This window comes from Sphaerotilus mobilis (assembly GCF_004216565.1).
Classification (GTDB): domain Bacteria; phylum Pseudomonadota; class Gammaproteobacteria; order Burkholderiales; family Burkholderiaceae_C; genus Sphaerotilus; species Sphaerotilus mobilis.
This window is the reverse complement of the sequence record NZ_SGWV01000010.1, coordinates 1-460,268: the sequence shown is the minus strand read 5'-3', so window position 1 is coordinate 460,268 and position 460,268 is coordinate 1. Positions and strand designations below refer to the sequence as shown.

Sequence of the window (460,268 nt, the reverse complement as noted above, 5' to 3'; positions counted from 1 at the left end):
GCCCCTCTTCGGCGCTGATGTACTGGGGCAATCGCGCCAAGTCGCGCGCCACCTTCCAGGGCGAGTGGACCCAGTCGGGCGACAAGTACGTGCGCCATGCCGACGGCACCTACACCTACGCCGGCCGCAGCGACGACATGCTCAAAGTCAGCGGCATCTATGTCTCGCCCTTCGAGGTCGAGTCCACGCTGGTCCAGCATCCGGCGGTGCTCGAAGCCGCCGTGATCGGCGTGAACGACGCCGACGGCCTGACCAAGACCAAGGCCTATGTCGTGCTGAAGGCCGGCGCGCAGGCCGACGAGGCGGCGCTCAAGGCCTTCGTCAAGGACCGCCTCGCGCCCTACAAGTACCCGCGCAGCATCGAGTTCGTCACCGATCTGCCCAAGACCGCCACCGGCAAGATCCAGCGCTTCAAGCTGCGTGAGTTGTCAGCCCCTCGGCCCACGGGTACATGAGCCGATCCCCTGAGGGGATGCGGGCCGGCTTGGGGCGGCCCGGCGCTTGGCCCGAAGTCACCCATCGAAGCATGACCGAATACCCATGAGCATCCAGTTCGTCGAGATCCCGTGGCGCGAGCGCACCGTGCGCATCGAGCACGAGTTCCTCTCGCCTGCCCAGCGCGTCGAAGCCGGCGCGCCGCTGATCGTCTTCCTGCATGAAGGCCTGGGCTCGCGCTCGATGTGGCGCGACTTCCCGCAGCGCCTGTGTGATGCCGTGGGTGCCCCGGGGCTGGTCTATTCACGGCCGGGCTATGGCCGCTCCACCCCCCGCGCGGCCGATGAACACTGGGGCCTGGACTTCATGCACCGCCAGGCCGACGAGGTGCTGCCGGCCTTGCTGGATGCGCTGGACGTGCCGCGCCCGGTCTGGCTGTTCGGCCACAGCGACGGCGGCTCGATCGCGCTGCTGCACGCCGCCCACCAGCCGCAGCGGGTGGCCGGTGCGGTCGTGCTGGCGCCGCACATCCGGGTGGAAGCGTTTGGCCTGGCGAGCATCCGCGCGGCCCGCGTCGCCTACGAAACCACCGAGCTGCGCAGCCGGCTCTCGCGCCACCACGATGACGTCGACTCGGCCTTCTGGGGCTGGAACGACATCTGGCTGCACCCCGATTTCCCGACCTGGAACATCGAGGCCGAACTGCCCGCCATCGCCTGCCCGCTGCTGGCGGTGCAGGGGCTGGACGATCCCTACGGCACCCTCGAACAGATCCGCGGCATCGCGCGGGCGCGACCGTCGACGACCCGCGCGCCGACCGAGTTGCTGGAGCTGCCGGCCTGCGGCCACGACCCGCAGCGCGACCAGCCCGACGCCCTGATCGCGGCGGTGCAGGCCTTCATGGCCCGCCACCGCTGAACACCCAGAACCCATCGACCCACGAAGGAGACACCCGATGAACACAAGCAAGACCCAACAAGCGCTGACCCAACAAGCGCTCACCCAGCAAGCCTTGAGCCGTCGCGCGCTGGCCCTGGCCGCCGCCGCCCTTTGCACCGGCCTGGCGGCGTTGCCGGCGCAGGCCCAGACCGCCAAGCTCAAGGTCGGCCTGATGCTGCCCTACACCGGCACCTTCGCCGCGCTGGGCACCGCCATCGAGAACGGCTTCCGGCTGCACGTGGCCGAACAGGGCGGCAAGCTCGGTGGCCGCGAGGTCGAGTTCTTCAAGGTCGACGATGAATCCGATCCGGCCAAGGCCACCGACAACGTCAACAAGCTGATCAAGCGCGACAACGTCGACGTGCTGATTGGCACCGTGCACTCGGGCGTGGCCATGGCCATGGCCAAGGCGGCCAAGGACAGCGGCACGCTGCTGATCGTGCCCAACGCCGGTGCCGACGCGGTGACCGGCCCGATGTGCGCGCAGAACATCTTCCGCAGCAGCTTCAGCAACTGGCAGCCGGGCTATGCGATGGGCGACGTGGTGGCCAAGAAGGGCCACAAGAAGGTCGTCACCATCACCTGGAAATACGCGGCCGGCGACGAGTCGGTGCGCGGCTTCAAGGAAGGCTTCGAGAAGGCCGGCGGCACGGTGGTCAAGGAGCTGAACCTGCCCTTCCCCAACGTCGAGTTCCAGGCCCTGCTGACCGAGATCGCGGCGCTCAAGCCCGATGCGGTCTACACCTTCTTTGCCGGTGGCGGCGCGGTCAAGTTCGTCAAGGACTATGCGGCGGCCGGCCTGAAGAAGAACATCCCGCTCTACGGCGCCGGCTTCCTGACCGACGGCACGCTGGAGGCCCAGGGCGCCGATGCCGACGGCCTGTTCACCACCCTGCACTACGCCGACGGCCTGGGCACCCCGCGCGACCAGGCCTTCCGCAAGGCCTATGCGATCGGCTACAAGCTGCAGCCCGACGTCTATGCGGTGCAGGGCTACGACGCCGCGCAGATGCTGGCCACCGGCCTGAAGGCGGTGGGCGGTGACGCCTCGAAGAAGGCCGAGTTCGCCGCCGCGCTGCGCGCCGCGAAGATCGACAGCCCGCGCGGCCCCTTCACCCTCAGCGCCGCGCACAACCCGGTGCAGGACATCTACCTGCGTCAGGTCAAGGGCAAGGAAAACGTCTCTGCCGGCATCGCCTCGAAGGCCCTGTCCGACCCCGCTCGCGGTTGCCGGATGTGACCCACCCCCGACGCGCTTTGCGCGCCCCCTCAAGGGGGCAATGCCAGTGGCCCGGCACAGCCGGTTCCACGGCGTTTGCTGGGTGGGTCTTGCGACCTGCCGCGGGCCTAGCATCTGGCGACTTCGAAAGCTGACATGGACCTCGCCACCTTCCTGATCCAGTGCCTGAACGCGTTGCAGTACGGGCTGCTGCTGTTCCTGGTCGCCTCGGGCCTGACGCTGATCTTCGGGATCATGGGCGTCATCAACCTGGCGCACGGCAGCTTCTACATGATCGGCGCCTACATGGCCTACGCGCTGGCGCCGATCGTCGAACGCACCTTTGGCGGCGGCTTCTTTGCCACGCTGGTCTGCGGCCTGGTGCTGTCGGTGCTGCTGGGCTATTTGCTCGAATGGGTGTTCTTCAGCTACCTCTACGAGCGTGAGCACCTGCAGCAGGTGCTGATGACCTACGGCCTGATCCTGGTGTTCGAGGAGCTGCGCAGCCTGACCGTCGGCGACGACGTGCACGGCGTGCAGCCGCCCGAGCTGCTGGCCGGCACGCTGCCGCTGGGCGAGCTGATGACCTACCCGGTCTACCGGCTCTTCATCTCGGCGGTCTGCCTGCTGCTGGCGCTGGGCATGTACCTCGTGTTCACGCGCACCCGCCTGGGCATGATGATCCGCGCGGGCAGCAGCAACCGCGAGATGGTGCAGTCGCTGGGCATCGACATCCAGTTCCTCTACCGCGTCGTGTTTGCCGCTGGCGTGGCGATTGCCGTGCTGGCCGGCATGGTGGCCGCGCCGGTGTCCTCGGTCTACCCGGGCATGGGCAACTCGGTGCTGATCATCTGCTTCGTCGTCGTCGTGATCGGCGGCATCGGCTCGATCCGCGGCGCGCTGCTGGCGTCCTTGCTGATCGGCGTGGTCGACACCTTCGGCAAGGTGGTGTTCCCGCAGGCGGCCGGCGTGCTGGTCTATGTGCTGATGGCGCTGATCCTGCTGTGGAAACCCAGCGGTCTTTTCAAGGCAGGCTGAATGGGCTCCTCCCCTACGCGCGTTGCGCGCCCCCTCAAGGGGGCCATGCCAGTGGCCCGGCAAAGCCGGTTCCACGGCATGTGCTGGCTGACATCCGTCTCTTGCCTGAAGGTGCAGTGACATGAACGTTGAACAAGCAAGGCGGTCAACGGCGCGCCCGCCGATCGGTTTCGAGCTGGTTGCCTACGCGCTGCTGGCGGCCTATCCGCTGGTGGCCGGTGGTTATGGCATCGACCTGGTCACCAAGATCATGGTGTATGCGGTGCTGGCGCTGAGCCTGGAACTGCTGGTCGGCTCGACCGGGCTGGTCTGTTTCGGCCAGGCGGCCTTCTTCGGCATCGGTGCCTATGCCGCCGTGCTGGGCGCGCCCGAAGGCGACACGCCCGCACTGCTGGCGCTGTTGCCGCTGAGCCTGATCGCGGCGGGCCTGTATGCGCTGGCGGTCGGTGCGCTGTCGCTGCGCACCCAGGGCGTCTACTTCATCATGGTCACGCTGGCGTTTGCCCAGATGGCCTACTACATCGTGCATGACACCCCGCTGGGCGGCGGCACCGATGGCATCTACCTCTACATCAAGCCGGTGCTCGACGTCGGTGGCTCGGTCTGGCTGGACCTGGACAAGCCCAAGGTGTTCTACGGCTTCACGCTGGCCAGCCTGATCGCCGTGCATGTCTTCCTCGCCGTGCTGCTGCGCTCGCGCTTCGGCCGGGCGCTGGCGGGCATCAAGGTCAATGAGCAGCGCATGCGCGCGACCGGCTTCGCGACCTATCCGTACAAGCTCGCCGCCTTCGGCGTGTCCGGCGCGATCGCCGGTCTGGCCGGCTTCCTCTTCGGCGTCAAGGACGGCTACGTCAACCCCGAGCTGCTGAGCTGGCACATGTCCGGCGCGGTGCTGATCATGATCATCCTCGGCGGCCTGGGCCGCTTGCGCGGCGCGCTGATCGGGGCCTTCGCGTTTGCGCTGCTGCAGGAGTTTTTCAAGTCCGAGGCCATCTTCGGTGCCTACGCCAAGCACTGGCACCTGGGACTGGGGCTGACCATCATCGCCAGCGTCGCGCTGCTGCCGCGTGGCCTGGTGGGCGTGCCCGCGCAGATCCGCGAACGCCTGGACGGGCGTCTGAGCGGCGCCCGCCGGGTTGAAGGAGGGACGGCGCGATGAGCACGGTCAAGGACAAGAAGGACGCGGCCATGGCCGGCGATGACGTGCTGCTGCGCGGCCTGAAGCTGACCCGCCGCTGGGGTGGCCTGGTGGCGGTCGACGGCGTCTCGCTGGACCTGCGACGCGGCCAGGTGCATGCGGTGATCGGCACCAACGGCGCGGGCAAGTCCACGCTGATCAACCTGCTCTCCGGCGAGATCCCGCCGTCCGAGGGTGGGGTCGAGCTGCTGGGTCAGGACGTCACGCGCTGGAGCCAGCCGCGCCGCGCCCGCGCCGGCCTGGGCCGCAGCTACCAGCGCAACACCATCTACCCGACCTTCAGCGTGTTCGAGAACTGCCGGCTTGCCGCCCAGTCGCGCACCCCGAAGCCATGGGCCTGGTGGCAGGACGCACAGGCCTGCCGGCCCAGCCGCGAGGCCGCGCTGGCCGCCGCCGAGCAGGCCGGGCTGGGCGATCAGCTCGATCGCACCGCCGGTCTGCTGTCGCATGGCCAGAAGCGCCAGCTGGAGATCGCGATGTGCCTGTCGACGTCGCCGCAGGTGCTGCTGCTCGACGAGCCGCTGGCCGGCATGGGCGCCGAGGAGACCGAACGCATGCTGGCCCTGCTGGCGGCGCTGCGGACCCGGCACGCCATCCTGCTGGTCGAACACGACATGGATGCGGTCTTCCGCATCGCCGACCGCATCACCGTGATGGTCAACGGTGCGGTCATCGCCAGCGACACGCCCGACGCGGTGCGCGCCGATGCCGGCGTGCAGGCGGCTTACCTCGGGGGCCATTGAGATGACGACGAGCGAACTGATCCTCGATGCCCGCGACCTGCACGCCTGGTACGGCTCCAGCCATGTGCTGCATGGCGTCAGCCTGCAGATCGCGCGTGGCGAGACGGTGGGCCTGCTGGGCCGCAACGGCATGGGCAAGAGCACGCTGATCCGGACCCTGCTGGGCCACGTCACGCAGCGTGACGGCCACATCGGCCTGTTCGGCCAGGACATGTCGAAGGCGCGCCCGCACGCCGCTGCGCGGCTGGGTGTGGCCTATGTGCCCGAAGGCCGTGGCGTCTTCCCCAACCTCAGCGTGCGCGAGAACCTCTTGATGGCCGCCCGTCGCGGCCGTGACGGGCGCAACGACTGGACCTTCGAGCGTGTCATGGCGACCTTCCCGCGCCTGCAGGAACGCATCGCCAACATGGGCAACCAGCTCTCGGGCGGCGAGCAGCAGATGCTGTCGATCGGCCGCGCGCTGATGACCCATCCCGAGCTGATCATCCTCGACGAGGCCACCGAAGGCCTCGCCCCTCTGATCGTGGCCGAGATCTGGCGCGTCATCGCCGAGATCCGCGCCAGCGGCATCGCCACGCTGATCGTCGACCGCGACTGGCGCAAGGTCCTGGCCCGCAGCGACCAGGCGCTGGTCCTGCAAAAGGGCCAGGTCGTCCTGTCCGGCCGCAGCGCCGCCGTGGCCGAGGACGCCGCGCTGGGGCGTTACTTGGGCGTGTAACGTTTCTGCCCCTCGCCCGGCGAGTACGCCGGTCGATCCCCCGAGGGGATGTCAGCCGGCTTGGGGCGGCCCCTCGCCCGGCGAGTACGCCGAGGGGATATCAGCCGACCGAACCCTGCCGCTCGCTTGTGCTGATCGGCGACGTTCAACGGCCTTACGCCTGGCGCCTGGCGCCTGATGCCGCTGGCTCGCGGCCGCGCCCGCAGACCGGCGCCGGGCCGCCCCAAGGCGGGCTGCGCAGCCCCCTTGGGGGGCGGTCTCGCGCTTGCGCGAGACCGGGGGCTCACATTCACCGCTCGCGGAAGGCGTTCTCGCGCACGCCGACCAGCGGCTTGAGCAGGTAGTCGGCCACCGTCTTCGAGCCGGTGACGATGTCGCTCTGGGCTTGCATGCCTGAGAGCATCGGCAGTTCGCGGCCCAGGGCGGCGACGGCGCTGCGGTCGGTTTCCATGTGGACGATGTAGTGGCTCTCGCCGCGTTCGTTGGTGACCGCGTCGGCCCCCACGCGCGTGACCTTGGCGGGCAGGGCGCCGTAGATGGCGTAGTCGTAGGCGGTCAGCTTGACGCGGGCGTCCTGACCCTGGCGGATGAAGCCGATGTCCTTGGGCAGGACCATGGCCTCGACCACCAGCTTGTCCTCCACCGGCACCAGCTCGACCACCGGTTCGCCAGCCCGTGCGACGGCGCCGACGTTGGTGACGAAGACGCGGTTGACGATGCTGCGCACCGGGGCCTTCAGCGCCGTGCGTTCGATGCGGTCCTTCAGGGCCGGCAGGCTGGGGCCGAGGGCGCGCAGTTCGGCCTGGACGCGGTTCAGTTCGTCGCGCGCCTGGGCGCGGAACTGGCGCGAGAGGTTGTCGCGCCGGGCCGAGGTCTCGAGGATGCTCTGCTCGATGCGCGCGAGCGTCGCGATGGCGCCTTCGCGGCGGCCCTCGGCTTCGGCGATCTGGCGGTCCAGCCGGACCAGCTCGATGCGCGGCTCCAGCCCGCGCTGGACCAGGCCGTCGACCAGCGCACGTTCCTCGCGGGTGGTCTTCAGGCTGCGCTGGGCCGTCTCCAGGCTGTTGCGGACCTCCTCGCGCTCGGCGGTCTTCTGCGCCACCTGGGCGTCGAGCATGCGCATCTGCGTGTCCTGCTCGATGCGGCGGGTTTCGAAGGCGGCCAGCTCTGCCGCGACCAGCTGCGGCTGGCGCTGGCGCAGGCCGGCATCGAACAGCGGCGTCGCGCCCGTGGCCTCGGCCAGCAGGCGGGCGCTGCGGGCTTGCTGGTTGTCGGACTGGGCGCTGCGGGTCTGCAGGTCCGCGTCGACCTGGATGGGGCTGAGCGAGACCAGCACCGCGCCCGCTTCGACCGTCTGGCCGGGCTGGACGTGGATCTCCTGCACCACGCCGCCTTCGAGGCTCTGCACGCTCTGCACCCGCGCCGAGGGCACGACCTTGCCCAGCGTCTGCGCGACGGTGTCGATCTCGGCCACGGACGCCCAGGCGCCCAGGGCGATGAAGGCACCGGTGATGGTGAACAGCAAGATGCTGGCCGCGCGCGAGACCTCGCCCAGGCGGGCCGCGGCCGACAGCGTCTCGCGGCCGCTGGCGACCGGGCGCCCTCGGCGGGTCGTGCGGGTCGTGCGTGGCACCTCGTCGAACGCACCGTGCAGCGTGGGCTGGACGGTGACCGGTCCGTCGGCGTCGGACGGTTGGCTGTTCTTCTTCATGCGGCCTCCTGCGGGGCAACTTCACGGGGGGGCGTGGGGGGAGCGGCGCGCACCGGGGCGACGCGGCCACCGGCAGCGGCGGCGGCGCCTTGGCGCATCACGATGTCCTTCGGGCCTTGGGCAACGACCCGGCCGTTGTCCATCACGATGACGTGATCGACCAGTTCGAGCATCGACGGCTTGTGCGTGACCAGCACCAGCGTGCGGCCGACCAGCGCGGTCTTCAGGCGCGCCAGCAACAGCGCCTCGGCGCTCGGGTCCATCGCGCTGGTGGGCTCGTCCAGCACGACGATGGGCGAACGGCTGACCAGCGCACGCGCCAGCGCCACGGCCTGGCGCTGGCCGCCGGACAGGCCCGCGCCGTTCTCGCCCAGCTTGAGCTGGTAGCCCTGCGGATGCGCCGAGATGAAGTCGTGCGCGCCGGCCAGCGTGGCGGCCTCGCGGATTTCCTCGTCGCTGGGCCGGTCAGCGCCCAGCGCGATGTTCTGGCGCAGCGTGCCCGACATCAGCCAGCAGTCCTGCAGCACCGCCGCGACGTGGCGTCGCAGGTCGGCCGGGTCGATCTGGCGCACGTCGACGCCGCCCACCCGCAGCTGGCCCTTGTCGGGGCGATACAGCCCCAGCAGCATCTTCAGCAGCGTCGACTTGCCCGAGCCGATGCGGCCGATGATGGCCACGCGCTGACCGGCCTCGATGCGCACGTTGACGCCTTCGAGCACCGGCTGCTCCGCGCCGGGGTAGCTGAAGGCGACGTCCTGCAGGTCGATCTGGCCGTCCAGCCGGTCGTGCGGCATGGTGTTGACGCCGGGCGTGTGCTCGCGCGGCAGCGCCATCACCTTGGCCAGCGCGCGGTAGGCCGCCAGCGACTGGTTCAGGCGCACCAGCAGCTGCGTCAGCTGGGCCAGCGGCTGGACCGCCCGGCCGCACAGGATGGACGCCGCGACGATCGCGCCGGAGCCGACCTGGCCGTTGAGCGCCAGGTGCACGCCGACCGAGACGACCGCGATCTGCGCGCCCATCACCACCAGGTTGGCCCAGTTGCCGGCCAGTTGGCCCAACAAGCGGCTGTGCAGCGAGATGCGGGCCTGGTGCGTGACGGCGTCCTGCCAGCGGCGGCGCATGACCGCACCGGCGCCGACCGCCTTGATGGTCTCCAGACCGGCCAGCGTCTCGATCAGCACGGCCTGCTTGGTCTGGCTGTCTTCCTGCGCGATCTGGGTGTCGCGCTTCATCGAGGGCTGCATCAGCACGCCGACGATCAAGACCAGCGGAATGGCGATCACCGGCACCCAGGCCATGGGACCGCCGATCAGGTAAAGCACGCCGATGAACAGCAGTGCAAACGGCAGATCGATCAGCGTGGTCAGCGTGGCCGAGGTGGCGAACTCTCGGATGGTCTCGTATTCCTTGAGCAGGCTGGCCAGACCGCCGGCAGAGCCGCGCTGGGCGCGCAGGTCGAGGTCGAGCACCTGGTCGAACACCGCGTCAGCGATCTCGACATCGGCCCGGCTGCCGGCCACATCCAGGAAGTAGCCGCGCACCGAACGGATCGCGAAGTCGCTCAGCAGCACGATGCCGATGCCCGCCAGCAGGGCCCACAGCGTCTCGGTGGCGCCGTTCGGGATCACGCGGTCGTAGACGATCATCGTGAAGACCGAGGTCGACAGCGCAAACACGCTGGTGACGATCGAGGCCAGCACGGCGCGCAGATAGAGCGGCCGGGCCAGCCGGTTCGGACCCCAGAACCAGTGGCCGTGGCGGCCTTGCGCGGTCTTGGCTTCCGATGCCGGCAGGCGACGCGGCGGGCGCACCTGCACCCAGCGACCCTCGTAGCGGGCCGCCACCTCGGCGGGCGTGAGGGCCACGACCCGACCGGTGGCGGGCAGGTAGACGTCCCAGCGCTGGGCATCTTCCGGGCCGTCGGGATCGCCCAGCGGCCCGATCAGCACGACCGGCTCACCGTCCGTGCCGATCAGCAGCACCGGTTCATGCGGGGCCGGGCGCGGCGGCTCGGCGTCGTATTGCAGCGAGGTCCAGAAGCCCAGGCTCTCGATCGCGTCGATGAAGTCGGCCAAGGTCCAGGAGCCGTCCGGGCGCGCGACGCGGGCGCGCAGGGCCGCGATCGACAGCGGCCGCTCATGGTGGTCGAGCAGGAAGGACAGGCAGGCCTCGAACGGATCGGGCGGCGCCATCAGGGGCGGGGCCTCGGCGGCCGCGTGGCCGGTCAGCGCGCCGGCAGCGGCCGGGCGCTGCGGGCTCAGGGCGAGGTGCTCGTCACCGGCGGGGGGCAGGTCTCGGTTCATGGCGGTCTCGTCGGTGTGATCGGGGGGCGGGCGGTGCGAACGGTGTTCGCGGATCAGGGCGCAAGGCCGATCCAGGGCATCAGCGAACCGGTGAAGTAGGCGATGCGCCAGCGGGTCAAGGCCCGGTTGTGCTCGGCCTCGACCCATGCGGTGCCGGCGGCATGCAGTGTGTCCTGAGCGCTCATCACATCGAGCAGGCTGCCGCGCCGGAACGCGAACTGTTCACGCACCCCGCGCAGTGCGTCGACCGCCAGCTTCACGCCTTCGCGGCGGGCATCCAGCAAGGGCTCGCCAATCTGGTCGTCGGCGAGGGCCTGACGCAGCGAACGTTCGAGCTGCAGCCGGGTGCCGCGCAGCTGCTCGGAGGCCTCGTCCAGCCGGGCGCGGGCCTGGGCGATGCGGGCGTCGTCGGCGCCGCCCACGTAGAAGCTGTGGCGCAGCGTCAGGCCGGCCTGCCAGTCGGTGCCGGCGCGCCGGCCGCCGATCAGGTCACGCCGGCTGATGCCCGCATCAAGGTCGACGCGCGGACCGTCGCGCCGCCGTGCGACCTCCAGCTCGTGTTCGGCCGTGCGCACCGCCGCCTGGGCCGCCTGCACGGCGGCAAACAGGTCCATCTGCGTGGCGGGGGAGGCCCGCACCGACGTCAGATCGGGCAGTGGCGGGGCACGCAGGTCCAGCTCGGCCGGCACGTCCGCGCCGAGCAGCTCCAGGCAGGTCGCCTCGGCCGACTGCAGCCGGGCCTCGGCTTGAACGAGTGCGCCCCGCGCTTCAACCGCGCGCGAGCGGGCCCGCCAGACGTCGCTGAGCGTGCCGCCGCCGAGTTCATGGCGGCGGGTCAGGTCGACCACGATCTCGTCGCGGGCCTGCACATGCAGGCGGGCCTGTTCGACCAGGCGGCGTGCGCGCACCCGTTCGAGCGAGGCCTGGATCGCACGCAACGCGAAGTCGGCCCGGCGTGCGGCGCCTCGGGCCTCGACGCCATCGGCGAAGGCGGTCGATGCCTCGATCTGGGCCTGGGTGGTGCCGCCGTCCCAGACCTGCTGGCGCAGGTTCAGGCCGACGCTGCCGGTGTCCCAGTCGCGCGAGCTGGTGCCCTGCAGCTCATTGGCATCGTTGTCGCGGTGGCCGGTCTCGGCCTCCAGCGACAACTGGGGTCGACGGGCGGCGGCGGTCTCGCGCGTGGCCGCGCGGGCGCCCTGCGTGCTGGCCAGGCTCGCACGGGCTTCCGGGTGATCCTGCAGGCTGCGGGCCAGCTGCTGGCGCAGCATCAGCCAGGCGGGGCTGTCGGCCACGCTGGCTGCGCCGGCGCTCGGCGAGCCGACCGCCTGCAGCAGCTCCAGCGCCTGCCGTTCGCCCCAGGCGGCCGGGCTGGCATCGGACTGCGCCCGGACCGGTGTCAGGACCACCAGCGCGGCGGCCAGGACCACGGCGGGCAGCCGGCGTGTGTTGCTTGCAAGGTGAGGTGACATCGCGTTTATCAAGAAAAACGCCTCGCACGCAGGCGAGGCGAAAACATGGACCCTCACGGGGTTAAAGCAAACGAGCCCATGCCTGAGTCAAGAGATGACGGTCGCTCCAGCCCCGTGTCAGAGCATGAAGTTGCCTTGCACCAGGTTCATCGTGCCGGTCAGCTGGATCTCGAACTCGGCATTGCCAAAGTCGCCGTCCGTGTTGAGCTGAACGATGGTGTTGCCACCGGCATTGACGAAGCGGACCTGGCCGACGCCGTTGAAGGCCTGCGTGCCGCGGAAGACGAAGGCCTGGTTGCCGCCGACGCCAGCGTTGGCATCGATGTCGGTCAGCACGATCTGGTCGGCACCGGTCAGGAAGTCGGTGATGACGTCACGCGTGGCCTGCACACCCAGTTGGCCCAGCGTACCGAAGATGAACCGGTCGGCCGCGTCGCCGCCCGTCATCACATCGGTGCCGGCACCGCCGGTCAGCTGGTCGGCGGCGGCGCCACCGTTGAGCGTGTCGTTGCCGATGCCGCCGTTGAGCACGTCCGAACCCGCATCGCCCAGCAGCAGGTCGTTGCCGCCGTTGCCATTGAGCGTGTCGTTGCCACCGGCGCCGTTGAGCGTGTCGCCGCCCGCAGCGCCGTTGATGACGTTGGCCACCGCGTTGCCGGTACCGATGAAGGCGCCGACGCCGACGAAGGTCAGGTTCTCGACATCCACACCCATCGAGAAGGAGGCCAGCAGCGACTGCACCAGGTCCGTGCCGGCGCCGCCGACGACGGTGTCGCCCGCATCGGCCACCACCAGGGTGTCGTTGCCCGCGCCGCCGTTCATCGAGTCGTTGCCCGCACCACCGGTGATCGTGTCGTTGCCGGCGCCGCCCAGCAGGGTGTCGTCACCGGCATTGCCCACCAGCGTGTCGTTGCCGGCGCCGCCGTTGGCGTTGTCCGCACCCGCATTGCCGGCGAAGGAATCGGCTGCGGCCGTGCCGTTGAACAGGTCACCGACCACGTCGGTCGCGGCGGAGAACTGGGTCTCCAGCGTGCCCTGACCGTCGATGAACGAGGTCTGCACCCGCAGCTGGGCGTTGACCACGCCCGCGCCCGGCGTGAAGTTGGCGTTGGTCGCGCCGCCCACGTTGGTCCAGTTGGCACCGCCGTCGGTCGACGACTGCCACTGGAAGGCAAACGCGCCCAGGCCGTTGGCATCGGTGATGCCGGCGGTCGATGCGGTCAGTGCGGCACCTTCGGTCGGCGAGGTGTCGGTGATCGTGGCGACGCCGATGGCGGCGGTGTTGGCCGCCAGTGTCACGTCCTCGAAGGTCTGCACGGCGCCGGTGACGGCGTCGCGGGTCAGCACGAAGCGCAGCGTTTCGATGTTGCGCACACGGTCCGTACCCTCGGTGCCGATGTTGTCGGTGATGGTGCGGAAGCCGTCAGCCTGCAGCGCGCCGATGGTGAAGTTGGCACGCGGGCCGTCGAACACGGCGATGTCGGTGCCGCCGCTGCCTTGCTGGATCACGCGGTCGATGCTGAGCCAGCCCGGGTTCACCGCACCGCTGATCATGCGTGCGGTCAGCGGAGCCATCGAGTTGAAGTACTCGATCGTGCCGTTGGGGTTGGTCAGCTTGATGCGGGCGTCGAGCCAGGCGTCGCCGTCGATGACGTCATCGCCGGCACGGCCTTCGATCAGGTCGCTGCCACCGCCGCCGAGCAGGATCTCGCCGGTGTAGCCGGTGGTGCCGACCAGGTCCGACAGACCGCCGATGCGGGCAATGCCGGCGGCGTCCAGGCTGTGGCCGACGCGATCAGCGGCCAGCAGGTCGGTGCCGGTCAGCGTGTCGTTGCCGTTGTAGCCGGAGACACCTTCGACCAGGTCGAAGCGGTCCTTCAGGTTGTCCAGGTCCGGCGGCAGCAAGGCGCTGTTGGCCAGGTCGGCGATGACGATCTCGGTCGAGCGGGCGTAGGTCACCCAGTCGAAGCCCAGCATGCCTTCGGCGCGGTTGATGCCCGGCGTGCCGAACATGATGTCGTCGCCCGACTCGGCGTCGTAGTCGTCGTTGCCGTCACCGATCAGGACGTCGTGGCCGATGACCGTGCTGGCCTGGAACGGGTCACCGTTGTCGCCCTGCAGCAGGTCGGCGGCGTCGCCACCCTCGATCCAGTCGTTGCCGGCGTTGCCGAACACGGTGTTGATGCCGGTGCCGGCCGAGACGAAGTCGTCGCCCTGACCCGCGAAGGTCTCGGCATCGCCCACGCCGCCGAGGATGAAGTCCTTGCCGTCGCCGCCGAACAGCAGGTCAAAGCCCGAGCTGTTGCTGATGACGTCGTTGCCCTCGGCGCCCTTGAGCTGGTCGTCGCCGAAGCTGTCGGTCAGGATGTCGTCGCCTGCGCCGCCCAGCACGAAGTCGTTGCCCGCGCCGCCTTCGAGGCGGTCGTTGCCCTCGTCGCCGTACAGGGTGTCGTCACCGGCACCGGCACGCATGCGGTTGTCACCGGCGGTGCCGCCCATGACGATGTGCGCTTCACCGGCGTAGCGGATCGTGCCGTCGGCCATGCGGGTCAGCAGCAGGTTCTCGTTGTAGGCGGTGGTGCCGTCGTTCAGGATCGCGCCCGAGGTGCCGAGGTTGGCCGCCTCGAAGGTGAACTCCGGCGTGGAGAACACGTCGCCCGGCAGGTGGCGGGCGCTGGAGTTGCGCATCACCAGCTCGGCCATCGAACCCTGTTCGAGCTGCAGCAGCACGTTCAGGCCGAGGGTGCGCGACAGGTAGTACAGGCGGTCGTTGTTCTGCAGCGCGACCAGCTGGGTGGCGAAGACGTAGTCGAAGGTCGAGCCGAGCATGCCGCCGAAGGGCTGGGTGTTCTCGGCCAGGCCGCCCATCCAGAAGTCGACGTCGTTGAGGCCGCCGCGGCCACCGACCACCGCGCCCGTGTCGGCCGCGTACTGGCCGGCACCGGTCATGAAGGCGATCGCGTCGGCGTTGTTGGGGTCCGCCGCGCCGTTGATCAGGGCCTGCGCTGCCGCACGCTTGTCGACCATCGTGCTCGCCGAGGTGATGGTGCTGTGCGTGCCGTAGGCAGCGATGAAGTTGACCAGCGACTCGGGGTGCTTGATGCCCAGGCCGAAGTCTTCCCAGCTGGCATAGGGCTGCAGGATGGACAGGCCGGTGTCGGCGAAGAACAGCTCGCGGGCGGCGTTCAGGCCGGGGATGCCGGTGTCACGGCCACGGGCGATGTTCAGCGCGGCCAGGTCCAGCGGCAGGCCGACCAGGTTGTTGCGCAGCGACTCGGTGATGAACTCGTCGATGTCGTTGCCCGACTGGCGGGTCAGACCGCGCACGATGGCGCCGACGGCTTCCGTGTTCGTGGCGCCGCTCGCTTCGAAGGCGACCGGGTTCAGGAAGGCGTCGATCAGGCGCATCTCTTCGTTGTGGCCGTTGGCATCGATGCGGTCGATGGTGTCGGTCAGCATCGAGTGGCCGAAGCGGTACACCACGTTGGCGAACTCGCTCATGATGGCCGGGTCGACCGTGCTGTTGTAGCCGGCGAACAGGTCCAGCGACGGCGTGACCTTGCGGGCGAAGCCTTCGAACACGAAGTGCTGGTACTGCATCTCGGTGGCGAAGCGGGCCGCCTGGAAGATGCGCGCGCCGTCCCAGGTCAGCGCGTCGGCGTTCAGCGGCGTGGCGGGGGTCACGTCGATGGTGGTGCTCAGCCACTGGTTCAGGAAGCCCAGGCTGGCGGCGATCTGCTGCGCGTCACCGCTGGCCAGCGCGTCGTTGAAGCCCGCCACCGCCACGTCCTTGACCTGGTCGGCGATGCGGTTGTGCTCCGAGTGGAAGATGCTGTGCACGGCCGTCAGGCCGATGTTCTCGTTGCCGCGGCCGTCACCGGTGATGTAGTGCAGGTCGAGCAGTTCGTTGTCGTAGGTGCCGCGCGGTTGCGTGCCGGGCACGATGCTGACGTCGGCGTCAACGTCGGCCGTCTTGGCAATCGCTGCCGTGGCGGGGTTGTTGTCGTGGTCGAAGGTGCCCGGCGCGGCGTTGTGCGCGATGTCGTCCAGGAAGGCATGGTCGATGCGGGCAGCGCCAACGGTGCTGATCGGTGCGAGCGGGTTGCCTTCGACGATGCTGCCATTGGCCATCACCAGTTGCGCGTAGCCGTTGGCGCCCGGGATGAAGTTGCCGTATTCGTCGGTGACCAGCAGCGGGATGTTGCCCAGGTCGGCGTCGGTCAGCTGGATGCCCAGCATGTTGGCGGCCTGCGCCTTGACCTCGGCCCAGTTGCCGATCGAGCCTTCACGTGCGCCGTCCAGCAGCTTGCCGGTCGAGACCGGGTCACCGGCCGCATTGAGCGCGTACTGGCGCAGGAAGACCTGGTGCGACGGGTGCGAGGTGTAGGTCTGGTTCTGGTCGATCCACGGCGTGGTCGAGTTGGTGTAGTGACGCTCGCCCGTGAGCGTGTCGAGCGTGTAGGAGGCGCGCGTCAGCATCATGAACGGTGCCGCTGCCGCTTCGGGGTGCGTCGCGAAGATCGGGTCATCCGGCTGCAGCATCATCACGACGCTGCCGCGGCCACCCTTGCCGATCAGGTCAAGGCCGTGGTCGAAGAACTGGCCAAAGATCGTGAACCAGGAGTTGAACGGGGCCGACAGGCCTTCGTCCGGCGCGACGTTCTCGATGAACAGCGTGCCGTCGCCGCCGGGGATGGCGCCCGGGCCGGCCACCGCAACGGCGGCGGCGTTGCCAACGGTCTGGTCGGCGATCAGGTTGCTGATCAGGCGCGGCTGAGCGTCGAACACGAAGCCGTTCGTCTGTGCATAGCTCGTGGCGATCGGAGAGGCCGGGCCAAAGAACGGCGATGCCACATCCGCCGTCCGCCACAGCTGCGGCAGCGCGTTGGGCATCGGGCGGTCGGCGGCGCCGAACTCTTCCTGGCCCGGGACGATGTTGTTGTGCGAACCGTCCACGGCGCGCAGGCCGTAGGGCAGCAGGGGGCTGCCGATCATGGTCAGCAGGTCCTCGCCGGCCGTGTGGCGTTCGGCGAGCTGGATCTGGGTCAGGATGAAGCTCAGGTCGTGAAGGACGAGTTGCATGGTGATCTTCCGGTGGCGTTTCAGGGATGCGCAAAGGCGCAGGCAAGCCGATCCCCGCCAGTGCGCGGGCACCGGATCGGGGGTTGATCAGTCAAGGGGAGCGAGGGGAGCTGAGACAGAAGACCGAGCGGTCACTCAACTCCAGACCGGACGCCGACATCGGCGCCATGACCTGCAGCAGCGCGCGTCGATGCCCGGCCGGGTCGGCTGGGATCGCGCAGGGCTGGCAGTGGTCATGGCTCCTCCGTCGTTGATCCTGTGAAGAGAACGTAATCTCACGTTCTGTTCAGGTGAATGCATTCTGAATCAATGGCTTGATCTGGCGCAAGGTGTGCACACCGCTGTTTCAGGGTGGTTGCCACGCAGATCGTTGATTCGACGGGTCTTTTTCAGATTGCCGTGATAGGGGTCACGGATTTTGTGTTGTCGGAACCCTTAAGCTGAACCGAAGCTGATGAAACTGACGCCTCGGCATCAGTTCGTCTTAAGTAGGGTTTCTTAATCAGCGCGTGTCGAAGCGCTGTCCACCCCGCTTCCGGGGGGGGGCGGGTCAGCCTGGCAGGGCGCCAGACGCCGCCAGCCAGCCGGTGAGGGCGCTGACGGTGAAAAACGAGGCGACCGTGGCCGCCAGCAGGGCGGCGGCGCAGAACACCTCGTGGCCGTGTTTCTGGGCCAGCACCGGGTAGACGCTCATCATCGGCATGGCGGCCATCAGCAGGGCGCTGGCCTGCAGCAGCGGGTCGATCGGCGGCAGCCACCAGGACAGCAGCCACAGCAGGGCCGCGACGGTGGCCGGCAGCAGGACCAGCTTGCCGACCACCACCAGGACCACGTCGGCGGCCATGCCACGCACCTTCAGCCCGACCAGCGTGCCGCCAATCAGGAACAGCGCCAGCGGGCTGGCGGCGGCCGAGGCCATCTGCACCGCACGCGCCACCGGCTCGGGCAGGCGCAGGCCCAGCAGCGCAAAGGCCAGGCCGGCCAGGATCGACAGGATCAGCGGGTTGACCAGCAGGCCGCGCAGGGTCTGGCGCAGCGTGTTGTGCCAGCGCTGCGTGACCTCGGCGGCCTCGCCGTCGCGTTCGGCCAGCGCCAGCGCGAGCGGGATCACCACCAGGTTCTCGACCAGCATGTTGAGCGCCAGCGCCACGCCCGCGATCGGGCCGACCAGCGCCTGCACGATCGGCAGGCCGATGAAGCCGCTGTTGGATGCCGACATGCCCAGCCCCGTCAGCGCCGACAGCGACCAGGGCTTGCGCTGCACCCGCCGGGCCCAGGCCAGGCCGCCAAGCTGCATCAGCAGCGAGGCGCCGCCATAGGCCAGCAGGTAGGCCGGGTGCAGGACGTCGGCGATCGCCCGCGTCGAGAGCGCATGGAAGACCAGCGCCGGCAGGCAGAAGCTCACCACCAGCTTGCCCAGGATGCGCAGGTCCGGCTTGGCGAACATGCCCTGCCGCACGGCCAGCCAGCCGACCGCGATCAGCAGGTAGACGGGGATGGTGACGCTGAGGATCTGGCGCAAGCGGGGGTCCGGGCTCAGCCGTGGAGCTGCTGTTCCAGCTCGTGCAGCACGCGGTAGCAGTCCATCACGCCGGCGATGCTGCTGTTGGGCTCGCGGCCTTCGCGGATGGCGGCGAAGAACTCGCGGTCCTGCAGTTCGATGCCGTTCATCGACACTGCCACGCCGGACACGTCGATCTTCTCGTCCTTGCCGGTGTAGAGGTCGTCGTAGCGGGCCAGGTAGGTGGCGCTGTCACCGATGTAGCGGAAGAAGGTGCCCAGCGGGCCGTCGTTGTTGAAGGACAGGCTGAGCGTGCAGATCGCGCCGTTGGCGGCCTTGAGCTGGATGCTCATGTCCATCGCGATGCCCAGCGTCGGGTGGATCGGGCCCTGAATGGCGTTGGCCTTCACGATCGGGCTGCCGCACTGGTAGGCGAACAGGTCGACCGTGTGTGCGGCGTGGTGCCACAGCAGGTGATCGGTCCAGCTGCGTGCCTGACCCAGCGCGTTCATGTTGGTGCGGCGGAAGAAGTAGGTCTGCACATCCATCTGCTGGATGTTGAACTCGCCGGCCTTGATCTTGCCGTGCACGTACTGGTGGCTGGGGTTGAAGCGCCGGGTGTGGCCGACCATCGCGACCAGGCCGGTCTGCTGCTGAAGCGCCAGGACGTCCTGACCTTCCCGGTAGACGTCGCACAGCGGGATCTCGACCTGCACATGCTTGCCGGCCCTCAGGCAGGCCAGCGTCTGGCTGGCATGCATCTGGGTGGGGGTGCAGAGGATGACGGCATCCACCTCGGGCAGCGCCAGGCTGTCGGCCAGCTCGGTGGTGACGTGGCCGATGCCGTACTGGGCGGCGACCTCGCGGGTCTTGTCCAGGTCACGGCTGATCAGCGAGACCACCTCGACGCCGTCGATGTTGCGGATGCCGTCCAGGTGCTTGATGCCGAAGGCGCCCGCGCCGGCCAGCGCGACCTTGATCGTCTTGTTGCTCATGTCCTGTCTTCCTTAGACGTTGTTCTCGAGGATGACGTGCCCCACCGCCGTGTTCGATGCGGGCACGTGATAGAAGCGGTGACGCAAGGTGGGCTTCGGACCCCCGGCCACATCGGCCATGGCGCCGCGCGCGATCAGCCACATCACCAGCTCGATGCCCTCGCTGCCGGCCTCGCGCACGTAGTCGATGTGCGGCGTGGCGGCGGCGGCTTCGGGGTCGTCGATCAGGCGGTCCAGCCAGGCGTTGTCCCACGCGCGGTTGATCAGGCCGGCGCGTGCGCCCTGCAGCTGGTGGCTCATGCCGCCGGTGCCCCAGATCTGCACGTTCAGCGGCTGGTCGTAGGTCTCGACCGCCTTGCGGATCGCCTGGCCCAGGTTGTAGCAACGCCGGCCGTTGGGCACCGGGTACTGCACCACGTTGACCGCAAACGGGATGACCGGGCAGGGCCATGCCTCGGGCTGGCCGCACATCAGGCTCAGCGGCACGGTCAGGCCGTGGTCGACGTCCATCTTGTTGACGATGGTCAGGTCGAAGTCGTCCTGGATCACGCTCTGCGCAATGTGGGCGGCCAGGTCCGGGTGGCCGATGACCTTGGGCACCGGGCGCGGGCCCCAGCCTTCATCGGCCGGCTGGAACTCGGCCGCGCAGCCGATCGCGAAGGTCGGGATCATCTCCAGGCTGAAGGCCGTCGCATGGTCGTTGTAGACCAGGAAGATCACGTCGGGCGGGTTGTCCTTCATCCACTGCTTGCTCGGCTCGTAGCCTTTGAACAGCGGCTGCCAATAGGGCTCCGCGGTCTTGCCGAGGTCGAGCGCGGCGCCGATGGCCGGCACGTGGGAGGTGTAGACGGATGCGGTGATGCGGGCCATGTCAGCCCTCCTTCCTGGGATGGGCCTTGCCCTGCGGTTGCCGGTGGGGTTGTGCGTCGCCGTCCTCGCCCAGGTAGCGGTTGCCGTCGACCGAACGGCCGCCGGCCAGCATCATGGCCATGTACTCGTCCTGCGTCATGCCGGTCATGCTGGCGGCCATGAACTGGAAGCTCCGGCCGTCGGTGGCACCGATCTTGGCCAGAAAGTAGATGTTGCCGCCGGCCGCGATGCAGCGGTTCAGGTCCCGCGTGAGCACGCCCTGCTTCTGCTCTTCGGTCATCGGCCACTGGTCCAGGTAGGCCCGCTCATCGGCCTTGAAGGCCTCGCGGTTCCCGGCCTTCATCAGCGACATGCAGAACTGGTTGAGCCAATAGCCCTTGCGCGACTGCTCGGCGTCGAAGATGGTCGTGCCGGGCACGTCCTTGTAGGGTTTGTCGAGTGCCATGGGTGGGTGTCTCCGGGGGCAGGACTTCAGGGGGCCGTGCAGCGGAAGCTGTCGGCCGACTCGGTGTTGCCGCCGACATGGCGGGCCACCTGAGGATGGGGGCAGAGCAGGCGGCTGCGCTGCGGCGACCAGGCGGCCGGCAGGTCCTTGTTGGCCGGGTTGACGGTGGCGACGAGCGCCGCCGGGGCGGTGCCGCGCTCGACCCAGTCGACCAGCGCGCCGAGGGCGTCGAACTGGTCGGTGGCCGGGCCGCCGCTGCAATGCGCCATGCCGGGCACGCCGTAGAAACGCACCGCGTCGCCGCCGCCGTTGGCGCGCAGCCGGTCGACCCAGCGGCGGGTGTCGTTGACCGAGAACACCGCGTCGCTGTGGCCGTGGTAGATCAGCAGCTTGCCGCCATGGGCCCGGAAGGTCGTGAGCTTGGGGTCGTCGACGTCGGGCGGCGTCATGAAGGCCATGGCCGATTCGTTGAAGGCGCCGTCGGTGGCGTAGATCTTCGGCGCGTCGCGGTCGACATCGAAGCGCGTCAGATAGGCCAGCAGCTCGGCCGGCGTGCCCGGCGTCGCGGTCGGTGGCGTGGTGAAGACATGGCTCAGCGAGCCCGCGCCCATGGTCGCGATCAGCGGCAGGCGATCCCAGGGCGGGATCTGGCTTTCCAGCTTCCAGAAGCGCCAGTTGCCCGCGCCCATGCCGGCGTCCCAGGACCAGTCGCTGTAGAGCGACTCGCCACGGCTGTTGCGCGGGCCGGCCAGCGAGCGCTGCAGCGCGCCGACCTGGGCCGCGCCGAGGCAGGACGCGGTCTTGGCGCCGGGGCAGGTCAGCTCCGCCACACGGACCTTGGGCTGGCAGGCCGCCAGGTCGCCGACGATGCCGTCGGCCAGACCATCCAGCGCGTCGCAGCGTGCCAGCACATGGTCGGCCACCAGCTGCAGATCGGCCGGGCTGAAGGCCTGCCGGATGTCGGCATGGGCCTGCTGCCAGCTCTGCACGTCCCAGGCGTGCTGGACGGCCGCACGCGGCAGATTAAAGCCCGGCGCGCCCGCGAGGATGCCGTCGTAGCGCTCGCCGTGGCGGCTGGCCGCCACCATGCCGTGGCGACCGCCGTTGGAGCAACCGACCATGTAGTTGCGCTGCGGCGGCTGGCCGTAGCGGCCGGCCATCAGCGCCTGCGCGATGCCGAACACCGTGTCGTTGGCGCGGTAGCCGTAGTCGAGCCGGGCCTGCGGGTCCAGGCCGAAGACGTTGCCCTTGGCCAGACCGGCGGAGGCGTTGGCCGGCGCGTCCTCGTCATGGCCGGCATCGGAGCTGATGACGGCGAAGCCGCGCTGCAGCGCGTTGCGCGACAGGATGCCCAGGCCACCCAAGGCGGCCTGCACCTTGCCGTCGTTGCCGCCGTTGACCTGATGCACGAAGCGTCGGTTCCAGTCGACCGGCAGGCGCATCTCGAAGCCGATCGCGTAGGGCTTGCCGTCCAGGCCGATGCGCTCATGGGCCCGACCCTGCACCAGGCAATGCGCCGCGTGGCCCTGCGCGTCGGCCTCGACCTCGCGGGCCACCGTCAGGCGCACCGCCCGCATCGATCCCAGCGACGCCAGCGCGCCGGGCAGGGCCGCACAAGCGATCGGTGCGACCGGTGCGACCGGGGCGGCCGGTGGCCGGTTGCCGCAGCTCGACAGCAGGACGGCGCCGGTGATCAGGCCGATGCGTGTGGGGGTCATGGAACGGTCTCCTGGGCGGGCAGGGGGCCGTGGCCCCCGGGGGTCGTGACGGCTCAGGCCTCTTCGGGCCAGTACAGGCGCATCGGGTTGTCGACCAGCAGCTGGCGTTGCCGCTCGGCGGTCGTCGCGATGTTCGGGATGACGTCGACCAGCAGGCCGTCATCGGGCATGTGGTCCTTCAGGTTGGGATGCGGCCAGTCGGTGCCCCACAGCACACGGTCCGGGAATTCCTCGACGACGCGGCGGGCGAACGGGATCACGTCGAGATAGGCGTGGCGCTCGCCGTCCAGGGCCTTCGGACCGGTGACCGACAGGCGCTCGGGGCAGCTGACCTTGCTCCAGACGTTGGGGTGCTGGCGCATGAACTGGAGGAACAGCTCGAACTCCGGGCCGTCGACCGGCTTGGACACGTCCGGGCGGCCCATGTGGTCGACCACCACGGTGGTCGGCAAGGCGGTGAAGAAGTCCCACAGCTCGGGCAGGTCGACCGCCTCGAAGTAGATGACCACATGCCAGCCCCACTTCGCGATCCGGGTAGCGATCTCCATCAGCTCGTCCTTGGGCGTGAAGTCGACCAGGCGCTTGACGAAGTTGAAGCGCACGCCGCGCACGCCCGCGTCGTGCATGGCCTGCAGCTCGGCGTCGCTGACGCTGCGCTTGACGGTGGCCACGCCACGCGCCTTGCCGCCGCTGTGCACCAGCGCGTCGACCATGGCGCGGTTGTCGGCGCCGTGGCAGGTGGCCTGCACGATCACGTTGCGGGCGAAGCCGAGCTGGTCACGCAGGGCGTAGAGCTGCTGCTTGCTGGCGTCGCAGGGCGTGTACTTGCGCTCGGGCGCATAGGGGAATTCGGCGCCGGGGCCGAAGACGTGGCAGTGGGCATCGACCGCGCCGGCCGGCAGCGTGAAGGCGGGTTGGCTCGGGCCGGTGTACCAGTCCAGCCAGCCGGCGGTCTTGGTGAAATCGCCCGTGACGGGTTTGCTCATGGTGGTCAGTCCTTGGTGGTGGGGGCGTCGCCCACATGGCGGAGGATGCGGTCCGCCTCGGTGCGCCAGTCGGTGCTGCGGGCAAAGCCGGGCTGGCCCTTCTGGCCGAACAGGCCGGCGTCGGCCAGGTCGGCGACCCAGGCCTGGCGATCGGCGGTGCCGCTGGCCGACCAGGGGGTCAGGCCGGCTTCGCGCACGGTCTCGGCGACTTCGTGGACCTCTTCGCTGCGGCGCCGGCCGTGCTCGATGACACGCTGGAAGAAGTAGCTCGCCTGCTTCTCCCAGTCGATGCCGGGGAAGGTCTCGTGCAGCGACGCGATCACCGCGTCTTCGACGCCGTGGAAACGCGCCGCCGTGAAGCTCTCGATGACCATGGCCTCCAGGCCCTTGATCATCACGCTGCGGCACATCTTGGTGGCCGAGGCGACGCCCAGCGTCGTGCTCGACACCTGGGGCGCGAAGCCGAGCGCGGCCAGCGCGGGCTGCAGCGCCTCGGCCGAGGCGCCGCCCAGCAGCAGTGGCACGCGGATGCGGTAGGGCGGGATGCTGGTCATCACCGCGCCTTCGACATAACGGCCGCCGGCCGCGTCGATCAGCGCAGCGGCGCGTTGCTTGGCGCCCGGCGAGGCCGAGTTGAGGTCCAGGAAGAAGGCGCCGGCACGCACGCCCGGCGCACAGGCCTGCGCCACCGGCACCGCCTGGCTGGCGGTCACGGCGCTCAGGATCAGGTCGGCCTGCGCAGCCAGCCCGGCATGGCTGTCGACCAGGCTCACGCCGTGAGCCTGTGCATGGTCGACCAGCGGGCCGCGCGTGGCGGCATCGGCGAGCTTGAGGTCAAACGCGAGAACCGCCACGCCGTGTGCGCGCAGGTCCTCGGCGAGGATGCGGCCGACCTCGCCATAGCCGACGATGCCGACCTGCCAGGTGGTCGCGAGGGCGGGATCCGCTTGCATCGAGCCGCCCCGCTCAGTCGATGTACTTCAGGCCGGCGGCGGCCAGCGGCTCGCGCATCTTGTACATGTCCAGGCCCAGCACGCCGCTGGCCAGCTTGGCGCGCTTCTCGCCTTCGAAGCTCTCGCGCTTGATGGCCGCCTCCAGTGTCTGTGCGGCCCGTGCGGCCGGCACGCAGACGACGCCGTCGTCGTCGGCCACGATCACGTCACCGGGCGTCACCAACATGCCGGCGCAAACCACCGGGATGTTGACCGAGCCCAGCGTCGCCTTGATCGTGCCCTTGCTGCTGATGGCGCGGCTCCAGACCGGGAAGCCCATCTCCTGCAGGACCTTCACGTCGCGCACGCCGGCATCGATGATCAGCGCGCGCGCGCCGCGGGCCTGGAAGCTGGTCGCCAGCAGGTCGCCGAAGTAGCCGTCGCTGCACTCGGCCGTCACCGCCGCGACGACCACGTCGCCCGGCTGGATCTGCTCGGCGGCCACATGCATCATCCAGTTGTCACCGGGCTGCAGCAGCACCGTGACCGCCGTGCCCGAGACCTGGCAGCCGGGGTAGATCGGCCGCATATAGGGCTTCAACAGGCCGACACGGCCCATCGCCTCGTGCACCGTGGCCGAGCCCAGCGCGGCCAGCCCATCGGCGGCAGCGCGGTCGGCGCGGGTGATGTTGCGGTAGACGACTCCGAGTTCGTACATGTTCATCTCTCCAATTCAGTGTGTCGCGTGAGGGGGGCCGGCCGAGCGCCGGGCCGCCCCAAGCCGGCCGGCAGCCTCCTCGGGGGGCGGGTGGCGTACCCGCCGACCCGGGGGCCATCATTCACAGGCCCTTGGCCTTGAGGTGTGCATCAAGGCGCGTGAACACGCGGCGGGCATTGCCCTCGAACACCATGTGGCGTTCTTCGTCGCTCAGGTTGGCGGTCGCCGCGACGTAGCGCTGGGTGTCGTCGTAGTGGTGGCCGGTGGTCGGATCGATGCCCCGCACCGCGCCGATCATTTCGCTGGCGAACAGGATGTTCTTCACCGGGATCACCTTCGTCAGCAGGTCGATGCCGGGCTGGTGATACACGCAGGTGTCGAAGAAGATGTTGTTGAGCAGGTGCTCATCGAGCAGCGGCTTCTTCAGTTCCTGGGCCAGGCCGCGGAAACGACCCCAGTGGTAGGGCACCGCGCCGCCGCCGTGCGGGATCAGGAACTTCAGCGTCGGGAAGTCCTTGAACAGGTCGCCCGTCAGGCACTGCATGAAGGCCGTCGTGTCGGCGTTGAGGTAGTGCGCGCCGGTGGTGTGGAAACACGCGTTGCAGCTGGTGCTCACGTGGATCATGGCCGGGATGTCGTGCTCGACCATCTTCTCGTAGATGGGGTACCAGTGGCGGTCGGTCAGCGGCGGGCTGGTCCAGTGGCCGCCGGACGGGTCCGGGTTCAGGTTGATGCCGACGAAGCCGTAGTCCTTGACGCAGCGCTCCAGCTCCGGGAGGCAGCTGGCTGGGTCGACGCCGGGCGACTGCGGCAGCATGGCCGCGCCGATGAAGTGGTCGGGGAACAACTCGCTGACCCGGAAGCACAGCTCATTGCAGATCGCCGCCCAGGTCGACGAGGTCTGGAAGTCGCCGATGTGGTGGGCCATGAAGCTGGCACGCGGGCTGAAGATCGTCAGGTCGCTGCCACGCTGCTTCATCAGCTTGAGCTGGTTGGTCTCGATCGACTCGCGCAGCTCGTCGTCGCTGATCTTCAGCGCCTTCGGGTCAGGCGTCTGGCTCGGGTCCTTCAGCGCCGCGATCTGCAGGTCGCGCCAGGCGCCAAGGGCAGCCGGCGCGGTCGTGTAGTGGCCATGGACGTCGATGATCATCGTTGCTCTCCGGGTGGGGCTTCAGGCGGAACATGTCTCTGGTGCATCCCCGTCAGCCCTCGGCCCCGGTTCAGCGTGGCGCGATTGTGAGAACCCGAAGCCATGCCGGCAACGGGGGGTGGGGGACTAGCAGGTATAGCGGGATGGCATGGGTGGGGTGGCTTTGGTGCGTGCGTTGACCCGCCCTCACCCCGGCAGCGACCCCACCGCCGCGTTCTGCGGCAGCCGTGTCACCAGTTCCTTGAGCACCTGACAGCTCTGGCGCACCAGCGCGCTGGGGCGCTTGTGGGCGGGGACGGCGAGGCAGAGCACGCTGCTGAGGGTGGGTTCGACCAGCGGGCGGACGATCAGGCGGTCTGCCTGGCCGCTGGCCTGGATGGCGCTGGCGGTCAGGACGGCGTGGCCGTGGCCGGCTGCGACCAGATCGATGATGGCGGCGATGCTGGAGACCTCCCAGGCGATGTTCAGGCTCAGGCCGGCCAGGGTGGCCTGGCTGTCAAGCAGCCGGCGGATGACGTGCTGGCGTTCGGGCAGCACCAGCGCGACGTCGGCCAGCGCGCGCAGTGGCAGCGGCTTGCGGGCGGCGTCGGGCGTGGCCGGGCTGACCAGGCAGAGCGATTCCTGCAGCAGCGGGGTGATCTGCAGCGAGGGCTGGGCCTCGGGGTTGTAGAGCAGGCCGAGGTCGACGCGGCCGGTGGCGATCCATTCGCTGACGTGTGTGGACATGCCCTCGACGATGGCCAGGCGGGCCTGCGGCAGGCGGCGCTGGAAGGTGTCGATCAGCGGGAGCGTGAGCTGGCGGCCGATGGTGGGCGGCAGGCCGATGTTGACGCGGCCGACCGGGGCGTCGCGGCTCGCGCCCATGTCTTCCTGGGCCAGCGCGACCTGCTGCAGGATGGTCACGCAGTGGTCAAACCAGCGCCGGCCCGCCTCGGTCAGCTCGACGCCGCGGCCGTTGCGCGTCAGCAAGGTCGTGCGCAGTTCGGTCTCGAGGGCGCGGATCTGCCGGCTCAGCGCCGGCTGGGCGATTTCCAGCACCACGGCGGCCTTGCTGAAGCTGCCCAGTTCGGCGACCTGGACGAAGGATTCGAGCTGCTTGAGGTTCATCGGGCGGTGTCGGCGGGACGAGCTTGCAGTGTCGCGCAGGGTGGCGTGCGGCCTGAGGTGGGTCATCGAACGATCGTTCGTGCATGACATCATCCGACCTTCCAGGACATTCGAGGGTCGGGGCGTGCGTCGATACAAGGGCTGGCTGATCGCCAGCGTGCTGCTGGCGGTGGCGATCGGGGGCGGGGTCTGGTGGTGGCGCTACCAGCCGCTGGCGGTGACGACCGCCCAGGTCGGACGGGGTCCGGCGGTCGAGGCGGTCTATGCCACCGGTCTGGTCGAGCCGACCGTGTTGATGCCGGTGGCACCGCGCACCGGCGGGCGGCTGGTGCAGTGGCTGGTCGAGGAGGGCGCGAGCGTCAAGCGCGGCCAGGTGCTGGCGCGCTTGCAGGCCACCGAGCTGGACCAGACGGTGCAGGAACTCGGTGCCCGCGAGCGGCTGGCCCGCCTGCAGCTGGACCGCACCCAGGCGCTGGTCAACGAGCAGTTCCTGTCCCGCGCCGAGCTGGACCGGGTCCAGACCGAGGTCAACGTGGCCGAGGCCGCGACCCGCCGGGCCCAGGCCCAGCGCGATGACATGGTGCTGCGTGCGCCCGCCGACGGCACGGTGCTGCGCCGCGACGGCGAGCCCGGCCAGGTGGTTGCCGCCGGGCAGACGCTCTACACGCTGGCCTGCTGCGCGCCGCTGCGGGTCAGCGCCGAGGTCGACGAGGAGGACATCGTGCGGGTGCGCCGAGGCCAGCGCGTGCTGCTGCGCAGCGAGGCCTTGCCCGGCCAGGTCTTCGAAGCCGAGGTGGCCGACATCACGCCCAAGGGCGACCCGGTGGCGCGCAGCTGGCGGGTGCGCATCCGCCCGCGCGAGGCGGCCGTGCTGGAAGCCGCCGGTGCGCGCGCCGGCATGACGATGGACGCCAACATCGTCATCACCCGCCGCGAAGACGTGCTGCTGATGCCCAGCAGGGCGTTGACGGTGGCGGGGCTGGTCGACAAGTCCGCGCCGACGCCAGTTCCGACCGCATCCCCCGCGCCGTCGCCGGTCGGTGCGGCCGCCTCGGGCGCTTCGGTGCCCGTGGCGGCTGCGGCCCGTCGCTTGCCGGTCTGGGTGGTCGACGACGCCGGCACGCTGCGCCGACGGGTCGTCACGCTCGGCGTGGCCGGCGGTGAACGCACCGAGGTGGTGGCCGGGCTGGCCGAGGGCGACACGCTGGTCGTCGCGGCGGTCGAGCAGGGGGCGGGGCTGCGCGAGGGCCGCGCGGTGCGTGTCCTTCCGGCCGCACGCTGACGCGGGCCGCAGCCGTCCATGGCGATCGCCCTCGACATCGCGCTGGCGCACCTGACCAGCCGCCGCCGCCAGACCGTGGTCTCGTTGACCGGCGTGGTGCTGGGCGTGGCCTTCTTTCTGGCGGTGTCTTCGCTGATGCGCGGCTCGGAGGCGGACTTCCTCAGCCGCCTGGTCGACAACAGCCCGCACATCACCGTCTACGACGAGTTCCGCAACGCGCCGGTGCAGCCGGCCGAGCTGGCCTTTCCGGATGCGGCCGTGGCCATCGCGCATGTCAAGCCGCAGCGCGAGACCCGCGGCATCCGCGGCTGGCGCGAACGGCTGGCGCAGGTCGAGTCGCTGCCGGGGGTGCGGGTCGCGCCGGTGCTGTCGGGCTCGGCCGTGCTGACCTTTGCCGGTCGCCAGCAGGGCGTGGCGCTCAGCGGCGTGGTGCCGGCGCGCATGAAGGACGTCAGCACCATCGAGTCGAAGATGCGTGTGGGCTCGCTCGATTCCTTGTCGGCCGATCCGAACGGCGTGATCGTTGGCCAGGGCCTGATCGACAAGTTCGGCCTGCGCCTGGGCAGCGCCATCAGCGTGGCCGGTGCCGATGGCCAGGCCCGCACACTGCGCGTGGTCGGCTTCTTCCGCACCGGCAACGCCGGCTATGACGAGGGCCAGGCCTTCGTGCTGCTCAAGCGGGCGCAAAGCCTGCTGGGCCGCGAGAACCGGGTCAACCGCTTCGTGATCCAGCTCGACGACGCCTACCGGGCGCGTGACGTGGCGATCGCGGTGGAGGCCGCCACGGGCTACAAGAGCGTGTCGTGGATCGAGGCGACCGAAGACTTCCTGAGCCTGCTGCTGGTACGCAACATCATCATGTACAGCGTGGTCGCGGCCATTCTGGTGGTGGCGTCCTTCGGCATCTACAACACCATTTCGACCATCGTGATGGAGAAGACCCGCGACATCGCGATCATGAAATCGATGGGCTTCCACGCCCGCGACATCCGCCGCATCTTCCTGCTCGAAGGCGTCATCGTCGGCCTGCTGGGCAGCGGCGCGGGCGTGCTGCTGGGCATCGGCCTGATGCAACTGCTGGGTGTCATCGAGATCAAGCCGCCGGGTGTGCAAGAGACGGTGCGCCTGCCGCTGTGGTGGGGCGCCGACCAGTTCGTGCTGGCGGCGGCCTTTGCGCTGGTGTCCTGCGTGGCGGCGTCCTACCTGCCGGCACGGCGGGCCGGGCGGGTGCATCCGGTCGACATCCTGCGGGGGGCGGCATGAAGGAGGAGCCGAGCTTCGCGCCGGCCGATCCGGTCGGGCTGGCTGGTGTCCCGGTCGATCCGGTGGGTGATCCGGTCGGTGACCCGGCCACCGCCGCCATCGCCGTGCAAGGCCTGCGCAAGCGCCTCGAAGGCGAGGTGCCGGTCACGCTGATCGACGGCGTGGACCTGCGCATCGAGCGTGGCGAGTTCGTCTGCATCATGGGGCCGTCGGGCTCGGGCAAGTCCTCGCTGCTCTACCTGCTGGGGCTGCTGGACGTGCCCACCGAGGGCCGCATCTGGCTGGCCGGCCAGCGCACCGACACGCTCGACGAGGACGCCATCACCGACCTGCGGCTGGCGCGGCTGGGCTTTGTCTTCCAGTTCCACTTCCTGCTGGCCGAGTTCAGTGCGCTCGACAACGTGCTGCTGCCGATCCGCAAGCTCGGCCGGCTGCGCGACGAGGCGGCGGTCGAACGTGGCTTGGCGCTGCTGGACCGCTTCGAGCTGAAGGCCCATGCGCACAAGCACCCGAGCCAGCTCTCCGGCGGTCAGCGCCAGCGCGTGGCGATCGCGCGGGCGCTGGCCAACGACCCGCCGGTGATCCTGGCCGACGAGCCGACTGGCAACCTCGATTCCGCCTCCAGCGCCAATGTGCGTGACCTGTTGCGCGAGCTGACACGCGAGATGGGCAAGACGGTCGTGGCGGTGACCCACGAAAGCCGCTTCGCCTCGGTCGCTGACCGCCGCATCGGCATCGTCGACGGCAGGATCGACCTGGACTGGCGCCCGGCCTGAGGGGGCGCGGTCGGCTTAGGCCGGCGCGCGGGGCTCTTAGTCTGCCAGCGGCATCGGGAAGGTCGATGGCGGGGCATCCGGCTCATGCGCTGCAAGTTCGGCCGGAACAGCAGCAGAAACAGCAGCTGCAACAGCGACTGGCAGAGCAGCCGGTTGCGTGGGCGCCGACAAGGGCTCCAGTGGCAGACCGTGGCCGAGCGCGCGGCTGCGCACCGCATCGGCCTGACGCTCGGTCACCGGCACACCCAGCATGTGCGCGCCCACCACATGCAGCGCGCGCGGCAGCACGCGGGCGCTGAAGCGGGTGGTGGCGGTCTGCGGCTCGCCGTCGATGGTGATTGCCATCGGCTCGGCCGCGTCGACCAGCAGCTTGCGGGTGTTGTGCAAGCTGATCTGCGGCGGGTGGATGTGGCGGCCGCGGCGCATGCGCCAGAACACGGCCGGCCCGGCCTCGCCCAGCACGAGCGTGTCCAGCCGGTGGTCGTCCAGCCGGGCATGGGGCGCTTGCTGCAAGCCGCCCAGGGCGCCAGAGGCGTTGCACACCGACACCGACCAGGCCGGGCCGTCGTGTTCGAGCTGGCCGTTGACCCAGATCTTCAGCGCCTGCGACGCGCCGGTCGCGCGGGCCGCCAGGCCGCTGGCGATCTGGCGTGCCGGCAGCGGCCACCAGCGGGGCAGACCGGCGGCGAGCAGGTCCTGCCGGGCGGCCAGGCCGACGCTCAGGCGGCCGACGAAATGGCGGGTGTCGGCCTCGGTCTCGTACTGCCCCAGGTCGACCGCTGCGGTGGGCGCGTACAGCGCATAGGGCAGCGCCTCGCGCCAGAGCAGGCCGGCGATGCCCAGTGCGCGGGCGACGTCGTTGTGACGCCCGGCTGCCACCAGGCCAACCCGGTGGCCGCAGCGCATCAGCGCGGGCAGCATGCGCTGCAGCGTGCCGTCGCCGCCGACCAGCACGACGCGGGTGCGCACGGCCAGGATCGCCAGCGTGGCCAGCGCCGCATCGGGGCTGTCGGGCACCAGCAGCGCGACGCCGGGCGCGTGGCGCGCGAGCCAGGACTCGATCGGCCGGCGCAGCGCCAGGGCCCGCCCGCCATCGGCATGGCGGTTGAGCATCACGACGCCGGCAGGCTGGCTCGACGGGGGCAGCGACATCGGCGCGGGCTCGGTCCGGATCCTCGGGCGGATCAGTAGGTGTACACGCCGCGACCGGTCTTGCGGCCCAGCCAGCCGGCCGCGACCATCTCCTTGAGGAGCGGGGCGGGGCGGTACTTGCTGTCGTTGTATTCGGCCATGTAGACGTTCATCACGGCCAGGCAGACATCCAGCCCGATCATGTCGGCCAGGGCCAGCGGGCCGATCGGCTGGTTGGTGCCGAGCTTCATGCCCGCGTCGATGTCCTCGGCTGTGGCGATGCCCTCGGCCAGCACGAAGAAGGCCTCGTTGATCATCGGCACCAGGATGCGGTTGACGACGAAGCCCGGCGCGTTCTTCACGGTGATCGGCGTCTTGCCCAGCCGCTCGGTCAGTGTCTTGACGGCGGCGTGCGTGGCATCGCTGGTCTGCAGGCCGCGGATGATCTCGACCAGCGCCATCAGCGGCACCGGGTTGAAGAAGTGCATGCCGATGAAGCGGTCGGCGCGCTGAGTGGCCGCTGCCAGCTTGGTGATCGAGATCGAGCTGGTGTTGGTGGCGACGATGACCTCGGGCGCCAGCAGGCCGTCGAGCTGCTGCAGGATCTTCACCTTCAGCGCCTCGCTCTCGGTGGCGGCCTCGATGACGATCTGAGCGCCGGTCAGTGCGGCGTGATCGGTGGCGGTGGTGATCAGCGCCAGCGCGGCATCCTTCTGCGCCGCCGTCAGCTTGTCCTTCTTGATCAGGCGGTCCAGGCTGGTGGCGACGTTGGCGACACCACGGGCAAGTGCGGCCTCGGCGACGTCGATCATGACCACGTTCAGGCCGGCGACGGCGCAGGCCTGCGCGATGCCGTTGCCCATCGTGCCGGCGCCGATGATGCCGACGGTCTGGATGTCCATGGGGATGCTCCGCAAGGGTGGGGATGACAAGGCGGATGCGAGGTGGCAGGGCCCCTGCATCCGGAGGTTGCGGCGCATTCTGCCGTCGCGGCATGGTGGGGCGACACGTCATGTCGGGCCGCAAGCGCGCCACTCCATAAAATCCGCCCCTCCGATCCCGCAGCCCGGCCGCGAGTGTGGCGACCCCACCACTGGGACGCGCCCTCGGCCACCGTGCTGCCAGCCCCGAAGAGCCATGAGCGACGCCCTGACCAAATCCTTTGAACCCGCCCCGATCGAAGCCAAGTGGGGCCCGGCCTGGGAGGCCAGCGGCGCCTACGCCCCGACGCTCGACGCGTCGCGCCCGAGCTTCTCGATCCAGCTGCCGCCGCCCAATGTGACCGGCACGCTGCACATGGGCCACGCGTTCAACCAGACCATCATGGACGCGCTGACCCGCTACCACCGCATGCGTGGCCACAACACGCTGTGGGTGCCGGGCACCGACCACGCCGGCATCGCCACGCAGATCGTGGTGGAGCGCCAGCTGCAGGGCCAGGGCATCAGCCGCCACGACCTGGGCCGCAAGAACTTCGTCGCCCGGGTCTGGGAATGGAAGGAGCAGAGCGGCTCGACCATCACCCGCCAGATGCGCCGCATGGGCGACAGCGTGAGCTGGGCGCATGAGTACTTCACGATGGACGAGAAGCTCTCGAAGGTGGTCACCGAGACCTTTGTGCGGCTGCACGAGGAAGGCCTGATCTACCGCGGCAAGCGGCTGGTCAGCTGGGACCCGATCCTGAAGTCGGCCGTCTCGGACCTGGAGGTCGAAAGCGAGGAAGAAGACGGCTCGCTGTGGCACATCCGCTATCCCGTCGACGGCAGCGAAGAGACGCTGGTGGTGGCCACCACGCGGCCCGAGACGATGCTCGGCGACACGGCGGTCATGGTGCATCCGGAGGACGAGCGCTACGCCCACCTGATCGGCCGTTCGGTGCGCCTGCCCATCACCGGCCGGCGGGTGCCGGTGATCGCCGATGACTATGTCGACCGCGCCTTCGGCACTGGCGTGGTCAAGGTCACGCCCGCGCACGACACCAACGACTACCAGGTCGGCCTGCGCCATGGTCTGGCGATGATCACGATCTTCACTCTCGATGCGAAGGTGGTCGACACGATCGACGAGATCCCGGCGGCCTACCGTGGCCTGGACCGCTTCGTCGCCCGCAAGCAGATCGTCGCCCAGCTCGACGCCGAGGGCCTGCTGGTGGAGGTCCGAAAGCACAAGCTGATGGTGCCGCGCTGCGCCCGCACCGGCCAGATCATCGAGCCGATGCTGACGGACCAGTGGTTCGTCGCCATGACCAAGCCAGGTGCCAACGGCAAGTCGATTGCCCAGGAAGCGATCGAGGCGGTCGATTCCGGCAACGTGCGCTTCGTGCCCGAGAACTGGGTCAACACCTACAACCAGTGGATGAAGAACATCCAGGACTGGTGCATCAGCCGCCAGCTCTGGTGGGGTCACCAGATCCCTGCGTGGTACGGCAGTGGCGGTGAGCTGTTCGTCGCCCGCAGCGAGGCCGAGGCGCGCGCCAAGGCCGATGCGGCCGGCTACGTCGGCGACCTGACCCGCGACGAGGACGTGCTCGACACCTGGTACTCGTCCGCGCTGGTGCCCTTCAGCACGCTGGGCTGGCCCGAGAAGACGATCGAGCAGGACCTCTTCCTGCCCAGCAGCGTGCTGGTGACCGGCTACGACATCATCTTCTTCTGGGTCGCCCGGATGATCATGATGACCCAGCACTTCACCGGCCGCGTGCCCTTCCGCGACGTCTACATCCACGGCCTGGTGCTCGATGCGCAGGGCAAGAAGATGAGCAAGTCCGAGGGCAATGTGCTCGACCCGGTCGACCTGATCGACGGCATCGCCCTGCCCGAGCTGCTGGACAAACGCACCCAGGGTCTGCGCAAGCCCGAGACCGCGCCCAAGGTCCGCAAGGCGACCGAGAAGGAGTTCCCCGACGGCATCCCGGCCTACGGCGCCGACGCGCTGCGCTTCACCTTCGCGGCCATGGCCAGCCTGGGCCGCAGCGTCAACTTCGACAGCAAGCGCTGCGAGGGCTACCGCAACTTCTGCAACAAGCTCTGGAACGCCACCCGCTTCGTGCTGATGAACACCGAGGGCCAGGACTGCGGCCTGATGCCGCACACCAAGGCCGAGTGCGCGGTCGGTGGGCCGGCCCACGGCTACATGCGCTTCAGCGCGGCCGACCGCTGGATCAGCAGCGAGATCCAGCGCGTCGAGGCGGCGGTCGAACAGGGCTATGCCGACTACCGCCTGGACAACGTCGCCAACGCGATCTACCAGTTCGTCTGGGACGAGTACTGCGACTGGTACCTCGAGATCGCCAAGGTCCAGCTCGCCGAGGCCAAGGCCGCTGGCGACGAGGCCAGCGCGCGCGCCACCCGGCGCACGCTGATCCGGGTGCTGGAGACCATCCTGCGCCTGCTGCACCCGATCACGCCCTTCATCACCGCCGAGCTGTGGGAGGTCGTGGCGCCGGTGGCGGGCCGCAAGGCGCCGGGCTCGGTCGACGGCATCGTCACCGCCGCGTATCCGAAGGCCGAGCTCGATCGCGTCGACGCGGCCGCCGACGCCTGGGTGGCTCAGCTCAAGAGCCTGGTCGGCGCCTGCCGCGCGCTGCGCAGCGAGATGGGCCTGTCACCGGCCGAGCGGGTGCCGCTGATGACGCTGGGCGACGCCGCCTTCATCGACGTGGCCACGCCGCTGCTCAAGGCGCTGGCCAAGGTCAGCGAGGTCCAGCGCTTCGACGACGAGGCGGCCTATGCCGTCGCCACGCAGATGGCGCCGGTGCTGGTGCAAGGCGAGGTGCGGCTGGCGCTGAAGGTCGAGATCGACGTCGCCGCCGAGCGTGAGCGCCTGGGCAAGGAGATCGCCCGCCTGACGGGCGAGATCGCCAAGGCCGAGGCCAAGCTTGGCAACGAGAGCTTCGTGGCCCGTGCCCCGGCCGCCGTGGTGGCTCAGGAGCGTGCGCGCATGGCCGACTTCAGCGCCACGGTCGTCAAGCTGACAGACCAGCTCGCTCGGATGGCCTGAGGCGGCCGCTGCCGTTCGCGGCGGCCGGGTCCGCCTTGCCGGCTCTGCCGGCCGGTGCCAACTCAGGCGCCTGGGCCGCGCTGCCCTGCAGGTGCGAGGGCATGGTGCGCGGCTCGGGCGAGGGCATGTGGCCGTTGACGCCGGCCGCCCGCTGGGCCGATTCGGCGGCGGCGGCCTGGCGGCGCGTGCCGGGACGGGGTGCCTGGGGCGCCGTGCGCAGCACCTCGTCGACCTGCTTGGCAACACCCCAGGCGCTGCGCACCCGGGCCTCGCGGGTGTAGGCCGCCAGGCGTGGCGTGGCCAGCAGGCCGCGCACGCCGTGCAGCGGCTGGCCGGGCTCCAGCGCGGTCGGGCTGATGTTGTCCATCCAGGCGGCGGTCAGCTGACCGGCGGTCAGGGCCTGGGCCAGCAGGTCCTCGTCGAACAGCTCCAGCGGCGAGACGCTCACCAGCACCTGACCCTGCTTGGCGTGGTTCAGCGAGCGCTCGCCCAGCAGGCCGCGGTAGCGGCTGAAATAGCTCATCTGCACGCAGACCGCGTCACAGCTCTCGAACAGCTCGCGCAGGCCCAGCGGCTGGATGCCCCAGCGCGGCCAGGCGCCATCGCTGGCGTGCAGCGCGGGGTCATAGCCGACCACCCGGGTGCCCAGCGCCTGGACCAGCTTGGCGACCGTGCGGGCGGTCGCGTTCATGCCGATCAGGCCGACCGTGCTGGTGCCCAGCTCGCGGCCGGCGACCCGGCCCATCTCTTCAGGGCTGGGTCGCAGCAGCGCCAGCAGCGCGCCGAGCAGGAACTCGGCCTCGGCCGGCGCGGCCGCCTCGATGCAGCGCACCACCTCGACACCGGCGCGGGTGCAGGCGCTCAGGTCGATGTTCTCGTGGCCACCGACGATGCGGCCGATCACACGCAGCTGCGGCGACTGCGCCAGCACGCGCTGGTCGATCGCCAGGTGCGGCGGCAGCATCACGCCGCGAGCCTGCGACAAGGCGTCCAGAAAGACCCGCCGGTCCTGCCCCAGGCGCGGCGCGTAGAACAGGTCATGGCGCGCATCGAGCCATTGCAGCACCTCGGTTTCGAGGGGTTCGGCGATCAGCAGATCCATGCAGTTGCGACGACGGTTTGGGCAGTTTTTGGGCTCTTTCGATGGTAGGGACGGGGACCTGCTGCAGGCCCCCCGCGAACAGGGGCCAGGGGGTCATGTCTGCGTGCCAGAATGATTTCGATTGACCAGTTTCAGCACATCCGAACACGGTGTCGGCGCTGTGCCTGACCTCCTCTGCACCCCCATGAAACCCTTCAGGCAGGACATGAAAGTCAACAAGGCGATCTTTCCCGTGGCCGGTCTCGGCACCCGGTTCCTCCCGGCCACCAAGGCTCAGCCCAAGGAGATGCTGCCGGTGGTCGACAAGCCCCTGATCCAGTACGCTGTCGAGGAAGCCTATGCCGCTGGCGTGCGCGAGATGATCTTCGTGACCGGCCGCCACAAGCGCCCGATCGAGGACCACTTCGACATGACCTTCGAGCTGGAGGTCGCGCTGGAGCAGGCCAACAAGCTGGAACTGCTGGAGGTCGTACGCAGCGTCAAGCCCAAGGACATGGAGTGCATCTACGTGCGCCAGGCTCAGGCGCTGGGCCTGGGTCATGCCGTGCTGTGCGGCCAGCGTCTGGTCGGCAACGAGCCCTTCGCGGTGCTGCTGGCCGACGACCTGATGATCGGCGCACCGCCCGTGCTGGCGCAGATGGTCGAGCAGTTCAACGAGTGGCGCGCCTCGATCCTGGCGGTGCAGGAAGTGCCGGTCGAACACACCAAGCGCTACGGCATCGTCGCTGGCACGCTGGTCAATGACCGCCTGATGGACGTCACCAAGATCGTCGAGAAGCCGTCCCCCGAGACCGCACCGTCGCGCTGGGGCGTGGCCGGCCGCTACATCCTGACGCCCGGCGTGTTCCATGAGATCGCCACGCAGCCGCGCGGTGTGGGTGGCGAGATCCAGCTGACCGACGGCATCGCCGCGCTGTTGCGCCGCGAGAAGGTGTTCGCCTACCGCTACGAGGGCAAGCGCTACGACTGCGGCAGCAAGGAAGGCTTCCTGCAGGCCAACGTCGAACTCGCGCTGGACCACCCGGAGGTCGGCGAGAGCTTCCGCGCCTTCTTGCGCGACCTGAAGGTCTGAGCGGCGCCGGCTGCGACAGCCGGTCCGCAAAAAACACGACGCACAAGAGAAAAAGCCCACGCATCGCTGCGTGGGCTTTTGTCGTTCTGGCGGGGCAGGCGGTTCAGCGGTGCCGCAGCACGTGCAGGAACTCGTTGCCGGGCAGGTTCTCCTGTTCGACCAGCAGGTGGCCGGTCTGGCGCGCGAAGGCCTGGAAGTCGCGCACCGAGCCAGGGTCGGTGGACAGCACCTTGAGCGTTTCCCCCGAGGCCATGTCGGCCAGCGCCTTCTTGGTCTTGAGGATGGGCAGCGGACAGCTCAGTCCGCGTGTGTCGAGTTCCTTGTGGGCGTCCATCAGCAGCTCCTTATGCATGGATTCTAGCCAAGCGACTGGGGCTGCACCGCCGGCATCGCCGGGGTCGGAGGCCGGGTTTACACGCGTGACGGCTGCTGATTGCTGACTAACATGTCAGTGTGATGTTGACGAGTCTCCCCACCGCTTGCAGGCGTCCTTCCGACGAGGGGCCGACATGAGTTCCCTCAGAGAGCGCGCCTACGAAAACTTCCAGCAGCAGATCGTGCAGGCCCAGATCCGGCCGGGCCAGTTCGTCTCGCAGCGTGAGCTGATGCAGCTGCTGGACATGCCGCTGGGCGCCGTGCGCGAGCTGATCCCGCGGCTGGAGGCCGAAGGCCTGCTGCGCACCGTGCCGCAACGCGGGCTGCAGATCGTGCAGGCCGACATCACGCTGGTGAACAACGCCTTCGGCCTGCGCCGCCTGATCGAGCTGGACGCGGCGCGGCGTTATGCCGAGACCGTCACCGACGACGAACTGGACGCGGTCGAGGCGGCCCACCGCGCCATCGTCGAGCGGGCCCGCAGCGGGCCGGTCGACGATGCCCTGCTCAACGACGCCACCGCCGTCGACTGGGGCCTGCACGACCGCATGGTCGACGCCCTCGGCAACGCTCTGATCTCGCAGACCTATCGCATCAACAGCCTGCGCGTGCGGCTGATCCGGCTGGAGGGATCGCTGCTGTCGGCCGACGCGCTGCTGCCGGCGATGGAGGAGCACCTCTGGTTCATCCACGCCCTGCGCCGCCGCGACGCCGCCGCCGTGCTGGCGCGCCTGGGCCACCACATCGACAGCGCCCACCGGCGCGTGCTGGGCCTGGCCCGGCCGCCGCTGCCCATCGACACCACCCCCACGAACCCCGGACCCTGACCATGACCCAGACCTTGCCCACCGTCGATCGCCTGCCCGGCATCTGGCCGGCCATGCTGACGCCGCTGCGCGCCGATGGCGCCATCGACCATGAACGCTTCGTGCGCCACGGGCTGGCCCTGCTGGCCTCGGGCTGCGGTGGCTTGACGCCCTTCGGCACCACCGGCGAGGGCCCGTCCTTCAGCGTGGCCGAACGCATCGCGGCGGTCGACGCGCTGGTGGCCGGCGGCATCCCGGCCGAGCGCCTGCTGGTGTCGACCAGCGCCTGCGCGCTGACCGACCTGATCGCGCTGACCGAACACGCCACCCGCATCGGCGCCTGGGGCACGATGCTGATGCCGCCCTTCTTCTTCAAGGGCATGTCCGATGCCGGCGTGGTGTCGGTCTACGAACAGGTGATCGCCGCCGCACGGGCCGTGCACGCGGGGCTGGATGCGCCGCAGCCGCTGCGCCTGATGCTCTATCACATCCCTCAGGTCGCTGGCATCGGCCTGACCCATGGCGTGATCCGCGAGCTGCTGGCGCGGCACGCCGATATCGTCGTCGGGGTCAAGGACAGCCAGTGCCAGCTGGCTCATTCGCTGAGCCTGCTGGAGGCCTTCGCGCCACAGCTGATGGTGCATGTGGGCAATGAGCCCGACCTGCCCGAGCTGGGCCGACGTGGCAGCACCGGCGCCGTCAGCGGGCTGGCCAACTTCATCCCGCGCACGGTGCACCGGCTGGTCAGCCAGCCCGATGCGCCGGGCACGCCGGGCGACCTCGCACATGTGCAGGCCCTGCTGGGCGCGCTGGGTGGCTATGCGCTGGTGCCGGCCTTCAAGGGCATCCTGGCGCTGCGCGACAACGATCTCGGCTGGCTGCCGGTGCGCGCGCCCTTGCAAGCCTTGACGCCCGACGACCTGCCCGGCCTGCAGGCCACATTGGCGGCGGCGGGCCATCCGCAGCGACCCGATTGACGGCCCGGCGCTGGCCGACGACAAAGCGCACCTGAAAGCCAACCGGCTCGACGCCGATCCAACAAGGAGACTCACCATGAAGACCCCCGCCACCACGCTGCGCCGCCGCAGCCTTTCGACCCTCGCCATGGCCGCCGTGCTCGGCGTGGGCGCGCTGCTCAGTCCGCTGGCGCAGGCGCAGAACAAGGTCACGCTGCGCATCTCGACGCCCGCCGTGCCCGACGACTGGCACGGCAAGATGTGGACGGTCTTCAAGGACACGCTCGACAAGAGCGCGCCGGGCGAGTTTGACGTCCAGATCAACCTCAATGCGACGCTGTTCAAGCAAGGCACCGAGCCGGCCGCCATGGCGCGCGGCAACCTGGAGCTGTCGTCGATCTCGGCCTTCGACATCGCCAAGCTGGTGCCGGAGTTCAGCATCTTCACCGCCGGCTACGTGATCCGCGACCCGCAGCACCAGGCCAAGGTGTTCGCCGGCCCGATCGGCCAGGAGATGTTCAAGCTCGCGACCGAGAAGATGGAGGTCACGCTGCTGACCCCCATCTACCTCGGCACCCGCCAGGTCAACTTGCGCGACGTGCGCGACGTGAAGACGCCGGCCGACCTCAAGGGCGTCAAGCTGCGCATGCCCGGCAGCAAGGAGTGGCTGTTCCTGGGCGAGGCGCTCGGCGCGACCGCCACGCCGCTGGCCTTCGGCGAGGTCTACCTGGGCCTGAAGACCGGCACCATCGACGGCCAGGACAACCCGCTGCCGACCGTGCGCGCGGCCAAGTTCTACGAGGTCACCAAGCAGCTGGTGCTGACCAACCACCTGGTCGACGGCATCTTCATCGCCATCTCCGACAAGTCCTGGAAGGCGATGACGCCGGCCCAGCAGCAGAAGGTGCAGGCCGCAGCCAACGCGGCAGCGGCCTTCAACAACGACAACCGCATCAAGGAAGAGGCCGCCATCGTCGACTTCTTCAAGCAGCAGGGCCTGACGGTGACGACGCCCAACGTCGATGCCTTCCGCCGCCAGGTGCAGGGCGCCTACGCGACCAGCGAGATCGCCAAGAGCTGGCCCAAGGGCATGCTCGAACGCATCAACGCGACCCAGTAAACGGCACGGCATCCGATGCGCAGCCTGTCCAGGCGCCTGGGCGACGGTGTGGCCGTCGCCCTGTTCACGGCGCTGTTCCTCGTCTTCATCGTCCAGATCGTCGCCCGCTTCGGCTTCCACCGGCCCTTGCCGTGGACCGACGAGCTGGCGGTGGTGCTCTATGTCTGGGTGATCCTGTGGTCGGCCGCGCTGGTCGTGCCCGAGCGCGAACACGTCATGTTCGACCTGGTCTGGAACGCGGTCGGACGCCGCACCCGCCGCATCCTGCGCATCGCCGGCCACGCCATGCTCGGTGGCCTGTGCGCCTGGGCCCTGCCGGCCAGCTGGGACTATGTCCACTTCATGCGGCGCGAGGGCACGCCGGTGCTGGACGTGTCCTTCATGCTGGTGTTTGCACCCTTTGTGCTGCTGATGGCCGCGCTGGTGGTGCGCAGCGGCGTGGCCATCGTGCGGGCGTGGCGGGGCCTGGACCTCGACGACGCCGCCATCCCGTCCGCCTGAGAACGACATGAACCTTGCCCTCCTCGCCCTCGGCGGCGTGCTGGTCGCCGGCATGCTGATGCGCCTGCCGATCGGCTTCGCGATGATTGCCTCGGGCGTCGCCTACCTCACCGTCAAGCAGCAGGACCTCGGGCTGGTGGCCGAGCAGATCGGCAACGGCCTCTACAACAGCTATGTGCTGCTGGCCGTGCCGATGTTCGTGCTGGCGGCCAACCTGATGAATGCCGGCACCGTCAGCGAACGGCTGTTCGACTTCTGCCGCATCCTGGTCGGGCGCATGCGCGGCGGGCTGGCGCAGGTCGACATCCTCGTCAGCGTGATCTTTTCGGGCATGAGCGGCAGCGCCATTGCAGATGCCGCAGGGCCAGGTCTGGTGACGATCAAGCAGATGCTGCGCAAGCCCGAATACAGCCGCGGCTTTGCCGGTGCGGTGGTGGTGGCCAGCGCGACGCTCGGGCCCATCATCCCGCCGTCGATCCCGATGGTGATCTACGGCCTGGTCTCGGGCGCCTCCGTCGGCGCGCTGTTCCTGGGTGGTGTCCTGCCGGGGCTGCTGATGGCGCTGTCGATGATGGTGGTGGTGCACATCATCGCGGTGCGCCGCAACATGCCGCGAGAGGCACCGGTGCCCTGGTCCGAATGGCCGACGGTGATCTTCCGCGGGGCCTTGCCGCTGTCGATGCCGGTGGTGCTGCTGGGCGGCATCTACTCCGGCGCCTTCACGCCCACCGAGGCAGCCGCAGTGGCCGCGCTGCATGCGCTGATCCTGTCGACGCTCGTCTACCGGGCCCTGAGCCTGCGCCGCCTGGCCGGCGTGGTGCTGGAGTCGGCCCGTTCGAGCGCGGTCATCACGCTGATCCTGGCCGGCTCCTTCATGCTGAACTACGCCTTCACCGCCGAGGGCGTGCCGCAGGCCATGGCGCAGTGGGTCGACGCGATGGACCTGGGCCGCGTGCCCTTCCTGCTGCTGGTCAACCTGATGTTCCTGGTGCTGGGCTGCTTCCTGGACGTCTCGGTGCTGCTGCTGGTCTTCGTGCCGATGCTGCTGCCGGCCGTCAACGCGCTGGGCATCGACCTGGTCCACTTCGGCGTTCTGGTGGTGCTCAACATGATGATCGGCATGGTCCACCCGCCCTTCGGCATGCTGCTGTTCGTGACCAAGGCGCTGACCGGCATCCCGATCGGCGAAATGATGAAGGAGGGCTGGCCCTTCATCGTCATGCTGCTGATGCTGCTGCTGGCGCTGACGCTGTTCCCGCAGCTGGTGCTGTGGCTGCCGCAAACGATGGGCTACGGAGTCAAGTGATGGACGACCGATCAAGCGAGCAGGCCGACGTCGTCTGCCTGGCCAGCTGGAACGCCGACCTGGTCTCGCGCGTGCCGCGCCCGCTCTCGCGTGGCGAGACGCTGATGGCCAGCGCCTTCGAGGTCAGCCCGGGCGGCAAGGGCAGCAATGCCTCGGTCGCGGCGGCCCGCCAGGGCGCGCGGGTGGCCGTGCTGGCGCGCATCGGCGGCGACGACTTCGGCCGCATGGCGCTGGACCTGTGGCAGCGCGAAGGCATCGCCACGCAGCATGTCGAGGTGGTCGAGGGCGAGCGCAGCGGCGTGGCGCAGATCTGGGTCTACGACGGTGGCGACAACAGCATCGCGGTCTTTGCCGGCGCCGGTGCCGGGCTGGGTCCGCGCCATGTCGACGCGGCCGCCGCGACGATCGCCGCCGCGCGGGTCGTGATGGCGCCGTGCGAGGTGCCGATCGAGGCGACCGAAGCGGCCTTCGCGCTGGCGCGTCGCCACGGCGTCTTCACGCTGCTGAACCCGGCCCCGGCGCGGCCCTTGCCCGATGAGCTGATCGCCTTGTGCGACCTGCTGACGCCCAACGAGGGCGAGCTGCTGGCGCTGGCCGGGCTGGGCGAGGACGCGCCGCTCGAGCGTGCCGCGCAGCAGTTGCTGGCGCGTGGTGCGGGCGCCGTCATGGTCACCTGCGGCGCCGACGGCGTGCGGCTGTTCCGGCCGGGTCAGGCCCCGCAACACGAGCCGGGCTGGGTGGTCGATGTGGTCGACACCATCGGCGCGGGCGACACCTGCACCGGCGCGCTGGCCGCCGCACTGGCTCGCGGGCTGAGCCTGCCCGAGGCGATGCGGCAGGCCAATGCGGCATCGGCGCTGGCCGTCACCGGCCGCGGTGCGATCGCCGCGATGCCCGATCGCCACGGGGTTGCCGCCTTGCTGGCCCAGCGCTGACCACGGCCCTGCGACGGCCCGGTCGCCTGCCTAGAATCGCCCGCTTTCCCTGACCACCTTCTGACCGGGAGAGCCCCATGATCGAGTCCATCCCCCAGGCTGACGTGACCGGCGACGACACCCGCCGCGATTTCCTGCGCACGGCCATCGGCACCGGCTTTGCCGCGGCCGTGTTGCCGGTGGTGGCGCAGACCGAGATCCGCACCGACAGCGCCGGGCTGGCGGTTGGCGAGGTCATGATCGACGTGGCCGGCTACCAGGTGCCCGCCTACCGCGCGGCACCGGCGGGCAAGACCGGCCTGCCGGTGATCCTGGTGATCAGCGAGATCTTCGGCGTGCATGAGCACATCGCCGACGTGGCCCGTCGTTTCGCCAAGCAGGGCTATCTGGCGATCGCGCCCGAGCTGTTCGTGCGCCAGGGCGACCCGTCGTCCTACGGCGAGATCGACAAGCTGATGGCCGAGGTGATCCGCCTGACGCCCGACGCCCAGGTCATGGCCGACCTCGATGCCTGCGTGGCCTGGGCGGCGAAGAACGGCGGTGACACGGCCCGGCTGGGCATCACCGGTTTCTGCTGGGGTGGTCGCATCACCTGGCTCTATGCCGCGCACCAGCCGGCGGTGAAGGCTGGCGTGGCGTGGTACGGCCGGCTGACGGGACCGGTCACGCCGCAGAACCCGCGCCACCCGGTCGACCTGGCTGGCGAGCTGAAGGCACCCGTGCTGGGCCTCTACGGAGGACAGGACGGCGGCATCCCGTTGACCACGGTCGATCAGATGAAGGCCGCGCTGGCCGCCGCTCCGGAAAAGGCCCGGGCCTCGACCTTTGTCGTCTACCCGCAGGCGCCGCATGCCTTCCACGCCGACTACCGGCCGAGCTACCGGCAGGCCGATGCGCAGGACGGCTGGCGCCGCTGCCTCGACTGGCTGAGCCGACACGGCGCGGCCTGAGCCCGCCCCGATGGTCCTCGTCTCCATCCTGATCGCGACCTTCGCCAGCGGCGTGCTGTCGGTGCTGCTGGCCGGCTGGCTGGCGCTGCCTCTGCTGGCGCGCATGCTGCCCCACATGGTCAGCCTGTCGACCGGGGTGATGCTGGCGGCGGCCCTGCTGGACCTGATGCCCGAGGCCTTCGAGGCCCATGCCGGCGGTGGCCATGCCGAGCCGCAGGCCCTGTTCGCGACGCTGCTGGGCGGCCTGCTGTTCTTCTTCCTGCTGGAGAAGGTCGAGCTCTACCGCCACAACCATCACCACGAGGGCGACGACCCGCATCACCACCACCACCACGGTTTCGACGCTGAACAGGCCGGCAAGGGTGGCTGGAGCGTGCTGGTGGGCGACGCGACGCACAACTTCTGCGACGGCGTGCTGATCGGTGCGGCCTTCCTGGCCGATCCGGCGCTGGGCTGGCTGACCGCGCTGGCGGTGGGTGTGCACGAGATTCCGCATGAGCTGAGCGCCTTCATCGTGCTGCTGCACGCGGGCTTCACCAAGCGCCGTGCGCTGCTCTTCAACTGCATCACCGGGCTGGCCTCGGTGCTGGGCGGCGTGCTGAGTTATCTGGCGCTGGCGCCGTTCGAGGCGGCCTTGCCCTACATGCTGATGGTGGCGGCCAGCACGCTGATCTACATCGCGGTGGCCGACCTGATCCCGCAGCTGCAGAAGCGGCTGGACTGGCGCGACACGTTGCTGCAGCTGGGCTGGATGGGCGGCGGCATCGCGCTGATCGCGGCCATCAGCAGCACGGCGCACGGCCATTGACGCGGCCCGGCCCGGCCCGGTCCGGTCTGACCCGACATGACAAAGGCCGCTCGAGAGCGGCCTTTGTCATGTCGAAGGGCGTGGCTTTGAGGCGGCTCAGGGGTCTTCGCCCGCCATCTGCCGCAGAGCGGGCAGGTCGTGCACGACGACGTTGTAGCCGTTGACGCTGAAGACACCGCGCGCTTCGAAGTTGCGCATCAGGCGTGACAGCGTCTCGGGCGTCATCGCCAGCTGCTGGGCGATGTCGCGCTTGCGCTCCTGCAGGCGCATCTCGCAGCGCTCGCCGTGGCCGGGGCAGCGCTGGACCAGCCAGCGGGCGAAGCGGGCCGGCGCGTCGTTGTGCAGCAGGTTGCGCGAGGCGTCGGTCAGCGAGCGCACCTCGCGGGCCAGGTTGGCGCAGAAGCGCAGGCCCAGCAGCGGCATGTTGGTCAGGTGCAGGCGCAGGATCTCGATGGGCAGTTCGGCGACGACGACGTCCGACAGCGCCAGCGCTTCCATCGCGTGGGGCTCGGCCAGCCAGGCCGAATGGCCGTCCAGCCAGGACGGGCCGGCGACGCTGCGCTCGGTGCGCAAGCTGCCATCGGCCGCGCGTGAGCCCAGCACCGCGTCACCCGACAGCAGCAGCACGAGGGTGCGGGCGGGCTGGCCATCGCGGAAGACGGATTCGCCAGCGGCGACCGGTCGCCGGATCGCGATCTGCTGCAGCACCGCGACCTCGCCGCTGCCCAGCGGCGGTGTGCCGAAGGCGATCAGCCAGGGCGTCGGGTCGGCCGGCGCGGGTGGCGCCGCCGCCAGCCGGCGCCGGGGCTTGGGCAAGTGCACGGCGCGCGGTGCCCGGGAGATGGGTGTGGGAGTGTCCAAGGGCTGCACAACCAAGGGCTAGCTTGAGGTTCGACAAGGCGGTTCGGCGAACCGCATGTTGTCGAATGTGCGCCTCGCGGTATGCGTGGCACTTGAGCCAGGTCAACCCCCAGCCAGTAAATCCCTTCGGTTTCGGGGGTTGTGCATTCGAACGACGACGCGGTTTTTCAATCCAGGCCGAGTTCCTGGATCTTGCGCGTGATGGTGTTGCGGCCGATGCCGAGCTTGTGTGCGGCCTCGATGCGGCGACCCTTGGTGATGGCCAACGCGGTGGTGATCAAGCGGCCCTCGAACAGCCGGGTCAGGTGGTCCCAGACGTCCGGCTGGCCACTCTCCAGCAGCGAACGGGCTTCCTGCTCCAGGTCGGCCAGCCAACCGCTGCCGAGCATGACCGGCGCGGCCGCACGGGACACATCGGCCGCGTGGCCGGCGGCGGGTGGGCTGGGCGCGTGGCCGATCGGCGCCGACGACAGGCCCGCCAGACCGTGACCGTGTGAGGGCAGGGCGCCCAGCACCTCGGGCGGTAGGTCCTTCGGATCCACCGTCTGGGCCGGCGCCATCACCGTCAGCCAGTGGCACAGGTTCTCGAGCTGGCGGACGTTGCCGGGGAACTCGAAGCCCACGACCAGGGCCATCGCCGCCTCGGACAGCTTCTTGGTCTCGACGCCCAGTTCCTTGGCGCTGCGCTGCAGGAAGTGGCGGGTCAGCGAAGGGATGTCCTCGCGCCGCTCGCGCAGCGCCGGCAAGCGCAGCCGGATCACGTTGAGGCGGTGGAACAGGTCCTCGCGGAAGGCGCCGTCGCGCACCCGTTCTTCGAGGTTCTGGTGCGTCGCCGCGATCACGCGGACGTTGGACTTCAGCGGCGCGTGCCCGCCGACGCGGTAGAACTGGCCGTCCGACAGCACCCGCAGCAGCCGGGTCTGCAGGTCGAAGGGCATGTCGCCGATCTCGTCGAGGAAGAGCGTGCCGCCCTCGGCCTGCTCGAAGCGCCCGCGCCGGGTCGCCTGGGCGCCGGTGAAGGCGCCACGCTCGTGGCCGAACAGCTCGCTCTCCAGCAGGTCCTTGGGGATCGCCGCCGTGTTGATCGCCACGAACGGGCCCCCTTGCCGCGGGCTGTGCTTGTGCAGCGCCCGGGCGACGAGTTCCTTGCCGGCGCCGGACTCGCCGGTGATCAGCACCGTGACATTGCTCTGGCTCAGGCGGCCGATGGCGCGGAAGACATCCTGCATCGCCGGTGCCTGGCCGAGCATCTCGGGCACCTCGGTGGCGTGTTCGTCGACGCTTTCCTCGCGCTGGCTTTCTTCGACCGCGCGCCGGATCAGCTCGACCGCCTTGGGCAGGTCGAACGGCTTGGGCAGGTATTCGAAGGCGCCGCCCTGGAAGGCCGAGACGGCGCTGTCCAGGTCGGAGTAGGCCGTCATGATGATGACGGGCAGGCCGGGCAGGCGCTCCTTGACCTTGGCGAGCAGGTCGAAGCCCGAGCCGCCGGGCATGCGGATGTCGCTGACCAGCACCTGCGGCTCGTCCTCGTCCAGAGCGGCGAGCACGTCGCGCGGGTTGGTGAAGCTGCGCACCGGCAGCTCCTCGCGCGCCAGGGCCTTCTCCAGAACGAAGCGGATGGATTGGTCGTCGTCAACGATCCAGATGGGTTTCATGCGTGGGCCTGTCCTGGCTGTGCCACTCCGGGCGACGGGCCAGGCAGGCCCGTCACGGCAGAGGGATCTGAATCTTGAACACCGTGCGCCCCGGTTCGCTCTCGCACTCGATCAGGCCCTGGTGCTGCTGCACGACGTCCTGCGCCAGCGTCAGCCCGAGGCCCGAACCCCCGTCCCGGCCGGTCACGAGCGGGAAGAAGATGCGATCGCGGATCTCGGGGGGCACGCCGGGTCCGTTGTCCTCGATATGCAAGTCCAGTGCCAGTCGATAGCGGGTCCGTCCGATCGTGACCTGACGCGAGGCCCGGGTCCGCAGCACGATGCGCGCGTCGCCGTCGGCGATGTCGTGGATCAGCGCCTGGGCGGCGTTCTGGGTGATGTTCAGGACCGCCTGGATCAGCTGTTCGCGGTCGCCGCGGAACTCGGGCAGCGAGATGTCGTAGTCGCGCACGATCACCAGGCCCTTCGAATGTTCGGCCAGCACCAGCGAGCGGACCCGTTCGAGCACCTCGTGGATGTTGACGTCGGCGACCACGCGCGGGCGCCGGTGCGGCGCCAGCAGCCGATCGACCAGGGCCTGCAGGCGATCGGCCTCGTGGATGATGACGCCCGTGTATTCGGTCAGCGACTTGTTGTCGAGCTCCATCTCCAGCAGCTGCGCCGCCCCGCGGATGCCGCCCAGCGGGTTCTTGATCTCGTGGGCCAGGTTGCGGATCAGCTCCTTGGTCACGCGGGCCTGATCGAGCGTGCGGCTCTCGCGGTCCTGGCGGGCCTGCTGCTCGATCTCGACCAGCTCCAGCAGCACCTGCTCGCCGTGGCCGATCTGGGTCAGGATGGCGTGCACCGGCAGCGGCTCGCCGCCGGTGGCGGTGCGGCGCATCAGGGCTTCCAGACGGCCGGTGGCGTATTCGTTGTCGACCACCGAGCGGAAGGTCGTCTGCAGCAGCGCCGGGTCGATGAACCAGTCAAAGATGCGCGACTTCTGCAGCGTGCGCCGTGGCAGTCCCAGCGTGGACTCGAAGGCCGCGTTGACGAACACGCAGCGGCCGTCCGCACGCAGCACGGCGACCATGGTGGCGAGGTGGTCGAAGGCGTCGTAGCCCGGTCCGCGCAGCAGGCTCATGGGGTCGATGCTCCGAGCTTGGCGAGTTCACGCCGGATGGCCGCCACGTCCGCTTCCTTGCGGGCCAGAGCCGCGCGCAGCTCGTTCTGGCGTTCGGGCGAGGCGGTGGCGGCGTTCGTCAGGTCCTTCTGCAGCTGGGCCAGGCGGTCTTCTTCCCGGCGCAGCTCGCCGTCGAGGATGCGGCGCGCATCGGTGTCGCGGGCGCGCTGTTCGGCCGGGTCGATGCGGGCGCCCTCGTTGCCAGACGACCGTGCCGGCGTCGCACCGGATGCGGCCGGACTGCCGGACGCCGCCGCCTTGGGTGCTTCTGGTCGGCGGGTCTGCACGACGGTGACGGCCGCGCCTTCGAGCGTCTTGCAGCCGCGCTCGGCCGCTTCGCGCACGGTGATCTGGTCGGTGTAGAGGTTGCCCGGGCAGCGGTAGACGGAGCGGTCCTGGGCGTGTGACGGCAGGCTTGCCAGCGCCGTCAAGACCAGCGCCGACAACGGCGCTGACCACAGCGTCGGCGAGGACAACAAGGCCGTGCAGACGGGCATCGATCGGGTCGTGGAAGGCATCGCGGTTCAGTATCGCCCAAGCATCCCGGCAAAAAAAAGACGGCCCCGAAGGGCCGTCCGTGTGGCGGTCATGCGGACCGCGACGGCCCGAAGGCCGCCGCAGGGCATCACAGCGTGTAGTACATGTCGAACTCGATCGGATGCGTGGTCATGCGCATGCGCTGGACTTCCTGCATCTTCAGGTCGATGTAGGCGTCGATGTACGAGTCGGTGAACACGCCACCCTTGGTCAGGAAGCCGCGGCCCTTGTCCAGGTACTCGAGGGCCATTTCCAGGCTCGAGCACACGGTCGGGATCTTCGCGTCTTCTTCCGGCGGCAGGTGGTACAGATCCTTCGTGGCGGCTTCGCCCGGGTGGATCTTGTTTTCGACGCCGTCCAGGCCGGCCATCAGCAGCGCGGCGAAACCCAGGTACGGGTTCATCAGGGGGTCCGGGAAACGCGCTTCGACGCGGCGGCCCTTCGGGTTCGCGACGTACGGAATGCGGATCGAGGCCGAGCGGTTCTTGGCCGAATAGGCCAGCTTCACCGGGGCTTCGTAGCCCGGGACCAGGCGCTTGTAGCTGTTGGTGCCGGGGTTGGTGATCGCGTTCAGCGCACGGGCGTGCTTGATGATGCCGCCGATGTAGTACAGCGCGAAGTCGCTCAGGCCGGCGTAGCCGTCACCGGCGAACAGGTTCTTGCCGTCCTTCCAGACCGACTGGTGCACGTGCATGCCGCTGCCGTTGTCGCCGACGATGGGCTTGGGCATGAACGTGGCGGTCTTGCCGTAGGCAGCGGCCACGTTGTGGATGATGTACTTCTGCAGCTGGACCCAGTCGGCGCGCTGGATCAGCGTGCTGAACTTGGTGCCGATCTCCATCTGGCCGGCGTTCGCCACTTCGTGGTGATGCACTTCGACCGGGATGCCGACCGATTCCAGGATCAGGCACATCTCCGAGCGCATGTCCTGGCCGCTGTCGACCGGGGGCACCGGGAAGTAGCCGCCCTTGACGGTCGGGCGGAAGCCCTTGTTGCCGTGCTCGTAGTCCTTGCCGGTGTTCCAGGCGGCTTCTTCGGCTTCGATCGAGCAGAAGGAGCCCGACATGTCGGCGCCCCAGCGCACGCTGTCGAACACGAAGAACTCGGGCTCCGGACCGAAGTAGGCGGTGTCGCCCAGGCCGGTCGACTTCATGTAGGCCTCGGCGCGCTTGGCCAGCGAGCGCGGGTCACGCTCGTAGGGCTTGCCGTCGGCCGGGTCGATGACGTCGCAGGTCAGGATCAGCGTCGACTCTTCGAAGAAGGGGTCGATGTTGGCGGTGTTCGGGTCGGGCATGAGCTGCATGTCCGAGGCTTCGATGCCCTTCCACCCGGCGATCGAGGAGCCGTCAAAGGCATGACCGGAGGTGAACTTGTCTTCATCGAATGCAGAAACAGGCACGGAAACGTGTTGTTCCTTGCCGCGGGTGTCGGTGAAACGGAAGTCGACGAACTTGACTTCGTTTTCCTTCACCATCGACATCACGTCGGCGACGGTCTTGGCCATCAGGAGGCTCCTAGCGAGAGGGAAGTGACGGGGGAATGTGCGGTCGTACCGGGCGCAGGCGCCGAGACGGCGGGAAATTTAGCAGAAAGCGTGCCCGCGCCCGAGTCCGGTGCAAGCCCGGCTTGCGCAGGCCCGACCCCTCGGGTTGGCAGGGGGAGCCGGCGTGGCATGCGTCACACGGATGCACCTCGATGGTGCAATCCGATGCACAAACATGGTGAATCAGGGGCGCACCATTTCTGGGCCCAGTTCGGCGCCGAAGTGCCGCAGGCCGTCCAGCAGGGCGGCGTAGGCGTCGGTCAGGTTCTGGCCGTCGCGGCCCTTGACGCCCAGCTCGATGTGGCGGCCGTGGATCGGGTGGTCGACGCTGGGCAGGCTGAAGACCTTGACGGGCGGGAAGCGCGCCTCCAGCTCGATCATCAGCGGCGTCAGGCTGGCCTCCATCGACCCGTAGACGACCACCGAGCGCTCGACCTGGGCGGCCCCGCCGTGCAGGTGGGCGTAGCGGCCGTCCAGCAGCGCCTCGATCATCGGGTGGGCCATCACCGGGAAGCCGGGCACAAAGTGCACGTCGCCGATCGAGAAGCCGGGGATCTGGTTGTACGGGTTGGCGATGATCTCGGCGCCTTCCGGGAAGACGCCCATGTTCAGCCGGTGGACGGTGTCCGGATGCTCGGGATCGTCCGGCCAGCCCTTCTCGGCGGCCATCAGGCGCACGCGGGCCATGATCAGCTCGCGCGCCTCGGGGTGCAGCGCCAGCGGCCGGCCGAGCGCCGCCGCCGCGCACTGGCGGGTATGGTCGTCGGGCGTGGCACCGATGCCGCCGCAGCTGAAGACCACGTCGCCGCTGGCGAAGGCGGTGCGCAGGATCGCGGTGATGCGCGCCGGCTCGTCGCCGACGTAGTGCGACCAGGCGAGCGCCAGGCCGCGGGCGGACAGCAGCTCGATGACCTTGGCCAGGTGCTTGTCCTGGCGCTTGCCCGAGAGGATCTCGTCGCCAACGATGATGAGGCCGAAGTTCATGGGGTGGACGTGGGTGAGGACGTGGGCGGGGCGGCCGGCGGCAGCGCGAGCGGTGGATCGGTCGCGAGCACGGGCAGCGGCGTCGGGTCGTTCGCCGGGGTCGGTGCCGGCGCCGGCGGCGGAACGATTTCGGGGAAGCTGCGTGCGCGCATCGCGGCCAGCGCGGCCAGCGCGTAGTGCGCGAACCAGGCCGAGGCGAAGGCGAACACCAGCGTGTAGAGCCAGACAAAGCCTGGCAGGAGCAGCGGCATCATCGGCAAGGCCATGGCGCCGGTGACCCAGATCAGCGAGGGCGCCGCGCCCAGGTAGCCGGTGATCAGGCCGATCGCCAGCAGCGGCATGCGGTGCTCGTGCATCAGCAGGACACGTTCCTCGCGGCTGGCGTGGTCGGCCAGGGCGTCGTAGCTCATCAGCCGCATCGCCAGCCAGCCCCAGATCAGCGGCGGCAGCACCAGCGCCAGCGGCGGGATCAGCCACAGCGGCATCGAGGCGATCAGCATCAGCAGCGCCAGCAGCGTGTTGAACAGCGTGCCGACCAGCGAGCCCAGCCAATGGCCGCCGCGCTTGCGGGCCAGTTCGGGGAAGCGGCGCCGCGCCACCAGGTCGACGATGGCGCTGCTCATGAAGATAGACACCAGCAGCAAGGACGCGATCAGCAGCACCGGGATCGACAGCGCCACCACCACCAGCGGGCCGATGACGCTGCGGAAGCGTCCGCCGCTGATCTCGTTGAACCAGCCCGTCAGGGGGGCCAGCCAGGCGATGCCGTCCAGCCACATCCGGACCGCGTCGATCGCCGGCTCCCAGAAGAACCAGGCCAGCCCGAAGGCAGCCGCGCCAGCGACCACCACCGGCACCAGCGACAGCAGGATCACGCGCGGGTGCAGGCAGTAGGCAGCGGCGCGCCAGAAGGCATTCATCACGGACAACATGGGCCGCGAGGATAGCGGCGCCCCTGCGGTCAACCCGGGGCTTCGGGCAAACCCTGGGCTGCGCATCTTGCGGTGTCGGATCAAGTCTCGAATAATTTACCGACCGGACGGTCAATGAATGAACGTCCCCGAACGAGCGAGGTCAGGCATGTACACGCAGGCGATGGACACCATGGGCAAGGACGGCGCCACCGAGGCGCCCAAGACGCTGCGCAGCGCCGAGGAAGTGGCGCTGCAGGCCCGCTTCGACGAGCGCATCGACGCCGGTGCCTTCATTGAGGCCAAGGACTGGATGCCCGACAACTACCGCAAGACGCTGACCCGCCAGATCAGCCAGCACGCCCACAGCGAGATCGTGGGCATGCTGCCGGAGGGCAACTGGATCAGCCGCGCGCCGACCCTCAAGCGCAAGGCGATCTTGCTGGCCAAGGTGCAGGACGAGGGCGGCCACGGTCTCTACCTCTACGCGGCGGCCGAGACCCTGGGCCAGAGCCGTGACCAGCTGCTCGATGCCCTGCACACCGGCAAGGCCAAGTACAGCTCGATCTTCAACTACCCGACGCTGACCTGGGCCGACGTGGGCGTCATCGGCTGGCTGGTCGACGGCGCGGCGATCATGAACCAGGTGCCGATCTGCCGCTGTTCCTACGCCCCCTATGCGCGGGCGATGGTGCGCATCTGCCGCGAGGAAAGCTTCCACCAGCGCCAGGGCTATGACGCGTTGCTGACGATGATGAAGGACGGCACCGACGCGCAGCGCGCGATGGTCCAGGACGCGGTCAACCGCTGGTGGTGGCCGTCGATCATGATGTTCGGCCCGCCCGACGACCAGAGCCCCAACAGCGCGCAGAGCATGCGCTGGGGCATCAAGCGGGTCTCCAACGACGACCTGCGCCAGAAGTTCATCGACGCCACCGTGCCGCAGGCTGAGGTGCTCGGCGTGACGCTGCCCGACCCGGACCTCCAGTGGAACGAGGCGCGCGGCCACCACGACCACGGCCCGATCGACTGGGCCGAGTTCTGGCGCGTGGTCGGTGGTGACGGCCCCTGCAACCGCGAACGCCTCGCCACCCGCGTGCGGGCCTGGGACGACGGCGCCTGGGTGCGCGAGGCCGCGTTGGCCCATGCCCGCAAGCAGGCCGAACGCGACGCCGCCGCGCAGGGCCGCGCGGCCTGAGCGCTGCGGCGCGATCGGACAGCCATCGCCCGCCTTCCCACGTGATCCCCGCGATCCCCCGAGATCCCCCCGATCCCCGTTCACATCGACCTTCCAGAGGCTCCCGCATGAGCAACGACACCGCATCCAAGGACCCCCACACGACCGCCACGGCCACCGAATGGCCACTCTGGGAAGTCTTTGTGCGCAGCAAAGCGGGCCTGGATCACAAGCACTGCGGCAGCCTGCATGCGGCCGACCCGGCCATGGCGATCCAGCTGGCGCGCGACGTCTACACCCGGCGCCAGGAAGGCACCAGCGTCTGGGTCGTGCGCAGCAGCGACATCGTCGCCAGCGACCCGTCCGACAAGGACATGTATTTCGACCCGATGGAAGACAAGGTCTACCGCCACCCGACCTTCTACCAACTGCCGAAGTCCGTGGATCACATGTGAGGGTTTCGACCCCCACGCTCACTCCGTTCGCTGCCCCCCGAGGGGGCGCGCCATGCCCTTCGGGCGGCCGTGCGGGCATCGCGTCCGCGGAAAGAACCATGCAAGCCTCCATCGCCCGACCCGCCGATCCGTCCGCGCAGTACCTGCTGCGCCTGGGTGACACCTGCCTGATCCTGGCCCAGCGCCTGGGCGAGTGGTGCGGCCATGCGCCCATCCTCGAAGAAGACATCGCGCTGACCAACATGTCGCTGGACCTGGTGGGCCAGGCCCGTGGCCTGCTGACGCGCGCCGGCCAGCTCGGCGCCGCAGCCGGTGCCGCCCCGCTCGACGAGGACCAGCTCGCCTTCTTGCGCGAGGAACGCGACTACCTCAACCCGACGCTGGTCGAACTGCCCAACGGCCCCCATGGCGCGATGGCCGGTGGCGGGCGCGACTTCGCCTACACCGTGCTGCGCAATGCCATGGTGGCGACCTGGCTGCGGCTGTTGTGGGAGCGGCTGCAAGGCTCGTCCGACAGCGAACTCGCCGCCATCGCCGCCAAGGCTGTCAAGGAAGCCCGCTACCACCAGCAGCATGCGGCCGACTGGGTCGTGCGCCTGGGCGACGGCACGGCCGAATCGGCCCAGCGCATCGCCCGTGCGCTGGATGCGCAGTGGCGCTATGCCGCCGAGCTGTTCGAGGACGACGCGCTCGACCAGCATGCCCGCGCCACCGGCCTGGGCCCGGCCGCGTCCGAGCTGCGCCAGCCCTGGCTGGACGAGATGAACGCCCTGCTCGCCGCCGCGCAGCTGGCCGCGCCCGCCGAGTCCGCCTTCCGCAGCACCGGCAAGCGGGGCCTGCACAGCGAGCACATGGGCCCCTTGCTGGCCGAGATGCAGACGCTGCAGCGCAGCTACCCGGGCGGCGCGTGGTGAACGCGGACACCGCCACGTCCAGCCGCATCGCGCGCGCCTGGCAGGTCCTGCAGGGCGTGCCCGACCCGGAGGTGCCGGCCGTCTCGGTGATCGACCTGGGCATCGTGCGCGAGGTCCATGCCGCGCCCGAGGCCGATGGTGGCGGGCTCGATGTCGTGCTCACCCCCACCTATTCCGGCTGCCCGGCCACCGAGGTGATCGAGGCCAGCGTGCGCGAAGCCCTGTTGCTGGCCGGCCTGGGCCCGGTGCGCACGAGCTTGCGACGCGACCCGGCCTGGACCACCGACTGGATCAGTGCCGAAGGCCGCGACAAGCTGCGCGCCTACGGCATCGCGCCGCCCGGTCCGGCCGAGGCGGGCGCGCTGGCGCCTGGCACCGCCGTGCTGCGTTTTGTCCCGCGTGCGCCGCAGGCCCTGGCCTGTCCGCGCTGCAACAGCCGCGACACCGAACGGCTGTCGGCCTTTGGCTCGACCGCCTGCAAGGCGCTCTGGCGCTGCCGGGCCTGCCGCGAACCGTTCGAGCATTTCAAGCCGATCTGATCGGCCTGATCGAGCCCGTCCCACCGAACCTTTGCCCCACAGGGACCGACCATGAGCGTTCTCTTCCATCCGCTGCAGGTGCGCGCCATCGAGCCCGACACCGCCGAGGCCGTCATCGTCACCTTCGCCGTGCCGACCGAACTGCGCGAGACCTTCGGCTTCACGCAAGGCCAGTACCTGACGCTGCGCCACACGGTCGATGGCCAGGACCTGCGGCGCTCGTATTCGATCTGCGCCGGCGTCGACGACGGTGAGCTGCGCGTGGGCGTGCGCAAGGTCCGTGGCGGCGTGTTCTCCAACTGGATCAACAGCACCCTGAAGGTCGGCGACACGCTGCAGGTCATGGCCCCGCAGGGCCGCTTCTTCGTGCCCATCGAGCCGGGCGCGCGGCGCCATCACCTCGGCATCGCCGGTGGCAGTGGCATCACGCCCATCCTGTCGATCCTGAAGACGGTGCTGGCGCGCGAACCCTTCAGCCGCTGCACGCTGATCTACGGCAACCGCTCGCTGCAGTCGACCATGTTCAAGGAGGCGCTCGAAGACCTCAAGAACCGCTATCTGACCCGGCTGGTGCTGCACCATGTCTTCTCCGACGAGCAGACGGATACGCCGCTCAACCAGGGCCTGATGAACCGCGACAAGCTCGCCGAGTTCCTTGGTGCGCTGGTGCCGGCCGCCAGCATCGACCATGCCTATGTCTGCGGCCCCTTCCAGATGAACGACGAGGCCGAGGCGGCGCTGCTGGCCGCTGGCGTCGACGAGTCGCGCATCCACATCGAGCGCTTCGGCATCGCCCAGCCTGCCGGCGCGTCCGGCGGCGCGGCGCAGGTGGGCGCGGTGCTGCACGAGCCGCAGCCGGGCGATGCGGAGCAGTCGCGTGTCACGCTGATCCGCGATGGCCTGAGCCGCGAGATCCTGTTCCGGCGCGATCAGCCCAGCATCCTCGACGCCGCCAGCGCGTCCGGCATGGAGTTGCCGTTCTCCTGCACGTCCGGTGTCTGCGGCACCTGCCGCGCCAAGGTGCTCGAAGGCGAGGTCCGCATGGAACGCAACTTCGCGCTCGACAAGGCCGAGGTCGCCGCCGGCCATGTCCTGTGCTGCCAGGCCCACCCGCTGACCGAGCGCGTGGTGCTGAGCTTCGACGCCCGCTGACCCGACCGGCAGACGATGGCCCGCCCGCGCGCCCCCGGCCACGACGAGCAGCGTGCGGCCATCCTCGGCCATGCGGCCGCTTTGTTCGCGGCCCAGGGCTACCCGAGCACGACGATGACGCAGGTGGCCGCAGCGGCCGGCCTGTCCAAGGCGGCGCTCTACCACTACGTCGCCGACAAGCAGCAGCTGCTGCGCGAGATCGCGCATGAGCAGGTCGACCGCCTGCATGCCAGCGTCGACGAGGTCATCGCCGGCTTCGATGTCGAGCGGAGTGGCTCAGGTCATGAGCCACCCGAACGTGCCCTGGTGCGCGCCCTGGTCGAACACCTGGTGATCGCCTACGACGGCCGCAGCGACGCCCTGCGTGTGCTGACCGACGAGGTGCGCTATCTCGATGCCGACGAGCACGCCCGCCTGCAGCAGCGCCAGCGCGAGCTGGTGACGCGCGTCGCCGCCGCCCTTGCGCGCTGGCAACCGGCGCTGGATGCGGCCGGCCTCGTCAAGCCGCTGACGATGCTGCTGTTTGGCATGGTGAACTGGCTGAGCACGTGGCTGCGGCCCGGCGGCGAGCTGAGCCATGCCGCCCTCGCGCCGCTGGTGGCCGAGCTGTTCGTCCAGGGCGTGCCTCGTGTGCGACCCCCCATCGGCCTGAGCGCCGCACCGGCCGCGGTCCCCACCGACGCCGCAACGATTTCCTCCGGAGACCTTCCCCCGTGAACACGACCACGCACGCGCCCATCACCCCGTTGCAAAGCCACATCGCCGGACGCTGGTTCGGCGCCCAGCCCGGTGCCCTGCTGCACAGCGCCATCAACGGCCAGCCGGTTGCGCGCACCCATGCCGACGCGATCGACTTCGGCGAGGCGGTCGACTTCGCCCGCCGCGTTGGCGGCCCCGGTCTGCTGGCGCTGGACTTCCAGCAGCGCGCCCAGCGGCTCAAGGCGCTGGCCAAGCACCTGCTCGAACACAAGGAGGCGCTCTACGCGATCTCGGCCCACACCGGCGCCACGCGGGTGGACAGCGCCATCGACATCGAGGGCGGCACCGGCACCTTGTTCGCCTACGCCAGCATGGGCGGCAACGAGCTGCCTTCGGGCAACCTGATCCACGAAGGCCCGGTCGCCCAGCTCGGCAAGACCAACCGCTTCGCCGGCAGCCACATCCTGGTGCCGCGACAGGGCCTGGCGGTCCACATCAACGCCTTCAACTTCCCCATCTGGGGCCTGCTGGAGAAGTTCGCGCCGTGTTTCCTTGCCGGCATGCCCTGCATCGGCAAGCCCGCCACCGCGACCAGCTACCTGACTGAAGCGCTGGTGCGCGTGATCGACGCCAGCGGCATCCTGCCGGCCGGCGCGCTGCAGCTGGTGATCGGCGGCACGGGCGATCTGCTCGACCGGCTCGACGGCCGTGACGTGGTCACCTTCACCGGCTCGGCCGACACGGCCGCCAAGCTGCGCACCCACCCGAACCTGGTGCGCCAGTCGATCGCCTTCAACGCCGAGGCCGACTCGCTGAACTGCGCCATCCTCGCCCCGGACGTGACGCCCGACGACGAGGAGTTCGAGCTCTTCGTCAAGGAAGTCGCCCGCGAGATGACCGTCAAGGCGGGCCAGAAATGCACCGCCATTCGCCGCGCCATCGTGCCGCGCCAGCATGTCGACGCGGTGGCGCAGGCGCTGCGCGCGCGCCTGGCCAAGACGGTGGTCGGCGATCCGGCGCTGGCCGCCGTGCGCATGGGCGCGCTGGCCTCGCACGCTCAACAGGCCGACGTGGCCGAGCGGGTTGCCCTGCTGCAGCAAGGCGCCGAGACCGTCTGCAGCGCGGCAGACGGCTTCGCGCCGCAGGGCGAGGGCGTCGCAGCCGGCGCCTTCTTCGCGCCCACGCTGCTGCTCAGTCGCCAGCCGCTGCAACACGATGCGGTGCACGACATCGAGGCCTTCGGCCCGGTCAGCACGCTGATGGCGTATGACGACCTCGACGAGGCCCTGGCGCTGGCCGCACGCGGTCGTGGCAGCCTCGTGGGCACGCTGGTCACGCGCGATCCGGTGGTGGCCGCACACGTCATCCCGGTGGCCGCTGCGCACCACGGTCGCATGCTGATCCTTGACCGCGAGGCCGCAGCCGAATCGACCGGCCACGGCTCGCCGCTGCCCATGCTCAAGCACGGCGGTCCGGGCCGCGCCGGGGGTGGCGAGGAACTCGGCGGCATCCGCGCCGTCAAGCACTACCTGCAGCGCGCGGCCATCCAGGGCTCGCCGACCATGCTGGCGGCCGTCACCGGCGAACACGTGCGGGGCGCGAAGGTGATCGAGACGGACGTGCATCCTTTCCGCCGCCACTTCGAGGACCTGCGCATCGGCGAGAGCCTGCTGACGCACCGGCGCACCGTGACCGAGGCCGACATCGTCAACTTCGGTGGCGTCTCGGGCGACTACTTCTACATGCACTTCGATGCGATCGCCGCGCAGGACACGCAGTTCGGCCAGCGCATCGCCCACGGCTACTTCGTGCTGTCGGCCGCTGCCGGCCTGTTCGTCAGCCCGGCGCCGGGCCCCGTGCTGGCCAACTACGGGCTGGACACGCTGCGCTTCGTCAAGCCGGTGCCGATCGGCGACACCATCCAGGCGCGCCTGACCGCCAAGCGCAAGATCGACCGCAACCGCAGCGATGCCAAGGGCGTCGGCCAGGGCGTGGTGGCCTGGGACGTCGAGGTGAGCAACCAGCATGGCGAGCTGGTCGCCAGCTACGACATCCTCACGCTGGTCGCCAAACGGGCCTGAGGCTGCGGAGCCTTGCCGGCCGAGAAAGCCGCGAAGGCCGAGAGGGCCGAGAGGGCCGAGAGGGCCGCAAAGGCTGAGAACGCCGATCCACACGCGCAGAAACGACAAGAGGCCCGAAAGGGCCTCTTGTCCTTGAACGGCCGGTGCCGCTCAGGCTCGGATCATGCCGATCCGTGCGCCATCGCGGTCACTTCTTCTTGGCGGCCTTCTTGGCCGGTGCCTTCGCTGCGGGCTTGGCGCCTGCGGCCTTGGCGGCCTTGCGGGCGGCGGCCTTCGGGTCCACGGCGGCCTTGAAGGCGGTGCCCGGGGTGAACTTGGGCAGCTTCACCGCAGCGATCTTGATCTTGTCGCCGGTGCCGGGGTTGACGCCGTTGCGGGCGGCGCGGGCGTGCTGCTTGAACGTGCCGAAACCAGGCAGCGTCACCGAGCCGCCCTTCTTCACGGTCGTCACCACGGTGTCGAGCACGGTGGCGACGATGCGGCCGGCAGCGGCCTTGGTCAGGCCATGTTCGGCGGCCAGTTTCTCGATCAGTTCGGCTTTGTTCATGGGGCTCCTCTGTGGGCTTGGGTTGGCCGCCGAGCGCTGGCGGACGGGGCGAATTGTCGCCCAGCGAGATCAGACACCGGCATGGGCCGACGTGGGCTGCGCTGGATCAGGCCACGGGCGTGATCGGATGTCAGTGTGGCCATGCCCGATTGACAGCTGCTGACGCTTGTTTCAGCCCGCGCGCGCGTCTCCGCCGCGACTGCGCTTGAATCGCGCCCTTTGCTGAGTCCTGCAGATCGGAGTTCCCTCATGGCCCAGACCCTGGATCCTCACGTCGTCGATGTCACCCCCAGCGTCCGCAGCCACGGCGCCATGGCGGCCGTGCCGGGCGCCAGCTTCGCCGCCGCGCCAGCGCGCTCGTTGCCGACCGGCTGGATCGTCGGTGGTGTGCTCGCGCTGCTGGCCGTCGGCGTTGGCGCCTTTGTCGCGGGCCGACAGGCGCCAGCGGCTTCCGCCGCAGCGGTCGAAGCCGCCTCGGCCGAACCCGCGGCCCCGGTCACCGCCGCCAAGGCGCCCGCCGCCCGCAGCGACCGCGTCGCCTCGGCCGCCCCGGTCTGTGCCGATTGCGGCGTGGTCGAGTCGGTCACCGCCGTCAAGCGCAAGGGCGAGGGCAGTGGCGTCGGGGCGGTCGCTGGCACCGTGGTCGGCGGGGCCGTGGGCAACCAGTTCGGCAAGGGCGACGGCCGCACCGCGATGACGGTGCTCGGCGCCATCGGTGGCGCGGTGGCCGGGCATGAGGTCGAGAAGCAGGTCAAGGCGACCACCGTCTACGTCGTCAAGGTCCGCACCGACGGCGGCGCCCTGCGCACCGTCGAACAAGCCAGCGCCCCGGCGGTCGGCGCCCGGGTCAAGGTCGAGGGCAAGTCGCTCAAGCCGTTGCCGGCCTGAGGGTTGAAATTGATACGTGATTCTCAGTAATACTGAGATGACCGTATCATCTGGGCATGTCCAGCGGCCATGCCCACACCCATCGCGCCCACAGTGCTCACAGTGGCGACAGTGCCCACAGCGGCAACAGTGCCCACAGTGGCAGCAGCGCCGAGCACGTCGACCCCGTCGACGTCCCCGACCTGCCGGCTGGCACCCGCAGCACGCGCCAGCGCGGCGCCGTCCAGGCCAGCCTGCTGGCCGCCGGTCGGCCGCTGACCGCGCCGGAACTGCTCGCCGCCGGTCAGACCACGGTGCCGGGCCTGGGCATCGCCACGGTCTACCGACACCTCAAGGCCTTGCAGGCCGATGCCCGCGTGCGCACGCTGGAACTGCCGGGCCAGCCGGTGCGCTACGAATGGGTCGTGCAGGCGCACCTGCACCACTTCCACTGCCACCGCTGCGACCGGGTGTTTCCGCTCGACGGCTGTCCCGGCCACATCGAGCAGATCGCGCCCGCCGGCTTCGTGGTCGAACGGCATGAGCTGACGCTGCACGGGCTGTGCGGCGAATGCGCTGTTCTTGCCGAAGCGGGGGCGGCATGAGCCGGTTCTGGTCGGGCGTGATCGTGGGTGATCCGGTCGATGCGTCCGTGACCCGGCGTTTGCTCGCGGCCCTGGCGGTGCTTGCGCTGCTGTGGGCCGGTGTGGCCTGGGCGATCTGAGCAAGCCGATGTCAGCGCGCCGCTTGCCCGCCACCGTGACGCTGCATGACCTGGCGCTGGCCCCAGGCGGCCGCAGCGTGCTCGCGGGCCTGTCCGGTCGTTTCATGCCGGGCAGTGCGACGGCCGTGCTGGGCCCCAACGGCGTCGGCAAGAGCACCCTGCTGGCGGCGCTGGCCGGGCGTCTGGCGCCGGCCGCCGGACGCATCGAACGGGCGGCCGGTCGCCTGGCCGAACTCACCCAGGCCGATGCGGTGGATCGACGCTTTCCGATCACGCTGCAAGGCTATGTCGCCACCGGGCTCTGGCCGCTGCTGGGCGCCTGGCGCGGCATCGGGGTGCGCGAGCGCCAAGCCATCGCGCAGACGCTGGACCGGCTGGACCTCGGGGCGCTGGCCGGCACGCCGCTGATCGACCTGTCGGCTGGCCAGTGGCAGCGCGCCCGGCTTGCCCGGCTGTGGCTGCAGGACGCCGAACTGCTGTTGCTGGACGAACCCGACACCGCCCTGGACCGGGCCTCGTCCGAACGGCTCGACGCGCTGCTGCGCGAGGCCCTGGCCGTTGGCCGCACCGTCGTGGCGGTGCTGCACGGCCGGCATGAACCGCCCGCGCTCTACGACGAGGTGCTGGCGCTGCAGCCCGATCCGGACGGCGGTCCGGCCCGCTGCCGGTCCTGGGGCCCGGTGCACGCACCCACGCCTACAACCGCACCCACACCCGCCCCCATGCCTTCGCCTGCGACCCCGGCCGCCGCCTGGGCCCGCGCCGCTTGAACGGCCTCGGCGACATGGACGCGATGAACACGCTGACCGATCCTGCCGGCTTGCACGCGCTGCTGGTCCAGCCGTTTGCCGACTACGGCTTCATGCGCCGTGCCCTGCTGGCGACGCTGGCGCTGGTGCTGACCGCCGCGCCGCTGGGCTGCCTGCTGGTGTTGCGCCGCATGAGCCTGGTCGGCGAGGCCATTGCCCATGCCCTGCTGCCCGGTGCGGCCGTGGGCCATGCGCTGGCGGGTCTGACGCTGTGGGCGATGGCCGCAGGGGGCCTGGTGGCCGCTGCGCTGGTGGCCACCGTCGCCGGGCTGGCCAGCCGTCACACGACCCAGCACGAGGACGCCGGTTTCTCGGCCTTCTACCTGATCGCGCTGGCGGCCGGCGTGCTGCTGATGGCGCGCGGCGGAGGCGGTCCCGATCTGCTGCACCTGCTCTTCGGCAGCGTGCTCGCGGTCGACGCGACCGCGCTGATTGCGCTGGCGGCGCTGTCCAGCCTGATGCTGTTGGCCTTGGCCGTCGGCTGGCGCGTGCTGGTCTATGACAGCCTCGATGCCGCCTTTCTGCGCGGCGGACCGGGCGCAGGCGCGGCCCGCTGGGGCCATGCCCTGCTGTTGGCGCTGCTGGTGCTGCACCTGGTCGGCGCGCTGCAGGCGCTCGGGGCCCTGATGGCGATCGGCCAGCTGATGCTGCCGGCCCTGGCGGCGCGCTTCTGGAGCCGCAGCCTGCCCGGCATGGTGCTGGGCGCCTGGGCGATCGGCGCGCTGGCCGGCGTCGGCGGGCTGCTGCTGTCCTTCCATGCCGAACTGCCGTCCGGCCCGGCCATCGTGTGTCTGGCGGGTCTGGCCTATGTCGGCTCCTTGCTGTTCGGTCGGGTCGATGGCGTCTGGCGCTGGCGGATGGCAGCCCAGTCGGCGACCGTGGCGGTGCGTCCATGACGGCGGGCAGGACCGCAGGCCCCTCGCGCCGCGCCTACCTGGGCGGATTGGCGGCGCAGGTGGCGCTGGCGTCGCTGGTGGCGTCCGGGGTCACGCCGATCTCGCGGGCCGCAACGCCCGCGCCACTGCCGAACCGGCCGCTGCGCCTGGTCGCCAGCTTCTCGATCCTGGCCGACCTGCTGCGCCAGCTCGCACCGCCCGATGCCGAAGTCCATGCGCTGGTGGGGCCCGAAGCCGACACCCATGCCCATGCGCCGACGCCGGCCGATGCGCGCTGGCTGGCGCAGGCCGATCTGCTGGTCGCCAACGGGCTGGGCTTCGAAGCCTGGCTGCCGCGCCTGCGCGAAGCCGCTGCCGCCGCCTTGCCGATGGTCAGCGCGGCCGACGCGATCGAACCGCTGCGGCGCGGGGCCTTGCCGGACCCGCACCTGTGGCACGACCCAGCGCGGGTCAGGCAGGTGGCTCAGTTGTTGAGCCTGACGCTGCAGCGCCGCATCCCGGCACAGGCCGGTCTGCTGCGCGAGCGGCTGGCCGACTTCCTGATGCGGCTGGACCGCGTCGACGCCGACGCCCGCGCGCGCCTGACGCGCCTGCCCGACGACCAGCGCCGCTTCTACACGCCGCACGGCGGCTATGCCTATCTGGCGGCGGCCTATGGGCTGGACATGGTCACGCCGATGGCCTCGACCGGCGCCGATCTGGAGCCCTCCGCAGCGGCCGTCGCCCGGCTGGTCACGCTGCTGCGCAAGACCGGCGTGCGGGCCGTCTTTGTCGATGCCTTGCGCGACGAGCGCCTGATGCGCCAGATCGCCCAGGACAGCGGCGCGGTCGTCGCCCGCTCCCGCCTGCATGGCGACGCGCTGACCCGACCCGGCGGCGAGGCCGACAGCTGGCTGGCGCTGATGGCGCACAACACCCGGGCCCTCGCCGACGCGCTCCGCGGCCCGTCACGGACCTGATTGCCCGACCCGCCTCCTGCCTTGATCTCATGGAGAACGACCATGCCCCGTCACCTCGACCGCCACGTCCGTCATGCCCTTGCCCTTGCCCTTGCCCTTGCCCTTGCCGTTGCCCATGCCTTGCTGATCGGCCATGGCCAGGCGATGGCGCAGGCCCATGCGCATGCGCATGCCCATGAACACGGCGCCGTCAGCCTGTCCATCGGGGTCGAAGCCGACACGCTGACGCTGCTGATCGAGGCGCCGCTGGACAGCCTCGTTGGCTACGAACACGCGCCGCGCACCGCCGCCCAGAAGGCGGCGGCGCAAGCCCTTCTGGCGCGCTTGCGGGCGCCCGCCACCTTGTTCACCCCCGATGCCGCCGCCGGCTGCACGCCCGCCGAGTTCGAGGTCGATCCCGGCGTGCTGGAGCCGGCGGCCGCATCGACCGCCCCGTCCGACGGTCATGCGGAACTGGAGGCGAGCTATCGCTGGACCTGCGCCCGGCCGGACGCGGTGCGCAGCATCGACCTGGCGGGCCTGATGAAGGCGGCGCCCCGCATCGCTCGTGTCGGCGCCCAGATCGCCACGGCGCAAGGCAAGTTCAAGGCCAGCCTGAAGCGCCCGGCCACCGTGTTGCGCTGGGGCCGCTGAATGTCGTCTGCCCTGGTGCGGCTGACCGAGGTCCGGCACGGCTGGCCCGGCCAGCCGCGCGACGTGCTCGACATCGCCACGCTCGAACTGCCGGCCGGCCAGACCGCCTTCGTGCGCGGTCCGAGCGGCTGCGGCAAGAGCACGCTGCTGGCGCTGCTGGCGGGCGTGCAACGGGCTCGCGCCGGCCGTGTCGACCTGCTGGGGCAGGACTGGGCCGGCCTGTCCGCGTCGGCCTGTGACCGCCGCCGGGCCGACCACATCGGCATCGTGTTCCAGCAGTTCAACCTCTTGCCCTACCTGTCGGTGCTCGACAACGTGCTGTTGCCTTGCCGGCTGTCGGCGCTGCGGGCGCAGCGGGCCGGCGCGGACGCGGCGCGGCGTGAACGCGCGGCCCTCGATCTGCTCGACCGTGTCGGTCTGCGTGGCGATCTGGTCACGCGCCGGGCCGATCGGCTCAGCGTCGGCCAACAGCAGCGGGTGGCCGCGGCCCGTGCGCTGATCGGCGCGCCCGAGCTGGTGCTGGCTGACGAGCCCACCTCGGCGCTGGACGAGGCCCGCCGCGACGCCTTCATGGACCTGCTGCTGGGCGCTTGTGCCGAGGCCGGCAGCACGCTGGTCTTCGTCAGCCACGACGCCCGGCTGGCGCCGCGCTTTGACCATGTGATCGATCTGCCCACGCTCAACCGGGCACCCCAGCAGGAGGTGGCGTGATGAACACCGCCCTGTTCACGCTGGCCTTGCGCAGCGCCTGGAACCGGCGCGGCGTGCTGTCGCTGGTGGTGGCGTCGATCGCGCTGTCGACGCTGCTGCTGGTGGGCATCGAACGCATCCGCCATGAGGTGCGCGACAACTTCTCGCAGGCGGTCTCGGGCACCGACCTGATCGTGGGCGCCCGCACCGGGCCGGTCCAGTTGCTGCTCTACGCGGTTTTCCGCATCGGCAGCGCGACGAACAACATCAGCTGGCAGGCCGTGCAGATGCTCGACCAGCACCGCGCCGTGGCCTGGACCTTGCCGATCGCGCTGGGCGACAGCCACCGCGGTTTTGCAGTGGTCGGCACCCGCGCGGCCTACTTCGAGCGCTTTCGATATGGCGAGAAGCAGGCGCTGGAACTGGCACAGGGGCGGGCCTTCGTCGACGGCATCGGCGGTGTGTTCGACGTCGTGATCGGTGCCGAGGTGGCCCGCCGGCTGGGCTACACGCTGGGCCAGCGTGTCGTGCTCAGCCACGGCGACGGTGCGATCGCGGCCAATGACCATGCCGACAAGCCCTTCACGGTGGTCGGCATCCTGGCGGCCACCGGCACGCCGGTCGACCGTTCGCTGCATGTCTCGCTCGAAGCCATCGAGGCGCTGCACATCGACTGGCAGGCCGGCGTGCCGATCGCGTCGCAGGCGGTGCCGGCCGACCAGCTGGCGCAGCATGACCTGACGCCGCGCAGCGTCACCGCTGTGCTGGTGGGCCTGAAGACGCGTGCAGCGGTGTTCTCGGTCCAGCGCCAGATCGCCAACCACCGCGCCGAGCCGATCATGGCCGTGTTGCCCGGTGTGGCGCTCGACGAGCTGTGGGAGGTCATCGGCATCGGCGAACGGGGCCTGCTGGCGGTCGGCGCGCTGGTCTCGGTGGTCAGCCTGGCCGGGCTGGTCGCGGTGATCCTGGCCGGGCTGGCGCAGCGGCGCCGCGAACTGGCCATCCTGCGGGCGGTCGGCTGCGGTCCCCGTGCGCTGCTGGGCCTGCTGGCGATCGAAGGGGCGCTGGTCACGCTGGCCGGCGTCGCGCTGGGCCTGCTGACCGGTGCGCTGCTGCTGGCGCTGGGTGCGGACCTTGTCCAGCAGCACACCGGGCTGCGTCCCGGCCTGGGCTGGCCACGTGCCGACGAATGGCGCTGGGTGGCCGCCGTGTTGCTCGGTGGCTGGTGTGCCAGCCTGCTGCCGGGCTGGCGGGCCTACCGGCTGTCGCTGGCCGACGGGCTGTCGCCCCGGTCCTGACATGCTGAAGATCACGACATTCCGGAGTTGCCCATGAAGTCACCTGTCATGCCCACGCCCATGCACATGCCCTCGCCCAGCCTTTCGTCCACGCGACGTCACCTGCTGCAGGCCGCACTCGCCGCCGGCCTGGCCACGCTGTCGCCGTGGGGCCTGTCTGCGGAGCTGAAGGAAACGCCCTGGGACGCGCTGATGCCCAAGAGCTGGGACCCGATGAAGGGCTTCAAGGGCCGCAACCTGCAGAACCTGGTCGATGGCGACCCGAAGACGCAGGCCCTGATGGACGAGCTGCGCGCCGCCTGGGACCAGGCGCCGACGGTGCCCGAGATGGATGGCCGGGCGATCCGCATCGCCGGCTATGTCGTGCCGCTGGAGGAAAGCAAGGGCGAGCTGCGCGAGTTCTTGCTGGTGCCCTATTTCGGCGCCTGCATCCACACCCCGCCGCCGCCGGCCAACCAGATCATCCACGTCACGCCACTCAAGCCGGTCAAGGGCATCAAGGGCATGGTGCCGGTCTGGGCCAGCGGCACGCTCAAGGTCCGGCGCGACGAGTCGGCGATGGGCGTCAGCGGCTATCACCTCGATGCCGTCAAGGTCGACCCGTACGAGGAACGTGCCGGGCGCTGAGCCGGTCGTTCATGCCGGGCGCGGCAGCTCGGCCAGGATCGTGTCCAGCGCGGCCAGCAAGCGCGCCACGTCCTCGTCGCCGGTGGCCGGGCAGCACAACAGCATGTTGTGGAAGGGCGTGATCAGCACGTCCTGATTGACCAAGGCGAGGTGGATCAAGGCCTCCAGCGCCGGGTCCATCGCGGCGGCGGCTGCGGCGCCGTCGCGCGGCGGGGTCGGGCAGAACTGGAACTCGCAGCGCGCGCCCAGCTGCGTCACGCACCAGGGCAGGCCGTGGCGGGCGATCAGCCCACGCAGGCCCTCGGCGAGGGCGGTGGCGCGAGCCAGCATCGGCGCGTAGACGGCCTCGGTCAGCAGCGTCTCCAGCGTGGCGCGCATCGCGGCCATGGCCAGCAGGTTGCCGCTCAGGGTCGTGCCGATGCCGGAGTGGCCGGGCGGGGCGGCGAGCTTGGCCCGCATTGCCCGCTCGGCCCACTCGCTGCTGAAACCGTAGGCGGCGCAGGGCATGCCCGCGCCGATCGCCTTGCCGACCACCAGCGCGTCCGGGTCCAGCCCGATCGCCCGGGCCATGCCGCCAGGGCCGACGCTGAGCGTGTGGGTCTCATCGGCCACCAGGGCGGTGCCGGCGCGGCGGATCCGTTCGCGGGCGGCCGGCCAGTAGCCGGGGGCGGGCAGCACCATGCCGACGTTGGTCAGCGCCGGCTCGGCCAGCACGCAGGCGACGTCGCCGCCGGCCAGCGCGGCGTCCAGTGCGGGCAGGTCGTTGAAGGGCACGACGACGGTGTGCAGCCGCAGGTCGTGGACCTGGCCGAGCAGGCTGGGCCGCTGCACCGGACGGCCGTCCACCAGGTCGACGAAGACGTCGTCGACGGTGCCGTGGTAGCAGCCGTCGAAGACCAGCACCTTGGGCCGGCCGCTGGCCGCGCGCAGCCAGCGGATGACGTAGCGGTTGGCGTCGCTGGCGCTCATCGCGAACTGCCATTGCGGCAGGCCGAAACGTGCGGCCAGGTGCTCGCCGACGACGGCGGCGTCCTCGCCGGCCAGCATCGCCGTGCTGCCGCGCCCGGCCTGTCGGGCCAGCGCCGACACGACGGCGGGCGGCGCGTGGCCGAACATGGCGCCGGTGTCACCGAGGCAGAAGTCGGCGCGTTCGTGACCGTCCAGGTCGACCACGCGGGCGCCTTCGGCCCGGTCGATCTGCAAGGGGAAGGGCGTGCCCCAGTCCTGCATCCAGTGCAGCGGCACGCCGAACATCAGGTGGGCAGCGGCCCGGCGGGCCTGCGCCATCGAGCGGGGCTGGCGGTCGATGTAGCGCTGGCGCTCGCGGGCCATCAGCGCTTGCAAGGGGGGCGCGCGGCGGCGCGGCGAGACGTCGTTCACGGTTGTGGCTCCGGCGGTGATGACCTTTTCATTTCGGGGGTGTTTCGGGCATGTCCTGCGCTTAGCACTCTCATGGGTCGACTGCTAACATCGAGGCCTTCAAGGAGCCCAGACCCGTCTATGTCCACCATGAACCTGTCTGCTGCCACTGCCCCCAGCGCCCTGATCGTCCGCGATCCGTGGTCGCTGTTGCCCTCGCTGGGCAATCTGGACGCCTACATCAGCGCTGTCAACCGGCTGCCGCTGCTGACGCCCGAGGAAGAGACGCGTTTTGCCCGCCAGCTGCGCGACGAGCAGAACGTCGAGGCCGCCGGCCGTCTGGTGCTGTCGCACCTGCGTCTGGTCGTCTCGGTGGCGCGGCAGTACGTCGGCTACGGTCTGCCGCAGGGCGACCTGATCCAGGAAGGCAACGTCGGCCTGATGAAGGCGGTCAAGCGCTTCGACCCTGAACAGGGCGTGCGCCTGGTCAGCTATGCGATGCACTGGATCAAGGCCGAGATCCACGAATACATCCTGAAGAACTGGCGCGTCGTGAAGCTCGCGACCACCAAGGCGCAGCGCAAGCTGTTCTTCAACCTGCGCTCGATGAAGCGCCAGCTCAAGGGTGCCGCCGCCGAGGCACAGGACGGATCGACCCACCGCACCAGCCTGACCGATGCCGAGATCGACACCGTCGCGCGTGAACTCAACGTCAAGCGCGAGGAGGTCATCGAGATGGAGGCCCGCTTCGCCGGCGGCGACGTCGCGCTCGAACCCGGTGCCAACGAGGACGACGAGAGCTACGCCCCGATCGCCTATCTCGCTGACGAGCGCCAGGAGCCGACCCGTGCGCTCGAAGCCCGCCACCGCGACGAGCTGGCCGGCCCCGGCCTGCTGCGCGCGCTGGACGTGCTCGACGCCCGCAGCCGCCGCATCGTCGAGCAGCGCTGGCTGCAGGTCAACGACGACGGCTCCGGCGGCATGACGCTGCACGAGCTGGCGGCCGAATACGGCGTCAGCGCCGAGCGCATCCGCCAGATCGAGGTCGCGGCGATGAAGAAGATGCGCAAGGCCCTCGTCGAACACGCCTGACCTGACCTGAGCGGTCCGCCCGCCTCACCCGTCACGACAACGCCGGCCCCGAGCCGGCGTTTTTCATGGTCGCTCGGGCGGCGACAAACGCCTTCCAGAACGCCGCGTCCTGCGAGCTGGCGAAATTGATGCGCATGGCCGTGCTCGGCCGGTGGCTGGCGTGGAACAGGCTGCCAGGCGCGATCAACCAGCCGGCGTCCAGCAAGGGCAAGGCAAGGCGCTCGGTGTCGACGCCGGTGTCCAGCCAGCCGAACAGGCCCTGTGGCGGCGCGAGGAAGCGGCAACCGGCCGCCTCGGCCAGCCGGACGCTGCGGGCGCGGGCGCTGGCCAGCAAGGCGCCGACCTTCTCGGCGTGGCGGCGCAGCAGGCCTTGTTCGAGGCAGACCGCGACGGCCTGTTCCAGCAGCGCCGGGCTGGTCAGCGTGCTCAGCAGCTTGGTGTCGATCAGCCGGTCGACCAGGCCGGCTGGCGCGGCCAGGTAGCCCACCCGCCAACTCGGCGCCAGGATCTTCGAGAAGCCGCTGACGTAGACCGTGCGCTGCAGCCCGTCCAGGGCGGCCAGCCGGGGTGCGTGTGGCGGCGCGAGGTAGGCGTAGGTGTCGTCCTCGGCGATCAGGAAGTCATGGGCCTGCGCCAGCTGCAGCAGCCGGTGCGCCGTGTTCAGACCCAGCGTGTGGCCGGTCGGGTTGTGCAGCACCGACACGGTCACGTACAGGCGCGGCCGGTGTTGCGTGGCCAGGGCGGCCAGCACGTCCAGATCCGGCCCGTCGGCGCCGCGTGGCACCGGCAGCAGGCGCAGGCCTTGGCGTGACAGCCGGGCCGATTCGACGGCCCAGCCCGGGTCATCGACCAGCACCGCATCGCCAGGCGCGAGCAGGGTGCGCGAGATCAGTTCCAGCGCATGGGTCGCGCCGACCGCCGTGACGATGCGCTCCGGCGCGGCCGGGATGCCCAGGTCCTGCAGGCGGTTCGACAGGGCCATGCGCAGCCGCGGGTCGCCGGCCGGCTCGCCGTATAGCAGGGCGCTGGCGGACGCACCGGCTTGCCGGTCGTCGGCCAGCACGCGCCGCAGCGCGCCGTGCAGCAGCGGCAGGTCCAGCCAGGCGGCGGGCAGGGTGCCCAGGCCCGGACCGGGCCGACCGCCGCCGGCCTGGAACATGCCGCGGATCAGCGCCGTCGCGTCGATCGGGGCGACCTTGGGTGCAGCGACGTCTGCGCCTGACGCTGCCCGGCTGCGCGCCGCCGCTGGCTCGGCCTGCGGACCGCGCACGAAGAAGCCGCGCTGCTTGCGCGCCTCGACCAGGCCCTGGGCCAGCAGCTGGTCATAGGCGGCGACCACCGTGTGCGGGCTGACGCCGTGGCGGCGCGCCGCGTCCCGCACGGACGGCAGCCGCGCACCCGGCGCCAGCAGGCGCTGGCGGATGCGCTCGGCCACCTGGCCGGCAAGCTGCTCGCTCAGGGTCTGGCCGCTGTGGCGGGTCAGGGGGGCGGCGGACAATGGCAGATCGGTTTTCATCCGGCGGCTCCGGGTTGGCGTGTATCGCCGCGATGGGTCATACAGATTGCATCTGTGATCCGGGCAACTGTACTGCTTCTGTATCGTCATCGGCGCCTAGACTGGGCCGCATGTTCCCTGCCTCTCACGCCACCCCAGCGAGTCTCGATGCCGCTTGCCGACTACCTCGCGCTGCTCGCGATGATCACCGCCATGGCCTTCACGCCGGGCCCGAACACCACGCTGTCGACGGCGCTGGCGGCCAACCTTGGCTTGCGGCGGGCGATGCGCTTCGTGCTCGCGGTGCCGGTGGGCTGGCTGCTGCTGCTGCTCGGCGCGAGCCTGGGCGTGGCCGGCGCGGTGCGGGCCTGGCCACCGCTGGGCTGGGCGATCCAGGTGATCGGTCTGGGCTACATGACCTGGCTGGCTTGGCGCCTTTGGCAGGCCCGGCAGATGTCCGAGGCCGATGCCGCGCAGCTGGACGTGGGCTTCCGCGCCGGAGTGGCGCTGCAGTTCGTCAACATCAAGGCCTGGATGGCGGCACTCACCGTCAGCGCCGGCTGGGTGCTGCCCGGCCCGCTCGGCGAACGGTTGCTGGTGGTCGTGCCGACGATGATGTTCTATGCCTTTGCCAGCAACTTCAGCTATGCGCTGATCGGCGCGCTGCTGCGCCGCTGGCTGGCACAGGGTCGGCGCCTGCTGGTCTTCAACCGCACGATGGCGACGCTGCTGGCGCTGACCGCGCTGTGGCTGGCGCTGGGCGGTGCGGTCAGGACATGACGCCATGAACGCCGCGTCCACCCCCTCACACCGCGACGAGACCCGTGGCCTGTGGCTCGGCCTGCTGGGCGTGCTGATCTTTGCGTTGACCTTCCCGATGACGCGGCTGGCGGTTGGTCCGCAGGACGCGCCGCAGCTGCCGCCCTTCTTCGTGACCGCTGCGCGCGCCGCTGGCGCCGGGCTGCTGAGCGCGGCCTGGTTGATGTGGCAGGGCGCCAGTCGGCCGCGCCGCGAGGAATGGCGGCCGCTGGCGGTCAGTGCGCTCGGCACGGTGCTCGGCTTCCCGCTGTTCATCGCGCTGGCGCTGCGCGAGGTGCCGGCGATGCATGCCGCCGTCGTGACCGGTGTGTTGCCGCTGGCGACCGCCGCGCTGGCCGCGTTCTGGCTGCGCCAGCGGCCGTCGATCGCCTTCTGGCTCTGCGCGGTAGGCGGTTGCCTGCTGGTGCTGGCCTTTGCCTGGCAAGCCGGTGGCGGCGGCCTGGTGCTGGCCGACCTGTGGCTGCTGTTGGCGGTGGTCAGCGCGGCCTTGGGCTATGTGTCGGGCGCGCAGCTGTCCGCGCGTCGACCGGCCGAACAGGTCATCAGCTGGGTGCTGGCCTGCAGCCTGCCGCTGACCCTGCCGGCGGCCCTGCTGGCCTGGCCGGACGCGCCGGCTCAGGCCTCGTCCTGGGGCGCACTGGCCTACCTGACGATGTTCTCGATGTGGCTGGGCTTCTTTGCCTGGTACCGCGCCCTGGTCCTGGGCGGCATGGTGCGCGTCAGCCAGGTGCAACTGGTCCAGCCCTTCCTCGCCTTGCTGATGGCCGTGCCGGTGCTGGGTGAGCCGCTCGATGCGGTCACGCTGAGCTATGCGCTGGCCGTGCTGGCGCTGGTGCTGATCGGCAAGCGCGCGCCGGTGCGTGCCGTGCCGGCGCGCTGACAATCTGGCCTCTTTGCCGATCTCACTTTCGATCTTTGTTCCGATCTCTGTTCCGACCCCGTTTCCGCCCCGTCTTCTCCCTGACCGAACGAGCCTTGCCATGACCTCGACGACGACCTTTCCGACCTCCCCCTGGCACCTGGCGCAGCGCGCCGCGCGGCTCAACCCGTCGGTCATCCGCGAGATCCTCAAGGTGACCGAGCAGCCCGGCATCCTGTCGCTGGCCGGCGGCCTGCCGTCGCCCGATGCCTTCCCGATCGAGGCCATGCGCGAGGCCAGCGATCGTGTGCTGCGTGACCACCCGCGCGAGGCCTTGCAGTACGCCGCCAGCGAGGGCTACGGCCCCTTGCGCGAATGGGTCGCCGAGCACCTGAAGACGCAGGGCCTGCAGGTCAGCGCCAGCCAGGTGCTGATCACCACCGGCTCGCAGCAGGGCCTGGATCTGGTCGCCAAGGTGCTGGTCGATCCGGGTGCGCCGGTCGCCGTCGAGACGCCGACCTACCTGGGCGCGCTGCAGGCCTTCTCGCCCTTCGAGCCACGTTTCATCTCGGTCGACAGCGACGAGGAAGGCGCGCGGCCCGAATCGCTGCGCGCGCTGTCGACGCACGCCCCGGCCGGCCGCTTCTTCTACGTCCTGCCCAACTACCAGAACCCCACCGGCCGCGTGATGGGCGAGGCCCGCCGCGTCGCGCTGGTCGAGGCGGCCGAGCGATCGGGCGTGCCGCTGGTCGAGGACAACCCCTATGGCGACCTCTGGTACGACGCGCCGCCGCCGCCCGCGCTGAGCGGTCGCTGGGCCGAAGGCTCGATCTACCTGGGTTCGTTCTCCAAGGTGCTGGCGCCGGGTCTGCGGCTGGGCTATGTCGTCGCGCCGCCGGACATTTACCCCAAGCTGCTGCAGGCCAAGCAGGCCGCCGACCTGCACTCGCCGAGCTTCAACCAGCGCATCGTCCACCACGTCATCGCCGACGGCTTCCTGGACCGCCACTTGCCGAGCGTGCGCGCGCGCTACAAGGCCCAGCGCGACGCGATGCAACAGGCCCTGCTGCGCCACCTGCCGACCGGCGCGCGCTGGCTCCAGCCGCAAGGCGGCATGTTCTTCTGGCTGACGCTGCCCGAAGGCTGTGACGCGCTGGCGCTGTTGCCGCAGGCGGTCGAGGCGGGTGTGGCCTATGTGCCCGGCGCGGCCTTCTATGCCGACCATGCCGACACGCGCACGCTGCGCCTGTCCTTCGTCACGCTCAGCCCGGACCAGATCGACACCGCCGTCGCGCTGCTGGGCGGCGTGCTGCGCCGTCACCTCGAACGCTGATCCGGGGTCGCCACCATGCCAAACGCCTTGCGCCGCTACGCCCAGGTCGACGTCTTCAGCGCCCGGCCGATGCTGGGCAATCCGCTGGCCGTGGTGGTCGACGGCGAGGGCCTGGACGAGGCCACGATGCAGGCCTTCGCCCGCTGGACCCAGCTCAGCGAGACCACCTTCTTGCTGCCGCCGACCGATCCGGCCGCCGACTACCGGGTGCGCATCTTCACGCCGGGTCGTGAGCTGCCCTTTGCCGGCCATCCGACGCTGGGCAGTTGCCAGGTCTGGCTGGACCATGGCGGCGTGCCGCAACGCGAGGGCGAGATCGTCCAGCAGTGCGGCGTTGGCCGGGTGCGCATCCGGCGCCAGCGCCGCGCCGACGGCGGCACCCGGCTGGCCTTTGCCGCACCACCGCTGCGCCGCAGCGGCCCGGTCGATGCCGAGCTGCACGCGCGCGTGCTGGCCGCGCTGCAGTTGCCGGCCGAGGCGGTCCAGGCGGTCCAGTGGGTCGACAACGGTCCGCCCTGGATCGCTGCCCTGCTGCATGACGCGGCGGCGGTGAACGCTTTGCGGCCCGATCCGCTGCACATGCGCGGGCTGGAGCTGGGCGTGGTGGGCGCCTACCCGCCGGGCGGTGAGCTGGACGTCGAGGTGCGGGCCTTCGTGCCCGAGCTGGGCGTGCCCGAGGACCCGGTCACCGGCAGCCTCAATGCCGGCATCGCGCAATGGCTGATCGGCGAGGGCCGGGTGGCGCGCCGCTACGTCGCCGGGCAAGGTCGTGCGCTGGGCCGCGATGGCCGTGTCCACGTCGAAGCCGAAGCCGGGCCGGATGGCGACACGGTGTGGATCGGCGGCGACGTCTGCGGGCTGATCACCGGTGCGGTCCGTCTATCCTGAGCACCATGCACGTCGAAGCTGATCACCTCGTCCTGGCTTGCCGCGATCTGGACAGCGGCTCAAGCTGGTTGGCCCAACGACTGGGCGCCGAGCCCGTCGAGGGGGGGCAGCACGCGTTCATGGGCACACACAACCGGTTGCTGCAGATCAGTTCGCCCAGCCATGCGCGCACTTACCTCGAACTGATCGCGATCGACCCGGATGCGCCCGCGCCAGCACGTCCACGCTGGTTCGGTCTGGACGATCCGGCGCTGCAGGCACGGCTCGTCGACGGGCCTGAACTGGTCGCCTGGGCCGGTCGTTCCCCGCAGATCGACATGCACCGCTGGGGCCTGATCACCATCGGCCTGCAGCCCGGCACGACGCTTTCTGCCGAACGCAAGGTGCCTGGCATGGTCACGCCGCTGCGCTGGCAGATCGTGCTGCGCGACGACGGCGCGACGCTGCTGGGTGGCGCGGTCCCCGTGCTGATCCAGTGGATGGCCGGTCACCCCTGTGATCGCCTGCCGGCCAGCCCGGTCACGCTCCAGCGCCTGGCCGTGCGCGGCTTGCCGCCACGCGCCCGCGACGTCATGCGCCTGCGTGGCGTCCAGGGCGACGACGCGGCCGACGCGCCGGCCTTGTCGGCCACCTTCGTCACGCCGCTCGGCGAGGTCGTGCTGCGCAGCGCGGCCTGACGCTCGGCCATGAAAAAGGCCCGTCGATGACGGGCCTTGTGTCTTCGATCCCAGCGGGCCGCAGCCCGCCCTGATCACTCCTTGCGGAAATCGTCGTGGCAGCCCTTGCAGGTCTTGCCGGTCTCGCCGAAGGCGGCCTTGAACTGGTCGGCATTGCCGGACTTGGCGGCGACGTTCAGCGCGGCCATCGCGTCCTGCATCTTCTTGGCGGCGGCGGCGAACTTGTCGGCTTCAGACCAGACTTCCGGCTTGGCCTTGGTGTCACCCTTGTCGGTGCCGGCGCCGAAACCGGCGAAGGGCAGGGCGGACATCGTCGCGGCGATGGCGATGTTGTCGGCGACAACCTTTGCATCGAAGGGCACGCGGCCCTGGGCCATCGGGCCGAGGCGGCCGAAGTGCGAGGCCATCACGGTGAACGCGGCCTTGCGGTACTTGATCGCGTCTTCCGGCTTCTGGAATTGCGCGGCAGCCGGCAGGGCCAGCATCAGACCCAGGGAGGCGCTCAGGGCGAGGGTGAGACGTTTCATCGACAGTGACTCCAGTGCGTGCATGCGGTGTGGGTGAAGTGCGCGTTCTGAGACACGTCAAGACCTGTCCAGAAGCTGACTCAGTGTACGCTTCGGTTCCTTGTGATTTAAGGCGCACTTCATGTTCGTGATCGACGCGCAACAGCGTCCGGCACGGGCCTCATGCCCGGCGCGCCGCCTTCGCGCCATGGACTGGAAACGTGGGATCGGATCGCTACGATGTCGGCTGTGACGACTGCTGCAAACCCTCATGCCTCCGCGCGCCGCGTGCGCGTCTGGGACCTGCCGACGAGGCTGTTCCACTGGACCTTGCTGGCCTGCGTGGTCGGCTCGATCGTGACCGCCAAGGTCGGTGGCAATGCCACCGTCTGGCACTTCCGGCTCGGCATGGCCACGCTGGCGCTGATCAGTTTCCGGCTGGTCTGGGGGCTGGTCGGCGGGCGCTGGTCGCGGTTCGCGTCCTTCATCTACGGGCCCGCTGCGGTGTTGCGCTACCTGCGCGGCCAGCCGCGTCCGGGCGAGCACTTCGAGGTGGGCCACAACCCGCTGGGCAGCCTGTCGGTGTTCGGCCTGCTGGGCATCCTCGCGGTGCAGGTCGCCACCGGCCTGGTGGCCGATGACGAGATCGCCAGTGCCGGCCCGCTGATCAGCTTCGTCAGCGGCGCCGTGTCCAGCACCGCCACGGCCTGGCACAAGACCGGCGGGCAATGGCTGATCTTTGGCCTGGTCGGCCTGCACGTCGCGGCGATCGTGTTCTATCGGCTGCGCAAGCGCGTTGACCTGGTCGGCCCGATGCTGCACGGCGACAAGCTGCTCGACGCCGACGTGCCCGACACCGGCGACACGGCCGGGCGGCGCCTGCTGGCGCTGTTGATCGGCGCAGCCTGCGCGGCGCTGGCCATCTGGGTGAACTCTTTCGGAGCCTGAGTTGGACGGTGAGACACCGGAGCTGGCGCTGGTCCGGGCCGATACACCGGCATCGATCGACGACGTCCGCATCGTCTTCCGCGAGTACGCCGACAGCCTCGGCATCGACCTGTGCTTCCAGGGCTTTGAGGATGAGCTGGCCGGGCTCCCGGGCGATTACGCCGAGCCGCGCGGTCTGCTGCTGCTGGCCATGGTCGACGGCGAGGTGGCCGGCTGCGGCGCCTTCCGGCCGCTGCCCGACGCCGATGAGCCCAATGCCTGCGAGATGAAGCGGCTGTTTGTGCGCCGACCCTTCCGCCGTTTCGGCTTCGGTCGCCTGATTGCCGAGCGCCTGCTCGAGCACGCCCGCGAGGCCGGCTACTCGTCGATGTATCTCGACACGCTCGACGACATGGAGGCCGCCCGCGAGCTCTACGCCTCGCTCGGTTTCGTGGAGGTGCCGCCCTACTACTTCAACCCGATCGCGGGCGCCCACTACCTGCGGGCTGACCTGACGGGCGGCGTCACCCGCTACTGACCGGGCCGCAGCGGCATCCGGGGCTACCCGGATCGTGGCGGTTACCGGCGGGTACAGCCTTAGCATCGCGCCGCCCGACCCTTGGGAATCCTGCGCACCCCGGAGCTTCTGTCCATGCATCCCGACCACGACATCCGTCCGATCTCCGAACCGGCCTTGCTGGGCGAATCGCCGTTGTGGCACCCGATTGAGCAGGTCCTCTACTACTGCGACATCCCTGGTCGTCGACTGCACCGGCTCGATCCGGCCACCGGCGCGACCCGGCGCTGGGACTTTCCCGTCGAACCGGCCTGCTGCGCCCCGCTGCTGGGCGGTGGGCTGCTGCTGGGCATGCGCGACGGCATCTGGCGCTTTGACCCCGAGACCTCGGGCCGGGCCCGGCTGGCCGCAGCTCCCTACGATGTCGCCACCGAGCGCTTCAACGACGGCAAGTGCGATCCACAAGGGCGCCTGTGGGTGGGCACCATCCATGAGCCACGCCAGCCGCAGGCGGCGCTGTACCGCTGGCAGCGCGGTGCCCTGGACCGCATGGCCGGCGACATCACCGTCAGCAACGGCCTGGCCTGGAGCCCGGACGGCCGCACGATGTACTGGTCCGACACCAAGGCCCACCGCATCCGCGCCTTCGACTTCGATCCGACGGATGGCAGCCTGAGCCGCGAACGTGTCTTCATGGACTTCCCGGTCAAGCAGGCCGGCCAGGACCTGTCGACCTATGGCGGGCGGCCGGACGGCGCGGTGGTCGACAGCGAGGGCTGTTACTGGGCGGCGATGTTCGAGGGCCAGCGCCTGTTGCGCATCTCGCCAGAAGGGCGTGTGCTTCGCGAGGTCCGACTGCCGGTGCGCTGTCCGACCATGCCCTGCTTCGGCGGTGCCGACCTGCGCACGCTCTACATCACGACCGCGCGCGAGAACCGTCCCGAGGCCGAACTCGCCGAGCAACCCTGGGCCGGCTGCGTGCTGCAGATGCGGGTCGACGTGCCGGGGCTGCCGGCCCATTTCGGCCAAGCCTGAGCGCAGCGAGAAAGGCCTTCTGACGGGTCAGGCAAGCCATGTCCCGGCGCCGTCTGGGGCTATCCCAAGCGCCGTGACGAGTTGTTGTTTTCTGCGCACGCCTCAGGTGCACTCGCCCCGGCTTGGTGTTTTGAGACTCAGGAAGTGGCTGGAAGTGTGGGGGTTTCCACGTACAATTCGCCGGCTTTGCTGGACCCGACCGGAGCAAGGCCCATGTCCACGGTTTCACGAGAACCAGAGCGCGAACCCGACCCGGCGTGGCGCGACAGTCCGGTCGACCCCTCCGATGCTGAAGAGCCCGTCAGGGCGTGGACGCGGGACGAAGTCCTGGCGCTCCGCTCCCGGCACCCGCTGCTGTCTCCCTGGCGGGTGGTTGCGGCTCAGGCGGCGGCTGGTGTTCTGGTGGTCATCCTCGGGTGGTTGCTGGTGAATCGTCAGGAAGTTGTGTGGTCCGCGCTGTATGGTTCGGCCGCCGTGGTTCTGCCCAACGCCTTGATGGCTCGCGGGATGAGCCGGCTTCGGGTCGAGAAGGCGGGTGCTGCGGCACTTGGCTTCATGGTCTGGGAGTTTGCAAAGGTTGCATTGACCGTCGCCTTCCTGGCGGCGGCGGTGAAGGTTGTGCCCGATCTGAGCTGGCCGGCGTTGCTGGTGGCTGTGGTCGTGTGCCTCAAGATGAATTGGCTGGCTCTGCTGTTGCAGGGCTGGAAGATCAAACGGTCTCCGGACCAGCGTTCGAGTACCCACGATGGCTGCTGAAGGACAAGTTGCGGAACACGGCCCCAAGGCGGGCGAGTACATCGTTCATCACCTGCAGCATCTGCAGAAGGACTTTGACTTCCAGAGCGTCAAGCAGACCTCGATCGTCGATTTCAGCGTCTTCAACCTGGATTCGGTGTTCTATTCGGTTCTGCTGGGCGTGATTGGCTGCTTCCTGATGTGGCGTGCCGCACGCGCCGCGACGTCGGGTGTTCCGGGTCGCTTCCAGGCTGCGGTCGAGATCCTGGCCGAGATGGTCGAGAACCAGGCTAAGGGCGTGATACACAACGCCAAGAGCCGCAAGCTCGTCTCGCCGTTGGCGTTGACCGTGTTCGTCTGGATCTTCCTGATGAACTTCATGGACATGCTGCCGGTCGACCTGCTGCCGCAGATCTGGCACTCGGCCGGTCCTGCGCTGGGCTTCAAGGACTACATGCGCGTCGTGCCAACGGCCGACCTGTCCACCACGCTCGGCCTGTCCACCAGCGTGTTGCTGATCTGCGTGTTCTACAACATCAAGATCAAGGGCTTGGGCGGCTGGGCTCACGAGCTGGTGGCTGCACCGTTCGGCGACAAGGTCGTGCTCTATCCGATCAACTTCCTGATGCAGATGATCGAGTTCGTCGCCAAGACCGTCTCTCACGGCATGCGACTGTTCGGCAACATGTTTGCCGGCGAACTCGTGTTCATGCTGATCGCCCTGATGGGCGGTGCCTTCACCCTCAGCGCCACGGGCATCGGCCTGGCGATCGGTCACCTGATTGCAGGTACGGTCTGGACGCTGTTCCACATCCTCGTGATCACGCTTCAGGCCTTCATCTTCATGATGCTGACGCTGATCTACGTGGGTCAGGCGCACGACGCGCACTGAGTCCGAGGCGTCGTCCGGCCCTCACTGCTCTCTCCCTTTTCCTCACCCTTCCTTTCCAATCCAACAGGAGAACTTCATGGAAAACGTCCTCGGCTTCGTCGCTCTGGCTTGCGGTCTGATCGTCGGTCTCGGTGCCATCGGCGCCTCTATCGGCATCGCCCTGATGGGTGGCAAGTTCCTCGAGTCGTCGGCTCGCCAGCCTGAACTGATCAACGAACTGCAGACCAAGATGTTCATCCTGGCCGGCCTGATCGACGCGGCCTTCCTGATCGGCGTCGCCATCGCCCTGCTGTTCGCCTTCGCGAACCCGTTCGTCATCGCGGCCTGATTCCTCACGACCCTTTCACGAGCGAAAGGATCGAGCCGTGAACATCAACGCAACCCTGATCCTGCAGGCGATCGTCTTTGCGATCCTTGTCTGGTTCTCGATGCGCTTCATCTGGCCGCCGCTGACCAAGGCGCTGGACGAACGCGCGCAGAAGATTGCCGACGGCCTCGCCGCCGCCGACAAGGCCAAGTCCGAGCTGGCGACGGCCAACAAGCGCGTCGAAGAGCAGCTGGTCCAGTCGCGCACCGAGACGGCCAAGCTGCTGGCTGACGCCGAGAAGCGTGCCCAGGCCATCGTCGACGAGGCCAAGCGCCGAGCCGAGGAGGAGGGCGCGAAGATCGTCGCCGCCGCCAAGGCTGAAGCCGAGCAACAGTCCATCCAGGCTCGTGAAGCTCTGCGTGAACAGGTCGCCGGCCTGGCCGTCAAGGGCGCCGAGCAGATCCTCAAGCGCGAAGTCAACGCGGGCGTGCATGCAGAACTGCTTGCGCGTCTGAAGACGGAGCTCTGAGCATGGCCGAGCTCGCAACCATCGCGCGTCCCTATGCGGAAGCGCTGTACCAGGTCGCGCGCCAAGGCAACCTCGCAGACTGGGGCCGGCAATTGCAGGTCCTGGCCGAGGTGGCCGCTCATGAAGTCGTGCGCCAACTCGCCGGCAACCCCAAGGTGACCTCCGAACAGGTCTACGAGGTGGTGGCCAGCGCGGCGCAGACCGAGCTGCTTCCTGGCGTGCAGAACTTCCTGCGCACCGTGATCGACAACGGGCGCCTGACTGTCCTGCCGCAAGCGGTTGAACAGTTCCATGCGCTGGTCAACGCGGCCACGGGCGTTTCTGACGCGGTCATTCACAGTGCCTACCCGATCGATGCCCAGCAACTGGCTGAGGTCGTGTCGGCACTCGAGCAGCGTTTTGGACGCAAGCTCTCAGCCACCGTCGTCGAGGCCCCCGAGTTGATCGGTGGTGTCCGCGTGGTGGTTGGCGATGAGGTGCTCGACACCTCTGTGAAGGCCCGTCTCGAACGCATGAAGGTGGCGCTCGGTGCCTGAGGCACCCTGCGCATCCCCACATCCCCGAGTCAAGCGACGCCACTCAGCGATGAGACCGATTGACCAGACTGGGAGCAAGCTATGCAACTGAACCCCGCAGAAATTTCCGAACTGATCAAGAGCCGCATCGAGGGCCTTGGCACGAACGCTGACATCCGCAACCAGGGCACGGTCGTGTCGGTGACGGATGGCATCGTGCGTGTCCACGGTCTGAGCGACGTCATGGCCGGTGAAATGCTCGAGTTCCCGGGCAATGTCTTCGGCCTCGCGCTCAACCTCGAGCGTGACTCCGTCGGCGCCGTGATCCTGGGCGAGTACGAGGGCATCTCCGAGGGCGACACGGTCAAGTGCACCGGCCGCATCCTCGAAGTCCCCGTCGGCCCCGAGCTGATCGGCCGCGTCGTGAACGCGCTGGGTCAGCCCATCGACGGCAAGGGCCCGATCAACGCCAAGATGACCGACGTCATCGAGAAGGTCGCTCCGGGCGTGATCGCCCGGAAGTCGGTCGACCAGCCGGTGCAGACCGGTCTGAAGTCGATCGACGCGATGGTGCCCGTCGGCCGTGGCCAGCGCGAGCTGATCATCGGCGACCGCCAGACCGGCAAGACCGCCGTGGCGATCGACGCGATCATCAACCAGAAGGGTCAGAACATGACCTGCATCTACGTTGCGATCGGCCAGAAGGCTTCGTCGATCAAGAACGTGGTGCGCTCGCTGGAACAGAACGGCGCGATGGACTACACCATCGTTGTCGCTGCGTCGGCCTCCGAATCGGCCGCCATGCAGTACATCTCGGCCTACACCGGCTGCACGATGGGCGAGTTCTTCCGCGACCGTGGTCAAGACGCGCTGATCGTCTATGACGACCTGTCCAAGCAGGCTGTCGCCTACCGTCAGGTCTCGCTGCTGCTGCGCCGCCCACCGGGCCGCGAAGCCTTCCCCGGCGACGTGTTCTATCTCCACAGCCGTCTGCTCGAACGTGCGGCCCGCGTGAACGCCGACTACGTCGAAGCGTTCACCAAGGGCGAGGTCAAGGGCCAGACCGGCTCGCTGACCGCGCTGCCGATCATCGAGACGCAAGCCGGTGACGTGTCCGCCTTCGTTCCGACCAACGTGATCTCGATCACCGACGGTCAGATCTTCCTGGAAACCAGCCTGTTCAACGCCGGTGTCCGCCCCGCCATCAACGCCGGTATCTCGGTGTCGCGCGTCGGTGGTGCCGCCCAGACCAAGCTGATCAAGAGCCTGTCCGGCGGTATCCGTACCGACCTGGCGCAGTACCGTGAACTGGCCGCCTTTGCGCAGTTCGCCTCTGACCTGGACGAAGCGACCCGCAAGCAGCTGGACCGCGGTGCCCGCGTGACCGAACTGCTCAAGCAGGCCCAGTACCTGCCGCTGTCGATCAGCCTGATGGGTGCTTCGCTGTACGCGGCGAACAAGGGTTTCCTGGACAACGTGGACGTCAAGAAGGTTCTGGCCTTCGAGAGCGGTCTGCACCAGTACCTGAAGACCAGCCACGCCCCGCTGCTGAAGAAGCTCGAGGACGCCAAGGCCATGGACAAGGACGCGGAAGCCGAGCTGCAAGGCGCGATCGCTGCGTTCAAGAAGTCCTTCGCCTGATCCCCCCACGGTTGACCCACTAGGAGCACCGTCATGGCGGCAGGAAAGGAAATCCGCGGCAAGATCAAATCGGTGGAGAACACCAAGAAGATCACCAAGGCCATGGAAATGGTCGCCGCGTCCAAGATGCGCAAGGCGCAGGAACGCATGCGGGCTGCCCGCCCGTATGCGGACAAGATCCGCAACATCACGGCCAACCTGTCGCGTGCGACGCCCGAGTACCGTCACCCCTTCGTGGTGAAGAACAGCGGTACCGGGGTGGTGGGCATGATCGTCGTCACGACCGACAAGGGTCTGTGCGGCGGCATGAACACCAACGTGCTGCGAGCGGTCACGACCAAGTTGCGCGAGCTCGACGGCGCGGGCGTGAAGATCCAGGCCGTTGCCATCGGCAACAAGGGCCTGGGCTTCCTCAACCGCATCGGCGCGAAGGTGGTTTCGCAAGCCACTCAACTGGGCGACACGCCTCATCTGGACAAGCTCATCGGGCCTGTCAAGGTGCTGCTGGACCAGTACGCCGAAGGCAAGCTGGACGCGGTCTACTTCTGCTACACGCGTTTCATCAACACGATGAAGCAGGAGCCGCAGGTCGAGCAACTGCTGCCGTTGTCGGACGAGCGCCTGGCGCAGTCCGCTGACGAGCAGAAGTCGCATGGCTGGGACTACATCTATGAGCCGGATGCGCCGTCGGTCATCGACAACCTGATGGTGCGATACGCCGAAGCCCTGGTCTACCAGGGTGTGGCCGAGAACATGGCGTCCGAGCAGTCCGCGCGCATGGTCGCGATGAAGGCGGCGACCGACAACGCCGGCAACCTGATCGCCGAACTCAAGCTGGTCTACAACAAGACCCGCCAGGCCGGCATCACGAAGGAACTGTCGGAAATCGTCGGTGGCGCTGCCGCCGTGGGCTGATCCGCGCCTCAGGCCGGACGACGCAACGAATCAAGATTGAAGGAACGAAAAATGGCAAACACGACTCAGGCGGTCGGCAAGATCGTTCAGTGCATCGGTGCCGTGGTGGACGTGGAGTTCCCGCGCAGCAACATGCCGAAGATCTACGACGCGCTCAAGCTCGAAGGCACGGCGCTGACGCTCGAAGTCCAGCAGCAGCTGGGTGACGGCGTGGTGCGCACCATTGCGCTGGGCTCGTCGGACGGTCTGCGCCGCGGACTCGAGGTGACCAACACGGGCGCCCCGATCACGGTGCCGGTTGGCCCCGCGACGCTGGGCCGCATCATGGACGTGCTGGGCAACCCGATCGACGAGCGCGGTCCGGTCAGCATGGAGCTGTCGGCCTCGATCCACCGCAAGGCCCCGGCCTATGACGAGCTGAGCCCGTCGCAGGAGCTGCTGGAAACCGGCATCAAGGTGATCGACCTGATCTGCCCGTTCGCCAAGGGCGGCAAGGTTGGCCTGTTCGGCGGCGCCGGCGTGGGCAAGACCGTGAACATGATGGAGCTCATCAACAACATCGCCAAGGCGCACTCGGGTCTGTCCGTGTTCGCTGGCGTCGGTGAGCGCACCCGCGAAGGCAACGACTTCTATCACGAGATGGCCGACTCCGGCGTCGTCAACCTCGAGAACCTCGGCGAGTCCAAGGTGTCGATGGTCTACGGCCAGATGAACGAGCCCCCGGGCAACCGTCTGCGCGTCGCGCTGACCGGCCTGACCATCGCCGAGTCGTTCCGCGACGAAGGCCGTGACGTGCTGTTCTTCGTCGACAACATCTACCGCTACACGCTGGCCGGTACCGAAGTGTCGGCACTGCTGGGTCGCATGCCGTCCGCCGTGGGCTACCAGCCGACGCTGGCCGAGGAAATGGGCCGCCTGCAGGAACGCATCACGTCGACCAAGGTGGGCTCGATCACCTCGATCCAGGCCGTGTACGTCCCTGCGGACGACCTGACCGACCCGTCGCCTGCCACGACTTTCGCCCACTTGGACGCCACCGTCGTGCTGTCGCGTGACATCGCCGCGCTGGGCATCTACCCGGCCGTGGACCCGCTGGACTCGACCTCGCGCCAGGTCGACCCGAACGTGGTGGGCGAAGAGCACTACGCCACCACCCGTGCCGTGCAGGCCATCCTGCAGCGTTACAAGGAACTGCGCGACATCATCGCCATCCTGGGCATGGACGAACTGGCACCGGAAGACAAGCTGGCCGTCTCGCGCGCTCGCAAGATCCAGCGCTTCCTGTCGCAGCCCTTCCACGTCGCCGAGGTGTTCACGGGCTCGCCGGGCAAGTACGTCCCGCTGAGCGAGACCATCCGCGGCTTCAAGATGATCGTCGCTGGCGAGTGCGATCACCTGCCGGAGCAGGCCTTTTACATGGTCGGCACCATCGACGAGGCCTTCGAGAAAGCCAAGAAGATCCAGTAAGCGGCACGCGCGGCGTCCATCCCGGGCGCCGTCTGCTGGCTTCCTGAACCTTCTTCCATCGCGAAAGAAAGAGAACCATGGCAACGATTCACGTCGACGTCGTCTCCGCCGAAGCGCAGATCTTCTCGGGCGAGGCGAAGTTTGTCGCGCTGCCGGGCGAGAACGGCGAGCTGGGCATCCTGCCCAAGCACACGCCGCTGATCACGCGGATCAAGCCGGGTGCGGTGCGCATCGAGCGGGCTGACACGGGCGAAGAAGAGTTCGTCTTCGTCGCTGGCGGCATCCTCGAGGTCCAGCCGGACCGTGTCACCGTGCTGGCCGACACCGCCATCCGCGGTCACGACCTGGACGAGGCCAAGGCCGAAGAGGCCAAGCGGGTTGCCGAAGAGGCCATCAAGAACGCCAAGAGCGATCTCGATCTGGCCCGCGCACAGAGCGAGTTCGCGGCCATGGCCGCCCAGATCGCCGCCGTGCGCCGCTTCCGCAAGAAGTGATCGGCACGATGCCGGTCTGACCGCGCGTCAACCCCCTGCAACGCCCGCTGCCCAGCGGGCGTTGTCGTTTCTGCGGCCGCCTCGACAGCGGGACGCTTCCTACAATCGCACGATGAACGCCCCACTGCTCAACGACACCTTCCTGCGCGCCCTGCGTCGCCAGCCGACCGACCACACCCCTGTCTGGCTGATGCGCCAGGCTGGACGCTACCTGCCGGAGTACTGCGCCACACGCGCCAAGGCTGGCAGCTTCATGGGTCTGGCGACGAATGTGGCGTATGCCACCGAGGTCACGCTGCAGCCGCTGGACCGCTATGCGCTGGACGCGGCGATCCTGTTCTCGGACATCCTGACCGTGCCCGACGCGATGGGCCTGGGCCTGAGCTTCGCCCAGGGTGAGGGCCCGAAGTTCGCCAAGGTCGTGCGCGACGAGGCTGCCGTGGCCGAACTGGCCGTGCCCGACATGGACAAGCTGCGCTACGTCTTCGATGCGGTGACGTCGATCCGCAAGGCCTTGAATGGCCGTGTCCCGCTGATCGGCTTCTCGGGCAGCCCGTGGACGCTGGCCTGCTACATGGTCGAAGGCGGCGGCAGCGACGACTACCGCCTGGTCAAGTCCCTGATGTACCGCCGACCGGACCTGATGCACCGCATCCTGGCGGTCAATGCCGATGCGGTCGCGGCCTACCTAAACGCCCAGATCGAGGCCGGCGCCCAGGCCGTGATGGTGTTTGACAGCTGGGGCGGCGTGCTCGCCGACGGTGCCTTCCAAGCCTTCAGTCTGGCCTACACCCGCCGGGTGCTGGACCAGCTCAAGCGCGAGCACGACGGCCAGCAGATCCCGCGCATCGTCTTCACCAAGGGCGGCGGCTTGTGGATCGACGAGATTGCCGATCTCGACACCGATGCCATCGGCCTGGACTGGACGGTCAACCTTGGGCGTGCCCGTGAACGGGTCGGGCACAAGGTCGCGCTGCAAGGCAACCTGGATCCGAACGTGCTGTTTGCCGGCCCGGAACAGATCGCCGAGGAAGCCTGCAAGGTGCTGGACAGCTACGGCAACCACCCCGGCCATGTCTTCAATCTCGGCCACGGCATCAGCCAGTTCACCCCGCCCGAGGCGGTCAGCGCCCTGGTCGACGCGGTGCACAGCCACTCCCGCCGCATGCGCCAGTCACCGGCGGCGTGACATCGGTCACAGCGCAGCGAAATCCCCTTTTTATGGGGTTTCGCTTCATGAATCTGTGGCGCTTCCACCCCACTTGTCCCCAGGTCGGATGAGGAACCGGGGAGATGTCAAGCTTGTTGCAATGGCACATGCCAACGCACAAGGCCGGTGCTAAGTCCTTGATCTGGAAAAGCTTTGAGCCTGCCTCCAAATGCCGCAAACCAAGGACAAGGCTTGATCTGCAAGGGCTTGCGGGGCGTTTTCGCAGCTTACCCACAAAGTTATCCACAGGACCCGTGGACAGATAGGGAAAAGCCTTTTTGATCAGGCACTTGCGTCTTCCATCTCGAAGCCGCACGAACTCCTCCGGCTAACTGAATGGCTTTTGACGATCCAACACCCCCCCAAATCGGGCATGGCGTGGCGGTGCTGGTGGAGCTACCCAAACATGCGGGTCTGAACGGCGTGCTGAGCTACCGCACGACCCAGCCCCTGGCGGCCGGACAGCTTCTGCGTGTGCCGCTGGGTCGTCGGGTGGTTTGTGGCATCGCCTGGGGTGACGACGCCAGCGGCGGCGCGCCGCAGCAAGGTCTGGGCGCAGCGCCCACGGCCAGCGACATGGCCGCGCCGGTGCTGCGCGACGTCGCCGAGGCGCTCGACGCGCTCCCGCCGCTGGATGCGGCCTGGCGCGACCTGGTCACCTTCGCAGCGGCCTATTACCAGCGGTCAACGGGCGAACTGGCCCTGTCGGTGTTGCCGGCCGACCTGCGTGAGCTGGACGGCCCGGCCCTGCAGCGCCGCCTGCGCCGCCTCGACAAGCGGCTGGGGCGCACACCGCCGTCCGCACCGAAGAAGCGCCGGGGCAAGGCCGTGCCCGAGGACGAGGTGACGCCTGATCCAGTGCCGCCACCGGACATCGAGCCACCCGCCTTGCCCGACCTGAGCGACGAGCAGCAGGCCGTGCTGGACGCCCTCGCGGCCTGTGGTGCCGAGCCGGTGCTGCTGCACGGCGTGACCGGCAGCGGCAAGACCGAGGTCTACCTGCGCCGCGTCGCCGCCGCGCTGGAGGCCGGCCGCCAGGCGCTGCTGCTGGTGCCCGAAATCAACCTGACGCCGCAGCTCGAAGCCCGCATCCGCGCCCGCTTCCCCGGCCGGGTGACGGTGGCCATGCACAGTGGCCTGGGGCCGGCCGAGCGTCTGCAGAACTGGCTGGCCGCGCACCTGGGCTGGGCCGACATCGTGCTGGGCACGCGCATGGCGGTGTTCGCCTCGATGCCCCGGCTGGGGCTGATCGTGGTCGACGAGGAACACGACCCGTCCTACAAGCAGCAGGAAGGCGCGCGCTACTCGGCCCGCGACCTGGCCGTCTGGCGGGCCCGCCACCAGGGCGTCGCGGTGATCCTGGGCTCGGCCACGCCGTCGCTGGAGACCTGGCACAACGCCTTGCCCGTGCCCGAAGGCAATGGCCGCTACCGCCGTCTGGCCATGCCCACGCGGATCGGCGCGGGTGTCTTGCCACAGGTTCGCCTGATCGACCTGACGCGGCTGAAGGAGCAGTTCGGCGCCAAACAGCTGCGTGACCAGCCCTTCGCGCCGCCGCTGCTGGCCGCCTTGCGCGAACGCCTCGACCGCGGCGAGCAGAGCCTCGTGCTGCTGAACCGGCGCGGCTATGCGCCGGTGTTGCATTGCACCGCCTGCGGCTGGAAGAGCGACTGCCCGCATTGCAGCGCCTGGCGGGTCTTCCACAAGCTCGACCGCACGCTGCGATGCCACCACTGCGGCCATGCCGAGCGGGTGCCGCGGGCCTGTCCGAGCTGCGGCGACCCGGACATCCAGCCGGTCGGACGCGGCACCGAACGCCTCGAAGAACAGCTCGCCGCCGCCTTGCCCGGCGCCCGCATCGGCCGCATCGACGCCGACACCACCAGAGCCAAGGGCAGCCTGGAAGCGCAGCTGGCGCAGGTCCACGACGGCGACATCGATGTGCTGGTCGGCACGCAGATGGTGGCCAAGGGGCACGACTTCCGCCGCATCACGCTGGTGGCCTCGCTGCAGGCCGATGCCGCCCTGTTCAGCAGCGACTTCCGTGCGCCGGAACGCCTGTTCGCGCTGCTGATGCAGGCCGGCGGGCGGGCTGGGCGCGACGCCGCCCAGGCCGCGCGCAGCGAGCTGTGGATCCAGACCTGGCACCCGCAGCACCCGCTCTACGCGGCCTTGACGGCGCACGACTACCCGACGTTCGCGGCCGGCCAGCTGCTTGAACGCCAGCAGGCGGGACTGCCCCCCTTTGCCCACCTGGCCTTGCTGCGCTGCGAAGCCCGCACGCAGGAGGCCGCCGTGGCCTTCCTCGCCGAGCTGGCCCGGCGCGCCGCCGAGTTGCAGACGCAGCAGCCCGCATGGGCCGCAATCCTGGTCTACCCGCCGGTGCCGCCATCGGTCCAGCGCGTGGCCAATGTGGAGCGGGCCCAGATGCTGGTCGAGTCGCCGTCGCGGCCGGCGCTGCAACGCTTCCTGGCGGCCTGGCTCCCGTCCTTTCAGGACGAGGCCAGGCAGCCCGGCACGCGCGTGTTGCGCTGGGCCGTCGATGTCGATCCTTTGGCGATCTGAACGTGTGCCGCGGCGACCGGCCTTGACCGCAACGACGTGGTTGCCACCGGGCTGACCGCAGAATCGCCCGATCCGATCGGACCCAATGCCTGGTGAACGCCATGAACCCTGACGTCTCGTCGACCGCATCCCCCGAGAGCCCTGCCGCCCCTCCTGCCGCGCCCTTGCGGCTGGCCGTCATCGGCGCCGGACCGGTCGGCCTGGCGCTGGCGCTGCAGGCCCGGCGCGCACTGCCACAGGCGCGCATCACGGTGCACGACGCGCTGCCGCCCGAACACGACGTCTCGCGCGATGCCCGCACGCTGGCGCTGGCACAGGGCTCCGTGCTGGACCTGCGTCGGCTGGGCCTGTGGGACGGCGTGATCGCTGCCCAGGCCGAGCCCATCCGCGCAGTGCATGTGTCGCAGCAGCAGCCGGCCTTGCTGGACCTGCTGCCGCTGCCCGGACGCGGCCGTTTCGGGGAGCCCGAGGTCCTGATCCGGGCCGAGCATGAAGGCCTGTCGCAGCTCGGCGCGGTGATCGCCTACGGGCACCTGGTCGCGCCGATGCGAGCTGCCTGGCTGGCCGCCTGTGCCGAGGAGCCGCAGCGCCTGTCGGCCCGCTGGGGCACCAAGGTTGCCGGCGTGGTGACGCGGGGCCATGAGGTCGAGATCGACGCGGGCGTGACCGAGGCCCATGACGTCGCGGTCATCGCCGAAGGTGGCGTGTTCGCCGACCAGGCCCGCAAGGGCGTGCACCACGACTACCGCCAGTCGGCCTGGGTCGGCACGGTCGACCTTGAAGGCGCCGAGGCCGGCACCGCCTATGAACGCTTCACCCCGCAGGGCCCGCTGGCCCTGTTGCCCCTGCCGCCGCGTGACGGCCGCCAGCGCGCCGCGCTGGTCTGGTGCGTGCCGACCGATGACGATCCGGTCAAGGACCTCGACGATCGCCAGCGCCTGCTGGTGCTGGCCGACCAGTTGCCGCGCCGGGTCGGGCGGCTCACCGGCATCGGCCCGCTGAAGTGTTTCCCGCTCGGCCTGAACGCCGAACGCAGCCTCGTGCAGGGCCGCACCGTGCGCATCGGCAATGCGGCGCAGACCTTGCACCCGGTGGCCGGCCAAGGCCTCAACCTCGGGCTGCGTGACGCCCATGAGCTGCTCGGTGCCTTGGCGGGTGTGACCGATCCGGCGGCAGACATGGACCGTGCGCTGGCCCGTGCCGCGTGGCGCCGCGCGCCGGACCGCTGGACGCTGATCGCGACGACCGATTTCCTCGCCCGCAGCTTCACCTGGAACGCCCCCGGCCTGAGCACCGTGCGGGGCGTCGGGCTGGCGCTGCTGGATCGGCTGGGGCCGCTGAAGTCGCAGGTCGCGCGGCGGATGATGTTCGGCTCGCGCTGAGCGGCCACCGGCCTACATCACCCGATGCGTCAGCGCCGGCAACTGCCGGCGCACGTCGCCTTGGCGGGCGAGGTCCACCCGCCCCATCACCACGCCTTCGCCTTCGGGCCGGACCGCCTGCACGACGCCCCACGGGTCAATCGCCAGGCTGTGTCCCCACGTGCGCCGGCCGTTGGCGTGGCGGCCGCCTTGCGCGCTGGCCAGCACATGGCACTGGTTCTCGATCGCGCGGGCGCGCAGCAGCACCTCCCAGTGGGCCTGCCCCGTCGGGTAGGTGAAGGCCGCGCCCACCACGAACAGGTCGCAGGGCAGCGGCGACATCAGCGCGCGGTAGAGCTCCGGAAAGCGCAGGTCATAGCAGGTCGACAGACCGACGCGGAAGGTGTCGCCGGCCCGTGAGCGAAGCTCGAAGGCCACCGGCTGCGTGCCGGCGCAGAGCGTCGCGGCCTCGTCGTAGCGGCGCTCGCCGTCGTCGTAGCGGAACAGGTGGATCTTGTCGTAACGCGCGGCCAGCGAGCCGTCAGGCGCATAGGTCAGGCAGGTGTTGCTGACGTGGTCTGGGTCACCCGCGATGCGCAGCGGCAAGGTGCCGCCGACCAGCCAGATGCCGTGCTGCACAGCCCAAGCGGCCAGCGCGGCCTGGATCGGGCCATCGCCGGCTTGCTCGGCCAGCACGAGCTTGTCGCGGTCCTTGTGGCCCATCAGGCAGAAGTACTCGGGCAGCACGACCAACTCGGCGCCGGCCGCTGCGGCCAGGGCGATCTGCTGTCCGGCGCGCGCGAGGTTGTCGGCCACGTCGGGGCTGGAGACCATCTGGATGGCGGCGCAGTCGACGCTCGCCGTCCTGTCGCTGTTCATGGGAGATGTCATGGCGGGTGTCATGGCGGATGTCCTGCTCGAAAGTCACACGGCGGCCCGGCTGTCCGGACCTGCGTCAGGCGGTGCCGGGGTGGCGGGGGAGAATCCCCATTGCCCCGTCAGCCACGAGGCGACGACGATACTCGCGCCGTTTCTGCTGCGGTGCCCCGAGGGGACACCACCCCGACAGAGCCGGGCCGAGTCGATCGGTGCGGGCATGCGAGGGCGAGGACTTGACCGAACACGAGATGACCGAAACGGGCGCCGAGGCGCCGCCCCAGGCCGATGCGGCCCACAGCCGCTATGTGCAGCGGGTGCGCCGCGTGCTGGGTGCGCAACTGGAGCGTCTGCCCTCGGGCCCGCCCTGCCGCGCCAGCATCGAGGCCGCGCTGGCCAGCCTGAACCATCGGCCGCTGCCTTCGGCGCTGCGCTTGGTCCGCCAGATGGTGATGGAGCGCCTGGTCGTGCTCGACATCGAGCAGCAAGCGCCGATGCCGGTGGTGACGCTGGCGATGACCGAGCTGGCCGAGGTCACGCTGGATGCCGCGCTGACCCATGCGCGGGCCGAGCTGGACGCGCTGCATGGCGCGCCGCGCAATGAGGCCGGTGACGACATCGACTTCTGGATCATCGGCATGGGCAAGCTCGGCGCACGCGAGCTCAACGTGTCCTCCGACATCGACCTGGTCTACGTCTACGAGGAAGAAGGCCAGACCACCGGCCGCCCCGACGGCCGTGGCGTGATCACCGCGCATGAGTACTTCGCGCGGCTGGCGCGCTCGCTGCAGAGCCTGATCGGCGAGGCGACCGAGGACGGCTTTGTCTTCCGCATGGACCTGGCGCTGCGCCCGAACGGCAACGCCGGCCCGCCGGTCGTCAGTCTGGCGATGCTGGAGGAGTACTTCCTCGTGCAAGGCCGCGAGTGGGAACGCTTCGCCTGGCTCAAGAGCCGCGTCGTCGCGCCGCGTTCGGCCGTCGACACCGGCCGCGCCAAGCCGCTGGGCGAGGTCGTCGCGCCCTTCGTCTACCGCCGCTACCTCGATTACGGCGTGTTCGAGGGCCTGCGCCAGCTGCACCGCAAGATCCGCGACGAGGCCAACCGCCGCGCCGCCGGCCGGCCCGAACGCGCCAACGACGTCAAGCTCTCGCGCGGGGGCATCCGCGAGATTGAGTTCATCGTCCAGCTGCTGCAGGTCGTGCGTGGCGGGCAGTTCCCCGAGATCCGCACCCGCCAGACGCTCAAGGCCTTGCCGAGGCTGGCGGCGGTCGGCCTGATCAAGCCGGAGATCGCCGACAAGCTGGCCCAGGCCTACACCTTCCTGCGCCGGGTCGAACACCGCATCCAGTACCTCGATGACCAGCAGACCCACCAGCTGCCGACGGCCGATGCCGACCTGGCCTGGATCGCGCGCTCGCTGGGCCTGGTCTGCAAGGCCGAGACCTGCGAGCTGATCGAGCAGCTGTGCAGCCACCGCGAGACCGTGGCCACCGAGTTCGACGCGCTCTTGCATGACGGTCGCCCGCCGGTGCGCCACAACGGCGGCTGCAAGGGCTGCGGCGGCGAACCGGTGCAGCTCGACAGCCCGGCGCTGCTGGTCGGACTGAGTGCCGACGTGGCCGAGCGCCTGCAGCGCTTCATCGAGCATCCGCGCGTGGTCATGCTGCGCGACGAGGCCCGCCAGCGCCTGACCCATCTGTTCGTGCGATCGCGCAAGATCATCGATGAACACGAGGCCCTGACGCCGAGACAGCGTGACGAGGCCCTGTTGCGCTTCATCGATTGGGTCGAACCCCTGCTGCGCCGCGACAGCTACCTGGCGCTGCTGGCCGAACGCCCGCAGGTGCTCGGCCGCCTGCTGCGTCTGCTGGCGCTGGCGCGCTGGCCGATGCGCTACCTGATGCAGCACCCGGGCGTGATCGACGAGCTGGCCGATACCCGGCTGGCCCATGAACGCTTCGACGCCGCCGGCTTCCAGCAGGACCTGGAGGATCGCCACTCGGCCTGGGTGCGCTCCGGTCAGGCCGACGAGGAGTCGCTGCTGGACACCTTGCGGCGCGCCCACCATGCCGAGACCTTCCGCACGCTGGTGCGCGACGTCGAGGGCGAGATCAGCGTCGAGCAGGTCGCCGACGACCTGTCGCTGCTGGCCGACGCGACGCTGGACTGCACGCTGCGCTGGGCCTGGCAGCACCTGCGCCAGCGGCACCGCGAGACCCCGCGCTTTGCCGTCATCGCCTACGGCAAGCTCGGCGGCAAGGAACTGGGCTACGGCAGCGACCTCGACATCGTGTTCCTGTTCGACGACGAGGACGAGCGCGCCAGCGAGGTCTACGCCGCCTTCGCCCGCAAGCTGATCCCGTGGCTGTCGCTGCGGACCTCGGCCGGCGCGCTGTTCGACATCGACACCGCCCTGCGGCCCAACGGCAACTCGGGCCTGCTGGTGACCTCGCTGGCCTCCTTCGAGCGTTATCAGCAAGGTCGCGGCAGCAACACCGCCTGGACCTGGGAACACCAGGCCATCACGCGGGCCCGCTTCTGCGCCGGTGCGCGCGAGCTGGCCGAGCCCTTCGAGGCGACCCGACGCGCCGTGCTGTGTGCGCCGCGTGACGAGGCAGCGCTGCGCGAGGAGATCCGCTCGATGCGCGAGAAAGTCCGCGCGGCCCAGTCCGTGCCTGCGGGGCAGTTCGACCTCAAGCACAGCCCGGGCGGCATGATGGACGTGGAGTTCGCCGTGCAGCACCTCGTGCTCAGCCACAGCGCGGCCGTGCCGCCGCTGCAGGACAACGCCGGCAACATCGCGCTGCTGCAGCGCGCCGAGGCCGCCGGCCTGCTCGCACCGGGCATGGGCCAGGCAGCGGCCGACGCCTACCGCGAGATGCGCCGCGCCCAGCACCGGGCCCGTCTGGACGAGGACAACGCCCGGCCGTCGCTGGACGAACTGGGCCCGCTGGCGCCGCACCGCGAGGCCGTGCTGGCGCTGTGGGCTCACGTCTTCAACGGCTGACGCCCTCAGGGCGTCCGCCCACGCCGCCCTGAACGATGAGCTGGAAGTTGCTGCTGCGCCCGCGCCGCTGGAGCGCCGGTCAGGTCGCCTGGCTGGTCATGCTCAGCGTGCTGGTGGTGCCGGCCGTGTTGTCCGGACCAGGTGACGCACTGGCCCGCGAGGTGCTGGCCTGGCGACCCGACCGGGCCTGGGACGAACCGTGGCGCTGGTGGAGCGCCGCCTGGATGCACCTCAACACGGCCCACCTGCTGGCCAATCTGTCGGGCGCCGTGCTGGTCGCTGCGCTGGGCTGGTTGCTGCAGCCGGACCGGCGCATGGCCTGGGCCTGGGCGCTGGCCTGGCCGCTGACCCACCTGAGCCTGTTGCTGCAACCCGGCCTGACGCGCTACGGCGGCCTGTCGGGCGTGCTGCATGCCGGGGTGGCCGTCTGCGCCGTCTGGCTCTGGTCACGCGGCGAGCGGCGTGGCGAGCGCCACCTCGGTCAGGCGCTGGCCGCTGGGCTGCTGCTCAAGCTGCTGCTGGAGCGGGCCTGGGAAGCGCCGCTGAACCGCGTCGCTGGGCTGGACATCGTCGTGGCCCCGCTGGCCCATGCGGCCGGTGCCTTCTGGGGCGCGCTGTTGGCGCTGCTGGTCATCCGGCTGACGCAAGCGGCGCGACCGTGAGGGCCGCGCTCAGATCTCGACCTTGGCGCCGAGTTCGACGATCCGGTTCGACGGCAGGTTGAGGAAGTCCGCCGCAGCCGCCGAGTTGCGGTGCATGTTGGCAAACAGCTTCTCGCGCCACATCGCCATGCCGTCGCCGAAGGTCGGGATGACGATGTCGCGCGACAGGAAGTAGCTGGTGTCCATCTCATCGAGCGGCACGCCACGGCCTTCGAGCAGCTTGAGCGCCTCGGGCACGTCCGGGTCGTTCTTGAAGCCGAAGTTCAGCATCACCTGCCAGCAGTCGTGACCCAGCGGCTCCATCTGGATGCGCTGCTCGAAGCCGATCCACGGGATGTCGTGGTGGCGCACCGTCACGAACAGGTTGTGCTCATGCAGCACCTTGTTGTGCTTGAGGTTGTGCAGCAGCGCGTTCGGCGTGATGCCGGCCTCTGCGGCCAGGAAGACGGCCGTGCCTTCGACCCGGGTCGGCGGGCTGATGAAGACCGCTTCAAGGAAGCTCTTCAGGTCGATGGCGTCATGCCGGAGCCGCTCGCTCATCAGCGCGCGGCCCTGCTTCCAGGTCAGCATCAGCGTGAACATGCCCATGCCGATGACCAGCGGGAACCAGCCGCCACCGAACAGCTTGAGCATGTTGGAGGCGAAGAAGGTGATGTCGATGACGAAGAAGAAACCGGTCGCCGCCAGGCACAGCCACAGCGGGTAGCGCCAGCCGTAGCGGATCACGTAGAAGGTCATCACGGTGGTGATGGTCATGTCCAGCGTGACCGCGATGCCGTAGGCCGAGGCCAGGTTCGACGAGCTCTTGAACAGCGCCACCGCCAGCACGATGAAGACGTAGAGGCCCCAGTTGATGAAGGGCACGTAGATCTGGCCGGTGTCGCGCACAGAGGTGTGCTTGATCGCCATGCGCGGCAGGATGCCCAGCTGGATCGCCTGCTTGGTGACCGAGAAGGCGGCGGAGATGAGTGCCTGCGAGGCGATCACCGTCGCTGCCGTCGACAGGAAGACCAGCGGCAGGCGGGCCCACTGCGGTGCCATCAGGTAGAAGGGGTTCTCGACGTGGGCCGGTTCGGCCAGCAGCATCGCGCCTTGGCCGAAGTAGTTCACCACCAGCGCGGGCATCACCAGGCCGTACCAGGCCAGCCGGATCGGCAGCTTGCCGAAGTGGCCCATGTCGGCATAGAGCGCCTCGCCGCCGGTCACGCACAGCACCACCGCGCCCAGCGCGATGAAGGCCACCAGCGGGTTGTCGACGAAGAAGCCGACGGCGTAGGTCGGGCTCAAGGCCACGAGCACCGCCGGGTTGGACAGCACATGCGGCAGACCCAGGGCGATCAGCACGATGAACCAGACCAGCGTGATCGGGCCGAAGAACTTGCCGATGCCGCCGGTGCCGAAGCGCTGCACCGCGAACAGGCCGGTCAGCACCACGAGGGTGATCGGCAGCACCACGTTGTGCAGCTGCGGTGCGGCGACCTCCAGGCCCTCGACGGCCGACAGCACCGAGATGGCCGGCGTGATCACGCCGTCGCCATAGAACACCGCCGTGCCGAACAGGCCCACCACCATCAGGGTGTCGCGCAGCTGGGGCCGTTCGCGCACGGCATGCGTGGCCAGCGCCAGCATCGCGATCAGGCCGCCTTCGCCGTTGTTGTCCGCCCGCAGGATCAGCAGCACGTACTTCAACGAGACCACGATCGTCATGGTCCAGAAGATCAGGGAGAGCACGCCGAGGATGTTGTCGGGCGTGGCCGGCACGTGACCGGCGTGGAAGACTTCCTTGAGGGCGTACAGCGGGCTGGTGCCGATGTCGCCGTAGACCACGCCCAGGGCGCCGAGGGTCAGGCCGGCGAGTGCGCGCGGACTGGCTTGGGAGGAGGAGGCAGTGCTCACGAAGCAGGGGCGATCCAGGATCGACCGGTGTGGCAGGGAGCGCGATTGTGCGCGTCGGCCTTGCCGATGCAAGCGCCCCTGCGTGCCGTCCGCGCCACGAACGGACGCTGCGGCAGGGCCATCAGGCCGCTTGGAGCAAGGGCTGCAGCCCGCCGCGCTGATCCAGGGCGATCAGGTCATCGCAGCCGCCGACGTGGGTCTCGCCGATGAAGATCTGCGGCACGGTGCGGCGACCGGTCAGCGACATCATGGCGTCGCGCTGCTGCGGGTCGAGGTCGATGCGGATCTCCTCGATCTGCTCGACCCCGCGCTGCTTGAGCAGGGCCTTGGCACGCAGGCAGTACGGGCAGACCTGCGTGGTGTACATCTTGACGTGGTTCATGGCGGGCGGCTTCGCAAGCATCGGGCCAGGGGAAGGTTGCGCGGCGGATGCCGTCGCCGCGCGTCAGGCCGTGATTGTCATCGGCCCGTCACGCACGTGCAGCCCCGCGTTGGCGCGGCCCCGTTGGCGACAGGCGCAATCGTGCGGCCCGAGCGGTCCGCTCAGGCGGTCTTCTCGACCGGCAGGTTGGCCTCGCGCCAGGCGCCCATGCCGCCGCTGAGCACGTGCACATTCTGGTGGCCCAGCTTGGTGAGCTGGGCGGCTGCCCGGCCGGCACGGGTGCCGGTGGCGCAGACCACGACCAGGGGCTGGTCCTTGTTGGTCGGCAGGTTCTTGGCCGTATCCAGCTGGTCCAGCGGGATGTTGCGTGAGCCGGCGACGTGGCCGGTGGCGTATTCGTCCTTCGAGCAGACGTCGATCACGACGGCCTTCTCGCGGTTGATCAGCCGCACCGCGTCCTGCACGGCGATGCCGGCGCGGCTTCCGCCGAGGCCGGGCACGAACAGCGCGAGGCCGGAGATCGCGGCTGCAGCGAGCCAATACCAGTTGTCGATGAGGAAGCTCACGGGGCGGCGGCCGGGGTCTAGCCGGTCTCTGGAAGAAGGGGGCGGATTATAGAATTCGCGGCCCCAACGAACCGGCCCGACCACCATGTACAAGCTCGTCCTGATCCGCCACGGCGAATCCACCTGGAACCTCGAGAACCGCTTCACCGGCTGGACCGATGTGGAACTCACGCCCACCGGCGTCGATCAGGCCAAGGAAGCCGGCCGTCTGCTGAAGGCCGGTGGCTACGAGTTCGATCTGGCTTACACGTCCGTGCTCAAGCGCGCGATCTGGACGCTCTGGCATGCGCTCGACCAGATGGACCGCACCTGGCTGCCGGTGGCGCACAGCTGGCGCCTCAACGAGCGCCACTACGGTGCCTTGCAGGGCCTCAACAAGGCCGACATGGCCAAGCAGTTTGGCGACGAGCAGGTGCTGATCTGGCGCCGCAGCTACGACACGCCGCCGCCGTCGCTCGAAGCAGCCGATCCGCGCGGCCAGCGCGATGACGTGCGCTACGCCAAGCTCAATCCTGAGGACATCCCCCTGACCGAGTGCCTGAAGGACACCGTGGCCCGTGTGCTGCCGTTCTGGAACGACGCGATCGCACCGGCCATCCGCTCGGGCAAGCGGGTGCTGATCGCCGCGCACGGCAACTCGATCCGCGCGCTGGTCAAGTACCTCGACAACATCGCCGACGCCGACATCGTCGGCGTCAACATCCCCAACGGCGTGCCGCTGGTCTACGAGCTCGATGCCGACCTCAAGCCGATCCGCAGCTACTACCTGGGCGATGCCGAGGCGGTCGCCAAGGCCGCAGCCGCGGTGGCCAGCCAGGGCAAGGCCTGAGGCCGCCATGACATCGCGCCACACCCCCAAGGCCCAGCCCGTTGCGCTGACCCTGCACCAGCAAAGCCGTGCGCTGGCCATCGAGTTCGCCGACGGCGCGAGCTTCTCCATCCCCTTCGAGCTGATGCGCGTTTACTCGCCGTCGGCCGAGGTCCAGGGCCACGGCCCGGGCCAGGAAACCCTGCAGACCGGCAAGCGGCTGGTCAACGTGGATGCTGTCGAGCCGGTCGGTCACTACGCCATCCAGCCGCATTTCAGCGACGGCCATGACAGCGGCATCTTCACCTGGGACTACCTGTACCAGTTGGGTGCGCGTCAGGCCGAACTGTGGGCCGACTACGAGGCCCGCCTGCAGGCCGCCGGCGTCGACCGTGACGCCGCCATGCCGCCGCCCGCCGGCAGCGCCTGTTCCAGCCACTGAGGCATGCGATGAGCGACACCCACTTCGGCTTCAAGACCGTCGACGAGCGCGAGAAGGCCCGCATGGTGCGGGGCGTCTTCGATTCGGTGGCCTCGCGCTACGACGTCATGAACGACGTCATGTCGATGGGCCTGCACCGGGTCTGGAAGGCTTACACCATCGCGGTGTCGGGTGCGCGCAAGGGCCAGCAGGTGCTCGACATCGCCGCCGGCACCGGCGACCTGACGCAGCAGTTCGCCCGCAAGGTCGGACCGAGCGGCCTGGTGGTGCACACTGACATCAACGAAGCCATGCTGCGCACCGGCCGGGATCGCCTGCTCGATGCCGGCATGGGCCTGCCGGCGGCCTGCTGCGATGCCGAGAAGCTGCCCTTTCCGGATGCCCGCTTCGACATCGTCAGCGTCGCCTTCGGTCTGCGCAACATGACCCACAAGGACATCGCGCTGGCCGAGATGGCGCGTGTGCTCAAGCCCGGCGGCAAGCTGCTGGTGCTGGAGTTCTCGCAGGTCGCCGCGCCGCTGCGCAAGGTCTACGACTGGTACTCCTTCAAGGTGTTGCCTCGCATGGGCCAGCTGATTGCCGGCGATGCGCAGAGCTACCAGTACCTGGCCGAGTCGATCCGCATGCACCCGCCGCAGGCTGAGCTCAAGCGGATGATGAAGGCCGCCGGCTTCGGCCATGTCGACGTGCACAACCTGTCGGCCGGCGTGGTGGCGCTGCACGTCGGACTCAAGTGCTGAAGGAATGAAGGACGGACGGACTGAAGGGCTGACGTCCTGAGGGGCTGAACAGCCGTTCGACTTGTTCAGTTCCGTCGTCCGGGCTGCTGGAACTGAACAAACGCGTTGTCCGCACGTCGCATCGGCGCGCCACTCCTTCACGCTTCGGACCTGTTGCTTGCAACATGGGCCTTCAACACGCGGATGAAGGGTTGTCCCGGGCCCAAGCGTGCCGAAAATCCCTTTCATCGTGTCAAGGAAGCCACCGGATCTCCGGCCGGCAGTGACACACGAGGGGGTTCCTGAATGTTCCGAGTCTTTCAGCATCGCACGTCCGGCACGCACTTCGTCGAGCTGCTGGCCGACGGTCTGCTGTGCTTCGTCGCCACCCTGATGGCCGCGATGACCTTGTCCAGCGCGGCCTCCAGCCCGAGCGCCTTTGCCTCGGTTGGCACGCCCGATGTGATCCTGTCGGCGCTGGCCTTCGCGCTGGTCATGGCGCTGATGTATTCCTTCGTTGGTCTGTACCGCCACCGCAATCTGGGCCTGTTCCCGGTCGTGCTGCGGGTCGCCTTCGTCTTCCTGGTCGGTGGCTACATCACCTATCTGGCCGTCAAGTTCATGGCCTATGACGGCTATGCCAGCCGCCTGACCGGTTATTCGCTGCTCTACCTGATGGGCGGCATGGCGCTGTACCGCGGCACCGCCTTCATGGTCCGCCGCGCGGTCGGCACGCGCCGCGTGATGATCGTCGGCAGCGGCGAGGAAGCCGGCCAGGTCTGCGCCGATCTGCGCTCGGCCGAACAGTGGCAGGGCTATGAGGTCGTCGGTGTCTATCCCTCGGCCCATGCATCCTCTGCGCCTTCGGCGGCAACGACCGAAGCCGGCGTGCCGGTCTTCGATGCACGTCGCCGCATGACCGATCTGGTGCGCGAGCACCGCATCAGCGAGATCATCGTCGCGGTGCGCGAGCAGCGTGGCGGCGGTGTCCCGATGGACCAGCTGCTGGACTGCCGCATCGCCGGCGTGCCCATCCTGGACCTGGCCGGCTTCTACGAGCGCACCAAGGCCGAGGTGCCGGTCGACAGCCTGAAGTCGAGCTGGCTGGTCTATGGCGAAGGCTTCGTCCAGGGCCGTCTGCGCGAGTTCACCAAGCGCACCTTCGACATCGTCAGCTCGGCCACGCTGCTGGCGCTGGCCTCGCCGCTGATGCTGGTCACCGCCGTGCTGATCAAGCTCGACAGCCGCGGTCCGGCGCTGTACCGCCAGGAGCGTGTCGGCCTGGGCGGCGAGACTTTCCAGTGCATCAAGTTCCGCAGCATGCGCACCGACGCGGAGAAGGATGGCGTGGCGCGCTGGGCGACCAAGAACGACAACCGCATCACCCGCATCGGCGCCTTCATCCGCAAGACCCGCATCGACGAGCTGCCCCAGCTCATCAGCGTGCTGCGGGGCGAGATGTCGATGGTCGGCCCGCGTCCGGAGCGCCCGTCCTTCGTCGCCCAGCTGCGCGAGCAGATCCCCTTCTACGACCTGCGTCACACCGTCAAGCCAGGCCTGACCGGCTGGGCCCAGGTGCGCTTCTCCTACGGCGCCTCGATCGAGGACGCGCGCCGCAAGCACCAGTTCGACCTGTACTACGTCAAGAACAACTCCCTGCTGTTGGACCTGCAGGTGCTGATCGAGACGGTGTCGGTGGTGCTCTTCCGCGAAGGCGCGCATTGATATTGACCCCTCGCCCGACGGGTACGTCGGGCGATCCCCCGGGGGGATGGGCCGGCTTGGGGCGGCCCGGCGCTCGGCCCGGGGCACGCGTCGCTGATCTTGGCCCCTCGCTCGATGGGTACGTCGGGCGATCCCCCGAGGGGATGGGCCGGCTTGGGGCGGCCCGGCGCTCGGCCCGTTGATCGAATCCGCTGACTTTCCACCCGCCCAGGCGCATCCTCCGGATGCGCCTTTTGTTTTTTCAGTTCAGGTTCGGACCCCAGGGCGGTACGGAAAGTGCGTCCTACACCCCGTACATAGTGCACGTCCGGCCGGACGGGGAGGGGCTTCGCTCGGGTTTCTTCGGCTGGTCACGCTAGGATTCCCGGCGTGCTTGCAGTCAGGCCCTTCCCATCCACAGAGGTATGCACATGACACCGACTTCGACGATCCGCCGCGCCTTCCGCGGTGCCGCACTGGCGCTGGCCACCGCCGGCACGCTGGCCAGCCTGGGTGGCTGCGCCAGCATCAGCAGCGGCTTCCCGCCCGCGCCGCGCACCGCCGAGACGGTCGGGCACCGCTACAAGATCGGCCCGCTGGACGGGCTGAGCATCGTGGTCTGGCGCAACCCCGAGCTGTCGGCCAACGTGACCGTGCGCCCGGACGGCCGCATCTCCACGCCGCTGGTCGATGACGTGCTGGCCGCCGGCAAGAACCCTGCCGACCTGGCGCGCGAGATCGAGCAGTACCTCTCCAAGGTCATCCGCGACCCGGTCGTGACCGTCGTGGTCAGCAGCTTCCAGGGCGCGTTTGCCGAACAGATCCGCATCGTCGGCGAGGCCACCCGCCCGCAGGCGGTCGCCTTCCGCCAGAACATGACCATCCTCGACGTCATGATCCAGGCCGGCGGCCTGACCGATTTCGCCGATGGCAACGGCGCCGTGCTGGTGCGCGGCTCGGAGTCCGGCAAGCAGTACAGCGTCCGCCTGAAGGACCTGCTCAAGCGCGGCGACATCTCGGCCAACGTCGACGTCAAGCCGGGCGACATCATCATCGTGCCGCAGAGCTGGTTCTGATGAACCCGGGGACGCGCCAGCCGGCGTGACCCCGCTCCGGCATCCGCAGGGGTCGTCCGACACGGGCGCGGCCCCGGATCGCAGCATCCTGCCCAACGGCCAAGAGCACGCATGAATCCAGGAATGAACGAGATTTCCAGACAGGTCGCGCAGGCCGCGCGCGGTGTCTGGCGCTACCGCTGGCTGGCCGTCAGCGTGACCTGGGCGTTCGCCCTGGTCGGTGCGGCCGTGGTCTGGCTGGTGCCCGAACGCTTCGCCGCCACCGCGCGGGTCTACGTCGACACGCAGACCGTGCTCAAGCCGCTGATGGCCGGGCTGGCCTTCCAGCCCGACGTCGACCAGCAGGTGCGCATGCTCGGCCGCACGCTGATCTCGCGGCCCAACATCGAGGTGCTGGTCAAGGATCCGGCGATCGGGCTGGGCAGTGGCAACCAGGCCGAGGACGACCGCACGATCGAGACCCTGATGAAGTCCATCAAGGTCGAGAACACCGGCGGCCCGAACATGTATGTGCTGAGCTACCGCGATCCCGACAGCGAGCGCGCCTTGCGACTGGTCGACGCGCTGGTCAACCTGTTCATGGCCTCGGGCACCGAAGGCAAGCGCAAGGACTCGCAGGACGCCAGCCGCTTCATCGACGAGCAGATCAAGGTCTACGAGGCCAAGCTGATCGAGTCGGAGAACCGCCTCAAGGACTTCAAGCTGCGCAACCTGACGGTGGCCTCGACCACCAACCAGGACTACTTCGCCCGCATGGGCGCGATGACCGACGAGATCAACAAGCTGCGCACCGCGCTCAGCGCGGCCGAGCAGTCGCGTGACGCGATCAAGCGCGAGCTGGCCACCGAGCTGCCGGCGCTGCCGGTGGAGGCAGCTTCGGCGCCGTCCTCGCTGACGCCCGAGCTGGACGCGCGGCTCGATGCCCAGCGCCGCCAGCTCGATGACCTGCTGCGCCGCTACACCGACGCGCACCCGGACGTCATCACCACCCGCCGCACCGTCGCCCAGCTCGAAGAGCAGCGCCGGGTCGAGCAGGAGGCCAAGGCGCGCGTGGAAAGCGCCCGACCCAAGGTCACCGGCGCAGCGACCAACCCGGTCTACCAGCGCCTGCGCATCAGTCTGACGGAGGCCGAGGCCAACGTCGCCTCGCTGCGTGCCCAGGTCGGCACCCAGCAGGTCCGGCTTGAAGAGATCCGCGCCCAGGCCGGCCGCATGCCGCAGGCCGAGGCCGAGCTGGCCCAGCTCAACCGCGACTACGACATCATCCGCAAGAACTACGAGCAGCTGGTGTCGCGCCGCGAGGCCGCCTCGCTGGGCGTCAAGATCGACCAGACCGCGTCGATCGCCGACTTCCGCCTGATCGAGCCGCCGCGCGTGCTGCCCCAGCCAGTCTTCCCCAGCCGCACCCAGCTGGCGCTGGCCCTGATGGTGCTGGCGCTGCTGGCCGGCATCGGCACGGCCTGGGTGATGACCTTGCTCAAGCCGACCTTCTCCAGCGAGCGCGAGCTGCGCGAGTTCACCAAGCGCCCGGTGCTGGGTGGCCTGACGCGCATCGTCGACGGCCCCGCGCTCGACCTGCTGCGCCAGGAGCGGCTGCGCATCGCCGGCGCGGCAGGGCTTTTCCTGCTCGGCCACATCGGCTGGATCGCCTTCGTGGCGATGCATTCCGGCTCCTGACCACGACGCCCAAGGACGCATGCGATGAGCATCATCGAACAGGCCGCCAAGCGGCTCGAAGAACTCCGACGCGCCGGCATCGAGGTGCCGAACATGCCGATGCCGCCGGCCAGCGCGCCAGCGCCCGTGCAGGGCGCGGCGGCGGCCACGCCGATCCGTCCCGACGTGCGGGCGGCGGTGGCGGCGGCCGTGGCCATGCCGGTGGCGCCTGCGCCGGTTGAAGCGCCACGGCGCTCGCGCGAGGTCCGCATCGACGTCACCCGGCTGGAACGCGAGGGCTATCTGGTGCCCTCGCAGGCCCGCTCGCAACTCGCCGAGCAGATGCGCATCGTCAAGCGCCCGCTGCTGGCCAATGCCCGCGGCGACAGCGGCCAGCAGATCGCCCGGCCCAACCTGATCCAGGTGGCCAGCGCGCTGCCCGCCGAGGGCAAGACCTTCTTTGCGATCAATCTGGCGATGAGCATCGCCATGGAGGTCGACCACCACGTGCTGCTGGTCGATGCCGACGTGCTGCGGCCGTCCGTGCTGGGACGCCTGGGCGTCGAGCCGGCGCCGGGTCTGCTGGACGTGCTCAAGAACAAGGACCTGTCGCTGGGCGACGTGCTGCTGCGCACCAACATCGACAAGCTCAGCCTGCTGCCCGCCGGCACCGCCAACAAGAACTCGACCGAGCTGCTGGCCAGCACGGGGATGGATGAGCTGCTCGACGAGCTGGCCGCGAAGTACGCCGACCGCATCATCGTCTTCGATGCCCCGCCGCTGATCCCGACCACCGAATCGCGCGTGCTGGCCACCCACATGGGCCAGGTCGTGATGGTGGTGGAGGCCGAGAAGACCACCCATGCGCAGGTGACGCAGGCCTATGCCGCCGTGGCCGAATGCCCGGTCGTGCTGTCGGTGCTCAACAAATGCCACAGCAGAGGGACCGGCAATGCCTATGGCTACTACTACGCCTCCTGAGCGCATGCACCGCACGCCGTGGCTGGCGTTCCTGCTGGGCGCCCTGTGCATGGCCGGCCCCGGTCAGGTCGTCGCCCAGGGCATGGCCCGGCCTGCCGAGGTCCGCACCGGCCCGAACGGTCAGCCCCTCGATCCTTCGCAGCTCGTCGACGCGGCCCCGCCGCCCGGCGTGTCGCAGGCCTATGCCGTGCGGCCGGCGCTGCAGGTGCGCAGCACGACCACCAACAACATCTCGCTGACCGGCTCGGACACCGCCCGCGCCGACAGCGTCGTCGTGGCGACGCCCCGGCTCGATGCCCGCATCAACACGCCCGGCCTGCGGCTGGATGCGGCGCTGGCCGCTGACCTGGTCGCCTACGTCGGCCGCAGCCGCGCCGACCGGATCTTCCCGAATGCCCGCACCGACGCCACCGTGCAGCTGCTGGAGCGGCTGCTGTTCGTCGACGGCAGCCTGAGCGCGGACACCAGCACGCCCAATCCCTTCGGCCTGCTCGATGCACCGGCGCAGACGGTCTTCACCCGCAGCACGACCACCCGCGAGCGCATCAGCCCCTACATCGACCGCGAGGTCGGGCCCGATGCGCGCCTGCAGCTGCGCACCGATCACAGCTGGGTCCAGAACGAGGCCGGCATCTCGACGCTGGGCGATGCCCGCCTGTCCGAACAGACGGGCCTGTACGAGCTGCGGCCGCAACCCTTCGGCCTGCGCCTGCAGGGCCAGCGCCAGGCGTCGACCTTCTCCGGCTCGAACAGCTCGGACGTCACCTTCACCAACGCACGCGCCTCGCTGCTCTACGCGGTCTTGCCGGCTCAGCTGGTGCTGATCGCCACCGGCGGCACCGACCACGGCCGCTACGGCAGCAACGACGTGCGCGAGACCTTGCGCGGCGGCGGCCTGATTTGGACGCCAACCGAACGCACGCGGCTGGACCTGCAGGCCGAGAAGCGCTTCTTCGGCACCGGCTGGAATGTCAACTTCGCGCACCGCTCGCCCTTCCTGGGCATCGGCGCCGGACTCAGCCAGCAGGCCACCACCTATGCCGCCCAGGTCGCCACCTTGCCGGCCGGTGCCGACCTGACGGCGCTGTTCGACGCCATGCTCAGCACGCGCATCGCCAACCCGGCCGAACGCGCCGCCGCCGTCCAGCAGCTGATCGCGCAGCGCAACCTGCCGACCACGCTGGGCAGCGCGCTGAACCTGTTCTCGGCCACCGCGCAGCTGCAAAAGAGCGCCAACCTGTCGCTGGCGCTGCTGGGCGTGCGCCACACCGTCACGCTGCGCGGCTTCTACAACCGCACCGAGGACCTGATCGGCAACGACCTGCCGCCGCTGATCTCCAGCGACGCGCGCCAGTACGGCACCTCGCTGGGCCTGAACCGCCGGCTGCGACCGGAAACCACCGCCGACCTCACGTTCGGCCGCACCCGCGTGGTGGGCTTCGGTCCCAACGCCGCCACCCGCACGCGCAGCAACAGCGTCCGGCTCGGCCTGAGCCAGGCCTTCTCGCCGCGCACCACGGCCACGGCGTCGCTCAACCGGCTCTGGATCGATTCGACCGTGCTGGCCGACGCCAACCAGTCCTCGCTGTCCTTCGGCCTGCTGCACCGCTTCTGACGGAGCCTCGATGTACGAGTCCCATTTCGGCTTCCACGGCCAGCCCTTCCAGCTCAATCCCGACCCGGCCTTCTACTTCAACAGCCGCGGCCACGGCCGGGCGCTGGCCTACCTGCAGTACGGCGTCACGCAGTCCGAGGGCTTCATCGTCATCACCGGCGAGATCGGCGCGGGCAAGACGACGCTGCTGCGCATGCTGCTCGAAGGCCTGGACCGCCAGAAGGTGCTGCCGGCCCAAATCGTCAGCACGCAGCTGGAATCGGGCGAACTGCTGCAGGCCATCATCACGGCCTTCGGCATCCCCGCCAGCGGGACCTCCAAGCCTCACCTGATCGCCACGCTGGAAGCCTTCCTGACGGCACTGGCCGCGCAGGGCCGGCATGCGCTGCTGATCGTCGACGAGGCCCAGAACCTGGACCCGCGCGCGGTCGAGGAACTGCGCATGCTGTCGAACTTCCAGCTCGGCAACAAGGCGCTGCTGCAGAGCTTCCTGGTCGGCCAGCCGGAGCTGCGCCGCATCCTCGAATCGCCCTCGATGGAGCAGCTGCGCCAGCGCGTCACCGCCTCCTACCACCTCGGCCCGTTGGGCTTCGAGGAGACCCAGGGCTATGTCGAACACCGCCTGAAGCATGTTGGCTGGACCGACCGGCCAACCTTCTCGCCCGAGGCCTTCGACAGCCTCTACCGCTGGACCGGCGGCGTGCCGCGGCGCCTGAACCGCCTGTGCAACCGCGTGCTGCTGGCGGCCTTCCTGGACGGCCGCGACCACATCGACGGCGCGCTGGTCGAGCGCACCGCCGAGGAACTGCGCCAGGAGATCGGCGAGAACGACTTCACCCCCGTTGCCGTGCCGGCGCGCAGCCTGGGCGCGTTGGCCGCCCGCGAGGAGGCCGAAGCGGCCGAAGCGGCCGCAGCGGCTGCACCGGCCCCGGTGCCGGCCCCCGTCGCGGTCGAGGCGCCTGCCGTGTCGGCCGAACCGATCGACAAGCCGGTTGCCGAACCGATCGCCGAACCGGGTGCCGAACCGCTTGCTGAATCGGCTACCGAAGCCGATCCGCTGGTCGACCTGGACACGCTCGACGCGAGCTTGCCCGAGCCGCCGAGCGAGGAACTGCTCGACGACGTCGATGCCTTGCTGGCGGCCTCGGCCCGCCACCTGGAGGCGATCGAGGCCCAGGTTCGGGACGACGCGGCGCTGGACCTCGACGCGATCGCCGGCCGGGTGCTGTCGGCCACGCCCGCCGATCTGCCGCTGGCCGCTGCGGCGGTCGAACGCACCGAGAAGATGGGCGCCCGCCGTCGCGGCGAGGTGCTGCTGTGTCTGGTCGACACCGAAAGCGGTGCCCTCAAGCTGGCCGCGCTGGTCAAGGGTCTGGCGACGCAGGCCGACGCGCCGCGTGTCGTGCTGGTCAACCCCGGCGCCCGCGCCCGGATCTGGCCCTGGGAACAGATGGAGCGGCTGCTGCCCTCGCCCGACGAGGCGCTGCACCTGGGTCTGCCGGCCGATGCGGCCTTCGAGCGTGTGCTGCCGCTGGCCTTCGAACGCATGGGCCGGGTGATCGACGAACTCCAGCCCGCCGCCGTGCTGCTGCTGGGCGAGAGCGAAGCGCTGCAGACGCTGGCGCTGTGCGCGCACCGGCGCGGCTTGCCGCTGGTGCGGCTCGAAGCCGGACTGGGCCTGTCGGCGCGACCGGCCTTGCTCGATCCGCTGTCGGAACTGCTGCTCGCGCCGGCCCGCCCGGCGCCGCTGCGGGCGCTGCGCCGGCTGGGCATCGATGCCGAGCGGGTGGTCAGCATTCCCGGCCAGCTGCGCGTGGATGCCCTGGCTGCCGTCTGGTCCGAAGTCAGCAGCCTGCGTGGCGCGCTGATGCGCCTGGGCCTGCCCTACGACCTGGATCCGGGCTGGTCCGGCCAGTTCGGCGCCGAGATGCCCTATGGCCTGGCGACCCACCATTTCGACGTCAACGACAGCCATGCCGTTGTCGCCACCGTGACCCGGCTGCTGGCCTTGCCGCAGACCGACAAGATCGTCTGGCTGATGGACCGCGCCGGCATCCAGGCCTTGCGCATGCGCCTGGCCGAACACGCCGACCTCGCCACCCGCGTCGTGCTGGTCGAAGGCGATGGCCCGCGGGCCGAGGCCGAGCGCGACCGCATCGCCCAGGCCCGCGTGCTGTGCCGCGAGGTCGACTCCTTGCCCGACCAGATGAGCATGCTGCGAGGGGCCCGCTGGGCAGCGGTTGACGCCGGCCAGGTGATGGCCGACGCGGCCGAGCTGCTCGGCGTGCCCGCGCTCGCCTGGCAGGACGGCGCCTACGTCGAGCTGCCGCTGGTGCGCGAGTCCGGCAGTCCGGGCGTGCGCCATGTGGCCGATCAGCGCGAGACGCTGGCGGTCTGGCTCAGCGCCCAGCCGGCGCCCACCGGGCAGGACCTGCAGCGCGAACTGCCCGAAGGGCAGGGCGGTGCGGTCGAGGCCGTGCTGACGCGCTTGCGCGCCTGGCGGGTGCGCCGGGCCACCGAGGCCCAGGCGGCGGCCTCGCTGCGCGAGACCGTGGCCGCTGCGACGGCCGCAGCGGCTGCGGCGACCGCCTGAAAGGTTGAAAGGTTGAGCGGCGGAGCGGCTCAGCTCCCGCCAGGGCGACCTCAGTCCAGCAGCGCCTGTGCGAACTCGCGGGCGTCGAAGGGCTGCAGGTCGGCCAGACCCTCGCCAACGCCGATGAAGTAGACCGGCACGCCGCCCTTGCCTTGGGCCGCTCGTTCGCGGCCCCACAGCGCAATCGCGGCCAGCACGCCGCCCTTGGCGGTGCCGTCGAGCTTGGTCACGACCAGGCCGGTCAGACCCAGCATCGCGTCGAAGGCCTTGACCTGTGCCAGCGCGTTCTGGCCGGTGTTGCCGTCCACCACCAGCACGACCTCGTGCGGCGCGCCGTCCATCGCCCGGCCCAGCGTGCGGTGGATCTTGCGCAGCTCTTCCATCAGGTGGGTCTGCGTGGCCAGCCGCCCGGCGGTGTCGGCGATCACGACGTCGCAGCCGCGTGCCTGGCCAGCCTTGACCGCGTCGAAGCAGACGGCGGCCGGGTCGCCACCTTCCTGGCTGACGATCTCCACCTGGTTGCGGTCGGCCCAGACCGACAGCTGCTCGCGCGCGGCTGCGCGGAAGGTGTCGGCCGCCGCCAGCAGCACCTTGCACTGCGCCTCGGCCAGGTGGCGGGTCAGCTTGCCGATGGTGGTCGTCTTGCCGGCGCCGTTGACGCCCGCCACCATCATCACGGTGGGCTGGTGGGCGTCGACCTTCAGCGTGGCCTCCAGCGGCTGCAGCAGCTCGGTCAGCACCTCGACCAGCAGCGCCTTGACGGCCTGCGGGTCGGTGGCCTTGGTTTCCTTGACGCGGCGCTTCAGTTCACCCAGCAAGTGCTGGGTGGCGCCGACGCCGGCATCGGCCATCAGCAACGCGGCTTCGAGGTCCTCGTAGAGCGCCTCGTCGATCTGCGTGCCGGTGAAGACCTGGGCGATCGACGAGCCGGTGCGGCGCAGGCCGGCCTTGAGGCGGTCCAGCCAGCCGCCGGGGGCGGTCGGCGTGGCGGGTGTGGACGGTGCGGGCGTGACCGCAGGGGCGGGCGCCGGGGTCGCCTTGCGGCGCAGGAAGCTGAACATGGTCGGGCGCGGGACCGCGACGAATCCGTCGTGGTGCGGGGAGGCCCGCCGGTCCGGTCACGTGGTTGGATGGGAAGCCTGAAATTGTAGGCAGCCCCGGCGCCGCGCCGTTGCCCGCCCGGGCCCTTGCAGAGCCGCTTCCTACAATCCCGCGATGACCACGTCCCCCCGTTCCCCGCGTTTGTCCCCCTCTGCACGTCCAGCTGGCGAGGTCCGGCTGATCGGCGGCCAGTGGAAGCGCAGCAAGCTCGCCGTGCCCGACCGCCCCGGCCTGCGCCCGACGCCCGACCGGGTCCGCGAGACCCTGTTCAACTGGCTCGGGCAGGACCTGGCGGGCTGGCAGGTGGTCGACGCCTATGCGGGCAGCGGCGCACTGGGCTTCGAGGCCGCTTCGCGCGGCGCGGCGCGGGTCGTGCTGATCGAGCACGACGCCATGCTGGTGCACACGCTGCTGGCTGCCTCGCAGCGCCTCGGAGCGACCGATCGGGTGCAGGTCGTGCGTGCCGATGCACAGGCCTGGCTGCGCGGCCAGCCGGCGCAGGCCTGGGACCTGGTGCTGCTCGATCCGCCCTTTGGCCTCGGCCTGGACGGCCCGGCCCTGCAGGCCGCGCGCCGCGTCATCCGCGACGACGGCTGGATCTACCTCGAATCAGGCCAGCCGCTGGACGAGACACAGGCCGCCGCCGTCGGCCTGAGGCTGCACCGCCACGGTCGCGCGGGCCTGGTGCACTTCCACCTGCTGACGCCGCTGGCGCCGGGCGTTGCCCAGGAAGTGCCCCGGTAAACTGCACGCCCCTGTAACCCGAGCGGCGCCGTGCGCGCGAGGAGCCTGACTTGACCCCGGTGACCCACCAACTCACGGCCATCTACCCAGGCACCTTCGACCCGATGACGCTGGGTCACCAGGACCTGATGCGGCGCGCCAGCCGGCTGTTCAGCCGCCTGATCGTCGCGGTCGCGGCGGGGCACCACAAGAACACGATGTTCAGCGTCGAGGAGCGTCTGGAGATCGCGCAGGAACTGGCCGCCAGCCATCCGAACGTCGAGGTCGTGGCCTTCCGCGGCCTGCTGCGCGACTTCGTGGTCCAGCACGGCGGCAAGGTCGTGGTGCGCGGTCTGCGCGCGGTCAGCGACTTCGAATACGAGTTCCAGATGGCCGGCATGAACCGCCAGCTCATGCCCGAGGTCGAGACCCTGTTCCTCACGCCCAGCGACCAGTACCAGTTCATCAGCGGCACCTTCGTGCGCGAGATTGCCGTGCTGGGCGGTGATGTCTCCAAGTTCGTGGCACCGTCGGTGCTCGAACGGCTCAAGCGCCGCGTCGCCGCCCGGGCGGCGGGCGGCTGAGGAACAGCCACCATGGCCCTGATGATCACGTCGGAGTGCATCAACTGCGACGTCTGCGAACCCGAGTGCCCCAACCAGGCGATCTCGATGGGCGACGACTACTACGTCATCGACCCTGACCGCTGCACCGAATGTGTCGGCCACTTCGGAGAGCCGCAGTGTGTGCAGGTCTGCCCGGTCGAATGCATCCCGATCCATCCCGAACACGTCGAGACCCCGGCCCAGCTGCAACGCAAGTACGAGCGGCTGCAGGCCGAGGCGCGGCTCACGGTGCCTCCGGCTTGACGGCCTGATCGCCGTCTGCGGGCGCATTCGGTGTCTTGGGCGGTTTGGGCGGCTTGGGCCGCGGCGGCTGGGCGTGCAGCTTCTGCTGGGCGGCGATCAGCTCGCCGCGCTGCATCAGCTCGACGTGGTCCATGGACTTGGCGATGCAGCCCTCGATGGCCTCTCGTTCGGCCGCCAGCGGCTTGCGCAGCACGAAGGCCGCGACCTCCGAACGAACGCCCGGGTGGCCGATGCCCAGCCGCAGCCGCCAGGTGTCGGGCGAGCCGAGCTGGGCCTGGATGTCCTTCAGGCCGTTGTGGCCCGCCGCGCCGCCGCCCTGCTTGAGCTTCATCTGGCCGGGCAGCAGGTCCAACTCGTCGTGCACGACCAGGATCTCGGCTGGCTCGACCTTGAAGAAGCGCGCCAGTGCCGCGACCGACTTGCCCGACAGGTTCATGTAGGTCATCGGCTGCAGCAGCCAGACCGCCTGACCGCCGACCAGCGTGCGGGCGATCAGGCCGTGGTAGGCCCGGTCCGGTTGCAGGTGGCAGTTCCAGCGCCGCGCCAGCGCGTCGATCCACCAGAAACCGGCGTTGTGGCGCGTGGCCTCGTACTCAGGGCCGGGATTGCCCAGGCCGACAAAGAGTCGAATCATGGCGAAGGGTCCAGTCCAGAAAGACGAAACCCCGCCGCAGCGGGGTTGTTCGGGCAGGCCGCACGGGGCGACCAGTCCGCAGCTTACTTCTTGCCCTTGGCGGCCTTGCCCTTGGCGGGCGCGGGCGCGGCGGCGACAACGATCTCTTCCTCGACGATCGGCACCACGGTCGCGACGACCGGGTTCTTCTTGCCGTGGGTGATGATCTTGACGCCTTCATCGAGCTTGATGTCGTCGATGTGCAGCGACTGGCCCTTGGCCAGGCCGCCCAGGTCGACGGTCAGGAACTCGGGCAGCTTCTCGGCCAGGCACTCGATCTCGACGCTGGCGATCACGTGGGTGATCAGGCACTTGTCGAACTTGACGGCCTGCGACTCGGCTTCGTTGACGAAGTGCAGCGGCACCTTCTTGTGGATGCGGGTGGTCGAGTCCACGCGCTGGAAGTCCACGTGCAGGACCAGCGGCTTGAAGGCGTGCATCTGCACGTCGCGCAGCACGACCTTCTCGGACTTGCCGGCCAGGTCCATCTCCAGCACGGAGGAATGGAAGGCTTCCTTCTTCAGCGCATGGAACAGCGCGTTGTGGTCCAGCTCGATCGAGGCGGGTTGGCCAGCACCGTAGACGATGCCCGGAACCTTGCCCGACACGCGCAGGCGGCGGCTCGCTCCGGTCCCCTGCAGTTCACGCGCGTAAGCGACGAATTTCATGGTTTTCTCCAGACTTGGAAGGGCGCCCGCGACCAGGCGTCCGAGGTTGGCGGAAGCTCCGCCGGAACAGGTCGCGTCCAGGCTGGACGCGGCCTCGAAAAAGGGATCAGAAGTTGTTGTTCTGCTCGGAGAACAGCGAGGTCACCGACTCGCCGTCCGAGATGCGCCGGATGGTCTCGGCGAACAGGAAGGCCACCGACAGCTGGCGCACCTTGGGCGTGGCCTTGGCGTCGCCGTGCAGCGGGATGGTGTTGGTGATCACGACCTCGTCGAGGTGCGACTTGCCGATGCGCTCCAGCGCCGGGCCCGAGAACACCGGGTGGGTGCAGTAGGCGAACACGCTCTTGGCGCCGCGCTCCTTGAGCACCTCGGCCGCCTTCACGAGCGTGCCAGCGGTGTCGATCATGTCGTCCATGATCACGCAGTTGCGCTTGTCGATCTCGCCGATGACGTGCATCACTTCGGAGACGTTGGCCTTCGGGCGGCGCTTGTCGATGATCGCCAGGTCGCAGCCCAGCTGCTTGGCCAGCGCGCGGGCACGCACCACGCCGCCGACGTCCGGCGAGACGACCACGAGGTCCTCGTAGCGCTTGCCCTGGAGGTCAGACAGCAGCACCGGCGAGGCGTAGATGTTGTCGACCGGGATGTCGAAGAAGCCCTGGATCTGGTCGGCGTGCAGGTCCATCGTCAGGACCCTGTTGACGCCGGCGGCTTCCAGCATGTTGGCAACGACCTTGGCGCTGATCGGCACGCGGGTCGAACGTGGGCGGCGGTCCTGGCGGGCGTAGCCGAAGTAGGGGATCACCGCCGTGATGCGCCGGGCCGAGGCACGCTTGAGCGCGTCGACCATCAGCAGCAACTCCATCAGGTTCTCGTTGGTCGGCGCGCAGGTGGGCTGGACCACGAAGACGTCGCGGGCGCGCACGTTCTGCTGGATCTCGATGGTGACTTCGCCATCGGAGAAGCGACCGACCGACGCCTTGCCCAGTTCGATGCGCAGATCGTTGGCGATCTCCTGCGCGAGCGTCGGGTTGGCGTTGCCGGTGAAGAGGACGGTGTCGGCGAGCATGCGCGTGATCCCGGAGCGGGCGAAGCCGCGTGATGTGGCGACATCAAGAAACAGGCGCCTCGCCGGAGACCGACGGGCGCCTGATGCATGGTTTGGCAGGGGAGGAAGGACTCGAACCCTCGCATGTCGGAATCAAAATCCGATGCCTTGACCAACTTGGCGACTCCCCTACACAGGACCACTCTGACGAGCAGACCTTGAACTGTCTGGCGCCTCAGTCGTCGAGCCAGCCGCGCAGCGGATGGTCCGGCAGACTGCGACACCACCGGGCGATCCAGTCATCGGGCAGGGTCGCCAGAACCCGCCGCCAACCTGTCGGTTCGCCGATGGCGCCGGGGACCAGCCCCGCGCACTCTGTTCGTTGTCCTGCAAACACCGTGCTGCCTGATCCACTCATGCGGCTTGTGCCCACATGGCGCTCCAGCAATCTGGCGGCTTGTCCAACCTGTTCGCTGTATACCTCGGCACACGGCTGCAAGTCGTTTCTGCCAAACGCCAGGGTGTCTGCAAGAAAGTCCGCCACTATAGCGGGCGGTGTGGACCGTGACAAGAGGGGGCTGCCAAAAATCGCGGCCGTGGGGATGGCCACGGGCGGCTTGACGAGTCCGAAGCCGTGCGCCGGCAGGTCGATCGGGGTGAGCTGCTCGCCGATGCCTTCGACCCAGGCGTTGCTGCCGCCGATGAAGAAGGGCACGTCTGCGCCCAGCGTCAGGCCCAGCGCGGCCAGACGGGCGCGCGACCAGCCCAAGCCCCACAGCCGGTTCAGGCCGATCAGCACGGTGGCCGCGTCCGAGCTGCCGCCGCCCAGGCCGGCGCCCCAGGGCACCTGCTTGTCGATGCGGATCTCGACGCCCTGACGCGTGCCCGAGGCCGCTTGCAGCGCGCGGGCGGCCCGGGTGCACAGGTCGTCATCTGGCAGCGCGGGACCGAGGTCGACCCGCGAGATGACGCCGTCGTCGCGCCGCAGCAGGTCCAGCGTGTCGCACCAGTCGATCAGGCAGAAGACCGACTGCAGCAGGTGATAGCCGTCGGCGCGTCGGCCGGTGACGTGCAGAAAGAGGTTGAGCTTGGCCGGAGCCGGCAGGTCGTGCAGCGCGTCGATCATGGCCTTGGGCGTGCGGGGCTCTCAGCGACCGTCAAGCTTGGCGCGCACGGTCACGCGCGGCAAGGGTTGTGCGCGCACCGCCACCAGCAGGCCATCGGCGATGCGGTCGGTGCGCACGTCCCAGCCGAGTTGCTCGAAGCCGTCGGCGCCGCCGGCCTGATGGGTGCGGGCCGGCCACGGACGGCCTTCGAGCCAGTCGAACAGCGCGGCGATCGGCAGGCTCTGACCGGTCAGCTCCTCGGCCATGTCCTCCAGGCTGGCATAGCGGCGGGTCTCGTCGGGCGTGCGCAGCCGCACCGCCTGTGCGGGCGACCATTCGGCCACGCCGATCTGCGCGCCCAGCGGGTTGGCCAGCGCCATCCAGCCAGCTTCCGGCCGACCGTGCAGCTCGAAGCTGGCACTGAACGAGCGCGCGGCATCACCATCGACCTGCACGGCCAGGCGGCCGCTGTGGCTGGCGCCTTCGGGCCGGACGACGGGCGCGAGGTTCTGGCAGGCTGCGAGCAGCGTTGACACGGCCAGCAGCAAGGCCGGACCGGCCCTGCGCGGGCGCGTCAGCCTCACAGGCGGACCTTGAGGCGCGTCAGCGTCTCGGCCAGCACGTCGTTGCTGGCGTCGCGCTGCTGACCGGCGCGCCAGATCTGCAGCGCCTCGTCCTGCCGGCCCAGCGACCACAGCACCTCGCCGAGGTGGGCGCCGATCTCGACGTCCGGACGCTGCTGGTAGACGCCCTGCAGGATGCGCAGGGCCTCTTCGCGTCGGCCGAGCCTGAACTCGACCCAGCCCAGGCTGTCGCCGATGAACGGGTCGCCTGGGGCCAGTTCGAGCGCCTTCTGGATCAGCGCGCGGGCCTCCTCCAGCCGCAGGCCACGATCGGCAAGGCTGTAGCCCAGCGCGTTGTAGGCGTGTTGCTGGTCGGGCTTGACCTCGATGACCCGGCGCAGCAGCCGCTCCATCTCGTCGTGGCGCAGCAGCTTCTCGGCCAGCAGGGCTTGCTCGTAGAGCAGGTCGGGATCGTCGGGCTGAGCCTGGTTGGCGCGGGTCAGCAGCTCGTAGGCGGCCTGCCACTGGCGTGCATCACGCAGCAGCTGGGTCTCGCCCATGACCTTGGCGCGGCGGTCCTCGGCATTGCGCTCGGGCAGGGTGCGGATCAGCGCGCGGCCTTCATCGAGCTTGCCGGTGCGCGCCAGCAGCGAGGCGCGCCGCAGGATCACGCCGGACGCATCGCCCGTGCCGCTCAGGCGTTCCAGCCAGCGCTGGGCGCCTTCGTAGTCCTTGAGCTGCTCGCTGACCTGCGACAGCATCAGGATGGCCTGGTTGCGCTCCTGGTCATCGGCGGCGGCGTGGGCCTCGGCCGCCTCGTCGCTGTCGTTGGCCTGTTCATCGCCATCGCCGTCAGCCTTGGCGACGGGCTTGCCGGTCTCCTTCAGATCCAGGTAGCGCGTCAGCGATGTCCGCGCCGCCTCCATCTCGGCCAGCTCGATCTGCAAGGCGCCACGCATCAGCCAGGCCGGCGCGTGGTCGGGCTGGTAGGTGACCAGGTCGGTCGTGACGGCAAGGGCCTCGCGGTAACGCTGCGCGGCGGTCAGCCGGCGGGCGTAGATCAGGCGGATCGGCGCGCTGGCCTTGGGCGCCCGGTTGTAGGTCTCGGCCAGTGCCTCGGCGCGGGGGTCCTTGCCGAACAGCTCCAGGCCGATCAGCGCGGCGCCGTCGCTGCCCGGATCGACCTGCTGGACCTGCTGGGCGAGGTCCAGCGGCCGGCGTGTCTCGCCCGCTGCCAGCCAGCCGCGTGCGGCGGCCAGCAGCGCGGCGTTGCGTGTCAGGCTGCCTTCCTTCCAGGGCTCGACCGCCTTGTCGAGCACGGCCGCTGCGGCGGCGGCCTGTTCGCCGCGCATCACCAGGCCGGACAGGGCCTCGATCACGCCCGGCCGGTCGGCCACCGGTGCCAGCTCGATGGTCGCGCGCATCGGTTCGAGCGCGTCTTGCACCTGCCCGAGCGCCATCAGCACCTGGGCCTGCATCGCGGCGGCGTTGTGGGACTTGGGCAGGCTCAGGCGCCAGGCCTTCAGGCCGGCCAGTGCCTGCTCGGCGGCGCGGTTCTCAATGGCGATGTCGATGCTGCGCTTGAACAAGGCCTCGTCGCGGGTGCGGCGGGCCGCGTCCAGCAGGACCTGATGGGCAATGGCCGGCTCGCCGTTGCGCAGCTCCAGCTCGGCGACCAGCAGCTGGTAGAAGGTTTGTGCATCAAGGGTCGAGTTGCCCGGCCGGCGCGTTGATCCGGCGGTGGACGCGGCCTTCGCGGCCTGGGCCAGCGCAGGGCCGGGTTCGGGCGCCGTCAAGGCTTGTGCGGGCGCGTTCGCGCCGAGCAGCGCCACGATCGCCGCGGCGTGCCAGCGCACGCGCCACATCGGCGTCTTCGAGCGTGACCGGGCACCGTTCAGGGCGTGGGTGGCGGGGCGGGGCAGGTCGCGCATCGGTCGGGCTCCAGGCATCGAATCATTCTAGGTGGGGGCCTCCGACGGGCCAGGCCGCGATTCGATAATCCCGTCATGCCTGAGCTGCCTGAAGTTGAAGTCACGCGCCTGAGCCTGGTCGATCGGCTCGATCAGGCCACGATCCGGTCGATGCGGCTGGGCAAACCGCTGCGCTGGCCCTTGGGCCGCGACCCGGCCAGCTTCGCCGGTCTGCGCATCGGCCGGCTGGTGCGGCGTGGCAAATACCTGTGGATGCCGCTGTCGGCCGATGCGCCCGACGCGGCCGTGTCCGGTGGCCTGCTGTGGCACCTGGGCATGTCCGGTGCGCTGCGCTTCGAGACCTGCTTGCCGCCGCCCGGGCCGCATGACCATGTCGAGCTGCAGACCGACCGCGGCGTGCTGCGCCTGACCGACCCGCGCCGCTTCGGCGCGGTGGTCTGGTCTGCCGCGCCGGACCTGCCGCCCGCGCGTGCCTTGCTGGACAAGCTCGGCGTCGAGCCGCTCGAAGCCGGCTTCAGCGCCTCGGTGCTGCACGAGGGCCTGCGCGGTCGCCGCGTGGCCATCAAGCAGGCCCTGCTGGCGGGCGACGTGGTCGTGGGCGTTGGCAACATCTATTGTTCCGAGGCCCTGTTCGGCGCCGGCATCGACCCGCGCACGCCGGCCTCGCGCATCGGTCCGAAGCGCTGCGAACGCCTGGTCGACGCGATCCAGCGCGTGCTGCGCCAGGCCGTGGCCACCGGCGGCTCGACGCTGCGCGACTTCCACGATGCCCACGGCATGGGCGGCGCCTTCCAGGACCACGCCCGCGTCTACGACCGGGCCGGCCTGCCCTGCCTGAGCTGCGGCGCGCCGATCCGCCGCATCGTGCAGGGCCAGCGCGCCACCTACTTCTGCGCCAGCTGTCAGAAACGCTAGCGGGCTGGCCCGTCCCGGACGGTTGCCGTTCGTGACGCCCTGCGCGTTCTGATGAACCCAGGCGGCACGGGGCGTGCATTAAGATGGATCGAGGCTGACCTCCCTCCCCGGCCCGGCATGCCCATGATCGACATCCCCATCGACACCCCCCACGAGCCCTTTGTCCGCAGCCTCGACGCGATGGGGCAGTGGCGCGCCGACCTCGAAGAGCGTGTGCGCGAGCTGGTGCGCTACCTGCGTGAGCACGGCCTGCTCGACGAGTCCGCGCATGACCTGCTCGATTCGCTGCGCCAGCGGCTGGCGGGCGAGAAGCTCGTCGTGGCCTTCGTGGCCGAGTTCTCGCGCGGCAAGTCCGAGCTGATCAACGCGATCTTCTTCGCCGACGCCGGGCGCCGCATCATGCCGGCCACCCCGGGCCGCACCACCATGTGCCCAGTGGAGTTGCGCTGGGAACCCGAAGATCCGCCCGGCCTGTCGCTGTTGCCGATCGACACCCGGCTGGACGGCGCCTCGCTGTCGGAGCTGCGCAGCCAGCCGCGCGCCTGGGAGCAACGCATCATCGACGTGAAGGACCCGGAGTCCTTTGCCGACGCGCTCAAGGCCGTCATGGGCACGCGCAGCGCCAGCATCGAGGAGGCCCGGGCGCTGGGCTTCTGGAACGACGATCTGCCCGAAGACAACCCACCGATGACCGACGACGGTCAGGTCGAGATCCCGCTCTGGCGGCATGCCCTGATCAACGTGCCCCACCCGCTGCTCAAGCGCGGTCTGGTCGTCATCGACACCCCCGGCCTGAACGCCATCGGCGCCGAGCCCGAGCTGACTGTGGGCCTGCTGCCCAGCGCCCACGTGGTCGTGTTCGTGCTGGGCGCAGACACCGGCGTGACCAAGTCCGATCTGGCGATCTGGCGCGACCACCTGTCCTCGCAGGCGCTGACCCGCTACGTCGTGCTCAACAAGATCGACGCGCTGCACGACCCGCTGTCCAGCGTCGAGCAAAACGAGGCCCAGATCGCCGCCCAGTGCGCCTCGGTGGCGCGCACGCTGGAGATGCCCAGCGCGCGCGTCTTCCCGCTGTCGGCGCGCCAGGCGCTCGAAGCCCGCGTCGAAGGCAATGCCCGCTTGCTGGTCGACAGCCGCCTGCTGGCGCTCGAACAGGCGCTGGCCCAACAGCTGCTGCCGCAGCGCCGGGCGGTGTTCGAGCAGCTCACGCTCGAAGCCCTGTCGGTGGTCCAGCAAAGCACCGGTCGCAACCTCACCGACCTGCGTCGCCACCTGGTCGAACAAATCTCCGAGCTGCGCGGCCTGCGTGGCAAGAACAGCAGCAAGATCAACCTGATGCTGCAGCGCGTGGCCGCCGAGACCGCCGAGTTCGAGAGCTGCACGACCCAGCTGCAGGCCATGCGCGCGGTCCACACCCGCATGCTCAAGGACCTGCTGGTGGCGCTGTCCGGTGAGCCGCTGCGCGGCCATGTCGACGGGATGATCCGCTCGATCCGCGACTCGCTGCTCAAGCTCGGCGCCAAGCGTTCCTTCACGCAGCTGTTTGCCGCGCTGCGCCGCGTGCTCGACGAGACCCACCAGCGCGAACACGACATCCGCGACATGCTCGCAGCCTCGTTCACGCGGCTCAACACCGAGTTCGGCTTCAGCCTCGTGCTGGGCCAGACCACCGACCTGACGCGCTTCCGTGACGACCTCGCGCTGATCGAGCGCAACTACATCCAGTACCTCGGCCTGACCCAGGCGATGCGGCTGGCTCAGCCGCGTTTCCTGGAGCAGTTCCGGCGCATGCTGATGTCGCGCCTGCGTGTCGTCTTCGAGAGCGCGGCCAGCGAGATCGAGCTGTGGAACCGCACCGCCTCGGCCCAGGTCGACGGCCAGTTGCGCGAGCGCCGGCGTGCCTTCAAGCGGCGGCGCGAATCGCTCGAACGCATCCAGCAGGCCTCCGCCGAACTCGAGGTCCGGCTGTCTGAGCTGGAACAGCAGGACGACCGCCTCGCGCGCATCGAGGCCCGCCTGAACGGGCTGTTCGACGGCGCCCGCACGGCGGCCACGCGACGCGACATCGCCAGCGGCGACGCCCCGCCGATGCCGCTGCGCCGGGCGCCCGAGAGCGTGCCTACGCTGGGCATCGACCAGGCCTTCGCCGGCTCGGTGCTCGCCGGCACGCACAGGGCTGAAGCGGGCCACGACGTGTCGTCCAGCCCGTCCGCCGTCCAGGCCCGTCCGGCTTGAGTCCTGCTGGGGCCGACGCGGGCCGGCCACTGCCGCGCATCGCCGCCGATCTGGTGCGCTGGCAACGCGCCCAGGGGCGCCACGGCCTGCCGTGGCAACACACCCGCGATCCCTACCGGGTCTGGCTGTCCGAGGTCATGCTCCAGCAGACCCAGGTCACGACCGTGCTCGGCTACTACGAGCGTTTCCTGGCCCGCTGGCCCGATGTCGCCGCCCTGGCTGCGGCGCCGCTGGACGATGTGCTCGGCCAATGGAGCGGGCTGGGCTACTACAGCCGCGCCCGCCACCTGCACCGCTGCGCCCAGGCCGTCGTGGCCGATCACGGCGGGCGCTTCCCGCAACGCGCCGCCGTGCTGGCGACCTTGCCCGGCATCGGGCCATCGACCGCTGCGGCGATCGCCAGCTTCTGTTTTGACGAGCGTGTGGCCATCCTCGACGGCAACGTCAAGCGGGTGCTGGCGCGTGTGCTGGCCTTTGACGGCGACATCGGCCAGTCCGGCCCGACCCGCACGCTCTGGCGCATCGCCGATCAGCTGCTGCCCGAGGACAGCGCCGACATGCCGGCCTGGACCCAGGGCGTGATGGACCTCGGCGCGACCGTCTGCACGCCGCGCAAGCCGCAGTGCGGGGTCTGCCCGCTGACGGTCCATTGCGCGGCCCGCGCCAGCGGCCGGCAAGCCGATTTCCCGGTCAAGGAAAAACGCCTGAAGCGCGGCCGCCGCGAGAGCTGGTGCCTGTGGCTGCAAGCCGGCACGGGCGACGCCACGCAGGTCTGGCTGCAGCAGCGTGCGCACAGCGGCATCTGGGCGGGCCTCTGGACCTGGCCCCTGTTCGACGACGCTTCGGGGCGCGAGGCTGCCCTGAGCGCCCTGCTCGGCGAGGTCGACGCCAGCGCCGAGGCCCTGCCGTCCTTCAAGCACGTGCTGACCCACCTGGACTGGTTGCTGCATCCGCTGCGCGTGAGCGTGCAAGCCCCGCTCGACCCGTCCGCCGCGCTTGGCCCCGGCCGCTGGTTCGACCGCGCGGCGCTCGCCACGCTGGGCCTGCCGGCGCCGATCGGGAAGGCGCTGTCGGTCGGCTGAGGCGTCGGGGGCCGCAGACCCGCTGGGCCCGAAGCCACGCGCGGTCGACGTCTTCGGCGCGGGCCTGACGACCCCCTCACGCCCCCCTCACGCCCCCCTCATCGACGAGCCTCGGAGACTGACCTCAGCGGCACGCCTCCACCGGCAGCGCCTTGACGTCCGCCGAGGTCAGCCAGACCTCGACGCGGCGGTTGCGATCGCGGCCGGCCGGGGTGTCGTTGGCGGCCACCGGGGCGATCGGGCCGTAGCCGTGGGCCACCGCCGGGCGCACGCCATAGGTCGCCAGTTCACGCGCGACGGCGTCGGCGCGCTGCTGCGACAGGCGCAGGTTGCTGCAGTCCGCGCCGGTCTTGTCGGAGAAGCCCAGCAGCAGCACACGCTCGTTCTGGCGGGCGCGGCTTTCCAGCAGCCGGACGATGCGGTCCAGGTCGCGGCGGGCCTTGTTGTCGAGCTGGTCGGCGCCGGGCAGGAAGCGCAGGTTGACCGACAGGCGCCGCGCCGGGCCGGTCAGTTCGCGGTAGCTGGCGGGCAGATCGGCGGCCGGCGAAGCGGCGACCGACTCGGCGGTGTCGGGCACCTGACCGATGAAGCCTTGCGCGTCGGCGATGCGCTGGGCCTCGTCGGAGACGGCGAAGTTCACGAAGCGCCGGGCCAGCTCGCTGGCCTGCGGGCTGACGTAGAGGAACAGCCGGCGCGACAGCGCGTAGTCCTCGGTCGACACGGTGAAGCGGCTCGGCCTCAGCGGGGCGGCGTCGCCGTCCGAGATGGCGACCGCGCGGGCATTGCGCACATAGGGCAGGCCGGCGAAGCCGATGGCCTGCGGGTCCAGCGCGACGGTGTCCGACAGCTCGGCGCTGTCCTCGAAGCGGCGGGCGCTGGCGACCAGCGCGTCCTTGCCCATCACCAGCGACTTGAAGGTGTCCCAGGTGCCCGACTTCTCGTCGCGCGCCAGCACCTTGATCGGCCCGGCCGGACCGCCCACGGCGGCCCAGTCGGTGATCTGGCCGGCAAAGATGCCGCGCAGCTGCGCCAGGCTCAGGCGCGGCACGGTGTTGCCCGGATGGACCATCACCGCGACGCCGTCCAGCGCCACGACGTGTTCGCTGCCGGCTGAAGCCAGCTTGCCCAGCGACTGCGTGGCGACCAGCTCCTCGGCCTTGATCGGGCGCGAGGCCATGCCCACGTCCGCTTGTCCGCCAGCCAGACCCGAGAACGCCGTGGCCGTGCCATGCGCATGCAGCTGCACGAGCACGCGGGCCTTGCCGTCCGCGCTGCGGGCCTGCAGCACCCGTTCCTCGGGCTTGTCGCCGGCCTGCACGGTGACCTCGGCATAGCCTTGCTGGTTCAGGAAGGCGGCCAGCAGGGCAGGGGCCAGCTTGGCACCGACGGTGTTCGAGCCATGCACGCGCAGGGTCTGCTCGCCAGCGGCGGGCACCACGGTCGACGCCGGCCCAGCGCCCGGCGCCGCAGCGGTCGAGGTCGGCAGGCCGACCACCGCGCTGACCACCGGCACCGCGCCGGCCGGCCGTGCCGGATCGGCGGCGCGCATGAACCACCAGCCCGCCAGCACCATCATCAGGAGCAGGCCGACGATCGCCAGCACGGTGGCCGGTTGGCGCACGGCGGCGGCGCCGGAGGCCTTGCCCGAGGCGGTCGGCAGCAGGCTGGCGCCGCAGCCCGGACAGCGGCTGCCGGCGTCGTCCATCGGCAATGGCGTGCGCGCGGCGGCGTGGCTGCAGGCGCTGGGCAGGTTGGTGCACACGCCCAGGGCGCGTGCGGACGAGGCGTTGTTCTTGCTCATGGCTGGGTGGGTTCCTGTCGAAGGATCTTCATCGCCTGGCGGGCAGCGTCGTGCCAGGGGCGCATCTGTTCATCGGGTGTCGTGGTACTCGGGTCGGTGCGGGTCGGTCCGGCCGGCCGGGTGTCGGCAGCGACGACCTCATCGGCGACTTCCTGTGCCACCGCCTGCACCACCTCGGCCGCGCGCCGCAGCGCCTCGATGCGGCGCTGCATCGACTCGCGGCAGCGCAGCACCTCGTCAGCGGACGGCGGCTGCTCATGCAGGCGGTCCAGCACGCTGTCGTGCAGCGCACCGGCCAGCACGCCGGCCTGCAGGGCGACCGCCTCAGGCAGGCTGGCGCCCAGCGTGCTGCGGTCGATCTCGAAACCGTCGGCATCGCGGCGGACATGGGTGACGCGGGTTGGCGCGACCTCGATCAGCCCGAGCGCCTCGGCCAGCAGCACCGCCACACGGGCGCGCAGCGTCAGCTGGCCGGGATCGCGCAGGACCGGCGCGACCGGGCCCGCGACCGGATCGAGCCCCAGCCAGCGCGCCGCACGGCCGTGGCGCTGGTGCCAGCCTTCCAGGCCATGCTGCAGCCCCGCCAGTTGGCGCCAGCCGGACAGATCGGCCAGCGAGCCCAGCCGCCACAGCGTGAGCACCGGCTGCGCGGCGGGCACCAGCCGGACGGCGGTGCCGGCATCGGGCAGCAACGGGGCCAGCCGCTCGCTCGCGGTCAGGCCCGTACCGGCGGCCTCGACCGATGCGGCGGCCGGTGCAGCGGCCGTGCCATCGGCGGCGGACGTCGTCGACGTGCCCGTGGTCGTGGACACCAGCGCCGACATCAGCGCCTCCGGCAGGCTCCAGAGGGTCTGAACCTGCAGGGTTGTCGCACCAGCCACCACATCACCTGCCGGCGTCAGGCCCAGCGGCGCCTGCGACAGCAGGCCACGCAGGTCACGTTCACGCCGGCCGGCGTCCTGACGCCAGCGCCGGCCGACGGCGGCCCAGGCATCGGCGGCGACCTCGTCCAGGTCGGCCGGCCGCACGCGGGCGTCACACAACGGGCGCAGGACCTCGACCGGATCGACCTCGCGCCACCAGGGCGCCAGCATGCGGAAGCCAGCCCGCTCGCCCCAGCGGGCGGCCCAGTGCGCGAAGGTGGCCGGACGGACCACCGCCAGGTGCTCGCGCAGCACGCCCGGCTCATTGACCAGGCGCTGGCGGTGCAGGGCGATCAGCTCGCGGCTGTCCAGACGCTGGCCGGCGCGCAGCGGCGGCAGGTCGTCAGCGCCGGATGTCGGGATCGCCAACGTGGGCAGGCCCGGCAGCCCCGCCGCGCCGCTGTTCGGCAGGCTGGCGGCGGCGAGCTGGTCAACCCGCTCGGTCAGCCGGGCCAGCTCGGCCTCGCTGTCGTCGATCAGGCCCTGCAGCACGGTGAGCTGCTGCTGCAAGGCCGCGCAGAACTGCACCGACGTGGCCAGGCGCGTCGCGTGGCTGCGGGCCAGTGCCGCGTCGCGCAGCAGATAGGCCAGCGGCTGCAGCTGTTCCAGGCTGGCGTTGGCCGCCGCGCCCCAGCGCCGCCACAGGCCGCCGCCGCTGGCGGGGATCAGCGCCTCGGCCTGCTGGCCCACGCCGAGCGCCTGCCCTTCGCGCTCCTGACGCAGGGTGTCGAAGCGGGTCATCGCCTCGCCGACATGCGCCAGCACCAGCGCCAGCAACTGGCCGCAGCCGTGCAGCGAACGGCGCTCGTCGCGCCAGTCCAGCCACAGCGTGCGTTCGACCCGCTGGCGCACCGCCACGGCACGCCGCTGCAAGGCCTCGCTGCCGGGCTCGAAGGCCGCCTGCACGCCGACGCCGCGGAAGCGCTCCCGCTCGGCCTGTGTCATCAGCTGCGCCAGTTGCGCGGCGCGGCTCTCGGCCGGGGCCAGCGCGACCAGCCCGAGCGCGTGTTCGGTGAGGGCCTGCCACTCCTGCTCGATCGCGCCGGGCGGCTCGTCGACCAGGCCGATCTCGGCCATGCCGACCTGACCGCCCAGGTGGGCCGGTCCCAGGCCCCAGTCGTCGAGCTGGGCCGGGTCCAGCCGCAGGTCTCGTTCGGCCGTCGAGGCGCTGGCGACATAGCCCAGCGCCGGCCGCCAGTGGTCGTGGCGCAGCTGCTTGAGCAGGCGCAGCAACAGCTCATGGGCGAGGTGACGGCCGATCGCGCCGAGGTCACAGCGCACCTGCGCCTGTCCCCAGGCGACAAAGCGCGTGGCGGCCCCGCCGTCCGCTTCGGCCCGCAGCGGCGTCCCGGCGGCCGGCCACTCGATCAGGTCGTGCAGCAGGTTGGCGCAGGCGCTGGCACGCGCGGCGACGTCGCGGCGCGGCAGGCCGTGTTCGTCGCTGTCGCCGGTCAGCCAGCAGCGTTCGAAGGCGGGCGTCTGCGCCAGCATGTCGCTCGCCATGCCATCGGCCAGCCGGGCCGGCCAGCCCTGTCCGTCGGCCAGCAGGGCCAGTTCCTGCATCAGCACCGCCGCCTGCGCCAGGTCATGGCCGGCCGAACTTTCGGCCGCGTCGCCGTCCGGCAGGCTGGCATGCAGGTGCACCGCAGTGCCAGGCGGCAGGTTCAGCCGCAGCAAGGCCAGCAGGTCGACCAGCAGGCCGCCGCCAACCGGATCGCCCAGGTCGACCTGCACATGGCAGGTCAGTGACGACAGGCCCGTGTCGCTGGCCTCGTCCGCACCGTCCGGCGAGGCCGGCGAGGCCGGCGCCAGCGTGTGCATCGCCTGCTGCAGCAGCGCCAGCACCTCGGCCTTGCGCAGTGCCAGCAGGCTGCGCGCCAGCGCCCGGCTCGCCACCGGCCAATGCGCCGGACCGGACTCGGGCGGGGCGCTGGCGGCCTGCGAGAAGGCCTCCCAGGCCGCTAGCCAAGTCGCCGTCCAACGGCCGGGCGTGCGCTCGTCCTGCCAGGGCCGGCGCAGGTCCTCACGCAAGGCCAGCAACGCTTGCAGGTCGCTGGCCTCGGCCTGCAGGGCGAGCCGCAGACCGCTGGCCTCGGCGGCGGCAGGTGCCGGCGCGACATCCAGGTGCAGCACCGCCAATCGCCCGCTGCGCACCGATGTGTCCGCTGGCCGCAGGCGCCAGGCCGCAGCCACGCCGGTGCGGTCCCGGCCCAGAAAAATCAGCAAATGTTGCATGTCGCCGAACCCGAATCGATCAGGCGGCGCAGTCTGCGCGGCCGTCTCAGCGGGCTCGTGACAGTCCCGTGACAACCCCCTGGGTCACGGGGAAGGCCGGCGCTCGGGCGGATCGCTCACGTGAACAAGTGCCGCCGCCGCGCGCGACAGCGCATCGTCGACCTCGCAGCGCAGCAGGCCTGTCCCAGCGTCCAGATGGACCCGCCAGACCGCGCCATTGGCCATCGGCAGGGCGAGCTGGAAGCGGCGGAAGGCGACCATCGCCGCGCTGTCGTCGGCCCGCAAGCCGAGCAGGCGCCAGACCAGCATGGCCGTCCACATGCCGTGGCCGAACACCACGCTGCGGTCGGGCAGGACGGGCAGTTCGGTGTCGATGAAGGCCTGCACCCGTGCGACGGACTCGCGGAAGGTTTCGGCCCGCGCGCCCATGCGGCGATCGGGCTGGCCGTCGGCCCAGTAGGCATCGGTGATCGGGCGGCGCTGCTCGCCGGTCAGGCCGCGCAGCTCGTCCGGGTCGATGGACTCGAACTCGCGAAGCAGGTCCAGCACGCGCGGGACCGCGCCGGTGCGCGCCAGGTAGGGCGCGGCGGTGTCGCGGGCCCGGTCGAAGGGGCTGACCAGCACCTCGCCCGGCTCGCCGTGCAAGGCATCGGCCAGCCACAGGGCCTGAGCCCGCCCCACGTCGGTCAGCGGGATGCTGTGATGCGGCATCGTCACGCCACCGATGTTGGCCAGGCTCTGGCCGTGGCGGATGAAGGTCAGGGTCTTGCGTGTCATGCCGGCATGCTGCCCTGCTGCGCCCGTTCCACCAAGCCGGCGACATCGGTGAAGCGTTCGTAGCAGACCGCCTTCTCGCCGACCGGCAGGGACGGCGCCAGCGACTCGGCCAGGGCTTCGAAGTGGGCCCGGCCGTAGTCGGTCTTGGCGCGTTCGGCCTCGCGCAGGTCGCTGGCCACCAGGCTGCCCTTGGTCTCGGCGACGAAGTACAGGCGCTCGCCGGCTGGCGTGCTGACCAGCACGGCCCAGTCGGGGTTGTAGTGGCCCAGCGGCGTCGGCACCTTGAACCACTTGGGCAGCTTGGCGTAGACCTTGATCGCGTCGTTCTTCTCCAGCTGATCGGCAAAGGCGCGTTCGACCTCCGAGTCGCACAGCACATGCTGGTAGACCGAGCGGCGCGTGTCGCACAGCATGTCGCGCAGATAGCCACTGAGTTCCTGCTGCTCGAACAGCTCCTGCGCGTAATAGGCCTCGTCGCCCAGGCGCTGGTAGCGGATGCCGTCGACCAGCGCCAGCTGCTTGCAGCGCTTGATCGCTTCGGCCACCGTCTCGATGTAGCGCTGCGGGTTGCGGGCGAAATCGTCCAGCCGGCCGCTCTCGACCAGGATGCGCACGAGGCTGCGGCGGGTCAGCTGGGTGCGGTCGTGCAGGTCGCTCAGCAGATCGGGCAGGGCGACGTCGGACTCGTCCAGCGCCAGCAGCTCGGCACCCGCGCGCTCCTCGGCCTCGATGCCGGACGCCCCGATCGCCAGCCCCGCCTGACGCCACTGCAGCCGCGCCCGGCCGATCGGCGCGGCCCGGCGCACCGCGTCGATGCAGGTCTGGATCAGCCGCTCCGGGTCGAAGGCGACGCGGTAGGTGGTCTTGAACTTGATGCGCTCCCACAGCGCCTTGAACTCGGGGCTGTCCAGCACGGCGCGCCGCACCGGCACGACGCAGTGCTCGTCGGTGTTGCCGATCTCGATGCGGCCGCAGACCTTGCGCAACGCCGCCTCGATCGAGCCGCGGTGTGGCTCCAGCTCGGCCGGCAAGGGCAGCGTGCCGCCGTGCAGCGCGCGCCGCAGGGCATCCGTGACATGCCCGTCGGCATCGACCATCGCCCGCGCACGCAGGTGCTCGACCAGCGCGGTCGACGCGGCCAGCCCCAGCGCCGTCACGCCGCCATCGGGCAAGGCCACGGGCGTGGCGGCAAACAGGTGGCCGGGCACCATCCCGAAGGCCAGGCCGTCGGTCTCGAACTCCTTTTGCAGCGCCTCGGCGAACTCGCGGTAGCCCTCATGGGCGATCACCGTCAGCGTGTTGACCTCTGCGCCGCCGACCCGCGCGCCCGTCTGGTCGACACACAGGCGCAGGCCGCGGCCGATGGTCTGGCGGCGCCAGCGTTCGGTCTGGCGGGTGCTGAACTGGCAGATCTGGAACACGTTGGGGTTGTCCCAGCCTTCCTTCAGCGCCGAGTGGCTGAAGATGAACTGCAGCGGCGAGGCGAAGCCCAGCAGCTTTTCCTTGTCCCGCATGATCAGCCCGTAGGTCTCGTCGTCGGCGGTGCTGCTGCCGCTGGTGTCGCGTGCCAGTTCGACCATGCGCTTGCCGATGCGCTGGCGGTCGACCGAAAAATAGCCGGCGTGGACCTCGCCCGCCGCACGCACGTCCGGCGAGGCCGGATCGAACAGGTCGCTGAAATCTGGGTGACGGGACCAGCGCTCGTACTCCTCCTCGAAGATCGTCGCGTAGGGGCCCGGCTGCGGATCGCCGTGTTCATCGTGCAGCCGGTAGCGTGCGACGGCCTCGACAAAGAACAGGCTCAGCACCTTGACGCCCAGCGGACGCAGCCGGCGTTGCTTGCGCAGGTGTTCGCGGATGGTGCGGCGGATCATCAGCCGCGCCAGCACCAGCGGCTCGATGCCGGCGTGTTGCTCGCCCTCGCGCAGGTAGACCGGGCCGTCCGGCAGATGCAGCGCCATCAGGGCTTCCTGCTTCGACTGCCGCGCGGCGGTCCGCAAGGTGCCGATGCGCATCCCCGCGTACAGCTCGCGGCCGGTGATGCGCTGCAGCTCGTCGCCGTCCTGCACCGACACCGTCTGGCGCCGCACATGGCCGGCGCTGCCCAGCACATCCAGCTCGACGCTCGCGGTGATCTGGCCGGCCCGGCTGGCGATGCGCAGCAGCCGCACATGCGGCCGGTTGTGCGCTTGGTCGACGGTGGCCGAAGCGACCTCGATTTGCTTGACCAGCCCACGCTCGCAGGCCTCGACCGCATCGAGCCGGTAGACCGGGTTGTGCGTGTCCACATGGGTGGCCGAATAGCGCAGGGTGCACAGCGGGTCCATGCGCGCCAGCGCCTGCCGGCCACGGCCGTCGATGCCGCCGTCCACGCTCTGCGGCTCGTCGACGATGACGATCGGCCGCGTCGCCCGCACCAGGTCGATCGGCCGTTCGCCGCCGGTCTTCTCGCTGGCCCGGTACATGACGTTGCGGCTGCGCTCGCGCCGCTGCGCCTCATCGGCTTCCTCGGCTGCAGCCGCCTCGGCATCGCCGAACTTGTTGATCGCGCCCACGCTCACCACCATCACCTGCAGTTGCGCGCTGGTGGCGAACTGGCGCACCTGCCCGAGCCGGGCCGCGTCGTAGGTGAAGAAGGTGCAGCCCTTGGCGCCAGGGTAGAGCGTGCCGAAGTGCTCGCGCGTGATCTGCAGCGTCTTGTGCACGCCCTCGCGGATCGCCACCGACGGCACCACGATCACGAACTTGGTCCAGCCGTAGCGCCGCTGCAGCTCGAACATCGTGCGCAGGTAGACATAGGTCTTGCCGGTGCCCGTCTCCATCTCGACGGTGAAGTCTGGCGTCAGCCGCTCGCTTGGCGGCAGGCCGTGGCGCAGTTGCACGGCCTGCAGATTGCGCAGGATCGCCGCGTCGTCGATGCTCAGCCGGTTGCCGATGCCGCCGTCGCCGGTGGCCAGCATGCCGTCCAGCACACCCTGCCCCTGCCCGTCGTCGCCGACCGGCCCGCTGACGCTGAAGTCGCTGCGGCAGACCTCCTGGCCGCGAAACAGGTCGCACACCGCCTCGATGGCGGCCTGCTGGTGGGGGAGGTCGGGGTCGAAGTGGAGTTTCATCGCGGTGCCCCGTTCACAAGCTGCGCACCCGCTTGACCCCGTGCTGTTCGAGGATCGCGGCCAGGTTGGACTTGGCGACGTCGTCGGCGAAGGCGCTGTCGCGGAACAGGCAGGTGACCTCGCCGTCGACCGGCTCACGCGCCAGCCAGTCCGCGATGCCCAGCGCCAGCGACTCGGCGTCGGCATGGCCGATGTGGCGGTCCAGGCAGACCACCAGCACCCCGTCACCCACCCGCTGCACGGCCTTGCCGGCGATGCGGCGGGTCTGGATCGGCACACACAGGTCGTAGCCCAGCTTGAGCAACATCTCGTGCAACAAGTCATCGTCGCTGCGGTCGGGCAGGACGTGTTCGAGGTGATCGAACAAGGTCCCCACCAGATCATCCCGGCGCGGGGTCCAGGCGCTGAGGTTGGAGGTGTCGAGGCGGAAGGATTTGAAGCCGAGGTCGCCGGTGAAGAGTGGGGATTCTTCACGAATGCGCCTGAAGCTTCGACGGAGCCTTTCTCTCGTCAATCCCGCGATTGACCCAAACCCGGAGCGATCAGTCTGCTCGGGCAATTGAACCAAGACGAAGCGACGCTCCCCTTCGTCCAATCGATTTTGCCGGGCGACTGCCTCACCCGTTGTTCCAGTGCCAGCAAAAAAATCGAGAACAACATCGCCCTTCCCGCTGAAGATCTGAACCATCGTTGCGATAAGCTCGACCGGTTTTGGTGTTTCAAAAATATCCATTACCTCAGGAAATAATGACTTTAGGTGCTTTTTCCCCGCTTGGTTGTCCCCCGATAGATTCCTTGGCAACCAACTTACAGGCACAACCCGATTTGCCACTTCGGTCAAAAAGCGCTTTGTTCTTGGCATCGAGTCGCCTGCAGGCCCGAACCAAATTCGCTTGTCAGCAACCAATTCTTTAAATTTTTCTGGCGGAACCGACCAACTGCGCCCCGCTGCGGGCGTGACTTTTCTGCCGCTTGGCAACGTGATTTCGTAGAAATCTCGCTCACGATATTCGCGGCGAGTTAAATCCGAAGATGTCCAGGCGCCTCTGGGGTCGGAGTCAGGGTTCAGGTATCGATCGTCTTGATGATCGGTTCTGGAAAAACCTTGAACGATGTGTTCAGACTTATTCTTCATGAAGCACACGACGTAGTCATGGGTCGCCGTCATGTGCCTTTCATCGTTGTCCGGCGAAACCCTCTTCTGCCAGACGAATGTGCCCAAGAAGTTCTCCCCGCCAAAAATCTCCATACAGATTTGCCGCAGTGCGGCGACTTCGCAGTCATCAATGCTCACGCAAAGGACCCCATCATCCCGCAACAACGAATGCGCCAACTTCAACCTCGGATACATCATGTTGAGCCAGTCGGTGTGAAACCGACCGCTCGCCTCCGGGTTGCTGCTGATCTTGCGGCCGCCTTCGACCTGGCCGGTCAATTCGAGGTAGTTGCGGATGCTGTCCTGGAAATTGTCGGGGTAGACAAAATCCTTGCCGGTGTTGTAGGGCGGGTCGATGTAGATCAGTTTGACCTTGCCCGCATAACTGCGCTGCAGCAGTTTCAGGACTTCGAGGTTGTCGCCCTCGATCATCAGGTTGCGGGTGGTGTCCCAGTCGACGCTGTCCTCGCGACAGGGCCGCAGCGTCGCGCTGCTGGGGGTCAGGGCGAGTTGGCGGGCGGCGCGCTTGCCGTGCCAGGTCAGGCCGTATTTCTCGTCGGCATCGCCGACGCTGGCGTCGCCGATCAGGCCCTTGAGCACGTCGACATTGATCGCCACCCCGCCCGGCCCTTCGGTGGCGAGTTCCGGGAACAGCGTGCGCAAACGCGCCAGGTTGTCCGCGCGCAGGTCCGCGCTGAGGGTTTCGGCATCGCCGGACTGGATTTTCTGGATGGGCATGGTGCGCAGGGCCTCGGGCCGGCCGGGTGAAAGCCGGGGGAAGTTGCCATGCGGGTTTGGGTGTGGGGATCACTGGAAGATGTAGGGAAGTTGCGGAAATAGGGTGAATGCGGGATCGGCGCGACAGGTGGCAGGACCTGACAAGCCAACAGATGGCCGGCGTCGAGCCATGTCCTATGCTTGAAGCCATGGCCAACGCCGCCCGAATCAACCCGCAGCAACTCGCCTGGATGCGCGAGCGCGCCGGCCTGACGGTTGATGCCGCCGCCCGCGCCAGCGGCGTGCCGATGCAGCGTTTCGAGGCCTGGGAATCGGGCGATGCCGCGCCCACCTTGCTGCAAGCCGTGAAGCTGGCGGCTGCGCTGCATGCACCGCTCGGCTACCTGTTCCTGTCGCAGGCACCCGATGAGGCCTTGCCGATTCCCGACCTGCGCACCGTCGACAGCCACGCGGCGCCACGCCTGTCGCTGAACCTCCAGGACACGATCCGGACGGCCCTGCAGCGGCAGGCCTGGTATGCCGATCACCTTCGCGAAACCGGCGACGACACTCCCTTGCCCTTCGTTGGCCGGATGAGGACGCAGACACGCGCCGAGCTGATCGCTGCGGACATGCACGCCACGCTGACGCCCCGGACCCAGCAGCCCGATGGCCGCCCCGCCGACCCGATGCAGGCGCTTATCGAAGCCGCCGAGCGTTGCGGCGTGCTGGTCATGCGCAGCGGCTGCGTCGGCAGCGACACCCACCGCACGCTCGACGTGGCCGAGTTCCGAGGCTTCGCCATCGTCGACCCGTTGGCCCCGCTGGTGTTCGTCAACCTCGCAGACGCCCCGACCGCCCGGCTGTTCACACTCGTCCACGAACTGGCCCACATCTGGATCGGCAGCAGCGGCGTGTCTGACCTGCAACCCGGCAACCATCGGGCGGTGGAGCGGTTGTGCAATGCGGTGGCGGGGGAGTTTCTGGCGCCGGGGGAGGGCTTCATCAAACGTTGGAACGCTGCGGGCGACGTGGATGTCACGACACGTGCCGCCCGAATCGCAAAGGCCTTGCACGTCAGCGCTCAGGTGGTCATGCGACGGGCTCTGGACCTGAGCTTGATCTCGCAGGACGTCTGGCGGGAACACTACCTCGCCGAATTGCAGCGCTTTCGCGATCAAGTCGGAGGGGCGGGCAATTACTACCGCAACGTCAGCGCCAAGAACAGCAAGCGCTTTGCCCGTGCCGTGCTGGCCGAAGCCCTGAGCGGTCGGCTGCTGCTGCGCGACGCGGGGCAATTGCTGGGCATGCAGCCATCGAAGCTGCAACGACTCGCCAAGGAACTGGATACATGAGATTCCTGCGCGACAGCAACACCTTCATCGAAGCCAAGAACCGGTACTACCGGCCCGAGTTCTGTCCGGCCTATTGGGACTGGCTGCTGGACGCGCATGCTGTCGGCGAACTCGCCAGCATCGAACGGGTCGGCGACGAACTGCGGCGCGGCCATGACGATCTGGCTGAATGGGCGCGTCACCACCGGGACTTCTTCGTCGATGTCACCGACGAAGCGACGCAAGTGGCTTACTCGGAGGTCGTCAACCACGTGGCCAGCGCTCAAGTCGGGATGCGCAGCGGCGCGCTGGCAGAGTTTCTCTCCGGTGCCGACCCCTGGTTGATCGCCAAGGCCCGCGCCACTGGCGCGACCATCGTCACCCACGAACGCAGCAACAGCGCCAGCCGTCGCAAGTTCCTGATCCCGAACGTGGCGGCCAGCTTCGGCGTTGCCTGCCTCGACACCTTCGACCTGCTGGGCCGCTCGGGCGCTCGCTTCGTGCTGGCCGCTTGAGGACCATCACACCCGCCCCAACCCGAGCCTCCTCATGCACATCACCATCCTCACCTTCGACGGCTACAACGAGCTCGATTCCCTGATCGCGCTGGGCGTGCTCAACCGCGTCAAGGTGCCGGGCTGGCGCGTGTCGCTGGCCTGTCCGACGGCCACGGTGACGTCGATGAACGGCGTGACCGTGCACGCGCAGGCCACGCTGGAAGAGGCGGCGCAGGCCGATGCGGTGATCGTGGGCAGCGGCATCAAGACCCGCGACATCGCCGCCGATCCGGCCCTGATGGCGCGCCTGAACCTGGACCCGCAGCGCCAACTGATCGGCGCGCAGTGTTCCGGCACCTTGCTGCTGGCTCGCCTTGGCCTGGTCGACGGCGTGCCCGCCTGCACCGATCTGCTGACCAAGCCGTGGGTGCAGGAAGCCGGCGTGGCCGTGCTGGACCAACCCTTCTTCGCCCGCGGCAACGTCGCCACGGCCGGCGGCTGCCTGGCCTCGCCCTACCTCGCCGCCTGGCTGATCGCCCGCCTGCAAGGCGAGGACGCCGCCCGCAGCGCCTTGCACGACGTCGCGCCGGTGGGGGAGAAGGAGAGCTATGTGGCGCGGGCGATGGGGGTGATCGGGCCGTATCTGGCGGTTGGCGACCAATGAGGCAGGTGCGCCAGCACCTCTCTTAGCTTGAACTTAAGGCGGACCGGCCAAAGTCAAAATTGACTTGCCTCAGGCTCCGTGAAGATGGGATGATTTCCCACATCAGAAGGAGGAAGTGCTCCTTTTGCCCCAATCTTCAGGAGCCTACCCATGTCCAGGACCCATCGACACCACGCCCGTCGCAGCCCTCTTCTCGCCTGTTCAGGCGTGGCGCTTGCCGCATCACTCATGCTGACCGCCTGCGGCGGCGGCAATTCCACCAGCGTCGTGGGTGCCTCGGGGTCGAGCGCTGCCGGCACGATCACCGGCTTCGGCTCGGTCATCACCAACGGCGTGCGCTATGAGCTGAACAGCACCACCGTGGTCGACGAAAGCACCGGCACGTCGAGCAACTGCAGCGACAACGCCAGCAACTGCGGCCTGAAGATGGGCATGGAGGTCGAGATCGAAGGCGACGACGTGCGCTCGTCCGGTGACGGCACGACACCGACATCGGTGGCCCGGTCGATCCACGTCGGATCGTCGATCCGCGGACCGGTCAGCAGCCTGTCGACCGACGGCAACACGCTGGTCGTGTTGGGCCAGACCATCGCCCTGACGACCAGCACGCGCTTTGACGGCGGCGTCCAGCCGGCCGTGGGCGACATCGTCGAGGTGCATGGTCTGGTCGACCGATCGGTGACGCCCAGCCAGATCTCGGCCAGCCTGGTCGAGGTCAAGAGCGGCCCGGTCGCCAGCTACCGTCTGCGCGGTCGTTTCGACAAGGTGGCCGGCGCCATCGGCGGCGAACCGATGTCCTTCGGGACGCTGACCGCCGAAGACCTGGCGCGCTACAACGCCGCCACCGACGGCCAGTTTGTGCGCGTCAAGCTGTCGACCACACCCGATGCGCAAGGTCGCTGGGTGGTGATGTCCTTCAAGTCCAGCGAACGCTCCTACGGCCGCGATGACCAGGGCAAGCACACGGAGCAGGAGGGCTTCATCGAGTTGGTCGTGACCCAGCCCTCGGCAGGCACGATCGGCGTCGTGGTAAGTGGCTTCAGCGTGAACGGCATCAGCGTCAGCCTGCCCAGCGGCTTCGACGCTGTCGACGGCGGAACCCTGGACCAACTGCAGGTCGGTGCCCGCGTGGAGGTCGAAGGCACGGTGGTCGACGGTGTGCTCGTCGCCAGCAAGATCGAGTTCAAGAAGGCCCGCAAGCGATCCGAACGCGGCCTGGACGACAGCGCCTCATCGCAGGAGTTTGAAATGCACGGCACCCTCGAGCTCGGCACCGCGCCGAACACCCTGGTCGTCCGCGGCCTGACCTTCGACCTGAGCGACACCGCCGCCATCGTGCTGCCCGCTGGCGTCACCCTCGACGACGTGCTGAGCTGGGCCCGTCAGGGCAAGACCGTCGAGGTCAAGGGCTACTTGATGGCCGACGGCAACACCTACAAGCTCAAGCGCATCAAGCTCGAAAGCCGCCCCGCCACATCCGCCCTGGCCGCCTCGGCCCGCGCCGTCGGAACGGGCCTGAACCCCTGATCGCCCGCTCGTCCACCTGACCCCCCGGATGCCCGCCCTCGGGCACACCGTTCGCGCCCGAATCGTTCATTCCCTTCAACCTGGGTGCAAGCCCTCGGCATTTGCCGAGGGTTTTTTTTTATGGGTCACGGCTTGTTGGCTTTCAGGCCTCCTGCGTCACCCCGAACGCCCCACGAAACCGCACCACCACGCGCCACCAGCAACACGCTCAACGCCCCCGCATCCCGCAACGCCCGCACGATCAGATGCTCGGTCTGCTGGATGTGCGGGTGTTTCGCAAAGGCGGCGCGGGATTCGGGGTGGATGGGGTGGGCATGTGCCGGTCTGAATTGACCATTCTGCGAACGTTCATATTCGCCAGAAGAAGTTCACCCCCCTGATCAAGTGAGCCCAGATGGTGTGTGATGGTTTTCACGGAATCCACCCACCTCGCGCCGCGCCGGGGCCATTTGTTGCACTGCACATCGATGCGGGCGGTGTTTTTGGAGCGGCTTGTAGTCCGAGGTGGGGCTGTGTGCCATCCCCAATGCGGGTGATGAAGTGCAAATGTGGCTGGCGCCCAATTAAATCACGTTGCTGCTTGCTGGAAGTCTCGGTGAAACGGCGTGGATCAACCGGGACGAACAGGGGAGTCGGATGTCGGCAAACGATTGGCTAATCAGCCTGCAATTGGGCGTGGTCGCGAGAGCGATCGGGCAATTGGTGAGGGCGGTTGTCGGCTTGGGCAAGAAAGCTTGGTCGGTAGAGGCCCTGAAAATGGCACGCAGAAAGGACGGCAATAGAACCAAAAAATATTCGATACCGCGATACCTTCAAGTTTCGAAATTCGGCTCTTTACGTATTGAGGCAAGAATGAACACAAAGTCTAACATTGGACTATTTTTGGCTGCTCTTCTCACCAGCGGTTGCGCAACCCCGGCCAATTGGCCGTGGAAGGCAGGAGGCACTGTCAGCGCTCCAAAAATTTGCGCAAATAACGCTTGCACAGAAGGCGAAGCGGCATCAGCTTTTTTGCAAGCCAGCATATTCTGTCGGGACGTACATAATTACTACGAAAACAAGGACGGCGACGCGAGCAATGTCCGCATGGGCGTTACCGCGCTTGGTGTGTTTGCAGGCGCCGTCTTCGCGCCGATAACATCGGGCGCGACAGCCACCGCCTGGTCAAGCCTTTCCGGGGCAACAAACGGCATTAATTCTGCCATTGACTCTTCGTTCTCTCAGGCAATACAGGCCAACAGAAGAATGCAGGTGGTCTCAGCTGCAAGCGAAGGTCAAAATCAATACGCGCAGGCAGGTGATGCAAATAAGAAGGTCGTCACAGCTGTAAACATGGCTTTGAATTGCTCATTGGCGCCGGCAAAAGCCGACGCTCTTTCCTTTAATGCAATAAGTCGATCTCAACAGGGCCCCCAGACATCGCCAACTCAACCGGTAGCCGTAGGGGTCAATCTAGAACCACCAAGCCCGGCGGCCTCAAAATAGACACACATCCCACCCATCCGCCTTATCTGAGCCAAGTCCGCACAGCCAAGTTGCAGAGGCATTGGCGCAGAACCTTCGAATCGCACATGCAACATCTGGCCGAGGCCGCCAAGACCCATGTCATCGGCGTCGTCATGCGCAGGGGCATGCCCTTGCCGATGTTCTTGATGACACCGGCGCTGCGTGATCCGGCCAGCATGCAGGCGCTGAGCGCGGCGTCAACGCGATGAAGGTCCTTGCGTGCATCGCCCTGTCCACCTTGCTGACCACCCTCAGCCAGACGCCAGCGTGCGCCTGGAAACCGAGCGATACGGCCGATGAGATCGAACTCGACGGGAAGCCCGGTGAGGTGTGTCGCCGCCGCTGGGCCGGGCACCTGAGCCTACATCCGGACATGTATGACCGGAGGCCGTCCGGGTCGACGCTGGATCGATGTCATCCGGCCAGGGGCATGAGCGAGGCGCGATGGCGCATCCGGGGTGAGCGACTGCAGTTGCTGCACGCATCGGTCACGCAGTGCGACGGTCGCCGCAAGGTGGTGGACCTGGGGCGATTCGGCAGGTCCGCGCGCGGCCCGGTCGACGCCACCTGGTACACCGGGGTGGTCTATGTGGCACAGGGCAAGCCGACCCACTCGGGCCAGCCTGTGCAGCAGGACAAGCGCTGCATCGCCCTGGTGATCGAACGCGGCCGGGTGCGCAGCCGCACCACCCTGGATCAGGCGCCGACACCAAGATGGTAGACAGGCAAGACATGGCGTTGACGCCGCTGGCGTCGTGGCGCGGGCGGGGCCTGTTGTCGGGCATGGGCGTGCTTGCCACGGCCGTCGCCGTTGTTGCCGCCATCGTCACCGCCCGCGCGGCGCAGGCTTGGGGGCACGACCCGGACGTGATCGAGCTCGACGGCGAGGTCAGCGAGATCGATGCGATCGGCATCGAGCCGCTGGAGGATCGGATCCGAAAACGACAGCTCATGCAACACAAAGAGGACCTGCAAGCGTTGGAGCAGGGACGCCCCGAAGGCCCAAGGTGTGCCGTCACCGGCAAGGGCTACAAGGCCCATTGGCACGTCCGGGATGGTGAGTTGCAGCTGGTGCGCGTCGTCATCGATCCCTGTCTGGACCTGGGCAAGCCCTTCGACGTGCGGGAGTTCGGTCGCTACGGCGAGTCGCCCGCCCGAGCGCACGGCTACACCGGCCACGTCATCGTGCCGCGCGGCCAGCCGATCGGCGAGGTCGACGGCGAGCCGCAGCATCGGACCCATGTGGTGCTGATCGTGCAGCGCGGACAGGTGCTGTCGCGCACGGTGATCGGTGCGATGCGATGAGCCGCTGGTCAACGTGCCGTTGACGCTGGCGATCTTGGTGGTGCGGCTGGGCTGCAGGGGCCGATGTTCCCGGTCTTCATCGGATCAGGGTCAAGCCGCAACCACCCGCCGACGCCACACCGCCATGCCCAGATGCCCGGCCACGCCGGCTCCGATCAGCATCAGGCTGCCGAGGGTCCAGATCACCCAGGCCAGCACGGTGACACCGCCGGCCAGCACCGGGGCCGTTTCCAGCACGGCTTGGACGAAGGGCGCGAGGTCGGCCAGCATGGCAGGCACGGCCTGCACGATCTCTTGCGGAACCCAGATCGCCAGCCATTCCGGAAGGCGCAAGGCACCGACGCCCGAGGCGGCGCCGCCCAGGTCACCGGCGTGACTGAGGGTCCACACGCTGACCGCGTTGAGCGCCCAGACGGTGAAGGACCACAGGGCGAGCAGGACGACGGTGACGGACCAGACGAGGGCGTAGGACATGGTGTGGCTTCCCGAGTTGTCGAAAACCCGCAAGTCTCGCGGCAGACCGGCTTCGGAGAAACCGGCCTGCGGAGAAGCCTGGCTGCGGGTTTTGCGAAGTCTCAGGGCCTCACTGCTGCTTCGAGCCTTCACCCAGACGCCGGCCCAGCGACACCGCATAGGGCGCCGCGCGGGCGGCCAACATCGGGTCGGCGGACGGCTCCACGCCCTTGGGCAAGGCGGTCGGGTTGAAGGTGAGGTCCAGGCAGGCGCCGCCCGCATCCGGCGAGACCGAGGTCAGCCGCAGCGTGCCCAGCGTCACCTTGCGGCGGCCTTCGGGCAGCGGCACGGTGGCGCTGTCCAGACGGTCACCGGCCTGTGCCAGTTCGAGGTTGAAGTTGAAGGCGACCTGGCCGTCGCGCACCCGCTGGCGCAGGTCGTCGAACAGGAAGCTCGGGCCCTTGGCCTTGGCCTCGTCGTCGCTCAGGCCCATCACGCCGCCGACCGGCTCGAAGACCCATTTGCCGAACTGGCGGTCGCCCTTGGCATTGACGAAGGCGAAGGCGTGCACGCCCCAGTAGTTCAGCGTCGTGAAGCTGGCCGGCACCGGTTGCGACGCGAAATAGCGGCCCTGCAGCAGGACCTCCGGGTTGGCATCGGCAAAGGCCTTGACCTTGGCGGGATCGGCCGCCTTGGTGGCCGGATCCGGCCGCAGCGACTCGACGCGGCCCAGCATCTGGGCTGGCGTTGACGCGCCGAAGACGGGCGACGAGATGTTGCCCATCTGCCAGACCTCGCCGCCCGGCAGGTTGAACTGCAGCGCCATGTTGCGCTGGCCGCGGGTGTTGTCGGTCGCCTTCGGATTGGCCCCGCCGACCGAATAACGCACGATCACCGGCACCGCCTGGCCAGAGAACGCGGACGCGCTGGACAAGGCCCGCCCATCGGCCGAGCCGATGAACTCGCCCATCGCGCAGATGCCCTTGGCGCCCGAGCGGCGGTAGCCCTCGAACTTGCCGTTGGTGGCCTCGAAGGCGTCGACCAGCCGTGTCGGATCGACCGGCGTCATGTCGGCCGCATGGACCGGCAAGCCAGCCGCCAGCAAGGCAGAGACGGCCGATGCGCGCAGGGCCAGGTTCAGGGTGGACGAACGGAAACGGTGCTGCAGGTCGTGAGTCATGGTTCGGGTGCCTCGTATCAATCGGTGGTGAAAACCGCCCCGCCGGATGCCCGTCCAGAGCATGCCCATCAGGCGGCTGAGCGTCGGTCGAGGGTGGTGCGAGGTTCTTACGCGGACTCGGCTAGCTTGAAGGTCGTCCGCACGCCCAGGGTCCAGCCGGCGGAGCTTCAGCGGCGCCGCTTGCTCTGCGGTACAGCGCGCGCCGAACCGGTCAGATGTGCGAAATCTGCACGCTGCGGTCAGCGCACCCCCGACAGAATCAGGCCGCGACGGGGGATGCACCTCCGCGCAGGGAGAACTCATGGGCATCCACGATCGTGACTACTACCGGGATCACCACCGGCAGCAGCGCGGCGCTCGGCAAGGTCAGCAAGGACAGCAGCGCAAGGCCGACCCGCTTCGCTCGTTCCCACAACCGCAGCAACTGCGCCCGCACCTGGACCCGTCCCGCTGGCGCGGCGCAACGGCCCGCTCGCCCTGGATGTTGTGGTGCGGCCTGATCCTCGGCGGGCTGCTGGTCGCCTTCGTCATCGGCGGCCTGAGACGACAACAGCCCTTCCCGTCACCCGGCACCGTCCACTGGTATGTCGCCGACACCCCCGGCCCGACGGCCCCTCTGACGCTGCAGGCGCCGTACACCGGCCCGGCCGATTTCGCCGTCCGCCTCGACCACTGGGACACCCACGCGGCCGTCGCGCTGGTGCCGATCCGCTCAGGCCAGTCCACCTCTCTGGACATGCCGCTGGGCCGCTATCGCATGACCATCATGAAGGGCCTGATCTGGCAGGGGCCGGGCAAGTTGTTCCACATCACGACGGATGCCCGCGAGGTGGTCGAGCCGATCGAGTTCACGCGGGTGGGGAACAACTTCAGCGGGCACACGATCCAGTTGGAGACGCTGGGGGGGAATATGGATACGCGCAGGGCGAGGTGAGGCGTGGAGTAAACGACGTCAATATCATTGATCTATTGAATGGGGCTTGAAATGGATAAATTGGCACTTGCAATCCTTGTCGCACTGCCTCTACTGGCATCTGACGCAATCGCGCAAAGCGCGTACAAGTGCGACGCAGGGAACGGAAAGTTCACCTATTCCGACAGACCTTGCCCGCCATCCAATAAGCAGCGTGAAGTAAATGTCACTGGCAATACGCTCAACGCATCAGAGTCGCGGGAGTTGCTGTTGCGAGAAGAGAACGAGCGACTGCAACGAGAAAACATCGAATTGCGTCAACAGCGCGCACCGCAACAGCAACTTGATCGCTCGCCAGAAAGGCAGGCGAATATGCCGCTGACAGAGGAATGCAAGCAAGCCAAACGAAGCTATGAGGTGCTTGCTAGCTCATATGCTCCGAAGAAGAAGGAACTGGAGGCCAGGCGAAGCGAGATGTTTATTGCTTGCGGACAGAAGGAGCCGGACACAATCATCATTCGACCGCAAGGCATTACTCGCCCGTGCGGCGACAACAGGGACTTCAATTGCGTTCGAAACTGAGGCAACTGCATTCATTGACTTGCTAAAGGAGGCACTCAGCAGCCTTGCTCAAGTAACCGAGAGTGCAATAAAGGAATGAAATGATCCTCTTCATCGCTCTTTTGCATGCTATTCCAATAATACTAATTGCTCATCTAAAAAATAGCAAGCCTCTCGTCTGGGCGATGGCAATTTTTATGGCATATATTGCCATTGAGCTTGGCGGATCATCATACACAGGTGTCGATTTGCTGATTGTCGCGATCGGCACTTGGTTTGCACTGAAAATGGTCAATCCGAAAGAGACCCAAGAAAGTATTTCAGAGCCTTTCAGCAAGAAGGTCGAAAATCCAGAGAACAAAACAAGTTGGCTCCGCGTGGTGGCCATGCTACTAGCAGCATTTGTCCTGTTAGTTGTTGTCGCCAAGTTCAGTGCGGATGCGACATCATCTTATCCGCAGTCGGGGCCTGTAGCGCCGCCGACCATTAACCGTGCGCCGTTAAAGCCCAATCTACCCATCGGGGCACCTGTTCAGAAAGATCCACCCACAACTCAGGCGACAGCTTCCGAGAAAACACCAAACATTCAAGATTGCCTGAAAATAGTAAACGAAAAGAAAATGATCAAATGCCTCGAAGTTGCGAAGTAAAGACCCCCGAGGCCCACGAACTGATCACCGCACAAACGCCAACGGCCCGAAGCACAGGCACCGAGCCGTCGATGGACGCGTTCTCGCTGGATTGAAGGGTGGGGGGTGGTAGGCCGTGTTGTTCTTGAACCAACGACCCTAGGGTTCCGGTTTGTGCCCGTTTCCGGACTCCCTGGACTATGCTTTCGTAGTATCCAATGCCTGCCGCGGAGGCGGCGGATCGCAGGGAGATCCTTGTATATAAGTTAGGCCTTGGCGGGCGGTTGAATCGGTGTTTTGTAGACACTGAGTCTTTCAGGATCTGACTGGGCGACTTGGAACAACGCCTTCGTGATATGTGTCAGTAGCCTTTGGAGCAGACCCTCGATCGGACGCAAGTCTGACTCTTCGAGGTGTAGTGATTCGCTGTACTTCAGTACTGGCAACCCAATTGCTGAATCGTTAAATGGCGCGAGCACTACCCCCCGATAATGCATGTAGTCTTCATCCGAGTGCGCAACCACTTTTTGACGCAACGAGACAATCTTGTCCTTTAACTGGGTGTCTTTGCTATCGAGCCTCACACCGATAGCCTTCAGTCCCAAAGTAGTCTGGCCTCTACTCATCTCAAACGGTCGAGCAAAGGAGACGATGAAGCTGGTTTCATAGCAGCGCAATCTTCGCAATTCGACCGGGCTGTACTTCGCTTGGAAGTCGCAATCTTCAATCAGGAAGGTCAGTGCGGACAGCGCTTGCTGGAAGTCCCAGTTTGAGTAGATCAGTCGGTGTAACTGTGCGTCCGTCAATGAAACGGCTGAAGTTCTATTGTTCACGACTGCACGAGGCTCATAATACATCTCTCCGAAGTCGGTCGCCGAAGTTAACTGGCGCCAGAGCGCGCAGCACACTAGTCTCTAGTTGGACGACCAGTTGGAGCCGGGATGACTCCCCAGTTTGAGATGCAAATCAACTGATTGGCTTGTTATACGATAGGGCCGCCCATAGGTTTGAGCTACTCCCACGGCCACTTCCCCCCGCCAACTTTAAACGCGACTGCAGCCACTGACGCAAATGCAGAAGCGAGTGCTGCAATGATACTAGTGAACTGAGAAAAGGTAAGCATCCCGAGTAGCTTAGAAATTGAAACTCGTGCGAGGTCTACTTCTTTGGGATGAGGCACGGATGACTGTTTTGCGGCCTGCTCCTCAACAAGGCGCTTCCAAGATTCAGCAAATCCAGAGAACTTTTCTGAGTTGATGTCGGCGGTAGAAAAATCTGTCCATAGCACTTTCCAGTCGTACTTGCCTTCGAGGAGCCCGTCGTCCCGTAACCCGTGCTCGCAGATCACGAGTAGCGGCAAGCCTCTTCCGTAGGCCATTGCTGCCTCAATTTGATTCCAGACTGTCGGGAGTCGAACGTGCTGAAGTGGGGATGATTCATTGTTCTTCTTGTACTCAACACCAGATGCAAATTCATAGCGGGTGAAAGCTACCACTACAACTCCATGGCACTCATCAATAACTTTGCGAATCGCGCGCAGTGGCTGTTCAGATGACCATTCGTTCTTCTCCATTTGGCGAGGCGAAAGCCCGATGGCCTTGACAAGCGAAAATATCTGATCTGTGGCTGCACGCTGCACTTCCGTGCCATTGCTGCCAACGCTGATGAATACTTTTGGCTTTTCCATGGCGAACGCAGACCTTTTGGTGTTTGATAGCGGTCTAACAGGGATGCCCATGTAGTGTTACAAACGACCTCACACTATCGCCTAGAACGCCAACAGTCGTCCGGATCGGGTTCGCCTAACATGACCCGTGGGTACGTCGCATCTGACCCCTAAGGCTGTACGTTTATACAGAATTGCAATTGCTGTCAGGCGCGGCGTTTGCTACCGATTTTGTCGACAGTCCGCCGCTTTGCCAAGTGAGGCAATCATGGTGTCCACGGGGCGACTTCTTGGGTAAGCGGGGACGGTCCAGCGACCTGAGGCGGTGGCCTCAACACGGCTGACCGCGAAATTCGATCGACTGCAGCAACGATTCCGCGAGTGCATCCCGACAACTCGCACCCCTCAAACGCCAACGGCCCGATGCACAGGCACCGAGCCGTCGATGAACACTTCCTCGCGGGTGGAGTGGGTGGGGTGGTAGGCCGCGTTGGACTTGAACCAACGACCAAAGTATTCCGGTTTGTGCCCGTTTCCGGACTCCCTGGACCATGCCTTCGCCGTGGACCCGGGAGGGTCTGTAGGCGGGCACCGTGCTGGGCTCGCAGTTGCTCTGCCCCCGGTGAGCCGTCAGGTATCGCCGAACACGAGACGTGTACGCGGATGCTTTCGCCTCCAGGGCACAACTTTCGGCTTGAGTCGTCTACCTTGTCCAACTCAGCAAACGGCACACCCCACAAACACCAACGGCCCGATGCATCGCATCGAGCCGTCATATCCAACCATCCTGAAACCGTGTCCTGGTAGGCCCCCCGGGAGTCGAACCCGGCACCAACGGATTATGAGTCCGCTGCTCTAACCAAGCATGAGCTAGAGGCCCGCGGGCGGGAGTGTACGAGGGGGTTCAGTCGGCCTTGAAGCCGGTGGCCTTGACGACGGTGGACCAGCGGGTGGCTTCGGACTTGAGCATGCGCTCGGTGTCGGACCGGGTGCTGCCGATGACGGTGAAGCCGGCTTCCTGGAGCTTTTGGCGGACCTCGGGGCTCTGAATGGCGGCCACCGTCTGGCGGTTCAGGAGGTCGAGCGTGCCGGTAGGTGTGCCGGTGGGGACCAGGACGGCGAACCAGGCGGAGAAGTCGGCCTTGGGGTAGCCGGACTCGGTGAAGGTGGGCACGTCGGGCAGCAGCGGCGAGCGTTCGGCGGCGGTCGTGGCCAGGGCGCGCATCTTGCCGCCCTTGACCTGGGCCATGGCCAGCGCGGTGGAGACAAAGGCGCCCTTGACGTCGCCGGTGATGATGGCGCTGATGGCGTCGCCGGTGGCGCGGTAGTGGACCGGTTCGACGGCGAAGCCGGCGAGGCTGCCGAACACCTCGGCGCCGAAGTGGCCGGGGGTGCCGGCGCCGAAGGTGCCGATGTTGACCTTGTCCTTCTGGGCCTTGGCGGCGCTGACGAAGTCGGCCACGCTGCGCGACGGCGAGTCGGCCGGGACCACCAGCACGAAGTCCGAGCGCACCACCTCGGCCACGCCCTGCAGGTCACGCGCGGGGTCGTAGGGCAGCTTGCCGTAGGCGGCCGGGGAGATGCTGATCGAGCCGACCTCGCCGAGCAGCAGGGTGTAGCCGTCGGCGGGCGAGCGGGCCACCGCCTGGGCGGCGATCTGGCCGCCGGCGCCGGCGCGGTTGTCCACCACCACCTGCTGCTTGAGCAGGTCGCCCAGCTTCTGGCCCAGGTGACGGGCGACGACGTCCGGGCCGCTGCCGGGCGGGAAGCCCACCACCAGCTTGACCTGACGGTCCGGGTAGGTCTGGGCCGCGACGGGTGCGGACGCGGCCAGGACGGCGGCGGCGCAGGCGGTCAGCAGGGCAAGGCGGCGGGTGCGCATGGGCAGGCTCCTCTTGAAGTGCGAGGCAGTGTGCCGCGCGCCTGCCGATGACCTGTCATCCCAGAGGTGGACAGGCCAGCCGCCGGGCTGGCCGGTTCACTGGCGTGGCAGCAGGGCCGCGAACAGCTCGCTCTTGAAGTGCATGCCCAGGCGCTCGAAGGCGCGGGCGCGGTAGGTCTTGACGGTGGCCAGCGACAGGCCGAGGTCGGCGGCGATGCCGTCGTAGCTCCAGCCGCGCAAGAGGCGCTCGCAGACGTCGAGTTCGCGCTCGGTCAGCGTTGGGCAGCGGGCCTGCAGCAGGGTGCGGGGTGAGGTCGTGTCGGCGGCGGGCGCGGCGGACGGGGCTGACACGTCGACGGCGGGCGCGACCGGGCGCAGGCGCAGATGGCGCTGCACACAGGCCAGCAGCAACGGCGCCAGGCCGGCGAAGCCTTCGATCTCGCCGGGGCTGAAGCGGCCCTGGTGGTCGTGGTGGTAGAGGTTGACGGCGAACACCTCGGCGTCGTCCGGGCGTGTCACGACGGACAGCCGTTCCAGCATGCCGTGGCGACGGTAGATCGCCTCGCGGTGGTCGGCACTGGGCGCCTCGTCGGCATGCATGCGCAGGACGGCGGCATGGCCCGGGCGCACGGCGTCGAAGCTGCGGTCGGCCCGGTACAGGCCGGCGCGGTAGGCCGCGAAACAGTGCCGCGTGGTGTCGGGCACGCCCAGGCTGGCCGACAGATGCAGCACCGGCGCCTGTTGCCGCCGCACCTGGTAGACCGACCACGACGCCGCGCGCAGCTGGGCGGTGTTGAGCGCGCCGAGCGCACGTTCGGCGAAGTCGGGCTCGCCGATGGCCTGGACCACGTCGCTGAAGCCGGCGGCCCAGGCCGGGCCGGTGCGGGAGTCAAGGGGCAGGACGGTCATGGGGATGGGCGGAGGCGGGTGGCGCAGGGGATGGCGAGGGGCGAGTCCAGCGTCATCCTCTGGGATGACCGCACACGCTGGGCGAGGCGGGCGAGCGGCGGCATGATGCCCACGGTGCCTCCCCCGCTGTCCATCCTGACTGACCCTCGCCCGATGAATCCCTTGCCCGCACCCCCCGTGCTGTTGCCGATGACCCAGGTGGTCTGCGAGGTCTTGCCGCTGGTCACACTCGGCCCGGCCAAACATGGCGAGCGCCGCTATGTGCCCTTGGGCGGCGGGACGGTGCGGGGGCCGGAGCTCAACGGCACGCTGGTCGACGGCGGGGTTGACTGGCAGATCCTGCGTGCCGACGGCGTGCTGGAGATCGCCGCGCACTATGTGATCCGGGCCGACGACGGCGGGCTGATCGAGGTGCAGAGCGACGGCCTGCGGCACGGTCCGGCCGAGGTGATGGCGCGGCTGGCACGCGGTGAGGCGGTCGAGCCGGATGCGTATTTCTTCCGCACCCTCGTGCGCTTCACCACCGGGGCGCCGGCCTGGCTGCACCTGAACCGGGTGATGGCGCTGGCGGTGGGTCAGCGCGAGGCCAGCCGGGTCAGGCTGGACTTCTACCGCATCACCTGAGCGGGCCTTGGGCGCGGCCGGCGGTGCTCAGCCGGGCTTCTGGCTCAGGGCGTTGCCCACCAGCCGCGAGGTGATGTCGACGATCTGGATCATGCGGTCGTAGGCCATGCGGGTCGGGCCGATGACGCCGAGCGTGCCGACGATCTGGCCGTCGATCTCGTAGGGGGCGGACACGATCGAGAGTTCCTCGATCGGGACGACGCCGCTTTCGCCGCCGATGTAGATGCTGACGCCTTCGGCGCGGCTGGAGCCGTCGAGCAGGCGCAGCAGCTGGGTCTTGTGCTCGAACAGGTCGAACATCTTGCGGATCGAGCCGAGGTCGGTGCCGAAGTCCTGCACGTCCAGCAGCTTGCGTTCGCCCGAGACGATGACCTGGTCGGCGTCCTCATGGACCGCGTCGCTGCCGGCCTGGACGGCGGCCTGCATCAGCACGCCGATCTCGCCGCGCAGGGCGTCGACCTCGTTCTTCAGGCGCTCGCGCACGGCCTCGATGCTCTGGCCGGCGTAGTGGGCGTTGAGGTAGTTGGTCGCCTCGACCAGCTGTCCCTGGGTGTAGTCGTGGGCGGTGAACAGCACGCGGTTCTGCACATCGCCATCGGGCGAGACCAGGATCAGCAGCACGCGGCGCTCGCCCAGGCGCAGGAACTCCATGTGGCGGAACACGCTGGCCTTGCGCGGCGCGGTGACGACGCCGACGAACTGGCTCAGGTTGGACAACATCTGCGCCGCATGGGCGATGACGCGCTTGGGCTGGTCGGGCTGCAGCTGCTCGTCCAGCATGACGCCGCCCTGCATCGACGCGGGCGCGACGCCGCGCCGGGTCGTCAGCATGGTGTCGACAAAGATGCGGTAGCCGCGTGCGGTCGGGATGCGGCCCGCCGAGGTGTGCGGGCTGGCGATCAGGCCGAGTTCCTCGAGGTCGGACATCACGTTGCGGATGGTGGCCGGCGAGAGTTCGAGCCCCGAGGTCTTGGACAGGGTGCGCGAGCCCACCGGCTGGCCGTCGGCGATGTAGCGCTCCACAAGGGTCTTGAGCAGCATCTTGGCGCGGTCGTCGAGCATGGGCCGATTTTAGGAGGCAGGCCGCTCGGGCCGCCGCTGCGTTGGACACCCTTTCCAAAGGGGATGTCACGGGGCGGAAACACCGATGGCGACGGGGGTCTGCACGGCCGATCCGTCACAGGCCCTGTGGTGTAATTTCCCGATGACCTCCCGCTTCCGTCATGCCGCGCTCGTGGGCAAGTACCAATCGCACGGCATGCGCCCGCTGCTCGAGGACATCGCCCATGTGCTGACGCGGCGCGGGCTGGAGGTCTCGGTCGAGCAGGCCACCGCGCAGGCCACCGGCATCACCGGTTACCCGGCCCTGACGGCCGACGACCTGGGTCGCAGCTGCGACCTGGCCATCGTGGTGGGGGGCGACGGCACGATGCTGGGCATCGCCCGCCACCTGGCCCGCTACGGCGTGCCGATGGTGGGCATCAACATGGGCCGGCTGGGCTTCATCACCGACGTGCCGGTGCAGCAGCTGCACCACGCGTTGAACGCGGTGCTGTCGGGCGACTTCGAGGAAGAGTCCCGCGCCATGCTGCAGGGCCGCGTGTTGCGCGGTGGCGAGCCGATCTACGAGGCGGTCGCGATGAACGACGTGGTGCTGCGCAGCGGCGCCACCGCGATGATGGAACTGCGCGTGGCGGTCGACGGCCAGTTCGTTGCCAACTTCCGCGCCGACGGCCTGATCCTGGCCTCGCCGACGGGCTCGACGGCCTACGCGCTGTCGGCCGGCGGGCCCATCCTGCATCCCGGCGTTGCCGGCTGGCTGATGGTGCCGATCGCCTCGCACATGCTGTCGACCCGCCCGATCGTGCTGCCCGACACCGGCGAGGTCACGATCGAGGTGGTGTCGGGCCGCGAGCCCAGCGTCAACTTCGACATGCAGTCGCTGGCCAGCCTGCTGCACGGCGACCGCATCAGCGTGCGGCGTTCGGCGCACCGGGTGCGCTTCCTGCATCCGCCCGGCTGGAACTACTACGCCACGCTGCGCCACAAGCTGCACTGGAACGAGGGCGCCATGCCCGCCAGCCACGACGGCGGCGGCGCCCCGACCTGAGACCCGATCGACACCCCATGCTCAAGCGACTGACCCTGCGCGACTTCGTCATCGTCGACGCGCTCGAAGTGGATTTCGGCACCGGCTTCTGCGTGCTGACCGGCGAGACCGGCGCGGGCAAGTCCATCCTGATCGACGCGCTGCAGCTCGCGCTGGGCGGGCGTGGCGATGCGGGCGTGGTGCGTGAAGGCGCCGCGCGCACCGAGATCGGCGCCGAGTTCGAGCCCGTGCCGGCCTCGCTGCATGGCTGGCTGGACGAGGCCGGCTTCGCGTCCGACGACAGCGCCTTGCTGCTGCGCCGCTCGGTCGACGCCCAGGGCAAGAGCCGCGCCTGGATCAACGGCAGCCCGGCCACGCTGACCCAGCTGCGTGAACTTGGCGAGCACCTGGTCGACATCCACGGCCAGCACGCCTGGCAGAGCCTGACGCGGCCGGTGTCGGTGCGCGCCCTTCTCGATGCCTACGCGGGCGCGGACACCGCCGCACTGGGCAAGGCCTGGGCCGAATGGCGGGCTCAGCAAGGCCTGCTGGACGCCGCCCGGGCGCGCGGCGACGAACTCGCGCGAGAGCGCGAACGGCTGGCCTGGCAGATCGGCGAGCTGGCCAAGCTGGCACCCGGCGAGGACGAGTGGCCCGAGCTGAACGGCGAACACCAGCGCCTGGCCCATGCCCAGGGCATCCTGGACGCCACCCAGCTGGCGCTGCAGCTGTGCAGCGAGGCCGACGAGAGCGCGGCCACGCTGGTCGACCGGGCCGTCGACGCGATCGAGGGCGTGGCCGGCTACGACGCCACGCTGGGCAATGCGCTGGAGGTCCTGCGCGGCGTGCGCGACCAGTTGTCCGACGCCGCCCACAGCCTGAACGCGACGCTGCGCCGCACCGAACTCGACCCGGATCGGCTGGGCGAGGTCGATGCCCGCATGTCGGCCTGGATGGGTCTGGCGCGGCGCTACCGCCGCCCGCCCGAGGAGCTGGCGTCGACGCTGGCCGGCTGGCAGGACGAGTTGCGCGCGCTCGAGGCCGCGACCGACCTGGCAGCGCTCGAACAGGCCGCCGCCCGCAGCCATGCCCGTGTGCTCGACGAGGCCCGCGCCATCACCGCGCTGCGCCGGCTGGCCGCGCCGAAGCTGTCGGACGCGGTCAGCGCGGCGATGCAGACGCTGGGCATGTCCGGTGGCCGCTTCGAGGTCGTGCTCGAGCCGCTGGCCGAGGTGCAGGCGCATGGTCTGGAGGCGGCCGAGTTCCGCGTCGCCGGGCATGCCGGCAGCACGCCGCGCCCGCTCGGCAAGGTCGCCTCAGGCGGCGAGCTGTCGCGCATCGCGCTGGCGATTGCGGTGACGACCAGCCAGCTGCGCATGGACCAGGGCGAGGCGGCCGGCACGCTGATCTTCGACGAGATCGATTCGGGCGTCGGCGGCGCGGTGGCCGAGACGGTCGGCCGGCTGATGCGCCAGCTGGGCGCGCAGCGGCAGGTGCTGGCCGTCACCCACCTGGCCCAGGTCGCCGCCTGCGCGCAGCAGCATCTGGTCGTCAGCAAGGCCGCACGTGATGGCCGCACGCTCAGCCGCATCGCGCCGGTGGCCGGCGAGGCCCGTGTGGCCGAGATCGCCCGGATGCTGGGCGGCCAGCAACTCTCGGGCGCCGGCCTCGCCCACGCACAGGAAATGCTCAGCGCTGCGGCGCGGGCGTCCTGATGCCCCGTCATCTTCCGCCGCTTCCCGCCGTCATGACGTCCCCGACCCCAAGCCAACCCCCGAGCCCGCCAATAACCCAGGCGACAAGCGCCACGACGCCGATGGCCCGACCGAAGCTGGAGCGCGCACGCCTGTCCGAGCCGGTCATCCTGATCTCCGGCATCTCGGGCTCGGGCAAGTCGGTGGCGCTGGCCGCGCTGGAGGATGCCGGCTACTTCTGCGTCGACAACCTGCCGCCCGAGCTGCTGCCCGAGTTCATCCGGCTGCAGCGCCAGCGCGAGGTCAGCCACATCGCTGTCGCGGTGGACGTGCGCAATGCCGCGTCGCTGCCGCGCCTGTTGCCGCTGGTCGACCAGTTGCGCCGCGAAGGCACGCGGGTGTTGCCGATCTTCCTGGAGTCGCGCACCGACACGCTGGTCAAGCGCTACTCCGAGACGCGGCGGCGCCATCCGCTGTCGACCCGGCAGGACAGCGGCGGCACCTCCCATACCGCCTTGTTCGAGGCCATCGAGACCGAACGTGCGCTGCTGGCCGATGTGCACGCCATCGCCACCGTGATCGACACCAGCGACCTGCGTCCGGCCCAGCTGCGCGCGTGGGTGCGCCAGCTGGTCGGCGCGGCCCACAGCGCGCTGACGCTGATCTTCGAGTCCTTCGCCTTCAAGCACGGCGTGCCGCGCGACGCCGACCTGGTCTACGACCTGCGCGTGCTGCCCAACCCGCATTACGTGCGCGAGCTGCGCGCGCTGACCGGCCGTGACGCGGGCGTCGTCACCTTCATGCAGGCGCAGCCCGAGGCGGCCGAGATGCTCGACCAGATCGAGGCTTTCCTCGATCGCTGGCTGCCGTCCTACGGCATGGACCAGCGCAGCTACCTGACCGTGGCGCTGGGCTGCACCGGCGGTCAGCACCGCTCGGTCTATGGCGTGGAGACGCTGGCGGCGCGCTTTCGTGAGCGCATCCCGACCCTCATCCGGCACCGCGAGCTCGAAGCCAAGGAACACGGCCTGTGAGCGCCGGCACGCCCGCGTCGCCCCCCGAGCTGCCGCTGCATGCGCTGCCGCTGTTCCCGCTCGGCACGGTCTTGTTTCCGGATGGGCTGCTGAGCCTGAAGGTGTTCGAGGCGCGCTACCTCGACCTGATGGGCTGGTGCCTGCGCGAGGGCAAGGGCTTTGGCGTGGTCACGCTGATCCAGGGCGGCGAGGTGCGCGGCGCGACCCAGGACGGCGTGCGCTTCGAGGCCGTGGGCTGTCTGGCGACCATCGCCGATTGCGACGCCGACCAGCCCGGCATCCTGCAGGTGCGCTGCCACGGTGGCCGCCGCTTCGAGCTGGATGGCGCCAGCCAGCGCCCCGACGGCCTCTGGACCGCCGCCCGCGCCACGCTGCTGGCGGCCGATGAGACCGCCGCCCCGCTGCCCGAACACGCCGGCTCGGTCGCCGCGCTGCGTCGCGCCGTGGTGGCCCTTGACGAGCGCGGCGACGCCCCGTTCCGGTTGCCGCTGCGCTATGACGATGCCGGCTGGGTCGCCAACCGCTGGTGCGAGATCCTGCCGATCCCCCTGCCGACCCGCCACAAGCTGATGGCCCTGCCCGACCCTGTCGCAAGGCTGGGGCTGGTGGACGGCTTCCTCAGACGACACAAGATCGTCTGAGGGGGCGCGGGATCGGCTCAGCCGGTCACTTCCGGTCACTTCTTCTGCGCCACCATCACCGGCTCGATGCGGAACAGGTTGGCCGAGGTCGGCTCGACCGTCACCTTGACCCAGTGCAGGCTGGGGCTGCCGAAGGTCTGGATGCGGGTGAAGTTCTCCAGCATCTTGTTGGGCGCGTGCAGCGGCTTGTCGACCTTGAAGAAGTGCGTGTCGCCGTGCACGAACAGCACCTGGCCGTCGAAGGCCGCCGTCAGCCGGGCGAGTTCGGTCATGAAGCTGCGGTAGCCGCTGTTGCCCGGCAACAGGCTCTCGTCGACCGCCGGGGTCTCGGGCAGGTCGAAGCCGGGGTCGCCCTGCACGGTCACCACGATGCCGCGCGCCTTCTGGCTGCGGGCTTGATCGAAGGACTGGTTGAGCCATGCGATGTTGGCGGCATCGCGTTCCAGGAACTCGGCGTTGGCGGCGTCGCACTGGGCGGCCTTGCGCACGCTCTTGTCGCTGCACTCCTGCGCGTTGAGCACGAGGTTGTTGTTGCTGCCCGGCACGTTCAGGCCGACGAACAGCACCGGGCCCTGGCTGAAGCGCACGTTCTCGATGGCCTTGTCGCCCGGCGCGCGGCCCTGGTGGGTCAGCGGCATGGTCTTGGCGCCGAGGCTGTCCAGCGTCGGATACATGACGCGGCGCAGGTGGGCCAGCCGTTCAAGCGCGTCGAAGCCGCCGTTGTTGCTGCGGTGGCAGTCGGTCCACTCGTTGTCGCCGGGCAGGTAGACGACCGGCTGCTTCATGCCGTTGAACATCGCCAGCGCTTCGGTGTAGACCTTGTCGTCGCAGCGGCTGGCGCCGTCCTTGATGTCGCCGTTGTAGATCGAGAAGGCGATGTCGGCGCGGTTGATGCTGTCGAGCACGGCCGGCAGCTTGGCGGCGTCGCCGTTGCGCAGATAGGGCATGTCGCCCCAGAGGCCGAAGCTGTAGGTGCCGGCAGGTGCCTGGGCACCGTGGTGCTGAGCATGGCGCTCGGCCATGCCGGCGCAGCCGCTCAGGCCGGCCAGCAGCAACGGGGCCGCGATCACGGCCAGACGGGTCAGGGGACGGGCAAGGGTGAAGGTCATCTCGGTTCCTTGAAAGGCAGAACGGCCCGTGTCGATCGACACGGGCCGCAGGGGTCAAAAAGGGCTCGGTCTGTGCAGGGCAGCGATCAGAACGAGTAGCGCACGCCCACGCCCAGGGCGCGCGGGTCCTTGCCGGCGTTCGGGCCGGTGATGGCCGGGAAGTTGTCCGACGCGACCAGGGTGCCGCGGGCGGCCGCGTCGTTGGTCAGCTTGGTGACGAAGCCGTAGACGGCGACCTGCTTGTCCAGCGCGTAGTTGGCTTCGAAGGCCATGCCCTTGATGCCGTCGTTGGCGCCGCTGGCCGACTCGCCCGACTTGCCCAGGCTGGCCTTCAGGACCAGCGCGCTGTTGAGCGCGTAGGTGCCGGTGACGACCAGGTTGCTGGTCTCGCGGCCGGCGCTGTTGTCCAGCTTGCTCATCGCGACGCCGGCGGTGAAGGCGCCCAGGTTGGTGCCCAGCGTGAACTTGGTGCCCTTCATGGCGAGGCCGGCGCCGTTGGCATCCTTCTGGTTCTCGATGGCGACGCCGCCGTTGAACATGCCGTCGTTGTATTCGACCGAGGCGCCGAAGACGGTCTTGTTCAGGGCGGTCGTCTTGGCTTCGTCCGGCGAGTAGGCCAGCTTCGCGACGACGGCATTGGCGAGCTTCGGGCTGACGTAGTGCAGCACGTTGGTCTTGCGGGTGTGGACGTTCTGGAAGGTGGCGTTGCCGATGGCGACGCGGCTGCCCTTGCCATGCACCAGGATCTCGATCAGGTCGCCCTGGCCCCACAGGCCACCGGAGGTGCCTTCCAGCGCCTTCAGCGGCATGTCGTAGGTGCCGGCCAGCACGGTGCCGGCGGCGGCGGTCTTCAGGCCGACGAAGCTGTTGCGGTTGGCGAAGGCCTTGCTGTTGGCGGTGTCGTCCGGGGCGATGCCGGTCTCGACCTGGAAGATGGCGCTCAGGTCGGCGCTGAGCTTGTGCTCGCCCTTGATGCCCAGGCGCGAACCGAAGTTGCTGGCCATGATGCGCGAGACGTCGCCGTCGCTGGTGCTTTCGAGGCCGAGGTCGATGCGGCCGTACCAGGTGAACTCGGTCGACTGGGCCGAGGCGGCGCCGGCCAGCGTCAGCAGGGCAGCGGCGGCGAGGAGGCTCTTGGTGTGTTGCATGGTGGAGGCGGTGCCTTGGTTGAGCAGGTGTGAGGGAGGGCGAGAGGAGCGATCTGCATCGTCGTCAGCGCCTGTGGCAGATCCGTGAATACCCCGATGAACACAGGAATCGCGGCGTTTGCACGACAAGCGGCGGACCTGCTTGGCCTGTCATGGGCCGGACTTGTGTGGGCGATAGGCGCGAGGGCTGCGCGCGCGTTCGGGCAAGCACGCGCACGGACGAGGGCACGGGCCAGGGGGCCAGGAAGAGCGACAGAATGCGCAACCGACCTGGGTCCACACGCTGCGCAAGCACCCCCTCCATGAGCACGCCCTTCCTTCCCGTCACCGAACAACCGGTGGCCGTCGTCACCGGTGGCGCCCGCGGCATCGGCCTGGCCATCGCCCAGTGGTTTCTGGATCGCGGCCACCGGGTTGCGCTCTGGGACATCGATGCCCAGACCCTGGCCCGCACCGAGCGCGAACTGGCCCTGCCTGATCGGGTGCTGGCCGTGCCGTGCGATGTCTCGCAGCCCGAGGCGGTGCAGGCCGCGACCGACCGGGTTGTGGCCGCCTTTGGCCGCATCGATGCGCTGGTCAACAACGCCGGCGTGGCCGTGTTCAAACCGGTGGGCCAGACCAGCTGGGCGGACTGGCGCACGGTGCTGTCGACCAACCTCGACGGCGCCTTCCTGTGCACCCAGGCGGTGGCGCCGGTGATGCAGCAAGGCGGGCGCGGTGGGGCGGTCGTCAACATCGCGTCGATCTCCGGCCTGCGCGCCAGCACGCTGCGGGTCGCCTACGGCACCAGCAAGGCCGCGCTGATCCACCTGACCAAACAGCACGCGACGGAACTCGGCACGGTCGGCATCCGCGTCAACGCGGTGGCCCCCGGCCCGGTCGAGACCGAGATGGCCAAGCTGGTGCACAGCGTGGCGATCCGTTCGGACTACCACGACGTGATCCCGCTGGAGCGCTACGGCACGACCGAGGAGATCGCCAACGTGGTGGGCTTCCTGTGCAGCGACGCGGCCAGCTACGTCAACGGCCAGGTCATCGCCGCCGACGGCGGTTTCGACGCGGCTGGCGTGGGCCTGCCGACGCTGCGCCGCATGGCGCGCGGCGGCTGACGCAGCCCGCTGGGCCCGCCACGATGCGCGAGATCGTGCACCCCGGCGCACGGCGCCCCGAGGCCAGCATCGTGGCCACGCGGCTGTCGGCCCATGCGCTGGCGCTGGTGCCCGGCACGAGCCTGATCGACGCCCTCAGCGTCGCTGTGACCGAGTCCTGCGGCCACTTCGCCAGTGGCGTGCTGCAGTGGCACGGCGGGCAGGCAAAGCCGTGGCCATATGTGCTGCCGGCCTTGTCGCGCACGCCCGAGCATGCGGTGTACTTCAGCGAACGCCACGAGGCGCCCGGCGCGGTCGAGCTGGTCGAGGCGACCGTGACCTTCGGTCGGCGCGGGGCCGGCGAGGGCAGCCGCCCCTGGCTGCACAGCCATGTCGACTGGATCGAGGCCGACGGCCGGCGCGGCTGCGGGCATGTCCTGCCCGAACAGGCCCGACTGAGCGTCGCGCCGCTGCGGGCGACCTTCTGGGCGATGCACGATGCGGCGTTCACGGTCCAGGCGGACGAGGAGACGCGTTTCTCGCTGTTCAAGCCGGTGCCCTATGCGCCTGCTGCGCCCGATACGCCTGATACGCCCGCTGCGCCTCTGTGGATCGGGGCTTGCGGCGATATGGCGGCTGCATCGCGGCCCGCGCTGGCCGTCCGGCTGGCGCCCAACATGGATGTCTGCGAGACGCTCGAAGCGATCTGCGCCGAACGTGGCATCCGCCAGGCGGTGGTGCGTGGTGGCGTGGGCAGCACGGTCGGCGCGGTGTTCGACGATGGCCGCGTGGTGCAGCCCTTCGTGACCGAGACCCTGATCCGCCACGGCGTCATCGAGACCGGTGCGACGCTCGCGCCGCGCGCCGCCATCGACGTCACGATGATCGACTTCCACGGCGGGCGTCACCAGGGCCGGCTGGCCCGTGGCGAGAACCCGGTGCTGGTCACCTTCGAGCTGGTGCTGGAGATCCTCGGCTGAGCGTGGGGCGGCACTCAGACCCGCACGCAAGCCCGCACTCAGTCGGCCTGCACCGGCTGGATGTCGCCGCGCCGCAGCAGCTCGGCGCGCACATCCTTCTTGGTGATCTTGCCGTAGCCCGACTTGGGCAGCGCGTCCCAGAAGACGAACTGGCGCGGCCAGCGGTAGCGGGCCAGCCGACCGTCGAGGTGGGCCAGCAGGCCATCGGCATCGACGGCAGGCGCGTGTCCGGCCCGCCGCACGACCACGGCCACGCCGACCTCGCCCCAGTGGCGATCGGGCACGCCCAGCACCGCCACCTCGGCCACGCCGGGATGCGTCAGCAGCAGCTCCTCGCACTCGCGCGGGTAGACGTTGGAGCCGCCCGAGATGTACATGTCCGACTCGCGCCCGGTGATGTAGAGCAGCCCGCGCGCATCGAGCCGGCCGAGGTCGCCGGTGTGGAACCAGCCGCCGCGCAGGGCCTTGGCCGTGGCCTCCGGATTGCCGTGGTAGCCGGCGAAGACGGCGGGGCCGCGCACGCAGATCTCGCCGACCTCGCCGGTGGGCAGCGGCTTCAGGTCGGCATCGAGGATCGCGACCTCCATGCCGGTGCGTGGTCGGCCGCAGGAGCCGATGTTCGCGTTGGCATCGGCGTCGTCGGCGCTGTGCAGGTGGGCCGGCAGCACGCTGATGCAGCCGGTCACCTCGCCCAGGCCGAAGTACTGGACCAGCACCGGACCGAGCTTGCGCAAGGCCAGGCGCTGGTCGGCGCGGTACATCGGCGCACCGGCGTAGATCAGGTGGCGCAGGCTGGAATGGTCGTGCTGGTCGACGGCCGGGTGTTCGACCAGCTGCTTGACGATGGTCGGCACGGTGAACAGGTTGCTGACGCGGTGCCGCTCGATCAAGGCCCAGACGACCGCCGGATCGAGCCTCTCGCCCGGCAGCAGCACCGTGGCCGCGCCGCGCGCGACGTTGAGCAGCAGGTGCACGCCCGCGCCATGCGACAGCGGCGCGACCGCGATCGAGCGGTCTGCCTCGGTCGTGCCGGGGATCAGGTCGGCCAGGTGGTTGGTCACCACGAAGCCCATCTGGCCGTGCGTCAGGATGCCGGCCTTGGGGTGGCCGGTGGTGCCCGAGGTGTAGAAGAACCACAGCGGATCGTCCGGCCCGACCACCGCCTCGTCCGGCGCTGCGCCGGCATGTGCGGCCAGCAGCGCCGCATGGGTCGTGTCGCCGGGAAGGCCGTGGCCATCGGGCTTCTCGCCGATCCAAACGACATGCGACAAGGCCGGCGAGGCGGCCCGCACCGCATCGGCATGGGCGCCAAACAGGCCTTCGGCCAGCATCACCTTGGCGCCGCTGGAGGCGCCCATGTAGGCGATCTCCGGTGGTGTCAGGCGGAAGTTGGTCGGCACCCAGATGCAGCCCATGCGGAAGGCGGCCCAGGCGCTCTCGAACATCGCCACGCCATTGCGCGACTGCACCAGGATGCCGTCACCGCGTCGCACGCCCAGGGCCTTCAGGCCGGCGGCCAGCGCGTCGACGCGGCGGTCCAGCTCGGCCCAGGTCCAGGTCTCGTCGCCGTGGATCAGGCCGGGCCGGTCGGGGAACAGCCGCGCGGTCTGGCTCAGGAGCTGAGCCAGATTGCAGACCTGTGCGGCGTTCATGCGCGGCCCTCGGCCGATTCCAGGATGCTCACGTAGTTGGCCACCGCCGCCCCGCCCATGTTGAAGACGGCACCGCGCCGCGCGCCGGCCAGCTGCATGTCGCCGGCCGTGCCGCTGAGCTGCATCGCGGCCATGACGTGCTGGGACACGCCCGTCGCACCGATCGGGTGACCGCGCGACTTCAGGCCACCCGAGGGATTGACCGGCAGGCGGCCGTCGAAGGCGCTGATGCCGTCGTCGATCACGCGCGCGCCCTGTCCCTGCGGGGCCAGCCCCATGGCCTCGTAGGCCAGCAGCTCGGCGATGGTGAAGCAGTCGTGGGTCTCGACGAAGTGCAGGTCATCGAGGCCCATGCCGGCCTCTGCCAGGCCACGTTGCCAGGCCATGGCCGCGCCTTCGAAGTGGGTCGGGTCACGGCGCGACAGCGGCAGGAAGTCGTTGACCTGGGTGCGCGAACGCCAGCGCACCGCCGGCTGCGCCGCGCCGGGCAAAGGCTCGCAGGACAGCACCAGCGCGGCCGCGCCGTCGCTGACCAGCGAGCAGTCCGAGCGCTTGAGCAGGCCGGCCACGAAAGGGTTCTTGTCCGACGGGGTGCGGCAGAAGTCGTAGCCCAGGTCGCGGCGCAGGTGGGCAAACGGGTTGCGCACGCCATGGGCATGGTTCTTCGCGGCGATGCGGGCCAGTGCGTCGCTCGGGTCGCCAAAACGTTCGGCATAGACGCTGGCGATCTGGCCGAACACGCCGGCAAAGCCGCCGGGCGTGTCGCCTTCCTCGCGCACGTAGGAACAGCGCAGCAAGACCTCGCCGATCTGCGCATTCGGCAGCGTGTTCATCTTCTCCAGCCCGACCACCAGGACCCGCTGCATGCGCCCGGCGGCGAGGGCGTCCAGCGCCGCCCAGATGGCGGCCGAGCCGGTCGCGCAGGCGTTCTCCAGCCGCACCGATGGCACGTGACGCAGCTCGGGCACGGCCAGCGCGGCCAGCGCGCCGCTGAAGTCCTGCCGCACGAAGCCGCCGTTGAAGTGGCCGACGAAGACGCCGTCGATGTCTGCCGGCGTCAGCCCGGCGTTCTCGATGGCCGGCCGCGCCACGGCGCCGAACAGCGCCTCGGTGTCGAGCGCATCGAGCTTGCCGAAGGGCGTGTGGGCCCAGCCGACGATGTGGGGAATGGACGCCATCTCATGTCTCCTAGCGGACTTCCTTGCGGACTTCATTGCGGACTGCCGCCATGCTAGATCGCCCGAGGGACTTGCCGGTGCCGCACCGCACCGCGCGCGGCGACCGACACGGTCCCGACACGTGGCGTGCGCAGACTCGCGGGTTTTTGACCGTCCGGGAGCCCCCCATGTCGATGAGCGATGAGCACGAGGCGCTGCTGCGCCGCATCCATGCCGATCTGATCGACGGCTACGACGAAGAGCTTGAACTCGAGATCGAGGACCGCAGCATCGATGACGTGATCGCCGGTGTCGACCCGGCGGCCGACACCTCGCGCCGGACCGAGCGCATGCGCTACTTCCGCGAGCTGTTCCGCTTGCAGGGCGAGCTGGTCAAGCTGCAGGACTGGGTCGCCGAGACCGGCCAGAAGGTCGTCATCCTGTTTGAGGGCCGTGACGCCGCCGGCAAGGGCGGGGCGATCAAGCGCATCACCCAGCGACTGAACCCGCGCGTGTGCCGCACCGTGGCCTTGCCCGCCCCGAACAGCCGCGAGCGCACCCAGTGGTACTTCCAGCGTTATGCGCCGCACCTGCCGGCCGCCGGTGAGATCGTGCTGTTCGACCGCAGTTGGTACAACCGCGCCGGCGTCGAGCGGGTGATGGGCTTCTGCAGCGAGGACGACGTCGAGGAGTTCTTCCGCTCGGTGCCCGAGTTCGAGCGCATGCTGGTGCGCTCGGGCATCAAGCTGATCAAGTACTGGTTCTCGATCACCGACGAGGAGCAGCATGTGCGCTTCCTGGGTCGCATCCACGACCCGCTCAAGCAATGGAAGCTCTCGCCGATGGACCTCGAATCGCGCCGCCGCTGGGAGGACTACACCAAGGCCAAGGAAGCGATGCTCGAGCGCACCCACATCGCCGAGGCGCCCTGGTGGGTGGTGCAGGCGGTCGACAAGAAGCGCGCCCGCCTGAACTGCATCCAGCACCTGCTGACGCAGTTCGACTACCACGAGGTCGACAAGCCGCTGGTCGACCTGCCGGCCCGCGAGCGCCACGACGACTACATCCGCAACCCGGTGCCGGCGTCGATGATCGTGCCCGAGGTCTACTGAGCCGAGGAGGCTTCGGCGGCCACCGTGGCCGCCTGGGCCGTGGGGGTCATCGGCCAGGCCTGCAGTTGGTAGGGCTCGGCCAGGCTGCCCTGCAGCACCGCCTCGTGGAAGCCGTGGTCCAGGCGCGGCTGCACGGCATGGCGGGGGCGACCCTGTCCACCGGGGCCGCCGGGCCCGCCCACCCCGCCGCCATCGGCCGGTGAGGGCACGAGGTCCGGGCCGGCCTTGCGCGGTGCCTGACACAGGCCCCGCTGCAGCATCGGTTGCAGCGCCGGCATGAGCGTCTTCAGGGCCTGCGTCGGCAGGGCGCTGGTGAAGGTGTAGCCCTCGGCGTGCGGCGCGGCGGCGTAGACCATCATGGTGCCGAAGTAGCGCTCGCCGATCAGGAACATGAATGTGCCCGAGCGGCTCACCACCTTGGCCGAGGTCAGCTGGCCGTTGCGGCCATAGACCTCGTAGCGGTGGTCGCCGGTGCCGGTCTTGCCACCGATCGGGATGACCTTGCCGTCGCCGTCCTTCAGGCTGCCGCGCAGGCGGGCGGCGGTGCCGTTGTCGACCACGTCGATCAGGGCGGTGCGCACGACCTTGGCCAGCGCCTCGGGCAGCACGCGGCGGGGAGATTCGCTCTGGCGCTGCAGGTGGGTCTCGTAGGGCGTGCCGACCGCAAAGGCCAGGTGGTCCAGCCGGCTGGCCGGGCGGCGCTCGCCACCGTTGACCAGGATGCCCATCAGCTCGGCCAGCGCCGACGGCCGGTCGCCCGAGGCGCCGAGCGCCGTGGCGTAGGACGGCGTCAGCGCGTCGAAGGGATAGCCCAGGCGCTGCCAGCGGCGGTGCAGTTCCTCGAAGGACTCGTCCTCGATCATCTGGCGGATGCGCACGTCCTGTGCGCCGCGCTTGCCGGGCAACAGCAGCCAGGCGCCGGCCATGCGGCGGGCCTCGGTGCCGCTGGCGACCAGGTCGGCCAGGCGCTGGCGCTTGTCGCGCCGCAGCTCGGCGGCGGTCCACAGCTCGATCGGATTCAGGCCGCTCAGCCGCGCACGCGTCTCCAGCGTCTGCACCGAGGCACCGCCGTGGCGTTGCAGCAGGCGGGCGACCTGTTCGGGCGTCGGCAGCGGCAGCTTCACGCCCGACTGCTCGGCGCTGCGCTGGTGCTGGCGGGCGATGAAGGCACCCAGCGCGGCGGCATCGCCCTCGGGCTGCAGGGCGCCGAACACGGCGGCCAGGCGCTCCGGGCCGGGCGTGCCGCGCAGCTGGTCGACCAGGCGGTCCTCGATCGCCTCGGCTTCGAGGTTGCGGTAGCGGCTGTGGAAGCGGCTCTGGAACTCGCGGCCCTCGTGTTCGATGAAGCGTTCCAGGTAGGTCCGCCGCAGCGCGTCGGCCTCGGGACTGTCGACATCGCGCAGCAGCGGCGCGGCCGGGCCTTGGTGCGCATGGTGGCGCACGACGTCGCGTATCAGCCGGACGAAGACCAGGTTGACCGAGCGCCGCAGCGCGTCGCGCAGGTCCATGGTGCGGACGTCGTCGAGCGGGTCGAAGTTGGCGAAGGTGTGCTGGCCTCCGCCGGTGTAGAAGACCTCGTGCGGGCTGGCCGAGTAGCGGCGCCGCATGGCGGCATCGAGCAACTGGTCGAGCGTCAGCGGACTGGCCTTGGGCGCGGCCAGGAGTTGCTCGCGGGTCCAGCGCGACAGCAGGTCGTTGGGGGCCAGATCCAGCGCCTGCAGGGCCGCCCGATCCAGCTCGGACCAGCGCGCGTGCAGGTCGGCGATCACCTCCAGGTAGCTCACCAGGGTGCGCAGCTTGGCGGTCGAGCCCAGGTCCAGCCGGGCGCCGTCGTTGATGTCGAAGGGCTGGTCGACGTTGTCGGTCTGCACCCGCAGCAGGTTGGCGTGTTCGCCCCGTTCGTAGAGCGTGAAACTGAACTGCAGGTGCTGCGGGTCGTCGCCGTCCTGAAGCAGCCGGAAGCCGTAGAGGCCGGCGGCGCGTGCCGCCTCGGGCGAGCGCAGGCTGCGCAGCGTGCGGGTGACGGCTTGCTGCAGCTCGGCGTCGAGCGTGCTGTCCGCGCGCAGGTCGATGCGGTCGAGGTCGTAGGCCCGCGGCACCGCCAGCATGGCCTGCAGGCGGGTGCGCAGCGCCGTGGCGGCCTTGCGTTCGCTGAAGGGCGGCTGGGCCTCGCGCGGGGCGCTGGCGCTGCGGCGCAGCGGGATCGCCAGGGCGCGGTCACGCAGGGTGGCCGGGATGACGCCGGCATCGGCCATCACGCGCAGGTAGCTGTCGGTCAGCTCGGCCAGCGCGCGGTCCTGGTTGGCGCCCAGGTAGTGCGAGGGTCTGCGCTGCGCCACCATCAGCGACAGGGCTTGCTTGAAGGCGGCGGCGCGGCGCTCGGCGGCGTCGAGCACATCCGGTGCGGGCGGCGCGGCGGCATCGGTGGGCGGATCGGCCGGCGGCGAGCGCAGCAGGTCGTTGAGCTCGTCGAAGTCCTGGCCGTACCAGGCCCACAGGCCGTCGCCGATGCCGTGGACCTCGCCCCAGCCGGGTCGGGCCGCCAGCGGCACGGTGTTGAGGTAGCTGCGCACGATCTCGCGCCGGCGCGGCATCGTCAGCTCGCCGCCGTTGTAGGCGCGCAGCGAGGCCGAGACCATCTGGCGCAGCTTCTCGGTCGCGCCGTCGGTGCGGCCATCGGGCGAGTGGCGGTATTTCTCGATCTGGGTCGCCAGCGTGCTGCCGCCGGGCGCGCGGCTGTCGTCGCCGATCAGGCGCAGGGCCTGCTCGCCGACCGCCTTGCCCAGCCGCACCCACTCGATCGCCGGGTTCATGCGCGGGCGCTCGGGGTCGAGCAGCTCGCGGTTCTCGATGAACAGCAGCGCGTCGACCAGCAGCGGCGGGATGTCCTCCCAGCGGTCATAGACGCGACGCGGGTAGCGCGAGCTGAACAGCGGGTCGCCGGAGCAGTCGGCCACGTCCAGACCGGCCTGGTCCTTCTCGGGGTAGATCGTGAACAGGCCGCTGTCGACCAGGCCGAGCTGGGTCTCGCTCATGCGCGCCTGGGCGCTGACCGCATAGCCCTGCGTGGCCAGCTTGCGGGTCCAGTCGGGCAGGCGGTGGTAGCCCAGCCGCTCGTCGTAGGGCCCGTCGCCCGGAAAGCGGATGGCAGGGCTCGGGCCGGGTTCGACCACGTGCGCCAGTTCGCTGGTGTAGCCGCTCAGCAGCCAGGCCTGCAGGCGCGAGTGCTGCAGCTCGTGCAGGCCGACCGCGCCGACCACGCCGACGGCGGCGGCCGGAAAACTCCAGCGCACAGCGCGCGCCAGCCACCTCAGTCGCGTCGTGCGCTTGGGGGGGGTGGCCGGGGGGGCGGCGGGGGTGCTGCTGTCGGTCGGGCCGTCCACGATGCTTCCAGTGTGCTGATGGGCCACCAAGATAGCCGCTGCAGGGCCTTCCTGGTGTGGCGACGCGGCCAAGTCTGGCACCCGAACCGGGTGCTGCGTGGTGTCGGACCGCCATTCGTTCACGCCGTTGCAGGCAGTTTCGATTCAGACAACTGCTGACGCCGGGTGCCGCAACTGAAAGTGGCACCGCCGCAAAGCGTCAACTTGTGTCGGGCCGTCGCGTCGTTTCATATTCTTCAGTTTCGGGGCCTTGCGCAGCCGGGCATACTGAAACCCAACCGGTCCGCAACCTTGCGTTCGGGCCTTAGAACACTGGATCCATCGAACATGTCGAGTTGGCTGCGGCTGCTGCTGGTCACCCCTGACCCGCACGTCGTTCACACCCTGGGCGCCGCCTTGCAGGCGCTGTATCTGCTGGAGTCCGCCGACGGCGCGGCGAGCGGCCTGACCGCCTTGCACAGGGGCCGTCACGATGCCCTGTTGCTGGGTCTGGACGACCATGACGAGGCGCTGCTGCTGCTGCAGCGTGTGCGCGCCGAACCGGCCTGGCGACATCTGCCGGTGCTGGTCCTGTGCGGCCAGCCTGACGAGGCCTTCGAGGACCGCGCCCTCCAGCTGGGTGCGACCGACTTCCTGACCACCCCCTACCGGGCCAGCGTGGTGCGCGCCCGCATCGCCAACGTGCTGCATCTGCGCGAGCCGCAGGAGCAGCAGCGCCATGCCGACGCGCGCTGGATCCGCGCCGTCGAAGGCGCCGAGCAGGGCGTCTGGGACTGGGACCTCGCCAGCGGCGAGGTCACGCTGTCGCCCCAGTGCCGCGTGCTGGTCGGGCTGGGCGCGGATGCGAGCACGGCGGTGCGCTTCTCCGACTGGCGTGAACGCATCCACCCGGATGACGCGACCGCCGCGCACCGGCGGCTGGAGCGCCATCGCCGCGGCATCGCCAGCGGCTATGAAAGCGAACACCGGCTGCGCTGCGGCGACGGCAGCGAGGTCTGGGTCCATGAGGTCGGCCGTGTGGTGCATCACGATGCCAACGGCGAGCCGCTGCGCATGATCGGCACGCTGACCGACATCTCGCGCCGCAAGGACGCGGAGGCCCAGGCCCAGAGCCTGACCTTCTACGACCCGATCACCGACCTGCCCAACCGCCGCAAGCTGGTCGAGCTGCTGAGCCAGAGCCTGGAAGGCGACCTGCTCGGGCGCAGCGGGGCGACGCTCTACCTGATCGACCTGGATCATTTCAAGCTGATCAACGACGCCCACGGCCACGACACCGGCGACCAGCTGCTGCGCGAGGTGGCGCTGCGCCTGCGGGCCTCGGTGGCGCGCGGCGACATCGTCGCGCGCATGGGCGGCGACGAGTTCGCCGTGCTGCTGCTGCACGAGAAGCGCTCGATCGAGCTGGCGCAGTCGGTCGGCCAGTCGGTCGGCGAGCGGCTGTTGCGCGTGGTCGGTCAGCCCTATCTGATCGACGGGGCCCAGCACCACTGCCTGGCCAGCATCGGCGTGGTGGCGGTCGATGCCGATCTGGCGCAGCAGGCCGAGCAACTGCTGAAGTGGGCCGACATCGCGCTGTACGCGGCCAAGCACGCCGGCCGGGGCTGTCTGCGCAGCTTCGACCCGGCCATGCAGGCGGCGGTCGAGGCGCGTTCGCGGCTGGAGTCCGAACTGCGCGAGGCGCTGGTGGACTGGCAGTTCCAGCTGGTCTATCAGTTGCAGGTCGGCGAGGGCGACCACGCCATTGGCGCGGAAGCCCTGGTGCGCTGGATGCATCCGCGGCGCGGCCTGATCGGCCCGAGCGAGTTCATCGCGCTGGCCGAGGAGACCGGCCTGATCGTGCCGATGGGCCGGGCGCTGCTCGAACGGGTCTGCTTGCAGCTGTGCGCCTGGTCCGAGGACCCGCAGATGTCCGAGGTCACCGTCAGCTTCAACATCAGCGCCCGCGAGATGGGCGAGCCCGACTTCGTCGACGCGGTGATCGAGATCCTGCAGCGCACCGGCGTGCCGGTGCGGCGCCTCAAGCTCGAACTCACCGAGAGCGCGCTGCTGGGCGACGTCGACGACATCGCCGCGCGCATGCACCGGCTGCGCGCGCATGGCGTGAGCTTCTCGCTGGACGACTTCGGCACCGGCTTCTCGTCGCTGTCCTACCTCAAGCGCCTGCCCTTCGACCAGCTCAAGATCGACCGCAGCTTCGTGCGCGACATCCTCGAGGACAACGTCGACGCCCACCTCTCGCGCGCCATCGTCGCGCTGGCCGCCAGCCTGGGCCTGAGCGTGGTCGCCGAGGGCGTCGAACTGGCCGCCCAGGGCGAGATGCTGCGCACCTTCGGCTGCAGCCGCTTCCAGGGCTTCCTGTTCGGCGAACCGATGTCCGCCGAAGCCTTCACCGAAGCCCTGCACACGGCGGCGGCGCGTCAGACGGTGGCGGGGGCGTTGGCGGATTGAGGGGCATCAGCCCCGGTCGTCCGGGCGGATGCTCTCGAACGGGTGATGGGCCGGGGCCATCTTGATCAAGGGATCGGGATCGAACGTGCAAGGAAAAGCCGAATCTTCATGCACGTCCCGCCCGACGTGCATAAAAAATCGACTTTTCTATACACATCGGCCTTGCTGATGAAAGCATCCTTTAATTGCTCGCCACCCGATTCAAGTCCGCTTTCATCCGTTCCCTGCCGACCTCGACGGTGTTCGCCACCTGCAGCAGCTGCGCCACCACCGCGATCGCGAGGATTTCGGGTTCCTTGCCGGTGATGCCAGGCAGGCCGATCGGGCAGGTCAGGCGCGACAGGGCTGCGGCGCCGATGCCGCGGGCCTCGTAGCGGTGCAGGAAGCGGGCGCGCTTGGTCAGGCTGCCGATCAGGCCGCACCAGGCGAAGTCGTCGCGCCGCAAGACGGCCTCGGTGATGCGCAGGTCGAGGTCGTGGCTGTGGGTCAGCACCAGGAAGTGCGTGCCGGGCGGCGCCAGCGCGACCTCGTGTTCGGGCGTGTCGCTGCACAGGCGCTCGATGTGGGCTGTCTCATGGGCCTGCAAGGGCGGGAACTCGCTCTCGCGCGTGTCGACCCACTGGACCGACACGTTCAGGTCGGCCAGCAAGCGCACGATGGCCCGGCCGACGTGGCCAGCGCCGTGCAGTTGCAGGTGCAGGCGTGGCGGGCTGAGGGACCAGCCGGCCAGCGCGGCGCTGTCGAGCGGTCGCAGCCTGAGCGTGACGTGACCGCCGCAGCACTGGCCGAGCGACGGACCCAGGGCGATGGGCCAGACGCGCGGTGTCGACGCCAGCGCGGCCAGCGCGTCCGGGCCTTGCGCCAGCAGCGCGCGGGCCGCCTCGATCGCCTGCAGCTCCAGATGACCCCCACCGATCGTGCCCAGCACCTGTGTGGGCGAAACCAGCATGTGCGTGCCGGTCTCGCGCGGCACCGAGCCGCGGTGTGCCGTCACCGCCACGTCGATGGCGACACGTCCGGCGGCCAGCCACTGCTGCGCGGTGGCGTGCAGCACCAGCTCGGGCGGTGTCTCGTGAGCGCCGGCTGACGCCATGCCGATCGAGGCCTGGGTCGTGTTCATCGGCCTTCTCCTCGATCAGGCCCGGGTCGCGGCACGCACGGCATCGACCGCGTCGAGGATGGCCTCGCCGGTGGCCGGGGCCCGCAGCGGCGGCTGCACGCGGTGATCGCCGACCGCCGAGACCGCGTCGCGGATGGCCAGGAAGACGCTGAAGGGCAGCAGCAGCGGCGGCTCGCCGACGGCCTTGCTGCGGTGGATGCTGTCGGCCACGTTGCGGTTCTCAAACAGGGCGGTGTGCAGGGCCTCGGGCACGTCATTGGCCGTCGGGATCTTGTAGGTGCTGGGCGCGTGTGTCATCAGCCGGCCGGCGTTCGGCGAGGCGTCCATCGGCTGCCACCAGAGTTCCTCGGTGGTCAGCCAGCCCATGCCCTGCACGAAGGCACCTTCGACCTGGCCGATGTCCAGGGCCGGGTTGAGCGAGGCACCGACGTCGTGCAGCAGGTCCGCACGCAGCAGCTTCCAGTCGCCGGTGAGCGTGTCCACCACGACCTCGCTGAGCGCCGCGCCGTAGGCGAAGTAGTAGAAGGGCTTGCCCTTGAGGCGCACGCGATCCCAATGCAGGCCGGGCGTGGCGTAGAAGCCGTCGCTCCAGAGTTGCACGCGGTCCGCATAGGCCAGCGCGATCAGCTCGGGCCAGCCGATGGCGTGACCGGCCGGATGCGCGACGACGTCGTTGCCGAAGGTGAGGCCGGCCGCGTCGACCTGCCAGCGTGTGGCGATGAAGTCGGCCAGCCGGGCGCGGATCTGGCGGGCGGCGTCCTGCGCGGCCTTGCCGTTGAGGTCGCTGCCGGTCGACGCGGCGGTGGCCGAGGTGTTGGCGATCTTCTGCGTGTCGGTGGCGGTCACGCGCACCCGATCGAAGCCGACACCCAGCTCGTGCGCCACCACCATCGCCACCTTGGTGTTCAGGCCCTGGCCCATCTCGGTGCCGCCGTGGTTCACCAGGATGGAGCCATCGGTGTAGACATGCACCAGCGCGCCGGCCTGGTTGAAATGGGCGACGTTGAAGCTGATGCCGAACTTGACCGGCGTGAGCGCCAGGCCCTTCTTGAGGATGGGGCTGCCGGCGTTGAAGGCGGCGATCGCGGCGCGACGCCCGTCGTGATCGGCCTGTTCGGCGAGCTGGCGCACCAGCGGCTCGATCACGTTGTCCTCGACCACCTGCTCATAGGGCGTGACGTTGCGGGTGTCGGTGCCGTAGAAGTTCGCCCGCCGCACGGCCAGCGCATCGAGACCGAGGCCCCGCGCGATCTCGTCGAGGATGACCTCGATGGCCAGCGCACCCTGCGGCCCGCCGAAGCCGCGGAAGGCGGTGTTGCTCTGCGTGTTCGTGCGGGCGCAGAAGCCGCGCATGGCGACGTTCGGCAGCCAGTAGGCGTTGTCGAAGTGGCACAGCGCGCGGGTCATCACCGGCGGTGACAGATCGGCCGAGTGGCCGGCGTTGGAGATCATGTCGATGCGCACGCCGAGCACGCGGCCGGCCTCGTCATGGCCGACCTCGTAGTCGAATTCGAAGCCATGGCGCCGGCCGGTGATGGCGAAGTCGTCGTCGCGATCGGGCCGCAGCTTGACGGGCCGACCGAGCTTGCTCGCGGCCAGTGCGGCGCAGCAGGCGAACAGGGCCGACTGCGACTCCTTGCCGCCGAAGCCACCACCCATGCGCCGGCACTGCACCTGCACGCGGTGCGAGGCCAGGCTCAGCGCGTGAGCCACCATGTGCTGCATCTCGCTGGGGTGCTGGGTAGAACAGTGCACCAGCAGGCCGCCGTCCTCCTGCGGAATGGCGTAGGAGATCTGGCCTTCGAGGTAGAACTGTTCCTGCCCACCCAGGCTGAAGCTGCCGCGCAGCCGGTGCGGCGCGGCGGCCAGCGCGGCGGCGGCGTCGCCGCGTTCGAGCACCATCGGCGGCACCACGTACTGGCCCAGCGCATGGGCCTCGCGGGCCGTGAGCACGGCGGGCAAGGGCTCGGCGCGGATCACCTGCTTGGCCAATGCGGCGGCGCGGCGCGCCAGTTCGCGGGTCCGGGCCACGACCAGGAAGACCGGCTGGCCCACATGGCGCAGCGTGCCATCGCACAGGATGGGGTCGTCGTGCACGATCGGGCCGCAGTCGTTGGGGCCGGGCAGGTCGGCGGCGGTGTAGACCGCGACGACGCCGCTCTGGGCCCGCAGCCGGTCCAGGTCGATGCCGAGCAGCTTGCCGTGCGCGATCGGCGACAGGCCCAGCGCGCCGTGCAGCGTGCCAGCCACCTCGGCGATGTCGTCGATGTAGGGGGCGCTGCCCTGCACGTGCAGATGGGCCGACTCGTGCGGCCGGGCAATGCCGACGCGGCGTGGGTCGGGCGATGTCGCATCACCGGCCCGTAGGGCGGCGTTCAGGTCGGTCACGGTGTTCATGCGGCCTCCTGGGTGCGGGGCAGTTGCGGGTGGGTGGGTGCCAGGCGCAGGCGTGTGCTGGCCGGGTCCAGCGGCGCATCGGGCCGGGTTTCCAGCCACAGCCGGTGCAGCAGGTTGGCGGCGATGCGCTGGCGGTAGCTGGCGCTGGCACGCAGGTCGGTCAGGGGCTGGAACTCGTTGGCCAGGGCAGCCTGTGCGGCGGCCAGCGTGGCGGCGTTCCAGGGCTGGCCGAGCATGGCGGCTTCGGCCTGCATCGACCGTTTCGGGATGGCGGCCAGGCCGCCCCAGGCCAGCCGCACATGGGCGACATGGCCGTGTGCATCGAGCCTCAGCGCGAATGCGCCATAGACGGTGGAGATGTCGCTGTCGATGCGCTTGGAGACCTTCCAGCCGCGCAGTGCCGTGCCGGGCTGCGGCAGCGGCACGTCCATCGCCACCAGCAGCTCGCCGGGCATCAGCGCGTTGACGCCGTAGCGCAGGTAGAACGCCTCGATCGGCAGGCTGCGCGCGACGTCGCCCAGGCGCAGTTGCAGCGTGGCATCGAGTGCCAGCAAGGTCGGCGGGCCGTCGCCGATCGGCGAGCCGTTGGCGATGTTGCCGCCCAGCGTGCCGGCGTGGCGCACCGGCGGCGAGGCGAAGCGCTTCCAGGCGTCGGTCAGTTCGCCGTCCAGACCGGCCAGCGCGGCCCAGGCGTCCTCCAGGCTGACGGCCGCGCCGATGCGCAGGCGCTCGTCGCTGCGCTCGATGCGCTTGAGCTCGGCGACCTCGCCCACATAGAGCAGCGTGCCCAGCTCGCGGAACTGCTTGTTGACCCACAGGCCGATGTCGGTGGCGCCGGCCAGCAGGCGTGCGGCCGGCTCGGCGGCGCGCAGCGCGGCGAGTTCATCGAGGCTGCGCGGCGCGTGGAACTGCTCGACCACGCCGGGTCGGGCCGGGTGCGTGGCCGCGTGGTGCAGCGGCGGGTCCTGTGCCAGCTGGCGCAGCTGTGCGGCCAGGGCCGGGGCATCGATGCGTGGAGAGCCCGGCTGGCCGAGTCGCCCGGCGGCATCGAGGATGGGCCGGTAGCCGGTGCAGCGGCAGAGGTTGCCGGCCAGGTCGTCGGCCAGCGTGGCGCGGTCGGCCGGGCCACCGGCGCTGCACTGGCGTTCATGCACCGCCGCCATCGTCATGACGAAGCCAGGGGTGCAGAAGCCGCACTGCGAGCCGTGGCAGTCCACCAGCGCCTGCTGGGCCGGGTGCAAGGTGCCGCTGGGCAGGCCGCAGGCACGCGGCAGGTCCTCGACCGGGATGACGGCCTTGCCGTCCAGCGTGGGCAGGAAGGCCAGGCAGGCGTTGAGGTTGCGCAGCCGCAGCGTGTCCGCGCCCGAGCCGATCAGCGTGGCGCCGGGCGTGGCGAGGTCGTGCTCGCTGGCCAGTTCGGCGACCAGCACGGTGCAGGCGCCGCAGTCGCCTTCGTTGCAGCCTTCCTTGGTGCCGCAACCGTGGGCATCCTCGCGCAGCCAGTCCAGCAGGCTGCGGGTGGTTGGGACGTCGCCGGGCTGGGTGATCTCGCCGCGGTGGATGAAGCGGATGGGCCGTGTCGTGGTCATCGGTTGGGTGGGCTTGAAGGGCCTGTGCGACAGGCCGGACCGGGATCAGGAGTTACCCGCAAGATACTCCGATCGTCTGTGAGCGGTATACGTTCGCAACGATGGTTGTTATGCTTTTGGCCGTATGAGCAGCCGTGTCGACTTTGACAAGATCGAGCTTCATCTCGTCAGGGTCCTCCATACCGTGATCACCGAACGCAGCGTCTCGCGAGCCGCGATGCGCCTGGCCTCCACCCAGCCCGCCGTGAGCGCCCAGCTCAAGCGGCTGCGCACGCTCACCGGCGACGCCTTGTTGGTGCGTGCGGGCACCGGCATGGTGCCCACCGAGGTCGCGCTGCAGCTGATGGCGCCGGCCGAGGCGCTGTTGCGCAGCGCCGAGCAGCTGTTCGGCGGCAAGTTCGGTGACCGCGCCTTCCGGGCCTTCACGCCGCAGGCGCAAGCGGTCGAGTTCCGCATCGCCGCGAGCGACTACCTCGACCCGAGTTTCCTGCCCGCGCTGGTGGCCCGCATCAAGCAGCAGGCGCCGCTGGCCAATGTCACCATCCACCCGCTGTCGGCCGACTACGACTACCGCGCCCGGCTGGCGCGCGGCGAGGTCGACCTGGTGATCGGCAACTGGCTGGAGCCACCCGGCGAGCTGCACCTGGGCCGGCTGTTTGCCGACGAGGTCGTCTGCCTGGTCGCGCAGGACCACCCGGCGGTGCGCAACCCGCGCAGCTGGACGCTGGAGCGCTACCTCGATGCCGAGCACATCGCGCCGACTGCCTTGCACGCCGGTGCGGTCGGCGTGATCGATGAACACCTGCAGCGCCTGGGCAAGCGGCGCCGCATCGTCGTGCGCAGCGCCCACTTCGCGCTGATGCCGCTGATGCTGGCGCAGACCCAGCTGGTGCTGACCACCGGCCGGCTGTTCTGCCAGCGCTACCTCGACAGCCTGCCGCTGCGCATCGTGCGCTGTCCCGTCAACTTCCCGAGCATGACCTACTACCAGCTGTGGCACGACGTCAGCCACAACGCCGCGTCCTTGCGCTGGCTGCGCGAGACCGTGCGCGACGTCGCCCGGACCTTGAGCAGCGCCAGGACCACGACGCCGCCAAACGGGAGGGCGACATGACCGGGCCACGTCGTGTCGCGCTGCAGGGCGACCTGCTCGACTTCACCGGCGATCCGGGCTGGTCGGCACCGCAGGACGCGCACCCGGGCGTGCGCCACCGGCCGGGCCACTGGCTGCTGATCGAGGACGGCCGCATCGTCGATGTGCAGGCGACGGCTCCGGGGCCGGACTGGCAGCGCGAGGTCCGCACCGGTCAGCTGATCCTGCCGGGCTTCATCGACACCCATGTGCACAGCCCGCAGCTGGACGTCATCACCAGCTACGGCACCGAGCTGCTCGACTGGCTGGAGACCTACACCTTCCCGGCCGAGCGCCGCCATGCCGATCCGGCCGTGGCGCGGGTGGGTGCGCAGACCTTCCTGGACGCGCTGCTGGCCCATGGCACGACCACGGCGGTGGTCTTCCCCACCGTGCACAAGGTGTCGGCCGATGCCTTGTTGTCGGCCGCCCATGCCCGAGGCATGCGGCTGATCGCCGGCAAGGTGCTGATGGACCGCCACGCGCCCGACGGTCTGCGCGACGACGTGCTCGGCGCCGAGGCCGACAGCCGCGAGCTGATCGCGCGCTGGCATGGCAGCGGCCGCCTGTCCTACGCGATGACGGTGCGTTTCGCGCCAACCAGCACGCCCGCACAACTGGCCATGGCCGGCCGTCTGCTGGCCGAGGTGCCGGGCCTGTATATGCAGACCCATGTGGCCGAGAACCGCGCCGAGGTGGCCTGGGTCGCCGAGCTGTTCCCCGAGGCGCGCAGCTACCTCGACGTCTACCACCGCGCCGGCCTGCTCAACGAGCGCGCCGTGCTGGCCCACGGCATCTGGCTGGACGACACCGACCGCGCCTTGCTGGCCGACACCGGCGCGCAGATCGCACACAGCCCGAGCAGCAACCTGTTCCTGGGCAGCGGCCTGTTCGGCTGGCGAGCGCTGGAAGCGGCCGGCGCCCGTGTGAGCATCGCCAGCGACGTGGGCGGCGGCACCAGCCTGTCGATCCAGCGCACGCTGGCCGATGCCTACAAGATGCAGGCGATGCAGGGCGTGAAGCTGTCGGCCTACAAGGCCCTGCACACGGCCACGCGCGGTGGCGCCGAGGCGCTCGGGCTGGCCGGCGAGATCGGCGCCTTCGAGCCCGGCTGCATGGCCGACCTGTGCATCTGGGACTGGGCCAGCGGCCCGGTCGCCCGACACCGCGACGCGCTGGCGCGCAGCTTGCACGAACGCCTGTTCGCCTGGCTCATGCTGAGCGACGAGCGCAACCTGCGCGAGACCTGGGTCGCCGGGACGCGCATGCCTTCCAATGACCGTTCCGACCGTCCCGTTCGACCCGGAGTGCCCCGATGACCACCGTTCCCCGCCTGCAGCTCAACGGCATCACCAAGCAGTACCCGGCGGTGCGCGCCAACGACGACGTCAGCCTGACGGTCATGCCCGGCCAGATCCATGCCGTGCTGGGCGAGAACGGCGCGGGCAAATCGACCATGATGAAGATGATCTACGGCGCGGTGCAGCCCGATGCCGGCGAGATCCTCTGGAACGGCCAGCCGGTGCGCATCGCCAGCCCGGCGCAGGCGCGCACGCTCGGCATCAGCATGGTCTACCAGCACTTCTCGCTGTTCGACACGCTGACGGCGGCCGAGAACGTCTGGCTCGGTCTGGACAAGTCCATGAGCCTGGCCGACGTGACCGAACGCATCCGCGAGGTCGCCGGTGTCTATGGCCTGGACGTCGATCCGCTGCGGCCGGTGCACACGCTCAGCGTGGGCGAGCGCCAGCGGGTCGAGATCGTGCGCGCGCTGCTGACGCGGCCGCAGCTGCTGATCCTCGACGAGCCGACCTCGGTGCTGACGCCGCAGGCGGTCGACAAGCTGTTCGTGACGCTGCGCCAGCTCGCCGATGAGGGCTGCGCCATCCTCTACATCAGCCACAAGCTCGACGAGATCCGCGCGCTCTGCCACCACTGCACGGTGCTGCGCGGCGGCAAGGTCACCGGCGAGGTCGACCCGACGAAGGAGACCAACGCCTCGCTGTCGCGCCTGATGATTGGTGCCGAGCCGCCCGCGCTGCAGCACCGGCCGAGCCGGCCGGGCGAGGTCGCGCTGGCGGTCAAGGGCCTGAACCTGGCCAAGCAGGACCCCTTCGGCATGAACCTGGCCGACATCGCGCTGGAGGTGCGCTGCGGCGAGATCGTCGGCATCGCCGGGGTCTCGGGCAACGGCCAGCAGGAGCTGATGGCGGCCCTGTCCGGCGAGGACCCGCGCGCGGCAGCAGGCAGCCTGGCGCTGTTCGGCCACGATGTCTCGCACGCCTCGCCACGCAAGCGCCGCAAGCTGGGCCTGCATTTCGTGCCCGAGGAGCGGCTGGGCCGAGGCGCGGTGCCCACGCTCTCGCTGGCGCACAACGTGCTGCTCACGCGCACCGAAGGCGTTGGCGCGGGCGGCTGGCTCAAGATGGCCGCGATCCGCGCGCAGGCCGCCGGCCTGATCGCACGGTTCAAGGTCAAGGCCGGCGGGCCGGACGCGGCGGCCAAGTCGCTGTCGGGCGGCAACCTGCAGAAGTTCATCGTCGGCCGCGAGATCGACGCCAACCCGAAGCTGCTGATCATCAGCCAGCCGACCTGGGGCGTGGACGTGGGCGCGGCCGCGCAGATCCGCGGCGAGCTGCTGGCGCTGCGCGATGCCGGCGCGGCGCTGCTGGTGGTCAGCGAGGAGCTCGACGAGCTGTTCGAGATCTGCGACCGCCTGGTCGTGATCGCGCAGGGCCGCGTCTCGCCGTCGATCCCGACGGCGCAGGCCACCATCGAGCGCATCGGTGAATGGATGTCGGGCCTGTGGGATGCGAAGGGCGCGGCGCCGGCTGCGGCCGATGCGGTCCCGAGCCACGCCTGAACCTGCCACGACACGCGCCGACAAGAACCAAGGAACCGCCATGTTCAAGCTCGAACCCCGGGCCCAGCCCTCGCAATGGATGTCGCTGGCCTCGCCGCTGCTGGCGCTGGTCATCACCGTGCTGATCGGCGTGCTGCTCTTTGTGATGCTGGGCAAGGACCCGGTGCGCGGCCTTCAGATGTTCTTCCACGAGCCGATCCGCAATGCCTACGCCTTGTCCGAACTGAGCGTGAAGGCGGTGCCGCTGGTGCTGATCGCGCTGGGTCTGGCGGTGTGCTTTCGCTCCAACCTCTGGAACATCGGCGCTGAGGGCCAGTACATCTTCGGCGCGCTGGCCGGTGGCTGGGTCGCGCTTCAGGTCGGGCCGGACTCGGGCTGGGCCTGGATGGGGCGCGGCATCGTCGTCGTCATCTTGCTGGCCGGCGTGCTCGGCGGCATGGTCTGGGCCGGCGTGGTGGCGCTGCTGCGCGACCGCTTCAATGCCAGCGAGATCCTGGTCAGCCTGATGCTGGTCTATGTCGCCGAGATGGTGCTGAGCTACCTGGTCTACGGACCCTGGAAGGACCCGCAGGGCTACAACTTCCCGCAGACCGTCACCTTCGACGCGGTCACCCGCATCCCCAAGCTGTTCACCGGGCTGCGCGCCAACATCGGCCTGATCGTCGCGCTGCTGCTGGTGGTGGGGTTCACCGTCTTCCTGTTCCGCACCTACCGCGGCTTTGCGCTGCAGGTCGGCGGACTCGCGCCGGCCGCGTCGCGCTACGCCGGCTTCTCGTCGCGGGCGGCGCTCTGGACGGCGCTGCTGATCTCGGGCGGCATGGCCGGCCTGGCCGGTGCGCTGGAGGCGGCCGGCCCGCTCGGTCAGCTCACGCCCCATGTGCCGGCCGGCTACGGCTTCGCGGCCATCATCGTCGCCTTCGTCGGCCGCCTGCATCCGGTGGGCATCGTGTTCTCGGCCGTGCTGATGAGCATGTTCTACATCGGCGGCGAGCTGGCGCAGTCGCGCATGGGTCTGCCCAAGTCCATCACCGGCGTCTTCCAGGGCTTGTTGCTGTTCGCCCTGCTGGCTTGCGACACGCTGATCGCCTACCGCGTGCGCTGGGTCGCGAAGTCCGTGCCGGTGGCCGCTGCCACCGCCCCGAACCTGACCCGCACGGCCTGATGCCCGCGCAGCCCTTTTCCCATCGGAGCATCACGCCATGAACGAAATCGCCCTGCTGCTGGCCGCCACGCTGAGTGCCGGCACCGTGCTGGCCATCGCCGCGCTGGGCCTGCTCATCAACGAGCGGGCCGGCATCCTCAACCTGGGCGCCGAAGGGATGATGCTGGTGGCCGCCATCGCCGGCTTTGCCACCTCGGTGCACACCGGCAACGACTGGCTGGCCTTTGGCGCCGGTGCGCTGGCCGGTGCCGGCATGGCCGCCATCTTCGGCGTGCTGGTGATCTGGCTGAACACCAACCAGTACGCCTCAGGCCTGGCGCTGAGCCTCTTCGGCGGCGGCTTCTCGGCCTTCCTGGGCATCAGCTACACGCAGGCCAAGCTGGCCGAGCGGCCGCGCTTCGAGATCCCCTTCCTGGCCGACCTGCCGTTTTTTGGGCCCGCCTTCTTCAAGCACCACCCGATGGTCTACCTGACCGTGCTCTTCATGCTGGCGCTGGCGTGGTTCCTCTACCGCTCGCGCGCCGGCCTGGTGCTGCGTGCGATCGGCGAGTCGCCCGAATCGGCCCACGCGCTGGGCTATCCGGTGCGGCGCATCCGCTTCATCGCCGTGCTGGCCGGTGGCGCGCTGTGTGGTGTCGCGGGCGCCTTCCTATCGGTCATCTACACGCCGCTGTGGGTCGAAGGCATGACGGCGGGCAAGGGCTGGATCGCGCTGGCGCTGACCACCTTCGCGACCTGGCGCCCGGCCCGCGTCTTGCTCGGGGCCTACCTGTTCGGCGGTGTCACGATGCTGCAGTTCCACCTGCAGGGCGAAGGCGTGCAGATCGCCAGCCAGTGGCTGACGATGCTGCCCTACCTCGCCACGGTGGTCGTGCTGGTGCTGATTTCGCGCAACCCGACGTGGATCCGCATCAACATGCCGGCATCGATCGGCAAGCCGTTCTTCCCTGGCTCCTGAGCCACCCCATAATTTCCCCCCGCAGTCGTCAGTCACTCACCATCCTGGAGAACGCATGACCAAGCTCTCGAAGCGAACGATCCTCAAGGCCACCAGTTGGGCCGCCCTGGCCGCCACCGCCGCGCTCGTCGGTTGCGGCAAGAAGGAGGAGGCGGCCGCACCCGCCGCCGAACCCGCATCGGCACCCGCCTCGGCCGCCGCCAAGCCCGAACCGCTCAAGGTCGCCTTTGCCTACGTGGGCCCGGTTGGCGATGCCGGCTGGACCTTCGCCCACGACAACGCCCGCAAGGCCGTCGAGGCCGAGTTCGGCGACAAGATCGTCACCAGCTTCGTCGAGAACGTGCCCGAGTCGGCCGACGCCGAGCGTGTCATGCGTGACCTGGTCGGCCAAGGCAACAAGCTGATCTTTGGCACCACCTTCGGCTACATGGAGCCGATGCTCAAGGTCGCCGCCGACACGCCGGACGTCAAGTTCGAGCACGCCACCGGCTACAAGACCGCCGCCAACCTGCGCACCTACGACAGCCGCACCTACGAGGGTGCCTACATGGCCGGCGTGATCGCGGGCAGCATGACCAAGTCCAATGTGCTGGGCGTGGTCGGCTCGATCCCCATCCCCGAGGTGATCCGCAACATCAACTCGTTCACGCTGGGCGCGCAAAGCGTCAACCCGAAGGTCAAGACCAAGGTCGTCTGGGTCAACAAGTGGTTCGATCCGCCCAAGGAAGGCGAAGGCGCGCAGAGCCTGATCTCCGGCGGCGCCGACGTCCTGTTCCAGAACACCGACTCCAGCGCGGTGCTGCAGAAGGCCGAGGAGAAGGGCAAGTTCGCCTTCGGCTGGGACTCCGACATGAGCAAGTACGCCGCCAACGCCCACCTGGCATCGGCCATCATCAACTGGGCGCCGTACTACAAGAAGGCCGTCAAGGACACGCTGGAAGGCAGCTGGCAGACCGGCGGCGTCTGGTGGGGCGTCAAGGAAGGCGCGATCGACATCGTGTCGGTCAGCGACAAGGTCCCGGCGGACGTCAAGGCGAAGGTCGATGCCATCAAGGCTGGTCTGACCGACGGCAGCTTCTCGATCTGGAAGGGCCCGATCGTTGGCCAGGACGGCAAGGAAGTCCTGAAGAAGGACGAGGTCGCCGACGACAAGTTCATGGGCGGCATCAACTTCTACGTCAAGGGCGTCGAAGGCAAGGTCCCGACCGGCAAGTAAGCCGCGATGCCTGACCCGGCTTGTCCGGGTCTTCGCGTCACCGACCAGGCCCGCGAGTGTGCGCATGCGCTATACTCGCGGGCTTTTCCGTTCTCGCTACGCGGAAAGACAGAAGTGACGATGACGAGGCCTGCAAGGTCTGCCGACATCGGCCTTCGAAGCCTGCCCTGAGAGGCCGCAACGACAAGCGGCACCGATGGACGGGATCCCAGTAGCACACAACCCGCAAATGAAAGATTTGCCATGAAGACCTTCAGCGCCAAGCCGGCCGAGGTCGTGCATGAGTGGTTTGTGGTTGACGCGACCGACAAGGTCCTCGGACGGGTGGCCAGCGAAGTCGCCCTCCGCCTGCGCGGCAAACACAAAGCCATTTACACGCCTCACGTGGATACCGGTGACTTCATCGTCGTCGTCAACGCAGAAAAGCTGCGCGTGACCGGCACCAAGTCGCTCGACAAGAAGTACTACCGCCACTCGGGCTACCCGGGCGGGATCTACGAGACCAACTTCCGTGACCTGCAGGCCAAGCATCCCGGCCGTGCGCTCCAGAAGGCGGTCAAGGGCATGCTGCCCAAGGGTCCGCTGGGCTACGCGATGATCAAGAAGCTGAAGGTCTATGCCGGTGGTGAACACCCGCACGCCGCTCAGCAGCCCAAGACGCTGGACATCTAAGGAGCCGCGATGATCGGTGAATGGAACTACGGCACGGGCCGTCGCAAGTCGTCGGTGGCGCGTGTCTTCATCAAGAAGGGCACCGGCAAGATCATGGTCAATGGCAAGTCGGTCGAAGAGTATTTCGGCCGCCAGACCTCGATCATGATCTGCAAGCAGCCGCTGCTGCTGACCAACAATGCCGAAGCGTTCGACATCAAGGTCAATGTGCACGGTGGTGGTGAATCGGGTCAGGCCGGTGCGGTGCGTCACGGCGTGACGCGTGCGCTGATCGACTACGACGCCGCGCTCAAGCCCGAACTGAGCCACGCCGGCTTCGTGACGCGCGATGCCCGCGAAGTCGAGCGTAAGAAGGTCGGTCTGCACGGCGCTCGCCGTCGCAAGCAGTTCAGCAAGCGCTGATCGGCCAGCGGCAGATGGCCACCGCTTCAGGTGGTGGCCGCTGCGCACAGGAACAGGGTGCAACCCTGTTCACAAGACGAAGGGCCACCATGGGTGGCCCTTCGTGTATGGTGCGGGCCCGGTCGTACCCCCAAGGGGCGCGGCCCGTGTCCCACCCCACAATTTGTCCATGCGCTGGAAGCTTCTTCGTCGTCGACTGTCCGTCAGTGCACCGCGTGTCGCGGTGCGCAGCCGTTTGCCCTGGCCTCTGCGTTGGGCCGCCTTCGCCCTGATGCTGGGCTTTTGTGCGGCGCTGGGCATGTGGGCTTACGAATTTGGCAAGGACATCGCAGGCATCGACCGCGATGCCCAGCAGGAACTGGTCACGCTGCGCCAGGAGATCGGCCAGTTGCGCGACGAACACGACCGCGCGGTCTCCGTGGCGAACTCGGCCGAGACGCTCCTCAAGACCGAGCGTGCGACCCAAGACAGCCTGGCCGCGCGCGTCAAGTCGTTGGAGGCTGAAAACCTCGCGCTGGCCCGTGACCTGGCCTTCTTTGAGCGACTGATGCCCTCGACGGGCGGCAACCGTGCCTTGAACTTGCGCGGCCTTCAGGTCGAGATCGAGGCACCTGGGCGTCTGCGGTATCAAGGCTTGCTGATGCAGGCGAGCGGCAGGACCGCCACCTTCCAGGGACGCTACGAACTCGCGCTCAGCGGCACGCTGGATGGCAAGGCGTGGTCCCTCGTGGTGCGTGAGCCCTCCCAGAGCGTGAATCTGAAGCAATATCAGCGACTCGAAGGCTCAGCCGACTACCCTTCGACGGCCATTGTGAAAATAGTGGAAATCAAGGTCTACGATGCGGCCGGCAAGGTCCAGACCACCGACACGGCTCGTCTCTGACGCCGTCTGCGCGCCCTGCGTCCTGCGCCGTCGGCACGACCGCACCGCTCACCACAAGATCTCCAGGAACAGTCCATGTTTGGTTCGAAGAAACAGCCCGCCATCCGCAGCCTTGTCGGGGAGGGCACCGTTGTCCAGGGCCTGCTGCGCTTCAGCGGCGGCCTGCGCATCGACGGTGAAGTCCAGGGCGACGTGGTCGCCAGTGCGGACGACACCAGCATCCTCGTGATCAGCGAGAAAGCCAGGGTCGTGGGCACGGTCAAGGCCGGTCATGTCATCATCAACGGCACCGTGATCGGACCGGTCGAGTCGACCCATCTGCTGGAGTTGCAGCCCAAGGCGCGCATCGAAGGCGAGGTCCGCTACGAGTCGCTTGAGATGCACCAGGGTGCCTCGATCGACGGCGCCCTTCAGCGCATGAATGGGGGCGCTCTGTCTGGTCCGGTGATCGACGACAAGCCTTCCCTGAAGTTGCTGGCGACCGGCAACGACACGAAGTAAGACCATCATCCAGCCGGGTCCTTTTTGTGGGCCCGGTTCCATCGAGCAGATTTCAGGAGTCGCCCATGAGCGCCGTTGCGGAAAACGTCCAGACCGAGATGCCCCCCGCTCCCATCGTCTTCACCGACAGTGCTGCGGCCAAAGTGGCCGATCTGGTGGCCGAGGAAGGCAACCCGGACCTGAAGCTGCGCGTGTTCGTGCAAGGCGGCGGATGCTCGGGCTTCCAGTACGGATTCACCTTCGATGAGATCGTCAACGACGACGATACGCAGATGGCCAAGAACGGTGTCACGCTGCTGATCGACGCGATGAGCCTGCAGTACCTGGCCGGCGCGGAGATCGACTACAAGGAAGACTTGCAGGGCGCCCAGTTCGTCATCAAGAACCCGAACGCGACGACCACCTGCGGCTGCGGATCGAGCTTCTCGGTCTGAGTCACGCAGGCCCCTGCGCTACGAGCCGCCTTCGGGCGGCTTTTTCGTGGGCGCGAGGTTCAGGCCGGGTGGAAGGCGCCGAGGATGCGCGCGCCGCGAGCGCCGGTCACCTCGGGTGCGTTGCCTGGCCGGCCGGCCAGGTGCTGGCGCGCCAGCCAGGCGAAGGCGGCGGCCTCGACCTGAAGGGGCGGCAGGCCGACGTGCTCGGTCGATCGCACCTGCATCGTCGGCAGGGCGGCCTGCAAGCGGGACATCAGGTGTGTGTTGAATGCGCCGCCGCCGCAGACCAGCAGCTCGTGCGCGTCAGCGGCGACCCGTCGCAGGTCATCGGCGATGCTGAGCGCGGTCAGTTCGCACAACGTGGCCTGGACGTCGACAGGCGACAGCCGCGCTGCCCAACCCGAACCGATCGCATCCAGCCAGTCCAGGTGAAAGAGGTCCCGCCCGGTGCTCTTGGGCGCACGCTGTGCCAGATAGGGCTCGGCCTGCAGGTGGGCGAGCAAGGTTCTGTCGACCCGGCCTTGTGCGGCCCAGCGGCCTTCGGTGTCATAGGGTCGAGCCAGATGTCGGCCGATCCAGCCGTCCATCAGAACGTTGCCCGGGCCCGTGTCCCAGCCGCGGGCTGGCTGGCCGGGTTCGAGCACCGTCAGGTTCGCGATGCCACCGATGTTGACCACCGCGACGGTCGCATCGCTGCGGCCGAAAACGGCTTGGTGGAAGGGCGGCACCAGCGGTGCGCCCTGGCCACCGGCGGCCACGTCGCGGCTGCGGAAATCGGCGATGACCGCGATGCCGCTGCGTTCGGCCAGCAGCGAAGGGCTGTTGAGCTGGCAGGTGTAGCCGATGCCGTCGTGCTGGCCGGGCTGGTGGCGCACGGTCTGGCCATGGGCGCCGATGGCTGCGATGTCACCGGGCTGTCGCCCCGTCATGGCCAGCAATTGCGCGACAGCGCTCGCGTAAACCTCGGCGAGCGCATTGGCCGCCAGGGCGGCTCGGTGCAGTTCATCCGGACCGCTGGATTGCAGGGCCATCAGGGCCGCGCGCAGTCCCGGTTCAAAGGGAAGTTGGACATGCGCCTCGACGCCGTGCCACTGGCCGTCAGCATCCCAGCCGGCGATGACGCCGTCAACGCCGTCCAGCGAGGTGCCGGACATCAGGCCGATGCAGCGCAGCGGGCTCACGGCGAGGCTGCCGTTCACTCCATCTGGGCGACAGCGCCGGCCGACGCGAGCGCGCCGACCAGATGGTCCTGGGCGGATGAGGCAAGGTCTCGGAATCGCGCCAGGGCCGCACTGCCGAGCGTCACGGCCTCGGAACTGCGGGCGACCTTGATCGGGTCGACCTGGCGGCCGCCTTGCTTGAATTCGAAATGTAGGTGCGGGCCGGTGGCCCAGCCGGTGCTGCCAACGCCGCCGAGCGTGTCGCCCTGAGCCACCTTCTGGCCAGCCCGCACGCCGATGCGGCTGAGGTGGGCATAGACGGTGCTGTGTTCGCCGCCGTGGCGAACGATCACGACGTTGCCGTAGCCGTTCTGCGTGCCGGCGAACTCGACCGTGCCGTCACCGACGCTGCGCACCGGGGTGCCGGTCGGTGCCGCGTAGTCCACCCCGAGGTGGGCACGCCACTGCTTCAGGATCGGGTGGAAGCGCATCGAAAAGCCCGAACTGACGCGCGAGAACGCCAGCGGCGAGGCCAGGAAAACGCGCGCCTTGCTCTTGCCATCGGCGCTGTAGTAGCCGCCGCGCTGGTCGCCATCCTGGAACCACACCGCATCGAGGGTATGACCATCGTTGACGAAACGCGCTGACAGCACACGGCCGGTGTTGACGCCCCAGGTCAGCGGTTCGCCATCGGCCGACAGCGACTCGTACACGACCGCGAAGGTGTCGCCCTTGCGCAGTTCGCGGCGAAAATCGATGTCGCTGCCGAAGATCTCGGCCATCTGGATCGTCACCGAATCGGGCAGTCCGGCTTGGTCGGCGGCGGCAAAGAGGCTGGACTGGATCGTGCCGGCGCCGCTGCGGTGCTCGACGCCGAGTGCAACGTCTTCTTCCTGGATGCTGAATCCGCCGGCCTCGCGGGTCAGCGTGACACGAGAGAAGTGGGTGAGCGCTCGCGCGCTGTCCAGCGCCGGGCCGCGCACGACGAGTCGCTGCAACTGGCCGCTCGGACCCGCCACGCTGGTGGCCTGCACGCGCTTGCCGGTGCGACCGGTGAGGATGCGCTGGGCCGTGCGGTCGCGCCGCAGGAAAGCAGCGGCTTCCAGATCCGAAATCCCCAGACGGGCCAGCAGCGAGTCGGCGGTGTCACCGGCACGGGTCACGTCGTTGCGGTGCAAGGCGAGCGTGTAGGCCTCAAGCGCCAGCGACTGCGGCGTCAGGTCAGGCACCGCCATCGCCTCGGTGATGATGCGGGTGCTGACGGGCGTGGTGTCGATGGGCGTCAGCGGCGCGACGCCAAAGGCCGTGACCGCGCTGCCCAGCAGCAGCGTCAGAGCGGCGCCACTGAGAACCCGGGGATGTTGGCGCAAGGCCAGTTCGGCACGTGCCAGCGACAGGCGCACGTGTTCACTTCGAATCTTCAACCGATGTCACCTGATGAGTGCCTGCATCGCAGGCCATGTCGGGTCGGGAAGGCTGGTGGCCGACCCGTCGGGAGCGGGATGGGCGACCCCTAGAATCCAGGGCCGCCGAACGCGTCAATCGAGTATACCGACGCGTACCACCGTGAAATTTGTAATAACCCGTAGCGAAATCTTCATGTCCAGCCAGCCTGAACGCACGTCCGAGACCTCCGCGAAGGAGCCGCTGTCCGATGCGGTTCAGGCCGCTCTCCAGGTCACCCGCCGGGGTTGCGAGGAGCTTCTGCCGGAGGCCGACTGGATCCGCAAGCTGCAGCGCTCGGAGGCCAGCGGCCAGCCGCTGCGCATCAAGCTCGGCCTGGACCCGACCGCGCCCGACATCCACCTCGGCCACACGGTGGTCCTCAACAAGCTGCGCCAGCTTCAGGACATCGGCCACACGGTGATCTTCCTGATCGGGGACTTCACCTCGATGATCGGCGACCCGTCAGGGCGCAACACCACGCGCCCGCCGTTGACGCCCGAGCAGATCAAGGCGAACGCCGAGACCTACTACCGCCAGGCCAGCTTGGTGCTGGACCCGGCCCGCACCGAGATTCGCTACAACTCGGAATGGTCCGACCCGCTGGGCGCTCGCGGCCTGATCTCGCTGGCCTCGCGCTACACCGTCGCCCGCATGATGGAACGCGACGACTTCACCAAGCGCTACAAGGCCGGTACGCCCATCTCGGTGCACGAGTTTCTCTATCCGCTGATGCAGGGCTATGACTCGGTGGCGCTGCGCAGCGACCTGGAACTGGGCGGCACCGACCAGAAGTTCAACTTGCTGATGGGGCGTCACCTGCAACAGGAATACGGCCAGGAGCCGCAGTGCATCCTGACGATGCCGCTGCTGGTGGGGCTCGATGGCGTGGACAAGATGTCCAAGTCCAAGGGCAACTACATCGGCATCAGCGAGCCGGCCAATGCGATGTACGCCAAGATCTTGTCGGTCAGTGACGAGCTGATGTGGACCTACTACACGCTGCTGAGCTTCCGCAGCGAAGCCGACATCGCGGCGTTGAAGGCCGAGGTCCTTGCTGGCCGCAACCCCAAGGACGCCAAGGTCCAGTTGGCCCATGAAATCACCGCCCGCTTCCACGGCGTGGCAGCGGCGGAAGCTGCGCAGCAGGATTTCGAGAACCGCGCCCGCGGCGGTGTGCCCGACGAGATCCCGACGGTGACGCTGTCCGGCGCACCGCTGGGCATCGGTGCCTTGCTGCGGCAAGCCAACCTGGCGCCCTCGGCGACCGAGGCCAACCGCCTGATCGAACAGAACGGGGTGCGCGTCGACGGCAACCTGGTCTCCGACAAGGGCCTGAAGCTGGCCGCTGGCACTTACGTGGTGCAGGTCGGCAAGCGCAAGTTCGCCCGCGTCGAACTGGCTTGAGTCGCTCGGCGTCTGGGGCGTCAGGCCTCAGGCGGTGGCGTTGGCAGCCTGGGGAAACGTCAGGCTGACTTCGAAGCGCCAGACGGGCCCGTCCAGGGCCGTGAAGTTCAGCGTCGCGCCCGATTGACGCGCGACCGTCTGCACCATCGTCAGACCCAGGCCCGAGCCTTCGGCCACCGTCGAGCCGCGCTCGAACGGCTTGGCGAGGCGGGCGACCTGATCGGCGGGGATGCCCCTGCCGTTGTCCTGCACCGCAAGCCGGCCGGGGCCGACGCAGATGCGCACCTTGGCCCCTGCGCCGCCGTGCTTCAGGGCGTTGTCGATCAGGTTGCGCAGGGCGATGCCCAGAGCGTCGATGTCGCCGTCGATCGCCTCCAGGGGCTGGGACTCCACGTGGATGTCGAGCTGCGCCAGGCTGCGCGCCTCGCCGAACTCATCCATCACCAGGCCGGCCAGTTGGCTCAGGTCGATCGGCTCCCGGCGCAGGGCCACACCCGAGTCGATGCGGGCGAGCTGCAACAGCCGGCTGGCCAGACGGGTCAGCCGATCCAGCTGCCGCACCAGCGCCTGGGTGCGCTCGACCAGCCGAGGCACGCCATGTTCAAGCGCCTCCTGCTCCAGCCGCTGGGCCTGGGCCCGGGCTGCGGCCAGCGGGGTGCGCAGTTCGTGCGCGGTGTGGGCGGCGAACGCGCGTTCGGCGTCGATCAGCTTGCTGACGCGGGCCATCAGGACGTTGACGGTCTCCAGCATCGGCTGCAGCTCGGTGGGCACCTGCAGGTGCTCGACCGGGTGAAGCTGGTGCGGCGCGCGGGTCGACAGGTCGATGCGGATCGGCTCCAGCGCCAGGAAACTGCGCCGCAAGACGCGATGCAGCATCCAGGCCGACAGCGGCAGCACCAGCAGCACGGGGCCCAGCAGCCAGGCGTAGACGCTCCACAGCGTGGCCTGACGCTCCGCCCGACCCTGCGCAACGATGACGCTGCGGGTCCGGTCCGGGTGGGTGACCACGAGGGCATACCAGGTATCGGTCTCGACCAGTCCTTGCCGGTCGATCTGCACCAGCGGTGAGGTCGGCGCGGCGTGGGATCGCAGCCGCAGCGCGCCGGTGCCGTCGTAGACCTGATAGACGATGTCGGTCTCGTCGCCGCCGATCTCCAGCACGCGCGGCGGGGCCTCGCCGTGGCCGAGGGCCTCCTCAGGCATCGCCATGAGCTGTTCGGCCGCCTCCAGCAAGGTGTCGTCCAGCAGGATGCGGGCCTTCTCCCGCAGGCCGTAGAACGCGGCCAGCGATGCGAACAGCCAGAGCGTGCCGATCAGCAGCAGCACCCGGCTGCGCAGCAGCCCCTCGAGGCTGTAGCGCGCAGGACGCTCAGACATCAAGCCGGTAGCCCAGGCCGCGGTGCGTGCTGATGGTCTCGGTGCCCATCTTCTTGCGCAGCCGGCTGATGATGACCTCCAGCGTGTTGCTGTCGCCGCTGTGCAGGCCGCCGGCCGAGATGTCCGCCTCGATCTCGGCGCGGCTGTGGATGCGTCCCGGCCGGTTGGCCAGGCAGCGCAGGATGGCCCACTCCAGCGCGGTCAGGTCCAGCACGAGTCCGCCACGCAGGACGGTGCGGTGCTCCAGGTCGATCTCGTTGTCGCGCACCTTCAGGCGGGGTGACGGCGTGCTGCGCCGCCGCACCGCCTCGACCCGCGCGAGCAACTCGTCGAGGTCGAAGGGCTTGACGAGGTAGTCGTCCGCGCCGGCCTGCAGGCCGCGGATGCGGTCGCTGACCTGGTCACGCGCGGTCAAGGCCAGAACGGGCGTCTGGTTGCCCTGGCTGCGCCAGTCGCGCAGCAGATCGGTCGAATCGCCGTCCGGCAGGTTCAGGTCGAACAGCGCCATGTCGCAGCTGATGCCCCGGGCCTGGCCAATCATCTTGCACCAGTACACCTCGTGACCGGCGGCTTCCAGGTGGTCGCTGACCGCCTGGCCGAGGTCGATGTCGTCTTCTAGGAGCAGGATGTGCATGGGCAACAAGGTGTTCGAGCGGTGCTGAAACGGGCAGTGCGTCGATCGCTGCCGGCGATCAGGGGTCACGGTAGGCGCCGACAATCGGACGATGCAAGTCAGCAGCTACCTCAAGTTGTCGGTCCTCGTGGCCCTGGTCACGATCGTACTCAAGACCGCCGCATGGTGGACCACCGGATCGGTGAGCTTGTTGTCCGATGCCCTCGAATCCTTGGTGAATTTGGCAGGGGCGATGTTCGCGTTGGCGATGGTCACGCTCGCTGCGTTGCCCCCGGACGACAAACACCCGTACGGCCATCACAAGGCCGAGTATTTCTCGTCGGGCTTCGAAGGCATCCTGATCTTCGTCGCCGCGCTGGCCATCGTCGTGGCCGCCGTGCAGCGCTGGCTGCACCCGCAGCCGCTGGAGTCGCTCGGCCTGGGTCTCGTGCTGTCGCTGGTCAGCTCGGCGCTCAACGGGGCGCTGGCCTGGGCGATGCTGCGCAAGGCCCGCGAACACCGTTCCATGGCGCTCGAAGGCGATGCCCGGCACCTCTACACCGACGTCTGGACCTCGGTCGGCGTGGTCGGTGGCCTGATCGCCGTCCATTTCACCGGCTGGATCTGGCTGGACCCGCTGATCGCCATCCTGGTCGCACTCAACATCCTGCGCGAGGGCGCCTCGCTGGTCTGGCGTTCGGCCGACGGGCTGATGGACCAGGCGGTCGAACCCGAGGTCCAGGCCCGGATCGATCAAGTCCTGCAGGAATTTGCCCATCCGACCATCCGCTTCGACCATGTGAGCACCCGGCGTGCCGGCGCTCGCAACTTCGTCGACCTGCACATGCACATGCCGGCGGCCTGGTCGCTTGGCCGCGCGGCCGCCTTGCGCGGCTCGGTCGAGCAAGCGCTGATGAGCGCGGTGCCCAGCCTGCGCGCCTCGATCCAGCTGCTGCCCTGGGACGTCGAGGCCCGCAGCGGCGACGTGCACGACCTGATCTGAGCCCGACGCGAGCCGGGCCAAAAGCAAGAAGGCCGCAGCCCTTGCGGGTGCGGCCTTCGACGGATGCGCAGGCGCGTCAGTCGGCGTACTGGCCGGCGGCCTTGATGACCGGGCCCCACTTGTTGATCTCGGCCTCGACGAACTTCTTGTGGTCGGCCGGGTTGTTGCGGGCGTCGTGCACGATTACCGCGCCGAGCGCTTCCTGGCGCTTGGCGAAGTCGGCGTCGTTGAGCGCGGTCTTCAGCGCCGCGTTCAGCTTGTCCAGCACCGCCTTGGGCGTGCCCTTGGGCGCGTACAGGCCGTGCCAGATGCTGACGTTGAAGCCCTTCATGCCGGCCTCGTCCAGCGTCGGCAGCTTGGCGTAGGCGGGCGTCGTCAGGCGCTTGGTGGTGGTGACCGCATAGGCGCGGACCTTGCCAGCCTCGACCTGCGAGGTGGTGTTGGTGGTCTGGTCACACATGATGTCGACCTGACCGCCGAGCAGGTCATTCATGGCCGGTGCCGTGCCCTTGTAAGGCACGGTGGTCATGTCGATCTTCAGGCTTTGCTGGAACAGCAGGCCGCACAGGTGCGAGGCCGATCCGAGGCCGGCGTTGGCCAGGTTGATCTTGCCCTTGTTGGCTTCGAGCCATTTGGTCAGCTCGCCGTAGCTGGCGGCCGGCAGCGTGCTGCGGCCGATCACGGTCATCGGCACCTCGTTGATCATGCCGACGTACTCGAAGTCCTCGAGGGTCTTGTAGGGCATGTTGCGGTAGAGCGCCGGCGAGGTCGCCATGCCGATGTGGTGCAGCAGCAGCGTGTAGCCGTCCGGTGCCGCCTTGGCGACCTTGGCCGCGCCCAGCGTGCCGCCGGCACCGCCGACGTTGTCGATCACGACGGACTGGTTGTTGAGCGGCTTGCGCAGGGCTTCGGCGAAGTCACGCGCGACCTTGTCGGTCGGGCCGCCGGCCGTGAACGGCACGACGATCGAGATGGGCTTCTCCGGGTAGCCCTGGGCCATGGCGGTGGCGGCGGTCAGCGCGGCGATGGCGCCCAGCATCAGGTGTTTCATCAGGGTCTCCTCGAAGGTTCGGGATGCATCGGTGGATTCAGGACAGTGGGGAAATCGTAGGTCCGGCCCGGCCGATCGCCATGACGGGAAATACGTAAGGCCAGTCCCGCAGGCTTCGAGTCCGGACCGCGCCGGACGTTCCGCTTCGGATCGGCTCAGCGGTAGCTGCGGGCGTCCTCGATCACCTTGCCGTCATTGGGCAGGGTGCCCGGCGCCACCAGCAGGACCTCGGCGCGCAGCTTGGTGACGTCGCGCACGCTGTCGGCGACGCGGGCGGCCAGGCCTTCAGGTGCGGATGCCTCGACCTCGACCTGCAGGGTCATGCGGTCATCGGCCATCTCGCCGCTGACGACCAGGCGGGCGCGCAGCAGTTCGGCATGGCGCCGCCGCACCTGCTCGACCTGACCCGGGTGCACGAACATGCCGCGCACCTTGGTGGTCTGGTCGGCCCGGCCCATCCAGCCCTTGATGCGGTCATTGGTCCGGCCGGTCGGACAGCGACCCGGCAGCAGCGCCGACAGGTCGCCGGTGCCGAAGCGGATCAGCGGGTAGTCCGGGTTCAACGAGGTCACGACCAGCTCGCCGACCTCGCCCGCCGGCAGCGGCTCGCCGGTGCCGGGACGCACGATCTCGACGATCACGCCCTCGTCGATCACCATGCCTTCGCGGGCGGCGGTCTCGTAGGCGATCAGGCCCAGGTCGGCGGTGGCGTAGCACTGGTAGCCGGCGATGCCACGTTCGAGCAGCCAGTCGCGCAGGCTGGGCGGGAAGGCCTCGCCGCTGACCAGCGCCTTTTGCACGCTGGCGATCGCCACGCCGGTCTCGGCGGCCTTCTCGACCAGGATCTTCAGGAAGCTCGGCGTGCCGATGTAGCCGGCCGGCCGCAGCTCGCTCATGGCCTGCAGCTGCAGTTCGGTGTTGCCCACGCCGCCCGGGAAGACGGCGCAGCCGAGCGCATGGGCGCCCGTCTCCATCATCGACCCGGCGGGGGTCAGGTGGTAGCTGAAACTGTTGTGGATCAACTCGCCGGCCCGGAAGCCGGCGGCGTGTATGGCCCGCGACATGCGCCAGTAATCGCGCGCCTCGCCCTCGGGTTCGTAGATCGGCCCGGGCGACTGGAACACGCGGCGGGTGCGGTGCAGGCCGGGCTGGCCGATCCAGCCGATGGCCGAGTGGCCGCCGAACACGTCCTGCGCGCGCAGCGCCTTCTGGCGTTCCAGCAGCTCGCCCTTGCGGGTCACCGGCAAGGTGGCGAGCGCCTCACGGCTCGTCACATGGGCCGCGTCGATGCCGGCGAGGATCTGCGCGAACGCCGGTGCATGCCGCTGCGCATGGGCCACCTGGCCGGGCAGCGCGGACATCAGCGCCGCTTCGCGGTCGACCGGATCCCGGGTCTCCAGGGTGTCGAGATGCTCACTCATCGTCTTGGCTCCACGCGCCCAGTTGTTTCTTCACGAGGGTGACGAAGTCGCGCACGTCCGCCCCCGATGTCAGTTGCCGCGCGCGCCAGGTCGGCGCACGGCGTGAGGGCCTGTCGACGATGGCGGCCTCCACGACCCCAACACCTGCCGCAACCTTGGCAATCGCCGTTGCGCGCCGCTCGAACACGCCACCGCGCTCGACCAGCCCGGCTTCCCTCAGATCACGCCGCAAGCGCGCCAAGGCCTCATCGACCTTGAACGCAGGCGCCGCAAATCCCCACTCTTCGCTCATGCGACCCTCACGCAAGAACCCAGGACATCATCCAGCGCGTCCCGTGGATCCGGCTCCGCCGGTCCACCGGGACGGCCCCCTTGAGGGGGCGGCCGAAGGCCGTAGGGGGTGGGCCCAGTGACCGGCGGCCGAAGGCCGTAGGGGGGGGACTTAAGCCAACCACCGCTTGCGCCGCTTGTAGGACTTGACGTCCTTGAAGCTCTTGCGCGGGTTTCCGTCACCGCCGCCGCCCATGCCAAGGTAGAACTCCTTGACGTCCTCGTTCTCGCGCAGGTCCTTGGCGGCGCCGTCCATCACGATGCGGCCGTTCTCCAGGATGTAGCCGTAATCGGCATAGCGCAGCGCGATGTTGGTGTTCTGTTCGGCCAGCAGGAAGGTCACGCCTTCCTTGGTGTTGAGGTCCTTCACGATCTCGAAGACCTCTTCGACGATCTGCGGCGCCAGGCCCATCGAGGGCTCGTCGAGCAGCACCATCTTCGGGTTGGCCATCAGCGCACGGCCGATCGCGCACATTTGCTGCTCGCCGCCCGAGGTGTAGGCCGCCTGGCTGTTGCGGCGCGTCTTCAGGCGCGGAAAGTAGTTGTAGACCTTCTCCAGCGTCTGCGCCACGGCGGCCTTGCCGTCGCGGCGGGTGTAGGCGCCGGTCATCAGGTTCTCTTCGATCGACAGGTGAGCGAAGCAGTGACGGCCTTCCATCACCTGCACGACACCGCGTTCGACCATGTCCGAGGTGCTGAGCTTCTCGATGCGCTCGCCGCGCAGCTCGATGCTGCCCTTGGTGACGTCACCACGCTCGCCCGCCAGCAGGTTGCTGACCGCCCGCAGCGTGGTCGTCTTACCGGCCCCGTTGCCGCCCAGCAGCGCCACCACCTTGCCCTCGGGCACCTGCAGGCTCACGCCCTTGAGCACCAGGATGACGTGGTTGTAGATGACCTCGATGCCATTGACGTTCAGCAGCACAGCACTCATTTCGGCAACCTTGAAGGTGTGCGTCCCCCAGGGAACGCGCGTCTTTGTCCAGTCACGCGGAGGATCCGGCTCTGCCGGTCCTCTCGCGTGGCCCCCTTGAGGGGGAGCGGCGTCAGCCGCTCCGGGGGTGGGTCAGCTTTGGCAGTCCGCAGGGGTGCGGCGGTCGAGCTTCTTCTCGGCGGCGTACTTGTTGGCGGCGTCCCTGACCATCGGCTTCAGGATGGACTCGTCAGCCTGGTACCAGTCCGACGAGAAGTTCCACTTCGAGCCGTCCCAGGTGTGCAGACGCGCCCAGGCAGCGCCCATGTGGTCGTTGCACGAGGTCGAGACCGGGCGCATCACGCCGGCGAAGCCCAGCGCATCGAGCTTCTTCTGGTCAAGCGCCAGGTTCTCGTAGCCCCAGCGGGCTTGTTCGCCGGTCATGACCTTGCCCTTGCCGTACTTCTCCTGGGCCCGCTTGACGCCTTCAACGGCCAGCATGGCCGCGCTCAGGCCGCGCATGTAGAGCACCTGTCCGACCTCGTCCTTCGGCCCGGTGCCTTGGCCCTTGTCGTGGACCAGCTTGAGGACGTCCTTGACGACGGCGGAGTTCTGCTCGGCGCCGTGCTGCAGGGCCAGGGCGTTGTAGCCCTTGGCGGCATCGCCGACGTCCTTGACGTCCGGCTCGGCGCCGGCCCACCACACGCCGTACATCTTGTCGCGCGGATAGCCGGTGGCCACGGCTTCCTTCAGCGCGGTGGAGTTCATCACGCCCCAGCCCCACAGGAAGACATAGTCGGGACGGTTCTGGCGGATCTGCAGCCAGGCCGCCTTCTGTTCCACACCGGGGTGCGTCACGGGGATGGAGAGCAGGTCGAAGCCGTGCATCTTGCTGCGCTCGGTCAGCAGCGGAATCGGCTCCTTGCCGTACGGGCTGTCGTGATAGACCAGCGCGATCTTCTTGCCACGCAGCTTGTCGAAGCCGCCTTCCTTCTTGGCGATGTGCTGGACCAGCACATCGGCGGCGACCCAGTAGGTGCCCACCAGCGGGAAGTTCCACTTGAACACGCCACCATCAGCCGACTCGCTGCGGCCGTAGCCGGAGGTGATCAGCGGGATCTTGTCGGCCGGCGCCTTCTCGGTCAGCGCGAAGGTGATGCCGGTGGACAGCGGCTGGAACACCGTCGCGCCACGGCCCTTCAGGCGCTCGTAGCACTCGACGCCCTTGTCGGTGGCGTAGCCGGTCTCGCATTCCTCGAAGCTGACCTTGACGCCGTTGATGCCGCCCTTGGCATTGACCAGCTTGAGGTAGTCGACATAGCCGTTGGCGAAGGGCACACCGTTCGGGGCGTAGGCACCCGTGCGGTAGACCAGCACCGGAAAGAACTGTTCCTTGGCCTGGGCCTGGACCGCCGTGGCGGTCAACAGGCTGGTCACGGTGCTGGCGGTCAGGGCCGCGACAAGGGCGAGGGACTTCAGTTTCATGGTCGTCTCCTGGGTTGAGTCAGAGGTCTTCATCAAGCGGACGCCGCGGGGAGCCGGCTTTGCCGGGCCGCTGGCGGCGTCCCCTTGAGGGGGAGCGCCGCAGGCGCTATGGGGGTGGGCAACATCAATGCGGGAATGGCCACAGGCGCAGCTTCTCCTTGCCAATCGACCACAGGCGGGCCAGACCATGCGGTTCGACGATCAGGAAGAAGACGATCAGCGCACCAAAGATCATGAAGGTCATGTGCGATGCGGTGGCGGTCGACAGGCCGACGGCCACGGTCAGGTTGTCCAGCGCGATCGGCAGCACGACGATGAAGGCCGCGCCGAAGAAGCTGCCCATGATCGAGCCCAGCCCGCCGATGATGACCATGAACAGCAGCTGGAACGACCGGTCGATCGAGAAGGCCGCCGGCTCCCACGAGCCCAGGTGCACAAAGCCCCACAGCGCGCCGGCCACGCCGACGATGAAGCTCGACACCGCAAAGGCGGTCAGCTTGGCGTAGACCGGCCGGATGCCGATGACGGCGGCGGCAACGTCCATGTCGCGCATGGCCATCCACTCGCGGCCGATGTTGCTGCGCACCAGGTTCTTGGCCAGCACGCCGAAGACACACAGGAAGGCCAGGCAGAACAGGTACTTCTGCACCGGCGTCTCGATCGGCAGGCCCAGCACTTTCAAGCCGGCCACGCTGACCGAGCCCGAGGACGAGTCGTTGGTGAACCACTTGATGCGCAGGAAGGCCCAGTCGACGAAGAACTGCGCCGCCAGCGTCGCCACGGCGAGGTAGAGGCCCTTGATGCGCAGCGACGGGATGCCAAACAGCACGCCGACGCCGGTGGCGCAGACGCCGCCCATCAGCAGCGAGCCGATCAGCGGCATGCCCTCGATGCGCACCGCGAAGTTGTAGGCCGCATAGGCGCCCACCGCCATGAAGGCGCCGGTGCCCAGCGAGATCTGGCCGCAGTAGCCCACCAGGATGTTCAGCCCCAGGGCGGCCAGCGACAGGATCAGGAAGGGGATCAGCACCGCACGGAACAGGTATTCCGGGGCGACCATCGGCACGACGATCACGGCAAAGGCGAGCAGCAGGCCGATGGCGATGCGGTCCTGCCGGATCGGGAAGATCTGCTGGTCGGCCGGGTAGGTCGTTTTGAACTGGCCGTTCTCACGATAAATCATGCCCCCACGCTCCCTTTGGTCGCTGCCCCCCGAGGGGGCGTCCCGCAGCGGACCGGCCGAGCCGGATCCGCGCGGGTTGATTGGTTGAAGAAAAACATCGGTGGACTGCTCACACTCTGTCGATGATCTTTTCGCCGAACAGTCCCTGTGGGCGCACCAGCAGGAAGATCAGCGCGAGCACGTAGGCGAACCAGATCTCGATGCCGCCGCCGACCATCGGGCCGATGTAGACCTCGCTGAGCTTCTCGCCCACGCCGATGATCAGCCCGCCGATGATGGCGCCGGGCACGCTGGTCAGACCGCCGAGGATGACCACCGGCAGGGCTTTCAGGGCGACCAGCGACAGCGAGAACTGCACGCCCAGCTTGCTGCCCCAGATGATCCCGGCGACCAGCGCGACGAAACCCGCGACCGACCAGACGATGACCCAGATGCGGTTGAGCGGGATGCCGATCGATTGCGCCGCCTGGTGGTCATCGGCCACCGCCCGCAGCGCACGGCCGGTGGCCGTCTTCTGGAAGAACAGGCTGAGCGCCGCAACCAGTGCCGCCGCGATCAGGGCCGCGTAGAGGTCTTCCTGACTGATCAGGATGCCACCCTGGAAGGTCTGCTCGAACAGGAAGATCGGGTCCTTGGGCAGGCCGACGTCGATCTTGTAGATGTCGCTGCCGAAGACGGTCTGGCCGAAGCCATCGAGGAAATAGGTGATGCCCAGCGTGGCCATCAGCAGCGTGATGCCTTCTTGGTTGACCAGCTTGCCCAGCACCAGCCGTTCGATCACCCAGGCCACCGCGATCATCGCCACCATCGCCAGCACGAAGCCGATCAGGTTGGCGAGGATCTTGTGATCGAAGCCCATCAGCTTGGGCGCCCACTCCGAGAAGCGCGCCATGGCCAGGGCCGCGAACAGCACCATCGCGCCCTGCGCGAAGTTGAAGACGCCGCTGGCCTTGAAGATCAGCACGAAGCCGAGTGCGATCAGCGAATACAGCATGCCCGCCATCAGGCCGCCGAAGAGCGTTTCGAGGAAGAAACCCATCTTGTTGCTCCTGGCTCAGTGGCTGGTGCCGAGGTACGCCGAGATGACGTCCTCGTTGTTGCGGACTTCCTCGGGCGTGCCGTCACCGATCTTCTTGCCGTAGTCCAGCACGACGACGCGGTCGGAGATGTCCATCACCACGCCCATGTCGTGCTCGATCAGCACGATGGTGGTGCCGAACTCGTCGTTGACGTCGAGGATGAAGCGACACATGTCCTGCTTCTCCTCCACGTTCATGCCGGCCATCGGCTCGTCGAGCAGCAGCACCTGCGGCTCCATCGCCAGCGCGCGGCCCAGGTCGACGCGCTTTTGCAGGCCATAGGGCAGGCGACCGACGGGGGTCTTGCGATAGGCCTGGATCTCCAGGAAGTCGATGATCTGTTCGACGTGAGCCCGATGCTCGGCCTCTTCGCGGCGCGCCGGGCCGAGGTGGAAGGCCTGCTGGAACAGGTTGGTCCGCATCTTCAGGTTGCGGCCGGTCATGATGTTGTCGATCACGCTCATGCCCTTGAACAGGGCCAGGTTCTGGAAGGTGCGGGCGACGCCCATCTCCGCGACCTGACGCGAGTTCATGTGGCTGAAGGTCTGGCCCCGGAAGGTGATCTGGCCTTCCTGCGGCGTGTAGACGCCGTTGATGCAGTTGAGCATCGAGCTCTTGCCGGCGCCGTTCGGGCCGATGATGGCGCGCACCTCATGCTCGCGGACGTTGAAGCTGATGTCGGTCAGCGCCTTGACGCCACCGAAGCGCAGGCTGATGTTGCGCACGTCGAGGATGACCTCGCCGATGACCTTGGAGCCGCTGACGGCGAGGGGGTTCTGTCCGGTCATCACGCGGCCCTCCTGGCGGCCGGGTAGGTCTTTGCATCGGCGATCTTCAGGGTGGCCGAGACGCTGCCGCTGCGGCCGTCTTCGAACTTCACGACCGTCTCGATGTACTGCTCGGACTTGCCGCCATACAGGGCCTCGACCAGCACCTGGTACTTGTCGTTGATGAAGCCGCGCTTGACCTTGCGGGTGCGCGTCATCTCGCCGTCGTCGGCATCGAGTTCCTTGTGCAGCACGAGGAAACGGCTGATCTGGCTGCCGGCGAGCTTGTCGTCTTGCGCCAGATCGGCGTTGACCTGCTCGACGCACTGGCGGATCAGCTCATAGACCTCGGGCTTCTGCGCCAGGTCGGCATAGCCGGCATAGGGCAGGTTGCGTTTCTCGGCCCAGTTGCCGACCGCCTCGACATCGATGTTGACGAAGGCGCAGACCTTCTCGCGGCCATCGCCGAAGGCGACCGCCTCCTTGATGTAGGGGAAGAACTTCAGCTTGTTCTCGACGTACTTGGGCGCGAACAGCGCGCCGTCGTTCGGGCCGCCACCGTCCTTGGCCAGGAGCCGGCCGACGTCCTTGACGCGGTCGATGATCTTCAGGTGGCCGTGCGCATCGATGAAGCCGGCGTCGCTGGTGTGGTACCAGCCGTCCGCGCCCAGCACCTCGGCGGTTGCGGCCGGGTTCTTGTAGTACTCCTTGAGCAGGCCGCCGCTCTTGACCAGGATCTCGCCGTTGTCGGCCAGCTTGATCTGCACGCCCTCGATGGGCACGCCGACCGTGTCGGCACGGGCCTCGTGGTCGGGCTGCAGGCAGACGAACACGGCGGTCTCGGTCGATCCGTAGAGCTGCTTGAGGTTGATGCCGATCGAGCGGTAGAAGGTGAACAGGTCAGGCCCGATCGCCTCGCCGGCCGTGTAGGCCACGCGCACCCGGCTGAAGCCCAGCGTGTTGCGCAATGGGCCGTAGACCAGCAGGTCGCCGAGCCGGTAGTTCAGGCGGTCCAGCGCGCTGACGCTCTTGCCGTCCATCAGCGCCGGACCGACGCGGCGGGCCAGCGCCATGTAGTGATGGAACAGGCCGCGCTTGATCGCGCTGGCGTCCTCCATGCGGATCATCACGCTGGTCAGCAGGCCCTCGAACACACGCGGCGGGGCGAAGTAGTAGGTCGGGCCGATCTCCTTGAGGTCGATCGTCACCGTCGCGCCCGACTCCGGGCAGTTGACGACATAGCCGCAGACCAGCCACTGCGCGTAGCTGAAGCAGTTCTGGCCGATCCAGGCCGGCGGCAGGTAGGCCAGCACCTCTTCGGCACTGCTCAGCTTGTCGAAACGGGCACCCGCGCCGGCGCGGTCGATCAGCGAGGCGTGCGTGTGCACGACGCCCTTGGGGTTGCCGGTCGTGCCCGAGGTGAAGAACATCGCCGCGACGTCGGCCGTGCGGGTCTTGTCGATCGCGGCTTCCAGGAAGCCGGGGTGGCTCTTGGCGTGAGCCTGTCCGGCTGCGACGAGGTTGTCGAGCGAATCGAGCCCGGGCTCGTCGTACTTGCGCAGGCCGCGCGGGTCGTCGAACCAGATACGGGTCAGCGCGGGGCACTGCTCGCGCACCTCCAGCATCTTGTCGACCTGCTCTTGGTCTTCCACCACCGCGAACGCCACTTCCGCATTCGTGACCGGGAAGACGAACTCGGCGGCCACCGCGTCCTGATAGAGCGGCACGGGGATGGCGCCGATGGCCTGCGCCGCCAGCATCGTGGCGTACAGGCGCGGCCGGTTGTCGCCCACCACGATGATGTGCTGGCCGGACTGAAGGCCAGCCTCGGCCAGGCCACTGGCCAGCGCACGGACCTGTTCGGACAGGTGCAGCCAGGTCCAGGTCTGCCAGATGCCGTATTCCTTCTCGCGCAACGCGGGCGCATCGGGGCGCTGCTTCGCATGCGCCAGCAACAGGCGCGGGAACGTGTCGGTCACCACGAATCTCCTCGGGGTCGGCGGGCCCGGACGGGGCACGCAGCGATGTGGAACGAGGCGGATCCTAGGCCTGTGTTTGACGCCAAGTTGTCAGCCCGACGACAATTTGCGGGACATCCCTGGGCAGGACTTTCCCGGGGCGGTCATGTCAGCGTCTCGACAGACAACATCAGGAGCGCCGCGATGAGCGACCCCGCCAGCGACCCTGCCACCGACCCTGCCACCGACAGCGACGCCGCCTCCGCGCCCCACGTTCGAACGCCCTTGCGCCAGCGCGCCCGTGCCGCCTTGCCGGCCGAGCTGGACATGGTCCCGTGGCTGCCCCTGCTGTCGTCGGGCGAACGTGTGCGGGTGGTCGCCGACCTGCAGGTGGCCGACGCGGCGGTCGGCGACTACGTCTGCAAGATCGGCCGCCCGGCGGGCTTCTGGTTCGGCGTGGTCGACGGCCTGCTGAAGATGAGCAACGACAGCTCGCAGGGTGCCTCCATCACCTTCACCGGCGTGCCGCCCGGCGCCTGGTTCGGCGAGGGCACGCTGCTCAAGCGCGAGGTCTACCGCTACAACATCGAGGCCCTGCGCGCGAGCACCGTGGCCGGCCTGCCGGTGTCGACCTTCGAGTGGCTGCTGGGTCGCAGCATCGGCTTCAACCGCTACGTGATGAACCAGCTCAACGAGCGCCTCGGCCAGTTCATCGCCGCCCGCGAGATCGACCGGCTCAACGACCCCGACAGCAAGGTCGCCCGCAGCCTGGCCGCGCTGTTTCACCCGGTTCTCTACCCCGGCGTCGGCGAGGTCCTGCGCATCACGCAGCAGGAACTGGCCTACCTCATCGGCCTGTCTCGCCAACGGGTCAACGAGGCCCTGCGCTCGCTGCAGCAGCAAGGCCTGATCCGCATCGAATACGGCGGCGTGCGGGTGCTGGACCTGGCCGGCTTGCGGCGTGTGGTGGGCCGCGCCGTCGAGCGCTGACCGCTGCGGCGCTTCAGGCCGCCAGCGTCTGGCTTTGAAGGTGCATGTCGATGTGCACGTCCTCGAAGGGGCAGGCCACGCCGCCGTTCTCGTCGCGTTCGACCAAGCCCAGTTCGGTCAGGGTTTGCACGTCCTCATGCACCCGCTTCACGTCGCGCCCGACACGTCGCGCCAGCTCGCGAACCGACACGGTGCCCTGACCCTTGAGGGCCACGACCAGCAGCCACCGCCGTTCCGTCAGCCTGCCAAAGAAGGCGGCCGGGCTTTCGAAGTTCAGGACCTCGCCTTGGTATCCCGCAGCGGCAGCTTTGCGCGCACTGGCTCGCAGGCTGGCGCGCCAGTCAGGGTTGAGCGTGATGGTGAGGGTGCGCGGGGTCGTGTTCTTCATGTGGCACTCCGGGCCGCGTCGACGGCGGCAATGAAGTCTTCGACCAACTGGTCAACGCTGGTGAAGTTGTAGGGCAATTCCTGGTCGCCCGCGTGCTGGTGATCGCCCTTGCCTCGCTCGTTGTCGAAGCCGACCAGCCGTTGACCGGCCACGGCATAAACGGCCCGGTACTTGTATCCGTGCTCGGTCGGCGGCACCGGCTCGGGCACTCGCCAGACGACGAGTTCCATCACGCCACCGTCATCCATAACCGTCTTGAAGCGGGTGATGAGCTCGGCCTTCATGTTGGCAATCATGCCAACACCCGAACGGCCAAGCAAGCCGTCGACTCCCCTAGTTCATGAACCCGATCGATGGCCGCTTGCCCGCGCTGCTGTCGGGCAGGTCGGCGGGCAGGATTTGTTCGCGGCGGGCGAGCTTGGCGTTGCCGAAGGCGGTCATCCAGGCGCGCCGCATCTCGCGCGGGGCGAGTTCGGAGAGGGCATCGAGCACGTCGTCGGACGGCGTCTCGTCGAAGCGGCGGCCCCAGTCGTGGCTGGCGCGGATGCCCTGGTAGAGGCGCAGTGCGATGCGGCGCGCGGCGTCGCGGTCGGGCATCTGGACCTCGTAGACGTTCATCCGGTTGAGGATGGGCTCGGGGATGGCGCGCTCGTCGTTGGCGGTGGCCACCCAGATGACCTGGCTGGCGTCGATCGGGACCTCGGCGAACTCGTCGATGAAGGTGTGCGCGGTGTCGTGTTCGAGCAGGCCGTAGAGCGCGCCCAGCGGGTCGTAGGCATGTTCGCCGCCGGCCTTGTCGATCTCGTCGACCACCATCACCGGGTTGGCGTAGGAGCCGTCGACCAGGGTCTCGAAGACCTTGCCTGGCCGCGCGCCCTTCCACTGCGAACTCGCGCCCGACAGCACCCAGCCGGCGGTCAGCGAGCTCATCGAGATGAAGCCCATGCCGGTGCCCAGCAGCTGGGCGATCTCGCGGGCGAAGTGGGTCTTGCCGACGCCGGGCGGGCCGAGCAGCAGCATCGGCGTGATCTCCAGCGCGTCGCGGCTGTCCTCGCACAGCGCGAGCTGGCGGCGCACGTCGTCGAGCACCTCATGGAAGTTGGGCAGCGTGTCGTAGAGGTGCGCCATCGCCGGCAACGACGAGGGCTTGACCTGGAAGCGCTCCGGCCCCTTTTCGAGCATGCGCTCGTAGGTTGCGCGCAGGTTCTCGTGTTCCTTCTGCGGCAGCTTGGTCAGCCGTTTCTCGACCTCGTCGAGGCGGTAGACATGCCGCATCTGCGCGATCGGGATCGCCGTGGCGCAGGCCGGAACCAGGTCGGTGGACGAGGACGGGTTCATGGGGACCTCCAGGTCGGGAGACGGTCATCTCATTGCAGCAAAGCATGCAACAGGCATGGCCCGGATGTCACCCCGGAAGGCCCCTCAATCCGGAGGTTGGCCTGCAGGTCGGACGCCGGACATGTGAAGGATTCGCAATGCGCGTGCCGTTGTCTGGCACCGCAGCGCGGCATCGACAAGGTCTGGACGTGATTCCGTCACGGCGTGACACTGCGCCACGCCGGCGCGACCGGTGATCGATCAGGAGACACGATGGCCACGAAGAAGACCCCGTCCCCGAAGCCGGCCGTGAAGCCGGCCGTGAAGGCGGTCAAGACCGCACAAGTCACCACCAAGACCGCCAAGGTCTCTACCAAGACCACAAAGGTCGCCACCAAGTCCAACAAGACCACCAAGGCCGCCAAGCCGGTGAAGGCCGCCAAGGCCGCCAAGCCCGCCGCGCGCGAGCTGGTCGTGCTGGTGGGCACCCGCAAGGGCGCGTGGATCCTGCGTGGCGACGCCAAGCGCAAGACCTGGGCGCTGGAAGGCCCGCACTTCCATGGCCACGTCATCCAGCATCTGGTGATGGACCCGCGTGACGGCCGCACCTTGTTGGCCTCGGCCAAGACCGGCCACCTGGGCCCGACCATCTTCCGCTCGACCGACTTCGGCCGGACGTGGACCGAGGCCGAGCGCCCGCCGGCCTTCGACAAAGCCCCCGAAGGCGAGGTCGGCCGCAGCGTCGACCACACCTTCCACCTCGTGCCCGGTCCGGACGACGAGCCCGGCAGCTGGTATGCCGGCACCTCGCCGCAGGGCCTGTTCCGCAGCGACGACGGGGGCAAGACCTGGCGTGGCCTGCCCGGCGTCAACGACAACCTGACGATGCGGCCGTGGATGGGCACGGTGCAGGACGGCACGCCCGATGGCCCCAAGCTGCACTCCATCCTGATCGACCCGCGCGACCGCAAGCACCTCTACTTCGGCATGTCCGGCGGCGGCTTCCACGAGTCGACCGATGGCGGCCAGACGTGGCAGCCGCTGCTCGACGGCATGCAGGTCGTGGGCGGCTTCGACGACAAGGAGCCGACCTTCCACGACCCGCATTGCGTGCGCCTCTCGCCCGGCAACCCGGACCGCCTCTGGCAGCAGAACCACTGCGGCATCTACCGCCTGGACCGGCCCGGCACGACGTGGCAGCGGGTGGGCATGAAGATGCCCAAGAAGGTCGGCGACATCGGCTTCCCGATCGTGGTGCATCCGCTCGACGACGACACCGCCTGGGTCTTCCCGATGGACGGCACCGACGTCTGGCCACGCACCGCCCCGCAGGGCAAGCCGGCCGCCTACGTCACCCGCAACGGCGGTCGCACGTGGCAGCGCCAGGACCAGGGCTTCCCGCCCGAACAGGCCTGGTGGACGATCAAGCGCCAGGCCATGACCCGCGACGACTGCAAGCGCGTGGGCCTCTACGTGGGCAACACCCAAGGCGAACTCTGGGCCAGCGCCGACGAGGGCGAGAGCTGGCGCTGCATCGCCCGGCATCTGCCCGAGATCTATTCCGTGGAAACAGGCTGGAAGGCCTGACATGAAGGTCCTGATCCCCTCGTCGCTGCTGTCCTACACACGCCAAATGTGGGTCGACGCGGAAGGTGCGACGCTCGACGCGCTGCTGCGCGACCTCGACCGCCAGTACCCCGGCCTGCGCTTTCGCATGGTCGACGAGCAGGACCGGCTGCGGCCCCACATGCGCGTGTTCATCGAGGCCAAGCCCGTCCACGACCTCAGCCGCGCGCTCGATCCCGCGGTCCCGGTGCACATCGTGCAGGCCCTGAGCGGCGGTTAGCCCACCCCGCAAGACGCCCGCATCCCCTCGGGCGATCGCCGGGCGTACCCGCCCAGCGAGGGGTAAACATGCCCCCCCGGGCCGAGCGCCGGGCCGCCCCAAACCGGCCCGGATCCCCTCGGGGGATCGACGGGCGTACCGCCCAGCGAGGGGCAAACATCCCTCCTCCGGGCCGAGCGCCGGGCCGCCCCAAGCCGGCCCGGATCCCCTCGGGGGATCGACGGGCGTACTCGCCCGGCGAGGGGCATACATTCCCCCGGCCCGGATCCCCTCGGGGGATCGACGGGCGTACCCGCCCGGCGAGGGGCACTATTTCACCCAGGTGTTGAGCTGGATGATCGGCAGCAGCACCGCCAGCACGATCAGCATCACCGCCAGGCCCATCACGACGATCAGCAGCGGTTCGAGGATGGTGGCCGTCTGCATCGCGCGGCGCTGGACCTCGTTGCCGAGCTGGGTGGCGGCGCGTTGCAGCATCTGCGGCAGCTCGCCGGTCTGTTCGCCGAGGCGGGCGAACATGGCCAGCAGGCCCGGGAAGCGCTTTTTGGCGGCCAGGGCCGACGCGAGCGGCGCGCCTTCGCGCACCTGCGCCAGGGCGTCCAGCGCATCGGTGCGCATGGCCTCGTTGGACAGCGTCTCGGCCGCCGCCTGCAGCGCCTTCAGGATGGGCACGCCCGCGCCCGCCAGCATCGCCAGCGTGCCGGCGAAGCGGGCGGCGTTGTAGCCGCGGGCGAGCTTGCCCAGGAGCGGCAGGGTCAGGAAGGCGGCATCGAGGCGTTCACGGGTGGCCGCGTTGCGGCGCATCACGCTCAACAGGCCGACCGCGCCGCCGACCAGCAAGAGCAGCAGCCAGCCCCAGTTGCGCAAGAAGCCGCTGATGCCCAGCATGGCGCTGGTCAGCCAGGGCAGCGCACGCTTGCCGCCGACAAAGACCTGGGCGACCTGCGGCACGACATAGGTCACCAGGAAGACCACGATGACCAAGGCGACCAGCGAGACGATGGCCGGGTAGAGGGCGGCGCCGATCAGCTTGGCCTTGAGGGCCTGACGCTCCTCCAGGTCATCGGCCAGCTTCTCCAGCACCAGACCGAGTTGGCCGGTCTGTTCGCCGGCCGCGACGACGGCGCGGTAGATGTCGTCGAACTCGCGCGGTGCGGTGGCCAGTGCGCGGGCGAAGGTCGAACCGGCGTTGACCTCGGCGCGCAGGTGGGCCAGCAGCTCGGCCTGACGCGGCTCCTCGGCCTCGTCGGCCAGGGCGGTCAGGGCCCGTTCGAGCGGTAGGCTGGCGGCGACCAGGCCTGCAAGCTGGCGGGTCCAGATTGCCAGCGTGGTCGAGGTGAAGACCCGCTTGCCGCCGAGCTTTGCACCGCCCTGGGCGCCACTGCCTTCCTGCCCGGCGACAGGCTGCACGTCCATCGGCACCAGCGCGCGGGCGCGCAGCATCGAACGCACCGCTTTTGCGTTGTCGCCGTCCAGCAGGCCGGTCTGGGTCTTGCCGTTGGCGTCGAGGGCTTCAAAGCGGTAGGCGGGCATCGCTCAGTTCAATCCAACGAAACAGCACACCCAACACAGGGGCCGCGCCCCGGCGGGGCGAGGGTCGAAGACACACGCTGGGGAGTCGTCATTCCCGGGTCACACGCAGCAACTCTTCGCTCGACGTGATCCCGGCCTCGACCAGCCGCATGCCGTCTTCGCGCATCGTCTTCATGCCGCCCTGTTCGGCGGCGACGAAGAGCTGCGATTCGGCCGCCCGGTTGTGGACCAGCGCGCGGATCTTCTCGTCGGCCACCATCAGCTCGTAGATGCCGCAGCGGCCGCGGTAGCCGGTGCGACCGCAGTTGTCGCAGCCGACCGGGTGCCAGCGGCCGCGCTCGTCCTGACGCTTGCAGTCGCTGCACAGCTTGCGCACCAGGCGCTGGGCCAGCACGCCGATCAGGCTGGAGCTGAGCAGGAAGGGCTCGATGCCCATGTCGGTCAGGCGGGTGACGGCACTCGGCGCGTCGTTGGTGTGCAGCGTGGCGAGCACCAGGTGGCCGGTCAGCGAGGCCTGCACCGCGATCTGCGCGGTCTCGTGGTCGCGGATCTCGCCGATCATGATGACGTCCGGGTCCTGCCGCAGGATGGCGCGCAGGGCCTTGGCGAAGGTCAGGTCGATGCGGGCATTGACCTGGGTCTGGCCGATGCCGGGCAGCTCGTATTCGACCGGGTCCTCGACGGTCAGCACATTGGTCGTGCTGGTGTCCACCTCGGCCAGACCGGCATAGAGCGTGGTGGTCTTGCCCGAGCCGGTCGGGCCGGTCACCAGCACGATGCCGTGCGGCTGGGCGATCAGGCGCTGGAAGCGCGCCAGCGTGTCGCCCGCCATGCCCAGGCCGGCGAGCGAGAACTTGGCCTCGCCCTTGTCCAGCAGGCGAAGCACCGCGCGCTCGCCGTGCACGCCCGGCAGGGTCGACACGCGCACGTCGATGGCGCGTCCACCGATGCGCAGCGAGATGCGGCCGTCCTGCGGCAGGCGTTTCTCGGAGATGTCCAGCTCGGCCATGATCTTCAGGCGCGAGATCAGCGCCGCGTGCAGCGCCTTGTTGGGCTGCACCACCTCGCGCAGCGTGCCGTCGACGCGGAAGCGCACCGCGCTGCTGCGTTCGTAGGGCTCGATGTGGATGTCGCTCGCGCCGTCCTTGGCCGCCTGCGTCAGCAGGGCGTTCAGCATGCGGATGATGGGGGCGTCGTTGCTGGCTTCGAGCAGGTCCTCGACGGCAGGCAGGTCCTGCATCATGCGGCTCAGGTCGACGGCGCTCTCGACCTCGCCGACGACCGCCGCCGCGCTCGACTCGCCGCCGGCATAGGCCGCGGCGATGCGGCGGGCGAGCGACTCGGGCGGCTCCAGCTCCAGCGCGTCGATGGCATAGAGCCGCTGGACCTCGGCCAAGGCGCTGCGGTCGACCGCCGCATCGGCCCACAGCACCAGGCGCTGGCCGTCGTCTTCCAGCAGGATGCGCTGGGCCTTGGCCCAGGCATAGGGCAGCGGATGGCGCATGTCGCGGCCCCGCTCAGCGGCCGGTGGCCGGCTGGCCCCAGTCCGGCGTGGTGGCTGCGCCGGGCGTGCCGGGCGCGGGCGCACTGCCGGCCGCACCCGGGCGGCGCAGCTCGGGGATCACGACCGACTCGTCCACCCGGCCAACGGTCGACGGGCGCGGCTGGCCGTTGATCTGCTGGGCCCGGATCGCGTCGTAGCGGTCCAGGGTCAGCGCGTTGGCGTCTTCCTGGGTGCGCATCACGACCGGGCGCAGGAAGACCAGCAGGTTGCTCTTGGTGCGCTTGCGCGACTCGGACTTGAACAGGCCGCCGATCAGCGGGAGGCTGGCCAGGCCGGGCACCTGATCCTCGTTCTCGCCGAAGTCGTCCTTGAGCAGACCGCCGAGCACCATGATCTGGCCGTCGTCGACCACCACGGTGGTCTCGATCGAGCTCTTGTCGGTGGTCGGGCCGGCCGTGCTCGACACCGAGGTCACGGTCGAGTTCTCCTGGAAGATCACCATGCGCACGGTGCCGCTCTCGCCGATCTGCGGCTTGACGCGCAGGGTCAGGCCGACGTCCTTGCGTTCGATGGTCTGGAAGGGGTTGACGTTGCCGCCGGTGCCGGTGCCGGTGTTGGTGAAGGTGCCGGTCACGAAGGGCACGTTCTGGCCGATGACGATCTTGGCCTCCTCGTTGTCCAGCGACACGAGGTTGGGCGTCGACAGGATGTTGGCGCCGGTGTTGGTCTCCAGGAAGCGCGCCAGCGCCCCCAGCGTGTAGACGCCGTTGATGGCCTTGACCAGGCCGACGTTCAGGCCGGTGCCTGGCACGGCCGCGCCGGTCGCGCCGCCCACCGCCAGGTTGATGATGTTGGCGCCACTGCCGGTGGCGGCCGAGAAGTTGGTGCCGGCCACGACGCCGTACTTGTCGCCGTTCTTGCCCAGCAGGGTCTGCCACTGGAAGCCGAACTCGGCCGCCTGGATCGCGTCCATCTTGACGATCATCGACTCGACATAGACCTGCGCGCGGCGGGCGTCGAGCTGGTCGATCACGCCACGCAGCTGGCGGTAGACCGGCTCGGGCGCGCTGATGATCAGCGAGTTGGTCGCCGGGTCGGCCTGGATGAAGCCGCCGGTCGACGGGCTGGCCGACGTCGCCACCGGCGTGGTCGCCTGCGGCGAAGCGGCCGCGTTGCCGCCGGCCGTCGCCAGCGCCTGACCCTGCGCCGGGCTGGCCGCCGACAGGCCCGTGCCGCCGGCTGCGCCGCCGGTCGCCGCGCCGGCACCCGCGCCGTAGGCCGCGCGCAGCACCTGCGCGAGCTTCACGGCATCGGCGTTCTTCAGGTAGACGACGTAGATGTTGCCCGCCGGGCCGCCGGTCGGCGCAGGCCGGTCCAGCTTGTCGATCACCGCGATCACGGCGGCCAGCCGGGCCGCGTTCGGGGCGCGGATCAGCAGCGCGTTGGTGCGCGGATCGGCCAGCACCGAGACGGTCGCCGTGCCCGGTGCGGCACCTGCCGCAGCGCCGCCATCGGCGAAGCGCTGCACGATCGGCGCGAGGTCCGAGGCCAGCGCGTGCTGCAGCGGGAAGACCTCCAGCCCGGTGTGGGCCGGTACGTCCAGCGCCGCGATGATCTTGGCCAGCCGCTGCAGGTTGTCGGCGTAGTCGGTGACCACCAGCGTGTTGTTGCCGGGGTTGGCGTTGATCGTGTTGTTGGGCGTGATCAGCGGGCGCAGCACGGTCACCAGGTTGTTGGCGTTTTCGTGCTGGATGCGGAAGACCTGGGTCAGGATCTGGTCGCCACGACCGACCACCGAGCCGACCGACACCGAGCCGCTCTGCAGCTTGGCTTCGGCCTCGGGCACGACCTTGAGCAGGCCGCCGGACTCGATCACCGCATAGCCCAGGCCGCGCAGCGCGGCGAGGTAGTTGAGGAAGACCTCGCGCTGGGTCAGGTCCTGGTCGCTGTAGAGCCGCATCGTGCCCTTGACGCGCGGGTCGACAACGATCTGGCGCTTGAGGATGGCGGCCAGCGCGCGCGAGATGTCCTCGATCTCGGCATTGGGGAAGTTCAGGCAGTAGCGGTTGGCGGCGCTGGTGCTGCACTTGAAGGGGCCTTCGCCCGCTGCGGCGGCGGGTGCCACGGCGGCGGCGCCAGCGACAGCGGGTGCTGCGGCCGGCGGCTTCTTCGTGGCCTGCGCGGCGGCCAGCGGCAGCAGGGCCGGGGCCAGCTGGGCGCCGGTCAGCAGCGTCGCGCACAGCCAGGTGAGGGGGCGCTTCGTCATGGTCATCCGATCGAGAGCAGGGAGCGGGCGCCGTCGCGCCGTCCGATGATGTTGAGCAGGTTGCTGAGCGCGGCCTCGTCGCCCTGCGCCGCGCTGGCCTCGCCGCGCAGGCGCAGGCCGCTGGCGCTCCAGCTGCCCTGTCCGGACAGCAGCAGGGCACCGTCGAGCGTGCTGAGCACCACCTGGGCGGTGCCGGCCTGGGCCGGGTCGGCGCTGATGGCGATGCGGTAGCTGCCCAGCCGAGGCAGGGTCGCCAGGCGGGACGAAAAGTCGCGCAGCTCCAGGCTGGTCTGGCCGGTCATCGCAAAACGGCCGGCAGCCCATTCGAGCTGCAGGCCTTGTGCGCTCAGGCGCAGCGCGCCGCCGGGCTGGAGGGTGTTCCACGGCGTGCCCAGACCGGCCAACCAGGCGGCGGGCCATTGCGCCAGCCAGGTCAAACCGTCGGCCTCGGCCGGCGCCGGCTGGCCTGATTCGGCCAGGCCCAGCACCTGCACCCGCACGCGGGCCCAGCCCGGCAAGACCCGCAACTGCAGGGTGTTGCGCAGGCAGCAGTCCTGCCGCAGGTTCAGCGCCAGGCCGGCGCCCTCGGCCAGCGACGGGCGCAGGGTCCAGGTCAGACGGCCGGGCAGGGCGCTGGCGTCGCGGCTGCCACTGCCGGCGCCCAGCACCAGCACGGCGTCGCCAGACCAGACCGTGCCGCGCGCATCGGCCAGCTGGACCTGACCGCGGCTGGCCTGCTCGACCGCATCGGCCAGCCAGCGGGCCGGCGCGAAGACGACGGCGGTCAGCAGCGTACCGACCCCCGCGCCCCAGATCGCCCAGCGACGCGGCTGGCGTTCGGCCGCCGCCGCCTGACGCTCGCGCTGGAGCGCGGCCATCCTTCGGCCCGGCGCACCCGCGCCAAAGGCCGACGGCAGGCCGGCCATCGACGGCTCGGTGCGGCGGCGCAGGGAGAAGGCGGGCAGGCGGGCCATGTCGTCGTGGGTGTCGGGTCGGGTCTGGACTGGCGGGTCGTCGGGTGCCGAGCGGCGCTCAGGCCGGTCGGCCCAGCGCCAGCACGACGCTGCCGCCGTAGAGCGTGCCGCTGCGGTTGATCTGCAGTTCGACCACCCGGGCGCGGGCGGCGCTGCGCACCTCCGCCAGCCAGCCGGTCAGGGTGCCCGCATCGATGCCGGTGAGCGTCACGGTGGCGCGCTCGCCGGCCATCTGCAGCCGGGCGTTGGCGCCCAGCCGGGTCACGGCAGCGCGCAGCGCGGCCTCGGCCTGTTCGGGCGACACGGGCGGCAGCGCGCGCAGTTCTTGCGCCTCCTGGGCCAGGCGCTGCATCTCGGCGAGCTGGAGGTCCAGCTCGGCGCGTTGCGTCGGCACGTTGCGCAGGGTGTTGATCGCCGGCTGGACCGCGATCTGCCAGACCAGCAGCAGGCCGACCGCTGCGGCGGCCCAGCCCAGCATGCGGCGCTCGCGCGGCGCCAGCGCCGTCCAGCGCTGCTGCAGCGGGGCGAGGTGCGGTGCCAGGCGTTGCGCCAGGCCGGTGGCGGGACCGGCGGACGGTGGGCGCAGGCGGCCGTTCGGGCGCGCGCTCATCGTGTCGCTCCTTGCGGTGCACGGCTCAGCGTCAGCTGGCTGCCGTTGCCCTCGACGCGCCAGCCCGCAGGCTGGAGCTGGCTGCGCAGCCGCGCGACCTCGTCGTCGCCCAGTTGCGGGGCGGCCAGCGTCAGGCGGGCGTTTTCATAGCGCAGGGTCTGCACGGGCAGCTTGTCCGGCCAGGCACTGGCGACGGCCTGCAGCATCGGTTCGAGGTCGGTGTCGCCGGCCTTGCCCGCCGCTGCACGCAGGCTCTCGTTCTCGCGCCGCATCTGCACCGGCGCGTCCAGGATGGCGCGCACCTGGGGGTGGGCGCTGCGCAGCAGCTGGGTCATGCGGGCCTTGCGTTCGGCCAGTTCGCTGCGCTGCTGCCAGGCCCAGGCGTTCAGGCCGATCAGCTGGACGCCGACCAGACCCGCCAGGCCCCAGCGCACCGGCCGCCAGGCGGGGCTGCGCAGGCGCGTCAGCAGGTCGCGCACGACGGTGGCGCCGCGGTGGCGCGGTGCCAGGCCGTGCTGGCGCAGGTTCCAGCCGGACTGGGCGGCGGCCAGCATCCGTTGTGCCGGCGTGCGCACGGCCACCGGGCGGCCCAGCCAGGCCTCGCTGGCCTGCACCAGCGCCGGGCTGGCGCTGCAGTTCAGGTCGACCGGCAAGGGATCGGGCAACAGCGCCTGGGTCAGCGGGCCGGGCCGGCCAGCGGCCGCGTTCCACGGCCATGCCACCAGACCGTCGGCATGGCTGAGGCTGACCCAGCCCCGCTCATCGGCCGAGGCGGCGCCGTCGAAGCCGGTGTCGTGGCCGTCGGTGGCGAGGCTGACGATGTCGAGCGTGGCGGGCTGGTTGCCGGGCACCTGGGCCGGCACCACCCGGTCGACCGGCCGTCCGGCGGCTTCCAGGCGCGCGATCGCGGCCTTCAGCGCGCTGGCGTCCATCACGGCAACCCAGGCTTCGGCGCCGGGCTGGGCGCCGGGTTCGAGCGCCAGGTGCAGGCCGTCGATGTCCTCCAGCACACGCTCTTCGAGGAGGCCGCGCAGGGCGCCGTCCATGCGGGCGGCGGGCGCGCGTGGCACGGTGATGCGGTGGAAGCTGACATCGCCGGAGGCACAGACCAGCACGGTGCTGGTTGCGGCGGGCAGCAGCGCGCTCGGGGCCCGGCCTTCAGCGCCGATCGCGCGGCCGTCCGGGCTCAGGACATGCAGCCAGCCGTCGGCGGCGGCGGTGCTTTCCGGGGCGCCCGCAGCGGCGCCTGCCAGCAGGCGTGCGCGGGGGGGCAACTGGACGATCAGCACGCTCATCTGGATCTGCAAAAACCGCTTGAAAAGTCGGTTTTGATTGTAGGTGTCGGGCTGCAGAAAACCCGCTGAATCAGGGGCTTGCGCGTCATTGCTGCAGTGCTGTGCGAACTGTTGCCGGGTCGATGCGCAGCGACCGCAGCACCCGCACGTCGCGCGTCTGCGTGTTGCGCTCCAGCAGCGAGCGCTGGCTGACCACCAGCGACTCCAGGCGCATCGTGCCGTCGATCTCGAAGTAGCGGGAATTGACGCCGTGACGTTGTGTGTCCAGACCGGCACCCGGCCCGAGCACCTCACGGGCGTCGTCGATGTTCTGCAGGTGCTTGCGCAGCCGCGACTGGGTCAGGCGCTCGGCACCGGCCAGGTCAACCCCGGGCACCACGGCGGCGATGACCTCGCGCGACGCGGTGTTGAGGTTGACCGGCGTCTGCACCGGCAGCCAGCTCACGTAGGGCGCCAGCCGCTGCACGGTGGCGGCCGGCAGGCCCAGCCAGCCCAGGTCTTCGACGCCGCCGGGCAGCAGCGGCGTGGCGCGCCGTTGCACGTCGCTGGCATTGAGCTCGACGGTGGTGCCGGGCATGGCCTGGCGCAGCGCATCGGCGATCTGGGTGGCCAGCGAAGCCTGCAGGCCCAGCAGTTCGCACAGCCGCTCCAGCGTCTTCAGCTCGACCGGCTGGACCTTGCCCTCGCGCACCAGGTTGCGCAGGTTGTAGCGGCCCTGGGCGTCGCGGATGACGCCCGACAGGTAGGCCTCGGGCGCGCCGCCGCTGCCGTCGTCGGCGTTGTTGTTGCGGTCGGCCGCCAGGAAGGTCGACAGCCGGGCTTCGGCGAGCGGCACCGCCCAGGGCTCGCCGAGGTGGTCGATGTCGCTGGTGCGCTGGTCCTCGCGCAGGATCAGCCGGGCCCAATCAAGCGCGCCGTTGAGGATCCAGCGCGCCTGCGACTGACTGCGCTCGGCCGCCTCGACCTGCACGGCGACCCACTGCTGCCAGACCATGCCGGCGGCCAGCGTCGCGATCAGCGTGACGATGATCATCGCGGTCAGCAGCGCGGCGCCGCGCTGGGCGGACAGGTGCTTCGTGGGTGGCCTCATGGTCATGGATGCACCAACCGGATGTCGCGCCGCAGCGTGCCGGCGTGTGCAGCGCCTTCGCTGAAGCTCAGGATCAGCCGGACGCCGTCGGGCAGCGCCTCGCGCCGGCCGGCGACCGCGCTGGCGTCGACCTTGGGCTTGTCGGCCGCGCCGCTGCCGTCCTGGCCCGCCTCGTCGCCGCTGGACTGGGCGTTGGACCAGGCGTTGCTGCTGGCCAGGAAAACGTGCACCTGCCACGTCCCGACCCGCTCGAACATCGTCAGCGTGCCGGCCTCGTTGCCGAGCAGCTGGTAGCTGCGCAGCCAGGCTTCCTGCAGCGCCTCGGCGTCGCGCAGCGTCGGGCTGGTCCAGCGCTGCAGCCGGCCGCCGCGCAGCGACCAGGCGACCACCTGCACGCCGTCGTCGATGCGGCGCGTCAGCCGCAGCGTCGCGCCGTCGAAATTCAGGCCGGGCACCTGCTGGGTGTCGAAGGACTGGCCGAGATCGGCCTCCCACTGCCCCAGCACCGACTGCAGCCGCAGCAGGCCGTCCATGCGCGCCTGCACGGTCTCGCGGCTGCGCATCACCATGTCGACGCCCTGCCAAGCCATGCCCGCCATCAGCGCCAGGATGAACAGCGAGATCAGCACCTCGATCAAGGTGAAGCCGCGCCGGGCGCGTCGACAAGGGGCGTGTGGTCGCATCGTCACAGGCGCGGCAGGATGGTCGTGAGCTGCAGGATGGGCTGGCCCTGCGGATCGCCGACACGCGCGTCCACGCGGCGGAAGTTCGGATTCGGCGTGGGCCGCACCACCAGCTGGCCGCGGTAGCCGGTGCCGAGCTGCTCGCAGGCGAAGTCGCTGTCGCCGACCGGCGGGAACTGACGCGTCAGGCGCAGCTCGGTGAGCATGTTGTCGGCGCACCATTGGGCGGCCAGCACATCGGCCAGACGCTGCGTGTTGGCGGTCAACGCGGCCGAGGCCTTCAGCCCGGCGGCCAGCGTGATGGCGACGATGGCCAGCGCGACCAGCACCTCGATCAAGGTCAGGCCGCGTGGCCGTGCCGGGTCAGCGCGGCGTCGCATCGTCGGGCTCCACGCGGAAAGGGCCGATGCCGTCGCTGGCCACCGCGATGCGGCGCTGGCCCAGGCTCAGCACCACGCGCTGCGGGCCGATCACCGGCTCGGGCCCGAGCGGGATCCACGACTGGCGCTCGGGCAGGCCGACCTGCGGCGCCTCGCCATCGGGCTCTAGCCAGCGCAGTGGCAGGCCGTGGTTGGCAGGCAAGCCGTCAAAGTGGAAGGCCTCAGGGGGCTTGGCCGGATCGGCGATCACGCCGGCGGCGTCGCGGCCGGTCGACGGTCCGGGCGACCAGCGCACCGGCAGACCGAGGGCGCGGGACTGGGCCCGGCCGGCCTCCAGCAGCGTCGCCAGGCGAGCGGCTTCCCGTTCGAGGCGGGACGAGGCCGGGTCCGGCAAGGCCAGGCTGGCGACCGCACTGGCCACCGCGATCAGCGCCACCACGATCATCAGCTCCAGCAGGGTGAAGCCACGGCTGGCGGCGGTCCGGCGTCGCGCCGAGCCGGCCTCGCCACGGGGGATCACGGGCGCAGGCTCACTGCCACGAGCCGAGGTCCGAGTCCTTGCCCTCGCCGCCGGCCTGACCGTCCGCGCCGAAGGAGAACACGTCGATCTCGCCCTTCACACCCGGGTTGGCGAACTGGTAGGGGCGGCCCCAGGGATCGTTGGGCAGCTTCTCCAGATAGGGCTTCCAGTTCGGCGGGTTCGGGCCGGCCGAGGGCCGTGCCACCAGGGCTTGCAGGCCCTGTTCGCCCGTCGGGTAGCGCTGGTTGTCAAGCTTGTAGAGCTTGAGCGCCTGCATCAGGTTGCCGATGTCGGTGCGGGCGGCGGTCACGCGGGCGTCATCGGCCCGGTCCAGCACATTGGGCACAACCAGCGCGGCCAGCACGCCGATGATGACCAGCACCACCATCAACTCGATCAGGGTGAAGCCACGCCGGATGAGCTGGCGTGCCACTGTGCGGTGTGCCCCTGTGCGGTGTGTAGTCGTGAACTTCTGAAAGGTTGCAGTCATCGTGGCGTTCTTGAGTCCATCGTCGGGGAACCGTCCATCATAATGGTCGCAACATGGCAGCACGTACCACAGCCTGGCTGGTCTGGGCAATCCTCGCGGGCAGCGTCGTCTTCTGGGGTTTGCGCCTGGGCGTGGCACCTCAGGGCCTGCCCGATCAGGTCCGCACCATCGGCATGGAGCAGTCCAGCCGAGGTGACATCTTGCGATTGTTTGCAAATCCGTCCGACGGTGCCGCAGCGGCGCCGGCAGAGCAGGCCGCAGCGGCAAGCCGCTTCAAGCTGCTGGGCGTGGTCGCCGGTGCCGAGGGTCGTGCTGGCTGGGCGATGCTGTCGGTCGACGGCCTGCCGACCCGGATGGTCGCGGTGGGCAGCCCGGTGACCGACCAGTGGGTGGTTCAGTCGGTGAGCCAGCGCCTGGTCCACATCGGACCTTTGGGTGGCACCGCCGTGGCGGTGCTGGACCTGCCCTTGCCCGCCGAGCCCTTGACCGGCGCGCTGGGCGCGCCGGCGATCGCCGCCAACCCGGCAGCGCGCGCGGCCCCCTTGGTCACGCCGCCCCCCGAGGGCGCGCCCTCGCCAGTCGTGGTGCTGGGCGAAGGTGGTGCGCCGGTGCAGCCCGGCGGCGATGTGGCCGCGCCGCCCCCGCCACCTCAGAACCCGCCGCGCTGAGCGTCAGCGTTCGGGCAGGTTGATGAAGTCGCGCACGGCGGCCTGAAGCACCACATCGGCCGCTTCCTCGGTCAGCGTGACCGGCTCAGGACCATCGGTGACATCGCTCAATAGCGAAGCCGCGCTGGCCACCAGCGGCCAGCTGACCGCGATGCCGGTGCCGTCCAGGCTGTCCATGCCCAGCGTCAGCAGGGCCGTGCTCTTGAAGCCGCCCAGCACGGCGTCCAGCCCGGCGTGGTCGGTGCTGCGGCAGAACACGCAGTAGTCGGCCACTGGCCCGGCGATGTGCGTGGCCACGATCAACGCGGCACAGGCGACGATGCCGTCGATCAGGATCAGGTGGCGCTTCTCCGCCGCCTTCAGCAGCGCGCCGACCATCATCGCGGTCTCGAAACCACCGAAGGCGGCCAGCGCCTCGACCGGGTCCTCGACCTGGCCGTGGCGTGACTGGGCTGCCTGCAGCACCACCATCAGGTGCTCCAGCGTCATCGACGGCATGCGGTCGCCGGCGTTCAGGATGGTGCGCAGCTGCATGCCGGTGATGCGCGAGATCAGCAGGGCAGCCGCCTCGACCGAGCCGACGCCAAGACCGGCGCAACCCAGCACATTGCCCGGCAAGGCATCGGCGATCTCCATGCCGGCGCGGATGGCGGCGTTGAGCTGGTCCAGCGTCATCGCCTGGGCCACCCGGCAGTTGCGCGTGCCGTGGGCGATCTTGCGGGCCATCACGCCGGGCTGGATGCGCAACGGCGTCGTCAGCCCGCCGTCGACCACGTTGAGCGTCAGGCCCTGGCGGTGCGCCAGCACGGGCAGCGGCACCCGGTTGTTGACGATGTCGTCGACCGTCTGCGCGGTGCTGCGGTGCTGCGGCGAGGACACGTCCACCGCCAGGCCGTGGTCGCCGGCGAAGACCAGCAGCTGCGGCTGGCGCAGGCGCGGGCGCAGGGCGTTCTGGATCAGGCCCAGCCGCACCGCCAGCGGTTCCAGCTCGCCCATGTGCCCGCCCAGCGCGGAGCGGCGCTGCAGCTTGAGCCGCAACGCCTGCTCCAGCGACGGTCGCTGGGTGGGCGCCACCAGGGGCGTGGTCTCGGTGAACATGGCTCGTCTCGGGTCGGCAGGGCGGGTGCGGACGCGCCGCAGTCATGGCGCGGGCGCGCCGTTTTCAGCGCAGAAAGAGACGGTACACCGGGTTGTCGGTTTCCTCGACACAGGGATAGGCCAGCGTGTCCAGGAATTGACGGAACTTTGACCGGTCCGACTTCGGCACCTGGATGCCGACCAGGATGCGGCCGTAGTCGGCGCCCTGGTTGCGGTAGTGGAACAGGCTGATGTTCCAGCCCGGGTGCATGCTGGAGAGGAAGCGCATCAGCGCGCCCGGACGCTCCGGGAAGATGAAGCGGAACAGCCGCTCATCGGCCGCCAGCGGCGAGTGCCCGCCCACCAGGTGCCGGATGTGGTCAGCCGCCAGCTCGTCGTGGCTCAGGTCGATGGCACCGAAGCCGTGGCGCGCGAACAGCTCGCCGATCTCGGCCGATTCGCCCGGCTTGCTCAGGCTCAGTCCGACAAAGATGTGGGCCTGGCTGGCGTCTGAGATGCGGTAGTTGAACTCGGTCACGCTGCGCGGGCCGATCAGCTCGCAGAAGCGCTTGAAGGAGCCGCGCTCCTCGGGGATCGTCACCGCGAACAGCGCCTCGCGGGCCTCGCCGACCTCGGCCCGCTCGGCCACGAAGCGCAGCCGGTCGAAGTTCATGTTGGCGCCGCAGGTGATCGCCACCAGCGTCTCGTCGCGGATGCCGGTGCGTTCGACGTACTGCTTGATCGCCGCCACGCCGAGCGCGCCAGCGGGCTCCAGCACCGAGCGGGTGTCCTGGAACACGTCCTTCATGGCCGCGCAGACCGCATCGGTGTCGACGCGGATGAACTCGTCGACCAGCACGCGGGCGACGCGGAAGGTCTCCTCGCCGACCTGCTTGACCGCAGTGCCGTCCGAGAACAGGCCGACATCGTTGAGCCGCACGCGCTTGCCGGCCTCGACCGAGCGGGCCATCGCGTCCGAGTCGGTGGTCTGCACGCCGATCACCTTGATCTCCGGGCGCACCGCCTTGAGGTAGGCCGCCACGCCCGAGATCAGGCCGCCGCCGCCGATCGCCACGAACACCGCGTGGATGGGGCCCTGGTGCTGGCGCAGGATCTCCATGCCGATGGTGCCCTGGCCGGCGATCACGTCCGGGTCGTCAAAGGGGTGCACGAAGGTGAGACCCTGCTCGCGCGCCACGCCGAGCGCGTGCTCGTAGGCATCCGAGTAGCTCTCGCCGTGCAGCAGCACCTCGCCACCCCGGGCGCGCACCGCGTCGATCTTGACCGCCGGCGTGGTCGTCGGCATGACGATCACAGCGCGGCAACCCAGCCGTTGCCCACCCAGCGCCACGCCCTGGGCGTGGTTGCCGGCCGAGGCGCAGATGACGCCGCGCGCCAACTGTTCGCGCGTCAGGTGGGCCATCTTGTTGTAGGCGCCGCGCAGCTTGAAGCTGAAGACGGGCTGGTTGTCCTCGCGCTTGAGCAGCACCCGGTTGCCGATGCGCGCCGACAGGTTCTGCGCCGGCATCAGCTCGGTCTCGTGCGCCACGTCATAGACCTTGGCGTTGAGGATGCGCTGCAGGTAGGTGCTGGCCAATGCGACCTTGGCGGCCTCGACCTTCGCCGCTGCCGCCTTGGCGGAGGTCTTGGCTGGCGACTTCGCCACCACCTTCCGGGCAATCTTCTTCGCAGGGGCCTTGGACGTCGTCACGGAAGGGGTGGACGGTGCGGAGGTCTTGCGCGCGGAAGGCATGGTCGGGGCCGGCTGAGGCGGCGTGTCGAAGGGGGCGCCGATCATAAGTGAGGCCCTCTGCACACCCAGGGGCTGACGAGCGCCCAGAAAAAAAGCCCAAGACCAGAGGCCTTGGGCTTAATCCACCTTTTTTGAGGAGGGTGGAGGAGACAACGGGTGGAAACCTGTCGGAATCAACCGACATGCGGGCAGCCCTTGATTGACTTTTTTCGGCGGCTTGCCTTTTGCGTTCCTTGGCGTCGATTCTATGCGTGGCAATTGGTGCGATGCAACGTGAACGGACGAATTCCCCTGCCTGTTCGGCGCGCAAGGCATGACGTCCGGCACGGTCTGGCCCGATGCGCTAGAGATCGGCGCAGGGGCGCGGTGACAATCCGACGAGCCCTTTTCAACCTTTCGTCAACACCACTGCGCGCGCCGTCGCCGACCGACCACCATGGAATGCACGATCAACTGGATGCCGTCCAACGGCATGGCCTTCTCCGCCGAGACCGGCAGCGGACACCTGCTGACGATGGACGGCGCGCCCGAGGGCGGCGGCCGCAACCTCGCGCCACGACCCATGGAGACGCTGCTGGCCGGCGCCGGTGCCTGCGCAGCCTATGACGTGGTGCTGATCCTCAAGCGCGGCCGGCACGCCATCAGCGGCTGCCAGGTCAAGGTCAACGCCGACCGGGCCGAGGTCGACCCCAAGGTCTTCACCCGCATCGTCATGACCTTTGTCGTCACCGGCAGGAACCTGCCCGAGACCGCCGTGCAGCGTGCGGTGCAGATGTCGCACGACAAGTACTGCTCGGCCACCGCCATGCTCGCCAAGACGGCCGAGATTGAGGTCAAGGTCGAGGTGGTGAACGAGGCCTGATCCTCGTTCGTCTTCCCGGCCGGGTCAGATCCGGTGCGCGGCGGTCGTCATGACCTTGGCCGCCGCCCGCATCAGCCAGCGCACCGGCGGCGGCGGGCGCAGGCCCCCGGCGTCTTGCGCTTCGGTGGCGTGACGGGCCTCGTCGTCGCGCATCTGCGTGACGATGGCCCGCGAGCTGCGGTCCTGCACCGGCAGGCGATCGAGGTGGCTTTGCAGGTGCTGCTCGACCTGGCGTTCGGTCTCGATCACGAAGCCCAAGCTGGCTTGTCGTCCCATGCGCCCGGCGGCCAGCCCGATGGCGAAGGCGCCGGCATACCAGAGCGGATTCAGCACCGACGGGCGCGCGCCCAGTTCGCGGATGCGCTGCTCGGTCCAGGCCAGGTGGTCGACCTCGTCGGCCGCCGCCGCATCGAAATGAGCCCGCAGGTCGGCGTCCGGCGTGGCCAGCGCCTGCGCGTTGTAGAGCGCTTGTGCGCACACCTCGCCGACGTGGTTGACCCGCATCAGCGCACCGGCCAGCGTGCGCTCGGCCTCGGTCATCGCCACCTCGTCAACAGCCGGTCCGGTGTCTTCCGGGCGGGCGCGGTGTGCGTGGTGGTGGCCCCACACCGTGCGCAGGCCGATGTCGAGCGTGCCGAGCACGCGGTCCAGGGTGTCTCTTGTTTGCATCATGAAGGACTCGAAGCGACGGGTTACATCAGGGCGTCATCTTGCGTCGTGCCCCTTTCAAGGGCGTGCGGCGCGTGTTGAAATCGAATGTTGCACTCGGACAACGAGTTGCCCCTGTTGTGGGTAGTACGGGTTGGCAAGGACTTCGGGCGTCTGTTGGAATGAACACAACTTCCAACACGGAGGTTGGCCGTAGCGGGTCAAGGTTAGGCGGTTCGACGCCTCCCTGCTTGCGGTTCCTCAATCCTGTCCCCTAGGAGATTCTTGATGAAAAAGTCCCTGATCGCTCTGGCCGTTCTGGCTGCTTCCGGCGCTTCTTTCGCCCAGTCGTCGGTGACCCTGTACGGCGTGGCCGACTTCTGGGTTGGTTCGACGAGCACGACCGATGCTGCCGGCGTCAAGCTGAGCCAGACCGTCCAGAACGGCGGCGGCTACAACGGCAACCGTTGGGGCCTGCGTGGCGTGGAAGACCTGGGTGGCGGCCTGAAGGCCAAGTTCCAGTTCGAAAGCGGCTTCACCATTGACGACGGCAACGTCGCCAACGGCGCCACGATGTTCGGTCGTCAAGCCTACGCTGGCGTCGAAGGCGACTTCGGTTCGGTCACTGCCGGCCGTCAGTACACCTCTTATGACTCGCTGCGCGGCGCGACCAACCACGCGTTTGACGCTGGCGTGGCCGTCACCGGTTCGGTGTGGGGCTTCGGTGTTGCCGACTACGCCGGTCGCACCAACAACACGCTGCGCTACGACTCGCCGACGATGGGCGGCGTGAGCGGTTCGCTGTCGTACGGCCTGGGTGAGAACAAGACCGCCACGGTCAACGCTTCGAGCCAAACCAGCCTGCACGTCAAGTTCGCCATGGGCCCGATCCTGGCTGGCGTCGGCTACCAAGCCGAGAAGGTTGCCGCCGTCACCACCAAGTACACCCTGATCGCCGGTTCCTACGATCTGGGCGTGGTGAAGCTCAACGCTGGCTTCAACAAGGCTGACAACACGGTCCTGCAGGACTCGGAAGTCCAACTGGGCGTGTCCGCTCCCATCGGCGCGAACGCCGCTGTTGGCTTTGGCTATGCCACGGCTGACTCGGAAACCGCCGCTGGTGCCGACAACGGCAAGCGTTCGGGCATCGTGCTGACCGGTTACTACGACCTGTCCAAGCGCACCCGCGCTTATGCTGCCACCAACAACACCACGACCAAGAACGCTGCCGGTGCCACCACCGCCAAGACCGCCACGACCCTGGCCGTCGGCGTCCGCCACAGCTTCTGATGACGCTTGCAGCGGGCGCAAGCCCGCTGCGGAGCTGATCAGCGATTCGAAAACAGACGGCTCTGCCGTCTGTTTTTTTTTTCGTCCGCAGCAAGACCGTGCGAAACAGGACCTAGGGAAACCGGGTGTGGAAGCGGGGCAACAAGCCCCCCAAGAACCGGAGCGGCATCGACAAAATAGAACGATCGTTCTTTTGTAAGTGAAAGCCTCCATGAAAAAGCTCCTGCTTCCTCTCGCGCTCGTGTCCGCTGCCGGTGTGCAAGCCCAAACGGCCTCTACGGTCGAGCTCTATGGCGTGGCCGATGCCGGCCTGAATTTCGTCACGGGCACGAACAACACCACCCAACGCCTGGCCAGCGGCATCATGGACGGCTCCCGTTTCGGCCTGCGCGGCAACGAGGACTTCGGGGGTGGCTGGCGCGCCTTGTTCACCCTGGAGAACCGCTTCGAACTCGATGACGGCAACCTGGGGAATCGTCCGGCATCCGGGCTGCAAGCGCCCGACCGCCTGGCCCGGGCGGATCTTCTGGGGCTGCCCGGCGCACTTCAGCCTGCCGTGACCGGCGTGGCGGCCACGCTCGCCTCGCGCATCGGCGTGAACACCAACAATGCCTTGTTCGATCGCCAGGCCTTTGCGGCCCTGGTGACGCCAGTCGGTGCCGTGCTGGCGGGCCGGCAGTACACGCCGGCCTACGAAGTGTTCGCCAACTTCGACGCCACCAAGACCCAGTCCAGCCTGTCCGCCGGCCAGGTCAGCGCCGTGCCGGCGGGTGTCGAGATCCGCATGAGCGACTCGGTGGCCTACCGCATCCAGCTGGGTGGTTTCTCCGCTGCGGCCATGGTGACCTTCGAGACCATCACGCCCAAGGACGCCAACCGGCTGGTCGGTGTCAACGCGATCTACCGCGGCACCGGCTATTCGGTCGGCTTCGGCTACAACGAACGCAACAACGAGCTGGGCGACAAGGCCCTGAAGTCGACCGTGCTGGGCGCGACCGCCGACATCGGGCCGGGCACGGCGTCGGTGTTGCTGGGCCAGATCGTCGATGACAACCCGGCTGGGCTTTCGGGCATCAGCGCGCTGTTGCAGGCAGGTGGCGCAAGCGCCGCGCAAGGCAACCTCGTCCAGTCGGCTTACATCAACGCCCTGCGCCAGGACGCGCGGCTCTACAACGTCGGCTATTCCCTCAAGACCGGGGACCTCACCTCCACCGCCGCGATCAGCCTGTTCGACGACCAACGGTCCTCGAATGCCGACGTGATGTCCTACGGCGTCACGTGGACGTACGCCCTGACCAAGCGCACCGACATCAACCTGGTCCTGGCCCACTTCGACAACAAGGACCTTGCCCAAGCCGCCCCCGGCGGTGCTGGCTTCCTTGGCGGCTTCACGAAGTCGGCTGGCACCGATTCCAACAACGTAGCGATCGGTCTGCGCCACCGCTTCTGAGACATCCGCGCGGGCCCCGACCTTGCGGGCCCTTCACGAACTGCCTGAACCCGGGCCGCCCTGTGCGGCCTTTTCCTTGCCCGACCCGATCCATGTCCCGTGTATTCGCTCTGTTCCCCTGCCTGCTGCTGGCGTTCTGGCTGGCCGGCTGTGCGACGCCTCCCGCGTCAACGCCGGCGCCGCCCACCGACCCCGCCCTGGCCGCCGGCTTCGGCCCCGACTGGCAGGGCGTGCCGCTGCCCGGCAAGCGTCACACGCGCTACCTGGCCGCTCGCGAAGGGGATCGGGCCTGCCTGCATGCCAGCGCCGACCGTTCGGCCAGCATGTGGCGGCGCAAGGTGAACGTGGCGCCGGCCGATCTGGGGCAGCTGCGGTTCAGCTGGAAGGTGCCGGGCCTGATCCCCGAGGCCGACCTGAGCGACCGCGATGCCGAAGATGCACCCGTGCGCATCGTGCTGGCCTTTGATGGCGACCATGCCCGGCTGGGCCTGCGCGACCGCATGCTGTTCGACCTGGCCGAGACCCTGACGGGCGAGCGTCCGCCCTATGCGACGCTGATGTACGTGTGGGACAACCGTGCGCCGGTCGACAGCGTGATCCACGCCTCGCGCACCGACCGCATTCGCAAGCTGGTGCTGGAGTCGGGCCCGAAACGCCTGAGCCGCTGGCTCGACTACCAGCGCGACATCGCCGCCGATTTCCGGCGCCTCTATGGCGAGGAGCCGGGCACCTTGATCGGCGTGGCCGTGATGACCGATGCCGACAACACCCAGGGCCGCAGCGAGGCCTACTACGGCCCCATCCAGCTGACCGCCGCCGACGGCAGGTTGCTGGACTGAGGCCGACGCCGGCTCAGTCCTCGAGCAGGCGTTCGCCGGCGAACTGCTGCGCGGCGGTCTCGCGCTCGCGCACCAGCCGGGCCCGAGCGCCCTGGACGATCACCTCGGCGGCACGGCCGCGGGTGTTGTAGTTGCTGGCCATGGACATGCCGTAGGCGCCGGCCGAGACGATGGCCAGCGTGTCGCCCGGCTGCACCGCCAGCGCGCGGTCGCGGCCCAGCCAGTCGCCGGATTCGCAGACCGGGCCGACGACGTCCCAGGTCTTCACGTCGCCGCCGCTGCGTTCCGCGCAGGGCACGATGCCCATCCAGGCCTCGTACATGGCCGGCCGCATCAGGTCGTTCATGGCCGCGTCGACGATGCAGAAGTTCTTGGTCTCGCCGGGCTTGAGGTAGAGCACCTCGGTCAGCAGCACGCCGGCATTGCCGACCAGCGAACGGCCCGGCTCGAACACCAGTTCGCGGTGGCCGTGGCCGCGCGCATCGATGCGTGCCAGCAGCGCGCCCAGCAGCGCATCGGCGGCCGGTGGCGTCTCGTCCGTGTAGGTGATGCCCAGGCCGCCGCCCAGGTCCATGTGGTGGATGGGGATGCCGGCGGCCTCGATCGCCTCGACCAGGTCGAGCACGCGGTCCAGCGCGTCCAGGAAGGGCGCGACCTCGGTGAGCTGCGAGCCGATGTGGCAGTCGATGCCACGCACCGCCAGGCCCGGCAGCGAGGCGGCATGGCGGTAGACCTCGACCGCGCGCTGGTGCGCCACGCCGAACTTGTTGCCCTTCAGGCCGGTGGAGATGTAGGGGTGGGTGCCGGCATCGACGTCCGGGTTGACGCGCAAGCTGACCGGCGCGATGCGGCCCATGGCGGTGGCGACCGCAGACAGTGCCTCCAGCTCGGGTTCGCTCTCGACGTTGAAGCAGCGCACGCCGGCCTCAAGCGCCTGCTTCATCTCGGCGCGGGTCTTGCCGACGCCGGAGAACACGACCTTGGCGACGTCGCCACCGGCCGCGATCACACGCTGCAACTCGCCGCCAGAGACGATGTCGAAGCCGCAGCCGGCGCGGGCAAAGGTCTGCAGCACGGCCAGGTTGGAATTGGCCTTCATCGCATAGCAGACCAGGTGCGGCCGGCCGGCCAGCGCGCGCTGGTAGCCCGCCAGCGCACCCAACATGGCGGCCTGCGAGTAGACGTAGAGGGGGGTGCCGAACTCGTGCGCCAGTGCGTCGAGCGCCACGTCCTCAAGGGTGAGCTGGCCGTCGCGACGGGACAGGTAGGGAGCGCCGGGCAGGGTCATGGTGCGGTTCGGGGGGCGGTGGTTCGGGTGGGAGCGGAGGCGGCGGCGGCGCTCGCTGCGGCGGCGTCGGCCGGGCGTTGCAGCGGGCCCTTCTGGCCGCAGCCGGCGAGCATCGCCAGCACGGTCAGCACTGTCAGCACGGTGGTCAGGGACAGCCTGGAAGGGTGAATCCAGCCCCGGAACCCCGGCGCTAAACTCGTTTGACGTCTTGAAAACATCACCGGAATTCTAGCGACCATGACCTTGCCGACCGTCCCCGCCGCCACGCCATTGAGCGATGCCGACTACCGCAGCCGATCGGGCGCGGCGCTCGCCGCGATCGAGGCTTGCGTCGATCGCTGGCTGGACGAGGACGTGGTCGACATCGACGCCCACCGCACCGGCGGCCTGCTCGAACTGAGCATGCCCGGGGGCAGCAAGCTGATCATCAACACCCAGCCACCGCTGCAGGAAATCTGGTTGGCGGCGCGGGCCGGCGGCTACCACTTCCGCCACGTCGAAGGCCGCTGGCTGGACACCCGCAGCGGCGCCGAGTTCTTCGAGCTGCTGTCGATCCAGGCCAGCGCGCAGGCCGGCAAGGCGCTGCGCTTCGAGCCGGCCTGAGGCCGGCCCCGGACCTCAGTTCTTGAACAGGTCCATGATGCTGCGGCGCTCTTCGGAGGCCGCCGCGCCCGCGCTGTTCGGGCTGTCCTCGATGCGGTTGACCATCGCGCCGAACTCCTCATAAGCCCAGTCGCCGTTGAACTGCAGCAGACCGGGCGTTGGCGCGATCTCGCTGACCGGCACGTTGCGCAGCGCGTAGGACATGTAGTCGATCCAGGCCGGCAGGGCCAGGCCGCCGCCGGTCTCGCGGTCGCCCAGCTTGCGCGGCTGGTCATAGCCGATCCAGACCACCGCCACCAGGCTGGGCTGATAGCCGGCGAACCAGGCGTCGTTCGAGTCGTTGGTCGTGCCGGTCTTGCCGTACAGATCGCTGCGCTTGAGCGTGGCCTGGGCGCGCGCGGCGGTGCCGCTGCGCGTGACCTCCTGCATCAGGCTGCTCATCACGAAGGCATTGCGGGCGTCGATGACTCGCATCGACTCGTCCAGTGGCACGGGCTGGGACTGGCTCAGCACCTTGCCGCGGTTGTCGGTGATGCGGTTGATCAGCATCGGCGCGACCCGGTAGCCACCGTTGGCAAAGACCGCGTAGCCGGTGGCCATCTGCAGCGGCGTGACGGTGCCGGCGCCCAGCGCCATCGTCAGGTAGGCCGGGTGCTTGTCGGGTTCGAAGCCGAAGCGGCTGATCCAGCCTTGTGCGTAGTCCGGGCCGATGTTCTGCAGCACCCGGATCGAGACCATGTTCTTGGACTTCGCCAGTGCGCGACGCAGCGGCATCGGGCCTTCGAAGGTGCCGTCGTAGTTCTTCGGTTCCCAGGGCTGGCTGCCGGTGGCGTCGGCGTCGAAGAACAGCGGGGCGTCGTCGACGACCGTCTGCGGGCCGATCCCCTTCTCCAGCGCGGCCGAGTAGATGAAGGGCTTGAAGCTCGATCCCGGCTGGCGCCAGGCCTGCGTCACGTGGTTGAACTTGTTCTTGACGTAGTCGAAGCCGCCGACCATCGAACGGATCTCGCCGGTGTTCGGGTCCACCGACACGAAGGCCCCTTCAACCTGTGGAAGCTGGCCGATCGACCAGACCTTCTTCGTGTCCTGCATGACGCGGATCACCGCGCCCGGTCGGATCTGGACCTGTGGCCGCGCGTTGCTGCCCAGGCCGCTGGCGGCGCTGCGCAGGCCGTCGCCGGTGATGGTGATGCTCTCGCCGGTCTGCAGCATCGCGACCACCTTCTTCGGACCCGCCTCGGTGACCACGGCGGCCAGCAGATCGTCGTTGTCGGGGTGGTCTTCCAGCGCTTCTGCCACCCGGGTGTCCAGTGCGCGCTTGTCGGTGGGCAGGTCGACGGTGGCCTCGGGGCCGCGGTAGGGCTTGCGGCGTTCGAAGTCGAGGATGGTCCGGCGCAGTGCCTTGTAGGCGGCGTTCTGGTCGCCGGCTCGCACCGACAGGTAGACGTTCAGGCCGCGTGTGTAGGCGTCGTCGCCGTACTGGGCATGGACCAGTTGGCGGGCGGCCTCGGCGACGTACTCGGCGTGTGCGCTCTCGTCGCGCTGGGCGTGGTAGCGCAGCGTCTGGGCCAGCGCCTGGTCACGCTGGGCGGCGGTGATGTGGCCGTTCTCCAGCATGCGCTCGACGATGTAGCGCTGGCGCTGTTCGGCGCGCTGGCGATTGCTCAGCGGGTTGTAGGCCGACGGCGCCTTGGGCAGGCCGGCCAGCATGGCGGCCTCGGCGATCGTCACGTCCTTCAAGGGCTTGCCGAAGTAGATCTCGCTGGCCGCCGCGAAGCCGTAGGCGCGGTGGCCGAGGTAGATCTGGTTCATGTAGACCTCGAGGATCTGGCGCTTGCTCAGCGCGGCCTCGATCTTGAAGGACAGCAAGATCTCGTAGATCTTGCGCGTCAGCGTCTTCTCGGTCGACAGGTAGAAGTTGCGCGCGACCTGCATGGTGATGGTCGACGCGCCTTGGCTGCGGACCTCGCGCAGGTTGCCGATGGCCGCGCGCAGGGCGCCCCGGTAGTCGATGCCGCCGTGCTCATAGAAGCGCGAGTCCTCGATGGACAGCACCGCGTCCTGCATCACCTTGGGGATCTCGTCGATGGTCAGGTAGTTGCGGCGTTCCTCGCCGAACTCGCCCAGCAGCACGCCTTCGACCGAGTAGATGCGCATCGGCAGCTTGGGCCGGTAGTCGACCAGGCTGCGGATCTCGGGCAGGTTGGGGTAGGCCGTCGCCAGCGCGATGCCCAGCAGCATCGCCACGACCAGCGCACCGGCGCCGATCAGGCCGACCGTCCAGGCCGCGATGCGCAGCAAGAGGCTGCGGGGTGGGCGGCGGCGCGAGCCTGCCGGTGGCGCGGGAGCGGGCGACGGTGCGGGCGAGGAGTCGCTCATGAGGGCGCCCCGGGGCGGGGCTGGACTGGCAGGGGAGGGCGATTATAGGAAGGGCCATGACCCCGAAATGCGCAGCCCGGGATACGCTTCTCACGCTTGGTTTCCGTTGGCAGACGTGACAATCTGCACACCGCTTGGGTTGGCTCGTCCGCGTCGGCGCAGCGCAACTCGGGGCAGACCCGGAATCCGGAAAAATCTTTGTGCGTCAACGACTTTGTTGCTAGCATTGAAGTAAGTTATTAACTGTCCGCCATGGGTGGATGGTCCGTCATTGGGGAAGCGCGTGAGTGTTCTCGACATCCTTTTGGGTCGCAAGCATGCGTCGCTGATCGGACTGGACATCAGCTCTTCAGGCGTCAAGCTCGTCGAGCTGGGGCAGACCGCCTCCGGCGAATATGTGGTCGAACGATTTGCCAGCGAATCTTTCGAGAAGGGCTGGATCACCGACGGCCAGATCGAAAAATTCGACGAGATCGCCGAGGCGGTCCGCAAGGTCGTTCTCAAGAGCGGCACCAAGACCAAGAACGTGGCGATGGCGATGCCGCAGTCGTCCGTGATCACCAAGAAGATCATCCTGCCTGGCGGTCTGCGCGAGGAGGAGATGGAGATCCAGGTCGAGGCCGAGGCGAACCAGTACATCCCGTTCTCGCTGGACGAGGTCAGCCTCGATTTCTGCGTGATCGGCCCGAGTCCCGACCAGGTCGGCGACGTCGAGGTGCTGATCGCCGCATCCCGCAAGGACCGTGTCCAGGACCGCCAGGGTCTGGCCGAAGCGGCCGGTCTCAAGCCGGTCGTGCTCGACATCGAGTCCAACGCCTCGCGTTCGGCCATCGGCCGTGTCATCGCGGCGCTGCCCAACGAGGGCCGTGACGCGCTGGTGGCCTTGTTCGAGATCGGTGCGGACACCACCAGCCTCAAGGTGTTGCGCGACAACGAGATCCTCTACGACCGCGACCAGGCCTTCGGTGGCGCACAGCTCACGCAGCTGATCTCGCGCCAGTACGGCCTGTCCTTCGAGGAAGCCGAGACCAAGAAGCTGGCCGGTGACCTGCCCGAGGACTACGAGAGCTCGCTGCTCGCGCCCTTTGTCGACAGCCTCTCGCAGGAGATCGGCCGGGCCTTGCAGTACTTCTTCACCAGCACGCCGCACCACCGCGTCCACTACGTGATGCTGTCGGGCGGCACCGCCACGCTGCCCGGCCTGAAGGACCGCGTGACCGAGCTGACCGGCTTCGCGTCGATGGTGGTCAACCCCTTTGAGGGCATGAAGCTCGGTGGCTCCGTGCGCGAGTCCAAGCTGCGGCGCGAGTCGCCTGCCTACCTGACCGCATGCGGGCTGGCGATGCGGAGGTTCCTGCAATGATCCTCATCAACCTCCTGCCGCACCGCGAGGAGCGGCGACGCCGGCGCAAGCAGGCCTTCTACGCCGGCATGGTCATGGCGGGCATCGTCGGCCTGCTGCTGGCCGGCATCGGCTACCTCGCGCTGATGGAGATGATGCGGGCCCAGCAGTCGCGCAACGAGTTCCTGCAGACCGAGATCAAGCGGCTTGAGGTCCAGATCAAGGACATCGCCTCGCTGAAGTCCGAGATTGAAGCCCTCAAGGCGCGCCAGAAGGTCGTCGAGGACTTCCAGATCGACCGCAACATGCCCGTGCACCTGCTCAACGAACTCGCGGCCCGCACGCCCGAGGGCGTTTACCTGACAACGGTGCGTCAGGAGGGCCAGTCGGTGGCCGTGTCCGGCATCGCACAGACCAATGAGCGGGTCTCGGAGTTCCTGCGCAACACCGCCTACAACTCGGCCTGGCTGGAGCGTCCGGAGCTGGTCGAGATCAAGGCCAGTGCGCAGGCCGCCAATGTGCGCGACCCGAAGCGCACCTTCGACTTCGCGGTCCGCCTGACCCTCAAGCGGCCGCAGGACCAGGAAGCGGCGCCGCGTCCGGGCGAGGCGGCGTCCGTGCCGGCCCGCGCGGCTTCGGCGTCCTGAGGGAGACAAGACCATGGCCACCTCGCGCCAGAACGCCAACTTCGACCTGGAGAGCACGCTCGCGCAGGTCCGCTCGCAGTTCCGCGGCCTCAACCTCAACGAGCCCGGCCAGTGGCCCCTGCTGCCCAAGCTGGCCGCTGGCGTGGTCGTCGCCCTGTTCGTGGTGCTGCTGATCTGGTTCGCGATGCTGTCGGGCGTGATGGACGAGCTGTCCGCCGAAAGCGCCCGCGAGCAGCAGCTCAAGGACGAGTTCAAGGGCAAGCTCGCCCAGGCCATCAACCTCGACGAGCTGCGCAAGCAGAAGCTTCAGGTCCAGGAATACGTGACCCAGCTGGAACGCCAGCTGCCCGGCAAGGCCGAGATGGATGCCTTGCTGTCGGACATCAACCAGGCCGGCCTCGGCCGAGGGCTGCAGTTCGAGCTGTTCCGCCCCGGCCAGGTGGTGGTCAAGGACTACTACGCCGAACTGCCGATCGCGCTGCGGGTGAGTGGTCGCTACCACGACATCGGCGCCTTCGCGGCGGACATCGCCAACCTCTCGCGCATCGTCACGCTGCACAACCTCAACATCATGTCGCCGACCCAGCCGGGCATCACGACCTCCTCGGCGCCTGGCGTCGGCAGCGGGCAGCTGGCGATGGAGGCCACCGCCCGGACCTACCGCTATCTCGACCCGGCCGAGGTCGAATCGCGCCGCCGCGCCGCAGCGGACGCCAAGAAAGCCGGGGGAGGCAAGTGATGAGCGCGCGCCCCCGCATCGATCAACGGCGGCTGCGTGCCGCCTCGCTGGCCCTGCTGGCGGCGGTTGGCAGTTCGCTGCTGCTGAGCGCCTGCGGCGATCCGCACCAGGAACTGCAGGACTGGATGGACCAGGAGCGCCGCGAGGCCAAGCCGCGCGTGCCGCCGCTGCTGCCGCCGCGCAAGTTCGATCCGCAGCCCTACATGGCCGTTCGCGACGTCGAGCCCTTCAGCATGCAGAAGCTGCAGGTCGCCCTCAAGCAGGAGACCCGCCAGCCCAACTCGCTGCTGGCCGCCGAGATGAACCGGCGCCGCGAGCCGCTGGAGGCCTATCCGCTGGACAACCTCACCATGGTTGGCAGCGTGGTGCGCAGCGGCCGTCCCCATGCCTTGTTGCGGGCCGACAACCTGCTCTACCAGATCAAGGTGGGTGACTACATCGGCCAGAACTACGGCCGCATCACCCGCATCACCGAAACCGAGATCACCTTGCGTGAGATCGTGCAGGACGCGCTCGGCGAGTGGGTCGAACGCATGAGCACCCTCACGCTGCAGGAACGCGCCCAGGAGAGAAGTCGATGAGTACCGTCGCAACCCATACGCGGCCCGACGCGTGGCGCGCCCGCAGCCGGGCCCTGCTGGCGGGGCTGGTGTCGAGCTTCGGCAGCCTCGCCGCGGTCGCCGCCCTGGCCCTGCTGGTCACGCCGGCCCAGGCCCAGACCGTCATCCAGTCCATCACCAGCAGCCAGCAAGGTGGCAGCGAGACGCTGCGCATCGAACTCGACGAACCGCTGATGAATCCGCCGCGCGGCTTCGTGCTGCAGTCGCCCGCGCGCATCGCGCTGGACCTGCTGGGCGTCGTCAACGGCAGCACCGTGCGGGCCACGCAAGAGGTCAACCTCGGCAACCTGCGCTCCTATGCGCTGGCGCTGGCCGGTGACCGCACGCGCCTCGTGCTCAACCTGCGTCAGCCAACCCGCTACCGCACCGAGCAGGTCGGCAAGACCTTGCTGGTCACGCTAGACCCGGTGCCGCTGGCCGCCAATCTGGCGTCGACCACGGCGGCCGCGCCTCTGGTGGCCGCTGCGGCCCCCAAGGCGAACGAGGCCATCCACTTCGCCGACAGCCAGAACAGCACGCCCGAGCGCATCCGCGACATCGACTTCCGTCGCGGCCGCGACGGCTCCGGCCGCGTCGTGGTCGACCTGCCGAGCAGCCAGGTGGGCGTCGACATCCGCCAGCAGGGCCAGAACCTGGTGGTGGAATTCCTGCGCTCGACCGTGCCCGACAACCTCGTCAAGCGTCTGGACGTGACCGACTTCGGCACGCCGGTGCAGGCCTATGCCGCAAGCCAGACCGGCGACCGGGTGCGTCTGGTGGTGGAGCCGCGTGGCAGCTGGGAACACAGCGCCTACCAGACCGACAACCAGTTCGTGCTGGAGGTCCGGCCGCAGAAGGCCGACCCGCAGAAGCTGACCGCCGGGCCGGGCTACAACGGCGACAAGCTGTCGCTGAACTTCCAGAGCATCGAGGTCCGCTCGCTGCTGCAGGTCATCGCCGATTTCACCAACTTCAACGTCGTGACCAGCGACACCGTGACCGGCAACGTCACGCTGCGCCTGAAGGACGTCCCCTGGGACCAGGCGCTGGACATCATTCTTCAGGCCAAGGGCCTGGGCGTGAAGAAGACCGGCAACGTGTTGTGGATCGCGCCCAAGGACGAGCTGGCCGCCAAGGAGAAGCAGGAGCTGGAGTCGCGCAAGCAGATCGCCGACCTGGAGCCCCTGCGCACCCAGAGCTTCCAGCTCAACTACACCAAGTCCGAGGAAGTCTCCAAGGGCCTGACCGGCCAGCAGGCCGGCAGCAGCAGCGCCCAGCAGGGCGGCGTCACCCGGATCCTGTCGGCGCGTGGCAGCGTGGTGTTCGAGACCCGCACCAACCAGCTCTTCGTCACCGACATCCCCTCCAAGCTGGAGGAGGTCGCCCAGCTGATCGCCAAGATCGACGTGCCGGTGCGCCAGGTGATGATCGAGGCGCGCATCGTCGAAGCGGTCGACACCTTCGGCCGCACGCTGGGCGTCAAGCTCGGCGCGACCGACCTGCGCGGCGTCAACGGCGGCACGCCGGGCTGGGGCGGCAACACCCGCGTCGCGGTGGGCGGCAACTACTCGTCGATCGGTGACACGACGCTGCAATCGGCGACCGGTGCGCTCTACGCGAACTCGCAGTTCGTCAACCTGCCGGCCAACACCAGCTCGCTGGGTGGCGCCTCGGCGGCGACCTTTGCGCTGTCGCTGTTCGGTGCCAGCTCGAACCGCTTCCTCAACCTGGAACTGTCGGCGCTTGAAGCCGAAGGCAAGGGCAAGCTGGTCTCCAGCCCGCGCGTCGTCACAGCCGACCAGGTCAAGGCGCTGATCGAGCAGGGCACCGAACTGCCCTACCAGACCGGCGGCAACCAGAACACCGCTCCGTCGATCGCCTTCCGCAAGGCCACGCTCAAGCTCGAAGTCACGCCCCAGATCACGCCCGAGGGCAACATCATCATGGACGTCGACGTCAACAAGGACAGCGTCGGCCAGCAGACCTCGGCCGGCTTCGCGATCAACACCAAGCATGTCAAGACGCAGGTGCTGGTCGAAAACGGCGGCACGGTCGTGATCGGCGGCATCTTCGAGACCACCGAAACCGACACGATCAACAAGGTCCCGGTGCTCGGCGATCTGCCCTACCTGGGCGCGCTGTTCCGCAACAAGACGCGGGTGGCCAACAAGACCGAGTTGCTGATCTTCCTGACACCGAAGGTGATCACGGACAGGAATTCGGCGCTGACGCGCTGAGCCAGGGAACGCGGCCTGCATAAGATTTCCGGGGAGAAGATTTGATGCGTGGGATTTCGCTATTCCGACTGGCGACGGTCGTTGTGCTCGCGGCTGCACTGTCGGCTTGCGGTGGCGGCGGGGGTGACTCCGGTGCTTCGCCGTTCGGGAATGGGTCGACGGCAGGGACCGGTGGAGGCGATGGCACCGCGGTCACTGCCACGGCAACGGATCTGCTGGTCACACTCAGTTCGACCAGCGTGAGCAACTCTGGTGCTTCCACCATTGGCGTCACAGTCACCGCAGTCGATGCCAATCGAGTGGCCATGACAGGCGTTCCTGTCACGGTCCGTGTCGACAACGAAGCGGTGGTGGTCACGTCGAGTGGCACGACGGCCGCCAATGGAACCCTCACCGGCACCGTGAGCATCGGCACCAATCGATCCAATCGCATCGTGACGGTGACCGCCACAAGCGGCAGCGTGAGCCGCTCTGCATCGTTCACCGTGGTCGGTGCGCAGCTCAAGGCCACCGTCCTTCAGGCGGTCCTGGCTCCAAGCGCCGCAGGTCAAATCGACTACCAGCTCCTTGACGTCAACAGCAATCCGATGGTCGGGCTGCCGATCACGGTCTCGGGAACAGGTGTGGCCTCGCGCTCCGGTGTCACCGACAACAATGGTGCCTTCTCGTACACCTTCACGGCGCCTGCGATCGCTGGAAACGTCGACATCGTCGCCAACGCAGGCGGCGTTTCCCGGACCGAGACCGTGATCGTGCAATCGGGCAGCGGCAGCATTCCTGCCGTGACCAACACCATCACGTCCGCCACCGTGACGTCGAGTCCCAGCGTGGTGTCGGTCAACAGCAGTTCGTCGAGCAACCGTTCAGAGGTTCGGGCCCTTTTCCTGGGTGCAGGCAACACGCCCATCTCGAATGTCCGGGTTCGATTCGATCTGAACAACGATGTGAACGCGATCGGCGGATCGCTTTCGACAGGCAGCAACGTCGTTTATTCCGACTCCAACGGAGTCGCCACGACCGCCTACATCCCAGGCACCCGCAGCAGTCCTACCGATGGCGTGACCGTCCGCGCGTGCTACTACTTGACCGATGCCGCTGCGGCAACCGGTTCCTGCTCGACCTTTGCGCTCACGACCTTGACCGTGATCTCGGAGCCGTTGTCGGTGTCCATCGGAACCGACAACACGATCTCCACGGGTGCATCAGGTCTGGCCTATGTGAAGCGCTTCGTGGTGATGGTGGTCGACGCAGCGGGTCAAGCCAAGGCGAACGTTCGAATCACGCCTTCGGTCGATTTGCTGTCCTATGCGAAGGGCTTCTACGTCCGTCCAGGCAGTTGGACGACGGATACCGGCGCCGGCGGTTACCAGTCCTCCAGTTGCGCCAATGAGGACATCAATCGAAACGCTGTGCTTGAGTCGGGAGAGGATGTGAACTCGAACGGGCAACTCGATCCGCGCAAATCGGACATCGCGATCAGCATGATCGGGACCGGCGAAACCGATTCGAGTGGTGCTGCCATCCTTCAAATCCAATACCCGAAGAACGTGGCGACCTGGGTCAGCTACCGGATCCTCGTTTCTGCAGCCGGTGTTTCAGGCACAGAAGGTCGGGCTGTCTGGACCGGCGTTCTTGGAGCGGCCGCTGAGGAATTCACCAACACGACACCACCGTCGTTCCAGGTGAGTCCCTATGGTGTTGGCGATCCGGCCCGCACCCCCACTGTCGAGTGCACGTCGCCGAACTGACGACGCGCACTTCGGAGCGGGGTGACGCGATCGCGAACGATCGCAAGGTGATGCTCAGGCGACAATCGTCGGGATCACCTTGAGGCAAGAAGCAGATTGATTTCACCCACGTCCGACAACGCGGCAGCGGCTGAACCGGCGGCGCTCCAGCGCTCCCTCAGCCTCGTCGCCATGCCTGGAGCCGGCAAGTCCACGGCCGGGCGGCAGCTGGCGCATGCGCTGGGGGTGGCCTTTGTCGATGCCGACCATGTGATCGAGCAGCGGCTGGGCTGTTCGATCCGGTCCTTCTTCGAGCGCGAAGGCGAAGCCGCCTTCCGCGACATCGAGCAGCAGGTCATCGCCGACATCGTCGCGCAGCCGCCGCAGATCATTGCCACCGGGGGTGGGGCCGTGCTGCGCGAGGCCAACCGGCAATCGCTGCGCGAAGGCAGCACCGTCGTCTACCTGCGAGCCACGCCCGAGGAACTCTTCCGGCGACTGCGCCACGACACCCAGCGGCCCTTGCTGCAAGTGGCCGATCCGCTGCGCAAGCTGCGCGAGCTGTTCCGTGACCGCGACCCGCTCTACCGCGAGACGGCGCACTTCGTCATCGAGACTGGGCGGCCGTCGGTGGCCACTTTGATCAACATGGTGCTGATGCAGCTGGAGCTGGCCGGGCTGGTCGACCCGCAGCGTGTGCCGTCCAGCGTCCTGCCCCGTACCCCACGCGCCTGACCACCCAGATGAACCTTCATGCCACCGTGCGCGTCGCGCTCGACGACCGCAGCTACGACATCCAGATCGGCACCGGCCTGCTGGGCGCGCCAAGCACTTGGCAAGGCTTGCCGGCGGCCAGCACCGCCGTCATCGTGACCAACACCACCGTCTCGCCGCTGTACGCCGAGACCGTGCGACGTGGCCTGTCGGCGCACTACCCGCGCGTGCTGAGCGTCGAACTGCCCGATGGCGAGGCGCACAAGGACTGGACCACGCTCAACCTCATCTTCGATGCGTTGCTGGGTGCCGCATGCGACCGCAAGACCGTGCTGGTTGCGCTGGGCGGTGGCGTGGTCGGCGACATGACCGGCTTCGCGGCGGCTTGCTACATGCGCGGCGTGCCCTTTGTGCAGGTGCCCACGACGCTGCTGGCGCAGGTCGACTCGTCGGTGGGCGGCAAGACCGCCGTCAACCACCCGTTGGGCAAGAACATGATCGGCGCGTTCTACCAGCCGGTGCGGGTGATCTGCGACCTCGACACGCTGGCCACGCTGCCCGCGCGCGAGCTGTCGGCTGGCCTGGCCGAGGTCATCAAGTACGGACCGATCGCCGACCCCAGCTTCCTGGACTGGATCGAGGCCGAGCTGCCCGCGCTGATGGCGCGCGACACGTCCGCGCTGGCACGGGCCGTGGCGCGGTCGTGCGAGATCAAGGCCGAGGTCGTCGGCGGCGACGAGCGTGAAAGCGGCAACCGCGCCATCCTCAACTTCGGCCACACCTTCGGCCACGCGATCGAGGCCGGCATGGGCTATGGCGCCTGGCTGCACGGCGAGGCCGTCGGCTGCGGCATGGTCATGGCCGCCGACCTGTCGGCCCGGCTGGGGCTGATGCCGGCCGAATTTGTCGACCGGATGCGCCGCATCTGCGTCGCCGCCGGCCTGCCGGTGCGCGCGCCCGACCTGGGTGCCGAGCGCTACCTGGCGCTGATGCAGGTCGACAAGAAGGCCGAGGCCGGCGAGATCCGCTTCGTCGTCATTGACCACATGGGCCACGCCCGCATGCAGGGCGCGCCCGAGGCGCTGGTGCGTGACGTCATCGCGGCGGCCTGTGCCTGAGGCGCCGCGCCGGTCGTCCTTGCAAGGCTCGACCGGCCCCGGCCGGCGCCTGTCGACCTGGGCCAGCGACCCGCGTTCGAGCCGCGGCCGACGCCACCCCGAGCCCGCCGCGCCAACCCGCAACGCCTTCCAGCGCGACCGCGACCGCATCGTCCACAGCACCGCATTCCGGCGCCTGGTCTACAAGACCCAGGTCTTCCTGAACCATGAGGGCGACCTGTTCCGCACCCGGCTGACGCACACGCTGGAGGTGGCGCAACTGGGCCGCTCGATCGCCCGGGCGCTGGGTCTCCATGAAGACCTGGTTGAAGCCATCGCGCTGGCGCATGACCTGGGCCACACGCCCTTTGGCCACGCGGGCCAGGACGCGCTGCATGCCTGCATGGCGCCACACGGCGGCTTCGAACACAACCTGCAGAGCCTGCGGGTGGTCGATGTGCTGGAGCAGCGCTACCCCGACTTCGACGGCCTCAACCTCAGCTTCGAGACCCGCGAGGGCATCCTCAAGCATTGCCCCTTGCGGGTGGCACGCTGGATCGAGCGCCACGAGCCCGGTGGCATCGGCCGGCGCTTCATCGAGCGCAGCCAGCCCGGCCTGGAGGCGCAACTGGCCAACCTCGCCGACGAGATCGCCTACAACGCCCACGACGTCGACGACGGCGTGAGATCCGGCCTGATCACGCTCGACCAGGTCTGCGAGCTGCCGCTGCTGGGCGTGCACCGCGAGGCCGCCCTGCGCGAACACCCGTCGCTGCAGCAGGCACGGCCGCGCCGGCTGCTCTACGAAATCCTGCGCCGCATGTTGTCGGCCCAGGTCTACGACGTCATCGACGCGACCGGTGCCGCCCTGAAGGCGCAGGCCCCGGCCGATGCCGATGCCGCCCGCGCCATGGCGCCGCTGGTGCAGTTCAGCCCCGCCATGCGTGCGGCCAGCACCGACCTGAAGCGGCTGCTGTTCAAGGCGCTGTACCGCCATCCGGCGGTGATGGAGACGACGCTGACCGCGCAACGCATCGTCACCGAGCTGTTCGAGGTCTACGTCGAGCGGCCGCAAGAGATGCCAGCCGACTTCGCCGGCTCACCACTGCGCGAGCGGGCGGTGGCCGACTACATCGCCGGCATGACCGACCGCTACGCGATCCGCGAGCACGAGCGGCTGACGGGCCGGCGGCTGTTCCGCCAGCCCGCCTGAGCGCCCCGGTCAGCTTTCCTGCGGCAGGAAGTCGGGCGTCGACAGGTAGCGCTCGCCGGTGTCGTAGTTGAAGCCCAGCACGCGCGCGCCGGCGCCCAGCTCCGGCAACTTCTTGGCGATCGCCGCCAGCGTCGCGCCGCTGGAGATGCCCACCAGCAGGCCTTCCTCGCGCGCGCTGCGTCGGGCGTAGTCCTTGGCGACATCGGCTTCGACGGTGATGACGCCGTCGAGCAGTTCGGTCTGCAGGTTGCTCGGTATGAAACCCGCGCCGATGCCCTGGATCGGATGCGGCGACGGCTTGCCGCCACTGATCACCGGCGAAGCGGCCGGCTCGACCGCAAACACCTGGAGCGCCGGCCAGGCCGCCTTCAGAACCTGCGCGCAGCCGCTCAGGTGACCGCCGGTGCCCACGCCGGTGATCAGCGCATCCAGGCCGTCGGGAAAGTCGGCCAGGATCTCCTGCGCCGTGGTGCGCACGTGCACAGCGATGTTGGCGGGGTTCTCGAACTGCTGCGGCATCCAGGCACCGGGGGTCGACGCGACCAGCTCCTGCGCCTTCTCGATCGCGCCCTTCATGCCCTTCTCGCGCGGGGTCAGCACGAACTGCGCACCGTAGGCCAGCATCAGCCGGCGGCGTTCGAGGCTCATGCTGTCGGGCATCACCAGCACCAGGGTGTAGCCCTTGACGGCCGCCACCATGGCCAGACCGATGCCGGTGTTGCCGGAGGTCGGCTCGACGATGGTCCCGCCGGGCTTGAGCGCGCCGCTGGCTTCGGCGTCCTCGACCATGGCCAGGGCGATGCGGTCCTTGATCGAGCCGCCGGGGTTGCTGCGCTCGGACTTGATCCAGACGTTGGCGCCAGCGCCAAACAGGCGGTTGATGCGGATGTGCGGGGTGTGGCCGATGGTGGCCAGGACGTTGTCTGCGCGCATGGGTCGGAGTCTCCAAAACGGCGGCCCCGTCGGATGCGGGGCACGGCCGCGCCGATTCTGTCGCAAGGACCTGCCGCCGCAGGGGCGGGACAATGCCGTGTTGGCCGTCTGGAGCCAGCAACCTGACACGTTTTCCCGATGGCTCGACTGCCCCGACTCGCCCTCGCCGGACTGCCGCACCTGGTGCTGCAGCGCGGGCTGGCGCACCCGCCGGTCTTCGCCGATCCCGACGACCGGCGCGCCTACCTCGCTGCGCTGCACGAGGCGGCCGCCAACCTCAAGGTGGTCGTGCATGCCTATGTGCTGCTCGACGACCAGGTCCGGCTGCTGCTGACGCCGCCGACGGCCGAGGCCCTGAGCCAGCTGATGCAGGCCGTGGGGCGACGCTACGTGAGCGCCCACAACCGCCGCCATGGCCGCGCCGGCACCTTGTGGGACGGCCGTTTCCGCGCCACCGTGATCGAGCCCGAGCCTTGGCTGCTGCTTGCCGCCCGCGCCATCGAGCAGGCGCCGCAGCGCGCCGGGCTGGTGATGCGGGCATCCGACTGGCCGTGGTCGAGTGCCGGCCATCACCTGGGGCGCCTGGGTGACCCGGTGGTGAGCGCTCACCCGCTGTTCTGGGCGCTGGGCAACACGCCCTTCGAACGGGAGCTGGCCTGGCAGCGCCTGCTCGACGAGCCATTGCCGGTCGCGCAGCAGCAACAGGTCGAAGCGGCCTTGCTGAAAGGCTGGCCGCTCGGGTCGGGCGCGTTTCTTGCCAATCTGGCCGGCTCGACCGACCGGCCGCTGGTCCCCAGGCCCCGCGGTCGACCGCCCGGCGCACCAGGACGGGGCGGCGGCCCGGTCGGCTGAGTGCGTCACCGGCCCGATCGCCACCTGCTGGTGCCGTTGATCTGTCCCCATTTAAATGGACGCGGATATTCCGACCCCCACTTATCGAGTCTGACCCCATTTATTTGGGGTTGAGGCTCACGCTGCACTGCAGTAAATTTCGCGCGTTTTCTTACATCGCAGGAGTGCGCCATGAACCAGGCCGCCTCGGGATCCTCGTCCTCGATCGAGTCCCAGACCCAGACCGCCACGCTGTCCGACATCCAGACCCTCGCCCAGGGCGGTCTGTACGACCCCGCGAACGAACATGACGCCTGCGGCGTCGGTTTTGTCGCCCACATCAAGGGGCAGAAGGCGCACGCCATCGTCGAACAAGGTCTGAAGATCCTCGAGAACCTCGACCACCGGGGCGCGGTCGGCGCCGATGCGCTGATGGGCGACGGGGCCGGCATCCTGATCCAGATCCCGGACGACTTCTTCCGCGCCGAAATGGCCCGCCAGGGCGTCACGCTGCCGCCGCTGGGCGAGTACGGCGTGGGCATGATCTTCCTGCCCAAGGAACACGCCTCCCGTCTGGCCTGCGAACAGGAACTGGCGCGCGCGGTCAAGGCCGAAGGCCAGGTGCTGCTGGGCTGGCGCGACGTGCCGGTCGATGCCGACATGCCGATGTCGCCGACGGTGCGCACCACCGAGCCGGTGATCCGCCAGATCTTCATCGGCCGCGGTGACGACGTGATCGTGCCGGACGCGCTGGAGCGCAAGCTCTACGTGATCCGCAAGACCGCCTCGGCAGCGATCCAGAAGCTCAAGCTGACCCACAGCCGCGAGTACTACGTGCCCAGCATGAGCTGCCGCACCATCATCTACAAGGGCCTGCTGCTGGCCGACCAGGTCGGCAAGTACTACCTCGACCTGCAGAACCCGGCCTGCACCTCGGCGCTGGCGCTGGTCCACCAGCGCTTCTCGACCAACACCTTCCCGGAATGGCCGCTGGCCCACCCCTACCGGATGGTGGCCCACAACGGCGAGATCAACACCGTCAAGGGCAACTTCAACTGGATGCGTGCCCGCGAAGGCGTCATGAAGTCGCCGGTGCTGGGCGAGGACCTGAGCAAGCTCTACCCGATCAGCTTCGAGGGCCAGTCCGACACGGCCACCTTCGACAACGCGCTGGAGCTGCTGACGATGAGCGGCTACCCGCTCGCGCACGCCGCGATGATGATGATCCCGGAGGCCTGGGAGCAGCACACGCTGATGGACGAGCGCCGTCGCGCTTTCTACGAGTACCACGCCGCGATGATCGAGCCGTGGGACGGCCCCGCCTCGATGGTCTTCACCGACGGCAAGCAGATCGGCGCCACGCTGGACCGCAACGGCCTGCGCCCGGCGCGCTACATCGTCACCGACGACGACCTGGTCGTGATGGCCTCGGAAGCCGGCACGCTGCCGATCCCCGAAAACAAGATCGTCAAGAAGTGGCGCCTGCAGCCGGGCAAGATGTTCCTGATCGACTTCGAGCAGGGCCGCATCATCGATGACGAGGAACTGAAGAACCAGTTCGCCTCGGCCAAGCCCTATCGCCAGTGGATCGAGAACGTCCGCATCAAGCTCGACGCGATCCCGGCCGACGGCGCACCCGCGCCGAAGGCCACGACCGAGTCCCTGCTGGACCGCCAGCAGGCCTTCGGCTACACGCAGGAAGACCTGAAGTTCCTGCTCGCGCCGATGGCCGCCAACGGCGAAGAAGGCATCGGCTCGATGGGCAACGACTCGCCGCTGGCGGTCCTGTCCGACAAGAACAAGCCGCTGTTCAGCTACTTCAAGCAACTGTTTGCGCAGGTCACGAACCCGCCGATCGACCCGATCCGCGAGGCCATCGTGATGTCGCTCAACAGCTTCATCGGCCCGAAGCCCAACCTGCTGGACATCAACGCGGTCAACCCGCCGATGCGTCTGGAAGTGGCTCAGCCCGTCCTCGACTTCGCGGACATGGCGCGGCTGCGTGGCATCGCCGCGCACACTGGTGGCAAGTTCAAGACCAGCGAACTCGACATCACCTATCCGCTGGCCTGGGGCCATGAGGGCGTGGAGGCCAAGCTGGCCTCGCTGTGCGCCGAGGCGGTCGATGCGATCAAGAGCGGCCACAACATCCTGATCATCACGGACCGCGCGATGGACCGCGACCACGTGGCGATCCCGGCGCTGCTGGCGCTGTCGGCGATCCACCATCACCTGGTCCGCGAAGGTCTGCGCACGACCGCCGGTCTGGTGGTCGAGACCGCATCGGCGCGCGAGGTGCACCACTTCGCCGTGCTGGCCGGCTATGGCGCCGAGGCCGTGCATCCCTATCTGGCGATGGAGACCATCGCCGAGATGCACCAGGACCTGGGCGGCTCGCTGTCGGCCGACAAGGCGATCTACAACTACGTCAAGGCGATCGGCAAGGGTCTCTCGAAGATCATGTCGAAGATGGGCATCAGCACGTACATGTCGTACTGCGGCGCGCAGATCTTCGAGGCCATCGGCCTGAACCGCGACCTGATCGAGAAGTACTTCCGCGGCACCCCGACGCAGGTCGAGGGCATCGGCGTGTTCGAGGTGGCCGAGGAAGCGATCCGCAACCACCGCGCCGCCTTCGGTGACGACCCGGTGCTGGCGACCATGCTGGACGCCGGTGGCGAGTACGCCTGGCGCGCCCGTGGCGAAGAGCACATGTGGACGCCGGACGCGATCGCCAAGCTGCAGCACAGCACGCGCGCCAACAAGTTCGACACCTACAAGGAATACGCCCAGATCATCAACGACCAGAACCGCCGTCACCTGACGCTGCGCGGCCTGTTCGAGTTCAAGATCGATCCGTCCAAGGCGATCCCGGTCGACGAGGTCGAGCCGGCCGCCGAGATCGTCAAGCGCTTCGCCACCGGCGCGATGTCGCTGGGTTCGATCAGCACCGAGGCCCACTCGACGCTGGCGCTGGCCATGAACCGCATCGGCGGCAAGAGCAACACCGGTGAGGGCGGCGAAGACCCGGCGCGTTACCGCAACGAGCTCAAGGGCATCAAGATCACCGCCGGCACCAAGGTCTCGGACGTCATCGGCAGCAAGGTCATCGCCGCCGACTACGAGATGAAGGACGGCGACAGCCTGCGCTCGAAGATCAAGCAGGTCGCCTCGGGCCGCTTCGGCGTCACGACCGAGTACCTCGTCTCGGCCGACCAGATCCAGATCAAGATGGCCCAGGGCGCCAAGCCCGGCGAAGGTGGTCAGCTGCCCGGCGGCAAGGTCTCCGAGTACATCGGCATGTTGCGCTACTCGGTGCCGGGCGTGGGCCTCATCAGCCCGCCGCCGCACCACGACATCTACTCGATCGAGGACCTGGCCCAGCTGATCCATGACCTGAAGAACGCCAACCCGCGCGCCTCGGTCAGCGTCAAGCTGGTCTCGGAAGTGGGCGTGGGCACGATCGCCGCAGGCGTGGCCAAGTGCAAGGCCGATCACGTCGTGATCGCCGGCCATGACGGCGGCACCGGCGCGTCGCCGTGGTCGTCGATCAAGCATGCCGGCACGCCGTGGGAACTCGGCCTGGCCGAGACCCAGCAGACGCTGGTGCTCAACCGCCTGCGCAGCCGCATCCGCGTGCAGGCCGACGGCCAGATGAAGACCGGCCGCGACGTCGTCATCGGCGCGCTGCTGGGCGCTGACGAGTTCGGCTTCGCGACCGCGCCGCTGGTCGTCGAGGGCTGCATCATGATGCGCAAGTGCCACCTCAACACCTGCCCGGTCGGCGTGGCCACGCAGGACCCGGTGCTGCGTGCCAAGTTCACCGGCAAGCCCGAGCACGTCGTCAACTTCTTCTTCTTCATCGCCGAAGAAGCGCGTCAGATCATGGCGCAGCTGGGCATCCGCAAGTTCGACGACCTGATCGGTCGTGCCGACCTGCTCGACACCAAGAAGGCCATCAGCCACTGGAAGGCCAAGGGCCTGGACTTCGGCCGCGTCTTCCACCAGCCGGCGGTGCCGGCGGCGGTGTCGCGCCGCCACGTCGAGGAACAGGACCACGGCCTGGCCAAGGCGCTGGACGTCAAGCTGATCGAGAAGTGCCGTCCCGCCATCGAACGTGGCGAGAAGGTGCAGTTCATGGAGGACGCGCGCAACGTCAACCGCTCCGTCGGCGCGATGCTGTCGGGCGAGCTGATCAAGCACCGCCCGGAAGGCCTGCCCGACCAGACCATCTTCATCCAGATGGAAGGCACCGGCGGCCAGAGCTTCGCGGCCTTCCTGGCCCAGGGCATCACGCTCTACATGATCGGCGAGGCCAACGACTACACCGGCAAGGGCCTGTCCGGCGGCCGCGTGGTGGTGCGTCCGTCGATCGAGTTCCGGGGTGACGCGACCAAGAACATCATCGTCGGCAACACCGTGCTGTACGGCGCGACCAGCGGCGAGGCCTTCTTCCGTGGCGTCGCCGGCGAACGCTTCGCGGTGCGCCTGTCGGGCGCCACGGCGGTCGTCGAGGGCACCGGCGACCACGGTTGCGAGTACATGACCGGCGGCACGGTGGTCGTGCTGGGCAAGACCGGCCGCAACTTCGCGGCGGGCATGTCCGGCGGCATCGCCTACGTCTACGACGAGGACGCGAGCTTCGCCGGCCGCTGCAACACCGCCCAGGTCGCCCTGGAGAAGGTGCTCAGCGCCAGCGAGCAGGAGCAGACCATCGAGCTGCCGATCTGGCATCGACGCGATGGGCTGGCCCAGACCGACGAGGCCCTGCTCAAGAAGCTGGTCGAGGATCACCACCGCTGGACCGGCTCGCTGCGCGCCCGCGACATCCTCGACAACTGGAGCGAGGCCCGCGGCCGTTTCGTCAAGGTGTTCCCGCACGAGTACCGCCGCGCGCTCGGCGAGATGGGTGCCCAGCAGGCCACCGACGCCACCATCGCCAAGGCCAAGGGCAGCGACAAGGGCGACAAGAAGGGCAGCAAGACGGTCCCCGCCAAGTGAGCGGATCGTCAGCAGCCACTGCACAGCACAGCACAGATCACTGAAAGCACATCATGGGCAAGGTCACCGGCTTTCTCGAATTCGAACGCCTCGAAGAGGGCTACGAACCGGTCGAGAAGCGACTGAAGAACTACAAGGAATTCGTCATCGGCCTGAAGGCCGACGAGGCGAAGGTGCAGGGCGCGCGCTGCATGGACTGCGGCACGCCGTTCTGCAACAACGGCTGTCCGGTCAACAACATCATTCCGGACTTCAACGACCTGGTGTTCCGGCAGGACTGGCGCAATGCCATCACCGTCCTGCACAGCACCAACAACTTCCCGGAGTTCACCGGCCGCATCTGCCCCGCACCCTGCGAGGCGGCCTGCACGCTCAACGTCAACAACGACGCGGTGGGCATCAAGTCGATCGAGCACGCCATCATCGACAAGGCCTGGGAAGAGGGCTGGGTCGTGCCGCAGCCGCCCAAGGTCAAGACCGGCAAGAAGGTCGCGGTCGTGGGTTCGGGCCCGTCCGGCCTGGCGGCGGCGCAGCAGCTGGCGCGGGCCGGCCATGACGTGACGGTGTTCGAGAAGAACAGCCGCATCGGTGGCCTGCTGCGCTACGGCATACCCGACTTCAAGATGGAGAAGTCGCACATCGATCGCCGCGTCGCCCAGATGCAGGCCGAGGGCGTGACCTTCCGCACCGGCGTGCTGATCGGCGCGATGCCCGAGGGCAGCAAGGTCACCAACGACGCCAAGGAAGTCGTCTCGGCCGAGCAGCTCAAGGCCGACTTCGATGCCGTCGTGCTGTGCGGCGGCTCCGAGCAGAGCCGTGACCTGCCGGTGCCGGGTCGTGAACTCGACGGCGTTCACTTCGCCATGGAGTTCCTGCCGCAGCAAAACAAGGTCAATGCCGGCGACAAGCTGAAGAACCAGCTGCGCGCCGAAGGCAAGCACGTCATCGTCATCGGTGGCGGCGACACCGGCAGCGACTGCGTGGGCACCAGCAACCGCCACGGCGCGGCCAGCGTGACCCAGTTCGAGGTCATGCCGCAACCGCCCGAGAAGGAAAACAAGCCGCTGGTCTGGCCCTACTGGCCGCTCAAGCTGCGCACCTCGTCCAGCCACGAGGAAGGCTGCGTGCGCGAGTTCGCCGTCTCGACCAAGGCCATCCTGGGCGACAAGGGCAAGGTCACCGGCCTGCAGACCGTGAACGTCGAGTTCAAGGACGGCAAGCTGCTGGAGATCGCCGGCACGGAAAAGACCTACAAGGCCGACCTGGTGCTGCTGGCGATGGGCTTCGTCAACCCGGTCAACACCGTGCTGGAAGCCTTCGGCGTCGAGAAGGACCCGCGCGGCAACGCCCGTGCCGGCGTCGACATCGACAGCGGCTACAAGACCAATGTCGCCAAGGTGTTTGCCGCCGGTGACATGCGTCGCGGCCAGTCGCTGGTGGTCTGGGCGATCCGTGAAGGGCGCCAGGCCGCCCGCGCGGTGGACGAGTTCCTGATGGGTGCGACCACGCTGCCGCGCTGAGTGATCGCCAGCCTCGTCGCGACGGGGCCGGCGGACCACACGAACTCATCGGGCCGCAGCTGGCCGCAGCAAGCCGCATCACGCCGTTGCCAACGGCGCGGTGCGGCTTGATGCTTTTCGGGCACGATGCGGGGGCGACTGACCTGACTTGGGGCTTTCCCCTATCATTTCCTGCCTCGCGCCTGACTTGAACGTGTCACTCGCCTCCTGCAAGACAGGGGCCTCACCCCACACCGGAACGCCACGCCCGTTGACTGCCGCTTCATCCGATTCCACCTTGCTGTCCCCGCTGGTCGAACTGCGTTCGGTGACCTGCGGCTACGGCGACCGCATCATCTTGCGCGACGTCAACCTGACGGTGCCGCGCGGCGCGGTGGTCGCGCTGATGGGTACGTCCGGCGGCGGCAAGACGACGGTGCTGCGGCTGATCGGCCGCCAGCTCAGTCCGCTGTCGGGCCAGGTCCTGTTCGACGGTCAGGACCTCGCCCGGCTCGACCGGCGCGGCCTGCACGAGGCGCGTCGGCGCATGGGCATGCTGTTCCAGTTCGGCGCGCTGTTCACCGATCTGTCCGTGTTCGACAACGTCGCCTTCCCGCTGCGCGAGCACACCCGCCTGAGCGAGGAACTGATCCGCGACCTGGTGCTGATGAAGCTCGATGCGGTCGGCCTGCGCGGCGCACGTGACCTGATGCCCAGCCAGGTCTCCGGCGGCATGGCGCGGCGCGTGGCGCTGGCCCGCGCGATCGCGCTGGACCCGGATCTGATCCTCTACGACGAGCCCTTCGCCGGCCTCGACCCGATCTCGATGGGCGTGGCCGCGCGGCTGATCCGGGCCCTCAACGATGCGCTGGGCGTGACCAGCATCGTCGTCTCGCACGACGTCGAGGAGACCTTCCTGATCGCCGACCACGTCGTGTTCATCGCCAATGGCGGCATCGCCGCCCAGGGCACGCCCGAGCAGATGCGGGCCTCCGACGACCCGCTGGTGCGCCAGTTCGTCGACGCCGCCCCGGACGGCCCGGTGCGCTTCCACTATCCCGCCAGCCCGGCTGAGCAGGACTACGGGCTGGAGGCTCGCCGATGAAGCGCGCACTGATCGCCCTGGGGGCCGGCACGCGCAAGACCCTGTCGGACATCGGCCTGGCCACACGCTTGCTGGCGCGGCTGCTGGCGCTCTCGCCGGTGGCCCTGCGGCGCTGGCGTCTGGTGGTCGACCAGGTGCATTTCCTGGGCAACCATTCGCTGGCCATCATCGGCGTGTCGGGCCTGTTCGTCGGCTTTGTGCTGGGCTTGCAGGGCTACTACACGCTGCAGCGTTATGGCTCGGCCGAGGCGCTGGGTCTGCTGGTGGCGCTGTCGCTGGTGCGCGAGCTGGGGCCGGTGGTGACCGCGCTGCTGTTCGCTGGCCGGGCCGGCACCTCGCTGACCGCCGAGATCGGCCTGATGAAGTCCGGCGAGCAACTGGCCGCGATGGAGATGATGGCCGTCGACCCGATCCAGCGTGTGTTGGCGCCGCGCTTCCTTGGTGGCCTGATCGCCATGCCACTGCTGGCGGCGGTGTTCAGCGCGGTCGGCATCATCGGCGGCTGGCTGGTCGGCGTGGTGCTGATCGGCGTGGATGCCGGCTCCTTCTGGTCGCAGATGCAGGCCGGCGTGGACGTGTTCAAGGACGTCGGCAACGGCGTCATCAAGAGCGTGGTGTTTGCCCTGACCGTCACCTTTGTCGCGCTGCTGCAAGGCTATGAATGCCAGCCCACGCCCGAAGGCGTGGCCCGCGCGACCACCCGCACCGTGGTGGTGTCGTCGCTGGCCGTGCTGGCGCTCGACTTCGTGCTGACCGCGCTGATGTTCTCGATCTGATCGGACTGAATCCATGCAGAAATCCCGTCACGACCTGTGGGTCGGCCTGTTCGTCGCGATCGGCGCGGCCGCGCTGCTGTTCCTGGCCCTGAAGGCCGGCAACCTGCTGGCCATCTCCTTCGAGCCGACCTATTCGGTCGTCGCCCGCTTCGACAACATCGGCGGCCTCAAGCCGCGTGCAGCGGTCAAGAGCGCCGGCGTGGTGGTGGGCCGCGTGGCCCGCATCGGCTTTGACGACAAGACCTACCAAGCCAGCGTCGAGCTGGAGCTGGAGACACGCTTCGTCTTCCCCAAGGACAGCTCGGCCAAGATCCTGACGGCCGGCCTGCTGGGCGAGCAGTACATCGGCCTCGAGCCGGGCGGCGACACGGTCAACCTCGCCGCTGGCAGCGTGATCACGCAGACCCAGTCGGCGGTGGTGCTGGAGACCCTGATCAGCCAGTTCCTCTACAGCAAGGCCGCCGACGCCAGCAGCGAGGGCGACAAGAAATGAGCCACCGCCGCGTCGCCTCGCTGGCTGCGCTGGGCCTGTTCGCGCTGCTGACAGCCTGCGCGACGCCGCAACGGCCTGACCCGCTCGAACCGTGGAACCGCGGCGTGCATGCCTTCAACGATGCGGTCGACGGCGCGGTGATCAAGCCGGTGGCGACGGTCTGGCGCGATGTGCTGCCGCAGCCGGTCCGACGTGGCGTCAGCAACTTCTTCGGCAACTTCGGCGACCTGTGGTCGGCCACCAACCTGGCCCTGCAGGGCCGCTTCGTCGACAGCCTGTCGGACCTGGGCCGCTTCGGCACCAACACCGTCTTCGGTGTGCTGGGCTTCTTCGACGTCGCCTCCGAGCTTGGGCTCGACAAACACGGCGAGGACTTCGGCCAGACCCTCGGCGTGTGGGGCGTGCCGCCGGGCGCCTACATCGTCTGGCCGCTGCTCGGACCGTCGACGCTGCGCGACAGCTTCGACATCCCCAGCTCGATCGCCTTCAGCCCGTCCAGCTTCGTCACTCCGGAGTCGGCGGCCTACGCCATGACCTCGGTGCGCTTCGTCAACCTGCGCGCCGAACTGCTGCAGGCGACCAGCCTGCTCGACACGATCGCGCTGGACAAATACACCTTCACGCGTGATGCCTACCTGCAGCGCCGCCGCAGCCTGGTCTACAACGGCAAACTGCCCGAGGACGATGCCGATGCGGACGCCGACAGCGGAGCCAACCCCTACCGCGACGACGAGTAGCGGGCGTCTCACCGGATGTCCACCGCCGCAGCGGCGCAGCCGTTGCATGCAGGCAGCGATCTGGCTGCCACCGAAAGGAAATCGATGTTCAAGCGTCTGTGGTCCACCCTGTTCGTCACCGCTGCCCTGCTGGGCGCATCGGCCGCACGGGCCGAGACCGTCGCCCCCGATGCACTGGTCAAGCAGGTGTCGACCGAGGTGATCGAGACCGTGAAGTCCGACAAGGCCATCCAGGCCGGTGATCTCAAGAAGATCGTGGCCCTGGTCGATAGCAAGGTGCTGCCGCATGTGAACTTCCAGCGCATGACCTCGTTGGCGATGGGCCGTCACTGGCGCACCGCCACGCCGGAACAGCAAGGCCGTCTGCAGGACGAGTTCAAGACCCTGCTGGTGCGCACCTATGCCGGTGCGCTGACGCAGGTGAAGGACCAGTCGGTGGTGGTCAAGCCGCTGCGCGCCAAGCCCGAGGACACCGAGGTGCTGGTGCGCACCGAGATCAAGGGCAAGGGCGAGCCGATCCAGCTCGACTACCGTCTGGAAAAAGCTGCAGACAGCTGGAAGATCTACGACGTCAACGTGCTGGGCGTTTGGTTGGTGGAAACCTACCGCTCCAGCTTCAACCAGGAAATCTCCGCGTCAGGAATCGATGGCTTGATTGCAAAGCTGGCCGAGCGCAACAAGGGCGCCGCCGCCAAGTGAATCTGCTCCCTGATGCTTCACCGAGTCCCGTCGTCCCATGCTGAACTTGCCTGAACGCCTGACCCATGTCGAGACGCCGCCGGCGTTGAAGACCCTGCATGCGCAAATGGACGCGCTTCCGACGGGCACGCCGGTGGTCATCGACGGCCAGCGGCTCAACCGCTTCGACTCGAGCGCGCTCGGCGTGCTGCTGTCCTGCAAGCGCCACGCCTTGGCCCAGGGTCGCACCTTCACGACCCAGGCGCTGCCGGCCAGGCTGGTGCGGCTGGCGGGGCTTTACGGGCTGGCGAACTGCCTCTGATCCACCCGACGCCTCATTCCGGTGAGGCGTAGCGCTTGGCGCGCAGGTTGCGCTTGATCTCCTGCAGCACCGGACGCAGGTCCGGACCCAGGCGCAGCGCCACCGCGGTGGTGAGGATGTCGATCACCGTCAGGTGCAGCAGCCGGCTGACCATCGGGCTGTAGCGGTCGTAGTCCTCGGGGTGGTCCACCGCCAGAAGGATCTGCGCCTGATGCGCCAGCGGCGAGCCGCTGCAGCTGATCACGATGGTCTGCGCGCCCTTGCGGCGGGCGATCTCGGCGGCATCGAGCAGGTCGCGGGTGCGGCCCGAGTTCGAGATCATCACCGCGCAATCACCCGGCTGCAGCATGGTGGCGGCCATCACCTGGACGTGGCCGTCGCTGAAGGCGACCGCGTGCACGCCCAGCCGGAAGAACTTGTGCTGCGCGTCCTGCGCCACGATGCCCGAGTTGCCGACCCCGTAGAACTGGATGCGACGGCCGTCGCGGGCCGAGGCGGTCAGCGCCTCGATCGCCTTCTCCATCGCGTGCGCGGCCACGTCGCCGCGGTACTTCAGCAAGGCGCTGACGGCGTTGTCGATGACCTTGACGATCAGGTCGTTGGGCTTGTCGTCCTCATCGACCGCGCGGTGCACGAAGGGCACGCCCTCGTTGACCGTGCCGGCGAGCTTGAGCTTGAAGTCGGCCAGACCGTCATAGCCCACGCTGCGGCAGAAGCGCACCACCGTGGGCTTGCTGACGTGCGAACGATCGGCCAGCTCGGCCACCGGCAGGCTGGAGAAGCTGCGCGGATCGGCCAGCACCAGCTTGCCCACCCGCTGTTCGGCGGGTGACAGGGCGGGGAGGGAAGCGCGGATGCGGTCGAGCATGGTGGGGGCCGATCGGGTGACGTTCGCCGTTCGGCCATCGTCCGTCAAGGACGTCTGCCCTAGGGGACCAGCAAGTGGACCCGCCGCCGAACTGCCGCCGGGCGACGCCGGCCAGGCCGATGTGGCAGGCGCGGGCGCCGGGGCGGGCGGCAGTGGCCAGATCATTGCTCTTCGCTCCAGACGTTGCCGTCGCGGGCCACCAGCGCGCTGGCGGCCGCAGGGCCCCAGCTGCCGGCGGCGTAGCCACGCGGGCCTTCGCCACCGCCGTTGCGCTCGCGGGCCCAGGTGTCGAGCACCGGCTCGACCCAGCGCCAGGCCTCTTCCTGCTCGTCGCTGCGCACGAACAGGTTCAGGCGTCCGGCGATGGCATCGAGCAGCAGGCGCTCGTAGGCGCCGACGCGGTCGCTCTGGAAGGCCTTGTCGAAGTCCAGGTCCAGCGAGACCGGCGCGAGCATGTCGCCCACCCCCGTGCCCTTGGCGGCCAGCAGGTGCAGCTCCAGGCCGTCCTCGGGCTGCAGCTTGATCACCAGCTTGTTGGCGCGGTGGGCGCCCGTGAAGATCGGGTGCGGCACCGGGCGGAAGTTGACGACGATCTGGGCGTCGCGTGCGGCCAGGCGCTTGCCGGTGCGCAGGTAGAAGGGCACGCCGGCCCAGCGCCAGTTCTGCACCTCGGTGCGGATCGCCACGAAGGTCTCGCAGTGGCTGCCGCTCGGCACCTTGACCTCGTCGAGGTAGCCCGGCACCTTCTTGCCGTCGACATTGCCGGCGCGGTACTGGCCGCGCACGACGTCGCGCGTGACGCTCTCGGCGGTGAAGGGCTTGAGCGACTTCAGCACCTTGAGCTTCTCGTCGCGGATCGCGTCGGCGTCGCTGGTCGACGGCGGCTCCATCGCGATCATCGTCAGCAGCTGCAGGGCATGGTTCTGGATCATGTCGCGCAGCGCGCCGGTGCGGTCGTAGAAGTCGCCGCGCGTGCCCACGCCGAGCGACTCGGCCAGCGTGATCTGGATGTTGGCGATGCTCTCGCGGCGCCACAGCGGCTCGAACAACGCATTGCCGAAGCGCAGCGCCATCAGGTTCTGGACCGAGGGCTTGCCGAGGTAGTGGTCGATGCGGAAGGCCTGCTTCTCGGCGAAGACCGAGCGCACGACGGTGTTGATCTCCTGCGCGCTGGCCAGGTCGTGGCCGAGCGGCTTTTCCAGCACGACGCGGATGTGCGGCGCGTTCAGACCGGCCGCGCCGAGCTGCTCGGTGATGGCGGTGAACAGGTGCGGGCTGGTGGCCAGGTAGAGCACGACGGTGTCGGCGCCACGTTCGTCCAGCCACTGCTTCAGGCCGGCGTAGTCGGCCGGCTGCGACAGGTCCATGCGGCGGTAGTGCAGCAGCTCGGCAAAGCGGGCGAACTCTTCCTCGTTCGGGCGCTTGGAGCTCTCGACCTCGACGAAGCGGTCCTTGATGAACTTGCGGTAGTCGGCGTCGCTGCGGTCGTCGCGGGCGACCGCCAGGATGCGACCGCCGCTGGGCAGCTTGCCGTGCCGGAAGGCCTGGAACAGCGCGGGCATGAGCTTGCGCCAGGTGAGGTCGCCGGTGCCGCCAAAAAGGACGAGGTCGAAGGACATGAAGTGACCCTTGGATCGAGTGTGGGATCGGGTGAATGCCGTTGCCAGTTGCCGCCGCCGTGTCACGCCGAGCCGGCGTTGGCGGTGTAACTTTGTTTCAGAAACGATGATGCATGAGTTTCTTGCGGCGGTCAATCCAGGCTCGCCGACCCCGCCTTCGACCCGCCATTTCTCCCATGGCGAACGGTCGTTCGACGAATCGGCGAACGGTCTGTCGCGGCCGTAACTCGCTTGAACTCAAGCACCGTCTGCTTGCGGTCTAATTCCGGGTTCCCCCTGTCGTCCCCTGCCGCCCCACGCCATGAACCAGCTCGAACAGCTCAAGCGCCACACCACCGTTGTCGCCGACACCGGCAACTTCCTGCAGCTCGCCCAGTTCGCGCCGCGTGACGCGACCACCAACCCTTCGCTGATCCTCAAGGCCGTGCAGCAGGCCGAGTACGCGCCGTTGCTGGCCGACACCGTCGCCGCCCACCGGGGCCTGGCGCTCGACGAGATCGTCGACCGCGTGCTGGTGCGCTTCGGCCTCGAGATCCTGAAGGTCGTGCCCGGCCGCGTCTCGACCGAGGTCGATGCCCGCCTGAGCTTTGACCGTGCCGCGACCGTCGCGCGCGCCCACCGCCTGATCGGCCTGTACGAGGCTGCCGGCATCGGCCGCGAGCGTGTGCTGATCAAGATCGCCTCGACCTGGGAGGGCATCCAGGCCGCCGCCGAGCTGGAGCGCGAGGGCATCCATTGCAACCTGACGCTGCTGTTCGCCTTCTGCCAGGCCGTGGCCTGCGGCGAGGCCGGCGTGCAGCTGATCTCGCCCTTCGTTGGCCGGATCTACGACTGGTACAAGAAGTCGGCCGGCGCCGCCTGGGACGAGGCCGCGATGGCCGGCGCCAACGATCCGGGCGTGCGTTCGGTCAGCCAGATCTACAGCTACTACAAGAAGTTCGGCATCGCCACCGAGGTGATGGGCGCGAGCTTCCGCAACGTCGGCCAGATCACCGCGCTGTCGGGCTGCGACCTGCTGACCATCAGCCCCGACCTGCTGGCGCAGTTGCAGGCCAGCGAGGTGCCGTTCGAGCGCGCCCTCGACGCGGCGGCCGCCCGCGACGCCGCGATCGAGCGTGTCACGCTCGACGAGGCCGCCTTCCGCTATGCCCTCAATGCCGACGCGATGGCCACCGAGAAGCTCGCCGAGGGCATCCGTGGCTTTGCGGTCGACGCCGGCAAGCTCGACGTGATGATCCAGAAGCTCTGAACCGACAGACCGGCCCCGCCACCCGAACATCCCGAGGAGACCCCATGTCCGTGACCCGCTGCGACCAGACGCCCGCCTGGGCTGCGCTGCAGTCCCACCACGCCGGCGCCGGCCGTGCCTTTGACCTGCGCAGCGCCTTCGCGGCCGACGCGGGCCGGGTGGCGGCCTTCAGCCTCGATGCGCCGGAGATCCATGCCGACCTGTCGAAGAACCACTGGGGCGCGACGGTGCAGGGCCTGCTGCTGCAGCTGGCGCGCGAATGCGCGCTGGAAGCCCGTCGCGACGCCATGCTGGCCGGCGAGCCGATCAACCACACCGAAGGCCGCGCGGTGCTGCACACCGCCCTGCGCGCACCGCGTGGCGCGGCGCCTTGCTCGGACGACGTGCACGGCGTGCTCGATCGCATGCTGGACTGGGTCGAGCAGGTCCGCGACACCGCGCGCAGCGGCATCCGCCACGTCGTCAACATCGGCATCGGCGGCTCCGACCTGGGCCCGCAGATGGTCGTGCCAGCGCTGGACGCCTACGCCAGCCGCACGCTGACGCTGCACTTCGTCTCCAACGTCGACGGCCACGACATCGCGCCGGTGCTGCGCCGGCTGGACCCGCGCGAGACGCTGGTGATCGTCGCCTCCAAGACCTTCACCACGCAGGAGACCATGGCCAACGCGCAGGTCGCGCGGGCGTGGTTCCTGGCCGGCTATGGCGAGGGTGGCGAAGCGGCGATCGCGCAGCACTTCGCGGCCACGACCACCAACGTGGAAGCGGCGGGCAAGTTCGGCATCACCACCACCTTCGGCTTCTGGGACTGGGTCGGCGGGCGCTACTCGCTGTGGAGCGCGATCGGCCTGCCGATCGCGCTGGCCATCGGCGCGGCCAACTTCCGCGACCTGCTGGCCGGCGCGCATGCGATGGACCGCCACTTCGCAAGCGCGCCGCTGGCGTCCAACCTGCCGATCCAGCTGGGCCTGCTCGACGTCTGGTACCGCAACTTCCTGGGCTACAGCAGCCGCAGCATCGCGCCCTACCACCAGGGCCTGCGCCGCCTGCCGGCCTACCTGCAGCAGCTGGAGATGGAGAGCAACGGCAAGTGCGTCGACCTCGACGGCCAGGCGCTGCCCTATGCGACCTGTCCGGTGGTCTGGGGCGAGGCGGGCACCAACGGCCAGCATGCCTATTTCCAGATGCTGCACCAGGGCACCGACGTGATCCCGGTGGAGTTCGTCGCGGTCAAGACCCCCAACCACGGCCCGGACGTGCCCGAGGTGCTCAAGGCCGGTCTGGCCGACCAGCACATCAAGCTGCTGGCCAACTGTCTGGCGCAGAGCCAGGCGCTGATGCTGGGCAAGTCGACTGCTGAGGCGCTCGGCGAGAAGGCGCCGACCGCCAGCGCCCAGCTCGACGCGCAGACCGTTGCGCGGCACCGCACCTTCCCCGGCAACCGGCCCAGCTCGACCTTTGTGCTGGAGTCCCTCACGCCCGCCTCGCTGGGCGCGCTGATCGCCCTGTACGAACACCGCGTCTGGACCAGTGGCGCGCTGTGGGGCATCAACAGCTTTGACCAGTGGGGCGTGGAACTCGGCAAGGCGCTGTGCAACCAGCTGCTGCCGCGCTTTGCCAGCGGCGACACCGCCGGGCTGGATGGCTCGACCGCTGCGCTGCTCCAGCGCCTGCTGGGCCGCTGAACCGGCGGCCACGCACGAGGACGACGATGAAGAAACACCTGATCTTCGACTTCGGCGCCGTGGTCTTCCGCTGGCAGCCCGTCGACCTGCTGCGCGAGGTCCTGCCGGCACACGCCAGCGATGCCGATGCGGCCCGGGCGCTCGCCGAGCGCATCTTCAAGGGCTACACCGACGCCTGGGGCCGCTTCGATCACGGCACGATCGAAGTCCCTGAACTGGTCGAAGCGCTGGCGGTGCAATCCGGCCTGTCGGCCGCCGAGATGCAGCGCCTCGTCGATGCGGTGCCGGCCGCCCTCGAGCCTTTGCCCGACACCGTCGCGTGGCTGGACCGCCTGCGCGCGGCCGGCCACCGGCTGTTCTACCTGTCCAACATGCCCGCGCCGTTCGCCGACCAGCTGGAGGCGAGACACGCCTTCCTCGGCCATTTCGAGTCCGGCGTGTTCTCCGGCCGGGTCCAGCTGGCCAAGCCGGATGCGGCGATCTTCCGGCTGGCGCTCGAACGGTTCGGCATCGCCGCCGAGGACACCGTCTTCTTCGACGACCACCCCGCCAACGTCGACGCGGCCCGTGCGCTGGGGCTGCATGCCGTGCTGTTCCAGAACGCGGCTCAGGCCGAGGCGGATCTGAGGGCCGAAGGCCTCGTCGGCTGAGGTCGACGCTTGCGGCTCAGCCGCACAGCGGATCAGCGGCCGTGCCGCCCGATCGCGTCGGCGAGGTCGCGGTAGGCCTCGCAGTCGACCCCACACAGGCCGCGCAGCGTGTCCAGATGCTGGCGCGCCAGGTCGGGTCGACCGGCCATCAGGTAGGCCTCGCCGATGTATTCGTGTGCGCCGAGGTGGCCCGGGTTGAGGCGCAGCGCGGTCCGGTAGGCCGCGAAGGCGGGTTCGAGGGCGCCGGTCTTGCGCAGCGCATAGCCCAGCAGGTTGTGCACCTCCGCATCGTCCGGGCGGCGGCGCGACAGCGCCTGCAGCTCGCTCACCGCCGCCGGCCAGCGTTCCTGCCGGAGCAGTTCCCGCGCGGCGGACAGCTCGCTCTGGGCCGTCGGCGCGGGCTCCAAGTCCTCCATGCCACGGGCCTGGGCACAGGCGCCCGACAGCAGCAACAGGACCGACAGGACCGACAGGCACATGTGGCGGATGCCCGGGCGAGGTCTGGTCGTCATGGTGATTCCTTCGGTGGATCGATCACATCGGCCGGTCCGGTTCGGCGTTGCCGCCGGTCCCAGTCCCGTTCATAGCCCCGGCCCCGGCCCGGGCCCGCGCCCGTCGCCACTGCCGTTCAGACTGGAAGCCCGCCAGCGCGCGGGCTTGCTTGAGCGGCTGGCCCGCCGCCAGCGCCTCGTGGCACCAGGCCAGCCGGACCTGCTCGACGTGGTCGCGCGGGGTCACGCCGGCATGGGCCAGGAAGAGCCGGGTCATGTGACGCGGCGTGACGTGGGCCACCTCGGCCAGCTCGCGCAGGGTCCAGTGGCGCGCGGGTTCTTCGGCGACCGCGTTCTGGACCTTGTGCACGGCCGGGTGCAGGTGGCTGCGGCAGGCCAGCAGCGGTGAACGTTCCGGGTCGTCGACCGCGCGGCGGTGGAAGACCACCATGACCTGCGCGACCGCGGCGGCCAGCGCCTCGCCGCCGACCTGGGCGATGCCGTGCAGCGCCAGGTCGATGCCGGCGGTGATGCCCGCGCTGGTCAGCAGCGGGCCGTCCTCGACAAAGACCCGGTTGGTGCGCACCTGTGCGGCCGGTGCCAGCCGGGCAAGGTCGTCCAGCAGTTCGTGGTGGGTGGTCACCGCACGCGTGCCGACCAGGCCGGCGTCGGCCGCCAGCAGCGCGCCGGAACAGACGGTCAGCAGGCGGTGGGGCGTGGCCGGGTCGTCCAGCAAGGGCGCGACGACACGGGCGAGCCACTGCCGCGTGTCCAGCCAGGGGCGCTGGCGGCGGATCACCTGGGCGGCCTCGCCGGGCCGGCCCATCAGCACGACCCAGGTCGGGCGGTCGAAGTGCTCGGGCAGTGGCTCGATGCCGGCCAGTTGCAGACCGACCGAGGACGTGGTCTGCGCCAGCGGCCCGGTATGGCGCAGCTGGAACAGCGGTGGGCGGTCACGCCGGGCGAGGTTCTGGTTGGCCAGCCGGAAGGCCTCAGCCGGACCGGCCAGGTCCAGCAGCAGGGTGTCGGGCAGCACGACGAAGAGCACGTCGATGACATGGACCGCATCGACACCGTCAGACCCGGCACGGCGACCGGTCGGCGCAGGCTTCACGCGATCGCCTTCGGCTCGTCCGCGGTGGCACGGGCCAAGGCCTGTGCGACCGAGCAGATCGTCGCGAAGCGCCCGGCCAGCACGGTGGCCGTGCGCTCCTTGATGGCGGCGGCCGACAGCAGCGCGCCGTCGGGCGTGTGCATGTCGAAGGTCAGGGTGGCCTCGGTCACGTAGTCGACGGCCCAGCCCTCGTCGCTGGCGTGGCGGGCGGTTGTCTCGCAGCATTGTTCGGTGCGGATGCCCGCGACGATCAGCCGCCGGATGCCCTGCTGGTGCAGCCAGATCGACAGGCCCGTGCCGACCAGCGCGCTGTGGCGGTGCTTGTGCACCGTCAGAGCCGGCGTGTGCTCGCGCAGGCCGTCCAGCGGTCGGAGCAGGCTGCTGCTGGGCGCAAACGGGTTGTCGCTGTGGTCCGGGCCGTCGCTGTGGAAGACCCGCACGATGGGCACACCGCGTGCGACGCAGCCGTCGATCAGGGTGTTGCAGGCGGCCAGGAAGGCGGGGACCTCGCGCTCGTCCCAGTAGGGGCGGGCGGGGAAGGAGGCCTGGACGTCGATCAGCAGCAAGGCGGTGGTCATGGTGTGTGCGCGTGGGGTTGCAAGGCCTTCATGGTCGTCGCACCAAACCGTGTCGACGAGACCGCCGGCGGACCGGATGCGGTCAAAAACGGACCTCGTGGTCCGACGCGGCGCCGCCCAGGCTCACGCCTTGGCCAGCCAGCGTTCGACCAGCCGGACCCAGAAGCTCGCGCCCAGCGGGATCAGCCGGTCGTTGAAGTCATAGGTCGGGTTGTGCAGGTTGCAGGGCCCCAGGCCGTGGCCGTGGTCGCGGTGGCCGCCGTCGCCGTTGCCGATCATGAAGTAGGCGCCGGGTTTCTCCAGCAGGAAGTAGCTGAAGTCCTCGGCGCCCATGGTGGGCTCGAAGGCGATGACCTGATCGGCACCGACCAGCTCGGCCATCACGCCGCGCACGAACTCGGCCTCGGCCGGGTGGTTGACGGTGGGCGGGTAGTTGCGGTGGAACTCGAAGGCGACGCTCGCACCGTAGGCCGCGCCGGTGTGTTCGGCGACCTCGCGCATGCGGCGCTCGATCAGGTCCAGCACGTCCAGCGAGAAGGTGCGCACGGTGCCCTGGATCTCGCAGGAATCGGGCACCACGTTGGTCGCCTCGCCGGTGTGGATCATGGTCACCGAGATCACCGCCGCGTCGATCGGCCGCTTGTTGCGCGTCACGATGGTCTGGAAGGCCTGCACCATCTGGCAGGCCACCGGCACCGGGTCGATGCCGTTGTGCGGCAGCGCGGCGTGGCAGCCCTTGCCGGTGATGGTGATGCGGAACTCGTTGCTCGACGCCATGATCGGCCCCGGGCAGACGCCGAAGGTGCCCGCGCCCATGCCGGGCCAGTTGTGCATGCCGAAGATGGCCTGCATCGGGAAGCGCTCGAACAGGCCGTCGCGGATCATCTCGCGCGCGCCGCCGCCGCCTTCCTCGGCCGGCTGGAACACCAGGTAGACGGTGCCGTCGAAGTCGCGGTGCTCGGCCAGGTGCTTGGCGGCGGCCAGCAGCATGGCGGTGTGGCCGTCGTGGCCGCACGCATGCATCTTGCCGACGTGGCGGCTGGCGTGCGCGAAGCGGTTGTGTTCGGTCATCGGCAGCGCGTCCATGTCGGCGCGCAGGCCGATGGCGCGCTCCGACGAGCCGTTGCGGATGATGCCGACCACGCCGGTCTTGCCCAGGCCGCGGTGGTGTTCGATGCCCCAGTCGCCCAGGCAGCGCGCAACCAGTTCGCTGGTGCGTTCTTCCTCGAAACACAGCTCCGGATGGGCGTGAATGTCGCGCCGGATCTCGGCCAGCGCCGGGGCGTCGTCCACGATGGCTTCGATCAGTCGGGGTTCTCTCGGGGACATGGTGGGACGCTCCTGTTGAGGCTCCGGCAGGCCTGCGCAACGATCTTAGCCGGGGCTCCTTCAAGGGCTCGGGGCGGTCGAATTCGGCCATGCCATGATCCGGAAATGACTGCTGCAATGCCCCTTCCGACGGCCGCCGCGCCGACCCGCGTCGTGCATGGCGCCTGCCCGCACGACTGCCCCGACACCTGCGCGCTCAAGGTCACCGTGCAGGGCGAGCCCGGCGCCGAACGCGTCATCCAGGTGCAGGGCTGGCAGGAACACGAGACCACCCACGGCGCGCTCTGCACCAAGGTCTCGCGCTACGCCGAACGGACGTATCACCCCGAACGTGTCCTGCACCCGCTCAAGCGGGTCGGGCCCAAGGGCAGCGGGCAGTTCGAGCGCATCGGCTGGGACCAGGCACTGGCCGAGATCGCCGCACGGCTGAAGGCCATCGCCACGCGTGATCCGCAGGCGATCCTGCCGTACAGCTATGCCGGCACGATGGGGATGATCCAGGGCGAGAGCATGGCCGCGCGCTTCTTCCACCAGCTCGGCGCCTCGCGGCTGGACCGCACCATCTGCGCCTCGGCCGGCGGCGCGGCGCTGGCGATGACCTATGGCGGCAAGGTGGGGATGCGGGTGCAGCAGTTCGCCCATGCGAAGCTGATCCTGATCTGGGGCAGCAACTCGATCGCCTCCAACCTGCACTTCTGGACCTATGCCCAGCAGGCCAAGCGCCACGGCGCCAAGCTGGTCTGCATCGACCCGCGCCGCACCGAGACCGCCGACAAGTGCCACCAGCACATCGCCTTGCGGCCGGGCAGCGACGGCGCGCTGGCGCTGGCGCTGATGCATGAACTGATCGTGCACGACCGGCTCGACCACGGCTACATCGCGCGCCACGTCCAGACCGGCCCGGACGGCTGGGACGGCCTGCGTGCACGCGCGCTGCAATGGCCGCCCGAGCGCGCCGCCGCCGTCTGCGGCATCGAGGCCGAAGTGATCCGCGTGCTGGCGCAGGACTACGCGACGACGCGGCCGGCCGCGATCCGCCTGAACTACGGCATGCAGCGCGTGCGCGGTGGCGGCAACGCGGTGCGGCTGATCGCCCTGTTGCCCTGCCTGACCGGCGCCTGGCGGGTCGATGCCAACGGCGCTGCGGGCGGCCTGCTGCTGTCCAGTTCGGGCAGCTATGCGGCCGTGCGCGACGACGCCGCGCTGCAGCGCCCGGACCTGCTGGCTGGCCGCAACCCGCGCACCATCAACATGAGCACCATCGGCGCGGACCTGCTGCGTCATGCATCGCCCGACTTCGGGCCGCGCATCGAGGCCGTGATCGTCTACAACAGCAACCCGGTGGCGGTCGCACCGCAGTCGCCCGAGGTGGTCGCGGGCTTCCGCCGAGACGATCTCTACACCGTCGTGCTGGAGCATTTCCTGACCGACACCGCCGACCATGCCGACATCGTGCTGCCGGCCACCTCGCAGCTGGAGCACCTGGACGTGCACACCAGCTACGGCCACACCGATGTGCTGATCAACGAGCCCGCCATCGCGCCCCTCGGCGAGGCCTTGCCCAACACCGAGATCTTCCGCCGCCTGGCCGCCGCGATGGGCTACGACGCGCCCTGTTTCCACGACCGCGACGAGCAGCTCGCCCGCGTCGCCTTCAAGGCCCCGATCGACATCGACACGCTGCGCCGCGACGGCTGGCAGCGCCTGCCACTGCCCGACACGCCCTTTGCCGACGGCGGCTTCCCGACGCCCGACGGCCGCGTGCGCATCAGCGCCCCGGCCCTGGGCTGGGGCCTGCCCGACCATGTCGCGCCGTGGGAGAGTGCCGAGTCCGACCCGGCGCTGGCCGCGCGTTATCCGCTGGCGATGATCTCGCCGCCGGCGCGGCACTTCCTCAACTCCAGCTTCGTCAACGTCAAGAGCTTGCGCGACATCGAGGCCGAGCCGGTCGTCGAGATCCATCCCGACGACGCCGCCGCGCGCGGCCTGGTCGACGGCGTGCCGGTGCGGGTCCACAACGACCGCGGCAGCTACCACGCCACCGCCCGGCTGAGCACGCGGGCCCGCCCCGGTGTCGTCAACGGCCTGGGCATCTGGTGGCGCAAGCTGGGGCTGCGCGGCACCAACGTCAACGAGGTCACGCACCAGCGTCTGACGGACATGGGCCACGCGCCGTGTTTCTACGACGTGCTGGTCGAGGTGGAGGCCGCATGAGGCCCGCCTTTCGTCGATGGGCAGCGAGCCTGGCCGGCGCCACGCTGGCTGTCGCCGCGCTGGCGGGCATCAGCGGCTGCGGCACGCTGGGCTACTACTGGCAGTCGACGGCGGGGCATGTGCGCCTGCTCCACGCCGCCGAGCCGGTCGACGAGGTGCTGCAACGCCCCGACCTGTCGACCGACCTGCGCGCCCGGCTGGTCTTCAGCCAGAAGATCCGCGACTACGCCATCCGCCGCCTGCACCTGCCCGACAACGGCAGCTACCGCCGCTATGCCGATCTGGGCCGGCCGCATGCGGTCTGGAACGTGGTCGCCGCACCGGAGCTGAGCCTGGACCTGCACACCTGGTGCTTTCTGGTGGTGGGCTGCGTCGGCTACCGCGGCTACTACGACCCGGCACCGGCCCGCGCCGAGGCGGAAGTCATGAAGGCCCAGGGGCTGGAGACCTTTGTCTACGGCGTGCCGGCCTACTCGACGCTGGGCAAGGTGCCGCAGCATGGCTGGCTGGCCGATCCGCTGCTCAACACCTTCGTGACCCGCACCAGCGAGCTGGAGCTGGCGCGCCTGATCATCCATGAGCTGTCGCACCAGTTGGCCTTTGCCGAGGGCGACACGGTCTTCAACGAGTCCTATGCGACGGCAGTCGAACGCATCGGCAGCCGGATGTGGCTGGCCGAGGAAGCCAGCCCCGAACTGCGCGCCAAGGTCGAACGTGCCGAGGCCGCCGCCGAGGCCCGCCGCAGCGACTTCCGCCGCCTGACGATGGCCACCCGCGAGCGCCTGCTGGCGCTCTACCGCAGCCCGGCGAGCGAGGCCGACAAGCGGGCGGGCAAGGCCGAGGCGCTGGCCGCGCTGAAGGCCGAACATGCCGCGCTGAAGGCCGCGCCGGACGGCCCGTGGCACGGCTATGCCGGCTATGACGAGTGGTTTGCCAGCGTCAACAACGCCCAGCTGGGCGTGCTGGGCGCCTACAACGCGCAGGTGCCTGATTTCGAGCGCCTGTTCGAGCGCGTCGGCCGTGACTGGCCGGCCTTCTATGCCGAGGTCCGCCGGCTGGCCGCCTTGCCGAAGGCGCAGCGCGACGCGGAACTCGCGCGCTGAGCGGTGCGCGCGACCTCGGCCGCTTCAGCCGTTGACGACGTTGCGCAGCTGCGGTGCCTTGTCGCCCAGGAAGCGGCGACGGATCGCCGTTTCCATGCCGGCCGCATCCAGACCGCAGGCGGACAGCAAAAGGGCCGGGTCGCCGTGTTCGATGAAACGGTCGGGCAGACCCAGCGTCAGCACCGGCACCTGGATGCCGGCGGCCTGCAGGGCTTCCAGCACGGCACTGCCGGCGCCGCCCGGCAGGCAGCCTTCCTCGACCGTGACCAGCGCATCGTGGCTGCGGGCCAGGCGTTCGACCAGGGCGGTGTCCAGCGGCTTGACGAAGCGCATGTTGGCGACGGTGGCGTCCAGCTTGGCGCCGGCTTCGAGCGCCGGGTAGAGCAGCGGGCCGAAGGCCAGGATGGCGATCCGTGGCTGGCCGGCGTGGCCACCATTGGCGCGGTCTTCACCTTGGATCTCGCGCCGGATTTCGCCCTGACCCCAGGGCAGGGTGTCCAGGTCGGCCGTCGCCGCCACGCCGGCCCCGCTGCCACGCGGGTAGCGCACGGCGACCGGGCCGTCGTGGGCGTGGGCGGTGCTCAGCGCGCGGCGGGTCTCGGCCTCGTCGGCGGGCGTGAGCATGGCCAGGTTCGGGATGCAGCGCACGAAGGCGATGTCGTAGGCGCCGGCATGGGTGGCGCCATCGGCCCCGACCAGGCCGGCGCGGTCCAGCGCGAACACCATCGGCAGGTTCTGCAGCGCGACATCGTGGATCAGCTGGTCATAGGCCCGCTGCAGGAAGGTGGAGTAGATCGCCACCACCGGCTTGAGTCCTTCGCAGGCCAGGCCGGCGGCAAAGGTCACGGCGTGCTGCTCGGCGATGCCGACGTCGTGGTAGCGCTCGGGGTAGCGCTTGTGGAACTCGACCATGCCCGAGCCCTCGCGCATCGCCGGGGTGATCGCCACCAGGCGCGGGTCGGCTGCCGCCATGTCGCACAGCCACTGGCCGAAGACCTGGGTGAAGGTCGGCTTGGGCGCGGCAGCCGGCTTGACCAGGCCGATCTGCGGGTCGAACTTGCCGGGGCCGTGGTAGGCGATCGGATCGGCCTCGGCCAGCTTGTAGCCGTAGCCCTTCTTGGTCACGACATGCAGGAACTGGGCGCCGGGCTTGTCGCGCAGGTTCTCCAGTGTGGGAATCAGCGCGTCCAGGTCATGGCCGTCGATCGGGCCGACGTAGTTGAAGCCGAACTCCTCGAAGATCGTGCCGGGCACGACCATGCCCTTGGCGTGTTCCTCGAAGCGCCGGGCCAGCTCGAACAGCGGCGGTGCGTTCTTGAGCACCTGCTTGGCGCCTTCGCGCGCAGCGGTGTAGAACTTGCCGCTCATCAGCCGGGCGAGGTATTTGTTGAGCGCACCCACCGGCGGGCTGATCGACATGTCGTTGTCGTTGAGCACCACCAGCAGGTTGGGCACCCGGCCAGCATGTGGCATGCCGCCGTTGTTGAGCGCCTCGAAGGCCATGCCGGCGGTCATCGCGCCGTCGCCGATGATGGCCACCGCATGCCGCTTCTCGCCCTTTTGCTGGGCGCCCAGCGCCATGCCCAGCGCAGCGGAGATGGACGTCGACGAGTGCGCCGTGCCGAAGGTGTCGTAATCGCTCTCGTCACGCCGGGGAAAGCCGCTCAGGCCACCCAGCTGGCGCAGCGTGTGCATGCGATCACGCCGGCCGGTCAGGACCTTGTGCGGATAGGTCTGGTGGCCGACGTCCCAGACCAGCCGGTCCTCGGGCGTGTCGAAGACGTAGTGCAGCGCGATCGTCAGCTCGACCGTGCCGAGGTTGGACGACAGGTGCCCGCCGGTGCGCGAGACGCTCTGCAGGATGAAGTCGCGCAGTTCCAGCGCGAGCTGCGGCAGTTCGGCTCGGCCGAGGGCGCGCAAGTCGCTGGGCGTCTGGATGCGGTTGAGCAGCGGGTAGTTGGCGGTCATCGGAAGCGAGGGCGGCATGGGGTCTCAGTTCTCGCGGTCGACCAGCCGGTCGGCCAGCCAGCGCAGTCGGGTCGCGTCGACCAGGCCGGCGCGGTCCAACGCATCGCGGGCCTGGGCATGCAGCAGCCGGGCACGGGCGCGGGCGCCGTCCAGGCCAAGCAGCGAGACGTAGGTGGGCTTGTTCTGATCGGCGTCCTTGCCGGCGGTCTTGCCCAGCATCTCGGAGGCCTGGGTGACATCGAGGATGTCGTCGACCACCTGAAAGGCCAGGCCGATCGCGGCGCCGTAGTCCGACAGGGCCTGCCATTGCACCGGTGTGGTCTGACCACAGGCCGCGCCCATCAGCACGCTGGCCTGCAACAGGGCGCCGGTCTTGCGCGCATGCATGTCCTGAAGGTCGACCTCGCCCATCGGCTTGCCGACATGGGCCAGGTCGATGGCTTGGCCACCGGCCATGCCCAGCACGCCCGAGGCGCGCGCCAGCAAGCTGCACAGGCGCGCCTGCAGGGCCGGATCGATCCGGCCGTCTGCAGGGGTCAGCACCTCGAAGGCAAGCGCCTGCATCGCGTCGCCGGCCAGCATGGCCTGGGCTTCGCCGAACTGCACGTGCACGGTGGGCTTGCCCCGGCGCAGCACGTCGTTGTCCATGCAGGGCATGTCGTCGTGGATCAGCGAATAGGCATGGATCAGCTCGACCGAGCAGGCTGCCAGCATGGCGGCAGCCGGATCGCCGTCGACGCTGTGCGAGGCGGCCAGCACCAGCAGCGGACGCAGGCGTTTGCCGCCGTCCAGCACGCCGTAGCGCATCGCCTGCCCGAGACCGGCCGGTGCCTCGGCGACCACGTGACGGCCCAGCTCGGTCTCGACCTCGCTCAGGCAAGCCAGCATCCAGGCTTCGACATCAAGGCCCTGATCGGTCGTGCTCATGCCGCATCACTCCAGGGCTTGAGCTGGCCGGCTTCGAGCACCTGCACCTGCTGTTCGACGGCCTCCAGCCGGGTCTTGCAGAAGGCCAGCAGCACGGCGCCGCGCTTGTAGCTTTCGAGCAACTGGTCCAGCGGCATCTGGGCACTTTCCATGCGGGTGACGAGCTGTTCCAGCTCTTGCAGCGCAGCCTCGTAATGGGCCGGATCGGTCGACGGAGGCGCGCTCTGGGGCATGGTGCTTCGGGGGCTCTGGGTCGGTCAGCGGAGCCGCAGATTCTAGGCGGTGGCCCTTGCATCGACCCCCCCGGCTACAATTTCTGACTGGCCTTGGGCGTCCGCCCACCCCGGCCCCCCGCAACGCCCGCCCTGCCCGCGCCTGCGGCACCTCAAGGTGCTCAAGGCCGGCTGAACGCGTCCGCAGCGGTGACATCGTCCAAGCCTGGGCCGTCTGGGGTGGTGGTTCGACATGCACTTGGAGATCCTGGGGATCATGTCCGACCTGAGCATCACGTTGGAAGCTCTGAAGAGAAGTCGCACGCAGTTGCCGGTCACGTCGCATTTCGACCAGGCACTTTTTGACAAGGAGATGCGACAGATCTTTCCCTCCGCCCCGCGTTACCTGGGGCATGAGCTGATGGTGCCCCGGGTTGGCGACTACCACGCGCTGGCCCATGAGGGCGAAGGCCGTGCGCTGGTCCGCACCCCGCAAGGCGTGGAGCTGATCTCCAACGTCTGTCGACACCGCCAGGCCGTGATGCTCAAGGGTCGCGGCCAGACCGGCTCGAACATCGTCTGCCCGCTGCACCGCTGGACCTATGGTCTGGACGGGCAGCTGATCGGCGCGCCGCATTTCCGCGAGGACCCCTGCCTGAACCTGCGCAACTACCCGGTGCGCACGTGGAACGGCATGGTCTTCGAGGACAACGGCCGTGACATCGAGGCCGAACTCGGTTCGATCGGCCCGCGCGCCGAGCTGTGCTTCGACGGCTACGTGTTCGACCACGTCGAGCAGCACCTGTGCCAGTACAACTGGAAGACCTTCATCGAGGTCTACCTGGAGGACTACCACGTCGGTCCCTTCCACCCCGGCCTGGGCAACTTCGTCACCTGCGAAGACCTGCGCTGGGAGATGGGTCGCGAGTATTCGGTGCAGACGGTGGGTGTGGCCCAGGGAGCCGGCAAGGCGCTGGGCAAGCCCGGCTCGCCGGTCTACGAGCGCTGGCACGACCAGGTCATGCGCTTCCAGGACGGCGTGGCCCCGAAGCACGGCGCGATCTGGCTGACCTACTACCCGCACATCATGGTGGAGTGGTATCCCAACGTGCTGACGGTCTCGACCTTGCACCCGATCAGCCCGGAGCAGACGCTCAACACGGTGGAGTTCTACTACCCCGAGGAGATCGCCGCCTTCGAGCGTGACTATGTCGACGCGCAACGTGCCGCCTACATGGAGACCTGCATCGAGGACGACGAGATTGCCGAGCGCATGGATGCCGGGCGCAAGGCCCTGATGAAACGCGGCGACAACGAGGTCGGCCCCTACCAGAGCCCGATGGAAGACGGCATGCAGCACTTCCATGAGTGGTACCGGCGCCAGATGGGCGATGCGGTGAGCGACTGAGCACCGAGCCGATGCCACGCCGCGCGCCGTCGCCGACGCTGATGATGGTCAGCGCGGCCTTCCTCTTCGCCAGCATGGGCGTGGCGGTCAAGCTCGCGGCTGCGTCGTACGGCAGCAGCGAGATCGTGATGTACCGCGGCGTCATCGGCATGTCGCTGATGGCGCTGCTGATGCATCGACAGGGCACCTCGTGGCGCACGCCCTTGCCGGCCATGCACTTCTGGCGCGGCCTGAGCGGCGTCAGCGCCTTGCTGATGTGGTTCTACGCCATCGTCGGCCTGCCGCTGGCCACCGCGATGACGTTGAACTACATGTCGTCGATCTGGATGGCCGTCTTCCTGATCGGTGGTGCGGTGATGCTGGGCGGCCAGCGCATCGACGGCCGGCTGGTGCTGACCGCGCTGGCCGGCTTCTGCGGCGTGGCGCTGATCCTGCGTCCCACCATCGAGGCCTCGCAGCTCTGGCACGGCCTGATCGGGCTGCTGTCGGGCATGTTGTCGGCGATGGCCTACCTGCAGGTCAGCGCGCTCGGGCGGGCCGGCGAGCCCGAGGCCCGCGTGGTTTTCTACTTCTCCTTGGCGGGCATGGTGGCTGGCGGCTTGCTCACCGCCGTCACCGACACCTTCCATGCCCACACCTGGCAGGGCGCGCTGGCGCTGCTGGCGGTGGGCCTGTTCGCGACCGCCGCGCAACTGCTGATGACCCGCGCCTACGCGATCGGCAAGCCCCTGGTCAACGCCAGCCTGCAGTACCTGGGCATCGCCTTTGCCTTCGTCTACAGCGTGCTGCTGTTTGGTGACCCGGTGCATCTGATGTCGGTGGCCGGCATGTTGCTGATCGTGGCCGCCGGCATCGCCGCCGCACGGCTGCGGCACGACCGCCAGAAGACCGATCGCGGGCCCGACACGCTGGCGCCCGAGATCGAGTGACGTCCCTCTCAACCTGTGACCCTGGGCCCTGACGATGACCACGACGCCGACGCTCAACCCCGCTGTGCTGATCACCGCCGCCGACCTGCTCGCCCTGCCGGCGGGCCCGTCCCTGCGGGTGTTCGACTGCCGCTTCGACCTGATGCGGCCGGACGCCGGCCAGGAGGCCTTCCTCGCCGGCCACATCCCCGGTGCCGGCTACCTGCACCTGGACCACGACCTGGGCGCGAAGGGCGATGCCAGCGCGCTGTGCGGCGGTCGGCATCCGCTGCCGTCGATGGCACGCGTGGCCGCGACCTTCGGCCGCCACGGTGTCGGCCCGCAGACCACGGTGGTCCTCTACGACGCCCACGGCGGCATGTACGCGGCCCGCGCCTGGTGGCTGCTGAAGTGGCTCGGCCACGGGCCGGTCCTGCTGCTCGACGGCGGACTGGCGGCGTGGCAATCCGCCGGGGGTGCGTTGGCCACGGGTCCGGCCGCCGACGTTGCCGACCTGGGCGCTTACCCGCTGCCGGCTGAGCCGGGCATGGCCTGGGTCGATGCCGAGACGGTCCAGTCACGCATCGGACGAGCCGACGCCGTGCTGATCGACGCCCGTGCGCCCGAGCGCTATCGCGGCGAGGTCGAGGCGCTGGACCCGGTGGCCGGCCACATTCCCGGCGCCCTCAACCGGCCCTTCGGCCAGAACCTCGACGCCAGCGGCCGTTTCCTGCCGGCCGAGGCCCTGCGCGCCGCCTTCGAGCCCTTGCTGGCCGGCCGCTTGCCCGACCAGGTCGTGCACCAGTGCGGCTCGGGCGTCACCGCCTGCCACAACCTGCTGGCGATGACGCTGGCCGGCCTGCCGGGATCGCGCCTCTATGCCGGCTCCTGGAGCGAGTGGTGCAGCCAGCCGCAGCGCCCGATCGCGCGCGGCGCCGCACCCGGCTGATCGCCCGGCTGATCGCCCAGTGGATCGGCCACACCCGCATGGCTGCGGCTTGACCATGGTCAAGCCGCTTGGGATCCGGCGGCGCATCATGACCCTGTCGCGGCACCTTCCCCATGCCGCATCGGAGGTCACATGTACAAGCGCATCCTGGTTCCCACCGACGGTTCGGACATCACCGCCAAGGCCGTCGCCAACGCCGTGCAACTCGCCAAGCTGACGGGCGCGGAGGTCTGCACGCTGGCCGTCAAGGAACCCTTCCCCTACAGCGCCATCACCGAGATGCAGCCGGTGCCGCCGCAGGAGTTCTACGACTCGCAGGAGCGCATCGCCGTCAAGCATCTGCAACTGGTCAAGGACGCCTGCTCGGCCGCCGGCGTGACCTGCACCGCCGCCTCGATCGAGGCCTTGCACCCTTGGGAAGCCATCATCGACTTCGGCAAGGGCCAGGGTTGCGACCTGATCGTCATGGCCTCGCACGGCCGCCGCGGCGTCGCAGCCCTGTTGCTGGGCAGCGAGACCCAGAAGGTGCTGACCCACAGCACCGTGCCGGTCCTCGTGGTGCGCTGAGCGGCCCGGGCCCGGGCCCGGACCGAGGTCCGGGTCAGTCGTCGTCGCCGCCGCCCAGGATGCCGCCGAGCAGGCCGCCAGCGGCCAGGCCGCCCAGCATCGAGCCTTCCTCGCGGCCACCGCCGCCGGCTTGCGGTGCGGCCGCGAAGACGCGGCTGGCCAGGCGCGAGAACGGCAGGCTTTGCAGCCAGATCGTGCCGGGACCGCTGAGCTTGGCGAAGAACAGGCCCTCGCCGCCGAACAGCGCGGTCTTGATCTTGCCGACGTACTGGATCTCGAAGTTCACGTTGGGCGTGTAGGCCACCACGCAGCCGGTGTCGACCAGCAGGACCTGACCGGGCTGCAGCTCGCGCCGCACCACGGTGCCACCGGCGTGCACGAAGGCCAGGCCGTCGCCTTCGAGCTTCTGCATGATGAAACCCTCGCCGCCGAAGAAGCCGGTCGAGATCTTCTGCTGCAGCGCGATGCCCAGCGAGACGCCACGCGCGGCGCAGAGGAACGAGTCCTTCTGGCAGATCAGCGTGCCGCCGAGCTGGCGCAGGTCCATCGGCAGGATCTTGCCGGGGTAGGGCGCCGCGAAGGCGATGCGCTGCTTGTTGCCGGCGTGGTTGGTGTAGACCGTGGTGAACAGCGATTCGCCGGTCACCAGGCGCTTGCCCGCGCCCAGCAGCTTGCCGAAGAAGCCGCCGCCCTGCTGCTGGCTGCCGTCGCCGAAGACGGTGTCCATGCCGATGCCGGCGTCCATGAACATCATGCTGCCGGCCTCGCCGATCGCCGCTTCGCCGGGGTCGAGTTCGACCTCGACGAACTGCATCTCCGCACCCTTGATCTCGTAGTCGATCACGTCCATCGCCATGGGTTTCGCTCCGTGTGTTGCGTGTGGTTGGCCAGTGGGCGGCGATCTTAGCCAGCCGCTGTGACGACGACGGGGTCAGCGCCCGAGCAACCTCAGGTGCGCGCTGGCGTACTGCGCCGCCTGTCCTTGGGTGGTGTAGCCGAGGTAGGCGCGGTAGTGCTCCGCCGCCTTGGCGGCCTGGCCCAGCGCTTCCAGGGCGACACCCTTGAGGAAGACCACCGCCGGATCGCCCGGCAGCAGGCGGTCGTGCGCCTCCAGCTCCAGCCAGGCGTGTGCCGGGTCGCGCTGGGCCAGCGCCAGCGTGGCGCCCAGCTTGCAGGCCAGCGGCTCGTCCGGATCGACCTCGCGCGCGGCGGCCACATGGCCGCGGGCGTCGCGCAGCCGCCCCATCGCCTGCAGGCATTGCGCCGTGCGCATGAGCACGCCGTGGTCACGCGGTTGCTGGGCCAGCGCGGTCTGCAGCCGTTCGAGGGCGAACGGCCATTCCTGACGCAGCATCGCCTGCTCGGCGGTCTGGGCATCGCTGACCAGGGACAGGCTGGCCTGCAGCCCGACCGTGCCGCCCAGCCAGCGTTCGCGCCGGACGGGTCGACCCCGGGACATGGCGTGGCGTTGCTCGGCCACCTGCCGGGTGCTGGCCACGCGGCTGTCGAGGGCCGGCTCGCCCAGGTCGAAGGCGGCGAACAGGCCGGGTTGCTGGCGCCGCAGGTCGACCAGGCGTTGCAGCAGCGTCGGCAGGGCGTGCGCGGGGTAGCCGGCTGCGTCCAGCATCTGCAGGGCCCGCTGGTCGGATGCACGGGCCTCGTCGGCGCTGCGCACCGGCAACAGGGTTGTCGTGCCGAGCCGGCCGTCGAGGCCCAGCGGCGGCGACCAGGCCGAGGCCTGGCTGGCGGCCACCGCCTGCGTCACCACCGCCTGGCGGGCGTCGCGGGCGCCAGCCGGCAGGCTCATCCGGCCTTGTTCGGCATGGGCCGCCTGCAGGGCGATCAGCGCGGCCAGCTCGGACTCGTCCTGCAGCGCCAGCAACATGCCGCGGCTCAGGCCGATGCTGCCGGCCGGGTAGGCATAGGCCTGCAGATGGTGGGCGCGCAAGACCCGGACGGCCAGTGTCAGATCGGTCCGCGCGACCTGGCGCTGCAGCGTCGCGGCGATGCTGGCGACGTAGTCCGTCAAGGTGGCGTCGGGCACGCGGCCGAGGTCGAGTGCGAACTGCTGCGGCGCCAGCTGGGCGTCCACCAGGCGGGCCGTGGCCATGTCGCTCGTTTCGGTGGCACCGGCCGCGCTGGCGTGCCGCAGGGGCGTCACCCAGGGGATGCTCAACAGCGCCAGGACGTTGCGTCGAGACAACAATGTGGCGCCTCGCGGGCTGGGTGACAAGGCGTTTTCGGGGGACGGCATCGGGATCCTCGGGCGGGCTGTGCGCAGGCGCACCGGCGCGATGCGGTGCTGCTGCGAGTATGTCGATCCCGGTCCGGCGGGGCTGTGAGCCGCTGTTACAGGCCTACACCCCGCAATCCGGGGGGGCTTTGCGCCAGCAGTCAGCGCAGGATGCCGGGGTGAGATGTTTTGCCGCAAGACAGCACGGCAGGCGTTGGACGCGCACCACCGAGCTTGTAAACAATGGAAACTGTCGAATAACCCAGCCGAAGGCAGCACACCCATGGATGTACCGGTTCGATGGACGCACCGTCTCCCGCGCGCTGCCCGCAGGCTGTCGCACGTGGGATGGGCCGTCTGCCTGCTGCAGATCGGCCTTGTGCAAGCCCAGTCGATCGACATCGCCAGCGCGCGGGCGCGGGTCGGCTCGCCGATCGAGGTCGTCATGCGGGTCCGGGCCGCAGACCTGGAGCCGGGGGCGGTGCTGCAGCGCTGCGTCCAGGCCAGCGTCTTCCACGGCCAGGACACCGGCAGCGTCACGACCTTGCGGGTCAGCCAGGCCAGTGCGGCGGGCGACGGCGAGGTCTGGCTCACCCTGGTCGACGAGGAACCGGTGCGCGAGCCGGTCGTGCGGGTCCGCGCGGCCTTGTTGTGCGGGGCGCGCTACACGCGCGAGTTCACCTTGCTGGTGGACCCGCCGCCCGATGGCATCGGCCTGACGCGCGAACTCGCTGGCGATCCCGGCATCGCGACCGGCGCCGCGCCGTCGCCAGCCGCAGCGGCGTCGGGCAGCGACGCGACGCCCGCTGCCGCCGGCTCGGCCGCCTTGACCGTCGCGCCCGCGCCCCGGGTGCGGCGCGCGGCCGCAGCCCCCAAACCCGCCGCAGCCGCTGCGCCCAAGGGCACCCGTGTGGCCCAGGCACCGGCGCTGGCGGCGGCGGCGGTGGTTCCGTCCGTGACGTCGGCGCAGGCCGCCGCCGCGATGACGGCGGCGGTCGACCGCCTGCACCAGCAGCTGGAGTCCATGCGCGACGAGCAGCGTCGCTCGCAGGAGGCGCTGCTCGCCCTGCAGGCGCGGCTCGATGAGGCCCAACAGGAACGGGACCGGGTCGGCGAAAGCGCCGGAACGATGCAGGTCGCGCTGTACGCCATCCTGGGTGCCCTTGGCCTGCTCTTCTTGCCCCGGGCCCTGGGCCTGGCGTGGCAGTTTGGGCGGGCAGGTCTGCGGGGTCGCCGGGACCGGACGTCCGATGCCCGCGACACCACGCTGGAGGAACTGCTGGACGACCACATCCGCTCGGAGGACCCGGACCCGCCGTCGCGCTGGTCGGTCTCGCGCTGGGCGGTGTCCGCCTCGCCGTCGACCTGGGACCGCGAGGCCCTGTCGCCGCGCGATCCGTTGGCCGATGCGGCCCGCGATCGTCAGGCGGCGGTGTCGGAGATGCCGGTCCAGCCCAAGGTCTCGACCCGCACCTACATGCCGGTGCCGCAGGTCCTGCCGGCCGAGGAGCCCGATTTCGATCCCGACGGCCTGGACGAGACCCGCCACGCCCAGCTGCTCGAAAAGATCGACGCCATCGCCGCCGAAGGCGCGCCCGGTGCCAGCGCGACCCTGCTCGAAGCGGCGCTCAAGGGCCGCATCGGCCGCAGCCCCGGCATCTACCTGCGCCTGCTCGATCACTACCGCCAGCTGGGTCAGCCCGGCAACGTCGAACGTGTGCTGGGCGATCTGTGCGCCTTCTACAACGTGCGCGCCGACCTCGACGATGCCGACGGCCACGAAGGCCCCTCGCTGGAGCAGCACCCCGACATCTGGCCGGCGATCCGCGACGCTTGGCACGCCCACGGCGTGTCCGCGCTGCTGGCGGCGGTGATCCGCCGGCCGAGCTTCCACACGCCGTTGTCACTGGCCGCTTTCCGCGATGCGGTCTGGCTCTACGCGGTCGCCCGGGTGCGCGACGAGGCCAGCCACCGACCTTCGGACCCGGCCCGGGATGTGGCGACGCGTTTCTTCCAGCCGATGGATGTCGTGAACTGACGGTCGTGAACTGACGATCGTGAACTGATGCGGGCGTGCACGCCGCCTCAGCGTCCGCGCAGGAACAGCGTGTCCAGTTCCTTGATCGTCACCTGACGCCAGGTCGGCCGGCCGTGGTTGCACAGGTCAGCGCGGTCGGTGTTCTCCATGTCGCGCAGCAGCGCGTTCATCTCGTCGATGGTCAGCTTGCGGTTGGCGCGCACGGCGCCGTGACAGGCCATGGTGGCGAGGATGTCGTCGTAGGCGCGCTGGACGCGCGTGCTGGCCTCGCCGGTGTCGGCCCCGCCCAGATCGGCGAGCACCGAGCGGGCCAGCCCGACCGGATCGGCGTCGTGCAAGGCCGCTGGCCGCGAGCGCAGCGCCAGCACGCCGGGCGACAGCGGGCTCAGGTCCAGGCCCAGCAGGCGCAGGGTCTGCGCATGGGTCTCGGCGGTGGCGACCTCGGTGGGCGTGGCCGCGAAGGTGGCCGGGATCAGCAGCGGCTGGGCTGGGATGCCTTCCGCAGCGGCGTCACCCGACTCGACGGCGGCGCGACGTCGCTCGGCGACGTCACGCTTGAGGCGCTCGTAGACGATGCGCTCATGTGCCGCATGCATGTCGACGATGACCAGCCCGCGGCGGTTCTCGGCCAGCACGTAGGCGCCGCCAAGCTGGGCCAGCGCACGACCCAGCGGCCAGGCCTCGTCGGGCTCGACGGCCATGGCGGTCTGGCCGATCGCCGGGGTCGTGGCTGCCACAGGCTCAGGCGCTGAGCCTGTCGCCGCAGGGCCCGTGTTGATCGGCATGGCCGGGTGGTCAGGGTTCGAAGCTGGCGTGTTCCAGGCGCGCGGTGGAACCGGCTGGCCATAGAGCATCGCCGCCTCCTGCAAGGCCAGGGCGCCCTGCACACGCGGCATGGCGGGGGCTTGCCAGGCGGGCTGGGGCGGCGGGGCCGGCAACGTTGCCGGCACGGCCGCACCGTCCGCTGCGCCGGCGTCCGGGGCGATGTCCTCGTCGCTGCGCCGTGCGGTCGACACCGCGATCGCCGCCTCGACCGCACGGCGCAGCGCCTGGTGGACCTCGCGCGAGTCGCGGAAGCGCACCTCGGCCTTGGTCGGGTGAACGTTGACGTCGACCCGCTCGGGCGGCAGCTCGATGAAGAGCACATAGCTGGGCTGGCGCTGGCCGTGCAGCACGTCCTCGTAGGCCGAACGCACGCCGTGGGCGACCAGGCGGTCGCGCACGTGGCGGCCGTTGACATAGGCGTATTGCAGGTCGGCACGGGCGCGGGCGGCCTCGGGCAGGCCAACCCGGCCGATCACGCGCAGGGGCCCCACCTGCGAGGTCACCGGCCGGCTGGCGGCGATGAAGTCGGCGCCGAGCACGTCGGCGATGCGCTGGTCGGGCGCTGCGGCGCGCCACTGCTCGACCAACCGGCCCTCGTGCCAGACCGCGAAGCCGACCTCGGGCCGCGCCAGCGCGTGGCGGCGCACGGCGTCCAGGCAGTGCGCCAGCTCGGTCGCATCGGTCTTGAGGAACTTGCGCCGCGCCGGGGTGGCGTAGAACAGCTCGCGCACCTCGACGGTGGTGCCGACGGCGCGCGCGGCCGGGCTCAGCTCGCCGGTGCGGGCATCGATGCGCATGGCGTGCGGCTGGCCGGCGTGACGGCTGGTGATGCTCAGCTCGGCGACCGAGGCGACAGCGGCCAGTGCCTCGCCGCGAAAGCCCATGGTGCCGACCTGTTCGAGGTCATGCAGGTTGCCGATCTTGCTGGTGGCATGGCGGCGCAGCGCCAGCGGCAACTCGTCGGCGGGGATGCCGGCGCCGTCGTCCTCGACGCTGATGCCGCGCACGCCGCCAGCGGCCAGCCGCAGCGTGATCTGGCGCGAGCCGGCGTCCAGCGCGTTGTCCAGCAGCTCGCGCACGACCGAACCGGGCCGTTCGATGACCTCGCCAGCGGCGATCTGGCTGATCAGCTCGTCGGGCAGTTCGCGGATCGGGCGGCGGGCGGGAACATCGGCGGGATCGGGCGTTTCAGCGTTCAGGCTCATCGCCGGGATTCTAGGGAGCTCACCCCAAGCGAAGGCCCGTCCGGTCAGCGCAGGTAGCGTCCGCCCGGGCCGATCTGCACCAGCTCGACGTAGCGCGATCCGGCCGACTCGTCGCGCTGGAAGTCGACATCCATGCCGGCCAGCGGCAGCTGCAGCGTGGCGAGCTGGTCGCGCAGGCTGCGACGCTGGACGCGCGGGCCGGCGCGGCGCAGGGCCTCGATCAGCACCTGGGCGGTCAGGTAGCCCTCCAGGCTGGCGTAGCCCACGCGCACCTGGGCCGGCTCGCAGGCCCGGCGGTAGTCCTGCAGCGCCGGCTGGGCGTCGCTCCAGGGGTGGGGCACGACCTGGGTGATGACGGCGCCCTCGGCGCGCTGCAGCGCGCCTTCGATCAGCGCCTCGCCGCCGCCCATCGACAGCGCATAGATCGCGGGCTGGCGCTTGAGGGCGCGGACCTGCCCGATCAGGCCGACCAGCTGGTGCGCCGGCAAGGCCAGCAGCAGTGCCTGCGGGTCCAGCGCGACCAGCTTGCGGGCGGCCTCCTGCAGCGTGGCCGGGTCATCGGTGACGCTGGCCTGGGAGATCGGCTTCAGGCCCCGTTCGGCCAGCGCTGCGGCCAGCACGCCGGCTGATTCATTGCCGTCCGGTCCGCTGCGGCTGACGATGGCCGTGCGGGTCAGGCGCAGCGTGCCGAGGTGGCGCACCAGCACCTCGGCCTCGCGGGCCTGGCTGGCGCGGACATGGAACTGCCAGCCCGGCAGCGCCGCGCGCTGGCGATCCTGCAGCGACAGCGCGCCGATGCAGGCCGCGCGACCGTCCGGTGGCAGTTGCGCCAGGGCCTGCTGGCTGGCGGCACCGACCGGTCCCAGCCAGGCCGCGAAGCTTGGCTCCGAGCCCAGCCGTTGCGCCTTGGCGGCCAGCATCGCCGGCGCCAGGCCACTGCCGTCGATGCGGACCCAGCGTAGCTTGCGGCCACCGAAACCGCCGCGCGCGTTGGCCGTGTCGATCGCGAGCTTCATGCCGGCGAGCTGTTCGTGGCAGGCCGCATCGAGTTGGGCGCCCTGCGGGCCGATCTGGCCAAGCAGGATGTCGTCGCTGCCCGCCGCATGGACACAGGGCGGCAGGGCAGTCAGGGTCAGGGCAGAACGGAGCAGCGAGCGACGGCGCATGTGGGGAAGGTGTTGGGCTGGACGGCAGTGTGCGGGCCGAAAGTGCAAGCTCGATGGCCGTAATCGGCAAATTGTCGCAATCTGTGACGGGATGTACGGAAATGTCGGCCCGGATAATCCCGGCCATGGAATTCCTCGCTGTCCTGATCGATTTCGTGCTGCACGTGGACCAGCATCTGGCCCAGTTTGTGGCGGACCACGGCATGTGGATCTATGCCCTGCTGTTCGCGATCATCTTTGTCGAGACCGGCGTGGTGGTGATGCCCTTCCTGCCCGGCGACTCGCTGCTGTTCGTGGTCGGGGCGATGTGTGGCCTGGGGCTGATGAGCCTGCCGCTGGCGATGGGACTGTTGCTGATCGCGGCGGTGCTGGGCGACCAGCTCAACTACACGATCGGCCGCTCGATCGGCCCGCGCGTGTTCCAGTGGGAGCAGTCGCGCTTCTTCAACCGCCGAGCCTTCCTGCAGGCCCATGCCTTCTACGAGAAGCACGGTGGCATCACCATCGTGATCGCCCGCTTCATGCCCTTCGTGCGCACCTTCGCGCCCTTCGTGGCCGGCGTGGCCGAGATGACGCGTAGCAAGTTCGTCGCCTACAACGTCGCCGGCGCCGCACTCTGGGTCGTCGGCCTGATCGGCGCGGGCTACCTGTTCGGCAACGTGCCCTGGGTCCAGACCCACCTCAGCAAGATCATCTGGGCCTTCATCGTCATCCCCGGCCTTCTCGCGCTGTTCGGCGCCTGGAAAGCACGCCGCCAGCCCACCACGCAGTCCTGAGGCGGGACCCCCACGGGGGGTGGTCTCGCGTACCCGCGAGACCGGGGGCTCACATCACATCATCCTGTTGCGACCCATGCGCGGGTTGCGAGCGAAGTAGCGCGTCACGCCGGTCAGCAGGGCCTGCACCAGCTGGGCTTGGTAGGCCGGATCGCGCAGGCGGCGTTCCTCCTCCGGGTTCGAGATGAAGGCGGTCTCGACCAGGATGGACGGGATGTCCGGCGCCTTGAGCACCGCGAAACCCGCTTGTTCGACCTCGTCCTTGTGCAGCCGACCGACGCGGCCGATATGGCCCAGCACCTCGCGGCCGATCTTCAGGCTGTCGCGGATCTGCGCCGTCGTGCTCATGTCCAGCAGCGTGTTGATGACGTGCCGGTCATTGGCCTTGATGTTGATGCCGCCGACCGCGTCCGAACGGTTCTCCTGCTGCGCCATCCAGCGCGCGGCCGCGCTGCTGGCGCCGCGTTCGGACAGGGCAAAGACCGAGGCACCCCGTGCCGTTGGCCGGATGAAAGCATCGGCATGGACCGAGATGAACAGGTCGGCCTGGACCCGCTGGGCCTTGCGCACCCGTTCATTGAGCGGCACGAAGTAGTCGCCGTCGCGCGTCAGCATCGCGCGCATGCCGGGCCGGCGGTTGAGCTCGTCGTGCAACTGGCGGGCGATGCGCAGCACCACATCTTTCTCGCGCAGGCCGCTCGGCCCGATCGCGCCGGGGTCTTCGCCGCCGTGACCGGGGTCGATCGCCACGATCACCAGCCGGTTGATGCCGGCTCGGCCGGGCTGCACGGTCGGTGCGCCCGGTGGGGTCGACGCCACCGGCGGCAAGGCCGGCGGCCGCTGCGCGGTCGCGGGAGGCGTGGGCAGGGCCGGCACCGTCGGGGCTGGGGGCCCGGCTGTGTCTGTCGGCCTCGTCTCGATCTTGCCGATCAGCTCGCCCAGTGCATCGCCGACCGACGAGGCGGCATCGGCCGAGGCTTCTGCCGCGCTCGGCTCCGACGCGGCGCCAGCTGCCGCCAGCGACTGCTCGCGCGCCTGCACCACCTGCAGCAAGGGGTCGGGCGCCTGCGCCGGATACAGGTCGAACACCAGCCGGTGCCGGTACGGCGGAATGGGTTGCAGCGAGAACACCTGCGGCCGACTCGCCCGCTTCAGGTCAAACACCATGCGGACCTTGCGCGGCTCGCTCTGGCCGACCCGGACCCGGGCGATGTTGGGGTCGTTCTGGCCGACCTTGGTGACCAGCTCGCGCAGCTGCGGACTCAGCTCCAGCTCGTCGATGTCGATGGCCAGGCGCGGCGGGTCCTCGACGGCGAAGTGGCGGGTGGTCAAGGCGAGGTCCGACTCGATGGTCACGCGGGTGTAGTCGGCCGCCGGCCAGACCCGCACCGCGACCAGGTTGGCGGCCCGCGCCGGCCCACCGACGGCGGTGAAGCTCAGCAGCAGGGTGCCGGTGCGCGCCAGCATCTGTCGTCGATCGGTGGGGTACGTCATGGTCATCACCTCGGTTGCGACAGGCCGGCCAGCAAGGACAGGCCCAGCGGCGTGCCGGCATGGACCTGCACCGCGCGGCTGCCGTCGATGCGGGCTTCGATGTCCAGCGCCAGGTCGGCCGGGCCGGTCAGGCCGGCGATGCGCTCGGGCCACTCGACCAGCTTGAGTCCAGGCGCAGCAAAGAGTTCGCGAAAGCCGGCGTCTTCCCACTCCTGCGGATCGCCGAAGCGGTAGAAGTCGAAGTGCCAAGCGTCGCTCGCGGCGACCGCGCCGCTCGCATCGGCCGGCAAGGCATACGGCTCGACGATCGCGTAGCTCGGGCTCTTGATGCGGCCGCTGACGCCGAGCGCGCGCAGCAGGTGGCGCACCCAGGTCGTCTTGCCGGCACCCAGACCGCCGTGCAGCTCGATGCAGGCCCCGCGCAGGGCGGGCAGGGCGGCCAGCCGGCAGGCCATCGCGGCACAGTCGGCTTCATCGGACCAGTTCAGGACGAGGGGACGGTTCAAGTCGGTGGGGCAGCCACTTGGCGTGCCAGGGGCATTCCTAGAATCGCCGGATGAGCACGTGTCCATCCGACCTGCAGCGCCCCGATGCCACCTTGCTGGCTCGCGTGTCGCAACAGCTGCGCGGGTGGGCCGGGGCGCTTGGATTCTCCCAGATCGGTGTGGCCGACGTGGACCTTGCCAGCGCCGAGCCCGGCCTGCTCGCGTGGCTGCAGGCAGGCTTTCACGGTCAGATGCACTACATGGCCGCACATGGCCTCAGGCGCGCCCGGCCGGCCGAGCTGGTGCCGGGCACGGTGCGTGTGCTGAGCGTGCGTGCCGACTACCTGCCACGCGACACGCCAGAAGACTGGCGCGACCGTGAGCGCACCCGGCTGAGCCGCCCGGACGAGGCCGTCGTGTCGGTCTATGCCCGGGGCCGCGATTACCACAAGGTCGTGCGCCACCGCCTGCAGCAGCTGAGCGATCGCATCGCCGCCGAGATCGGCCCGCATGGCCACCGCGTCTTCTGCGATTCCGCCCCGGTGCTGGAGGTCGAACTGGCCCGCCGCGCCGCGATCGGCTGGCGCGGCAAGCACACGCTGTTGCTCGATCGTGGACACGGCTCGATGTTCTTCCTCGGCGAGATCTACGTCGACCTGGCCTTGCCCGTCACCCCGGTGCTGGCCGGCAAAGCCGATGAACACGGGCCTGTCGATGTGCAAGGCTCATGCGGCAGCTGCACCGCCTGCCTGTCCGCCTGCCCCACCCAGGCCATCGTCGCGCCGTATCGCTTGGACGCCCGACGCTGCATCAGCTACCTGACCATCGAACACGACGGCCCCATCCCGACCGAGCTGCGTTCGTCGATGGGCAACCGCATCTACGGCTGCGACGACTGCCAGCTGGCCTGCCCCTGGAACAAGTACGCGCAGGTCAGCGCCTTGCCCGACTTCGACGTCCGCGCCCCCTTCGTCGCCCCGACCCTGCTGGCGCTGTGGGACTGGGACGAAGCCACCTTCTTGCACCGCACCGAAGGCAGTGCCATCCGCCGCATCGGCCACACCCGCTGGCGCCGCAACCTCGCCATCGCCCTGGGCAATGCCTGGCGCGAGACCGGCGATGCGGCGATCGCCGCCGCCCTGCAATCGGCCATTGATGCGGGCCTGGACGATGCCGTGCTGGCCGAGCATCTGGCGTGGGCGCTGGCGCAAAGGGCTTGAGAACCGTCTGGCAAGCCCCTCTTCAGAGGGCCTGGCGCGGGCGCACGCCCTCATGAGAATGGGGCCATGCCCGACCCGCAAGCCTTGCCGAACTTCCAGGGGGCGGTGATTCCGCTGGAGAAGCTGTTCGACTATGCGCTGAACCCTTCACATCCGCGCGGAGGCCCGAAGTCCCGCGTGTTTGCCTCGGCGCTTGGCTATACGCGAGAGAACTGGCGAGAGCTGGTCGACGCCATCCTTGAGGCTCTACCGGATCACCCGGCGGTCGAACGGACGCGGGCCGGTGGGCGAGAGTTTGCCGTCGACCTGCTCCTGACGGGCCCTGGAGGCCGTGCTATGGTCAGAACGGGATGGATGATCGACGAAGGGCATGACATGCCCAGACTGACGACCCTCTACGTGTACAGGTGAGGCGATGCTTGAAGAACTGGATGTTGTGCGCGTCAAGCGGGCGATGCCGACTGCTGGCATCGCCATCGGTGCCGAGGGAACCATCGTGCACGCCTTGACCGAGCCGAGCACGGCCTACCTGGTCGAATTCACCGATGCCGAAGGTCGCACCCTGGCGACGGAGGTGTTTCAGCCTGAAGACCTTGAGCAGGTCTGGAGCGTCAGGCGCGGACAGCATGGGCAGCGACAAGCGGCCTGAGCGGCCGCCTCGCCTCGCCCTTCTTCACCCCCGTTCAATCAGGATCGCCCGGAAGTCGTTGACGTTGGTCAGCGTCGGTCCGGTCACCACGGCGTCGCCGAGCGCCTCGAAGAAGCCGTGGCCGTTGTTGTCGGCCAGCTGGTCGAGCGGCTTGAGGCCCTGCGCCCAGGCGCGGCGCAGGGTGTCGGGGCCGATCAGGGCGCCGGCCGTTTCCTCCAGGCCGTCGACGCCGTCGGTGTCGCCCATCAGCGCATGCACGCCGCTCTGGCCGTTCAGGGCGATGGCGCAGGACAGCAGGCATTCGACGTTGCGGCCACCGCGGCCGTGGCCGCGCACCGTCACCGTCGTCTCGCCGCCGGACAACAGCACGCAGGGCGGTGCAAAGGGCTGTTGGCGGCGGGCGATCTGCAGCGCCAGGCCGGCGAGCACCTTGCCGACGTCGCGGGCCTCGCCCTCGATCGCATCGCCGAGGATCAGCGGCTCGTAGCCGCTGTCCCGGGCCACGGCGGCGGCCGCTTCCAGCGCCATTTGCGGCGTCGCGATCATGCGGGTCTCGCAGCCCGCCAGGCGCGGGTCATCGGGCTTGACCGATTCGCCGCGTCCGCTCTCCAGCACCGCGCGCACGGTCTCGGGCAGGTCGATGCCGCAGCGGCGCACGATGGCCAGCGCGTCCTCGCACGTGCTCACGTCGCCCACGGTGGGGCCGGAGGCGATGTCGGCGGGCTGATCGCCCGGCACGTCCGAGATCAGCAGCGTCAGCACGCGGGCCGGGTGGCAGGCCGCCGCCAGCCGTCCGCCCTTGATGGCCGACAGGTGGCGGCGCACCACGTTCATCTCGCCGATGGTCGCGCCCGAGGCCAGCAGGGCGCGGTTGACCGCCTGCTTGTCGGCCAGCGTCAGACCCGGCAAGGGCAAGGGCAACAACGACGAGCCACCGCCCGAGATCAGGCACAGCACGGTGTCTTGCGGCCCGAGGCTCTCGGCCAGCGCGAGCAGGCGCTGCGCGGCGACCAGGCCAGCGTCGTCGGGCACTGGGTGGGCCGCCTCGACGATCTCGATGCGCTGGCATGGCACCGCGTAGCCGTAGCGGGTGACGACCAGGCCGCCGAGCTGCGACAGGTCGCCCGGCCAGGCCCGCTCGACCGCCTGCGCCATCGCCGCCGACGCCTTGCCCGCGCCGATCACGACCAGCCGGCCGTTGGGCAGCGCGGCCGGATCGGGCAGGTGCGCGGCGATGTTCACCTCCGGCTGCGCCGAGGCGATCGCGGCATCGAACATCCGGCGCAGCAGCGTGCGGGCGGGCAGGTGGTTGGTGATGTCTCCGTGCATGGAATTCATCGTAGTGCGTCAGCGATCGTTCGGTGTGCGCCGCATGCCCGTGGACGTCAGGCCGGATCGCCGATGCTGAAGTTCGCCATGCCTTCGAGCGCGCGCACCATCGCCGAATGGTCCCAGCCCTTGCCGCCGTGCGCGGCGCAGGCGTTGAACAGCTCCTGTGCGGTGGCCGTGTTGGGCAGGCTGACGCCGAGCGCGCGGGCGCTGGCCAGCGCCAGGTTCAGGTCCTTCTGGTGCAGCTCGATGCGGAAACCCGGCTCGAAGGTGCGCTTGACCATGCGCTCGCCGTGCACCTCCAGGATGCGACTGGCCGCGAAGCCGCCCATCAGTGCCTGCCGCACCTTGGCCGGATCGGCGCCGGCCTTGGCCGCGAACAGCAGGGCCTCGCCGACCGCTTCGATGTTGAGCGCGACGATGATCTGGTTGGCCACCTTGGCGGTCTGTCCGTCACCATGGCCGCCGACGCGGGTGATGTTCTTGCCCAGGGTCTCGAACAGCGGCCGGATGCGTTCGAAGACGGCCTCGTCACCGCCGACCATGATCGACAGCGTGGCGTTGCGCGCGCCGACCTCGCCGCCCGAGACGGGCGCATCCAGGTGATCGGCGCCCAGCGCCTCGATGCGCGTGGCCATGGTCTTGGTGGCGATCGGCGAAATCGAGCTCATGTCGACCACCGTCGCGCGTGCCGCACCGTGCGGGCGCTGCGCCAGACCTTCGGCGATGCCGGCCGGGCCGAACAGCACAGCCTCGACGTCGGGCGTGTCGGGCAGCATGGTGACGATCACGTCGGCGCGCTGCGCCACCTCGGCGGCGCTGGCGCAGCGCGTGGCGGGGCTGTCGACGATGGCCGGCGGCAGCTTGCTGCGGGTGTGCACGAAGACCTCGTGCCCGGCGGCGATCAGGTGGCCGCACATCGGCGCGCCCATGATGCCCAGGCCGATGAAGCCGATGCGTTGTCGTGTCATGTCGGTGTCTCCGTCTGGTCCGTGTCGGTGGGGCGTTCGTGTTCGTGTCGGGTGGCTCAAGGGGTGAGCCTGCCCAGCGTCGTCATCCAACCCAGGCCGGCGGCCGTGGTCGTCGCCGGCTTGTACTCGCAGCCGACCCAGCCGCGATAGCCGATGGCATCGAGATGCTGGAACAGGAAGGCGTGGTTGATCTCGCCGGTGCCGGGCTCGTGGCGACCGGGGTTGTCGGCGATCTGCACATGGCCGATGCGGTCGAGGTGGCGGCTCAGCGTGCCGCACAGCTCGCCCTCCATGCGCTGGGCGTGGTAGGCGTCGAACTGGACCTTGGCGTTGGACGCGCCGACCTCGTCGAGGATGTCCAGCGCCTGCGCCGTGCGGCTGACGAAGAAGCCGGGAACGTCGAAGGTGTTGATCGGCTCGATCAGCAGACCCAAGCCCGACTTGCCCAGTTCGGCGGCGGCGTATCGCAGGTTGCCGACCAGCGTGGCGCGCAGCACGCGCTCGTCGGCACCGAGCGGGGCGATGCCGGCCAGGCAGTTGAGCTGCGGCACGCCCAGCGTGCGGGCGTAGCCGATGGCACGTTCGACGCCCTCGCGGAACTCGTCGACGCGGTCGGGCAGGCAGGCGATGCCGCGCTCGCCGCCGGCCCAGTCGCCGGCCGGCAGGTTGTGCAGGACCATGCTCAGGTCATGCGCTTCGAGCCGCGCGCGCACATCGACCGCCGGGTGGTCGTAGGGGAACTGGACCTCGACGGCGCGGAAGCCCGCCGCTGCGGCGGCGGCGTAGCGGTCCAGGGTCGGATCGAGCATCGGCACCTCGGTGAACAACATCGAGAGGTTGGCGCTGAAGCGGGGCATGGGACGGTCCTGACGGTTGTTCTGGGAAGGATCGGGGAAGGTTCGGGGAAGGCGAGGCATGCAGGTGCAGGCTGGCTCAATCGAGCATCGACACGGCCACGGCGGTGGGCGCGTCGGCGCGCTCTGCGGCCAGCGGCTCGAACTCGATGATGTTGTCGATCTCGGTGCCCATCGCGATGTTGGTGACCCGTTCGAGCAGCACCTCGATGACCACGGGCACGCGATGTTCGGCCATCCAGGCGTCGGCTTGCGCAATGGCTGGCGCCAGCTCCTCCTGCCGGTGCACCCGGATCGCCTTGCAGCCCAGGCCCTCGACCACCTTGATGTGGTCCACGCCATAGCCCATCGCCGGCTCGTCGGCGGCGGTGTTGATGTTGTCGAAGCCGAGCTGCACGCAATGGTCCATGTTGAAGCCGCGCTGGCTCTGACGGATCAGGCCGAGGTAGCTGTTGTTCACGACCATGTGGATGTAGGGCAGCTTGAACTGCGCGCCGACCGCGAGTTCCTCGATCATGAACTGGAAGTCGTAGTCGCCCGACAGCGCCACGATGCGCCGCGTCGGATCGGCCGCGCGCACGCCCAACGCGGCCGGCACGGTCCAGCCCAGCGGGCCGGCCTGACCGCAGTTGATCCAGTGGCGCGGGTGGTAGACATGCAGGAACTGTGCGCCTGCGATCTGGCTCAGGCCGATCGTGCTGACATAGGTCGTGTCGCGGCCGAAGGCGCGGTTCATGCACTGGTAGACCCGCTGTGGCTTCATCGGCACGCTGTCGAAATGGGTCTTGCGCAGGTACTCGACCGAGCCCTTGCGGGCCAGGCAAGCAGCCGACCAGGCGCTGCGGTCCGGCAAGGTGCCAGCCGCACGGCGCTCGCGGGCGACCTCCACCAGCAGCGCCAGGGCGGCCTTGGCATCGGAGACGATGCCGTAGTCGGGCGCAAAGACGCGGCCGATCTGGGTCGGCTCGATGTCGATGTGGATGAAGCGCCGGCCCTTGCAGTAGACCTCCGGCGAGCCGGTGTGGCGGTTGGCCCAGCGGTTGCCGATGCCGATCACGAAGTCGCTCGCCAGCATCGTCGCGTTGCCGTAGCGGTGGCTGGTCTGCAGGCCGCACATGCCGGCCATCAGCGGGTGGTCGTCGGGGATGCTGCCCCAGCCCATCAGCGTCGGGATCACCGGCATGCCGGTCAGCTCGGCGAACTCGACCAGCAGGTTCGCTGCGTCCGCGTTGATGATGCCGCCGCCGGCCACGATCAACGGACGCTCGGCGGTGGCCAGCAGGTCCAGCGCACGTTCGACCTGCTTGCGGCTGGCGGCGGGCTTGTAGACCGGCAGCGGCTCATAGGTCTCGATGTCGAACTCGATCTCGGCCTGCTGCACATCGAAGGGAAGGTCGATCAGCACGGGGCCCGGGCGGCCCGAACGCATCAGGTGGAAGGCCTGCTGGAAGGCGCGCGGCACCTGCGCCGGCTCCATCACCGTGGTCGCCCACTTGGTGACGGGCTTGGCGATGCTGGCGATGTCGACCGCCTGGAAGTCTTCCTTGTGCAGCCGGGCACGCGGGGCCTGGCCGGTGATGCACAAGATCGGGATGGAGTCGGCCTGGGCCGAATACAGCCCGGTGATCATGTCCGTGCCGGCCGGCCCGGAGGTGCCGATGCACACGCCGATGTTGCCCGCCCGAGCCCGGGTGTAGCCCTCGGCCATGTGCGAGGCGCCTTCCACGTGCCGGGCCAAGATGTGGCCGATGCCACCGTGTTCGCGCATCGCCGCATAAAGCGGGTTGATCGCCGCCCCGGGCACCCCGAAGGCCTGCATCACGCCTTCCTTCTCCATCACCAGCACGGCGGCCATTGCGGCCTTCATCTTTGCCATCGCATCGCTCCAGGGGTTGTTGAAACAGACTGGTGCCGATGGTGGCGAAGCGCCTGCCGTCACAGAAGCGCAGGCTGGGCATTCCGGCCATTCCGGCGCGGAATGGCAGGGGCGTCAAGACGCCCTTCGTGGGGATGGGTTGGGGTCGAGGTGGCCGCCAAGAATGGGTGATGCCACATCCTGATGCGCTGCCGAACCACGACCGAGCCGTGATCCCGGAGGCCAAGTTGTCCGCGTATGCCCTGAACCCTGACCATGAGGTCGGGCGACACAAGGCCCGGGTCTTCCATGCCGTCCTGGGCATGGACCAGGCGCAGGCCCGTCAACTGGAAACGGCCATTCGCGATGGCTTGCCACAGGTGCCTGCCACCAGGAAACATGCGGATCAGCACGGTCAGCGCTACGTGGCTGACGTGCCGGTGACCGGCCCGGCGGGAACTGCTATGGTCAGAACGTGCTGGATCGTTCGAGAAACTGGCGGCGTCCCGCAACTCACCAGCGTCTATGTGAAGGAGGAACAGCGATGACCTACGAACTGCTCGAAGTGGTTGCTGCTGCCACGGATGTTCCAGCCTTCGGCATCCGGGCCGGCGACCTTGGCACCGTGGTCGAAGTCCATGGCGATGACGCCTACGAGGTCGAGTTCTGCAACGATCGTGGTGAGACGCTGGCGATGTTCGCCCTGTCGGGATCGGACCTCCGCCGTGTTCGTCCGGTTCAGCAAGCGGCCTGAGTCTTCTCGCGCCTGAATGGAAGCCCGCCTCGCGCGGGCTTCTTCACGTCTGGCCTCAGGTCGATGCTGCCGTACGGATGCGCCGGCTGGGCATCCTGAGTATGAATGCCGAGGCGTCAAGACGCCCTACGTGGGGATGGGTTGGGGTCGAGGTGGCCGCCAAGAATGGGTGATGCCACATCCTGATGCGCTGCCTGATCACGAACGTGCCTTCATTCCGGTCGGGAAGCTGCGCGAATATGTTTTGAATCCGCACCACGACGTGGGCGGACACAAGGCCAGGCTCTTTTCTTCCATCCTGGGCATCACGGCCCACGACAGCGCCGTTCTCGAGGTGGCCATCCTGGCCAGCTTGCCAGCCGCGCCTGCGGTGTTTCGGGGCCGCAACGCGCATGGTCGGCTCTATCAGGTCGACCTCGCGCTGACAGGGCCCAAGGGCGGTGCTACCGTTCGCACCGGTTGGATCCTCAAGGACTCGGGCGATCCGCCCTCGTTGACGACGGCCATCGTGTTGAAAGGAAAGACATGACCATTCAGCTTCATGATCACGTGGTCGCCCGGGTCGACGTCCCCGAGGTCGGTGTTCGTGCCGGTGCGGCGGGTGTCGTCATCGAGGTCTACCCGGATGGCAGCTTCGATGTCGAGTTCGCGCCGGATGTGGATGAGAACCTTGTCATCGCGTCGATGACAAGCGGTGAACTCGCGCCTGTTCAGGAGGCGCCTCGGCTCGCGGCCTGATGGCCGCTGTCGTCACGAAGAAGCCCGCCTAGCGCGGGCTTCTTCACGTCTGGCCTCAGGTCGATGCCGTCGGCGGTGTGGCCATCTTGTCCAGCCAGAGTTCGCCACCGGTGGCCCAGTCGTGGCGTTCGATGTCGAAGAAGACCACGTCGACGCTGGAGGCGTTGCCGCCGAGGGTGCGCACGGTGGCTTCGGTGAGGGCGGCGGCCAGGGCGCGTTTCTGTTCGACGGTGCGACCGGTCATCAGTTCGACGCGGATGGTGGGCATGGCTCAGGGCTCCTGTGGGGCGTGGGTAAGGGTCAGGATCATGCCTCGACCAGCGTGCTGGCCAGCCGGTTGTGGCGCTCGATCAGCCGCGGCAGGTCGACCGTGGCGAGCATGCCGTCGCGCACCACCACGCGGCCATGCACGATGCTGTGCTGCACACGCGGCACGTGGCAGAAGAACAGCGCGGCGAGCGGGTCGTGGTGGGCACCGGCCAGGCCGATGGTGTCGAGCGGGAAGGTGACCAGGTCGGCGCTCATGCCCGGTGCGAGCGCGCCGATGTCGTCGCGGTTGAGCACCTGGGCGCCGCCGAGCGTGGCGATCTCCAGCACCTCGCGCGCGGTCATGGCCGTCGGGCCCTTGACGGGGCCGTTCGACACCCGCTGCAGCAGCAGCGCCAGACGGGCCTCGTCGAGCATGTGGCCGCTGTCGTTGCTGGCTGAGCCGTCGACCGCCAGCGAGACCTTCACGCCGGCATCGCGCATGGCGCGGATCGGCGCGGCGCCCGAGGCCAGCCGCATGTTCGAGCCGGGGCAGTGCGAGATGCCGGTGCCGGTGCGCGCGAACAGCGCGATGCCGGCCTCGTCGAGCTTGACGCAGTGGGCATGCCAGACGTCCGGACCGACCCAGCCGAGTTGCTCGGCGTATTCGGCCGGCGTGCAGCCGAAGGTCTCGCGGGTGTAGGCGATGTCGTTGTCGTTCTCGGCCAGATGGGTGTGCAGCGACACGCCATGTTCACGCGCCAGCAGGGCCGCGTCGCGCATCAGTTCGCGGCTGACCGAGAAGGGCGAACACGGCGCGACGACGATGCGCTGCATGGCATGGCGCGCGGGGTCGTGCCAGCGCTCGATCACGCGCTGGGTGTCGGCCAGGATGTCGGCCTCGCGTTCGACCACGCGGTCGGGCGGCAGGCCACCTTGGCTCTGGCCGACGCTCATCGAACCGCGCGAGGCATGGAAGCGCATGCCGATCTCGCGTGCCGCCTCCAGCGTGTCGTCCAGCCGCACGCCGTTGGGGTAGATGTAGAGGTGGTCGGCGCTGGTCGTGCAGCCCGACAGCAGCAGCTCGGCCATGGCGGTCTGGGTCGACACGTGGGCGTGTTCGGGGCTCAGGCCGGCCCAGATCGGGTAGAGCGTGCGCAGCCACTCGAACAGCTCGCAGTCCTGCGCCGGGCGCACCACGCGGGTCAGCGACTGGTACATGTGGTGGTGCGTGTTGACCAGGCCGGGGATGACGATCTGGCCGCTTGCATCGATCACCGTGTCGGCCGCGGTGGGCAGCTCGGCACTCGGGCCGACCTGCTCGATCACGTGGTCGCGGATGAAGACGGCGCCGTCGGCGATCTCGCGCCGTTGCGCGTCCATCGTGACGAGCAGCGTGGCATGGTGGATCAGGAGCGTGGGCATGGGGCTTCCCTCATGTGCAAAGGCCGGTCAGTCCCCGACAAGACTCGGGTGCTGACCGGCCCGACTGGCTGTTGGCGGCCGCTGCGGCAGCCGCCACACCGCATCAGTGACCGCCTTCGGCCTGCATCGCGGCGATGCGGGCCTCGCGTTCGCTGGCTTCGGCCGAGCCGCCGCCGTTGAAGAACAGGTTGAGGATGACCGCGCAGATCGTCGTCAGCAGGATGCCCGACTCCAGCAGCGGGTGCAGGCTGTGCGGCATGTGCTGCGACCAGGCCGGTGCGACCAGAGGGATCATGCCCGCGCTGATCGACACGGCGACGATGTAGAGGTTGTTCTTGTTGGTCTTGTAGTCCACGCCCGCGAGGATGCGGATGCCGGTGGCCGCGACCATGCCGAACATCACCAGGCCCGCGCCACCCAGCACGAACTGCGGCAGCGACTCGACCAGCGCGGCCATCTTCGGGATCAGGCCCAGCACGATCAGGATCAGGCCGCCGACGACACAGACGAAGCGGCTGCGCACGCCGGTCACGCCGACCAGGCCGACGTTCTGCGAGAAGCTGGTGTACGGGAAGGTGTTGAAGATGCCGCCGATCAGCGTGCCCAGGCCATCGGTGCGCAGGCCCGCCGTCAGGCTCTGCGGCGTCAGCTTGCGGCCGGTCAGGTCACTCAGCGCGAGGAACATGCCGGTCGACTCGATGAAGGTGACGATCATCACCAGCACCATGGTCACGATCAGCACCGGGTCGAAGGTTGGCGTGCCGAAGGAGAAGGGCATGACCAGGTCGAACCAGCTGGCGCTGCCGACCTTGTCGAAGGTCATCTTGCCCAGCAGCGTGGCGACAACGCCGCCGATCACGATGCCCAGCAGCACGGAGATGTTGGCCAGGAAGCCGCGGCCGTACTTGGCGATCAACAGGATGCAGGCCAGCACGAACACCGCGATCGCGAGGTTGTCCAGCGCGGCGTAGTTCGGGTTGGCGATCATCGGTGCGGCACCAACCGGCAAGGCGGTGCCGGCGGCCTTCGCGTTGGCCACGGCCTGCAGGTGGGCCGGATCGGGAATCTTGGCCAGGAAGGCCGGGCCGCCCATCGCCCAGCCGATGCCCACGCGCATCAGGCTGATGCCGATGATGGCGATGATGGTGCCCGTCACCACGGGCGGGAAGAATCTCAGCATCCGGCTGGCCAGCGGCGCGATGAAGATGCCGATGACGCCCGCGGCGATGATGGCCCCGAAGATCGCCCGGGCCCCGTCGACACCGGGCATCGAGTTGGCCATGGCCACCATCGGCCCGACGGCCGCGAAGGTCACGCCCATCATCACCGGCAGGCGGATGCCGAACCATTGCGTCACGCCCAGCGACTGGATCAGCGTGACGATGCCGCAGCAGAACAGGTCGGCCGAGATCAGCAGCGCGACCTGCTCCGGGCTGAGCTTGAGGGCTCGCCCGACGATCAGCGGCACCGCGATCGCGCCGGCATACATCACCAGCACATGCTGGAAGCCCAGTGCCATCAGCCGTGGCGTGGGCAGCTTCTCGTCGACGGGGTGTACGCCCGCGTCCATCGTGGTGTCGGTCATGGTGGTGTCTCCTCGTGCCCGTCCAGGCGGGTCATCTGTGTCACGTCGGTGGAACGTCGGTGTGACGTCGGTGGAACGTCGTCGGAACTGCTGAAAGAACCGGGCCCGTTCAGGGCGTCGGCGCGCCGGCTTCGAACCAGCGCTTGATGAGCGCACGTTCGTCGTCGGTGATCTGGGTGGCGTTGTTCTGCGGCATGAGCTTGAGCACGACAGCCTGCTGGTAGACGGCCTGGGCGTGCTGCTTGAGGAGCGCCGGCGTGTGCAGCGCAACGCCCTTGTTCTGCAGCTGCTCGTTGTGGCACATCACGCAGCGCTGCTGCACGACCTGTGCGACCTGGGCATGGCTCACCGGCTGAGCCTGTGCGGCCTTCTGCGCGGCGCTCTGCGGCGCCGGTGCCAGCCAGACCACCAGGCCCAGCAGCACGACAACGCCCGCACCGGCCTGTTTCCAGGGCACCGGCTGGCCCAGCACCAGGGCCTTGTGGCGGGCCACGAAGCTGTGTCGGATCAGCGCGCCGGCCAGCATCAGCAGCACCAGCACCAGCCAGTTGTTCGGACCTTGATAGAGCCAGCCGTAGTGGTTGGACAGCATCGCGATCAGCACCGGCAGCGTGAAGTAGGTGTTGTGCACGCTGCGCTGCTTGGCGCGCTGGCCGTGGATCGGGTCGACCGGCTGGCCCGCCTTCATCTGCGCGATGACGGTGCGCTGGCCGGGGATGATCCAGACGAACACGTTGGCGCTCATCGCGGTGGCGATCATCGCGCCCATCAGCAGGAAGGCCGCACGGCCGGCAAAGAGCTGGCAGGCCAGCCAGGTGGCGGCGACGATGAAGACCGTCACGCCCAGGCCGACCAGCAGGTCGCCGTTCTTCTTCTGGCCCAGGCTGCGGCAGATCAGGTCGTAGACGAACCAGAAGGCCGCCAGGAAGCCCAGCGAGGCAGCAATCGCCACGCCCGGTGACCAGTCATGCACGCTCTTGTCGACCAGGAAGGTGCCGGCGTTGAACAGGTAGAGCACCGTGAACAGGCCGAAGCCGCTCAGCCAGGTGCTGTAGCTCTCCCAGAAGAACCAGTGCAGGTTCTGCGGCAGGGACTTCGGTGCGACGAGGTACTTCTGCGGGTTGTAGAAGCCGCCGCCGTGCACGGCCCAGAGTTCGCCGTCGACGCCCTTGCCGACGAGGTCCGGCGCGGTCGGCTTCGTCAGGCTGTTGTCGAGAAAGACGAAGTAGAACGACGAGCCGATCCAGGCGATCGCCGTGATGACATGGACCCAGCGCAACAGCAGGTTGGCCCAGTCGAGCAGGTAGGTTTCCATCGCGTCCTCACGCTGTGCGGTCCCGAGCTTGTTCCGGGACACGCGGATGTGGGTGGGAAAGCGCCGCGCACGAGGCTGGGCACCTTCCCCTCACCACAGCGGGCTCTGTGAGGAGCGAACGTCGCGACCGGGGCATCGGGGCGGTCCTCAAGGGACTGCGTCGATGGCCGGGCTCCGCGGCGACGTGGAGAAAGTGTATACACATCCGTGCACGATGCAAGATCCGGATCGACCCTGATCCGGCCTGCCCGGCGGTCGCTGGACGCGGGTCGGCGCTCGCGGGCGCCGCGCGGTCAGTGGCCGTGCAGCGCTGCGAACGCGATCATCGCCAGCGGCACGCTGAACATGCCCAGCAGGGTCGACGCGGTGACCAGGCCCGCCACATACGGGCCGTCGCCGCCCATCCGGGCGGCCAGCACGTAGCAGCTGGAGGCCGTGGGCAGCGCCGAGAAGGCCAGCAGGATCTGTGCCTGTCCGGTCGGCAACCCCAGCAGCAGACCCAGGCCCAGCGCCACCGCCGGCAGCACCAGGTGGCGGATCGCCAGCAGCGATGCGGCGAGTTTCGGCGCCTGCTGAAGGCCACCGAACTGCAGCCCGGCGCCGACCGCCATCAGTCCGAGCGGCAAGGCCGCCGAGCCAATGCGCGACAAGGTGGTCTGGACCGGGTCAGGCAGCACCAGGCCGGCCTGATTGGCGATCAGTCCGGTGACGGTGGCGATGATCAGGGGGTTGCGCAGGAGCTCGCGCCGCGTGTCGTGACCGCCGTGGCGGGCCAGTGACCAGACCGCGCCGAGGTTGCACAGTGGCACGCACAGCGCGATCAGCAAGGCGATCCAGGCGACGCCGGGGGCGCCGCCCAGGCGCTCGGCCAGGGCCAGCGCGACATAGGAGTTGAAGCGGAAGGCGACCTGCGCCCCCGAAGCCAGCCGCAGCGCGTCGATGCCGGGCCAGCGTCGCATCAGCACGGTCAGGCCGATGCCGATGGCAACGACCGCGACGCCGCCGGTGGCCAGGCTGATCGTGGCCGCCGGGGCCAGCGGCGTCCGCACGATCGAGCCGAACAGCAGCACCGGGAACAGCAACCAATAGACCAGCCTCTCGGCGGCCGACCAGACCTCGCGGTCCAGCGCGGTGTGGCGGCAGACCAGGAAGCCGACGACGATCAGCAGGAAGTCCGGCAGCAGCAGCAAGGCATGGGTCAACATGCGTGGAAGCTTAGCCGTGGCTCGTGGTTTGCCCTTGTGCGCAGGAACCACAATGCGCAGCGAAGCTCGCAGGCTGCAGCATCGGCCAGACAAGCTGGCCCACGCCATCAGCCCCACGTCCTCTGTCTGGAGACCCCATGCACACGTCACGTCGCTCGCTCATTCGCCACGCCTGCCTCGTCGCCGGCATCCTGGCGACGCCTCTGGCGGTCCAGGCCCAGGCCTGGCCGGCCAAGCCGGTCCGGCTGGTGGTGCCCTTCGCACCCGGTGGCACCACCGACATCGTCGCCCGCACGCTGGCCGAGAAAATCGGCCCAGCGCTGGGCCAGACCATGGTGGTCGAGAACAAGGCCGGTGGCGGCGGCATCATCGGTGCCGACCAGGTCGCCAAGGCCCCAGCAGACGGCTACACGCTGGCGGTCGCGACGGTCTCGACGACGGCGGCCAACCCGGCCATCAACCCGCGCACGCCCTACAACCCGATCACCGACTTCACGGCCATCATCAACGTGGCCGCCACGCCCAACGTGATCGCCGTTCACCCGAGCTTCCCGGCACGCGACTACAAGACCTTTCTCGAGGTGCTCAAGAAGAGCCCCGGCCGCTACAGCTTCGCCAGTTCCGGCACCGGCGGCATCGGCCACCTGCAGATGGAGCTCTACAAGAGCCTGGCCGGTGTCTTCGTGACGCACATCCCCTACCGCGGTGCCGGGCCGGCGCTCAACGACACGGTGGCCGGGCAGGTGCCCATGATCTTCGACAACCTGCCTTCGGCACTGCCCTTCATCAAGGACGGCCGGCTGATCCCCATCGTCGTCGCCGCGCCGCAGCGCCTCGCGGTGCTGCCCGACGTGCCGACCTTCAAGGAGATCGGCCTGGAGCCCGTCAACCGCATGGCGTATTACGGCATCCACGGCCCCAAGGGCCTCAGCAAGGAAGTCGTCGACAAGATCCACGCGGCGGTCAAGCAGACCGCCGAGGACCCGGCCGTGCGCCAGCGCATCGAGGGCACCGGTTCGGTGCTGGTGCTCAACACGCCCGAGCAGTTCGCGGCCCAGATCAAGGCCGAGTTCGAGGTCTACAAGAAGGTCGTCGAACAGCAGAAGCTCAAGCTCGATTGAGCCGATGGCCACGGCCAGGAAGGCGCTCGCGCCGAAGGTCGCCGCACCGGTCGTGCAATCCGTTGTGCGGTCGATCGACCAAGCGGTCATCGACCGCTTCCTCGATGCGCTCTGGCTGGAGGACGGCCTGTCGCGCAACACGCTGGCGGCCTACCGGCGTGACCTGCAGGGCCTCGCCGGTGGTCTGGCCTTGCAGGACCCGGCGCCCGAGCTGCTGGGTGCCGTCGACTGGCAACTGATGGCGGTCATGGCCGCGCGCCACGGTGTCACCAAGGCCACCACCGCCAACCGCCGCCTGACGGTCTACAAGCGCTTCTACCGCTGGGCCTTGCGCGAGTCGCTGTGCACCGCCGACCCGACCCTGAAGATGAGCGCCGCGCGCAAGCCCCAGCGCCTGCCGCGCAGCCTCAGCGAGGCCCAGGTCGAGGCCCTGCTGGCGGCCCCCGACGTCGACACGCCGCTGGGCCTGCGCGACCGCGCGATGTTCGAGCTGATGTACGGCGCCGGCCTGCGCGTCAGCGAGCTGGTGGGCGTGCGCCTGCTGCTGCTGCATCTGGACGACCAGGTGCTCAAGGTGCTCGGCAAGGGCAGCAAGGAACGCCTCGTGCCTTTTGGCGAAGAGGCCCGTCACTGGCTGGTCCGCTACCTCGCCGAGTCCCGCCCTGCGCTGCTGCACGGCCGCACCTGCGACGACCTCTTCGTCACCGTGCGCGGCGCCGGCATGACCCGCCAGATGGCCTGGAACCTCGTCAAGAAACACGCCCGCACGGCGGGCATCACCACCCCGCTGTCACCCCACACGCTGCGCCACGCCTTCGCCACCCACCTGCTCAACCACGGCGCCGACCTGCGCGCCGTGCAACTGCTGCTGGGTCACGCCGACATCTCGACGACGCAGATCTACACGCATGTGGCGCGCGAGCGGCTGAAGGTGCTGCATGCGAAGCATCACCCGAGGGGGTGAGTGGTGCCCCCGGTCACGCGGGTACGCGGGACGCGCCGCCCAAGGGGGTGAGTGGTGTCCCCGGTCACGCGGGTACGCGTGACGCGCCCCCCAAGGGGGCTGAGGGCCGGCTTGGGGCGGCCCGGCGCTCGGCCCGCGCCCCAACCAGCTCACCGACCCCGCAGATGCGCCGGCGCCTCCAGCCGCTTCGCGAAGGCCGACAGCGCCAGCGTCAGGATCAGGTAGATCACCGAGATCGCCAGGTAGGGTTCCCAGTAGCGTGAGTAGGCGCCGGCCACGGTGCGGGCGGCGAGTGCGAGTTCGGCCAAGCCGATGGCGGAGACCAGGGACGAGTCCTTGATCAGCGTGACGCCCTCGTTGACCAGCGCCGGCACCATGCGGCGGAAGGCCTGCGGCAGGATCACGAAGCGCATCGCCTGGGCGTGGGTCAGGCCCAGGCTGTAGCCGGCCTGCGTCTGGCCGCGGTGGATGCTCTGGATGCCGGCGCGGAAGATCTCGCTGATGTAGGCCCCGGCATTCAGGCTCAGCGCCAGACAGCCCGAGAAGAAGGCGCCGTGTTCCTGCCGGAAGGTGCGCGCGGACTCGCCGGCCAGCAGCAGGCCGTGATCCGGGTGGATCAGCGCGGGCATCAGCGCGAAGTGCACCAGCAGGATCTGCACGAACAGCGGCGTGCCGCGGAAGAAGGTGACGTAGCCGATGGTCAGGCCGCGCAGCGACTTCATGCCCCAACGTGCGCCGGTGCTGCGGGGTGGTGGTGCGTCGCCGGAGCTGCTGACCAGGCCGAAGACGATGCCCAGCGCCATGCCGGCACCGATCGCCACCAGCGTGAGCTTGATGGTCATCAGCACGCCTTCGACGAACAGCGGGCCATAGCCCGCCAGGATTTCCCAACGCAGATCCACTTGCAGTCTCCTGTGACGCCCGCCAGTTTAGGTCGGCACCCACGCAGCAAAAGCCGGGCCTGCCCGGGTAGACGCCTGGGGCGCAGGCATGAAAAAGGCGGGCCCGCAGGCCCGCCTTGTGGTGCTGGAAACGCCTGGGCTTACTTCGAAGCCGCGTCCGCCGCAGCCGCCGGGGCCGCGCCGAAGTACTTCGCGAAGACCTGGTCGTAGCTGCCATCGGCCTTGATGTCGGCCAGGCCCTTGTTGATCTTCTCCAGCAGCTCGGTGTTGCCCTTCTTCACGGCGATGCCGTACTGCTCGGGCGCGAAGCTGGTCTTGTCGGCGACGGTCTTGAACTTGTCGGCCGGGTTGTTGGCGACGTAGTGGATGACCACGCCGTTGTCGGCCACGACGGCATCGACGCCGCCCGACTGCAGTTCCTTGAGCGCCAGCGGGGTCGACTCGAAACGCTTGACGTTGGTGTTGGTCTTGCCCAGCAGCTTGCTGACGACCTCGTCACCGGTCGTGCCGGTCTGCACGCCCACCTTGAGCTTCTTCAGGTCGGCGAACTTGGCGACCTTGCTGGTCTCCTTGACGGCGATCAGCTGCTCGGCGTCGAAGTAGGGCGCGCTGAAGTCCATCGTCTGCTTGCGCTCTTCGGTGATGGTGATCGACGAGATCAGCGCGTCACGGTCGCCCTGCTGCAGGCTGTTGAAGATGCCTTCCCACGGGGTGTTGACGAACTTGATCTCGAAGCCGCCCTTGGCCGCCACGGCGCTCAGGATGTCCATCGAGAAGCCGACGATCTCGCCCTTCTCGTTCTGCGACTCGAAGGGCGCGTAGGCCGCATCGGTGCCGATCACGTAGACCTTGGCCGGCGGCGGGGGCGGCGGGGCCGAGGCGGCGGCAGCGGCCGGCGCGGCTTCTTCCTTCTTGCCGCAGGCGGCAAGCACGAGGGCGGCGGCGACAAAGCCAGCGGTCTTCAGGAAACGACGGGTGGTCCAGCGAGTCATGGATGTCCTTGTGAGGAGTGTGGGTCGGTCGGGCGCTCTCGGAGCGCCGGCGAGCAGGAGCGAAAGTGTATCGGCACCGTCCGTGAAGCCTGATCCGCAAATGCGCAGGGGCGAGCCGCATCCGGCTCGGATTCAAGGCCGGATCGCCTGCCCATGGGCACGCCAGCGCCGCGACGCTGCAGACCCGTCCAGATGCAGGATCTGGGCCGACTTGACGGCGGTGCGCTGACCCGGCCCCAGCGAGACCGACAGCCACGGCCCGGCCAGCGCCCGGTTGTCCAGCGTGCGTTCGAGCGACTCCATCAGGTAGTCGCGGCCGACGCGACCCTGCATGCGTGCCAGGGCCTCGGTGAACCAGGACGTGGCGGCGTGCACCTTGGCCTGTTCGCGCTCGTCGAACAGGTCCAGCCCGCTGCGGCGTGCCCAGGGTTGCAGGGCGATGGCGGTGCGCGCGTGCAGGCGCTGGTCGTCCACTTCGGTGCTGACCAGCCGGGCGCGGTGCTGCCAAGCCGGCGCCCGGGGTGGGCGGTGACCCAGCCGGCTGGCCGACAGGTAGACCCGGCCCGGCCCGGTGCAGTCGGCCGTCGTCGGGGTGACCGGGGTGGCCGGAGCCTGGTCCAGCGCCTGATCCAGCGCGGCCAGCACGGCCGGCCCGCTCCAGATCACCAGCGTGTCGGCCTCGCCCAGGGTGCACCAGCGGGCCAGGGCGGCGGCGGCGTCGACGGGCTCGGTCTGTCCGGCCGCGCGGCCCTCGACAGCGTGGTCGTGATGGTCTTGGTCTTGGTCGTTGTCGTTGTCGTTGTCGTTGTCGTTGTCGTGGTCGTGGTCGTGGTCATCGGGCCTGGTCAGCGCCGCCTCCAGCAAGCCGGCGGCACGCGCGCCGGTGGTGTCGTCGAACCATTGCGTGAGCCGCCCGTTAACGGGTGATTGCCGCAACAGCACGGCCAGGGCCTGCGCCTCCATCCGGCTGCCGGTCGAGCCGTGCAGGGTCCAGCGAGCTGGCGGAGCAGCCGCGGCGTCCTCGGGTGGCGTGTCCACCAGCGGCAGCAGGCAGGGCAGGGCCTCGCGCTCGCACCAGTCCTGAACTGGGCGCCAGCTCTCCGACGAGGCCCCTGCTGCGCCCGATAGCACCGCGAAGACAGGTTGGCGGGCCTGCCAGGTGGCCAGCTGGGCCGGCCAGTCCGCTGGCGCGCCTTCCAGCCGCCAGACCTGCAGCACCGGCCGCAGCCGCACCCGGGGCGACTGGTGTTGCGCCTGCCAGGCGTGCAGCGACTCCAGCAGCGCGCGCACGCGCAGCGGCGCGGCGTCCGGGGTGACGATGGTGGTCAGGTGCAGCTCGCCCTGGGTCGCGCCCGCTCCGGCCTGGGTCCAGCCCGGCGCGGCATCGGTGTGCAGCGTGGCCAGATGGTCGGCCAGCGTTTGCACCGCCGCGTCGTCGAGCTGGGTGTAGCGGGGCATCAGCGCATCGAGCGGGCGCCCCGCCGCGTCGACGCCTGTGCGCAGCGCGCGCGCCAGCGTCTTCAGGTCGTAGCCGGGGCGGCTCAGGCGTCGGCCCGGCTGCACCGTGGCGCCGGAGCGCTCGCGCGGAAGGCGGTCGCCGGCGGCAGGGCGGGCCAGTCCGGCCGGCGCCTGGAACAGGTCGGCCGCTGTGATCGGCGCCACCCGCTGGTTGCCTTCGCCACCGCCCATGCCGCTGTCGCGATGGCAGCCGGCGCAAGGCGTCGTGACCGTGGCCGCGCCCGCGCCCAGACCGCTCAGCCGCGCGCCGCCGGGCAGCAGGCCGTCCCGGTACAGGCGCAGACCGGCTGATGCCTGATTCGGCGAGGCCGATGGGGCGTCGTCCTGCTGGGCGGCCATCGCGACCTGGCAGATGAACAGCCCCAGCACGGCGACGAAGCGGCCGAACCTGTGTCCCCCAGCCACTGTCGCGCCGGTCCAACGCGTCGTTGCCTGTTCGCGACATGAAGGGGCTAGAGGGCTGTCGGACATCAATCGGGCTCGGTTCATGTTCAATCTAGTGTTTAGAGAATCTAAATCAATCGGGTGCGGGCGATGGCGTGAGAAATGTCATACCCGGACATCGACCAAACGGGGTCCAGGCGTTGAGAACTCAGGTTTTACTCATGGAATAAACATAAGTCTTCAATCCGCGAGGGCGTGATGTCAATTCATCCTGGGTTCCGGTAGAGCGACTTTCAGGAATCGACAAGACTGTTCTGACGTAGTTTTCCTAACGTATGGCTTGGGTTTCATCTGAAACACGTCGTGGCCCACGAGCCCGACCCGAGTCATCCACAGGACAACACCATGAACAACGACCACAAGACGCAGACGGGGCGTCGCAGCGAATCTCCGGTGAACGCACAGACCGAGCTGGCCGAACCCGGTCGGCGGCGGTTTCTGGGTTGGACCGGCGCCGGCCTCGGCCTCGGGCTGATCGGCGCGGGCAATGCGCTGGCGCAGACCGCCGGCAACGCCCGGGTCAGCACCTGGGCCGGCGCGACCGACCTGGCCATCTGGGACGCCGCGTGGGCCGCCCGCTTCAGCAACCCGCTGCCCAGCCTGACGGCGCCGGGCTTCATCTACCGGCCTGACGTGGCCGGCGGCAACGCCTACACCGTGGCGGCCGGTCAGGTGCAGGCCAACGTGCTGGGCATCCGCCGTGCCGGCGCGCCACTGCTGACCACCGCATGGGGCTACGGTCCCGTCGACCCGGTCAGCGGGCAGCCGCAGGTGAGCCATCCTGGCCGCAGCTTCGTGGTCCAGCAGGGCTCGCCGATCCAGGTCAACTGGCGCAACGATCTGGTCGATGCGCAGGGTCAGCCGCTGCCGCACATCCTCCCGGTCGACCAGACCGTGATGCTGCAGAACGATCCGGCCAACAACCCGATCGACGGCGTGCCGATCGCCACCCACCACCATGGCGGCGACACCATGGCCGAATTCGACGGCGTGCCCGACCAGTGGGTCACGCCGCGCCGTCGTCAGACCGGCCCCGGCATCCAGCTGGGCACGCCCGGCGATGTCGGCGTCAACGGCGACATCCTGGCCAACGACGGCTCGATCCGCTACCAGTACGACAACACCGAAGAAGCCTCGCTGACCTGGTACCACGACCACGCCGAAGGCCTGACCCGCCTGAACGCCTACGCCGGTCTGGCCGGGGCCTACGTGGTGCGTGACAGCAACGAGGCCGAGCTGATCCGCCGCAACCTGTTGCCCAGCGGCCCGCACGAGGTCGGCCTGGTCCTTCAGGACAAGGTCTTCGACGCCGACGGCCAGTTCGCCTACCCGGCCGACTCCATCCTGGCGCCGGTGCCCACCGAAGGCCTGGATCCCAGCCTGCCGACCCACTTGCCGGAGATGTACGGCGACGTCATCTGCGTCAACGGCGTGGTCTGGCCCAAGCTCGACGTCGAGCCGCGGCCCTACCGGCTGCGCCTGCTCAACGGCTCGGACTCGCGCTTCTACACGCTCACCTTCGACACCACCGGCGGCGTCGGCCCTTTCCTGGGCTTCCGCCTGATCGGCACCGACATGGGCTTTGGCAACAACGCGCCGATGCTGCGCACCCTCACGATCGGGCCGGGCGAGCGCTACGACCTGGTGATCAACTTCGCCGGACTGGCCGCCAACGCGACCGTCGTGTTGCGCAACACCGCCCCGACGCCTTACCCGCTGGGCGCCCCCGTGGTGCCCGGCAGCGGTCCTGACGAGGTCATGGCCTTCAAGGTGACCAAGGCCTTCGACCGCGCTTACCCCAAGCTCGCGCCCATCGAGGACAAGACCGTGCTGCGCGGCTGGGTGCCCCTGGGCAAGCCGGCCGGCACGCCCTCGTCCGCACCGCGTCTGCCGGCCCTGCGCGTGCCGGCGGGTGCGCCGGTGCGCCGCGTCCTGCTGGGCGAGGGCAGCGACGAGTTCGGCCGCATCATGCCGCTGCTGGGCACCGTCGCGGCGGGCACGCTGGGCTTCCATGAGCCGTCCACCGAGAACGTCGTGATCCCCGCCGGGCAGACCAGCGTCACCGAGGTCTGGGAGTTCTGGAACGCATCGGTCGACTCCCACCCGGTGCACCTGCACCTGGTGCGCTTCCGGGTGCTCAACCGCCAGACCTTCACCTGCACGTTGACGCCCAAGCCGATGATCAACAACTGGACCGGCGTCACCATCACCGACCCGGCTGCGCCGCAGCCGGTGCTGGCCCGTGCGGTGACCGCGCCCTTCCCCTACGAGACGGGCTGGAAGGACACCGTCGAATGCCCGCCTGGCGTCGTCACCCGCGTGCTGGTGACCTTCAACCGGCCCGGCAAGTACGTGTACCACTGCCACATCCTGTCGCACGAAGAGCACGACATGATGCGCTGGTTCACCGTCACCAAGGCCTGAACCGGGCGCTGAGCCGGAGCCTGATCCAGGTCCGGCTCGACCCGGTCACTGCACCGTGCCCGAACCCCCGGCCTGCGACACCACCGGGCTGAACAGCGCGGCGGCGTCGATCGGGTCGAACAGGTACTGGATGCCGCAGAACTCGCAGCCGACCTCGACGTGGCCGCGTTCGGCCAGCACGCTGTCGACCTCGTCGCGGCCCAGGCTGTTGAGCATGCGTGCGACCCGTTCGCGCGAACAGGTGCAGGCAAAGCGGGGGTGTTGCGGCTCGAAGCGGCGCAGGTCCTCCTCCCAGAACAGCCGGCGCAGGAGGGTGTCGACGTTCAGCGTCAGCAGCTCCTCGCGCTTGAGCGTGGCCGCCAGCATGGCGATGCGCTGGTAGTGCTCGTTCAGGCCGATCTCGTCCTCGTTGCTGCGACCGCCGCTGGCGGTGCCGCCTTCGAGGTTCTTCTCGCCCTGCACCGGCAGGCGCTGGATCAGCAGGCCGGCGGCGACGCGGTCGTCGGCCGCCAGCACCAGGCGCGTGTCGAGCTGCTCGGACTGCAGCATGTAGTGCTCCAGCACCTCCGACAGCGCGTGCAGCGGCTCGCGCTGGTCACCGTGCAGCGGCACCACGCCTTGATAGGGCGTCTGGCCGGGCTTGCGGTCGGTCGGGTCCAGCGTGATCGCGCAGCGGCCCTGGCCGTGCACGTTGAGCAGCTCGGCGATCCCGCTGCTTTCCACCTCCGTGGGCACCTCGCCGACCACCGTCGCGGTGGCGCGCAGGGCCAGCTCGGGCTGGACCTCGGCGACCGCCATGCGCACCGGGCCGTCGCCCTGCATCTGCAGGATCAGGGCACCGTTGAACTTGATGTTGGCCTGCATCAGAGTGGCCGCCGCGCTCATCTCGCCGAGCAGGCGGCGCACCGGTTCGGGGTAGCCGCCGGCCGCCTCGCGGCGCGCCAGCATCTCGGTCCAGGCGCCGGTCAGGCGCACCAGGATGCCGCGCACCGGCAGGCCCTCGAACAGGAACTTGTGCAGCTCGCCGCCGTCGATCGGATCGGCCGGCAGCATCGCCAGGCCCGGTTGTTTCGCTCGTGCCATGGGTCAGTCCACCTTTCGGAGTTGGGTCGCGTAGCGCTGCGCGTTGCCGACGTAGCCGGCTGCGCTGCGCGCCAGGCCGGCGCGTTGTTCGGGGGTCAGCTCGCGCACCACCTTGGCAGGGCTGCCGACGATCAGGCTGCCGTCCGGGAAGGTCTTGCCCTCCGTCACCAGCGCGCCAGCGCCGACGATGCAGTCGCGGCCGATCACCGCGCCGTTGAGCACCACCGCACCGATGCCGATCAGGCTGCCGTCGCCGATGGTGCACCCATGCAGCATGACCTGATGGCCGACCGTCACGCGCTCGCCGATGGTCAGCGGCTTGCCCTCGTCGGTGTGCAGCACGCTGTTGTCCTGGATGTTGCTGTGGCGACCGATGCGGATCGGCTCGTTGTCACCGCGCACCACGGCGCCGAACCAGACGCTGCTGCCCTCGGCCATCTCGACCCGCCCGATCACGGTGGCGTTCGGTGCGACCCAGGCGTCCGGGGCGATCTGCGGGGCGACGTCGCCAAGCTGGTAGAGGGGCATGTGTGGGTCCTGTGTGACGGCCCGCTGGGCGACCGGCCAAAAGGCAAAATTGTAGGGATGACGCTGAGACAGCTGGCCCTGCAGGCCTTGGTGATGCCCGACCCTGCCACCAAGGTGCGCGCCGTGCGCGCGCTGTGGGCCGACGTGGATGCGCTGGCGCTGGACGTCAACGCCGTGCTGCCCGAGCCCGCCGGCGTGCCCGGCCGCCCGGCCCGCCCCATCCTCGTCGCCCCGAAAGACGTGCCGGCCCGCTCGCCCTTCACGCCCGAGGGCCGCGCCGCCCTGTTGCATGCCATCGCGCACATCGAGTTCAACGCGATCAACCTCGCGCTCGACGCCGTCTGGCGCTTCCCGGGCCTGCCGCCGGACTACTACCGCGACTGGCTGCGCGTGGCCGCCGAAGAGGCCGAGCACCACACGCTGCTGGCCGATCACCTGGCCTCGATGGGCCATGCCTACGGCGATTTCCCCGGCCACGACGGCCTGTGGCTGATGACCTGGCGCACCCGCGAGGACTTCATCGCCCGCATGGCCCTGGTGCCGCGCACGCTGGAGGCCCGCGGGCTGGACGCCACCCCGCCGATCCAGGCCAAGCTGCGCCGCGCCGGCGACCTGCGTGCGGTCGAGATCCTCGACGTCATCCTGCGCGACGAGGTCGGCCACGTCGCCATCGGCAACCGCTGGTACCGCTGGGCCTGCGCACGGGAAGGCTTCGACCCGCTGGCGCTCTACCCGCAGCTGGTGGCACGCCACCAGGCCCCGCCGCTGCGCCCGCCGCTCAACCGCGAGGCGCGCCTTCGCGCCGGATTCAGCGAGGCCGAGCTGGCCTACCTCGAATCGCCCGACGGGCTGTGATCACAGCGGCTGCAGGAAATAACGCTTCAAGCCGGCCAGGATCATCTCGACCGCGACGGCGGTCAGCACCAGACCCATCAGCTTCTCGATCGCCGACACCATCGAGGCACCCAGCCAGACGCGGATCTTCTCGGCCAGCAGCAGCACCGTCGCGCAGATCAGCATGGCGGCGGTCAGCGCGCCGGCCCAGTCCATCAGCCGCTCGGGCTGGCGCGACGCCAGCAGCAGCACCGTCGCCATCGCCGAAGGCCCTGCCAGCAAGGGCACCGCCAGCGGAAAGATGAAGGGCTCGCGCCCGGAGTCGTCGTTGCCGTAGATCTCCGAGCCGCCTTTGAAGATCATGCGGATGGCAATGATGATCAGGATCACCCCGCCAGCCACCTCCAGCGAACGTTCGGACAGCCGCATCAGCGTCAGGAAGTGCTGGCCCCCGACCATGAACAGCGCCAGCACCGAGAAGGCGATGCAGGTCTCGCGCAAAGCGACCCGCGTGCGCCGCTCCGGCGCCACGCCGCGCAACACCGAAATGAAGATCGGAATGCTGCCCAGCGGGTCGAGCACCAGCAGCAGCAGGACGAGGGCGGAGGTGAAGCTGTGATCCATGGGGGGATTGTGGCGGGGGTGGGTGGGCCAGCCACTCCGCGCAAGCCCCGACCCAGCCCGCCGACAACTCCGCGATGGCCGCAATCAGGGTTTCTGGCGCCAGCGGCTTGTGCAGCAGGTGGGCGTGCACGCGGCGCGCCTCGCGCAGGCGGTCTGGCGCGGTGTTGCCGGTGATGATGATGGCCGGCAGTTGCGGGGCGGGTAGTCCATCCGGATCAGAGACATGAGGCCGATGGCACCGAAGAATTCGTGCCACGTCCTCATCCACCTGACTCTGGAGACCTGCCATGCCACAACAACGATCCCCGAATGCTCTTGCTCGAAGACGGGCAGTTGTAGGCCCTCTATGGCAGCAGTGACACCGACGGCTTCGCGCTGCTGGGCTTTCTTCATGCCAAGGGCACGCACAAGGACGGCACCTACACGGCCACCGACCTGATCGACTACGGCACCTTGATGCCCGCTGCGCAATCGCTGACCGCCACGTACGACACCAGCCGTTGGACGTGGACCGGCCACTGTGACGACACGACCCTGAGCGTGGGCGAACTGCCGACGGGCCTGCAGGACTATCACCAGGCCGCCAAGTTGTCCGACGTGGCCGGCGCGTGCACGCTCGACAGCTACAACAACGCCGGCGCGCCTGCGTAAGCGTTGAGCCTGACGGTGTCGACCGCTGGCGCCATAACCGGATCGATGGCCGGTGGATGCCCGTTCAGCGGCCACCTGAAACCCCGTGCGTCGGGCAAGAACGTGTTCGACGCAATGTTGACCTTCGCCTCCTCGACTTCCTATTGATACTCGCGATCTTCGCGATCGCCTTCCTGATCGGCCAGACCGACTAGCCACATGACGCACGACGCCCTGTCTTGGCTTGCCTTGTTCTATGTCGCGCACCAGTCCTTGCTGCTCGCCATGTTCATCGTGGCGATTGGACGGGTGGGGGATGTGCTGAATGGCGGCGCGGGCGTCCGTGCCCGTGTCGATCAAGGTCTGATGCGTCCAGTGACAGGCGAGTTTGGCTAGCCTCAGAAGGGTCCCGAACCGTTGATTCGTGGTGGCTCATCGCGTGAGCCTGTTCTTTCCATCGAATGCATCGGGATTGCACGAATCCCGGCTCGCTCCGTGCATGCATAGACTTCGCGTCGTCGGTGGACTGGAAATGCACCAGCTACGGGCGGCCGTGTGTCGCTTAGAGTATGAGGCGTAGCGCACCTCCCGACGCTTGTCTGCGGGCATGAGGCAGAGGGCACGTGATGGCGTATTCGCCTGCAGGGCGCGTCAGAAGACTTCGCGGCCGTTCGTGCCTGCGGCGCGCACCGTGCGCAGGCATCCGGCGAACGGATTGACGTGCAGGAGGCGGAGCGATTCCCTCGCGGTTGATCAATCGCGTTCACTGCGGTCGTTCGGCGCGCCCACGATGATCCCGATCAACAGGACCATACCCACCAGCCGGAACCGCGTTGTGCCGATTCGATCTGCCAAGCGGCCCAGCACCACCCAGATGATGTACGCCTAACCGACAACGGTGATCCAGGCGAGCAATTCGAAGAGGGTGTTCATGGGTGGTCTCGCGGTTGCATGCATGGGGCGTTCGCTTTCTTCACAAGGATCGGGTCTTTGAATGACATCGATGTGATCCGTCCGAGTTCGATTGACGGCAACCATGCGCCGCACGCAAACTGAGTGCGTCCCTCGCAGAGCGGATTGAAGTCAGATTCATGCCATCGGCATGGATGCTGCGTCGACCCATTGAGCTGCGGGGGATTCTTCAAGGACCTCGACGGCCTCAGCGAAGCAGCGCCGATTCGCCTGGGCCCGACCTGATGTCAACTTCAACGTCATCTCTGCTCGCATCGGTCAACCACGAAATGGCCGTTGCGCGATGGCTTGCCTCGCGCACACCATTGGCCATTGCATCCCATGATCGATCGACAGTTCCCAGTGACTGGACGACTGCGCCCTTGCCACAGACCGAAGGCCTCCATGCCATGTCACTGGCCACACTCATGAATGGTTCATCCCCATGCGTCTGACTCTTGCCCTGGCCCAGATCTGGATCGCATGTCTGGCGCAGATGCTGCTTTGCATTGCGTGGTTCGGATCCACACCGTCGGTCTTCACGTACGGTGTGCTGCTGATCCCGCCCCTGGCGGTCATCGTGCCTTGCTCCGGCACGGGGGCCTGGGTGTCACGGAAGGCGATCATCTTGCCCAGCCGGATCTGGCCATTGCGGAACTTCACGAAACGCACCGACTGGTCCAGGTGCAACATGGCCCGCGTCGCGCGCGTCGCTGTCGGCGATGAGCTGCTGCTGCGGCCTATCCCCTTGCGAGGCTCGCCATGCGGGGCGAGTGAGCCATCGTTCATGGCTTGCGTGGATACGATGTGCTGTCGCACTCGCCATCGACGGATCTTCTCGGCGATGACCCCGCGCGATATCAAGAGATCAACCGGAGTTCGCCCATGCCGATCGACATCCGTGGCCCTCGTGTTCATTGCTTCGATGAACTGCCTGATGCTGTCCAGCACATTTGGGCCAAGAGCGGTGACGAAGGCGGATACGGACTGCTGCCACACATCCTGGACATAGCGGCTGTCGCGGAACAGATTCTTCGACGTGAACCCGCGAGCACGCTGGCGTGGGCCGCGCGCGCCTTCGGACGATCGGAGGACGGGCTGATCCGATGGCTGGCCTGGCTGATGGGCCAGCATGACCTCGGCAAAGCGACGGTCGGCTTTCAGGCTAAGTGGCCGCAAGGCAAGCTGGCCGACGAGGCCTCGGGCTTGTCGTTCCCGAGCCGTCTTTTGAGTGCCGACCGGCATGACCTGAGCAGCGCTGTGCTGTTGTCTGCGCGCATGAACCGGCAGCTGGCCGGGGCCGTGGCTGCGCATCACGGCTTCCATTTCGAGCCAAGGGTGGTGAAGAACGCCAAGATCCTGGGCGAGCCACAGGCCTGGATCGAGGCTCGTCGGGTCCTCATCGAGACCTACGACCAGACGCTCCTGCCGGAGGTCGCGGACGTGGCCGCCGATCTCGACCTGAGTTCCCTCAATTGGCTGGCTGGCCTGACCAGCGTGGCGGACTGGATCGGTTCCAACACCGTCTGGTTCCCACATCGGCTGCGCCACGAAACCTGCGAGGGCCACCACGCGTGCGCGCTCCAGTTGGCCGATCAGGCGCTGGACCAGATAGGCTGGCCCCGCCAGCGCCCCTTGCTGACCGAGACCCACGCCGACGTCGCGGACCTGATCGCCCGCATGACCGGTCTTGCCGGTATCCAGCCTCGCCCACTCCAGCAGGCCGCAGACGAGTTGCTGAAGTTCTGCGCGGCACCGGCCTTGCTCATCGTGGAAGCACCCATGGGGGAAGGCAAGACTGAGCTCGCCTTCCTGGCCCACCTGCGCCTGCAGGCCCAGCTCGGTCATCGGGGGCTCTACATCGGCCTGCCGACACAGGCCACCGGCAACGCGATGTTCCAGCGCGCCCTGCGCTTTCTGCATGCCTTCCAGGACGGCATGCCGCTGGACCTTCAGCTGGCACACGGAGGTGCAGCCTTGAGCGACCAGGTGGTCGAACTGCGCCAGGACCATGGCGCGCTCGGTCGCCACGAGGCGGTGCAGTGTTCGGAGTGGTTCTCGCAGAAGCGGCGTGCGCTGATATCGCCCTACGGTGTGGGCACCATTGACCAGGCGCTCTACGCGACGCTCAACGTCAAGCACCACTTCGTGCGCCTTTGGGGCCTCACGAACCGGGTGGTCGTGCTCGACGAGGTGCACGCCTACGACAGCTACACCGGGGGCTTGATCGAAGCCCTGCTGCGCTGGCTCAAGGCGCTCGGCTGTTCTGTCATCCTCATGAGCGCGACCCTGCCGGCCAGCCGGCGCCGGGCGCTGCTGTCGGCCTGGGATGTCGACGAGCATGCCTTGCCGGCCTTGCCCTATCCCCGTGTGGTCATGGCCAGCGATGGCCGAGTCGATGGCCGCCATTGCGTTTCGCGCGCGTTGGCACCCATTGACCTGTGTGGCATCGATGAAAGCATGGACAGCATCGTCGAACGGGTGCTGGTGGAGCTGGCGGGCGATGGCTGCATCGCCGTCATCGTCAACACTGTCGATCGTGCTCAGCAGCTCTACACAACCCTGCGCCCGCAGGTCATCTCAGGCGTGCCTGTGCTGCTGTTTCACGCTCGTTTTCCGGCTGAGGAACGCGGCCAGCATGAACGCGAGGTGATGCGCCTCTTTGGCAAGACGGGCGAACGCCCGAAGCGGGCGCTCCTCATCGCCACTCAAGTGGCCGAACAGAGCCTGGACATTGATTTCGACCTGTTGATCTCCGACCTCGCGCCCGTCGACCTGCTGCTGCAGCGTGCCGGTCGACTGCATCGTCACGAGCGGGTGCGTCCAAGTGCGCACCAACGACCTCGGCTGGTGGTGGCCGGGCTCACGCGCGGTGCCCTTCCCGAGCTGAAGCAGACCGGGTGGGCGTCGGTCTATGACCCTTACCTTCTTGGTCGCACCTGGGCGTTCGCTTCACGCGAACAACAGTGGACCCTGCCTCAAGACATCGACCGACTGGTGCAACTGGTGTACGACGACGAGACGGACCTGCCGGCCGACATCGACGGAACCTCGCGGGCCTACATCGAGGGCGAGGCCCTGGGTGAGCATCTGGCTCAAGTGCAGCAGATGAGTCAGTTTGCCGCCAATGCGGCGATCGATGCCCATGCCGAGCCCCAGAACGCCTACGTGGGCAAGCCCCACGGCCGTGAGGCTGGCGAAGGCCTGGGCGAAGACAACCGAACCCGCTTCGGCGCGGAGAGTTTGACCCTGATCCCCGTGCATGTGGATGGTGGCCTGTGGCGGCTGTTCCCCGACGAACCTTCGTTCGATCCGACCTTGAAGCCCGGAGCGGAGCTGTCACGGCGGCTGTTGACCCGCCAAGTCAAGCTCAGCCGGAAGGCCGTTGTCAAGGCATTGCAAGGCAGTGAGATTCCGGCAGGCTGGCGTGCTCATCCTTGGTTGAGTGATCTTCGTGTCCTGCCCTTGACCGAGGGCTGTTGGCGCCACGGCTCCTTGTGTGTTCGGCTGGATGAAAGGATTGGCATCGTCTACACCTCAGGGTGAAGGCGATCATTCGCTTCGGTTAATGGCTCATTCAATGAGCCAGTCATCGAATAGACTTCATTTGATTCGAAGGAAAAGATCGAGATTCATTCAAAACAGGGAGATCTCTGCATGTCAACGGCAGACTCTGAACCGGCCTTGAATCTGCTGGATGTCGCCTGGATTCCAGTTCGATTGCGCGGCGGACATGTCATTGATGTCGGCTTGCTGGAGTTCTTCAGTCGAGCCCACGACATCGAAGGACTGGCGGAGACCTCACCGCCCAACCTGATCGCCTTGCACCGCTTGCTGCTGGCCATCGTCCATCGCGCCTTGTGCCTGAACCCTGGCCATTGGACGGACGCAGACCGGGCTCGGTGGTGGCGTGAAGGCCTTCCGGTTGCACTGATCCACGCGTACCTGGAAACCTGGCGAGACCGCTTCTGGCTCTTCCATCCAACGCACCCGTTCATGCAGGTTGCGGCGCTGGCGCAGGCGGAAGAGACCCGCGACAAGCTCAAGCCCTGGACCCAGGTCGCGCTTGCCAGCGCCAATGGCAATGCACCGGTCGTGTTCGATCACGCCCTGGATGGTCAGCCCGCGCACATCGACCCATTGGTTTTGCTACGCCAGTTGCTGGGCTTCTTGCAGTTCACGCCCGGTGGCCTGGTGAAGGTGTTTCGCAGCGCCGACAAGGCGGGTCCGCTGGTCAACACAGCCGCCGTATTGCCTCAGGGTCGGACTCTGCACGAGACCCTGCTGATGGGTCTTCATCCACACAGCGCTTCATCGGTCCGAGACCTGCCGAGCTGGGAGCGCACGCCGCCAGACATCGCTGCATTGACGGTTGATCCTCTTCCGGCCACTGGCCCCTGCGACCGCTACTCCCGCCTCTCGCGCGCTGTGCTTCTGGTCGCCGCCGATGAAGCCGGCGTCCAGCCACTGCGCTGGGTTCGCTTCGGTGCTGGTGTCGCCTTGATGGAAGACGATGCCGCGCCAGACCCCATGAGCTCTTACCGCGCAGGTTCGACCCACCTCGTGCGTTTGAACTTTGCGGAGGGCAAGGCCGCTTGGCGAGACCTGGGTGCCCTTCTGCCCGACGCGACCGGAACGGCGGCGCAACCCGCGGCCGTCCTCTCGTGGGCAGTCAACCTCCTCATGGCCCTGGATGTCGACGACTGCGATGTGCCGGTCCTGTTGGCCGGGCTCACATCCGACCAGGCCAAGCTCGTGCGTTGGCGCTGCGAACACTTCCGCTTGCCGGTCGCTGCCTTGAGCCGTGCAGACATGGCCCAACTCGTTCGTGAGGCATTGACGCTTGCCGAGTCGACTTACAAGGAACTCCGTCAAGTCGTCGCACAGATGCTGGCGCGCACCCTGCCTGATCCGGCCAGCAAGGAAACCTACGAGCGCGCCCGCGACATGGTGAGCCGGGGGCCTGTGACCAACGCCTACTTCACGGTCGCGGAACGAGCCTTGCCGCAATGGCTGGTTCGGGTCGGCCGCAGCGAGATCGACGAAGCCAGCGCCGAATGGAACCGCGTCCTGTTGCGTGCCTGCCAGAACGCCTGGCAGACCTCGCTGGCCCAGCTCGGAACGTCGACCGCCGCGCTGAGGGCCCAGGCCCAGTTGCATCACCGCTACCAGCAACTGCTCAAGCCCTTGCGTGACCTGGCAGCCGAACCCGCCACCCCATCCATCGAGGAGTCGACGCCATGAGCGACCTTGCCGAGCGTTTCGTTGCTCACCTGGGCCACCTCGCCGAACGCGACCGCGGTGCGTTGGCCGTGCTGCGGCGCAGCCTGACGTTCGCGCCGGGCACCCATCCGGCGTCGTATCCCCATGTCGAGCGCTTTGTGCCGGACGGGCACGAGCGGGACGCCTTGCGGCAGGCGCTGTATCTGGTCGCCGGCTTGTACGCCAGCCACCCCCGACATCAGGCTGGCACCACGCTGGCGAGGAGCTTCGGCCTCCTGATGCAGCACCGCGACAGTCCAAGCATCGAGAAGCGATTCATCGCCTTGCTGTCCAGCGATGCCGATGGCTTGCCGGAGTTGCTGCGCCAAGTCGTGTCCCTGCTGTCTGCGGACGGCCGCTCCCTGGACTATGTCGCGCTGCTCAACGACCTCATCTTCTGGCTCAGGCCCTGGGCCCTCGAATCCCGCGACCGCTTGCGTCAGCGCTGGGCACGCGACTTCTATCGAACGACCCCGGACGAGGCGCCTGATGCGGTCGACCGTTCCGATGCCGCTTGATCGATCCATCACATTCAAGGAGGACACCATGAGCCTGTTCGTCGAATACCACCTGATCCAGAACTTCGCCCCTTCCAACCTGAACCGCGACGACACCGGCGCGCCCAAGGACGCTGTCTTTGGCGGCTACCGACGCGCCCGGGTGAGTAGCCAGTGCTTCAAGCGCGCGGTGCGGCTTCAAGCAGCGCAGCAGAACTTGGTGGCGCCGCAGGCGCGCGGCGTGCGGACCAAGAAGTTGTTGGACTTGCTGGTAGCGGACCTCGCGTCCAAGGGCCGCAGCGATGCCGCACCGCGCATCAAGATCGCCCTGGCTGCTGCGGGTCTGCAGCTCGATGACAAGGACCGCACGCAATACCTGCTGTTCCTCGGACAAGGCGAGATCGATGCCTTTGGCGCATTGGTCGACAGCCACTGGGATGACCTGGCTCCGCCGGCGATCACCGACGACAAGAAGAAGACGAAGAAGGAGGCCAAGGCCGCAGCGCCGGACGAGGTAGTGAAGAAGGCCAAGAAGCTGCTCGACGGCGGCAAGGCGGTCGATGTCGCCCTGTTCGGCCGCATGCTGGCCGACATGCCGGAGGCGAATCAGGACGCCGCTTGCCAAGTCGCACACGCCATCAGCACCCACCGCGTCGAACGCGAGTTCGACTATTTCACTGCCGTGGACGACAAGGGTGACGCCGACGAATCCGGCGCCGGCATGATCGGCCAGGTCGAGTTCAATTCGGCCACTTTCTACCGGTACGCGGCACTGGACACCGGCAAGTTGCTGGCCAATCTTCAGGGCGACCAGGAACTGGCGCAGGCAGGACTGGCAGCCTTTACCGAGGCCTTCGCGCGTGCGATCCCGACCGGCAAGCAGAACACTTTCGCGGCCCACAACCCGCCGAGCTTCATCGGCGTTGTGCTGCGTCATGCGAGTCCGCTCAACCTCGCGAACGCCTTCGAGAAGCCGGTGACACCGCGCCATGACCAGCCGCTCACCGCCCAGTCGGTGGCGGCGTTGGCGCACCACGAACGCCAGCTTGGCGCCGTCTATGGCGATGCGCGGGACCAGTGGGCCGTGCTCGACCTCACCGGAGCCTGGCCGCAGGACCAGGGGCAGGCCGTGGCGCGGCTGAGCCAACTCAGTGACTGGGTCCAGGCCGAAGTGGCGGCGCGCCGGGGAGTCTGAGATGCCGGAGGTCACCACCACGCTGCTGCTGCGGCTGGTTGGCCCCCTGCAGGCCTGGGGCACCACCAGCCGTTTTGATGAACGCGACACCCAGCTTGAGCCCTCCAAGTCCGGCGTGCTGGGACTCGTCTGTGCCGCACTGGGTCGCGACCGGGCCGAATCGGTCCACGACCTGGCAGCGCTGAAGATGGGCGTGCGCGTCGACCGCGAAGGTCTGCTGATGCGCGACTACCAGACTGCCGCCGGTGTTCTGATCGCCGCCACCGGCAAAGCGGACCTCGGCCGCACGGTGGTGAGCCCACGCTACTACCTGGCCGATGCTGCCTTCCTGGTCGGGCTGCAGGGCGACGACTCGGGCCTGCTGCGACAAGTGTCTGCCGCGCTCCGCGCGCCACGCTGGCCCTTGGCCCTAGGGCGCAAGGCCATGGTGCCGGGCTTGCCAGTCTGGCTTCCGGATGACCTTCAGGCCGGCGACCTGGTCACCACGCTGGCCAGCCATCCGCGCATCGCTCCGCCCCGTTTCGAGCATCGGGGGCAGCCAGTGCGCCTGATGCTGGAGCACCCGGACAGCGGTGCCCTGCGACACGACCAGCCTGTCGCCCCCTATGCAGCGCGTCGCTTCGGGCCGCGCTTTGTTCTCCCTGGAGTCCTCGACCATGTACCTGAGCCGGCTGCGCTTGAACCCCGCTGACCCGAACGCACGTCGCGACCTGGCCGATGCTTACCAGATGCATCGCACCCTGGCGCGGGTCTATGCCCCGGACGCCGAGCACCCGCCCCTGCGATTCCTGTGGCGCCAAGAACGCAGTGCGGATGGCTGGCCGGATGGCACGGTGCTGGTCCAGGCCGCTCATGCGGGTCGCTGGCGTGCGCTGGAGGAGACCTGGCCTGACTACCTTCAGTCGATCGAGGCCGACAAGCGGGTCGACCTGACCACGCTGGTGCGGCCTGGGCGGCGATATCGCTTCCGCTTGCAGGCCAACCCCACCCTCACCCGAGACGGCAAGCGCCACGGTCTGGTCCAGGAAGAGGCGCAACTCGACTGGTTGGGCCGACAGGGGCAGCGTCATGGCTTCGAGGTGGTCGCGGCGGTTCGCGGCGCGAGCGAGCGCGTGAATGCGCGCCACAAGGGACAGCAACGCATCGTGGTGCAAAGCGTGACCTTCGATGGCGTGATGCAGGCCGGCGCCGGTGATGCGGAGGTCGAGGCCTTGCGGCTGGCGCTGTTGCAAGGTCTTGGACACGCCAAGTCGCTCGGTCTGGGTCTGCTGTCGCTGGCGCCCGTGTCTGGCTGACCCGGTCGCTGCGCACGTCATCGTGGCCGCCCCGCTGTTGCCGCTCAAGCCCATCCCGATCAAGGAGCGCATCTCGGTCGTCTTCGTCGAGAAGGGCGAGATCGACGTGCTGGACGGGGCTTTCGTGGTGGTCGATGCCGGTGGCATCCGCACCCATATCCCCGTCGGCGGCGTGGCTTGCATCATGCTGGAACCCGGTACGCGGGTCTCGCATCGCGCCGTGGCCCTGGCTGCGCGGGTGGGCACCTTGCTGGTCTGGGTAGGCGAGGCCGGGGTGAGGTTGTATTCCGCCGGACAACCCGGCGGCGCCCGTTCTGACCGGCTGCTTTACCAGGCCCGCCTGGCCTTGGACGACACGCTGCGATTGAAGGTGGTGCGCAAGATGTACGCGCTGCGCTTCGGCGAGGAACCTCCCGCGCGGCGCAGCGTGGAGCAACTGCGCGGCATCGAGGGCGCTCGTGTGCGGCGCACGTACCAGATCCTGGCCCGGCAGTTCGGCGTGAGGTGGACCGGCCGGGATTACGACGCCGAGGCCTGGGACGCATCGGACGTCCCCAACCGCTGCCTGAGTGCCGCGACCGCCTGCCTGTATGGCGTGACCGAGGCGGCCGTGCTGGCAGCGGGCTATGCGCCTGCGGTGGGCTTCATCCACACCGGTAAGCCACTGTCCTTCGTGTACGACATCGCCGACGTCTACAAGTTCGAGACGGTGGTGCCCGTCGCCTTCAAGGTCGCTGGCAGCAACCCCGCTGGCCAAGTCGAACGCGCGGTGCGTCTTGGCTGCCGCGATGTCTTCCGGCAAACAAGACTGCTCGATCGCATCATCCCGGCCATCGAGGACATCCTGGCTGCGGGCGAGATCGAACGCCCTCAGGCACCGACAGACGCCGTCGGCCCGTCGATCCCGAACGCGGACAACATCGGCGATGCTGGTCATCGTTCTTGAGAACGCCCCGCCACGCTTGCGCGGCCGGCTTGCCGTGTGGCTTCTGGAAGTGCGTGCTGGCGTCTACGTCGGCACCTATTCGCGGCGCGTCCGCGAACACATCTGGGCGCAAGTCGAAGAAGGCCTGGAGGACGGCAATGCCGTGATGGTTTGGCGCAGCACGGCGGAGGCCGGCTTCGAGTTCAAGACGCTCGGCACCAACCGCCGCATGCCGGTCGATTTCGACGGCGTGCAACTGGTGAGCTTCCTGCCGGAAGTGCCCGGCGGCGCTCTTTAGAAAGTCGCAAGAAGGATGTGCTGTCAGGTTGGTAGAACATCCCGACCTCAAATAATCATTGCCTGACAACAACTTAGAAATGGTGTGGTCCCCGCGCTGGCGGGGATGAACCGGCCCCCGCCAGATCCAGCAGGCCCTTGTAGGTGTGGTCCCCGCGCTGGCGGGGATGAACCGGCCGCGCGCTATGCCGTGCTGACCGAGAAGATGTGGTCCCCGCGCTGGCGGGGATGAACCGACACGCCCGTGATCGCAGCAGCGGCGGCCACGCGTGGTCCCCGCGCTGGCGGGGATGAACCGATTGCGGACAGCATCACGGCGTCAGGGCAGTTGTGGTCCCCGCGCTGGCGGGGATGAACCGATGTGCACGATCAGCTTGTCCGGATCACGGCCCGTGGTCCCCGCGCTGGCGGGGATGAACCGAATTTTGTTTTCATCTCCCGGGATGCATTTTTGTGGTCCCCGCGCTGGCGGGGATGAACCGTGGCCAGCTCGCTCACGTCCGGCGGCGCGGGGAGTGGTCCCCGCGCTGGCGGGGATGAACCGCGGCCATGATCGCGGTGCGGCGATCGGCTTCAGTGGTCCCCGCGCTGGCGGGGATGAACCGTTTGACGAGCTGGCCGGCAAGGCTGGGGCGTTGTGGTCCCCGCGCTGGCGGGGATGAACCGGTGAATTACTCGTAAAGACCATTCCCGGCACCGTGGTCCCCGCGCTGGCGGGGATGAACCGAGGCGCTGGCGATGCTGGCCCTGGTCAAGGCGGTGGTCCCCGCGCTGGCGGGGATGAACCGTCACATCACCCGAAAGACCGACATGAACGCGCGTGGTCCCCGCGCTGGCGGGGATGAACCGCCTGGTGGGAATCGCTGGTCATGTACGGCGCAGTGGTCCCCGCGCTGGCGGGGATGAACCGCTGGGGCCTCAGTACGGCGGCAAGGTCAGCACGTGGTCCCCGCGCTGGCGGGGATGAACCGTCGGCCCCGGAAAGCAAAACGCCGCGCCAGTTGTGGTCCCCGCGCTGGCGGGGATGAACCGGCCGTGGCCGCTGTGGGCGATCTTGTGGCCGCTGTGGTCCCCGCGCTGGCGGGGATGAACCGGTCCAGTCCGCTATCGACAAGATGAAGGGCATGTGGTCCCCGCGCTGGCGGGGATGAACCGTCTTCGGGCACGTTGACAGCGACAGCGACAGCGTGGTCCCCGTGCTGGCGGGGATGAACCGTCCGCATCGGCCCGGCAGCCAACAGCCGATGAGTGGTCCCCGCGCTGGCGGGGATGAACCGCATCGGACGCGGGTGCAGTTGCCTAGGAAGGTGTGGTCCCCGCGCTGGCGGGGATGAACCGACCCCGCCGCCGCCGCGCGTGACCGTCACGCGGTGGTCCCCGCGCTGGCGGGGATGAACCGTCATCGACCAGGCCGGCGGACCATTCCGAGTCGTGGTCCCCGCGCTGGCGGGGATGAACCGCGCTATGCGGGCGCGAATGCCAACACCTACGTGTGGTCCCCGCGCTGGCGGGGATGAACCGACCTTCGTCTACGACCCGGCCGGACAGCTCGAGTGGTCCCCGCGCTGGCGGGGATGAACCGTATGCCTATATAAATCAACGACTTACGTGCATGTGGTCCCCGCGCTGGCGGGGATGAACCGGCGTGCTCTTGCTTCCAGCCGCGCACGAAGAAGTGGTCCCCGCGCTGGCGGGGATGAACCGAGCCCCGCACTGCCGGCGATGTCCGAATCTGGGTGGTCCCCGCGCTGGCGGGGATGAACCGATGCGGTTCATGTTCACAGTCCTCCGGGGCCGGTGGTCCCCGCGCTGGCGGGGATGAACCGCGAGACGCGACGATCTACGCGGGCGACCGCGTCGTGGTCCCCGCGCTGGCGGGGATGAACCCTGATCGCCGTCGGCGCAGCCCTGGGCCAGCAGGTGGTCCCCGCGCTGGCGGGGATGAACCGACGCTGCAGGGCCAGGCCCGCGTGCTGCGTCTGTGGTCCCCGCGCTGGCGGGGATGAACCGTCCTCATCGAGCTGGCCGTCAGCAGCCTGCGCGTGGTCCCCGCGCTGGCGGGGATGAACCGTACCTGAGCGAAACCGGTCTGGCGCTGATGGAGTGGTCCCCGCGCTGGCGGGGATGAACCGGGCCTGAGCACGCCGGGCCGGCGGCGCGTCGTGTGGTCCCCGCGCTGGCGGGGATGAACCGCGGGCCGCGCGCTGGATGTCGGTCAGCGTGTCGTGGTCCCCGCGCTGGCGGGGATGAACCGTGCGAAGCCCAGGCCGAGCGCGACGGCATCCAGTGGTCCCCGCGCTGGCGGGGATGAACCGGCGGTGCAGCATGACCGAGCGCCCGATCCTCTGTGGTCCCCGCGCTGGCGGGGATGAACCGTACATCAGCAAGAACGTCGACGGGGTACACGTCGTGGTCCCCGCGCTGGCGGGGATGAACCGAAAACAGCACAGGGGATGGCCATTGAATTTGAGTGGTCCCCGCGCTGGCGGGGATGAACCGTCAGCATTGATGTTCTCCAGGTTGGACAGGGTGTGGTCCCCGCGCTGGCGGGGATGAACCGGGCCAGCACGACAGCCGCGCGCGACTTGTCGCGTGGTCCCCGCGCTGGCGGGGATGAACCGTTGTCGACACGACCGGCAAGGGCCAGCACGACGTGGTCCCCGCGCTGGCGGGGATGAACCGGGGTGGACACCAAAAGACTACAAATAAACCGGGTGGTCCCCGCGCTGGCGGGGATGAACCGCGGGCGGGCTGCTACGCCAGTGACGACGCGTGCGTGGTCCCCGCGCTGGCGGGGATGAACCGACCGCCGTCGCCGCCAACAAGCTGCCCCCGGCGTGGTCCCCGCGCTGGCGGGGATGAACCGCCCGCCTGACCCACGCCGTCGAGGCCTACCAGGTGGTCCCCGCGCTGGCGGGGATGAACCGCCCTGAGGGACCGTGCCCGCTGGACGGCCAGCGTGGTCCCCGCGCTGGCGGGGATGAACCGCGTTGTAGATCTGCTGGGCCGTGCGCGCTTCCGGTGGTCCCCGCGCTGGCGGGGATGAACCGCCCTTGATGCCGATGCAATAGGTCTCGATGTCGTGGTCCCCGCGCCGGCAGGGATGAACCGGAGGCAGACATCGAGACTCGCTGGAAGGCCAGGTGTTCCCCGCGCTGGCGGGGATGAACCGACCAACGGCGGCGCTGGCACCTGCGGATTCATGTGGTCCTCGCGCCGGCGTCAGCTGGGGCGACGCACCCCCTCAAAAACCCTCGCCTCACACCCCCCATCCCCACACCGCCCACACGCATGCCGCCACACCGGCCCGCGTGGCGTCGTGGGGTCGCGGTCGCGCTCTTGGGCGGCTTGGCGGGTCTGCCAGGCCGAGCGTGCGGCGGTGAGTTGTTGGGGCAAGGGGCCGCTCACCACCGCGTGGGCGGCGCGGGCGCTGAAGAGGGCCAGGCGCAGCTGGGTGGTGGCGGGGTCGGGTCTGGCGTCGGAAGGGCCGATCAGCACGAGGAACATGTCAGCGGGCCAGTCTGGCGCGTGACCCTCGAGCACGGCTTGCGCCAGTGGCGAGGCGTCGAGAACCCCGTGTTCATCGGCCTTCGCGTCGATCAGGGCCTGGACGAGGCGCTTGCAGGCGGCGGGGTCGGGGCCGATGACCGCGAGGCGCTCGGCGGTGGCGGTCATCGGGTCGCGAGGCGCGACGACGTTCAGGCCAGGCGGGCCTGGTGGCGTTCGATCTGCAGGCGGACCTGCGCCGGGGCGGTGCCGCCCAGCGTGTTGCGGGCGTTGAGCGAGCCGGCCAGCGTCAGGGCCTCGGCGACGTCGGCCTCGATGCGGGCGTCGAAGCCCTGCAGCGTGGCGAGCGGCAGCTCGGACAGGTCCTTGCCCAGGCCGATGGCGGTCTTGACGGCATGGGCCACGACCTCATGGGCATCGCGGAAGGGCAGGCCCTTCTTGACGAGGTAGTCGGCCAGGTCGGTGGCGGTGGCATAGCCGCGCAGTGCGGCGCGTTCCATGGCCTCGCGCTTGACCTGCAGGCCGGCGCTGCGGCTGCCGTCGGCGGCGACCTCGCCGCCGATCATCTCGGCCATGATGCGCAGCGTGTCCTTGACCGTGTCGACGGTGTCGAACAGCGGTTCCTTGTCTTCCTGGTTGTCCTTGTTGTAGGCCAGCGGCTGGCCCTTCATCAGGGTGATCAGGCCCATCAGGTGACCGACCACGCGACCGCTCTTGCCGCGTGCCAGCTCTGCCACATCGGGGTTGCGCTTCTGCGGCATGATCGATGAGCCGGTGCAGTAGCGGTCCGACAGGTTGATGAAGCCGAAGTTCTGGCTCATCCAGACGACGATCTCTTCGGCCAGGCGCGAGACGTGCACCATCACCAGCGTGGCGAAGCTGCTGAACTCGATGGCGAAGTCGCGGTCGCTGACGGCGTCCAGGCTGTTCTGGCAGACGCCTTCGAAGCCCAGCGTGCGGGCCACACGTTCGCGGTCCAGCGGGTAGCTGGTGCCGGCCAGCGCGGCCGATCCGAGCGGCAGGCGGTTGACGCGGCGACGCAGGTCAGCAAGGCGTTCGGCATCGCGCGCGAACATCTCGACATAGGCCAGCAGGTGATGCGCGAAGCTCACCGGCTGAGCCACCTGCAGGTGGGTGAAGCCGGGCAGGATGACCTCGACGTTCTGGCTGGCCACATGCACCAGCGCACGCTGCATGTCGGCCAGCAGCACGGCGATGGCGTCGATCTCGCCGCGCAGCCACAGGCGCACGTCGGTGGCGACCTGGTCGTTGCGGCTGCGGCCGGTGTGCAGGCGCTTGCCGGCGTCACCGACCAGCTGGGTCAGGCGGGCCTCGATGTTGAGGTGCACGTCCTCGAGTTCGAGCTTCCAGTCGAAGCTGCCGGCCTCGATCTCGGCGCGGATCTGCGCCATGCCGCGCTGGATGTCGGCGAGGTCCTGCGCACCGATGATCCCTTGCGCGGCCAGCATGTCGGCATGCGCGAGGCTGCCGTCGATGTCGGCCTGCCAGAGCCGCTTGTCGAAGAAGACGCTGGCGGTGTAGCGCTTGACCAGCTCGCTCATCGGCTCGGAGAACAGGGCCGACCAGGCCTGGGACTTGGTGTCGAGTTGGTGCTTGCTCATGGCGCGTGGCGGGTGCTTTTGACGAGAATGCCGGGATTGTAGGGAGCCCCTTCCGATGCCCGACCTGCCCGATCCGCCCGGTGCCCGACCAGCCGGTGTGCCTGCGCCGCGCCCCTCGGCGGCGCCGCGCGACGACGTCGACGTCGGGCCGACCACGTGGCTGGACGACCTGCTGGCACAAGGCGGCGATGCCACCTCGCCCATCGGACTGGCCGGGCTGTCGACCGGTCATGGCCAACTGGACCCGCCGGGTAGCCCGTCGTCTCGCCAGGCGGCACGAGCCGATGATCGAGCGTTGTCGCGCAAGGCCGCGCCCGCGACGCCTTCCGCCTTCGACGTCTGCCAGGCCGGCATCGTGCTGCGGGCCCTGCTGGCGGTGCATGGCGTGCTGCTGCTGGGCTTGGCCCATGTCGCGGTCGGCTGGGTCGACTGGCTGGCGCGCAGTGCACTGGCCGTGGCGATCGCGTTGCCGGCCACGCTGATGTGGCTGGCGCTGGTCTGCGCCGCACGCTCGCGCTGGGACCGCTTGGCGCCGATGGGCCAGTGGGCGGCGATGTGCGGCCTGGGGGCCGTCTGTGCCCTGTTGCCGTGGGCGTTGATCGTGCAGCTGGGTCTGCTGCAGCCGTCCGGCCTGGGCCTGCTGGCACCGCTGGCGACCGGGGCGGCGCTGGCCGCGACGCTGTTCCAGGGTCTGCTGCTGCGGGCCCGCCTGCGCCTGCCTGCGACCACGGTGGCGCGGCTGGCGGAGCTGCAGTCGCGCATCCGGCCGCACTTCCTGTTCAACGCGCTGAACAGCGCGATCGCGCTGGTGCGGGTCGATCCTGCCAAGGCCGAGGATGTGCTGGAGGACCTCTCCGAGCTGTTCCGCGCCGCGCTGGTCGGCTCGGGCGACCAGACCACGCTGGGCGAGGAGGTCGAGCTGGCGCGGCGCTACCTCGCCATCGAGCAGGTGCGCTTTGGCAAGCGTCTGCAGGTGGTCTGGCAGCTCGATGCGGCGACCGACGCGGCCCGGGTGCCCTCGCTGCTGCTGCAGCCGCTGGTGGAGAACGCGGTCAAGCACGGCATCGAGCCGGCGGCCGAGGGCGGCACGGTGCATGTGCGCACGCAGCTGCACAAGGGCCAGGCGCTGATCAGCGTGACCAACACCTTGCCGCCGGCGGCCGACACCCGGGCCTCGGCCGGCAGCCGCAGCAAGGGCCAGGGCATGGCGCTGCGCAACGTGCGCGAACGCCTGATGCTGCTGCACGACCTGACCATGCGCTTCGAGGCCGGCATCGTCGCCAGCGACCGCTATCGCGTGCGCATCGCCGTGCCGCTGCACACCGACTGAACGCCGCGATGGCCGATCACGACGGGCAAACCTCGCACACACCCAGCGGGCTCGGTGCGCCGCTGCGGGTGCTCATCGTCGACGACGAGCCGCTCGCCCGGCTGCGCCTGCGCACCTTGCTGGGCGATTGCCTCGCGCCGCCGGCCGAGGTCGTGGCCGAACTCGGCAGTGCGTCGGCGACGCTCGAATGGCTGGCCACGCAGCGTTGCGACCTGCTGCTGCTGGACATCCACATGCCCGGTCTGGACGGCCTTCAGCTGGCCGCCCGGCTGCGCCACCTGCCCAACCCGCCAGCGGTGGTTTTTGTCACCGCCCACGTCGAACACGCCTTGCAGGCCTTCGAGGTCCAGGCGCTTGACTACCTGACCAAGCCGGTGCGCCGCGCCCGCCTGCAGGAGGCACTGGCCCGTGTCGCACGCGGCTGGAGCGACACGCACCCGCAGGCCCTGGCGACCCAGCCGGCCGCGCTGGACCTGCCCGCGCCCGACACGCCGATGCTGTGGATCGCCGACCGCGGCGCGCGCCAGCGTCTGGCCTTGTCCGAGGTGCTGGTCCTCAAGGCCGAGCTGAAGTACGTGACGGTGCGCACCGCCACCCGCACGCTGGTGCTCGACGAGTCGCTCGCTGAGCTGGAACCGCGTCTGGGCGCGGGTTTTGTGCGCATCCACCGCAACGCCATCGTGGCCTTGCGCGCGGTGCGCGCGCTGCAGCGCCGACCGGGCGCGATGGCCGATGTGGCCGAGTCCGGCGAAGGCTGGGCCGTCAGCGTCGACCCGGACGGCGAATGGCTGGCGGTGTCGCGCCGCCAGCTGTCGACGGTGCGCGAGGCGCTGGCGGGCGAGGGGCTGGGCTGACGGGGCCAGCGCGCCAGGGCGCCGGCAGGTTCAGCGCTCCAGGGCGCCCAGGTCGATCGCCGCGCCGTTCACGCTGCGGCCGCTGGCGATGCCGTTGGCATCGATCTGGTGAACGGTCGGGTGGCCGCTGACGGCGGCCGGTCCGGCCACGCCGGCATCGACTGCGGCGCTGCCTGCCAGCGGCCGGTAGGTGGCCAGGTCCAGCGGCGAGTGGCTGCCACTGATGAGCCGGGCCGTGCCGTTGAGCTGGCCCGGCACCGGGTGGTAGATGTCGGAGTCCTGCCAGCCCGCCGAGGCCCAGTTGACGCCCAGGTTGACGATGCCGCCGGGCGTCCAGGCGCTGCCGTTGAGATCGGTGGTCTGGCGCAGGTTGCGGTTCGTGACCGTGGCGTCGAACAGGAACACGTTGTTCCAGACCTCGGCGGTCTCCAGCGTGGTCGCCAGCTGGAAGATGCGTGCATCGCCGCTGCCCTGGGCGTGCACGGTGTTGTTGAAGAAGTAGAGCGTGCCCCGGCGGAACAGCGACTCGCCCCAGTTCGCGCCGGCCGTGCTGCCGTAGTGGTCGCCGCCGTAGTGGATGACGCTGCCATTGCCGGCCGGCTTGCTGATCAGGTTGCCGTGCACGAGGGCGTAGCGGTAGGACGGCTCGGCTTGTGCGGTGATCGGGAAGTCCTCCGCCTCGACCAGGTCGATCGCATGGGCGCCGTCCTCGATGCGGTTGTAGCGCACCACCGTGCCGGCCGAGCGGTCCTTGATCGAGTTGCCCGAGGCACCACTGCGCAGCGGTCCGTAGCGGTTGAACTCGATCACCAGGCCGACGCTCTGGGTGTAGGTGGTGTGCATGTGCACGTCGCCGACGATGCCATGGCCATGGAAGTCGTTGCGGGCGATGCGGATGTCGCGCGACACCGCGAAGTCGCCGTCATCGGTGGACTTGCTGAACACCGCCATCTGGCTGTCGCTGATCTCGTTGTCGGCGATCGTGATGTGGTGGCCGCGGTCGATCCAGATGGCCGCGCCGAAGGCGATGTAGTTCTTCGTGGCGCCCTGCGCATTCACATAGGTGTACTGCGGGTGGGCGCGGGTGATCGACAGGCCGTCGATCTGGATGTGGGCCGGCGTGCCGGTGTAGGTGCCGGCCTTGTTCTTGATCACGATGATCGAGCGGCCCTGATGGATGTCGCTGATCTCCTGGGTGTTGGCGTAGTGCGGTGCCAGCGCCGTGCGCGTGCTGGCGCCGTGGCCGTCGATGACCGGGCGCTCCTGGTTCGGACCCCGCACGCCGCAGACCCGCACCGGCGCATCGGCCCGGCCTTCGGCAGCGATCAGGAACTTGCCCGAGTAGGCCGTGCTGCGGTGGTGGATGCGCACCGTGTCGCCGGCACGCAGGCTCTCCCACGGCACCTCGTGCAGCTCGGCATGGGTCTGGCCGGGACCGACGGTGTGGTCGGTCGCGCCGGCCACGCCCGAGGCCACGCAGGGCGTGGGCTCAAACACGGCGCTCGCGGCACCCAGTGTGCCGACGGAGGGCGAGTTGCCGTTGTCGACCACGCCGTCGGTCGACGGTGTATCCGCAGACGACGTGCCGGTCGATGGGCTGGCGCCGCCGCCGCAGCCGGCCAGGGCCAGCGCGGCGCTCAGGATCAGGATGCTGGACAGGGCGGCACCACGCGCCGGAACGTGGGGCGCGGGGAAGGGCAGGGCGGCTGACATGACGGGGCGATCGTGCTGGCGCAGACCGGGCGGGTCCGTGCTCGAGACCATCGTAGGCAGGGGGCGATCGGGCCGATCGCTCGAACAGACCGGCCCCGCAGGGCCAGTCCGCGCCACTCAGCGTTCGACCGCGCCGAGGTCGGCCGCCGTGCCGTTGACGGGCCGTGCCACCGGCACCAGGCTGGTGTCGAAGTGGCGCGTCACCGGGTGTCCGCTGGCGGCGGTTGGCGTGGCAGCGGCGTTGTCGACGATGACGTTGCCGCCAGCCAGCGGTGACCAGGTCGATGCGCTGATCGGGCTGCTCGCACCGGTGAGCAGGTTGGCCGTGCCGGAGACGCTGCCCTGCAGCGCCGCGTTGCCCAGCGACCAGCCGCTGCTGATCCAGTTGCGACCGAGGTTGAGCACGCCGTCGGGCGTCCAGGCCGCGCCGATCGGATCGTTCTCGCGCTCGCGCAGCGACAGCGTGCCGGCGTTGGCCACGAAGACGTTGTTCCAGGCCTCGACCGTTTCCTCGGTGGTCGAGATGCGGAACAGGCGTGCGTTGGCGCTGGCCTGCACGGTGTTGTGGAAGAAGTAGAGCGTGCCCTTGCGGAAGATGCCTTCGCCCCAGTTGTCACCCGGCACCGAGGTGAAGTGATCGCCCCCGTAGTGCACGACGGCGCGTGAGCCGCTGCCGATGTTGAGCAGGTTGCCGTAGACGAAGGCGCGGCGGTAGTCGGTCGCGCCGGCACCGGTGGCATAGACGTAGAAGTCTTCGGCCTCGACCAGGTCCAGGTTGTGCGCGCCGCCTTCGATCCGGTTGTAGCGGATCACGCTTCCGACCGAGCGGTCCTTGTGCTGGTTGCCACCCGCGCCGCTGCGCATCGGGCCGTAGTGGTTGAGCTCGACCACCAGGTTCACGCTCTGCAGGTAGGTGGTGTGCTCCAGGAAGCTGCCCACCACGCCATTGCCGTGAAAGTAGTTTCCAGCCACGCGCAGGTCGTGGGTGCGGGCGAACAGGCCGTCGTCGGTCGACTTGCTGAAGATCGCCATCTGGCAATCGCTGATCTCGTTGTCGGCGATGGTGATGTTGTGGCCGCGCTCGACCCAGATGCAGGCGCCGAACTGGTCGTAGCTGCGGACCACGCCGCCGCCGTCGGTGTAGCTGTAGCTCGGGTGGGCGCGGGTGAAGTGCAGGCCGTCAAGCTGGATGTGCTGCGGGTAGGCGCTGCTGCTTTGGGCGGTGGTCTGCTTGAAGACGACGATCGAGCGCGATTGGTGGATCTCGCGCACGGTGCGTCCGGCGGTCACCGTCGTGCTGCCGTAGAGCGTCTCCAGCGCGGGCCGCGTCGTCGCGCCACTGCCGTCGATGGTCGGGCGCTGGTTGCTGGCATTGCGGATGCCGCAGACCCGCACCGGCGCGATCGCCGTGCCCTGGGCCGACAGCATGAACTTGCCCTTGTAGGCGGTCGCCCGGTGGTGGATGCGCACGGTGTCACCGGCGCGCAGGTTCTCCCACGGCACCTGCTCGAGTTCGGTGTAGGCCTGTCCGTCGCCGACCTGGTAGTCGGTCGCGCCGGTCACGCCGGAGGGTGCGCAGGGTGTCAGCGCCAGGATCGCTGGTGCGATGGCCGGCGACGAGGTCGACGGCGTCGCGCTTCCGCCGCCGCCACAACTGGCCAGGCACACGGCCGCGAGCATCAGGTAGGCGACGCGGGCGCGGGCCAGGGTCGGAGACAAGGAGGATTTGGATGGCATCGGTTCGGAGCCGTTGGGGAATCGATCGAGCATCGCCCGCTCCGGGGTGGCTGACCATGTGGTCGGGGGTGTCGCAACGGGTGTTCCGTGCATCCATCACCGCAGGACTTGGCATCCGGCGCCGGAAATGAAAAGACCCGGCGCCGGGTGGCGTCGGGTCGGGTGGGGATCAGGCGGCGGGGAGGGGCGTGTTCAGCGCTCCACCGCTCCCAGGTCGATCACGCCGCCGTTGACGCTGCGCACCACCGGCAGCTTGTTGGCATCGAGCTGGCGGGTGACCGGGTGAGCGCTGGCACCGGCGAGGTTGGCGGTACCGACGTTGATCAGCGCCGAGCCGGTCAGCGGGGCGTAGGCCGCGTCGTAGGGAGTGGCGGTGCCCACCAGCAGGTTGGCCGTGCCGGTGGCGCTGCCGCGCAGGGTCACGTTGGCCTTGTTGGCCAGCCAGCCGCTGCGGATCCAGTTGACGCCCAGGTTCAGGTTGCCGTCCTTGACCCAGCTCGCGCCGACCGCGTCGTTCTCCGATTCACGCAGCACCACCGCGCCGTCGCCGTTGAAGACGTTGTTCCAGGCCTGCACCGTCTCGTCGGTCGTCGAGATGCGGAACAGCCGCATCGTGCCGGTGGCGTAGGTGGTGTTGTTGAAGAAGTAGAGCGTGCCCTTGCGGAAGATGCCCTCGCCCCAGTTCGCGCCCGGGGTCGAGCCGAAGTGGTCACCGCCGTAGTGCACGAAGGCGCGTGCCCCGGTGCCCTGCTTGAGGACGTTGCCGTAGACCCAGGTGCTGCGGTAGGCCGGGTCGGAGACGGCGTACTGGTAGTAGTCCTCGGCCTCGACCAGGTCCAGGCTGTGCGCGCCGCCCTCAATGTAGTTGTAGCGGATCACGCTGCCGACCGAGCGGTCCTTGTGCTGGTTGCCGGTGGCACCGCTGCGCATCGGCAGGTAGCGGTTGTATTCGAGCACCAGGTTGACGCTCTGCAGGTAGGTGGTGTGCTCGAACCAGTCGTTGGCGATGCCGCTGTTGCTGAAGGTGTTGCCGGCCACGCGCAGGTTGCGGGTGCGGGCGAAGTCGCCTTCATCGGTCGACTTGCTGAAGATCGCCATCTGGCAGTCGCTCACCTCGTTGTCGGCGATGGTCACGTTGTGACCGCGCTCGACCCAGATGCAGGCGCCGAACATGGCGTAGTTCTTCGTCGCTCCGCTGGCATCGGTGAAGGTGTAGCTCGGGTGCGCCGAGCGGATCGCCAGACCGTCGATCTGGATGTGCTGCGGGTAGCTCTGGTAGCTCTGCGAGGCCAGCTGCTTGATGACGATGATCGAGCGGTTCTGGTGGATGTCGCTGACGCTGGCGCTGCTGCCGTAGGCCGAGGCGAGCTGGGTCCGGCTGACGGCGCCGTTGCCGTCGATGATCGGCCGCTCGTTGTTCGGGCCGCGCACGCCGCAGACCCGCACCGGCGCGGCCGCCGTGCCTTGGCCCGTGACCAGGAACTTGCCCTTGTAGGGCGTGGCGCTGTAGTGGATGCGCACGGTGTCGCCGGCCTTCAGGCTCTCCCAGGGCACTTGCTGCAGCGCCGTGTAGGTCTTGCCCGGGCCGACCTGGTAGTCGGTCGCGCCGGCCACGCCCGAAGGCAGGCAGGCCGCCAGACCCAGCACGGCAGGCGCGGCACCACCGGTGCTGGGCGCGGGCGCTGGGGACGGCGTTGGCGCCGGAGCTGGCGTCGGCGCGGGAGTGGGGGCCGGCGTCGGGGCCGGGGCGGGCGCGGGAGTGGGCGCGGGTGTCGGGGCCGGAGTGGGAGCCGGGGCCGGGGCCGGCGTGGGAGACGGCGGCGTCCAGCGACGGCGGCGCAGGGCCTCGGCATCGGTGGCGGAGGTGTCGGCGCTGGCGACCGTGTCGGCGCTGGCGTCGCCATCGCCGCCGCCGCAGGCGCTCAGGCTTCCAGCCAGCAGGATCCAGCCCATCGACAGGGCCAGCATGCGGGTGCGGCGTTGGTTCGCGTCGCTCGTGTTGCTCGTGTTCATCGGTGATCCCTTCGTCGTGTCGGTCCCGGTGGGGACGGACCGTGTTGTCGTGGGATCACTATCGGCGGGCCTCGGACAGGGCCGGTTAACAAAGGGCCCAAAGGTAAGCGCGGCCGCCCGGAACCCGCCGCTTACACCTGACACGCAAATCCGGGCGCGGCGCTTGTGCCCGGACAAGTCAGGCGGTTCGTCTTCCGGCAGCCGTGAAGGAGTTCACGCGCCGTTTGAAGGATCTTGAAACAGCCTGTGCCCCAGATGGGGCCCCGATACCCACCCGAGTGGTCGCCAGCTGGCAACCAAGCTGACCAATCGACGCGCTTGTTGACATCCGGCTACAGGCGCCTGCCCTGCCGGCGCTGGCTCACGGCCTGAGCTCGAAGGCCCCCAGGTCCGGTGCCGAACCCTGCTGCAGACGCGGCACCAGACGGCCAGGGGCGGCGTACTGGTGGGTGATGGCGAGCGATTCGGTCGAGGCGCCGGCGGGCATCGTCAGCGGAGCAAGCCGGCCGAGGTCATTGCCCGGTGCGCCGGGGCGAGGGCGGCCGCTGTCGTCCAGACCGGCATCGGTGACATCGAGCGCACGACCGCCGATGCGCAGGCGCAGGTCATGGCCGGGCGAGCCGTCGACCCGCTTGCCGGCGAACAGGTTGGTGTCGGCCAACTCGATCGTGCCGCGCTCCAGGCCCAGCCGCAGCTCGGTGGTGCCGAGGTTCTGGACCACGTTGCCGCGCATCAGCACACGCTGTTCCGGGCCGGGCAGGTCGAACAGGCCGACGTACCAGGCATCGGCCCGGTCGACCCGGATGCGCACGGTGTTCTGGGTGAAGAAGAGCGTGCCGCGCCGGAAGTAGCGCGGGTCGTTGTCGCCGCCCCAGTGGATCAGCTTGACCGACCAGGCCCGGCCGGCGCCTGCCTTGGCGTGGTCCTCGATCAGGTTGCCGTGCACCCAGGCATGCGGGTAGAGCGGGTCATCGAGCACCGGCGGCACGCCGCCCTCGATCTCGACCAGGTCGATGGCGCGGGCCGCCGCGACGATGTGGTTGTAGCGGATCACCGTCGCGCTGGAGCGGTCCTTCATCGACGAGCCGCGTGCGCCCGGGATCAGCTGGCCGATGTAGTTGCCTTCATAGAGCGCACGCCGCACCTGCACGTAGAGGTTGTGCTCGAACCAGCTGCCGACCACGCCGTTGTCGTGGATGCGGCTGTTGCGCACGATCACCGTGTCGCTGCTTTCCTCGCGCGACTTGCTGTTGACGAACACGCCATTGGCGTTGCCGGTGATCTCGCAGTTCTCGACCAAGAGGTGGTCGACCGTGACCGCGTAGATGCCCGCCGCGCCGCGCCCGTAGGTGCCGGTGCTGCCGTCCTGCGCGGTGTAGGTCTTGGTCGGGTGGCCGCCGGTGATCGTCAGGTTGCGGAACTGGATGTGGCGCGGCCGCCAGCCGTAGGGGTCGCTGCCGGTCTTGTAGAGCAAGAACACGCCGAGGTTCTCGGTGTACTGCTTGCTGAAGTGGCGACGCGCGCGGGCGTCCTGCGCGGTCACCGCGTTCTCGCCGCTGACGACCGGCCGGCGGCAGTCGCGGTCGGTCACGCCGTTGATGACGATGGGCGCCTGCGCCGTGCCTTGCCCTCGGATGCCGGCCTTGACGCGGTAGGGCTGCTCGCGGTGGTGGATGTTGACGACGTCACCGGCCTGCAGGCTCAGCCACGGCACCTGTTCGAGTTCGGCCAGTGGCTGGCCGGGGCCGACGTCGTAGGTCGTGCCGCTGCCCTTGAGCGGGCCGGCACAGCCGTCGTCGCGGGCTGGGGGTTGAGGCGCGGGCGGCCAGGGTGCGTCGTTGGATGCGGTCGTGCTGGTGGCTGTCGTGCTCGCGGGTGTCGCAGGCAAGTTCGTCGAGGTGCCGATCGCCGCCGCACCACCGGAGGCGCCGGACGGCTCGCCGATCATCGATCCACCGCCCGGCATGGCGCCGGGGATCTCGGTGCCCGATTCGGCGCTGGGCACGATCACGCGCTGGCCCATCGCGGGGCTGCCGGGCAGGCTGCCGACCAGCGCCAGCACCGCCAGCCACAGGCCGGATGCAGTTTTTCGGGCGTTGCGTGGCATGTGAACTCCTGAGGGTGTCGGCGCCGCGACAGCGGCCCCGGGATGCTGCGGACCCTCCGCTAGCATGCGCCGCCGGATTGTCCGGTCTGGTGATGTCAACAAGGCGGAGAGCCCTCGGAATGCGCGTCCTGCACGTGGTGGATTCCCTCGAATTCGGGGGGCTGGAGCGGGTCGTGACCGACCTGGCGATCGAACAGAAGCGCATCGGCCACGAGGTCGCGGTCTTCAGCCTGCAAAGCACGACCGGCCTGGTCGGCGAACTGGAGGCCGCCGGCGTGCCCGTGCTGATCGGCCACAAGCAGGGCACGGCCGACCTGAAGCTGCTGCGGCTGCTGCGCCAGACGGTGCGCGAGCGCCGCATCGAGGTCGTGCACAGCCACGACTTCGTGCCCAACTACCACGCGGCCGTCGCCCTCTGGGGGATGCTCTGGCGCAAGCCGCTGCTGGTCAGCACGACCCACAACATGGGCATGCGCCTGAGCAACGCCCGGCTGCGCCGGCTCTACCGCTGGTCGCTGCGCCACACCGCCGGTGTCGCGATGGTTGGCCGGCAGGTCTACGACAAGTTCGTCGGCGAAGGTTATGTCGATGCGTCGCGCGCGGTGACCGTGCTCAACGGCATCCCGGTCGAACGCTTTGGCTGGACGCCCGAACGCCGCGAGCGTGCCCGCGCTGCCATCGGCGTGTCTGGCGACGAGTTGCTGATCGGCGCGGTCGGCCGGCTGGTCGAGCTGAAGAACCACCGCCTGCTGATCGACCAGATGCCCGCGCTGCTCGACTGCGAGCCGCGCGCCCGGCTGGTCATCGTCGGCAGCGGCCCGCTGCATGACGAGCTGCAGACCCGCATCGACCAGCTCGGCCTGGCCGGCAAGGTGCGGCTGCTGGGCCAGCGCCGGGACGTCGCCGATCTGACCGTGGGCTTCGACGTGTTTGCCTTGCCCTCGCGCACCGAGGGCCTGTCGATCGCCTTGCTGGAAGCGGCCGCCAACCGGCTGGCCATCGTCGCCACCGACGTCGGCGGCAACCCCGAGATCGTGCGCGATGGCGAGACCGGTCTGCTGGTGCCGGTCGACGATGGCTCGGCGCTGATGGAGGCGCTGCTGCGCCTGCTCGACGACCCGTCGCTGCGGGTGCGCCTGGCCGCATCGGCCAGCGCCTGGGTCCGCGAGCATGGCTCGGTGGCGACGCTGGCACGGTCCTACGACGCCTTCTACCAACTGCGGCCGACCTGATCGCGGGTCGCCGTCCTGCTGGACGGCGTCCTGCTTGCCGGCTTGCTACTTGCCGGCTTCCTACTTGCCAACTTCCTTCAGCCAGGCATAGGTCCGCTTCATGCCTTCGGGCGTCGGCACACGCTGGGTCCAGCCGATGGCCTTCAGGCCGGCATTGCTGTAGACCAGCGGGGTATACATCGAGCGCACCACATAGGGCGTGAAGACGGCCGGCAACTGGCCCTTGGAGCGCTTGTGATAGCCCACCAGCTGCTGGGCACCCCAGCGGAACAGGAAGCCCGGGACCGGGATCACACGCAGCTTGCGGACGTGGCGGCGGTAGCCGTCCAGGTAGGCCCTGCAGCTCGGCAACGCGTCGTCGACGACGCTGTAGCCCGCGCCATCGGGCGCGTGCAGCGTGGCCCGCGCGACCGCGTCGGCGCAGTTGTCGACATAGGTCAGCGGCAAGGTGGCCGCGCCGCCCAGGCTGAAGAACCAGCCCATCACGTTCAGGCCGACACGCGGCGACAGCGCACCGCCGCCGGGGCCGTAGATCACGCCCGGACGCAGCACGACGGTCTCGTAGCCGTGGCGGGCCTTGCACTGCGCCAGCAGGTGTTCCTGGCGGGTCTTGGCATAGCCGTAGGGGCCCTTGTCGACACCGACCGGCTCCAGCGGGTTGTCGTCATGCAGCGTCGCGCCCGCGCGCAGGTGTTCGGTCTTGTAGACCGAGAAGGAGCTGATCAGCACCAGGCGCTTGACGCCGGCCGCACCGGCGGCCTCGAAGACATTGCGGCTGGCGATGACGGTGTTGGCGAACATGTCGGCCGCCGCGCCCTTCATGCCGGCTGCCGCGTGCACGACGGTGTGCACGCCCAGCAGCGCCGCGTCGACGGCGGGGCGGCTCAGCAGGTTGGCGCCGACGACCTCGATCGTGGCGGCGGGGAAGTCGCGCCGCAGCGCATCGACCTGGGCGCTCGGGCCGACGTTGCGCACATGCAGGCGCAGGTCGGTCACGCCCAGCGTGAGCAGGCTGCGGGCGATCTGGCGGCCAAGGAAACCGGCCGATCCGGTGAGCAGGACTTTCATGCGTGGGCCTCGGTCGGTGCGGCGTTCTGGCCCGCTTCCTGGGCGGCGATGCCGGCGACGATCTGGTCGATGATGCGGGTCACGCGCAGGATCTGCGCGGTCGGCAGCGGTGGCGGGCCCTTGGCCTCGACGGCGTCGTAGAAGCGCGTGAGCAGCTCGCGCATGCACTGGAAGTAGTGGTACTCGTGGCGGCGGAAGCGGCCCAGGTTGCGCCAGCCGTTGCCCGCGAACTGCTTGGCCTGCACCCAGGCCGGGAACAGCCGGCCCAGTGCGCTGGGTTGGGCCCAGCGGGCGGTGCGCACCAGCGTGCGGGCGGTGTAGTCCAGCTCCAGCGATTCCTGCGTGCCGATCACGCGCAGCTGGTGCTGCACCGGGCGGCCGTGGGCGCTGACATTGCCGGTCACGGTGACGTGGCCGCTGCGCAGCACGAAGCGCAGCTCATCGGGCATCGCGTCGACGATGGCCGAGCCGGTCAGGCCACGGCGGCGGAAGGCCAGCACGCGGGTCTCGATCTCGTCGCCCAGGAAGGGCACGACCTTGGCCAGCACATGGTCCAGCACGTTGTGGAAAAGCTTGCCGGGCAGGCGGTGGACCCAGTGGTTGGGGTCGGACATGACGGCCAGGCCGTAGTCGCCAGCGAGGTTGTAGCCATAGCTGGTGTCGAGGTGGACGATCTCGCCCAACTTGCCACCGGCGACCCACTGTTCCAGCTCCAGGCCGGGCGGCTCGTAGTTGTAGAGGTAGTTGACGCCGACCTGCTTGCCGGCACGCTCGGCCAGCACGACGATCTCGCGCGACTGGGCCTCGGTCAGCGCAAACGGCTTTTCCATGAAGACGTGGCAGCCGGCGGCAAAACACAGCTCGGCGAGGAAGCGGTGCGAGTCCGGCGGCGTGGCGATGTGGACCACGTCGGGGCGGCACTCGGCCAGCATCTGCGCGGCATCGGTGTACTGGCCGGGGATGCCCAGCCGCACGGCCAGCTGTTCGGCCATCAGCGGCTCGCGGTCGCACACCGCGACCACCTCGCCGCGGCCGGTTGCGCGGATCTGTTCAACGTGGCCATCGGCAATCTTGCCGCAGCCGATGATGGCGATCTTGAGCACCTGGGGGTCCTTCGGGTTCGAGGGGCCGCTGGGGCTGCGGCCGTGGGATTCGGTTGTCGGTTCGGGGTCCGGCTTCGCGCCGGAGGTCATCGGCTGCTGCGGGCCCAGGAACCGGCGTAGCGGCCGGTGGCATAGCGCCAGGAGGCCACCAGGAAGGCCCAGTTCAGGGCATAGAGGAAGGCGGCCAGCGTGATCACCTTGGGCAGCTTGACGCCACGCTGGGTCAGGCCGAGCGCGGCGGCCGCGCCCAAGTAGCTCAGCGCCTGAGCCAGCAGGCCCCAGCGCCAGCCGGTCGACTCGACCGCCAGCGCGGCCGATGCGGCCATCGCGACGATCAGCAGGTGCGGGGCGATCCAGCGCAGCACCTTGTGCGACAGGTAGGCGAATCGCGTCGCCCAGCTCGTGCGCAGCAGGTATTCGGGGTGGCGCACCAGGGCCTGGAAGTTGCCGATGCCGATGCGGATGCGGCGCTTGACCTCCTCGCCGATGCGCTCGGGCGTCTCTTCCTCGGCCCAGGCGCGCGGCTCGTAGAGCAGGCGCGAGCGCGCGGCGGCGACGTTCATCGCGACGCAGAAGTCGTCGCAGATGGTGTCCGGGCGCAGCGGCTTCCACAGGCTGCGGCGGATCGCGTAGATCGCGCCGTTGGCGCCGAGCAGCGCGCCGATGCGGGCCTCGAAGAACTTCAGGAACTGCTCGACGCGCCAGTACAGGCTGTCCTGGTTGTCGCCGCCCGCGCCGATCAGGCGCAGCTCGCCGCTGACGCCGCCGACGCCCGGGTCGGCAAAGCCAGCGACCAGGCGCTTGAGCGCGTCCGGCCGGAAGAAGGTGTTGGCGTCCGAGAAGACCAGGATCGGCTCGTCGCCGCGCGAGACCAGGTCGTTGAGCACGCTGGCCTTGCCGCGGTTGACCTCGAAGGCAAAGGCCTTCAGGCGCGGCTCGTCGCCCTGGCCCGTCAGGATCGCTGCGGTGCCGTCGCGGCTGCCGTCCGAGCCGATGTAGGCATGCAGCCGGTCGGCCGGGTAGTCCAGCGCCATCAGGTTGTCGATGCGCTGCTGCAGGTGGCGTTCCTCGTTGTAGGCCGAGATCACCACCGCCACATGCGGCCAGTCCAGGTCAACCCGGTCAAGCGCCTTGCGGCGGTCACGCTTGCGCAGCACGAAGGCTGCGTCACGGCCGGCCTGATGCAGCGCGGCGACCAGGAAGAGCACGACCGGGAACAGCGCGTAGGAATAGACCACCGCGCCGATGCCGCCCCAGGCGACGACCTCGAGGGCCAGCCTCAGCGTCTCGCCCATCGATCAGCCTCGCGGCGCGTAGGCCGGACGCTGGATCACCAGGTCGCGGTACTGGCCCGGCGCGCCGGGCAAGCCGGCCTCGGCGGCCTTGGCGATGTTGTACATCTCGCGCGCGCTGACGAAGTGGGTCTGCCACTCGCGGCCGTCGTTGTACTTGCCCAGCAGGTACTCGTAGCCGGCGCGCATCTTCGGGCCCAGCAGCGTGTCGGTGTCGCGTTCCTGGGTGCCGTGGGTGTGGATCTTCACGAAGATCCATTCCGGCTTGCCCTCGACGTGCACGCCGGTCTCGATCCACTGGTCGATGCGTGCGGGCGTCGGCGGGGAGCTGGTGCGCACGTCGGCGTTCTCGATGCGCGGGATCAGGCCGAACTTGCGGCTGTGCCACATGAACCCCAGCGGACCCTGGATCAGCATCAGGTCGCCATCGGGCTTGCCGCCCACCTTCACGCGCGAGCCGGTGTCGTGCGACTTGCAGTGGTGCGGATCGTCCTTGGCGTAGTAGATGCTGTTGATCGTCGACGTCTGGCACGGGTCCGGCGCGGCCGGCAGCGTGTAGTCGACGTAGCAGCCCTCTTCACGCAGCACGATCAGCTCGTTGTCGACGCCGCAGCCCACGCCGTCCGGGTGGGCGTTGTCGAGCGCCCAGTTGCCGTGGATGAAGGCCCATTGCGGCTGGCCGGTCTTCGCATCGACGGGCAGCGCGTCGTGGCGGTCCACCAGCGTGCGGGTGAAGGACTGCAGCTTCTCGCGCAGGCCGGCTTCCGTGTCCTTGTCGTGGTGCAGGTGGATCTCGATCTCGCCCAGGCCCATGCGGCAGATGTCGACCAGCTTGTCCAGGTGCTCCGGGCGGTATTCCTCGCCCGGGTAGAAGAAGCTGTGGATGGGCTCGCGGCCGTCCGCGTCCCTCAGCCCGGCGCACAGCTTGGGGTAGTCGTCGACCCAGCGCTGCACGCGCTGGCATTCGACCTCGTAGCTCGGCTGCTTCCACTGCGGCTCGTAGTGGTCGACGAAGCAGAAGATCACGTGCTTCGTGGTGCCGGCCGGGACGGGCGTGCGGGCACGCCAGTCCTGCCGCATCCAGGCCCGCAGCCAGACATGGATGTTGCGCTGGCGGATGAACACGACCAGCACGAGGAAGGCGGCCAGCAGCAGGCCGGCAAGAACGAGCAGGAAGCTCATGGATAGGTGGGGGTCTTGAGGGTCTTGAGCCGGGGTCCGAGCGGCGAGGCCGAGGGTCGGGACACGGGTCGATGGCAGGTGGGATGCTGCCGGTCGCGGCACTCTAGCATCGGGTTTTCCCGGCAGAGCGGCACCGCTGGCAGACCAGTGCCGGGAGCCGGAACCACTGCGCAGAAGTGCGCGGGAATAACACCGAAAAAGGGGCCCTGATCACTTCCTGGGCGCTGCGCGGCGCTGCGCCACCACCGCCTCGCAGACCTTGAGCGTGTCGACCGCGACGTCGTCCCAGGTGCGGCGGATGCGCGCGGCGATGGCCTGCTGGTCCCAGTCGCGGGCCAGCACCTGGGCCAGCGCCTCGGTCAGCGCGGCGGTGTCCTTGGGCGGGATCAGCAGGCCGTTGTCCGCATCCAGGATCTCGCGCATGCCGCCCACGTCGGTGCCGACCACCGGTCGGCCGCAGGCCACCGCCTCGACCACCACATTGGGATAGCCCTCGCTCCAGCTCGGCAGGGTCAGCGTGTCGGCGGCGTTGATCCACTCGGCGACCTGCTCGGGCGGCAGGCCGCCGGGCAGGTGGACCCGCCCGGTCAGGCCGGTCGACTTGACCAGATCGAGCAGCTGGTCCTTCATCGTGCCGTCGCCGACCAGCGCCAGCGTGACGCGCGCATCGCGCCGGGCCAGCGTGGTGAAGGCGTCGATCAGCTCGCGCATGCCCTTGGCTTCGACGAAGCGGCCGACGTAGACGATCAGCTTCTCGTCGGCCTTCACGCCGAGTTTCTGGCGCAGCGCGGTCTGGTCCATCGGCCGGAACACGGCGGTGTTGAAGCCGTTGACGACGGTGTGGACCCGCTCGGGCGCGGCGCCGAAGTTACGGATGGCATAGCCGCGCATCGCCTCGCTGACGGTCACCAGCGCATCGGCGCCGTCGATCGCTGCGCGGGTCATGCGTGCGTTCAGGCCGTCGCGCACATGGATGTCAGAGCCCAGCGCGCCGATCACGCAGGGGATGCCCAGCGCGCGGGCGGTGCGCAGCGCGGCGTAGCCGTCCGGGTAGACCCAGTAGCCCAGCATCACATCGGGCTGGAAGCGGCGCGCCCGTGGCGTCAGCGCCCGGCTGGCGAGGTGGCCGTTCAGGCCGCGCGTGAGCACCGGCAGTGCCGGGTAGGTGTAGGTCTCGACGTCGCAGCCGTCGAGCCGGTAGTCGGCGCCGACCTCGCCATAGATGAAGCTGCGCGAGCGCAGGCCCGGCAGCTTCGGGTACTGCAGGGTCTGGAAGAAGGTCCGCACCGTGGCGAGCTTGCCCAGCGCGCGGGCGGTCTCGTGGATGTAGCGCCCCCGGGTCTGGTCGAAAGGGACGGGCAGCATCGGGGTGACGACGGCTATGCGCAGCATGGGCAGGTGGGTGTTGGGGGTGAAGGAATGCAGGCAGGCGTGGCGTGGCGCAGGGCGGGCCAGCGCTCAGCCACCGCCACCGGACAAGCGGTGCATCAGCACGAAGCCATAGACCGCCAGGATGGTGGCGATCAGGAAGAGCAGGGCGTCACGACGCCACGGGATCACGGCCAGGTCGTCGCGCACGGCCTCGTCGGGAATCGCCTGACGGGCGACCCAACCGCCGGCCACGCACAGGCCCAGCATGAAGAACAGGCTCGGCGCATAGGTGCGCGACAGGAACCAGGCGCAGGCCAGGAAGCCGACCAGCGAGGCGCGCATCAGCGTCGCGACGCGCAATGCCGGGCTGGCCGGCGCCAGCCGCGACAAGGCATCGAGCGGGCGGCTCAGGCCCTTGTAGGCCAGCACGATCAGGGCGATCCAGAAGAAGTAGCCGACCAGGCCGAGTTCGGAGAAGCCGAGCACGAAGGAGTTGTGCGCCGTCAGCGGGTTGTGATCGGTGAAGTTGCCAAAGCCCGCACCCGACAGCGGTCGCCACTGCAGCAGTTGCAGGCCGACCTGCCAGGCCTCGATGCGTTCTTCGGCCGAGCGTTCCTTGGAGCTGAAGCCGCGTCCGCCGACCACGCTGCCGGCGATCGCCACCGCCGCCAGCACGCCGCCCAGGACCAGCGTGCGGGTGGTGCCCAGCCGCCGGGCGATCGCGATCATGCCCATCGCGCCCAAGCCGACCAGCGCGCCGCGCGACTGCGTCAGGATGACCGCGTAGCCGATCAGCCCAGCCGGCAGCAGCACCCGCAGCAGGTTGAACAGCCAGCGGCCCTGGGACCAGCCGATCCACAGCAGCGGCAGCACGGCGACCAGGGTCTGGGCGAAGTCGTTCGGGTCGTTGAGGAAGCCCATGCCGCGGATGCGCCAGAGGAACCAGCCGGAGGTGTCCTGCGCCGGGATCATCTCGGCGGCCTGCGCGGCGGTCATGTCGCGGCCCTGGTCCTCGGCCTCGTCCATCGCCGGCGAGTTCTGCCGAAGCACCAGCTGGCTGGCGTATGCGCCCGAGCGGTAGGCGTGGATGCTCATGCCCGCTGCGCACAGCATCGAGAAGGCCAGGACGGCCACGGTGGCCTTCAGGCGCGACAGGCTGGTGACGTTGAGCAGCACCAGCACGAACAGCATCACCGACGGGCTGAAGTCCGACAGCGCCTGGGTGGCACCACCGGCCCAGCCGGCGAAGATCTGCGACAGCGCGACCATCGTGCACAGGCCCGTCAGCAGCCACAGGTGCAGGCCGCGGCCGGCCATCTCGCGGCGCGTGACCGCGCGGCCGAAGGCCAGCACGAAGGCGATGCCCCACAGGATCAGCATCGGGCGGTACTCGCCCAGTGCGGGCGAGAACAGCTCAATGGGGCGGAAGAAGCTCAGGAAGACGTAGGTCAGGAACAGCGCGAAGCTCATCGGCAGGTACCGTCAGGACAGCGCCGGATGCTACTGGTGTCCACCCGGGGGACAGCCGGTCGAGTCGGGGACTGCGTCACGCATCGCCGCAGCGATTTCGGCCCGGAGGCAGCGGCGATCACGATCCGGCCCGGAAAGCGGCGATCCGCCACGCTCCGCAGGTTCGGGCCGCGAAAGCCTGCGCCTACCATGCGGCCGGTTTCAAGACAGCGCCTGACCCGAGGAATCCGAATGACGACGAACGCTGCAGCGCCGCTCAAGCGCGTGCTCTACCACCACCGCACCCAGGGCAAGGCCGTGGAAGGCGTGCACATCCGCGGCATCGCCGATGCGCTGAAGGCCGAAGGCGTGGCGGTGGACGTGATCTCCCTGCCGGGCGCCGATCCCTACTCCAGCCCCAAGGCCATGTCGCCGACCCAGCAGGCGCGGCCCTGGATGAAGTGGGTCACCAAGCTGCCCGAACCCTTCTTCGAGCTGGCCGAGCTGGGCTACAACCTCGTGGCCGGCTGGCGCATCCGCCAGTACCTCAACGCGCACCGCGACGTTGAGCTGATCTACGAGCGCTACTCGCTGTTCATGTTCATCACCGTGCTGATCGCGCGGGCACGCGGCATCCCCATCATCCTGGAGATCAACGACTCGGCGATGGTCTACCGCGTCCGGCCGCTGTTCTTCCTCGGCCTGGCCAAGTGGATCGAGGGCTGGGTGGTGCGCCACGCCACCGGGCTGGTCTTTGTCTCCGGCGTCTTCCGCGACCGGCTGCTCAAGGCCCACGGCACCATGGCCCCGGCCATCGTCACGCCCAATGCGGCCAACATCGACAAGTTCAGCTTCACGCAAGCGCAGCGCGACGAGGCGCGGGCGCACTGGAAGCTTGAAGGCCATGTGGTCTGCGGCTACCTCGGCGCCTTCGTGCCCTGGCATGCGATCGACCAGTTCGTCTACCGCATCGCCGACCGCCTGAAGGCCGCGCCGCACCTGCGCCTGCTGCTGGTCGGTGACGGGGCCACCTTCGATGAGGTCCAGCGCCGCGTCGCCGAGGCCGGCCTGTCCGACCAGGTCGTCATGACCGGTCGCGTCGCACACGACCAGGTCCCGGGCCTGCTGGCCGCGATGGACATGGCCGTGCTGCCCAGCGCGGGCGACTACACCTCGCCGGTCAAGCTGTTCGAGTTCATGGCCTGCGGCATCGCCCCGATCGCGCCGGACTTCGAGCCGATCCAGGAAGTGGTCCAGGCCGGCCAGACCGGCTGGATGTTCAAGGCCGGTGACCTCGAACAGGCCGTGCAGATGGTGCTGCAGCACAGCCAGGACGTCGCCACGCTCAAGCAGGTCGGCGCCGCCGCCCGCCACTACGTCGCCGAGAACCGCCAGTGGCGTCACAACATCCTGCAGCTGCTGGCCTTCCGCAAGTCGCTGGTTGGCCACTGAACACGGCAACGCGATGTTCACGCTGCTGATGTCGGACCTGCGCGCCAAGCAGGCCCTTTATGGTCAGTACGGCACGCCGTGTTCGCTGCCCAAGGCCATCCTGGCCGACGGCACGCTGGCCAATGTGCTGGTGCGCCTGCAGGGTCAGCTGGTGCGCTGGCGGCTGGCGCCGCTGGCCTTGCTGCCGCATGTGCTCAACAAATGGCTCAACGGCTGCGTCATCGGTGTGAAGACGCAGTTCGGCCCGGGGCTGGTGCTGATCCACCCTGTCGGCGTGGTCATCAACTCGGCCGTGCGCGGCGGGCGCAACGTCTGGATCGAGAGCGGCGTCGTCATCGGCGACAACCGCGGCGGCGTGCCGGTGATCGGCGACGACGTCTTCATCGGCTCGGGTGCCAAGGTCATCGGCGGGCTGCGCCTGGGCGATGGCTGCAAGGTCGGCGCCAACGCGGTCGTCACCAAGGACGTGCCGCCGGGCAAGACGGCGCTGGGCATCCCGGCCGTCTGGCGCTGATCGCGGCCAGCGGGGGCCGGGCGCCGAGCCGGCTACCTGCTTTTCAGCTCTTCAGCTCTTCAGCTCGTCAGATCACTTGCGCGGCCGCTTCTTCGCGGCCGCCTTCGCTGCGGCCGCCGCTGCTGCGGCCGCCACTTCCGGCGGCGGGGCGGTGAAGAGCTTGGCAGCGCGGCCCTTGAGTTCGAGCAACTCGGTCGGGGTGATCGAGTACTTGCGGCCGACCACGTCGACCTCGATGCGGAACTCGACTTCCTTGTTGCCGTTGCGCAGGATGCCGCAGGTGAACTCATAGTCCTCGGACTCGGCCGGGAAGCCGTCGGCCTCCAGATCGTGTTCGAGGTACTTCACGTCGCGGATCTCGCCGCTGGCCAGGTCGAGCATGCCGGTGGACTCGATGACGTCGTCACTGAGTTCGTCGTTGATGGTGATCGGCAGCTTCAGGTCCATGGTGCGGGGCTAGTGGTGGTGGAGGGAGCCCGCCGGATGCTCGGGTTCCGGCGCGGGGCGCGGATCATGCCATGCCGGTCTGTGGCCGGCGTCGCGGCAGCGGCACATCCAGGCCTTGCTGGATGACCTGCCGCAGACCTTCCGGGGACAGGTGTTCCGGCGCGATCGGCTCGGCCACCAGCACCTCCACGCGGCTGAAGATGCCACGCCGGAAGGGCCTCGCCATCGCCTGTCCGCCCTCGATGCGCGAGAAGGTCGAGCCCCAGAGCTTGCGCAGCGAGACCGGCACGACCGGCGCCGGGTGGCTGGCCACGATCTTCATGATGCCGCCCTTGAAGGGCTGCAACTGCCCGTCGCGGGTGATGCCGCCTTCCGGGAAGATGCCCAGCAGGTCGCCCTCGGCCAGCACCGCACGGGCCTGCTCGAAAGCCCGTTCATAGGCCACCGGATCGTCCTTCTGCGGCGCCACCGGGATCGCCTTGGCGAGCCGGAACAGCCAGCCCAGCACCGGCACCGCGAAGATGCGGTGGTCCATCAGGAAGCGGATCGGGCGCGGGCTGATCGCCATCAGCAGCACCGCATCGACGTAGCTGACGTGGTTGGCCGCGACGATCGCCGCGCCCTGCACCGGCAGGTGCGTGTCACCGCGCAGCCGCACCCGGTAGACGACGTGCGTCATCACGAATGCGACGAAGCGCAGCAGGTATTCCGGCACCAGCAGGAAGATGTAGCCGGCCACCAGCACATTGGCCAGCCCGGTCGCCAGGAAGACCTGCGGGATGCTGGCGCCCGAGGACAGCAGCAGCCCGGCCAGCAGCGAGCTGGCGATCATGAACAGGGCGTTGAGGATGTTGTTGGCCGCGATGATGCGGGCCCGGTGACTGGCCGGCGAACGCAGCTGGATCAGCGCATACATCGGCACGCTGTAGAGGCCGGCCGACAGCGCCAGCAGCGCCAGGTCCAGCATCAGGCGCCAGTGCGCCGGCTGGGCGAGAAAGCTGCCGAGGGTGTGGGACATGCCGGCGTCGATCGGCGGCAAGCCTCGCGTGGCCAGGTAAAGGTCGATCGAGAACACGCTCATGCCGATGGCACCCAGCGGCACCAGGCCGATCTCGACATGGCGGCGCGACAGCACCTCACACAGCAGCGAGCCCACGCCGATGCCGATCGAGAACACCACCAGCAGCAGCGAGGCCACCCGCTCGTCGCCGTGCAGCACATCCTTGGCGAAGGACGGGAACTGGCTCAGGAAGACCGCGCCGAAGAACCACATCCAGGAGATGCCCAGCAGCGAGCGGAACACCACCCGGTTGCCGTGGGCCAGCTTCAGGTTGGCCCAGGTCTCGGTGAACGGGTTGATGTTGATGCGCAGGCCCGGATCGGTGGCCGGCGTGTCCGGCACGCGCTGCACCGCCAGCCGGCCGGCGACGGCGACAGCCAGGCAGGCCACGGCCACGGCGCTGGCGCCGATCTCCGGCAGGCCGATCAGCAGGCCGCCGGCCACGTTGCCCAGCAAGATGGCGACAAACGTGCCCATCTCCACCATGCCGTTGCCGCCGGTCAGCTCGTGTTCGTCCAGGTGCTGCGGCAGGTAGGCGAACTTGACCGGGCCGAACAGCGTCGAGTGCAGGCCCATCAGGAAGACGCAGCCCAGCAGCACGCTGACCTTGAGGCCGGCGTCATCGAGCAGGAAGCCCCAGGCGGCCAACGCCATGATGGCGATCTCGAGGTTCTTGACCGCGCGCATCACGCGGGCCTTGTCGAACTTGTCGGCGAGCTGGCCGCTGGTGGCCGACAGCAGCACGAAGGGCAGGATGAACAGCGCCCCGATCGCCAGCCCGGCCAGCGAGGCCGGCAACCACGCGACCTGCAGCTGGTAGGTCACCAGCACGGTGAAGGCGAACTTGAACAGGTTGTCGTTGGCCGCGCCGAGGAACTGGGTCCAGAAGAAGGGCGCAAAACGGCGCTGGCGCAGCAGGTCGAACTGACTGGCCTCGGTCGAAGGTGTGGCGTGGGTCATGGACGGATCACCTCGGGTTGCGGTCGAACCTGCGGACGACGATTGTGGTGCAAGGCCTCGGATCTGCCCGGGGCGCGCGGCGCTCACCGCAGCACCTGCATCGGAGCGCCCAAGCCGCCGCTGGCGACGAAGCCGAAGACCGACTCGACCGTCACCGTGGCGATCCGGTCGGCGTAGCGATCGGCGTCCGGGTGGTCGTCGAAGGCGATGTGGGCGGTGCCCATGCGCGCGCCCAGTCGCTTCATCGGCCCGATGTTCAGGACCGTCGGCCGGTAGCCCTTGAAGCGCAGCCAGGCCTGCGCACCGGCGCGGTCGACGATGCCGGGCTCGGCGGCCATCGCCAGCGTCTCCAGCGCCCACTGGTTGCTCTGCTGGTAGCGGGTTGACCAGGGGAAGGCGACCATGTTGTAGGGCCGGTGTTGCAGGGTCGTGACCCGCGCATCGTCCTTGAGCAGCGGCAGCAGCGCGGCCTGCAGCGCCGGTGTGGGCACCACCATGCCGGCCTCGTGGCGGTACACGTCATCCAGGAAGAAGGGCCCAAGGCCCTGCCGGAACAGGTTGCCGGTCGACATGCCGCAGGCGTTGAGCTTGTGCACCACGAGCCAGCCGCCGGCCGCGTCGTCCCGATAGGCGATGCCCATGTGCGACCAGCGCAGGCCCCATTCGTCGAGGTTGCGGCCGGCGCGCGCCAGCAGCACGACCCGCGCGCCGCTGGCATCGAGCGCGTCGCCGACGCGGCTGGCCAGCTCCAGCGCCTGGGCGACGGCTTCGGTGCGCAGGGGCCGGGCCTCGCAGTTCTGGCCGGCCAGGGCGGGCGAGGCGATGGCGCCGAGCGATGCCAGCGCCAGGGCGGTGAAGGTCAAGCGAACGCGCGTCCAGATGGGGGTCGTGGGGGTCATGGGGGTCTCCGCTTGGGTGGTGGTGCGGGTCATGGGGGTAGGGCGGGTAGGGCGGGTGGGACGGTCGGCGTTCACCAGCTCAGGCGCTGGTCGTGCATCAGCGCGCTGGCTTGCGGGTTCGGCACGAAGCACAACAGTTCGCCCGAGGCCGACAGCAGCGTGCCGGCGGCGATGGTGGTGACGCTCAAGGCCGTGCCGGCGCCGATGGCCGCGCCGCGTGCCACACGGCCCGAGAAGCGCAGCACGACACGGGCGCCATCGGAGGCCCGCTCCAGCACCCAGACCGTGCCGGTGGCCGAGGCCTGCACGGCCACCACCGTCAGCACGGCCGCGCCGCCCAGCACGACCAGGCCGGTCGAGGCGACCAGCGCAACCGGCAGGCTGAGCGCCGCAGACGACGCCGCGCTGGCGTCGACGACGGCATCGCCAGCGCGGCCCTGGGCCTGGGCCTGGGCCGGGGCGGCGCTCAGCAGCGCCGCGGACAGGGCGAGCGCCAGCAGGCGGCGCGGGAAGGTCGTCAGCGGGAAGGTCTTCATGGTGATTCCTCGTGGGGGTGGTGTCGAGGAATGCATCGTGCAAGGGCTGACCCGAAGGTGCAACGAGAAGGCACGACATATCATCGATCTGCACCATCGGTATCGTTTTGAGATACCGAAGCCGCTGCGGGCTTGCCCGGGAAGGACTGCACCGATGTCGACCACCGCCGACCTGATCCAGGTCCTCAAGCGCGAGCTGAAGACCGCCGGCATCACCTATGCACAGTTGGCGGTGGCGCTCGGCATGGCCGAGTCCAGCGTCAAGCGCATGCTGTCGCAGGGCGACATGCCGCTCAGCCGCATCGACGCGATCTGCCAGGTGCTGCGCACCGACTTCGCCGAACTGGCGCGCCGGGTGGCCGAACAGCAGCCGGCCCGCCATGAGCTGACGCTGGACCAGGAACGTGCCGTGGTGGCCGACCGCAAGCTGCTGCTGGCGGCGATCTGTTGCCTGAGCCAGTGGACCTTCGAACAGGTGCTGGCCAGCTACCGCTACGACGAGGCCGAGCTGGTGCGCTACTTCGTGCAGCTCGACCGGCTGGGCGTGATCGAGCTTAAGCCCCTGAACCGCTACCGCCTGCGCCTGGCCAAGACCTTCCGCTGGCGGCCGATGGGCCCGGTCATGGACTATTTCCGCAGCACCGTCGTGCCCGACTACTACGCCGGCGGCTTCGACGCCGAGGGCGAACTGCTGACGCTGGTGCACGGCGAGATCGGCCATGCCCAGGCCAGCGCCTTCCACGAGCGCCTCGCCCGGGTCGCCCAGGACTTTGCCCAGCAACACCTCGCCGACCAGCGACTGGCCGAGGCCCACAAGCGGCCCTACACGCTGGTCATCGGGATGCGGTCATGGCTGTTCGGGCCGTTTGCGGAACTCAAGCGCCCATGAAAAACGCCCCGCAGGGCGGGGCGTTGCAGGTCAGGCGGGAAGCCTTGATCAGTAGTTCTGGCCCAGCTGCCCCAGGATCGCCGGGTTCTCCAGCGTGCTGGTGTCCTGCGTGATCGTCTCGCCCTTGGCGATCGAGCGCAGCAGGCGGCGCATGATCTTGCCCGAGCGGGTCTTGGGCAGGTTCTCGCCGAAGCGGATGTCCTTGGGCTTGGCGATCGGGCCGATCTCCTTGCCAACGTGGTCACGCAGCTGCTTGGCGATGGCCTTGGCCTCGTCGCCGACCGGCAGCGGGCGCTTGAGCACGACGAAGGCGCAGATGGCCTCGCCGGTGGTGTCGTCCGGACGGCCGACCACGGCGGCTTCGGCGACCAGCTCGGTGCAGCTGACCAGCGCCGACTCGATCTCCATCGTGCCCATGCGGTGGCCCGACACGTTCAGCACGTCGTCGATGCGGCCGGTGATGGTGAAGTAGCCGTTCTTGGCGTCACGGATCGCGCCGTCGCCGGCCAGGTAGAGCTGGCCCTTGAAGTCCTCGGGGTAGTAGGACTTCTTGAAGCGCTCCGGGTCGCCCCAGATGTTGCGGATCATCGACGGCCACGGCTTCTTGACGACCAGGATGCCGCCCTGGCCCCACGGCACTTCCTTGCCGGTCTCGTCGACGACGGTGGCCTGGATGCCCGGGAAGGGCAGCGTGCAGGAGCCCGGCACCAGCGGCGTCGCGCCCGGCAGCGGGGTGATCATGTGGCCGCCGGTCTCCGTCTGCCAGAAGGTGTCGACGATCGGGCAACGGCCGCCGCCCACATGCAGGTGGTACCACTCCCAGGCGGCGGGGTTGATCGGCTCGCCGACCGAGCCGAGCAGGCGCAGGCTGCTCAGGTCGTAGCTCTTGGGATGCACGGCATCGTTGGCCTCGGCAGCCTTGATCAGCGAGCGGATCGCCGTCGGCGCGGTGTAGAAGATCGAGACCTTGTGGTCCTGGATCATCTTCCAGAAGCGGCCGGCGTCCGGGTAGGTCGGCACGCCTTCGAAGACGATCTCGGTGCCGCCCAGGGCCAGCGGGCCGTAGGTGATGTAGGTGTGGCCGGTGACCCAGCCGATGTCGGCGGTGCACCAGAAGACGTCGTCGGCCTTCAGGTCGAAGGTCCACTTGGTGGTCAGCGCGGCATGCAGCAGGTAGCCGCCGGTGCTGTGCTGGACGCCCTTGGGCTTGCCGGTCGAGCCGGAGGTGTAGAGCAGGAACAGCGGGTGTTCGGCCTCGACCCAGGTCGGCTCGCAGGTGGTCGACTGGCCAGCGGTCAGCTCGTCCATCCACAGGTCGCGGCCGGCGGTCATGTTGATCGGCGCGCCGGTGCGCTTGACGACCACGACGTTGCGGATCGACTCGCAGCCGCCCAGGGCGATCGCCTCGTCGACGATGCTCTTGAGCGCCAGCTGCTTGCCGCCACGGACCTGGAAGTCGGCGGTGATGACGGCCTTGGCGCCGGTGTCCTCGATGCGGTCGCGCAGCGACTGGGCCGAGAAGCCGCCGAAGACGACCGAGTGGGTCGCGCCGATGCGGGCGCAGGCCTGCATGGCGGCCACGCCGTCGATGGACATGGAGATGTAGATGACGACCCGGTCGCCCTTGACGATGCCCAGGCTCTTCAGGCCGTTGGCGATCTGGCTGGTCTTGGTCAGCAGCTCGCTGTAGGTCACCTTGGTGACCTCGCCGCCGTCGGCCTCGAAGATGATGGCGGTCTTGTCGCCCAGGCCGCGCTCGACGTTGCGGTCCAGGCAGTTGTAGGACGCGTTCAGCGTGCCGTCCTCGAACCACTTGAAGAAGGGCGAGTTGTCGCTGTTGAGGACCTTGGTGAACGGGGTCTTCCACGCCAGCATCTCGCGCGCCAGACGGGCCCAGTAGCCCTCGTAGTCGCGCTCGGCCTCGTCGACCAGGGCCTGGTAGGCGGCCATGCCGGACACATGGGCGGCGGCTTGGGCCGCAGCGCTCGGGTTGTACAGCTTGATGTCTGCTTCGCTCATGTGCTTGTCTCCGACAGGTCAGTGGGTCAGGATGGAAAACTGCCGGCACCTTAGAAAGGGGCTCTTACGAGCCCCTGACTCTGTGGTGCCATCGATGGTGGGTGGCTGTCAAGCGCTGTCATGCGGGCGTCAGCCTGACGGTGACGGCCCGTCCCCGGACGACACCATCGTGACACGGCCCCAACCCTAGAATCGCCCCGGTTTTCCCGCTGCCGCCGGACCGTTCGGCGCTCATCAACCGTCGTCACCTGCCCAAGAAGAGCCCCGATGAAGGACCCTGCACAAGTCAAGCTCGCCCCGCTGCCCAACCTGATCTTCGCCAGCCGCTGGCTGCAGCTGCCGCTCTACCTCGGCCTGATCCTGGCCCAGGGCGTCTACGTCTTCCACTTCTGGGTCGAGCTGGTCCACCTGATCGAGGCGGCGTTCGGCAACCAGGCCGCGCTGGCCAAGCTGGTCACCAGCATCGGCTACAAGAGCGACCTGCCGGTCACCTCGCTCAACGAGACCATCATCATGCTGGTGGTGCTCGCACTGATCGACGTGGTGATGATCTCCAACCTGCTGATCATGGTCATCGTCGGCGGCTACGAGACCTTCGTCTCGCGGCTGCGGCTGGAAAGCCACCCCGACCAGCCCGAGTGGCTCAGCCACGTCAACGCCTCGGTGCTGAAGGTCAAGCTGGCCACGGCCATCATCGGCATCAGCTCGATCCACCTGCTCAAGACCTTCATCAACGCCGACAACTACACCGAGAAAGTGCTGCTGTGGCAGACCACCATCCACGTGGTCTTCCTGCTGTCGGCGCTGGCGATCGCCTACACCGACAAGCTGATGTCGGCACCGGTCAAGGACGGCGCTCACCACTGACCGGGCGCGACGACATCCCCGGCCGCGCACCCCGCGCGGCGGGGCTGACACCTGTCAGGCTGCGGCGGGGGTGGGCTGGCTAAACTGGCTGTCTTGCCTGCTCACTCCCCCGTGAACGCCATGACCACCATCCGTCAAGCCGACCTCGTCGAGAGCGTCGCCGCCGCGCTGCAGTACATCAGTTACTACCACCCGGCCGACTACATCGCCCATCTGGCCCGCGCCTACGAGCGCGAGGAATCGCCCGCCGCCAAGGACGCGATCGCCCAGATCCTGACCAACAGCCGGATGTGCGCCGAAGGCCGCCGGCCGATCTGCCAGGACACCGGCATCGTCAACGTCTTCCTGAAGATCGGCATGGACGTGCGCTGGGAGGGCTTCACCGGCTCGATCGAGGACGCCGTCAACGCGGGCGTGCGCCAGGGCTACCTGAACCCCGACAACGTGCTGCGCGCCTCGGTGCTGGACGACCCGATCTTTGCCCGCAAGAACACCAAGGACAACACCCCGGCCGTCATCCACATGAACGTGGTGCCGGGCAACACCGTTGAGGTGACGGTGGCCGCCAAGGGCGGTGGCAGCGAGAACAAGTCGAAGATGAACATGCTCAACCCAGGCGACAACATCGTCGACTGGGTGCTCAAGACGGTGCCGACGATGGGCGCCGGCTGGTGTCCCCCGGGCATGCTGGGCATCGGCGTCGGTGGCACGGCCGAGAAGGCCGTCCTGATGGCCAAGGAAGCCCTGATGGACGACATCGACATGTACGAGCTGCTCGACCGCGGCCCGAGCAACAAGCTCGAGGAACTGCGCATCGAGCTCTACGAGAAGGTCAACGCGCTGGGCATCGGCGCACAGGGCCTGGGCGGCCTGACGACGGTGCTGGACGTCAAGATCAAGACCTACCCGACGCATGCGGCGAGCAAGCCGATCGCGATGATCCCGAACTGCGCGGCGACCCGCCATGCGCACTTCGTGCTGGACGGCTCCGGCCCGGCCTACCTGGAGCCGCCGAGCCTGGACCTGTGGCCCAACGTGCACTGGGCGCCGGACTACAACCAGAGCAAGCGCGTCGACCTGAACGCCCTGACGCCCGCCGAGGTCGCCAGCTGGAAGCCCGGCGACACGCTGCTGCTCAACGGCAAGATGCTCACCGGCCGCGACGCCGCGCACAAGCGCATCGCCGACATGCTGGCCAAGGGCGAGGCCCTGCCGGTGGACTTCCGCAACCGCGTCATCTACTACGTTGGCCCGGTCGATCCGGTGCGCGACGAGGTGGTCGGCCCGGCCGGCCCCACGACCGCCACCCGCATGGATGGCTACACCCGCATGATGCTGGAGCAGACCGGCCTGATCGCGATGGTTGGCAAGGCCGAGCGTGGCCCGGTCGCGATCCAGGCGATCAAGGACAACAAGAGCGCCTACCTGATGGCCGTGGGCGGCAGCGCCTATCTGGTCAGCAAGGCGATCAAGGGTGCCCAGGTCGTGGGCTTCGCGGACCTGGGCATGGAGGCGATCTACGAGTTCGACGTGGTCGACATGCCGGTGACCGTGGCGGTCGACGCCGGTGGCACCAGCGCCCACATCGAGGGTCCGAAGATCTGGCAGGCCCGGATCGGCAAGATCCCCGTGGTTGAAGCCTGAGCCCCCACGCTCACGGCGTTCGCTGCCCCCCCGTGCGGGCGCAGGTCACCCTTGGGGCGGCCCGGCGGGTGGCCTGGGCTTGGCCTGATCAGGCTCTCGGGATCTCGATGCCGCGCTCGCGCAGCATCGAGAGCACCTTCAGGTTGACGTCCGACAGCACATTGCCCTGGCCGTTGTCGGGGTCGGCGATCCAGACATGGATGGCCAGCTCCAGGCCAATGTTGGCGAAGCTGCGCAGGTGCACCGCCGGGCCGGGGTCGGTCAGCACGCGTGGCACCGTGGCCACGCCCTCGACCAGCTGCGGGATCAAGGCGTCGACGTCGGTGCCATGGGCCACGACCACGCTGGTCGACAGCAGCAGTCGGGTGTCCGACAGCGTCAGGTTCTGCACCGTGGTGGTGATCAGCACCTCGTTGGGCACGATGGCCTCGCGGCCGTTGACGGCGCGGATCACGGTGTAGCGGGTCGTGATGTCGGTGATGCGGCCCTCGAAATCGGCCACCCGCACCAGGTCGCCGATGTGCACCGAACGCTCGGCCAGGATCACGAAGCCCGAGACGTAGTTGGCCGCCAGCTTCTGCAGGCCAAAGCCGATGCCCACGCCCAGCGCGCCTCCGATCACGCTGAAGGCCGTCAGGTCGATGCCCACCGCGCTGAGCGCCACCAGCAGGCCGACGAACATCAGCATCGCCCGCAGCGCGTTCGCCGCCGCCTTGCGCAGCGACAGCTGGGCGCCCTGCACGCCGGCCAGCAGGCGGGATTCCAGCGCGGCCGAGATCCACAGCGAGACCATCAACACGAAGCCGGCCGACAGCGTGCCCTCGATCAGCGTGCGCAGGCTGATGCTGTGGTTGCCCAGCTTCCAGCTGATCTCGTCGAGCCCCTCCATGACGGCCGGCAGCACGCCGGTGACCCACATGACGACGGCGGCCCAGGCGATCCAGGAGATGGTGCGTTCGACCAGCCGCATCAGGCGCGACGTGGGGAAGGCGACCGTCAGCACCCGCACGCTCAGGCGGATCAGCGCCAGGCTCAGCAGCACCGGGATGGCGACCTTGAAGACGGCCAGCGACAGGCCGGCGTCGCGCAGCAGGTGGCGCATCAGGTAGGCCAGCGACAGCGCCAGGGTCGGGAACAACACGCCGTCGACCAGTGCCTCGCCGAACCAGATCGAGGCCAGCGGTGCGGTCTCGCCAGCCGCCGCGCGGGCCCGCAACACGCGCGAGCGCAGCAGCGCGACGATGCCGGCGGCGATCAACAGGGCCAGCGCCAGCACGCCGGCCTCGATCAGCGCGTCCGGGCGCGTCAGGGCGGTCAGCAGGCGATCGAGTTCGGGGGGCGCAGCAAACATCGGGTGCGGCCGCTCGTGGGCGGCTCAGGTTGGGGACGGCCGCGATTGTGGTCCCGCGCCATGACGGCTGTGGCCTGGCAACTGTGGCAAGGTGTGCCCCGATGTCACCGCTGCCCCAGACCCGCATCCCTCCCGAACTGGCCGACGCGCCGCTGGTCGTGCTGCACCAGGACGACGCGCTGCTGGTGTTCGACAAGCCCGCCGGCCTGCCCTCGGTGCCGGGGCGTGGCGAGAGCCTGCAGGACTGCCTGTCCGCGCGCGCCCAGGCGATCTGGCCGGATGCCCGCATCGTGCACCGGCTCGACATGGCGACCTCCGGCGTGCTGGTGATGGCGCGCGGCGCGGCCGCGCTGCGCACGCTCAGCCTGGCCTTCGAGCAACGCCGGGTGCGCAAGCACTACGAGGCGGTGGTGGCCGGCATCCCGGTCGATGCGGCCGGTACGGTCGATCTGCCGCTGATCTGCGACTGGCCGAACCGGCCGCTGCAGAAGGTCGATGCGGTCGAGGGCAAGCCCTCGCGCACACACTGGCGCCGGCTCGATGAGGACGGGCGATCTGCCCACCTGCCCGCAGGCACCTGCCGCGTCGCGCTGGAGCCGGTCACCGGCCGGACCCACCAGTTGCGGGTCCATCTGCTGGCGCTGGGCCACCCGATCCTGGGCGATGCGCTCTATGCGCCGCCGCAGGCGCTGGCCTTGTCACCGCGGCTGCTGCTGCATGCCTGCCGGCTGGAACTGCCCCATCCGGTCGACGGGTCGACGCGGGTGTTCGAGAGCCCGGCGCCGTTCTGAATCGGCACGGGCCCGGGCCCGGGTCAGGCCTGGCCGCTCTTGGCGGCGGCGGCCTTGGCGGCGGCCTCGTCGGCGCGCATGTGGCTCAGGAAGAAGTGCGTGAAGAACGCGCCCATGCCGAGCGTGATCGCGATCACGATGGCGCTCATCAGGCCGTAGTCGGTGGAGAAGAAGTCGATCAGGGCGTGCATGGTGGCGCTCTCTTCGCGGTCGTTGGGTCGATGCCTGCATCAGACGCCGGCCCCGCCCGCTGCCCTTTGTGCCAGGTCAAGCGCAGCGTTCCCTGCTCCACGCTCCACGCTCCACGCTGCCGGATCGGGCTGGAACCGCCCCCTCATTCATGGGGTGTGCTCATCTTTCCACCTGAAGAACCCCTGATCACGGGGCTGTGCGACCGGACCGACGTCGATAGATTTCAGTCCATGCCCGGTTCCCGGACCCGCACCCGATTAACCCGACTGGCCGAGCCAGTCATGCAGGGAGTTCACATGCGCAAGATTGCACAGTTCCTCAGCGCCATCGCCCTCGGCGTGGCTGCCCTGGGTGCCCAGGCCCAGGTCGTCAATGGCTCGTTCGAGGCCGGCGTTGTCACCGACGGCTCCTCGCGTGTCGTCCAGTTCCAAGACGCGTTCAACAACCTCACCGACTCGTGGGGCGTCCGGAATGCCCCGCTCCTGGTGAACCCGGCGTCTTCACTCACGTACACGCAAGCGCACTCGGGCAACCAGTACGTCAGTCTCGGTGCTGACACGTCGATCTACTCGACCGCCTTCCAATTGCTCGCAGGCAACTACACGCTGTCCTTCTACAGCATCGGCGAAGGCGCGTCTCGGATCTACTCGCAAGCGCAAGGCGGCGGGAATCCTCTGCCGCTCGTCAACCTCCTTGACGAGGACTTCACGCCAGGCGCCAGCTGGACGCTGAACACGCAGAACTTCACGGTCACCGACCCGACTCGCTACTACAAGGTGAGCTTCTCGACCACTCCGAGCCAGAGCGCGCTGATCGACTCGGTCAGCATCACCACCGCCGTCCCCGAACCCGAGACCTACGCCATGATGCTGGCTGGCCTGGGCGCCATCGGCTTCCTGAGCCGTCGTCGCAAGCAAGCGGCCTGAGCGGCCCAGGCGCGTCGACCGGTGGGTCGGCGGCACCACAAAAAGCGGGCTTCGGCCCGCTTTTTTCATGTCTGGCAAGACCCTGCGCATGAATGCGGCGATGCGGCAATAGTTGCCGCAGACAGCTGGCTGCAAGCTGAACGAACCGAGGGTTTCACCCGTATTCTTCGATCGCTCGCCGCGCAGCCCTTGCGCGCCCCTGACTCATCGCCGACGCATGAACAGCACCTCTCCGGTCCGTGCCGCCCGCCCCAGCCGCCATGGCTGGGTCGACATCGCCAAAGGCATCTGCATCATTGCCGTGGTCGGGCTCTACGCCCGCAACGACCTTGAAGCCCTGTTCGGCCAGGCCGGCTGGCTCGACCCCTGGTCGGCCTTTGCCCGGCCGTTCCGGATGCCCGACTTCTTCCTGCTCTCGGGCCTGTTCCTGTCGGCCGTGATCCACCGGCCGTGGCGCAGCTACCTCGACACCAAGGTCGCGCACTACGCCTACTTCCTGTTCCTGTGGGTCGCCATCCTGCTGGCCTATGACGTGGCCGTGCTTGGCCATGTGGAGATCGCCGGCGGCGGTGCGGTGGCGCTGATCAAGGCCTACATCTGGAAGCTGATCTACCCGGACCACATGCTGTGGTTCATCCAGACGCTGCCGGTGTTCTTCATCGTCACCCGGCTGCTCAAGTGGGTGCCGAACTGGCTGCTCTGGACGGTCGCTGCCGCCGCCATGGCCAGCCATGTCAAGACCGGCTTCGCCCCGGTCGACAACTTCAACGCCTACTACGTCTTCTTCCTGAGCGGCCACTTCGGCGCGCCGCTGATCCACCAGCTGGCCGAAAGGGCCCGCCAGCGCCCGCCGCTGACCTGGGGCCTGATCGCGCTGTGGGCCGTGCTCAACCAGCTGGCCGTCAGCGCCGGCCTGACCCAGATCGGCGGGCTGGACCTGCTGGCCGGCTTTGTGGGCATCAGCGCCATCATCGCGCTGAGCAGCCTGGTCGCCGAGGTGTCCTGGCTGCGCTGGCTGAGCTACTCGGGCAGCCAGTCCATCGTGGTCTATCTCGGCTTCTACATCCCGCTGACCCAGTTCACGCGGCTCCTGCATCAGCACCTGCCGGGCCTGCCGATGGACGTGGTGGCGACGCTGGCGGTGGTCTTCGGCGCGGCCGTGCCGCTGCTGCTGCATCGCCTGATCCAGAACGGCCCGCTGCGCTTCCTGTTCGTCCGCCCGGGCTGGGCCAAGCTGGTGGCCAAGCCGTCGTCGGCCGCCGCGCAGACCGTCTGAGGCCGAACCCATGATGAGCTTCGCCCCCGTCTCGAAACTGCAAGGGTCCGCAGACCCTGTCCCGTCCGCCGCGCGCACGACCCCTTCGGCCAGTGCCGCAAGCCTGTCGGGCCTGGAACTGAGCTGCCGGCCGCTGCGCGAGGTCCACGGCCTGGAAGGCCAGTGGCGCGAACTCGCCGGCCGTGTCGGCGCTGCTGCCAGTGCCTTCCTCGACTGGCCCTGGATCGGCGCCTGGCTGGGCATGCTGCCGCCATCGGCCGATGTCCGGGTGCTGCAGGCCCGCCTGCAAGGCCGGGTGGTCGGCCTCGCGCTGCTGGTGCGCACCCGGCGCAAGCTTGGCCCCGTCTCCTTCTGCGAGGCCTGGCACCTGCACGCCAGCGGTGATCCGGTGCTGGACAAGATCTGCATCGAACACAACGACTTCCTGGTCCTGCCCGAACACGCCGACGCGCTGCGCGCGGCCATGCTGGCGCACTGGCAGCAGGTGGCCGGCTCGGCCGCCGAGCTGCACCTGCCCGGCCTGGTCGGCGAGGGTTGGGCCCGGCTGCTGCCCGCCGGCATGACAGCCGAGGACGAGACCAAGCCTTCGGCCGGCGTCGCGCTGGGCCCTGTGCGTGACGCCAAGCTGGACTTCACGCCGCTGCTGAGCAGCCATGCGCGCCGCTTCGTGCGCCGCAGCATGAAGGAGTACCAGACCGTCATCGGCCCGCTCGCCGTGGAGGTCGCCGACAGCCGTGTGCAGGCCGGCCAGTTCCTCGACGAGCTGATCCGCCTGCACGAGGCGATCTGGCACAAGCGCGGCCTGACGGGCGCCTTCGCCGGCTCCGGCGTGCTCGACTTCCACCACCGCCTGATCGACCTGGCCTGGCCCGACGGCGGCGTGCAGCTGCTGCGCGTGCGCACCGGCGACCGGCCGATGGGCTACCTCTACAGCTTCGTGCGCGGCGGGCGGCTCTACGTCTACCAGTCTGGCTTCGACTACGGCCTGCTGGAGAAACACGGCCGCCCGGGCCTGGTCACGCATGCGCTGGCGATCCAGCACAACGCCGGTCTGGGCCATGGCTATTACGACCTGCTGGCCGGCGAGTCGCAGTACAAGGCCACCGTGGCGACCGACCATGAAGGCATGACCTGGTCGGTCTGGCGCAAGCCGGCGTGGCGCTTCCGCCTCGAACAGCAGTTGCGGATCTGGGTCCGGCAGGTCAGACAGCACAGACAGAAGGGCCAAGAGAGCCCGGGCGAGGTGGCTTCAGCGCCCGCCAAGGAAGAAGACTGAACCCTCCGCATACTGGGTTCACACGGCACGCGGATCAGGCGCCGCTCAGCCGTCTCAGGGAAAGTGCAGAACCACATGAGCATCCTCACCAACGGCCTCCTGCGCACCACGGCCAGCCTTGCCTATGCGGCGCGAGGCCCCGTGCGTCTGCCGGTGCTGATGTACCACCGCATCCTGGCCCAACCCGATCCGCTCCAGCCCAGCGTGCCCGACGCCGCACTGGCTGATCTGCAGTTCAAGCTGCTGTCCGAGCTGTTCCGGGTGGTGCCGATGGAGGCCGCGATCGATGAGCTGCACACCGGCCGGCTCAAGCCGCGCACGCTGTGCATCACCTTCGACGACGGCTACCGCGACAACCACGACGTCGCGCTGCCGCTGCTGGAGCGCCACAAGCTGACGGCGACCTTCTTCGTCGCCTCGGGCTTTCTGGGCACCGGCCGGATGTTCAACGACACCGTGCTGGAGGCGGTCCGCCGCCTGCCTGACGGCCCGCTGGATCTGGCCGACTGGGGCATCGAGCCGCTGATGCTGGGTGACGCCGCCTCGCGGGTGCGGGCCATCTCGGTGATCACGCGCGACATCAAGCACAACGAGCCGCACCAGCGCCAGGCCGCCACCGAGGCACTGGCCGCGTTGGCCGCCTGCCCCCTGCCCGAGGACGTGATGATGACCCCCGAGCAGGTCGTCACCATGGCCCGGCGCGGCATGTCGATCGGCGGCCACACCGTCAATCACCCGATCCTGTCGACGGTCGACGACGACACCGCGCGGCGCGAGATCGTGTCCAACCGCGATGCCCTGCGCGACCTGACCGGCATCACGCCGATGACGTTTGCCTACCCCAACGGCAAGCCGGGCGCCGACTACAACGCCCGCCATGCGGCCATCGTGCGCGAGGCCGGCTACAGCTCGGCGGTGTCGACCGCCTATGGCGTGGGCGACCGCCAGACCGACCGCTACGAGTACCCCCGCGTGGCGCTGTCCAAGACCACCTACGCCAAGGTCTTCCTGCAGCTGATGCGGGCTGCGTCCTACGTGCGACATGGCTCGACCTGATCCGGCGGCCCCTGCCGGCCCGCCCCTGGAACACCGTCCGATGAGCGCCACCCCGACTTCCGCACCCGCACCCGCACCCGCACCCGCACCCGCACCCGCACCCGCCCCTGCCCACAAGGGCTTTGGCGCCGCCGCCGCGCTGCGTGCCGCGCTGATGGTGACCGGCTCGACCTATGTCGCCTATGCCGCCGGCCTGATCGGCAGCTTGCTGATCGCCCGTGCGCTCGGCCCGGCCGACTATGGCCGCTATGCCTACCTGGTGTGGCTGGGCGGGCTGGTGGTCATGTTCATGAACAACGGCCTGACGACGACCTCGATCCGCTACGTCTCCGAGTCCCTCGGGCGCGGCGATCCGGTGGGCGTGGCCAGCCTGCACCGCTGGTTCTGGCGACGTCAGTGGGGCTCGATCGTCGTGGTGGCCGCGCTGCTGGCGCTGGCCCTGCCGCTGTTGCAGCCGGCCGGCTGGGAAGGCCACCTGGGCAGCGTCTGGCTGATCGTCGCCTGCGCCTCGGTGCCCAAGGCCTGGTACCTGTTCGGCATCTCGATGGCCAAGGGCCACGGCCGCTTCGGCATCGAGGCCAAGACCATGTCGGTGCTGAGCCTGGTCAACGCCGCCTGCATCGTCGCGCTGATGCTGGTCGATGCCGACCTGGACGCCTTCCTCGCGCTGTTCGTGCTGAGCAACCTGGTCCACCCGCTGATGCTCTCGCGCATGAAGGACCGCGTCAGGCGGCCGCTCGCGCCCCAGCCGCTCGACCCCGGCCTGGCCGCGCGGGTCAACAACCACTACCTCTGGACGGCGCTGCTGACGCTGATGGCCGTGCTCTACGGCCCGTCGATGATGGTGCCCTTCCTGAACCAGCATGTCGGCGCCGACGCGGTGGGCTACTTCAGCGTGGCGATGTCGCTGACGCGCGGCGGCATCGAGCTGCTGTCGTCCGGCCTGAACTCGGTGCTGATGCCGCTGATGTCGCACGGCTACGGCGAGGGCGGCCAGGAGCGCACGCAGCGCATCGGTGCCAACGCGGTGCGGGTCTTCCATGCCTTCGGCCTGCTGCTGGCCGGTGTCGGCCTGTTCTGGGCCGAGCCGCTGGTGCTGACGCTCTATGGCGCGCGCTATGCCGAGGCGGTGCTGTCCTTCCAGGTCCTGGTCGTGCTGGGCGGCCTGACGCTGCCCGCCGGTGTGCTGGCCACGCTGCTGTCGACCACCGACCGCCAGCGTGTGCGCACGGCGGTGACCGGCGGCTCGGTGCTGCTGTTCGGCGCCGCCGCCTGGTGGCTGGTGCCCCGCCATGGCCTGAACGGTGCGCTGCTGGCCTACGGTGCCAGCGCGGTGGTGATCCACATCGCCTGGCTGGTGGTGGCCGCGAAGGTCGGTGGCATGACGATCCCGACCGGTCCGATGCTGCGCCTGAGCGTCGCCGCGCTGCTGTCGGCTGGCCTGCTTGCGGTGCCGACGATCTGGATCGGCGGCCTGCTCGCGCCCTTCATCGCCGGTGCCGCCTTCATCGCCCTCTACATCGCCGCGACCTTCTGGGTGCGTGCGTGGAGCGCCGAGGACCTGGCCTTCCTGGCCGATCAGACCCGCCGCTTCGGCCCCATCGGCCGCCGCGTGTTGGCCTTGCAACGCTACGCGTCGAAGGGCTGAGGGTCCTCGTTGTCGGCCCGGGTGATCTGCGCGCGCAGCAGGGCCGCGAACTCATCGGGCGGGACCGGGCGGCTGCACAGGAAACCCTGGTAGCGGTCGCAGTGCTTGAAGCGCAGGAAGGCCAGCTGGTCGACCGTCTCGACGCCTTCGGCCAGCACGCGGATGCCCAGGCTGTGACCCATGGCGATGACGGCTGCGGCGATCTCCATGTCGTCCGGGTCGTTGGGGATGTCGGCGATGAAGCTGCGGTCGATCTTGAGCACGTCCAGCGGGAAGCGCTTGAGGTAGGCCAGCGAGGAATAGCCGGTGCCGAAGTCGTCGATGGCGACGCCCACGCCGATCGCACGCAGGCGCTGCAGGACGTCGAGCGCCTCCTGCTCGCGCTCCATCAGCGCGCCTTCGGTCAGCTCCAGCTCCAGCTGCTCGGCCGGCAGACCGGTCTCGATCAGGGTCTGCATGACCTGGGCGGCCAGGTCGGCATGGCGGAACTGGCGCGGTGAGACGTTGACCGCCAGCGTCAGCGGCGGCAGGCCCTCGTCCAGCCAGGCCTTGCCCTGCCGGCAGGCCTCGGCCAGCACCCAGGCGCCGATGTCGCCGATCAGGCCGGTGGTCTCGGCCACCGGGATGAAGCGACCGGGCGGGATCAGGCCGTGTTCCGGGTCCATCCAGCGCACCAGCGCCTCGGCGCCGACGATGCGCCCGGTCTGCAGCTCGACCTGAGGCTGGTAGTGCAGCACCAGCTGGTCGTCGACCAGCGCGCGGCGCAGCCGGGTCTCCAGGTGCAGGCGCTCGCGGGCGGACTGGGTCATCTCATCGGCGTAGTAGCGGTAGACACCGCGACCGTCGCCCTTGGCGCGGTAGAGCGCCGCATCCGCACCCTGCAGCAGCGCCTGCGAGGTCTGGCCGTGGTCCGGGTAGATGCAGATGCCGATGCTGACGCCGACGTTGACCTCCACGCCGTCGCTGCTGCGCCAGGGCTGCGACAGCGCGCCCAGCAGCTCGCTTGCCAGCCGGGCGGCGTCGTCGTCGTAACGCAGGTCGTGCATCAGCAGGGCGAACTCGTCGCCACCCAGCCGGGCCAGGGTGTCGGACTGGCGCAGCCGACCGGTCAGGCGCTGTGCGACGTGCTGCAGCAGCTCGTCACCGGCGAGGTGGCCGTAGCTGTCGTTGATGTCCTTGAAGCGGTCCAGGTCCAGCAGCAACACGGCCAGGCGACGGTGCTCGCGCTGGGCCTGATGCAGCGCCTGTTCCATCTGCTGGTTGAACAGCAGGCGGTTGGGCAGGCGGGTCAACGGGTCGTGGTGGGCCAGGAATTCGAGCCGGGCCTCGGAGTCCTTCATGCGCGAGATGTCGGCGAACACGCCCACATAGTGCGAGATCGCGCCGGTGATGTCGTGCACCGCGCTGATCGACAGCAGCTCGGGCATCAGTTCGCCGTCCTTGCGACGGTTCCAGATCTCGCCCTTCCACTGGCCGGTCTGGTCCAGCTCGGCCCAGATCGCGTCGTAGAAGGCGGCCTCGTGGCGACCGGAGCTGAGCATGCGCGGCGTGCGGCCCAGCACCTCGGCCTCGGTGTAGCCCAGCAGCGTGGTGAAGGCACGGTTGACCGAGACGATGCGGCGCTGGGCGTTGGTGATCATGACGCCCTCTTGCGTGCTGTCGAGGACTTGCGCGGCCAGGCGCAGCCGCTCCTCGTCGCGCAAACGGTCAGACAGGTCCGACAGGACGCCGGAGAAGCGCAGCGGCTGGCCGTCCGGGGCTCGGTGGCACATGCCGCGGCCCTGGAACCAGCGGTATTCGCCGTCGAAGCACATGAGCCGGTAGGTGGCGTCGAAGCGGATGCCTTGTTTGATCGCGTCGCGCACGGCGTTCACGCAGCGCTCGCGGTCGTCCGGGTGCAGCCGGTCGCGGAACAGGAAGCGGGCCGAGAACGGCGTCTGACCTTCGTAGCGCAGCAGCCGCTCGAAGGCCACCGAATAGCCGACGTTGTCGCTGATGAGGTCCCAGTCCCACAGGCCATCGCCGGTCCCTTCGACGGCCAGCAGCAGGTTGTCCTCGGTGCGTCGCTGGGCCTGCCGAGCCTCGCGTTCACGGGTGATGTCGCGTGCGACACCCAGGGCCACGTCGTGGCCGACCCGGGCCGTGCGCATCTCGTACCAGCGTTCACCGGCGGGCAGCGTCAGGCTGTACTCGAAGGGCTGGCCCTTGCCGTGTTCCAGCGCCGCGCGGATCTCCTCTGTGGCCAGCGCGGCCAACGCGTGCGGCAGGAACTCGCTCAGCCGCTGGCCGATGAAGGCTTCGCGCGGTCCGAGCAGGTTGTCGTCGCTGCTGCTCCAGATGTCGATCAGGCGGGTCTGGGCATCGAACAGGAAGATCAGGTCGGGCAATGCCGCGACGACGGCGCGCAGCCGGGCTTCGCTGGCGCTCAGGGCCGCCTGTGCATCGCGCTGGTCTTCGAGCAACGACAACAGGGCCAGGCGCGACCGTTCGGCCTCCGTCAGCAGTTCGCGGTTGCGATGGCTGGCCTGTTCGAGCAGGCGCAGGTTGTGGCGCTCATGGGTGACATCGCGGCCCACCGAGATGACACCGTAGGGCCGCTGATCGGGTCCGACCAGCGGCGAGATCACCAGGTCGATCGTGGCCAGCGCGCCGTTGTCGCCGCTCAGGCGGGCCTCGTGCCGGACCGGCTCGCCACGGTCGATCACGCGCCGGTCGATCTCGGGTGTCTCGGCCATGACGCCGTGCCGATAGACCTCCTCGGCGCGCTTGCCGAGGATCTCGGCCGCCGGCCGCCCGATCAGCCGCTCGGCGGCGGGGTTGACGAGCTGGTAGCGGCCGTCGATGTCGCGCATCGTCAGGCAGTCGGGAATGCCGCGGATGACCTGTTCGAGCTGGGTGCGCTGGTGCTGCAGCGCGTCCTGGGTCTGACGCAGCTCGCTGATGTCCTGGATCGTCGAGATGAAACGCGGTGGTTCGTCGCGCATCACGCGACGGGCGAGGCCGGACGCGCGCCCGCTCGACTGGGCCAGCGTGACCGTGAGCAGGACCCACACCGAGCTGCCGTCCAGTCGCAGGTAGCGCTTCTGCATCCGGTAGTAGGGAATCTGGCGGGCCAGCAGTTCGGCCATCTGGGTCAGGTCGCTGTCCAGGTCGTCAGGGTGGGTCAGGTCCTGGAAGCGCAGCGTCAGCAGCTGCTCGACGCTGCGCCCGACGATTTCTGCGTAGCGCCGGTTGACCTGAGCGAGTCGGCCATCGGACTCGGTCAGGCTCATGCCGACGTCGGCCATCTCGATCAGTTCGCGCTGCCGCGCCTGATCGTCGCGGGCCTGCTGTCGCCCGTGCAGGGCCAGCAGGATCAGCACGCCTGCCAGCAGCCCCGCCGCCACAGCCTGCAGCCATGCCGACAGCGCGATGTCGTTCGGGTCGGTGACGCCCAGTGCGGCGATGCCGAGGCTGGTCGCGAAGACGAGGGCGGCGCCTGCCGCTGCACGGGCCGGATCGCTCACGGGTTCCTGTCGGATTCGTTCGGGTTGGACACCGTCACCCTCGCGCCGGTCTCGTAGCGGTCGGGGCGTCCCAGTTGCTGGAGCAAGTCGTTGACCTCGGCCTTCAAGGCCGCGATGCGTTCCTCGCGCCCGATCACCCCGGTCTGCCAGCGCCGCAATTCGTCGACCTGGGACGCCAGGCGCTGGTCGGCCTCGCGCTCGTGGCTGGTGTCGATGGCCTGCAGCACATGGCCCTGGAATCGCCCGTCAGCCCCGAGCCGGGGGACCGCCTTGACCCGCACCCAGGCATGGCTGCCATCGGCCCGGCGCAGGCGCAGGCTCTGCTCGAAAGGGGCGTGCTGGGCAATGGCGCGGCGCCAGTCCATCCAGGCTGCGTCCAGGTCTTCCGGGTGGACCAGCGACAGCCAGTCGACCTCGCCGCGGCTGGCCTCGGTCTGGCCGGTCCAGGTCAGCCAGGGCTCGTTGCTCCAGAGGCTGCGGCCGTCGAGGTCGGTGGTGAGGATCAGGGCATGGCCGGCATTGGCCAGCGCCCGGTAATGCAGTTCGCTCTCGGCCAGGGCCTGTTCGAGCCGGTAGGACTCGGTCACGTCGCGGAACACGATCACCACGCCGCGCAGGTCGCCGCTGGCGTTGCGCAGCGGCGCGGCGCTGTCGGCGATGTGGGTGCGACGGCCCTGACGCGAGACCAGCACGGTGTGGTTGGCCAGACCGACCACCAGGCCGCTGTCGAGCACACGCTGGACGGGAATCTCCGCCGGTTCGCCGGTCTGCGCATGTTCAATCCGGAAGACCTCGGCGACCGGCCGGCCACAGGCCTCGAACTCGCGCCAGCCGGTCAACGCCTCGGCCGTCGGGTTCAGCAGCGTGATGCGGTGTTGCGCATCGGTGGCCAGCAGCGCGTCGCCGGTCGAATAGAGCACGGTGGAGAGCCGGTCCTCGCTGGCGATGAGGTCGTCGCGATGCCGGCGCAGGGTGTCGACCATCTGGTTGAACGACGCGGCCAGCCGGGCGATCTCGGCCGGACCTTGTTCCGAGGCGTGCAGGCTCAGATCGCCTCGGGCCCAGCGGGCGCTGGTCTGCTCCAGCCGGTTCAGCGGCCGCGCCAGACCGGCGTGGACCAGCCCGCCCACCAGCAGGATCAACACCACCTGGGCGACGAGTTCGGGCAGGCGCTCGCGGAATTCGCTGACCGCCAGTTCCTGTCGGGCCGACCGCAGATCGGTGCGCACGTAGACCAGCGACGTCGCCAGTTGCCGAGGCTGGTTCGGGTCCAGGGCACGGCGCTGGTAGCTCTGCAGACCCGTCATGCGTTCGCCGTCGCGGCTGGTCAGCACGATGGGTTGGCGCGTGGCCAGGCCGCGGGCGAGCCATTCGGGCTGCCAGCCGTCGATCACCGCTGCGGCCGGCTGGCCGGTCCAGTTGCGCCGGTGGGCCTGACGGACCTTGCCGTCGGGGTCGATCAACGCCACCTCGCGCACCAGTGGCCGGGTCGCCAGGTGGCTGATCTCGCGCCAGACGTGGTCCGTGGGGCGGCGGTCGTGCAGGTCCTCGGCATCGCTGTCGAGGCGGATCAGCCGGTGCATCTCGGTGTGCAGCAGCATCTCCGACGTCGCGCTCAGTCGTTCGATCGACCGTTGCCAGGCACTGACGAGGCTGGCCGTTGTGGTGACCAGCAACACGAGTGCGACCACCAGCGGCAGGGTGATGCGCAAGGGCAGCCGGAAGACGTGGCGCAAGGTGGCGCTCATCTGGGTTCCAGTGCCAGGCCGCTGGCCAGGCCCGCCAGCGCAGGCGGGCGCGGCAGCATGTGCCCGATCTGCATGACCTCGACCAGGGCGCTGGCGCTGGCCGTCAACTTCGGTGTCTCGCCCGTCAGCCAGTCGCGGTTGAGCGCCAGGTCCGGCAGGTACAGGCCTTCGAAGGCCTGTCGCACGGCTTCGGGTCCGAGGCCAAGCTGTTCGCCCAGCAGCGGCAGCAGCCTTTGCGGGTCCTGCTGCCACAGGGCCAGCATCTCGAAGTGCGCCGCCGCGATCTGGCGCAGACCGCGCGGGTGCTGGGCCAGGACCGGTCGTGGCACGGCCAGCACGTCGACGATCGCGCCGGGCATGGAGCGGCTGTCGAACAGGCGCTTGCCGCCGAGTGCCATCACCTGACTGACCACCGGCTCGAAGCTCACGAGCGCGTCGACCAGCCCTTCGCGCCAGGCCTGCACATGCTCGGCCACGGTCATCACGACCGGCCGGACCTGATCCAGCCGCAGCCCGGCGCTGCGCAAGGTGGCGTGCAGCACCAGCGCGCCCACGGCGCTCTGCTCGACGCCGATGCGTCGTCCGGCCAGGTCGGTGAGGTCACGCACCATCGGTCGCGCCACCACCGCATCACCGCCGCGAGACTCGTCGAACACCAGCACGGCGACCAGGTCCAGTCCGTCGGCGCGGGCGGCCAGCAGCTCATCGAGCGTCAGCGCGCCGGCCTCGACCGTCCCGGCGGCGAGCGACTGCACCACGTCCGACGACGAGGGCATCTCGATCAGCCGCAGGCGCGTCGGGTCGAAGCGCCCGAGCGCCTGCGCCGCATGCATCAGCGCATAGCCGGGCCAGTTGTTGCTGGCCACCCGCAGCAGCGGCTCCGGGCGGCTGCAGCCACTCAGGCCCGGCAGCGCCAGCAGCCCGGCGGCGGCGCCCAGGCCACGGCCCAGCCAGTGGCGGCGCGCGGGATCGTCGACGGCTTGGCTGGTGGGCAAGGGCATGGGGTCTTCAGGACGCGTCAACCATGGCGACGGGCAAAGTCCAGCATGTGATCGACCAGGCGCTGCACGCCCTCGACCGGCATCGCGTTGTAGATCGACGCGCGCATGCCGCCGACCGAGCGATGGCCCTTGAGCTGGACCATGCCGAGCGCCTCGGCCTCGGCCAGGAAGGGCGCGTCCAGGCGCGCGTCCGGCAGGCGGAAGGGCACGTTCATCAGCGAGCGGTCCGCCACCGCCACCGGGTTGACGTAGAAGCCGCCACTGGCGTCGATGGTGTCGTAGAGCAGGCCGGCCTTGCGGAGGTTGAGCGCCTCGATGGCGACCAGGCCGCCTTGGGCCTTGAGCCAGCGGAACACCAGGCCGGCGATGTAGATCGCATAGGTCGGCGGGGTGTTGAGCATCGAGCCGTTGTCGGACTGCTGGGCGAAGTCGAAGGCGCAGGGCGTGATCGGCAGGGCCCGGCCGAGCAGGTCGTCGCGCACCACCACCAGCGTCAGGCCGGCCGGGCCGACGTTCTTCTGCGCACCGCCGTAGAGCAGGCCGAACTTCGTCACGTCCAGCGGGGCCGACAGGATGTTGCTGGAGACATCGGCCACCAGCGGCACGTCGCCGGTGTCGGGCGTCCAGTGGTATTCGACGCCACCGATGGTCTCGTTCGAGCAGATGTGCACATAGGCCGCATCCGGGTCCAGCCGCCAGGTCTCGAAGGCCGGGATGCGGTCGAACGCTGTCGCCGCCGAACTCGCCACCTCGTTGATGCGGGCATAGCGGCCGGCCTCGCTCATGGCCTTGCTCGACCAGGTGCCGGTGTTGACGAAGTCGATGCTGGTCTTCGCGCCCAGCAGGTTCATCGGCACGATCGCCATTTCGCCGATCGCGCCGCCCTGCAGGAACAGCGTGCGGTAGTCATCGGGCACGCCCAGCAGCTCGCGGAACAGCGACTGGGCCTCGTCCAGGATGGCCATGAACTGCGGCCCGCGGTGGCTCATCTCCATCACCGACATGCCCGAGCCGTGCCAGTCAAGCATCTCCTCGGCGGCCTGCCGCAGCACGCTCTCGGGCAGGACGGCGGGTCCGGAGCTGAAGTTGAAGACGCGGGTCATGCCGGGGCTCTCCTGATTCGGGATGGACGGGTGGTCGGCGAGGATAGCCAATCCCCTGCAGCGGACTTGACCTGCGTCAGTCGACACGCACGATGCGGTCCAGCGCGCCCGGGCGGATGCGGTCGTTGCCACGGAACCAGACCTCGATCGCATCCAGGTCCATCAGGCCGGTGCGGCGTTCCTGGCCCTGGGCCAGCACGGTGAAGCCGTCGCCGCCGGCGGCCAGGAAGCTGTTGACGGTGACGCGGTAGCGCCGGCCCGGCTCGATCGGCTCGCCGTTGAGCGTCAGGCTGCCGGGCACCACCCGCTGTCCGACCGGCGCACTGGCGCGCCACTGGTAGCGCAGCCCGCGCGAGACCTGCAGGATGCGCGGCTTGGGCTGGTTGAGCCACTGCTGTTCCAGCACCTGCTGGATCTGTGCGCCGCTCAGGCTCAGCGTGACGAGGTTGTTGTAGAAGGGCTGGACCGCGAACACGTCCTCGTAGCGCACCTGGCCGTCGTCACCGGGCTTGAGGTCGGCGCGCAGGCCGCCCGGGTTCATCAGCGCGATCTGGGCGCCGCCGCTGGACGGGTGCTCGGTCGCGCTGAGCTGCGAGTCGGCCACCACCTGGCCCAGCGTGCTCTCGCCGGCGGTGCTCTCGTCGCGGGTCAGCGGCGCGCTCAGCTGGCCGACGATGCGGCGCGCCAGCGGTGCTGCCAGCGGCTCCCAGCTGGCGATCAGACGGGTCTGCGCCGCCTCGCGGGCGTACTGGTCATGGCGCACCACGACGTTGTCGGCGCGTGCTTCGAGCACGTCGCGGCTGCGCCGGTCGATCACCAGGTCGATCTCGCTGAGCACCGTGCCGTACTTGTCGGCGCTGGTCACCAGCCGGCCGGCGATGCGGCAGTTGTAGGCCCGGTGGGTGTGACCGCTGATGACGACGTCGACGGCGGGATCGAAGCCCTCGACGATCTTCACGATCGGCCCGGAGATCGACGGGCACTCGTTCGGCCCGCCGCTCGGGAAGCCGCCTTCGTGGATCAGCACCACGATCGCCTCGACGCCCTGGGCGCGCAGGCCCGGCACCAGCGCGTTGACCGTGCTCACCTCGTCGCGGAAGGTCAGGCCGGCGACGCCGGTGGGCGTGACGATGGTCGGCGTGTCCTTCAGCGTCAGGCCGATGAAGGCCACCGGCACGTCCTCGAAACGCTTGATGACATAGGGCGGCAGCAGCGGCTGGCCGGTCGCGTCATCGATCGTGCTGGCGGCCAGGTACTGGAACGGCGCGCCGCCCCAGGACGGCTTCGGGCCGCGACAGCCGTCTTTCGGATGACAACCGCCGCGTTGCTGGCGCAGCAGCTCGGCGCGGCCCTGGTCGAACTCGTGGTTGCCGACCGCGCTGGCCTCCAGCCCCATCAGGCCCAGCGACTCCAGCGTCGGCTCGTCGTGGAACAGCGCCGACAGCAGCGGGCTCGCACCGATCAGGTCGCCCGCCGCCACGAAGACATGGTTCGGGTTCTTCGCCCGCGCCGCCGCCACCGCGCTGGCGAGGTACTCGGCCCCACCGGCTGGCACCGACACGGTCTTCTTCGGATCGGCCGGGTCAGCCAGCCGGATGCCACCCAGCGGCGGCTTCAGGTTGCCGTGGAAGTCGTTGATCGCCAGCACCTTGACGCGCAAGGGCGGCGGCGGGGTTGTCGTGCAAGCGCTCAGGCCGGCGGCCAGCAGCGTGGCGGACAGGGCCACGCGGAGCGCGGCGGCGGCACGGTTGGGGCGCTTGGATGTCATGGGCTCAAGTATCGGCGCGGCACCGCCGTCTGGCGTCATCGACGGGGTGCCGGCGCGACACCTGAGCGTTGCGACGAGGGCAAACTGTCGTGTCACGAACACTGCCCAGAAGCCCCGACATGAACCGCTGGACCCACCTGATCGGCACCCGCCTGCCGCTGATCCAGGCCCCGATGGCCGGTGCCCAGGACCACCGCCTGGCGGCCGCAGCCGGCGCGGCCGGCGCGCTGGCGTCCTTGCCCGCTGCGATGCTGACGCCCGAGAGCCTTCGCGCCCAGCTCAGCGCCCTGCGCGCTGCACACGACGGGCCGGTCAACGTCAACTTCTTTTGCCATGTGCCGCCGGTGCCGGACCCGTCCCGCGACACCGCCTGGCGCGCCGCGCTGGCCCCTTATCACGCCGAATGGGGCATCGATGCGGCGGCCATACCGGCCGGACCGGGCCGTGCGCCGTTCGACGCCGCGATGGCCGAGGCCCTCGCGCCGTTCCGCCCCGAGGTCGTCAGCTTCCACTTCGGCCTGCCCGAGCCGACCTTGCTCACCGCCGTGCGGGCCATCGGCGCCCGGGTCATCGCTTCTGCCACCACCTGCGACGAGGCGGTCTGGCTCGAACGCCAAGGTGTCGACGCCGTCATCGCCCAGGGTCTGGAGGCCGGCGGCCACCGCGGCACCTTCCTGCCCGACGGCATCGACCGGTTCCGCGCCGGCATCGACGCGGTGCGCGCCGCGCCCTTCGACCCGCTGGCCGCGATGGCCACGCAGCCGGGCCTGTTCGCGCTGCTGCCACAGGTCGTGCGTTCGGTGCGTGTGCCGGTCATCGCCGCCGGGGGCATCGCCGATGCGGCGGGGGTGCGGGCAGCCTTTGCGCTGGGCGCCAGCGCCGTCCAGGTCGGCACCGCCTTCCTGTGCTGCGACGAGGCCCTGACCAGCGACATGCACCGCGCCGCCCTGCTCGGCACGGCGGCCGACCGCACGGCATTGACGAACCTCTACACCGGCCGGCCGGCTCGGGGACTGGTGACGCGGCTGATGGCCGAGCTGGGGCCGATCGACCCGCAACGGCCGATCGCACCGGCCTTCCCGCTCGCCACCGCCGCGCTGGCCCCGCTGCGGGCAGCGGCCGAGGCGGTCGGCTGTGCCGACTTCTCGCCGCTGTGGTCGGGCCAGAACGCCAGCGGCTGTCGCGCCGTGCCGGCCGCCGAGGTCGTGCGCTCGCTGTTCGACGGCGTGGCCTGGCAGGACCGTCCTGACCACCCGCTCGGGAGCGCCGCATGAACCCGCTCGACGCCCTGCGTCGCGTCTACGCCGGCCGGCTGCTCACCGACCCGGCCGAGACGGCGCCTTTCTTGACCGACTGGCGCGGCAAGTGGACCGGCCGCGCCCTCGCGGTCGCCCAGCCCGACACCACCGAACAGGTCGCCGCGCTGGTGCGCTGGTGTCACGAGCACCGCGTGCCGGTCGTGCCGCAAGGGGGCAACACCGGCCTGTCGGGTGGCGCGACGCCGGACGAGACTGGCGCCGCGCTGCTGCTGTCGCTGCGCCGGCTGCGGCGGGTGCGCGAGGTCGATCCGCTCAACAACACGATGACGGTCGAGGCCGGCCTGACGCTGCTCGACGCCCAGCAGGCGGCGCTGGCCGCCGGTCGGCTCTTTCCGCTCAGCCTGGCCGCCGAGGGCAGTTGCACCATCGGCGGCAACCTCGCCACCAATGCCGGTGGCGTGCAGGTGCTGCGGCATGGCAATGCCCGCGAGCTGTGCCTGGGGCTGGAGGTCGTCACCGCCGAGGGCGAGATCTGGTCCGGCCTGCGCGGCCTGCGCAAGGACAACACCGGCTACGACCTGCGCGATCTCTACATCGGCAGCGAGGGCACGCTCGGGGTCATCACCGCCGCCGTGCTCAAGCTGGTGCCGCCACCGGCCGCCCAGGTCGCCGCCTTCGTGGCCGTCGCCAGCCCGGCCGATGCGGTCGCCCTGCTGCAACGCGCCCAGGCCGCGCTCGGTTCCCGGCTGACCGCCTGCGAGCTGCTCAGCGACACCTGCCTGCGCATGGTCGAGCGCCACATGCCGGCCTGCCGCACGCCGCTCGCCCAGCGCTCGCCCTGGTACGTGCTGATCGAGCTGAGCGAGCCACGCGACGAGGCCGACGCCATGGCCGCGCTCGAAGCCTTGCTGGCCGACGCGATGGACGCCGGCCTGCTGCAGGACGCGGCGATGTCGACCTCGCTGGCGCAGTTCGAGGCCCTCTGGGCCCTGCGCGAGCACATCTCCGAGGCCCAGGGTGCCGAGGGCCGCACCATCAAGCACGACATCGCCTTGCCGATTTCGCGCCTGGCCGAGTTCATCGCCACGACCGACGCCGCCATCGCCGCGCGTTGGCCCGATCTGCGCCTGGTCACCTTCGGCCATCTGGGCGACGGCAACCTGCACTTCAACGTCTCGCCCCCGGCCGATCGCTGCGGCCCGGCGGGCTCGGCGGACGCGGCCTGGTTCCTGGCGCATGAGGCGGACCTCAACCGCCTGGTCCACGATGCCGTCGCCGAACGGGGCGGCTCGATCTCCGCCGAACACGGCCTGGGCGTGCTGCGCCGCGACGAGGCCGCGCGCTACAAGAGCCCCGTTGAACAGGCCCTGCAGCGCACCGTGAAACAGGCGCTGGACCCGCTGGGGATCATGAATCCGGGCAAGGTGATGTGAGCGTTCAGGCCGTAGCGCCAACGCGCCTTCGATGACGAGCCCGTCGGACACAGGGTGTCCGACCTACCGAAGGCAAAACGCCGGTGCGGCGGTGCGCCGGTGTCCAACCGGCCGAAGGCCAGACGCCGGTGTTCGAGGCCAGGCCAGACGCCATGCCGTGGCGGAGGCCTCCACCCGGTAGGTCGGACACCCCGTGTCCGACGGGCTGGTGCCGACAGGCCTCCAGCCCAAACGCCGGCCCAGCGGCACACCCTCACCACGGCAGGCGGCTGCCGTCCCAGCTGAAGAACTCGCCGCTGTCCTCGGCCGTCAGTCCGTCGATGACCCGCAGCAGGTCGGTGGCGGCCTGTTCGGGCGGGCGGCCGAGTTCGCCGCCGCGGAAGGGTTGTGACAGCGGCGATTGCACCGTGCCCGGGTGCAGCGCGATCAGGCTGGTGCGCGGCTGGCTGCGGCGAAGTTCGATGGCCGCCGTCTTGATGACCATGTTCAGTGCCGCCTTGGACGCCCGGTAGGCCGTCCAGCCGCCGAGCCGGTTGTCGCCGATGCTGCCGACCTTGGCCGACAGCAGCGCGAAGACGGCGCGCTGGCGGTCCAGCAGCGGGCTCAGGTGACGGATCAGCAGCGCTGGGCCGAAGGTGTTGACCGCGAAGGTCTGCTGCAACTGCGCCAGGTTCAGGTCGGCCAGCCGCTTCTCGGGCATGAAGTCCGGCGTGTGCAGCAGGCCGCCGGCATGGATGACCAGCTGGAAGGGCCCGTGCGCGGCCACCTCGTCGGCCAGGCGCCGCGCGGCGGTGGCGATGCCGGCCTCGTCGCACAGGTCCAGCGGCGGGTCGGACCGGCGGCTCAGGGCGCGCACCCGGGGCGCTTGCGGCAAGGCCTGCAGCTGTTCGACCAGGGCCGCGCCGATGGCCCCGCTGGCGCCGGTCACGAGGGCGTGGAATCCGGGCGGGAAACGGCTCATCACGGCGCTGGGCGGCAAGGGCAGGGCGGGGTTGTCGGGCAGGCTCATGCGGCCAGCGTAGCGGCTGCCGGAAAATCCCGCCCGATCCCGCCCGATCCCGCCCACGCACCCCTGCATGCCCCTGCCCACCACCCTCGGCGCCACGCCGCGCATCCTCAGCGTCATCGCGCCGATGACGCAGCTGAACACGCCCTATCCGTCGACGGCCTACCTGACCGGCTTCCTGCGTTCGCGTGGGCATCTGGCGGTGCAGGAGGACCTGGCGCTGGCGCTGGCGCTCAAGCTGCTGTCACGCGACGGGCTGGGCGCCGTGCGGGACCGCATCCTGGCGATGCCCGAGGCCCAGCGCGGGCCGATGGCGCAGGGCTTCCTCGACAACGCCGGGCGCTATCTGGCCACCATCGGGCCGGCGATCGCCTTCCTGCAGGGGCGTGACAGCACGGTCGCCCACCGCATCGTCAGCCGGACCTTCCTGCCGGAAGGTCCGCGCTTCGCCAGCCTCGATGCCTACGAGGATCCCGACGATCCGGACGGCGGCGACCCGCTCGCCTGGGCCTTCGGCGCGCTGGGCCAGCAAGACCGCGCGCGGCACCTCGCGACGCTCTACCTCAACGACCTGGCCGACGTGGTGCGCGAGGCCATCGACCCGCGCTTCGAGTTCGTCCGCTACGCCGAGAGCCTGGCCATGAGCCAGCCCACCTTCGACCCGCTGGCGCAGGCGCTGGCCGCGCCGCCGACGCTGGTCGACGCGTTGCTGCACGACCTGACGATGAGCGCCTTCGACCGCCACCGCCCGGAGGTCGTGCTGGTGTCGGTGCCGTTCCCGGGCGCGGTCTACGCCGCCTTCCGGATCGCGCAGGCGATCAAGGCCCACGCGCCGGCCACCGTCACGGTGCTGGGCGGCGGCTATGTCAACACCGAGCTGCGCACGCTCGATGACCCCCGCGTGTTCGACTTCTTCGACGCCGTCACGCTCGACGGCGGCGAGCGCCCGCTGCTGTCCTTGCTGGAACACCTGTCCGGTCGACGCGGACCCAGCCGCCTGGTGCGCACCTTCGTGCGAACCGGGCCGGTCGATGCGGACACGTCCGATCGGCCCGCAGGGGTTGTTCAGTACGTCAACTTCATCGAGCCCGACATCCCCTTCGAGGAGGTCGGCACGCCGACCTGGGACGGCCTGCCGACCGATCGCTACCTGTCCTTGCTGGACATGCTCAACCCCATGCACCGGCTGTGGAGCGACGGGCGCTGGAACAAGCTGACCGTGGCGCATGGCTGCTACTGGAAGAAGTGCAGCTTCTGCGACGTCGGCCTGGACTACATCGGCCGCTACGACGCCGCCAGCGCCGAGGTGCTGGTCGACCGCATCGAGGCCATCGTCGCCGAGACCGGCCAGACCGGTTTCCACTTCGTCGACGAGGCCGCGCCGCCCAAGTCGCTCAAGGCCTTGGCCAGCGAGCTGCAACGTCGTGGCACGGCGATCAGCTGGTGGGGCAATGTGCGCTTCGAGAAGAGCTACGGCCGCGAGCTGTGCGAGCAACTCGCCGACAGCGGCTGCATCGCGATCTCCGGCGGGCTGGAAGTGGCCTCCGACCGCCTGCTGGCGCTGATGAAGAAGGGCGTCTCGGTCGACCAGGTGGCGCGGGTGACGCGGTCCTTCACGGAGGCCGGCATCCTGGTCCACGCCTACCTGATGTACGGCTTCCCGACCCAGACCGTGCAGGACACCGTGGACGCGCTGGAGTACGTGCGCCAGCTGTTCGCCGAGGGCTGCATCCAGTCGGGCTACTTCCACCGCTTCGCCTGCACCGTGCACTCACCCGTCGGCCTGGACCCTGCGGCCTATGGCGTCACGCTGCGCCCGCTGCCCGAGCCTGGCCCGGGCCGTGTGTTTGCCCGCAACGACATCGGTTTCGACGACCCGACCGGCGTCGACCACGACGCCCTGGGCGTCGGCCTGCGCAAGGCGCTCTACAACTACATGCACGGCATCGGCCTGGAAGAGGACGTGCGGCAGTGGTTCGACTTCAACGTCCCCAAGACCCGGGTCAACCGACAGCGGATCGCGCGGGCCTTGGCGCAGGGGTGAGCGGGGCGCCTTGAACGCGGTCTGGGTTCGGTGGTCCTTGGCGCGAGCCCGTCGGACACGGGGTGTCCGACCTACCGAAAGCAGGCGTACGCAGCGGAGCATTGCCGGCGACCGGCGGGCATCTCGCCCTGCCGCAGCCGTCTGTCCTGGCGCACCCCGGTATGTCGGACACCCCGTGTCCGACGGGCTGGTGCCGATGGGCCTCCAGCCCGCAACCGTGTTGAACGCGCCGGGCCGCTTCACGCGGCTGGTATGGGCGCGGTGGTCACCGTTCTGGATCGGTGGCTGCGGGCACGAGCCCGTCGGACACGGGGTGTCCGACCTACCGAAAGCAGGCGTACGCAGCGGAGCATTGCCGGCGAGCGGCGTACATCTCGCCCTGCCGCCGTCGTCTGTCCTGGCGCACCCCGGTAGGTCGGACACCCCGTGTCCGACGGGCTGGTGCCGATGGGCAACCGTCCCCCAAACCGCCCGCAACGCGCCATCCGGCCGGCCGTCTTCCGCCCGGCCTGTGGCGCCTCCGCCTCATCCGTGAACCCTGCCTCAGATTCTGCTTGGGTTGTAACCCTGAATCGGCAGAATCGCCGCGCTTGGCGCTGGCCTTCGCCGGTGCCGGCTCCAACCTATTCCGGAGGGAAACCCCATGAACATGCAGACGATCGAGAGCTTTCTCAGCACGACGCTGACCGAGCTCGCCATCAAGATCGCCGCGGCGATCGCGTTCTGGATCATCGGCCGCTGGCTGATCGGCAAGGTGGTGTCGGTGATGCAGGCGGCGATGAACCGCAGCGCTGTCGACCCGACCCTGACCAAGTACCTGGGCTCGATCGTCGCGATCGCCCTGAACATCACCCTGGTGCTGGGCATCCTGGGCTATTTCGGCATCCAGACGACCTCGTTCGCGGCGATGCTGGCCGGTGCCGGCGTGGCCATCGGTGCGGCCTGGAGCGGCATGCTCGGCAACTTCGCGGCCGGCGCCTTCATGCTGGTGCTGCGGCCGTTCAAGGTCGGTGACTTTGTCCAGATCGGCGGCACCGTCGGCACGATCCATGAGCTGGGCCTGTTCGGCACGGCCATCATCACGCCCGACAACGTGCTGACCCTGATCGGCAACACGAAGATCTTTGCCGAGAACATCGTCAACTACTCGGCCCGCCCGGTGCGCCGCGTCGAACGCACCGCGCAGCTGGCCGGCAGCGTCGATCCGCTTGACGCCATCGCCCGCTTCAAGGCGGCCGTCGCGCAGATCCCCCATGTGGCGACCAGCCCGGCGCCGGAGGTCAACCTGCTCGACATCAACCTGGTCGGCTGCGTGATCTCGGTGCGCCCGTACTGCCACACCGACCACTACTGGCAGGTCTACTTCGACACCAACGAGATGATGGTGCGGGTCTGCCAGGAAGCCGGCTGGCCGGCACCGACGCCGGCACAGATCGTCAAGACCATGGCGGTGGCCTGACGCTTCAGCGTGGGTCAGCCTCGACGCCGAAGCCGTCGAGCACGACGCTGAGCCGGCCGGCCTGTTCGCGCAGGCTGGCCGCAGCGGCGGCGGATTGTTCGACCAGCGCGGCGTTCTGCTGCGTCATGTGATCGAGTTGCTCGACCGCGCCGTTGACCTGGGCGATGTCGCCCGACTGCGCGGCCGAGACCGCGCTGATTTCGGCCAGCGTCTCGGTCACGCGCCCGACCGCCTGCTCGATCTCCCGCATCGTCGTACCGGCGCGCTGGACATGGCCGGAGCCGGTCTCGACCTGGGTCATCGACTTGCCGATCAGCGACTTGATCTCGCGCGCGGCCTCGGCCGATCGCCCGGCGAGGCTGCGCACCTCGCTGGCGACCACCGCGAAGCCCCGTCCCTGCTCGCCGGCCCGCGCCGCCTCGACGGCGGCGTTGAGCGCCAGGATGTTGGTCTGGAAAGCGATGCCGTCGATCACGCCGATGATGTCGCCGATCTGGCGTGAGCTGCTCTCGATCTGCTGCATGGTGCCGATGACGTCGCTGACCACGGAACCACCGCGCCGGGCCACGTCGGCGGCCGAGCCTGCCAGGTCGTTGGCCAGCCGGGTCGATGCAGCCGACTGCTGCGCCGCGCTGGCGATCTGTGCCATGGACGCCGCCGTCTGCTGCAGGCTCGACGCGGTGGTCTCGGTCCGGTTGGACAGGTCCTGATTGCCCTGCGCGATCTCTGCACTGGACTGTTCGACGAGTGCGGCCGACTGGCGCAGGGTGATCATGGCCGCTCGCATCTGCGCCAGGGCCTCACCCAGGGCGGTGCCCGCTGGCGTGCGGGTGTCGTTGCGTGCCGCACCCAGGTGGATCCGTCCGTCCTGCACCAGTTCGCGGACCAGGTGCCCGAGTTCGTTGCCTTGGCGGGTCTGCCGGCGCATCGTCGTCGCGATGTGGACCTCCAGCGCGGTCTGCAGCACCACATAGGTCGCATGCAGGATGACGGCCGGCAGGCTGGGTGTCGTCAGGCACCAGACCTCCAGTCCGGCGGCCTGCAGGCGGTCGAAGCCGATGTGGTGGACGGCGAACAGCGCGGCCGTGAAGACGATGGGCCGCCAGTCCTGGTAGACCAGCAGCAGCGCGAGCAGCGCGAAGACGCCGAAGTGGAACTCGGTCGTGCCCCGGCCGAGCTGGATGTGCAGCGCGACCGATGCCGCGAGCGTGGCCGACAGCACCAGGCGCGACAGCAGCGTGCCGCGCGCCATCGTGACGACTGCGCCGCCCAGGGCCAGCAAGACGGCCGACACGATCAGCGCCAGGTCCATCTGGCCGTAGTGGTCGGCAATCGCGAGCGACGCTGCGGCACTGGCCGCCAGCGTCGCGAGCAGGACCAGATCGGCGCGGGCGCCGATCTGGGGAATCGCCGGATCAGCCGGTCGAGACGGGGCGCGTGACGGCATCGGCGTCTCCCTTGAGGTTGAGGAAGGATCGAGGGTAGGCAGCCGGTCGGACATCCAGGCATCGATCAACAACACCGACACCGGGCTGTTTGTCGTGAGCTATGACACCCGCCGCGCCCATGCATGGCGCTCGACCGTTCGCCGCGATTGAACGAAGGCCACAAAACCCTGCGGCCCGCGGCGAACCTTCTGTCCCAACAATGCGTCATCCGGCGGCGTTCATGCGCTCCGGCCGGTGTGCTCCGCAGGCATGCCACCACCGTCCCCCCCCTCCCCACACATCCCGCGCAGGAGTCATCCATGGCCAAGGTTCTCGTTCTCTATCACAGCTTCTACGGTCACGTCGAAGCGATGGCCCACGCCGTCGCCGCCGGTGCGCGCGAGGTTGCCGGTGCCCAGGTGGACGTCAAGCGCGTGCCCGAGACCGTGCCCGCCGACATCTTCGCCAAGGCCCACGGCAAGGCCGATCAGGCCGCACCGATCGCCGAACCCGGCGAGCTGGCGAACTACGACGCGATCATCTTCGGCACCGGCACCCGCTTCGGCAACATGACCGCCCAGATGCGCAACTTCCTCGACCAGACCGGCGGCCTGTGGGCGACCGGCGCACTGGTGGGCAAGGTGGGCTCGGTGTTCGCGTCCAGCGCGACCCAGCACGGCGGCCAAGAAAGCACCATCCTGACCTTCATCCCGACCCTGCTGCATCACGGCATGGTCTACGTCGGCCTGCCCTATGCCGAACAGCGCCAGACCGGCCTGGACGAGATCAAGGGCGGCAGCCCCTACGGCGCCTCCACGATCACTGGCAGCAACGGCGAGCGCATGCCCAGCGAGCAGGAACTCGGCATGGCCGCCTTCCAGGGCCGCCACGTCACGACCATCGCCACCAAGCTGTTCGGCTGATCGGGCCCGTCCCCTCCGCCGCACCGAGGCCGCCGCAAGGCGGCCTTTTTCATTTCGGGTCTGGACCCGGAAAACCCCCTTCATCCGGGCATTCCGCAGCCGGCAAACAGCGAGAGTCTGGACACCCCCGGACGTGTCCCTCTCACCTGCTGTTTCCCCATGCAACCCTCTTCCTTCATCGTCTGGCCGGCGCTGTTCGCGCTGGGCTGGCTGAGTGCTGTCTTGCTGCAGCGCTGGCGGGCCCGGCGGGCGCCCGCCGAAGCGGCAGGGCCGATGTCCGCCGGGACGGCCCTGTCGGCCCAGGAGGCGGCCCATCGCATCGAGGCCGCCACGCAGCTCTGGACCCAGCACATCGAAAGCGTGCAGACGCAGATGCGCGAGGCCACCGAGCGCCTGATCGGCGGCTTCCGCGTCATCCTCGACCAGCTCGATGACATCACCCCGGTGAGCGCCGAGCCTGTCGACGGCTCCGATCTGGTGCTGCGCGTGAACATGCTGTCGCAGTGCGACCGCGAGTTGCGTGACCTGATCGGCAGCTTCGGCGCCTTCATCGCGTCGCGCGACGAGTTGCTTGGCACCGTCCGCTCGCTCGACCGCGCCTCCTCGGGTCTGCGCGACATGGCCGAAGACGTCGACGGCCTGGCGCGTCAGACCAATCTGCTGTCGATCAACGCCGCCATCGAGGCGGCCCGCGCCGGTCCGGCCGGACGTGGCTTCAGCGTCGTCGCCGCCGAGGTGCGACGTCTGTCGACCGCCTCGGGCGAGACCGGCCGGCGCATCGGCGAGCAGGTCCGTGTGTTTGGCGACCAGGTCCAGCGCACGCTGACGCAGGCGACCGAACAGGTGCGCGAGGACCAGACGCTGATCCAGCGTTCGGAGCAGACCGTCACCCGCGTCATCGAGCGTGTCGACCACACCGTCGAGGTGCTCAACGCCCGCACGCTGGACCTCTCGCGCCGCAGCGAGGACGTGCGCGTGCAGGTCGAACAGCTGCTGATCGCCTTCCAGTTCCAGGACCGGGTGCAACAGATCCTCGACCAGATCACCCAGTCGATGAGCGCCACGCGTGCCTGCCTGCTGGAGGCCGCCGAGACCGGCCGCCTGCCGCCCGCCGAGGACTGGGATGCCCTGCTGGCCGCTGGCTACACGACGGCCGAACAGAAGGACCTGAGCCTTGATCCGACCCAGGCCACCCAGGCCAGCGGCGGGGCGGTGTTCTTCTGACGCTGGCCGTCGACCCTGACTGGTTCGAGGTTTTTCACCCGCTGTTCCTGCCTTCAGGTTGACCCGGTCGGATCGATCCTTCTCCCCTGATCCTTACCCCATGGTGTTTCGCTCATGAGCAAGACCATCCTGATCGTCGACGACTCGGCCTCCTTGCGCCAGGTCGTCTCCATCGCCTTGACGAGGGCCGGCTACGACGTGATCGAGGCCGGCGATGGCATGGACGCGCTGACCAAGCTCGACGGTCGCAAGATCAACCTTGTCGTCAGCGACGTCAACATGCCCCGCATGGACGGCATCACCTTCGTCGCGCAGATGAAGGCCAACGCCCGCTACAAGTTCACCCCCGTGATCATGCTGACCACCGAGAACGGTGGCGACCGCATGCAGCAGGGCAAGGCGGCCGGGGCCAAGGCCTGGATCGTCAAGCCCTTCAACCCGCCGGTGCTGCTCGACGCCGTGGCCAAGCTGGTGCTGCCATGACCACAGCCACCACAGCAACCACAGCCACCACGACGAGCACGCCCCACTTCGCGCTGCCGGCCGAACTCACCATCTTCACGGCCACCGAGACCCGCGATGCGCTGCTGGCCGCGCTGGCCGGTGCGACCGATGCGGATGCGCCGCTGGTGGTCGATGCCGCTGCCGTGATCGACGTCGACGGTGCCGGCGTGCAGTTGCTGGTGGCGCTCTCACGCCTGTGTGAACGCGACGAACGTTCCTGGCGCCTGCAGGCACCCGGCGATGCGCTGGTTGCGGCCTGCCACACGCTGGGCCTGTCGGCCTGGCTGGATCGGCATGCGGTGGACGAAGCGGCTGCGGCCATCCTCGAGGACACACGATGACGAAGAAGAAGTCCCGCGACATCGACCTCGGCTTCGTCGCCGAGGCCTTGCCCGCCTTCATCCAGGAAGCCACCGAGCAGGTCGAACAGATCGAGCAGCTGCTGCTGGCGCTGGAGGAAGCGCCCGGCGACCGCGACAAGCTCGATGCGCTGTTCCGCTGCGCCCACACTGTCAAGGGCTCGGCCGGCATCTTCGGGCTGGACCGCATCGTCGCCTTCACGCACGACGTGGAGACGCTGCTGGACCGGCTGCGTGAGGGCCGCGCCGAGCTGGACCTGCAGGTCAGCACGCTGCTGCTGCAATGCAATGACCAGATCCGCCTGCTGATCACGCAGGCCGCCGACGAGCAGGCCGAGTCGGCCGATCAGATCGATCATCGGGCCGATCTGTCGACCCGCCTGAAGGCGATGTTGGCCGCGCTGGACGACGGTGTCCCGGCGAGCGCCGAAGCCGCCGCCGTTCGCCAGGACAGCCCTGAAGCGGCCGCCGCCTTGCCACGCTGGCACCTGTGCACGACCTTCGGCCCCGACACCTTCCGCAATGGCATGGACCCGCTGTCGGTGCTGTCCTACCTGGACACGCTGGGCGACGTGCATGCCATCTGCTGCGACACCGAAGCCGTGCCGCCGCTGGACCGCATCGATCCGGAGAGCTGCCACGGCGCCTTCCAGTTCACCTTCGACAGCACCGCCAGCCGGGCGGAGATCGAGGCCGCCTTCGCCTTTGTGCGCGACGACTGCACGCTGCGCCTGACGGCGCCGGGCACGCCTGTGTCGCACTTCAAGGCCTTGATCGATGCCATGCCCGAACGGCCGCGACTGGGCGAGATCCTCGTGGCCATCGGGGCTGTCACGCGTGAGGAGCTGGACCTCTGCCTGGGCGAGCAGGCCGCGATGAAGACCGCGTCATCCGACGACACGCCGCGCCTGGGCGAGATGCTCCAGGTCCGCACCGGCGTGGACCCGCAGGTCATCGATGCGGCCGTGGTCAAGCAGAAACAGCTGTCCGGCGATGCCGCCGACCGCAAGGCCGGTCCGGCCGATGAACAGCGCTACATCCGGGTGCAGGCCGACCGGCTCGATGCCGTCATCAACCTGCTGGGCGAGCTGGTCACCGCCGGTGCCGGGGCGGCCATGCTGTCGCGCCAGACCCGCCAGGGCAGCCTGATCGAGGCCCACCTCAACATGGGCCGGCTGATCGAGGAGATCCGCAACGGCACGCTGCAGCTGCGCATGGTGCCGATCGGCGAGACCTTCAGCCGCTTCCGCCGGGTCGTGCGCGACACGGCGGCGCAGCTGGGCAAGGACGTGGCGCTGGAGATCCAGGGCGGCGAGACCGAGCTGGACAAGTCCATGGTCGAACGCATCGTCGACCCGCTGATGCATCTCGTGCGCAACAGCCTGGACCACGGGCTGGAGAACGCCGCAGACCGCATCGCAGCGGGCAAGTCCGCCACCGGCACGCTGATGTTGAGCGCACGCCATGAGTCCGGCACGGTCCTGATCACGATCGAGGACGACGGCCGCGGCATCGCGCGTGACAAGGTCCTGCAGCGGGCCTGGCAGCGCGGCCTGGTCGAGCCCGGCGTGACGCCCAGCGATGCCGAGATCCTCCACCTGATCTTCGCGCCCGGCTTCTCGACCGCCGAGCAGGTCACCAACCTGTCCGGCCGTGGCGTCGGCATGGACGTGGTCAAACGCAACATCGAGGCACTGCGTGGCAGCGTCACGGTCCACAGCGTGGCCGGGCGTGGCACGCAGATCCAGATCCGCCTGCCGCTGACGCTGGCCATCATCGACGGCTTCCTCGTCAGCGCGGCGCAGTCGCGCTTCGTGCTGCCACTGGCCTCGGTGGTGGAGGTCATCGAAGGCCGCCGTGCCAGCGTCGACCAGGCCGGTCTGGCCCGTCTGGACGATGCCGGCGAGCTGGCCGGCGACAGCGGCCGGCGCTGCGTCGAGCTGCGTGGCGAGATGCTGCCGGTGATCGACCTGCGCACGCTCTACGACCTCGAAGCGCCGCCGGCCGAACTGCCCAGCATCGTCGTGGTCAAGGGCCAGATGGGCACCTTCGGCATCGTCGTCGACGCGCTGATGGGCCAGCACCAGACCGTCATCAAGCCGCTCGGGCCGATCTTCCGCTCGCTGCGCGGCATCTCCGGCTCGTCGATCCTGGGCAATGGCGAGGTCGCGCTGATCCTCGATGTCCAGGCGCTCGGGCAGCTGGCCGAACGCACGCCACCACCGCCCGGCGCACGACGACGACCGGGCCCGACCGCCGTGCCCGTGGCCACCGCTGAACGACCTTGAACACCGTTGAACACCCCGACAACGCTCGCCCGCAGACCGAAGGACAGACACCATGAACCCGAATCAACCCTCCTGGATCGCCCGGCTGCTGGCCGGCTCCGCGCTGCGTGACGCGGCCCACCAGGTGCAGCGCACCGAACAGGCCCGGCTCGACAGCGAGCGAGCCCGCGCCGAGGCCGAACGTGCCCGCGCCGCCACCGAGCAGGCCCGCGCCGAAGCGCTGGCCGCCGCCGATGCCGAGAAGGCCGAGAAGGCCGAGTTGTTGGCCCGGCTGGCCGCCGTCGAGTCCGAGCTGAAGGTCCGCACCAGCATCATGAACGTCACGAGCATCGTCTCGTGGGCGGACAAGAAGGGCGACATCCTCGCCATCAACGACAAGTTCATGGAGGTCTCGAAGTACAGCGAGTCCGAGCTGATCGGCCATCCGCACAACACCACCCGCCACCCGGACATGCCCAAGGAGACCTTCAAGTCGCTCTGGCAGACCATCGGCCGTGGCGAGATCTTCCGCGGCGTCATCAAGAACCGCGCCAAGGACGGCACGCCCTACTACGTCGATGCGGTGGTCGCACCCATCCTGGGCCCCAACGGCAAGCCCGAGAAGTACCTGGGCGTGCGCTACGACATCACCGAGGCCGAGCTGGAGCGGCACAACGCCCGCGGCATCCTCGGCGCGATCGACCTGTCCTACGCCTACATCGAGTTCGACCTGAAGGCCCAAGTGCTCAAGGCCAACGCCAACTTCCTCGGCCTGATGGGCTATCGCGAGGACGAGGTGGTCGGCCGTCACCACCGCATGTTCGTCGAGCCGACCTATGCGGTGACGCCGGCCTACGAGCAGTTCTGGCGCACCCTCAACGAAGGCAAGTCGCACAGCGAGGTCTTCAAGCGCATCACCAAGAGCGGTGGCGAGGTCTGGATCCAGGCCATCTATGCGCCGGTGCGCGACGAGATGGGCCGCGTCATCAAAGTGGTCAAGATCGCCACCGACGTGACCGCCGAGGTCAAGGCCAACCAGATGCTCAAGCTGGCCGTCGAGGAGGCTCAGGCCGTGACCCAGGCCGCCGCCGCCGGGGATCTGACGCGCCGCATCCCACTCGAAGGCAAGTCCGGCCCGATCGCCGACCTGTGCAGCGGCGTCAACACGCTGATGGAGACCACCTCGGTGATCTCGGCCGATGTCGGCCGTGTGCTGGCCGCGCTCGCCAACGGCGACCTGACCCAGCGCATCACCGCCGACTACGCCGGCACCTTCGGCCAGCTCAAGGCCGATGCCAATGCCACCAGCGAGACGCTGGCGGCCATCATCGAGGACGTCGGCCGGGTCTTCTCCGGCCTGTCCACCGGCGACCTGAGCCAGCGCATCGTGCGTGAGGCCGAGGGCATCTTCGAGCAGGTCAAGCAGGACGCCAACTCGACCAGCGAGAAGCTCGCCGGGATCATCGAGGAGGTGCGTGGCGCGGCCGACCAGCTGACCAGCGCATCCAGCCAGGTCAGCGCGACGGCGCAGTCGCTGTCGCAGGCGGCCAGCGAGCAAGCCGCCTCGGTCGAGGAGACCACCGCGTCGATCGAGCAGATGTCGGCCTCGATCTCGCAGAACAGCGACAACGCCAAGGTCACCGACGGCATGGCCGCCAAGGCGTCCAAGGAAGCCGAGGAGGGTGGCGAGGCGGTCACGCTGACCGTCAAGGCCATGAAGCAGATCGCGGCCAAGATCAGCATCGTCAACGACATCGCCTACCAGACCAACCTGCTGGCGCTCAACGCGGCCATCGAGGCGGCGCGCGCCGGTGAACACGGCAAGGGCTTCGCGGTGGTCGCCGCCGAGGTTCGCAAGCTGGCCGAACGCAGCCAGGAAGCGGCCAAGGAGATCGGCGACCTCGCTGCCAACAGCGTGTCGACCGCCGAGCGCGCCGGCAAGCTGCTCGATGAGATCGTGCCGTCGATCAAGAAGACCTCCGACCTGGTGCAGGAAATCTCGGCCGCCTCCGAGGAGCAAAGCTCGTCGGTGACGCAGATCGGCGGCGCGATGGGCCAGCTCAGCAAGGCGACGCAGCAAAACGCATCGGCCTCCGAGGAACTCGCCGCGACCAGCGAAGAGCTGTCCGGCCAGGCCGAGCAGCTGCAGCAGGCGATCGCCTTCTTCCATGTCGGTCACGGCGGCGCTCATGCGGCCGAGCCCGGCCGTCGCACCGTGGTCGATTTCGACGGCAGCACGCGGCGTCGACCGGCTCCGGCCGCGCCGGCCAAGGCGGCCGGCGGCGGTCTGGCCGCTCGGGCCACCGGAACGCTGGGTGCTGCCAACTTCCGCCCCTACTGAGGAGCCCGGCATGAACGCCGTGTCCCCCAAGGTGCAGGCAGCGGACCCGTCCGATGAGACGGCCGCCTTGCAGCACCTGACCTTCTGGCTGGGTGAGCGGGTCTTCGCCGTCGGCATCGAGGCGGTGCGCGAGATCATCCAGTTCGGCCCGATGACGCTGGTGCCCCGCACCCCCGCCTTCGTGCGCGGCGTGATCAACCTGCGCGGCTCGGTCGTGCCGGTGATCGACCTGCAGGCCCGGCTGGGCCGAGGCCAGGCCGAGGTCGGCGAGAAGACCTGCATCGTGATCTTCGAGGCCCGCCGGCCGAACGGCAGCCATGTCGAACGCATCGAGCTCGGCCTGATGGTCGATGCGGTCAGCGAGGTCATCGACATCGACCCGGCCACCATCGAGCCTGCGCCGACCTTCGGCAGCGCCATCGGGCGCGAACACATCCGCGGCGTGGTGCGTCGCCAGGAGCGTTTCATCACGCTGCTGGAGACGGATCACGTGCTCGACATCGAGGCACTGGCCTGCCTGTGCGACGAGGAACAGGAGCGTCTGGCGGCCTGAGTGCCGTCACACGTCACACACCATGGATCTGGAGACCACCGCAGCGGCCGTGCTGGCGACCCTGCCACCACAGCCCACCGTCAACGACCTCAGCGACCGAACCTTCGGGCGCATCACCGCGCTGATGTACGAGACGGTCGGCCTGTCGATGAACGCCTCGAAGAAGTCGCTGCTGGCCTCACGCCTGGCGCCACGCATCCAGCGCCTCGGGCTGCGCGGCTATGACGACTACCTCGCGCTGCTGCTCGATGAACACGAGGCGGCCGAGTTCCAGATGGCGGTCGACCTGCTGACCACCAACGAGACCTACTTCTTCCGCGAGCCGCACCACTTCGAGCTGCTGGAGAAGGAACTGGTCGGCCGACGCAGCCGTGCGCCGCTGTCGCTGTGGAGCGCGGCCGCGTCCTTCGGCGATGAGGCCTACAGCACGGCGATGCTGCTGGCCGAGCTGCAGAAGTCCGGCCAGATCGGCTCGGACTGGCGCATCCTGGCCACCGACATCAGCCACCGCGTGCTGCTGTCGGCCAAGCAGGGCATCTACCCGGTCGACCGGCTGCGCCATGTCAGCCCCGAGCGCCTGAAACGCCATTGCCTGCGCGGTGAAGGCGCGGCCGAAGGCCAGGTGATGGTCAAGGACGAGCTGCGCGAGCGGGTCCAGTTCGGCCAGCTCAACCTGTGCAAGCCGATCGGGGGCATCGGGCCCTTTGACATCGTCTTCCTGCGCAATGTGCTGATCTATTTCGATGCCGAGACCAAGCGTGCGGTGATCGACCGTGTCGCCGCGACGATCAAGCCCGGCGGCATCCTGTTCATGGGCACCGCCGAAGGGCGCGCCCATGCCGAATCGGGGCTGGTGCCGTTGATACCCGGCGCCTTCCGCAAGCCCATGCGTTGAGCCGCTTGACCATGCCCGCCGCCCTGACCGCACCCGCCAGCCTCGCCGACGTCTACCCGTCACCGCGTGTCCACCTGCTCAACCCGGGTGACGTGGTGGTGGCCAATGCGGGCGACCGGCTCGACACCTTGCTCGGTTCCTGCGTCGCGGTCACGCTGGTCGACCCACGCGGCACGGTCGGCGCGATGTGCCACATCGTGCATGCCAACGACAGCGATCCGCGCCGCCCCCCCGATCCTCACCACGCCCGCTGCGCGCTGCAGGCCATGGCCGACGGCCTGCTGGCCCGCGGCATCGTGCCGCGCCTGTGTCTGGCGCGGATCTACGGCGGCGCCAACATGTTCCCCAACCAGTACCGCGGCACCTTCGACGGCCTGCATGTGGGCATGCGCAACGTCGCTCGGGTGCTGGAGCTGCTCGACGGTGGCGGCATCCGCGTGATCGAGCAGTCGGTCGGCGGCACCGGCTACCGCAAGCTGAGCTGGCAGGTCGGACCGGCCGCGCCGGTCTGCACCGTGGTGGATCCCGAACCCCAGGCCTGATCGACACCGCGCCGATCAGCCACAACGCAGAAGCTTTCTCATGGCGTCCATCCAGGTCTTTGTGGTCGATGACTCGGCCGTCGTGCGACAGACCGTCGCGCACCTGCTGTCCGGTCTGGCCGACATCGAGCTGGTCGGCAGCGCCCCCAACCCGCTGATCGCCGCCGAGGCGCTGCGCAAGCTCAAGCCCGACGTGCTGCTGCTCGACATCGAGATGCCCGGCATGGACGGCCTGACCTTCTTGCGCCAGCTGATGGTCAGCAACCCGATCCCCACGGTGATCTGTTCGACGCTGACCAACGAAGGCGGCAAGGTCGCCCTCGAAGCCCTCGCCGCTGGCGCGGTGGCGGTGCTGGGCAAGCCCAAGATGGGCCTCAAGCAGCACCTGCAGGAAAGCAAGCTGGAGCTGATCCAGACCCTCAAGGCGGCGGCCCGTTCCAAGCCCCGCCGCAGGAGCCAGGACAGCGCCGCGAGCGAGGCCATGCCGTCACCGCTGCGCAGCGCCGCAGCGGCCGGCGTGCACGCGCTGGCGATCAACAAGCCGGTGGTGATCGGCAGCTCGACCGGCGGCACCCAGGCCATCGAATGGGTCTTGCGCCAGATGCCCGCCGATGCGCCGGGCATCGCCATCACCCAGCACATGCCCGAGAAGTTCACCGCGCTCTATGCGCAGCGCCTGGACGGCCTGTGCGCGATCAACGTGCGCGAGGCCCGCGACGGCGACCGGCTCGAACGTGGCGTCGCGCTGATCGCCCCCGGCGGCAAGCACATGCAGTTGCGCAAGTCGGGCGGGCAGTACTACGCGGTCGTCAGCGACGGCCCGCCGGTCAACCGCCACAAGCCCTCGGTCGACGTGCTGTTCCGCTCGGTGGCCGAATGTGCCGGCCGCAACGCGCTGGGCATCATCATGACCGGCATGGGGGACGACGGCGCCCGCGGCATGTTGCAGATGCACGAGACCGGCGCGCGCACCGTGGCCCAAAACGAGGAGACCTGCGTGGTCTTCGGCATGCCCAAGGAAGCGATCAAGCTGCACGCGGTCGACGACATCCTGCCGCTGGACGCCATCGGCCGCGCCATCCTGCAGTTCGACGCCCGGGCCTGACCAGGGCCTGGCCTGAGCCCCGGCGGATTGCATCCGTCACACGCCGCAGGTCTGCGCGCCATGCGCCGCCAACCTGGCCGGCGCAGACTCGGGGGCGTGTTCCCGTGCGCCCACCCTCGTCACCCGATGCCTGCCATGCGCCGCTGGTCCTGCCGCGCGGCGACGCTGTGGGCGGCCGTCCCGCTGCAGACGGCAACGGCCCATGCCGCCAGCGCCCGCGCATCCACCAACAACTGCCTGGCCCTGCTGGGCGGCGACCTCGACGCCCGCTGGGGCATTCCGCTGGCCATCCTCGCCGGTGCGCTGGTGGCGTGGGGGCTGGTGGTGGTGGTGCGGCGCTTGCTGAAAGGGTGACCGGTCAAAGGGGTGACAGGTCGAGGGCTGAAGGCGCGTCAGCTCAGGCGTGTGCCGGAACCCGGGCGGTGTCGCCCACGCGCCTCAATACAAGGTCTCCACCGCTGCATCGAAGCGGTAGCCCGCGCCGCGTTCGGTCACGATCAGGCGGGGGTGGAAGGGGTCGGACTCGATCTTGCGGCGCAGGCGCAGGACCTGGACGTCGACGGTGCGGTCATAGACCTCGGCGTTGTGCAGGCGCGAGAGCGTCAGCAGCTGATCGCGGCTGAGCACACGTTCTGGCGCGCTGCAGAAGGCCAGCAGCAGGCTGTATTCGCCATTGCTGAGTTCGAGCTTGCGGCCGTCCGGCGCGGTCAGCCGGCGGGTGCGCAGGTTGAGTTCCCAGCCAGCGAAGCGGCAGGCGCGGCGCGGGTCTTCGCGCACGGCCAGGGCCGGGCCTTCCGAGGCCAAGCCCGTCGGTGTTGCCGTTGGCGTCGCCTTCATCGGCAATGTGGGCGGCAATGTGGGCGGCAAGGTCGACAAGGCAGACAGCCCTTGGCCCTGTGGCTGGGCACGGCGCAAGACGGCGCGGATGCGCGCCAGCAGCTCGCGCGGGCTGAAGGGCTTGGTGATGTAGTCGTCGGCGCCCAGCTCCAGGCCCATCACGCGGTCGGCCTCTTCGGCCACGCCGGTCAGCAGCACGATGGGCAGCGTGGGCATGCGTGCGCGCAGCATGCGGGCCAGCTGCAGACCGTCCTCGCCGGGCAGGCGCAGGTCCAGCACGACCAGGTCGATGGTGTCCTGTTCGAAGCGGGCCAGCATGGCGCGGCCATCGGCCACCGCGCTGACGCGCAGGCCGTGGTCGCCGAGGTAGTCCTGCAGCAGCTCGCGCAGCGAGGGGTCGTCGTCGACCACGAGGATGTGCGGGGCCGCCATCGTGGCGGCGCTGTCGTCGATCGGGCGGGCCGTGCCCACGGGCGGTGGCGGCTCCGTCACGGACGGGTTGGCAAAGGTGGACAGGGTGTTCACGCGGGGTACTCCACCTGGCGCCGTCGAGGTCCAAAAGCGGCTCGCAGCTCAGGCTGGACCACTGTAGTGGCGCCCGGGACGACCCCGCAGGCGTCCCGGGCTTGAGGGCATGGCCCTCACGGCGGCGATGTCATTCGCTGGCCCAGGCGCGGAACCAGCTGTCGACGCGGGTCACGCCCGGCACGGCCAGGGCCGACTGGCGCACTGCGGGTTCATCGGCCGGTGACGCCAGCCAGCCGCTCAGGCTGACGCGGCCATCGCTGGCACGCACCTGCAGCTCGGTGTTCTTCGGCTCGAAGGCACCGGTCTGCAGCAGGCTGGCGCGGACCTTGGCTGCGAGGTCGAGATCGGCCGGACTGGCCGTGCTCATCGGGCCTGCGGCCGTCGGCTCGGCCAGCAGGTCGGGGGCGGCCAGGCCGATGCGGTAGTCCGGATCGCTCGACCAGGCGCGCACCTGGGTCGAGACCGCTTGCACGCCGTCGACACGCATCGCGATCGAGCGGGCCAGCGCCTCATGGTCGGCATGGGCGACCCAGCCCGACAGCAGCACGCGACCGGCGTCGGCGCGGATGGTCACGTCGGTCAGCGGGTCATGGAAAGGGGCCGCGTTGAGCATGGCCGCCTGGACCTTGCCGGCCAGGGCCCGATCGGCCTCGGTGGTGCCGACGATCTCGCCTGCCGGCGCGGCGCTGGCGGCCAGCAGGCCGGTCAGCAGGGCCGTGGCAGCAGCCAGGCGTTGAAGGCGCGGATTCAGCGTGGTCATGGTGTGTCCTTGCAGGTGAAGAAGGTCCGCTGACGGGTCCGTCTGCGGTGTCTTCACTGTCGGCCGGACGCGTTACCGCACCGCTGCAAGTCCGTTGCCCGGGGGTTGCGGCTGCAACCGCCTGGGCACGGCGCATGACCGTTGTCATGCGCCTTGTGTCAGGCGCCTTCGGTCAGGCCCCGGTCACGCGCCAGATCACGTTGCCGACGTCATCGGCGACCAGCAGCGAATGGCCGTCCGGGCCGATGGTCACGCCGACCGGGCGGCCCCAGGACTCGCTCTCGTCCGGTGCCAGGAAGCCGCTCAGGATGTCGCGCGGCGGGCCCGAGGGCTGGCCGTCGACGAAGGGCACGAAGATGACCTTGTAGCCGCTCAGCGTGCTGCGGTTCCACGAGCCGTGCTGGCCGATCACCATGCCGTCCGGGTAGCCCGGCAGCGTGCCGGCGGGCAGCCAGCACAGGCCCAGCGAGGCGGTGTGGCCGCCCAGCGCGTAGTCGGGCTGCAAGGCGCTGGCCACCCGTGCGGCGTCCTGCGGCACGCGGTCGTCCACCGTCTTGCCCCAGTAGCAGTAGGGCCAGCCGTAGAAGCCGCCCTCGCGCACCGAGGTCAGGTAGTCCGGCGGCGTCTCGTCGCCCAGGCCGTCGCGTTCGTTGACCACCGTCCAGAGCGCGCCGGTGGTCGGCTCCCAGGCCAGGCCGACGGGGTTGCGCAGGCCTTCGGCATAGAGGCGCGTCTGACCCGTCTGGCGGTCGTGTTCCCAGATGCAGGCGCGGCCTTCCTCTGCAGCCATGCCGTCGTCGCCGATGTTGCTGAGCGAGCCCACGCCGATGTAGAGCTTGCGGCCGTCCGGGCTGGGCAGCAGGCTGCGGGTCCAGTGGCCACCGGGCTTGAAGCTCGCCAGCGGCGTGCCGGCCGCGTCGATGCGGGTCTGGCCGTCCTGATATGGGAAGGCGACCAGGCCATCGGTGTTGCCGACGTAGAAGGTGCCGTCCAGCAAGGCCATGCCGAAGGGCTGGCGCAGGTCCTTCAGGAAGGGCTCCTGATGCTCGGCAACGCCGTCGCCATCGGCATCGCGCAGCAGCGTGATGCGGTTGGCGCTCTGGCCGGTGGCGGCCGCACGCGCCATCGTGCTGACCATGGCGTAGTCGAACAGGGAGTTGATCGTGCCGGGCAGGAAGCAGGCCTCGGCCACCGTCACGTCGCCGTTGGGCAGCACCAGCATCCAGCGCGGATGGTCCAGGCCGCTGGCAAAGGCGTTCACCTTCAGGCCGGCGGCGGCGACGGGCCGCTTGCCCGGTGCCCAGCCGCGTGCGGTGGGCATCTTCAGGGTCGGCAGGATGCCTTGTGGACGGGCCTGCGGGATGCTGGGTTGGGTGCCCATGGCCTGGCGTTCGACGCCGCCCTGGCGGCGCCGCCAGCGGATCGCCACATGGCCGATGCCAGCGACAACCTGCGACATGATTTGGGTGAACAAGCCTGGGCCTTGCATGGGAGCGTCTCCTGTTGAAGGCGCGGATGGTAAGCACGTGGCACGCTTGCGCCGATGACCGACGCCCGCGCGCAAGACACCGAAACCACCACGCCCTGGTCCACCCCCGGCTGGTCTGAACTGCTGCGCACCCGCAGCGTGCTGGCCGTGCTGGTCGGCGAGCTGGCGGTGGCCTTGCTGGTGGCGGCCGGTCTGTGGGCCTTGCGGGCCCAGACCCTGGAGGCCGAACAGCGCACCCTCGCGGCACTGGCCGACGCCGTGGCGGCGCAGGCCGACAGCACGCTGGGCACGGCCGACGCGGTGCTGCGCGCGACCCGCGCTGAGCTGGGCGACGGGCTGGTCCTGCCCGGCAGGGCCGACCTGCATGAGCTGCTGCGGGCCCGTGTCGCGGCCTTGCCCCGGGTGCGGGCGCTGACCGTGCTCGACGACCAGGGCCACGTCCTCGCGACCTCGCGCACACAGACCCCGGCCGCGCCCGTGTCCCTGGCCACGCGGGACTTCTACGTTGGCGCGCGCCAGCTCGGGCCGGCGGCGCTCTACATCGGCCAGCCCTTTCGCAGCCGGCAGGATGACGGCGAGCGCTCGATCGGGCTGGCGATGGACTGGCGCGACCGCGACGGCGGCACCTTCCGTGGCGTCGTCGTGCTGGTCACGCAGCCCGACTTCATCGACGGCGGCTATGCGGCCGTGATGCCCTCGCCCGACATCGCCGTGGCGCTCTACCGGCGCGACGGCCTGCGGGTGTCACAGCCCAGCGAGGGCGGTGCGGCGCCCGGGCGGGACGCACCGATGCCGCCGGAGGTCCTGTCGGCCCTCTGGGACGACCCGGACGCGTCCCAGGGCCTGCGCTACACCACCCGCGACGGCCAGCAGCGCCTGGTGGCCGTGCAACCGCTGGCCCATCACCCGGTGCTGGTCGTGCTGGGCCGTGACCTGGACGCCGCGCTGGCCGACTGGACCGCGCTGGCCAGCGTGATCGCTGCCTTCGCCGCGTCGGCCTTGCTGGTGACCACCCTGCTGACCGTGCGCCATGCCCGCGAGGCGGCGCTGCGGCGGGCCTCGCAGGCGGCCTGGGCGGCCGATCAGGATCGCGCACTGCGGGCCCGCAAGCTCGAAGCGCTGGGCACGCTGGCCGGTGGTGTGGCGCATGACTTCAACAACGTGCTGGCCGCCGTCATCGGCTGGGGCGAGCTGGCACGCACGCAGGCCGCCGACGGGTCGAGCCAGGCGCGTCAGCTCGACCAGGTGCTGCAGGCTGGCCAGCGCGGCAAGGCGCTGGTCGAACGCATCCTGTCCTTCGGCCGTGGCACGCCGCGCCGCCACGACACCTTGTGGCTGCAGCCGGTGGTCGACGAGGCCTTGCGCATGCTGGAAGGCTCGCTGCCACCCGGCATCCGGCTGGTGCGTGCGCTGCAGGCGCCACAGGCCGCCATCGACGGCGATGCCACGCTGATCCACGAGGCCGCGATGAACCTGTGCACCAACGCCGTCCAGGCCATGCCCGAAGGCGGCACGCTGCGGGTGTCGCTCGGCGTGGTGACGCTGACCCGGCCCCGTCCGCTGCACGCCAGCACGCTGGCACCGGGTCGCCATGCCTGCCTGAGCGTGGCCGACGGCGGCCCCGGCATCGCGCCGGACGTCATGGCGCGGCTGTTCGAGCCCTTCTTCACCACCCGCTCGGCCTTGCGCGGCACCGGCTTGGGCCTGGCGGTGGTGCACAGCGTGATGGCCGACCTGGGCGGCGCGATCGACGTGCAGAGCAGGCCTGGCGAGGGCGCGACCTTCTCGCTCTACTTCCCCTGCGTCGATGCCGTGCCCGCCGCCGAGACGCCGACCGACGACGAGCACGACATCCCGCGTGGCCACGGCGAGGTCGTGCTGGTGGTCGACGACGAGCCCGCGCTGGTCGAACTGGCCGAGGAGATGCTGGCCGAGCTGGGCTACGAGCCGGCCGGCCTGAGCGACAGCGCGCTGGCGCTGGCCCGCTTCGACGCCGATCCCGGCCGCTTCGACCTGGTCCTGACCGATGAGCTGATGCCCGGCCTGTGCGGCACCGCACTCGCCTGCGTGCTGCGCGAGCGCCGCCCCGACCTGCCCATCGTGCTGGCCAGCGGCTACGGCGGTCCGCAGCTTGACGAACGCGCCGCCGCCGCCGGCATCACCGTGCGCGTGGCCAAGCCGCTGACCCGCGCCGAGCTGGCGCGGGCGGTGGCTCAGGCGCTGAGCCAGTCAGGTCCGCCGAAGCAGACACGGCTGGATACGCCGCTTAATACGCCGCATCCGGCAGCCCGCAAAACGCATCCACCGGGCTGACCCCGGAGAACGGCGCCTCGCCCAGCAGCCGCTGCAACACCGCGGCTTGCACCGGTGGCGCTGCGGTGTAGGCGTTGACCACGCAGGGCATGCGCGGGGCGTCGTACAGGTAGTAGGGCTGTCCGAGCGACACCAGCACGGTCGGGATGTCGTGCCAGAAGCGGCGCATGCCCAGGCGCCAGTCGCCGTGCACACGGGCCCAGTCCAGGTAGATGTGCGATTGCACCAGCAGCGATTCCTGGGCGAGCAGGTAGAGCACCAGATCGGTGTCGGCCGGGGTGGGCGGGTGGGCAGGGTCGAAGGCGCGGACCTCGAAGCCATGCGCGCGCAGGCCGTCGGGGATCGTCAGCTGGACCGGCGGCTGGCCGGCAAAGCCGTCGCGCGCCGGGTCGGTCATGACGACGATGCGGCGGTGCCGGTCCAGGCTCAGCGGCAGGGTGCCGCGCACGTCCTTGACCCGCGTGACGCTGGCGCCGGCCACGCGCGATTCGACGTCCACGTGGGCCGGCGAGCGCACCGTCGCGCGGGCCTCGTCGAGCGGTGGCTGGCGCTCGTCCAGCGTCTTGCGGTGCAGGCCCAGCGCGGCCTTCAGGCCGAGCACGCGGGTGACGGCTTCCTCGACGCGGGCCTCGCTCAGGCGGCCATCGGACAGCGCGCGCATCACGTGCGGGAAGTCGACCTCGAAGGGCGCGGGGAAGAGGAACATGTCGCAGCCGTTGGCGATCACCTCGGGCGCGAAGGTGGCGCGATCAGCCCAGCTGCCCAGCCCGGCCATGGCGCAGGCGTCCGAGACGATCAGGCCGTTGAAGCCCAGCTCGCCGCGCAGCAGGGTCTCGTTGAGCAGTCGCGACACGCAGGCCGGCCGGCAGGTCTCCAGGCCCGTCACGCCGTGGCGCTGGGCATAGGCGGGCAGGGCGATGTGGGCCGACATCACCGTCATCAGGCCGTCGTCGATCAGGCCGCGGTAGATCTGGCCGTAGTGCGCCGCCCAGTCTTCCGGCGACAGCGGGTTGAGGGTGGTGACCAGGTGCTGGTCGCGGTCGTCGTAGCCCTCGCCCGGCCAGTGCTTGGCGGTCGCGGCGATGCCATGGCGCTGGAAGGTCCGCACATTGACGCGGGCCTGTTCGAGGATGGTTGCCGGATCGCTGCCATAGGACCGGGTGGCGACGATGGCGCTGCGGAAGGCCGCGTTGATGTCCACCACCGGCGTGAAGGTCCAGTTGTAGCCCAGCGCCCGGGCCTCGCGTGCGAGCACCGTCACCGCGTCCTCGGCCAGCGCGGTCGAGCCGGTCGCGGCCAGGCCGAGCTGGTTGGGCAACTGGGTGCCGAAGGGGATGCTGATCGCGCCACCCTCGATGTCGCCACTGATCAGCGGCGGGATCTCGCAGCGTTCCAGCAGCGCTCGGGTGGCGCGCCAGGAGGTCTCCAGATCGGTGCCGGCAAAGCGGGTCACGCCACCGACGCGCAGGCTGGCCAGGCGGTCGATGGTGGCGGCGTCGTCGCCGTGGCAGGCGAGGTTGAAGAGCTGGCGCACCTTGTCCTCCGTCGACAAGGTGCGCAGCAGGCCTTCGACCCAGGCGATGCCGGCGTCATCGAGGTGAAAGGGCGCCAGGCGCAGGGACGACAGGGTGGGCGTGCTCATCGGGCTCATGGGGGTCATCGGGGTCATCGGCAATTCCTTCTCGGCCGCTTCGACCGGCCAGGTCATCGGACGTGAAAAAGCCCGCGCGTGGCGGGCTGCATGGGGCGTGTTGCTGGGGCGGGTCAGGCGGCCTTCTGGTGCGGCCCGAGCATCGACAGCGGGTTGAAGCCGGCCATGCCGACCTCCGCAGGATCGATGCCGAAGGTCTCCAACTCACCGAGGATGGCATTGACGGCCTCGAAGTAGCCCATCTGGACACCTTGCTCGAAGGGCGAGGTCGAGCCGCTCTTCTCGGCGGCACGGTCGACCAGTTGCCGCAGCACCTCGCGCATCGTCTCCTGATACTTCACGTCACTGCCCATGTCTTCTCTCCTCTAGCAGTCCACGAAGGACGGCTGCTTCGGTGCGAAACCCTTCGATCTCCTTGGGCCAGTAGGTCTCCACCAGATATCGAAGCTGCAACTCGCTGGTCTGCGGCGCCGCATGGCTGGCTGGCTGGATCGCTGATCTTGGCCACATGTTCGGCGATCCGCTTTTCCAGTGACCGGAGCGACTTCTCGATCAGTCGCTCGGGTTCCCCAGAATACCGCCGAACCAGGCCGACGTGCTTCCCTCCGGCCTTGGCGATCTCCTACGGCGTTGGCATGGATGGGCATTGTGTGCCGACGTTCAGGCCTTTCCGCCGAACCCCTTGGGGCATTCCCTCAGGGTTTGCATCGATCCCCAACAAACCCATCCGGCGTTAAATTTGTTTTGCAAGCAAACAAACGACACGGCGACATGGCCGTGTCATGCAACCCGCTTGCGAAGGACCGAACGACATGCCTGTCAAGGAAGACCGTCTGTTGCGCGTGGGTGTGCTGGGTTGTGGCCCGATCGCCCAGGCCGCCCATTTCGAGAGCTGCAACAAGGCCCGCAACGTCGAACTGCACGCCATCTGCGACGTCGCCGATGACCTGCGCGAGCGCATGGCGGTCACGCATGCGGCGCGCAAGCAGTTCAAGGACTACGCGGCGATGCTGGCCGATCCGGAGGTCGAGGCCGTCATCGTCGCCACCTCGGACGCCTTCCACGTCGCCGCCGCGATCCAGGCGCTGGAGGCCGGCAAGCATGTGCTGTGCGAGAAGCCGCTGGGTGTGACGGTCGAAGAGACGCTGGAACTGCAACGTGCCGTCGAGGCCAGCGGACGCATCCTGCAGGTCGGACACATGAAGCGCTTCGACGAGGGCCTGCAGGCCGCCCGCGCCTTCATCGACACCGAGATGGGCCAGCTGCTGGCGCTCAAGGCGTGGTACTGCGACTCGACCCACCGCTACACCGTGACCGACGCGGTGCAGCCGCTGATGGTGACCAGCGCCGCGCGCAAGAAGCCGGCGCAGGACCCGAAGGCCGACATGCGGCGCTACCTGATGCTGGCGCACGGCTGCCACCTGGTCGACACGGCACGTTATTTCGCCGGTGACATCGTCAGCGTCAACGCCCGCCTGTCCGAACGCTTCGGCGCACGCTGCTGGTTCATCGAGACCGAGTTCGCCAACGGCACGCTCGGCCACATGGACCTGACCGTCGCGGTGCGCATGGACTGGCACGAGGGCTTCCAGATCTACGGCCAGAACGGCAGCGTGCTGGGCAAGACCTACAACCCCTGGTACTACCGCAGCAGCGACGTCGAGATCTTCCACGAGAAGGACGCCACGACACGCCGCCCGCTCGGCGCCGACGGCCACTTCTACCGCCGCCAGCTTGAAGCCTTCGCCGACGTGGTGCTCAAGGGCGTGCCGATGACCGGCGCCAATGTGCGCGACGGCGTCGAGTCGGTGCGCGCCATGGTTGCCATCGCCCGCAGCGCCGAAAGCGGCAAGCCGGTCCGGCTGGCCGACGTCGAAGGCGGCCTGTGATGGGCAAGGCGAACACGGCCGGTATCCAGCTCGGCATCTTTGCCAAGACCTTCCCCGGCAGCGACGCATCGACCGTGCTGGCCGCCGTGCGGGCGGCCGGCTACACGGCCACGCAATACAACATGGCCTGCTCCGGTCTGGCCGCGATGCCCGATGCCATCGAGGCTTCCGCGACGCAGGCGGTGGCTCAGGCGGCGCGCGAACAGGGCGTGGCGATGACGGCCGTCTCGGGCACCTACAACATGATCCATCCCGACGTGGCCGTGCGCGCGGCGGGTCATGCGCGGCTGGCCACGCTGGCCGCGGCGTGCGCCGGGCTGGGCACGCGTGTGATCACCTTGTGCACCGGCACACGCGACGCCCAGGATCAGTGGCACGGGCACCCGGACAACACCACGCCCGAAGCCTGGCGCGACCTGCTGGCCTCGATGGAACGGGCCATCGAGATCGCCGATGAACACGATGTCCTGCTGGGCATCGAGCCCGAACTCGCCAACGTCGTGAACTCGGCGCAGCGGGCCCGCGCCTTGATCGACCAGCTCGGCAGCGAGCGCCTGCGCATCGTGCTGGACCCGGCCAACCTGTTCGAGGTGGCGACGCTGGCCGAGCAGCGCGACACGGTGTCGGCCGCGATCGACCTGCTGGCCGACCGCATCGTCATGGGCCATGCCAAGGACCGCCATGCCGACGGCCGCTTCGCCACCGCCGGGACCGGCGTGCTGGACTACGCGCACTACCTCGCCGGCCTTCAGCGCGTGGGCTTCAACGGCCCGCTGATCACCCACGGCCTGGCCGCCGAAGAAGCCGCTGGCGTGGCCGTCTTCCTGCGTGCGGCACTGGCCGAGGCCGGCATCGAGGTCCGCCCATGACCGCCGACCGCCTGCAACGCGGCACGCTGCGGCGTGACGGTCTGGACCTGGCGGTTCACGACGCGTTGACCGGGCTTGCCTTCGTCTTCCAGCACGGCCTGTGCGGCAGCGTTGCGCAGACCGCCGAGGCCTGCCCGGAGACGCTGGACGACGGCCGCGCCGTGCGCCTGCTGACGCTGGAATGCCGTGGCCATGGGGCCTCGCCGCTGGGTGAGCCGACTCAGCTGTCGATCGCGACGCTGGCCGATGACGTTGCCGCGCTGATCGAGCAGACCGGTGTCGGACCGGTTGACCTGGGCGGCATCTCGATGGGTGCGGCCATCGCCCTGCGCCTGGCCGTGCGCCGGCCCGAGCTGGTGCGCAGCCTGGTGCTGGTGCGGCCGGCCTGGGTCACCGAACCCGCGCCCGACAACGGCCGGCCCAATCTGGAGGTCGGCGACTGGCTGTCGCGCATGCAGCCCGAGCGCGCACTGGCCGCCTTCGAGGCCAGTGCGACCGCGCGCCGGCTGGCCCAGGTCGCGCCCGACAACCTCGCCTCGCTGCGCGGCTTCTTCGCGCGCGAGCCGATCGCCGAGACGGTCGAGCTGCTCAGCCGCATCCCCGCCGACGGCCCCGGCGTCAGCGATGAGCAGGTGCGTGCGATCCGCGTGCCGGTCACCGTCATCGGCCATGAGGCCGACGCCATACACCCCATGGCCCATGCCCGCGCGCTGGCCGCCTTGATGCCCCATGCGCGGCTGGTCACGATCACGCCCAAGGCGGTCGACAAGGCCGCCTACCTTCATGACCTGCACGCCGCCTTGCGGCAGCACCTCCGGAGTCCCGTCTGATGACCGCCACCTCACGTCCCGCCCCGGGCTGGTTCGACCGCCTGCCGACCACCCGCCCGATCGCCGAGTTCTCGGTCTGGTCGGCCGACCTGCTGAACATTGGCGCGGACCTCCAGCGCATCCAGCCGCACGCCGACCTGCTGCACATCGACGTCGCCGACGGCCATTTCGCGCCGGCCTTCCTGTTGTTCCCTGACCTGATGGCGCGTGTTCGGGCGGCCAGCCCTGTGCCCTTGCATGTCCACCTGATGGTGGAGGACAGCATCCTGGCCGCCCAGATCGACCAGTTCGCCGACGCTGGTGCAGACGTCATCACCGTGCATGCCGAATGCGCCAGCGTGGCCACCGGCGCGCTCGACCACATCCGCTGCCGTGGCTGCATCCCCGGCCTGGTGCTGCGGGTGGAGACGCCGGTCGCGACGCTCCAGCCCTATCTGGCGCAGATCCAGTTCATCACGCTCCTGGGCACCGCCATCGGCGTCAAGGGCAAGGGCCTGCACGAGGACGCGCTGGACCGCCTGCGCGAGGCCCGTGCGATGGTCCAGGCCGCCGGGCTGGACGGCCGCATCCGCGTCATCGCCGACGGCGGCATCCGCCACGAGACCGTGCCGCAGCTGCGCGCGGCCGGTGCCGAAGGGGTCGTGCTCGGCTCGCTGGCCTTCGGCGATGCCAACCTGGACGCCCGCATGGCGTGGCTGGCCGCGCAATGACGGCCGCCGCCGCAGGACGTTCGCTCGCCGTGGGCGTGGACCTCGGCGGCACGCAGGTCCGCACGGCGTTGATGCGCGCCGACGGTGAACTGCTCGCTCGGGCGGCCGAGCGCAGCGACCTGGCGGGCGGCCCGCGCGCCGTGGTCGAGCAGATCCGGCGGCTGGTCGACGCGGTCACGCAGGGCGTGGCGCCGGAACACCTCTCCGGCGTGGGCGTGAGTTCGCCCGGTCCGCTGGACAACGTCACCGGCGTGGTGCTGAGCATCTCGACCATGCCGGGCTGGATCGACATCCCGCTGGTGGCCTGGCTCAACGAGGCGCTGCAACGCCCGGTGGTGCTGGAGAACGACGGCGTCAGCGCGGCCATCGGCGAATGGCGCTTCGGCGCCGGTCGCGGCCTGAGCGACTTCGTCTACGTGACCGTCAGCACCGGCATCGGCGGCGGTGTCATCGCCGGTGGCCAGGTGCTGCGCGGGCGTCGCAGCATGGCCGCGCACATCGGTCACATGACGACACAGCCGCAAGGCGAGACCTGCACCTGCGGCAACCAGGGCTGCTGGGAGGCCCAGGCCTCCGGCACCACGCTGGGTCAGCGCGCGCGCCGGCTGGCGCCCACTCGGCCGGACAGCCTGCTGGCCCGCATCGGCCCCGGCTTGAACGGCGCCCATGTGTCGGACGCGGCCCGTGCGGGCGATGCGCTGGCGCTCGAACTCATGGCGCAAGAGGCCGAAGAACTCGGCATCGGCATCGTCAACCTGCTGCACATCTTCAGTCCGCAGGCGGTGGTGATCGGCGGTGGCGTGTCGACCGGCTTCGACCTGTTGAAGGCGGGGATCGCGGCACAGGTCGCACGGCGTGCGCTGCCGCCGTTCCGCGACGTGCCGGTGGTGCCGGCTGCACTGGGGCCCAATGCCGGGCTGGTCGGTGCGGCATCGCTGGTGCTGCCTTCCTGAAGCCGCTGACCGGATCGACGCCTCATGTCCATGCCCCGTGCCGTGCGGCACATCAACGAGGTCCGCGTGCTCGACGCGCTGTTCCGGCACGGCGTGACCACCCGCGCCGACCTGGCCCGCGAGCTGGGGCTGATGCGTTCGACCGTCGGCAACCTGATCGTCGGCCTGATCGAACAAGGCCTGGTGCGCGAGACCGACCTGGGCACCGCCACCGGCACGCCGGTGGCCGCCAAGACCGGTCGCCCGGGTCAGGGCGTGCACCTGAACGCCGGCCACGCCGCCTTCATCGGCGCGGACATCGGCGTGGGCCACCTGTCGGTCGTCGTGATCGACCTCGCCGGACGCACCGTGCACAGCCGCACGCTGGACTGGCGCGCCGAGATCGGCGCGGTCGATGCGGTGGTCGACCGGCTGGCGGAGATGGTCGAGGGCGTGATGCGCCAGCTGCCGAGCGGCCAGGTCGTGCAGGGCCTGAACCTGACGGTGCCGGGCCTGGTGACGTCCGACGGCGTGGTCTTGCGCGCACCGGTGCTCGGCTGGCAACAGGTGCCTGTCCAGCGCTTGCTGGTCGAGCGGCTGGGCTGGCATCGCCCCATCAGCGCCGAAAACGACGCCAACGCCTTTGCCGCCGCCGAGCTGTTCGGCCGCGACCAGCCGCCCGGTGCCGAAGCGCTGTTTGTCTACCTCGATGCCGGCGTGGGCGGCGGCATCGCCAGCGCGGGTCGGCTGCTGCGTGGCCAACGCGGCCAGGCCGGCGAGATCGGCCACATCCACCTGGGCGAACACGGCTTCGAGACCCGCACGGCGGTGCAGGGTTCGTTCGAGAGCTACGTTGGCCGCGAAGCCGTGCTGGCGCGCTTCCAGCACCACGGCGGCGAGGCCGAGGGGCTCGATGCCTTTCTGGCGGCGCTGGACGCGGGTCTGCCCGCCGCGCAACGCACCTTGTCCGACTGGGCTTGGTGGATGGGCCGCGGCCTTGCCTCGCTGATCAGCGTGCTCGACCCCGGCCGCATCGTGCTCGGCGGCCCGGTCGCCGCGCTGTTCGAGCCGGCGCGCGGCCAGGTGCTCGACTCGATCCGCAAGCACCTGGTGCCCCCGCACGACCTGCCCGTCATCGAGGTCTCGACCCTGACGGTCAACGCCTGCGCACTTGGCGGCGCGATGCTGCTGCACCGCGCGCATCTGGCGATCGACGAGCGGCTGGTGTTCGGGGCGAGCGGGCCGGGTGGGTGAGGGAGCTCGCCCCGGTTCAGGTCAAGGGTGATATCAAGGGCGAGGGCGAGGGGTCTGCAGCAGCAGGTGCCGCCTGAACCCCGTGCGTGGGGCCGTCATCCTGCCCAATCAAGCTGCGGCGACGCGGTCAAGCTCAGGGCGCATCCTTGTGCAGCACCACCGGCTTGGGTGCCATCTTGCTGCGCAGGCGGATGTTGATCATCTCGACGATCACCGAGAAGGCCATGGCGAAGTAGATGTAGCCCTTCGGAACATGGGTGTCGAAGCCTTCGGCGATCAGCGTGACACCCACCAGCACCAGGAAGGACAGCGCCAGCATCTTGATGGTCGGGTGGCGGTCGACGAACTCGCCGATCGACTTGGCGGCAAACATCATCACGCCCACCGAGATCAGGATGGCCAGCACCATCACCGCGATCTGGTCGGCCAGGCCCACGGCGGTGATGACCGAGTCGAGCGAGAAGACGATGTCGATGATCGCGATCTGCACCAGCACACCCGCGAAGGTGGCCTTCGCCGCACCGGCGGCGTGGCTCTCCTCGTGTCCGCCTTCGAGCGAGCCGTGGATCTCGTGCACGCTCTTCCACAGCAGGAAGAGGCCACCGCCGAGCAGGATCAGGTCACGGCCGGAGATCTCGTTGCCCATCACGGTGAACATCGGCTCCGTCAAACGCATGATCCAGGCCAGCGACAGCAGCAGGGCGATGCGCGAGCCCATCGCCAGCGACAGTCCCAGCCGCCTTGCACGGTCGCGCTGTGCTTCGGGCAGGCGGCCGACCAGGATCGAGATGAAGATGATGTTGTCGATGCCGAGCACGATCTCGAGCGCGGTCAGGGTCGCGAGCGCGATCCAGGCATTGGGGTCGGCGAGCCAGTCGAACATGGGTTTCCCTCGAAATAAAGTTGCCGTGAGGCGTGTTGGAAAGGCAAAAGGCCGGTGCCCCTGAGGCACCGGCCTTCACCGGCAAAACGCGCTGTGACAGCGCCCGCGCCGGATAAGTTCCCGCGATTCTGACCTCGGCGGGCCGATCCTGGGATCAGGCCTCGATCTGGATCTGGATCTGCCCGTTGGCGATGCGCGCCGGCCAGGTCTTGAGGTTGACGCAGACCGGCGCGCCCAGCGCACGGCCGTCGCGGATGTCGAAGCGGCCGTTGTGCTTGGGGCATTCGATGACGTGTTCCATCACCAGGCCGTCGCACAGGTGCACCTTCTCGTGTGTGCACAGGCCGTCGCTGGCGTAGACGTGGCCGTCGTAGCGGTAGACGGCGTAGGTCTTGCCGCCGTGGTCGAAGCGCATGACGTCCTCGTCGTCGAGGTCGTGCAAATCGCAGACGTTGACCCAGTTGCTCATGGCGTGTCTCCTTGGTCCTTGGGTGGGGGCGATCAGCCGCGCGCCGCAGCGGCGGGCAGCGGGCGCTGCACGAAGTGGCCCGGTTCGCGGCGCTGGCGCAGCAGCGCCGGGATGATCTCGGCATAGGCCTGCAGCGTGCCGGTGTAGGCGGGAGGGCAATCGGTGCGGATGGCCTCGTGCAGCTTGGGCAGTGCGTGGTACGGGACCATCGGGAACATGTGGTGTTCGACGTGGTAGTTCATGTTCCAGTAGAGGAAGCGGAACACCGGATTCATGTGGACCGTGCGGCAGTTCAGGCGGTGGTCGGTCACGTTCTCCGGCAGGCCGGCATGCTGGGTCAGGCCGAAGAAGTTGTAGAGCCACGCACCGGCCATGCCCGGCAGCAGGCCCAGCAGCAGCAGCGGCAAGACGCTCTCCAGCAGCAGCGCGCTGGCGATGAGGGCGGCGTAGACGGCCACCCAGACCCGCGCTTCCTTGACCAGGCGCGGCCACTCCGTCTCGGGCACGAAGGTCTTCTCCTCGGCGTCGAGCTGGCCCATGGCGTTGCGCAGCACGGCGATCAGTTCACGCGGGCCGTTCTTGATGGCGAAGACGTTCAGCGCCATGGAGAACAGGTCGGTCGGCACGGGAGCGGCCACTTCCGGGTCGCGGCCGGTGACCAGCGTGTCGGTGTGGTGACGGGCATGGCTCCAGCGCCATTTGGTTGGCCGGCGCAGCACCTGGAAGGACGCGAGCTGGTAGAGCAGGTCGTTCATCCAGCGGGTCTTGAAGGCGGTGCCGTGGCTGGACTCGTGCCAGCGGCTGTCGGCCGGGCCGCCGTACAGCGTCGCGTAGACGAAGAAGGCCAGCCAGGCCCATGGCGAGCCCCAGGTGGCGACCAGCGCCGTGCCGGCCGCGAGGATCAGCGCGTACCAGAGGACGGTGTCGCGGATGGCGTGGGCATCGTCGCGCTTCATCAGCTCTTTCATCGTGGCGCGCGGCACCTCGCAGCGGTACCAGTTGGCGTTGACCAGCCCGGCAGCGGCGGCGCGCTCGCCCGCCCCGCCGATCAGGGCGTAGTCGGACAAGGTCGGCTGCGGGCTGCGGATCGCGGCGGGTGCGGCGGAAGTGCTCATGTCTCGGGTTCCTTTTCGTGTCGACGTTCTGATGGAAAAGAATTTCCAGACGACGGTCGCGATCGTAGGCAGGCGCGCCGTTGACGACAACGAACTTCCATCATTTCCCATCAGAAGGCATCATCTCTGGCGCATAGATTCATTGCATTTCCATCATCAGTTCTTCGGAACTGAACAGGAGGACGGGCCATGGGCAGCCGAGCGACCCTGAACGACGTGGCCTTGGCGGCTGGCGTCAGCAGCGCCACCGTCGACCGGGTGCTCAACAGCCGCTTGCCGGTCAAGGAGGCGACCGCCCTGCGCGTCATCGAGGCCGCCGAGCGCCTGGGCCACCACGGTGCCCGCCTGATGCGCGAGCGGCTGCGCGAGCACACGGCGTTGCGCTCGCTGGGTTTTTGCCTGCAAAAGCGCCATGCGTCCTTCTACCGGCTGTTCGCCGACGACCTGAACGCCGCCGTGGCCGCGCCCGGGCAGCCGCGGGCGGTGTCGGTGATCGAGTACATCGACGCGCTCGACCCGGCCGAGATCGCCCGCCGCATCCTTGACTTGGGCCGCGAGGTCGATGCGCTCGCGCTGGTGGCGATCGAGCACCCGCACGTCAATGAGGCGATCCGTACGTTGCACGCCGAGGGCAAGCCCTGCTGGACGCTGCTGTCGGACCTGAGTGCGCCTGAGCGCGCCGGCTACGTTGGCGTCGACGGTCGCAAGAGCGGACGCACCGCCGCCTGGACCATCAGCCGGATGGCGCCCGTGCCCGGCCCGGTGGCGGTCTTTGTGGGCAGCTACCGCTACCTGGGGCAGGAGGTCTGCGAGATGAGCTTTCGCGCCTATCTGCGCGAACAGGCGCCGGCCTTCCGCGTGCTCGACACCCTCGTCAACCTGGAGGACGACCAGCTGGCCTACGAGACCACGCTGGACCTGCTGCGGCGCCAGCCCGATCTGGTCGGCATCTACGCGGCCGGCGGCGGCGTGGCGGGCATCATCCGCGCGCTGCGCGAGCGCCGCCCGCCGGACCCGCACATCGTCACCGTCTGCAACGAGCTGACGCCCGAACACCGCGCCGGCCTGGCCGACGGCCTGGTCGACCTGGTCCTGGCCACCCCCACCCGCCGCATCGCCCGCACCGTCGTCGCCGCGATGCACGCGGCCATGGACCGCCGCACGGCCGCCCACACGACTGCCCACACCCTGGCCGCCCAGATGAGCATGCCAGCGGCCTTGCATGTGGTGGAGAACCTCTGAGCGCGGATCGAGCCCGCACCAGGAAAAAGAGGCAGGCCCCTTGCGGAACCTGCCTCGACACGGTGTTCGGCCAGTGGCGTCGTCGCCTGCCAGCCGCGTCCGTTCCCCAGAAAAACGGTGTTTGGCGATCAGCTGCGGCGCTTGCGCTGGCGGTACTGGTCGGCCACCACGGCCGCCACGATGATGGCGCCCTTGACCATCTCCTGGTAGTACGCGTCGATGCGGATGAAGGTGAAGCCCGAGGTCATCACGCCGAGGATCAGCACACCGATCACGGTGCCGGTGATGCGGCCCAGGCCGCCGGCCAGCGAGGTGCCGCCGATGACCACCGCCGCGATGGCGTCGAGCTCGTACATGACGCCCATGCCCGACTGGCCCGAGATGGCGCGCGCGGCGGTCACGGTGCCCGCAATGCCGCTGAGCACGCCGGCCACGGCGTAGATCCAGATCAGGTGGCGGTTGACGTTGATGCCCGAGACGATGGCCGCCTGGCGGTTCGCGCCGATGGCGTAGGTGAACTTGCCAAAGCGCGTGTAGCGCAACACCACATGAAAGATCGCCGCCAGGATCAAGAAGATGAACACCGGCACGGCGCCCGAGCCGATCCAGGCGAAGTCGTCGGTCAGCATCGACACCGGCATGCCGCCGGTGAACCACTTGGCGAAGCCGCGCGCCGCGACCATGGTGCCCAGCGTGGCGATGAAGGGTGGGATCGCGGTGTAGGCGATCAGCGAGCCGTTGATCACCCCGATCACCAGGCCGGCAAAAACGCCCGCCAGGATCGGGTAGATCGCCGGCAGATCGGTCAGCTGCGGGAAGACCGCGCGGGGGAAGTCCGAGACCTGCGCCAGGCTGGCCGCGACGACCGCCGAGGCCGCCACCACCGAGCCCGACGACAGGTCGATGCCGCTGGTGATGATCACCAGGTTGACGCCCACCGCGATGATGCCGATGACCGCCATCTGCAGGATGATGATCTGCAGCCGCTCGGGGTTCATCAGGAAGCTCTGGCCATTGACCCACCAGCCCAGTGCCTCGAAGAACAGGCTGATGCCCACCAGCACGAGGAGGATGCCAAGCTCCGGAGGCAGCTTGCGGCGGGCCGGCTTGAAGGTCATGGACTGTGCGCCCACGGTCGAATTCAGGAGACTCATGGTGTTACCTGCTGGGTCTGTGTCGGGGTCGGGGTGGGGGTCGGAAAGACAAGGGACGGCGAGCGGCGTGCGATCACGACGAGGCCAGTTCCATGATGCGGACCTGATCGGCCTCGGCGCGGTCGACGATGCCGGTCATGTGGCCCTCGTGCATGACCATGACGCGGTCGCTCATGCCCAGCACCTCGGGCATCTCGGAGGAGATCATCAGCACCGCGACACCCTGGCCGGCCAGCTGCGTCACGAGCTTGTGGATCTCGGCCTTGGCGCCGACGTCGATGCCGCGGGTCGGCTCATCGAGGATCAGGATCTTCGGGTGGGTCAGCAGCCAGCGGCCGATCAGGACCTTCTGCTGGTTGCCGCCCGACAGGTTCTGGATCACCTCGGCCAGGCTGGGCGTCTTCACGCGCAGCTTGGCACTCATGGCCTCGCAGTCGCGCTTTAACTCGCCTTCCTGCACGAAGCCGAACTTGACGTAGCGCTGGCTCAGCACCGCCGTGTCCATGTTGGCCAGGATGTCGAGCAGCAGGAAGCAGCCGGTGTCCTTGCGGTCTTCGGTCAGGAAGGCCATGCCGTGGCGCATGGCCTGGGCCGGGTTGGCGATCACCACGGGCTGGCCGTCGATGCGGATCTCGCCGGTGGTGGCCGGCACGACGCCGAACAGCGCCTCGGCGACGTTCGAGCGGCCCGAGCCGACCAGCCCGGCCAGGCCGAGGATCTCGCCCGCGCGCAGGTCGAAGCTGACGCCGCTGAAGATGCCGTTGACGCCCAGGTCGCGCACCGACAGGACGACGTCGCCGATCGGCACGGTCTCCTTGGGGAACATCTGCGTGACTTCGCGGCCGACCATCATCTTGATGATGTCGTCGCGCGTGACCTCGGTGGACAAGCGGGTGTCGATGTACTTGCCATCGCGGAACACCGACACCTCGTCGGCGATCTCGAACAGCTCGTTCATCTTGTGGGTGATGTAGACGATGCCTTTGCCCTGGGCGCGCAGCTGCTTGATGATGCGGAAGAGGTGGGCGACCTCCTTGTCAGTCAGCGCGGAGGTCGGCTCGTCCATGATCAGCACGTCCGAGTCGAAGGACACGGCCTTGGCGATCTCGACCATCTGGCGGCTGGCGATCGACAGGCTGCGGACCTCGGCCTCCGGATCGATGTCGATCACCAAGCGGTCGAACAGGACCTGGGTGCGGCGACGCAGCTCGCCGTGGTCGACAAAGCCGAGCCGGTTCTTGGGCTCGCGGCGGATCCAGATGTTCTCGGCCACCGTCATGTAGGGCATCAGGTTGAGTTCCTGATGAATCATGGCGATGCCGTTGTTCAGGGCATCGAGGGGGCCGTCCAGCGTCAGGGCACGGCCCTTGACGCGCAGCTCGCCCTGATCGGGGATGTAGACGCCGGCGATGATCTTCATCAGCGTCGACTTGCCCGCGCCGTTCTCGCCCATCAGGGCATGCACGGTGCCGGCACGCAGCGTGAAGCGCACGTCATCGAGCGCGACGACGCCGGGAAAGGCCTTGCGCACGCCGACGATCTCAAGGAGCGGCGGCTCGTTGGCAGCAACGGTTGCAGCGACGGTTGCAGCGACGGGTGCGGCAACGCCTGCGGCTGGGGCGTGGAGAGACATGCTGGCGACCTCGCGTACGACAGGGAGGAACGCCCCGCAGCATCGCGCCGGGGGCGTTCCGGGGCCGCATACATCGACACGATGCGACGCGGCCCGCGATCGGTGAACCACCGGGGCCGAAGCCCGGCGCCGATCAGTTCTTGCCGGTGTACTTGCTCAGGTTGGCCGGGGTGACCAGCTCGAACGGCACGTTGACGAAGCGCTCGACCTTCTGCTTCTTGATCAGCTTCATGGCGGCGTCGATCGCGCCCGAACCCTGGCCGGCGGCGTTCTGGAACACGGTGACCTTCAGGTCGCCCGCCTTCATCGAGGCCAGCGCATCCGGGGTCGCGTCGATGCCGGCGACGATCGATGCCGGCGTCCACTTCTTGGCGGCCTTCAGCGCGTTGATCGCGCCCAGGGCCATTTCGTCGTTGTTGGCGATGATGGCGTCGAACTGCACGCCCGACGACAGCCAGTTGGTGGTGATGTCCTGGCCCTGGGTGCGGTCCCACTTGCCTTCACGCTTGTCGGCGATCTTGATGCCCGAGCATTCCTTGGTCGCGACGACGTCCTCGATGTCCTTGGTGCGGGTGCGTGCGGCTTCGTTGGACAGCTCGCCCATCAGCACAAGCACATTGCCCTTGCCCTTGAGCAGGCGGCAGACTTCCTGGGTCTGGACGGTGCCCGAGACCTTCTCGTCGGAGGCCACGAAGGCGACGCCAGCGGGCAGCTTGTCGAAGTCGACGGGCTTGCGGTTGACGTAGACCAGCGGGATCTTGGCGTCGGTCACCATCTTGGTGATCTTCGGGGTCGCGTCGGTGTCGACCGGGTTGACGATGATGGCGTCGACCTTCTGGGCGATCAGGTTCTGGATCTGGCTGAGTTGCTTGCCCACGTCGTTGCCGGCGTCTTCGACCTGCACCGTCGCGCCAGCCTTCTTGCCTGCTTCGAGCGTTCCGTTCTTCAGGATGGTCAGGAAGGTGTCGAGCTGGGCCATGGCCAGGCCGACTTTCTGTGCGTGGGCCAGCGGGGTGGCCAGGGTGCCGGCAACAGCAACGGCAAGCAGGATCTTCTTCATGGTCAGGTCTCCTCAAGGCGGAACGTTCGGGGTCGGACGTGTGGAAGGGTCGACACCCGGGTGGGGCACCGCGTCGGCATCCGGGTTTCAAGCACCTGGATACCTCGCGATTTCGGCGTCGCCCCCCATGGGCGCCACCGCGTTCTGGCTGCTGCACCGACGGGGATCGGCGTCTCAGCACGGCGCCAATGTATGTCGATCGCTTGGAATTTTGGAAATGAATTTCTGAGGAGTTACCCCTAGCGAAGTTCATTTCGCATGACCTAGACTCGGCGCCCATCGCCTCGACCCCCGAGGTTTCCCCCTCCCGCAGTCCGTTCCGATGAAGCCCCGCTCTGGGGTGCCAGCGTCAGAAAGCATCACCATGAGTGCCTTCCAGTTCCCTTCCGGCCGCCGCATCGACCTTGCCTGCCTGGGCCGCGTTGCCGTGGATCTCTATGCCCAGCAGTTCGGCAGCCGCCTGGAAGACGCCCGCAGCCTGCAGATGTACCTCGGCGGCTCCTCGGGCAACCTGGCCTTCGGTGTGGCGCGGCTGGGCTTGAAGAGCGCCATGATTTCCCGCGTGGGCAATGAGCAGATGGGCCGCTTCCTGCGCGAGACGCTGGCCCAGGAAGGCTGCGACGTCAGCCAGCTGCAGACCGATCCGGAGCGCCTGACCGCGCTGGTGCTGCTGGGCCTGAAGGACCGCGACACCTTCCCGCTGCTCTTCGTGCGCGAGAACTGCGCCGACATGGCGGTGGACGCCGCGCTGATCGACGAGGGCTTCATCGCCCAGTGCCGCGCGCTGGCCCTGACCGGCACGCACCTGTCGACGCCGACCACCCGCCGCGCCGCCACCGCCGCGCTGACCGCTGCGCGCCGCCACGGCGTCGTGCGTGTGCTCGACATCGACTACCGCCCAGTGCTGTGGGGCCTGACCTCGCGTGGCGCGGGCGAGAACCGCTACGTCGCCGATGCCAACGTGACGCTGCAGCTGCAGCAGATGCTGGGCCACTTCGACCTGCTGGTCGGCACGGAAGAAGAGTTCCTGATCGCCGGCGGCGTCAGCGACGACCTGATGGCCTCGCTGCGCGCGGTGCGCGACGTGTCGGCCGCGACGCTGGTCGTCAAGCGCGGCGCGCTGGGCTGCTGCGTCATCGAGGGCGCGATCCCCGCCGCGATTGACGACGCGCCGACCTACAAGGGCGAGCGCGTCGAGGTGCTCAATGTGCTGGGCGCCGGTGACGCCTTCCTGTCCGGCCTGATGACCGGCCTGCTGCAAGGCAAGGACTGGACCGGCGCGACCCAGATGGCCAATGCCTGCGGCGCGATCGTGGTCTCGCGCCACGCCTGTTCGGCCGCGATGCCGACACCGGCCGAGCTGACACACTGGTTCGGCGGCAGCCGCAACCCGAAGGTCGATGCCGACGAGAACCTGGCGCATCTGCACCGCGTCAGCGCCGCCCGGCCGGCCTGGGACGAGCTGTGCGTGATGGCCTTCGACCACCGCAGCCAGTTCTTTGACCTGGCCCGCGAGGCCGGCACCGACGAGTCACGCATCCCGCGCCTGAAGCAGCTGCTGGTCGGGGCCGCTGAGCAGGTCGAGCAAAGCCATCGGCTGCAGGGCCACATGGGCGTGCTGATCGACGGCGGCGACTACGGCCGCGATGCGCTGGCCGCCGCCACCGGGCGGGGCTGGTGGGTCGGCCGCCCGGTCGAACTGCCGGGCTCGCGACCGCTGCGTTTCGACGGCACCCGCTCGATCGGCAGTGCGCTGATCCACTGGCCGACCGAACAGGTCGTCAAGTGCCTCGTCCACTACCACCCCGACGACGCGGTCGAGCTGCGCCTGGCGCAGGAACAGACCGTGCTGGAGCTGTGGGAAGCCACCCGCGAGAGCGGCAACGAGCTGCTGCTCGAAATCATCCCGCCCAAGGCCATGACCCCGGCCGGCACGGAAGACGAGGCCGTGCTGCGCGCGGTCAAGCGCTTCTACAACCTGGGCGTCAAGCCGGAATGGTGGAAGCTCGCGCCGATGCAGCCCGCCGGCTGGACCGCCCTGGAAGCGCTGGTCGCCGAGCGTGACCCGCACTGCCGCGGCGCGGTCATCCTGGGCCTGAACCAGCCGCTGCAGTACCTGGCCGACAGCTTCTCGCAGGCCACCAACCCGATCGTCAAGGGCTTCATGGTGGGCCGCACGCTGTGGGTCGAGCCTTCCCTGCAATGGCTGCGCGGCCAGATCGACGATGCCGCCTTCCAGCAAGCCGTGGCCCGCAACTTCACGGTGCTGGTCGAGGCCTGGCAAAACCGCCGCGGCGGCCAGCGCGCCGCCGCCTGAGTCGGCAGGCCGCTCTCTGCACGACGACACGCCGCCCCTTCCGCTTCATCCAGGCACGAGCCATGAAAACCATCCGTTTGACGATGTCCCAGGCGCTGGTGCGCCACCTTGCCGCGCTGCGCGTCGAGGTCACGACGGCCGATGGCCGCACCGAGATCGCGCCCTACTGCGGTGGCGCCTTCGCGATCTTTGGCCACGGCAACGTCGCCGCACTGGGCGAGGCGCTGTACGAGCAGCGCGAGGTCATGCCGACCTGGCGCGCCCACAACGAGCAGGGCATGGCGCTGGCCGCCGTCGCCTATGCCAAGGCCAACTTCCGCCAGCGCATCCTGGCCGTCAGCAGCTCGATCGGGCCGGGCGCGACCAACATGGTCACCGCCGCCGCCGTCGCCCACGTCAACCGCTTGCCCATGCTGCTGCTGCCGGGTGACACCTTCGCCACCCGCGCGCCGGACCCGGTGCTGCAGCAGATCGAGAACTTTGGCCAGGGCGACGTCAGCGCCAACGACTGCTTCCGGCCGGTCACCCGCTACTTCGACCGCATCACCCGGCCGGAGCAGATCCTGACCGCGCTGCCGCGCGCCATCCAGGTCATGACCGATCCGGCGACCTGCGGCCCCGTCTGCCTGGCCCTGCCGCAGGACGTGCAGGCCGAGGCCTTCGATTGCCCCGAGAGCTTCTTGCATCCCGAGGTGATCCGCTGGCGTCGTCCGCCGCCCGATGCGGGTGAACTCGAACGCGCCGTCGCGCTGCTGGCGTCGGCCCGCCAGCCGCTGATCGTCGCCGGTGGCGGCGTGCTCTACAGCCAGGCCTGGGACGCCTTGCGCGCCTTTGCCGACACACACGGCGTGCCGGTGGTCGAGTCGCATGGCGGCAAGAGCGCGCTCCCCTGGGACCATGCGCTCAACCTCGGCGCGATCGGCGTCGACGGCGTCACCGTCGCCAACCAGATGGCCCGGCAGGCCGATGTCGTGCTGGCGGTCGGCACCCGCCTGCAGGACTTCACCACCGGCTCGCACGCGCTGTTCTCTCAGGCCCGTCTGCTGAGCCTGAACGTGCAGCCCTACGACGCCGGCAAGTGGAGCGGCGCCAGCCTGGTCGCCGATGCCCGGCTCGGGCTGCAAGCGCTCAGCGCCGGACTGGCCGGCTGGTCAGCCGATGCCGGCTGGACCGCGCAGGCGCGCGAGCAGGCCGCCGCCGGCCAGGCCTGGATCCAGCAGATCACCACCGCCGCGCCGCAGCCCGGCGTGTTGCCCTATGACGCGGAGGTGATCGGCGCGGTGCGCGATTCGCTGAACGATGGGTTTGGCGACGCAGGTGGCGACAGCGGCACCCGCGACATCGTGGTCTGCGCTGCCGGCACCCTGCCGGCCGAGCTGCACAAGCTCTGGCGTGCCCGTGCGCCGGGCGGCTATCACATGGAATACGGCTACTCGTGCATGGGCTACGAGATCGCCGGCGGCCTGGGCGCCAAGATCGCCGCACCGGACCGCGAGGTCATCGTGATGGTCGGCGACGGCTCCTACATGATGATGAACTCCGAACTCGCCAGCTCCGTGCTGCTGGGTCGCAAGCTCATCGTGGTGGTGCTGGACAACCGCGGCTATGGCTGCATCGAGCGGCTGCAGCGCGCCTCGGGCGTGCCGGGCTTCAACAACATGCTCGACGACTGCATCGCCGAAGGCGGCGCGCGCAGCACGCTGGACTTCGCGATGCACGCCCGCTCGATGGGCGCGGACGCCGTGCATGTCGGCAACGTCGCCGAGCTGAAGGCCGCGATGGTCCGCGCCCGCGCCGCCAGCAAGACCCAGGTCATCGTGATCGACACCACCCACCACCGCACCTCGCCGGGCGGCTGCTGGTGGGAGGTCGCCATTCCCGAGGTCTCGCAGCGCAGCGACGTCGACGCCGCCCACGGCCGCTACGTCGACGGCAAGCAGGCGCAACGCGTTTGAGCATCCCGCCCGGCACCCGAATCCCCAACCCTCACCAAGACTGAGCACCGACATGAGCTGGAACGTCCGCATCGGCATCAACCCCATTTCCTGGATGAACGACGACCTGCCCTCGCTGGGCGGCGAGACCCCGCTGGAGACGGCGCTGCGTGAAGGCGCCGAGATCGGCTACGTCGGCTTCGAGCTGGGCAACAAGTTCCCCAAGGAAGGCCCCGCGCTGAAGGCCAAGCTCGACGAGTTCGGCGTGGTCTGCGTCTCGGGCTGGTACTCCGGCTTCCTGGCCGAGGTCGCACCGGGACTGAGCAACGAAGAGGCGGTCGCCGCCGAGATCGAGCGCTGCGCCGCCCACATGGCCAAGCTGCAGTTCAACGGCTGCGACGTGGTCGTCTACGGCGAGTGCGCCGGCACCATCCAGGGCCAGATCGACACCCCCGTCGGCAAGCGCCCGCGCTTTGCCAGCGCCGCCCTGTGGCAGGCCTATGCCGAGCGCCTGAACGCCTTCGGCGAGCACCTGCTGAAGACCTATGGCATCCGGCTGGCCTACCACCACCACATGGGCGCCTATGTCGAGTCGCCGGCCGACATCGACCAGCTCATGGCCCTGACCGATCCGGCCAAGGTCTTCCTGCTGTTCGACACCGGTCACGCCTGGTACGGCGGCGCCGCCGACCCGGTGGCGACGCTGAAGAAGCACCTCGCACGTGTCGTGCATGTGCATTGCAAGGACGTGCGCCCGGCCGTCATCGGCCAGGCCCGCAACGACGGCTGGAGCTTCCTGACCGGCGTCATCAACGGCACCTTCACGGTGCCCGGCGACGGCGTGATCGACTTCGACGCGGTGCTGAGCACGCTGCACGCGGCTGGCTACCAAGGCTGGCTGGTGGTCGAGGCCGAACAGGACCCGGCCGTCGCCCCCAGCTATCAATATGCCCAGAAGGGCTACCGCACGCTCAAGGCCATCGTCGACCGGCTCGCCGCCTGAGCCGCACCGGTCGCGCCCGTCATTCCCGCAGTCCCGGAGGAAGCACCATGTCCCTGCTCGTCAAGGCCCGCGCGGGCCGCGAGATCTGTGAAGTCACCCCGGCCTCGGCCGGCTGGAAACACGTCGGCTTCAAGGCCCTGCGCCTGGCCGCCGGCGAGCGGGACAGCCTGGCCACCGACGCGCGCGAGCTGTGCATCGTCGTGCTGACCGGCACGGTCGACGTCCAGGTGGATGGCGCCGTGCATGCGGGTCTCGGCCGGCGCGACAGCGTCTTTGACGGCCCGCCGGACGCCCTCTACGTCCCCGGCGGCAAGGCCGTCGAGATCGTCGCCAGCCGCGCCGCCGAGGTCGCGCTGTGCACCGCCCCGTACAAGGGCGGCCACGTCGTCAAGCGCATCGACGGCAGCGCCATGCGCCGCAGCGTGCGCGGTGCCGGCAGCAACACCCGCTACGTCTGCGACATCCTGCCCCAGGACGATCCGTCGGCCGACCACCTGCTGGTTGTCGAGGTCATCACACCGGGTGGCAACTCGAGCAGCTATCCCCCGCACAAGCACGACCGCGACGTGCCTCCCGAGGAAACCCTGCTCGAAGAAACCTACTACCACCGCATCAACCCGCCGCAGGGCTTCGCCTTCCAGCGTGTCTACACCGATGACCGCAGCATCGACGAGTCCTGCGCGGTCGAAGATCACGACGTCGTCATGGTCCCCAAGGGTTATCACCCATGCGTGGCACCGCACGGTTACGACCTTTATTACCTGAACGTCATGGCGGGCCCCGGCCGGCTCTGGCATTTCAAGAATGACCCGGCGCACGAATGGATGCTGAAGCCAACCTGATCCAGCAAAGTCAACGTACCGTCGCGTAACCGAGACACCAACCCAACCGGGGTTTACACCCAAGCGCAACACTTGATTTGCCGCAACCGATTGCACCCAGGGAAGCCCTCACCGGGCATGCCCCTCGGACGCTGCAGCGCACAAATCATGTGCATGCAAAGTAACCCCGTGAAATCTTGCGGTGCAGCACGCACAAGAAGCGTGGAAGAAACTGGTGCAGCACAAAATGACATCCAGTTTGCAAAGTGGCTTCCACGCAACGGATCGATTGCCTAAAAGCCGCACGCAGATACAGTTCACCTCGAACTTGGATTTAACCCCGTTCACCCACGGCCGGCTCGCGGCCAATTTTCGCAACCCGAGAGGAGAAACTCGAATGCAACGTTTCATCAAGCTGAGCGCCGTCACGGCCGCCATCATCGCTGCCCCGGCGTTCGCTGCTGTGGACGTGTCCGGCAACATCGAACTGGACAACACCTACTACGCCGACGCCCAGGACCAGCTGACGCAGACCGGCCGTGTCGAACTGAACTTCGCCGGCAAGAAGGAAGTTGGCAGCGCCTACGTCGCCGCCAAGGGCACGATCGAAGCCGGCAAGGCTGGTGCTGACGCCGTCGCCGACATGTGGGTTGAGGGCGGCACCAGCGCCTTCGCCGTTCGCATGGGCCGCTTCGAAGCGACCGACATGTTCGTTCCCGGCAAGGACACCCTGGTCGTCGGCGGCGTTGGCTACAACGGCAACACCCTGCGTGGCCGTCGTGGCGCCTCCGAGCCGCACGTGATGGTCACTGGCAAGCTGGGCGCTGCTGCCTCGTTCGAGCTGGGCCTGATCGAGACGAACACCGTCGGCACCGACACCAACTTCGGCGTGCGTCCGGTTGTCGCCTTCGGCGCCGGCCCGGCCACCATCAAGCTGGCTGCTGAGAAGCTGCAAGGCGCTGCCGACACCGGCTTCGCGCTGACCGCTGGCCTGCCCCTGGGCGGCGCCGCCATCAACGTGAACTACTCGCAAATGGGCGATGCCAACGGCTACGGCGTGAACGCCACCATCGGTGCCTTCGGCGTCGGTGCTGCTGCTGGTGAAGACGCTGCCGGCAACAAGGGCAACTACGTGTTCGCCGCCTACACCGTGCCGTTCTTCGTGCCGGAAGCCAGCATGACCTTCGCCGTGTCGAGCGGCAAGAACGCCGCCGCTGGCTCGGCCAAGGACACCGGCCTGCGCGTCCGCGTGAACTACTCCTTCTGATGACCCACCTGCCTGCAGCGATGCAGGCAGGATGAGGGTGGCCTAACGCCCCCCTGGCATCAGACCCCAAGGGCCGGCTCATGCCGGCCCTTGGTCTTTCTGGCGTCGACCTCATCGAAGCCCACCCACATGAACACACCCTTGCAGGTTGCGCTGATCGGCCATGGCTATGTCGGCCGCACCTTTCACGCGCCGCTGATCGCGGCGACGCCGGGGCTGAGGCTGGCGCTGATCGCCTCGTCTGGCGACCCGACGGCGCTGCAAGCGCGCTGGCCGGGCGTGCGGGTCGAGCCCGACTACTTGGCGGCGGTGACCGCCGATGGCATCGACCTGGTCGTCATCGCCACCCCCAACGACAGCCATCACCCGCTGGCCCGCGCCGCGCTGCTGGCCGGCAAGGCGGTGGTGATCGACAAGCCCTTCACCGTCACGCTGGACGAGGCGGAAGACCTGGTGGCCCTGGCCCGCGACCGTGGCCAGCTGCTGTCGGTCTTCCACAACCGCCGCTGGGACGGCGACTTCCTGACCGTGCAGGCGCAGATCGCTGCCGGCACCTTGGGCGAGGTGCGCGAGTTTGTCTCCCGCTTCGACCGCTTCGACCCCATCCCGCGCGACCGCTGGCGCGAGCGCCCTGGCCCGGGGGCTGGCCTCTGGTATGACCTCGGCCCGCACCTGGTCGATCAGGCGCTGTGCCTGTTCGGCGCCCCCGACACCATCACCGGCGACCTGGCCCATCTGCGCGACGGCAGCGAGGCGGTCGACTTCGCCCAGGTCACCTTGGGCTACACCGCCCCGATGCGCCGCGTGGTGCTGCATTGCACCCGCCTGGCCGCTCTGCCGGCCCCCCGCTTCGAGGTCCACGGCCAGCTCGGCAGCCTGGTGTCCGATGGCCTGGACGTGCAGGAAGACCAGCTCAAGCTCGACCTGACACCCGGTGCCTCCGGCTGGGGCGAAGACCCGCGCGCCCTGCGCTGGATGGACTGGCGCGACGCCGCGCCCCACCTGCCGTACCCCGCCAACACCCGCCAGCCGCGCGAGGCCCGGGCCGTGCCGCGCCTGCCCGGCCACTACCCCGCCTACTACGCCGGCATCCGCGACGCCCTGAACCAAGGTGCGCCCAACCCCGTCACCGCCGAATCGGCCCTGCTGACGATGCAGGTGATGGATGTGGCGATGCGCAGCGCGGAACAGGGGCGCACGCTGGGGTTCGGTGTCTCCCGCCACACGAGCAGCGTGCTTGCCTCGTCTTGATCGGATGAACGGGCGCTGGCTCATGCGATGAGCCAGTGCGAACGCGCCGCTCAGCGCGACGACATCGCGACCGGGTCCACCCGCTCCGCCCTTTCGGTGCGGATGATGTCGAGCTGCCCCGCCTCGGCGTCTGCTCTCAGCCGAACTGCACCGACATGAAGAACGGGCCGGTCTGTGTGTCGTTGAATGGCACGGCGCTGCCTGGGAAGCGCTCAGGCCGTCAACAGGCTCTTGAGCTTGACCGCCGGGTCGGCCAGTTGCTCGGCGCTGGCGTGCACACCGCGTTCGACCAGCGTGCGGGCGAGCTTGAGTTCCTTGGCGACCACCGAGGTCGGGCCGCAGCCGCTGACGCCGACGATGCGGCCGTCTGCGTTGAGGTAGAGGTTCAGTTCCGCATCGACGTCGCCGAGCGGGCGCTGCACGGCGGTGACGCCCAGCGCCGGCTCGCCGCTGACCTGCAGTTGCCAGTCGTACTGGTCGGACCAGAACCAGGCGCTGCTGCGGTAGCTCTCGTCGCCGCCGAGCATGTTGAGCGCCGCGACGCGGGCCTGTGTCTCGGCGTTGTGCCAGGTCTCCTGACGGATCGGCAGGCCCGACAGCGGACTCGGGAACTCGGCCACGTCGCCGGCCGCGTAGACACCGGCGGCGGACGTGGCCAGACGGCGGTCGACGACGATGCCGCGCTCGATGCGCAGGCCGGCGCCCCGCGCCAGTTCGGTCGCTGGCTCGATGCCGATGCCGACCACGACCACATCGGCCAGCAGCGGCTCGCCGTCGGTCAGGTGGATCCTCAGCGCGACGCCGTCGGTGGCCTCGAAGGCGCGCGGCACGATGCCCAGGCGCACGTCGACGCCGTGGCGGCGGTGCAGGGCCAGCACACGATCGGCGACGCTGGCGGGCACCGCGCGGCCCATCAGGCGCGGTGCGCCTTCGAGCAGCGTGACGCGGCAGCCCATGGCGCGGGCCGACGCGGCGACCTCCAGGCCGATGAAGCCGCCACCGACCAGCACGACATGCGCGCCGGCCTTGAGCCGAGGCGCCAGCGCGATCGCGTCCGCCTGGGTGCGCAGGGCCTGCACGGCGGCGTGGTCGGCACCGGGAATGGCCAACACGCGGGCATGGCCGCCGGTGGCCAGCAGCAGTGACTTGTACGAGAGGCTGCGGCCGTCGCTCAGGCTCACCGACCGGGCCATGGGGTGGATCGCCGTGACCGTGCCGGTCCAGTGCGTGATGCGGGCGGCGTCGCAGGCCTCGGGCGTCAGGATGGCAGTCTGCGCCAGCGTCTGCGCGCCGGTCAACACGCCCTTGGACAGGGGCGGGCGCTCATAGGGCAGGGCGCTCTCGCTGCCGATCAGCACGATCTCGCCGGTCCAGCCGGCCTCGCGCAGCGCAAGCGCGGCGCGTCCGCCGACATGGCCGGCGCCGACGATGACCATCGCAGGTTCAGTGTTGGGTTGCATGAGGGACTCGCCGGCGGTCTGGAAGGTTGGGACGGGGATCTGGGAAACCGGCTTTGATTCTAGGAATCGGCCCCTGTGTCTGCAAATGAATTTCTATTTTCTTTGGTAGGGGAAAACGTGATTCCATCCCCGACGGGGTGCGGAAATCGGCTTCGTACAATTAAACAGAATCGTTTTTGATCCAACCAGCCCAGGCGCGCCTCCCATGTCCGACATCGCCCCGCAGAAGCTCAGCGTCGAACAACTGCTCAAGCGCATCTCGCAGGATTACGAGGCCTTGAGCAAGCAGCTCAAGCTGATCGCCCGCCATGTCGAGCAGCACCGCGATCACCTCGGCCTCGAAGGCATCCAGGAGGTGGCCGCGCAATGCGGCGTGCAGCCGTCGGCGGTCGTGCGCTTTGCCAAGCACTTCGGCTTTTCCGGCTACACCGAGCTGCAGCGCATCTTCCGCGACGGCCTGAGCCAGCAGATCGCGCCCAGCCGCAACTACAAGGCGCGCATCCGCGAGGTGATCGATTCGGGTGCGGGCAGCCTGTCCTCGGTGGAGATCGCGCACGAGTTCCTCGGCGGCAGCATCGCCGGCATGCAGGAGTTGCAGAACGACCTGAGCGGGCCCGCGTTCAAGAAGGCGGTCGACCTGCTGGCAGAGACCGACGTGATCTGGATCTGCGGTTCGCGGCGCAGCTTCTCGGTGGCCGTCTACCTGGACTACGCGCTGCAGCACACCGACAAGCGGATCATGCTGGTCAGCGCCATGGGCAGCATGCATGAGGGCCAGACCCGTTCGGTGCGCGCGGGCGACGTGATGGTCGCGATCTCGTTCGCGCCCTATGCCGAGGAAACGGTGACGGTGGCCCAGCAGGCCGTGCAACGCGGCGCCCAGCTGATCGCCATCACCGACAGCCGCATGAGCCCGCTGGCGCGCGAGGCCCAGGTGGCGCTGGTGGTGCAGGACAACTCGACCTTCGGCTTCCGCTCGCTGACCAGCACCATGGGCTTGGCCCAGAGCCTGTTCATTGCGCTCGCCTACCGGCTTGAACTGCCGTATCGGCCGACCACGTCGGCTGGCGCTCTGCGCGACAACCGGGACGCGCGCGACACGTCCGCCTGATCCACCCGAGCCACGGCCTTCAGCGCGCGATCTTCTCGATCGGCGCATGCAGCGGTCCATCCAGATAGGGCGGCAGGTCGCGCAGGTTCTCGGCGCAGAACAGGCGGAAGTCGTTCGGTTCGTCGCGCGGGGCCTGGTCGACGTAGCCGCAGGCGTGCAGCAGGTGGTGCAGACCGGCGACGATCTGGCCGTCCGGGTCCTGGTCGATGACAAGGTCCAGCAGGTCCTCGCGCAGCCAGCGGCGGTGGTCGTCGCTGAGTTCATGGCCGATCCAGACGATGCGCCGCGCCAGCAGGTCACGCGCCTGTTGCAGGGCCCGGGCGACGCCGGCCGTCCCCGCCCCGCTGTGATAGATCGCCACCAGCGGCACGCCGTCCTGGCGGCTGGCCTGCAGCGCTTGCTGGACGGCGATCTGGCAGCGGTCGGCCTCGTCGTGGCACTCGACCGGCTCGCCGGTCTGCAGCTGCGGATGGCGTTCGGCCAGCAGCGCACGACAACCCTCGATGCGCTCGGCATGGGCGCGGAAGCTCAGGCGGTGGGTGAGCAGCAGGACGCGGCCCGGGCCTGGGGCTGAACCTTGTGTCATGCGCCCGATGAAGTGCCCGGCACTGCGACCCGCGCTGCGGTTGTCGATGCCGGCATAGCGCAGGCCGTCGATCTCGGCGGGCTCGCCGATGGCGCTCATCAAGGTCACGACCGGGATGCCCCGTTCGCGCTGCGACCGCAAGGCTGCACGCACCCGGGCGCTGTCGTGCAGCGCCACCATCAGGCCGTCGCGGCGGTGGCGCGGCTGGCCGATGGCCTGCATCAGCGCGGCCTCGTCGGCGGCGTCGACCCGGTGGCGGTGGATGACGATGCGCGCGTCCAGCATCTGCGCGCTGCGCTGCAGGGCCCCTTCGAGCCGGCTGAAGTAGGGCGTCGGGCTGGCCGCCAGGATCACGTCGAAGCGCGTCAGGCCGTGGCGCGGATCGGGCAAGACGCGCGGCACGCCCAGCTGCTTGGCGGCCGCGACGACCCGGGCGCGTGTCTCGGCCGAGACGCTGCCGCGTTCGTTGAGCACGCGGTTGACGGTGGAGATGCTGACGCCGGCGGCACCGGCGATCTCGATGAAACGTGCGGAGCGCTTGCGTCGGACCATCGCTGGATGATGCGTCGCAGCGGCGCCCATGTCGCTCAGGCCGGCTGGGCGTCGGCGACGGCCGCGTTCAGCCAGGCCATGCTGGCGGCCAGCTCCGCCTCGATCGACGCCGACGCGGCGACCGATGCGGCGAAGGGCTCGAAGGACACGAGGCCCGCATAACCCGCGTCCAGCAGGCGACGGATCTGCGCCGGGTTGGCCAGGCGGTCGGATGCGCCGACCAGCACGCGATGGCCGTCGCGCATGTCGGGCACGGTCACGGCCGAGTCCTCGACGCCGGAGATGTGGATCAGGCCGGTCCACTGCGGGAAGAACAGGCCCTCGCCGGCGAGGTGGTGGTGGAAGGTGTCGTGGACCAGGCCGAAGGTGGCGTCCGCTCCGATGTCCTCGAAGGCGCGCACGGCCTGCGACTTGCGGCGCACGGCGCATTCCTCGAAGCCCAGAGGCTCGACCAGGCCGACGATGCCGTGGTCGGCCAGGATGGGCTTGAGCGACGTCAGGGCATGCACCAGCGCGTCGTGGCGCTGGTCGGCCGAACGGGCATCGCTGCGGCTGTTGGTGGGGCAGAGCACCAGCGCCTCGGCGCCGCAGTCGCGGGCATAGCGGGCCAGCTCGACGGCCTCGGCCTCGCGCTCGGCGGTGAACTGCTCGAAGCGCTGCAGCGCATTGATCGAGCGGATCACCAGGCCATGGTCACGGGCGATGGCGCCCACGGTAGCCGCCGGCGTGCCGTCGGTGATCTCGACGCCGCTCAGGTCGTTGCGGATCTCGATGGCGGCGATGCCCAGGCGGCGCGCCATGGCGGCGTAGGCCTCGAAGCTCATGCGCGGGGCGGACATGCGGTTCAGGCAGAAGCGGAGGGCGGACATGGAGGGTCTCCTGGGATCGGTCGGATGGCCATGACTCTAGGTCGCCGGGCCCCAGGCGTCGGCGGTGACCTTGACCATTTTTGTTCAAGGCTGAGGCCGCTTCGAGCGGATCGTTGGCGCGTTCTCCGCGTTTCCCCTAGGCGACATGCGCAGAGGCTGCGCTGAAATCCAGTTCACTGATCGGAAATATCAGAAAAAAAGTTTCAAGACGGCAGGCTGCTGGCTATAGTCGCTCCGCCGTCTTTTTCCGCCCACCGAACACCCGTCCCGTCAAGGAGACCCCATGAAGAACGTCGCCGTCTTTGGCGCTGGCCGCATCGGCCGCATCCACGCTTCCAACCTGGCCGCGCTGCCGGGCGTGAAGCTCAAGGCCATCTGTGACCCGATGGGCGACAGCGCCGCGCAGCTCTCGCAGCAACTGGGCGCCGAGGTCTCGACCATCGAGGCCGTGCTGGCCGACGCCGCCATCGATGTGGTGGCGATCACCTCGCCGACCTCGACCCACTCGGACCTGATCACCCGTGCCGCCGCCGCTGGCAAGCACATCTTCTGCGAGAAGCCTGTCGACCTGTCGGTGCCGCGCGCCATCGCCTGCGGCGAGGCCGTCAAGGCCGCCGGCGTGGCCTGCATGATCGGCTTCCAGCGCCGCTTCGACCCGACCTTCAATGAGGCCCGCACCCGCATGGACCGGGGCGAGATCGGCAACCCGGAGATGCTGATCATCACCAGCCGCGATCCGGGTGCTCCGCCGGCCGAATACATCCAGGCGTCCGGCGGCATCTTCCGCGACATGCTGATCCATGATCTGGACGTGTTCCGCTGGATCCTGTGTGCCGACGGCGACGAAGCCGACTGGCTGAGCGCCTCCGGCTCGGTGCTGACCGATCCGGCCATCGCGGGCCTGGGCGACTACGACAGCACAGCCGTCACGATCCGCACGAAGAAGGGTCGTCTCTGCCAGATCAACACCAGCCGCCGCGCCGCCTATGGCTATGACCAGCGCTTCGAGGTGCTGGGCTCGGCCGGCATGCTCCAGTGCGGCAACCAGACGCCCAGCCAGGTCGTGCAGTGGGACGCCCAAGGCGTGCGTGGCGACAAGCCCGAGGCCTTCTTCCTGCAGCGCTATGCCGCCGCCTACAAGGCCGAGATCGCCCACTTCTTCGACTGCCTGCAGACCGGTGCGCCCTTCCGCACCACGGTGGCCGACGGCGTGAAGGCGCAGATCCTGGCCGATGCGGCCACCGAAAGCGCCAACAGCGGTCAAGCGGTCAAGCTCTGAGATGACCACCATCACGACCCCTGCAGATGCCCGCAAGATCCTGCGCGTGGGCATCGCCGGCCTGGGCCGGCTGGGCCGCCGCCACGCCGAGGCGCTGGCCTTCTCGACCCGCCACGTCGAACTGGTGTCGGCCTGCAGCCCCGTCGACGCCGAACGCGAACACGCCCGCAGCGCCTTGGGCGTGGCGCGTGTCTACGCCGACTTCGACGCCTTCATCGCCGACCCGGACGTCGACGCGGTCGTGCTGGTCACGCCGACCTCGCTGCATGCCGACCAGACCATTGCAGCGCTGAAGGCTGGCAAGCACGTCTTCGTCGAAAAGCCGCTGGCGCTCAACGTGCCCGACTGCGAGCGCGTGCTGGCCGTGGCCGAGCAGCATCCCGACCAGATCGCCATGGTCGGCTTCGTGCGCCGCTTCGACGCCAGCTACCAGAACGCCCACGCGGCCATCGTGGCCGGCGACATCGGCCGGCCTTTCCTGGTGCGCTCGCAGACCTGCGACCAGAACGACCCGGACGGTTTCTTCGTGCGCTTCGCGCCGACCTCCGGCGGCATCTACATGGACTGCAGCGTGCACGACATCGACCTGGCGCGCTGGATGCTCGGCCGACCCAAGGCGCTGCGGGCCTTCGCCAGCGGCACCATCGCGCTGCACCCCGGTCTGGCCGAATGCAACGATGTCGACAACGGCCTGGCCATCGTCGAGTTCGAGGGCGGCGCCCGCGCGGTCTTCTACGCCTCGCGCACCTTCGCGCATGGCCACGAGACCACCACCGAGGTGATCGGCACGGCCGGCAAGCTGCTGGTGGGTGAACATGCGGCGCTGGACCGGGTGATCCGCAGCGACGCCCGCGGTGTCGGCCATGCCGTGCTGCCCGACTTCCACGCCCGCTTCGAAGGCGCCTTCACGCGCGAGATCGCCGCCTTCGTCGCCGCCTGCCGCGGCGGAGCGCCGCTGGACCTGACGCTGGCCGACGCGATGGAGGCCACCCGCATCGGCCTGGCCATCACCCGCTCGCTGCACAGCGGTCAGGTCGAGACGGTGGCCTGACCGGTGCCTTGACCGGTGGCCATCCTGAACGCGCAAAGGGTGCAGGGGCCTACAAAAAGCTGTAGGCCCCCTCTGGAGAACTGTCGCAATAGGTAGGTGGCTGGCCGGTGTGTGCTTAGCACACTGAGCGGACTGTTGATCGACCCTGTGCCATGCCGGGTCGACATGAGGAGTCCGCCCCATGCCCACCGCCCCCCTGTCACGCGCTGACGCGCCGATCCGCCAGCCTGCGGCCCTCGGCGACAACGCCCATCCGTTGGCCAAGCGCGCCGGTCCGTCACAGGCTGCGCCGTTGGTGCTCCAGCCCGCAGCCTCGCCGAAGCCCCAGGCCGAGGGCCTGATGGTCGATCTCGACGCGGCTCTGGCGACCTCGCCCCCACTGGAGACGTCCGCTGCGGTCGCAGCGTCCAGCACGCCGCTGCCCGCTGCCACCACCCACCTGAACCTGCCGCGCGTCGCGGTCCGCACGACCAAGGTCGTCAACATGCTGGGTCATGAGGTGGCGGTCCAGCTGCTCCCGGTGGTGGACCTGCCGCTGCGTGGCGGGTCAGGCGTTCGGGGTGGCGGTGGGCTGAACGAGTGGATCGACAACCTTTGCCATACCGTGCTGGCCCTCGGCCTGCGCTCCGTGGCGGGGGCCCACCCCGTCCTGATCGAAGTCTCCGAGGCGCTGCTGCTGACCTCGCTGGTCGAGGTGCTCGACCCCCGCTGGGCCGTTGTCCAGCTGCCCTCCCACCTGCCGCCCACGCCCCTCATTCGCGAGCGTCTGAAAGAGCTGCGCGCCCGCGGCTTGGTGCTGTCGCTGTCGTGCAATGGCGCTTCTTCATCCGCGCGGCTGCAGACCCTGACCCATCAGGTGCAGTGGGCCCACCTCGACATCGGGACCCACGAACGCACCGCCCTGCTGGGCCTCTGGCCCGAGCTCATCGGCCAGCAGGTGCACCTGCGCGGCATCGACCGGCTCGATGACTTCCGCGAGTACCGCACGCTGGGCGTGCATGCCTATTCCGGGCCCCTCCTGTCCGCCCCGGTCACCTGGACGGTTGACCAGCTGCCAGCGTGCGACGCCAACGGCCTGCATCACCTGCGCGAGCGGCTGCTGCGTGGTGCCGATGACGTCGAACTGGCCGCCTTGGTCGACCGGGACCCGGCCTTGCTGCTGCGACTGCTGATCCTGGCCTGCGATGGCCTGTTCGGTGCCATCAGCCGACCCGAATCGACCCTGGATCTGGTGTCCCGCCTGCGCGGACCGACCTGGCCGATCTGGCTGGAGCTGCTGTATTTCGAGGCCCGCGACCATGCGGCCGCCCTGCGGCCCGCCTGGTGCGAGGCGGCGGCCCACCTCTCGCTGTTCATGCGGCTGCTGTCCGAGCGGCTGGCACCCGATCGACACGAACTGCATCGACAGGCGGCCCTGCTGGGCATGGTGGCGCACTTCCGGCACACCCTGCCCGCGCGCATGGTCGGCCACCTCGCCACACCGCTGATGTGTCCCGCCATCGAGGACGCCTGGATGCACCGCCAGTGCCTGCTCGGCGCGGTGCTCGACATCGGCCTGCGCTTGATGTTCAACGGCCAAGCCATGGCGCCCGCCAACGGGATCGTCGAGCTGTACGACGAGGCGGGCCGGCAGGTTCGCGAACGCAGCCTGTCCGTTGCCGGCCACCCTGGTTTGCCGGTCGATTCGCGCGCCTGAGCGGCCTGCGACCGGTGGTCGCGCCCCTCATCTTCGATACCCGTCAGAACGGCCACTGCGAGCCGCCACGCCATGCACACCACCTTGCCGATGCCCACCCGTCCCTTCGAGCCTGACGATGTCGCGCCGCCGTCGAACGTGTTGTCCTGGGCCTTGCGATCGGGGTCCTCTGCGCGGCGCGACCCGGGCGTCCAGCGTCTGCTGCATCAGGCCGGCGTGCCACTGCAGCCGCAGGCCGCACCGCATCAGCCCGCTGCGCCGGAGCGTGTTGCCCGCCGGGTCGGCTTGCAGGCCATCGTCGATGTCGACGGCCGCGCGCGTGGCTATGAGCTGCTCTACCGCGATGCCGGGCGGCTGGACGCCGGCGGCATCGTCAACGGCCTGCACGCCACCTGCGAGGTGCTGGCGACTGCCGTGCTGGATCTGGGCCTGCCGCGCCGCGCCCGGGGCCTGAGCTTCTTCGTCAACGTCGACCGCGAGACCTTGATGAGCCCCTTGGTCGAGGCGATCACCCCGGCCTGGGGCGTCGTCGAGCTGCTGGAAACGATCCCCGCCACGGCGGACGTCCGCCAGCGGGTGCAGGACCTGCGCCAGCGGGGCATGCGCTTCGCGCTCGACGACATCGACACGCTGGACGACAGCCGCTGGGCCTTGATCGACCTGGTCGAGGTCATCAAGATCGATTGGCAGACAGTTCGGCCGGTCGACCTGCCGCTGATGATGGCGCGCGCGCACAGCCACGGTGTGCAAGTTCTGGCCGAGAAGGTGGAGACCGCCGGCGACCTGGCGGCCGCGCGCGTGCTGGGCGCCGACTTGGTGCAGGGCCATGCCATCGCCCGGCCTGATGTCATCTTGGCCCCCGGCCTGCCTGCCACCTCGGCGCTGGCGCTGCGCCGGACCCGCCTGCTGCTGCAGCATGGCGCGTCCAACGAGTCGGTTGCCACGGCACTGGCCATGGATCCGGCGACGGCGCTGCGTATCTGGCAGCTCGCCGATCAGGACGGCGCCGGAGCTGGCACGGAGGATCGACCGAACGTGCTGGCCGACCTCGTTGCTGACCTGCCGCGCCCGGTGCTGCAGGCCTGGCTGTCGGTGCTGCAGGTGGCCGACGCCGGGGTGATCGACAAGTCCTGGACTTACGCCGGCCTGGCTCAGGCTCGTCTGATGAAGGTGCTGGCCCGGCGTGTCTCACCGACCGAGCCGGCGCTGGCCGAAGAGGCCTTCCTGCTTGGCCTTCTGGACCACTACCGGACGACGCTGGGCATCGCCTACCGCGATCCTGACCTGGGTGTGCGGGCTGGCGCCCGGCTTGAACGGGCGATGCGCGATCGCAAGGGTCTGCTCGGTGCGGTGCTGGAGTTCGCACAAGGCCAGTACCGCCAGCCAACCGGCTGGCTGCCTGGCCCGCTGGCCGCCATGCCTGGCCTCGCCACGGCCCTGCGATCGATCTACCAAGAGGCGCACCTCTGGGCGAAAGAACGCAGCCAGAACGGCAGCGTGCTGCAGTCGGTCGCTGACCTGGCGGTACGCCAGAGGCCTGCGCGATCGACCGGTGCATCGGTCAGGAGTCTCGCTTCCGCGCCACCCACAACGCGGCGCCGGACTTGACCCACCGCCAGAAGGCTGGCGACCGCGAATGACAAGTTCTTGTAGGTCGGACCACCTACTTAGCTCTTATCGGTCATTGGTCCGCCAAGCCGACTTCCGGACACTTTTATCAGTTGGCTTGGTGTTGGGGTGCGCCCCACGCAAGCCGTATCAACCCGTCGCCTCGATCCGCCATTCCATCCTGTCAGGGAGCATCCATGAGTCATGTCAACGTCCGGAACCGTCCATCCATCGCGCCAGGGGTCCGGCGCCCATGGGCGTTGCTGGCCTGTGTCGGCATCACGGTGGCCTACGTGCTGGGCAACGTTGCCCTGTACGACAGCATCGTGCAGCTCATCAACAGCTCATCCAATCCCCGCTTCGCGATCTTCATCTTGCTGGTCACCGTCGTCGGTCAGGTGCTGGCGATCTACCAGGCCATCCGTTTCGGCCGTGAATCCGGCGTGATCGCCGCGATCCGGGGTGGCATGGCTGGCAAGCGGGGTGCGCCACTCGACATTCAGCGCAGCGCGCTGGGCCAGTTGCTCTCGCAGTCCGGTGCAGACGCGGATGTCGTTGACCTGTTCGGACCGCTGCGTGCGGATCGAGAGGGTCGGGGTGGCGAGGATCGCGCCTCAGTTCTTGCTCGCTTTCGCGTCTACCAGCAGGCCAGCGCGCGTCGGCTGGTGCTGCCGGGCCACATCGCCAACACCCTCATCGGTCTGGGTCTGTTCGGCACCTTCCTGGGTCTGATCGTCACGCTCAAGGAAGTGGCGAGCCTGATCAGCATCATCGCCGTCACCGGCGAGGGCGATTCCGCTGCGACGATGACGCGGTTCTTCACTCAAATGAGTGGTCCGCTCGCGGGTATGGGTGAGGCGTTCGTGGCCTCGCTGCTGGGTCTCGGTGGCTCGATGGTGAACGGACTGCAGATGCTCGCGCTGCGCCGGCTGCAATCTGGCGCCGTGGCCGAGGCCGAGGAAACCTATCACGCCGTGGCCGAAGCCGTGACCGGCGGCGGTTCACGGGTCGATGTGGGTGGCTCAGGCACGGACGAGCGTCTGGCCCGTCTGCAGATTGAGGCCATCACCGGCCTGCGCCAGGATCTCTCCAAGCAGACCGAGGCCATCCTGCTTGCGTCGTCCAAGATGCGGCTGGCCAGCGAGGCGATGCAGACCATGTCTGCCTTGGCCGAGAAACGACTGGGTTCAGACGAGACCCGTGCCCAGGTCGAGAAGGTGGCCGCCAGCGTCGCCCAGCGCCTGGAGACCGTGGCGCGCAAGTTCGACGACCTGCAGGTCGCGCAGAACATGCTGGCGGCGGCCGCGCAGACCAGTGCGGGCTCTCTGGCCGACATCAACCTGCAAGCGAAGTTCATCGCCGACCACAACAGCCAGGCCGTTCGCGAACTGGCCGGCTTGCGTGGCACCTTGGTCGATGCGGCAGCCCAGGCGCGTGACCACGTGACCCAGATGCATGCCGAGTTGCGCATGGGTCTGCAGCGTGACCTCGCCAGCGTCGTCGCAGCAATGGCCGAATCCAGCCGCGAACTGCGCGACCAGACCGTCCTGATTGGCCAGGTCGGTGCGCATGCTCATGAGACCAATCTGACGTTGCAAACCCTGGATGGCGGCATGCGCGATCTGGCGGGTCGCATTCAACCGCAGCTCGTCGAGATGGTTGCTCGTTTGGATGCGTCCGCACAGGCGGAGTCCTTGGCGACCAAGTACGAGCTGTCCGATGTGAATCGCAAGCTCGATGCCTTGGCCGACGACCTGACGCGCCGCTCGTCACAAGGTCGCTGAGCGCTCTGCGTCTGGCGCATGTCCTGCGCCTCTTCTTGTTGCTTCTGATCGTGGCTGGACTTGTCCGGCCATCGTTCGTCCGTCGTGCCCCGACGCCCCTGTTTCGCTTCGACCTTTCATGCCCATGAACGCCAACCCGTCCCTGTCGCCCGCACGTTTGCAAGAGCCCGCACGTTTGCAAGATCCGGCCGTGCCAGCGGGACTGTCCTCACGGCCTGCAGGCCATGTGCCGGCAGGTCAACGGGATGCCGCTGTGGATCCGGTGGCGGGCACCGCGACCGACAGCGCAACAGGGCGCGCCGCAGGGCAACGCCGCCGTCGTCGCTTGGCTGAGGATGAGAGCCGCGACCTGGCGATGCATGACGATGAATCCGCCGTGACCGTGGCGGATGCGTCGGTCGATGTCGTCGAGCGGTGGGTGGATGAGGCCTCGATTCGGGTGGCGTCTGCGGCGGGTGAGTCGGTGGATGCATCGGCCACGGACGGCGTCACGCTGCTGGCGCAGGCCGCGACGGTCGGCCCCAAGTCCTCCGTCGCATCGGATGCGCCGTCCACCGTGGGCGAAGACCTGCTGCGTCAGGCCTTGCCGCCGTCCGCGCCCCGGCCGGTCTCGCGCCCACAGCCTGCCCCGGCGCCGGGCGCGACCTTGATCGACACGGCGGATGACGACTCGCGCTGGTACGAAAGCACACCGCTGCTGCTGGGGGCTGCGGCCGTGGGTGTGCTGGGTCTGGCTGCAGCGGCCAAGTCGCCGGCGCCGGCGCCTGCGCCGGCACCGACCTCGCCGGACATCTACGCTTTCCGCGTCCAGCCCATGGCTGGCGAGATGACCGGCCTACGCATCGTGGTGGTTGACGCTGCCGGAGAGCGCATGGAGATCGATCCGGCCGATGTCATTCCGGTGGTCGGGTCGAGGTCCGGTGAGCTGAGGTTCTCCGTGACGCAATTCGGCAAGCTCGCGGCGGGAGAGCGCCTGAAGATCGAGGTGCATGACGCCAACGGCGCGGCACCGAACTTCGACGACGAGACCAATCCGACAGTTGGCTACGACACCGACCTGGGTTCCACCGTGTTGTCGGCATGGATCAGCAAGGCACCGGTTCCTTCCAATGAACTGGCCGACATCAGCGGGACGACGTTGCCCCTGGCGATCACGCCGCTGTCGACCGTCGCGGCACGCCACATCGACCGTTTGATGGCGTCCCACCCGGAACTGTTCGCCGATGCCAGCCGAGCGGACGAGACGATTGCCGCGATTCACCGATCGGTCGCCGACCTGTTCAAGGACACGGCGGGCACCATTTCGACATTGGTCCTGAGTGCACAGCCCAAGCCGGTCAATGCCGACTGGACGTCGTCGCCCGATGCCTATGGCAAAGCGCTTGCCATCCTGTCGATGATGGGCACCCGGCAGGAGTCGCCTGGCATCGACGGCGTGATCGACTACCTCGTCACTCATCTGCAAGATGCGGATCCCGTGGGCAGCGGCGTTGCGCTCGATGCCGCCGCCCGTTCGCTGCTCCAGACCGTCTCCGATGTCTACTTCGCGACGGCCGACATTTCGGCGGCCATCCAGGCCAATCTCGCGAGCGTCAGCCTGCGGCGTCGCAGCAACCCGACGTCCAACATCGGAGAACAGGTCGATGAAGCCGGTGTCATCGCCTACACCAGCCTCACCGACGGACTGACCGTCGCCATCACGCCGGCCAAAGGCGCACGGGCCGGTGACACCTACACCCTGCGCTTCCATCCCGAGGGCGTGACGGGCAAGGCTCAGGACTACACGGTCGTCTACACCCTGCCGACTGACTTCGACCCGACGTCGACCCCGCTGCCCTTGCTCCACAAGGTGCCCGTTTTCCTGGACAACGTGGTCGGCCTGGATGACGCGCCGTTGGTCGGTTTCGCCATGGATGCTGCAGGCAACACGCTGTTGGAGCCGGGTCGCGCCGCCACCGACATCAGCCGCTTCAAGCTGACCATCGAACCCGGCCCTGGCATGAAGCCCAACTTCGTGCTGCCTCCGGTGGACGTTGCCGTCGACCATGCGCCGGTGGCCATCGTCAGCGCGCCCGCCACGGCCGGCGCGACGGAATACCACATCGGCGAGACCATCCTGATCAAGGTCGTGCTCCCGAGCAAGGTGGCCTGGAACGTCTCCACCAACGGCAGCAACGACGTTCAGACCTTTGCCCCGCGCCTCAAGGTCCAGGTCGGCGAGCAAACCATCGAGGCCCATCTGGTCGATCCGGCGGCCGCCAACGGCAGCAACGTGCTCGTCTTTGGCTACCTCGTCACCAAGTCGTCCGCCCTGCAAGGCGACATCTCGGTGGTGGGTGATGCATTGGTCGCCAGCGGTGGCAGCACCTCCATTCGCGACGTGTCCGGTGGCGCGCTGACCAGTGCCTTCAGCCGGCTGGTCGACACCACGCTGACCGCCACAGGGCAGGGCGTCGACGCCTTGCCGCCCGTGTCGCCGACCTTCACCCTGCAGGGCGATTCCGACAGTGGCACGGCCGGTGACCGGATCACGAACGTGGTCAGCGTGAGCTTTGATGTCAGGGGCGAGCCCCTGTCCCAGGTCGACCTGACCGATGCGCTCGGTGCCAAGGTTGGCAGTGTCGTGCTCGACGAGAACGGCCGTGGTGTGCTGACCACCCGGCCCTTGGCCAACACGGCAGCGGCGGGCACGGTGCATGTGCTGACCGCAACCGCCTTCGATGACGCTGGCAACGAAAGTCCGCCATCGGCCGCGCTCGCCCTGAACATCGACAACCGCGCGCCCGTGCAGCCGGAAGCTGCTTTGCTGGCGGGTGACGACACCGGTGTTGACCCGCTCGACGGCATCACGCGGCAGACAACACCCACCGTGCGCCTGGTCGGCGAAACGGGGGCCCAGATCGTGGTCTTCGTTGACGCCAACGACAACGGTCGACTGGACGCTGGCGAAACCGTGCAAGGTCGAGGCGTTCTGACCCGGCCCTCCAGCGCAACCAACGTGCCCGGTCTCAACCTGGCGGACGGCCAGGGCTACCTGGATCTGCCATTGACCACCCCGGATCGCCCGCTGGCGGACGGCGTCTACAAGCTGACGGCGCTCACGACGGATGCGGCCGGCAATGACAGCCCCGCGCGCGCCTTGCAACCGCTGCAGATCGTGAGTCAGCCCGTTGCCGCGCCGATCCTGGCCATTGCCACGGCCGCGCCCGATGCCGGCTATCTGGCGGTTGGCAGCAAGGTCCTGATCACGGCGACCTTCGAACGTCCGGTGCATGTGATCGTCGCGGGTGACGCGGCGGCGATCGCTCCCAGCGTGACGGTGCGACTGAGCCCTACCCAGACCGTTCAGGCCGCTCTGGTCGACGGTTCTGGCAGCAAGGTCCTGACCTTCGAATACACCGTTGGCAGCACCGACAACAGCGCCGGTCTGTCGCTGGATGCTGCCGCGCTGTCCTTGGGCAGCGCCCGCCTGACCGACGTGGCTGGCAACGCCGTCGACCTTGCGTCTGCGGCGGTGCCTGCCGCTGTGGCGTCCCCGCTGCGCATCGACACCCTCGCGCCGTCGGTGCTGAGCCTGGGTGTGCTCGATGCCGGTTCCGACACCGGGCTGATCGGCGATGGCAAGACCGGTGACAACACGCCGTCATTCCGTGTGATCGGCGAGGGCGGTGCCACCGTCGTGCTGTTCCGGGACCCGACCGGTGCCGGCAAGCTGCAAGAAGGTGTCGAACTCGGCCGGGTCGTCCTCGGTGAAGCTGGTGCCGCCGACGTGCAAGGTCTGTTGGCCCTGGCCTCGGGCCAGGTGCTGGCCGATGGCAGCTATGACGGCTCGCTCAAGATGGTGCAGATCGATGCCGCAGGCAACGTCAGCACGGCCTACCAGGTGCGCGGCTCGGTCGAGAACCGCGCGCTGGTCATTGCCACGAACCAGCCCGGCGTGCTCACGGACCTGGAGTTCGACGCGGTCATGGACCAGGCCAGTGTGGCTGGCGCAGGACTGGCGCCGCGCGACTTCTACACCTACATCGCCACGCCGACCTTCAACTTCAAGGGCGGCGACAACGGCAACACCGCCATCTTGTTCCAGGACGTCAACAAGAACTCGGTTTTTGATCCAGAGGTCGACCGCGAGCTGGGGCGCTCCACCATTTCTGCGAACTTCCACTCGGTCAGCGTCTCCAGCGCGAATGCGCTGTCCGAAGGCGTTTACGACAACCTACGGGTGGTCCAGGCGAGTTCAACCGGCGTGTTGGCCGGTGAGGCCTCCGCAGTCGCCAAGGCCGTGCGCATCAACCCGAGCGCGCCGGGTCCGCTGTCGATCTCCCTGGCGGCCGGGCAGTCCTACGGCAACGCCGGTCAGGTCGAGTTCGACGTCATCAGTTCCAGCTATGTGGCGGGCGCCCGCGTGGTGGTCTTCGAGGACCGCAATGTCAACGGCGTCTTCGACGGCGACGATGTCCGGCTTGGCAGCGAGAAGGGTGACCTGCCGGTTGTCCGCAGGGACCTGCCCCTGCAACTGAGTCTGGCCGCTCCCACCGAAGGCAGCTACAGCCACCTGATGGCCTATCAGCTCTATGCCGGTAAGAGCGGCTCGCCCAGCGTCGTGGCTGGCGCGCCTGTCGGCGGCATCACGCTGGACCGTACCGGCCCCGGCCTGACCATCACGTCGGATGTCTTCGTGCTGGAGCCGGGCATGTCGACACAGCTGACGCTGACCTTCGACGAAGAGCCGCTGGCCGGTTCGTTCAACGTCGACCTGCTGGTGCGCAGCGATGATCGCAGCCACCTCACGATGGGCGAACTCTCCGCGATCGTGCCGGTGCAACAGGGCGGACGCTCGGTCTGGCAAGCGACGGCCACGCTCAGCTCGGACGCCATCGGCGTCTCGACCTTCACCCTCGACGCGCCGGCCGGTGCCTACCGCGACCGCTTCGGAAATCCCAGCCAGGCCAGCCATTTCGAGCTGTCCGGCGTGGCTGATGCCACCCCACCTGTGGTGGCAATCACGACCGATGTCAACAAGGTCGGCCTGGCAGGCCGCGAGGCGGCCACCCAGGCCCTGCTGACCTTCCGCATGTCCGAGCCGGTGACCGATTTCGACCTGGCCGATCTCAGCGTGTATGGCGGCAGCAGCATCGGCACCATCGGCAACCTGAGGAAGGTGGACGGCGACCCGCTGGCCTGGACCGCCGTGTTCACGCCGGCTGCGAGCATCGTGGCCGAGGCCCGCATCAGCGTGCGCAACGGCGCCGTCTTCGACCAGGGCGGCAATGCCAACGTTGCCTCCTCGGTCCGGCTCTCGGTGGACACCGCCGCTGCACCGACGCTCGCAGCACCCGACGCCTGGGGTGCCGCAGGGGGACTGCGCGTGCAAGAAGATGCCCGCCTGCCGCTGCGCGCCACGTTTGCCAGCAGCGGTGCCACCGCGTTGTCGGTGTGGGACACCGACGCCGCCAGCAGCGACAGTGCCTTTGAGCGTGTCGACTTGAGCGTGGGCAACGGCCGGCTGAGGGTGGACCTGGCCGGCGGCGTGCAGGTGAATGCCAACGACAGCGCCACGATGACGCTGACCGGCACGATGGCGCAGGTCAACGCCGCATTGGCCACCCTGAGCTACATCGGTGCGTCCAACACCCATGGCGATGATCGGCTGGTGGTTCAGGCCTATGACCGCACGGGCAAGTCTGACCGCAAGGAATGGGTGATCTCCGTACAGGCCGTCAACGACGCGCCGGTCGTCACCGTCCCGGCCAACCTGGCCAGTACCCACGTCGCTGGCTCGGCGTCGCCCCTCGTTGGCATCGGCCTGGACGACGTCGACAGCGCCACCGTCACGACCGTGGTCAGCGTGTTCAATGGCACCTTGTCGACGGAGACCGTGTCCGCATCGGTCGTGCTCACCGGGCAGGGCAGTGCCGAGTTGAGCCTGACCGGCGCGTTGGCCGATGTGCGGGCTGCGCTGGCTGGTTTGCGCTACACCGCCGATGGGGACTACCACGCGCTCCATCCGGGCGTGACGACCGATACCGTGCGCGTCACGACGACCGACGTCGAGGGCTTGGTGGTCAGCCGTTCGTACACGGTGTCGGTCACGCCGCGTCCGGTGGTCGCCCCGACCATCACGCTGTCCGACGCCTTGTCGAACGGCGGCATTTCCACGTCTGAGGACATCGCCTCGACCCCGCTCGGCGCAGGCCAGATCACCGTCTCGGACGGTGACCCCGATGGCAGCGCCAGCGCCTTGGTCAGCCTGACCCTGTCGGTTGATCAAGGCACGCTGAGCGTGCGCCACGCTGGCAACCCGCTCAGCGGGTCGGTGCTGACACTCAATGGCAATGCGCTGGCCCTGACCACAGCGCTGGCCACCCTCACCTATGCCGATCAGCCCCATGCACACGGCGAGCGCACCCTGAGCCTGGTCGCCCGTGACGGCGACGGCCACGAGACCGTCGCCACCGTGGCCCTGCGCGTGGCCAGCGTCGGTGACGCACCCGTCGTCGTCCTGCCGGCTGCGCCGGCCAACCTGGAGACCGGCAAGACCAGCGCGCTGGCCGGCATCCGGGTCAGCGATGTCGACGTGGGTCCCGGAGCCCTGAGCGGCATCACGGTGTCGGTCCAGCACGGCGCGCTGCAAGTCACCGTGCCCACCGCGTCCACGTCCGGCGAATCCGTGCCCGTCGTCACTGGCCTCGGCAGCAACACGCTGACCCTGTCGGGCACCCAGACGCAGATGCAGGCCCTGCTCGACACGCTGACCTACACGCCCGACGACGGCGTGCTGCCCCGGCCGACGGCGCAGGTCGGCAGCGATCTGCTGACGGTCACCGCCAGCGACGGCGATGTCACGACCATCGACCCGACCCGGACCTTGGCGCTCTCGGTGCTGGTGCCCAACAAGCCGGCGACGGGCGACATCGCCGTTCAAGGTCTTGCGCGGGTTGGCAGCAACCTGACCATCGACAACACGCTGAAGGATCCGGACGGCATCGCCGGCGGTTCGGTTGCCGGCATGGCCTACACCTGGCTGCGCGACGGCGCGGCCATCGGCCCGGAGGCCACCGGCCGGACCTACACGGTGACGGAGGCTGACCTGCATCACCAGATCGCGGTTCAGGTCCGCTTCAACGACCTGCGCGGCGAGGCGACCACCCGGACATCGGACGTGACCGCAGCGGTCGAATCGGACCTGGCGCTGGGTCTGGCGCAGGCCATCCGCTACGCCGACAACTCCAGCACACCGGTCTCGAGCGCGCAGCTGATCCTGTCGCGTCATGGTGATGGCTATGACGACTACCTGCTGGACGTCAACCGCGACGGCCTCATCGACGCATCCGACCGGACGGCCTACATCAGCAGCCTGAGCGTCAACCACATGCTGACGCTGGCCGATGGCCGCAGTGCCCGGTTGCTGTCGTCCGAGGAATGGGCGGTTCTCGCGGCGAGCTCGGGCGTTCTGCCGGCCGACTGGCCCATGCCCGGCGTCGACGGTGCCGGGTACTGGACGTCCACGCCCGGCAACGAGGGCACGCACCTGGTCCACCTCGGCACCAGCAGCCTGACGACACCGCACGTCGTGCCCGACGACGGCGGCCTCGTCAATCGTGTCGCGTACTTCAACGCCTTCCGCATCGAAACCGTCATCTGAGCCGCCGCTGCATCTGCATCTGCATCTGCATCTGCATCTGCATCTGCATCTGCACCGCGTCTCGGCCGGGGCCTTGACCCCGGCCCCACAGAACGCTGAACGCCAAACCATCTTCACGGCCATGACCTCCCAGGTCTGCCGCACGACTCCAGGGAAATCGACATGAGCAACACCACCGCTGTCCAGATTGCCGACGCTGCTGATCTCTTCAAGAAGCTGTCGATCAAGAACATCCGCGACATTCGCGCCCTGGACGTCGATCTGTTGATCGTCATGGCCAATGGGGAGCGCATCATCGTCAGCGGTGGTGCCGTGCAGGCGCTGACCCAGCCCGACTGGCCGATGGTGTTTGCCGACGGCACCGTCACGCTGGCTCAGTTGTTCCAGAAGATCGAGGAGATCAGTCTGTCGCCCGAGGCCAACCTGACCGCCTCGTCGCAGGAAATCACCCGCTACAACCGCAACAACGCCCAGGTCAAGAAGCCGGCCGGCTCGGCCGACGAAGACGCCCCGGCCAAGTCGGACCCGGTCGAGAAGGCCGGCAAGACCCGGCAGCATGAACCGGTGGTCGAACCGGTGCGAGTCGCGCCCAAGGAGGCCGCACCGGTCCAGGGCCAGCTCGACAACGGCACCACCACCCAACGCCATGTCGCCGACACGGAAGTCAACAGCGACAGGTCCGACAACTGGAACTGGACCTGGCCAACGCTGGCGGGCATCTTCGGCGGGCTGCTGGCCCTGACCGGCAAGACGGGCAGCAACGACAACCCGACGGAGGCGTCCTCCGCGCCTTCCCGGCTGACGGGCGTCGTGGCGCTGGGCAAGATGACCCAGGCCGAAGTGCTGGTTTATGACGAGAACGGTCGCCTGCTCAACAAGGGTGGCAAGGCGGTGGCACTGAATGACGCCGACGGCAGTTACAGCGTCGACCTGGCCACGGGCTACAAGGGTCTCGTGACCGTGGTCGTGCGCGACACCAATTCGGGTGGCAACTACTACGACGAAGCCACCGGTGAGTTCACCGACCTGGACGCAGATCTGCGCGCCGTGCTGGTCGTTGGCGGCGGCGCCCAGACCGCCCACGTCACGGCGCTGACCGAACTCGCCGCTCGCAAGGCCGGCCTGGCGGTTGGAGAGGACTCGGTCCGTGAACTGATCGCGGCGGTGGGCCGTGAGGCGGCGATCACCGAGGTCAAGAAGGCGATGGCAGCGGTGGCCGACGTCTTCGAGGTGACGGACCTGTTGACCAGCACCCCCATCACGACCAATGAAGGCGCCGAACCCAACGCCCAGTTCGCCGCGCTGTCGCAGCGCGAACAGAACCACGGCCTGGCCCTGGCCCTGATCTCCGGCCTGCAGGCCGCTGCTGGCAAGGCCAATGCCGGTGACACGCTGACGCTGCTTGCATCGGTCCTGAACTACAGCGACCGCCCTGGCTTCGAGACCACCCTGATCTGGCGCGCCTCGGAAGGCAGCGAGATGGATGCCAGCGCGGTCCAGGACCTGCTGTACAGCGGTGCGCCCAACGTGCCCTTTGAGCCCACCCAGGCCTACCCGTCGCTGCAGGCCTACATCGAGGACAACCAGATCGCGATGCGCAAGCCCGTCGTGCTGGCGCGTGGCGAATCCCAGAATGTGGTGCTGGACCGGGAAGATCTCGTCAATGGTGCGCTGACGGTGCAAGGCACCGTCGGTTCCACCGCCGTGATGAAGTTGAAGGCTGGCGATGTCACGCTCAGCCTCACGGCGCAGGTGCTCGATGTCGGCGGTGTGGTGGGTGGTCAGGCGACCTTCAAGCTGACGCAGGACCAGTTGCTGGAACTGGGCCAGCAGCTGACCACGATCACCGTCACGGCCAGCACCACCGATCGCGCGGGCAACACCCGCACGGCGGTCGCCTTCGCCCAACTGGAGGCGACGGTCGCCGTCATGATCGACACCGTGCTGCCGTCTGCACGGGTCGTCGGCCTGGAACTGGAAGGCAACAACGACAGCCACTACGCCGAACGTCCCGCTGGTCATGCCGAGGGTCAGGAGGCCGCCTATGGCAGCACCGACGACGGTGTTACCAACATCAACATCCAGGATGTCCGGATCACGCTGAACGACCGGGCGCTGGGTCAGACCGAAAGGATCGAGTTCTCGACCAACGGTGGCCAGACGTGGTTCCGCCCGAATGGCCTTCAGGACATCAGCACGGAAGGCAACGCGCGCACCGTGTTCCTGGCGGCCGGCGTGCGGTTTGCCGAGGGCGAGAACAAGTTGCTGGCGCGCGTGGTCCAGATCAAGGATGACTCTCGGTACGGCAACGATGGCCTGGGCAACTACAGCCCGGTCTACACGACGCCGCAGCCCTTGGCCACGGTCGACACGGTCAATCCTGGCAACGTCTCCTTCGTCATCGATGGCGATGACGGCATCAGCAGCACCGACAACGTCACCGTGGTGGCCGGTCGCTCGATCAACCTGGTGGGCAGCACGCCCGATGCCGTGGTGCGCTACCGCACCGGCCAGGGTGCATGGCGCGATGCGCCTGCCAGCAAGCAGTTGGTGCTGCTCGGCGATTCGGTCGACGGCAACGGCAAGCTGGTGGTCCAGACCCACCAGATCGACCTGGCCGGCAACGTCTCCGAGACGCTGACCCGCACCTTCGTCGTCGACACCTCCGGCGTGATCCAGCATGCGCTGGCACTCGTGCGCGCCTCGGATGCGGTGGCCGAAAAAGCTGCGATCGACACAGCCCGTGCCGGTCTGTCGGCCAACACGGCGGTCGGCAAGGCATCGTTCTCGCGGCTGGGCATCGTTGGGGTGACCGATGACAACCTGCGCGCTGTCATCCAGGGCATCGCCAGCGTGACCGACGAATCCAAGGTGGACACCCAGGCCGGCCTGCAGCAGGTCGTCACGGAAGCCATTGCGGCCGCCAAGGTCGCTCTGGATCGGATCAAGAACTACAACGGCCAAACCCAACCGCCCGAGGTGGTGCCGACCCTGGCTGACTTCGTCACCCTGGGCGTGGACGGTGTCACTGCGGACAACCTTCCGCTGGTGCTGAGCATCTTCAAGACGCTGCCCGATTCGGCCTCCGACACGATCGGCGAGGTTGCGGCCGCCGTGGCGGCGCTGCAGGCCGTGCAGGCACTCGCCGACGGCCGTTCCAACACCGGCCTCCTCGAACTGCCGACGTCAGCGCAGTACGCTGCCTTGGGCATCGCGGTCAACGAAAACGAGGCTCGTCTGCTGGGCTCCGTGTTGGATGCCAAGAACCCTGCCGACGTCGACACGCTGGAGAAGATCCAGGCGATGGCCGATGTGGTCCAGCGCCTGCTCGCGGTCGCCGATGACCGGGGGTCCGGTCCCCGGCCCCTGACCGCCGCCGACTTCGAACTGCTGGGCATCGCCGGTGTCGACGACAGCGTCGACTTCGGCAATCTGGCAGACGTCCTCAATGCCATCGCGGCGAAGTCGCCCTCGGAAGTCGACACCTTGTCGGAGGTTCGCGCGGTGGTCGACGGGCTGATTGGTGACCTCAAGGTCATCATCGACTACGCCACCGACAGTGAGTTCTATCCCAAGCCCACGCTGGACAACTACGCCCGAGGTGGGCTCGCGGCGCTGGTGCCCAACGTCACCACGCTGGATGCCGTCAACTCGGCCGTGGATGCCCTGGCACCGACCGACGTCGGCACATGGCGCAAGGTCCAGGCGATTGCCGAGTCGTACAACCGCGTGCTCGACCTGGTGGGTGCCGACCTGGGTCTGGCGTCAGACCCGGCCAAGGCCGCCGACTATGCCCGCATCGGCATGAAGGCGTTCGAGACGGCCTTCCCGGACCGTGTGGTCGATGGTGTCAGCACGCCGAACCCGCTGAAGGATGAGGCCACCACGCTGCTCAACAGCCTGGTGACGAAGCTGACCACTGCGGACGTCGACCGCGTGAGCGAACTGAAGGCCCTGGCCGACGTGCCGACCCGCGTCATGCAACTGGCCGCTGGCTTGCCGGTGACGCCGCCGCTGACGGTTGCCGATCTGACCGGACTGGGCCTCAGCGACGTCACTGCCGACAACCTGGCCGTCGTGCTCAGCGGCATTGCCGGCAGTGCCGACACCGGCGTGGAAGCCAACACCCCCCGCAAGCTGCAGACACTGGCCAACGAGGCCAAGACCGCTCAGAACGTCATCAGCGCCTACGCCGAGAGCAACGATCCGACCCGCGAGCCGCAACTGGAAGACTACAAGGCGCTGGGCGTCACCGATGTCACCGACCTGGCCATGGCCGGTGCCGTCAACTCGGCCCTGGCCACCTTGGCCGTCAAAGGCCAGCATGCCGACAGCCCCGACGAGGTCAAGGCCATCGCGGCCGCCTACCGGGCCGTGTTCGACCATGCCAATGGCGCGGCCGCAGACACCGACGCCAGCAACGACCCGACCGCTGCCCAGTACGGCTTGCTGGGTGTGGACGTCACCGCCAACGCGGGAGTGGCGGACCTGCTCAACGACGCCGTCGCCGGTCTCGAACGCGACGACGTCAACAACGCCAGCGAACTGGCGACCCTGGCCGCGCACGCCACGGCGGTCACCCAGGCAGCCCTGGGCAAGCTCGACGCGCTCGGTGCGGATCCGCTGCCTGGCTTCAAGGCCGCCATGGAGGCACTGGGCGTCGACGGTCTGACCGACAGCACGCTGGCTGCTGTGTTGTCGGCACTGGTCGCCAGCCCGGATGACCTCAGCGTGGCCAAGGACCTGGCCGCGCTGCAGGCCCTGGCCGATGAGGCGAAGTCTGCGCAAGAAAGCATCTGGGACTATGCCGACTTGACCCCGCCGCCGGCACCGGAAGACGGCCCGAGCATCGAGGACTATGCCGCCATCGGCATCACCGGCCTGACGCCCGAGCTGCGTCTGGCCTTGAACGCGGTGCTGGCCACCGAGGCGATCGACCGCAGCGACCTGGCCTCGCCGGCAGCCCTGCAAGCCATGGCCGACGCCTACCAGTCGGTGATGGACGAGGCCAACGGCCCGGCGCCGGATGCCGATCCGCAGGACAACCCCAGCGCTGCCGACTACGCCACGCTGGGCATTGACCGTGGCGCCGATCGTGGGATCGAAGCGGGCACGCCGCTCGATGCGTCCGCGCTGAAGCTGCTCAACAGCGTCATCGGCCCGTTGGTGGTGGAAGACGTCAACAGCCCCGCCGAACTGCAAGACCTGGCGGACCGCGTCGCCGCTGTCATGGCACTGGCCGCCGGGATCGTCACCGACCCGGTCGCCGCGCCGATCAGCGCCAACGACCTGAATGCCCTGGGTCTGAGCGACGTCACCGACGCCAACCTCGCCGCCGTGCGGGCTGCGATCGCAGCGTCGCCCAATGACGGCAGTGCCGTCGACACGCTGAACGAGTTGCAGGCGGTGGCCCGTGACGCGATCGCGGCGCGCGCCAAGATCATGGCCTACGCCGACAGCCCGACGCCGACTGGCGCGCCGGACGCCGACACCTACAAGGCCATCGGCCTGGTCGACGCAGATGGGGAGCGGCTCAGCGACATCGCCGTCGCCAGCCTCAACAGCGTGCTGGCACGCCCGCAGGTCGACGGCGCCGACGTGTCGTCGCCTGAACAGCTGCAGGCCATGCTGGACGCCTTGACCGAGGTGCGTGCAGCGGCGGACGGCCAGGCGCCGACCGACGGCAGCCTCAGCCCCGAAGCCGCCTTGCTGGATGCCGACACCTGGGCCTTGCTGGGTCTGTCGGGTCTGGAGGGCAGTGACGATCAAACCGAAGCACGTCTGCGGGCCTTCGATGCCGTCGTTGACCGCCTGAACCTGCCCGCCGACCAGGCCGTGGATGTCGCCCGACTCCAGGCGGCCCTGGACGCCGTCGCCAAGATCCAGAACCTGGCCAATGGTGTGGCCACGGCAGGGGGTGTTCCGCTTGCCCAGCAACTCAGCGCCGACGACCTCACCGCCCTGGGTCTGGTCAACGGCAGCTCGCCGATCGCCCGCGCGATGAGCGACTCGCTGGATCGCCGGAACTTCGCCGATGTGGGCCATCCCGCCGCGCTTCAAGCGCAGGTGGACGCCTGGCGCGCCGTGCTCAACGAGGCCAACGAGCCTGCCACCTTGGTGGGCCAGCCGACCAATGCCGACAACACGCCGGACAACGAGCCTGCCGTCAACCCGACGGCGGCCGACTACCGCGCCATCGGTGTGACCCTGCCCGGCGTCACCGATGTCGCCGCGCCCGACGCCGCCACGCCCGATGCCGACACGCTGGCCCTGATGAACGACGTGCTGCGCCGCAAGGAAGCGGCCCAGGTCGACAGCGTGGCCGACCTCGATGCGCTGGCCGCTGCGGTCCAACGTGTCATGGCCCAAGTGGCCCGTGACCTGCCGAGTGGCACCACCGACCTGCCGGTCTCGATCGAAGAGGCCCAGGCTTGGGCGGCCGATTTCGCCGCCCTCGGTGTGTCTGGCCTGGACATCGGCCACACGGCCGAGTTCCCGGACGATCCGGGCAACGTGGGCCAGATCCTGGCGGCGCTGGCCAACCAGGCCAACGACGGCAGCACCGTGCGCACGGTCGGTGCGGTCCAGACGCTGATGGACAACATCCTGCGTGACCTGCTGACCATCAAAAACTACGCCGATGGCAAGGTTGACCCGGACAGCGGCGTGGTGAAGGTGCCGAGCAAGGCCACCTACGACAGCGTGGGCATCCGCAACGTCACCGCCGACAACGTCTCCGCCATCAACGCCGCCCTGGCCAGCGAGCAGGTGACCGGTGCCGATGCCGCCACCCGCAGCCAGGTGCAGGGCATCGTCAATGCCTACAACTTGATCCTGGCCGAGGCCAACGGGCCGACCGCAGACGATGTCACGCCGGCGGCCGATCCCACCCTCCAGACCTATGCCCGCATCGGCGTCAAGACCGCTGCGCTGACCCAGGCCGACGGCATCACGCCGCGCAGCGATGTGCTGGCCCTGCTCAACGACGGACTGGGTGAGCAGACCGCCTCGCAGGTCAGCACGCCCGCCCAGATTGACGCCCTGGCGGCCACCGCCGCCGAGATCGTCCGCCTTGCCACGCCGGCTGCGGCAGCAGGCACCAGCCTGACCCTGTCCGCGCTGAAGTCCTTTGGCATGGACAACTTCAACGAGTCCACGCCAGCCCGTGCTTCGGCAGCGCTCAACAGCCTGGTCGATGCCGTGCGCAAGTCCGGTGCGCCGGACAAGGTCAACAGCCTGAACGAGTTGCAGGACATCGTCGATGGCTTCCGGGTGCTCCAGGACCACGCCGAGGGCGTGGCAGGTGCCCCCACGCCTGCTGCGACCGACTATGCCAAGGCCGGTGCGCCGCTGACCGACACCAGCGCCAGTCGCGCGTCCACGCTGTCCCTGCTCAACGACGCCGTCGCCCGCGTCGATGCCGGCAAGGTTGACAGCGTCAAGGAAGTTGGCGATCTGGTCAGCGTGGTCGAACGCCTGATGGCCACCGCCCGTGGCGAGACGCCCGTTCCGGCACTCACCATCGAGGACCTGAAAGACACGCTGGGCCTCTCCAGCATCAACGCCAACAGCCTGCCGGCCTTGCTCAACCGCATCAAGGCGTCGCCCGACAACGGCAGCGAGATCGAGAACCTGAGCGAGCTGCAAGCCCTCGCGACCCAGGCCGCCGTCTCGATGCAGAAGATCCGCACCTATGCGGACACCCCGCTGGAGGCCTACCTGCCTTCGCTGACGGACTACACCAACATTGGCGTGGCCATTCCCGGCCCGCTGGTGGGTGACGAGAACACCGCCTCGCAGGCCGACTACCTCAACGCCGTCAACAGCGCCCTGGCGTCGGTCGTGGTCGACAGCGCCGATGCTGGAACTCCCGCCAAGGTCCAGGCCATCGTCGACGCCGCCCGCCGCGTGCTGGATGCGGCCGACGGCGTGGTCAACACCGACCCCGAACAACTGCCCAGCCGCGCTGACTTCGAGGCGCTGGGCCTGTCCAAGGACGATCTGGATGCCGCCGGCGCCGGCGGCCTGACCCTGCTGCAAGGCGCGGTCGACGCGGCCCGTCCGGTGGAGGTCAACAGTCCCGACAAGATCAAGCACCTGCTCGACCTCATCAAGCTGGTCGCGCTGGAGGCTGCCGGCCAACCTCAGACCAGCCCGCCGCTGACACCCGCCGTGCTGGAAGAGCTGGGCGTCGACTTCACCGGACTGGACAGCGCCAGCAACTGGCCGGCCATGCTGTCGGCCATCCAGGCCAGCCCGGACAACGGCTCGGGCATCGATTCCCTGCAGAAGCTGCAGGATCTGGTCACCGGCGCGAACGACGCCATGGGGATCATCCGCACCTATGCCGGCGCTTCCGATCCCAGCCGCGTGCCGGCACCGGAGGTCTCGACCTATGCGGCGATCGGTCTGGTGAACACGGACGCCCGCAATCCGGATCCCAACCAACACGTCATCACCCCGTTGGTCACCGCGGCCAACCTGAGCGCGATCAATGCCGCGCTGGCCACCGGCCCCGTGGGTGCCAGCCAGGCCAACACGCCGGCCCAGGTCCGTGCCATCGTGGACGCCTACCAGGGCATTCTTGACGAGGCCAACGGCAGCGCGCCCGATGCCGACACGGCCGACAACCCGACGCAGCTCGACTACACCCGCATCGGCGTGGCGGTTCCGAAGCTGACCACCGGCCTGCCCACCACCGGGGCCAATGCTGGCAAGGCCGACGCGAACGTGCTGAGCTTGCTCAACAGCGTCATCGGCAACCTCGAAGACGGCGCGGTCGACAAGCCGGCCGAGATCGACACGCTGGGTGCGCTGGTCAACAAGGTCATGGCGCAGGCTGCCATTCCCAACAACGACACCAGCACCGCCCCGAAGGTCACGATCGCCGAGCTCGACGCCCTGGGCGTGCGCGACGTCGACGGCAACACGCTGGCCACGCTGGAAACGACCAAGCCCGGTGCCGCGCAGGCCGCGCTCTACGCCATTCGTGTCAGCGCGGACGATGGCAGCGACGTCAACACCCTGTCCAAGCTCAACACCAAGGTGGCCGAGGCCGTCGATGCCTACGAGCGCATCCTGGCCTATGCCGAGACGGGTGCCGGTGAGCAACCCAGCCTGGCGGACTACGCCGCGCTCGGCCTGGTCATCCCGCTGGCACTGCAGGCCGAGCCCATGGCCGCCGACATGCTCGGCGCGGTGCTGCGCACCGCCGCCGTCGGTGGTGAACAGGTCGACTCGCCCAACGAGGTCCAAGCCATCCTCGACGCCTATGCCCGTGTGCTGCAGGCGGCCGATGGCAACCGGGACAACGCCGGCGCGGCCTTGCCTTCCCAGAACGACCTGATCGCGCTGGGTGTCAACCTCGGCGCCACGGCCAACAACGCACACCCGCTGCGGCTGCTGCAATCGGCCATCGACGCCCAGCCGGCCGACCACCTGAGCGTGGCCAGCCCGGCGGCCATCGAGGCCCTCAACACGCTGGCCCAGACCCTGCTGGGTCTGGCCAACAAGCCCGGTCAGACCCTGCCCTCGGCCGATGCCCTGCCCATCAGCAAGGCCCAGCTGCAGCAACTGGGCCTGAACCTCGGATCGACCGTCGACAACGCCGGTGTCGCCGCCGGTCTGGCCGCCGTCCAGGCCAAGACCGACCTGGGTCTGGTCGACACCGTGGGCGAGTTGCAGGCTCTGTTCAATGCGGCCGTCACCGCGCAGGCCAAGATCGCGGCCTACGCCGCGAACCCGGACAACACCGACCCGACCAAGGTTCCGACGCCGGCGGACTTCGCGGCGATCGGCATGGTCGACACCGCCGGCCGGCCCACCGTCACCGACGCCAACATCGCCGCCATCAACAGCGCGCTCGCCACGCCGGCCATCGCTGCTGAAAACGCCAACTCGCCGGCCGAGATCGCGGCCATCGTCAACGCCTACAACGCCGTTCTGGCGGGCGCCACGCCGACCGGTGCTGCGCCGACCAAGGAGCAGTACGCCGCCATCGGTGTCGAGGACGTCACCACCAACAACCTGCCGCTGCTCAACGCCGCGCTGAAGGCCATCGGGCCGGATGCGGCCAAGGACGCTGCCGCGCTGCAGGCCGCCGTCACCGCCGCAGACAAGGTGATCGCCGCCGCCAACGGCCCGAGCGGTTCGATCACCCCTGCCGACCAACTGCCCACCGCCGACGATTTCGAGGCCCTGGGTGTCGACATGGGCGGCTCCAGCGCCGCCAACGACCCGGACGGCAGTGGCGCGGCCCTGCTGGGTGCGGTCATCGACAAGAAGCCGCTGTCAGCGGTGTCGACCCCGGCCCAGATCGAAACCCTGGCCGACGTGGTCAACAAGGTGATGGACACCGCCGCCGGCAAGCTGGTGTCGCCGGCCCTCACTCCCGCCGACCTGCTGGCCCTGGGCATCGACATCACGGGCAAGACGCCGGCCCAGCAGGCCGCCATCCTGGCCGCCATCGCCACCAGTCCGGACGACGGCAGCGCGCTGGAGTCGCTGGCCGAACTGGCCGAACTGGCCGACAAGGCCGTGCTGGCGCTCGCCAAGGTCACGCGTTATGCCCAGTCCAACAACGAGGCCGACCTGCCGAGCGTGCAGGACTACCTCGACATGGGCGTCTCCGGCGTCACGGATGACCAGCCTGCCAGCGGCTCCACGCCGGCCCAGCCGGGCACCCTGGCCGCCGTCAACGCGGCGCTGGGCAGCGGGAATGTGACCGGAACCGAAGCGGATAGCCAGGCCAAGGTCCAGGCCATCGCCGACACCTATGCCAAGGTGCTCGACCTCGCCGACGGCACCCGCAACCACGCCGACAACCTGCCGGCCCTGCCGAGCGCCGCCGAGATCAACCGCCTCGGTGCGAGCGCGCCGATCGATCCCGACACGCTGCTGCTGCTGCAGACCGCGATCGACGCGACCAGCCGTGACCGCGTCGACACGCCAGCCGACATCAACCTGATCGCCGAATCCGCCGCCAAGATGCTGGCCCTGGCAGGCAACACCGACACGCCGACGATCACGCTGGAAGACTTCATCCGTCTGGGCGTCAGCGCCCTGGATGAAGACACCTTGCCGGCCGCCATCGAAGCCGTGAAGGCCTTGAACAGCGCCGCCGCCGTCAACACCAGCAGCGAGCTGGATGCGGTGATCGAGGAGGTGCTCAAGGATCTGGCCCTGATCAAGCGCTTTGCCGAAGGTGAGGTCAATCCCGAAACCGGTGTGCTGGATGTCCCGAATCAGGGCAACTACGAACGCGCCGGTGTCAGCGGCCTGGGCGCTGAGGGCGCGCCAACCGTCGACATGCTCAATGCCGCCGTGCAGGCGCTGAACCGGGCCGATGTCGACACCCGGAGCAAGCTGCAAGGCGTGTTTGACGCCTACCAGCATGTGCTCGACGCGGCCGACGGCACGCCGGGCAATGCCGAGGTGCCGGTCAGCGCCGACGAGTTGCGCCGCATCGGTGTCGACCCGGCCAAGGTGCCGGATGCCGCCACCCCCGCAGGTGCCGCCGCGCTGGGTCTGCTGCAAGGCGCCCTGGACGCGCAGCCGGCCGACCACACGACGCTCAACACACCAGCCAAGATCGGTGACCTGGCCGCGCTGGCGGCCAAGGTCGTCGCGGCCGCCAATGGCGGAAGCACCCCGCCGACCCTGGCTGAGCTGGAGAAGCTCGGCGTCACCGGCCTGACGCCCGAGACGCTGGCCGCCGTGCAAGCGGCGATCAAGGCCAACCCGATCGACGGCGTCAACAGCCTGGACGACCTGCAGACCATGGCCGACACCATGGCCGCGATCCGCCGGATGACCGACGCCGATCCGAGCAACGACCCGGCGACCCCGCCGAGTGCGGCCGACTATGCCGCGCTGGGTGTCACCGGCATCGTCGATGCGCCGGCCAACAACGGCCTGCTCAATGACGTGGTCGCGGACAAGCCCTATGGCTCGGTCGACAGCCCGAACGAGATCAAGACACTCAGCGACATCGTCAACAAGGTCGTCGACCTCGCCAACGACGTCCAGCCAGCCCCCGTGCTGGGGGCCGCTGACCTGGCCAAGATCGGCCTGACCGGCATCACCCCTGAGAGCCTGCCGGCTCTGCTGGCGGCCATCGCTGCCGGCTCGCCCGCGGACATCAGCAGCCTGGACGACCTGCAAGCCATCGCCGAAGCCGCCAAGCTGGCCCAGATCAAGATCGAGGACTACGCCGAGAACGCCGCCCTCGCACCCGTCACCGACGGCGCGCCGGGCGTGGACGACTTCGCGGCCGTGGGTGTCACCGGTGTGCGCGATGCAGCCACCGCCGACGGTCCCGCCAACCTCGCCGCCATCAACGCGGCACTGTCGACCCAGGCCGCAGACGGCACCGATCGCATCGGTGCGGATCTGGCGAAGTTGCCGTCCGACCTGCAGGCCCTGGTCGACAGCTACGACAAGCTCCTCAACCTTGCCAATGGTGTCGCCGATGCCATGGCTCCGGCGGCACCTGCCGACGGCAAGCCGCTGGCGCAGGACTACGCCAACATCGGCGCGGACATTGGTGCCGCAGCGACCGATGCGGTCAACCTGAGCCTGCTCAACGGCGCCATCGACGCCAAGCCGGTGGCCGACATCGCCACGCCAGCCGCCATTGACGCGCTGGCCGACAAGGTCAACCACGTGCTGGCCTACGCCCGCGGCACCGACAGCACGCCGCCGACCGTGGACGAACTCGCCGCGCTGGGCATCGACCTGGGCGACCTGGACGACAGCCAATCCCAGCTCCCCGCCGTGCTGGCTGCACTCGCCGCCGTGCCCGATGCGGACGCCTCGTCCATCGCCACCCCGGCGGGTCTGCAGGCCCTGGTCGACAAGGCCATTGCCGCGCAGGACAAGATCAGCGCCTACGCCGCCGCGCAACCCGCTCCGCTGGATGCCGACAAGGTCCCGAGCGCCGAGGACTACGCCGCCATCGGTGCCGCACTGCCCACCGTCGCCGGATCGACCCCCGCCGAGGTGCTGGCCGCCGTCAACGCGGTGCTGGCCAGCAGCACCGTTGGTGCTGACGAGGTCGCCACGCCCGCACAACTGGCCGACATCGGTGCGGCCGTGGCCAAGGTGCTGGCCGCTGCCGATGGCACCGTCAACACCACCGCCCCGGACGCTCTGCTCCAGCACGACGACGTGGTTGCGCTCGGCCTGCCGGCGGCCACCGCCGACAAGCTGACAGACGGTTCGCCCAACCTCGGCCTGCTCAACCAGGTGGTCGACCGGGCCACCGACGCGCAGGTCAACACGCCTCAAGGACTGGGTGGACTGGCCGACAAGGTCAACGCCCTGATGGACCTGGCCGCGCTGCCGCCGGGCACCAAGCCGACCGCCGAGCAACTGGCCAGCCTGAGCGCTGCAGATCTGGCCGCGCTGGGTCTGCCGGCCGGCCTCACCCCGGCCCAGGCTGCCGCTGTCCTGAGCGCGGTCGCCGCCGGTGATCCGGCCGACATCGCGACGCTCGACAAGCTGCTGGCGGTCGCCGATGCCGCCGTTGAGGCCCTGGACTGGATTGCCGAGTACGCCGCCACCAACGCCGACAACCGGGTCCATCCGCTGACCGTGGCCGACTTCGATGCGCTGGGCATCGTGGGTGTGCGCGACACCGCCGCAGGCAGCGGCTTGCCTGCCACGCTGGCCGCCGTCAAGAACGCGCTCGCCGGGCCCATCACCCGCACACAGGCCGACAGCCCGAAGGAAGTGCAGGACATCGTCGACGCCTATGCCCGCATCCTCCAGGCGGCCGACGGCAGCCTGGGCAATGCGGACGACGCAGGTCAGGCCGGCCTGCCGACCCAACAGGACTTCGACCGCATCGGTGCCGACATCAGCGCCCTGAGCACCACCGAGGGCCTGAGCGCCGCGCAGTCCGCCAATGCGGTTGAGCTGCTGGGCACGCTGGTCGACGCCGTCGCCGCAGACCGCGTCGACACGCTGGCCGACCTGAAGACGCTGGCCGAGTTGGCCCGCAAGATCGTCGAAAACGCGCTGGGCAACGACAGCCCCGACTACGCGCTGACCCCGGCCGACTTCACCGGCCTGGGCATCAACGGTGTGACCGACGGACCGGACGGCAACCTGGCCGCAGTCATCGCGGCGATTGCCGAACGCGCCGCCGAAGATCCGGCGCTCACGCTCGACAACCTCGATACGCTGGCCGAACTCGCCGACGCGGTGGCCACGGTCACCAACATCCCGGTGCTCGAGACCGTCGCCGCCGACGACATCGTCAACCGCGAAGAATGGCAGGCCGGTGTCGTGTTGCGCGGCACCGTCGCCCGCGACAGCATCGTCACGCTGACCTTGCCCGGCATCACGGCACCGATCGTGATCACCTCCGTCGCGGCCGAGATCGGCGCGACCTGGACGACCACGCTCAGCCGAGATCAACTCACCCTGATGGGTGCCGGTGCGGCCGCGAGCGAAGGTCTCAAGACCCTCACGCTGACGGCCACCCGCACTGGCGTGACCTCCAAGGTCGTCACCTACAACATCACCGTCGACACCCTGGTCGATACGCCCCGCATCCGCCTGAACAGCGACACCGGCCGGCTGACCGATGACGAGGTCACCGGCGACAAGACCGTCCTGGTCGAAGGCCTGGAGCCCGGCGGCGTCTGGTACTACTCGATCAACGGTGGAACCAGCTGGAGCGGCGAGCAGGTCACTGGCGACGCCAGCACCGGCAGCTTCACGATCAACACCGATGGCCCTTACGCCGCCAGCCGGATCCGTGTCCGGCAAAAGGACGCGGCGCTCAACATGAGCGACGTCACCGGCAACGACGTGTCCTGGCGCATCGACACGGCCAAGCCGGATGCGCCGGCCGTCGCGCTGTCCGCTGATGTGTCGGCCGGTGGTGCCACCGCCGGCGAAGCCTCGCGCATGGCCGGCCTCGGCACCGTGACGGCCGAAAGCGGCAGCCATGTTGTCCTGACCTTCACCAACCGCACGAACCCGGCCGACGTCAAGGTCGTCGAATTGCCGTTCTTCGAGTCCACCGGCACGACTGTGGCCATCGTGCTCAGTGCTGAGGACCAAACCACGCTGGGCGACGGCACGATCGAGGTCAGTGCCGTGGCCACCGACCTGGCGGGCAACGCCAGCGACGCCGGCTTGAGCAGCTTCGTGCTGGACCGCGTCGCGCCTGCGGCCCACAAGGTCGCCGACGACAAGACCGCCACCATCACCCGGGACACCGTCACCTACACCGTGACCTTTGGCGAGGCGCTGGTCGGTGCGATCAGCCCGGCCAACTTCAAGGTTGTCCAGACCGGCACCGACACCGTCACCGGCACCATCGATTCGGCCACCTATGCCGCTGGCAGCGACCAGAAGCAAGTCACGGTCGTGGTCCGTCCGAATGCCGACCTGGCCGATGCCGTGCTGCGCCTGCAACTTCTCGGCACGGGCCTGACCGATGCGGCGGGCAATCCCGTCGCCGATGCCGACCTGGGCGTCACGGCGCTGGACACCGCCGCCACCAGCAATGGCGCGCAACGGGTCGACACCCTCGCGCCCACCATCACCGGCATCACCGACAGCGTCGTCACGACGCCCGACGTGACCGCTGCGGCTTTCAACTTCCGCGTCACCTTCAGCGAGGCGCTCAACACCGCGCCGACCGCGGCCAATTTCAGCGTCACCAACGGCGGCAGCATCGCCAGCGTGACCGCTGCTTCGGACACGCCCAACACCTATGTGGTCCGTGTCATCCCGCCGGCCAGCAACGCGGGTGCGACGCTGACGCTGGCGCTGATCGCTGGCAGCCTGACCGACGCGGTGGGCAACCCGATGGCGAGCGTCACCGATCTGGGCAGCCTGGGCGGTGCCCAGGCCATCGACACGGTCGCGCCGACCGTGTCGGCCTACTCGCCGGCCGATGGCAGCGTCACCGAACTGCCGCCCGTGGGCTCCATCACGCTGACCTTCACCGAGCCGGTCAAGGCCGGCGCCGGCAGCATCGTCCTGACACCGGACGAGATCGATGCGGAACAGGGCAAGGTCGTCCAGGTCATCGACATCACCAACACCGCCGCCGTCAGCATCGTTGGCAACTCGGTCACCATCACCCCGCCGGACAACCTGGCCAAGTTGACCCACTACACGCTCACCATGGCGGCGGGCGTGCTGCGCGATCTGGCGGGCAACAACCACGCCGGCCTGTCGTCGTCCGGCAGCTTCGTCTACGACTTCACCACCACCGACTCGAACATGAAGCTCGAGAAGCTGACCGGTGATGACGTCGTCAATGCCTTGGAAAACGGGGCCTCGGGCGGCCTGACCCTGACCGGCAACATCGTGGGCTCTGCCGCGCAAAAGGCGGCCTACAGCAATGCATCGTTCAGCGCCGTGCTGACGGCCGAAGGGCACCCTGACGTCCTTGTGACCGACATCGCCTACACCAGCGCCGGCGGCAACGCCGGCGCCTGGACCGGCACCATCGCCGCCAACACGCTGCAGGACGGCGTCACCTACACCTTGAAGGCAACGGCCAGGGCCACCACCACCAGCGGTGGCATCACGGCCGGTGCCTTGAGCAATGCGCAGGCCGACATCTTGGTCGACACCTCCGTGGCCCGCCCCACCATCAGCCTGAAGACCGACAGCGTGGGCCCGGTCCTGCTGACGGCCACCGGTGCCACCGATGGCGTCACCAACGACGCTGTCATCAACATCATCGGCCTGGAGCCGGGCGCGTCCTGGCAGGTCAGCCTCAACGGCGGCGCGTATGGCGCACCGGGCAGCGGCGGCACCTTGACGGCCGACACCTGGGCGACGCTGGACGCGGGTGCCACCACGGCCACCTTCTCCTTGCCAACCGGCATCACCTACGACGCCGGCAAGGTCAAGTTCCGCCAGAAGGACGCTGCGGGCAACACCAGCGAGGCGGCCAGCAACGCCATCGCCTGGACCGTTGACACCAGCATCCCGACACAGGCCACGCTGACGGTCCCCGCCGACATCGTCGACGGGGCCACCGCAGCAGAAACCGAAGCAACCGCCGGTGTCCTGACCGTCAAGGCCGGCGAGGCTGGCTTGGCCATGACCGTGCGTCTGGTCAACCGCCTGGATGCCACAAAGTCCGTCGACATCGACGGCTTCGTCTCCACCGGTGCCAACCAGCCCATCCTCCTGAGCGCCGCGCAACGCGCACAACTGGGTGAAGGCACCATCGACGTCACCGTCATCGCCACCGACAAGGCGGGCAACGCCAGCGATGTGGCGATGAGCAGCTTCGTGCTGGACACGGTGGCACCGGTGGTGGACACGGTGACGGACGGCACGGTTGCGGGTGTGACCAAGGACGCGATCGACTTCTACGTGACCTTCAGCGAGGCCCTGCGCAGCACGCCGACCACGGGGCACTTCAGTGCCACCAACGGTGCGGTGACGTCTGTTGGCGTGGTGGCGGGCGTGGCCAACCAATACAAGGTGACGGTGACGCCGACGGCGGACGTGGCCAGCGGCAACGTGGCCCTGACGCTCAAGGGCACAGACGGCACGACGCAGCTGTTTGACGCGGCGGGCAACGCCGTGGCGGGCAGCACGGATCTGAGTGCCA

General features: G+C 69.1%; 383 protein-coding genes, 2 tRNA genes, 1 pseudogene and 1 CRISPR repeat array (1 of these 387 running past the window's edge). Of the genes and pseudogenes, 219 read left to right on the top strand and 167 right to left on the bottom strand.

From position 1 onward, the window contains the following. From EV685_RS14415 to EV685_RS14385, 7 genes are all read left to right on the top strand, one after another. A protein-coding gene (locus EV685_RS14415; protein WP_130482723.1) for a benzoate-CoA ligase family protein crosses the window boundary here: on the top strand, positions 1 to 455 show its end. It extends 1,183 nt beyond the left edge of the window; 455 of the gene's 1,638 nt are visible here — the last part of the coding sequence; its start codon lies beyond the left edge, outside the window; its stop codon occupies positions 453 to 455. 85 nt (positions 456 to 540) lie between these two features. Then, positions 541 to 1,353 carry an alpha/beta fold hydrolase gene (locus EV685_RS14410; RefSeq protein WP_130482722.1) on the top strand — a complete coding sequence of 271 codons (813 nt, stop codon included), beginning with the start codon at positions 541 to 543 and terminating at the stop codon, positions 1,351 to 1,353. A 37-nt stretch (positions 1,354 to 1,390) separates the two neighbouring features. Next, entirely contained in the window at positions 1,391 to 2,614 is a 1,224-nt protein-coding gene (locus tag EV685_RS14405; RefSeq protein WP_130482721.1) for an ABC transporter substrate-binding protein, read from the top strand. A gap of 135 nt (positions 2,615 to 2,749) precedes the next feature. After that, positions 2,750 to 3,631: a branched-chain amino acid ABC transporter permease gene (locus EV685_RS14400; protein ID WP_130482720.1), complete on the top strand. Its 882-nt coding sequence runs from the start codon at positions 2,750 to 2,752 to the stop codon at positions 3,629 to 3,631. 121 nt (positions 3,632 to 3,752) lie between these two features. After that, on the top strand, positions 3,753 to 4,790 hold the full coding sequence (locus EV685_RS14395; RefSeq protein WP_130482719.1) for a branched-chain amino acid ABC transporter permease: 1,038 nt from the start codon (positions 3,753 to 3,755) through the stop codon (positions 4,788 to 4,790). After that, positions 4,787 to 5,572 carry an ABC transporter ATP-binding protein gene (locus EV685_RS14390; protein WP_420820831.1) on the top strand — a complete coding sequence of 262 codons (786 nt, stop codon included), beginning with the start codon at positions 4,787 to 4,789 and terminating at the stop codon, positions 5,570 to 5,572. Before EV685_RS14395 ends, EV685_RS14390 begins: the two co-directional genes overlap by 4 nt. Position 5,573: 1 nt before the next feature. After that, positions 5,574 to 6,290: an ABC transporter ATP-binding protein gene (locus EV685_RS14385; protein WP_130482718.1), complete on the top strand. Its 717-nt coding sequence runs from the start codon at positions 5,574 to 5,576 to the stop codon at positions 6,288 to 6,290. 289 nt (positions 6,291 to 6,579) lie between these two features. On the opposite strand, the gene EV685_RS14380 is transcribed toward EV685_RS14385, so the two are convergent. The 14 genes from EV685_RS14380 to EV685_RS14315 form a co-directional block, all read right to left on the bottom strand. After that, positions 6,580 to 8,001, bottom strand: a complete 1,422-nt coding sequence (locus EV685_RS14380) for an HlyD family type I secretion periplasmic adaptor subunit (RefSeq protein ID WP_130482717.1) — start codon at positions 7,999 to 8,001, stop codon at positions 6,580 to 6,582. Beyond that, positions 7,998 to 10,304, bottom strand: a complete 2,307-nt coding sequence (locus EV685_RS14375; protein ID WP_165396807.1) for a type I secretion system permease/ATPase — start codon at positions 10,302 to 10,304, stop codon at positions 7,998 to 8,000. The genes EV685_RS14380 and EV685_RS14375 overlap by 4 nt, the downstream gene beginning before the upstream one ends. 53 nt (positions 10,305 to 10,357) lie before the next feature. Continuing rightward, on the bottom strand, positions 10,358 to 11,773 hold the full coding sequence (locus EV685_RS14370) for a TolC family protein (protein WP_130482715.1): 1,416 nt from the start codon (positions 11,771 to 11,773) through the stop codon (positions 10,358 to 10,360). A 117-nt stretch (positions 11,774 to 11,890) separates the two neighbouring features. Further along, entirely contained in the window at positions 11,891 to 16,855 is a 4,965-nt protein-coding gene (locus tag EV685_RS14365) for a peroxidase family protein (RefSeq protein ID WP_130482714.1), read from the bottom strand. A gap of 550 nt (positions 16,856 to 17,405) precedes the next feature. Further along, positions 17,406 to 18,377 carry an AEC family transporter gene (locus EV685_RS14360; protein WP_130482713.1) on the bottom strand — a complete coding sequence of 324 codons (972 nt, stop codon included), beginning with the start codon at positions 18,375 to 18,377 and terminating at the stop codon, positions 17,406 to 17,408. Between the two features lie 14 nt (positions 18,378 to 18,391). Next, entirely contained in the window at positions 18,392 to 19,351 is a 960-nt protein-coding gene (locus tag EV685_RS14355; RefSeq protein ID WP_130482712.1) for a Gfo/Idh/MocA family oxidoreductase, read from the bottom strand. A gap of 12 nt (positions 19,352 to 19,363) precedes the next feature. Continuing rightward, positions 19,364 to 20,221, bottom strand: coding sequence for a class III extradiol dioxygenase subunit beta (locus EV685_RS14350; RefSeq protein WP_130482711.1), 858 nt, complete (start codon positions 20,219 to 20,221; stop codon positions 19,364 to 19,366). A 1-nt stretch (position 20,222) separates the two neighbouring features. Then, positions 20,223 to 20,666, bottom strand: a complete 444-nt coding sequence (gene ligA, locus EV685_RS14345; RefSeq protein WP_130482710.1) for a protocatechuate 4,5-dioxygenase subunit alpha — start codon at positions 20,664 to 20,666, stop codon at positions 20,223 to 20,225. 26 nt (positions 20,667 to 20,692) lie between these two features. After that, a complete protein-coding gene (locus EV685_RS14340) occupies positions 20,693 to 22,384 on the bottom strand; it encodes a tannase/feruloyl esterase family alpha/beta hydrolase (RefSeq protein WP_130482709.1) in 1,692 nt (563 codons plus the stop codon). Positions 22,385 to 22,437: 53 nt separating this feature from the next. Further along, entirely contained in the window at positions 22,438 to 23,370 is a 933-nt protein-coding gene (locus tag EV685_RS14335) for an amidohydrolase family protein (RefSeq protein ID WP_130482708.1), read from the bottom strand. Between the two features lie 5 nt (positions 23,371 to 23,375). Next, on the bottom strand, positions 23,376 to 24,323 hold the full coding sequence (locus EV685_RS14330; protein WP_130482707.1) for a DUF1932 domain-containing protein: 948 nt from the start codon (positions 24,321 to 24,323) through the stop codon (positions 23,376 to 23,378). A 13-nt stretch (positions 24,324 to 24,336) separates the two neighbouring features. Next, positions 24,337 to 25,020, bottom strand: a complete 684-nt coding sequence (ligK, locus tag EV685_RS14325; RefSeq protein ID WP_130482706.1) for a 4-carboxy-4-hydroxy-2-oxoadipate aldolase/oxaloacetate decarboxylase — start codon at positions 25,018 to 25,020, stop codon at positions 24,337 to 24,339. 121 nt (positions 25,021 to 25,141) lie between these two features. Then, a complete protein-coding gene (locus EV685_RS14320) occupies positions 25,142 to 26,170 on the bottom strand; it encodes an amidohydrolase family protein (RefSeq protein ID WP_130482705.1) in 1,029 nt (342 codons plus the stop codon). Between the two features lie 186 nt (positions 26,171 to 26,356). Beyond that, on the bottom strand, positions 26,357 to 27,277 hold the full coding sequence (locus EV685_RS14315; protein WP_130482704.1) for a LysR family transcriptional regulator: 921 nt from the start codon (positions 27,275 to 27,277) through the stop codon (positions 26,357 to 26,359). A gap of 124 nt (positions 27,278 to 27,401) precedes the next feature. Between EV685_RS14315 and EV685_RS14310 the strand changes: the two genes are divergently transcribed. The 3 genes from EV685_RS14310 to EV685_RS14300 are packed head-to-tail and all read left to right on the top strand — an operon-like array spanning position 27,402 to position 30,598. Continuing rightward, the gene (locus tag EV685_RS14310; protein ID WP_165396806.1) at positions 27,402 to 28,559 is read left to right on the top strand and encodes an efflux RND transporter periplasmic adaptor subunit; all 1,158 of its coding nucleotides are present in this window, start codon (positions 27,402 to 27,404) and stop codon (positions 28,557 to 28,559) included. Between the two features lie 18 nt (positions 28,560 to 28,577). After that, positions 28,578 to 29,822: an ABC transporter permease gene (locus EV685_RS14305; RefSeq protein WP_130482702.1), complete on the top strand. Its 1,245-nt coding sequence runs from the start codon at positions 28,578 to 28,580 to the stop codon at positions 29,820 to 29,822. Continuing rightward, a complete protein-coding gene (locus EV685_RS14300; protein ID WP_130482701.1) occupies positions 29,819 to 30,598 on the top strand; it encodes an ABC transporter ATP-binding protein in 780 nt (259 codons plus the stop codon). The genes EV685_RS14305 and EV685_RS14300 overlap by 4 nt, the downstream gene beginning before the upstream one ends. A gap of 36 nt (positions 30,599 to 30,634) precedes the next feature. Here EV685_RS14300 and EV685_RS14295 read toward each other — a convergent pair whose 3' ends face one another. Next, positions 30,635 to 31,750 (bottom strand): diacylglycerol/lipid kinase family protein, encoded by a 1,116-nt coding sequence (locus EV685_RS14295; RefSeq protein ID WP_130482700.1) that lies wholly within the window; start codon positions 31,748 to 31,750, stop codon positions 30,635 to 30,637. Positions 31,751 to 31,782: 32 nt separating this feature from the next. Then, a complete protein-coding gene (locus EV685_RS14290) occupies positions 31,783 to 32,631 on the bottom strand; it encodes a 3-hydroxybutyryl-CoA dehydrogenase (protein ID WP_130482699.1) in 849 nt (282 codons plus the stop codon). 235 nt (positions 32,632 to 32,866) lie between these two features. Between EV685_RS14290 and EV685_RS14285 the strand changes: the two genes are divergently transcribed. After that, complete coding sequence (locus EV685_RS14285; RefSeq protein WP_130482698.1) at positions 32,867 to 35,728, top strand: valine--tRNA ligase; 2,862 nt, start codon at positions 32,867 to 32,869, stop codon at positions 35,726 to 35,728. Here EV685_RS14285 and EV685_RS14280 read toward each other — a convergent pair. Beyond that, positions 35,694 to 36,830 (bottom strand): NAD(P)-dependent oxidoreductase, encoded by a 1,137-nt coding sequence (locus tag EV685_RS14280; RefSeq protein ID WP_130482697.1) that lies wholly within the window; start codon positions 36,828 to 36,830, stop codon positions 35,694 to 35,696. The genes EV685_RS14285 and EV685_RS14280 overlap by 35 nt on opposite strands. 205 nt (positions 36,831 to 37,035) lie before the next feature. Here EV685_RS14280 and galU point away from each other — a divergent pair, with 205 nt between their 5' ends. Beyond that, positions 37,036 to 37,902, top strand: a complete 867-nt coding sequence (gene galU, locus EV685_RS14275; protein ID WP_130482903.1) for a UTP--glucose-1-phosphate uridylyltransferase GalU — start codon at positions 37,036 to 37,038, stop codon at positions 37,900 to 37,902. A 103-nt stretch (positions 37,903 to 38,005) separates the two neighbouring features. Here galU and EV685_RS14270 read toward each other — a convergent pair whose 3' ends face one another. Then, on the bottom strand, positions 38,006 to 38,236 hold the full coding sequence (locus EV685_RS14270; protein ID WP_130482902.1) for a sulfurtransferase TusA family protein: 231 nt from the start codon (positions 38,234 to 38,236) through the stop codon (positions 38,006 to 38,008). A 175-nt stretch (positions 38,237 to 38,411) separates the two neighbouring features. Between EV685_RS14270 and EV685_RS14265 the strand changes: the two genes are divergently transcribed. From EV685_RS14265 to EV685_RS14230, 8 genes are all read left to right on the top strand, one after another. Continuing rightward, positions 38,412 to 39,104, top strand: a complete 693-nt coding sequence (locus EV685_RS14265) for a GntR family transcriptional regulator (RefSeq protein WP_130482696.1) — start codon at positions 38,412 to 38,414, stop codon at positions 39,102 to 39,104. Between the two features lie 2 nt (positions 39,105 to 39,106). After that, on the top strand, positions 39,107 to 40,060 hold the full coding sequence (locus EV685_RS14260) for a dihydrodipicolinate synthase family protein (protein WP_130482695.1): 954 nt from the start codon (positions 39,107 to 39,109) through the stop codon (positions 40,058 to 40,060). Between the two features lie 76 nt (positions 40,061 to 40,136). Continuing rightward, a complete protein-coding gene (locus tag EV685_RS14255) occupies positions 40,137 to 41,159 on the top strand; it encodes a sialic acid TRAP transporter substrate-binding protein SiaP (protein WP_130482694.1) in 1,023 nt (340 codons plus the stop codon). Positions 41,160 to 41,174: 15 nt separating this feature from the next. After that, the gene (locus EV685_RS14250) at positions 41,175 to 41,660 is read left to right on the top strand and encodes a TRAP transporter small permease (RefSeq protein ID WP_130482693.1); all 486 of its coding nucleotides are present in this window, start codon (positions 41,175 to 41,177) and stop codon (positions 41,658 to 41,660) included. A 7-nt stretch (positions 41,661 to 41,667) separates the two neighbouring features. Beyond that, positions 41,668 to 42,966, top strand: a complete 1,299-nt coding sequence (locus EV685_RS14245) for a TRAP transporter large permease (protein WP_130482692.1) — start codon at positions 41,668 to 41,670, stop codon at positions 42,964 to 42,966. Next, positions 42,966 to 43,901: a ribokinase gene (locus tag EV685_RS14240; protein ID WP_130482691.1), complete on the top strand. Its 936-nt coding sequence runs from the start codon at positions 42,966 to 42,968 to the stop codon at positions 43,899 to 43,901. Before EV685_RS14245 ends, EV685_RS14240 begins: the two co-directional genes overlap by 1 nt. A 77-nt stretch (positions 43,902 to 43,978) precedes the next feature. Further along, positions 43,979 to 44,851 (top strand): dienelactone hydrolase family protein, encoded by an 873-nt coding sequence (locus EV685_RS14235; protein ID WP_130482690.1) that lies wholly within the window; start codon positions 43,979 to 43,981, stop codon positions 44,849 to 44,851. Between the two features lie 10 nt (positions 44,852 to 44,861). Then, positions 44,862 to 45,659: a ZIP family metal transporter gene (locus EV685_RS14230; RefSeq protein ID WP_130482689.1), complete on the top strand. Its 798-nt coding sequence runs from the start codon at positions 44,862 to 44,864 to the stop codon at positions 45,657 to 45,659. Positions 45,660 to 45,755: 96 nt separating this feature from the next. Here EV685_RS14230 and EV685_RS14225 read toward each other — a convergent pair whose 3' ends face one another. The 7 genes from EV685_RS14225 to EV685_RS14195 all read right to left on the bottom strand — a co-directional run bounded on the left by EV685_RS14225 (position 45,756) and on the right by EV685_RS14195 (position 53,333). Next, positions 45,756 to 46,481 carry a Crp/Fnr family transcriptional regulator gene (locus tag EV685_RS14225; RefSeq protein WP_242615596.1) on the bottom strand — a complete coding sequence of 242 codons (726 nt, stop codon included), beginning with the start codon at positions 46,479 to 46,481 and terminating at the stop codon, positions 45,756 to 45,758. Between the two features lie 206 nt (positions 46,482 to 46,687). Beyond that, on the bottom strand, positions 46,688 to 48,175 hold the full coding sequence (ntrC, locus tag EV685_RS14220) for a nitrogen regulation protein NR(I) (protein WP_130482688.1): 1,488 nt from the start codon (positions 48,173 to 48,175) through the stop codon (positions 46,688 to 46,690). Positions 48,176 to 48,227: 52 nt separating this feature from the next. Continuing rightward, on the bottom strand, positions 48,228 to 49,298 hold the full coding sequence (gene glnL, locus EV685_RS14215) for a nitrogen regulation protein NR(II) (RefSeq protein WP_130482687.1): 1,071 nt from the start codon (positions 49,296 to 49,298) through the stop codon (positions 48,228 to 48,230). After that, complete coding sequence (locus EV685_RS14210) at positions 49,295 to 49,834, bottom strand: hypothetical protein (protein ID WP_242615595.1); 540 nt, start codon at positions 49,832 to 49,834, stop codon at positions 49,295 to 49,297. The genes glnL and EV685_RS14210 overlap by 4 nt, the downstream gene beginning before the upstream one ends. 128 nt (positions 49,835 to 49,962) lie before the next feature. Continuing rightward, complete coding sequence (gene glnA, locus EV685_RS14205; protein ID WP_130482686.1) at positions 49,963 to 51,378, bottom strand: type I glutamate--ammonia ligase; 1,416 nt, start codon at positions 51,376 to 51,378, stop codon at positions 49,963 to 49,965. A 222-nt stretch (positions 51,379 to 51,600) separates the two neighbouring features. Continuing rightward, positions 51,601 to 52,401, bottom strand: a complete 801-nt coding sequence (locus EV685_RS14200; RefSeq protein ID WP_130482685.1) for a competence/damage-inducible protein A — start codon at positions 52,399 to 52,401, stop codon at positions 51,601 to 51,603. After that, positions 52,398 to 53,333: an EI24 domain-containing protein gene (locus EV685_RS14195; RefSeq protein WP_130482684.1), complete on the bottom strand. Its 936-nt coding sequence runs from the start codon at positions 53,331 to 53,333 to the stop codon at positions 52,398 to 52,400. Before EV685_RS14195 ends, EV685_RS14200 begins: the two co-directional genes overlap by 4 nt. 148 nt (positions 53,334 to 53,481) lie before the next feature. On the opposite strand from EV685_RS14195, the gene paaA reads away from it, so the two are divergent. The 7 genes from paaA (at position 53,482) to paaZ (ending at position 60,329) form a co-directional block, all read left to right on the top strand. Continuing rightward, positions 53,482 to 54,510, top strand: a complete 1,029-nt coding sequence (paaA, locus tag EV685_RS14190) for a 1,2-phenylacetyl-CoA epoxidase subunit PaaA (RefSeq protein WP_130482899.1) — start codon at positions 53,482 to 53,484, stop codon at positions 54,508 to 54,510. A gap of 107 nt (positions 54,511 to 54,617) precedes the next feature. Beyond that, positions 54,618 to 54,944, top strand: a complete 327-nt coding sequence (gene paaB / locus EV685_RS14185; RefSeq protein ID WP_130482683.1) for a 1,2-phenylacetyl-CoA epoxidase subunit PaaB — start codon at positions 54,618 to 54,620, stop codon at positions 54,942 to 54,944. A 98-nt stretch (positions 54,945 to 55,042) separates the two neighbouring features. Beyond that, entirely contained in the window at positions 55,043 to 55,858 is an 816-nt protein-coding gene (gene paaC, locus EV685_RS21035; protein WP_130482682.1) for a 1,2-phenylacetyl-CoA epoxidase subunit PaaC, read from the top strand. Continuing rightward, positions 55,852 to 56,397: a 1,2-phenylacetyl-CoA epoxidase subunit PaaD gene (gene paaD / locus EV685_RS21030; protein ID WP_130482681.1), complete on the top strand. Its 546-nt coding sequence runs from the start codon at positions 55,852 to 55,854 to the stop codon at positions 56,395 to 56,397. Before paaC ends, paaD begins: the two co-directional genes overlap by 7 nt. Positions 56,398 to 56,448: 51 nt before the next feature. After that, complete coding sequence (gene paaE / locus EV685_RS14170) at positions 56,449 to 57,549, top strand: 1,2-phenylacetyl-CoA epoxidase subunit PaaE (protein WP_130482680.1); 1,101 nt, start codon at positions 56,449 to 56,451, stop codon at positions 57,547 to 57,549. A gap of 15 nt (positions 57,550 to 57,564) precedes the next feature. Then, a complete protein-coding gene (locus EV685_RS14165) occupies positions 57,565 to 58,266 on the top strand; it encodes a TetR/AcrR family transcriptional regulator (protein ID WP_130482679.1) in 702 nt (233 codons plus the stop codon). Between the two features lie 20 nt (positions 58,267 to 58,286). After that, the gene (paaZ, locus tag EV685_RS14160; protein WP_130482898.1) at positions 58,287 to 60,329 is read left to right on the top strand and encodes a phenylacetic acid degradation bifunctional protein PaaZ; all 2,043 of its coding nucleotides are present in this window, start codon (positions 58,287 to 58,289) and stop codon (positions 60,327 to 60,329) included. A 187-nt stretch (positions 60,330 to 60,516) separates the two neighbouring features. Here the strand turns inward: paaZ and EV685_RS14155 are convergent, their stop codons facing one another. Further along, positions 60,517 to 60,876, bottom strand: a complete 360-nt coding sequence (locus EV685_RS14155) for an HU family DNA-binding protein (RefSeq protein ID WP_130482678.1) — start codon at positions 60,874 to 60,876, stop codon at positions 60,517 to 60,519. Between the two features lie 249 nt (positions 60,877 to 61,125). Here EV685_RS14155 and EV685_RS14150 point away from each other — a divergent pair, with 249 nt between their 5' ends. From EV685_RS14150 to EV685_RS14110, 10 genes are read left to right on the top strand one after another with little or no spacing between them, the layout of a single operon-like run. Continuing rightward, positions 61,126 to 61,764 (top strand): outer membrane lipoprotein, encoded by a 639-nt coding sequence (locus EV685_RS14150; RefSeq protein ID WP_242615593.1) that lies wholly within the window; start codon positions 61,126 to 61,128, stop codon positions 61,762 to 61,764. A 56-nt stretch (positions 61,765 to 61,820) separates the two neighbouring features. Further along, positions 61,821 to 62,348, top strand: coding sequence for a Fur family transcriptional regulator (locus tag EV685_RS14145; protein ID WP_130482677.1), 528 nt, complete (start codon positions 61,821 to 61,823; stop codon positions 62,346 to 62,348). Further along, a complete protein-coding gene (locus EV685_RS21210; RefSeq protein ID WP_275938354.1) occupies positions 62,345 to 62,467 on the top strand; it encodes a hypothetical protein in 123 nt (40 codons plus the stop codon). The genes EV685_RS14145 and EV685_RS21210 overlap by 4 nt, the downstream gene beginning before the upstream one ends. Before the next feature lie 8 nt (positions 62,468 to 62,475). After that, complete coding sequence (locus tag EV685_RS14140) at positions 62,476 to 63,237, top strand: ATP-binding cassette domain-containing protein (RefSeq protein WP_130482676.1); 762 nt, start codon at positions 62,476 to 62,478, stop codon at positions 63,235 to 63,237. Between the two features lie 23 nt (positions 63,238 to 63,260). Further along, entirely contained in the window at positions 63,261 to 64,172 is a 912-nt protein-coding gene (locus EV685_RS14135; protein WP_130482675.1) for a metal ABC transporter permease, read from the top strand. Further along, positions 64,169 to 65,131 carry a metal ABC transporter solute-binding protein, Zn/Mn family gene (locus EV685_RS14130; RefSeq protein WP_130482674.1) on the top strand — a complete coding sequence of 321 codons (963 nt, stop codon included), beginning with the start codon at positions 64,169 to 64,171 and terminating at the stop codon, positions 65,129 to 65,131. The genes EV685_RS14135 and EV685_RS14130 overlap by 4 nt, the downstream gene beginning before the upstream one ends. A gap of 42 nt (positions 65,132 to 65,173) precedes the next feature. Continuing rightward, a complete protein-coding gene (locus tag EV685_RS14125; protein WP_130482673.1) occupies positions 65,174 to 65,764 on the top strand; it encodes a ZrgA family zinc uptake protein in 591 nt (196 codons plus the stop codon). Next, on the top strand, positions 65,765 to 66,475 hold the full coding sequence (locus EV685_RS14120) for an ABC transporter ATP-binding protein (RefSeq protein WP_130482672.1): 711 nt from the start codon (positions 65,765 to 65,767) through the stop codon (positions 66,473 to 66,475). It abuts the gene before it with no gap. Further along, the gene (locus EV685_RS14115; RefSeq protein WP_130482671.1) at positions 66,475 to 67,752 is read left to right on the top strand and encodes an ABC transporter permease; all 1,278 of its coding nucleotides are present in this window, start codon (positions 66,475 to 66,477) and stop codon (positions 67,750 to 67,752) included. The genes EV685_RS14120 and EV685_RS14115 overlap by 1 nt, the downstream gene beginning before the upstream one ends. A 33-nt stretch (positions 67,753 to 67,785) precedes the next feature. Beyond that, positions 67,786 to 68,379, top strand: a complete 594-nt coding sequence (locus EV685_RS14110) for a DUF3299 domain-containing protein (protein WP_242615592.1) — start codon at positions 67,786 to 67,788, stop codon at positions 68,377 to 68,379. Between the two features lie 9 nt (positions 68,380 to 68,388). On the opposite strand, the gene EV685_RS14105 is transcribed toward EV685_RS14110, so the two are convergent. Beyond that, positions 68,389 to 69,711 carry an aspartate aminotransferase family protein gene (locus EV685_RS14105; protein ID WP_130482895.1) on the bottom strand — a complete coding sequence of 441 codons (1,323 nt, stop codon included), beginning with the start codon at positions 69,709 to 69,711 and terminating at the stop codon, positions 68,389 to 68,391. A gap of 120 nt (positions 69,712 to 69,831) precedes the next feature. Here EV685_RS14105 and rpoH point away from each other — a divergent pair, with 120 nt between their 5' ends. Beyond that, on the top strand, positions 69,832 to 70,830 hold the full coding sequence (rpoH, locus tag EV685_RS14100) for an RNA polymerase sigma factor RpoH (RefSeq protein ID WP_420820830.1): 999 nt from the start codon (positions 69,832 to 69,834) through the stop codon (positions 70,828 to 70,830). Positions 70,831 to 70,861: 31 nt separating this feature from the next. On the opposite strand, the gene EV685_RS14095 is transcribed toward rpoH, so the two are convergent. Then, complete coding sequence (locus tag EV685_RS14095) at positions 70,862 to 72,346, bottom strand: aminotransferase-like domain-containing protein (RefSeq protein WP_130482669.1); 1,485 nt, start codon at positions 72,344 to 72,346, stop codon at positions 70,862 to 70,864. Between the two features lie 147 nt (positions 72,347 to 72,493). Here EV685_RS14095 and EV685_RS14090 point away from each other — a divergent pair, with 147 nt between their 5' ends. The 5 genes from EV685_RS14090 (at position 72,494) to EV685_RS14070 (ending at position 76,901) form a co-directional block, all read left to right on the top strand. Then, positions 72,494 to 73,105 carry a LysE family translocator gene (locus tag EV685_RS14090; RefSeq protein WP_130482668.1) on the top strand — a complete coding sequence of 204 codons (612 nt, stop codon included), beginning with the start codon at positions 72,494 to 72,496 and terminating at the stop codon, positions 73,103 to 73,105. Positions 73,106 to 73,109: 4 nt separating this feature from the next. Continuing rightward, on the top strand, positions 73,110 to 74,024 hold the full coding sequence (locus EV685_RS14085; protein WP_130482667.1) for a DMT family transporter: 915 nt from the start codon (positions 73,110 to 73,112) through the stop codon (positions 74,022 to 74,024). Positions 74,025 to 74,124: 100 nt separating this feature from the next. Beyond that, positions 74,125 to 75,336, top strand: a complete 1,212-nt coding sequence (locus EV685_RS14080; protein ID WP_130482666.1) for an aminotransferase-like domain-containing protein — start codon at positions 74,125 to 74,127, stop codon at positions 75,334 to 75,336. A 15-nt stretch (positions 75,337 to 75,351) separates the two neighbouring features. Beyond that, positions 75,352 to 76,224 carry a PhzF family phenazine biosynthesis protein gene (locus EV685_RS14075; protein ID WP_130482665.1) on the top strand — a complete coding sequence of 291 codons (873 nt, stop codon included), beginning with the start codon at positions 75,352 to 75,354 and terminating at the stop codon, positions 76,222 to 76,224. Positions 76,225 to 76,229: 5 nt separating this feature from the next. Beyond that, entirely contained in the window at positions 76,230 to 76,901 is a 672-nt protein-coding gene (locus EV685_RS14070; RefSeq protein WP_130482664.1) for a VOC family protein, read from the top strand. A gap of 74 nt (positions 76,902 to 76,975) precedes the next feature. Here EV685_RS14070 and EV685_RS14065 read toward each other — a convergent pair whose 3' ends face one another. Then, on the bottom strand, positions 76,976 to 77,428 hold the full coding sequence (locus tag EV685_RS14065; RefSeq protein ID WP_130482663.1) for a c-type cytochrome: 453 nt from the start codon (positions 77,426 to 77,428) through the stop codon (positions 76,976 to 76,978). 267 nt (positions 77,429 to 77,695) lie between these two features. On the opposite strand from EV685_RS14065, the gene EV685_RS14060 reads away from it, so the two are divergent. From EV685_RS14060 to EV685_RS13990, 15 genes are all read left to right on the top strand, one after another. After that, the gene (locus EV685_RS14060; RefSeq protein WP_130482662.1) at positions 77,696 to 78,355 is read left to right on the top strand and encodes a cytochrome b/b6 domain-containing protein; all 660 of its coding nucleotides are present in this window, start codon (positions 77,696 to 77,698) and stop codon (positions 78,353 to 78,355) included. A 22-nt stretch (positions 78,356 to 78,377) separates the two neighbouring features. Next, the gene (locus tag EV685_RS14055; protein ID WP_130482894.1) at positions 78,378 to 78,872 is read left to right on the top strand and encodes a GNAT family N-acetyltransferase; all 495 of its coding nucleotides are present in this window, start codon (positions 78,378 to 78,380) and stop codon (positions 78,870 to 78,872) included. 114 nt (positions 78,873 to 78,986) lie between these two features. Next, positions 78,987 to 79,886: an SMP-30/gluconolactonase/LRE family protein gene (locus EV685_RS14050; RefSeq protein WP_130482661.1), complete on the top strand. Its 900-nt coding sequence runs from the start codon at positions 78,987 to 78,989 to the stop codon at positions 79,884 to 79,886. 213 nt (positions 79,887 to 80,099) lie between these two features. Continuing rightward, positions 80,100 to 80,642, top strand: coding sequence for an ATP synthase subunit I (locus tag EV685_RS14045; protein ID WP_130482660.1), 543 nt, complete (start codon positions 80,100 to 80,102; stop codon positions 80,640 to 80,642). Continuing rightward, complete coding sequence (atpB, locus tag EV685_RS14040; RefSeq protein ID WP_130482659.1) at positions 80,632 to 81,513, top strand: F0F1 ATP synthase subunit A; 882 nt, start codon at positions 80,632 to 80,634, stop codon at positions 81,511 to 81,513. The genes EV685_RS14045 and atpB overlap by 11 nt, the downstream gene beginning before the upstream one ends. Positions 81,514 to 81,589: 76 nt before the next feature. Further along, on the top strand, positions 81,590 to 81,841 hold the full coding sequence (atpE, locus tag EV685_RS14035; protein WP_130482658.1) for a F0F1 ATP synthase subunit C: 252 nt from the start codon (positions 81,590 to 81,592) through the stop codon (positions 81,839 to 81,841). Between the two features lie 37 nt (positions 81,842 to 81,878). Next, positions 81,879 to 82,349 (top strand): F0F1 ATP synthase subunit B, encoded by a 471-nt coding sequence (locus tag EV685_RS14030; protein WP_130482657.1) that lies wholly within the window; start codon positions 81,879 to 81,881, stop codon positions 82,347 to 82,349. A 2-nt stretch (positions 82,350 to 82,351) separates the two neighbouring features. Beyond that, entirely contained in the window at positions 82,352 to 82,885 is a 534-nt protein-coding gene (locus EV685_RS14025; protein ID WP_130482656.1) for a F0F1 ATP synthase subunit delta, read from the top strand. Positions 82,886 to 82,966: 81 nt separating this feature from the next. Beyond that, the gene (gene atpA, locus EV685_RS14020; protein WP_130482655.1) at positions 82,967 to 84,505 is read left to right on the top strand and encodes a F0F1 ATP synthase subunit alpha; all 1,539 of its coding nucleotides are present in this window, start codon (positions 82,967 to 82,969) and stop codon (positions 84,503 to 84,505) included. A gap of 33 nt (positions 84,506 to 84,538) precedes the next feature. Next, positions 84,539 to 85,420 carry a F0F1 ATP synthase subunit gamma gene (gene atpG / locus EV685_RS14015; RefSeq protein WP_130482654.1) on the top strand — a complete coding sequence of 294 codons (882 nt, stop codon included), beginning with the start codon at positions 84,539 to 84,541 and terminating at the stop codon, positions 85,418 to 85,420. Positions 85,421 to 85,471: 51 nt separating this feature from the next. Continuing rightward, positions 85,472 to 86,887 (top strand): F0F1 ATP synthase subunit beta, encoded by a 1,416-nt coding sequence (gene atpD / locus EV685_RS14010; RefSeq protein WP_130482653.1) that lies wholly within the window; start codon positions 85,472 to 85,474, stop codon positions 86,885 to 86,887. Positions 86,888 to 86,964: 77 nt separating this feature from the next. Beyond that, on the top strand, positions 86,965 to 87,381 hold the full coding sequence (locus tag EV685_RS14005) for a F0F1 ATP synthase subunit epsilon (protein ID WP_130482652.1): 417 nt from the start codon (positions 86,965 to 86,967) through the stop codon (positions 87,379 to 87,381). 112 nt (positions 87,382 to 87,493) lie between these two features. Beyond that, entirely contained in the window at positions 87,494 to 88,570 is a 1,077-nt protein-coding gene (gene hemE / locus EV685_RS14000; RefSeq protein ID WP_130482651.1) for a uroporphyrinogen decarboxylase, read from the top strand. A gap of 357 nt (positions 88,571 to 88,927) precedes the next feature. Further along, complete coding sequence (locus tag EV685_RS13995) at positions 88,928 to 91,156, top strand: primosomal protein N' (protein ID WP_130482650.1); 2,229 nt, start codon at positions 88,928 to 88,930, stop codon at positions 91,154 to 91,156. 101 nt (positions 91,157 to 91,257) lie between these two features. After that, entirely contained in the window at positions 91,258 to 92,538 is a 1,281-nt protein-coding gene (locus EV685_RS13990; protein ID WP_130482649.1) for an FAD-dependent monooxygenase, read from the top strand. 12 nt (positions 92,539 to 92,550) lie between these two features. Here the strand turns inward: EV685_RS13990 and EV685_RS13985 are convergent, their stop codons facing one another. Further along, entirely contained in the window at positions 92,551 to 93,408 is an 858-nt protein-coding gene (locus EV685_RS13985; RefSeq protein ID WP_130482648.1) for a carbon-nitrogen hydrolase family protein, read from the bottom strand. 236 nt (positions 93,409 to 93,644) lie between these two features. Here EV685_RS13985 and glnE point away from each other — a divergent pair, with 236 nt between their 5' ends. Together glnE and rrtA are read left to right on the top strand one after the other, a co-directional pair. After that, the gene (glnE, locus tag EV685_RS13980; RefSeq protein WP_130482647.1) at positions 93,645 to 96,401 is read left to right on the top strand and encodes a bifunctional [glutamate--ammonia ligase]-adenylyl-L-tyrosine phosphorylase/[glutamate--ammonia-ligase] adenylyltransferase; all 2,757 of its coding nucleotides are present in this window, start codon (positions 93,645 to 93,647) and stop codon (positions 96,399 to 96,401) included. Between the two features lie 35 nt (positions 96,402 to 96,436). Continuing rightward, positions 96,437 to 97,063 (top strand): rhombosortase, encoded by a 627-nt coding sequence (gene rrtA / locus EV685_RS13975; RefSeq protein WP_130482646.1) that lies wholly within the window; start codon positions 96,437 to 96,439, stop codon positions 97,061 to 97,063. A 9-nt stretch (positions 97,064 to 97,072) separates the two neighbouring features. On the opposite strand, the gene EV685_RS13970 is transcribed toward rrtA, so the two are convergent. The 3 genes from EV685_RS13970 to EV685_RS13960 form a co-directional block, all read right to left on the bottom strand. Next, on the bottom strand, positions 97,073 to 98,959 hold the full coding sequence (locus tag EV685_RS13970) for a potassium transporter Kup (protein ID WP_130482645.1): 1,887 nt from the start codon (positions 98,957 to 98,959) through the stop codon (positions 97,073 to 97,075). Between the two features lie 121 nt (positions 98,960 to 99,080). Further along, positions 99,081 to 99,341 carry a glutaredoxin 3 gene (gene grxC / locus EV685_RS13965; RefSeq protein WP_130482644.1) on the bottom strand — a complete coding sequence of 87 codons (261 nt, stop codon included), beginning with the start codon at positions 99,339 to 99,341 and terminating at the stop codon, positions 99,081 to 99,083. 161 nt (positions 99,342 to 99,502) lie between these two features. Next, positions 99,503 to 99,907: a rhodanese-like domain-containing protein gene (locus EV685_RS13960; RefSeq protein ID WP_242615589.1), complete on the bottom strand. Its 405-nt coding sequence runs from the start codon at positions 99,905 to 99,907 to the stop codon at positions 99,503 to 99,505. Between the two features lie 85 nt (positions 99,908 to 99,992). On the opposite strand from EV685_RS13960, the gene gpmA reads away from it, so the two are divergent. From gpmA to EV685_RS20800, 9 genes are all read left to right on the top strand, one after another. After that, positions 99,993 to 100,736, top strand: coding sequence for a 2,3-diphosphoglycerate-dependent phosphoglycerate mutase (gpmA, locus tag EV685_RS13955; RefSeq protein WP_130482642.1), 744 nt, complete (start codon positions 99,993 to 99,995; stop codon positions 100,734 to 100,736). Positions 100,737 to 100,743: 7 nt separating this feature from the next. Continuing rightward, positions 100,744 to 101,157: a gamma-butyrobetaine hydroxylase family protein gene (locus EV685_RS13950; RefSeq protein WP_130482641.1), complete on the top strand. Its 414-nt coding sequence runs from the start codon at positions 100,744 to 100,746 to the stop codon at positions 101,155 to 101,157. 8 nt (positions 101,158 to 101,165) lie between these two features. Next, positions 101,166 to 101,897 carry a bifunctional demethylmenaquinone methyltransferase/2-methoxy-6-polyprenyl-1,4-benzoquinol methylase UbiE gene (ubiE, locus tag EV685_RS13945; RefSeq protein ID WP_130482640.1) on the top strand — a complete coding sequence of 244 codons (732 nt, stop codon included), beginning with the start codon at positions 101,166 to 101,168 and terminating at the stop codon, positions 101,895 to 101,897. A gap of 285 nt (positions 101,898 to 102,182) precedes the next feature. Next, positions 102,183 to 103,601 (top strand): sugar transferase, encoded by a 1,419-nt coding sequence (locus EV685_RS13940; RefSeq protein ID WP_130482639.1) that lies wholly within the window; start codon positions 102,183 to 102,185, stop codon positions 103,599 to 103,601. A 410-nt stretch (positions 103,602 to 104,011) separates the two neighbouring features. Continuing rightward, positions 104,012 to 104,656: an XrtA/PEP-CTERM system exopolysaccharide export protein gene (locus tag EV685_RS13935; protein ID WP_207224825.1), complete on the top strand. Its 645-nt coding sequence runs from the start codon at positions 104,012 to 104,014 to the stop codon at positions 104,654 to 104,656. 123 nt (positions 104,657 to 104,779) lie between these two features. Continuing rightward, entirely contained in the window at positions 104,780 to 106,333 is a 1,554-nt protein-coding gene (locus EV685_RS13930; protein ID WP_165396804.1) for an XrtA system polysaccharide chain length determinant, read from the top strand. 24 nt (positions 106,334 to 106,357) lie between these two features. Then, entirely contained in the window at positions 106,358 to 107,293 is a 936-nt protein-coding gene (locus tag EV685_RS13925; RefSeq protein WP_130482636.1) for an XrtA-associated tyrosine autokinase, read from the top strand. A 4-nt stretch (positions 107,294 to 107,297) separates the two neighbouring features. Continuing rightward, positions 107,298 to 108,908, top strand: a complete 1,611-nt coding sequence (locus tag EV685_RS13920; protein ID WP_165396803.1) for a TIGR03016 family PEP-CTERM system-associated outer membrane protein — start codon at positions 107,298 to 107,300, stop codon at positions 108,906 to 108,908. Positions 108,909 to 108,918: 10 nt separating this feature from the next. Continuing rightward, positions 108,919 to 111,501 (top strand): XrtA/PEP-CTERM system-associated ATPase, encoded by a 2,583-nt coding sequence (locus tag EV685_RS20800; protein ID WP_207224824.1) that lies wholly within the window; start codon positions 108,919 to 108,921, stop codon positions 111,499 to 111,501. A 50-nt stretch (positions 111,502 to 111,551) separates the two neighbouring features. Here the strand turns inward: EV685_RS20800 and ftsY are convergent, their stop codons facing one another. Beyond that, on the bottom strand, positions 111,552 to 112,562 hold the full coding sequence (gene ftsY, locus EV685_RS13910) for a signal recognition particle-docking protein FtsY (protein WP_130482634.1): 1,011 nt from the start codon (positions 112,560 to 112,562) through the stop codon (positions 111,552 to 111,554). Between the two features lie 154 nt (positions 112,563 to 112,716). Here ftsY and rsmD point away from each other — a divergent pair, with 154 nt between their 5' ends. From rsmD to EV685_RS13895, 3 genes are read left to right on the top strand one after another with little or no spacing between them, the layout of a single operon-like run. Further along, on the top strand, positions 112,717 to 113,346 hold the full coding sequence (rsmD, locus tag EV685_RS13905) for a 16S rRNA (guanine(966)-N(2))-methyltransferase RsmD (RefSeq protein WP_130482633.1): 630 nt from the start codon (positions 112,717 to 112,719) through the stop codon (positions 113,344 to 113,346). 50 nt (positions 113,347 to 113,396) lie between these two features. Beyond that, a complete protein-coding gene (gene coaD / locus EV685_RS13900) occupies positions 113,397 to 113,909 on the top strand; it encodes a pantetheine-phosphate adenylyltransferase (RefSeq protein WP_207224823.1) in 513 nt (170 codons plus the stop codon). 12 nt (positions 113,910 to 113,921) lie between these two features. Then, complete coding sequence (locus EV685_RS13895; protein WP_130482631.1) at positions 113,922 to 114,194, top strand: YfhL family 4Fe-4S dicluster ferredoxin; 273 nt, start codon at positions 113,922 to 113,924, stop codon at positions 114,192 to 114,194. Here EV685_RS13895 and pth read toward each other — a convergent pair. The 7 genes from pth to EV685_RS13860 all read right to left on the bottom strand — a co-directional run bounded on the left by pth (position 114,175) and on the right by EV685_RS13860 (position 120,183). Further along, on the bottom strand, positions 114,175 to 114,828 hold the full coding sequence (pth, locus tag EV685_RS13890) for an aminoacyl-tRNA hydrolase (protein ID WP_130482630.1): 654 nt from the start codon (positions 114,826 to 114,828) through the stop codon (positions 114,175 to 114,177). The genes EV685_RS13895 and pth overlap by 20 nt on opposite strands. A gap of 83 nt (positions 114,829 to 114,911) precedes the next feature. Beyond that, positions 114,912 to 115,535, bottom strand: coding sequence for a 50S ribosomal protein L25/general stress protein Ctc (locus EV685_RS13885; protein WP_130482629.1), 624 nt, complete (start codon positions 115,533 to 115,535; stop codon positions 114,912 to 114,914). 106 nt (positions 115,536 to 115,641) lie between these two features. Beyond that, the gene (locus tag EV685_RS13880) at positions 115,642 to 116,604 is read right to left on the bottom strand and encodes a ribose-phosphate pyrophosphokinase (protein WP_130482628.1); all 963 of its coding nucleotides are present in this window, start codon (positions 116,602 to 116,604) and stop codon (positions 115,642 to 115,644) included. A gap of 93 nt (positions 116,605 to 116,697) precedes the next feature. Beyond that, a tRNA-Gln gene (locus EV685_RS13875) sits at positions 116,698 to 116,774 on the bottom strand. 44 nt (positions 116,775 to 116,818) lie between these two features. Next, positions 116,819 to 117,709, bottom strand: a complete 891-nt coding sequence (gene ispE / locus EV685_RS13870; RefSeq protein ID WP_130482627.1) for a 4-(cytidine 5'-diphospho)-2-C-methyl-D-erythritol kinase — start codon at positions 117,707 to 117,709, stop codon at positions 116,819 to 116,821. Positions 117,710 to 117,730: 21 nt separating this feature from the next. Then, a complete protein-coding gene (locus EV685_RS13865) occupies positions 117,731 to 118,273 on the bottom strand; it encodes a lipoprotein insertase outer membrane protein LolB (RefSeq protein ID WP_165396802.1) in 543 nt (180 codons plus the stop codon). Then, the gene (locus EV685_RS13860; protein ID WP_130482625.1) at positions 118,270 to 120,183 is read right to left on the bottom strand and encodes a tetratricopeptide repeat protein; all 1,914 of its coding nucleotides are present in this window, start codon (positions 120,181 to 120,183) and stop codon (positions 118,270 to 118,272) included. The genes EV685_RS13865 and EV685_RS13860 overlap by 4 nt, the downstream gene beginning before the upstream one ends. A 75-nt stretch (positions 120,184 to 120,258) precedes the next feature. Between EV685_RS13860 and mutM the strand changes: the two genes are divergently transcribed. The 3 genes from mutM to mutY all read left to right on the top strand — a co-directional run bounded on the left by mutM (position 120,259) and on the right by mutY (position 124,418). After that, positions 120,259 to 121,098, top strand: a complete 840-nt coding sequence (mutM, locus tag EV685_RS13855; protein WP_130482624.1) for a bifunctional DNA-formamidopyrimidine glycosylase/DNA-(apurinic or apyrimidinic site) lyase — start codon at positions 120,259 to 120,261, stop codon at positions 121,096 to 121,098. Positions 121,099 to 121,215: 117 nt separating this feature from the next. Continuing rightward, entirely contained in the window at positions 121,216 to 123,336 is a 2,121-nt protein-coding gene (locus EV685_RS13850) for a dynamin family protein (protein ID WP_130482623.1), read from the top strand. After that, positions 123,333 to 124,418, top strand: coding sequence for an A/G-specific adenine glycosylase (gene mutY / locus EV685_RS13845; RefSeq protein ID WP_242615588.1), 1,086 nt, complete (start codon positions 123,333 to 123,335; stop codon positions 124,416 to 124,418). The genes EV685_RS13850 and mutY overlap by 4 nt, the downstream gene beginning before the upstream one ends. Positions 124,419 to 124,542: 124 nt before the next feature. Here the strand turns inward: mutY and EV685_RS13840 are convergent, their stop codons facing one another. The 5 genes from EV685_RS13840 to EV685_RS13820 form a co-directional block, all read right to left on the bottom strand. Further along, positions 124,543 to 126,219 (bottom strand): substrate-binding domain-containing protein, encoded by a 1,677-nt coding sequence (locus tag EV685_RS13840; RefSeq protein ID WP_130482622.1) that lies wholly within the window; start codon positions 126,217 to 126,219, stop codon positions 124,543 to 124,545. After that, entirely contained in the window at positions 126,216 to 129,377 is a 3,162-nt protein-coding gene (locus EV685_RS13835; RefSeq protein ID WP_130482621.1) for a hypothetical protein, read from the bottom strand. The genes EV685_RS13840 and EV685_RS13835 overlap by 4 nt, the downstream gene beginning before the upstream one ends. 84 nt (positions 129,378 to 129,461) lie before the next feature. Next, complete coding sequence (locus tag EV685_RS13830) at positions 129,462 to 130,154, bottom strand: histidine phosphatase family protein (RefSeq protein ID WP_130482620.1); 693 nt, start codon at positions 130,152 to 130,154, stop codon at positions 129,462 to 129,464. After that, positions 130,151 to 133,267 (bottom strand): type III restriction-modification system endonuclease, encoded by a 3,117-nt coding sequence (locus tag EV685_RS13825; protein WP_130482619.1) that lies wholly within the window; start codon positions 133,265 to 133,267, stop codon positions 130,151 to 130,153. The genes EV685_RS13830 and EV685_RS13825 overlap by 4 nt, the downstream gene beginning before the upstream one ends. Positions 133,268 to 133,280: 13 nt before the next feature. Next, a complete protein-coding gene (locus EV685_RS13820) occupies positions 133,281 to 135,161 on the bottom strand; it encodes a site-specific DNA-methyltransferase (RefSeq protein ID WP_130482618.1) in 1,881 nt (626 codons plus the stop codon). 188 nt (positions 135,162 to 135,349) lie between these two features. Here EV685_RS13820 and EV685_RS13815 point away from each other — a divergent pair, with 188 nt between their 5' ends. The 8 genes from EV685_RS13815 to EV685_RS13780 all read left to right on the top strand — a co-directional run bounded on the left by EV685_RS13815 (position 135,350) and on the right by EV685_RS13780 (position 141,973). Continuing rightward, positions 135,350 to 136,495: an ImmA/IrrE family metallo-endopeptidase gene (locus EV685_RS13815; protein WP_130482617.1), complete on the top strand. Its 1,146-nt coding sequence runs from the start codon at positions 135,350 to 135,352 to the stop codon at positions 136,493 to 136,495. Beyond that, positions 136,492 to 136,989, top strand: a complete 498-nt coding sequence (locus EV685_RS13810) for a DUF4411 family protein (protein ID WP_130482616.1) — start codon at positions 136,492 to 136,494, stop codon at positions 136,987 to 136,989. The genes EV685_RS13815 and EV685_RS13810 overlap by 4 nt, the downstream gene beginning before the upstream one ends. Before the next feature lie 34 nt (positions 136,990 to 137,023). Continuing rightward, entirely contained in the window at positions 137,024 to 137,635 is a 612-nt protein-coding gene (locus EV685_RS13805) for a DJ-1/PfpI family protein (RefSeq protein ID WP_130482615.1), read from the top strand. A gap of 228 nt (positions 137,636 to 137,863) precedes the next feature. Beyond that, positions 137,864 to 139,162 (top strand): DUF5666 domain-containing protein, encoded by a 1,299-nt coding sequence (locus EV685_RS13800; RefSeq protein ID WP_130482614.1) that lies wholly within the window; start codon positions 137,864 to 137,866, stop codon positions 139,160 to 139,162. 573 nt (positions 139,163 to 139,735) lie between these two features. Continuing rightward, positions 139,736 to 140,647, top strand: coding sequence for a hypothetical protein (locus EV685_RS13790; protein ID WP_130482613.1), 912 nt, complete (start codon positions 139,736 to 139,738; stop codon positions 140,645 to 140,647). A gap of 86 nt (positions 140,648 to 140,733) precedes the next feature. Further along, entirely contained in the window at positions 140,734 to 140,877 is a 144-nt protein-coding gene (locus EV685_RS20650) for a hypothetical protein (RefSeq protein WP_165396801.1), read from the top strand. A 29-nt stretch (positions 140,878 to 140,906) separates the two neighbouring features. Continuing rightward, positions 140,907 to 141,389, top strand: coding sequence for a hypothetical protein (locus tag EV685_RS13785; protein WP_130482612.1), 483 nt, complete (start codon positions 140,907 to 140,909; stop codon positions 141,387 to 141,389). Positions 141,390 to 141,406: 17 nt separating this feature from the next. Beyond that, on the top strand, positions 141,407 to 141,973 hold the full coding sequence (locus tag EV685_RS13780; RefSeq protein ID WP_130482611.1) for a hypothetical protein: 567 nt from the start codon (positions 141,407 to 141,409) through the stop codon (positions 141,971 to 141,973). Between the two features lie 90 nt (positions 141,974 to 142,063). Here EV685_RS13780 and EV685_RS13775 read toward each other — a convergent pair whose 3' ends face one another. Together EV685_RS13775 and EV685_RS13770 are read right to left on the bottom strand one after the other, a co-directional pair. Beyond that, positions 142,064 to 142,447, bottom strand: coding sequence for a hypothetical protein (locus EV685_RS13775; RefSeq protein WP_130482610.1), 384 nt, complete (start codon positions 142,445 to 142,447; stop codon positions 142,064 to 142,066). A gap of 109 nt (positions 142,448 to 142,556) precedes the next feature. Then, positions 142,557 to 143,606: a catalase family peroxidase gene (locus EV685_RS13770; protein ID WP_165396800.1), complete on the bottom strand. Its 1,050-nt coding sequence runs from the start codon at positions 143,604 to 143,606 to the stop codon at positions 142,557 to 142,559. 301 nt (positions 143,607 to 143,907) lie between these two features. On the opposite strand from EV685_RS13770, the gene EV685_RS13765 reads away from it, so the two are divergent. The 3 genes from EV685_RS13765 to EV685_RS13755 all read left to right on the top strand — a co-directional run bounded on the left by EV685_RS13765 (position 143,908) and on the right by EV685_RS13755 (position 145,730). After that, positions 143,908 to 144,540 (top strand): hypothetical protein, encoded by a 633-nt coding sequence (locus EV685_RS13765; RefSeq protein ID WP_130482609.1) that lies wholly within the window; start codon positions 143,908 to 143,910, stop codon positions 144,538 to 144,540. A gap of 39 nt (positions 144,541 to 144,579) precedes the next feature. Next, the gene (locus EV685_RS13760) at positions 144,580 to 145,101 is read left to right on the top strand and encodes a DUF4124 domain-containing protein (protein ID WP_130482608.1); all 522 of its coding nucleotides are present in this window, start codon (positions 144,580 to 144,582) and stop codon (positions 145,099 to 145,101) included. Between the two features lie 80 nt (positions 145,102 to 145,181). After that, positions 145,182 to 145,730, top strand: coding sequence for a hypothetical protein (locus EV685_RS13755; protein ID WP_130482607.1), 549 nt, complete (start codon positions 145,182 to 145,184; stop codon positions 145,728 to 145,730). A gap of 245 nt (positions 145,731 to 145,975) precedes the next feature. Here EV685_RS13755 and EV685_RS13750 read toward each other — a convergent pair whose 3' ends face one another. From EV685_RS13750 to EV685_RS13730, 5 genes are all read right to left on the bottom strand, one after another. After that, entirely contained in the window at positions 145,976 to 146,542 is a 567-nt protein-coding gene (locus EV685_RS13750) for a hypothetical protein (protein WP_242615587.1), read from the bottom strand. 179 nt (positions 146,543 to 146,721) lie between these two features. Beyond that, on the bottom strand, positions 146,722 to 147,396 hold the full coding sequence (locus EV685_RS13745; RefSeq protein ID WP_130482605.1) for a hypothetical protein: 675 nt from the start codon (positions 147,394 to 147,396) through the stop codon (positions 146,722 to 146,724). Positions 147,397 to 148,176: 780 nt separating this feature from the next. After that, positions 148,177 to 148,255: transfer RNA gene (locus EV685_RS13740), tRNA-Ile, on the bottom strand. Between the two features lie 24 nt (positions 148,256 to 148,279). Continuing rightward, on the bottom strand, positions 148,280 to 149,257 hold the full coding sequence (locus tag EV685_RS13735; protein WP_130482604.1) for a Bug family tripartite tricarboxylate transporter substrate binding protein: 978 nt from the start codon (positions 149,255 to 149,257) through the stop codon (positions 148,280 to 148,282). A 96-nt stretch (positions 149,258 to 149,353) separates the two neighbouring features. Then, the gene (locus EV685_RS13730; RefSeq protein ID WP_130482603.1) at positions 149,354 to 150,166 is read right to left on the bottom strand and encodes a helix-turn-helix transcriptional regulator; all 813 of its coding nucleotides are present in this window, start codon (positions 150,164 to 150,166) and stop codon (positions 149,354 to 149,356) included. 153 nt (positions 150,167 to 150,319) lie between these two features. Between EV685_RS13730 and EV685_RS13725 the strand changes: the two genes are divergently transcribed. Then, the gene (locus EV685_RS13725) at positions 150,320 to 150,790 is read left to right on the top strand and encodes a DUF3237 family protein (protein WP_130482602.1); all 471 of its coding nucleotides are present in this window, start codon (positions 150,320 to 150,322) and stop codon (positions 150,788 to 150,790) included. Between the two features lie 27 nt (positions 150,791 to 150,817). Here the strand turns inward: EV685_RS13725 and hrcA are convergent, their stop codons facing one another. Then, positions 150,818 to 151,852, bottom strand: a complete 1,035-nt coding sequence (gene hrcA / locus EV685_RS13720; protein WP_130482601.1) for a heat-inducible transcriptional repressor HrcA — start codon at positions 151,850 to 151,852, stop codon at positions 150,818 to 150,820. A 142-nt stretch (positions 151,853 to 151,994) separates the two neighbouring features. On the opposite strand from hrcA, the gene EV685_RS13715 reads away from it, so the two are divergent. The 4 genes from EV685_RS13715 to EV685_RS13700 all read left to right on the top strand — a co-directional run bounded on the left by EV685_RS13715 (position 151,995) and on the right by EV685_RS13700 (position 156,248). Next, positions 151,995 to 152,900, top strand: a complete 906-nt coding sequence (locus EV685_RS13715) for an NAD kinase (protein WP_130482600.1) — start codon at positions 151,995 to 151,997, stop codon at positions 152,898 to 152,900. A gap of 17 nt (positions 152,901 to 152,917) precedes the next feature. Continuing rightward, positions 152,918 to 154,594 carry a DNA repair protein RecN gene (recN, locus tag EV685_RS13710; protein ID WP_130482599.1) on the top strand — a complete coding sequence of 559 codons (1,677 nt, stop codon included), beginning with the start codon at positions 152,918 to 152,920 and terminating at the stop codon, positions 154,592 to 154,594. A 101-nt stretch (positions 154,595 to 154,695) separates the two neighbouring features. After that, positions 154,696 to 155,607 carry an RNase adapter RapZ gene (rapZ, locus tag EV685_RS13705; RefSeq protein WP_130482598.1) on the top strand — a complete coding sequence of 304 codons (912 nt, stop codon included), beginning with the start codon at positions 154,696 to 154,698 and terminating at the stop codon, positions 155,605 to 155,607. Next, on the top strand, positions 155,604 to 156,248 hold the full coding sequence (locus EV685_RS13700) for an LON peptidase substrate-binding domain-containing protein (RefSeq protein ID WP_242615586.1): 645 nt from the start codon (positions 155,604 to 155,606) through the stop codon (positions 156,246 to 156,248). The genes rapZ and EV685_RS13700 overlap by 4 nt, the downstream gene beginning before the upstream one ends. Positions 156,249 to 156,283: 35 nt before the next feature. Here EV685_RS13700 and EV685_RS13695 read toward each other — a convergent pair whose 3' ends face one another. Both EV685_RS13695 and EV685_RS13690 read right to left on the bottom strand, forming a co-directional pair. After that, positions 156,284 to 157,357, bottom strand: coding sequence for a hypothetical protein (locus EV685_RS13695; protein ID WP_130482597.1), 1,074 nt, complete (start codon positions 157,355 to 157,357; stop codon positions 156,284 to 156,286). Positions 157,358 to 157,443: 86 nt separating this feature from the next. After that, positions 157,444 to 158,505, bottom strand: a complete 1,062-nt coding sequence (locus tag EV685_RS13690; protein ID WP_130482596.1) for a porin — start codon at positions 158,503 to 158,505, stop codon at positions 157,444 to 157,446. Positions 158,506 to 158,807: 302 nt separating this feature from the next. Between EV685_RS13690 and EV685_RS13685 the strand changes: the two genes are divergently transcribed. Both EV685_RS13685 and EV685_RS13680 read left to right on the top strand, forming a co-directional pair. Next, positions 158,808 to 159,614 carry an SDR family NAD(P)-dependent oxidoreductase gene (locus tag EV685_RS13685; RefSeq protein ID WP_130482595.1) on the top strand — a complete coding sequence of 269 codons (807 nt, stop codon included), beginning with the start codon at positions 158,808 to 158,810 and terminating at the stop codon, positions 159,612 to 159,614. Between the two features lie 23 nt (positions 159,615 to 159,637). Next, positions 159,638 to 160,573: a PPC domain-containing DNA-binding protein gene (locus tag EV685_RS13680; protein ID WP_130482594.1), complete on the top strand. Its 936-nt coding sequence runs from the start codon at positions 159,638 to 159,640 to the stop codon at positions 160,571 to 160,573. A gap of 38 nt (positions 160,574 to 160,611) precedes the next feature. Here the strand turns inward: EV685_RS13680 and EV685_RS13675 are convergent, their stop codons facing one another. Further along, entirely contained in the window at positions 160,612 to 162,225 is a 1,614-nt protein-coding gene (locus tag EV685_RS13675; RefSeq protein WP_130482593.1) for an acyl-CoA synthetase, read from the bottom strand. Continuing rightward, complete coding sequence (locus EV685_RS13670) at positions 162,222 to 163,403, bottom strand: acetyl-CoA acetyltransferase (protein WP_130482592.1); 1,182 nt, start codon at positions 163,401 to 163,403, stop codon at positions 162,222 to 162,224. The genes EV685_RS13675 and EV685_RS13670 overlap by 4 nt, the downstream gene beginning before the upstream one ends. Positions 163,404 to 163,570: 167 nt before the next feature. Between EV685_RS13670 and ppk2 the strand changes: the two genes are divergently transcribed. After that, complete coding sequence (gene ppk2 / locus EV685_RS13665) at positions 163,571 to 164,494, top strand: polyphosphate kinase 2 (RefSeq protein WP_130482591.1); 924 nt, start codon at positions 163,571 to 163,573, stop codon at positions 164,492 to 164,494. Here ppk2 and EV685_RS13660 read toward each other — a convergent pair. Continuing rightward, positions 164,488 to 167,877, bottom strand: a complete 3,390-nt coding sequence (locus EV685_RS13660) for a transglycosylase domain-containing protein (protein WP_242615585.1) — start codon at positions 167,875 to 167,877, stop codon at positions 164,488 to 164,490. The genes ppk2 and EV685_RS13660 overlap by 7 nt on opposite strands. 327 nt (positions 167,878 to 168,204) lie before the next feature. On the opposite strand from EV685_RS13660, the gene EV685_RS13655 reads away from it, so the two are divergent. After that, the gene (locus tag EV685_RS13655; protein WP_130482590.1) at positions 168,205 to 170,328 is read left to right on the top strand and encodes a putative bifunctional diguanylate cyclase/phosphodiesterase; all 2,124 of its coding nucleotides are present in this window, start codon (positions 168,205 to 168,207) and stop codon (positions 170,326 to 170,328) included. A gap of 181 nt (positions 170,329 to 170,509) precedes the next feature. Here the strand turns inward: EV685_RS13655 and xdhC are convergent, their stop codons facing one another. Genes xdhC through xdhA form a run of 3 tightly spaced genes read right to left on the bottom strand, consistent with a single transcriptional unit; the run spans position 170,510 to position 175,434 of the window. Continuing rightward, positions 170,510 to 171,448, bottom strand: coding sequence for a xanthine dehydrogenase accessory protein XdhC (gene xdhC / locus EV685_RS13650; protein ID WP_242615584.1), 939 nt, complete (start codon positions 171,446 to 171,448; stop codon positions 170,510 to 170,512). A gap of 15 nt (positions 171,449 to 171,463) precedes the next feature. Further along, positions 171,464 to 173,845 carry a xanthine dehydrogenase molybdopterin binding subunit gene (gene xdhB, locus EV685_RS13645; protein ID WP_130482589.1) on the bottom strand — a complete coding sequence of 794 codons (2,382 nt, stop codon included), beginning with the start codon at positions 173,843 to 173,845 and terminating at the stop codon, positions 171,464 to 171,466. Beyond that, positions 173,842 to 175,434, bottom strand: coding sequence for a xanthine dehydrogenase small subunit (gene xdhA / locus EV685_RS13640; protein ID WP_130482588.1), 1,593 nt, complete (start codon positions 175,432 to 175,434; stop codon positions 173,842 to 173,844). Before xdhA ends, xdhB begins: the two co-directional genes overlap by 4 nt. 124 nt (positions 175,435 to 175,558) lie before the next feature. Here xdhA and EV685_RS13635 point away from each other — a divergent pair, with 124 nt between their 5' ends. From EV685_RS13635 to erpA, 11 genes are all read left to right on the top strand, one after another. After that, positions 175,559 to 176,548 carry a LysR family transcriptional regulator gene (locus EV685_RS13635; RefSeq protein ID WP_130482587.1) on the top strand — a complete coding sequence of 330 codons (990 nt, stop codon included), beginning with the start codon at positions 175,559 to 175,561 and terminating at the stop codon, positions 176,546 to 176,548. Beyond that, a complete protein-coding gene (guaD, locus tag EV685_RS13630; RefSeq protein ID WP_130482586.1) occupies positions 176,545 to 177,885 on the top strand; it encodes a guanine deaminase in 1,341 nt (446 codons plus the stop codon). Before EV685_RS13635 ends, guaD begins: the two co-directional genes overlap by 4 nt. Further along, positions 177,882 to 179,429: an ABC transporter ATP-binding protein gene (locus EV685_RS13625; RefSeq protein WP_130482585.1), complete on the top strand. Its 1,548-nt coding sequence runs from the start codon at positions 177,882 to 177,884 to the stop codon at positions 179,427 to 179,429. The genes guaD and EV685_RS13625 overlap by 4 nt, the downstream gene beginning before the upstream one ends. Positions 179,430 to 179,469: 40 nt before the next feature. Next, the gene (locus EV685_RS13620) at positions 179,470 to 180,591 is read left to right on the top strand and encodes an ABC transporter permease (RefSeq protein WP_130482584.1); all 1,122 of its coding nucleotides are present in this window, start codon (positions 179,470 to 179,472) and stop codon (positions 180,589 to 180,591) included. Between the two features lie 37 nt (positions 180,592 to 180,628). Continuing rightward, positions 180,629 to 181,549, top strand: coding sequence for an ABC transporter permease (locus EV685_RS13615; protein ID WP_130482583.1), 921 nt, complete (start codon positions 180,629 to 180,631; stop codon positions 181,547 to 181,549). 55 nt (positions 181,550 to 181,604) lie between these two features. Beyond that, positions 181,605 to 182,765, top strand: coding sequence for a BMP family ABC transporter substrate-binding protein (locus EV685_RS13610; protein WP_130482582.1), 1,161 nt, complete (start codon positions 181,605 to 181,607; stop codon positions 182,763 to 182,765). A 243-nt stretch (positions 182,766 to 183,008) separates the two neighbouring features. Further along, a complete protein-coding gene (gene rplM, locus EV685_RS13605) occupies positions 183,009 to 183,437 on the top strand; it encodes a 50S ribosomal protein L13 (RefSeq protein WP_130482581.1) in 429 nt (142 codons plus the stop codon). Between the two features lie 9 nt (positions 183,438 to 183,446). After that, positions 183,447 to 183,839 carry a 30S ribosomal protein S9 gene (gene rpsI / locus EV685_RS13600; protein ID WP_130482580.1) on the top strand — a complete coding sequence of 131 codons (393 nt, stop codon included), beginning with the start codon at positions 183,447 to 183,449 and terminating at the stop codon, positions 183,837 to 183,839. 169 nt (positions 183,840 to 184,008) lie between these two features. After that, complete coding sequence (locus tag EV685_RS13595) at positions 184,009 to 184,722, top strand: DUF6776 family protein (RefSeq protein ID WP_130482579.1); 714 nt, start codon at positions 184,009 to 184,011, stop codon at positions 184,720 to 184,722. 75 nt (positions 184,723 to 184,797) lie between these two features. Continuing rightward, positions 184,798 to 185,223: a bactofilin family protein gene (locus tag EV685_RS13590; protein ID WP_130482578.1), complete on the top strand. Its 426-nt coding sequence runs from the start codon at positions 184,798 to 184,800 to the stop codon at positions 185,221 to 185,223. Positions 185,224 to 185,288: 65 nt separating this feature from the next. After that, positions 185,289 to 185,657 carry an iron-sulfur cluster insertion protein ErpA gene (gene erpA / locus EV685_RS13585; protein WP_130482577.1) on the top strand — a complete coding sequence of 123 codons (369 nt, stop codon included), beginning with the start codon at positions 185,289 to 185,291 and terminating at the stop codon, positions 185,655 to 185,657. A gap of 59 nt (positions 185,658 to 185,716) precedes the next feature. Here the strand turns inward: erpA and EV685_RS13580 are convergent, their stop codons facing one another. Together EV685_RS13580 and EV685_RS13575 are read right to left on the bottom strand one after the other, a co-directional pair. Continuing rightward, entirely contained in the window at positions 185,717 to 186,838 is a 1,122-nt protein-coding gene (locus EV685_RS13580; protein WP_275938353.1) for an anhydro-N-acetylmuramic acid kinase, read from the bottom strand. A gap of 14 nt (positions 186,839 to 186,852) precedes the next feature. After that, positions 186,853 to 188,241: a M23 family metallopeptidase gene (locus tag EV685_RS13575; RefSeq protein WP_242615583.1), complete on the bottom strand. Its 1,389-nt coding sequence runs from the start codon at positions 188,239 to 188,241 to the stop codon at positions 186,853 to 186,855. Positions 188,242 to 188,416: 175 nt separating this feature from the next. On the opposite strand from EV685_RS13575, the gene tyrS reads away from it, so the two are divergent. Next, the gene (gene tyrS / locus EV685_RS13570; protein ID WP_130482576.1) at positions 188,417 to 189,667 is read left to right on the top strand and encodes a tyrosine--tRNA ligase; all 1,251 of its coding nucleotides are present in this window, start codon (positions 188,417 to 188,419) and stop codon (positions 189,665 to 189,667) included. Between the two features lie 27 nt (positions 189,668 to 189,694). Here the strand turns inward: tyrS and EV685_RS13565 are convergent, their stop codons facing one another. Further along, positions 189,695 to 191,044: a sensor histidine kinase gene (locus EV685_RS13565; protein WP_130482575.1), complete on the bottom strand. Its 1,350-nt coding sequence runs from the start codon at positions 191,042 to 191,044 to the stop codon at positions 189,695 to 189,697. Then, positions 191,037 to 191,678, bottom strand: coding sequence for a response regulator transcription factor (locus EV685_RS13560; protein WP_130482574.1), 642 nt, complete (start codon positions 191,676 to 191,678; stop codon positions 191,037 to 191,039). Before EV685_RS13560 ends, EV685_RS13565 begins: the two co-directional genes overlap by 8 nt. A gap of 91 nt (positions 191,679 to 191,769) precedes the next feature. Here EV685_RS13560 and EV685_RS13555 point away from each other — a divergent pair, with 91 nt between their 5' ends. Next, the gene (locus EV685_RS13555) at positions 191,770 to 192,660 is read left to right on the top strand and encodes a cation diffusion facilitator family transporter (protein WP_130482573.1); all 891 of its coding nucleotides are present in this window, start codon (positions 191,770 to 191,772) and stop codon (positions 192,658 to 192,660) included. 76 nt (positions 192,661 to 192,736) lie between these two features. Here the strand turns inward: EV685_RS13555 and EV685_RS13550 are convergent, their stop codons facing one another. The 9 genes from EV685_RS13550 to EV685_RS13510 form a co-directional block, all read right to left on the bottom strand. Continuing rightward, the gene (locus tag EV685_RS13550) at positions 192,737 to 193,711 is read right to left on the bottom strand and encodes a tripartite tricarboxylate transporter substrate-binding protein (protein ID WP_130482572.1); all 975 of its coding nucleotides are present in this window, start codon (positions 193,709 to 193,711) and stop codon (positions 192,737 to 192,739) included. 155 nt (positions 193,712 to 193,866) lie between these two features. Continuing rightward, entirely contained in the window at positions 193,867 to 195,132 is a 1,266-nt protein-coding gene (locus tag EV685_RS13545) for a phenylacetate--CoA ligase family protein (protein WP_130482571.1), read from the bottom strand. Further along, positions 195,125 to 195,424, bottom strand: a complete 300-nt coding sequence (locus EV685_RS13540; RefSeq protein ID WP_130482570.1) for a hypothetical protein — start codon at positions 195,422 to 195,424, stop codon at positions 195,125 to 195,127. Before EV685_RS13540 ends, EV685_RS13545 begins: the two co-directional genes overlap by 8 nt. 150 nt (positions 195,425 to 195,574) lie before the next feature. Next, positions 195,575 to 196,393: an ABC transporter ATP-binding protein gene (locus tag EV685_RS13535; RefSeq protein ID WP_130482569.1), complete on the bottom strand. Its 819-nt coding sequence runs from the start codon at positions 196,391 to 196,393 to the stop codon at positions 195,575 to 195,577. 132 nt (positions 196,394 to 196,525) lie between these two features. Further along, positions 196,526 to 197,857: an ABC transporter substrate-binding protein gene (locus tag EV685_RS13530; RefSeq protein WP_130482568.1), complete on the bottom strand. Its 1,332-nt coding sequence runs from the start codon at positions 197,855 to 197,857 to the stop codon at positions 196,526 to 196,528. Positions 197,858 to 197,981: 124 nt separating this feature from the next. Then, complete coding sequence (locus EV685_RS13525; protein WP_130482567.1) at positions 197,982 to 199,040, bottom strand: branched-chain amino acid ABC transporter permease; 1,059 nt, start codon at positions 199,038 to 199,040, stop codon at positions 197,982 to 197,984. 109 nt (positions 199,041 to 199,149) lie between these two features. Continuing rightward, on the bottom strand, positions 199,150 to 200,079 hold the full coding sequence (locus EV685_RS13520) for a branched-chain amino acid ABC transporter permease (protein ID WP_130482566.1): 930 nt from the start codon (positions 200,077 to 200,079) through the stop codon (positions 199,150 to 199,152). A gap of 15 nt (positions 200,080 to 200,094) precedes the next feature. Next, positions 200,095 to 200,907 (bottom strand): ABC transporter ATP-binding protein, encoded by an 813-nt coding sequence (locus tag EV685_RS13515; RefSeq protein ID WP_130482565.1) that lies wholly within the window; start codon positions 200,905 to 200,907, stop codon positions 200,095 to 200,097. Next, positions 200,907 to 202,865: an AMP-dependent synthetase/ligase gene (locus EV685_RS13510; RefSeq protein WP_130482564.1), complete on the bottom strand. Its 1,959-nt coding sequence runs from the start codon at positions 202,863 to 202,865 to the stop codon at positions 200,907 to 200,909. The genes EV685_RS13515 and EV685_RS13510 overlap by 1 nt, the downstream gene beginning before the upstream one ends. A gap of 306 nt (positions 202,866 to 203,171) precedes the next feature. Between EV685_RS13510 and EV685_RS13505 the strand changes: the two genes are divergently transcribed. Beyond that, positions 203,172 to 203,834 carry a Crp/Fnr family transcriptional regulator gene (locus EV685_RS13505; RefSeq protein WP_242615609.1) on the top strand — a complete coding sequence of 221 codons (663 nt, stop codon included), beginning with the start codon at positions 203,172 to 203,174 and terminating at the stop codon, positions 203,832 to 203,834. 13 nt (positions 203,835 to 203,847) lie between these two features. Here the strand turns inward: EV685_RS13505 and EV685_RS13500 are convergent, their stop codons facing one another. The 3 genes from EV685_RS13500 to EV685_RS13490 are packed head-to-tail and all read right to left on the bottom strand — an operon-like array spanning position 203,848 to position 205,560. Further along, positions 203,848 to 204,222, bottom strand: coding sequence for an HVO_A0114 family putative DNA-binding protein (locus EV685_RS13500; RefSeq protein WP_130482562.1), 375 nt, complete (start codon positions 204,220 to 204,222; stop codon positions 203,848 to 203,850). Further along, positions 204,219 to 204,506, bottom strand: coding sequence for a toxin-antitoxin system TumE family protein (locus tag EV685_RS13495; RefSeq protein WP_130482561.1), 288 nt, complete (start codon positions 204,504 to 204,506; stop codon positions 204,219 to 204,221). The genes EV685_RS13500 and EV685_RS13495 overlap by 4 nt, the downstream gene beginning before the upstream one ends. Positions 204,507 to 204,555: 49 nt before the next feature. Next, the gene (locus EV685_RS13490; RefSeq protein ID WP_130482560.1) at positions 204,556 to 205,560 is read right to left on the bottom strand and encodes an AAA family ATPase; all 1,005 of its coding nucleotides are present in this window, start codon (positions 205,558 to 205,560) and stop codon (positions 204,556 to 204,558) included. A 252-nt stretch (positions 205,561 to 205,812) separates the two neighbouring features. Between EV685_RS13490 and EV685_RS13485 the strand changes: the two genes are divergently transcribed. Together EV685_RS13485 and EV685_RS13480 are read left to right on the top strand one after the other, a co-directional pair. After that, complete coding sequence (locus EV685_RS13485) at positions 205,813 to 207,126, top strand: glycosyl hydrolase (RefSeq protein ID WP_130482559.1); 1,314 nt, start codon at positions 205,813 to 205,815, stop codon at positions 207,124 to 207,126. A 1-nt stretch (position 207,127) separates the two neighbouring features. Then, positions 207,128 to 207,385 carry a MoaD/ThiS family protein gene (locus EV685_RS13480; RefSeq protein WP_130482558.1) on the top strand — a complete coding sequence of 86 codons (258 nt, stop codon included), beginning with the start codon at positions 207,128 to 207,130 and terminating at the stop codon, positions 207,383 to 207,385. Between the two features lie 309 nt (positions 207,386 to 207,694). Here the strand turns inward: EV685_RS13480 and gspF are convergent, their stop codons facing one another. The 11 genes from gspF to gspG all read right to left on the bottom strand — a co-directional run bounded on the left by gspF (position 207,695) and on the right by gspG (position 218,730). After that, positions 207,695 to 208,918, bottom strand: coding sequence for a type II secretion system inner membrane protein GspF (gspF, locus tag EV685_RS13475; RefSeq protein ID WP_130482557.1), 1,224 nt, complete (start codon positions 208,916 to 208,918; stop codon positions 207,695 to 207,697). A gap of 88 nt (positions 208,919 to 209,006) precedes the next feature. Then, positions 209,007 to 210,422, bottom strand: a complete 1,416-nt coding sequence (gene gspE, locus EV685_RS13470; RefSeq protein WP_130482556.1) for a type II secretion system ATPase GspE — start codon at positions 210,420 to 210,422, stop codon at positions 209,007 to 209,009. 13 nt (positions 210,423 to 210,435) lie between these two features. Beyond that, on the bottom strand, positions 210,436 to 212,688 hold the full coding sequence (gene gspD / locus EV685_RS13465; protein ID WP_165396799.1) for a type II secretion system secretin GspD: 2,253 nt from the start codon (positions 212,686 to 212,688) through the stop codon (positions 210,436 to 210,438). 2 nt (positions 212,689 to 212,690) lie between these two features. Then, positions 212,691 to 213,662, bottom strand: a complete 972-nt coding sequence (gene gspN / locus EV685_RS13460) for a type II secretion system protein N (RefSeq protein ID WP_130482554.1) — start codon at positions 213,660 to 213,662, stop codon at positions 212,691 to 212,693. A 58-nt stretch (positions 213,663 to 213,720) separates the two neighbouring features. After that, the gene (gspM, locus tag EV685_RS13455) at positions 213,721 to 214,272 is read right to left on the bottom strand and encodes a type II secretion system protein GspM (protein WP_130482553.1); all 552 of its coding nucleotides are present in this window, start codon (positions 214,270 to 214,272) and stop codon (positions 213,721 to 213,723) included. Beyond that, on the bottom strand, positions 214,269 to 215,567 hold the full coding sequence (gene gspL, locus EV685_RS13450) for a type II secretion system protein GspL (protein WP_130482552.1): 1,299 nt from the start codon (positions 215,565 to 215,567) through the stop codon (positions 214,269 to 214,271). The genes gspM and gspL overlap by 4 nt, the downstream gene beginning before the upstream one ends. A gap of 85 nt (positions 215,568 to 215,652) precedes the next feature. Continuing rightward, positions 215,653 to 216,657 carry a type II secretion system minor pseudopilin GspK gene (gene gspK / locus EV685_RS13445; RefSeq protein ID WP_242615582.1) on the bottom strand — a complete coding sequence of 335 codons (1,005 nt, stop codon included), beginning with the start codon at positions 216,655 to 216,657 and terminating at the stop codon, positions 215,653 to 215,655. Positions 216,658 to 216,659: 2 nt separating this feature from the next. Further along, entirely contained in the window at positions 216,660 to 217,340 is a 681-nt protein-coding gene (locus tag EV685_RS13440; protein ID WP_130482551.1) for a PulJ/GspJ family protein, read from the bottom strand. Between the two features lie 2 nt (positions 217,341 to 217,342). Continuing rightward, positions 217,343 to 217,720, bottom strand: coding sequence for a type II secretion system minor pseudopilin GspI (gene gspI / locus EV685_RS13435; RefSeq protein WP_130482550.1), 378 nt, complete (start codon positions 217,718 to 217,720; stop codon positions 217,343 to 217,345). Beyond that, positions 217,704 to 218,240: a pilus assembly FimT family protein gene (locus EV685_RS13430; RefSeq protein WP_338054451.1), complete on the bottom strand. Its 537-nt coding sequence runs from the start codon at positions 218,238 to 218,240 to the stop codon at positions 217,704 to 217,706. Before EV685_RS13430 ends, gspI begins: the two co-directional genes overlap by 17 nt. A gap of 10 nt (positions 218,241 to 218,250) precedes the next feature. Beyond that, complete coding sequence (gene gspG / locus EV685_RS13425; RefSeq protein WP_130482549.1) at positions 218,251 to 218,730, bottom strand: type II secretion system major pseudopilin GspG; 480 nt, start codon at positions 218,728 to 218,730, stop codon at positions 218,251 to 218,253. 53 nt (positions 218,731 to 218,783) lie between these two features. Here gspG and EV685_RS13420 point away from each other — a divergent pair, with 53 nt between their 5' ends. Beyond that, positions 218,784 to 219,398, top strand: coding sequence for a hypothetical protein (locus EV685_RS13420; RefSeq protein WP_130482548.1), 615 nt, complete (start codon positions 218,784 to 218,786; stop codon positions 219,396 to 219,398). A 3-nt stretch (positions 219,399 to 219,401) separates the two neighbouring features. Here EV685_RS13420 and EV685_RS13415 read toward each other — a convergent pair whose 3' ends face one another. Both EV685_RS13415 and ilvA read right to left on the bottom strand, forming a co-directional pair. Next, complete coding sequence (locus EV685_RS13415) at positions 219,402 to 220,496, bottom strand: nicotinate-nucleotide--dimethylbenzimidazole phosphoribosyltransferase (RefSeq protein WP_130482547.1); 1,095 nt, start codon at positions 220,494 to 220,496, stop codon at positions 219,402 to 219,404. 64 nt (positions 220,497 to 220,560) lie between these two features. Further along, positions 220,561 to 222,228, bottom strand: a complete 1,668-nt coding sequence (gene ilvA / locus EV685_RS13410; protein WP_130482546.1) for a threonine ammonia-lyase, biosynthetic — start codon at positions 222,226 to 222,228, stop codon at positions 220,561 to 220,563. 436 nt (positions 222,229 to 222,664) lie between these two features. On the opposite strand from ilvA, the gene EV685_RS13405 reads away from it, so the two are divergent. Beyond that, positions 222,665 to 223,090 carry an OsmC family protein gene (locus tag EV685_RS13405; protein WP_130482545.1) on the top strand — a complete coding sequence of 142 codons (426 nt, stop codon included), beginning with the start codon at positions 222,665 to 222,667 and terminating at the stop codon, positions 223,088 to 223,090. 24 nt (positions 223,091 to 223,114) lie between these two features. Here EV685_RS13405 and coq7 read toward each other — a convergent pair whose 3' ends face one another. Further along, positions 223,115 to 223,762: a 2-polyprenyl-3-methyl-6-methoxy-1,4-benzoquinone monooxygenase gene (gene coq7, locus EV685_RS13400; protein WP_130482544.1), complete on the bottom strand. Its 648-nt coding sequence runs from the start codon at positions 223,760 to 223,762 to the stop codon at positions 223,115 to 223,117. A gap of 264 nt (positions 223,763 to 224,026) precedes the next feature. Here coq7 and EV685_RS13395 point away from each other — a divergent pair, with 264 nt between their 5' ends. The 3 genes from EV685_RS13395 to EV685_RS13385 all read left to right on the top strand — a co-directional run bounded on the left by EV685_RS13395 (position 224,027) and on the right by EV685_RS13385 (position 227,317). Then, positions 224,027 to 225,028, top strand: a complete 1,002-nt coding sequence (locus EV685_RS13395) for a porin (RefSeq protein ID WP_130482543.1) — start codon at positions 224,027 to 224,029, stop codon at positions 225,026 to 225,028. 211 nt (positions 225,029 to 225,239) lie between these two features. Beyond that, entirely contained in the window at positions 225,240 to 226,478 is a 1,239-nt protein-coding gene (locus EV685_RS13390) for a porin (protein WP_130482542.1), read from the top strand. 92 nt (positions 226,479 to 226,570) lie between these two features. Continuing rightward, a complete protein-coding gene (locus tag EV685_RS13385) occupies positions 226,571 to 227,317 on the top strand; it encodes a DUF3047 domain-containing protein (RefSeq protein WP_130482541.1) in 747 nt (248 codons plus the stop codon). Between the two features lie 13 nt (positions 227,318 to 227,330). On the opposite strand, the gene lysA is transcribed toward EV685_RS13385, so the two are convergent. Next, complete coding sequence (gene lysA, locus EV685_RS13380) at positions 227,331 to 228,605, bottom strand: diaminopimelate decarboxylase (RefSeq protein WP_130482540.1); 1,275 nt, start codon at positions 228,603 to 228,605, stop codon at positions 227,331 to 227,333. After that, positions 228,602 to 228,745 carry an LPS translocon maturation chaperone LptM gene (lptM, locus tag EV685_RS21205; protein ID WP_275938352.1) on the bottom strand — a complete coding sequence of 48 codons (144 nt, stop codon included), beginning with the start codon at positions 228,743 to 228,745 and terminating at the stop codon, positions 228,602 to 228,604. Before lptM ends, lysA begins: the two co-directional genes overlap by 4 nt. Before the next feature lie 130 nt (positions 228,746 to 228,875). Here lptM and cyaY point away from each other — a divergent pair, with 130 nt between their 5' ends. Continuing rightward, positions 228,876 to 229,208, top strand: a complete 333-nt coding sequence (gene cyaY / locus EV685_RS13370) for an iron donor protein CyaY (RefSeq protein ID WP_130482884.1) — start codon at positions 228,876 to 228,878, stop codon at positions 229,206 to 229,208. A 15-nt stretch (positions 229,209 to 229,223) separates the two neighbouring features. On the opposite strand, the gene EV685_RS13365 is transcribed toward cyaY, so the two are convergent. Continuing rightward, positions 229,224 to 231,587 (bottom strand): penicillin-binding protein 1A, encoded by a 2,364-nt coding sequence (locus EV685_RS13365; RefSeq protein WP_130482538.1) that lies wholly within the window; start codon positions 231,585 to 231,587, stop codon positions 229,224 to 229,226. Positions 231,588 to 231,870: 283 nt separating this feature from the next. Between EV685_RS13365 and EV685_RS13360 the strand changes: the two genes are divergently transcribed. The 9 genes from EV685_RS13360 to EV685_RS13320 all read left to right on the top strand — a co-directional run bounded on the left by EV685_RS13360 (position 231,871) and on the right by EV685_RS13320 (position 241,902). Further along, complete coding sequence (locus EV685_RS13360) at positions 231,871 to 232,950, top strand: pilus assembly protein PilM (protein ID WP_130482537.1); 1,080 nt, start codon at positions 231,871 to 231,873, stop codon at positions 232,948 to 232,950. Then, entirely contained in the window at positions 232,947 to 233,576 is a 630-nt protein-coding gene (locus EV685_RS13355) for a PilN domain-containing protein (RefSeq protein ID WP_130482536.1), read from the top strand. Before EV685_RS13360 ends, EV685_RS13355 begins: the two co-directional genes overlap by 4 nt. Positions 233,577 to 233,589: 13 nt before the next feature. Next, on the top strand, positions 233,590 to 234,315 hold the full coding sequence (locus EV685_RS13350) for a type IV pilus inner membrane component PilO (RefSeq protein WP_130482535.1): 726 nt from the start codon (positions 233,590 to 233,592) through the stop codon (positions 234,313 to 234,315). Further along, complete coding sequence (locus EV685_RS13345; RefSeq protein WP_130482534.1) at positions 234,315 to 234,896, top strand: pilus assembly protein PilP; 582 nt, start codon at positions 234,315 to 234,317, stop codon at positions 234,894 to 234,896. The genes EV685_RS13350 and EV685_RS13345 overlap by 1 nt, the downstream gene beginning before the upstream one ends. Further along, positions 234,893 to 237,151, top strand: coding sequence for a type IV pilus secretin PilQ (locus tag EV685_RS13340; protein WP_130482533.1), 2,259 nt, complete (start codon positions 234,893 to 234,895; stop codon positions 237,149 to 237,151). Before EV685_RS13345 ends, EV685_RS13340 begins: the two co-directional genes overlap by 4 nt. 44 nt (positions 237,152 to 237,195) lie before the next feature. Beyond that, positions 237,196 to 238,899 carry an Ig-like domain-containing protein gene (locus EV685_RS13335; protein ID WP_130482532.1) on the top strand — a complete coding sequence of 568 codons (1,704 nt, stop codon included), beginning with the start codon at positions 237,196 to 237,198 and terminating at the stop codon, positions 238,897 to 238,899. A 171-nt stretch (positions 238,900 to 239,070) separates the two neighbouring features. Further along, entirely contained in the window at positions 239,071 to 239,613 is a 543-nt protein-coding gene (locus EV685_RS13330) for a shikimate kinase (protein ID WP_130482531.1), read from the top strand. A gap of 8 nt (positions 239,614 to 239,621) precedes the next feature. After that, positions 239,622 to 240,710, top strand: a complete 1,089-nt coding sequence (gene aroB / locus EV685_RS13325) for a 3-dehydroquinate synthase (RefSeq protein WP_130482530.1) — start codon at positions 239,622 to 239,624, stop codon at positions 240,708 to 240,710. Continuing rightward, positions 240,703 to 241,902 carry a deoxyguanosinetriphosphate triphosphohydrolase gene (locus EV685_RS13320; protein ID WP_420820834.1) on the top strand — a complete coding sequence of 400 codons (1,200 nt, stop codon included), beginning with the start codon at positions 240,703 to 240,705 and terminating at the stop codon, positions 241,900 to 241,902. The genes aroB and EV685_RS13320 overlap by 8 nt, the downstream gene beginning before the upstream one ends. Positions 241,903 to 241,911: 9 nt before the next feature. Here the strand turns inward: EV685_RS13320 and cysK are convergent, their stop codons facing one another. After that, positions 241,912 to 242,835 (bottom strand): cysteine synthase A, encoded by a 924-nt coding sequence (cysK, locus tag EV685_RS13315; RefSeq protein WP_130482529.1) that lies wholly within the window; start codon positions 242,833 to 242,835, stop codon positions 241,912 to 241,914. 138 nt (positions 242,836 to 242,973) lie between these two features. Between cysK and EV685_RS13310 the strand changes: the two genes are divergently transcribed. From EV685_RS13310 to EV685_RS13270, 9 genes are all read left to right on the top strand, one after another. Continuing rightward, positions 242,974 to 243,687, top strand: a complete 714-nt coding sequence (locus EV685_RS13310) for a transposase (RefSeq protein ID WP_130482528.1) — start codon at positions 242,974 to 242,976, stop codon at positions 243,685 to 243,687. Between the two features lie 171 nt (positions 243,688 to 243,858). Continuing rightward, on the top strand, positions 243,859 to 248,667 hold the full coding sequence (locus EV685_RS13305; protein ID WP_130482527.1) for a glutamate synthase-related protein: 4,809 nt from the start codon (positions 243,859 to 243,861) through the stop codon (positions 248,665 to 248,667). 53 nt (positions 248,668 to 248,720) lie between these two features. After that, complete coding sequence (locus tag EV685_RS13300; protein ID WP_130482526.1) at positions 248,721 to 250,187, top strand: glutamate synthase subunit beta; 1,467 nt, start codon at positions 248,721 to 248,723, stop codon at positions 250,185 to 250,187. Positions 250,188 to 250,464: 277 nt separating this feature from the next. After that, positions 250,465 to 251,271, top strand: a complete 807-nt coding sequence (locus EV685_RS13295) for an ABC transporter ATP-binding protein (protein WP_130482525.1) — start codon at positions 250,465 to 250,467, stop codon at positions 251,269 to 251,271. After that, a complete protein-coding gene (gene mlaE, locus EV685_RS13290) occupies positions 251,268 to 252,047 on the top strand; it encodes a lipid asymmetry maintenance ABC transporter permease subunit MlaE (RefSeq protein ID WP_130482524.1) in 780 nt (259 codons plus the stop codon). The genes EV685_RS13295 and mlaE overlap by 4 nt, the downstream gene beginning before the upstream one ends. A 13-nt stretch (positions 252,048 to 252,060) precedes the next feature. Continuing rightward, entirely contained in the window at positions 252,061 to 252,540 is a 480-nt protein-coding gene (gene mlaD, locus EV685_RS13285) for an outer membrane lipid asymmetry maintenance protein MlaD (protein WP_130482523.1), read from the top strand. Continuing rightward, on the top strand, positions 252,537 to 253,277 hold the full coding sequence (locus EV685_RS13280) for an MlaA family lipoprotein (protein ID WP_130482522.1): 741 nt from the start codon (positions 252,537 to 252,539) through the stop codon (positions 253,275 to 253,277). Before mlaD ends, EV685_RS13280 begins: the two co-directional genes overlap by 4 nt. Before the next feature lie 84 nt (positions 253,278 to 253,361). Then, positions 253,362 to 253,976 carry an MlaC/ttg2D family ABC transporter substrate-binding protein gene (locus EV685_RS13275; RefSeq protein WP_130482521.1) on the top strand — a complete coding sequence of 205 codons (615 nt, stop codon included), beginning with the start codon at positions 253,362 to 253,364 and terminating at the stop codon, positions 253,974 to 253,976. Between the two features lie 37 nt (positions 253,977 to 254,013). Beyond that, the gene (locus EV685_RS13270) at positions 254,014 to 254,277 is read left to right on the top strand and encodes an STAS domain-containing protein (RefSeq protein ID WP_130482520.1); all 264 of its coding nucleotides are present in this window, start codon (positions 254,014 to 254,016) and stop codon (positions 254,275 to 254,277) included. A gap of 13 nt (positions 254,278 to 254,290) precedes the next feature. Here EV685_RS13270 and EV685_RS13265 read toward each other — a convergent pair whose 3' ends face one another. Beyond that, complete coding sequence (locus tag EV685_RS13265; RefSeq protein WP_130482519.1) at positions 254,291 to 255,145, bottom strand: MurR/RpiR family transcriptional regulator; 855 nt, start codon at positions 255,143 to 255,145, stop codon at positions 254,291 to 254,293. Between the two features lie 161 nt (positions 255,146 to 255,306). Further along, positions 255,307 to 256,764 (bottom strand): glucose-6-phosphate dehydrogenase, encoded by a 1,458-nt coding sequence (zwf, locus tag EV685_RS13260; RefSeq protein WP_130482518.1) that lies wholly within the window; start codon positions 256,762 to 256,764, stop codon positions 255,307 to 255,309. Between the two features lie 301 nt (positions 256,765 to 257,065). Here zwf and tal point away from each other — a divergent pair, with 301 nt between their 5' ends. The 3 genes from tal to EV685_RS13245 are packed head-to-tail and all read left to right on the top strand — an operon-like array spanning position 257,066 to position 260,348. Continuing rightward, positions 257,066 to 258,013: a transaldolase gene (gene tal / locus EV685_RS13255; RefSeq protein ID WP_130482517.1), complete on the top strand. Its 948-nt coding sequence runs from the start codon at positions 257,066 to 257,068 to the stop codon at positions 258,011 to 258,013. A 44-nt stretch (positions 258,014 to 258,057) separates the two neighbouring features. Next, positions 258,058 to 259,698 (top strand): glucose-6-phosphate isomerase, encoded by a 1,641-nt coding sequence (pgi, locus tag EV685_RS13250; protein ID WP_130482516.1) that lies wholly within the window; start codon positions 258,058 to 258,060, stop codon positions 259,696 to 259,698. Positions 259,699 to 259,724: 26 nt separating this feature from the next. Beyond that, positions 259,725 to 260,348 (top strand): HAD family hydrolase, encoded by a 624-nt coding sequence (locus EV685_RS13245; RefSeq protein WP_130482515.1) that lies wholly within the window; start codon positions 259,725 to 259,727, stop codon positions 260,346 to 260,348. Positions 260,349 to 260,380: 32 nt separating this feature from the next. On the opposite strand, the gene EV685_RS13240 is transcribed toward EV685_RS13245, so the two are convergent. From EV685_RS13240 to EV685_RS13225, 4 genes are all read right to left on the bottom strand, one after another. Continuing rightward, positions 260,381 to 260,860, bottom strand: coding sequence for a tetratricopeptide repeat protein (locus EV685_RS13240; RefSeq protein WP_130482514.1), 480 nt, complete (start codon positions 260,858 to 260,860; stop codon positions 260,381 to 260,383). 22 nt (positions 260,861 to 260,882) lie between these two features. Further along, entirely contained in the window at positions 260,883 to 261,953 is a 1,071-nt protein-coding gene (locus EV685_RS13235; protein WP_130482513.1) for a GlxA family transcriptional regulator, read from the bottom strand. After that, a complete protein-coding gene (locus EV685_RS13230) occupies positions 261,950 to 262,531 on the bottom strand; it encodes a cysteine hydrolase family protein (protein ID WP_130482512.1) in 582 nt (193 codons plus the stop codon). Before EV685_RS13230 ends, EV685_RS13235 begins: the two co-directional genes overlap by 4 nt. Positions 262,532 to 262,654: 123 nt before the next feature. After that, positions 262,655 to 263,860, bottom strand: coding sequence for a M20 aminoacylase family protein (locus EV685_RS13225; protein ID WP_130482511.1), 1,206 nt, complete (start codon positions 263,858 to 263,860; stop codon positions 262,655 to 262,657). Positions 263,861 to 263,977: 117 nt separating this feature from the next. Between EV685_RS13225 and EV685_RS13220 the strand changes: the two genes are divergently transcribed. After that, complete coding sequence (locus EV685_RS13220) at positions 263,978 to 266,074, top strand: molybdopterin-containing oxidoreductase family protein (RefSeq protein ID WP_242615580.1); 2,097 nt, start codon at positions 263,978 to 263,980, stop codon at positions 266,072 to 266,074. Beyond that, complete coding sequence (locus tag EV685_RS13215; protein WP_130482509.1) at positions 266,071 to 267,177, top strand: aminopeptidase; 1,107 nt, start codon at positions 266,071 to 266,073, stop codon at positions 267,175 to 267,177. Before EV685_RS13220 ends, EV685_RS13215 begins: the two co-directional genes overlap by 4 nt. A gap of 24 nt (positions 267,178 to 267,201) precedes the next feature. Here the strand turns inward: EV685_RS13215 and dxs are convergent, their stop codons facing one another. From dxs to EV685_RS13200, 3 genes are read right to left on the bottom strand one after another with little or no spacing between them, the layout of a single operon-like run. Then, positions 267,202 to 269,163, bottom strand: coding sequence for a 1-deoxy-D-xylulose-5-phosphate synthase (gene dxs / locus EV685_RS13210; RefSeq protein WP_242615579.1), 1,962 nt, complete (start codon positions 269,161 to 269,163; stop codon positions 267,202 to 267,204). Between the two features lie 6 nt (positions 269,164 to 269,169). After that, positions 269,170 to 270,072, bottom strand: coding sequence for a polyprenyl synthetase family protein (locus tag EV685_RS13205; protein WP_130482508.1), 903 nt, complete (start codon positions 270,070 to 270,072; stop codon positions 269,170 to 269,172). After that, on the bottom strand, positions 270,069 to 270,305 hold the full coding sequence (locus EV685_RS13200; RefSeq protein WP_130482507.1) for an exodeoxyribonuclease VII small subunit: 237 nt from the start codon (positions 270,303 to 270,305) through the stop codon (positions 270,069 to 270,071). The genes EV685_RS13205 and EV685_RS13200 overlap by 4 nt, the downstream gene beginning before the upstream one ends. A 256-nt stretch (positions 270,306 to 270,561) precedes the next feature. On the opposite strand from EV685_RS13200, the gene EV685_RS13195 reads away from it, so the two are divergent. The 4 genes from EV685_RS13195 (at position 270,562) to EV685_RS13180 (ending at position 274,116) form a co-directional block, all read left to right on the top strand. Continuing rightward, entirely contained in the window at positions 270,562 to 271,692 is a 1,131-nt protein-coding gene (locus EV685_RS13195) for an aromatic ring-hydroxylating oxygenase subunit alpha (protein ID WP_130482881.1), read from the top strand. Between the two features lie 11 nt (positions 271,693 to 271,703). Then, complete coding sequence (locus tag EV685_RS13190; RefSeq protein ID WP_242615578.1) at positions 271,704 to 272,621, top strand: DMT family transporter; 918 nt, start codon at positions 271,704 to 271,706, stop codon at positions 272,619 to 272,621. Positions 272,622 to 272,655: 34 nt separating this feature from the next. Further along, the gene (locus EV685_RS13185) at positions 272,656 to 273,549 is read left to right on the top strand and encodes a sulfurtransferase (RefSeq protein WP_130482506.1); all 894 of its coding nucleotides are present in this window, start codon (positions 272,656 to 272,658) and stop codon (positions 273,547 to 273,549) included. A 132-nt stretch (positions 273,550 to 273,681) separates the two neighbouring features. Next, complete coding sequence (locus tag EV685_RS13180) at positions 273,682 to 274,116, top strand: universal stress protein (RefSeq protein WP_130482505.1); 435 nt, start codon at positions 273,682 to 273,684, stop codon at positions 274,114 to 274,116. Between the two features lie 34 nt (positions 274,117 to 274,150). Here EV685_RS13180 and EV685_RS13175 read toward each other — a convergent pair whose 3' ends face one another. Both EV685_RS13175 and EV685_RS13170 read right to left on the bottom strand, forming a co-directional pair. Beyond that, a complete protein-coding gene (locus EV685_RS13175) occupies positions 274,151 to 274,972 on the bottom strand; it encodes a TIGR00266 family protein (RefSeq protein ID WP_130482504.1) in 822 nt (273 codons plus the stop codon). Between the two features lie 75 nt (positions 274,973 to 275,047). After that, positions 275,048 to 276,370 carry a M48 family metalloprotease gene (locus EV685_RS13170; protein ID WP_165396798.1) on the bottom strand — a complete coding sequence of 441 codons (1,323 nt, stop codon included), beginning with the start codon at positions 276,368 to 276,370 and terminating at the stop codon, positions 275,048 to 275,050. Positions 276,371 to 276,692: 322 nt separating this feature from the next. On the opposite strand from EV685_RS13170, the gene EV685_RS13165 reads away from it, so the two are divergent. After that, positions 276,693 to 278,387, top strand: coding sequence for a hypothetical protein (locus EV685_RS13165; protein WP_165396797.1), 1,695 nt, complete (start codon positions 276,693 to 276,695; stop codon positions 278,385 to 278,387). A 47-nt stretch (positions 278,388 to 278,434) separates the two neighbouring features. Here EV685_RS13165 and mutL read toward each other — a convergent pair whose 3' ends face one another. Next, on the bottom strand, positions 278,435 to 280,417 hold the full coding sequence (gene mutL, locus EV685_RS13160) for a DNA mismatch repair endonuclease MutL (protein ID WP_130482501.1): 1,983 nt from the start codon (positions 280,415 to 280,417) through the stop codon (positions 278,435 to 278,437). A 44-nt stretch (positions 280,418 to 280,461) separates the two neighbouring features. Next, positions 280,462 to 281,583, bottom strand: coding sequence for an ABC transporter substrate-binding protein (locus tag EV685_RS13155; protein WP_130482500.1), 1,122 nt, complete (start codon positions 281,581 to 281,583; stop codon positions 280,462 to 280,464). Positions 281,584 to 281,708: 125 nt separating this feature from the next. Between EV685_RS13155 and EV685_RS13150 the strand changes: the two genes are divergently transcribed. Then, positions 281,709 to 282,359 (top strand): DedA family protein, encoded by a 651-nt coding sequence (locus EV685_RS13150; protein WP_130482499.1) that lies wholly within the window; start codon positions 281,709 to 281,711, stop codon positions 282,357 to 282,359. A 54-nt stretch (positions 282,360 to 282,413) separates the two neighbouring features. On the opposite strand, the gene EV685_RS13145 is transcribed toward EV685_RS13150, so the two are convergent. Continuing rightward, on the bottom strand, positions 282,414 to 283,853 hold the full coding sequence (locus EV685_RS13145) for an N-acetylmuramoyl-L-alanine amidase (protein WP_242615577.1): 1,440 nt from the start codon (positions 283,851 to 283,853) through the stop codon (positions 282,414 to 282,416). Between the two features lie 5 nt (positions 283,854 to 283,858). Continuing rightward, a complete protein-coding gene (gene tsaE, locus EV685_RS13140) occupies positions 283,859 to 284,425 on the bottom strand; it encodes a tRNA (adenosine(37)-N6)-threonylcarbamoyltransferase complex ATPase subunit type 1 TsaE (protein WP_130482497.1) in 567 nt (188 codons plus the stop codon). 50 nt (positions 284,426 to 284,475) lie between these two features. Between tsaE and queG the strand changes: the two genes are divergently transcribed. From queG to EV685_RS13125, 3 genes are all read left to right on the top strand, one after another. Then, positions 284,476 to 285,558 (top strand): tRNA epoxyqueuosine(34) reductase QueG, encoded by a 1,083-nt coding sequence (gene queG, locus EV685_RS13135; RefSeq protein ID WP_130482879.1) that lies wholly within the window; start codon positions 284,476 to 284,478, stop codon positions 285,556 to 285,558. Between the two features lie 66 nt (positions 285,559 to 285,624). Next, on the top strand, positions 285,625 to 285,969 hold the full coding sequence (locus EV685_RS13130; RefSeq protein ID WP_130482496.1) for a DUF6883 domain-containing protein: 345 nt from the start codon (positions 285,625 to 285,627) through the stop codon (positions 285,967 to 285,969). A 4-nt stretch (positions 285,970 to 285,973) separates the two neighbouring features. Continuing rightward, complete coding sequence (locus tag EV685_RS13125; RefSeq protein WP_130482495.1) at positions 285,974 to 286,207, top strand: DUF4926 domain-containing protein; 234 nt, start codon at positions 285,974 to 285,976, stop codon at positions 286,205 to 286,207. A 24-nt stretch (positions 286,208 to 286,231) separates the two neighbouring features. Here EV685_RS13125 and EV685_RS13120 read toward each other — a convergent pair whose 3' ends face one another. The 4 genes from EV685_RS13120 to gcl form a co-directional block, all read right to left on the bottom strand. Continuing rightward, entirely contained in the window at positions 286,232 to 287,536 is a 1,305-nt protein-coding gene (locus EV685_RS13120) for a glycerate kinase type-2 family protein (protein ID WP_130482494.1), read from the bottom strand. Positions 287,537 to 287,592: 56 nt separating this feature from the next. After that, positions 287,593 to 288,507: a 2-hydroxy-3-oxopropionate reductase gene (locus EV685_RS13115; RefSeq protein ID WP_130482493.1), complete on the bottom strand. Its 915-nt coding sequence runs from the start codon at positions 288,505 to 288,507 to the stop codon at positions 287,593 to 287,595. 56 nt (positions 288,508 to 288,563) lie between these two features. After that, on the bottom strand, positions 288,564 to 289,364 hold the full coding sequence (hyi, locus tag EV685_RS13110; protein ID WP_130482492.1) for a hydroxypyruvate isomerase: 801 nt from the start codon (positions 289,362 to 289,364) through the stop codon (positions 288,564 to 288,566). A 76-nt stretch (positions 289,365 to 289,440) separates the two neighbouring features. After that, a complete protein-coding gene (gene gcl, locus EV685_RS13105; protein WP_130482491.1) occupies positions 289,441 to 291,237 on the bottom strand; it encodes a glyoxylate carboligase in 1,797 nt (598 codons plus the stop codon). 38 nt (positions 291,238 to 291,275) lie between these two features. Here gcl and EV685_RS13100 point away from each other — a divergent pair, with 38 nt between their 5' ends. The 4 genes from EV685_RS13100 to EV685_RS13085 all read left to right on the top strand — a co-directional run bounded on the left by EV685_RS13100 (position 291,276) and on the right by EV685_RS13085 (position 292,708). After that, positions 291,276 to 291,764 carry a DUF6883 domain-containing protein gene (locus EV685_RS13100; RefSeq protein ID WP_130482490.1) on the top strand — a complete coding sequence of 163 codons (489 nt, stop codon included), beginning with the start codon at positions 291,276 to 291,278 and terminating at the stop codon, positions 291,762 to 291,764. After that, entirely contained in the window at positions 291,761 to 291,970 is a 210-nt protein-coding gene (locus EV685_RS13095; RefSeq protein WP_130482489.1) for a DUF4926 domain-containing protein, read from the top strand. Before EV685_RS13100 ends, EV685_RS13095 begins: the two co-directional genes overlap by 4 nt. Before the next feature lie 172 nt (positions 291,971 to 292,142). Then, positions 292,143 to 292,499 carry a DUF6883 domain-containing protein gene (locus EV685_RS13090; protein ID WP_130482488.1) on the top strand — a complete coding sequence of 119 codons (357 nt, stop codon included), beginning with the start codon at positions 292,143 to 292,145 and terminating at the stop codon, positions 292,497 to 292,499. Then, positions 292,496 to 292,708 (top strand): DUF4926 domain-containing protein, encoded by a 213-nt coding sequence (locus tag EV685_RS13085; RefSeq protein ID WP_130482487.1) that lies wholly within the window; start codon positions 292,496 to 292,498, stop codon positions 292,706 to 292,708. Before EV685_RS13090 ends, EV685_RS13085 begins: the two co-directional genes overlap by 4 nt. A 55-nt stretch (positions 292,709 to 292,763) precedes the next feature. Here EV685_RS13085 and EV685_RS13080 read toward each other — a convergent pair whose 3' ends face one another. The 5 genes from EV685_RS13080 to EV685_RS13060 all read right to left on the bottom strand — a co-directional run bounded on the left by EV685_RS13080 (position 292,764) and on the right by EV685_RS13060 (position 298,484). Next, positions 292,764 to 292,976, bottom strand: a complete 213-nt coding sequence (locus tag EV685_RS13080) for a 4-oxalocrotonate tautomerase (RefSeq protein ID WP_130482486.1) — start codon at positions 292,974 to 292,976, stop codon at positions 292,764 to 292,766. Positions 292,977 to 293,014: 38 nt separating this feature from the next. Beyond that, the gene (locus EV685_RS13075) at positions 293,015 to 294,379 is read right to left on the bottom strand and encodes an 8-oxoguanine deaminase (RefSeq protein ID WP_130482485.1); all 1,365 of its coding nucleotides are present in this window, start codon (positions 294,377 to 294,379) and stop codon (positions 293,015 to 293,017) included. 103 nt (positions 294,380 to 294,482) lie between these two features. Next, positions 294,483 to 295,964 (bottom strand): nucleobase:cation symporter-2 family protein, encoded by a 1,482-nt coding sequence (locus EV685_RS13070; protein ID WP_130482484.1) that lies wholly within the window; start codon positions 295,962 to 295,964, stop codon positions 294,483 to 294,485. A gap of 109 nt (positions 295,965 to 296,073) precedes the next feature. Next, positions 296,074 to 297,279, bottom strand: coding sequence for a urate hydroxylase PuuD (locus EV685_RS13065; RefSeq protein ID WP_130482483.1), 1,206 nt, complete (start codon positions 297,277 to 297,279; stop codon positions 296,074 to 296,076). Between the two features lie 293 nt (positions 297,280 to 297,572). Continuing rightward, the gene (locus EV685_RS13060) at positions 297,573 to 298,484 is read right to left on the bottom strand and encodes an AEC family transporter (RefSeq protein ID WP_207224820.1); all 912 of its coding nucleotides are present in this window, start codon (positions 298,482 to 298,484) and stop codon (positions 297,573 to 297,575) included. A gap of 137 nt (positions 298,485 to 298,621) precedes the next feature. On the opposite strand from EV685_RS13060, the gene EV685_RS13055 reads away from it, so the two are divergent. Together EV685_RS13055 and xerD are read left to right on the top strand one after the other, a co-directional pair. Next, positions 298,622 to 299,605 carry a tripartite tricarboxylate transporter substrate binding protein BugE gene (locus tag EV685_RS13055; protein ID WP_130482482.1) on the top strand — a complete coding sequence of 328 codons (984 nt, stop codon included), beginning with the start codon at positions 298,622 to 298,624 and terminating at the stop codon, positions 299,603 to 299,605. Between the two features lie 4 nt (positions 299,606 to 299,609). After that, on the top strand, positions 299,610 to 300,569 hold the full coding sequence (gene xerD / locus EV685_RS13050; RefSeq protein WP_130482481.1) for a site-specific tyrosine recombinase XerD: 960 nt from the start codon (positions 299,610 to 299,612) through the stop codon (positions 300,567 to 300,569). A gap of 149 nt (positions 300,570 to 300,718) precedes the next feature. Here xerD and EV685_RS13045 read toward each other — a convergent pair whose 3' ends face one another. The 3 genes from EV685_RS13045 to EV685_RS20645 all read right to left on the bottom strand — a co-directional run bounded on the left by EV685_RS13045 (position 300,719) and on the right by EV685_RS20645 (position 304,386). Then, positions 300,719 to 301,471: an amino acid ABC transporter permease gene (locus EV685_RS13045; RefSeq protein WP_130482480.1), complete on the bottom strand. Its 753-nt coding sequence runs from the start codon at positions 301,469 to 301,471 to the stop codon at positions 300,719 to 300,721. Between the two features lie 140 nt (positions 301,472 to 301,611). Continuing rightward, positions 301,612 to 302,463: a basic amino acid ABC transporter substrate-binding protein gene (locus EV685_RS13040; RefSeq protein WP_130482479.1), complete on the bottom strand. Its 852-nt coding sequence runs from the start codon at positions 302,461 to 302,463 to the stop codon at positions 301,612 to 301,614. Positions 302,464 to 302,595: 132 nt separating this feature from the next. After that, positions 302,596 to 304,386 (bottom strand): cytochrome c, encoded by a 1,791-nt coding sequence (locus EV685_RS20645; RefSeq protein WP_165396796.1) that lies wholly within the window; start codon positions 304,384 to 304,386, stop codon positions 302,596 to 302,598. 384 nt (positions 304,387 to 304,770) lie between these two features. On the opposite strand from EV685_RS20645, the gene EV685_RS13030 reads away from it, so the two are divergent. Then, positions 304,771 to 306,849, top strand: coding sequence for a multicopper oxidase family protein (locus EV685_RS13030; RefSeq protein WP_130482478.1), 2,079 nt, complete (start codon positions 304,771 to 304,773; stop codon positions 306,847 to 306,849). A gap of 45 nt (positions 306,850 to 306,894) precedes the next feature. On the opposite strand, the gene hslO is transcribed toward EV685_RS13030, so the two are convergent. Together hslO and EV685_RS13020 are read right to left on the bottom strand one after the other, a co-directional pair. Next, positions 306,895 to 307,932: an Hsp33 family molecular chaperone HslO gene (gene hslO / locus EV685_RS13025; protein ID WP_242615576.1), complete on the bottom strand. Its 1,038-nt coding sequence runs from the start codon at positions 307,930 to 307,932 to the stop codon at positions 306,895 to 306,897. A gap of 3 nt (positions 307,933 to 307,935) precedes the next feature. Then, positions 307,936 to 308,460 carry a gamma carbonic anhydrase family protein gene (locus EV685_RS13020; protein WP_130482477.1) on the bottom strand — a complete coding sequence of 175 codons (525 nt, stop codon included), beginning with the start codon at positions 308,458 to 308,460 and terminating at the stop codon, positions 307,936 to 307,938. Positions 308,461 to 308,517: 57 nt separating this feature from the next. Here EV685_RS13020 and EV685_RS13015 point away from each other — a divergent pair, with 57 nt between their 5' ends. After that, positions 308,518 to 309,315 carry a ferritin-like domain-containing protein gene (locus EV685_RS13015; protein ID WP_130482476.1) on the top strand — a complete coding sequence of 266 codons (798 nt, stop codon included), beginning with the start codon at positions 308,518 to 308,520 and terminating at the stop codon, positions 309,313 to 309,315. Here EV685_RS13015 and EV685_RS13010 read toward each other — a convergent pair whose 3' ends face one another. Continuing rightward, on the bottom strand, positions 309,316 to 309,918 hold the full coding sequence (locus EV685_RS13010; RefSeq protein WP_130482475.1) for a MarC family protein: 603 nt from the start codon (positions 309,916 to 309,918) through the stop codon (positions 309,316 to 309,318). 456 nt (positions 309,919 to 310,374) lie between these two features. On the opposite strand from EV685_RS13010, the gene EV685_RS13005 reads away from it, so the two are divergent. Together EV685_RS13005 and EV685_RS20640 are read left to right on the top strand one after the other, a co-directional pair. Beyond that, positions 310,375 to 310,569, top strand: coding sequence for a hypothetical protein (locus EV685_RS13005; protein ID WP_130482474.1), 195 nt, complete (start codon positions 310,375 to 310,377; stop codon positions 310,567 to 310,569). 198 nt (positions 310,570 to 310,767) lie between these two features. Further along, a complete protein-coding gene (locus EV685_RS20640; RefSeq protein ID WP_165396795.1) occupies positions 310,768 to 310,944 on the top strand; it encodes a hypothetical protein in 177 nt (58 codons plus the stop codon). 981 nt (positions 310,945 to 311,925) lie between these two features. On the opposite strand, the gene EV685_RS13000 is transcribed toward EV685_RS20640, so the two are convergent. Next, a complete protein-coding gene (locus EV685_RS13000) occupies positions 311,926 to 312,192 on the bottom strand; it encodes a hypothetical protein (protein WP_130482473.1) in 267 nt (88 codons plus the stop codon). 192 nt (positions 312,193 to 312,384) lie between these two features. On the opposite strand from EV685_RS13000, the gene cas3 reads away from it, so the two are divergent. From cas3 to cas2e, 8 genes are all read left to right on the top strand, one after another. Then, complete coding sequence (gene cas3, locus EV685_RS12995) at positions 312,385 to 315,045, top strand: CRISPR-associated helicase Cas3' (RefSeq protein WP_130482472.1); 2,661 nt, start codon at positions 312,385 to 312,387, stop codon at positions 315,043 to 315,045. Positions 315,046 to 315,183: 138 nt separating this feature from the next. Further along, positions 315,184 to 316,743 (top strand): type I-E CRISPR-associated protein Cse1/CasA, encoded by a 1,560-nt coding sequence (gene casA / locus EV685_RS12990; RefSeq protein WP_207224819.1) that lies wholly within the window; start codon positions 315,184 to 315,186, stop codon positions 316,741 to 316,743. After that, on the top strand, positions 316,740 to 317,279 hold the full coding sequence (gene casB / locus EV685_RS12985; RefSeq protein ID WP_130482470.1) for a type I-E CRISPR-associated protein Cse2/CasB: 540 nt from the start codon (positions 316,740 to 316,742) through the stop codon (positions 317,277 to 317,279). The genes casA and casB overlap by 4 nt, the downstream gene beginning before the upstream one ends. A gap of 28 nt (positions 317,280 to 317,307) precedes the next feature. Next, entirely contained in the window at positions 317,308 to 318,453 is a 1,146-nt protein-coding gene (cas7e, locus tag EV685_RS12980; protein ID WP_130482469.1) for a type I-E CRISPR-associated protein Cas7/Cse4/CasC, read from the top strand. 1 nt (position 318,454) lies between these two features. Next, positions 318,455 to 319,144, top strand: a complete 690-nt coding sequence (cas5e, locus tag EV685_RS12975; protein WP_130482468.1) for a type I-E CRISPR-associated protein Cas5/CasD — start codon at positions 318,455 to 318,457, stop codon at positions 319,142 to 319,144. After that, positions 319,110 to 319,748 (top strand): type I-E CRISPR-associated protein Cas6/Cse3/CasE, encoded by a 639-nt coding sequence (gene cas6e / locus EV685_RS12970; RefSeq protein ID WP_130482467.1) that lies wholly within the window; start codon positions 319,110 to 319,112, stop codon positions 319,746 to 319,748. The genes cas5e and cas6e overlap by 35 nt, the downstream gene beginning before the upstream one ends. A gap of 34 nt (positions 319,749 to 319,782) precedes the next feature. After that, a complete protein-coding gene (gene cas1e, locus EV685_RS12965; RefSeq protein ID WP_338054452.1) occupies positions 319,783 to 320,694 on the top strand; it encodes a type I-E CRISPR-associated endonuclease Cas1e in 912 nt (303 codons plus the stop codon). After that, positions 320,675 to 320,971, top strand: coding sequence for a type I-E CRISPR-associated endoribonuclease Cas2e (gene cas2e, locus EV685_RS12960; protein WP_130482465.1), 297 nt, complete (start codon positions 320,675 to 320,677; stop codon positions 320,969 to 320,971). Before cas1e ends, cas2e begins: the two co-directional genes overlap by 20 nt. 84 nt (positions 320,972 to 321,055) lie before the next feature. After that, positions 321,056 to 324,142: a CRISPR direct-repeat array (repeat unit 29 nt; unit sequence GTGGTCCCCGCGCTGGCGGGGATGAACCG). A gap of 50 nt (positions 324,143 to 324,192) precedes the next feature. Here cas2e and EV685_RS12955 read toward each other — a convergent pair. Both EV685_RS12955 and argH read right to left on the bottom strand, forming a co-directional pair. Beyond that, on the bottom strand, positions 324,193 to 324,645 hold the full coding sequence (locus tag EV685_RS12955; RefSeq protein ID WP_130482464.1) for a hypothetical protein: 453 nt from the start codon (positions 324,643 to 324,645) through the stop codon (positions 324,193 to 324,195). 23 nt (positions 324,646 to 324,668) lie between these two features. Continuing rightward, the gene (gene argH, locus EV685_RS12950) at positions 324,669 to 326,099 is read right to left on the bottom strand and encodes an argininosuccinate lyase (protein ID WP_130482463.1); all 1,431 of its coding nucleotides are present in this window, start codon (positions 326,097 to 326,099) and stop codon (positions 324,669 to 324,671) included. A gap of 55 nt (positions 326,100 to 326,154) precedes the next feature. Here argH and EV685_RS12945 point away from each other — a divergent pair, with 55 nt between their 5' ends. Together EV685_RS12945 and EV685_RS12940 are read left to right on the top strand one after the other, a co-directional pair. Further along, on the top strand, positions 326,155 to 327,429 hold the full coding sequence (locus EV685_RS12945; RefSeq protein WP_130482462.1) for a sensor histidine kinase: 1,275 nt from the start codon (positions 326,155 to 326,157) through the stop codon (positions 327,427 to 327,429). A gap of 8 nt (positions 327,430 to 327,437) precedes the next feature. Then, positions 327,438 to 328,283, top strand: a complete 846-nt coding sequence (locus EV685_RS12940; protein ID WP_130482461.1) for a LytR/AlgR family response regulator transcription factor — start codon at positions 327,438 to 327,440, stop codon at positions 328,281 to 328,283. A 30-nt stretch (positions 328,284 to 328,313) separates the two neighbouring features. Here the strand turns inward: EV685_RS12940 and EV685_RS12935 are convergent, their stop codons facing one another. The 4 genes from EV685_RS12935 to EV685_RS12920 form a co-directional block, all read right to left on the bottom strand. Then, positions 328,314 to 329,996: a right-handed parallel beta-helix repeat-containing protein gene (locus EV685_RS12935; protein WP_130482460.1), complete on the bottom strand. Its 1,683-nt coding sequence runs from the start codon at positions 329,994 to 329,996 to the stop codon at positions 328,314 to 328,316. Positions 329,997 to 330,113: 117 nt separating this feature from the next. Next, a complete protein-coding gene (locus EV685_RS12930) occupies positions 330,114 to 331,715 on the bottom strand; it encodes a right-handed parallel beta-helix repeat-containing protein (protein ID WP_130482459.1) in 1,602 nt (533 codons plus the stop codon). A 210-nt stretch (positions 331,716 to 331,925) separates the two neighbouring features. After that, the gene (locus tag EV685_RS20795; protein WP_207224818.1) at positions 331,926 to 333,746 is read right to left on the bottom strand and encodes a hypothetical protein; all 1,821 of its coding nucleotides are present in this window, start codon (positions 333,744 to 333,746) and stop codon (positions 331,926 to 331,928) included. A 361-nt stretch (positions 333,747 to 334,107) separates the two neighbouring features. Then, complete coding sequence (locus EV685_RS12920) at positions 334,108 to 335,853, bottom strand: right-handed parallel beta-helix repeat-containing protein (RefSeq protein WP_165396794.1); 1,746 nt, start codon at positions 335,851 to 335,853, stop codon at positions 334,108 to 334,110. Between the two features lie 119 nt (positions 335,854 to 335,972). Here EV685_RS12920 and EV685_RS12915 point away from each other — a divergent pair, with 119 nt between their 5' ends. Further along, the gene (locus EV685_RS12915) at positions 335,973 to 337,085 is read left to right on the top strand and encodes a glycosyltransferase (protein ID WP_165396793.1); all 1,113 of its coding nucleotides are present in this window, start codon (positions 335,973 to 335,975) and stop codon (positions 337,083 to 337,085) included. A gap of 60 nt (positions 337,086 to 337,145) precedes the next feature. Here the strand turns inward: EV685_RS12915 and EV685_RS12910 are convergent, their stop codons facing one another. The 6 genes from EV685_RS12910 to EV685_RS12885 all read right to left on the bottom strand — a co-directional run bounded on the left by EV685_RS12910 (position 337,146) and on the right by EV685_RS12885 (position 344,571). Then, positions 337,146 to 338,153, bottom strand: coding sequence for an NAD-dependent epimerase/dehydratase family protein (locus tag EV685_RS12910; RefSeq protein ID WP_130482456.1), 1,008 nt, complete (start codon positions 338,151 to 338,153; stop codon positions 337,146 to 337,148). Beyond that, entirely contained in the window at positions 338,150 to 339,256 is a 1,107-nt protein-coding gene (locus EV685_RS12905; protein ID WP_165396792.1) for a Gfo/Idh/MocA family protein, read from the bottom strand. Before EV685_RS12905 ends, EV685_RS12910 begins: the two co-directional genes overlap by 4 nt. An 86-nt stretch (positions 339,257 to 339,342) precedes the next feature. Then, complete coding sequence (locus tag EV685_RS12900; protein ID WP_130482454.1) at positions 339,343 to 340,551, bottom strand: glycosyltransferase family 2 protein; 1,209 nt, start codon at positions 340,549 to 340,551, stop codon at positions 339,343 to 339,345. Positions 340,552 to 340,554: 3 nt separating this feature from the next. Next, positions 340,555 to 341,730 (bottom strand): hypothetical protein, encoded by a 1,176-nt coding sequence (locus tag EV685_RS12895; protein WP_165396791.1) that lies wholly within the window; start codon positions 341,728 to 341,730, stop codon positions 340,555 to 340,557. A 210-nt stretch (positions 341,731 to 341,940) separates the two neighbouring features. Then, positions 341,941 to 343,122: a glycosyltransferase gene (locus EV685_RS12890; RefSeq protein WP_130482453.1), complete on the bottom strand. Its 1,182-nt coding sequence runs from the start codon at positions 343,120 to 343,122 to the stop codon at positions 341,941 to 341,943. Between the two features lie 66 nt (positions 343,123 to 343,188). Beyond that, on the bottom strand, positions 343,189 to 344,571 hold the full coding sequence (locus EV685_RS12885) for an O-antigen ligase family protein (protein WP_130482452.1): 1,383 nt from the start codon (positions 344,569 to 344,571) through the stop codon (positions 343,189 to 343,191). A gap of 231 nt (positions 344,572 to 344,802) precedes the next feature. Here EV685_RS12885 and EV685_RS12880 point away from each other — a divergent pair, with 231 nt between their 5' ends. Beyond that, positions 344,803 to 346,002, top strand: coding sequence for a glycosyltransferase family 4 protein (locus EV685_RS12880; protein ID WP_130482451.1), 1,200 nt, complete (start codon positions 344,803 to 344,805; stop codon positions 346,000 to 346,002). Next, entirely contained in the window at positions 345,992 to 346,516 is a 525-nt protein-coding gene (locus EV685_RS12875) for a serine acetyltransferase (protein WP_207224817.1), read from the top strand. Before EV685_RS12880 ends, EV685_RS12875 begins: the two co-directional genes overlap by 11 nt. A gap of 72 nt (positions 346,517 to 346,588) precedes the next feature. On the opposite strand, the gene EV685_RS12870 is transcribed toward EV685_RS12875, so the two are convergent. The 4 genes from EV685_RS12870 to EV685_RS12855 form a co-directional block, all read right to left on the bottom strand. After that, positions 346,589 to 346,963 (bottom strand): hypothetical protein, encoded by a 375-nt coding sequence (locus tag EV685_RS12870; RefSeq protein WP_130482450.1) that lies wholly within the window; start codon positions 346,961 to 346,963, stop codon positions 346,589 to 346,591. Positions 346,964 to 347,027: 64 nt separating this feature from the next. Then, positions 347,028 to 348,983, bottom strand: a complete 1,956-nt coding sequence (locus tag EV685_RS12865) for an MFS transporter (RefSeq protein WP_130482449.1) — start codon at positions 348,981 to 348,983, stop codon at positions 347,028 to 347,030. 83 nt (positions 348,984 to 349,066) lie between these two features. Continuing rightward, entirely contained in the window at positions 349,067 to 349,882 is an 816-nt protein-coding gene (locus tag EV685_RS12860; protein WP_130482448.1) for a DUF2145 domain-containing protein, read from the bottom strand. A 71-nt stretch (positions 349,883 to 349,953) separates the two neighbouring features. Then, complete coding sequence (locus tag EV685_RS12855; RefSeq protein WP_130482447.1) at positions 349,954 to 350,418, bottom strand: hypothetical protein; 465 nt, start codon at positions 350,416 to 350,418, stop codon at positions 349,954 to 349,956. 154 nt (positions 350,419 to 350,572) lie between these two features. On the opposite strand from EV685_RS12855, the gene EV685_RS12850 reads away from it, so the two are divergent. Then, positions 350,573 to 351,307, top strand: coding sequence for a helix-turn-helix domain-containing protein (locus tag EV685_RS12850; RefSeq protein WP_130482446.1), 735 nt, complete (start codon positions 350,573 to 350,575; stop codon positions 351,305 to 351,307). A gap of 48 nt (positions 351,308 to 351,355) precedes the next feature. Here the strand turns inward: EV685_RS12850 and acs are convergent, their stop codons facing one another. Further along, positions 351,356 to 353,326, bottom strand: coding sequence for an acetate--CoA ligase (gene acs / locus EV685_RS12845; protein WP_130482445.1), 1,971 nt, complete (start codon positions 353,324 to 353,326; stop codon positions 351,356 to 351,358). 267 nt (positions 353,327 to 353,593) lie between these two features. Here acs and EV685_RS12840 point away from each other — a divergent pair, with 267 nt between their 5' ends. Together EV685_RS12840 and EV685_RS12835 are read left to right on the top strand one after the other, a co-directional pair. Continuing rightward, positions 353,594 to 354,193: a TIGR00645 family protein gene (locus EV685_RS12840; protein WP_130482444.1), complete on the top strand. Its 600-nt coding sequence runs from the start codon at positions 353,594 to 353,596 to the stop codon at positions 354,191 to 354,193. Between the two features lie 120 nt (positions 354,194 to 354,313). Beyond that, on the top strand, positions 354,314 to 355,837 hold the full coding sequence (locus tag EV685_RS12835) for a fumarate hydratase (protein ID WP_130482443.1): 1,524 nt from the start codon (positions 354,314 to 354,316) through the stop codon (positions 355,835 to 355,837). 88 nt (positions 355,838 to 355,925) lie between these two features. On the opposite strand, the gene EV685_RS12830 is transcribed toward EV685_RS12835, so the two are convergent. Further along, positions 355,926 to 357,188 carry a mechanosensitive ion channel family protein gene (locus EV685_RS12830; protein ID WP_130482442.1) on the bottom strand — a complete coding sequence of 421 codons (1,263 nt, stop codon included), beginning with the start codon at positions 357,186 to 357,188 and terminating at the stop codon, positions 355,926 to 355,928. 101 nt (positions 357,189 to 357,289) lie between these two features. Between EV685_RS12830 and EV685_RS12825 the strand changes: the two genes are divergently transcribed. After that, on the top strand, positions 357,290 to 357,979 hold the full coding sequence (locus EV685_RS12825; RefSeq protein ID WP_130482441.1) for an RluA family pseudouridine synthase: 690 nt from the start codon (positions 357,290 to 357,292) through the stop codon (positions 357,977 to 357,979). A 23-nt stretch (positions 357,980 to 358,002) separates the two neighbouring features. On the opposite strand, the gene EV685_RS12820 is transcribed toward EV685_RS12825, so the two are convergent. Continuing rightward, entirely contained in the window at positions 358,003 to 358,170 is a 168-nt protein-coding gene (locus tag EV685_RS12820) for a DUF3149 domain-containing protein (protein ID WP_130482440.1), read from the bottom strand. A 297-nt stretch (positions 358,171 to 358,467) separates the two neighbouring features. Between EV685_RS12820 and EV685_RS12815 the strand changes: the two genes are divergently transcribed. The 5 genes from EV685_RS12815 (at position 358,468) to EV685_RS12795 (ending at position 364,353) form a co-directional block, all read left to right on the top strand. After that, positions 358,468 to 359,097 carry a PEPxxWA-CTERM sorting domain-containing protein gene (locus EV685_RS12815; protein WP_130482439.1) on the top strand — a complete coding sequence of 210 codons (630 nt, stop codon included), beginning with the start codon at positions 358,468 to 358,470 and terminating at the stop codon, positions 359,095 to 359,097. A 217-nt stretch (positions 359,098 to 359,314) separates the two neighbouring features. Further along, complete coding sequence (locus tag EV685_RS12810; protein ID WP_130482438.1) at positions 359,315 to 360,373, top strand: acyltransferase family protein; 1,059 nt, start codon at positions 359,315 to 359,317, stop codon at positions 360,371 to 360,373. A 13-nt stretch (positions 360,374 to 360,386) separates the two neighbouring features. Further along, positions 360,387 to 361,649, top strand: a complete 1,263-nt coding sequence (locus EV685_RS12805; protein ID WP_165396790.1) for a GNAT family N-acetyltransferase — start codon at positions 360,387 to 360,389, stop codon at positions 361,647 to 361,649. 75 nt (positions 361,650 to 361,724) lie between these two features. Then, positions 361,725 to 362,705 carry a polysaccharide deacetylase family protein gene (locus EV685_RS12800; protein ID WP_130482436.1) on the top strand — a complete coding sequence of 327 codons (981 nt, stop codon included), beginning with the start codon at positions 361,725 to 361,727 and terminating at the stop codon, positions 362,703 to 362,705. Positions 362,706 to 362,745: 40 nt separating this feature from the next. Next, the gene (locus EV685_RS12795; RefSeq protein WP_165396789.1) at positions 362,746 to 364,353 is read left to right on the top strand and encodes a lipopolysaccharide biosynthesis protein; all 1,608 of its coding nucleotides are present in this window, start codon (positions 362,746 to 362,748) and stop codon (positions 364,351 to 364,353) included. Here the strand turns inward: EV685_RS12795 and EV685_RS12790 are convergent. From EV685_RS12790 to EV685_RS12765, 5 genes are all read right to left on the bottom strand, one after another. Further along, positions 364,335 to 367,859 carry a sensor domain-containing protein gene (locus tag EV685_RS12790; protein ID WP_130482434.1) on the bottom strand — a complete coding sequence of 1,175 codons (3,525 nt, stop codon included), beginning with the start codon at positions 367,857 to 367,859 and terminating at the stop codon, positions 364,335 to 364,337. The two genes, EV685_RS12795 and EV685_RS12790, sit on opposite strands and share 19 nt — an antisense overlap. Further along, a complete protein-coding gene (locus tag EV685_RS12785) occupies positions 367,856 to 369,607 on the bottom strand; it encodes a PAS domain S-box protein (protein WP_130482433.1) in 1,752 nt (583 codons plus the stop codon). The genes EV685_RS12790 and EV685_RS12785 overlap by 4 nt, the downstream gene beginning before the upstream one ends. Next, complete coding sequence (locus EV685_RS12780; protein WP_165396788.1) at positions 369,604 to 370,608, bottom strand: ABC transporter substrate-binding protein; 1,005 nt, start codon at positions 370,606 to 370,608, stop codon at positions 369,604 to 369,606. The genes EV685_RS12785 and EV685_RS12780 overlap by 4 nt, the downstream gene beginning before the upstream one ends. Before the next feature lie 17 nt (positions 370,609 to 370,625). Next, entirely contained in the window at positions 370,626 to 371,711 is a 1,086-nt protein-coding gene (gene serC / locus EV685_RS12770) for a 3-phosphoserine/phosphohydroxythreonine transaminase (RefSeq protein WP_130482431.1), read from the bottom strand. Positions 371,712 to 371,787: 76 nt separating this feature from the next. Next, positions 371,788 to 373,479: a bifunctional metallophosphatase/5'-nucleotidase gene (locus tag EV685_RS12765; protein ID WP_130482430.1), complete on the bottom strand. Its 1,692-nt coding sequence runs from the start codon at positions 373,477 to 373,479 to the stop codon at positions 371,788 to 371,790. A gap of 119 nt (positions 373,480 to 373,598) precedes the next feature. Here EV685_RS12765 and EV685_RS12760 point away from each other — a divergent pair, with 119 nt between their 5' ends. Both EV685_RS12760 and EV685_RS12755 read left to right on the top strand, forming a co-directional pair. Then, positions 373,599 to 374,753, top strand: a complete 1,155-nt coding sequence (locus EV685_RS12760) for an NAD(P)H-dependent flavin oxidoreductase (protein ID WP_130482429.1) — start codon at positions 373,599 to 373,601, stop codon at positions 374,751 to 374,753. After that, positions 374,750 to 376,171 (top strand): FAD-binding oxidoreductase, encoded by a 1,422-nt coding sequence (locus tag EV685_RS12755; protein ID WP_130482428.1) that lies wholly within the window; start codon positions 374,750 to 374,752, stop codon positions 376,169 to 376,171. Before EV685_RS12760 ends, EV685_RS12755 begins: the two co-directional genes overlap by 4 nt. A gap of 253 nt (positions 376,172 to 376,424) precedes the next feature. Here EV685_RS12755 and EV685_RS12750 read toward each other — a convergent pair whose 3' ends face one another. After that, the gene (locus EV685_RS12750) at positions 376,425 to 377,180 is read right to left on the bottom strand and encodes an SDR family NAD(P)-dependent oxidoreductase (RefSeq protein ID WP_242615574.1); all 756 of its coding nucleotides are present in this window, start codon (positions 377,178 to 377,180) and stop codon (positions 376,425 to 376,427) included. A 67-nt stretch (positions 377,181 to 377,247) separates the two neighbouring features. On the opposite strand from EV685_RS12750, the gene EV685_RS12745 reads away from it, so the two are divergent. Both EV685_RS12745 and EV685_RS12740 read left to right on the top strand, forming a co-directional pair. After that, positions 377,248 to 379,221 carry a B12-binding domain-containing radical SAM protein gene (locus tag EV685_RS12745; protein ID WP_130482427.1) on the top strand — a complete coding sequence of 658 codons (1,974 nt, stop codon included), beginning with the start codon at positions 377,248 to 377,250 and terminating at the stop codon, positions 379,219 to 379,221. Between the two features lie 643 nt (positions 379,222 to 379,864). Then, on the top strand, positions 379,865 to 380,680 hold the full coding sequence (locus tag EV685_RS12740; RefSeq protein WP_130482426.1) for a mechanosensitive ion channel family protein: 816 nt from the start codon (positions 379,865 to 379,867) through the stop codon (positions 380,678 to 380,680). 4 nt (positions 380,681 to 380,684) lie between these two features. Here the strand turns inward: EV685_RS12740 and EV685_RS21200 are convergent, their stop codons facing one another. Further along, positions 380,685 to 382,127: a methyl-accepting chemotaxis protein gene (locus tag EV685_RS21200; protein WP_130482425.1), complete on the bottom strand. Its 1,443-nt coding sequence runs from the start codon at positions 382,125 to 382,127 to the stop codon at positions 380,685 to 380,687. Between the two features lie 300 nt (positions 382,128 to 382,427). Between EV685_RS21200 and wrbA the strand changes: the two genes are divergently transcribed. The 12 genes and pseudogenes from wrbA to EV685_RS12680 all read left to right on the top strand — a co-directional run bounded on the left by wrbA (position 382,428) and on the right by EV685_RS12680 (position 393,174). Continuing rightward, a complete protein-coding gene (gene wrbA, locus EV685_RS12730; protein WP_130482424.1) occupies positions 382,428 to 383,030 on the top strand; it encodes an NAD(P)H:quinone oxidoreductase in 603 nt (200 codons plus the stop codon). A gap of 159 nt (positions 383,031 to 383,189) precedes the next feature. Next, on the top strand, positions 383,190 to 384,254 hold the full coding sequence (locus EV685_RS12725) for a methyl-accepting chemotaxis protein (RefSeq protein WP_130482423.1): 1,065 nt from the start codon (positions 383,190 to 383,192) through the stop codon (positions 384,252 to 384,254). A 114-nt stretch (positions 384,255 to 384,368) separates the two neighbouring features. Then, positions 384,369 to 384,737 (top strand): response regulator, encoded by a 369-nt coding sequence (locus EV685_RS12720; protein ID WP_130482422.1) that lies wholly within the window; start codon positions 384,369 to 384,371, stop codon positions 384,735 to 384,737. Continuing rightward, the gene (locus EV685_RS12715; RefSeq protein WP_130482421.1) at positions 384,734 to 385,099 is read left to right on the top strand and encodes an STAS domain-containing protein; all 366 of its coding nucleotides are present in this window, start codon (positions 384,734 to 384,736) and stop codon (positions 385,097 to 385,099) included. Before EV685_RS12720 ends, EV685_RS12715 begins: the two co-directional genes overlap by 4 nt. Then, complete coding sequence (locus tag EV685_RS12710) at positions 385,096 to 387,405, top strand: chemotaxis protein CheA (protein WP_130482420.1); 2,310 nt, start codon at positions 385,096 to 385,098, stop codon at positions 387,403 to 387,405. Before EV685_RS12715 ends, EV685_RS12710 begins: the two co-directional genes overlap by 4 nt. Before the next feature lie 52 nt (positions 387,406 to 387,457). After that, positions 387,458 to 388,417: pseudogene (locus EV685_RS21330) on the top strand (PAS domain-containing protein); the annotation flags it as partial. Between the two features lie 6 nt (positions 388,418 to 388,423). Continuing rightward, positions 388,424 to 389,725 (top strand): methyl-accepting chemotaxis protein, encoded by a 1,302-nt coding sequence (locus EV685_RS21325; protein ID WP_242615606.1) that lies wholly within the window; start codon positions 388,424 to 388,426, stop codon positions 389,723 to 389,725. Positions 389,726 to 389,735: 10 nt separating this feature from the next. Further along, the gene (locus EV685_RS12700; RefSeq protein ID WP_130482418.1) at positions 389,736 to 390,278 is read left to right on the top strand and encodes a chemotaxis protein CheW; all 543 of its coding nucleotides are present in this window, start codon (positions 389,736 to 389,738) and stop codon (positions 390,276 to 390,278) included. A gap of 22 nt (positions 390,279 to 390,300) precedes the next feature. Next, entirely contained in the window at positions 390,301 to 391,173 is an 873-nt protein-coding gene (locus EV685_RS12695) for a CheR family methyltransferase (protein WP_130482417.1), read from the top strand. A gap of 11 nt (positions 391,174 to 391,184) precedes the next feature. Next, on the top strand, positions 391,185 to 391,715 hold the full coding sequence (locus tag EV685_RS12690) for a chemotaxis protein CheD (protein ID WP_130482416.1): 531 nt from the start codon (positions 391,185 to 391,187) through the stop codon (positions 391,713 to 391,715). A gap of 40 nt (positions 391,716 to 391,755) precedes the next feature. Beyond that, positions 391,756 to 392,820, top strand: a complete 1,065-nt coding sequence (locus EV685_RS12685) for a protein-glutamate methylesterase/protein-glutamine glutaminase (protein WP_130482415.1) — start codon at positions 391,756 to 391,758, stop codon at positions 392,818 to 392,820. 126 nt (positions 392,821 to 392,946) lie between these two features. Beyond that, positions 392,947 to 393,174 carry a hypothetical protein gene (locus tag EV685_RS12680; RefSeq protein ID WP_130482414.1) on the top strand — a complete coding sequence of 76 codons (228 nt, stop codon included), beginning with the start codon at positions 392,947 to 392,949 and terminating at the stop codon, positions 393,172 to 393,174. 84 nt (positions 393,175 to 393,258) lie between these two features. Here EV685_RS12680 and EV685_RS12675 read toward each other — a convergent pair whose 3' ends face one another. The 3 genes from EV685_RS12675 to EV685_RS12665 all read right to left on the bottom strand — a co-directional run bounded on the left by EV685_RS12675 (position 393,259) and on the right by EV685_RS12665 (position 396,434). Continuing rightward, positions 393,259 to 394,089, bottom strand: a complete 831-nt coding sequence (locus tag EV685_RS12675) for a response regulator transcription factor (RefSeq protein ID WP_130482872.1) — start codon at positions 394,087 to 394,089, stop codon at positions 393,259 to 393,261. 223 nt (positions 394,090 to 394,312) lie between these two features. Continuing rightward, a complete protein-coding gene (locus EV685_RS12670; RefSeq protein WP_130482413.1) occupies positions 394,313 to 394,945 on the bottom strand; it encodes a BON domain-containing protein in 633 nt (210 codons plus the stop codon). Positions 394,946 to 395,117: 172 nt separating this feature from the next. Further along, positions 395,118 to 396,434: a PQQ-dependent sugar dehydrogenase gene (locus EV685_RS12665; protein ID WP_130482412.1), complete on the bottom strand. Its 1,317-nt coding sequence runs from the start codon at positions 396,432 to 396,434 to the stop codon at positions 395,118 to 395,120. Positions 396,435 to 396,488: 54 nt separating this feature from the next. Here EV685_RS12665 and EV685_RS12660 point away from each other — a divergent pair, with 54 nt between their 5' ends. After that, the gene (locus tag EV685_RS12660) at positions 396,489 to 398,747 is read left to right on the top strand and encodes an ATP-binding protein (RefSeq protein WP_242615573.1); all 2,259 of its coding nucleotides are present in this window, start codon (positions 396,489 to 396,491) and stop codon (positions 398,745 to 398,747) included. On the opposite strand, the gene EV685_RS12655 is transcribed toward EV685_RS12660, so the two are convergent. Then, positions 398,701 to 400,389 carry a glycoside hydrolase family 3 protein gene (locus EV685_RS12655; protein ID WP_130482411.1) on the bottom strand — a complete coding sequence of 563 codons (1,689 nt, stop codon included), beginning with the start codon at positions 400,387 to 400,389 and terminating at the stop codon, positions 398,701 to 398,703. The two genes, EV685_RS12660 and EV685_RS12655, sit on opposite strands and share 47 nt — an antisense overlap. Before the next feature lie 122 nt (positions 400,390 to 400,511). Beyond that, on the bottom strand, positions 400,512 to 400,751 hold the full coding sequence (locus tag EV685_RS12650; protein ID WP_130482410.1) for a hypothetical protein: 240 nt from the start codon (positions 400,749 to 400,751) through the stop codon (positions 400,512 to 400,514). A 459-nt stretch (positions 400,752 to 401,210) separates the two neighbouring features. On the opposite strand from EV685_RS12650, the gene EV685_RS12645 reads away from it, so the two are divergent. From EV685_RS12645 to EV685_RS12620, 6 genes are read left to right on the top strand one after another with little or no spacing between them, the layout of a single operon-like run. Then, on the top strand, positions 401,211 to 402,287 hold the full coding sequence (locus tag EV685_RS12645) for a Gfo/Idh/MocA family protein (RefSeq protein WP_130482409.1): 1,077 nt from the start codon (positions 401,211 to 401,213) through the stop codon (positions 402,285 to 402,287). Continuing rightward, positions 402,287 to 403,156 (top strand): sugar phosphate isomerase/epimerase family protein, encoded by an 870-nt coding sequence (locus EV685_RS12640; protein WP_242615572.1) that lies wholly within the window; start codon positions 402,287 to 402,289, stop codon positions 403,154 to 403,156. Before EV685_RS12645 ends, EV685_RS12640 begins: the two co-directional genes overlap by 1 nt. Continuing rightward, positions 403,153 to 403,986, top strand: coding sequence for an alpha/beta fold hydrolase (locus EV685_RS12635; RefSeq protein WP_130482408.1), 834 nt, complete (start codon positions 403,153 to 403,155; stop codon positions 403,984 to 403,986). Before EV685_RS12640 ends, EV685_RS12635 begins: the two co-directional genes overlap by 4 nt. After that, positions 403,986 to 404,696 carry a ribulose-phosphate 3-epimerase gene (locus EV685_RS12630; RefSeq protein WP_130482407.1) on the top strand — a complete coding sequence of 237 codons (711 nt, stop codon included), beginning with the start codon at positions 403,986 to 403,988 and terminating at the stop codon, positions 404,694 to 404,696. Before EV685_RS12635 ends, EV685_RS12630 begins: the two co-directional genes overlap by 1 nt. Continuing rightward, the gene (locus tag EV685_RS12625) at positions 404,678 to 405,649 is read left to right on the top strand and encodes an ROK family protein (RefSeq protein WP_242615571.1); all 972 of its coding nucleotides are present in this window, start codon (positions 404,678 to 404,680) and stop codon (positions 405,647 to 405,649) included. Before EV685_RS12630 ends, EV685_RS12625 begins: the two co-directional genes overlap by 19 nt. Positions 405,650 to 405,673: 24 nt before the next feature. Then, on the top strand, positions 405,674 to 406,882 hold the full coding sequence (locus EV685_RS12620) for an ROK family transcriptional regulator (protein ID WP_130482405.1): 1,209 nt from the start codon (positions 405,674 to 405,676) through the stop codon (positions 406,880 to 406,882). A 133-nt stretch (positions 406,883 to 407,015) separates the two neighbouring features. On the opposite strand, the gene EV685_RS12615 is transcribed toward EV685_RS12620, so the two are convergent. The 3 genes from EV685_RS12615 to EV685_RS12605 all read right to left on the bottom strand — a co-directional run bounded on the left by EV685_RS12615 (position 407,016) and on the right by EV685_RS12605 (position 409,349). Continuing rightward, entirely contained in the window at positions 407,016 to 407,765 is a 750-nt protein-coding gene (locus tag EV685_RS12615; RefSeq protein ID WP_130482404.1) for a TerC family protein, read from the bottom strand. A 154-nt stretch (positions 407,766 to 407,919) separates the two neighbouring features. Then, a complete protein-coding gene (locus EV685_RS12610) occupies positions 407,920 to 408,234 on the bottom strand; it encodes a MocE family 2Fe-2S type ferredoxin (RefSeq protein ID WP_130482403.1) in 315 nt (104 codons plus the stop codon). A 32-nt stretch (positions 408,235 to 408,266) separates the two neighbouring features. Further along, complete coding sequence (locus EV685_RS12605; protein WP_130482402.1) at positions 408,267 to 409,349, bottom strand: fatty acid desaturase; 1,083 nt, start codon at positions 409,347 to 409,349, stop codon at positions 408,267 to 408,269. A 189-nt stretch (positions 409,350 to 409,538) separates the two neighbouring features. On the opposite strand from EV685_RS12605, the gene EV685_RS12600 reads away from it, so the two are divergent. Next, entirely contained in the window at positions 409,539 to 410,591 is a 1,053-nt protein-coding gene (locus EV685_RS12600; RefSeq protein ID WP_130482401.1) for a LacI family DNA-binding transcriptional regulator, read from the top strand. A gap of 128 nt (positions 410,592 to 410,719) precedes the next feature. Here EV685_RS12600 and EV685_RS12595 read toward each other — a convergent pair whose 3' ends face one another. From EV685_RS12595 to EV685_RS12585, 3 genes are all read right to left on the bottom strand, one after another. Continuing rightward, positions 410,720 to 411,745 carry an ABC transporter permease gene (locus EV685_RS12595; RefSeq protein WP_130482400.1) on the bottom strand — a complete coding sequence of 342 codons (1,026 nt, stop codon included), beginning with the start codon at positions 411,743 to 411,745 and terminating at the stop codon, positions 410,720 to 410,722. A gap of 73 nt (positions 411,746 to 411,818) precedes the next feature. Continuing rightward, the gene (locus tag EV685_RS12590; RefSeq protein ID WP_130482399.1) at positions 411,819 to 413,378 is read right to left on the bottom strand and encodes a sugar ABC transporter ATP-binding protein; all 1,560 of its coding nucleotides are present in this window, start codon (positions 413,376 to 413,378) and stop codon (positions 411,819 to 411,821) included. A gap of 133 nt (positions 413,379 to 413,511) precedes the next feature. Continuing rightward, complete coding sequence (locus EV685_RS12585) at positions 413,512 to 414,438, bottom strand: sugar ABC transporter substrate-binding protein (protein ID WP_130482398.1); 927 nt, start codon at positions 414,436 to 414,438, stop codon at positions 413,512 to 413,514. 364 nt (positions 414,439 to 414,802) lie between these two features. Here EV685_RS12585 and EV685_RS12580 point away from each other — a divergent pair, with 364 nt between their 5' ends. The 6 genes from EV685_RS12580 to EV685_RS12555 all read left to right on the top strand — a co-directional run bounded on the left by EV685_RS12580 (position 414,803) and on the right by EV685_RS12555 (position 423,031). After that, the gene (locus EV685_RS12580) at positions 414,803 to 416,755 is read left to right on the top strand and encodes a bifunctional 5-dehydro-2-deoxygluconokinase/5-dehydro-2-deoxyphosphogluconate aldolase (RefSeq protein WP_130482397.1); all 1,953 of its coding nucleotides are present in this window, start codon (positions 414,803 to 414,805) and stop codon (positions 416,753 to 416,755) included. Between the two features lie 62 nt (positions 416,756 to 416,817). Then, entirely contained in the window at positions 416,818 to 418,710 is a 1,893-nt protein-coding gene (iolD, locus tag EV685_RS12575; protein WP_130482396.1) for a 3D-(3,5/4)-trihydroxycyclohexane-1,2-dione acylhydrolase (decyclizing), read from the top strand. Between the two features lie 52 nt (positions 418,711 to 418,762). Beyond that, positions 418,763 to 419,692: a myo-inosose-2 dehydratase gene (gene iolE / locus EV685_RS12570; protein WP_130482395.1), complete on the top strand. Its 930-nt coding sequence runs from the start codon at positions 418,763 to 418,765 to the stop codon at positions 419,690 to 419,692. Between the two features lie 47 nt (positions 419,693 to 419,739). Then, positions 419,740 to 420,534 (top strand): 5-deoxy-glucuronate isomerase, encoded by a 795-nt coding sequence (iolB, locus tag EV685_RS12565; RefSeq protein ID WP_130482394.1) that lies wholly within the window; start codon positions 419,740 to 419,742, stop codon positions 420,532 to 420,534. 181 nt (positions 420,535 to 420,715) lie between these two features. Beyond that, the gene (locus EV685_RS12560) at positions 420,716 to 421,780 is read left to right on the top strand and encodes a carbohydrate porin (protein WP_130482393.1); all 1,065 of its coding nucleotides are present in this window, start codon (positions 420,716 to 420,718) and stop codon (positions 421,778 to 421,780) included. Between the two features lie 129 nt (positions 421,781 to 421,909). Continuing rightward, entirely contained in the window at positions 421,910 to 423,031 is a 1,122-nt protein-coding gene (locus EV685_RS12555) for an oxidoreductase (protein WP_130482392.1), read from the top strand. A gap of 212 nt (positions 423,032 to 423,243) precedes the next feature. On the opposite strand, the gene EV685_RS12550 is transcribed toward EV685_RS12555, so the two are convergent. After that, positions 423,244 to 424,491, bottom strand: a complete 1,248-nt coding sequence (locus tag EV685_RS12550) for an NAD(P)/FAD-dependent oxidoreductase (RefSeq protein WP_130482391.1) — start codon at positions 424,489 to 424,491, stop codon at positions 423,244 to 423,246. A 205-nt stretch (positions 424,492 to 424,696) separates the two neighbouring features. Here EV685_RS12550 and EV685_RS12545 point away from each other — a divergent pair, with 205 nt between their 5' ends. Continuing rightward, positions 424,697 to 425,602, top strand: a complete 906-nt coding sequence (locus EV685_RS12545; protein ID WP_130482390.1) for a MurR/RpiR family transcriptional regulator — start codon at positions 424,697 to 424,699, stop codon at positions 425,600 to 425,602. Between the two features lie 19 nt (positions 425,603 to 425,621). Here EV685_RS12545 and EV685_RS12540 read toward each other — a convergent pair whose 3' ends face one another. Further along, entirely contained in the window at positions 425,622 to 426,740 is a 1,119-nt protein-coding gene (locus EV685_RS12540; RefSeq protein ID WP_130482389.1) for a LacI family DNA-binding transcriptional regulator, read from the bottom strand. A gap of 35 nt (positions 426,741 to 426,775) precedes the next feature. After that, positions 426,776 to 427,609 carry a TIM barrel protein gene (locus EV685_RS12535; RefSeq protein WP_130482388.1) on the bottom strand — a complete coding sequence of 278 codons (834 nt, stop codon included), beginning with the start codon at positions 427,607 to 427,609 and terminating at the stop codon, positions 426,776 to 426,778. A 283-nt stretch (positions 427,610 to 427,892) separates the two neighbouring features. On the opposite strand from EV685_RS12535, the gene iolG reads away from it, so the two are divergent. The 7 genes from iolG to EV685_RS12500 all read left to right on the top strand — a co-directional run. Further along, complete coding sequence (iolG, locus tag EV685_RS12530) at positions 427,893 to 428,888, top strand: inositol 2-dehydrogenase (protein WP_130482387.1); 996 nt, start codon at positions 427,893 to 427,895, stop codon at positions 428,886 to 428,888. Between the two features lies 1 nt (position 428,889). After that, positions 428,890 to 429,939 (top strand): Gfo/Idh/MocA family oxidoreductase, encoded by a 1,050-nt coding sequence (locus EV685_RS12525; protein WP_130482386.1) that lies wholly within the window; start codon positions 428,890 to 428,892, stop codon positions 429,937 to 429,939. Positions 429,940 to 430,120: 181 nt separating this feature from the next. Further along, positions 430,121 to 431,635, top strand: coding sequence for a hypothetical protein (locus EV685_RS12520; RefSeq protein WP_130482385.1), 1,515 nt, complete (start codon positions 430,121 to 430,123; stop codon positions 431,633 to 431,635). 72 nt (positions 431,636 to 431,707) lie between these two features. Continuing rightward, positions 431,708 to 433,243: an EAL and HDOD domain-containing protein gene (locus EV685_RS12515; protein ID WP_130482384.1), complete on the top strand. Its 1,536-nt coding sequence runs from the start codon at positions 431,708 to 431,710 to the stop codon at positions 433,241 to 433,243. 197 nt (positions 433,244 to 433,440) lie between these two features. Beyond that, positions 433,441 to 435,027 carry a coiled-coil domain-containing protein gene (locus EV685_RS12510; protein WP_130482383.1) on the top strand — a complete coding sequence of 529 codons (1,587 nt, stop codon included), beginning with the start codon at positions 433,441 to 433,443 and terminating at the stop codon, positions 435,025 to 435,027. Between the two features lie 355 nt (positions 435,028 to 435,382). Beyond that, positions 435,383 to 442,672, top strand: coding sequence for an Ig-like domain-containing protein (locus EV685_RS12505; protein WP_165396787.1), 7,290 nt, complete (start codon positions 435,383 to 435,385; stop codon positions 442,670 to 442,672). A 162-nt stretch (positions 442,673 to 442,834) separates the two neighbouring features. Continuing rightward, positions 442,835 to 460,268 (top strand): Ig-like domain-containing protein (locus EV685_RS12500; protein WP_130482381.1); only part of this gene is annotated, 17,434 nt, incomplete at its 3' end.

Coding starts and splice junctions, on each gene's coding strand:
- EV685_RS14410 (WP_130482722.1), top strand. CDS start 541: ATGAGCATCCAGTTCGTCGAGATCCCGTGGCGCGAGCGCACCGTGCGC.
- EV685_RS14405 (WP_130482721.1), top strand. CDS start 1,391: ATGAACACAAGCAAGACCCAACAAGCGCTGACCCAACAAGCGCTCACC.
- EV685_RS14400 (WP_130482720.1), top strand. CDS start 2,750: ATGGACCTCGCCACCTTCCTGATCCAGTGCCTGAACGCGTTGCAGTAC.
- EV685_RS14395 (WP_130482719.1), top strand. CDS start 3,753: ATGAACGTTGAACAAGCAAGGCGGTCAACGGCGCGCCCGCCGATCGGT.
- EV685_RS14390 (WP_420820831.1), top strand. CDS start 4,787: ATGAGCACGGTCAAGGACAAGAAGGACGCGGCCATGGCCGGCGATGAC.
- EV685_RS14385 (WP_130482718.1), top strand. CDS start 5,574: ATGACGACGAGCGAACTGATCCTCGATGCCCGCGACCTGCACGCCTGG.
- EV685_RS14380 (WP_130482717.1), bottom strand. CDS start 8,001: ATGAAGAAGAACAGCCAACCGTCCGACGCCGACGGACCGGTCACCGTC.
- EV685_RS14375 (WP_165396807.1), bottom strand. CDS start 10,304: ATGAACCGAGACCTGCCCCCCGCCGGTGACGAGCACCTCGCCCTGAGC.
- EV685_RS14370 (WP_130482715.1), bottom strand. CDS start 11,773: ATGTCACCTCACCTTGCAAGCAACACACGCCGGCTGCCCGCCGTGGTC.
- EV685_RS14365 (WP_130482714.1), bottom strand. CDS start 16,855: ATGCAACTCGTCCTTCACGACCTGAGCTTCATCCTGACCCAGATCCAG.
- EV685_RS14355 (WP_130482712.1), bottom strand. CDS start 19,351: ATGAGCAACAAGACGATCAAGGTCGCGCTGGCCGGCGCGGGCGCCTTC.
- EV685_RS14350 (WP_130482711.1), bottom strand. CDS start 20,221: ATGGCCCGCATCACCGCATCCGTCTACACCTCCCACGTGCCGGCCATC.
- ligA (WP_130482710.1), bottom strand. CDS start 20,666: ATGGCACTCGACAAACCCTACAAGGACGTGCCCGGCACGACCATCTTC.
- EV685_RS14340 (WP_130482709.1), bottom strand. CDS start 22,384: ATGACCCCCACACGCATCGGCCTGATCACCGGCGCCGTCCTGCTGTCG.
- EV685_RS14335 (WP_130482708.1), bottom strand. CDS start 23,370: ATGAGCAAACCCGTCACGGGCGATTTCACCAAGACCGCCGGCTGGCTG.
- EV685_RS14330 (WP_130482707.1), bottom strand. CDS start 24,323: ATGCAAGCGGATCCCGCCCTCGCGACCACCTGGCAGGTCGGCATCGTC.
- ligK (WP_130482706.1), bottom strand. CDS start 25,020: ATGTACGAACTCGGAGTCGTCTACCGCAACATCACCCGCGCCGACCGC.
- EV685_RS14320 (WP_130482705.1), bottom strand. CDS start 26,170: ATGATCATCGACGTCCATGGCCACTACACGACCGCGCCGGCTGCCCTT.
- EV685_RS14315 (WP_130482704.1), bottom strand. CDS start 27,277: ATGAACCTCAAGCAGCTCGAATCCTTCGTCCAGGTCGCCGAACTGGGC.
- EV685_RS14305 (WP_130482702.1), top strand. CDS start 28,578: ATGGCGATCGCCCTCGACATCGCGCTGGCGCACCTGACCAGCCGCCGC.
- EV685_RS14300 (WP_130482701.1), top strand. CDS start 29,819: ATGAAGGAGGAGCCGAGCTTCGCGCCGGCCGATCCGGTCGGGCTGGCT.
- EV685_RS14295 (WP_130482700.1), bottom strand. CDS start 31,750: ATGTCGCTGCCCCCGTCGAGCCAGCCTGCCGGCGTCGTGATGCTCAAC.
- EV685_RS14290 (WP_130482699.1), bottom strand. CDS start 32,631: ATGGACATCCAGACCGTCGGCATCATCGGCGCCGGCACGATGGGCAAC.
- EV685_RS14285 (WP_130482698.1), top strand. CDS start 32,867: ATGAGCGACGCCCTGACCAAATCCTTTGAACCCGCCCCGATCGAAGCC.
- EV685_RS14280 (WP_130482697.1), bottom strand. CDS start 36,830: ATGGATCTGCTGATCGCCGAACCCCTCGAAACCGAGGTGCTGCAATGG.
- galU (WP_130482903.1), top strand. CDS start 37,036: ATGAAAGTCAACAAGGCGATCTTTCCCGTGGCCGGTCTCGGCACCCGG.
- EV685_RS14270 (WP_130482902.1), bottom strand. CDS start 38,236: ATGGACGCCCACAAGGAACTCGACACACGCGGACTGAGCTGTCCGCTG.
- EV685_RS14265 (WP_130482696.1), top strand. CDS start 38,412: ATGAGTTCCCTCAGAGAGCGCGCCTACGAAAACTTCCAGCAGCAGATC.
- EV685_RS14260 (WP_130482695.1), top strand. CDS start 39,107: ATGACCCAGACCTTGCCCACCGTCGATCGCCTGCCCGGCATCTGGCCG.
- EV685_RS14255 (WP_130482694.1), top strand. CDS start 40,137: ATGAAGACCCCCGCCACCACGCTGCGCCGCCGCAGCCTTTCGACCCTC.
- EV685_RS14250 (WP_130482693.1), top strand. CDS start 41,175: ATGCGCAGCCTGTCCAGGCGCCTGGGCGACGGTGTGGCCGTCGCCCTG.
- EV685_RS14245 (WP_130482692.1), top strand. CDS start 41,668: ATGAACCTTGCCCTCCTCGCCCTCGGCGGCGTGCTGGTCGCCGGCATG.
- EV685_RS14240 (WP_130482691.1), top strand. CDS start 42,966: ATGGACGACCGATCAAGCGAGCAGGCCGACGTCGTCTGCCTGGCCAGC.
- EV685_RS14235 (WP_130482690.1), top strand. CDS start 43,979: ATGATCGAGTCCATCCCCCAGGCTGACGTGACCGGCGACGACACCCGC.
- EV685_RS14230 (WP_130482689.1), top strand. CDS start 44,862: ATGGTCCTCGTCTCCATCCTGATCGCGACCTTCGCCAGCGGCGTGCTG.
- ntrC (WP_130482688.1), bottom strand. CDS start 48,175: ATGAAACCCATCTGGATCGTTGACGACGACCAATCCATCCGCTTCGTT.
- glnL (WP_130482687.1), bottom strand. CDS start 49,298: ATGAGCCTGCTGCGCGGACCGGGCTACGACGCCTTCGACCACCTCGCC.
- EV685_RS14210 (WP_242615595.1), bottom strand. CDS start 49,834: ATGCCCGTCTGCACGGCCTTGTTGTCCTCGCCGACGCTGTGGTCAGCG.
- glnA (WP_130482686.1), bottom strand. CDS start 51,378: ATGGCCAAGACCGTCGCCGACGTGATGTCGATGGTGAAGGAAAACGAA.
- EV685_RS14200 (WP_130482685.1), bottom strand. CDS start 52,401: ATGAACTTCGGCCTCATCATCGTTGGCGACGAGATCCTCTCGGGCAAG.
- EV685_RS14195 (WP_130482684.1), bottom strand. CDS start 53,333: ATGTTGTCCGTGATGAATGCCTTCTGGCGCGCCGCTGCCTACTGCCTG.
- paaA (WP_130482899.1), top strand. CDS start 53,482: ATGTACACGCAGGCGATGGACACCATGGGCAAGGACGGCGCCACCGAG.
- paaB (WP_130482683.1), top strand. CDS start 54,618: ATGAGCAACGACACCGCATCCAAGGACCCCCACACGACCGCCACGGCC.
- paaC (WP_130482682.1), top strand. CDS start 55,043: ATGCAAGCCTCCATCGCCCGACCCGCCGATCCGTCCGCGCAGTACCTG.
- paaE (WP_130482680.1), top strand. CDS start 56,449: ATGAGCGTTCTCTTCCATCCGCTGCAGGTGCGCGCCATCGAGCCCGAC.
- EV685_RS14165 (WP_130482679.1), top strand. CDS start 57,565: ATGGCCCGCCCGCGCGCCCCCGGCCACGACGAGCAGCGTGCGGCCATC.
- EV685_RS14155 (WP_130482678.1), bottom strand. CDS start 60,876: ATGAACAAAGCCGAACTGATCGAGAAACTGGCCGCCGAACATGGCCTG.
- EV685_RS14150 (WP_242615593.1), top strand. CDS start 61,126: ATGGCCCAGACCCTGGATCCTCACGTCGTCGATGTCACCCCCAGCGTC.
- EV685_RS14145 (WP_130482677.1), top strand. CDS start 61,821: ATGTCCAGCGGCCATGCCCACACCCATCGCGCCCACAGTGCTCACAGT.
- EV685_RS21210 (WP_275938354.1), top strand. CDS start 62,345: ATGAGCCGGTTCTGGTCGGGCGTGATCGTGGGTGATCCGGTCGATGCG.
- EV685_RS14140 (WP_130482676.1), top strand. CDS start 62,476: ATGTCAGCGCGCCGCTTGCCCGCCACCGTGACGCTGCATGACCTGGCG.
- EV685_RS14135 (WP_130482675.1), top strand. CDS start 63,261: ATGAACACGCTGACCGATCCTGCCGGCTTGCACGCGCTGCTGGTCCAG.
- EV685_RS14130 (WP_130482674.1), top strand. CDS start 64,169: ATGACGGCGGGCAGGACCGCAGGCCCCTCGCGCCGCGCCTACCTGGGC.
- EV685_RS14125 (WP_130482673.1), top strand. CDS start 65,174: ATGCCCCGTCACCTCGACCGCCACGTCCGTCATGCCCTTGCCCTTGCC.
- EV685_RS14120 (WP_130482672.1), top strand. CDS start 65,765: ATGTCGTCTGCCCTGGTGCGGCTGACCGAGGTCCGGCACGGCTGGCCC.
- EV685_RS14115 (WP_130482671.1), top strand. CDS start 66,475: ATGAACACCGCCCTGTTCACGCTGGCCTTGCGCAGCGCCTGGAACCGG.
- EV685_RS14110 (WP_242615592.1), top strand. CDS start 67,786: ATGAAGTCACCTGTCATGCCCACGCCCATGCACATGCCCTCGCCCAGC.
- EV685_RS14105 (WP_130482895.1), bottom strand. CDS start 69,711: ATGGCCCGCGAGCGCCAGCGCTACATCGACCGCCAGCCCCGCTCGATG.
- rpoH (WP_420820830.1), top strand. CDS start 69,832: ATGGGTCGACTGCTAACATCGAGGCCTTCAAGGAGCCCAGACCCGTCT.
- EV685_RS14095 (WP_130482669.1), bottom strand. CDS start 72,346: ATGAAAACCGATCTGCCATTGTCCGCCGCCCCCCTGACCCGCCACAGC.
- EV685_RS14090 (WP_130482668.1), top strand. CDS start 72,494: ATGCCGCTTGCCGACTACCTCGCGCTGCTCGCGATGATCACCGCCATG.
- EV685_RS14085 (WP_130482667.1), top strand. CDS start 73,110: ATGAACGCCGCGTCCACCCCCTCACACCGCGACGAGACCCGTGGCCTG.
- EV685_RS14080 (WP_130482666.1), top strand. CDS start 74,125: ATGACCTCGACGACGACCTTTCCGACCTCCCCCTGGCACCTGGCGCAG.
- EV685_RS14075 (WP_130482665.1), top strand. CDS start 75,352: ATGCCAAACGCCTTGCGCCGCTACGCCCAGGTCGACGTCTTCAGCGCC.
- EV685_RS14070 (WP_130482664.1), top strand. CDS start 76,230: ATGCACGTCGAAGCTGATCACCTCGTCCTGGCTTGCCGCGATCTGGAC.
- EV685_RS14065 (WP_130482663.1), bottom strand. CDS start 77,428: ATGAAACGTCTCACCCTCGCCCTGAGCGCCTCCCTGGGTCTGATGCTG.
- EV685_RS14050 (WP_130482661.1), top strand. CDS start 78,987: ATGCATCCCGACCACGACATCCGTCCGATCTCCGAACCGGCCTTGCTG.
- EV685_RS14045 (WP_130482660.1), top strand. CDS start 80,100: ATGTCCACGGTTTCACGAGAACCAGAGCGCGAACCCGACCCGGCGTGG.
- atpB (WP_130482659.1), top strand. CDS start 80,632: ATGGCTGCTGAAGGACAAGTTGCGGAACACGGCCCCAAGGCGGGCGAG.
- atpE (WP_130482658.1), top strand. CDS start 81,590: ATGGAAAACGTCCTCGGCTTCGTCGCTCTGGCTTGCGGTCTGATCGTC.
- EV685_RS14025 (WP_130482656.1), top strand. CDS start 82,352: ATGGCCGAGCTCGCAACCATCGCGCGTCCCTATGCGGAAGCGCTGTAC.
- atpA (WP_130482655.1), top strand. CDS start 82,967: ATGCAACTGAACCCCGCAGAAATTTCCGAACTGATCAAGAGCCGCATC.
- atpG (WP_130482654.1), top strand. CDS start 84,539: ATGGCGGCAGGAAAGGAAATCCGCGGCAAGATCAAATCGGTGGAGAAC.
- atpD (WP_130482653.1), top strand. CDS start 85,472: ATGGCAAACACGACTCAGGCGGTCGGCAAGATCGTTCAGTGCATCGGT.
- EV685_RS14005 (WP_130482652.1), top strand. CDS start 86,965: ATGGCAACGATTCACGTCGACGTCGTCTCCGCCGAAGCGCAGATCTTC.
- hemE (WP_130482651.1), top strand. CDS start 87,494: ATGAACGCCCCACTGCTCAACGACACCTTCCTGCGCGCCCTGCGTCGC.
- EV685_RS13995 (WP_130482650.1), top strand. CDS start 88,928: ATGGCTTTTGACGATCCAACACCCCCCCAAATCGGGCATGGCGTGGCG.
- EV685_RS13990 (WP_130482649.1), top strand. CDS start 91,258: ATGAACCCTGACGTCTCGTCGACCGCATCCCCCGAGAGCCCTGCCGCC.
- EV685_RS13985 (WP_130482648.1), bottom strand. CDS start 93,408: ATGACATCTCCCATGAACAGCGACAGGACGGCGAGCGTCGACTGCGCC.
- glnE (WP_130482647.1), top strand. CDS start 93,645: ATGACCGAAACGGGCGCCGAGGCGCCGCCCCAGGCCGATGCGGCCCAC.
- rrtA (WP_130482646.1), top strand. CDS start 96,437: ATGAGCTGGAAGTTGCTGCTGCGCCCGCGCCGCTGGAGCGCCGGTCAG.
- grxC (WP_130482644.1), bottom strand. CDS start 99,341: ATGAACCACGTCAAGATGTACACCACGCAGGTCTGCCCGTACTGCCTG.
- gpmA (WP_130482642.1), top strand. CDS start 99,993: ATGTACAAGCTCGTCCTGATCCGCCACGGCGAATCCACCTGGAACCTC.
- EV685_RS13950 (WP_130482641.1), top strand. CDS start 100,744: ATGACATCGCGCCACACCCCCAAGGCCCAGCCCGTTGCGCTGACCCTG.
- ubiE (WP_130482640.1), top strand. CDS start 101,166: ATGAGCGACACCCACTTCGGCTTCAAGACCGTCGACGAGCGCGAGAAG.
- EV685_RS13940 (WP_130482639.1), top strand. CDS start 102,183: ATGTTCCGAGTCTTTCAGCATCGCACGTCCGGCACGCACTTCGTCGAG.
- EV685_RS13935 (WP_207224825.1), top strand. CDS start 104,012: ATGACACCGACTTCGACGATCCGCCGCGCCTTCCGCGGTGCCGCACTG.
- EV685_RS13930 (WP_165396804.1), top strand. CDS start 104,780: ATGAACGAGATTTCCAGACAGGTCGCGCAGGCCGCGCGCGGTGTCTGG.
- EV685_RS13925 (WP_130482636.1), top strand. CDS start 106,358: ATGAGCATCATCGAACAGGCCGCCAAGCGGCTCGAAGAACTCCGACGC.
- EV685_RS13920 (WP_165396803.1), top strand. CDS start 107,298: ATGCACCGCACGCCGTGGCTGGCGTTCCTGCTGGGCGCCCTGTGCATG.
- EV685_RS20800 (WP_207224824.1), top strand. CDS start 108,919: ATGTACGAGTCCCATTTCGGCTTCCACGGCCAGCCCTTCCAGCTCAAT.
- ftsY (WP_130482634.1), bottom strand. CDS start 112,562: ATGTTCAGCTTCCTGCGCCGCAAGGCGACCCCGGCGCCCGCCCCTGCG.
- rsmD (WP_130482633.1), top strand. CDS start 112,717: ATGACCACGTCCCCCCGTTCCCCGCGTTTGTCCCCCTCTGCACGTCCA.
- EV685_RS13895 (WP_130482631.1), top strand. CDS start 113,922: ATGGCCCTGATGATCACGTCGGAGTGCATCAACTGCGACGTCTGCGAA.
- pth (WP_130482630.1), bottom strand. CDS start 114,828: ATGATTCGACTCTTTGTCGGCCTGGGCAATCCCGGCCCTGAGTACGAG.
- EV685_RS13885 (WP_130482629.1), bottom strand. CDS start 115,535: ATGAAATTCGTCGCTTACGCGCGTGAACTGCAGGGGACCGGAGCGAGC.
- EV685_RS13880 (WP_130482628.1), bottom strand. CDS start 116,604: ATGCTCGCCGACACCGTCCTCTTCACCGGCAACGCCAACCCGACGCTC.
- ispE (WP_130482627.1), bottom strand. CDS start 117,709: ATGATCGACGCGCTGCACGACCTGCCGGCTCCGGCCAAGCTCAACCTC.
- EV685_RS13860 (WP_130482625.1), bottom strand. CDS start 120,183: ATGCGCGACCTGCCCCGCCCCGCCACCCACGCCCTGAACGGTGCCCGG.
- mutM (WP_130482624.1), top strand. CDS start 120,259: ATGCCTGAGCTGCCTGAAGTTGAAGTCACGCGCCTGAGCCTGGTCGAT.
- EV685_RS13850 (WP_130482623.1), top strand. CDS start 121,216: ATGCCCATGATCGACATCCCCATCGACACCCCCCACGAGCCCTTTGTC.
- EV685_RS13840 (WP_130482622.1), bottom strand. CDS start 126,219: ATGAGCAAGAACAACGCCTCGTCCGCACGCGCCCTGGGCGTGTGCACC.
- EV685_RS13835 (WP_130482621.1), bottom strand. CDS start 129,377: ATGCAACATTTGCTGATTTTTCTGGGCCGGGACCGCACCGGCGTGGCT.
- EV685_RS13830 (WP_130482620.1), bottom strand. CDS start 130,154: ATGACACGCAAGACCCTGACCTTCATCCGCCACGGCCAGAGCCTGGCC.
- EV685_RS13825 (WP_130482619.1), bottom strand. CDS start 133,267: ATGAAACTCCACTTCGACCCCGACCTCCCCCACCAGCAGGCCGCCATC.
- EV685_RS13820 (WP_130482618.1), bottom strand. CDS start 135,161: ATGCCCATCCAGAAAATCCAGTCCGGCGATGCCGAAACCCTCAGCGCG.
- EV685_RS13815 (WP_130482617.1), top strand. CDS start 135,350: ATGGCCAACGCCGCCCGAATCAACCCGCAGCAACTCGCCTGGATGCGC.
- EV685_RS13810 (WP_130482616.1), top strand. CDS start 136,492: ATGAGATTCCTGCGCGACAGCAACACCTTCATCGAAGCCAAGAACCGG.
- EV685_RS13805 (WP_130482615.1), top strand. CDS start 137,024: ATGCACATCACCATCCTCACCTTCGACGGCTACAACGAGCTCGATTCC.
- EV685_RS13800 (WP_130482614.1), top strand. CDS start 137,864: ATGCTGACCGCCTGCGGCGGCGGCAATTCCACCAGCGTCGTGGGTGCC.
- EV685_RS20650 (WP_165396801.1), top strand. CDS start 140,734: ATGCAACATCTGGCCGAGGCCGCCAAGACCCATGTCATCGGCGTCGTC.
- EV685_RS13775 (WP_130482610.1), bottom strand. CDS start 142,447: ATGTCCTACGCCCTCGTCTGGTCCGTCACCGTCGTCCTGCTCGCCCTG.
- EV685_RS13770 (WP_165396800.1), bottom strand. CDS start 143,606: ATGACTCACGACCTGCAGCACCGTTTCCGTTCGTCCACCCTGAACCTG.
- EV685_RS13765 (WP_130482609.1), top strand. CDS start 143,908: ATGGGCATCCACGATCGTGACTACTACCGGGATCACCACCGGCAGCAG.
- EV685_RS13760 (WP_130482608.1), top strand. CDS start 144,580: ATGGGGCTTGAAATGGATAAATTGGCACTTGCAATCCTTGTCGCACTG.
- EV685_RS13755 (WP_130482607.1), top strand. CDS start 145,182: ATGATCCTCTTCATCGCTCTTTTGCATGCTATTCCAATAATACTAATT.
- EV685_RS13745 (WP_130482605.1), bottom strand. CDS start 147,396: ATGGAAAAGCCAAAAGTATTCATCAGCGTTGGCAGCAATGGCACGGAA.
- EV685_RS13735 (WP_130482604.1), bottom strand. CDS start 149,257: ATGCGCACCCGCCGCCTTGCCCTGCTGACCGCCTGCGCCGCCGCCGTC.
- EV685_RS13730 (WP_130482603.1), bottom strand. CDS start 150,166: ATGACCGTCCTGCCCCTTGACTCCCGCACCGGCCCGGCCTGGGCCGCC.
- EV685_RS13725 (WP_130482602.1), top strand. CDS start 150,320: ATGAATCCCTTGCCCGCACCCCCCGTGCTGTTGCCGATGACCCAGGTG.
- hrcA (WP_130482601.1), bottom strand. CDS start 151,852: ATGCTCGACGACCGCGCCAAGATGCTGCTCAAGACCCTTGTGGAGCGC.
- EV685_RS13715 (WP_130482600.1), top strand. CDS start 151,995: ATGACCTCCCGCTTCCGTCATGCCGCGCTCGTGGGCAAGTACCAATCG.
- recN (WP_130482599.1), top strand. CDS start 152,918: ATGCTCAAGCGACTGACCCTGCGCGACTTCGTCATCGTCGACGCGCTC.
- rapZ (WP_130482598.1), top strand. CDS start 154,696: ATGGCCCGACCGAAGCTGGAGCGCGCACGCCTGTCCGAGCCGGTCATC.
- EV685_RS13695 (WP_130482597.1), bottom strand. CDS start 157,357: ATGACCTTCACCCTTGCCCGTCCCCTGACCCGTCTGGCCGTGATCGCG.
- EV685_RS13690 (WP_130482596.1), bottom strand. CDS start 158,505: ATGCAACACACCAAGAGCCTCCTCGCCGCCGCTGCCCTGCTGACGCTG.
- EV685_RS13685 (WP_130482595.1), top strand. CDS start 158,808: ATGAGCACGCCCTTCCTTCCCGTCACCGAACAACCGGTGGCCGTCGTC.
- EV685_RS13680 (WP_130482594.1), top strand. CDS start 159,638: ATGCGCGAGATCGTGCACCCCGGCGCACGGCGCCCCGAGGCCAGCATC.
- EV685_RS13675 (WP_130482593.1), bottom strand. CDS start 162,225: ATGAACGCCGCACAGGTCTGCAATCTGGCTCAGCTCCTGAGCCAGACC.
- EV685_RS13670 (WP_130482592.1), bottom strand. CDS start 163,403: ATGGCGTCCATTCCCCACATCGTCGGCTGGGCCCACACGCCCTTCGGC.
- ppk2 (WP_130482591.1), top strand. CDS start 163,571: ATGTCGATGAGCGATGAGCACGAGGCGCTGCTGCGCCGCATCCATGCC.
- EV685_RS13655 (WP_130482590.1), top strand. CDS start 168,205: ATGTCGAGTTGGCTGCGGCTGCTGCTGGTCACCCCTGACCCGCACGTC.
- xdhC (WP_242615584.1), bottom strand. CDS start 171,448: ATGAACACGACCCAGGCCTCGATCGGCATGGCGTCAGCCGGCGCTCAC.
- xdhB (WP_130482589.1), bottom strand. CDS start 173,845: ATGAACACCGTGACCGACCTGAACGCCGCCCTACGGGCCGGTGATGCG.
- xdhA (WP_130482588.1), bottom strand. CDS start 175,434: ATGACCACGACACGGCCCATCCGCTTCATCCACCGCGGCGAGATCACC.
- EV685_RS13635 (WP_130482587.1), top strand. CDS start 175,559: ATGAGCAGCCGTGTCGACTTTGACAAGATCGAGCTTCATCTCGTCAGG.
- guaD (WP_130482586.1), top strand. CDS start 176,545: ATGACCGGGCCACGTCGTGTCGCGCTGCAGGGCGACCTGCTCGACTTC.
- EV685_RS13625 (WP_130482585.1), top strand. CDS start 177,882: ATGACCACCGTTCCCCGCCTGCAGCTCAACGGCATCACCAAGCAGTAC.
- EV685_RS13620 (WP_130482584.1), top strand. CDS start 179,470: ATGTTCAAGCTCGAACCCCGGGCCCAGCCCTCGCAATGGATGTCGCTG.
- EV685_RS13615 (WP_130482583.1), top strand. CDS start 180,629: ATGAACGAAATCGCCCTGCTGCTGGCCGCCACGCTGAGTGCCGGCACC.
- EV685_RS13610 (WP_130482582.1), top strand. CDS start 181,605: ATGACCAAGCTCTCGAAGCGAACGATCCTCAAGGCCACCAGTTGGGCC.
- rplM (WP_130482581.1), top strand. CDS start 183,009: ATGAAGACCTTCAGCGCCAAGCCGGCCGAGGTCGTGCATGAGTGGTTT.
- rpsI (WP_130482580.1), top strand. CDS start 183,447: ATGATCGGTGAATGGAACTACGGCACGGGCCGTCGCAAGTCGTCGGTG.
- EV685_RS13595 (WP_130482579.1), top strand. CDS start 184,009: ATGCGCTGGAAGCTTCTTCGTCGTCGACTGTCCGTCAGTGCACCGCGT.
- EV685_RS13590 (WP_130482578.1), top strand. CDS start 184,798: ATGTTTGGTTCGAAGAAACAGCCCGCCATCCGCAGCCTTGTCGGGGAG.
- erpA (WP_130482577.1), top strand. CDS start 185,289: ATGAGCGCCGTTGCGGAAAACGTCCAGACCGAGATGCCCCCCGCTCCC.
- tyrS (WP_130482576.1), top strand. CDS start 188,417: ATGTCCAGCCAGCCTGAACGCACGTCCGAGACCTCCGCGAAGGAGCCG.
- EV685_RS13565 (WP_130482575.1), bottom strand. CDS start 191,044: ATGTCTGAGCGTCCTGCGCGCTACAGCCTCGAGGGGCTGCTGCGCAGC.
- EV685_RS13560 (WP_130482574.1), bottom strand. CDS start 191,678: ATGCACATCCTGCTCCTAGAAGACGACATCGACCTCGGCCAGGCGGTC.
- EV685_RS13555 (WP_130482573.1), top strand. CDS start 191,770: ATGCAAGTCAGCAGCTACCTCAAGTTGTCGGTCCTCGTGGCCCTGGTC.
- EV685_RS13550 (WP_130482572.1), bottom strand. CDS start 193,711: ATGAAACACCTGATGCTGGGCGCCATCGCCGCGCTGACCGCCGCCACC.
- EV685_RS13545 (WP_130482571.1), bottom strand. CDS start 195,132: ATGAGTGAGCATCTCGACACCCTGGAGACCCGGGATCCGGTCGACCGC.
- EV685_RS13540 (WP_130482570.1), bottom strand. CDS start 195,424: ATGAGCGAAGAGTGGGGATTTGCGGCGCCTGCGTTCAAGGTCGATGAG.
- EV685_RS13535 (WP_130482569.1), bottom strand. CDS start 196,393: ATGAGTGCTGTGCTGCTGAACGTCAATGGCATCGAGGTCATCTACAAC.
- EV685_RS13530 (WP_130482568.1), bottom strand. CDS start 197,857: ATGAAACTGAAGTCCCTCGCCCTTGTCGCGGCCCTGACCGCCAGCACC.
- EV685_RS13525 (WP_130482567.1), bottom strand. CDS start 199,040: ATGATTTATCGTGAGAACGGCCAGTTCAAAACGACCTACCCGGCCGAC.
- EV685_RS13520 (WP_130482566.1), bottom strand. CDS start 200,079: ATGGGTTTCTTCCTCGAAACGCTCTTCGGCGGCCTGATGGCGGGCATG.
- EV685_RS13515 (WP_130482565.1), bottom strand. CDS start 200,907: ATGACCGGACAGAACCCCCTCGCCGTCAGCGGCTCCAAGGTCATCGGC.
- EV685_RS13505 (WP_242615609.1), top strand. CDS start 203,172: ATGGTCCCGTGGCTGCCCCTGCTGTCGTCGGGCGAACGTGTGCGGGTG.
- EV685_RS13500 (WP_130482562.1), bottom strand. CDS start 204,222: ATGAAGAACACGACCCCGCGCACCCTCACCATCACGCTCAACCCTGAC.
- EV685_RS13495 (WP_130482561.1), bottom strand. CDS start 204,506: ATGAAGGCCGAGCTCATCACCCGCTTCAAGACGGTTATGGATGACGGT.
- EV685_RS13490 (WP_130482560.1), bottom strand. CDS start 205,560: ATGAACCCGTCCTCGTCCACCGACCTGGTTCCGGCCTGCGCCACGGCG.
- EV685_RS13485 (WP_130482559.1), top strand. CDS start 205,813: ATGGCCACGAAGAAGACCCCGTCCCCGAAGCCGGCCGTGAAGCCGGCC.
- EV685_RS13480 (WP_130482558.1), top strand. CDS start 207,128: ATGAAGGTCCTGATCCCCTCGTCGCTGCTGTCCTACACACGCCAAATG.
- gspF (WP_130482557.1), bottom strand. CDS start 208,918: ATGCCCGCCTACCGCTTTGAAGCCCTCGACGCCAACGGCAAGACCCAG.
- gspE (WP_130482556.1), bottom strand. CDS start 210,422: ATGCGCCATCCGCTGCCCTATGCCTGGGCCAAGGCCCAGCGCATCCTG.
- gspD (WP_165396799.1), bottom strand. CDS start 212,688: ATGACGAAGCGCCCCCTCACCTGGCTGTGCGCGACGCTGCTGACCGGC.
- gspN (WP_130482554.1), bottom strand. CDS start 213,662: ATGGCCCGCCTGCCCGCCTTCTCCCTGCGCCGCCGCACCGAGCCGTCG.
- gspM (WP_130482553.1), bottom strand. CDS start 214,272: ATGAGCGCGCGCCCGAACGGCCGCCTGCGCCCACCGTCCGCCGGTCCC.
- gspL (WP_130482552.1), bottom strand. CDS start 215,567: ATGAGCGTGCTGATCGTCCAGTTGCCCCCCCGCGCACGCCTGCTGGCA.
- gspK (WP_242615582.1), bottom strand. CDS start 216,657: ATGAGGCCACCCACGAAGCACCTGTCCGCCCAGCGCGGCGCCGCGCTG.
- EV685_RS13440 (WP_130482551.1), bottom strand. CDS start 217,340: ATGCGACCACACGCCCCTTGTCGACGCGCCCGGCGCGGCTTCACCTTG.
- gspI (WP_130482550.1), bottom strand. CDS start 217,720: ATGCGACGCCGCGCTGACCCGGCACGGCCACGCGGCCTGACCTTGATC.
- gspG (WP_130482549.1), bottom strand. CDS start 218,730: ATGACTGCAACCTTTCAGAAGTTCACGACTACACACCGCACAGGGGCA.
- EV685_RS13420 (WP_130482548.1), top strand. CDS start 218,784: ATGGCAGCACGTACCACAGCCTGGCTGGTCTGGGCAATCCTCGCGGGC.
- EV685_RS13415 (WP_130482547.1), bottom strand. CDS start 220,496: ATGTTCACCGAGACCACGCCCCTGGTGGCGCCCACCCAGCGACCGTCG.
- ilvA (WP_130482546.1), bottom strand. CDS start 222,228: ATGCCTTCCGCGCGCAAGACCTCCGCACCGTCCACCCCTTCCGTGACG.
- EV685_RS13405 (WP_130482545.1), top strand. CDS start 222,665: ATGGAATGCACGATCAACTGGATGCCGTCCAACGGCATGGCCTTCTCC.
- coq7 (WP_130482544.1), bottom strand. CDS start 223,762: ATGATGCAAACAAGAGACACCCTGGACCGCGTGCTCGGCACGCTCGAC.
- EV685_RS13395 (WP_130482543.1), top strand. CDS start 224,027: ATGAAAAAGTCCCTGATCGCTCTGGCCGTTCTGGCTGCTTCCGGCGCT.
- EV685_RS13390 (WP_130482542.1), top strand. CDS start 225,240: ATGAAAAAGCTCCTGCTTCCTCTCGCGCTCGTGTCCGCTGCCGGTGTG.
- EV685_RS13385 (WP_130482541.1), top strand. CDS start 226,571: ATGTCCCGTGTATTCGCTCTGTTCCCCTGCCTGCTGCTGGCGTTCTGG.
- lysA (WP_130482540.1), bottom strand. CDS start 228,605: ATGACCCTGCCCGGCGCTCCCTACCTGTCCCGTCGCGACGGCCAGCTC.
- EV685_RS13365 (WP_130482538.1), bottom strand. CDS start 231,587: ATGAGCGACTCCTCGCCCGCACCGTCGCCCGCTCCCGCGCCACCGGCA.
- EV685_RS13355 (WP_130482536.1), top strand. CDS start 232,947: ATGATCCTCATCAACCTCCTGCCGCACCGCGAGGAGCGGCGACGCCGG.
- EV685_RS13350 (WP_130482535.1), top strand. CDS start 233,590: ATGGCCACCTCGCGCCAGAACGCCAACTTCGACCTGGAGAGCACGCTC.
- EV685_RS13345 (WP_130482534.1), top strand. CDS start 234,315: ATGAGCGCGCGCCCCCGCATCGATCAACGGCGGCTGCGTGCCGCCTCG.
- EV685_RS13340 (WP_130482533.1), top strand. CDS start 234,893: ATGAGTACCGTCGCAACCCATACGCGGCCCGACGCGTGGCGCGCCCGC.
- EV685_RS13335 (WP_130482532.1), top strand. CDS start 237,196: ATGCGTGGGATTTCGCTATTCCGACTGGCGACGGTCGTTGTGCTCGCG.
- EV685_RS13330 (WP_130482531.1), top strand. CDS start 239,071: ATGCCTGGAGCCGGCAAGTCCACGGCCGGGCGGCAGCTGGCGCATGCG.
- aroB (WP_130482530.1), top strand. CDS start 239,622: ATGAACCTTCATGCCACCGTGCGCGTCGCGCTCGACGACCGCAGCTAC.
- cysK (WP_130482529.1), bottom strand. CDS start 242,835: ATGCGCGCAGACAACGTCCTGGCCACCATCGGCCACACCCCGCACATC.
- EV685_RS13310 (WP_130482528.1), top strand. CDS start 242,974: ATGGCTCGACTGCCCCGACTCGCCCTCGCCGGACTGCCGCACCTGGTG.
- EV685_RS13305 (WP_130482527.1), top strand. CDS start 243,859: ATGAACCAGGCCGCCTCGGGATCCTCGTCCTCGATCGAGTCCCAGACC.
- EV685_RS13300 (WP_130482526.1), top strand. CDS start 248,721: ATGGGCAAGGTCACCGGCTTTCTCGAATTCGAACGCCTCGAAGAGGGC.
- mlaE (WP_130482524.1), top strand. CDS start 251,268: ATGAAGCGCGCACTGATCGCCCTGGGGGCCGGCACGCGCAAGACCCTG.
- mlaD (WP_130482523.1), top strand. CDS start 252,061: ATGCAGAAATCCCGTCACGACCTGTGGGTCGGCCTGTTCGTCGCGATC.
- EV685_RS13280 (WP_130482522.1), top strand. CDS start 252,537: ATGAGCCACCGCCGCGTCGCCTCGCTGGCTGCGCTGGGCCTGTTCGCG.
- EV685_RS13275 (WP_130482521.1), top strand. CDS start 253,362: ATGTTCAAGCGTCTGTGGTCCACCCTGTTCGTCACCGCTGCCCTGCTG.
- EV685_RS13270 (WP_130482520.1), top strand. CDS start 254,014: ATGCTGAACTTGCCTGAACGCCTGACCCATGTCGAGACGCCGCCGGCG.
- EV685_RS13265 (WP_130482519.1), bottom strand. CDS start 255,145: ATGCTCGACCGCATCCGCGCTTCCCTCCCCGCCCTGTCACCCGCCGAA.
- zwf (WP_130482518.1), bottom strand. CDS start 256,764: ATGTCCTTCGACCTCGTCCTTTTTGGCGGCACCGGCGACCTCACCTGG.
- tal (WP_130482517.1), top strand. CDS start 257,066: ATGAACCAGCTCGAACAGCTCAAGCGCCACACCACCGTTGTCGCCGAC.
- pgi (WP_130482516.1), top strand. CDS start 258,058: ATGTCCGTGACCCGCTGCGACCAGACGCCCGCCTGGGCTGCGCTGCAG.
- EV685_RS13245 (WP_130482515.1), top strand. CDS start 259,725: ATGAAGAAACACCTGATCTTCGACTTCGGCGCCGTGGTCTTCCGCTGG.
- EV685_RS13240 (WP_130482514.1), bottom strand. CDS start 260,860: ATGACGACCAGACCTCGCCCGGGCATCCGCCACATGTGCCTGTCGGTC.
- EV685_RS13230 (WP_130482512.1), bottom strand. CDS start 262,531: ATGACCACCGCCTTGCTGCTGATCGACGTCCAGGCCTCCTTCCCCGCC.
- EV685_RS13225 (WP_130482511.1), bottom strand. CDS start 263,860: ATGTCCCCGAGAGAACCCCGACTGATCGAAGCCATCGTGGACGACGCC.
- EV685_RS13220 (WP_242615580.1), top strand. CDS start 263,978: ATGCCCCTTCCGACGGCCGCCGCGCCGACCCGCGTCGTGCATGGCGCC.
- EV685_RS13215 (WP_130482509.1), top strand. CDS start 266,071: ATGAGGCCCGCCTTTCGTCGATGGGCAGCGAGCCTGGCCGGCGCCACG.
- dxs (WP_242615579.1), bottom strand. CDS start 269,163: ATGCCGCCCTCGCTTCCGATGACCGCCAACTACCCGCTGCTCAACCGC.
- EV685_RS13205 (WP_130482508.1), bottom strand. CDS start 270,072: ATGAGCACGACCGATCAGGGCCTTGATGTCGAAGCCTGGATGCTGGCT.
- EV685_RS13200 (WP_130482507.1), bottom strand. CDS start 270,305: ATGCCCCAGAGCGCGCCTCCGTCGACCGATCCGGCCCATTACGAGGCT.
- EV685_RS13195 (WP_130482881.1), top strand. CDS start 270,562: ATGTCCGACCTGAGCATCACGTTGGAAGCTCTGAAGAGAAGTCGCACG.
- EV685_RS13190 (WP_242615578.1), top strand. CDS start 271,704: ATGCCACGCCGCGCGCCGTCGCCGACGCTGATGATGGTCAGCGCGGCC.
- EV685_RS13185 (WP_130482506.1), top strand. CDS start 272,656: ATGACCACGACGCCGACGCTCAACCCCGCTGTGCTGATCACCGCCGCC.
- EV685_RS13180 (WP_130482505.1), top strand. CDS start 273,682: ATGTACAAGCGCATCCTGGTTCCCACCGACGGTTCGGACATCACCGCC.
- EV685_RS13175 (WP_130482504.1), bottom strand. CDS start 274,972: ATGGCGATGGACGTGATCGACTACGAGATCAAGGGTGCGGAGATGCAG.
- EV685_RS13170 (WP_165396798.1), bottom strand. CDS start 276,370: ATGCCGTCCCCCGAAAACGCCTTGTCACCCAGCCCGCGAGGCGCCACA.
- mutL (WP_130482501.1), bottom strand. CDS start 280,417: ATGAGCCTGAACGCTGAAACGCCCGATCCCGCCGATGTTCCCGCCCGC.
- EV685_RS13155 (WP_130482500.1), bottom strand. CDS start 281,583: ATGCGCCGTCGCTCGCTGCTCCGTTCTGCCCTGACCCTGACTGCCCTG.
- EV685_RS13150 (WP_130482499.1), top strand. CDS start 281,709: ATGGAATTCCTCGCTGTCCTGATCGATTTCGTGCTGCACGTGGACCAG.
- EV685_RS13145 (WP_242615577.1), bottom strand. CDS start 283,853: ATGACGTACCCCACCGATCGACGACAGATGCTGGCGCGCACCGGCACC.
- tsaE (WP_130482497.1), bottom strand. CDS start 284,425: ATGGACACGTGCTCATCCGGCGATTCTAGGAATGCCCCTGGCACGCCA.
- EV685_RS13130 (WP_130482496.1), top strand. CDS start 285,625: ATGCCCGACCCGCAAGCCTTGCCGAACTTCCAGGGGGCGGTGATTCCG.
- EV685_RS13125 (WP_130482495.1), top strand. CDS start 285,974: ATGCTTGAAGAACTGGATGTTGTGCGCGTCAAGCGGGCGATGCCGACT.
- EV685_RS13120 (WP_130482494.1), bottom strand. CDS start 287,536: ATGCACGGAGACATCACCAACCACCTGCCCGCCCGCACGCTGCTGCGC.
- EV685_RS13115 (WP_130482493.1), bottom strand. CDS start 288,507: ATGACACGACAACGCATCGGCTTCATCGGCCTGGGCATCATGGGCGCG.
- hyi (WP_130482492.1), bottom strand. CDS start 289,364: ATGCCCCGCTTCAGCGCCAACCTCTCGATGTTGTTCACCGAGGTGCCG.
- gcl (WP_130482491.1), bottom strand. CDS start 291,237: ATGGCAAAGATGAAGGCCGCAATGGCCGCCGTGCTGGTGATGGAGAAG.
- EV685_RS13100 (WP_130482490.1), top strand. CDS start 291,276: ATGGTGGCGAAGCGCCTGCCGTCACAGAAGCGCAGGCTGGGCATTCCG.
- EV685_RS13095 (WP_130482489.1), top strand. CDS start 291,761: ATGACCTACGAACTGCTCGAAGTGGTTGCTGCTGCCACGGATGTTCCA.
- EV685_RS13090 (WP_130482488.1), top strand. CDS start 292,143: ATGCCACATCCTGATGCGCTGCCTGATCACGAACGTGCCTTCATTCCG.
- EV685_RS13085 (WP_130482487.1), top strand. CDS start 292,496: ATGACCATTCAGCTTCATGATCACGTGGTCGCCCGGGTCGACGTCCCC.
- EV685_RS13080 (WP_130482486.1), bottom strand. CDS start 292,976: ATGCCCACCATCCGCGTCGAACTGATGACCGGTCGCACCGTCGAACAG.
- EV685_RS13075 (WP_130482485.1), bottom strand. CDS start 294,379: ATGCCCACGCTCCTGATCCACCATGCCACGCTGCTCGTCACGATGGAC.
- EV685_RS13070 (WP_130482484.1), bottom strand. CDS start 295,964: ATGACCGACACCACGATGGACGCGGGCGTACACCCCGTCGACGAGAAG.
- EV685_RS13065 (WP_130482483.1), bottom strand. CDS start 297,279: ATGGAAACCTACCTGCTCGACTGGGCCAACCTGCTGTTGCGCTGGGTC.
- EV685_RS13060 (WP_207224820.1), bottom strand. CDS start 298,484: ATGTTGACCCATGCCTTGCTGCTGCTGCCGGACTTCCTGCTGATCGTC.
- EV685_RS13055 (WP_130482482.1), top strand. CDS start 298,622: ATGCACACGTCACGTCGCTCGCTCATTCGCCACGCCTGCCTCGTCGCC.
- xerD (WP_130482481.1), top strand. CDS start 299,610: ATGGCCACGGCCAGGAAGGCGCTCGCGCCGAAGGTCGCCGCACCGGTC.
- EV685_RS13040 (WP_130482479.1), bottom strand. CDS start 302,463: ATGACTCGCTGGACCACCCGTCGTTTCCTGAAGACCGCTGGCTTTGTC.
- EV685_RS13030 (WP_130482478.1), top strand. CDS start 304,771: ATGAACAACGACCACAAGACGCAGACGGGGCGTCGCAGCGAATCTCCG.
- hslO (WP_242615576.1), bottom strand. CDS start 307,932: ATGGCACGAGCGAAACAACCGGGCCTGGCGATGCTGCCGGCCGATCCG.
- EV685_RS13020 (WP_130482477.1), bottom strand. CDS start 308,460: ATGCCCCTCTACCAGCTTGGCGACGTCGCCCCGCAGATCGCCCCGGAC.
- EV685_RS13015 (WP_130482476.1), top strand. CDS start 308,518: ATGACGCTGAGACAGCTGGCCCTGCAGGCCTTGGTGATGCCCGACCCT.
- EV685_RS13010 (WP_130482475.1), bottom strand. CDS start 309,918: ATGGATCACAGCTTCACCTCCGCCCTCGTCCTGCTGCTGCTGGTGCTC.
- EV685_RS13005 (WP_130482474.1), top strand. CDS start 310,375: ATGCCCGCTGCGCAATCGCTGACCGCCACGTACGACACCAGCCGTTGG.
- EV685_RS20640 (WP_165396795.1), top strand. CDS start 310,768: ATGACGCACGACGCCCTGTCTTGGCTTGCCTTGTTCTATGTCGCGCAC.
- EV685_RS13000 (WP_130482473.1), bottom strand. CDS start 312,192: ATGTTGCACCTGGACCAGTCGGTGCGTTTCGTGAAGTTCCGCAATGGC.
- cas3 (WP_130482472.1), top strand. CDS start 312,385: ATGCCGATCGACATCCGTGGCCCTCGTGTTCATTGCTTCGATGAACTG.
- casB (WP_130482470.1), top strand. CDS start 316,740: ATGAGCGACCTTGCCGAGCGTTTCGTTGCTCACCTGGGCCACCTCGCC.
- cas7e (WP_130482469.1), top strand. CDS start 317,308: ATGAGCCTGTTCGTCGAATACCACCTGATCCAGAACTTCGCCCCTTCC.
- cas5e (WP_130482468.1), top strand. CDS start 318,455: ATGCCGGAGGTCACCACCACGCTGCTGCTGCGGCTGGTTGGCCCCCTG.
- cas6e (WP_130482467.1), top strand. CDS start 319,110: ATGTACCTGAGCCGGCTGCGCTTGAACCCCGCTGACCCGAACGCACGT.
- cas2e (WP_130482465.1), top strand. CDS start 320,675: ATGCTGGTCATCGTTCTTGAGAACGCCCCGCCACGCTTGCGCGGCCGG.
- EV685_RS12955 (WP_130482464.1), bottom strand. CDS start 324,645: ATGACCGCCACCGCCGAGCGCCTCGCGGTCATCGGCCCCGACCCCGCC.
- argH (WP_130482463.1), bottom strand. CDS start 326,099: ATGAGCAAGCACCAACTCGACACCAAGTCCCAGGCCTGGTCGGCCCTG.
- EV685_RS12945 (WP_130482462.1), top strand. CDS start 326,155: ATGCCCGACCTGCCCGATCCGCCCGGTGCCCGACCAGCCGGTGTGCCT.
- EV685_RS12940 (WP_130482461.1), top strand. CDS start 327,438: ATGGCCGATCACGACGGGCAAACCTCGCACACACCCAGCGGGCTCGGT.
- EV685_RS12935 (WP_130482460.1), bottom strand. CDS start 329,996: ATGTCAGCCGCCCTGCCCTTCCCCGCGCCCCACGTTCCGGCGCGTGGT.
- EV685_RS20795 (WP_207224818.1), bottom strand. CDS start 333,746: ATGAACACGAGCAACACGAGCGACGCGAACCAACGCCGCACCCGCATG.
- EV685_RS12920 (WP_165396794.1), bottom strand. CDS start 335,853: ATGCCACGCAACGCCCGAAAAACTGCATCCGGCCTGTGGCTGGCGGTG.
- EV685_RS12915 (WP_165396793.1), top strand. CDS start 335,973: ATGCGCGTCCTGCACGTGGTGGATTCCCTCGAATTCGGGGGGCTGGAG.
- EV685_RS12910 (WP_130482456.1), bottom strand. CDS start 338,153: ATGAAAGTCCTGCTCACCGGATCGGCCGGTTTCCTTGGCCGCCAGATC.
- EV685_RS12900 (WP_130482454.1), bottom strand. CDS start 340,551: ATGGGCGAGACGCTGAGGCTGGCCCTCGAGGTCGTCGCCTGGGGCGGC.
- EV685_RS12895 (WP_165396791.1), bottom strand. CDS start 341,730: ATGAGCTTCCTGCTCGTTCTTGCCGGCCTGCTGCTGGCCGCCTTCCTC.
- EV685_RS12890 (WP_130482453.1), bottom strand. CDS start 343,122: ATGCTGCGCATAGCCGTCGTCACCCCGATGCTGCCCGTCCCTTTCGAC.
- EV685_RS12885 (WP_130482452.1), bottom strand. CDS start 344,571: ATGAGCTTCGCGCTGTTCCTGACCTACGTCTTCCTGAGCTTCTTCCGC.
- EV685_RS12880 (WP_130482451.1), top strand. CDS start 344,803: ATGACGACGAACGCTGCAGCGCCGCTCAAGCGCGTGCTCTACCACCAC.
- EV685_RS12870 (WP_130482450.1), bottom strand. CDS start 346,963: ATGGACCTGAAGCTGCCGATCACCATCAACGACGAACTCAGTGACGAC.
- EV685_RS12865 (WP_130482449.1), bottom strand. CDS start 348,983: ATGACCCACGCCACACCTTCGACCGAGGCCAGTCAGTTCGACCTGCTG.
- EV685_RS12860 (WP_130482448.1), bottom strand. CDS start 349,882: ATGACCCCCACGACCCCCATCTGGACGCGCGTTCGCTTGACCTTCACC.
- EV685_RS12855 (WP_130482447.1), bottom strand. CDS start 350,418: ATGAAGACCTTCCCGCTGACGACCTTCCCGCGCCGCCTGCTGGCGCTC.
- EV685_RS12850 (WP_130482446.1), top strand. CDS start 350,573: ATGTCGACCACCGCCGACCTGATCCAGGTCCTCAAGCGCGAGCTGAAG.
- acs (WP_130482445.1), bottom strand. CDS start 353,326: ATGAGCGAAGCAGACATCAAGCTGTACAACCCGAGCGCTGCGGCCCAA.
- EV685_RS12840 (WP_130482444.1), top strand. CDS start 353,594: ATGAAGGACCCTGCACAAGTCAAGCTCGCCCCGCTGCCCAACCTGATC.
- EV685_RS12835 (WP_130482443.1), top strand. CDS start 354,314: ATGACCACCATCCGTCAAGCCGACCTCGTCGAGAGCGTCGCCGCCGCG.
- EV685_RS12830 (WP_130482442.1), bottom strand. CDS start 357,188: ATGTTTGCTGCGCCCCCCGAACTCGATCGCCTGCTGACCGCCCTGACG.
- EV685_RS12825 (WP_130482441.1), top strand. CDS start 357,290: ATGTCACCGCTGCCCCAGACCCGCATCCCTCCCGAACTGGCCGACGCG.
- EV685_RS12820 (WP_130482440.1), bottom strand. CDS start 358,170: ATGCACGCCCTGATCGACTTCTTCTCCACCGACTACGGCCTGATGAGC.
- EV685_RS12815 (WP_130482439.1), top strand. CDS start 358,468: ATGCGCAAGATTGCACAGTTCCTCAGCGCCATCGCCCTCGGCGTGGCT.
- EV685_RS12810 (WP_130482438.1), top strand. CDS start 359,315: ATGAACAGCACCTCTCCGGTCCGTGCCGCCCGCCCCAGCCGCCATGGC.
- EV685_RS12805 (WP_165396790.1), top strand. CDS start 360,387: ATGAGCTTCGCCCCCGTCTCGAAACTGCAAGGGTCCGCAGACCCTGTC.
- EV685_RS12800 (WP_130482436.1), top strand. CDS start 361,725: ATGAGCATCCTCACCAACGGCCTCCTGCGCACCACGGCCAGCCTTGCC.
- EV685_RS12795 (WP_165396789.1), top strand. CDS start 362,746: ATGAGCGCCACCCCGACTTCCGCACCCGCACCCGCACCCGCACCCGCA.
- EV685_RS12785 (WP_130482433.1), bottom strand. CDS start 369,607: ATGAGCGCCACCTTGCGCCACGTCTTCCGGCTGCCCTTGCGCATCACC.
- EV685_RS12780 (WP_165396788.1), bottom strand. CDS start 370,608: ATGCCCTTGCCCACCAGCCAAGCCGTCGACGATCCCGCGCGCCGCCAC.
- serC (WP_130482431.1), bottom strand. CDS start 371,711: ATGACCCGCGTCTTCAACTTCAGCTCCGGACCCGCCGTCCTGCCCGAG.
- EV685_RS12765 (WP_130482430.1), bottom strand. CDS start 373,479: ATGACATCCAAGCGCCCCAACCGTGCCGCCGCCGCGCTCCGCGTGGCC.
- EV685_RS12760 (WP_130482429.1), top strand. CDS start 373,599: ATGAACCGCTGGACCCACCTGATCGGCACCCGCCTGCCGCTGATCCAG.
- EV685_RS12755 (WP_130482428.1), top strand. CDS start 374,750: ATGAACCCGCTCGACGCCCTGCGTCGCGTCTACGCCGGCCGGCTGCTC.
- EV685_RS12750 (WP_242615574.1), bottom strand. CDS start 377,180: ATGAGCCTGCCCGACAACCCCGCCCTGCCCTTGCCGCCCAGCGCCGTG.
- EV685_RS12745 (WP_130482427.1), top strand. CDS start 377,248: ATGCCCCTGCCCACCACCCTCGGCGCCACGCCGCGCATCCTCAGCGTC.
- EV685_RS12740 (WP_130482426.1), top strand. CDS start 379,865: ATGAACATGCAGACGATCGAGAGCTTTCTCAGCACGACGCTGACCGAG.
- EV685_RS21200 (WP_130482425.1), bottom strand. CDS start 382,127: ATGCCGTCACGCGCCCCGTCTCGACCGGCTGATCCGGCGATTCCCCAG.
- wrbA (WP_130482424.1), top strand. CDS start 382,428: ATGGCCAAGGTTCTCGTTCTCTATCACAGCTTCTACGGTCACGTCGAA.
- EV685_RS12725 (WP_130482423.1), top strand. CDS start 383,190: ATGCAACCCTCTTCCTTCATCGTCTGGCCGGCGCTGTTCGCGCTGGGC.
- EV685_RS12720 (WP_130482422.1), top strand. CDS start 384,369: ATGAGCAAGACCATCCTGATCGTCGACGACTCGGCCTCCTTGCGCCAG.
- EV685_RS12715 (WP_130482421.1), top strand. CDS start 384,734: ATGACCACAGCCACCACAGCAACCACAGCCACCACGACGAGCACGCCC.
- EV685_RS12710 (WP_130482420.1), top strand. CDS start 385,096: ATGACGAAGAAGAAGTCCCGCGACATCGACCTCGGCTTCGTCGCCGAG.
- EV685_RS21325 (WP_242615606.1), top strand. CDS start 388,424: ATGCTCAAGCTGGCCGTCGAGGAGGCTCAGGCCGTGACCCAGGCCGCC.
- EV685_RS12700 (WP_130482418.1), top strand. CDS start 389,736: ATGAACGCCGTGTCCCCCAAGGTGCAGGCAGCGGACCCGTCCGATGAG.
- EV685_RS12695 (WP_130482417.1), top strand. CDS start 390,301: ATGGATCTGGAGACCACCGCAGCGGCCGTGCTGGCGACCCTGCCACCA.
- EV685_RS12690 (WP_130482416.1), top strand. CDS start 391,185: ATGCCCGCCGCCCTGACCGCACCCGCCAGCCTCGCCGACGTCTACCCG.
- EV685_RS12685 (WP_130482415.1), top strand. CDS start 391,756: ATGGCGTCCATCCAGGTCTTTGTGGTCGATGACTCGGCCGTCGTGCGA.
- EV685_RS12680 (WP_130482414.1), top strand. CDS start 392,947: ATGCCTGCCATGCGCCGCTGGTCCTGCCGCGCGGCGACGCTGTGGGCG.
- EV685_RS12675 (WP_130482872.1), bottom strand. CDS start 394,089: ATGGCGGCCCCGCACATCCTCGTGGTCGACGACGACCCCTCGCTGCGC.
- EV685_RS12670 (WP_130482413.1), bottom strand. CDS start 394,945: ATGACCACGCTGAATCCGCGCCTTCAACGCCTGGCTGCTGCCACGGCC.
- EV685_RS12665 (WP_130482412.1), bottom strand. CDS start 396,434: ATGCAAGGCCCAGGCTTGTTCACCCAAATCATGTCGCAGGTTGTCGCT.
- EV685_RS12660 (WP_242615573.1), top strand. CDS start 396,489: ATGACCGACGCCCGCGCGCAAGACACCGAAACCACCACGCCCTGGTCC.
- EV685_RS12655 (WP_130482411.1), bottom strand. CDS start 400,389: ATGAGCACGCCCACCCTGTCGTCCCTGCGCCTGGCGCCCTTTCACCTC.
- EV685_RS12650 (WP_130482410.1), bottom strand. CDS start 400,751: ATGGGCAGTGACGTGAAGTATCAGGAGACGATGCGCGAGGTGCTGCGG.
- EV685_RS12645 (WP_130482409.1), top strand. CDS start 401,211: ATGCCTGTCAAGGAAGACCGTCTGTTGCGCGTGGGTGTGCTGGGTTGT.
- EV685_RS12640 (WP_242615572.1), top strand. CDS start 402,287: ATGGGCAAGGCGAACACGGCCGGTATCCAGCTCGGCATCTTTGCCAAG.
- EV685_RS12635 (WP_130482408.1), top strand. CDS start 403,153: ATGACCGCCGACCGCCTGCAACGCGGCACGCTGCGGCGTGACGGTCTG.
- EV685_RS12630 (WP_130482407.1), top strand. CDS start 403,986: ATGACCGCCACCTCACGTCCCGCCCCGGGCTGGTTCGACCGCCTGCCG.
- EV685_RS12620 (WP_130482405.1), top strand. CDS start 405,674: ATGTCCATGCCCCGTGCCGTGCGGCACATCAACGAGGTCCGCGTGCTC.
- EV685_RS12615 (WP_130482404.1), bottom strand. CDS start 407,765: ATGTTCGACTGGCTCGCCGACCCCAATGCCTGGATCGCGCTCGCGACC.
- EV685_RS12610 (WP_130482403.1), bottom strand. CDS start 408,234: ATGAGCAACTGGGTCAACGTCTGCGATTTGCACGACCTCGACGACGAG.
- EV685_RS12605 (WP_130482402.1), bottom strand. CDS start 409,349: ATGAGCACTTCCGCCGCACCCGCCGCGATCCGCAGCCCGCAGCCGACC.
- EV685_RS12600 (WP_130482401.1), top strand. CDS start 409,539: ATGGGCAGCCGAGCGACCCTGAACGACGTGGCCTTGGCGGCTGGCGTC.
- EV685_RS12595 (WP_130482400.1), bottom strand. CDS start 411,745: ATGAGTCTCCTGAATTCGACCGTGGGCGCACAGTCCATGACCTTCAAG.
- EV685_RS12590 (WP_130482399.1), bottom strand. CDS start 413,378: ATGTCTCTCCACGCCCCAGCCGCAGGCGTTGCCGCACCCGTCGCTGCA.
- EV685_RS12585 (WP_130482398.1), bottom strand. CDS start 414,438: ATGAAGAAGATCCTGCTTGCCGTTGCTGTTGCCGGCACCCTGGCCACC.
- EV685_RS12580 (WP_130482397.1), top strand. CDS start 414,803: ATGAGTGCCTTCCAGTTCCCTTCCGGCCGCCGCATCGACCTTGCCTGC.
- iolD (WP_130482396.1), top strand. CDS start 416,818: ATGAAAACCATCCGTTTGACGATGTCCCAGGCGCTGGTGCGCCACCTT.
- iolE (WP_130482395.1), top strand. CDS start 418,763: ATGAGCTGGAACGTCCGCATCGGCATCAACCCCATTTCCTGGATGAAC.
- iolB (WP_130482394.1), top strand. CDS start 419,740: ATGTCCCTGCTCGTCAAGGCCCGCGCGGGCCGCGAGATCTGTGAAGTC.
- EV685_RS12555 (WP_130482392.1), top strand. CDS start 421,910: ATGAACACACCCTTGCAGGTTGCGCTGATCGGCCATGGCTATGTCGGC.
- EV685_RS12550 (WP_130482391.1), bottom strand. CDS start 424,491: ATGCAACCCAACACTGAACCTGCGATGGTCATCGTCGGCGCCGGCCAT.
- EV685_RS12545 (WP_130482390.1), top strand. CDS start 424,697: ATGTCCGACATCGCCCCGCAGAAGCTCAGCGTCGAACAACTGCTCAAG.
- EV685_RS12540 (WP_130482389.1), bottom strand. CDS start 426,740: ATGGTCCGACGCAAGCGCTCCGCACGTTTCATCGAGATCGCCGGTGCC.
- EV685_RS12535 (WP_130482388.1), bottom strand. CDS start 427,609: ATGTCCGCCCTCCGCTTCTGCCTGAACCGCATGTCCGCCCCGCGCATG.
- iolG (WP_130482387.1), top strand. CDS start 427,893: ATGAAGAACGTCGCCGTCTTTGGCGCTGGCCGCATCGGCCGCATCCAC.
- EV685_RS12525 (WP_130482386.1), top strand. CDS start 428,890: ATGACCACCATCACGACCCCTGCAGATGCCCGCAAGATCCTGCGCGTG.
- EV685_RS12520 (WP_130482385.1), top strand. CDS start 430,121: ATGCCCACCGCCCCCCTGTCACGCGCTGACGCGCCGATCCGCCAGCCT.
- EV685_RS12515 (WP_130482384.1), top strand. CDS start 431,708: ATGCACACCACCTTGCCGATGCCCACCCGTCCCTTCGAGCCTGACGAT.
- EV685_RS12510 (WP_130482383.1), top strand. CDS start 433,441: ATGAGTCATGTCAACGTCCGGAACCGTCCATCCATCGCGCCAGGGGTC.
- EV685_RS12505 (WP_165396787.1), top strand. CDS start 435,383: ATGCATGACGATGAATCCGCCGTGACCGTGGCGGATGCGTCGGTCGAT.